Raw genomic sequence first — 442740 nt, 5'->3', positions numbered from 1 at the left:
TCTCTTCTGCCAGTAGCCGTTCAATGATCTTTACTTTTTCTATCGGATCAATTTTGCTTTTCCTAGACATAGAAATACCCCCAAGTAGGTTTTATATTTCATTGTCCTACTTGGGGGTAGCATATCACCATAAAATAAAGGGAAAAAGGAGGTTTTTATGTAATGCGTTATGGTTATGTACGGGTATCAACTAAAGATCAGAATATTGCCCGTCAAATGTCCGCACTTACAGATAGCGGGATAGAAAAGAAATATATTTATATTGACAAGGAATCCGGCAAAGATTTCAATCGAAAAAACTATCGGAGATTATTGAAGAAGCTGAAAGCAGAGGACGAGGTTTATGTTAAATCAATAGACCGTCTGGGGCGGGATTATGATGAAATTATCAAACAGTGGCAAGTTATTACTAAAGAAAAGGAAGCCCATATCATCGTACTGGATTTTCCGCTTTTGGATACCAGAAAGCAGGAACAGGGCTTGACCGGAAAGTTTATAGCAGATCTGGTTTTGCAGATACTGTCTTATGTGGCGCAGGTAGAGCGGGAGAACATTCATCAAAGGCAACTGGAAGGCATCCGGGAAGCGAAAAAAAGAGGTGTTGCTTTTGGAAGGCCAAGAAAAGAAGTTTCAAAAGAATTTGATTCTGTTGCGAAGGAGTGGCAAAGGGGAAAACTCAGTCTCCGGGAAGGAGCAAGGCTTCTGAATACGAATCACATGACGTTTGAGCGGTGGCTGAAACAGAACGGATACAAGTAAAAACTGCCGTTATTGTTGGCGAAAACGGAAAAATAGGTAGACTTAATGTTACACGTCAAAACTGTACTTTTCATGGTTAGAAAGCACAGTTTCCCATTTAAAGACACTCCTGTACTTATACACATAAATTTAACAGTTCTGTCACGAAAAGTCTACTTTAATAGACAGGGAGATATTTTCTTTGGGGGAGTCAATTTTGATAGAAGGAACGAATGAGAAAGCTGGTTTACTGGACTATCTGAGTGCGAAGATGAACTGCGCTTACATATCGGAGTTGAGATTTCTTCCTCATGAGGAGAGGAAAGGTCTGATACGAGAGATCTATAGTATTCCCTCGAGAGCCTTTTCTTTATGGGAGTGGAATGATGCTCTGGAGTATTTGGTGAATGAAGGAGCGAGGCCAAGCGCAGAAGAGGCAAAATCCGAGTTGCTAAGGATGTTGGAGAGATTCCGATAGACACATTGGTTGTGATGGGAGTCATCCTAATTCAGCAAGGACCGGACATCAGAAGTTCTGGCTTTAGAATTTTTCAGAAGGGAGGAAAATCAAAATGACGATATCTTTAATAAAGATTCGTTGCAGACGCTCTATACAGAAAGCTAAAAAGTTTTAATAATAACGGAGGAAGGGGAAATTTAGTTATGAAAAGAAATGCTAAAGGGCAGAGAGTATTTGCTTGGATAATGGCCTTACTCCTGACAATGGGAACCATCAGTCAGAATGTGACGGTTGCCTTCGCTCAGGAAACCACCTCAGAACAGCAGGAGACAGTGGCTTCAACTGAAACATCGGAGGCGGAATCATCGGAGACATCAGCTTCAGAATCGGCGGCGGTTGCGACTGAAACATCGGAAACGGCCTCAACAGAGGTAACTACTCCGGCAGAGACGCAGGCAGCGGCCGAGATGTCGGAAGCAGGCCAGACAGAAGCGTCAGCTGCAGCTATTAAGATCACATTCCTAATCGGAGAAGGAGAAGGGGTTCTTTCAGATACAGAATTGACTCTCTCTGAAAGTGATGAAGTGAAACCGGTCAAGGCGACACCGGCTGAGGGATATGTGTTCTCAGGATGGACAAAAACCGGAGATGAAACCTTCAGCGAGGAAAAGGAGAAGTTTACTCCTGTAAAAGAAAATGCCGAGTATGTTGCACACTTTACCACTGCTGAGACAGACACTGAAAAAACCTATAATGTACAGCCGATTGAAGGAAGTGAGAATGCAAACGGTGTCACGGTATCTGTAAAGGCTCCGGAAGGATCCTTCCCGGAGGGAACAACTCTTGAGATTCTTCCAATTGACCAGAGCAAAGCGGAAGCCTTGGTCTCTGATATGGATGCCGCTGAGGCAGTTGCCTTTGATATCACGTTCAGGGATGCGGATGGAAATAAGGTACAGCCCCAGAATGGGAAAACAGTCAGTGTTACATTTTCCGTCAGCGGAAGTTCTGACCTTACCGCTCATGGTGAAGCGGCGGGGGAACTTCAGATCATACATGTCGGCGAAAATGGGAAAGAGAAACTCGCAAGCGCAGCCGCGCCTGAAAATGGAAGCAGTGCGCAGATCAATGTAAACGCGGGCAGCTTCTCCCCTTTTGTTGCTGTGCTGAGAGCACCGAGCGGGGATGGAGGAACACCACAGATCGTCGATGCAACCATTACTGATTTTAGAATTGAGAGACCGCAGGGCACAGAGGTTGATCACCTTAATAGAAATGATTCGTTTTATCTTGCAATGGACTGGAAAGTCCGTGATGAGAATGCGATTTTGCACGAAGGGGATTATTTTGATATTGTTCTTCCGGACAACATGCGGTTTCCTCCGGGTTATGCGCAGCCAGACTTTGATCTTTTAGATGAGGACGGAGATGTGATCGCACACGCGCATGTAACTCCGGGTTCACCGGACAGCAGTGGTGGAACCATACGTGTGACGTTCAACGATGCGATCAATGATAACTACAATGTACACGGAACAATCTATCTGGGTGCATTGTTTAACAAACAGGAAACAGTAGACAATGAAGTAAATACTTTTGAAGTATCTGTGAATGGAGAGACAGAAACCACTCAATTGACAGTGGATAAGGTTGGCCTGTCACCAGATTATGTTATCGGGAAATGGGGAGAAAGAGTAACTGAAGGTGGCCAGATTACAAACAAAGTAAAATGGTACGCTACAATTAATTACCGGAAATCTGATATGAAAAACTGCATCATCTCTGATTCACTTAGCGGAGATACTACTTATTTGCAGGACACCTTCAGATTAAGAAAAGTTGTGTACAATGATGAGGGCAGCGTCACGAGCTATGGAGACGATGTAGATCTTACAGGAAAACTCAGTTTTGGCGGCGACAACAAATCATTTACAATCAATCTTGGAAACGCAGGTACGGACCAGTACCGTTTGACCTATGAAACGACATACACGCCCGGAACAGAGATTAGGAACAATTTGAGACTTCAATTTGACGGCGAGGATAAAGCAACCAGCACTAAATTCCAAAGCTCCGATGCAGGCGGAACGGTAGGTGGCGATATCGCAAATAAAATCAGAATTATCAAGGTTGATGCAGATAATACTGAGGTTCCTCTTGCTGGAGCAGTATTTGAAATAACCAGGCCGGATGGAACCACCTTTGATCTTGGCCCGACAGGCGCTGACGGAACAGTTACCTCTGGTGTACTGACACAGGGGACATACAAAGCGAGAGAAAAGATTGCTCCCGTCGGCTATGAGCTTAACGGGGAGGAATTCACACTGGAAGTCACCGCTGCAGGCGCTTCTATCAAAGTACCTGACAAAAAGGTTACGTTGGATATTGTTGTGAATAAAGTCTGGGATGACCACAACAATCAGGATGGAAAACGCCCGAGTAATGTGACCGTTCAGCTTCAGCGCAATGGAGAGCCCTATGGTGATCCGGTACAGCTTTCGGAGGATAACAACTGGAAAAAGGAATTTACAAGTCTGCCGAAATACGCAGATGATGGAACGGAGTATGCCTACACTGTATCGGAAACATCGGTGGATGGATATACGCCGGATGTGACAGGCAGTGTGGTAGCCGGATTTACTATTAAAAACACGCATGTGCCGGAAACGATCAACATCAGCGGGTCAAAAACGTGGAATGATACGGACAACCAGGATGGATTCAGGCCGACGCAGATTACAATTCGGCTGTCTGATGGAGAAAATGAGCAGGCGAAGACGGTAACGGCCGCTGACAACTGGGAATGGAGTTTTAGTGACCTGCCTAAATACAAGGATGGCACTGAAATAACTTATACGATTACAGAAGATGGAGTTCCGGGGTATACCAGCGCGGTAGACGGATATAATGTGACCAACACCCACACGCCGGAAACCATCAACGTCCAAGGTTCAAAGACCTGGGAGGATAAAGATAACCAGGATGGTATCAGACCGGATACTATCACGATCCGCCTGCTTGCAAACGGTACAGAGAAAGATTCAGTGGATGTTAATGCAGATGACGGCTGGTCGTGGGAGTTCAAAGATCTTCCGAAGTATGAGAATGGAACAGAGATTCTGTACACCATTACAGAGGATGTTATTGAAGATTATACACCGGAAGTAAATGGTTATGATGTTATGAATACCCATACGCCGGGCAAGACCAGTGTAACTGTAACAAAGTCATGGAACGATAATGACGACCAGGATGGTATCAGGCCGGAAAAAATAATCATTCATCTTCTGGCAGACGGGGAGGATACCGGAAAGACGCTGGAACTGAGCGCGGAAAACAGTTGGACAGGTTCCTTCGCGGATCTGGATGAGAAGAAAAATGGTCAGAAGATCGTTTATACTGTCTCAGAAGAAAAGGTGACTGGCTATGATGAGCCTGCTGTGTCCGGTGATGCGGTGACAGGTTTTGTTGTAACCAATGTACATAAGCCTGAAACGGTCGAACTGTCAGGGAAGAAGATCTGGGATGATGCCAATAATCAGGACGGCGTAAGGCCGGAAACGATTACCATTCGACTTCTTGCAGATGGCGTTGAAAAAGATCGGAAGGAAGTTACAGAAAGCGATCATTGGAGCTGGAAGTTCAGCGATCTGCCGAAATACAGGGGAGGAGTTGAAATAAAGTACACGATAACTGAAGATGCTGTTGCGGAATATACGTCTGACATCGAAGGTTACGACGTGACCAATAAGCATACACCGGGAAAGACGAGTGTAACCGTTACAAAGGTCTGGGATGATAAAGATGATCAGGACGGAGTAAGAGCGGACAGCGTTACCATTCATCTTCTGGCAGATGGTGTGGATACCGGTAAAACGCTGGTTCTGAATGCTTCGAACGACTGGACAGGTTCTTTTACAGATCTGGATGAGAAACATAATGGTAAAGCGATTGTGTACACGGTGGAAGAAGAGGAGGTTTCGGGCTATACAGTAACCATAACCGGAAATCAGACGAAGGGGTTTACTGTTACAAATGTGCATACGCCCAAGAAACCGGGCAAGCCTGACAAACCGAGTAAACCGGACAAGCCTGACACATCCAGGAAACCGGGAACCAGTCCGAAAACAGGAGATGAATCAAACCTGATGTTGTGGTTCTCCATCATGGCAGTAGCGCTTCTTTTCCTGGTACTCGATCTGCTCTATTTAAGAAAGAGAAGAAAACTGGGTAGATAAAAAGAATTAACAATCAGCGAAAAGCGACAGGCGTGCATCCCAAAATGTGCGCCTGTCATTTTATCAATACTCTTTGAGCCGTCGTTTGTATTAAAGGACGGTATATATTTGATGCTTCCGAGCCGGTGAGACTGAGGCTTTTTGGAGCAGTGAGCTTGTTCCTCATTTCCAAACGGATTGGCTTTATCATCAGAGAAAGAATCGGGGGATGAGATTTATGACATCCAAATCCAGAATCCTTTTTTTACTGCGATATCTTTATGAGAATACCGATGATGAACATAGTATCAGCACGAATGATCTGATTACCGTTCTGTCTGACAATGGTTTTTCAGTCAGGCGGAAGACTGTCCGAGATGATGTTGAGATGCTTTGTGACGCCGGATATGAGATTCTTGTGGACAGGGAGGGTAAGACCAATGTCTATCACTTTGGAAGCCGAACGTTTGAACTGCCGGAACTGAAGATGCTGGTGGATGCAGTGTCATCATCCCGATTTATTAATGCGAAGAAGTCGGATGCGTTGATTAAGAAACTGACATCCCTGACAAGCAAATATGAGGCAAAAGAACTGACGGCCAGGATATTCACAGCGGAGCGTATCAAGGCGGATAACGGGAAAATATTTCTGATCACGGATTTGGTCAGCAGGGCCATTGAACAGGGGAAAAAGGTATCATTCCAATATTATGATTATCTTCCCACGATGAAAAAAATCCTGCGGAATAACGGCGAGAGATACGTCCTCAGTCCGTATGCCTTGATTTGGAGCGAAGATCGTTATTATCTGGTGGGATACTCCGATAAGCGTAAAACTTTGACGCCATTTCGTGTAGACCGTATGACGCTTCCGAAGATTCTGGAAGAAGATGCCGTGGAAAATGCAGCGTTTAATCCGGCGGATTTTGCAAATAAAGTTATCCAGATGTTTTCCGGGACAGAACAAATGGTGACACTGCGCTGCAAAAACAATGCTATGCGGAGTGTGATTGATAAATTTGGCGATCATATCCAGGTAAACATCATGGATGATGAGCATTTTACGGCACAGGTGCAGGTACAGACCAGCCAGACATTTTATGGATGGGTATTTACCTTTGCCGGAGAGATTGAAATTATGGAACCGGAAAGTGTACAGAAAGAATATCTGGCGATGGCGAGAAAGGTGATAGGACAGGAGTAACCTGCCTGCGTCTGCCAATAGATACATTTTTAAAAGCATCAACGTGGTCAAAAAAACAGCCATGTTGATGCTTTTGCCATATTTGCGCTTGTATCTTATCTCTGTTCTGTTATAATTTTTATCGTGAACAGATCGTTCAAGTTAGGAGGCAGACATGAGATCAAAGAGCAAAGAGCGGATGAAAGAGATCCGGCAGTATGCGGAACAATTTTGTATCTCTCATCTGCGAACCCCATCTACCGGGGAGATTGCGCAGGCGCTTAGAATCAGCAAGGCAACTGTGCATAATTACCTGAAGGCGATGGACGGGCAGGGAATGCTTTCCTATCAGGGTGGCAAACTCCGTACTCGCGTGACGCAGCAAGTCAGTATGGAGCAGGTAGGTATCCCTATCGCCGGTGCAATTCCCTGTGGATCGCCGGAAGAGGAGGTGGAAAACATCGAAGAATACATTGCCTTTCCGAGAGCGGTGGTCGGTGACGGGGAATTCTTCATTCTCCGCGCAAGCGGTGATTCGATGACAGATGCGGGCATAGACAGCGGTGATCTTGTCGTTGTCCGGAAGCAGCTGGAAGCGTCTCCGGGACAGATCGTGGCTGCATTGGTAGACGGAGGCAGTACACTGAAGCGTCTCGGATATGACGAGGATGCAGAACGAGTGGTGCTTTATCCGGAAAACCGGGAGAGGAACTATCCTCCAATCAAAGGACACAGCATCAGTATACAGGGGGTGGCTATTCGTGTTATGAAAGAACTTATCTAGCATCACTTAGGAGAAGAAAGAGCAGACAGACCGTACTCTAAAAGAGTAACTGGTGCTGACGAAGGCAGTTTGCAGCAACTGACCGGGTGCAGCCGGAGCCGATAAAACAGGCTTTGCCAGAACAATCAAAATCCGACAGCCGTACGGTTTTAGTGCTTACGGAATGGCTGACGGAAACTCATCAACGGTTTTCTTTCCCTTATCCGTTTGAGTGATAATACAACCTTTATCATTTGGAGGATTGATTGATGAGCGGAACTAATATGTCAGGTTATTGTGTGACCTGCCTTCGATGTGGAAAGATCCATCAGAAGGGATATGCAGCAGATGCAATATTTATCTGCCCGAAGTGTGGATATGAGAATTATGTGTTTTTAAGATACGGCGTTCAGATTGAAATGCCAGCAGATCTTATACATAATGAGCAGTTTTTAACAAGAGTCAGAAAATTTGCTGTCAGCCTGGAGCGGCTCGCAGGAGCAGAACAGGAGGACATATTTCAAGAGGAGATGGTCTAAAGAGAGCTGTTCATGTCAGTACCTTTCCAACAAAATAGAATGAGGCTGGCTATGAATCCATCGTACCGGGCATGAATCCGGAAGGTTGGCATAGACAGGCAAGAGTTTGTCAACGAGACTGTATTTGACAAGAATCATCAAGAGTCCGGCAAAACGTAACACAGACCCGTAAAAAGGGCTGAAAGAGATGAAAGTGCGTTTGTACCTGCACATGAGTATATGCAGGTGCAGGTAGATTTCCGTCTGTTCCAGTAGTCCGCAAAACGGTGATCTGTACACGTTTTGCCGGACTCTTTTTTTGTTTTGGGAAAAACCCTAAAACTTTTTCGAGAAATCCTTCTCTGGGTACTTGCATTACGACCCTTTCAGATTGGGATAAGTGAGAGGAGGATTTTCCGATGAAAGAGAAGGACTTTGACAGAACGATGTTGCCTTACGATGCGATGGGTGATTACAGCAGCCTGTTCGCCAGTTTGGAAGAAACAAAGGAGGAGCCGTCAAGCGTGGAATCGGATTGTCATAAGATTGCCATGGCTGAGGCGTAAGAAAGAAAAAAGCCTGCTGTATTAGGATGCAGGATCAGGAAGTGCAGAAAACCTGTCAGGTTCTGGATTCCCGTTAAAAAAAACGGGTGAGTCCGGAGCCTGTTTATGCTGCGCTCACAAAAAATGCAGAAAGGTCATGTCTCTGACTACCCGTAAGGCCGAAAGGCAGAAAGGTGGCAGACAATGACATTACAGGAATTATTGGAAAACATTCCGGCAGCAGAGAAGGGTAAGAGAGTTCCATCCGTTGTGAAGCTGGCAAAGGAGAGTGTCCCGTTTGTAACGGATACGATAGATGCGGATACGAGCGTGACTGTTTATAGCAATGGCTATGTGCTTTATCAGAAAAATCAGTGGGTGACAGTGTTTCCGCTCCATGGCTGTACAGACTATGTGTATAAAGACCCTAATGTGAAGAGCTTCATTCCCTTTGAAGAGTTCATGGATCAGCCCTGGCAGGTACGTGTGCTGATGGAAGGGTATGACCGGATGGAACACAACTGTGAGCGGCGCAAGGAAGGCAGAGCTGTCTCCATTGACATTGATAACAATGAGGCCGGACATATTGAGCTTTCTGATATGGGAGCCGGGGATGCGCTTCGTATTCTTGTAGAGCGTGAGTCAAAAAGGGAGGAGGAAGAATTGCTCCATGAGAATCTTGAACGCCTGACCAAGCGGCAGAGGGAAGTGTTGATTCTTTGTGCAGGGGAAGGGAAGACCTCTCTGGAAGCAGCAAAGTTACTAGGTATCAGCCGACAGGCTGTCTCAGAGAATCTCAGAAAATCGCTGCGCCATATGCGTAAGATTTACGGTGTGGATGAAAAATGTGGAGGGCGGAACTGCTTTTGCCGGATCTGAAAGAAGGCCGATAATTAGATAAAAAATGACAGACCGTCGATGGTGTATGAAGCAGCACTGTCGTCGGTCTTTTTACGTTCCGGGATCATTTTCTGTCCTTCCGATTTATTTTTCCGGGAGTTCCTTGCAATCCGGGTGCTGCGGATTGGGAAAAGTGAAGGGGCAGACCACATGGGAAGGAGGGGTGCAGCCATGAAGATTTAGGCATATTGGGCATCAGCCCGCCAGTTGAGAAGGAAACAGCAAATCTATTGTAAAGAAAGGATGAAGAACACATGCAGAAAAGGAAATGGTTCAAAAAAGCTGTGTCAGGAATGTTGACAGCGGTGACATTGCTCACATCTGTCATTGCGCCGCTCCCGGCGGTAGCGGCAGAAATTTCTCCGGAGGAGAAGCTGGCAGCATACGTATCTACGCTGCCGCAGATGGATGGAGTGGCAGAGCAGTTGGATGCCAGGGAGATGATATCAGCAGAAGCATACGAAGTAGAGTTTGGTGCAGATGTTAACTTGAAAACAGATTTTACCGGAATCATCTATGATAAGAATAAGGTAAAGGTAAATTTTTACAAAGCTGTGAATGAAGAAGGACAGGATTTCTCAACTTCCCATGCCGACACTTACAAGGCAACCTATTATGCGGAGCCTGTAAGTGGTAATCCGGCATACCGCTTTTACCGATCCGTGATCGTGAAGGAGCCGGTGGTGGAAGAGAAGCAGACGGAGAAAGATGGAGGCTCCAATGACGGGCAGGCAGGGACAGAATCAGAAAGCGAGGATGCGGAGGCAGATGCAGACTCGTCTGAGGAAACGATGCATGAAACAGTGGCCATGTTGGAATCGGAAAGCATTGCTGAGTCTCTTCCCGAAGCAACAATAGAAGAAGCAGAAACCGCAGGATTGCAGGATTCAGAGAAAACAGCTTCTGAGACAGAAGGAAGTGAAGCGGGATCAATGGCAGAAGCAGAGTCGGAAACCGAAGAATCGGAAGTGACGGGAGCGGAGCCTACAGAGGAAGTTCTTTCGGAGTCTGAACTGGATGCTGCACTGAAAGCTGCAGAAGGACAGGAAACGTATGATTGGGAGTCCGGTCTGACCGTCTCCGGTGTTTTGTCCTGGGCGACGAAAGAAGAGGGAATTGACCTTGCTGGGATGGAGAGCGGCAGCAGTGTATCTTTCCAAATGCCGAAGATGAAAGCGGCGAGAGCAGCAGCAAAAACCCAGACCGTTGATATTACCAAAGGGACTGCCTGTTATTATTCAGATTACGGTCTGGGGTCATATCTCACCTATCCCTATACCGTCTCCTTTGGCGATGTAAAGGCGACAGCATATTGTGTCCAGCCTTCAAGAGGCGCTCCCGGAGATGGCAAATTCACAATTACCAAGCTCAAGGACAGCAAAGCACTTGCTAAGGTATGCTATTACGGAACAAAGGCCAGTGGAGATGAAGGGTTCTTTGCTGAGAAGCACCCGGATTTTTCTGCCGGAAAGAGATTTGTGATTACCCATATTGCAGCTGCTTATGCGAATGGAAGCAGTGACGCTTTTTCCGGTACGAATGATACCGGTAAGAAGCTGGCAATGGAGCTGTATAACTATTGTCAGGATATGCCCGATATCCCCGATGTCGGTATGCAGTTTTCTGACGAGGATGTGGTGGCTTATAAAGATGGAAACAGCCAGAGGACAAAGGAGATCACCTTTAAGGCGGATGAACTGCAGAGCATTACCATGAAGCTGCCGAATGGCGTGATATTCCATAACGTGACCACGGGAAAGAATAGTAAAGCCGGTGCAGATGTGGAAGTGACAGGCGGAACGAAGTTCTATCTGTCTGCGCCTCTAACACAGGTCAATGATGCGGGCGCAAGCTGGTCTGCGACCATGAAAGGCAGTGTGACGAAGGACTATTCCGCTTATAAGATCACGACCGGAAGTGACACTCAGGATCTGGCGCTGGTGTTCGGTGAAGCAATCGGTGCTGAAAAATACGTGGATTTCAAAGTGACCTGGCTGGCGCTTGCCAATATCAATATCACAAAGACGGATTCTGTCAGCGGTAAAAACCTGTCTGGAGCAGTATTTGGAGTCTATTCCGATAAATCCTGTACCAACCTGATCACTAAAATGCCGGCAACGGATAAGAACGGTTTCTCTACGGTGGAGATTGTTGTCACGCAGGATACCGTGTATCTGAAAGAGATTACGGCACCGAAGGGCTATGTTTACAGCGTGACTGCACGCGGCGTGAAGGTAGTAGCCGGAAAGGATTCCAGCCTGACTGTCCCCAATAAGGAGATCATGGGCAGCATTTCTGTCCATAAAGAGGGCGAGGTGCTGACCGGGGCAAAAACATTTGATAACGGCGTGACTTTCCAGTATGAGAAGAAGCGTCTGGAAGGAGCATCCTATAAAGTGACTGCCGGAGCAGATATCGTGGCTGCAGACGGCACACTTGTTTACCAGAAGGGCGCTGTTGTATCTGAAAAACTGACCACTAATAAGGATGGTACAGTTACCCTAAATAATCTGCATCTCGGAACCTACGTCGTGACGGAAACAGGCGCACCAAAGAATTATATCAATAAGGGCGAATCAAAAAAGATCACCCTGACAGAAATCGATCCGACACAGGAAGTCGTGCTGGGAGAAGTGACTTTTGTAAATGACCGTCAGAAAGTATCCACCGTGATCAGTAAGGTGGACGATATGACAAAAAATCCTCTTTCAGGCGGTATCTACGGACTGTATGCCGGGGAAGCCATCAAAAATGTGAACGGGGACGTGATCGTGGCAAAGGATGTCCTGATCCAGAGGGCGACAACCGGAGCGGACGGTAAAGCGGCATTTGCCGCAGATCTTCCCCTGAATGTCAGCTACTATGTGAAGGAGCTGCAGGCGCCGAAGAAATATGTTCGCAATGAAACGGATGTGTTCACTTTCACGGCAAACTACACTCAAGAGACGGAAGCCGTGATTGAGTTCACCTATACTTTTAAGAATGAACGTGTCAATGCCCGGATTGATCTGATGAAGGTGGATGCGGAAACCGGGGCAAAGACACAGGGGGATGCTTCGTTAGAGGGAGCTGCCTATGGCCTTTACGCAAGGGAAGATATTGTCCATCCGGATGGGAAAACAGGCGTGGTCTACAAGAAAGATTTCCAGATCGCCACTCTGACCACGGATCAGTCGGGAAAGGCATTTATCGAGAACCTGTATCTTGGCAAATACTATATCAAGGAGCTGGTTGCTTCCGAGGGTTACCTTCTGGATATCAAGGAATATGATCTTGACTGCGCTGACGAGGGAGATCTGGTAAAGACTGTCAAAAAGACAGTTACCTCTAAGGAGCAGGTAATCAAGCAGCCATTTCAGGTGATCAAGGCTGCGAACAACGGTAAGACCGATGCTGACCTTTTAAGCGGAGTTGGCTTTACAGCCTACCTGATCAGTTCCCTTAAGGTCAATGCCGATGGCAGCTATGATTTTGCCAAGGCAGAACCTGTGGTGATTGCAGAGGATGGCAAGACAGAGATGTTCACCGATGGACGTGGACATGCACAGTCGATTGCCCTGCCCTATGGCAGGTATATTGTTCGCGAAACGACCGCACCGCACAACTTTACGCCAGTGGATGATTTTATCGTGACAATTACAGAAAATCACCCGACCACACCGCAGGTATGGAGAGTGCTGCTGGATGATGAGTTTGAGGCGAAGCTGAAAATCGTGAAGAAGGATGATGAGACAAAGAAATCCATTTTACTGCCGTATACGGAGTTTAAGGTCTATGACATGGATCATGATGAGTATGTGGAGCAGGTGACAACCTATCCGGAAACAACCGTGCATAAATCTTATTTCACGGATGCGAACGGTTATCTGACCTTGCCGAACAATCTGCACCCTGGACATTACCGCATTGAAGAAGTGAACGCGCCGGAAGGCTATACCCTGAATGCAAATAGCGTGGAAGTTCTGGTGGATTCCAATACGGCTTATCAGCTGGACAGTGTTTCCGGCGATGCTATTATCACGGTGGAAGTGGAGAACCATCCGGTTAAGGGTAAGCTAACCATCATCAAACAGGGTGAGATCCTGAAAGGGCATGACAAAGATTTCTCCTATGAAGAGCAAAACCTTGCAGGGGCAGAGTTTACTGTCTATGCGGCAGAGGATATTTATACCCCTGATCATCAGAAGGATGCTGACGGAAACCGTGTTGTGATCTTTGCGCAGGACGCTCCGGTCGCAAGTGCAGTGACCAATGACAAGGGCGAGGCAATCGTCTCTGATCTGCCTCTTGGTGCATATTATGTGAAGGAAGTGAAAGCTCCCTATGGGTTTGTGCTCAATACGCAGCCGCAGGCCGTGAAGTTTGCCTATCTGGATCAGGACACCCCGGTGATCGAGCAGAGTGTAACCTTTGAGAATGAGCGCCAGAAGGTGAGTATCTCCGTGGAGAAGCAGGATGCAGAAAACGGAAATAAGATTGCAGGCGCAACCTTTGGCCTTTATGCCAAAGAGGCTATCATGGCCGGAGATGAGGTGCTTGTGAAAGCCGGCACGTTGTTGGAAGAAGCGGTGTCCGGTGAGGATGGCAGTGCTGTCTTTACCCTTGATCTGCCGTTGGGACTGTACTATGTGAAGGAAACCAAGGCGCCTGCCGGATTTGTATCCTCTGATGAAGTGCTGGAGTATGATGCTTCCTATCAGGGACAGGATGTTCCGGTAGTGAAGCTCTCAGCTGTCAAGAAAAACGAGCCTACGATATTTGAATTTACCAAATCAGATGTTACTACGGGTGTTGAGCTGGATGGCGCTGCACTGACCGTAATGGATAAGAAAGGTGACGTGATCGATACATGGACTTCCGTGAAGGGAGAGCCGCATGTGATCAGGCATCTGACTGCGGGAGAAAGCTATGTGCTGCGTGAGGAATTTGCTCCGTATGGATATATCAAGGCAACGGATGTAAGTTTTACGGTAGAGGATACCGCTGAGGTACAGAAGGTGGAAATGAAGGACGAAGTGCCGACGGCTCTGCTGATCGTAAACAAGAAGGGTGAGTTCCTGGATAAAGTTTCCCTGATCGACAACGCAAAGGGTGTGGTGGAGCATCTTTTCGAGTATATCACCGGGAATCTGACGAAAGTAACCTTTGAAGTGTACGCTGCGGAGGATATCCATGCGGCAGACGGTATGAGTGATGATTATTTCAAGAAGGATGATCTGGTTGGCACGATTACCACGGATGATAAGGGGATTGCCAAACTGGGTGATCTGCCGCTGGGCAAATACTATGTGAAGGAAGTCGGCACAGCATACGGATACGTATTGGATGATGAACCTCGCGTTGTGGATCTGTCTTACCGTGACCAGGATACTCCTGTGGTGGTCTGCGATGAAAACTGGCAGAACAATCGCCAGACAGTAGCAGTCCGCGTGCTGAAAGTCGGGAAAGAGACGAAGGAACCTCTGCAGGGCGGCATCTTCGGGCTGTTCACATCGGAAGATATTAAGTCCGCTACCGGTAAAACTTTGATCGAGAAAGATACCATCATTGAACTGAAGACTACGGATGCGCAGGGACAGGTCAGCTTTACTGCAGACCTTCCTGTGGACGGGAAATACTACGTGCAGGAGCAGTATGCTCCGGCTGGCTATGTGACCACCAATGAGAAGAAAGAGTTTACTTTCTCTTATGATGGCGCAGATCAGGAGGAAGTCGTCTATGATTTTACTTTTGAGAACGAGCCTACCACCTATGAATTTTCCAAGACGGATATTACGACCGGTGAAGAAATTCCGGGAGCACATCTGGAAGTCCGTGATGCGGATGGCAACCTCGTGGATGAGTGGGTATCTGAGAAGAAGCCGCACATGATCCGGAAACTGGAAGTTGGCAAGGAATATTCCATGATCGAAACAAAGCCTGCAGACGGGTATGTGACCGCTGAAACCATCGCATTTACCATCGAGAATACATCGAAAATCGTTCCCGTTGAAATGAAGGATGATGTGACAAAGGTGGAGATCAGTAAGATGGACATAACCAGCAGGAAAGAACTGCCCGGAGCGAAGCTGACCATTCTGGATAAGGATGGCAAGGTTGTGGAGAGCTGGGTATCCGAGGAGAAACCGCACTATATCGAGAGACTTTCGATTGGCGACTATACGCTCCGTGAGGAGACTGCCCCGGATGGATATCTGAAAGCGGAGGATGTGAAATTCTCCGTAAAGGATATAGCGGAAATTCAGAGGGTGGAGATGAAGGATACCCCAGACACACCTGGTACACCGGATACGCCGCAGGAGACACCAGGCAAGCCGGATACGCCGAAAACAGGCGATGAGAGCAGACCGCTTCTGTGGGCTGGCCTTGCGGCTCTGGCCCTGTTTGGGTTGATTGGCAGCCTGATTGCCATGAGGAAAAATAAGAAATATAGATAAGCTCTGTAAGCACAGGTTTATCTGCCCCTACATCCCCCGGTCAGAAATGACCGGGGGATTCTTGTACTCACCGGCAAAAAATCAGGACAGGTACTTGCATTGGGGGTGATTCGGATTGGGGGAAGTGAAGGGGAAGAAAACCCCATTTCATCTGTACCTTGAAAAACAAGCATTTCCATGCTTCATACCCTGCTTCTTGGGATGATACCGACGGTCAATATGCATTCTGCGTGTGGCTGTCGGAAATACGTTGCGGAAGGACCGGAACAGGAACGGGCCCAGGAGGGCAGGCAAACGTAAGGCTAAAATGATCAAACAGCAGATACAATGCGGCGGAGAGGAAACCGTTCGGTGGAGTTTCCGCCGTATGAATGTGCTGCTTGGCAGATAGGCTGGTTGCACTACCAATAAACGAAAGAAGGTGAGGATATGATTCAGATCGCAGCGGGTATTGCGCTGGGTATGTTGACATGTACTGTTGCCGCTCTGGTGGCGGGCTGCATTTATCTGGAGCATAAATATCCGGAGATGCAGAATCGTTTGCGCTCTAGGGCCGGAGGCAGGGAGGAATGACGAAGAAGATGACTTTTCCATTCCATTATGGCGGCGAAGCAGAGAGTTATACATTCTATCGGGTGCCGAAGATCCTGTTCACGGAGAAGGTGTTTGACCATCTGTCTACTGATGCAAAACTGCTTTACGGGCTTTTACTGGATCGGATGCAGTTATCGCTGAAAAACGGCTGGGTGGACGAGAACGGGAAAGTATTTATCTATTACACCGTGGAGAGCATTATGGACGCCCTGACCTGCGGCAATAAAAAGGCAGGGCTGCTTCTGGCGGAATTGGATGAAAAGAAAGGCATTGGCCTGATCTCGCGGGTACGGCAGGGGCTTGGAAAGCCGGATCGCATCTATGTACATAAGTGCGTGGTTCCTGAGATGTCATTCGGACACATCCAGAAGTGTCGAAACGACATGTCTGGAGATGTTCCTTCGACAGGTCAGGAGATGTCAAAACGACACGCTAATAAGACTGATAGGAATAATACTGAACATAGCAAGAATGATCTTATCGTTTCAGCGGAGCCGGGATGGGATGAGAGTGCGATGAAGGAGCGCAGAGCTTATCGGGAGTATTTTCTGGAGAGATGTTCCTTTGAAGTGCTGAAAGCAGAGAATCATTATTCCGCAGGGGAACTGGACGAGCTTTTGGAGCTTCTGGTGGACGTATGCTGCAGCAGGCAGAAAACCATCCGGATTTCTGGGGATGAGAAACCGATGGCAATAGTTAAAAGCAGGTTCATGAAGCTGGACAGCGAACATATACGGTATGTTCTGCATTGCTTTAAGGAGAATACCACGAAGGTACGCAATATCAAGCAGTATCTTCTGGCATCCCTTTACAATGCACCGATGACTATCGGCAGTTACTACACAGCGCTGGTACAGCACGATCTATACGGCGTGGATTGAGAAAACCAACTCAGGGGGAAGAAGGTGAGAAATATGGATGATCTGATCAAAGTGAATTTTGCAGAGGAATATCCGACGGTGTCTGCAAGAGAATTATATGTGGGACTTGGGATTAAGACACAGTTTCGATCCTGGTTTCCCCGCATGTGCAGTTATGGCTTTACGGAGCATGTGGATTATAAAAGGCTGTATCAAAAAAGATCGACCTTGGGCGGGATGCAGACGATGGTAGATTACCAGATCAGCATCGATATGGCAAAGCATATCTGCATGATCCAGAGAAATGAAAAGGGAAAGGACAATATTTCCTCGAGCTGGAGAGGACCTGGAATTCGCCGGAGAAGGTGATGGCGAGAGCCTTGCAGCTGGCAAATGCCCAGGTGAAGGAACTGTCCTGGCAGTGCAGCCGGCTGGATGGACAGATACAGGAACAGAAGAAACAGATCGCTTCCTTAAGACCGAAAGCGGTTTATCTGGACATGATTCTACATTCTCCCTCCCTGGTGCTGACCACGCAGATCGCAAAGGATTACGGAATCAGCGCGATCCGGCTCAACCGCCTGCTCCATGAATGGGGTATTCAGTATAAACGCCGGGAACAATGGATTCTTTACGCACAGTATCAGGGGCAGGGATACACCTGCAGCACTTCAGTAGAGATCCGTCGCAGCGACGGGCGGCTGGAAGTGAAATACCAGACAGAGTGGACACAGAAAGGCAGGGCATTCCTTTACCAGCTTTTAAAGAGTAAGGGATATCTGCCGGTGGTGGAACAGCAAATGGGAATCATGGAGACTGCCGGGGCGAATCTGCTTCTGGCATTTTCTGTATCCGGAGGACATGGGGAGGAGGTGAAAGAAGCCCATGCAGGAGGAAGTGAATGAAAAAACGATTGCCCTTTGTATCAGGGGAGGAAAGATCACAGCGAATATTCTGAAGGCTGCTTTGACTAAGCTGCTCCGGGATATGGAGAAATCCAGAAATAAAGCACAGCAAAAGATTGCGGAAATGGCGCAGGAGAAGCCTGAAGTGGTCAAACGAGGCAGGCAGAGCCTTGATAAGATGATGAAGAATGGGAGCCAGCTGACCAATATCGAGATTACGGACAAGAATATCCGCTCTTTTGAGCGGGTGGCGAGAAAGTACAGCATTGACTACAGTCTTAAAAAGGATAAGTCCGCAGTTCCGCCGAAGTACCTGGTGTTCTTCAAGGCGAAAGATGTCGATGTCATGACTGCCGCTTTCAAGGAGTACACGGGTGTGACACTTCAGAAGGTGAAGAAACCATCCATTCGTAAGCGGCTTCAGAAAGCGATTGACCGTGCTGCCAAGCATAGGGAGCGGGAGAAGATCAAACAGAAAGATAGGGGACAAACGCTATGAAGAAAGAAAAATCCGGTGCGCCTCCTGTGCTTCGTAAAGCAAGGGATGCGCTCCGCAGTAAGATTGGTGCAGTCAATTATACCCGGCTGCTCACTCAGAGTATCCCGCACATTGTCATGTTTTATCTGGTAGATAAGGAAGCATGGCTTTATCGCAACTGCATCGGGGGATCAGCTTTCGATAAGGTGGTGGCGGTGCTGATGCATTTTGGGCTGCCATTCCAGAAGCCAATGCTGAGCTTTCACCCGTATGATCTGCTTTCCGGACTTGCCGGGGCATTGATCTTGTGGGTGGTGGTCGCATATCGGCGAAAGAATGCGAAGAAATATCGGCAGGGCGAGGAATATGGCTCTGCCAGATGGGGCAATGAAAAGGACATACGCCCTTTTATTGATCCGGTCTTTGAGAACAACATCCTGTTCACACAGACGGAACGGCTGACGATGAACAGCAGGCCGAGCAAGCCGCAGTACGCGCGGAACAAGAATGTGATCGTGATTGGCGGCAGCGGAAGCGGCAAGACGAGATTCTACGTTAAGCCCAACCTGATGCAGATGCCGGAGAAGGTTTCCTATGTGGTCACAGACCCAAAAGGAACCATCGTAGTGGAGTGCGGGAAGATGTTAAAGAAGGCCGGATATAAGATGAAAGTGCTGAATACCATCAATTTTAAGAAGTCGATGCACTACAACCCCTTTAAGTACATTCGCAGCGAAAAGGACATCCTGAAGCTGGCGAATACAATTATTGCGAATACCAAAGGCGAGGGAGAAAAATCTTCCGAAGATTTTTGGGTGAAGGCAGAGAGACTTTTATACTGTGCTCTGATCGGCTACATCTACTACGAAGCTCCGGAGGAGGAGCAGAACTTTGCAACGCTGCTGGAGTTTCTGAACGCTTCGGAGGCCAGGGAGGACGACGAGGAATTTAAGAACGCCGTTGACCTGCTTTTTGAGGAACTGGAAAAGGAGAAGCCGGAACACTTCGCTGTGCGGCAGTACAAAAAATATAAACTGGCCGCCGGCAAGACAGCAAAATCAATTTTAATTTCCTGCGGGGCCAGAATGGCTCCCTTTGACATTCAGGAACTGCGAAACATTATGGCTTACGATGAGATGGAGCTTGACCAGTTGGGTGAGCAGCGCATGGCAATGTTCGTCATTATCAGCGATACGGATGATACGTTCAATTTTATTGTTGCGATAATGTACACACAGCTTTTCAATCTGCTTTGTGACAAGGCGGATGATGAGCATAACGGCAGGCTTCCGTACCATGTGCGGCTGCTTCTGGACGAGTTTGCCAATAGTGTGAGACGTTTCACGCTCAAAACGGTAGGAATAACCGACAAAGCGTGACACTGGCCTCAAGGCCAGTAGAACTGTATAACCGATGTTTCAAATGACGGGGTAACGCCCGGAAGGGAACACATTAAACCTTCGAATGGCTCTCGGTCTTGCAGATGGCTGAAGGTCATAAGCTCGGAGAAGTCGCGTGAAGTACACCCTAACGTTCAGTCGAGGAAATGTCCCCAGCGGTGGGGGCTGTGTATGACAGCGCGGATGGCGCTTTTCTATGGTCAGGATGTCCCTTGGAAAAGGACTGACGAAGTCTTGAATGTACGGCTCTAGACGAATGGCTTATAGAAATGTAAGTGCACCAGATGGTGCGCGCCACGGGGAAAAGTATGTGTTGTTAGGAGGAAATTCCCTCTGTGTTTACAGGACACAGGCTTCCGCAGGGAAGTGTGGGCAGGGTTAAAGAGACGGCCTAAGGATTAGCAATGCTAGGTTATACGGAACGTCGGAAGCAACGGACGGAAGAACCGGCTGCACGGTGACAAAGTATTCCGGCTGTGACGAAAGACGGCAGGAGGCGAAAGAACCTGTCGCTATAAGCTCACTTACCGTTGTGAAAGTAGAGGCATGGTACCGATGAAGCGGCAATAACAAGCCGTGGAGGGACGGCCTCGAGTCGATACTGAAATTTCTTTCATGCTTGTATAGTAATCGCCTTACGGAGATTTCATAGCTGTCGTGGTGTGACTAAGAAAAAATCTTCTCCAAAAAGGAGTTGGTTACTATGGCAAAACGAATTGTAAACAGGGCAGAGCGAAATGCGGAAAGGTATGATGCCAAGGAAACCGGCTACAAACTGTATGCAGACAGTCTGGAGAACAAAACGTTTGACAGGCTCATGCCGTATGTGGTCAGCGACCAGAATGTCATACTTGCCTATCGCAACATCTGCAAGAACCATGGGAGCAAAACCCCTGGGACGGATGGACTGACGATTGATGCGATTCATCGTCTGCCCATCTCGACCGTCATTCAGACGGTCAGAAACAAGTTGTCCTATTATCAGCCGAAGAAAGTAAAGCGAGTCGAAATCCCTAAACCGAACGGGAAGATGAGACCTCTCGGTATCCCGAGCATATGGGACAGACTCATACAGCAATGCATTCTTCAGGTACTCGAGCCTATCTGCGAAGCGAAGTTTCATGAGCGGAACAATGGGTTCAGACCTTATCGGTCCACGCAGAATGCTATAGCGCAGTGCTACAAGATGGCACAGCTGCAGAACCTGCACTTTGTAGTGGATGTCGATATTGTCGGCTTCTTTGACAACATCGACCACAGCAAACTGATTCGTCAGCTATGGGCTCTCGGAATTCAAGACCGGAAGCTTCTGGCTATCATCCGGCAGATGCTAAAAGCAGAAATTCTGTTCGGAGACATCGTGATTGAACCAATGACTGGCACACCTCAGGGAGGAATCCTTTCGCCGCTTCTGGCAAATGTGGTGCTGAATGAATTGGACTGGTGGATTGCGAATCAGTGGGAAACCTTCCGCGTGAAGGAAGGAGCGACTGGTCTGGAGTATGACAAAACTGACAGTGAGGGCAACCTGCTCGCTGTGGATATGTCTCAGAAGTGGAACAGACTTCGGAAAACGACAGAGCTGAAAGAGATGTATATCGTCAGATATGCAGACGATTTCAAGATTTTCTGCCGAGACTATTTCACTGCGAAAAAGACAATGGCGGCAACAAAGCTGTGGCTTGCGGAAAACCTTCACTTGCAGACCAGTGATGAGAAGTCTGGCATCACAAATCTGCGAAAGAACTACACGACCTTCCTTGGTATCAAGTTCAAGGTGGTGCCCAAAGGCGACAGATGGATTGTCCGTTCCCACATGGCTGATAAGAGCAAGGAAAGAGCGATTGTCAAAGTGCGGGATGTATGGGGTGATATCAAGAATCCGGCTATGCAGGCGGAACTTGAAGCAAACGTCACGAAATACAACGCCATTGTCATGGGACTCCATAACTATTTCTGTATGGCAACGATGGTCTCCGCGGACTTCGCGGAAATAAACTTCAGAGCCATGGGGATGAAAAATGGGGTCAACCATAATCGTAGGTGTACTCCTCTGGAAAGAGAGGGCGAGTTTCACAGCACATTTCTCAAGGAGAAGTATGGGAAATCGGAGCAGTGCCGATGGATCAAGGGGCGCCTGCTTGTCCCTGCCGGGTATGTTCAGTATGTATACCCGAAATACAAGCGCCGCTGTGTAAATAAATACATTCGGAAGTTCGATGACGGTATTAACTGCGTGAGCTTTGATGTGATGCGTTACATGATTGAGCACGCTTCGGATTATCCGACTCTTGAGATGGCAGACAACGCGGTCTCACGCTACATTGCCCAGAAGGGCAAGTGTGCAGTTACGCATGAAGAATTGTCTGTCGGTGACATGGTGTGCTTACACATCCTGCCATACAACGGCACCCGCAACGACACCTACAAGAATCTTATCCTGCTGTCGAAACCTGTTTCAGAACTCGTTCAGGCTGAATCCAGCCGTGCGATACAGAGGCATCTTTCAAAGCTTTCCCTGACCGGGGAAATGCAGGTTAAGGTCAACAAGCTCCGGAAACACCGGGGCCTACCCGAAATACAATTCGAAGACTATACAGGCACTAAAAAGTAAATTTCAGTCGATGGAACGCCGTGTGACGGGAAACTGTCACGCACGGTGTGGAGTGGGGGAAAAGCCCGAGGCGCCTTTAGCGCCGGAGGCTCACCTATCACTATTCGGCCAGATACCGAAGTTTGATAAACTGATCGCTACGATCCGAAGCCGTGAGATATCGGCTTCCATCATCTTACAGTCCCAGTCCCAGTTAAAGACGATCTATCGGGACGCTGCCGAGACGATCATCGGCAACTGCGATACCATGTTGTTCCTTGGCGGCAAGGAAGGCAGTACCTTAAAGGAAATTTCTGAGACACTTGGAAAAGAAACCATAGACCTCTATAACACATCGGACACCAGAGGGCAGGGACGATCCTATGGCATGAACTACCAGAAAACCGGAAAAGATTTAATGAGCCGAGATGAACTGGCAGTCATGGACGGCAACAAATGTATCCTGCAGCTTCGTGGTGTTCGTCCGTTTTTTTCGGATAAGTTCGACATCACAAAGCACAGGCGCTACAAGGAGCTTTCCGACTACGATAAACGCAATACGTTTAACGTGGAAAGCTACTTGAAATGCGAACTGAAAATGAACAGGCAGGAGCTTTTTGATCTGTATGAGACGGACGGTGATGCGCAGGAGGAAGCTGATGAGGAGGAAAAGATAGAGTGAAGCGACAAATACTGCCGCCGGTTCGGGCTTCTCCCTCGTCAGGCGGCTAATCCCATTAACCAGCATCTGATCAACGAACAACCAAAAACAAAAATAATAAGGAAAGGAAAAAGAGACAGAACGTACGGCACCGGACAGAGCTTCCGGTGCCTTCTCTTTATAGGAACCGCTATGGCGGGCAGTGCTATAGAAGAACACGTTTTTGGCTCCGGAGACATGTAACCGGAAAAGTTCCGACAAAACTCGCCATAGGCCGTCAGGCCGCATAAACACTGGACTACCGTGGTTTTGTCGATGATTCCGGGAAATCGACAAAACGGAGAAGAAACAAAACTATTTTGTCGATTTTGAAGGAAAAGAGTTTTGTCGATTATGAGTTTGGCAGGGGATATCAGTTAGACTACCCATGTGCCTCAGGAGAGGCGGAAAGGAGGAACAAACATGGGTGATCTAATGGAGATGAACCCGCCTGAGCAGGATCAGCGGTACGCTGTTTATTCTGTCAGGAACACGGCGGAGGATGGGCTGATCTACACGCGCTCCTTCATTGTGATCAAGAACGGTTACGGGGTGATCGTTCGTTTTACGCGGCTTCAGGAGTATGCGGGGGTGTACGTAAATGGGACATACCGGCCGCTCACATCGAATCCGGAGGCAAAGCTGTACTTCATATGCGGCATGCTGAATTACTGCCTGGTGGATCATGGTGCAAGGTTTGGGATCCGCCATGTGTTCAGCATCACCAGGGAGATGCTGGCAGAGTACTTTGACCATTACGCAATGGAGCAGCTCCCGGACGGATCCCACCACAGCCGCCAGAGCGTGGAACGGTGTATTTCAACCGTGACAGCGTTCATGGCAAAGCTGTCATCGAAGTATGGCGGATTCATGAAGGTCAGAAAAGCAGATCTTTATACGGAAAGAACGGTGGTGTCCAGGAAAGGAAAAATGGTGAAGCGGCCTATCCCGACGTTCCAGGCGACCGGCATTGAAGACCATGACGGGACGTTCCGGGACATTCCGACAAAGGCGGTGGAGATTCTGCTCCCGATGGCATTCCGCTATGCCAAGGATATCGCGTTTGGCCTGTGCCTTCAGGCGTTTGCGGGGCTTCGTGCCGGGGAAGTATGCAATGTACGGCAGGAAACCAGCCCGCTCGGCCCTGGCATCCGGTTTGTTGAAGTGGATGGAAACGTCCGTGAGGTATCGATCGACCTCCGCCGGGAGCTCGCACTGCGCAGTGACGGCGCAGAGGTCGGGGAGATTAAGAAGGAGCGGGTGCAGCGTGTCTATCCTGCTTTCCGGGAAGCCTTCTGCAGGGCTTACGAACTTCATAAGGAGTACCTGCGGGGCGTGGAATTCGAAAAGGAATACGCCCCGATGTTTGTAAACAGCCGGGGGAAGGCGATGTCGTATGAAAGCTACCGGAAAAAGTTCAAGAGCCTTGTCAATGACCACCTGCGCCCGGCGTTGCTTGCAAGCGAGGATCCGGAGCTGCGTATCTACGGGCAGCTGCTCTGTGAGAACAGCCTGGGGACTCATTGCCTGCGGCACTGGTTCACAGTCCAGCTGGTCCTGCGCGGCGAAGATATCGGAAGCATCCAGTCCTTCCGCGGGGACAGGAACCCGGAAACGGCGTTCCTGTATCTCCAGAACAAGGGGGATCTTAACCGGGAACTGAAAGAAAGCAATGAAAAGCTGGTACAGCTTCTCATGGAGATCGGGGGTGAGGCTGATGTGTGAAGCTTTCTTTGCGGATGTAAAGACGATGGCGTCGGAAACAGGCTCCCTGTATAACGGCAGCCATGTCACGGACAGGGACGCCCTGCTCTGCTTCCTCGACAGCAACGGGTGGTTTGGCATGGATCCGGAAAAACCGCTGAAGGAGGCCGTGATGGCGGAAGGCAGGATCCGTTTATGGCTTCAGGCGTATAAGAGAACCGGGGAGGAAAAGACAGGGATGCTGCTGGGAGCCTTCCGGGAAAAGTATCCGGATACGGCACGTCGGCTGTCGGATTTTTTCGCGGAGAGGGGGAAGGAAAGTTATGCACAGGGATGGAAGTTCCTGGATTTCCTGCTCGCCGGCATTGAGCGGGAGATTGCCCTGTATCCGGAGGAAGACCTCAGGGAACTGGTTGAAGCGGCCAACAGGAGCCTTTCGCTGGCCGATATGAAACTGCTGGCGGCTTTTCTCAAAAGCGGTGGCAGAAAAAGCCTGTCCTCATGGGAATACGAGTTTAAAAGCAGGCAGATCATAAAGGCGGACATCTCTTCCTACCCGCTCATGGACTTCAGCGTCATGGCATACACGATTTTCAACCCGGAAGCATGGGAGAAGGAGAAGTTAGTGGAGAAGGCGGCCGGGAACCGCAGATATGCAGACCTCTGGCTGTTTATGGCGCTGCACTTTGTCAGCGGTATCCGTACAACGGATATGAAACGTCTCCCGGTTCCTGCCCTCCCGTATCCGCCTGATGAGATGAGGCAGATGATCCTTGAGAAAAAAGCAGAGCCTGCAACGCTGCGCGGGATCGCGCAGGAAGTGCAATTCCGGCAGGAAATGCTGTCACGTAAACCGCATAAAGTACGGCGGCACGGGATGGTTGCTGATATAAAGTTCTTCATCCCGGAGAGTCTCCTGGAACCCATGGGGCTGATCATAGCGCTGTCCGTGTCATTCAGGGAAGACGGAGACCCGTTTGTACGGACAGGATGTGAACTGCAGGACATCCACCGGTTCTTTGGGGAAAGATTTGCCGCGGCGGTCGGGAAAAGGAAGCGGTTTTCTTCGCGGCGGGCGAATAAAGCGTACCTCCAGGGGATCGAATGGCTGGCAGATGACCGACCGGGAAGGCCGAAGGGATATATGATGGCGGCCCTGGCAAGGAGCCATAAAGGAGGGATCGGCACCCTGCCCGAAATCACGGATGTATATCTGAAGGACGCGAACTTCACAGGATACAGCCCGGAATTCATCCTCAGGGAGATGTTCGAAAGGGGGATTTTCGGGTTCATCCCCGCGATACTTCTGGAGATGTACCAGGGGGAAGCGTACAGGGAGCTTGGCGTAAGCGGCCAGACAGAGCTGATACGCGCTGTCGGGCTGTCCGCATGGCAGATCGAAAAGATTACTTCCGCCGTTTCCGCCTCTTTTAAAAAGGCAGAGGAGGTTGTGGAGGGGCTGTTCCGCAAAGGGGACAGGGAAATCCTGGCACAGTCACTGCAGAAGATCGCAGCCGGGGCTGCCCCGGGCAAACAGGAAGGGATGTCCTGTGTCCGGGCGGCGGCCGGTTATCCCTGCGACCGTGCCGCGAGGAGCTGCTGCATCGGCTGCGGCTGTGAAATCTATACGAAGTCAGCCACGCACCTCCTGGTAAGGGAATACGTCAGGCTGAATGGGGAAAGGCTGTCTAAAACGGGCGCAGAGGCAGAAAAAAGCAGGATGATCCTGGAACATACGGTTGTTCCCTCGATCCTCCAGGTGATCAGCAGCATCCCGGAGCTGTACCCGGAGGCGGACATGGAAATGATACGGGACATGGTGGAAGGAGGGATCCGGGATGCAGATCGTATTGGATACTGAGGCAAGGGCAGACTATGTAAGGTACCGCCCGGTGACATGCCTCGATGCAAAGACACGCGAGAAGGCGGAAAACATCTTTGAGGATTACCGCAGCCGCGGCGTGATCACCGGCAGTTATTCGGATGATGCCTGGCAGGCCACGAACGAGATTGCCCGGACCACATATGATTTCAGGTTTAATGAGCTGATGTTCCGGAACTGCTGCGAACCCTGGGTCGGCTGCACGGCGGCATGCTATGGCGAGTGCCTGAGGGCATATGTCGTTTTCCTGATGGGGAAGTATACGCTCCCTTTTATCAGGGAAGTGCTGAAAGAATTGAAAGCATTGGCGGAAATGGATGCGGAGGAGGCTTTATGCCGGCCGGATGATGAAATGAAACCCCATGCAGCCGGCTTCCTGTCTATCCTGCCGGAAAGCAACGACATCCGGGACTATGTCATGGAGATGCTGGAGGAAGAACCCAGGAAAAAGAAGAAAAAGGAGCACAGGGAACTGGCGGATTTCCGGTATTTCCTGCGTTTCGACAAGTCCCTTCAGGAGTATTGGGAGTACGCAGACGACAGGAAAAAGGAGTTTTATTTCCCGGTGTACTTCTGGTGGAAGCTGACATGCGTGCTGCCGCTGCGGGCGACCGAATTCCTTGTCACGCCCAGGACCTGCGTTTCCATGAAGGAAGGCAGGTACACGATCACAATCCGGCGGACACGCCTGAAAAAAGGAATCCGCCGGATCGCATACCGGCTGGATGAGGATTATGAGCCGAAAACCTATGAGATCCCGGAAGAACTGTACCGTCAGATCCGGTGGTATCAGGAAGTGACGAAGGATAAGGTCCTTCCCGCAATCGGTACGCTCCTTGTCCCGGATCGGGAAACACCGTCCGGATATTTCACATACACCCAGATGCGGCGGAGGCTGATGAAGTTTTGCGGCGAGGTTTTCGGTGACGAGGCATACCCGGTACATCCGGGGGATACACGGCACCTTGCGATGATCAACCTGATGCTGTCAGGCGGATCCCCTGTGATCTGCAGGGAACTGGCCGGACATGAAGACCTGGATATCAGCTCCAACTATTATGCGAACATGTCCGCTGTCGTGGAAAGCAGCGTCCTGGAAATGTACCATGGCGGCTACAGCGGTACGTCAATGGAGGGATCGTTCCTGATCCCGGCGGCCGATCCGGCGGGCGGAGCCCGTATGGGGAAGGGCTGGTGCATGTACCCGGGGATAGAAGACGGTGACATGACGGGATGCCTGGACAGCTATTCCATTGACGGTACGCTGGGGAACTGCAGGGACTGCCGGTATTACAAGCCGGATGAACCGGGGATCCGCATGGATCTTGAGATGAAGGCGAAACAGAAGGTGGATGCCGATGCGGCTTATCTGTTCCGGATGATCGAGCAGGTAAGGAAAAGCCTTGGATATACGGAAACCATACAGGAAGCGATGCTGCGGCTGCAGGCGAGCGCGGGACGATACAGGGCGCTGCTGGCAGGCCATTATGAGGAGGAAGTGTGATGGGAAGACCAAGGAAACTGGAGCCGTCAGTGCTGGTGGCACTGGTGGATGGCTACTATGAAGAGAAGGCGGCGGGTAACGCGGCAAAAATCCGGTTCAGCAGCCTGGAAGCCTACGCGAAGGAAAAGGGGTATACCGTGAAATCGTATGATTTCAGCAGGTGCCGGGAAGCCGTGGTGCGTATTGAAGAACTGAAAAACTCTGAAGAGATGCGCAGGGAGGAAACCCTAGCGGCGGCGTATAAAAGCCTTGATGTCGAAGGACTCCTCAAACAGTGCACCACCGTGGAGGCACTGAAGGAGACCCTGATCAGGATGGATGGTTATTGGAAACGGACATATATGGAAGCGTCAGCGCTGATAACACGGGATCGGGCGTTCATGCAGGAAAAGGGAAAACTGGATGGGAAGATCCGTTCCCTGAAAGAAGAAAACGCCCGCCTTCAGGAAAACGGGAAAGAAATGCTGAAGGAAAACACTGCCCTGAAACGGGAGAACGTATATCTCAGGAGGATGCTCCGCACCTACCTGTATCCGGGAATCGCGAACCAGATCCTTAAGGAAAGCGGGCTTCCTGTCGAAGGGGAGAATGCAGTCAAGCCGGAAAAGTTCGGGGAACTGATTGAAGGAAAAAAACCGGAAGCGTTCCGGGGACGGCAGAAAACGCCTGCCCCGGTGTTGTCGTGGCAGGAACGACTTCAGAAGGAACTGGAAAGGCAGGTGTCGCAGGATGGAAACCCCTGACATGGATTCAGGAAAAAAAGACCTGGCTTCCCTGTATCCGGAAATCGCTGCACAGTGGGATCCGGAGAAAAACGGGGACCTCTCACCGGAACAGGTCCTTCCGGGTTCCGGTAAGAGGATCTACTGGATATGTGAAGCCGGCCATAGCTGGCAGACGGCAGTCTATCACCGGACAGAGGGGCATGGGTGTCCCATATGCAGTGCCAGAGAGGCCGCGTTAAAACGGGGGATGAATGATCTTCTTACAGTAAGTCCTGAACTGGCAGCCCAGTGGCACGGAACGAAAAACGGGGCTCTTGGACCGGCTGACGTGACAAGCCATTCCGGGAGGAAAGTATGGTGGCAGTGCGGTAAGGGGCATGAGTGGGCGGCTTCGGTGAATGGACGGCAGAAAGGACGGGGTTGTCCTTATTGTGCGGGGAACCGAATCCTTCTGGGTTATAACGACCTGGTGTCGATAAACGCACCGTTTCTTTCGGAGTGGGATTATGAAAAAAACGGGGAGCTCAGGCCGGAAATCTTCGGCCGTGGCAGCACCCGGAAAGTCTGGTGGAAATGCAGTGAAGGGCACAGCTGGAAAGCCGCCGTTTACAGCCGTACTTCGGGGAGTGGCTGCCCGTATTGCGCCGGGAATATCGTGGAACCAGGTGTAAATGATATCAGAAGCCGTGTGCCGGAATGGCTTTCCGAATGGGATTTCGAACGGAATGATACAGATCCCGGAGAAACGGCTGTGACAAGCGCTAAGAAAGTGTGGTGGAAATGCGTGAAGGGGCATGCGTATCTTTCCAGCCCGTCCTGCAGGATCCGCGGCCATGGCTGTGTATACTGTGCCGGAAAAGAGATTCTGCCGGGATTCAACGACTTTGCCTCCGGGTATCCGGAACTTCTTGAAGAATGGGATTATCGGAAAAACCGTGTTGACCCGTCAGAGATCACAAGGTTTACGCACAGTCGGGTCTGGTGGATCGACGCGAAGGGACATGAATGGATGGCTTCTGTGGCGAACAGAGCCGCCGGGAACGGCTGCCCGTACTGTGCCGGACGTAAGGTCCTTGGTGGCTTCAACGACCTGGCAGGCTGTTATCCGGAAATCGCCCTTGAATGGGACGATGAGAAAAACGGAAACCTCCGCCCGGCAGAGGTCACATCCAGTTCAAACAGACTTGTATGGTGGCGCTGCGGGGCAGGACATTCCTGGAGGGCGTCGGTGGCAGGCCGCACAGGCGGAAACGGCTGCCCTTACTGCGGAAACCGGAAGGTCTGGTCGGGGTTTAACGACCTTCTCTCATGCATGCCTGAAACTGCGCGTGAGTGGGACGCCCAGAAAAACGGCGGGTTGAAGCCGGATGAGGTTACGTTCCGCACTGGACGGCTGGTCTGGTGGAAGTGCGGAGAAGGTCATAGTTACCGTATGTCGGTTTATAGCAGATGGAAGGGAAAAGGCTGTCCTTATTGCGGCGGGACAAAGGTTTTGAGCGGTTTTAACGATCTCCGCACAGTAACACCATGGATCGCGGAGGAATGGGATGACGGGCGGAACGGAGATCTGAAGCCGGAAGATGTCTTTCCCTATACAAACCGGAAGGTCTGGTGGAAGTGTGAAAACGGGCATCATTGGAAAAGTACAGTAAACAGCCGACAGAAAGGCTCCGGCTGCCCGTATTGCCATGGAATACTCCCCAGGACACCGCACTTTATTTCGTAACAACTATATAAGCCCACTTTTGGAGCCATTTCCGAGATTCAGGGGATGGCTCTTTTTGATTGGAGGAACAGGTATGAGGATGAGAATACGCTCTCCCACTGATGCGCGAGAGAAATGAAAAACGACAAGCCCAAAAGACTTCACCACGAAAAACAAAGAAAGGAGAAGCCAAAATCGCAGTAAAGCAGGCCGACAAAAAACGGCTTGTTTTTCTTTTGGGTTTTGTCGGAAAACAGCAAATCTACAAAAAACAGCAAATCTGCGATTTTGGTTACTGTGAATATGGGCTTTTTTAGCAGTAGTATCACAATCCTTCAGACACTGGTGACGGCCATTGGCGCAGGTTTGGGGGTGTGGGGCGTCATCAATCTTCTGGAAGGATATGGGAATGATAATCCTGGCGCTAAAAGCCAGGGTATCAAGCAGCTCATGGCAGGCGGCGGTGTGATCCTGATTGGCACTCAGCTGGTGCCGCAGCTTGCGAATCTGTTCGGCTAAACAGGGAAAGGAGATAACGATCCATGCTCGATTCAGTATTTGAAGCAATCGAAGAATGGATACGGACTCTACTGACGAACATGGTGGATTCCAACCTGACGACGATGTTTGCAGATGTTAATGAGAAAACGGGACAGATCGCTTCGCAGGTTGGGCAGACGCCGCAGGGATGGAATGGCGGCATTTTCAGCATGATACAGAATTTATCCAATACGGTCATCCTGCCGATTGCAGGCATGATCATCACGTTTGTTCTGTGCTATGAACTGATTTCCATGCTGACCGAGAAAAATAACATGCACGACATTGATACATGGATGTTCTTCAAATACTTTTTTAAGATGATGATTGCCGTGTATCTGGTCAGCCATACCTTCACGATAACGATGGCGGTCTTTGACATGGGACAATCGGTGGTTAATTCTGCAGCTGGTGTCATATCAGGGGAGACAGCCATCGACATATCCTCAATGATAACGGAGATGGATACCGTGATGGAGACGATGGAGATCGGGGAGCTGGTGGTGTTGGCACTCGAAACCCTGCTTGTCAGTTTCTGTATGAGGATCATGTCCATAGTGATTACGATCATCTGCTATGGACGAATGATTGAGATCTATCTATACACTTCGGTTGCGCCGATCCCGTTCGCCACCATGACCAACAGGGAATGGGGACAGATTGGCACCAACTATTTCCGTGGGCTGTTTGCACTTGCGTTCCAGGCATTTTTGATGATGGTCTGCGTAGGTATCTACGGAGTTCTGGTCGCTACGATCCAGATATCCGACAATATGCGCACTGCGTTGTTCGGAGTAGCTGCATATACGGTACTTTTATGCTACACGCTTCTTAAAACCTCTAGCCTAAGCAAGCAAATTTTTAATGCCCACTAAATGGGGAAATATAAAAAGAAAGGAAACGTCCCAAGGCGGCAATCCCCGAATGAAACGCCTTTGGATGCAGGACAGATATGGCTTATGTGAGCGTGCCAAAAGACCTCACGAAAGTGAAGAATAAAGTGGCGTTTAACTTAACCAAGCGCCAGATCATCTGTCTCGGCATAGCGGCGGTGATAGGTTTGCCGTTTTACTTCCTTACCAGGGGAGTAATCGGGAACAGCAATGCCGCCACAGGGATGGTGCTTCTGATGCTGCCGGCATTCCTCTTTGCTATGTATGAGAAGGATGGAATGCCGTTGGAAAAGGTGCTGATGAATATCATCGCAGTGCGGTTCCTGAAACCGGATATCCGACGTTATGAGACAGAGAACATCTATGAAATGAAAATCGTTTCAAAGAAAATAATAAATAAGAAGAAAAATCCGCAAGCGGCTGTAAAGAAGGGAGGGCAGAAACGTGTACGGAAGTAATGACTATGGGTATGACGATTACTATGAGCAGGAACGGCCACAGCGCGGACGCCCACTGACCCGAAGAGAGAGGCGGCTCCGCAGACAACAGCGGAAGATCCGTATAAAGGAGCGGAAGCGTCAGGAAAAGGTCGATGCTAAACTTGCAAAGAAGCAGGCAAAGATCGATGCCCGTCTTGCGAAGAAGCAGGAGAAGATAGACAGGAAGGAAGAAAAGCGCCGCAGGAAGCTGGAAAAGAAAGCACCACCAAAAGTGAATGTAAAGAGGAAGCAGACTGACGCAGCTTACAATAAAAAATCGGCGAAGAACGCACAAACCACAAAGGAGAAGCGCATATCTGCACAAAAGTCAATCCCTTACAGGGAGATGGGCAGAGACGGGATTTGCCGGGTGCAGGATAGGCTCTATTCTAAGACAATCCGTTTTTATGACATCAATTATCAGCTGGCACAGAACGAGGATAAAAATGCCATCTTTGAAAACTGGTGTGATTTCCTGAACTACTTTGACAGCACGATCTTTTTCCAGCTTTCGTTCATCAACCATAAGACGAACATGACTGAGTATGAGAAGATTATCCGCATTACACCGCAGGATGATGATTTTGATGATGTCCGTATGGAATATGCGCAGATGCTGAAAGATCAGCTGGCAAAGGGAAATAACGGCCTGATGAAAACCAAGTATATCACCTTTGCAGTGGAGGCGGACAGCGTGCGGGAGGCAAGACCGAAACTGGAACGTATTGAAGCCGATATCCTGAATAATTTCAAGGTGCTGGGAGTCAGGGCTTACCCGTTAAATGGTGTGGAACGCCTGCAGATCATGTATGAGACGTTTAACCCGGAGCAGGAACATCCATTTTCCTTCCAGTATGAGCGGCTGATCACAAGTGGCTTATCTACGAAGGACTTTATCGCTCCAACCAGTTTTATCTTCCGAAACGGAAAGTATTTCCAGATGGGGAATACTCTGGGAGCAGCAAGCTACCTGCAGATTCTGGCACCGGAGCTGACGGACAAGATGCTGGCGGAATTTTTGGATATGGATAAGAACCTGATCATCAATCTCCATATCCAGTCCATTGATCAGATGAAGGCAATCAAACTCGTAAAGAGTAAAGTGACCGACATAAACCGGATGAAGATTGAGGAGCAGAAGAAGGCGGTTCGTTCCGGTTACGACATGGACATCATCCCGTCTGACCTGATGACCTATGGCAACGAGGCAAAACGGCTTCTGGAGGATCTGCAGTCGAGGAATGAGCGAATGTTTCTTGTGACAGCCATCTTCCTGAATACCGCAAAGACAAAACAGGAACTGGATAACGTAGTGTTTCAGACGGCGGGTATCGCACAGAAATATAACTGTGTGCTTCGCCGCCTTGATTATATGCAGGAACAGGGATTGATGAGCAGCCTGCCGCTGGGTCTGAACCAGATCCCAATCAAGCGGGCGCTGACCACGACATCTACGGCAATTTTTGTGCCGTTCACCACGCAGGAGTTGTTTATGGAGGGCGAATCCCTCTACTACGGACTGAATGCTCTTTCAAATAACATGATTATGGTAGACCGGAAGAAGTTGAAGAACCCGAATGGGCTGATCCTTGGTACACCAGGCTCCGGTAAATCGTTCTCGGCAAAGAGGGAGATCACAAACGCTTTCTTTGTCACAAGGGACGATATCATTATCTGCGATCCAGAGGGGGAGTATTATCCGCTGGTCAATAAGTTGGGCGGTCAGGTGATCCATATCTCCCCGACCAGCCATGACTACATCAACCCAATGGATATCAATCTGGATTATTCTGATGATGATAATCCGCTTGGGTTTAAGTCCGATTTTATCCTGTCTCTTTGTGAGCTGATCATGGGGAGCCGGAACGGCATCGAGGCGGAGGAAAAATCCGTGATTGACCGTTGTCTGCCGATTGTGTACCAGAAATATTTTGAAGATCCGGTACCGGAGAATATGCCGGTACTTGGTGATTTGTACGCTACGCTGCGTGCGCAGAAGGAAGAGCAGGCACAGAGGATTGCTACAGCTTTGGAGATTTACGTCAATGGCTCTTTGAAGGTGTTTAACCATCAGACCAATGTGCGGTTGGATAATCGTATCATCTGTTTTGACATTAAAGATCTGGGCAAGCAGCTGAAAAAGCTGGGGATGCTGGTCGTGCAGGATCAGGTTTGGAACCGTGTAACTTTAAATCGATTCTCTCATAAATCCACCCGGTACTATGTGGATGAGTTCCATCTCCTCTTGAAGGAGGAACAGACTGCAGCGTACTCTGTAGAGATTTGGAAGCGGTTCAGAAAGTGGGGCGGCATTCCTACGGGCATCACGCAGAATATCAAAGATTTGCTGGCATCCAGGGAGATCGAGAACATTTTTGAGAACAGTGATTTTATATACATGTTGAACCAGGCATCCGGTGACCGGCAGATTCTGGCGAAGCAACTGAATATCTCACCATACCAGCTCTCTTATGTGACCAACAGCGGCGAGGGCGAAGGGCTTTTGTTTTACGGGAATATCATTATCCCCTTTAAGGACAGATTCGATAAGTCCTTGAAGCTCTATGCCTTGATGACCACAAAGCCAGAAGAAGTCGAGAAGCGAAAAGCTGCGGAAGCTGCAGAGGTGGCAGAACAGGCTGAGAAAGACAGGCAGACTTCATGGCAGACGCAGAAAATCCCGGAGGGTTACTGGCTGGATGAGGACGACGATCTGGGGGAAGCGCTTGGCTTGGAGCTTGATCGCATGGTAAAACCGGGTGGTGCATTGGCCGAGCGGGACAAGCGGCTGGGTAAGAAACTGTCAGAGGTGCCCGATGAGGAGGATGGCGAATGAGACGATGGTTTACAGGAGTCCTGTTCCTATTTTCCATCGTCCTTCTGACCATCAGTATTTATTTCCTGATGGGGATGTTTCAAGATTACCGGGCAGAGAGTGATCTGCATGACAGGTTGAAGGAAATCCATGAAACAGCAGATATTCCGGGGGATGATGTGGATAAAACATCTTCCTCCGAAAGTGAGGGATCAGAAAAACGGGAACTGGAAGTAGTCATTGACGAAGGCCTTCTGGCACTCCATGATGACAACCCGGACTGCATCTATTGGATCACGATACCGGATACACCGATTGACTATCCGGTGATGTATCATCCGCAGGAGAAGGATTATTATCTGCACCGGGATTTTTATGGAGATTACCTGGCAAGCGGGACACTTTATCTGGAGGAAGATTGTGATCCGGATATCGGTGACAACCTGATCATTTACGGGCATCACATGAACAGCGGCAGCATGTTCGCTGCCCTGGATATGTATAAATCCAGAGATTTTTATGAAGAGCATCCGATGGTCGTACTCCAGACCCTGCACGGAGAAGAAAACTACCGGATTATGGCTGCATTTGCCACTCCGGTTTATACAAGGCATGATTTTGACTACTACGGTTTTACCGTGACAGGAGATCCAACAAAATATGAATCGTATGTAAAGGCGTGTCTATCACGCTCTTTCTATGATACGGGTGTGACCGCTGTCTACGGACAGCGGCTTTTAACTTTATCGACTTGTGAATATACACAGAAAAATGGTCGGATGGTCGTGGTGGCTGTCCAGGAAGATGCTTCAGGTGGAATCGGGAAAGGACAATGATATGAAGCGAATGATGAATAAAAACAATGAGAACAAGAGAACGGAAAAAACAGTGGAGGCACTTTTACAGTTGTTTGGCAATCTCTTCGGAGAGAATGTCCCGGTGGTAGCGGTGGTGGGATGCGGCGGAGGTGTTGCTGAAGAGAACGAGGATTTCCTGAAGGCATTGGAAGACTATTTCTCCGAAAGCGAAGAGAGGCAGTCTGATATTGACAAGGTGGAGAAGCACAAAGAACCGGAAGAAAGCTGTGAGGAGATTTCAGAGGGAGACGGGGAAGAAGTGTTTGATGAAATGCTTTCTGACTTGATTTCCTTTGCTGGCATGGTGGAACGACTGGACACGGTCCTTACTGCCGTTGCCACTGGGAAGATGTGCCCCATTCGTGGCATGAGCGAGACGGACAGTATGGTTGATATCGTATCTGAAGTCCTACGGAAATGGGCGAAGTACAAGGAACCTAAAGCATGACAATAGCGCCGGGAAAGGGGGCAGATCAAATGTCCGAAAGAGAATTTAAGGCAAAGGAGCGGACAGTGCAGAAGATGAGCCGCGATGGTCTGCTGGAGGAGAACCTTCGTTCCGGTACAAGCAAGCGTGTGAGCCAGAGAGTCAGGCAGGACAGTAGTATGCGTGAGGGCGATATCTCTTCGGATGCCAGGGTATTCCGACATTCGAAGAAGATGCCGGCAGAAAAGAGAATACTCTATGCAGAGCAGGAAACAGATGCCCAGGTGCGTGGAGATTCCCATGGAAAATCACGACAGATTCAGAAACGTAAGCAGGATAGGGAGCAAGATATTCCAGACCGTTCCCACACGCAGGGAGAAGATATGCCAGAGGGAGGCGATTTTGATGCAGAGCGATCTTCTAAAGAAACAGGAGACAGAAAAGTCCTGCAAAGAAAGCGTGCAGGACAGATCCGTGAAGCAGTGGAAGGGGAAGAAACAAGAAAATGTAAGTTTCCGCAAAAGATGGCATCCGAAAAAGATCCCGGGGATGAAGGCGCCGAGGAAGATGAAAATCTGACTTCGGGGCATTCCTCTCGTATGGGCAGTGTAAGAAGGCATTCTTCGGCACTGTCGGAAGTATCGGCCAGAACAGCGGCTGACTTTCGCCATGACCGCAGTAAAAAGCAGGTTCAGAAATATTCCGCAGACCAGAAACGCAAAGAGCGCCTGTCGGGAATCTCAAGAACAGAAACGGTTGAGTTGTCCGATGCAAAAGAGGAAATTGCTTCTAAACAGAAACGGGAGCGTTTGAATCAGGAACAGAGGAAACAACAGCGAGCCGTTGCTTCCGGTAAGAAAAAAACAGGGCGTTTGTCCTTTGATGATGAAGATGCTGAGGGAACGATGGTTCGTGGAAGCGGAGCCGGGATAGGGAGAAAAATTGCGGCAGGTGCCGCCGGGGCGGCAGTGCTTGAAGCCCACGCGAAGGTACATGAAACAGAGGATGAGAATGCAGGCGTGGAGGCAGCCCATACCGGTGAACGGCTGGCAGAGGAATCCGTGCGCAAAGCTGCCTCTGTTAATCTGAGGCAGGGTAAATCCAAATCCGGCGCAAGCAGACGAAAATCGGACACAGCGGGACTTCATAAACTGAACTTTGATGAGGAAACAATAAAAGCTGTAAATTCTGCAAAACAGGAAGCAGAGAAGAAGACTACGATCCGTAAATTTTTCCAGAAACAACGATATCGGCGCATGTACGCTGCGGCAAAGAAGGAAGAAAAAACAGCACAGCAGGTATTTAATACTTCACAGAATCTTGCAACAAAAGCGGCGGCGGTTGTAAAGGAGGCGTTCCGCCGAAACAGCAAGGTGCTGATTGGGTTAGGTATCCTGGGCGTGTTTTTCCTTTTGATTTCTGCTTCCGTGACGAGCTGCACAGCAGTGATCCATGGAACCGGGAGCAGTGTTATATCTACTACTTACGCATCCACCGATGATGAAATATACAAGGTGGAAAACGCTTATGAAGACATGGAAAAGGCGCTGAATGAGCAGATCAACGGTATTGGCAATCGATACCCGGAATATGATAACTTTCGTTATCAGATTGACGAGATTTCCCACAACCCTTATCAGCTAATCTCTTACTTCACAGCAAAATATGGAGAATTTACATACGCTCAGGTCAAAGATGAGCTGGAGCAGATCTTTCGGGAACAATATGGGATCTCCACTTCCGGTGAACGAGATGTGACCCTGACAGAAACAAAAAAGGTGCGTGTTGGGGATTCGTTGGGGCAGGTCGTGACTAGCGGCTACTGTAATTGCCCGATCTGCTGCGGCCAGTGGTCTGGCGGGCCAACGGCCAGCGGGGTCTATCCAACAGCACAGCATACCATAGCCGTGGATGCGAGCAATCCGTTCGTTCCGATGGGAACCCATGTCATTATGAACGGTGTGGAATATGTCGTGGAAGACACAGGGGCATTTGCCCGGTATGGTGTCCAGTTTGATGTTTATTATGACAATCATACAACAGCGCAGGCACACGGACATCAGACATGGGATGCATATTTGGCGGACAGCAACGGTAGTCGTGAGATCGAAGTTACAACGACACAGCCTGTCAACCGGATGAGTGTTACCCTGACGAACCATAACCTTGATTCCGTGCTCCGTAACCGTATGACTGGGGATGAAGAAAAGCGGTATGACATCCTCAACAAAACCTTTGGTAACAGGGATTACTTGTTCGATCTGGATAAAATCCCAAGTTACAGTGTAGATGGCGGTTACAGAATTCCACCAGAGGCATTGTCTGATGCGAAATTCGCCAATATGATTCGGGAAGCGGAAAAATACCTCGGATATCCCTATGTATGGGGCGGGGCTTCCCCGTCTACCAGTTTTGACTGTTCCGGTTTTGTCAGCTGGGTAATCAACAACTGCGGAAACGGATGGAATTACGGGAGATTGACAGCCGAAGGACTGAGAGAGGTGTCTGCCTATGTGCCTGCGTCTGATGCAAAACCGGGCGACCTGATCTTCTTCCAGGGAACCTATGATACTGACGGAGCAAGCCATGTCGGGATCTACGTTGGCAACGGAATGATGATTCACTGCGGCAATCCCATTCAGTACACCAGTATCAATACAACGTACTGGCAAAATCATTTTTACCAGTTTGGCAGATTATCATAAGGAGGCGGTGATGTGAGCAAAAGACTGAAACGCCTGATCGAAGAGGAAGAACGGACAATCGCAAAGATTGAGGAGTTGCAGGAGCATCTGAAAGAAATTCGAATTGCCAGAAAGCAGGAGGAAGATCAGGAGATTGTCCGAAGTATCCGCACGATGAAGTTGGGAGCCAGGGAACTGTTCTCCCTTCTGAGCGGGATTCAGGAAGGCAGTGTAGCGATTGAAACTTTCCCCGTAGAGGAGGAAGAACCGGACAAGGCAGAACTGACCATTGGTGATGAATTTGAGAAAAAGTGTCCGGAAAACAGTCAAAAGGATAATAGCGCAGAGGAAGCGCCGGAAAGCGAGGTATAACTCATGAGTAAAAAGATAAGAACCCTGTTGGCAGCTGCGGTGGCAGTGATGTGTGTCGTGTTTGGCAGCGTTACACCTGCGTTTGCCTTTGTAGACCCTACCTGGGAAGAGAGTACAGCGGAACCCCCTGCGGAAGAAACTGTGGCCGAAGAAAGTCCGGTGGAGGAGGCGCAGTCAGAAACAGAGCAGCCATTCTCTACGCCGGGAAACGGTGAGCTTGGGGATGAGATTTCTTCAGGTATGAAGGATTTCTATACCATTCATACAAAAAATAACAACACATTTTATCTGGTAGTAGATCATTCCGGGAATCAGGACAACGTGTATATGCTCTCTCTGATCGACGAGAATGACTTATCAGAGTTCCTAAATGAAGCTGTGAAGGAACCAGAGACAGAGCCGCCGGTGGTCGTGGTTCCGGAAACCACACCGGAACCGGAGACAGAGGTAACAGTCACTCCGGAACCGAAGCAGAAACAGGAGAACAATTCCAGTCGGATGACGCTTATCATCCTTGCCGTGATCAGTGTCGGCGCTGCGGCTTATTACTTCAAGATTTATAAACCGAAAAAGCAGGCTGATGAATATGAAACTGAAGGAATGGAGACAGGAGATGGTCTGGATACCGAGAATGAGGATGAAAGTGAGTGATAAAAGCAGAACATCAGATTGTCCACCTGGTGTCAGAGAGTAAACACAGGAGGTAACAACATCTATGAAGGATAACAAGATGTCTTTTGAAACGTTTGTAGAGATGGCCAAAGCAGGGATCAAATCTTATCTGCCGGAGGCCTATAGGGAAGCAGATGTTTCTGTGAAGGAAATGCAGAAGCTGAACGAATCCTATCTCGGGATGACGGTGGGCAGAGAAGGGCAGGCCTCTGTTCCGAATATCAACCTGACCGGGCATTATCAGGAATACCTTTCCGGAGGGGACTTAGAGCAGATTCTTACACGGATGGCAGAACAGGCACAGATGGAAATACCGGAATTAAAGATCGGATGGCTGCAGGACTACGAACAGGTGAAGCGGCATCTGTTCATCCGGGTCTGTGATGCCAGAGAGAATGAAACCTTTCTCAGCATGTCGCCACACAAGGAAACAGACGGTCTGGCCGTGTCTTATCATATTGCATTTGAAGGATTAAGCGGCGTGCAGGCCTCTACCTCGATTACGGATAAAATGCTGGAAATGTATGGGGTAACTGCTGAGCAGCTTCATGCAGATGCGCTGGAGAACTCGGAGCGTATGTTCCCGGCAGTTTATAAAAGCATGGCAGAAGTCATGATGGGAATAGCACCGGAAATGACCGTAGATGCGGATATGATGCCTCCGATGGGGGAATCACCGTTGATGGTTTTGACCAATGACCAGGGCGTGTATGGGGCCGGAACCTTATTTTATCCGGGTCAGATGGAAGAGATCGCCGCACATATGGAATCAGATTTCTTTATCCTGCCGTCTTCCGTTCATGAAGTGCTGATTTTGCCGGATGACGGACAGACGGATTACCGGGATCTTCAAATAATGGTACAGCAGATCAATGAGGCGGAAGTGGCATCGACAGACCGCCTGTCTGATCGTGTATATCATTATGATGTATCCGACCATCTGCTTGAAAAGGCCGAGACTTTTGAACATCGAATGGAAAAGAAGGAGCAGCTGCACCAGAAATCGGCAGAAAGGACGGTACTTTTCGGGGAAGAAATACCGGCTTCAAAAGTTCAGGACCGAAGATCCGGAGATGAGGACAGGAAGCCGGAAAGGAAATCTGTACTGCAAAGGCTGAACGAAAAGAAGGAGCAGATCAAGGAGCAGCCGAAAAAGGATACACTGAATCGGCACAGAGGAGCAGCACTTGAATGATTTCCGGACAAATCCGGGTACGTTAAACGTAAGGGAATGATCATATGGAAAAGACAAATCAGAAACAACAGGCGGAAAGAATCAAAAAATATCATATGCTGCTTATCGTTCTGGCAAAACAGAAGGAATCAGAGAAAAAGAAACCGTAAGAAAAAACATAACAATCATAACAACAGACAGGGCATCCGGAATCTCCGGGTGCCTTTTTCAGAATGGAGGGAACGACATGTATTTAGTGATTTGTGAGAAGCCCAGCGTGGCACAGTCGATTGGGAAAGTGCTTGGGGCATACAAGAGCGAAGATGGGTACTTATCCGGCAGGGAATGCATGGTCAGTTGGTGTCTGGGGCATTTAGCGGAGTATGCCATGCCGGAAGCATACGATGAGAAATACCGGAAATGGAACTTTGCCGATTTACCGATCATTCCAGAAGATTGGAAACTGACTGTGCAAAAGGACAAGGCGAAGCAATTTCAGGTATTAAAAAAACTTCTGACAGGATCTTTGGTTTCTGTAGATTATGTGGTAAATGCCTGTGATGCAGGACGTGAAGGGGAGCTGATCTTTAAACGTGTATATGACCTCTCCGGCAGTCGGCTTCCGGTAAAGCGGCTTTGGATATCGTCCATGGAAGATCAGGCAATCAAGGATGGATTTGCGAATCTGAAGGATGGAAGAGAGTATCAGAATCTGGCGGATGCGTCTGTATGCAGGGCGCAGGCGGACTGGCTGATCGGGATGAATGCCACCAGAGCCTATACAAAGACGTATGATTATCGCCTGAGCGTAGGAAGGGTACAGACTCCAACGCTTGCCATGCTGGCACAGCGTGAAGCGGAGATCGCAAACTTCCAGAAAAAGCAGTATTTCGTGGTACATGCTCTTTCCGAGGGTCTGGATGCAATTTCAAAACATCTGGACAGCAGAAGAGAAGCAGAGCAGATCGCAGATATGTGTTACGGAAAAGATGCCGAAGTCCTGAGCATTGATCGTGAGAAGAAAACTGCAGTTCCTCCGAAACTGTATGACCTGACTACGCTGCAGAGGGAGGCGAACCGTTTATTTGGCTTCACGGCAAAACAGACCATGGAATACGCACAGTCTCTTTATGAGAATAAGCTGCTGACCTATCCGAGGACGGATAGCCAGTATCTGACGGACGATATGGCAGATACGGCGAAGGGTATGATCGACATTCTCTGCAACCTGTTGTCTTTTGTTCCCGGCCGCTCATTCACTCCGAATGTCGAAAGGCTGTTGAACAACAAAAAGGTATCTGATCACCATGCCATTATCCCGACTGCGGAGATTGCAAAGGTGAATCTGGACAGTCTTTCGGAAGGAGAACGAAAACTCTTTTTACTGGTGGCAAATCGTTTGCTTTGCGCAACGGCTTCAAAGCATCAGTATATCACGATGAAGGTGACAGTTAGCTGCTGCGGGAATCTGTTTTCTGCGAGGGGGAAGGCTGTAACAGATGCTGGATGGAAGCAGTATGAAGATTCCCTGAAAAAATATCTCCGTGTCAAGGAAGAGAAGGAAGATGGCGGTGAGGCTGACTGTAGCCTGCCGGATCTTTTGGAAGGACAGATTCTTTATGGTGTAGAAAGCAAAGTAACAGATCATTTCACACAGCCACCGAAGCCATATACAGAGGACAGTCTGTTGGCAGCGATGGAACGTGCAGGGAATGCAGATATGGAGACGGAAGTGGAACGCAAGGGATTGGGAACTCCGGCAACGAGGGCGAGCATTATTGAAAAATTGATTTCATCCAAATATGCTCAGCGGGAAAAGAAAAAGATCATTGCGACAGAGGCCGGATCAAAAATGATCGCCCTTATGCCGGAGTATCTGAAATCGGCACAGATGACAGCAGATTGGGAAAACCGTTTGCTTGCGATGGAGCGGGGACAGACTACGGGTGATGCATTCATGGCTGACATTTATGGATTGATCGACAAGATGCTGGCCGGGTGCCGCGCTATCCCGGATGCGGAAAGGCAGAAGTTTTCTGATGGGTCAAGTGACCGGAAAGCAATCGGGAAATGCCCGGTGTGCGACAGCCCGGTATATGAAGGCAGGCGCAATTTCTATTGCAGTAACCGGGACTGCTCCTTCGCTCTCTGGAAAGAGAACCGTTATCTGTCTTCCATGAAGAAAACCATAGATAAGAAAATGGCGTCTGACTTGCTTCAGAATGGCAGGATACACGCAAAGGATTTCTATTCAGCAAAGACCGGGAGGACATTTGAAGCAGATCTTCTTTTGGAAGTCACAGAGGATGGAAAGACTTCGTTTGAGATGGCGTTTCCGAAACGGATATCCGGTAAGAAGAGACAGTAACAAAATATGGACGGCACCGGCTATTTGGCAGGTGTCGTCTGCTAATATGAAGGAGGCAATTTATGTCAAGGTATAACGACATCCGTGCGTTGGCGGATCTCCACGCACAGGAGATCAGTCGCTCACCCAGGGACTGGACAAGCTATCTGGACACAGCGGCACAGCTCTACCGATACGATTTCTCAGACAGTATGCTGATCCATGCACAGCGTCCGGAGGCGACAGCCTGCGCTGAACTGGAAGTATGGAACAGCAAGATGGGGCGTTGGGTGAACCGGGGTGCAAAAGGGATCGCCCTGATCGACGATACCGGACCGAGGAAGAAGCTGCGCTATGTATTCGATATTTCCGACACACACCTTGTACCAGGCGGGCGCACTCCCTGGCTGTGGCAGATCGATAAGAAGCATGAGAACCGGATCAAAGAGCATCTGATTGACACCTATGACCTGGATATAGGGGGCATAACGACATTATCTGAAGCGCTGCGGCAGTTGGCAGAACAGTATGCAGCGGAGAACCTGGATGAAGCGATGGATGGGATCGAGTATGAGCTGCATGATACCTTCCTGGAAGGACTTAGTGAAGATGCGGTCAGGGTATCTTTCCGTACCCTTCTGGAAAACAGTGTCTACTACATCATGACGAAACGGTGTGGGTTGGATCCGATGGACACAATGGAAGCGGATGATTTTACCGGGATCACAGATTATAACCATATCTCAGTGCTTTCCTTTATCGGAAATGCGGTACATCAGATCGCAGAGCCGGTTCTGCGGGATATTGGCAGGGAGGCTGCAGCAATCCTGCGTGAAAATCAGAGAGAAAATGCCCGACAGAGTCTTGAAACGAGAAACAGAAGGGACTATAATGAATTTAGCACTTTAAAGCGAGAAAGCAAAGAAATACAGAGTAGAGGGGAGGATGGACATGACACAGAGCATGGCGATAACATATCAGCGGAAGGGGGATTACCTGTTTCCGAATCTGATGATCGAGGACAGTCCGGTGAACTATGGGAAGTACGGGATGCTGAGGAAGAACTATCTGAAAGAGAACAAGAGGAACTGGTATCAGAGCATGATGCTCTCCGGGAGGCTGGAGCAATATCTGCAGGAGATCGATCAGAGGGCGAACGGCCAGATGGAACTGACCGCATCGCAGATGGCGCAGGCGGAAGGCGTGACGGAGCAGCTGAAAGCAGACGATCCGATGACCTGGGTGGCGAGGATGAACAGCATCAGGAACCGGGCAGAGGAGATCGTGCTGGCGGAATTGATCTACAGCTGACCGACGAAGTAACGGAACAGGATATGAACGAAGCAGAGGATGAAATCGCCTCTGCTTTCTCTTTGCCAGACTTTCCGACAGCGAATACACAAAAGCGAATGATCGAGGCGAGGATGGAAGCGCTTTATGCTGGGGAAATTTCTATCCCGTCCGATGTTGTGGATGAAATTCTGCGTACCGGCGGTAACCGGGACAGGAGTCAGCTGCGCATCATTTATAACTTTATGATCGAACAGACACCGGAGGAGTATATGGACTTTGTACGCCGGGAGTACGGCCGTGGAGGCAAGGGCTTCACCATCGATGGTCAGGATTATTCCGTCTGGTTTGATGAGATGGGGATGCAGATCGCAGTCGGACATACGGTGGAAGATCGGATTCTTGATAAGGCAGTTCTTTCATGGGAGGATGTGACCAGTAGAATCCAACAGCTTTTAGGGCAGGGAGAGTATGCGCCGCAGGTGGTACTGGATGCTGCCCGCAACAATGCACTCACAGAACATGCACAGGCGCTTGCCTATATGGAAGGCGATATGGCGGAGGGTGTTGCGGAGCTGGTCTTTGCCGATACGGAACTTTTTGCCGGTGGATATCCGGAAAAGACGGAGCGGATTGCTGAGTATCTATCACATCCGGAAAATGTCACCGATCTTGTGCAGAGATTGGAGGGACTTGCGGATGCGTATGCGGAAGACAAGTCCATCATGCGCTTCCAATATTATAACCCGGATCGGATGCTGGCACAGTTTCAAAAATTTATGAAAGAGGCTGTTCCTTTTGATGCAAGGGAAGGATTCTCATGGATTGACCATCAGATTTTTATTACGCAGGACGAGATCGATGCTTACCTTTGCAGAGGCGGCATTTATTCCGATGGAAGGCTTGCCACGTATGCTTTTTACCTCGCTCATGAGGATAACAGGGAACGGGCGGATTTCCTGAAAGACAGGTACGGAACCGGAGGTCAGAGTCATGCCTTATCCGGTGCGGATGCGTCCCATGCGGACTATAGCGCAAAGGGACTGAAACTGGAACGGGGCAATTATGGCAGCCCAGATGCCAGTACCCTGCTGAAATGGCTGAAGGTGGCACAGCGGGTGGATTATCTGATCCAGAATGACAGATTTCTGACTGCCGGGGATTTTGCACGGATGTCTGCCTATGAGCGGGAACAGATGGCGAATCGCGTGATCGGTTTCTATAGTAGACTTTCAGAGGAAATTGAAAGGCCATTCACTGAGGATTTCTTCAATGAGGCGGCAAGGAAAGAACTTCCGGTTATTCTGGAAGATCCGAACCGGACCGCAGAACTTCTGGAAAAGATGGATGCGGTGCTTGCGGGACTGCCATTAGATTCAGAGGATTATGAGAAGAGGCTCCGCAACCTGACAGAGCTTCACGGCTATGCGGATGGTTCTTTCACAATCTTCCCGCAGCCGGTAAAAGATAATCCGTTTCAGATTGATGCACCTACACATCAGCTCAGCATTTTTGATTTCATGCAGGCGGCAGAAAATCTTCCCGTTGAAATGGAGCAGGGAGATGTTACAGAGGAAACAGCTGCCGAAGTTGAATCGGAAAGTATACAGGAAAGCAATGCAGAGGAAATAGCCGGAGAATCCCTTGAAGAAACTATCGAAGATGATGAGGCTGAGAATGCTGCACGTTCAGCGATTGAGGAGAGGGTATTCGATGCAATGGAAGCAACCGGCACTGCGTATGAGGATTATTCCCCGGAGCAAATGGATGTGATCTATAGCGCTGCGGAAAAGGGGTATGACCTGAAGCCGCTTTGTAATCCGGCATTTTCTCCGGAACAGATGCAGCTGATCGTTGACATTGAGGGCAGGATGGAGGCGCACACAAGGGCTTCTTTTCATGAAGTATTTGACTTTATCGCGAGCAACGAGCTGTCCATAGGAGAAATCAATGACCTGCGGGCGGCAAACAACCTGCCGCTGGAAGATGTATCTGATGACGGTGGAATTGAAATATCTGATGAAACAATCCCGAAACTGCGGCAGATTGTGATTGATCTGATACCGAGGGACAGGGAACCGGAGCGGACACAGGAGCCGGTCAACTTTCACATCACCGATGATGATCTCGGCGCAGGCGGCCTGAAAGCAAAGTTCCAGGCAAACATGGATGCTATCTATATGCTGAAAAAACTGGAGAATGAGGGCAGGCTTGCTACACCGGAGGAGCAGGAAGTCTTGTCCCGATTTGTAGGATGGGGAGGCATATCGCAGGCATTTGACGCAGAGCGCCGGGAATGGTCTGGTGAATATGCGGAAGTAAAGGCGGCGCTGACCTCGGAGGAATACAGGGAAGCGAGGGCAAGCACACTCAATGCGTTCTACACTTCACCGACGGTAATCAAGGCCATGTATGAAGTCCTGGGCAACATGGGATTATCCTCCGGCAACGTGCTGGAGCCGAGCTGCGGTGTTGGGAACTTCATGGGACTTGTGCCGGAGACAATGAACGATCTACGAATGTATGGTGTGGAACTGGACTCCATATCCGGTAGAATCGCCAGACAACTGTATCAGAGAAATGAGATCGCTGTTCAGGGCTTCGAGGAAACGGAGTTCCCGGACAGCTTTTTTGACTGTGTGATCGGAAACGTGCCCTTTGGCCAGTATAAAGTGAATGACCGCAGGTATGACCGCTATAACTTTCTGATTCATGATTACTTTATCGCAAGGTCTTTGGACTTGACGAGGCCGGGCGGTGTGGTTGCAGTGGTCACATCCTCAGGTACGATGGATAAACAGAACGAATCGGTACGCCAGTACCTTGCGAACCGGGCTGACTTGATCGGTGCGATCCGCCTGCCGAACAATGCTTTTATGCGGAATGCCAATACGGGCGTGGTAGCGGATATCCTGTTCTTCCAGAAACGTGACCGGGCAGCATTAACACAGCCGGATTGGGTACATCTTGGAACGACACCGGAAGGTCACAGTATCAATGCGTATTTTGTACAGCACCCGGAGATGGTGCTGGGCGAGTTCACAACGGAAAGCACACAATATGGCAAGCAGGAAGTGACGGTAAAACCCATAGAGGGGGCAAACCTTGCCGACCAGCTTCATGAAGCCTGCAGCCATTTGCAGGCTACGATTGAAGAAATGGAGCTGACGGATTCAGAACTGGAAGAAGTGGATAACTCTATTCCAGCTGACTCTTCCGTAAAAAATTTCAGCTTCACCAACGTGGACGGGAATGTGTACTACCGGGAGAATTCCCGGATGCACCGGATGGAACTGCCTGCAGTCACGACAGAGCGTGTGCTTGGTATGATTGAAATCAGGAACACGGTGCAGAAGCTGCTGGATGTTCAGATGAATAACGGCAGCGATGCGGAAGTAGCGTTGATTCAGAGGCAGTTAAATGAGCAATATGATAATTTTACGGTACAATACGACATTATCAGCAGTAATGCGAATAAGAGGGCTTTTCAGCAGGATTCCAGTTACTGTCTGTTATCTTCATTGGAGATCCTGGATGAAGAAGGAAACCTGGAGAGGAAAGCCGATATTTTCTCCAAACGCACCATCCGCAGGGCAGAGCCGGTCACATCGGTGGACACGGCAAGCGAGGCACTGGCTCTTTCCATCGGAGAGAAAGCCGGGGTAGACCTTCCGTATATGGCGGAACTGACCGGGAAACCGGAGGAGGAGATTATCAGTGAGCTGCAGGGCGTGATCTTCAAAAATCCGTTGACAGACCGTTATGAAACTTCGGATGCCTATCTTTCCGGCAATGTCCGGGAGAAGCTGCAGGTAGCAAGGCGGTTTGCGGAGAATAATGAAGAATTTGCCATCAACGTATCCTATCTGGAGAAGGTGCAGCCGAAGGAACTGGATGCTTCGGAGATCGAAGTGCGGCTTGGCGCAACATGGGTCAAGCCGGAATATGTGAAGCAATTCATGGGGGAACTGTTTCAGACCCCGAGATATATGCTCGGCAGGGATATTCAGGTACGGTACGCTGAAATTAGCGGGCAGTGGAATATCTCTGGAAAAACCCGGGATTCCTACGGTAATTCGCTTGTGACTTCCACCTATGGAACCAGAAGAGCAAACGCCTATCGATTATTGGAGGATGCACTGAATCTGAAAGATACCAAAATCTATGACACAATCAAAGATGCTGACGGGGAACATCGTGTCCTGAACAAAAAGGAAACCATGTTGGCACAGCAGAAACAGGAGATGATCCGAGAAGCCTTCAAGGAGTGGATTTTCCGCGATATGGACAGAAGGGAGGATCTATGTAAGACCTATAACGAGTTGTTCAACAGCGTTCGTCCCCGCGAATATGACGGGAGTCATATCCGGTTTGTAGGTATGACGCCGGAGATCCAGCTGATGCAGCACCAGAAAAATGCCATAGCGCATGTACTATATGGGGATAATACCCTGCTGGCCCATTGTGTAGGTGCGGGCAAGACCTTCCAGATGGTTGCTGCCGGCATGGAGAGTAAGCGGTTGGGGCTGGCGCAGAAATGTCTGTATGTAGTGCCGAATCACCTGACAGAGCAGTGGGGAGGTGATTTCCTGCGGCTCTATCCGGGAGCAAATATCCTTGTGGCTACAAAGAAAGACTTTGAACCGGCAAACCGGAAAAAGTTCTGTTCCAGAATCGCTACAGGGGATTATGATGCGATCATCATCGGCCACAGCCAGTTTGAAAAGATCCCTCTTTCAAAGGAGCGTCAGATTACATCCATTGAGCGTCAGATTGACGACCTGGAGATGGCGATAGAGGAGGCGAAGGAGGAAGAAGGTTCCCGCTATACTGTCAAGCAGATGGAAAAGACCAGAAAGACACTGGAAACAAAGCTGGAAAAACTCAACGACCAGAGCCGGAAGGATGATGTCGTAACCTTTGAACAGCTGGGTGTGGACAGGCTCTTTGTGGACGAGTCGCACAGTTATAAAAATTTGTTTCTGTATACGAAGATGCGGAACGTGGCGGGTATCTCCCAGACGGACGCACAGAAATCCTCGGATATGTTTATGAAATGCCAGTACATGGATGAACTGACCGGGGGGAAGGGAGTGACGTTTGCAACGGGTACGCCGGTGTCCAACAGCATGGTGGAGCTTTATACGATCATGCGATACTTACAATACGATACACTGCAGAAGCTGGGATTGGGACATTTTGATTCCTGGGCAGCTTCCTTTGGAGAGACCGTGACAGCGATTGAGCTTTCACCGGAAGGGACGGGCTACCGTGCAAAAACACGGTTCGCCCGTTTTTTCAATCTTCCAGAGCTGATTTCTTTGTTTAAGGAAGCGGCGGATGTACAGACGGCAGATATGCTGAATCTTCCCGTACCGGAAGCGGAGTACGTGAATGAAGTGCTGGAACCGAGCGAGGAGCAGAAAGACCTTGTGGCGTCTTTTGCGGAACGTGCAGAGGTTGTCCGTGGCGGAGGGCTTGACCCGAGGATCGATAACATGTTGAAGATTACCAACGATGGGCGTAAATGTGCTCTTGATCAGCGGCTGATCAACGATATGCTCCCGGATGCTCCGGAAAGTAAGGTAAACCTTTGTGTGGAAAATACTTTTAAGGTATGGCAGGATTCCACACCGGAAAAGGGAACACAGCTGATTTTCTGTGATCTTTCTACACCGAAGTCGGATGGCACATTCAATGTTTATGATGACCTGAAAGCAAAGTTGATGGGCAGAGGCGTACCGGAGGAGGAGATTGCGTTTATTCATGACGCAAACACAGAAACCAAGAAGGCAGAGTTGTTTGCAAAGGTGCGGGCTGGGCAGATACGTATCCTGCTCGGCTCCACTCCAAAACTCGGTGCCGGAACCAACGTGCAAGATCGGTTGATCGCACTGCATCATCTGGACTGTCCGTGGAAACCGTCTGACCTGGAACAGCAGGAAGGGCGTATCCTGCGGCAGGGGAACCGGAATGGGAAGGTGAAGATCTTCCGCTATGTGACGGAGGGAACCTTCGATGCGTATATGTGGCAGATCCTGGAGAACAAGCAGAAATTCATCTCACAGATCATGACTTCAAAATCTCCGGTCCGTGCGTGTGAGGATGTGGACGATACAGCACTTTCCTATGCGGAGATCAAGGCGCTTGCAACGGGAAATCCATATATTAAGGAAAAGATGGATCTGGATATCCAGGTAAGCAAGCTGAAACTGATGAAGGCAAACCATACCAGTGTAAAGTATAGGCTGGAAACCGATATTGCCCGGACATACCCGGTACAGATCACAGCGACAAAGGAACGGCTCGCAGGGCTAAAGTCTGACCTTGCTGCGGCGAAGCCAATCATTGAAGCGGATAAAGACCATTTTCAGATAATCATCGGCGGCAAGGAGTTTATGGACAGGAAGGAAGCCGGGACAGCGCTGATCGCCGCCTGCGCCGGACTGAAAGCGGTGAATACCAGCGGACAGATCGGAGAATACCAGGGTTTTTCTCTGACTGCCAGTTTTGACAGCTTCCATCAGGTCTACCAGCTGACGATTAAGCGGCAGTGCAGTTGCACTGTGGAGGTTGGGAAGGATGCGCTTGGCAATATTCAGCGTATCACCAATGCCCTTGCAGGCATTGAGAAGAAGCTGACGGAATCGGAACAGAAATTCGACAATTTACAAAAACAGCTGGCAACGGCACAGGAGGAGGTGAGAAAGCCATTTGCACAGGAGGCGGAGCTTGCGGAAAAGTCTGCCCGGCTTGCAGAGTTAAATTCCCTGCTGAATATGGATGAACGTGATTCTCCCGATACGTTTGGCATTGATGAGAATACGGACGCAAGCATTGAAGCGGCAGAAAAAAGCCGTCAGCCGGTGTTTGATGCCGGAAAGGCGTCAAATACGGCAGGCCGGGAGGCGGAAAGGGCATCTGATGCGCCGGTTTACGCAAGGAGTTATGCAGACCGTGCAGGTATGGTGGCTTCCGAAAGCAGGGATTCCGTATTGGATAAGCTGCATGAAAAGCAGGAGCAGGTATCGGAAAGCTACAGGACACAAGCACCGTTGAGAAAATACGAATATTCGCTATAAACCATCTACTGCAGCCTCGCCTCATGGCGGGGCTGCAGCTGTATAAAGGAGGCATTATATCTATGGCAACAAACAGAGAAGAGAGGATGAAAGAGGTCACAGACCGCCTGCAGGCGGGACTTGAGGAACTTTTCAATTCAGAGAAATACGCAGAATACCTGCGTGTCATGTCGCAGTTTCATCATTACAGTTTTAACAATACTCTGTTGATCGCTATGCAAAGGCCGGATGCAACATTAGTGGCTGGCTATCACGCATGGGATAAGAAATTTAACCGTCATGTGATGCGGGGTGAAAAAGGAATCCAGATCATTGCGCCTGCCCCGATCAGGGAAAAGCAGGAGCAGGAAAAGGTAGACCCGAATACCGGGGAAGCTGTTCTGGGTGAGAACGGGCAGCCGGAAACGGAGGAGGTGACGATCACCATTCCACGCTTTAAAGTATCGACTGTATTTGACCTTTCGCAGACAGACGGCGATCCTCTCCCTGATCTTGGCGTGGAGGAACTGACCGCAAGTGTAGAGAATTATGAGATTTTCATGGAGGCGATTCGCAATGTGGCTCCTGTTCCTGTTCGCTTTGATGAAATCGCAAGTGGCGCTAAAGGTTATTACAGCAGCACGGACAAGGAGATCGTGATCCGGTCCGGAATGAGTGAGATGCAGACCATGAAAACGGCAGTTCATGAGACGGCGCACGCTATTTTGCATGATAAAGATATCATGCAGGAACAGGGCATCCAGAAAGATCAGCAGACAAGAGAGGTGGAGGCCGAAAGCGTGGCCTTTGCGACGCTGGCGCATTTTGAACTGGATACTTCCGAGTATTCGTTTCCTTACATTGCCGGATGGAGCAGCGGACGTGATACAAAAGAGCTGAAGTCATCCTTGGATACCATTCGCAGGACAGCATCGGAGATCATTGACGGGATTGAGGCCGGTATGCGGGAGCAGCTGCTGGAGAGGCAGGAGCAGAACGCAGAACTGTTGCAGGAAAGTGACATTCCCGGACGGGAGGAACTGCTTTCAACAGATTTTCAGGAGATCACCCTGTATGATGTGCCGATGCTCTACTCAAACGGCAGGGTTGATCGGGCAGCACTGCCAGAAGGGATTTCTTGTTATGATCTGCGGGGATCTGACTATGATCCCGGCTCACCAATCCGGCTTGAGGAACAGGTAATGGTCAACCACGCCGCTACTGTTATCAGTGCTTTTCCGATAGATGTGAGTGAACTGAAAAGTCTGCGTCTTGGGGAAGAATTGAACTTTGAGGACGGTGAGGTCACACTTGCAGAGTATATCGAGTCCATGAAAGAGCTTGACCAGACGGTACAGGAGGAGCATCTGGAAAATGCCATTGGCCGTGCCAATGAAAACCTGTATCTGGATGGAGCAGAGAACAGATTTGCCATCTATCAGCTGAAAGAAGATGAGGAATACCGCAATCTCCAGTTCATGAATACGGAGTATTTGGCTAATCACGACCTTGCTGTAGAAGGAGAAAATTACAACTATGTTTACGGCGACAGGCTCCCGGATGGAGAGACGCTGGACGGAATTTATGAACGCTTCAATCTCCGGCATCCGGAGGGGTATAGCGGACATTCTCTGTCCGTCAGCGATATAGTGGTCATGCAGTGTGATGGAGAAGCAAGAGCCTACTATGTAGACAGCTTTGGCTTTTCAGAGATGGATGAATTTGTGGAGCAGAGGCAACGCATTACAGCGAGACAGCATCGGATAGAAGACGCTTATATCAATAGGGAATCCCTTGGCATTATCGTGGACGGCCATGAAGGAACATGGAGGGCGATTGAGGGAAAAGAAATCGGCGGAGAGATGTTCTATCTGATGGAGAGCCAGGAATATGGCAAGGAAGCTGCCAATATCCTGCTTCACATGGATGGTGATCTGGTGGCGGAAGATCTCTGGAACGGCATTGACTACGGTGTGATGCAGGCAGTCAGGGAATATTTTGACGATCATGGAATAGAATACTCTCCGTTGGATTTTCCCTTGCAGGAGCGATATTCCATTGGAACAGAAGTTGCCCCGTCCGGAAAAGTTCTGTTCTATGTCATGGATAATGTGACCAGAGGCCCTCAGGGAGATCATGGCGAAGTAAAACTGTATGATGATCGGACAGAACTGCTTGAGCAGGTTCGGTCTATGAACGGGATTGTTCAGAGTGTTTACCGTGAATCAGCAGCTTATGCCCGCGACCATGCCCAGATCGAAGCCTACCGCACCTCCAGACAGGAGAACCATGCCTGCAAAGAAGGGATTGAGCAGGTAATACGGGAGAATTTCGATGGGATGCACCTGAATCGCGGAGTGATCAAGCCTGTGATTGACCGTTTCGGGGCAGAGCGTACCGCTTATGTGCTGGCAAATACGGTGCAGTATGCAACTTGGGACGGACGATATTCCAGGAGCAATAAGGAATGGGCAGCTTCTGTGATGACCGGAGTCACTGATGAGGACAGACGCACAGATTTTCTGGTGACCAGCCACCCGGCTGTGCTGGATGGATTTGTGGATATGTTCCGAAAAGAACTGACAGCGCTTGGGTTGGAGCAGGACGGGACAAAGCAGGTTCAGGAGGATGCTATAGAGGAATCCATGGAAAGTGATGTGCTTCCCGAAGAAATGAAACTTGCTGCAGAGATAGATCAATTTGTTTACGATTATGATCACTATGAATATATGGATTTATATGATTCCCGTGAGAAGACACTTGCACAGCTTCAGGATAACTTCAGGGAAAAACAGGTGTCAGGAATTAAAGATTGGCTCAAAGAAGTAATCGAGAAGAGCAACGATCCGAAATCTGCTTCGATGGCAAGGGACTTTTTGACCAGAATGGAAGAGATGTTTCCGGAGAAAGAGGCTTCCCTTACTTATTATGTAGCGGAGTGCATGGAGTTTCCTGTACTTGGCGAATATCACGAGGTTGATACGCTGGCGGAAGCGGTAAAGCTGTATGGGCAGATCCCGGCAGAGAGGATGAATGGCACTGAGAGTATCGGTTTTCATCTGGACGATGGCAGCGATCATGCAGGGACATATCCGCTGATGGAGGGTGGAAAGGTCGTTACAGAAATGATCGACCTTGTGGGACACTTTAAGAACAGTCCTCTGGTACAGAAGGCCGTAGAGGATATCAGGCAGTATTATCCGGATATGCGGGAGACGGAGTATCAGCCGAGAGAGACGGAAGAGACAGCACCGGCTGTCACACAGACATCTGCAGGAATTATTCCTGTGGAAAGGGCGGAAGGGACTGTGAACCTACTCGAGAAAGCGACAGATGTGCCTGAGAAGCATGGAAATGAAGTCACAGGTGGACGCAGGGAATCCGTCCTGAAAGCACTCCGGGAGCGAAAGGCACAGATCAAGGAGAGGGAGAAGAATGTTCCAGTCCAGAAAGATAATGATAGAAAGAAAGGGGAACCGTCACTATGAGAAAAATAATATTTGAAGACGATGAAATGCGTGTAATCTCTATGTTTGATACTAGCAACCGTGAAGCGGCGCTTACGGCGGTGGGAGCTGTCATTCCGCTGACCAGAGAAGATACGGAGTTAAGTGCGGTTGTGGTCAGCACTGTAGAGAAGTTAAAACAAATATCAGATGCGGATTTTATGAAGCTGGATTTTGAAGGTTACAGACTGGAGGGTGAAGAGGACAAAGAATGAGCTTGAACCAGTACGCCATTTATCAGCTGAAAATAGAAGCTCCGGTTCGCCCTCTGCGCTACAAAACCTATGCGTATCTGGTTGAAAACCACTTGAAGGTGGATGCAGATAATTATCAACAGGTTTATCTCGCAACGATGGTAAAAGAGCAGACACCGGAAGGGCTTCGGAGGCAGCTTGAGAAAAAGCTGCCTCCGAAGTTCATGGGAAAGGCCCTGAATGTAAGCGACGTAATTGCTGTCACAAAGGAAGGCATTTCAACTGCATACTACGTGGATAAAGACAGCTTGGTGATGGTTCCCGGATTCTTTCGGAGCAATTCATCAGCTGCATTGATCACGATGGATACAGAAGGGTTTATGTTTGAGGACAGGAAGGGAAGCTGGATGGCCACGGATGAAACCGTGATCGATGGGAAACAGTTTTTCCTAATGATATCGGAAATCTATGGCAGAAATGCCGCCTTTGCCGTGGTAGATGACCAGGGCAGGAAAGCGGCGGAGGATACCTTTGAAGGTTTTGACAATAATACCATCAAGCAGATCAGGCAATACATGCATCCCCCGGAGCAGCCGGAAGTACCTTTAACTGATAAGCCTCCGATGGAGATCTGGCAGAAGTATTATGAGAATGGGGAATACCTGCGGACTACAGAATCTTATGGGGAACAGAATTATGATATGATCGACGGTCGGGCGAATAATCGTCCAAAGGAAGATCAAGCAAAACTATCTGTGGGTGATTCTCCCAAAACTGCTGTTAGCAAGCAACCTAAGAAAGGGGTTCCGATCCCCGGCAAGCGAAAATCCATCCTGAAGCGTCTGAGAGATAAGCAGGCAGAGGTGGCCGCCCGCTATGGGAAGAAGGCTCCGGAGCAGGCAAAAGACGATATGGAACGTAACCGTAAATGACAGAAGGGAGTGTCTGGCCAGAGGTGGTCGGATACCCCATTTTGAATTTTGAAAACTTGCCTAAAATATGCGTTCATGGTATCACATGCAAGGGTTATTGATTCAGGGATTGTCGGAGGATAAGAACATGGCTAAGACAAAGTACATTATCAACCTGAATATTGAGCAAAGAAATATGCTCACGAAGCTGGTCTGCGAAGCAAGGGAGTCCAATAGAACAATTATGCGTGCCAAAATCTTACTTATGTCAGATGCGACACAGGCTGAGAAACAATCCATCCGTGAATTGGCTGAGAGGCTTGGAACAACGGAGACAACCGTCAAGACAGTACGCACAGTGTTTGCAACGCAGGGGCTGGATGCAGCGCTATATAGAAAAGAACGTCTAAGGAAGGTCACGTCGGAGATAGAACAGGCGATTATAGAGTTGGCGGCAAGTGAGCCTCCTGCCGGACATAAAAAATGGAGTTCCAGGTTGCTTTGTGAAGTTGCGATTGAACGGAGAATCGTAGATCATATCGTTTCGTCTACGGTCTGCAAAATCTTGCGGGAGCAGGATTAGAAAATGAATGAAAAAGAAATGATCAGTAAGGTGCATTCGTCAGTTTATCATCAGTGCCAGCAGCGTGGTTTTGCTGCTCCGGTAGATGTTCTGATGGATGTAGGCGCTCTGACAAAAGAAAAATATGAAGGTTGGCGATTTGGCCGCGTTCCTTATTTGGAGCAGGTCTGTAATATCAACCTGCATAAGCTGTCCTTCATTATAGGACAGATTCGCAGCTATGCGAACAAGAGTGGTTATAAGCCATCTTTTACCTATTACAAGCGGTGGGGGATGAAGAAAAAGAATGGTGCTCGTCAAACGATTCCGCTTCGGTTCAGCAAGAGCGGCGCACCGGAAATTGAACGAGCGTATGCTACGCATTACGTTGACGAAAAAAGAATTTCAGAATTAAAGAAAAGTAAATTTGAAGAGTAATTTTTCTATGTATTCTATCCCATCCATCTGTGGGCGCTTGTATTTCTGAGTGTAATTTTACAATAAGGCAGCAGATTACATTATGGGGGAAATTCTTGATGTTTGGCTTTCCGTGTTTATTTGTGCAGTTTTCCCCCCTAGTCCAAATGTAGTGAATTTTACTCAGCTCATGCCGCCTGTTTCAGACGGCCTGCTTTTTTGGGAATATTTATAAAGAGGCTATGCCAGATAGCAACCAGAAAAACTTCCAGTCGGATTGATTTGTTTACAGTTCGGTATGTTGCACAAATTTATGTTTCGCGTATTTTCATGTCGTACTTCTCAATGGAATGACCGATCTTATGGCAAAAGCGGCAAAGTGTTTTGTTTAGGAAAATTTACAAAAAATGAATAATTTAAAGTTTGCGAATTTGAATCTACAAACTTTGCTTTCTTGCCGTTTTATGTTATCGTATGAAGTGAAAGGTGGTGTTCCAATATGCTAAATACGACATTAAAAAAGCGGGATCTGTATCTAAGCCGCATGATTGCATTTCAGGACAAAGAAATGATCAAGGTCATGACCGGTATCCGGCGCTGCGGAAAATCCAGCCTGATGAAGCTGATGGCGGAGCATCTTAAAGAAACCGGAGTTCAGGATGCGCAGATTATCGAAATGAATTTTGAATCCATGCGCTTTCCGGATATGGACGCAAGAGTCCTTTACGAGTATGTGAAGAAGCGGATATTGCCTGACAAGCGGATGTATCTGTTCTTTGACGAAGTCCAGCGGGTCAAGGGATGGGAAAATGCAGTCAATTCGTTCCGCGTTGATTTTAACTGTGACATTTATATCACAGGTTCCAACGCCTATCTTTTTTCGTCTGAACTCTCCACGTATCTGTCCGGGCGCTATGTCGAGATTAAGGTACTTCCACTTTCCTTCCGGGAGTTTTTGGACTTCCACGGCTATGTGATTATAGAAAGAAAATCTCCCGCAGGCGGAATGAGAAAACGGATTACAGACGCAGGTGGAGAAGTCTACGACGCCCGAGAGCTGTTTGACGCCTATGTCCGCTTTGGCGGAATGCCAATGCTTGCGGATGTCGGGCTGGAGATCGATCGGGTGACGGCGGCGCTGGACGGCGTCTATTCTGCAGCGGTGATGAACGACATTCTGGAGCGCGAGCGGCGCAAAGGTCGGAAAATGATTACAGACCCCATCTTGCTGCGCAAGATCATCCTGTTCCTTGCAGACAATATCGGCAACAACACATCGGCAACCTCCATCGGCAACACTCTCATGAACGAAGGGCTGTTAGAGAATGGGAGCCGCAGGAAAAAACCGGCGACACAGACGATCCTTTCCTATATCGAGGCTTTGACGGAAGCCTATATCTTTTATGGGATCAAGCGGTTCGACATCAAAGGAAAAGAATACCTGCGGACGTTGGGGAAATACTATATTGTCGATGTTGGCTTGCGAAACTATCTGCTGGGCTATCGCGGCGGGGATACCGGTCATATCCTTGAAAACATTATCTATTTCGAGCTGCTGCGTCGCCGTTACGACGTAGCCATAGGAAAAATCGACAACCAGGAGGTTGATTTTATCGCAACAAGGGCAGATGAGAAGAAATATATTCAGGTAACAGAGACCATGATGGCTCCGGAGACAAGGGAACGCGAACTGGCTCCACTCCGAAAAATCCGAGACAGTTACGAGAAGATGGTGATCGCTCTGGATTGTGATATGGTGCAGACAGAGGACGGGATCAAGATTGTGAAAGCCATAGACTATCTTTTAGAGAGTGAATAAGTGTCGGAATGAATAGGCCATTTATTGTCTCTTTTGAGAAAACAGGGCGTTTGCTCGCTTTGCGTCCTGTTTTTCATTACCCATCCGAGCTATTCTGCACTTGAAAGGAGGAACCTAGATGGATCAACAAAAGATCGGAGCATTCTTAAAAGAACTTCGAAAAGAAAAGACCGTCACACAGGAACAGCTTGCGGAGATGTTGAATGTATCGCGTCGCACGGTATCCCGCTGGGAGACGGGAAACAACATGCCGGACATGGATATCCTTGTGGGACTGGCAGATTACTATGACGTGGATATCCGGGAACTGTTGGATGGAGAAAGGAGAAGCGAGCAAATGGATAAGGAGATGAAAGAGACCATATTAAAGGTAGCGGATTACAGCAATGAGGAGAAGCTGAACTACACAAAACGCCTGCATGTGTGGTTTAAAGTGGCACTGATTTCGTTTGGAGTATACTTTGTGTCACTGTTTGTGGAGCCGGAAACGCCAAGCGCAGTATTTGACTTTGCACAGGGGCTGATGCTTGGGATTGTGTTGATAATGATCATCATCGGTATCCTGATGACCAACGAAAGCGGGCACAAGCTGCAAGAGACAAAAAAGCGGCTGCTGGGTAAAACCGTGCATAAGGAGTAATCTGAATCATATGGCATAAGCATAGCCGGAAGGTTCTTTTTGGAATCTTCCGGCTGTTTCTATTTCAGGGGTTGACAACCATTACAGATTCTGATATATTACAGATAACGATATATCGAATTATGTAATAGAAAGGAGATACCATGGCACGAACAGCAAACACTGGGGCGCTCACAGAGCCTGTTTTTTACATCCTGCTGCGGCTCTACAGGCCTGCGCACGGGTACGCCCTGATGAAAGACATCGCGGAAATGACGGACGGGAGGGTGAAGATCGGAGCAGGATCCCTCTACGGAGCATTGGACAGCCTGCAAAAGAAAGGGTGGATCAGAGCCCTGGATGAACATCCGCAAGACAGAAAGATAGAATATATCATCACGGACACAGGAAAACAGTTCTTCGAAAAGGAACTGATCCGCCTGGAGGAAATGCTGCAAAATGCACAGCAAATGAAGGAGGCAACCCATGAAAACAACCGTTAAGAAAACATTTCTGGATATTCACAAGGAAGAAGAATGGCTGAACGAACAAGGGCAAAACGGCCTGATGCTCACCCACTATCATGGCGGAGAATATGAGTTTGAGAATGTTTCCCCGGCGAAGTATCAGTATAAGATCGACCTACCCGCCTACACCGGCAGCAAGAAGAAAGAGTATCTTGCGTTTCTGGAGCAGACAGGTATCACTGTCGTTACGGAGTATGGCGGCAGAGTGTATCTGAGGAAAAACGCGGCTGACGGCCCGCTGGACGTGTACACCGAAAAGAAGGAGATCGCAAAGCAAATGAGCAAACGCTATTCCCATTTCTTTGCCATTGGTATACCGCAGCTCATGGTGGGACTCATCATGCTGATTCAGACCCTGTACTATGTGAAGCCGGAAGGCGTGCCGTTTTACATCACTATGGGGATCGACGCCGGCTTGATGATTTCCGGGATCATCTTCTTCATCATGGGTATCCAAAAGTGCAGAAAATATGACATTCCCAGGGAAGATAAGGATATTTGGGAATAACAGAAAGACCGCGTATAGAACTACATAATGGACATATAACTGCCTCGGCCGGCTGGTTTTCCAAGTGAAAATCAGCCGGTTTTTACATGGCAGTAGCCGGGTATTCCTTAAAAAAAGGGGCATCTGCTTTCTCTATTTCAGATTGATAAGATCGATGACAAATTAGGAACTGAACACAAGGCTCTGCGAAAGGATGTTTGTCGGACAGAGGAAATACCGAAACTGGCTGCTTACGCTGCCACCCGGAGAAGTCCTGAACCACGCCTATGAGCATGTGATGCGGGAAGATATTCTTCTGGTTCTGGAATATCACGACCTGACAGTCGGGCAGGCGAAGGTGCTGTTAAAGTCTCCTGCACCGCTGGCAGATGTATTCAAGGACTGGGAGAAGCGGGAAATGGTCACATGGAGGACATCCGGGAAAACATAGAAAGCAGAGTCAATGCCGTGACCCGGAAGGAGTACATCTGCACAGAGAGAGGAAAGGCAGGTGATTTTATGCCATATATCCGGAGGTGGTTGCAGAGGCCAGGGCGGTGGATCTTTACACATACCTCAAATGTTAATTGTTCGTGTGAAATGTGCAGGCTCTCACTTAAGAGATGTCCTGTTCTTTTTGTCTGTCCTGCTTCTGTGAGCGGTCTTTTCCGAGAATAGCATCTACATTGGAACTGACGGTACGAAGCTCTTTCTGATAGTCCTGGAAGTAGTGGTATGTGCCGTACTGTGCATCCTTCATCTGGAGCAGCTGGTCACGTTCTGCTTTCAGCGATTTAAGCGATGGCACCTTCCCGTCAAAGTGGTTTTTGATGTACTTCATGCCAGCATCGTATAATTCAAGATCAGGTCGATGTGCTTCACGGAACTGTTTCTTATTCCGGGATTTAACGAATTGGGCGTGCAGTGCCTTAAGGCTCTGGTACTGCCCAACATAATGTATCTGTTCGTTCAATTCTTTAATTCGGTTTTCTGTTTGCCGAAGTGTTTTGCGGGCATTGGCCAGTTTCCCGGTAATCCCATCCAGGGCATCAGCCAGATTTCCACGGGTGTCATAGCCATGCTCCTGAATGTAACAGACGGTTTTCGCCATCTCTTTCAGATTCGACAGTTTGACTTTCTGCGCATAGGCGGCACTCTGCTGTGCTTTGATATTCGTCTGCAGGTCTACGACCAGACGCAGGTCAGAGCGGATAAACAGGATTGCAACCGGGTCAGACGGATAATCATAACTGGGATTGTATTCCGGCAGCACCGATGAAGTGCGCCGCTCTGCAATATCCGCGATCTTCTCGATGGAGAAAACAGATGTGATTTCTGGCTTCCGTCTGTCGGCTTTCGCATTTTCAGCGAAAAGCGCAAACAAGTAATCCTTTTCAAAATTGCTGCCGAGCTTTCTGCCGGTAATATATTTTTCACGATCAGGATGAAGATAGCTATACCTGCCACGGCTCAGCTTGACGGTGATCTTGTATTTCTCTTTCAGCCTGGATTGAAATTCTTCCGATGATCGGGCATAGGAGGCTATGTCGGATATGGCATTCCGGAGGAATTGCTTCTGTGTCTGGTAGGTCGTTGTCCGTGGTTTCATGCCATCGGCAACAATGCGGGCATTCAGCTCATCGAGTTTTTCTTGTTCTCTGCGGTTTTTCCAGTATTCTCGCTCCGTGATTTTGATCGGGGCAGGATTCAGCAGATCGACCTGATGCAATCCTTCTCGTTTTGAGATTTCCATAATTCCTGTCTGCATAGCGGTAAGGTAGCTTCGGGTCTGGTGGTGCTTGTATCCCGCACGGGAATCGCAGGCTCGTTCCATGAAGTCCTGCGGCTCAACGTCCAATTTCCTCACACTGTTGATTACGATGTGGACATGAATATTGCCGCTGCCGTTATGCCCGTCCATGTGCGTGCAGACCAATGCCTGATGGCCGGGGAAGAAGCGGCTGGCAAATTCCAGACCGAGCGCCTGCGCCTTTTTTCCGGTCAGTCCCGCATTCTCTTTATCCTTCGGATCGAAGCTGAGGATGTAATGGTGGGACTTGACTTCATTGTATTTCTGGTTTTTGTGGAAACGGGCATTCAACTGTTCGCACTCTTTGTCAAAAGAGAAGGGATCGCAGTTCAGGCCGTTAAGGTAATACTCATCCCGGAGCATCCTATTTCCCTTTGCGTCAAGCAGCGGTTTCTGCGTTCGTTCATTGTGCTGGAACATCAGATATTCCAGCGCTTTGCCGTAGTCAGAGCTTTTACTCGACAAGTGTTTGAGGATTGCCATGAAAATCACCTGCCATTTCCATTACCGCTTTCCGCATCCGCATGATCTGTGCCATGCAGGAATTGATTTCCTCCCGCATCGCTTTCGATTGCAGGCCCCCGGTATTAAAGTATTTTGCAATCTGATTCAGATTGTTCCCGATAGCAGCAAACTCGTTTGTGAGTTTTTGCAATTCCGGAAGATCTGCGATCACCGGGAAGCTGACATCCACCTTCCCATGAACAGAGATATGCCGGATATATTCTGCCACCGGCACACCGAGCATCTGGGCGTTCTTTTCCACGATGCCATACTGAACATCCTTATATCTTACCGTGACCCTGTGCTCTTTGCGTAGGGTTTTTTCTTTTTCTGGCCTTGCCATTCGCTTTGCTCCTTCCTTTATTCCGGTGGCAGCACCGGAAAGACATTCATGCAGGGCATGATCCGGGATGCGACAGCATATCCGCTGCGGACACGTTTTCGTGGAAGCCATAAAGAAAAATCTCCGATTTTTAGCAAACCGAGGGATTGGGGAGCCGGATTCCCCAACGAGTATGCCTGACAGCAAGAAATCCAGGAATGGAGTTATTGGCTGCCAAGGGCGTATCTCGCTCTAAAAATGTGGCTTCACTTATTTCTATAAAAATGCCAGGAAAACATTCCCTCACTTATCCCAACTTAAACGAGCTTTATTGCAAGACAAAATGAAAAAAACAAAAAAGTGCTTGCATTTTCGACCTGCCAGATTGGGGTAAGTGAAAGGAGTATGAGTTTCATGAAGATGAAAAACGTGGATCATATCAGAATTAATGGAGACAAGCTGGCGGGAGAATTGGGATACGGTAACCTTTGTGAAATGCGGCAGGTGTTGGAACGGATGAGCAGGATGAGTCCAGCGGAATTGGACAGGGATGAATTGTCCGATCTGACGGAAATCAAGGTCGATGATTCCCTGGCAGCAGAGGAACAGGCGTTGTCTCTGCTGCGGCAGACAAAAAATCCTTATTACTATCTGTATGGGGACATGATCGTTATGATTGGAGACGAGGCAAGGGATGCCTTAGAGGATTTCTTATGCCATTGCCTGTTCAGCAACCGGGAGGGATGGAATGAGGGAAAAAAATAAAGACTATCCATCTTTTGTTTTACCGGTTCAGATGGAAATTGGCAGTGAGAAGGAAAGTGAAGTAACGGGAAGAAGGAATAAGGAACGGTGTGCTGCCTTTATTAGCAGGATGATTGAAAAGTACGGAAAAGAAGTGCTTGCTGAAATCGAAAAAGAGTCGGTGCAGACAGAACAAAATGGAAAGAAAACGTCGTTCACAAACTGAGTGGAACGGCGTTTTTTTGTGTGATTGAATAAAGGAAAGCAGCTCACAGTAGAATTTCTTTGTTGAAAAAGCATCTGAAAAGCAATAAAATGAATTAACAACAGATACAATGAAAAGGAATGAGCAACCGATGAAGAAAAAGAAATGCTATCTGTATACGAGAGTTTCTACAGAAGCGCAGGCAGAGAGGTATAGTCTGGAAGCCCAAAGCGGACGGCTGTATGAATACGCAGACTATCGTGAACTGATAATCGCAGGAGAATACTGTGATGCAGGACGATCCGGAAAGAGCATAAAAGGACGGCCGGCGTTTCAGCAGATGATGGAGGACGTTGTCTGCCAGAAAGACAATATTGCTTATGTCATGGTTTTTAAGTTGTCACGCTTTGGCCGGAATGCAGCAGATGTTCTCAGGTCTGTACAGTTATTGAATGATTATGGAATTGATCTGATCAGCGTGGATGATGCAATCGACAGTTCTACACAGGGAGGTCGTTTTACACTTGCGATTCTGTCAGCCGTAGCGGAGATTGAGCGTGAAAATATCATAGAACAGTTTATGGCAGGAAAGACACAGAAGATACTGGATGGCAAGTGGCCTGGAGGGGCAATACCTTATGGATACCGGAGTGAGAATAAAGAACTTGTCCTTGTAGCTGGGGAGGCGGAAATTGTGCGTAAGATTTATAAACTCTATCTTAGGGATGGGATGGGGCAAATTCTGTTGTTATTTACTTGAATGAAAATGGATATACAAGGGATGATGAGCATAGGGGAAAAAAATGCTTTACAGCAGATTTTGTCAAGAAAATTTTGGATAACCCCTTCTATTGTGGCAGACTATTGTATAACCGTAGAACAAATAAAAAAGGATGTGATGGCAGACCCGTAAAAAAAACAGAAGATCAGATCATTGCCGTGCGGGGTACCCATGAAGCGATCATCAGTGAAGAAGAATGGGAAGCAGTACGGAAAAAGAGAGAGTCACTTTACAGAAGAAACGAAAAAACAGATGGCCCTGACAGAGTCAGCCTGCTGTCCGGTCTCGTGAAATGCCCGGTATGTGGTTCAGGGCTTGTGATGAAGAAGGATAAACATGTCAATAAAAACCGGGGAGGGTACTACAAAACGATCTACTATTATGTCTGTCGGAACCATCAGAAGGCGAACGGGCGCACCTGTCCTTTCTCTCATGCCTATAATCAGGATAAAATGGATAGCGCCATATTTGAAATCATCCGAAAAGTGAGCGCAGCACCGGAATTTAAACATGCAGTCCTCTCTGCAAGCATGGAAGAAGCTGACGGGGAAAAAATGGAAAGTCAACTGCAGCAAATGAGAAGGAAATTACAGCGACTGGAAATAAAGAAAAAGAAACTAGGGATGATCCTTGATAACCTTGATATATTTGATGAAGAATATGATCGGAAATATGAAGATACGCAGATGGCAATAGATGGTATTTACGATGAAATTGATGAGACTGAGTGCAGGATTCAAGAAGTGATACGCCAGATCGAAGCATCAAAGCATGATAGCCGTTCAGTGAAGAACATAGAAGTGATGCTGGATAATTTTGAGAAGATTTATGAAAAGATGTCCTGCCAAGAAAAACGGGAAATGTACAGGATGTTTATTGAACGGATCGATGTCTTTCCAGAAGAGCAGTCGGATGGCAGGATACTAAAAAGCATTTCTTTCCAATTCCCTCTAGCTCGTAATAATGAGAAAGAAAGGATAGTCACAGCGGCAGGCAAAGAGGACTATATCAGTTTTACGATAGATTGTACAAAATCGGAATTAACTGCGGCGGAGGCGAAGGCTACTTATACTGAGATCAAAAAGTATATTAAAGAAAGGTTTGGATCAAATGTACATTCTCTGTACATCGCACAGACGAAAAGGAAATATGGTTTAGACATGGGAAAAAATTACAATCGGGCAGAAGATCCCCAGAAACGTGTGCCCAAGTGTCCGATAGAAAAGGAAAGAATGATCCTGGAGGCTTTGAAACATTTTAAGATGGTGGACAAATCTGTAGAATTGATCGAAAGAGAGGTAGTGGAAAGTGAAAGATAAGAAAGTTAAGTGCTACTTATATATGCGAGTTTCCACTTCCATGCAAGTGGAAGGATACAGTCTGGAGGCTCAAAAAGAGCGTCTTACCAAATATGCAGATTTCCAGCATATGGAGATTGTCCGGGAATACTGTGATGCAGGCAGATCGGGTAAAAATATTTCCGGCAGGCCGGAATTTACCCAAATGCTCCAGGATGTGGCTGATGACCGGGATAGCGTAGATTACATTCTTGTTTTCAAGCTGTCGAGATTCGGGCGGAATGCTGCTGATGTTTTGAATTCCCTGCAGTATATACAGGATTACGGGGTGAATCTGATCTGTGTGGAAGATGGGATCGATTCATCGAAAGATTCCGGGAAGCTGACGATCACGGTACTCTCGGCGGTGGCAGAGATCGAGAGGGAGAACATTCTTGTTCAGACTATGGAGGGTCGGAAGCAGAAAGCACGGGAAGGCAGGTGGAATGGCGGCCCGGCACCTTTCGGCTATCGTCTGGACAAAGAGAATGATACTATCGTCGTTGAGGAAAAAGATGCGGAAGCAGTGAAGATCATCTATGACAAATATGTTCATGAGGACATGGGGATTGACACCATCTGCAACTATCTCAATCAGCATGGTTATACAAAAAACAAGATGCGCAGACAAGAATTGAACTATTTCACCAGATCATTCGTGAAGCGGATATTGGAGAATCCAGTATATACCGGAAAGATCGCTTATGGAAAGAGTAAGACACAGAAGATTAAAGGGACAAGGGATCAATATCATCGTGTGAAAACAGATGATTATCTCCTGGCGGATGGAATACATGAAGCGATCATTAGTGAGGAACTTTGGGAAGAGGCACAGCAGCGGCAGAAAGAGAAGAGCGATCCATGGGTCAAGACACATAGTCTGGATCATGAGCACCTTTTGTCCGGGATAGTGAAATGCCCTTTGTGCGGCGCAGGGATGGCAGGCACTGTCCGGAGAAGAAAAAACAAAATGACGGGTGAGTATAAAGATGATTTTTATTATCGGTGTCTCCACCGAAAAAAGATGGATGAGGAACATTTTTGTACTTATAGGTTTTCGCTAAATCAGGATAAACTGAACAAACAGGTTGAGAACGTTATTCTGGATATGATAAACAGCAAGGACTTCGGAGGATTTGTCAAGCATAACCTGGGACAGAAGATAGATATCGGTGAGTTGGAAGAAGAGAAAGAGCAGTTGCGGCAGAAATTGCGACAGCTCAACGGGGCAAAGAAAAAACTCACAGATATGCTTGACGGGCTAAATGTAGGAGACAGGCATTACGACCGGAAGTATCAGGATATGCAGGACAGGTTGGATAATCTGTATGACAAAATTAGTGATATAGAAGATGAGATGGCAGACCTGAATGCAAAGATTCATAATGCTTATGCAGAGCATCTGACGGTCCAGGAGCTCTACAGAATCCTGGATCATTTTGATATAATGTATTTTAAGATGACTGATCTTGAAAAGAAAGAGTTCCTTCGGAATCTGATTGAACGGATTGAATTGTATCCGGATCGGAAGGTAGATGAACGTGTGATTCGGGAGATATACTTTCGGTTTCCTATCTACTATAATGATCAGGAAACTACAGGAATTAGGTTGCTCAATGATAATACAGTCGAGACGGTAGTACTGCTAACCCGCATAAAATAAGGATTTCTGAGGGTAATTCATCACCAAAATGAACGATTTGCCACCATTTTGCCACCGTTCAAAGCAAAAAATGGGGCTGAACCTTTGATTTGTTCAAAGTGTTCAGCCTTCATTTTTTTTATGATACCGATGTGATGCGATCAAAAATTTCTACAGTTTCATCTTTCATAGCGTCTGTATCATGGACATATCGGTTGATAGTGGTCTGTACATCAGCATGTCCCAAACGTTCCTGAACATCCTTGATAGGTGCACCAGCCTGAATCAGCATGGTGGCGTGGGTGTGCCGCAAAGAATGATAATTGAATTCAATATGAAGTTCATGCCGTACCACACGACAAACAAATTTGAATGAATCCGTTGAAATCATGGAACCATCTGAACGCACACAAACGAGATCGGCGCGTTTCAGATCAACAGGAACATCATGCGGGACACCAAACAGACGGAAGATAGTATTTCCTTTTTCATCCGTCTCCGGTTTCAGGTAATAGTCTGTGAAATGGGATCCCAACTGTAAACGGTTCATCTGTTTTGCGCGATATGCCCGTTTCAAAATCTTCTGTAAGGTCGTACCATACCGTATAACTCGGTTCGATGATTCAGTCTTTGGGGTTTGGAAATACCATTCAGATTTATCCATCCTCTCCCGGCCTTTATCCAGTGAATCACGCACATCACCGAAATTCCGCTTTACAATCTGCCGGTCAATCGTGATTGTCTGCTTTTCAAAATCTATATGATCCCACGTCAACCCGAAGCACTCTGATATCCGGACGCCGGTATAATAGCCTATCATAATCGGAACATAAAACGGCGATGATTCGGGGAAGCGTTCAAGAATCTGTTTCATATCGGATTCAGGAATAAAATGATGTATTTCCTGTCTTCCCTCACCCTGTTCATACTTTGGGAACTTAATCCTGTCAACCGGATTGTATTGTATATAGTTCAGCGGTTCAATGGCATAGTTCAACGCTGATGAAAGTGTCAGGATAATATTTTTTAATGTGGATCGTGCGAGACCCTGCTTCTTCAGGTCATTTGCGTATTCCTGGATCGGCGCGGCGGTGAGTGTTCTCAGTTTGTACGTACCAAAACGTGGCTTCAGGTGGTATTCTATTATCTGTATATAATCGGTCTGCGTGTTATACTTGCAATGCATTTTCACATACTGTTCAAACCATAGATCAAGGAAGTCGGCAACTGTGATTTCGGACGGTGTGAAGATCGTACCGGCGTTATTGTACTGATTCAGAGCTTCGGCAAGTGCCGCTTCCGCTTCCTTCTTGGTAGAGAACCCGCCTTTTTCCTTTTTCTTTCTCTGGCCGTTTACTGTTCCCATGTCAAAATAGTATGACCACGTTTTCCCACGTTTACGTGTTCCGCCTTTCATGTAAAATACCACCTTTCTTGATTGAGATATAGCAAGGAAAATGGTATACTTTACATGTATAGCCATTTCCTTTTTTCACACATTGGGTTCTGGTTATTCATCCTTTCGTCCCGGTCTACTGCAATAGGCCGGGACATTTTTTTGTTCAAGATCTGTTCAAGATGTGTACAAGATGAAATTGGCATCTTGAACACCTTCAAAGCCTTGATTTTACTGGGTTTTTTGATAGGTGTTCAAGATGGAAAAGATAAATCTTAATTTATTATATAAAAGACGGAATTTCATAATTTCATACTTAAAAATTAAAGTGTGAAATTACGAAAACGGGTAAATATAAATATATATAAGGATTTATCTTGTACAACTTGAACACACCCCCGAAAAACCCAGTATTTATGCGGCTTAGAGGGCGTTCAAGATGATTTTTTTATCTTGTACACATCTTGAACAGATCTTTTGTTCTGAAATGCCGCAAACCCTTGATTTTACTGATGATTTTGAACATTGAGGTGTACAAGATGCAGAAATTTAACTTGAACAGAAATATGAGTGTAAAGCAATATCTGCTTCAGCTTCAGATTCTTGACACGAAGATTAACCAGAAGATTGAAGAATCTGCACAGCTACGAAGTATTGTTCAAGGCCGGGGAATGTCCTGTGATTCGGAACGTGTGCAGACTTCACCGGCAAACATTCAGGAAAATATGATTGTTAAGTATCTTGACATTGAGAGAGAAATAGACAAGATGATTGATGCATATGTTGACCAGAAGGATAAAATCATCAATCAGATTCATGAACTGTCTGATGTACGATATATCAGGATTTTGTTTGACCGTTATGTCCCTGATGAAAAGGGACATACAAAGTCATTTGAACAGATATCTGTTGACATGAATTATAATTATACGTACGTCTGTGATCTGCACGGACAGGCACTAATTGCATTTGCCGAAGTTATCCGAAACAATCCGTAATAGGAATGTGATAATATGATTGGGTGAAAATTTACTTTAGACCGTTGAAGGGTGCTAGCATCTCCTACCTTCAGCGGTCTTTTTGTTTGGAAGGTGGTGAGTGAGGGGATGACAGATAAACAAAAAAGATTTGTTGAAGAATATTTGATTGACCTGAATGCCACACAAGCCGCAATTCGTGCAGGATATTCACCCCGAAATGCCGATAAGATTGGGAGTGAGCTACTGGGAAAAACTAGAGTATCAGCAGAAGTGAAAAAAAGAATGGCAGAACAGTCAAAACGGACGGGTGTGACTGCCGACCGGGTTCTTTTGGAACTGGCAAGAATCGGCTTTGTGAATGCAGCTGACGTCATTAATGATAAAGATGCCACCATCAAAGCATCTGCATCGAGGAATGATACTGCATGTGTGCAGTCAGTTAAGGTTAAAACCCTGTCCAGTGATAAGGGTGATATGACAGAACGTGAGATCAAGCTGGCCGACAAGGTTAAGGCATTGGATCTCCTTGGAAAACACCTTGGTTTGTGGGGTGACAAGGTTCAGGAGGATAGGGACGATGATGGCATAGAGGTGGTATTCCGTGGCAAAGAAGACAGTAGTGGTTGATGATCTGGTTATTCCGAAATACCGGAGGCTCCTGTATGACCGCTCAATCAAACACGTTATACTGACCTCCGGCCGAGCGGGAACTAAATCGAGTTTTGCCGCAATCCGCAGCGTCACTCAAATTATATCGGATGACACTGGGTCAGTGGTAGTACTGAGAAAGCATCACAACAAGCTACGGAAGACAGTGTACAAGGAAATGCTGCGCGGGGTTAACCGTCTGCAGTTGCCAAAGAAGTGCTTTCAGATCCTGAAGAGCCCGATGGAGATTACATACATCAGAAATGGGACGACGATCTACTTTTCCGGATCGGATGGGATTGATGACACGAAAGGTATCATTGATGAAAGTCACCCCATCAAGCTGGTCATATTAGATGAGCTGACGGAGTTCTTCGATGACGGGGAAGGCGAAGAAGAGCTGGTAAACATTGAAGCGACCTTCATCCGTGGGAATCAGGGATCCTTCCAGATGCTGTACATGTATAATCCGCCAAAGAATCCCAATGCCCCGATAAACGAATGGTGCCGGAAAATGGAGACGAGGGATGACTGCCTGCATATCCATGTGACGTATCAGGATGTCCCGGCTGCCTGGCTCGGCCCTGATCTGATCGAGTCAGCGGATACAATGCGCAAGGTTGATCCGAAGATGTACCGATGGGCCTGGATGGGAGAATCGGTCGGGGTTGATGAACTGATATACTACATGTTTGGAAACGCCTGTATCGAAAAGCCGCCGGAAGATCGGCAGTATCCGCTTTGCTATATTGGTGGTGATTATGGGCAGCAGAATGCCACGACCTACCAGGTTTTTGGCGTTGATGATTACAGGCACCGTCTTCAGGGGCTTGCCGAGTTCTACCATAGCGGCCGGGATACCGGTAAGCAGAAGAGCCCGTCACAATACGCCCAGGACGCGATAGATCTGATGCACCATGTCCATGATCGATATGGCTGCAGGGTCTTTTATTTTTATCTGGATCCGTCTGCACAGGGGCTTCAAGAAGAAATTAAGCGCTTGGCAGTGGATGAGACAGATTTCCAGATCCGTATTCGAAATGCTGATAACGATGTGGCTACTGGAATTAACCGGGTTCAGAAGGCGCTGGCGTTCGGCTGTTTGAAGGTAAGCCCGAACCAGAAGATGGCAATTAAGGAATTCGGTACCTACGAATATGACCGGAAGTCTATCGAGAGGGGAAAAGAAGTACCGGTTAAGGTTGATGATCACTGCATGGACAGCATCCGGTACATGGTAAGCGGCGTGTGGCACCGTGTTAAGGGATGGCTGCCGGCTGAGCCTAAAGACTTTGATTGGAAAAACCCGGTATACCAGGAGGACATTGATGACGATATTTGATTATTTCCGTATGAAAGGGATAGAGACGGCGGATGCGTCCTTTTATCGCAAAATTGCGGAATGGAAAAGTTGGTATAACGGGAATGTCCCGAGGCATAGCAGCTACTATGTGTACACTGGTCACGGGACAAAGGTTCGGCGCAGACGCAGATCCCTGGGGATGGCGAAAAAAGCGTGCGAGGATATAGCGGATCTCCTGCTGAACGAGCGGGTTCATTTTGTGATCGCAGACCAGAGGACATCTGAATATGTTCTGCGTGTGCTGGATAACAACAATTTCTGGGTGTTGGGGAATGATTACCAGGAACGCATGGCCTATTCGGGAACGATCGCGTTTGTTCCATATCTGTACGATGCCGTGTCGGATAGCAAAGGCAGGATTGTATCCGGCCGGGTAGGCATTGATTATGTGAGCGCGGAGAACATATTCCCTGTAACATGGACTAACGACCGGATCACAGAATGCATATTCGCATTTCCGAAAACTGTGAACCGGAAAAAATATATCCAGCTGCAGCACCACAGATTGGGAGCTGACGGTAATTATGTCATAGATAACAGCGTGGTTTTGTGTATGTCCGGGGGAGGAACCTGGAAGGAGCTGTCACAGGACGAATGGAAACAGCTTCGGCCATTCAAAAACCTTGCCGCGCATATCAATACAGGATCGCCGGATCGCCAGTTCACAGTCCAGCGGCTGAATATCACAAACAATGCAGATACGGATGAGAGTAACCCCATGGGCGTCGCGATATATTCAGGCGCGATTGACATTCTCAGGTCGCTTGATATCAAATACGATTCCTACAGCAATGAATTTGAGCTGGGCAGGAAACGGATTTTTGTAGCGCCTGAGATGCTAAAAAATACTGACGATTCACCGGCATTCGATCCGGAAGACACCGTGTTTTACAAGCTCCCAGACGACTATGCCGACAAGAATGAGGGAATGATCAAAGAAATCGACATGGCACTCCGTGTCGATCAGCACAGTAAAGCGATCAACGATGACCTGAATTACTTTTCACTGAAATGCGGATTTGGCTCTCAGCATTATCGGTTTGATTCTGGACAGGTCCGAACGGCTACTGAAGTCATTTCAGAGAACTCTGATATGTACCGAAGACTGACCAAGCATGAGGTTATCCTGGAATCAGCGCTTACAGAGCTGGTACGAATTATCATACGCCTTGGGAATGCATGTGGGGAAAATCTTGATGAAAGTACAGAGATTGACATCCATTTTGATGACTCAATTATCGAGGATAAGGATGCAGAACGAAACTGTGACCGACAGGACGTAGCAATCGGGGCTATGCCCCTTTGGGAATACCGGATGAAGTGGTATGACGAGGACGAAGCAACGGCCAAGAGCATGGTCGATGTGGGGGCTGAGGATGTGATTGAATGACCCAGGGTGAACTTGAAAAAATTCCAGAAGGGATGGAGACCCTAACGAGAAGGCTGGAAGAACGGATTATGAATGACATTGTCCGGCGGATCCGTCAGGCCTCCTTTTCTACCGCATCCGCAGACTGGGAGTTCACACGGCTCCAGCAGCTTGGCATGGGTGCAGATCAGATCCGGAAGTGGGTGCAGGAGCTTCTTAATGCATCAGACCAGGAAGTGGACCGCATATACTCCGACGATGTATACCGCGAATATATGAAGCAGGGACGGGGATACAAGGCTTTTGGAATCCGGCAAATTCCGTTTGATGAAAACATTGCGTTACAGGAACTGATCGCAGCAGTCAAGAAACAGACGAAAAACCAGTTCAGGCAGATTACCGGATCCATGGGATTTGTAAAGCAAGAACCAGGGAAACATCTTCACGCGACGAAGCTGACACAGTTTTACCAGAACGAGCTTGATAACGCGATGATGGACATCCACAGCGGGGCGTTCGACTATGCATCAGTGCTCCGTCGCACGATCGACGACATGACACGCTCGGGATTACGCTGGATAGACTTTGATTCGGGGCGGCATAATCGTGTTCCTGTGGCCGCCCGCAGGGCTGTTATGACAGGCTTCAGGCAGGTGCAGGGACAAATTATGGAGCAGACTGCGAAAGACCTGCATACGGACAGCTACGAGGTCACAGTGCATGTTGGTGCGCGACCGACCCATCAGGTATGGGAGGGGAAGGTATGGACAAAGGCGCAGCTGGTTTCTGTTTGCGGTCTGGGATCCGTGACAGGTTTGCACGGGGTAAACTGCTATCATGATTACAACCCGTTCATCCCAGGGGTGGATATCAGAACTTATACCGATAAGGAGTTATCTGAGATACATGCACGGGAGAACGTACCGGTATCATATGGGGACAAGCAATATGACACGTACCAGGCGTTGCAGGAGCAACGGAAGCTGGAAACCAAATGCAGGAAACTGAGGGCGGATGCGCAGCTTCTCCGGGAAGGGAAGGATGGCGTTACAGACGAAGGGCAGCTGAAGAGGATTGATGAGCAGATTACATTGGCACAGGGGCGGTACCAGAAAACGCTGCAGCAGTACAAGGCTTTTAGTAAGACGATGAATCTTCCGCTGCAGAAACAGAGAATTTACCAGGATGGGCTATCCGCTCGGAAAAAGACTGATGTGAGCCTGGAGGTCTATGAAGGGATCCCGAAGACATGGAAGAAGACAATGAAGATCTCTACAGAAGATGCTGTTAAAAGTGCAAATCCAAGATATGAGCATCTGCCGTATAGCAGTATGGAACTCCCATACAGTTCTAACTGTGCAAATTGTGTGGTGGCCGCAGAAATGCGTTTTCGCGGATACGATGTTATAGCTCGTGCCAAGAAAGAAAACCGGAAGTTAGCACAGGAACCGTTTTCAGCATGGGAAAACCCCCAGGTAAGTACTCTTACAGGCGGGAAAGATGAACTTGATGCCTTTATTCTTCAGCAGCTCCCGGAATCGGGGAGGGTACAAATTGCTGTGCGCTATCACGAATCCATATTTGCAAAGCGCCCGAATCATACGTTTATTGCGTATAAAAAAGAGGGGAAGGTAGTCTATGCGGACCCGCAAAATGGTGCTATCATAAAAAATATAGAAGACGCATGTATGAAGCAAGCTGCTGAAATAAAATACTGCAGGATTGACAATCTTGACATATCAGACAGGGGCATAGCCGCTTGTGAAAAGAGGTGACAGCGATGACATTTAAGGAAGCATTAGATAAGGTCGATCGGTGCTACCGCAAGTGGGGGCTTCCTGGAGTTGCTGTAGCCGGCGACGCTGGTACAGAATGGATTTTCCAGGCAAGGTCTTCTGGTACAAGAGGGGGCGAGGAGCCCGATTTACCCGAACCGATTATCATCAGCAAGGATACAGGTGGTATGAGGTATTGCTTAATCCAGGATCGGAACGACCGAGACAAGATGTATGCCGCGGAAAAGGCAATTATTTATCAGACGAAGTGATTTGTGTTTAAACCAAGCGAACCATCACCCACAAGGTGATGGTTTTTTCATGTGGTAAAGCAGAACAGGAGAAAAGATGATCAGAGTAAAAATCACTGATAAGGGGATCCGGATGAACGGGCATGCTGATTGCAGCATTCGTGGACAGGATATTGTGTGTAGCGCAATTTCAGCGCTGACCTGCACGCTGATCGCGTCAATGGAACAGCTGACCAATAACCGGATCCGTGCGGACACCGGCTGCGGGCGGACAGTCATTGAGTGGCAGGAGCTGTCCGACACTGGCAAGCTTTTGGTGGATTCCTGGTTCGTTGGAATCGCTGCTATCAATGAACAGTACAATTGTATTAAGTTTGTCTGACCACCTGAGAGGGTGGTTTTATTTTGCCAATAAAAACGGAGGAGTTATGAAGTTTAAACACATGATGGATCTTCACCTGTTTGATGAGAGCGGGGAAGGCGGGGCATCCGGAAGTCCTGCGGTGCCTTCTGGGGGGCATGCGGGAGGTGCTTCCGGGGAAAACCACACAGGGGGAACTTTTACGTACGAGCAGCTGAATGAGATCGCGACAAACCGGGCAGAGCAGGCTGAGAAACAGGCCCTCCGGAATTTCTTCAAGACGCAGGGACTTACCGAACAGGAAGCACAATCTGCTTTGGAAAAATACCGGAATGATAAAGCTTCGCGACAGCCGAACATCGCCCAGATTGAGCAGGAGCGTGACAGCTACCGCAAGCAGCTTGAAGAGCGGGATAACAGGGACTATTTGAGGGATAAGAAGGTGTCATCTGATGATCTCGATTATGTCGCTTTCAAGGTTGGGCAGATGGTGGATAACAAGACAGATTTCAAAAAGGCCGCAGACAAGTTCCTTAAGGAGAATCCAAGGTATTGCCAGGCAGGATACCGGGTGGATACGTCAACTTCTTCAGGAGGAGAGGGAAGTACCGAAAGTAAATACGCAGGTATCAATGATCTGATTCGACGCGCTGCTAGACGTTAAGGAGGAATGACTATGAATAACAGAAAACTGATGGATCTTCATATTTTTGAAACCGATGCGACTGCGATCGACCGGACAGGGGCTGATGCACTGATCCCGGTGCAGGAGTCCAATGAAATCATCCAGGGAATAATCGCCCAGTCGGCGGTTCTCTCCCGGGGGCGCAGGCTGCAGAATATGACGTCCCGGCAGTACCGGATGCCGGTGCTTGACATGCTGCCCATTGCCTACTTTGTCAATGGGGACACCGGCCAGAAGAAAACTACTAACCAGGCCTGGGACAAAAAGGTTATTACGGCTGAGGAGATCGCCGTGATCGTTCCTATCCCGGAAGCGGTTCTCGATGATGCTGAATATGACATCTGGGCTGAAGTGCGTCCGAGAATCCAGGAGGCCTTCGGAAAGAAGATTGATGGTGCCATCCTTTTTGGCGCGGAAAAGCCGTCCTCCTGGAGAGACGACATCGTGAAAACCGCGACAGCAGCGGGTTCGGTTGTGACGCTCGGAAGCGATCTGTACACGTCTATCATGGGAGAGGACGGCGTGATCGCAAAGGTCGAGGACTCCGGATACTTTGTTAACGGCCATATGGCTGATATCAGCATGAGGGCGAAGCTCCGCGGGCTGAAAGATACAACCGGGCAGCCCATTTTCCGGTCTGACATGCAGACCGGGACAAACTATACGCTTGACGGGGCTCCGATGAATTTCCCAAACAATGGATCCTTTGATAAATCCAAGGCGCTGATGGTTTCCGGGGACTTCAGCCAGCTCGTGTACTCGATCCGCCAGGATATGACGTACAAGCTGTTTACTGAGGGCGTGGTCCAGAACACTGATGGCACTATTGCATACAATCTGATGCAGAATGACATGGTCGCATTACGGGCGGTGATGCGCCTTGGATGGGAGATCCCGAACCCGATTAACGCCCTGAAAACAGATAAGTCCAAGAGATGCCCATTTGCATATCTTAAGGCAGGCGTCTGATTGATTCGGAGGTGATTCTAAATGGCGTATGCGGACTATGGCTACTATATGAGCAGCTTCAGTGAAAGAGAAGGCAACCTGTCTGAAGGAGAATTTCTCCGGTTTGAGCGAATGGCTGAGCTTGAGCTTGATCAGGCGACTATGGGACGCGTCAGCCGGCTTAAGGAGCTGCCGTCCCAGGTAAAGGACTGCGCATGCGCCATTGCAGAGGTACTCGGTAATGCGGCAAGGCTGTCACATGATTACACCGGCCAGGGACTCGCGGGACCCCTGGCAAGCTGGTCAAATGATGGCCAATCCGGGTCTGTTGATCTGACGCAGTCACGGTATACCGAATCCGGTGTCCGGAAAGAAATAAGACGGCTATGCCGGCTGTACCTTGCCCGTACCGGGCTTTTGTACGCGGGGACGAACTGCTATGAGTCTTAATCCAAATTACACACAGACGATCACTGTGTATCACAAATCAGGGAATGCCTGGAACCGGGCAGTGTATACTGGATGCTTTTTTCAGGCCAAAGAAGCAGTAGGGTTTTCATCGACGCAGGCGGCGCTATCCAACACATACATTGCGCGGATCCCGGAAAGCGTTGCGGGGACTGGATTTGCTGTGTCCCTGGATGACATTGTCATCCTTGGTGAGTGTACCGATTTGATTGACGATGAGGCAGCCGGCCATAGATCAGTGGAAGTGTTGAGGAAAAATAAGCCTTTTGCGTTCAAGGTGACTGCTGTGTCAAACAATACACAGCGCCTGATGGATAGGCACTGGAGACTGGGAGGGTGACATGAGGATAGAGCTGCAGATGGACAGCGGAAAAGAAATTGCAGGCCGGAAGGTCCAGGGCCGCGAGAAGATGCTCTATCTTGCGACTGTCTGCAAGCGGTTTATGGATCCCTATGTCCCGGCCATGAATCTCGTACTGGCTCAGAATGTCAGAATTACATCAACGGCAAATCATGGCGAGATTACTTACAATTCCCCATATGCGCATTATCAGTATGAAGGGGAAGTGTATGGACCCAATTACCCAGTTTACAAAAATGGGGAACTTATCGGGTTTAAAAGCCCTCCTCATAAAGAACCGACCGGGAGAAAGCTGCAGTACAGCAAGTTCAGGCACCCGCTTGCCACGTCGCACTGGGATAAAGCGATGTGGGCTGCCAGAAAGCGCGATGTTACGACATCATTTGAGAATTATTTGAGGAACAGGGGATGAGCAAGCACGATACAGTCAAAGCCTATTTTGAGCCAAAAGTCCAGGAACTGGCCGGCAGGTTGCTGTTCAACTACTCGCCAGATGAGGAAAGCATCGGCATGATAACCGACTACTCCGATAAGGTTGTGAAAAGCTTTGTAACCGGGAGAAAGCGAAAAGCCTATGGGCTGTCATTTATTATTGTCCGGCCATATTCGACGGATCCGGGAGATGATCTGAATCTCGAGGCAATGAACTTCGCCCAGGCGTTCATGGACTGGATTGATCAGCAGAACCAGACAAAATCGTTTCCGGACATGGGCAGGGACTGCACCGTTGAGCAAATCGAGGTACTGCAGAACATGCCGAATCTGGCAGCAGTAAACGCAGAAGAAGGTATCGCCCGGTACATGATCCAATGCAGGATCCTGTATACGGACGACAGTGAAAACCAATTCAGGAGGAAATAGTATGAAGCTGAAGCGTGAAGCCATGGCGACATTCATTGATACTGCGATGAACGTCAGCGTGGGTAATGTATCAAAGGCGGTATGGGAAATTGTCGGCGATGATATCGAGTCCATGTCTGTAGATATGAATGCAGACACAGACCAGAAAAAGAACATCCTTGGCCAGACAAAAACAACCGATAACGGGTATAAGCCGTCTATGGAAGCGGATCCGTTCTATGCGGATCCGGATAAGAAGCTGTATCCGGTTTTGCGGGATATTGCGATGGAAAGAAAGAAGGGAGACGCGTGCAAGACCCTTATGATGGAAGTCATTGTAGACAGCACGGAGGCAACAACAGCCCTTGCCTATGTCCGGGAGGTTCTGATCAAGCCGAAGTCCTATGGCGGCGATTCTTCATATCTGAACATACCCTATACGGTATCTGAGGATGGTGCGTGGGTGAAAGGAACCGTCACACTGGCGTCACTGAAAACGGGCAATCCAACCTTTACTGCAGGGACTGCAGGTGGGGGCGCGTGAAAGGAGCGTAAATGAGCAGATCAATAACCAAGAAGATTGATGACGGTATCCTGGATTTCAATTTTGAAAACTCGCAGGGAAAGATCTTTGCGTCGTTCCGGATGAACCCGTCGGATGCAGGACTTGCGGCAAGATGTAGCACAGCAGCCGCCAAGATTGAGCAGATGCGCCAGGAAGCACCGGAGGGAGCAGGAGATCTTGAAAAGTATGATGGGAAGATCCGGGAACTTATTGATGAACTGCTTGGCTATCCTGCGTCGGAAACTCTGTTTATTGCGCCTATGACGCCGACAACGATCCTGCCGTCCGGGGAAATGTTTGCGGTATATGTCATGGATGCAATCCTGGATGCGGTGAAGCCGGAGCTGGAAAAGCGGCAGAAGAAGATGCAGGCCGCAGTTGAGAAATACACAAAGAAATATGAGTCCGTATGATCTTCCAACGTCCCTGACAATCCACAGCAGGGACTATGCAATACGGACGGACTTCCGGGCGATTCTGGATATCCTGATAGCTGAAAATGATCCGGAGCTGGACGACATCGGAAAAACCGCAGTACTGCTTGGCATCCTTTATAAGGATGTCCCGGTAGACACGGAGGAAGCGGTTAGAAAAGGCTGCGAATTTATTGATATGGGAATGAAGGACGATGGAAAACGTCGTCCACGGGTTATGGATTGGAAACAAGACGCGCCTGTAATCATCCCTGCAGTGAACCGAGTCGCTGGCGTGGAGATTCGTGCGCTGCCCTACCTGCACTGGTGGTCATTCCTGGGCTATTACCAGGAGATCGGGCAGAGCTATTTTTCCGAAATTGTGAATGTCAGGCTGAAAAAAGCCAGGGGCGAGAAGCTCGAAAAATGGGAACAGGATTTTTATAAGGATAATCGTGCATCTGTTGATTTGAATCACGAGGAAGAACGCAGCGCGGAAGAAAAACAGGAGCTGAGAAAACTATTCGGGTTGGAGAAGAGGTGATTACATGGCTGCCGGGAACGACGGAACGATTACGCTATATACCGACGTGGACACCGGCGGTGTGCAGAGGGGCGTATCCAATATCAAGAGCCAGCTTGGCGGGCTGGAGAAGACAGTCAGACGTGTAGGCGCGGCGATTGCCGCAGCGTTTGCAGTATCAAAAATTATAGGTTTTGTACGGTCCTGCATACAGCTGGGGTCTGACCTGACCGAAGTCCAGAATGTCGTTGATGTAACGTTCGGGTCAATGGCGCAGAGTGTTAATGCTTTTGCGTCAACCGCGGCTGAAAAATTCGGGCTGTCTGAGCTCTCGGCAAAGCAATACGCATCTACTTTGGGTGCAATGCTGAAGTCCATGGGCTATACAGAACAGCAGGCGGCTGCGATGTCAGAGCAGCTGACAGGCTTAGCCGGAGACATGGCATCCTTCTATAACCTGAATACTGATGCTGCATTTGAAAAAATCAGATCAGGAATATCCGGCGAAACTGAGCCGCTGAAGCAGCTGGGGATTAATCTGTCTGAGGCCAATCTTGAACAGTTCAGACTGGCACAGGGGATGGACACAGCGTACAGCAAAATGACGCAGCAACAGCAGGCGCTGGTTCGGTACAAATATCTGTTATCGGTTACATCTGATGCACAGGGAGACTTTGCCCGTACATCGAACAGCTGGGCGAACCAGACCCGGGTTCTGAGCCTGCAGTTTCAGTCGCTTAAGGCGAATATCGGGCAAGGGCTTATAAATGTGTTCACGCCGGTCTTGAGGGTAATTAATGCGGTTCTGTCAGGACTGAATAAGGTTGCGAGCGCCTTCAAAGCTTTTACGGCTCTTATCACCGGCGTAAAGCAGGATACTGCTACAAGCTCAGGAGCCAGTCCCGTGGCAGGCGTGGCGGACGCGTATTCCGATGCGTCTGACGCCGCGGACAATTATGCAGGGGCAACAGATAAAGCCGCGAAAGCTGTCAAAAACGCGCAGAAACAACAGCAGAGCTATCTGTCAGGACTTGATGAAGTCCGTCAGTACCAGAAAAACGCGATCCCGGGTTCTGATGTATCCGGAGGCGGCGGGAAAACGGGAACAGCTGTACCTGCAGCTGTTGACTATGGCAGTATTGCTAAAGGGAACACGCTCCTTGATCAGGCGGATGCGAAAATACAGAAGTTTGCAAAGGACTTCAAAAACGCCATAGAGCCTACGATCGAAGCCCTGCAGCGCCTGTGGAGCCAGGGACTGAAGCGGCTTGGAGAATTTTCATGGACTGCCCTCAGGGATTTTTATAATGGCTTTCTCGTACCAGTCGGCAGATGGGTGATGGGAGAGGGGATCCCCAGATTTATTGATGCCCTGAATAACGGGCTGATGAAGGTCAATTTTGAAAGGATAAACAAGGCATTGAGTGGCCTGTGGGATGCCCTGGCACCGTTCGCTATCAATGTTGGTGAAGGGCTGCTGTGGTTCTGGGAGAATGTCCTGGTTCCTCTGGGTACTTGGACGGCAAACGAAGTTGTTCCCAGGTTTCTTGACACGGTCGCTGCGGTACTGAAGGTCGTGAATGCCGTGATTGAAGCGCTCAAACCCTTATGGCAGTGGTTCTGGGACAACGTGCTCCTGCCTATCGCAAAATGGACGGGCGGCATATTCCTTACGGTGTGGGACGGCATCATCAAGGCACTGACCAACTTTGCAAAGTGGTGCCAGGAACATAAGAAAACGATTGAAACAATCGCCATTGTTATAGCATCTTTCTTCGCTGCGTGGAAGATTGTCAGCCTTATCGAGAAGATCGCAACCTTTGTATCAGCAGCTGTGGAATTTGTATCAACGCTGTCTGGGATCATCAGTGCACTCGGGGGACTTAAAGCCGCGCTGGGACTGGCTGTCGGTGCGTTCAATCCCTACATCCTGATAATCGGGGCGGCCATAGCGATCGCAATTCTGCTCTGGAAAAACTGGGACACCATTTCTGCGGGACTGAAGAAAATCTGGGAATGGATATCAAACCTTGCCAAGACAATCTGGGGAGGCATCGTAAATACCATGAAGAGCTTGTGGGAAAACATGAAGCGCAATGCCTCCGAAGCATTCGCCGCAGTTGGGAACGTAATAGGAAAAGCTTGGAACGGGGTTAAGTCCATGACCAGCACAATTTGGAACGGCATCAAATCCGGGCTCTCTACCGCATGGTCTGGGATCCGTGGGTTGGCAAGTGCATCGTTCGATGGGATCGGCAAGTTGATCTCATCAGCTTGGAATGGGGTCAAGACAGTCACGGGCACGATCTGGGGCGGCATTACTGGCCTGGTGTCGAAGGCTATGCAGAACATGATGTCTGCAGTATCAAAGACAGGGGGTAAGATGGCCGACGGCTTGGCATCAGCGTTCAAAGCCGCGCAAAAGATGATTAAGGCGCCAATCAACGGGATCATAAAAATTGTAAATATCCTGCTTAATGCCCTGACGAATGGGATCAATTTTGTGATCGGTATGCTTAACCATTTATCAATCAGAATTCCAAATTGGGTGCCAAAGATAGGCGGACAGAAATTCGGGTTTAATCTCTCGAAGATTAATACGCCCAGCATCCCATATCTTGCGACGGGTGCTGTCATTCCGCCGAATGCACCGTTTATGGCTGTTCTGGGGGATCAGAAAAGCGGGACAAATATCGAAACTCCTGAGTCGCTTCTCCGTAAAATTGTGCGGGAAGAATCTGGATCCGGGCAGGGAGGAAGCTATCGATTCACAGCACAGATCAATCGCCGGACACTGTTCGATGAGATGATCAGCGAAGCAAAACTGCGGCAGATTACAAGCGGACGTAATCCGTTTGAATTCGCATAACCGGAGGGGATATGGCACAGGATAAAATAAAGATCAATGGCGTTGAGATCTACCAGCCTGACGAGGGTCTTCAGTGGAACTTTGAGACTACATTCTCTGCCGGATCTACCAGGACCCAGTCAGGGAAAGGAAGGTTCACACCACTGTTTACGGTTGAACAGCTTACCTATACGGCGACGGACATTCCCGTCGCGGAAGCATCAAAGATCCTCAAAATGGTTGCGAAGGGCAGGCATTTCAGCCTGCATTATTTTTCAGTCTATACAGGAAAATGGCAGACAGGGAGTTTCTATGTAGGCCAGGGCGACATTACTATAAAAACGATCAAAGACAATGACGAAACGCTGCAGACACTGTCCTTCAAGATGACAGGAGATGACCCGATATGAGAAGCACGACCGCAGAACTGAACCGACAAATGCTCGATCGGGCGGATTCTTATGCTACAGCTGATATCACTTTTGCGGACGGTACAAAAAGGAGCCTGGGGAAGGACGATTTCTTCCAGGACAATACCGTGGTGGAAAGCGCTGAAACATCATCCTTCCCACTGGGTGTGGTGATCCCCAAATCGGTCACCCTGTCGCTCGTGAATGATGATGACCGGTGGAGGAAATATGCGTTCGACAGGGCGAAAGTTCATGTATGGACGAACTTCGTTATGGACGACGGCACCATAAAACGGTATGACCTTGGAACCTATACTGTCATAAAACCTGAATCTTACGGGACAACGGTCACACTTTCCGCGGTGGATGACTGCTATAAGCTGGATAAGCCGTATACATCATCGCTTGTGTTCCCGGTCACAGCGGCCATTGCCGCAAAGGATGCCGCCGATACCTGTGGGATAGCTATTGATACAACTGACTTCAAAAACAACGGGTATCTGATCAAGCAGAAACCAGAGGGTGTCACATTCAGGACATTTTTTGGGGACGTTGCAATGCTGGCCGGGGGCGTTGCAAAATTTGATACTACTAACCGTCTTGTCATAATTGGTTACTCGCTGGATACGTTTGGTGACGGGAACTTGAATGGCGGGGTGTTTGACAGCGCGAAGCCATATGATTCCGGAGACGCTGCGGATGGAGGGGGCTTCAACCCCTGGAATAAAGGTTACCAGTTTGACGCGGGGAATGCCGCGAACCTCAGTAAGATCCATACACTGCACGACTGGCAGGATCTGGCCATAGAGGCCGATGATGTAGTGATAACAGGGGTGCGTCTGAGTGGACAGGACGATAAGCAGTATTCGAAAGTCGTATCTGAAAGCTATGTATTGGATGTGGCGTCCTGCATTGCCGTTGGGAACGAGCAGACACTGGTCGATAAAGTCGCAGCAGAGGTTGTAGGGTTCAAGTTCCGGCCGTTTTCTGGGAACTATATCAGCTACCCGCTGGCCGAAGCCATGGATCTTGCGAATGTAATAGACCGGGCAGGGAACGTCTATCAAACCGTTTTAACCGATGTCACGTACAGCTTCAGCGGATCAACGGTGATGAAATGTGCTGCAGATCCGCCTATCCGGAACAGCAGTGCCTATTCCAGCTCAGAGGCAAGGGCAGTAGTAAAAGCAAGAGCACAGCTGCAGTCTGACATGCAGCAGGTGATATCCCCGATAGAGGCTGCAACATTATCATTGTCAAACCTGATCTCTCAAGGGCTTGGTTTATATGTAACGGAACAAAAGAACGATGACGGGAGTAGGATCTACTACCTCCATGATGAGAAAACAGTCGCGGCATCAAAAAATCTATGGCGGATATCAGGGAATGTCTTTTCTGTATCATCAGATGGAGGGAAGACCTGGAAAGCCGGCATTGATTCAAACGGAAACGTACTCGCAAACGTGCTATCCGTGGTTGGCCTAAACTTCAGCTGGGCTCATGGCGGGATCCTTACACTTGGCGGGGCGAATAATGCCAGCGGACAATTACGAGTGCTGGATGATGAAAGTACACTTATCGGCGCATGGAACCGGAGTGGGATTGCTACTAAGGGAGCTTTGATCAACCAGGGGAGCTCGGGTGCCATGACGGCGCTTGCCGGGGGGAAGATTGCTGTATACAAACGGGGGACAACTGCTCTTTCGGAAGAAATAACTGACTCGGTGCTGGATCGAACATCCAACTGGATGACCATCACGCCTGTACTTATGAACAGGGCCGATTGGTCATTGCCCACGTCAAGCGAACAAGAAAGTATCAACGGGGTGGCCTTCGGGTCTGGGCTTAACTTTATATCATTTGGGTATTATAAAGCGGATACCAGTACAAGTCCCCTTCAGGAGGGGATCCCAAAACTAGTAAGGAATTCTAACCCATACTATGACAGCGCTCCTGGGACTGTGGCGCCACTAATCACACTTAATCCGTCAAGGCAGAGTTTGGTGTATAACTTTGTACCGATTACCATGCACGCCTCGATGGAAATGGATGGCTATATAAAGTTCGGCACAAACGATTATCTGGATAACAGCTATCTTGGCATACAGTGGAAGCAATATTCGAAATATGGCGGTCAATTAAGCATCGGATCGGAGAGGAATGGAAGCGCCGGCGAGGACAACCTCGTGATAAACGGCGGGACTCTTCAAATTCTCGGTGGTGTCAACATTAGTAACGGACTGACTGTGCACGGCGGTAAGAGCAGGGCTGTAAAAACGGAGCACTATGGCACCGTCCGCATGAACGCATTCGAGACCGCGAGTGCGCATTTTGCGGATGTAGGGTCCGGTGCAATAGGGGATGACGGGCAGGTATCTATATATTTCGACCCTGTGTTTGAGGAAACGATCGAAGCAGACATTGGCTACCAGGTGCTGGTCACCAGGACATCGGAACTAGGAATAGACTGGGTAGAAAAAGAGAGAGGCGTGTTCATCGTACACGGGGAAAAAGGGGCGACATTTGACTGGATGTTGATAGCGCTTCAGAAGGGTTATATATCGGAACGAATGAGCCCGACGGATGACCTTCCTATACGGAAGGATGGATTTGACGTGAGCAGCATGGTATCGAATGACACATCTATTGTTGACGTACTCGACATGGTAAACAGGTACGAAGGAGGATTAGCAACAGTATGAAGAAAATTACGGCATTCGCGATCCACACAACAGGCGAGGGACAGAGGGCGGCGTATACGTACAGCATTATTGACGATAACGGGACCGTTGTTGCGCAGAACAAACGGGGAGAGGTTGTCCTGATGACGCCAGAGACACTGAAGGCTGCGAACACCTTGTATAAGTTCCTGGAAACGAAGATTCCAGAGTAAGAGGGGAGGCAAAGCATGGCAATACAGATGCGGCGTGGGGACTACGCTGATTTTGATCCAACGAAAATGGTTGCCGGGGAGCTGGCTGTAGTGACCAGTGGGGATCCGAACTCCGATACAGGACGGTCCCTGTATGTTTGCTTTGAGCCTGGAGTTGTTAAGAGGGTCACAGACTACGAAGACCTTATTGACCAGGTCAATGCCGCAACACAAGAGATCCAACAGCGTTTTACATCATCCGTAGAACAGTCAGCCAGAAATGCGGCGTCATCTGCAGCATCCGCATCAAGCTCTGCGGGCACTGCCTCAAGCGCTTCAGAGTCCGCAACTGCAGCATCGCAAAGTGCGTCCAGTGCCCAAGCTGCAGCAGAAAGTGCAGCAGCTGCTGCAAAGGGTGCTAAGGAGTATGTGGATCAGCATGGCACAAAGCCGATGACTGGTGCTACGACCACGGCAACAGGGACTGCGGGAACCGTCCCCGCACCGCAAGCTGGCACGTCCACCAGGTTTTTATGTTCCGATGCAACTTGGAAAGAAGCAGTCGATGCCACCCAGGGCAAGGCGATAAACGATGCGATCGCAAAAAATGCTGCTGATATTGCAACCAATAAAAGCGGCATCAGCAAAAACAAGGCTGACATCACTGCGTTAAACGGCAGTTTATCAAAAAGATTCACATTACTTTACTCGCTGGAAGCCATTCAAGACGGTGCGAGAAGCCTATCCATAGATCTTTCACCGTACAAAATGGTGCTGATCGTATGCAAACGGCAGGACAACGGTGCGGATTTAGTCTCATTTGTCATCCCAGTGTCTATATGGGGCAATGTTGAAGTAAGCCATCGGATCGAATGTGATGGATATTATCGTATTGTTACTATATCCACCACTAGCATTAAATGGGGAACAGCTAACGGCGATTATCCAACCGCATTTATTGTTCCAATTAAGATATATGGATTGTAATCACGCCATAATAAACGCCCCGGATACATAAATTGCATTAGAAAACGGATCCCGAGTCGATTTAAACACGATGTTTCCATTTTCGACCCATACTTGTGCATCTGCGGCGCCATTCATACAATATGCTGCTAATGGTGCTGCTCCGCCGAGCGGAGTATATGGGATGGATGCAATCGTATAGTGATTACCCTCCGGGTATCCAGTGGTAGGGTCCTGCACGCTTCCGGTATTCACCCAGCCAGTTACTACAACAATCCTACCGCCCCGCATGTAAGATATCGATTGATTTTTAAAAATCCCTACTGGCGTAGCCGTGCCAGATATGTTGGATAAACTGCCGTTGCTTTTATAATTATCCTATTGTTTGCCACGCCGTCCAATTATCCGTGCCAATCTTTTTACGCATTTTTATGTTGTTCTCATAATTGTACAAAAACATCTGCGTGATCCAGTTGTTGGCGGAAAATCCAGCACCTGGGGCTGATTCGAACACCAACAAAACGCCGTACCCGTTTACATGAGCGCTATTATCGCTGGTCCAATATATCCCGGTTCGGCTGCATTGGTCAGCGTCAGATACGTACCCGTTGTTTTTAAATATCTCGTTTGAGATATCAACCTTGTTATTTAAACTGCCGTTTACTTAAGAGACGCCGCGAAAGCGGCTTTTTTCATGAAAGGAGGCTACTATGGCCACATTAAAATTTGATGACAATTCTACAATCGAAGCTGCAATCACATCGAGTGATAGAGATCTGGTGTTCGCTGTACAGCATTTTTCGGATTGCGATGCTATTGTGGATAAAATCCGTGGAGGAATGAAATCGCTAGGGGATAGATCACTAACTGGGAAGGTGGTTGGAGCTATCTCTGCCGTAACAACGGCGGACGGGGTGCTGCTGACAGCTACGTTGCATGATACAGAAAAGCAGCAGGCGATCAGTGATATCACGAAGGGAGTGGCAGGATCTGAGGAAGATGTGCCAGAAGATCTCCAGTCGATCATCAATCTTGCAAGAAAAGGGCGTGATAGTTTGAGCGACACGGATGCGGCATCATATGCAGAATATTTTGCTCCATGGTCAGCAGATGGCCATGTGTATAAGACGGGTGAGAGGGTCCAGTATGGGGGAAAGCTGTGGAAAGTCGCCAGCGATCACACATCGCAGGCGACGTGGACTCCGGATCAGGCGCATAGCCTGTTTTCAGAAATTTTGCCAGGGCAGTCAGGGACACCGATCGGAGAATGGCAGCAGCCCAATGCATCAAATACGTATAAAAAGGGCGACCGTGTGACCTTTAATGGAAAAACATATGAGTCAACCATCGAAAACAATGCCTGGTCGCCTGCCGATTATCCGCAGGGCTGGACAGAGATAACAGCTTGATCGGAGGTAAATCCATGGGACATTTGTTTGACAGAATAATGGATGTGCTGCAGCTGATTGTACTGATCGGATCAGTTTGGACACTGGCCAAGACTGCAGTGAAGGTGGCGAAGGCACCGGAAAAGTCACAGAATGACAGGATCCGGGCACTGGAGATCCGCGTAGATAAAATCGCGGAGCGCCTGGAAGACGGCGACCGTCATTTTGCAATGATTGACGATGGAACGATCATCACACAGCAGTGTATCCTGGCCATGATGGATGCATTGATTAACGGCGATAACACGACAGAATTGAAGGCTAAAAGGGATCTGATGCAGACATATCTGCTGAAGAGGGGGATTAAATGATATTACGAATGGCAGCAGCGGTGGTTACCATCGCTGTATTTTTGTACCTAATTCACAATATGGAGGATTGAAAAATGAGCGAAAAAGTGAAGTCCTATGTTATCAGGGCGGTATGGACCGCGATCCAGGCAGCAGCTGCAGCTGCTATTGCCACGATCGGCAGCACGGCAACGATCGGAGGGGTAGATTGGCGCGTGGTCGCCAGCACGGCGGGTCTAGCGGGGGTCTTATCACTACTTAAGTCCGTCGCAGTCGGAACACCCGAAACAAAGGCAAGCTGAGTAGAGGGAGGGAAAGATGACCAGTACGACAGAGCAAGTTTGGGACTATCTTTTAAAGAGCGGGCTTACCGCAGAAGGGGCAGCAGGCTTAATGGGAAACCTCAAGGCTGAGTCCGGCATTATCCCGAACCGCGTCGAAATCCTATGCCTGAAGCGACTGAGGGAGCACGGCAGGACGTACTCAGATCAATCCTATACGGCGGCGGTTGATTCCGGTGCAATCACAAAATCTGAATTTCTCCATCCAATCCCGGGGAAACAGTACGGATACGGGATAGCTCAATGGACGTCGCCTAACCGGAAAGCTGGGCTGTACGATCTCGCTCAATCAAAGGGCGTCTCAATCGGAGATCTTGACACCCAACTTGAATACCTGATAAGGGAGCTGAATACCAGCTATAAGCCAGTTTATTCTGTATTGATATCCACAAATAGCGTTCAGACAGCTTCTGATGCTGTGCTGACTCACTTCGAACAACCGGCAAATGCACAATCCATGAAGCAGGAGCGGGCGAATTACGGGTATCAGTATTTTAACCAGTTTGCATCATCGAAGGGAGATGATCCAGTGTCTACTGTAACTGCCGGCAAGATCCTTGATATTTACAGATCGTGGATCGGATACTCTGAAGCGAATGGGAAGCATAAAAAGATTGTTGACCTATATAATTCGCACAAGCCGCTGGCGCGAGGATATGCAGTAAAATACTCGGACTCCTGGTGTGATACCTGCCTGTCCGCGGCGTTTATCAAAGCTGGTGCCGTTACGCTGATCGGCGGGACTGAATGCGGTGTAGAAGAGCACATCAAGATCTTCAAGAAATCGGGGATCTGGATTGAGGATGGGACGATCACTCCGAAAATGGGGGATATCATTGTCTATAATTGGGATCAGAAGACTCAGCCAAATGACGGATACGCTGATCACATCGGAATCGTAGAATCTGTTTCTGGCAATATGATCACAACGATCGAGGGGAATTACAAGGATGCTGTCGGACGGCGGGTGATCCCTGTCGGGTGGGGCTATATTCGTGGATACGCGAGGCCAAGGTATGCTGCAGAAGCGCAGCAGAAGGTATATCATGTCCAGGCGGCAACGTACACTGACAGGAAATACGCAGATCAGTTGGTACTGAAACTGAAGTCATACGGGATCGACAGCTATTCGTACCAGAAAAGCGGGTATTGGCTGGTCCAGGCGGGGGCATACGCCAGCAAAGCAAACGCCGACGCGATGCTGAAGCGGCTGCAGGATCTTGGGATTTCTGGCATGATCTGGAAATAATATTTGTAGGTGGTATTGCCACCGTTTTGCCACCAACTGAGACATATAGGCGCAAGCGTACCAGAGACTGAATCATTGAACAACGTTGAAAAACCGCATAAATAAAGCCTTTTCAGGACTGACAAAGAGCAAAATTCAGTTGGTATCAGTGAACGGGGCACGTGGAGACAGTGGCTCTGCTAACAAGAACAAATTGAAAGAGGGCCGAAAAAGCCCGTGTTTAAGCCATTTCTGCGGCATCCGTCTTTCTGAGAAGAGAGGCGGGTGCCGCGTTTTTTGTCCGGGACTTCATCGAAAAGATTGAGGTCTTCCCGGAGATGATGCGGTTCACCATGAAGACCGGGATGGTGACAGAAGTGGCGATGTGATTATCTCTCTATCCCGGCATTAATAAATCTGCCAAGGATCTGCTGGTACCGGTACCATCGTTCATTTTTCTCCAAGCTAAGGCTCCTGTTTACAGCGAAAGATCCGTTAAGGATGAACTTAAAAAGCATCTCGGCTTCATCTGCGGCGAGGCCGGTATGCGCCATAAGATCCGGGACAACTTTATCATGCTCATGAGCGGCAATCCTCTGGATGATATGGTCGCTGACAGATACGTCCATAAACAAGTGATGATATTTATCAGAATCAGCGATCCGCTGGCAGGCGGGCAGGACGGTTTCATTCTTACTGAGCACATCTGACCTGCCGCTGCGGATAATATCGAGTACATCAACAACCGTTCCGGAGCCGCTCTCTGAAAAGAGGAGGGCGTCATCGATGACACTGTCCAGTACTTCATCCAGGCTGTCAAAATGCAGGTAAAAGGTAGAACGGGCAATCTCAGCCTGCCTGCAGACCATGGTGACATTGATCTTGTCATAGGCGGTCTCTTTATTCAGTTCCAGAAGCACGTCTTTGATGACCATCTGTGTGTATAACGTTCTTCGGTCAGTCTTTTTCTGATTTGGTGACTTCATTTTATTCACCGTCTTTCTCTGATATCTACAATCGAATATTCCCGATCACGAGAAACTCCTGTACAGTTTTGCGATTCTGTACGGGAGTTATTCTTTTGAGAGAATGTGTTCTTCTCATTTTTCCAAATTTAAGCATATTAGTTTATAGACAGGGCGTCAATAAACTGTTGCGAACCTTGTATCGCAGAATCAAAAATGGGAGAGGAATGAAAATCATGACCTTTTATGAGCAGATTGTAAATGAAGTACAGATGAGCAATTATTCCAGATATTACAACGTATATGCATCCGGCAGGACTGTGGTTCCGCTGACAAAGAAAGAGCCGCTCCCTTATGAAGAGCAGATTCAGTATTTTGTTCAGAAAGTGAAGGACGCGGATTGCGTGATCATCGGAGGAGCATCCGGCCTTTCCGCGGCAGGCGGCGGGGATTTCTATTATGAAGACAACGCCTCCTACCGGAAATATTTCGGAAAGTATGCGGAGAAATACGGATTCAAAGGTGCTTTTGCCGGTGCGTTTGCCCACTGGGATTCCCGTGAGGAGTTCTGGGGATATATGGCAACATTCCTGCATACCACCCAGCATGCGGAGGTTCGGAAGCCGTACCTGGATTTGGATGCGGTCCTCGCGGATAAAGAATTCTTTGTACTGACCACAAATCAGGACACCCAGTTCGTAAAGCTGTATCCGGAGTCTAAAGTCGCCCAGATTCAGGGCGACCATCGCTTCTTCCAGTGCTCCAGGTGCTGCACGGATGAGGTATGGGATGCCGTGAAACCGGTGCAGGAGATGATCGATGCCATGGGTGAGGGCACGGCAGTGCCGAAGGAACTGATCCCGCGCTGTCCGCACTGCGGCGCTGAGGCGTTTCCGTGGGTCCGGGGTTATGGAAATTTCCTGACCGGTAAGAAATACGAAGAGGAATATCAGAAGATATCAGATTACATTCTCGCGCATAAGGACGAGAAGATTCTTTTCCTGGAACTCGGCGTCGGAAGACTCACACCGATGTTCATCCAGGAGCCGTTCTGGACACTGGTGAACAGTTTGCCGCTGACGACGTATATTTCTGTGAACAAGGATTATGCGTTCCTGCCGGAGGCAATCGAGGACCGGGGACTTGCTATTAAAGGCGATATCGGAAAAGTGCTTGAGGATGTAAGAAGTGAAATGGAGAAGAAAGTCACAGCTGCATGATCATAGAAGGTGAAAAATGGCAGAATATAAAGTAAACGATTATAAAGAGGCCAAAGACTGGCTGAAGAACACGGACGCCATTCTGATCACGGTGAGCAACGGGCTTTCCATCGCGGAGGGGTATCATATTTTTGCGGATGATGGGTCGTTCAGAAGGTACTTTGGGAAGTTCCGTCAGAAGTACGGCGCAGACTGCCTGATCCGCGGTGTGTTCACGCCGATGACGGCGGCCGATCATGAGGAATATATGCAGACGGTTCATCAGTATTTAATTGACGACTACCATGGCAGTGAGGTAATGAAAAACCTGCTTTCAATTGTCAGGAATAAACCATATTTTATCGTGACCAGTAACGGCGACGCGCATTTTCAGATGAATGGTTTTGACCGGGACAGAATCTTCGAAGTGGAAGGTAACTTCGAAGGCCTTACGGAGGGGTCTGAGGAGTGGTACGGCCAGCAGCAGAGATTTTACGCATTCCTTCAGGAGTATTCCGGGCAGAATGCTCTGCTCTTTGAGCTTGGCATTGGGAGCCGGAACCAGCTGATCAAAGCCCCGACGATGGGAATGGCAGCGGAATATCCTTCCTGGAAGTTCATTACGATGAATATGCCGGGAGAAATCAACGTTCCGGATGCGCTGGCAGACAGGACAGTAGCCCTGACAGGTGATATCGGAGAAAACTTAAGGAATCTTTTGAATGAATGAGAGCCTGAACATGAGGTTACAGACTATGAAATCAATTGGACGATCCGGAAAAATCAGGGAGAATCTTTCGGGGCAATTGGCATTTTCTTCTTTTGTCCCGGCGGACCTGCAGGATATTCGGATATAATATACAGATGAAATGGTAAGGATTTCAAAGCCACTTGGAAGAAGACAAGATACGTATTCCAAGATATAAATCGGAATTGACCTATGTGAAAAGGGAGGCGGAGGAGAGTCTGCCGAGGAAGAAAACAGCGCGGTCGAACTGGCCGTGAAATCGGAATTTACCTATTAAGACATATAAATTGTTGACAATAAAGCTCCTATATAGTAGGTTTTTAATAAACTGCTATATAGGAGCTTTTGTATGGACATGAATGGAGGATTTCTTGTCACCAAAATAAAACAGCTTGGAGACCGGATTTTCGAGAAGATTCTTAGTGAAAAGAATATTGATGAATTTAATGGAGCCCAGGGACGTATTCTTTATGTGCTGTGGCAGGAGGATGGTATCTCAATCAGGGCACTCTCGACTAAATGCGGATTAGCGATAACATCTCTTACTACGATGCTGGAAAGAATGGAAAATCAAGGGCTGATAAGCCGTGTTCAGTCTGAAACGGACAAAAGAAAAACACTCCTGTTTCTGACTGAGAAAGCACATGCCTTAAAGGGCGTGTACGATTCTGTATCTGATGAGATGGGCAGTATTTACTACAAAGGTTTTTCAGAGGAAGAAATTACCCAGTTTGAGGAATACCTCGACCGCATCAGAAAGAATCTTGAGGAGTGGCAGAAGTCATGAGTATTTGTATCAAAGATCAGATTCAGAACATGAATATCGTCATTGGCTGCAAAGTGGGGTGTACATATTGCTATGCCCGCAACAATGTGAAACGCTGGCATATGATTGATGACTTCTCTGATCCTGAGTTCTTTCCAGGCAAGCTCAGGATGATGGAAAAGAAACGTCCGCAAAACTTTCTTCTCACAGGCATGAGCGATCTCTCTGGATGGAAGCCGGAATGGAGAGACGAGGTATTTGCAAAGATCCGTGAAAATCCACAGCATCAGTTCCTGTTCCTTACCAAGCGACCTGATTTGCTGGATTTTGATACCGATCTGGAAAACGCATGGTTTGGCGTTACGGTGACGAGGAAAGCAGAACTGTGGCGTATCGACGCCATTCGGAAAAATGTCAGAGCAAAACATTACCATGTTACCTTTGAGCCGTTATTCGACGATCCCGGCACAGTTGACCTTTCCGGAATCAATTGGATCGTTGTGGGCACCATGACCGGAGCTCAGAGCAGGAAAATTCATACGAAGCCGGAATGGGCATGGTCTCTGACGGACCAGGCACATAGGCTCGGCATTCCGGTGTTTATGAAGGAAGACCTTGTCCCTATCATAGGGGATGAAAATATGATTCAGGAAATGCCGGAAGAATTTAATAAAGTGTTAGAGGTACAGAAATCATGGAAGAAGTAATAAATGGAATCCTCATTCGTGAGGTGGAAACAAAGAACATCATGACTAAGTCTAGTCTGCCGGTAGGCGGTTACTCGGTCAATCCCTATGTGGGCTGTACACATGCCTGCAAGTATTGCTATGCTTCTTTTATGAAGCGCTTTACCGGGCACAAGGAGGAATGGGGCACTTTCCTTGATGTGAAGCATTGGCCGGAAATTAAAAATCCGAAGAAATATGCCGGACAGCGGGTGGTCATCGGTTCTGTGACAGATGGCTACAATCCACAGGAGGAGCAATTCGGGAATACCAGAAAACTTCTGAAGCAGCTGATCGGCAGTGACGCAGATATTCTGATTTGCACAAAGTCGGATCTTGTGGTACGGGATATTGATCTGCTGAAGAAGCTTGGACGTGTAACCGTTTCATGGTCGATCAACACACTGGATGAAAATTTCAAGAATGATATGGACTCTGCTTCGAGCATTGAGCGCCGTATCTCTGCTATGAAGCAGGTATATGAAGCAGGTATCCGTACAGTCTGTTTCGTATCCCCGGTATTCCCCGGTATCACGGATTTTGAAGCAATCTTTGATCGGGTAAAGGATCAGTGCGATCTGTTCTGGCTCGAAAATCTCAATCTTCGAGGCGGTTTCAAAAAGACAATTATGGATTATATCGCCGGAAAATATCCTGATCTGGTACCACTTTACGACGAGATCTATAACAAGCATAACCGCAGCTACTTTGAAGCACTTGAAGTAAAAGCTGAGGAAATGGCTAAGAAGTATGATTGTGCCTTTGTGGATAATGAAATGCCTTATGGCAGAGTCCTGCAGGGGCATCCGGTGATCGTAGATTATTTCTATCATGAGGAAATCCGTGGGACAGAGAATACCGGAAAAAGAAATCGCTAACTTCCTGTTCAATGTGTTTTGCAATGTCGCTGATATCATTGAAGGTAATGGAGCAACATCATATTTCTGACAAATTCCCGAACAGCATGTTCCTACCTTGACCAATTCCCAGACAGCAAGAACCGACGTGATTATGTTTCTCACTGTCTCGGGGCACGTCGAGACAGTGGCTCTGCTAACAAGAACAAATTGAAAGAGGGCCGAAAAAGCCCGTGTTTAAGCCATTTCTGTGGCATCCGTCTTTCTGAGAAGAGAGGCGGGTGTCGCTTTTTCTTTTAGAAAAAATGTGAAAGTTGGTCGGGCGTGGCTGTGGGAAGGCTATTTGAGCAGGAATAGAAAAAAGGCGATGCAGAATCATCATCTGCAACGCCTCCCATCGCTTTTTTGCCGTCTCGGACTATCGGGACGGCTTTTCTGTTTTTCACGAATTCCAAACATGATATACTAAGTAACGAAATTGTGTTGATGAGAAATGGATATAATTGCTACTGATTTCAAAGCCACTTGGAAGAAGACAAGATACGTATACCAAGATATAAATCAGAATTTATCAGAAAATGAGGAATAGTTGAAATGGAGGCGCTATAATAACATGAAGATTGAAGGGAACCAGAAAGAACTGGATGCAATGGTAGAATTTCATAAGGGAAACCGTGTCGAGGGACTGAGACTGCAAGAAGAATTTGCAGCGGAATTTCGTAAGGAGTATAAAGACAAAGATCACTGTCCTTGCCTGAAAGCCTGTCGCTATCACGGAAACTGTAAGGAATGTGTAGCAATCCACAGAGCGCATCAGGAACATGTTCCTAATTGTATGCGACCATTGATTAATAAAAAATTGAAATTGATGTCAGAATTAACAGAGCATACCTTGGCAAATGAAATAGAAGCTCCACATGAGATTTTAAGAAAATAGGCAAGCCAAATTCCAGTTCAATGTGTTTTGCAATGTCGCTGATATCATTGAAGGTAATGGAGCATCATATTTCTGACAAATTCCCGAACAGCATGTCCCTACCTTGACCAATTCCCAGACAGCATGAACCAGTATGATTGTTTTTTCTACTGTCTCGGGGCATGTTGAGACGGTAGTATTGATGTCGAAGAAAAAATAAGACGGGGCTGAAACCCGCTGATAAACAGCAGGTTTCGCGTTTTCGAGAAAAATTAAGAGTACCCGAAATCTGGTCAGAAAATGGCACATAGGGGATGTAGGGTAGGGGATGGATGTTGGGGAAGATTTATGGAGAGGCACATGGATTATATCAGAGACAGGGTAAGTAATATTCCCTTCAGCTTACATGATAGTCGGATAATTCAGATTGGAATTAATGAAACGAGTCTATTATTGAAGGTAGATCGGATATTTCAATATGCTGGCGCTGAAGAAAAATGGTATCAGGGAATCATTGAGTTTACCAAAGCTGATATAGAAGAATGTGACATCATGGTCTTTAACAGGCCGTACGGATATGATGGGGAGAAATCCTTCACTGGGGAATCGATATCTCTTGCTGAGTTTAACGCAAAATATTCTGATGCAGTCTTTGAGATCATTACGGAAGGATATTCTGGATATGACACAACATTTCAGGGCTGGATATGGCAAGGGAAGAATGATCCAATCTTTGGAATTATGCGTATATGGAACACGGGAGATATGATCTATCGGATTTAACAAAATCCAGTTTGTCTAAAAAAACTGAGCAGGCACTCCATACGGGGCACCTGCTCTTTTATTTTTTCATGGTGATCTGCAGACCAGACTTGAATTCGATCACAGCTCGATCCTGGTAGATGGTGATCTGACGGATGAGTTTCCGGACCATGCGCTCGTCGAACTCGGTGATGGCGGTCTTCTGTTCTTTAGAAAATAGTTTTCTTCGTAATTCCCGTCTCAATCTCAGAAATTTTTACCGTGTATTTCTGGTACATTTCCAGCCTCCAATAGAGAGTTAATTATCGGGAAATCCACAGAGAAAGTCTGTGGTTACGGTCGGGTTACCGGATACCCGTGGTTCCTTTGGTGGGAGCTGCGGTTTTCTTTTTTTTGTCCAATTGATTGATTTTTCGTCCCCCAATAGGTAAAAATGGATGAAAAACTGGATCGTCTGGCTGAAATTGCCAAGATTCAGAGTACTGAAATACTCCAGCTTCATCGAGATCTATTGAAAAGGGCAGGCTTCTCATTTGGTGGACATTTTAATAATGTCCAAAACTGATATAAATGAGACAAAGCCGGATGGCACAGTGGTCGCAAGATTCACGCCGACTGCTCCTTACGATACCCCCAGACGCAATAGAGAATCTCTGCAATGCCTATGAACAGGCTATCGCAAATGAGAAGATCGATTCTCTGATTCTTATTCCGACATTTATATGCGATTTTCTATGTATCCATCCATTTTATGAGGGCAACGGTAGGATGAGCAGATTGTTTGCCTTACCGGATTTCAGCCGCAATCACCGCATCATGACAAATAATTCAGACTAATATATATGAAAAAGGGATTTGCATTGGATGATTATCGACTTAAGGAGCTTGGCAGGGAAATAAATTTATAGAGCTTCTTAATCGAATCTATCGAACTGAAATTGCCGAATCTCTCGAATTTGGATAATATAAATGTATAAGGAGTAGAAACGGTTGCCAGCTATCTTGCTGTTCTAACGCGTTTGTTCATTGTGGATAATCAGAAGCCTTTTGAAAGTAGACTGCGGTCCTCTGTCAGAGTGAAACAGGCAGAAAAACGGCATCTTGCGGATCCTTCCCTCGCAGCGGCATTACTTGGTGCAACACCTGACCGGTTGCTGCAGGATCTGAATACTTTGGGCTTCCTTTTCGAAGCTCTATGTGAGCGAGATTTAAGAATTTATGCAGAGTCTTTTGATGCGGAGTTGTATCATTATCAGGATTATAATAATCGCGAGATAGACGCAGTGATATCATTGCCGTCAGGCGAGTGGTGTGGATTCGAAATAAAACTCGGTGCAAATCAGATTGATGCAGCGGCGGAAGGCCTTTTGAAAATACAAAGCGAAATCATTTCTGAAAAAGATGGAAAACCTGCAAAAATCTTATGCGTTCTTTGTGGCCTGACAAACGCTGCATACAGGAGAACAGATGGAGTGTATGTGGTTCCCATCACGGCTTTGAAACCTTAACAAATGTCGGCGTCAGGCAAGATATGGTGCTGGTGACTGCCACTTTTTACTGTAAAAAAGAAGGGTCAGACTTAAGTTCGACCCTTCCACCCGCTCGATGCGGACCATTGGTGATTTCGGATAATTCCTTATTTGAACTCACCTTGTAAATTCGGTTAAAAGATAGCACGGATCTGATGGATTGTCAAATTATGATTTTTGTTTGGTGTCATATTGTTTTCTGACATAACAAGCAATTGCGGGGAAAAGTAGGTTAGATGAATAGAAAGGGGACAAAATGTATTCTGGAGATTACTATGTAGGACTTGATATGGGAACCAACTCTGTTGGGTTTGCAGTAACAGACCCAAGTTATCATTTGCTCCGGGCAAAAGGAAAAGATCTGTGGGGCGTTCGTCTCTTTCCGGAAGCGCAGACGGCAGCAGATCGGAGAAGTCATCGAACTGCCAGGAGACGTTTGCAAAGATGTAAACTAAGAATCGGAATCTTGAATGAGATCTTTTCTGACGAGCTGAACAAAGTCGATCCGGTTTTTTTACAGCGCCTGGCGGATAGTAAATTCTTTGAGGAAGATAAAACAGAGCATCAGCCATATGCATTATTTGCAGATGATCATTATACAGACAGAGAGTATTATGAACACTTTCCAACCGTATATCATCTGAGAAAATATCTGATCGAAACAAAAGATGTTTACGATATACGACTGCTGTATCTGGGGCTTCATAGCATCTATAAATACCGTGGCAATTTTTTGAATCCAAATCTGAATGCAGACTCTATGCAAGAATTCAGTCCTTTGTACCGTGATTTATGGGAAGCCATCGAAGAGGCTAAAGACGCTCGTCAGGATGAGAGCCAGATCGACATCTCGATACCGGAGTGGAAAGAGGACCTGTCGTCGAACTTGATGGAGATCCTGTCATCCAAATCATATTCCATGATGGAAAAGGGTGAAAAGCTCTCAGAGCTGCTTGATATTACCAAAAAGCAAAAACCTCAGCAAGAATTTTTGAAGTGGATGTGTGGAAGAAAAGGAAAAGTAAGCGCTGCATTTCCAAGGGAATATGATGAAGAAGAGGGAAAGTTCTCTTTCTCTTTCCAGGATGGGGATTTGGAAGAATCCATGCAGAAAGCCGAAGAAATTCTGCTGCCGGAAGAATATGAGGTCTTACTTGCAATTAAGAGAATCCATGATTTTGGACTGCTTTCCAATATCATGAAAGGTTATCGATACATTTCTGAGGCGAGAGTAGATATCTACAATAAGCACCAGGAAGATTTGAAAACGCTGAAAAAGATTTATAAGAAATACGCACCGGAAAAATACAATACCATGTTCCGAAAGATGGAAGATAAGCTGAAAAACTATAGTGCGTATGTAGGGTCTGTCAAATATAAGACACCGAAGAATGGTTCTGCGATTAGAAGAAAGGGGAAGAGTAGTATTGGAGAACTTTATAAAACCATACAAAATGATCTTGATTCGGTAAAAGATATCCCGGAAGTCAGCTTGGTTTTTGATGATATGGAGAAGGGAACCTTTCTGCCCAAGATCAGAACAAACGATAATGGGGTAATTCCTTATCAGGTGTATGAGGCTGAATTAAAGGCAATACTGAAAAATGCGGAAAGCAAATTTCCATTTCTGTCAGTGAAAGATGAAAGTGGATTTTCACCGGAAGAAAAAATAATGATGACTTTTTCTTTTCGGATACCTTATTATGTTGGCCCTGTTTACAATGATGGAAAGAATCATGCATGGTCTGTAAGAAAAGAACCCGGTCGTGTTTATCCATGGAATTTTGACCAGAAGATTGACAAGAAGAAGTCATCTGAAGAATTTATGAATCATTTGATTGGCCATTGCACCTATCTTCGTGGAGAACAGGTGTTACCACGCCAGTCTTTAATGTATGAACGGTTTGCACTATTGAATGAGTTTAACAATATACAAATTGATGGAAGAAAACCTGATGCAAAGGCAAAGAAGATCATCTTTGATGAACTATTTGCGAAGGGAAGAAGAGTAACGAAGAAAGGACTTCAAAGATTCCTTGTGTCCCATAATCTATCAAATGGGAAAACAAAAGCAGATGATGTTGTTATCTCTGGCATGGCGGATGAAAAATTTCAAAATTCGTTAGCTACATATCATCATTTTTGCGAGGTATTGAAAACGGATAAGCTGACTTATTCTCAGGAACAGATGGCAGAGGACATTATCCGTTGGTCTACGGTATATGCTGATTCTAAGAACTTCCTGCGCGAAAAGATCCGTGAGTATTATTCAACAGAGCAGTTATCGGAAGAAGCATTAAATCGTGTGCTTGGAATGAAATTTTCTGAATGGGGACGTCTATCATCAGCTTTTCTGCATATGGAAGGTGCAAATACTCATACTGGAGAGGTAAAATCCATTCTTCGCTGGATGGAAGAAGATTCCTATAATCTGATGGAGTTACTATCATCGGATTTTACTTTCCCTAAAGAATTAGAGTCTCTTGATAACGATATTCAAAAAGATCTGATGTCAATCGAGCCGGAGGATCTGGAGGGAAGATATCTCTCGGCACCGGTCAAACGGATGGTTTGGCAAACAATTTTAATCCTTCGAGAAATCACAAAGGTCATGGGACATACTCCATCGAGAGTATTTGTGGAAATGACACGAGGTGATGGGGAGAAGAAACGTACGACCAGCAGAAAGAAGAAGTTTGAAGATCTTTATAAGAACATTCAAGATGAAAACTTTGAATGGAGCAAAGAACTGGCCAAGTTCTCAGAGGCTGATTTTAGAAACAAGAAGTTGTATTTGTTCTGTACTCAAAAGGGCAGAAGTATGTATACAGGAAAACCGATCGACCTCCATGAGCTTCTGACGAATAATACGAAATACGATCTGGATCATATTTATCCTCGCCATTTTGTAAAAGATGACAGCCTGGACAATAATCTTGTTCTTGTGGAGAAAACAGAGAATGCTCATAAGAAAGATCATTACCCGATTGAGAACAGTATCCGCGAGAGGCAGATTGCATACTGGAAAATGCTTTTGGATAACCATTTTATCACTCCGACAAAATTCCAGAGGCTTACAAGATCTACGGACTTTACTGATGCAGAGCGTGCGGAGTTTATCAACAGGCAGATTGTAGAAACCAGTCAGGCTGTAAAGACGATTACGCATCTTCTTGAGGAATTAATGCCTTCTGATGAAACAAAGGTAATCTATTCCAAGGCCGGAAATGTATCGGATTTTCGGAATAAGTTCTCCTTGTATAAGTGCCGGGAAGTCAATGACTTTCATCATGCTGGTGATGCCTATCTGAATATTGTCGTAGGAAATGTTTATCACACGAAATTTACATCTTCACCGGCAAGTTTTGTGAAGGAATGGAGGCAGAACGCTCAGAAATACAGCTATAACCTTGGAGCAGGTAAGATCTTTGAGCATACGGTAGAAAGAAATGGAATTCTTGCATGGGATGTTGAAAAAAATCAATCTATTACAACTGTAAAAGCAGTGATGGAGAAGCAGACCCCACTTGTGACATATATGAACTACTGTGAAAAGGGAAGTATCGCAAAACAGACGATTTATTCTGCGGAAACGGTTAAAAAGAGCAAGATAAACGGATCCTATCTGCCGGTAAAGACATCGGATCAGAGGCTTTCAGATGTTGACCGGTATGGCGGGGTCACGAAAATCGCTACGTCCTACTTTTTCCTTGTTGAGCATGAAGTAAGAAGAAAGCGAATCCGTACCATCGAAGCAATGCCGGTTTACATTGCTCCCAAAATCAAAGATGATAAGGACTTATTAACATATGTGGAAAACAGTCTTGGCTTAGTAAAACCAAGAATCTGTATAAACAGGATTAAAGCTTATTCCAAACTGCGGATCAATGGGTTTGAATGCTATCTGAGTGGAAGAACAGGAAATCGACTGACCGTTGTCAATGCAGAGGAATTAAAGCTGGGAAATCGTATGATTCGATACGCAAAGAAAATGAAAAAGGTAGCTGATTTGAATCTTACGGACGAACAGATCCGATTGGATGCGAATAGAATTGCTAAAAAGACCGATGGAGACGAAATCGGTATTACAAGGGAAAATAATATCAGGTTCTATGAGTTCTTAAAGCAAAAGCATACGAGCGGGATTTTTGGCAAAAGACCTAACCCGGTTGGAGAGATATTGCAGAAAAGGCAGGATGTATTTGAAAAACTTTTGCTGGATCAGCAAGTAGACGTTCTTCAGGAAATTATGAAGTTATCAGGTAGAGTTAATGAAGCAGATTTAACCCTGATTGGTGAATCAAAGCATTCTGGAAAATCTTTGATTAATAAGAAGATCACAGGATTAAAAAGCTGTGAATTAATTTCTCAATCTGTGACCGGTCTCTTTGAGCAGAAAACAGATCTGCTTATGGTATGAGTTGGCGGACTGTTGTGGTCTCACACAATGCAAAACTGGACTACGAGAATGGATATCTCGTAGTCCGGGGTGAAGAGACCAAGAGAATCTTCATTAATGAAATAGAACTTCTTATGATTGAGAACACAGCGGTTGCTATGACGGGCTATCTTTTAGCAGAACTGGTTCGAAACAAGGTGAAAGTTGTGTTCTGCGATCAAAGAAGGAATCCCTGTGCGGAGTTGATGCCATATTACGGAAGCCATGATACCAGTGCAAAAGTTCGTAGTCAGATCCAATGGTCTGAGGATATTAAGAGTGCCGTCTGGACAGAAATTGTTTCGGAAAAGATTCGCAAGCAATCTGAAGTTTTACTACGTCATAAACTGTCGGAAGGAGATAAATTGCAAGGATATCTGGCTGAGATGACTTTGGGTGATACTACAAATCGTGAGGGACATGCAGCTAAAGTGTATTTCAATGCACTGTTTGGGAAAAAATTCACTCGAGCTGAGGACTCACCAATTAATGCAGCTTTGAATTATGGATATAGCCTTATCTTGTCTCTTTTTACCCGGGAGATTGTCGCCAATGGTTATCTTACGCAACTAGGGCTCTTTCATGATAATATGTTTAATCCATTTAATTTGGCATCGGATTTAATGGAACCATTCCGACCTCTGGTTGACGAATGTGTCATTACTCATCAGCCGGACAAATTTGAAACAGATGAGAAACATCAGATGTTAGCTCTTTTAGAGCAGGAGGTTTCAATCAACGGTAGGAAAGAATATATTGGAAATGCTGTTAAAATTTACACACATAGTGTATTCGATGCATTAGAGGATAAAGATGTGTCATTAATTCGGTTTTATCAAAATGAGCTATAGATATATGAGAGTTCTGGTGATGTTTGATCTTCCGGTAGATACTGCAGAAGACCGAAAAGAATATAGAGCATTTCGTAAATTTCTGGTTAAGAATGGATACTTGATGCTGCAGGAGAGTATCTATTGCAAGCTTGCACAAAATTCAACAGCGGCTGAAACCATGCTATCCAATATCAAGAAGAATAAGCCGAAGAGTGGCTTGGTTCAGGTCTTGAGAGTCACGGAAAAAGAGTATTCGAAGATGGAATATGTTGTAGGTGAGGCGGCATCGGAAATCATTACTGATGATAGGAGGCTCATAATTCTATGAGATGGATTTATTCGCCCTGTAATGTGGATTTGCAGTTAGATGAATTGCGACCGGTTACGCTTGTTATTGAGAATCCTCAGCATCTTCAAAAAATGATATCAGCGATTCTGAGCCAGATGAATTCGGAAGGAGATGATGTGATTTTATCTGAAGGGAATCAACTGCTGTCATTGGAAAAGAATATATTTTTACAGCTGAATCCTTTCGAGGATATTCTGAATAATCGGAAAATTATTGGGAAACTATATAAAACAATAAGCTGTGCAGCAATGGAGTTCCCTCAAGAACGGAGCGAGTTGTTAACAGCGGTAATTCAATATTTTGATAGAATTTTAGGAGCTGTACGGTTTGATGGATTAACCTATGATATTGACTTTAAAGACGAAGATCTATACAAGCTGTTCGATTTAAGAATAGAGGAAGAGGGACTTTCTCTCATAGAGAAACTCTTGATGGAAGTGAGAATCTGCTCAGATTTACTTTTTCTTCCGGTAATGGTTTTTATGAATCTAGGAAGTTTTCTTTCGAATGATGAATATTGCGAATTAGTGGAAAGCTGTGTGAATCATAAGGTATATCTGCTGCTTATTGAGGGGACGGAACCTTTGGACAGAACAGGTGATAAGCGCTATATTATTGATAAGGACATGTGCTTGATTCAGAAAAACCTTTGAATTTATGCTGCAAACCAGGCAGAGGAGGTTCGGTGAAGACCATTTGAGGTTTGAGAACCTTGTAAATTCGTAAAGGTGTCAAGCAGAGGAATTGGCGGACAAATTAGGGCTGCAGTTTGAGAACCTTGTAAATTCGTAAAGGTGTCAAGCTCTTCATGCGTGAGGTATTGCACACAATCGGTTTGAGAACCTTGTAAATTCGTAAAGGTGTCAAGCAACCGGGACTCCTTCTTGTTTGTACTCATGGTTTGAGAACCTTGTAAATTCGTAAAGGTGTCAAGCCAATAAGATGCCTTGCTTATACTGGAGCAAGTTTGAGAACCTTGTAAATTCGTAAAGGTGTCAAGCTATATCCGGTCTGCAAAATCCAGCCCGCCGTTTGAGAACCTTGTAAATTCGTAAAGGTGTCAAGCGTCAGCTGCTGCGCCACATCGTTGTCTTCAGTTTGAGAACCTTGTAAATTCGTAAAGGTGTCAAGCTATCAAGCTTTCAATGTACCGTAAGTACAGTTTGAGAACCTTGTAAATTCGTAAAGGTGTCAAGCTCACGTTTTTTGTATCGCGGCATGACATGGTTTGAGAACCTTGTAAATTCGTAAAGGTGTCAAGCAATTCCGTACCATGTACGACCCTTATAGGTGTTTGAGAACCTTGTAAATTCGTAAAGGTGTCAAGCTGAAGCAGAGACGCCGTCCGCCGAATGTCGGTTTGAGAACCTTGTAAATTCGTAAAGGTGTCAAGCCAAGCTGTGAAGGGAGGAAAGCATGTTTACGTTTGAGAACCTTGTAAATTCGTAAAGGTGTCAAGCTGTATTTCTCTATATTCCTTTAAAAGGTTGGTTTGAGAACCTTGTAAATTCGTAAAGGTGTCAAGCGCTAGCACTTAGAGAGATGGGCAGACATGCAGTTTGAGAACCTTGTAAATTCGTAAAGGTGTCAAGCCTCCGCAGTGGTCTTTTGGCCGCCTAGCCTGTTTGAGAACCTTGTAAATTCGTAAAGGTGTCAAGCAATATGAGAAGTATAAACATCGGTTTAGTTGTTTGAGAACCTTGTAAATTCGTAAAGGTGTCAAGCGACTGCGACAGCGAGCAACAACATCGACCGGTTTGAGAACCTTGTAAATTCGTAAAGGTGTCAAGCCCGTCCGGCGTCAGGTTAGACACAATCCGGTTTGAGAACCTTGTAAATTCGTAAAGGTGTCAAGCTCACTCGCTGGTTGTCAACGATGCAAAGGCGTTTGAGAACCTTGTAAATTCGTAAAGGTGTCAAGCTAGATCTCTCGGGCCTTGTCCCCGCCCTCGGTTTGAGAACCTTGTAAATTCGTAAAGGTGTCAAGCCGATAAGAATAACCCGGCACGAGACTATTAGTTTGAGAACCTTGTAAATTCGTAAAGGTGTCAAGCTTTCACCACGGTGTGCTGCTTTACCAAGCAGTTTGAGAACCTTGTAAATTCGTAAAGGTGTCAAGCCGTCATGGCGATAAAGCATGACGAAGACGAGTTTGAGAACCTTGTAAATTCGTAAAGGTGTCAAGCAGAAAGCGACTAAAATACTACGCCATCCAGGTTTGAGAACCTTGTAAATTCGTAAAGGTGTCAAGCCGCAAAGGAGGAATAAATAATGCTGAAGAAGTTTGAGAACCTTGTAAATTCGTAAAGGTGTCAAGCCCCAGAGGATGACAGGGCTGTGATAACTGCGTTTGAGAACCTTGTAAATTCGTAAAGGTGTCAAGCGAAACCATCTAGACAGTTCACTTTGCAAATGTTTGAGAACCTTGTAAATTCGTAAAGGTGTCAAGCAGTGACAGCGAAAAAGCTAATACCCTGCTGGTTTGAGAACCTTGTAAATTCGTAAAGGTGTCAAGCCTCGTTTCGGCTGTTATTCCCAGTCCGTCCGTTTGAGAACCTTGTAAATTCGTAAAGGTGTAAGAACTCATTACCGAAGAACATAAAAATCGGCGATAAAAATCTGCTTACCATACCATAGAGAAGATGAATCACCCCTTAAGTTGACAATATAAGTCCTTATTCCGGCCCCGAAACGGATCCGCAAGCTTAAAGGGAGAAACAGACAAAAAATCGTTGAGCTTTTTATTGACATTCGGCGCTTACCATACCACTTAAAAAAGTGGTTGACATTCACAATAATGGTATGACCGAAATCACAGGCGAAGAAGGGAAACGAAGCTGACATGGGGCATTTTTATTTTGTCCGTCACGGACAGACGGTATGGAATGTTGAAAATAAAATCTGTGGTGCAACGGACAGTCCATTGACGGAGCTTGGTCGTGAACAGGCAAGAAAGACCGGGCAGATGCTAAGAAAGAAGATTGATCATGGCGAGATCCATATTGATGAGATTATGACCTCTCCTTTGTCTCGTGCCTTTGACACAGCGGTGGAAATCTCGCATGTAATCGGAGTCCCGGTACGAATTGAGCCGCGCCTGGTGGAGCAGAATTTTGGCAGATGGGAAGGAACCGCAAGGGACGGCTCGGAATTTGCCAGGGCCAAGGAGAACTTCGCTGACAGTTACGGCGGAGGAGAATCCATGATGAAGACGGCACAAAGGATTTATAACCTGATCGATGATATCGAAAAGGAACCGGAGAAGACGTATCTCTTAGTCGCTCATAATGGCATATCCCGTATGATCGAATCCTATTTCCGTGATATGAGGAATGAGGAGTTCGCAGCATTCGGTATAAAGAATGCAGAAGTCAGGGAATACAAGTTCGAAGATTCATTCCCAGATTATCATACCGATTATGATCTTCTTTGCCGGCAGCTGAAGAGCCTGATGCAGGGTGTCGATTCGGATATCACAATTCTTTCCAATGCTTCTGCTCTGATCTATCAGACTTTGCAAGGAATTAACTGGGCAGGGGTCTATATTTCACAGGGAAATGAGTTGCTGCTCGGGCCATTTCAGGGCAAGCCGGCCTGTGTCCGGATCCCTTTTGGAAAAGGCGTGTGCGGAACAGCAGCGGCAGAGGGAGAGACGGTCCTTGTGGAGAATGTGCATGAATTTGCCGGCCACATTGCCTGCGACAGCGATTCGCGGTCTGAGATTGTGCTGCCTATCTGTAAAAAGGGCAGTCTATATGGTGTCCTGGATATTGACAGCCCCTTCTTCAGACGGTTCAGCACTTCAGATCGGGATGGGCTGGAACAATTTGCTGAGATATTGGGTGAGGGATTGGCAGAGAAATGAATTGAGTTCATCCGGATGGGAGAATCATAATCCATAATTTGCGGAGGTAAGGATGCTCGACAACAAAGGTTTTGATCTGTGGGCTGATGGATATGACAGCACAGTTGGTATTTCTGATGACGAGTACACATATCCATTTGCCGGTTACAAGGATGTGCTCGGGAGAATCTTTCAGGTCATCATGAAGAAGAAAAATGCCGTCGTACTTGATATCGGATTTGGGACCGGAACACTCACATCAATATTATATGAGAATGGGTGTACAGTTTATGGTCAGGATTTCTCGTCCAGAATGATTGAACTGGCAGCACAGAAAATGCCGGGAGCACATCTCTATCAGTGGGATTTTACGCAGGGACTGGCCGAGCCGTTGAAACGTCAACGCTACGATTCTATTGCATCTGAATGAAAACGGGCAGATTCTGATTGGAGATGTCGCTTTTGAAACGCGGGAGGAATTAGACACATGTCGGCTGACATCTGGTGATAAATGGGATCATGAAGAGATCTATTTTGTGGCCGGTGAACTGAGAAGCGCGTTCCCAGGTTTATCTTTTACACGAGTCTCATATTGTGCCGGCATTATAATGATTTGCCGGAGGTCGTCGTCGGGCATTGTATCAGAGACAGCGCCTTTATAGACCCAAAACCAATAGATACTGACCAATAAACGGAACAAAAAGAAATTCCGGGACTGGAGCTGTCTAATATGAACAAGGTTTGTAAGGCGATCACAGAATATCCTTCCGTGACGCAAAAGGAGCTGCAGGAACTTACCGGATTGTCCAGAAGCGGAATGCACTATATTCATGAATTCGAAAGGAAATCTTCTATGTCAATAAAAGAAAAGGCAGAGCTGATTGTAGCTGATATAAAGAAAGAACAAGGTACGAATCCGGTTCTCATATTTAAGAATATTGCAAAGAAGGAATATGTCAGTATTAATGGGCCTGAACACCATATATTAGATGGTGCAAGTTTGCTTATGGCATATAAAAATGCAGGTGGAGAAATTGATATAGATCAGGCGCTGGACAGGTTAATGGCAGAGGGACTTAGAATGCCTGGAGCAATGTGTGGTTTATGGGGAATCTGCGGGGCAATTACATCTATAGGTGCCGCACTTGCAATCATCGATGGAACCGGCCCGCTTTCGACAGACGGGTCATGGGGGAGTCATATGCAGTTTACATCGAAAGCAATCGGTGAACTGGGGATCATAAACGGACCTAGATGTTGTAAGAGAGATGCCATGATAGCATTTAAAAATGGTGTTGATTATGTGAATGCTCATTATGATGTAACATTGCAATATGAGCAAATGAAATGCGAATTCACAGGATTGAACGAACAATGTATCAAAGACAGGTGCCCTTTTTATGCGCATTCTTTTCAGCAGGAATACTGATGTGATCTTTACAATCTGCTATAGAAAAATGAATGAAGGGTTCACATCCGTTTAAAAGAAGAACATTCAGACCTTAGTCTGAACCTGGTGAGGAGGATGACATGAAGTATGAACAAAAGGTCATGTTGAAAAATGGAAAAGAAGCCCTCATCCGAAATTGCACGGGGGCGGACGGGAGTGCTGTATTAGATGTGTTTACGCTTGCCCATGAACAGACCGATTATCTGCTGAGCTATCCGGATGAAAAAAGTTTTGACGCGGAGCAGGAGGCAGGCGATCTGGAAGAAAAGATGAACAGTCCGGACGAGATAGAGCTTGCAGCCATCATTGATGGGAAGATTGCGGGGATCGCAGGAATTGGGGCTGTCGGAAGAAAGTATAAGGTCAGGCATCGGGCTGATTTTGGCATCAGTGTGCTGAAGGAATACTGGGGACTTGGTCTGGGGAGAATCCTTACGAAGGCTAGTATTCACTGTGCCCGGGAGGCCGGCTATCAGCAGCTGGAACTGAATGTAGTGGGAGAGAACGAAAGGGCGGTCTCCTTGTATCGAAGTGTGGGATTTCAGGAATTCGGACGGAATCCCAGAGGGTTCAATTCGAGGTTTTCGGGCTATCAGGAGCTTGTGTATATGCTTCTGGAGCTTGACAATATATAAGCTCAATCATTGAGGAGGATAAAAAGATGGCACTGAATCCCAGAAGTCTTTTAAAGGCAAAAGAGAGGCTTCATATTTTCAGAGAGCAGCATCCGAAGATCGTCAGTTTCGGGAAGACGTTGAATGAGCATGCGATTCAGCCTGGGACGATCTTTGAGATCACTGCAACGACACCTGAGGGGAAGAGCTATACTGCAAGTATGAGGCTGACACCCGAGGATGTGGAGTCGCTTCGGCTTTTCGTGAAATAAACCAACAGGAAGGTCTGACGCCGGGGTATCACAGACTGGGCGGGTGACAAATTTGTCACCTGTCCAGTCATTTTTATGTCATTTCTCCATGCTAGACTGTAGCTGTAAAAAAGAGAGCAGAAGGAAAACAGACAAGGCTCGGAACGATACCTGGATATAAACGTCAACCAGAAAGTGAGCCGCCCGCTGATCTGATTTTGAGCCACTAACGCTGGCTTGAAAGTGAGCCACTCACCGTGTCTGTTTCTTTGCCTGTTCGATTCGGTACGATTGACCGTTCATGTCGAGGATATATGACTGGAACGTCAGCCGGTCTACCATCGCTGTGTTCTCGAACAGGGTAGTCCATTCGGAGAATGGAAGGTTTGTTGTTACTATAATGCTGCCGCGTTCACTACGGTCAGCGATCACCTTGAAAAGCAGTTCCGACTGGTAACGGTCGAAACTCACATAGCCCATCTCATCCAGGATCAGAAGATCAGCCTTCCGGATCCGCTTCTCCAGCTTGCCGAGAACGTAATTATCACGCGCTTCGGAAAGCTCCGTGGAAAGAGAGGCGGCGTTCTTAAAGAGGACGTTCATCCCAAGCGAGCAGGCTTTCAGAGCCAGCCCGATGGCCATGTGGGTCTGCCCGCGGCCGGGATTTCCCAGCATGATGATGTTCTTCTTTTCCCGGATGAACCGGCAGCTGGCCAGTTCGCCTATAAAGAGTTCGGAGATCTTTCCATCGTAACGGGACAGATCCAGCTCTTCCAGGGTCTTCATGTACGGAAGCCCTGCCTGCTTTAAACGGCGGCGGTTCTGGTTCTCCTGACGCTGATCGTACTCGTTACGCATGAGAGTAAGGAGAAGGCTGCCAAAATCGGTATCGGCACCTGCCTGCCGCAGGAGATCAGGATACTGGACAAAGGTCGGGATCTTCAGCTGTTTTGCCAGGATCTTCACCTGCTCCATAGTCGCGTCGTTATACATAGGCGGCCTCCTTCAAGGTGTCGTACTCATGAAGGTCGACGGCACGGATACGGACAGGATCCTTGATCCCCGGAGACTCAGCACCGGACTGCGACTTTAGGAACGCAATGATCGTCTTGTGGTCGGTCCGCTCCTCCTGCCACCGCTGAAGGACTTCTGGCGGGATGTTCTGTCGTACGGGCGCGGCATTGAAGAACGCGCGGCTCCGAATCTCAAGAAGCAGCAGGTAGTCATCCAGACGGTACCGGTTCTGATACTGCCCGAAGCAGCGCTCGTGCTCTGCGATCATGACACCGTTGCAGTAGACCTCGATCGTCTCCGGATACGCCTTGATCCCGACGATCCGGCCAACATACTCGACCGGAACCGAGTACCGGTTCGTCCGAAAACATACCGTAGAGAAAGCGTTCACCCGGACACTGGTGCATTTGGCTGTTTCAAACGTGTACCGCGGCAGAGGATGGAGGGATTCCTTTTCAAGGCGGTACATGGCCCCGACAGTATCAGGTTTGCCCTGGATCCTGTGGGCTTCGTACTTTTGGCAGCGTTCAAGCAGCGTCTCATTGAGTTCGATGAGGGAATCCACCCTGGGGACCGGGACGAGGATGTTCCGTCTGGCCCAGCCGACAAGGCCTTCCACGAGTCCCTTTTCGTGGCCTTCCGCCGGGTTACAGAACAGGGCATTGAACCCGTAATGAGCCGAGAGGTGCGTATAGCCTTCCTGCTTTTTGGCGTGGGATCCGAAACCGTCTTTTACGGCGACTTTGCCATTGTCAAAGATCACTTTGGCCGGCGTTCCGTCAAGGACCTGAAAGCTGCGGACAAAAGCGTCCAGAAAGCTTTCTTCGTTTTGGCGGTGGTATGCCAGGCTGACCGGCCGGCAGCTGTAGCACAAACGGGCACAAAAAAGATTGACCTTTTCTCTCTTGCCCTTGATATAGACAAAAGCTTCTCCCCAGTCGACCTGAAGGGCTTCACCCGGGTCAAAAAGGAGGGGCAGGAACACAGAAGGCATAAGCTGCTTCAGCTCATGTACTTTTGCCCGTACTGTGGATTCGCCTCCGGTAAATCCGGTCTCTTCCACGAGACGGTCATAGATCCGTTTTGCTGTGTGGCGCTGCTTTTTCAACCCCTCTGCCTTGTCTTCTTCAAGACAAGAGCGGATAAAAGTGACGGTCTCGTCTGTCAGGATCGTTGAGACACGTTCCGGCGTTTTACGTTCCCACGGAACGGCAGCACCTTCACAGTACTTGGCAACTGTGTTCCTTGAGATGCCGAGCGTTTTAGCGATATGGCGCTGACTTTCGCCTGCCAGGTATCGTTTGCGTATTTCGTCATAGTCTTTCATTGTGATAACCACCGATTATCCCTCCGAATGAAGCATTCACTTCATTCAGAGTACTGATAAGGTGGCTCATTTTCAAGTCAGCGTTTTATGCTCAAGTGGCTCACTTTCAGAGTAGCATTTATATTGAGGGAACGGAACCTTTGGACAGAACAGGTGATAAGCGCTATATTATTGATAAGGACATGTGCTTGATTCAGAAAAACCTTTGAATTTATGCTGCAAACCAGGCAGAGGAGGTTCGGTGAAGACCATTTGAGGTTTGAGAACCTTGTAAATTCGTAAAGGTGTCAAGCTGCATACAGCAATTCCAATGACCCCTAGGGTTTGAGAACCTTGTAAATTCGTAAAGGTGTCAAGCTCCCAGAGATTTTGCGGTCGCCTTCTCACGTTTGAGAACCTTGTAAATTCGTAAAGGTGTCAAGCCATTTCACAATTTCCCTCACCATTCACCGGTTTGAGAACCTTGTAAATTCGTAAAGGTGTCAAGCATCATCAATGTTGTAAGCGGGTACATTTCGGTTTGAGAACCTTGTAAATTCGTAAAGGTGTCAAGCTCCACGGTCTTGCGTATAATATAGTGCGTTGTTTGAGAACCTTGTAAATTCGTAAAGGTGTCAAGCAAGGTGTAATAATATTACACCTTAGGTATAGTTTGAGAACCTTGTAAATTCGTAAAGGTGTCAAGCGTTGAATACGCTTATGAACATGGTTGAAAAGTTTGAGAACCTTGTAAATTCGTAAAGGTGTCAAGCAAAACAATTGATACTGGTAAATCACAGCCCGTTTGAGAACCTTGTAAATTCGTAAAGGTGTCAAGCCGCAAGATTACGGTTACAACATAGAAGATGGTCTTTCTTCTATTGTTGATTGCTTTGATGGCATGCTTCCTGCATGGACGATAAGCACAGCACCAAACGCAGCTCTGGTAAATGAAATGCTGGATAAGGCTATTGCTACTTTATCCAAGGAAGAGTATCCTCTGATCCACAGTGATCGAGGCTGCCACTATCGTTGGCCGGGATGGATTGAACGCATGAACAGAGCAGGTCTTAAACGATCCATGTCAAAGAAAGGGTGCTCTCCTGATAATTCAGCTTGTGAAGGATTGTTTGGCAGACTAAAGAACGAAATGTTTTATAGCCGGAAATGGGAAAATATCACCCTGCCAGAATTCATGAGTATCTTAAATGATTACCTCGTTTGGAATAATGAAAAACGGATCAAGGTATCACTCGGTAACATGAGCCCTTTGGAGTACAGACGTAGTCTTGGAATTGCTACTTAGGCAGTCCAAGAAAATGTCCGCCCCCAATTCATATAATTGTTTTACCATAAAACACAGGCTGATTCCTATAAGATAACTCGATGACAGGGAATTGATGATCATGAAAGAAAATGTTCTAAAAGTCCTGATTGTGGAAGATGAGATCCGCATCCGGGAAGGTCTGGGGAAGCTGCTGTCCCGTTCCGGCGGCAGATATGATGTGGTCATGGAAGCCGGGAACGGTGTGGAAGGGCTGCAGGCGATCTTTCAGCTGAAACCGGATATTGTGATCACGGATATCCGGATGCCGGATATGGATGGACTGGAGATGCTGGAGCAGATGGTGCAGGCCGGCATTCATACGAAGGCGATCGTGCTGAGTGCGTTCTCGGAGTTTGAGTATGCCAGATCTGCGATGAAGCTGGGGGTGACGGAATATCTTCTGAAGCCCATTGCCTACAATGAGCTGATGCAGTCGCTGGAGAATGTTACATTCCAGATCGAGAAGGAACGCCTGGAGAAGCCGGAGCAAATAGGTACTCCCGAGCAGATCTTTTTCTATGTGCTCTCCGGGAAGCTGACGGTTGATGAGCAGACGGAAGCCTATCTTGAAAGCAGGTATCATATCGACTGTCATGAGAAAATGAGTCTTCTGTGTGCTTACCACGGCGGTGATGTGAGTTCAGAGGATACGCGAAGGTACATCCGGCATGTGTTCAGTTCTTATCCGGGGCTGGACTGCTATTATCCGGACCTAGTTTATCGGAATACTGTCACTGTGGTAGTCAGGGGATACCGGGACCTGAAGGATCTGGAGAGATGGATGCAGCAGCAGATCCTGCAGCGAAGTCCGAAGAAGATGGCTGCAGGCTGGGTCGAGGTGGATGATCTGAATGCACTGGGAGAAGGGTTCTCTCTTTTGTACCCGTATCTGGACTGGAATATCTCCATGGACAATCAGGTGCTGATCTGCTACCCGCAGATCAAGAATGTCCAGACCGCGTCCTGCAATTATCCCATTGACCTGGAGATGCAGATGCGGACGGCCATATGCTCTGACGATCAGGCAAGGGAACAGGAATTGATGAAAGAGTTCCATAGTTCATTTCGCGACGGAAAGATCTATGCGCCCAAAGAGATCAAGGAAAGCTATGTTCGTTTTCTGTGGAATATCATCGCCATAGCGAAAGAAGTGGGGAAGGTTCAAGTCAGCCAGATCAACCAGCAGGAACTGCTGAGCCGGATCATGAATGCGAAACTGCGGGAGGAACTGACAGACGCTTCTTCGCTCGTACTGGAAAAACTTACCGGCACACAGGATACGGATACCACCCATCTGACAGTAAAGAGAATGAAGAGTATGATCCATGAGTTCTATCAGACGGGGATCATGCTGGATGAGATCTCCAGAAAACTGGATATGACGCCGGAGTATCTGGGGACGCTGTTCCACAGGGAGACGGGTACCACTTTCAGCAATTATGTCAAGAACTACCGGATCTCGAAGGCGAAGGAGCTGCTGGTGGGAACGAACCTGAAACTGTACGAGGTGGCGGAGAAGGTCGGTTATTCGGATCCCAAATATTTCAGCAGGGTCTTCAAGGAGATCACGGGGCAGCTTCCCGTCGAGTACCGTAGAAATGTAAAATAAAATCAATACAGATTAGGTAATTCCCCCTTTTTAAAGATTTCTCACATTTAGAAGTTGATGCTGACGTTCTATACTTTCTGCAAGAGAGATCGCAAAAGGGGGTTTTACTATGCGTGTGTTAAAACGATTCTTCCGGCATGAGAATGCAGGGCTCCTGTTTGCTCTGCCGGCATGCGTCTATATGCTGGTCTTTGTGGGGTATCCCATTATCAGCAACCTTCTGCTGAGCCTGCAGGATGTGACGGTGGCGAATCTGTCAAGAGGAGAGAAACATTTTATCGGAATAGCCAACTACATAAAGCTGTTCCACGATGACGTGTTTTTGAAGTCTCTCGGCAATACTCTGCTCTTCACGGTATCCTGCCTGGTATTCCAGTTTCTGATCGGATTTATCCTGGCACTGTTCCTGAATAAGAATTTCAGCTTCGCCAGAACGGTGCGCGGGATCCTCATGATCCCTTGGATGATCCCGATGACGGTCACAGCTCTGATCTTCAAACTTCTGTTTGCGACGGATATCGGTGTGGTGAATTACATCCTGAGATCCGTGCATCTGATCTCCCAGAATATTGACTGGCTGACCAGTTCGAAGACGGCAATGCTGGTGGTCATTATCGCGAATGTCTGGATCGGGATCCCGTTTAACACGATCCTGCTGTCCACCGGGCTGACTACCATCCCCAAGGAACTGTATGAGAGTGCGGCAATCGACGGCGCGAGCGCCAGCCAGAGTTTCTGGCGAATCACACTGCCGCTTCTGCGCCCCACGATCGAATCGGTTCTGGTACTGGGATTCATCTACACATTCAAGGTCTATGACCTGGTCTATGTCATGACAAGCGGCGGACCGGTCAATTCCACCCACCTTTTGTCAACATATTCCTACAAACAGTCATTTGAACTGTTTAATTACAGCATCGGTTCGGCAGTAGCGAATGTACTGCTCCTGATCCTTCTGATGGTCGGCATCATCTACCTGAGGATCACCATGCAGGGAGAGGAGGACTGAGGAAATGGGAGAAGAGAAAAAGATTACCGGCAGGAAAAATGTGATCCTCTGTATCGTTTCCGTTCTGGTACTGTGTTTCCTGCTGTTCCCGCTGTTCTGGACACTGAACACTTCCCTGAAGACGGAGCAGGAGATATTCCAGAATCCGCCGACATTCTATCCGCACGTCCTGAACACGCAGTCCTATGCAGCGCAGGTGGAGACCGGAGACTTCAACATGTTCCGTTCATTTGCGAACAGCTTCCTGATCTCCCTGAGTTCCATGCTGATCGCTGTTGTACTGGCAGTGCCGGCGTCGTACGCCATTGCCAAGTACCGTTTTAAGGGTAGGAAAGTCATGCTGCTGTTCTTCCTGGTCACCCAGATGCTTCCGGTGTCCGTGCTGCTCACGCCCATGTTCATCATGTTCAAGGGAATGCATGTTTATAATACCTGGTGGTCGGCGATCCTTGCGGATACGACCATCGGGATCCCATTTTCCATACTGATCCTGAAGAATTATTTCGCATCGATCCCGAAGGAACTGGAAGAGGCGGCATATATCGACGGATGTACAAGATTTGGTGCGTTCATGCGGATCCTGGTGCCGGTGGCAAAACCCGGTATCATCGTGTGCGCCGTATTCTCCTTCCTGTACGCGTGGGGCGACCTGGCCTATGGCATGACGTTTATCCTGGATCAGCAGAAGCGTCCGATCACGGCCGGGATCTTCAACTTCATGGGGCAGTACGGCACGAAATGGAGTTACCTGTCCGCCTTCGCTATCGTAACCATCATTCCGGTCGCAGTCATTTTCATCTTTATGCAAAAATATATCATTGCGGGAATGACAAACGGGGCCGTGAAGGGTTAGTATAACAGAATGAATATCTTTATGGCGAAACAGAGTCTGAGAAACAGGCTGATCAGTATCTTTATCCTGACATCAACGGTTCCGTTGCTGTTTGTGGGTATCTTTCTGTCCTATAATACGATCCGCCTGATCAGAGAGAATACGAGGACTCTGACGCAGCAGAACCTGAAGCAGATTGATGACAACATGAATCTGCTTCTTGATTCGTATAAGGACCTGGTGTACCAGATCTATACGGTCGATGATGTGGTCGGATGGATGGAGAGCCTGAACGAGGGTGAAGATGAAGCTGTGACCACCAATCAGCTGCGCCGTTATATGAATGCACTTCTTTATTCCAAGGCTGGCATCGGCGCGATCACTGTGATCTCCGACAGCGGCAGGATGGTCACCACCCATACGCTGAATGCCGCGACCTACGAGAATCCGTGGCTGAGCCAGTTCCATCTGGATCAGAAAACTCTCTATGACACAGTTTCTCGGGAAAATGATTACTATATCTTCCCCACGGAATATGCTACCAATTTCGCCGGGGAAGATCATTATCTGTTCCACATCGCCCACAGGATCATCGATTACCGCGACCTGAAGAAGCAGTGTGGGATTGTGATCGTCAGCCTGGATGAGGATCTCCTGCACAGTGTTCTTTATATGGAAGAGGAAGAACAGGAAGGCCGGAGCTGCAACCTTCTCATCGACCAGAACGGCCGTATCATATCCGGTCTGGATGAGAGCTGGATCGGCGAGACTCTCTCAGGCAGCTCCGGCATGCAGGATGAAAAGGCACTGGTCGACGAGATACGGACGTTTCTGAAGGAGAGAGAGATCAAGTCCCCTGCACAGTACGATGTATATACATTCACGGACAGGAAACTGGAATGGGTGATCGTCAACGCCATCAACCGCCTGAACTTCTGGCAGGAAGTACGCAGGAGCCTGCTGATCATCGGAGCCGTCTGGCTGCTGCTCCTTGGGATCACCATTTACCTGCTGCGCAGGCAGACTGACAAACTGGTCTCCTCCGTGCACACGGTGACGGACGCGATGAAGGAAGCAGGATCCGGAGATCTGTCGGTGCAGATCCCCATCGAGGAATCCCTTCCTATAGAGATCGAGACGGTTGCAAATGAATTCAATGACACTCTTCGGAAGCTGAGTGTCTCCAGGCAGAAGGAGAAAGAGGCTGCGCAGAACCGCCAGAAAGCGGAGCTGAAGGCGCTGGAGGCTCAGATCAATCCCCATTTCCTGTATAATACGCTGGACACCATCAACTGGATGGCGATCGACCGGGAAGAGTATGACATCAGCAACGCTATCAATTCCCTTGCGTTCATCCTGCGCTACGCCATATCCGACTATGACGGGGAAGTTATGGTGCGGGATGAAGTGGAATGGCTGAAGCGTTATGTCTACCTGCAGCAGTACCGGATGAAGAACAAGTTCCACTGTGACATCCATGTAAGCCCGGAAGTCCAGGACTGGAAGATTCACAAACTCCTGCTTCAGCCGTTTGTGGAAAATGCGATCCTTCACGGCTTCCGCTATGCGCAGGAGGAGTACCTGCTGGAGATTGTGTTCAGCCAGGAGGAGGGCAGACTGAAGATACGGATCACGGACAACGGCGCCGGGTTTGACACTTCCGTGGTTGACAGGATCATGAGAGGAGAGCCTGCGCCTGAGGATGAGAAGGGACATATCGGGCTTGAAAACGCGATCCTGCGGTTTGACATGTATACAGATGGCCGGGGGATCCTGAAGATCGACAGCCATCTGGGCGAAGGCACAACTGTAGAAATGGAATTCCCTGAGGCAGATGAATGAAAAATATGAATATTCAAACAAGGTTAGAAACGTCCCCCCTTTTTCAGATTTCACCCAGTTTCTAAAAATGAGGTCCATCCTATAATGCACATAACGGTTACAGGAGGTACGAAGTGGTTCCTGTAATACAGACACAGCAAAACTTATTTTTTGGGAGGGAATCGCCATGAAGAAACTCATTTCGTTACTTTTGACAGCAGGCCTTGCCTGCTCCATGCTGGGAACCGCAGCATATGCAGAGGAAGCAAGCGGGGATGTTACGATCTGGTATTACTGGGAGACAGAAGGCCACCAGAAAGCGCTGAACCACATTATTGAAGAGTTCAATGGTTCTCAGGACAGCATCACCGTAGAGGCAAAATATGTGCCGTTCGCGGATTTCAAGAAACAGCTCTCCATCGGAGCGTCTGCGGACGATCTGCCGGATCTGGTCATCCTTGACAACCCGGACCACGCAGCCTATGCAGCCATGGGAATCTTCGCAGATATAACAGACAAGTTCGATGTCAGCAACTACTATGAGGGGCCTGTAAACTCCTGCACACTGGATGAAAAACTGTACGGCGTTCCGTTCGGAAGCAATGACCTGGTACTGTTCTATAATGAAGACATGCTGAAGGAAGCAGGATGCGAAGTTCCCACGACCTGGGACGAGCTTCTTGAGGTAGCAAAGGCAACAACAACAGATTCTGTATTCGGATTCGCTCACTGCGCACTGCAGAATGAAGAGGGAACATTCAACTTCCTTCCGTGGGTATGGTCCACAGGCGCAACCTCTTACGAGATCAATTCCGAAGGCGGCATTAAGGCTCTGAACTTTGAGAAGGAACTGGTTGATTCCGGAGCTATGACGAAGGAAGCGATCAACTGGACACAGGGCGACACGATGCATCAGTTCATCGCCGGAAACCTGGCAATGATGATCAACGGAACCTGGCAGATCCCGACTATGCGTGAAGAAGTTCCGGATTTGAACTGGAACGTAGCACCGATCCCGCAGGATAAAGAGCAGGCATCCGGCCTTGGCGGCGAGAACTATGCGGTGATCGCAGGCGGCAATGAAGATGCAGCAGTGAAGTTCCTCGAGTTCGCAACCACACCAGAAACCTGCCTGTACATGATGAATGCAATGGGCTATATCTCAGCTGACTCCACCATTGCCAAGGATCAGTTTGAGGGTGACGAAGTATACCAGGTCTTCGTAGATGAGATGCAGTACGCTCATGCAAGAGGCCCGCTGCCGGAATGGCCGAGCATCTCTGATGCAATCTCACTTGCCTTCAATAAGGTCATCACCGGTGAGAGCGCTCCGAAAGATGCAGCAGCAGAAGCACAGGCAACGATTGACGGCATCATCGGATAACTGGAAACAAAGAAAAAGATAAACAGGCAGCCTTGAGGCAGCCACAGGAAATGCCGGCTGGAAACAGCCGGCATTCGTGTAATAAACTAGGCTTTGCCGGGATGTTCCTGATTAACCAATTATAAAAGAGTGTGAGGGATAAAATGAAAACCGGAAAAACTGTTATCACTGATCCCTTCTGGCTGCGCTACCGCAGCGTAGTCCGGCGTGAGATGATCCCCTATCAGTGGAAAGTCCTGAATGATGAGATCGATGTAAATATCGAGCGGGAGAGAAACGACTCGTCCATACCGAACGAGAAGAGCCATGCGCTGGAGAACTTCCGGATCGCAGCCGGCATCCACGAAGGCCACCACTATGGATGGGTGTTCCAGGACAGCGATGTCTACAAATGGCTGGAGGCAGTCGCCTACTCCCTCATGGAAGAGCCGGATGAATCCCTGAAAAAGATGGCGGACAGTGTGGTGGACCTCATAGCACAGGCGCAGGAGGACGACGGTTATCTGGGAACTTATTTCACCATCGAGGAGCCGTACCGGAAGTTCAAGAGCCTGATGAACAGCCATGAACTCTACTGCGCCGGTCATTTCATGGAGGCGGCCGCTGCTTACTATGAGGCTGTCGGTAATCAGAAGGTGCTGGATACGGCCATGAAACTGGCAGAACATATCGAGAAGGCGCTGGGACCGGACGGGGAGTTCGGCTATGACGGGCACGAGGAGATCGAGATCGGTCTTATGAAACTGTACCATCTGACCGGCGAGGAGAGGTATCTGCGCCTCAGCAATTATTTCCTCAGGATACGAGGAACGGATGAAGACTTCTTTGGAGATCAGAAGAAAACCGACCCGGGCAAAAAGCCGGTCATCGGCGGGATGGATCAGCTCACCCGCCGGTATTTTCAGGTGCATAAACCGCCCGTAGAACAGGATACAGCGGAGGGGCATGCTGTGCGACTGGTCTATCTGTGTACGGCCATGGCGGATGTCGCGGCGTCTTCCGGAGATCAGGACATGCTCGATGCATGCAGAAGGATCTGGAGAAACATCGTGGACCGCAGGATGTACATTACCGGCGGCATCGGATCTACCGTGCACGGAGAGGCGTTCACCTTCGATTATGACCTGCCGAACGATACTATGTACTGCGAGACCTGCGCGTCAGTGGGACTCATTTTCTTTGCAGCGCAGATGTTGCGAAATGAAAGTGTCGGCGAATATGGAGATGTGATGGAGCGTGCTCTGTACAATACGGTGCTTTCCGGCACCGCCCTCGACGGGAAACATTTCTTCTATGTGAACCCGCTGGAGGTAAATCCCGCTGCATCACAGCTGGATCCCGGCAAGAGCCATGTAAAACCGGTCCGCCCGGAGTGGCTCGGCTGCGCATGCTGTCCGCCCAACCTGGCAAGGCTTCTCGCTTCCGTCGACCGGTATATCTACACGGTGAAGGAAAACCAGTGCCTGGTGAACCTCTATATCAGCAGCACTGCAGACCTGACTGTATCCGGCGGGAGTGTGAAGATCACACAGCAGACGGATTATCCAGAGAGCGGAACCATCCGCATTCAGGTAAGCGCGCAGCAGGATCACCCATTTGACCTGGGACTCAGGATCCCGGGATGGTCCAGGACATATGAAGTGACCATGGACGGGAACGAAGCCGGCTGCAGTTCAGGCGTTTACAAGAACGGTTACTTCTACATCAGGAACCTGACCGGAGAGCATGAGATCATCCTGATACTCTGCATGGAACCGCGTTTCTGGAGAGCAGATCCCCGTGTGAGGGATGACGTCGGGAAAGTTGCCCTGACCAGAGGCCCTGTCGTCTACTGCCTGGAAGAAGTGGATAACGGGAAGAACCTGCATCTTCTGTCCGTCGATCCTGCAGGGAAGACGGAAGGAGAAACTGAAGACGGGGAACTCGGACATATTATCAGGATCACTGCTGACGGGCGGAGGATCCGGGAGCCGGAGGATGGCCAGAGCCTGTACCGGCCGGCAGATGAAACTGAACCGCAGGAAGAAAATGTCCGCCTCAGTTTCATTCCATACTATACATGGGCCAATCGCGGAAGCAATGAAATGAGCGTGTGGGTACGGACGGTGTGATATTAATATGATTGTCATGGGGAGGAATACTACGGCAGAGAATAAAGATAACAACGAAAACAAGGGTGATTTTCGAGCCGATAGCTGTTTTCTGATAGGATATTTTGAGGAGAAGGACGGAAGCCTGCTGTACAGGTACGACGCGGAACGGCTATGGATCACGCCCTGGGGCGAGAATGCACTGCGTGTGCGCGCGTCAAAGTCTGCAGTATTGGATCCGGAGGACTGGGCGCTGACTGTCAAACCAGCGTATCCCGTGGATGTTCAGATCGATATCAGTGAATATGAAGCAAGAATCCGGAACGGAAAGCTGACGGCTGTCATCAATAATATCGGCAAGATCTCTTTCTATAATCAGGATGGGAAACTGCTGCTGGAAGAATTCCTCCGCAATCGGGAGGATATGTTTGCCTCCACCACCAGTTCGCTGCTGATAGAAGCCAGAGAGTTCAAGCCGCTGATCGGTGGACAGTATCATCTCACCATGCGGTTTGAGTCTGATCCTTCAGAGAAGATCTTCGGGATGGGACAGTATCAGCAGAACTTTCTGAACCTGAAGGGGGCGGATCTGGAACTGGCTCACCGCAATTCCCAGGCCAGCGTTCCGTTTATGTTCTCTTCACTCGGGTATGGTTTCCTCTGGAACAATCCCGCGATCGGCAGAGTGAATTTCGCAAAGAACCTGACAACCTGGGAGGCGTATTCCACAAAAAAACTGGACTACTGGATCTGTGCGGGCGACACACCTGCCATGATCGAGGAAGCCTACGCCGGGGTGACGGGAACAGTCCCCATGATGCCAGAGTACGGACTGGGCTTCTGGCAGTGCAAGCTGCGTTACCAGACGCAGGAGGAACTGCTGGAAGTGGCCAGGGAATACAAGAGAAGAAATATCCCGCTGGATGTCATCGTAGCGGACTTTTTCCACTGGCCAAAACAGGGAGACTGGAGATTCGACGAGACCTACTGGCCGGATCCGGACGCTATGATCCGTGAACTCAAAGAGATGGGGATCGAGCTGATGGTTTCTGTCTGGCCCATGGTTGATTTCCTGAGTGAGAACTACGAGGAAATGAAATCCCGCGGCCTTCTCACGAGAGTAGAGAAGGGCGTCCGGATCGACAGCCTGTATATGGGAAATACAGTTCATTTTGATGCCACCAATCCGGAAGCAAGGGAATATGTCTGGGACAAGATCAGACAGAACTACTTCGATAAAGGGGTCCGGATCTTCTGGCTGGACGAGGCGGAACCGGAGTATACGGTCTATGATTTTGAGAACTACCGCTATTTCAGGGGAACCAACCTGGAAGTCGGGAATATCTACCCTGTGATGTACGCGAAGGGCTTCTTCGACGGGATGAAAAACGAAGGGATGGAGAATATCGTCAATCTTCTTCGCTGTGCGTGGGCAGGCAGCCAGCGTTACGGCGCTCTCGTGTGGTCCGGCGACATCCAGTCCAGTTTCCCGAGCATGCGCTGTCAGATCAAGGCCGGCCTGAATATGGCGATCGCCGGAATCCCCTGGTGGACGACGGACATCGGCGGATTCTTCGGAGGAGACAGCACCGATCCCGCATTCCATGAACTGTTGGTGCGGTGGTTTGAGTACGGAGCCTTCTGCCCGGTCATGCGTCTTCATGGATACCGGATGCCCTATCAGCCGCAGTACGGCACCACCGGCGGAGCTTCCTGTGTGTCCGGAGCACCGAATGAGATCTGGAGCTATGGCAAAGATGTGGAGAAGATCCTGGAGCGATATATCCGGATCCGTGAAAATATGCGCCCCTACGTCCGTGACCTGATGCGTCAGGCACATGAGAAAGGGACGCCGGTCATGCGGCCGCTGTTCTACGATTATCCGGAAGATACCGCCTCGTGGGATATCGAAGATGAGTACATGTTTGGCCCGGATATCCTGGTGGCACCGGTGACAGAGAGCAGGCAATCCGAGAGAGAAGTCTACCTCCCGAAGGGAAGCACCTGGACCAACGCCTGGACAGGAGAAACAATCGAAGGAGGGGTCCGGATCTGCGTGAACACGCCGCTGGAGCAGATCCCGCTGTTTATAACCAACGGATATAAGATTCTTCTCTAATATCAAATATATTTAATGATACTTAGAATGAAAAATTAAACCTGTTCTTTGACAACTGAAAATCGCTTAAAAAGTCTAGTTTACTGTTGCAATGGCATCTGCTAGGGTTCAGATACAGATCACTATCTATAAATACCACCACACTGTTTACTGCTATCCTCTCTCCAGTTTTCCTTAATGACTGCATCACTTTTTTCGGTACGATAGGAAAAGGAATGGTAAGCCTGTTTCAAGAATTTGTGACAGGTGCAGATTCTTTCGGACAGTTAAGCGATGGAATCTCAAACAGTGTCATTTCCGGGATTGTGTACTGGCTGATTGCAGCTATTGTTATGGGAATTTTATTCATAATAACAGGATTGATTATAGTTTGGATTGGCTATCAGGTTGGAAAAATCTACTGGAAATATTGCTGGGATATCATCAGTATTATGGTGGCATTCATCCAGAGTACCCCCGATGATACTGACGAATAAGGACACAAAACTCCTACTCAAATGCTGCTCGCTTTAAACCAGGTGACCGTGTGTATGGGAGAATGCCGCTGAAGAAAATCGGAGCCTTCGCTGAGTACGCCGCGGTGAAAGAGACGGCACTGGCTGTTATTCCGGAGTATCTCTCCTTCGAGGAAGCGGCAACGGTCCCCCTGACAGCGCTGACTGCGATGCAGGCATTTGAGGTGATGGATGTGCATGCCGGAGAATCTGTCTTCATTTCCGGAGGGACCGGAAGCCTTGGCGCCATGGCGATTCCGGTGGCAAAGAGTCTCGGCCTGCACGTTTACACCAACGGCAGCGGTGAAAATGAAGAGCGTGTAAGAAAACTGGGAGCAGAAAAATTCATCGACTACAGGAAAGAAAACTATGCGGATGTTCTCTCCGGGGTGGATCATGTCCTGGATACGCTGGGCGATCGCGAGCTTCCGAATGAATTCAAGGTGCTGAAGGAGGGCGGAAACCTGGTTTCCCTGCGCGGACTGCCGAACGGACGATTCGCCAGAAGAAGCGGTATGCCGTTATTTAAACGGCTTCTCTTTCAGGCGGCAGGCCGCAAATATGATCGCATGGCGGCGGCGAAAAAACAGACCTATGATTTCCTGTTCGTGCACGAGGATGGCAGCCAGTTAGACAGGATCGGCAGGCTTTTTGATAAGGAACACCCACTGGAAACATCGATCGATACCGTTTTTACTTTAGAAGAGATTAACGAGGCGCTTGCTAAGGTGAAACAGGGGAAGTCCAAAGGTAAGACGATTATCACAGTGAGAGAGCAATAATCGGCGGTTTCACATAGACCCGTTAGAACGACCGGAGAATGACTGAGCAGGTGACAGATCTGTCACCTGCTCAGTCATTTTTATGTCACTTCTTCATGTTAGACTATCGTTGTTCATGGGAGGAAAGGGTTATGGATATATTGAAATGCAGCAATCTGACACGTATATATGGAACCGGAGGCGGGAAGACGGTTGCTTTGAACCATGTCCGTTTTTCAGTTCAGAAGGGTGAATTTGTGGCGATTGTCGGGCCGTCCGGATCCGGCAAGTCCACGCTTCTGCATCTGCTGGGAGGGGTGGACCGTCCGAGTGAAGGAACAGTTGAAGTAGGAGGAACTGATTTGTACACCCTGGATGAGGATAAGCTGGCGATCTTTCGGAGACGTCATATCGGTCTTGTCTATCAGTTTTATAATCTGATTCCTGTTCTGACAGCGGAGGAGAACATTGTGCTGCCATTTCTGCTGGACAGCAGGAAGGTTGATACAGAGAGGCTCAATGAGATTCTGTCCTATCTGCATCTGGAAGACAGGAGGATGTATCTGCCATCTCAGCTCTCGGGCGGGCAGCAGCAGCGCGTCTCGATCGGAAGGGCGCTTTTTACACATCCGTCCCTGCTTCTATGCGATGAACCGACCGGGAATCTGGATCGGAAAAACAGTGAGGAGATTGTCAGTCTGCTGAAGGAGTCCAACCGTCGGTTCGACCAGACGGTCATTCTGATTACACACGATGAGCGGATTGCACTTCAGGCAGACCGGATGCTTTATATGGAGGACGGGCAGATTCTCAGGGATGAGATGATTCGCCAGCCATGCGTACATTCATCCGAGGACCCTGCTGGCGGGTTGTCTGGTGTGCGAGCGGCGAGTGTGGCTGCAGAACGATCAGCGAAAGTGCCCGTCGGACAGAATTTTAGTATGTCTGACGCGCAGGGTGTCTGTGCGGGGCTCCAGAACCAGGAGGGAGGCGCATGAAGCGATGAGCAGAGGTAATGCGGTTTTTCTTGTCACCAGGCGCTACATGCAGAAAAACCGGAAAAGGAATATCCTCTATATTCTGGGGCTGACCCTATGCATTGCGCTGCTTGTCTGCGTGTTCATCGGGAGAGATACGGCGGTCCGGTACATGGCAGATGTTACAGCGGCGGGGAGTGGAGACTGGCACATTGCGTTCAGCAATGTGCGCAAGGGGGAATACGAGAAGATCGCATCTTATCCGTTTGTCGCCAAGGTCGGCATATCCGGCAATGAAGGAGACACCGTTTTCCCGCAGAGCGGCAATCCGGAGCGGCCGTTTCTGAATATCCGGCTGTACAATTCTTCCATGTTCAGTATGGCGAATATCCATGTGTCAGAGGGCCGGCTCCCGCAGAGGGAAGGCGAGGTCGTGCTCTCCAGGACAGCTCTGGATGATGGCGGAACCATAGCGCTGGGAGACACCATCAAGGTGCAGACATTCAGAAGATTCATCCACAATTTCAGCGGCACAGACCTGGTATTTCCATTTCTGGAACTTCAGATCAAGGCCGGGCAGACCGTGAAGGTCGGAGATTCTTTCGGATATTTCCCAGAGGGAGATGCCTTTTACAAAGAGTGTCAGGAGATCCACGTACCGACCGGATATGAGACCTCGCTCAGGGTGGTCGGTTTTATGGAGGTGCCTTATTATGAAAATGCAGGGCAGGCTGCATACACAGCGCTGACTTATTTGCCGGACAGAAGCACAACTGAACCGACAGACAGCAGCTTCGGGAAGGTTACTGTCAGTGTAGAGCTGACGGACGGCTCACTCAACTCAGGTGCGGTGAGTGGCCTTCGAAGTCAGCTGGAAGAGGAGTGGGGAGACAGGGTGACCTTCAATGACAAGGTTCTTTCCTTCTTCGGGATGTCCGGGGACTCGACGATCAACAAGATCATTGCGGCAGCGCAGATTTTCTTCGTGCTTTTCATCCTTGCAGCGACAATGATCCTGATCCGTAACATATTCAATATTTCATATGAGCAGAGGTGCCGCTATCTTGGCATGCTGTCATCCGCTGGGGCGACTGCCCGGCAGAAGCGGAGCAGCGTCTACTATGAAGCCTTTCGCCTGCTGATGCCGTCTCTGCCGCTTGGCTTTTTCAGTGGACTTCTCATTGTCTGGGGCGGAGTCCGGATCCTGAAACCGATCACGGAGATGATGCAGCAGGGGGCGGCACTGGCGATCCTATCGGATGTACCGGTGCGCCTGACCGTCAGACCGGGGGCGGTTTTCCTGGTTGTCTGCTGCAGCGTGGGAATCGTCCTGCTCAGCGCACTTCGGCCGGCGGCAAGGATCGGGAAAGTCGGTCCGATTGAAAGCATCAGAGGAGTGGAGGATGCTGCAGGGGGCAGGAGAGCGCAAGGCAGCAGGAGGATTGTACATAGAAAGAAGCCCTTTATCAGAGAATCCGGCATCAGGCTGCTGGCAAAGGGATTCTTTCGGCATGAAAAACAGCAGCAGGGAAGCATCGTCCGCGCACTCGCAGTGTTTTTTGCGATCATCATGACGGTCTCCTATGCCGGAACTGGCGTGATTCAGATGGTGGATTATAAGCTGAATCGGTCATCAGATGAAGTGGTCGGCGATGAACTGAAACGAAAGTGGTCCGTTGTGTCTGATGGGGATGAGTCTGCGGATATGGACCAGGTTTACAGCCAGCTGAAGAAGACGGCTGGAATCCGGAACCTGATTCGCTATGACGAGAGTACGCCGGGCGTATTTACTAGCACTGCCCGGGATCTGTATTCCCAGGAATACTGGAATGCGCTCTATCAGGTTCTGAAACAGTACGGGGTCTCGAAGAAGGCATTCACACGAGACTATTACCAGAACGGGTTTTTCGGGACGGTATCCGTTCTGGCTCTCGATGACAGGGAGTTTGACAAGATGCTGAAGGCGGTCGGCGGGGATTCTGAAGGATCTGGAGACAATCCGACGGATCACGTCGCGGGAGCTGAAAAAGTGGTATCCTGTATCCTGTGCAGCTCCGGCAACCTGTCGACAGACAGTTATCAGATCTGGGGGAAAAAGCCGTCTGGATACAAATATGTGGAAATCTCCCGTATGACGGATAAAAAGGTTGGAGACCGGATTCAGACTACACTTACCGGAGATGATGGAAAAGATCATGCTGTCTCCTTCCGAATTGCGGGGATCGGAGACATAAAGCAGGTCTCAAGGTGGCTGAAAATCAACGATGGGCAGTATATCCGGCTGTTTGTCCGGGAGAGCCTTGTGAAATGGGCAAACCGGAGACTGAAACAGGCCTTTTCAACAGTGATCAGCTTTGATGCCGGGAAGGAGGCGGAGCCGGTGCTCTCGCAGATCGAGTCGGCAAAGCATCTGCAGCTGGTCGATTCAGGGAGTCTTGAAAGCGGTTCCTTCCTGGAGATGGTGGCGAAGATGATCCGTACCCTGATGCTTTTGTTTCTGCTTTTCAGCTCTTTGATCTGCTTTCTGAATGTCTATAATTCTGTCTGCAGTCTCTTCGTGGTGCGGAGAAGGCAGAATGCGATGCTGCGGTCAGTGGGCATGACGAGGAGGGAGATGCGCCGGCTGGTGCTGAGGGAGTTTTCCGGACTGATCCTCAAGGCAGTTCTGGTGTCGCTGCCGGTCTCAGCTGCTTTGTGTCTGGTTTTCGATAGGGTGATTATGGAGGCATTTGGCAGATTCTCGATTCCGGTTCCGTATGGTATGATTGGCCTGATGATACTTGCGACAGCGGTGGTTGTCCTTTGTATTGCTCAATGCAGATGCAAGAGGGAAGCCGCATCAGACATCATTGAGGAAATCAAGACGGAGAGTATATGATCCTGATTGTGGAAGATGACCGGATGCTGATGATGGGACTGCAGGTTGCCCTGAAGACAAAGGGCAGCCAGGTCCTTCAGGCCGGTTCTGTGAGAGAAGCCTTGTCTGTGTACGATCAACAGGCGGGCAGCATCGATTTTGTACTGCTGGACATGCGGCTTCCGGATGGAACCGGCATGGAGGTCTGCAGGCATATCAGGCGCAGGTCATCTGTACCGATCATCTTTCTGACAGCGTGTGATGATGAAAAAAATGCGGTTGAAGCGCTGGGCAGCGGTGGGGACGACTACATGACGAAGCCGTTCCATCTCAGGGAGCTGCTTGCGAGGATGGATGCTATCCGGCGCAGAAGCGCGCCGCATGGGGAGAAAAAGACGATTTTCCGGATCGGGGAGAATGTGATCGATATCCGGAAGGGGAGAGTTGAAAGGCAGGGAAGGGAGATCCTGCTCTCAGCGGTCGAGTACAGGCTGCTTCTGGTATTCCTTCAGAACCGCGGGCAGCTGCTCAGACGGAATCAGATTCTCTCTTTTCTGTGGGATGATGGGGGAGAATTCGTGAATGACAATACGCTGACGGTTTACATCAGGCGGCTGAGGCAGAAGCTGGATGATGAGGACGGGCAGCAGATTGAAACGGTGCGCGGTATGGGATACCGGCTTCGGGAAGATTCCTGAACCGGGATGGATGCCGGCTTCAGGATCGGGGAAATCGTGACGGTGAGAACCATAACGGGAGTGTCATAGCGGAGAGAATCCTGGGCTTCGGCGTGCAGATGTGGACAGAGAGGGGCAGGGGATGTCTGTGCTTTGGCTTTGCCTGTTTTCAGGTGCCTTACTGGCTGTGATGACGCTGGCTGTCGGGGAACTGGTCAGACTCCGGCGAATCAAGAGAGAAATCAGAGAGCTGACGGCTTACACGGAGCAGGTGCAGGACAAAACGCAGCTGCCTTCTATGGAAACGATGCAGGAGGGGGATGTCAGAATTCTCCAGAGCGAGGTATACAAACTTGCAGCGTCACTGCATGAGCAGTATGCCAGGGAAAAGGCGCGCAGCGGGTACCTTGCTGAGATGCTTGAAAATATCTCGCATCAGATGAAGACTCCGCTGTCAGTCATTACCCTCATGAGTGAGAACCTGATGGGGGATGAACTGGATAAGGAAACAAGGGACAGCTGCGTCCGCTCGATTCATGAAAGCGCGGATCATCTGAACTGGCTGGTTCATACCCTCCTGGCGATTGCACAGATGGACGCAGGGGCGCTTGTCTTTCGCCGGGAGAACGTCAGCCTGGCAGTGCTTCTGGCGTCTGTGCTTCAGGATCTTTCTGTCTGTGCCGAGCTGAACGGGACAGAGCTGAAGGTGAATGTTCCGGGGGATGTATCGATCATTACAGATTTCAAATGGACGAAAGAGGCACTGAGCAACATCATTCGCAATGCGATCGAGTATACACCAGGCGGAACGGTCCAGATCAGGGCAAGCCAGTCCGTGGTTGCCGTCGATCTGGATATCTGTGACAACGGTTGCGGCATATCAGCCGGAGATCTGCCCCATATCTTTGAACGATTCTATAAGGGAAAGCAGGCCTCACCGGACAGCGCCGGCATCGGCCTGTCGCTGGCGAAGGAAGTGATTCAGAAGCAGAACGGCAGCATCGAGGCTTCAGGAGCGGAAGGCGAAGGCACGGCATTTCATATCCGGTTCTTTCAGACCGGGACACTCTGAGAGGAGGGCAGCACCGAGGGAGAATCCGCGTGTTCTGCATCTGAGGCATGCATCTGCGGTCTGAGCCTGATTCGCTCATTCAGCCAGATCTTTTGCGGGAGAGAGCGCTTTCGCAGTGTTTAGAAAAAGCTCGAGTGCGGAGGACTGATAGGCGTCTTTCCGGGTGACAGCACAGATTGTTGAGCTGATAGCCGGGCGGATTGTTCGCCGGACCCACAGGGCGGAAGCAGAGGACTCCGGCAGGTGATCCGCGTGGTCTGGGGCAGGCGGTGCAGAGACTCCGTCTGCAGAGAGCGGCACATTCGTTTTATCGGCGGATGTGTGATAGAATGCGGGCAGCGTGGAGAGCTCGCCCACAGAATCCAGGGTGTAGGTGGCTGAGAGCGGAACGATTGCATATCCGAGTCCGGCCTTTGCCCAGGAGATACAGGTTCTCGCATCGTCGGCAATGCAGTAGTAATGCGGAACATCTCCGGTTTCGGCGAAGCGGGTATCCAGCAGCTGTTTCCACCTTCGGTAGATGATCAGGGGAAGCGGACGGAGCGCTTCCAGAGAAATGTCATCCGGGCCGGTGCGGCTGCTTCCCCGCCCGGCTCTATGACCTCTGCAAGATGTATCTGAGACTGCATGCCCGCATTCTGACAGCCCGGTTTGTATGCTGACAGCGCAGAGAGATTCCGCATCAAGTGTCCGGATCTCGTAGGAAGGCTCCCGGGTGAAGGGGGTCCGCACAAGTGCCAGATCCAGAAGGTCCGAATCGAGCCGGGCCAGAAGCTCATAGGTATTGGCCTCTGTCAGCTCAAAGTGGACATCCGGATACAGAGCAGAGAAGGGGCGGACATACCGATGCAGCAGGTGTTCCGACGCGGAGGAGATGACGCCGAGCCGGATTGTCCCGCTCTTTCCCATCCTCCGGTCCTTCAGTTCTTTTTCTGTAGCGTCTGCAAGCTGGAGCATGTTTTTGGCCCGGCGGTAAAAAAAGTCTCCCGTATCTGTCATCCGGACATGTCTGGAGCCTCTGATCAAAAGCGGGGCACCGACCTCTTCCTCCAGCTGCCGGATCTGAGCACTCAGGGGCGGCTGCGTCATGTTCAGCTTTCTGGCAGCAGCCTGAAAGGTCCCTTCTTCGACGATCACCGTATAGTACAACATCTGTTTCAGTTCCATGATTTCCCCGTATCGACTTAAGTCACCTCAAAAAGTACATGAAACGCTTCCATCGAATGATACAAATTTCGTATCATTATAATATAAAATCAATAATATTCATATAGATCATATGGTGGTACGATGAGAGGGCAGCAAAAGAACAGCGCTGCAAAAGGCATATCAAAGAAAGGAAGAGTATGAAATCGCTGCTTGTTTATCTGAAAAAGTATCGAAAGGAATCGATACTGGCGCCACTGTTCAAGATGCTGGAGGCGACATTCGAGCTTCTGGTCCCGCTTGTGATGGCAGCAGTCATCGACACAGGGATCCGGAACCATGACCGTCACTACGTGATTTCCATGTGTCTGGTACTGGTTCTTCTCGGGATTGTCGGGCTGGCAGCTTCCATTACCGCGCAGTATTTTGCGGCAAAGGCGGCAACCGGGTTTGCCGGGGCGCTGCGCCATGCGCTTTTTGACAAGATTCAGAGCCTGACCTTTTCGCAGATGGATACATTCGGGACGGATACGCTGATCACGCGTCTGACCAGTGATGTAAACCAGGTTCAGAACGGCGTAAACCTGTTTCTGCGCCTGTTTCTGCGCTCGCCCTTTGTGGTGTTTGGCGCAATGATCATGGCCTTCACGGTCGATGCACGGTCGGCCATGCTCTTTGTGATCACCATACCGATTCTGTCTGTTGTGATTTTCGGTATCATGCTGACAACCATGCCACTTTACAAGGGTGTGCAGGCAAACCTTGACCGGATTATGATGAGTACGAGGGAGAACCTGACAGGCGTCCGGGTGATACGGGCCTTCCGGAAGGAGCCGGACGAGACAAGGCGGTTCCGGGAAAACAACCGGACGCTCGCCGCTTCTCAGAAGTTTGTCGGACGTATATCAGGTCTGATGAATCCGGTGACCTATGTCATCATCAATCTTTCTACCTGTGCGCTGATCTATGTCGGCGCGGTCCGGATTGATACAGGGATACTGAAAGCCGGACAGGTTGTCGCGCTTCTGAACTACATGTCCCAGATCCTGATCGAGCTGATCAAGCTGGCCAATCTGATCATCCAGATGACAAAGGCTGCGGCCTGCGGCGACCGGATCGCGGCGGTTCTGGCTGTGCAGCCCGACATGAAGAATGGCGAGCAGAAGCTCTCAGCCGTGGAAGATGATGGACCGGCTGTCGCTTTCCGGGATGTATCGCTCTCCTATAAGGGAAGTGCAGGGCGTGCGCTGGAGCATATTTCATTTGAAGCAAGGAAAGGACAGACCATCGGAATCATCGGCGGAACCGGGAGCGGAAAGTCTTCACTTGTGAATCTGATTCCGCGTTTTTATGATGTATCGGAAGGAGAGGTGGATGTCTTCGGAACCGATGTCAGGAAGCTGGATGCCGCCTCTCTCAGAGAGCATGTCGGGATTGTGCTTCAGAAAGCAGAGCTGTTCAAGGGAAGCATTGCGGACAATCTTCGATGGGGGAACGCGGAGGCGCAGAGCCAGGACTTTGAACAGGCACTTGAAATCTCTCAGGCGAAGGAATATGTGGACAAAAAGCCGGGAGGCGTCGGGTACATGCTGGAACAGAACGGCAGAAATCTGTCAGGCGGGCAGCGGCAGCGCCTGACGATCGCACGCGCACTGATGAAGAAGCCGGACATCCTGATTCTGGATGACAGTGCATCGGCGCTTGATTTCGCGACGGATGCGAAGCTTCGCATGGCCATCCGGAACATGAGCCATTCGATGACAACGTTTATTGTCTCCCAGCGTGCCGCTTCTGTGCAGTACGCAGACCTGATTCTGGTCCTGGACGACGGAAAGCTGGTCGGGAAGGGGACACATGAAGAGCTTCTGAGATCCAATGAAGTGTACCAGGAAATCTATTATTCGCAGTTCCCGAAGGAGGCCGCCCATGCGTAAACAGGAAAGAAATTCAAGCCAGAAGGCAACGATCGGGCGGATTGTCCGGTACATCAGGAGGTACAGAATCTACCTGTATCTTTCCCTGATTCTGGCAGTTGTGACCGTGCTGCTGACGCTGTACGTCCCGAAGCTGACCGGGCGCTCCGTCGACTATATGATCGGCAAAGGAAAGGTGGATTTTTACGGAGTCCGGGGAATCATCTATAAAATCATCTGCTGTGCAGCGATCACAGGCGCCGGCCAGTGGCTGATGAATCTGTGCAACAACAAGATGACCTTTGAGGTTGTCCGGGATATCCGCAATGATGCATTTGAGAAGATTGAGAAGCTGCCGCTCAGCTTCATCGATGCGCATCCCTACGGGGACATCGAGAGCCGGGTCATCGCCGATGCCGACCAGTTTGCCGACGGGCTGCTGATGGGGTTCACCCAGCTTTTCAGCGGCGTGGTGACCATTGTCGGAACGCTGGCGTTCATGCTGTCGGTCAATGGGAAGATTACACTCGCTGTCGTGGTCATCACCCCGGTATCCTTCCTGGTGGCGGGGTTCATCTCGAAGCGGACATACTCAATGTTCCAGAAGCAGACGGCAATCCGGGGAGAGCAGACAGGACTGATTAATGAGATGGTCGAGGGCCAGAGGGTGGTCAAGGCGTATAATCAGAGAGCGCATGTTGTCGCGGATTTTGATGAGATCAATGACAGACTGACCGACACAACGCTGAAGGCGGTCTTCTACTCGTCGATCACGAACCCTGCAACCCGGTTTGTCAACAGCCTTGTCTATACCAGCGTCGGGATTGTCGGAGCATTCTCTGTCATAGGCGGAACCCTTACGGTCGGGCAGCTGACGGCGTTTCTGAGCTATGCAAACCAGTATACGAAACCGTTCAATGAGATATCCGGCGTGGTGACGGAGCTTCAGAATGCCATCGCCTGTGCCGCGAGGGTGTTTGAGCTGATCGATGAGCCGGCGCAGATTCCGGATGCGGAGGATGCGGCAGCGCCTCAGACATTTGAAGGGCATGTCCGCCTGGATCAGGTGGATTTTTCCTACACGAAGGATGTTCCGCTGATCGAGAATCTGTCGCTGGAGGCGAAGCCGGGGCAGAAGGTTGCAATTGTTGGGCCGACCGGCTGCGGCAAGACAACCTTGATCAATCTTCTGATGCGGTTTTACGATGTCTGTGGTGGATCGATTTCTGTCGATGGGACGGATATCAGGATGCTGACAAGGGATGCTCTCCGCAGCGGATATGGGATGGTGCTTCAGGATACCTGGCTGAAGTCCGGCACAATCCGGGAAAATATCACGATGGGAAACCCGGATGTCAGTGAAGAAGAAATGATCCGCGTTGCAAAGACCTGCCACATTCATTCATTTGTCATGAAGCTGCCAAAGGGGTATGATACCCCTGTGTCGGACAACGGTGAGGATTTCTCCCAGGGGCAGAAGCAGCTGCTCTGCATCGCCCGTGTCATGATGTGTCATCCATCCATGCTGATCCTGGACGAGGCGACTTCCTCGATCGATACCAGAACCGAGCTGAAGATCCAGGACGCATTTGGACGCATGATGGAGGGCCATACAAGCTTTATAGTGGCGCACCGGCTTTCCACGATCCGCACGGCAGATGTGATTCTCGTCATGAAGGACGGACATATCATCGAACAGGGGAATCACCGGCAGCTGATGGAGGCAAAGGGATTCTACTACAACCTGTATCAGAGCCAGTTCCTCGGGCAGGCAATTTAAAGGAAGAATTTCGGCTGTGTGTGGGGAAATTTTACCAGTGCGGTTATGATATTGGAGGATGAAGAGATGCAGATTGCGGATATCACAAAGAAGATGATTGCGTATTCGGAGGGCAATACGCATGATATCAATCATTTCCTGAAGGTCTGGTCATTTGCCAGAACGATCGGACAGCTGGAGGGGCTGGATGGCAGAACGCAGGAAATCCTGGAGGCTGCAGCGCTTCTTCATGACATTGCCTGCCCGCTGTGCCGGGAAAAGTATGGAAACACGAACGGGAAATATCAGGAAAAAGAAGGGATGCCGCTTGCCGAAGCGTTCCTGAAGGACTGCGGTCTTTCTCCGGAGGATAACGCCCGGATTGTGTACCTTGTCGGGCATCACCATACGCTGGAGGATATCCGGGGAATGGATTACCAGATCCTGATCGAGGCAGACTATATCGTGAATGCGGATGAAAGCCATTATTCCATAGAGAATATCAGGCATTTCCGGGAGCAGACATTTCGGACGGAATCCGGGAAGACGATTCTGGATTCGATTTACCTGGGCTGAAACAACAGTTTTATGTAAATGGGGCAGGAAACCAATGGTTTCCTGCCCCACACTTCTTTGTGAAGGTAAACAATTTCAGAAAGGCCGGGAATCTCAGAACAGCCGTCAACGGCGGTTGAAGGCATCAAATCCCGGATAGACTGCATTCGCGCCCAGCTGCTGCTCGATGCGGAGCAGCTGGTTGTACTTTGCAACACGCTCTGATCTGGCCGGAGCACCGGTCTTGATCTGGCGCGTGTTCAGTGCAACAGCGAGATCCGCGATGGTGGTGTCTGCCGTCTCACCGGAACGGTGTGAGACGATGGCAGTATAGCCGGCCTTGTGCGCCATCTTGATGGCGTTCATCGTTTCGCTGACGGAACCAATCTGGTTCAGCTTGATCAGGATGGAGTTGCCGCAGCCGAGCTCGATGCCCTTCTTCAGGCGCTCTGTATTGGTGACGAACAGGTCATCGCCTACAAGCTGTACCTTGTGACCGATCGCAGCCGTCATCTTCTGCCAGCCTTCCCAGTCCTCCTCGTCCAGCCCGTCCTCGATCGAGTAGATCGGATAATCGGTGACCAGCTTGTCCCAGTGCGCAATCAGCTCATCGGAGGTGAAGTCTTTGCCGGACTTCGGCTGATGATAGAAGCCCTTTCCCTTTTCAGACTTCCACTCGGAGGAGGCGGCGTCCATCGCCAGGACAAAATCCTTTCCCGGCTTGTAGCCCGCGTTTTCAATGGCTTTCAGGATGTGCTCGATGGTATCGGCATCATCCTTCAGGTTCGGTGCAAATCCACCTTCGTCGCCGACAGCAGTTGTGCTGCCTTCTGCCTTCAGAAGTTTCTGAAGGGCATGGTAGACATCTGCGGACCAGCGGAGAGCTTCCGAGAAGCTGGATGCGCCAGCCGGCATGATCATGAATTCCTGCGTATCGACGGAATTCGATGCATGAACACCGCCGTTCAGAATGTTCATCATCGGGACCGGGAGCGTATTTCCATTCACACCGCCGAGAAAACGGTAGAGCGGAAGGCCCAGAGCCTCTGATGCCGCACGCGCCGTGGCGATGGAAACGGCCAGGATCGCATTTGCCCCAAGAGCCGATTTGTCTCTGGTGCCATCCGCCTTGATCATAGCGCCGTCCACAGCGTAGGTGTCGCATGCATCAAGCCCGGTAACCGCCTCGGCGATGGCGCCGTTTACATTGGCGACCGCCTTCTCAACGCTCTTTCCGCCGTAGTTGCTCTTGTCACCGTCGCGAAGCTCAAGCGCCTCGAACTCACCGGTTGAAGCGCCGCTCGGAGAAGTGCCCCTTGCAACGGTCCCATCGGCCAGCGTGACCTCCGCCTCGACAGTCGGATTCCCTCTGGAGTCAAGAATCTGTCTACCGATTACTTTTTCGATTGCTGTATATTCCATATTCGGCCTCCTTTGGCTTTTGTGAATCATGATCAGATCTGTTGCTCACAATTGAATTATACATCAGAAAGTTATATATGTCTAACTAATTTTTTCGAAAATGATAGAATCGCAGGAGAACTTCTCACAGATAAATCTATCCGCTTGACTTATTGAAAGATGATAAATATTATCAAAATATAAGAATATCGATCAAAGGGAGGGACTAGAAAGTGATGACTGAACTGATCCAGGGACTTGCGATTCCATTCATCGGAACCTCTGCAGGGGCAGCCTGCGTATTTCTGATGAAGAATCAGCTGAATGTGAAGATTGAGAAGATCCTGACAGGCTTTGCAGCCGGAGTGATGGTAGCAGCATCGATCTGGAGTCTGCTGATCCCGGCGATGCAGCAGAGCAGCGGACTCGGGAAGTGGTCTTTCGTTCCGGCAGCGGTCGGCTTTATGCTCGGAACACTGTTTCTCATGGTGCTGGATGAAATAATCCCGCACCTGCACCGGTTCAGTGAAAGCCCGGAAGGACCGAAGAGCAAACTTACCAGAACAACGATGATGGTGCTTGCTGTCACGCTCCACAATATTCCGGAAGGCATGGCAGTCGGGATCGTCTATGCAGGCTGGCTTCGCGGAGGAAGCGGTATTACAATCGGAGCCGCGCTTGCGCTCTCAGTCGGGATTGCGATCCAGAACTTTCCGGAGGGGGCAATTGTCTCCATGCCGATTGCAGCAGAGGGACAGAAAAAGGGAAAGGCTTTTCTGGCAGGGGCAGGTTCTGGCGCAGTAGAGCCGGTGGGTGCAGTCATCACGATCCTGCTTGCGGAGCTGATCATTCCTGCGCTGCCATATCTGCTGGGCTTTGCAGCAGGCGCGATGATGTATGTGGTTGTAGAGGAACTGATCCCGGAGATGTCCCAGGGGAAGCACTCCAATATGGGGACAATCGCATTTTCCATCGGATTTCTGCTGATGATGGCCCTCGATGTGGCTCTTGGGTGAATGGAATCCGAGCCTGTTTTTTCTCAGATCATGCTCAGAAACTTTTCAAAGACCGGCCTTCCGTCTTCTGTATCAATGCGGCGGAAAGCGCCGGTCATACGCTCCGGATGCCACTGAACACCGATGACCGGCAGCGATTCATGGCAGATTCCCTCGATCAGGTGATCGTCGCTGTACATGACAGCATGAAGGCCGGAGCCGAGCCTGTCTACAGCCTGATGGTGAGAGCTGTTGACAAAGAAGCGCTCTTTTCCGTACAGAGCAGCTGCATATGTCCCGGAAAGGGCGGTGACCGGGTGGACTTTGTCTGCCTGGCTTCCCTTGTCTCTCGCATGACGGTCTGTATGCGGTATGTTCTGAATCAGGCTTCCGCCGAAATAAACATTCAGAAGCTGCATGCCGCGGCAAATGCCCAGAATCGGGATCTTGTGGCTGACCGCGTAGCAGACCGCCTGCATCTGGAAGTAGTCAAGCTCGTCGCTGATATTCAGGCTGGCTGTATTCTCTTCATGGTAAAGAGCCGGGTTGATATCCCATCCTCCCGGAATCAGAAAACCGTCTGCATCGGTAAACTGCTCGTCAGAGGCGTGCAGATTGCATAGCACAGCGCCGCCGCCTGCTTCCTTGATAGCGTCCTCACAGTTCTTGTGCGTCGGAAGGTCTTTGGCGTCGGACAGGATATATATCTTTTTCATGATTAAAGTTCACTTTCTTTTTGTTCATTTCTGAAGGAGGCAAGGAATTCCCTTGCTCTTTCTGTCTTTGGATGCGCGAAAAATTCATCCGGCGCTCCTTCTTCCAGGATAGCCCCATCATTCATAAAAATGATGCGGTCAGCAACATTCCGGGCAAAGTTCATCTCGTGTGTGACAATGACCATCGTCATGCCGGATTTCGCGAGGGAGGTCATGACATCCAGAACCTCCTGGATCATCTCCGGGTCCAGCGCACTGGTCGGCTCATCAAACAGGATGGCCTTCGGATGCATGGCAAGCGCCCGGGCAATTGCTGCACGCTGCTGCTGCCCGCCGGAGAGCTGGGCAGGAACCTTCCTGGCCTGGTCCTCAATTCCAACCTGTCGGAGCAGTTTCAGGGCCTCTTCCTCCGCATCCTTTCGCTTTATGTGCAGAACATCCATCGGGGCCATCGTCACGTTATCCAGAATTGTTCGATGAAGAAAGAGGTTGAAGGACTGGAAGACCATCCCGATCCGGGAACGAACCTGCGCGAGTTCTTTGCCCTCGGCTGGCATCGGCTGACCTTCAATCAGGATTTCACCGGAGCTGATGGTTTCCAGCCGGTTGATGGTCCGGCACAGGGTAGACTTGCCGGAGCCGGAAGGACCAATGATGACCACAACCTCTCCTTGTCGGACAGACAGGCTGACATCCTTCAGTACGTGATGTGTCCCGAAATATTTGTTGACCTTTCGAAGTTCGATGACGGGGGTATCAGCCCCGCTTTTGCGTTCACTGTTCATAGCTGAGTCCTTTCGGGTGACACGGCATTCAATCCGCCTCCGGGTAAGCCGTGCGCAGGCATATTGGGGATGCAGGAGTCAGTCCGTCAGCGGACCGCTCTTGCAAGCTGATTGATCAGGAAGTTAATCAGGATATAGATGACGGACACGACCAGATAAACGGGAAGCATCGCGTCATAGTTGGAAATCAGTACCTTCGCGTTCTGCATCAGATCCGGGAAATTGATCACATAGGCAAATGTCGTATCCTTCACGACGATAACAATCTCTGAGATCAGAGAAGGGATCACATACCGGAAGGCCTGTGGAAAGACGACCTTGTAGAACACATGACGATTCCGCATCCCAAGAGACAGCGCCGCTTCTGTCTGTCCCTTTGGCACTGCGTTGACACCGGAGCGGAACACTTCAGCGACGACGCCGACGGCCGAAATGGCAACTGGCAGCGCAATTCTCAGAAGAGATGGCAGCTTCAGGCCTGTCTGCGGCACGACAAGGAAGAAAAAGTAGATGAACAGAAGCGTCGGGACACCGCGCGTAAATTCAATCAGTGCTGCTGAAATCTTCCGGAGAATGCCGGAGCGGCTGATACGGCCTCTCATCAGGAGAAAGCCGATGACAAATGCAATGGCACCGGCTGTGAGCGCTGCCTCAAGCGTCCCCAGAAGACCCTGACCGATAAAGCGCCAGGTTGTATATTTCAGAAAGAAGGACCAGTACTGAGGGGCGAGCTGACCGTTCTCCTGAAAACGGACAGCCATCCGGTAAAGAAGGAAGGCGATCGGAAATAACGATACAATGGTCCAGAAGATGATCCGCCGCTTTGCCCTCGGACCCGGCTCATCATACAGAAAATCACGGATGTTGTTCTTCTCATTCTTCATCGCACAATCCTCACTTTTCTGTCAATCAGGCTTCCGATCTGGCCGATCAGGATTGCAGTCGCACAATACAGCGCCGCGGAAATCACGAATGCCATGATGCCGCCGACAGAGTGTGTGTTGATATGGGAGACAAGCCCGGTCAGCTCCATCGGGTTCATCGGGACCTGGGAAGCAAGGGAAGTCGTCAGCATGGTTGCAACCAGAAGATTTGTCAGGGGCAGGACGCTGTTGCGCAGTGCCTGCGGGATCACAACCTTGCGCAGTACATGTGTGAAGCGCATTCCCAGCGCCCGGGCGGCTTCAATCTGCCCTTTGTCGATCATGTTCATGCCTGACATCAGGTACTCTGAACAGAAGGAAGCCGGGATCAGGGTGGTTGCAGTCAACACACAGGTCTGATAGGAGAAAATCAGGTTCAGGTAGGGCAGTGCGTAGACCAGAAATATGAGAAGCGCCACGCCGGGGATGTTCCGGAAAATCTGGACATACAGTTCGGCCATGATCCGGAGTGGACGAATCGGGCTTACGCGCATCGCGGTGATCAGAACACCAAGGGCAAGCGCAAGCGCAAATGAAACAGCGGTTAGTTCCCAGGTTGTCAGGAGTGCGATCGCGTACTTGCCTCCGTATTGAGAAAGAAGTTCTCCAATGTTCATAGCAAAAGGTCTCCCGGCCCTTCAGTTGTATGTCAGCTGCAGCCCGCATGCGGGCGAGAAGCGATGGCATGACCTCTGTGAGAATCAAAAAGGCTGCCACATGAGCCTGACTCACGGACAGCCTTTTTGCCTGTTCCTGCAGCAACTGCTGTCAGGAACTGATTATAAACGATTTGAAACATGCATGGAAGAAGCCCAGCGTGATTTTTCTGAGAGACAGCCGCAGATTTCCAGCTGTCATACAGCTCTCAGGCTTCTGTGCTGGCGGCTTCTGTGCCGTCAGTCTCAGTTTCTGCAGCCGCACCGCCGATCACCGGAGCATTCGGGACGGTGGTGATACCGGTTCTGTCGCCGAGCGAGATCTTCCAGAGGTCAGACCAGATTCCATCATCCTCGATGGTCTTGAGGAAGGTGTTGACAAACTGGACGCCATCCGAATCCTTCGGAAGACCGATGCCATAGTTGTCCTCCGGACCGAAGGTATCGCCCGCAACCTGGTACTTGTCCGGATTCTTGACAATCGCGTTCAGAATCAATGTGTAGTCTGTGACATATGCGTCGACTCTGCCCTGTTCCAGAGCAGTTCTGGCTTCGATATCATTCTCAAATTCCTGTACAGTTGCATCCGGTGCATACTGGGCGAGAATATCCGGACCGGTGGAACCCGCCTGCGTTGCGACGGTCTTTCCGGACAGATCCTCTACACTCTTGATATCGGTGTTGCCATTCTTTACAAGAACGGCCTGCTGTGAGGTGTAGTAGGGGCCTGCGAAGGAGATCACTTTTTCTCTGTCAGGGGTGATGGAGTAGGTGGCAAAGACAGCATCAACCTGGTCACTGGTCAGGACAGACTCTCTGGTGCTGGAATCAACCTGCGTCAGCTCATATTTGGAAGAATCACCCAGAATGTACTGTGCCAGGAGCTGGTACAGACCGGCATCAAAGCCGCGGACCTGATTGTCCGTCTCATCAAGCTGACTGAACAGGAACGAAGTTCTGGTCCCGCCGACTCTGAGAACGCCGTTCTTCTTTACAGCCGATGCCCATTCACTGGAAGCAATCTCGTCATCAGAAGCAGTCGGACCGGACTGGATCAGCTTGTCGAACGCATCCTTGTCGATTGCAACAGCGTTCTTGGTATCGTCTGCAGCCGGTGCAGCAGCCTCGGTCGTGTTTTCGGTTTCAGCCGAGCTTCCGAATGCGGTGAATGCAGAAAGGGAAAATGCAGCAGCGGCCAGGACACTGACCAGCTTTTTATTGATTGACTTCGCCATTTTTCAAATCCTCCTCTTTAATCAAATGCTATATTTCAGATATGCGATATAATAATTGAGAACAAGAAAATTGTAAAGTGGATTTTTTCTAGATTTGGATATAGACTTTTCCTATGACACGCTCATATCCGGGAGGGAGAGGACAAGAACATGGTCTTAGATGGCGCGACACAGACAACGCTGGCAATCCTGGCAGGCTGCGGACTCGACCTGCTGCTTGGAGACCCGCATCGGGTCTATCATCCGGTACGGCTGATCGGACTTCTGATCCGCGGACTTGAAGGGGAACTCCGCGCAGTGTTTCCCCATAATAAGCAAGGGGAACGGATTGCCGGAAGCTTCCTGGCTGTGCTGGTGCCGTCGGTGACGGGAGCAGTCTGCTGGCTGCTGCTTTCCCTGGCTGCCCGGGCAGGGACAGCCGTTCATTTCCTGGTCATGACACTGATGTGCTACAGCCTGCTGGCCGGGCGCGCGCTGTCGGACGAATCGATGAAGGTGTACCGGAAGCTGAAGGAGGGAGATCTGGAAGGTGCGCGGGAGGCCGCATCGATGATTGTCGGCCGGGACACCCGGGAGCTAACGGAGGAGGGTGTCACGAAGGCAGCAGTCGAGACAGTGGCGGAAAATACATCGGATGGCGTGGTTGCACCGCTGATGTTCCTTGCAATCGGCGGTCCTGCTGCAGGATGGATGTACAAGGCGGTCAATACGATGGATTCGATGGTAGGCTACCGGAATGACCGGTACCGGTACTTCGGAACGGCCGCCGCGAGGCTGGATGACGTGCTGAACTTTTTACCAGCAAGACTATCCGGAATTCTCATGGTATTATGTGCAAATGCAGCCGGGCTTGACAGCCGCAATGCCTGGCGGATCTTCAGAAGAGACCGGTACCGGCATGCCAGTCCGAACTCTGCCCAGACAGAAGCCGCAATGGCCGGCGCCCTCCGGATTCAGCTGGCAGGGGATGCCAGCTATTTCGGGAAGGTCGTGAAGAAACCGACCCTGGGGGACCCGATCCGAAAGGTTGAGGCTGAGGATATCCGGCGAGCAGACAGACTGATGTTTCTTTCCGTTTTGCCTGCTGTCGTAGTATTATTAGGGATAAGGACATGGATCCTGAAGGCCATTTAAAACCAGGAGGAAGCGTTCATGCAGTCACAGGTTCACGGCGGAGACATTTACTCTGCGGAATACTCGAATGATTTCTCGATCAGCACCTCGCCGCTCGGGATGCCTGACGGCGTCAGGAAAGCATACATTGAATCGGCGAATACGCTCTCACAGTACCCGGATGTCCGGTGCAGGGAGCTGCGGACTGTCATTTCAAAGGAGTTCCTGATTCCGAAGGAGTGGATCGTCTGTTCTGCCGGTGCAGCCGAGCTGATCTATGCCGTTGCTAATGCCATAAGACCGCGGAGCGGACTGGTCATCGCTCCGTCCTTCTCTGAATATGAGACTGCGCTCCGGCTTTCCGGCTGCACGGACATTCGGTTTTACACCTGCCGGGAAGAGAGCGGTTTTCTGATCGGAGAGGACATTCTCGACTTGATCACGGATGATCTGGATCTCTTTTATCTCTGCAATCCGAACAATCCGACCGGCGTACTTGTTTCGTTCGAGCTGATGCTGGAGATTGTCGAACGATGCAGACAGAAGCATGTGCTGCTGGTGCTGGACGAGTGCTATGTCGGTCTGTTGAGATACCCGAAGCAGGTGACGATGCTCCGCCGTCTGGAAGGGAATGATTATTTGTTCATTCTGAATGCATTTACGAAGCTCTATTCTGTACCGGGCCTTCGGCTCGGGGTCGGCGTGACGTCCTCCAGACCGCTTCTTGAGAAGGTCCGCAGCTGCATGCAGCCATGGAATGTATCGTCGGCCGCACAGGCCTGTGGGATTGCGGCACTGCGGGACAAAGCTTACGTTCACAGAGTCCGGGAGACCGTTCAGGAGGAAATGGATTTTCTGAAGAGTTCATTTGACCGGATCGGGATTACCTGGTACGGTTCCAGCTCAAACTTTATGTTCTTCCGCGGACCGGAGGATTTGTTTGACCGCTGCGCAGCGGAGGGCATCCTGATCCGCGACTGCAGCAACTATCGGGGACTGGAGCCGGGCTATTTCCGTGTTTCCTGCCGGATGAGGCGGGACAATGAGAAGCTGTGCGGGATTCTGGCAGGCATCTATGCGGAGGAGGACTACCGGCTGAGAAAGCAGAAGTGAACGCAGAAGTGAAAGGGACCGGCTGGCAGGCGGGAAGGGTACGTCCGAACGCCGGTCTGTCAGAAGGACAAATGGCTCTGAAGGGCGTCCTTAGGAGGAGCGCGGAACCTGGGACAGGGGGATGAAATTTGGCAAAGGCAATCATGGTACAGGGGACAATGTCGAACGCGGGAAAGAGCCTGATCGCAGCAGCTCTGTGCCGAATATTCCGCCAGGACGGCTATCGTGTGGCGCCTTTCAAGTCACAGAACATGGCTCTCAATTCCTTCATCACGAAGGAGGGACTCGAAATGGGGCGGGCGCAGGTTGTCCAGGCGCAGGCAGCCGGGGTTGAGCCGTCCGTCAGCATGAATCCGATCCTGCTCAAGCCGACCGGGGATTCTGTCAGTCAGGTCATCGTCAACGGGGAAGTGCTGGGAAACTTCAGTGCCCAGGAATATTTTGCGATGAAGCAGAGCCTCGTCCCGGAGATCCGGAAAGCCTATCGCCGGCTGGCGGAGGACGCAGACATCATTGTCATTGAGGGAGCTGGGAGCCCTGCGGAGATCAACCTGAAGGATCACGACATTGTCAACATGGGAATGGCGCGTCTTGCAGGTGCGCCGGTTCTTCTGGCAGGGGATATTGACCGGGGCGGTGTGTTCGCGCAGCTTTACGGGACGGTGATGCTTCTGGATGAAGAGGAGCGCCCGTATATAAAGGGCCTGATTATCAACAAATTCCGGGGAGACCGCTCTATCCTGACACCGGGGCTGAAACAGCTCGAAGGGCTGACAGGGAAACCTGTGTTCGGAGTCATTCCCTATCTGAAGATAGACATCGACGATGAGGACAGTCTTTCTGAACGGCTTACCGGGACAGAAGGCCTGACACAGGGAAGTCTGGCGCGCACTGTGCCGGAGCAGGCTGACCCGCTCATGCCGGAATATGTCCGGCACCAGAGCCTGGTGGAGATTGACGTCATCCGTCTGCCGCGTCTTTCTAATTTCACGGATTTCTCGCAGCTTGCCCGTATTCCGGGCGTCTGTCTTCGGTATGTGGGTTCCATCAGAGAATTCGGACAGCCAGACATCGTGATTCTTCCAGGTACCAAGAGCACAGTCGCTGATCTGCTGTGGCTGCGGGAGAGCGGGCTCGAGGTTCTGATCAAGAAGGCAGCAGCGCAGGGCCGGGCCGTGATCGGCATCTGCGGCGGTTATCAGATGCTCGGGGAGACGCTCAGGGACCCGGACGGAGTTGAGACTGGGGAGGGTGGTCTGCCGCAGCTTGTGCGGGGAATCGGTCTTCTTCCGGTCGATACCATCTTCCTGCCGGAAAAGACAAGGACACAGGTTCGCGGCGAGATCCTTAGCCCGGCGAAAGGCTTTGATGCTCTGAAGGGAAGACGAATCGAGGGATACGAGATCCATATGGGGCGCAGCGTCATCCGGGAAGGGAGCGGCGCGGAACCTTTTGCACGCCTTCACGCACAGACCGGGGGATACAGCCGGGAGAAGGAGGACGGCTGCACCGCAGGAACAGTCTGCGGCACCTACGTCCATGGCATCTTCGATGCGGACGATCTTGCATGGAGGCTGGCAGAGTCTGCGGTAGAGAAGAAAGGACTGCGGCTGACGGAGAGGGCTGTCCTGAGCCAGGAAGCCTACCGGGAGCGACAGTACGATCTTCTGGCGGCGTCGGTCAGGCAGAATCTGGATATGGAAGCCGTGTACAGGATGCTGGAGGAGGGCGTCTGAGGCAGGAGCGGTCATTCTGCGGAGGAAGGGATGCCCGTTTGATGTTTGTTGCAGGTTTGTGGCAAAACGTTCTCGGATAATTCAACTCTCCCATGGTATAGTAAGAAAAAAATTTAAAGGCTTGGACTTGCATGAACATTACAACACTTATCTTTATGATCTTCCTGATGGCTGGGCTCCTGATCTATTATCTGATACCCAGCCGTTTTCAATGGCAGTGCCTGCTGGGGCTGTCCTTCGTTTTCCTCTGGGCGGCTGACTGGCGGAATCTTCTGTTCGTTGGGTATGTCGCAGCGATCTGTTACGGATTTGCTATCTATATTGAAGGAATGCTTTCGGAGGCGGATCTTCCGGAGGACAGGGCGGAGCGGAAGATCGCGAAGGGCGCAAGAGCCAGAAAAGCGAAGCGGGCTGTCCTTCTTGCAATCTTTCTGCTGATTCTTATCCTGGCGCTGTCAAAGTACGTGCCGGCAGCCCTTCATCTGAATCTGACAAGCGTGAATGAGACACTCCAGAGCCGCTGGCGCTTCCTGAAGCTCATCGTTCCATTTGGCCTGTCGTATTATCTTCTGATGGCGATCTCCTATCTGCTCGATGTCTACTGGCAGCGGGGGAAGGCAGACCACTCCTTCTTTCACCTGGTATTGTTCATCTGCTATTTTCCGCAGCTGACGCAGGGCCCCATCGGGACCTACGGGCAGATGAAGGGAGAGCTTTTCAAGGATCACGGGGAAGCCTGGGAAAACATCAAAGTCGGCCTTCCGCTGATGCTCTGGGGCTTTTTCAAGAAGATGGTTATCGCAGACCGGACGGCAGTGTTCGTCGGCCGGGCAAATTCGGGCAGTCAGTACGGGCTCAATGTCCTGATCTGCCTGGTGCTGTACGGCATTCAGCTGTACTGCGATTTCTCCGGCGGAATCGATGTGGTCAGGGGCGTTTCGGAGTGCTTTGGCGTGCGGCTTGGAGAAAACTTCAGGCAGCCGTATTTCTCAAAGGACCTTGGTGAGTTCTGGAGAAGGTGGCATATCAGCCTGGGCGCGTTCATGAAGAACTATATTTTCTTCCCGCTGGCGATGTGGAAGCCGCTCAAGCTTCTGAAGAAGCAGCTCAGAAAGCATATGTCCATGAAGATGGCCAGCAAGATTATCGTGGCAATCGGCGATCTGATTGTTTTTCTGATCGTCGGGATCTGGCATGGCGCAGGATCCAAGTATGCCGGCTGGGGCATCTATAATGGCGCCATTCTTGCCTTCAGCGCTGTGATGGAGGACGTCTACCGGTCATGGAAGAACGCTCTCCACATCAATGAGCAGTCGGGCCGCTGGCAGACCTTCCGCCTTGTGCGGACACTGGTGATTGTGACAATCGGCTGGGTCTTTGACTGCGCAGATACGGCGTCCGGAGCAGTCCGGATGTTTTTCCGGATGTTCATGCTGAACCGGACAAGCCTGGGAAGAATTTTCACGACAAAGGTCGAGACGCTGTTCTATCTTCCAATTCTTTTCCTTGCCTGCATGCTCCTCCTGTGGGTGGACATCCAGCATGAGAAGGGAATATCCCTGAGACAATCCATCGCTGCAAGGCCGTTCTGGAAGCAAGCGGCGATCTGGACCGCTTTGTTCCAGGCAATCCTTCTTGTTGGAAGAACGGTCGGTGCCGGAGGGTTCATGTATGCAAACTTTTAAGGTATGCACCGGGAAGGGAGATCTTCCAATCGCCTGTACCACCCATCCCGCAGACGGAGCACAGTGAACATGAATATAAGACATTCGAAGCAGAACAGACGAAAGAAAAAACAGAGGAAGGAAAGGTGGGAACCGCAGACAAGGCTTGGAAAGGCGGGGTGCCTGATTGCTCTGAACATTGTCTGGATCCTCTTTTTCTCCTTCATCCTGACACAGCCCTCGATCCTCAAGGCGGAGCTTCGCGAGGTTCAGGGGGAGACAAACTACGACACGATTGTCGTCGGGGACTCCCATGGAGAGACGGCGGTCGACCCGGCAGTGCTGGACGAGGAACTCGGGACGACCTCCTACAATTGCTCCCGCCGGATTATGCCGGTCAAGGACATATACTATTTGATGCGGGAGGTCTGCTACCATAACCAGCCGAAAACCATTCTCTATGAGATTGATCCGACCTACTGGCGGATTCCTGGCATTTCGCTCGGCAATGATACCAGCATCTTCTTTGCAGGGAGTGATCCGAAAAACCGCCTGGACTACTTTTTCAAGGAGATGCTGACACAGCCATTTCCGAATTTTATCGCGGACTACAGGCTGGCGCCGCGCAATGCCAGCCAGATCCCGGGAGCAGCCTATGTCAGGCTGAGGCCGTCCTACTGGCATCATGGCGAGGAGACGATCCCGATGATCATGAAGGCCCTGTACCTGGGCGCCAACTATGAGTACAGGGGAAGAGGATTTCGCTACGGACATTCCTATTCCCTTCACATGGATACGCTGTATAAGCCTGTGAAGTTCAAGGTTGGTAAGATCGTGCCGGAGAATGTCGAGTATTTCCACAAGATGGCGGAATTCTGCAGGTCGAAGGGAATCCGGCTGGTGTGCTTTTACTCGGCACTGCCTCCATACAGACTGCTCCGTGAGAATGAGAATGCCGCCAACAAGTATTACACGGACCTCTGCAAAAAGGAGGGCGTGGAGTTCTACGACATGAATTATTTGAAGAAGGAGTACCTGGACCGGACCGATATGGATTATGTGGACCTGGACGGTCACATGATGGGAAGTCTGGGAGACAGGCAGACCAGGGTGCTGGCAAAAATCCTGAGTTCAGACGATCCTTCATCGATGTTTGTCGATTCTTATGATGTAGTACTGAAGAACCTGCCGAAGGATGAGGCGACAAGCGGAAGCGCGCTGTTGAAGGAGGCGCGCCGATATACGAAGAAAAAGCAGAAAGAGACCGAAAGGGCACTGGACTTACCGGAGGTGACGGAGACCTCGTATGCTGATCCGGCAGAGGCAGATACGCTGTAGGCGGTCTGGTGAGGAGAACAGACCACCTGCGGAGCGATGTGTGTCTCGCACAGACAGACACCTGCCATGATGGTTTCAGGCGGCAGATTCAGAATAAGGAAGGGGATACCCGATGAAGAATGTACTGGAATATCTGGAACAGACAGCAGAACGCTTCCCTGAAAAGCGGGCTGTGACCGACCCGGAGGGGAGCCTGACCTTTGCCGGTCTTTTGGAAAAGGCAAGGCAGGCAGGAACGTATCTGGCTAGGTATACGTCGCCGGGGCAGCCGGTCGGCATCTATATGAGCAAGTCGAAGGACGCCTATGCGGCGATGCTTGGGATCGTCTATGCAGGCTGCTTTTCTGTCTTTCTCAATACCGAGCAGGGAACGCTTCGGCTGCGGAAGATGGTTGAGACATCCGGACTTTCCATTGTTCTGACGGACAGACCCGGCGAGGCTGCGCAGACATTCTGTCCGGAGGAGAACGATCGTGCAGGGACGGAGGACGGAGAATCCGGCGCAGTTCAGCCCGGGGATACTGAGTCAGAATGTGCTGAGTCCGGATGTGTCCGGAACAGCGGGAGAAACAGAGCCCGTCTCCGGTTTCTGGATATAGCAAAAGCGTTATCCACAGAAGCGGACAGCGCGGCTTTAGATGCAGTCAGAGCGCGTCAGACGGACACAGACCCGCTTTACTGCAATTTCACCTCCGGCTCAACGGGAACGCCGAAGGGCGTCCTGGTCAGCCACAGGAGTGTGATCGACTTCATGAATTATTTTCCGGAGCTGTTCCATATCACGAAGGATGATGTAATCGGCAATCAGGCTCCGTTTGATTTCGACGTATCGGTGAAGGACATTTACTCCTCCCTGAAGACCGGCGCGGAGCTTGTCCTGATCCCGAGGAAGTATTTCACCGTCATCACGAACTTGCTGGATTATCTGGATGAAAAGAAAGTCACGACGCTGACCTGGGCGGTTTCAGCCCTATGCCTGGTTGTCCAGTTCAAAGGGTTTACCTACAAGGTTCCGTCCTCGATCAGACGGGTTCTGTTCTCGGGAGAGGTGATGCCGGAGCGCTTCCTGAGGGCCTGGATGGAGCAGTATCCGGATGCTGAGTTTGTCAATCTGTACGGACCGAGTGAGATCACCTGCAACTGTACCTATTACAGGGTGCCTGGCGTTGCAGACGCCCTGAGCGGAAAGCCTCTGCCGATCGGTGTTCCATTTCCGAACGAGAAGGTTTTTCTGCTGGACGAGAAGGGGCGCAGGATCACAGAGAGCGGAAGAAGCGGAGAGATCTGTGTGTCTGGAAGCTGCCTGGCGCTCGGCTACCTGAATGCCCCGGAAGCAACCAGAAAGGCTTTCTGCCAAAGCCCGCTGGAGACAAGGTTCCCGGAGCAGATGTACAGGACGGGGGATCTGGGATATTACAGGGAAGACGGACAGCTCTGCTTCTCAGGGAGAGCCGATTTCCAGATCAAGCTGTTCGGTCACCGGATTGAGCTGGAGGAGGTGGAGGGTGCACTCAACACGGCACATGGTGTCGAGCGCGGCTTTTGTGTATTCAACCGGGAGAAGAACAGGCTGGAGGCCTGCTACTGCGGACAGGCTGAGCCCAGAGCGCTCAAGGGAGAGCTTCTGAAGCTTCTTCCGCAGTACATGGTTCCGTCAAGGTTCCATCATGTCCAGGAGATTCCGCTGACAGATCACGGGAAAATGGATCGCAGGAGGGTGCTCGAGCAGCTTGGCGAGGGCGCAAAGGAGGAACATAAGGTATGACACTGACAGCGGAGAAGATTTCAGAAGCGCTGCGGATGGCACAGACACCCTTCTATATCTTTGATACAGATGAGGCAGCCGGGGAGATCAGACGGATGCATGAGGTGTTTCCGGAGCGCGTGAAAGTCTGCTTCTCGATCAAGGCCAATCCGTACCTGACGGAGGCGCTTGGAAAAGCGGCGGACTATGTGGAGGCCTGCTCATTTGGAGAGCTGCGGATCTGCGAGCGGAAAAAGGTTCCGGAGGAAAAGATTGTGCTGTCCGGCGTCAACAAGGGAAAGGATGACCTTCTTGGGGCACTGAAGCGGCATGGGAGCCGGATCACCTACACGGCCGAATCTCTGATGCAGTGGGAGGTCCTGGAACAGTTTGCGGAGCAGACCGGAGAGGACATCCGCGTGATGCCGAGGCTCACGGACGGCAGCCAGTTCGGAATGGACAAAAGTGAGATCGAGGAGATCCTCGCCGGGAAGCATGGAAAGAGTGCCCGTGTCTATGGCATTCATTACTTCTCCGGAACGCAGAAGAAGAACATCGGGCGGACGACCGAAGAGCTGGACATGATCGACGGCTGTCTGCAGGACTGGAAGGCTGCGTATGGATTTGAGCCAATGCGCCTCGAGTTTGGAAGCGGGATGGCGGTCGACTATTTCTCGGATGAGGAAACCATGAGAAGCCGGGAGAAAAAGGATCTCGAGGCGCTTTCGGACAAGCTGCAGGCGATGGCGTACCAGGGAGAGGTCACGCTTGAATTCGGGAGACGAATTGCGGCAACAAGCGGGATATACGTGACAGCGGTCGCGGATGTCAAGCGCCGGGGAGGACACCGGTTTGCGATTGTGGACGGCGGCATCCACCAGGTGAGCTGGTACGGGCAGATGATGGGAATGAAGATCCCGCCTGTCTACTGCCTGGAGAAGCCGGAGAGGAAGCAGGAGTGGTCGGTTTTCGGTTCACTCTGCTCGATGAACGATGTCCTGCTCAGGAGCGCGCAGTTTGGGGAGCTCGATATCGGAGATCATCTTGTATTCGGGCGCTGCGGGGCGTATGCTCCTACTGAGGGGATGCTGACTTTCCTGAGCAGGGACCTGCCCGGTATGTGGACATGGTCTGAGAAGGAAGGGCTTCGCAGACTGCGGGGGCTTCTCCCGACAGACGGGCTGAACTGCGGCGCGGCTGAACTGAAAAACATTGAATGACATTGAAGGACTGTTACGAAGGAGGAATATCATGGAGAAACTGCTGGCAATTCTGAGAGATATCGACCCGGACATTGATTATGAGAACGAGAAGCATCTGATTGACGATGGGCTGCTTGATTCTATGCAGGTGCTGGAGCTTGTATCCACGCTGGAGGATGAATTTGACATCGAAGTCACGCCGACCGAGCTTGTCCCGGCAAACTTCAATTCTGCTGACAGCATGTGGAAGATGATCGGGCGCCTGCAGGGCTGAGCAAAGACGTGCAGAACCGTTGGAGACCTGCCCTCATTCTTTCACAAAGAAGGCAGGCTCCTGAAACAGGCTCCGGAAACAGGAGGGCGGACAGTGGCGGAGGAAAACCGGAAGGTGATCTATGCGGCGGATGATGAGGAAAACATCCGGACACTGATTGACACATACCTGACGCAGGCGGGGTTCGATGTACGGGTATTCTCAGACGGGGACAGTCTGTTTGCGCAGTTCCAGAAACAGCGCTGCGATCTTGTGGTCCTTGACATTATGATGCCGGGGACAGACGGACTGACGATCTGCAGGAAAATCCGGGGACTTTCGAAGGTGCCGATTGTCATTCTGACAGCCAGAGAGAGCGAGCTGGATTATATCACCGGTCTTTCCATGGGCGGGGATGACTATATCATCAAACCGTTCCGGCCATCGATCTTTGTCATGAGGGTACGCGCGCTTCTGCGCCGCGTCGACATGGAGCGCCAGTCTCAGAAGGGGGAAAAACCACTTTCGTTCGGGGATGTCACGCTGGATGAAAACAGCCAGCTTGTCCTGGTCAATGGCCGTGACGCGGGGCTGACGATTACGGAGCGTGCGTTGTTCCGGTACCTGATCGAGAACAGCGACAGGGCACTGTCAAGGGAAAAGCTGCTCCGGGATGTCTGGGGGATCGGACCGGATATCGAGACGAGGGTAGCGGACGAGACCGTCCGGCGCGTGCGGAAGAAACTGAGCGCAGCCGGCTCCAGGGTCCGGATCAATGCGATCTGGGGGTATGGGTACCGGCTGGGAGAAGGAGACATATGAAGAATCGTCCTGCCGGAGACATATCAAATCGCAGGAAATCAATCTTAAAGCATGCAAGCCGCCACCTTGGAAAGAGAACAGTCCGGATTGCGTATATGTCGACGGGGATACTGGCGGTGTTTTTCATCGTGATCCTCGTCGTTTTTCATCTGCTGATGAACCGGAATATCCGCGAGAGCTCAATCAGAGCACTGAAGGAGCTGGAACAGACCTACTCTCTGGAGAATCTGTATTTAGGGTCAGAGACGGAGAGCGAGCGCTCCGGTGAAGCCGGGGCAGGGACGGAAGCATCGTCGGACACAGCGCAGGTCTTTGCGGCGGTTCCGGATACATCTGTCTCGGAGGATGCCTCCTGGGAAGCCGGGCATGGGGAGGAAACTGAAACGGAAAGCACGGAGGAATCCTCGGATTCGGCGTCGCTGCTGCCCTCCTCCGGCTTTGAGAGTGATGATGAAGGGTTTAACGTTGCGGTCAGTATCCTGGTGGACCAGCAGTACCGGACAGAGTTCTATGTGACGGAAAATGAAAAAAAGCTGGCAAACTGGTGCAGGGTGCATCCATTTCCGGACGGGGTCATCCGGGAGATATCCGTTGGGAAGAAGAGCTATTATGTTCTGAAGATGCAGGACCATTACCTGTCCGATGACGGAAAGTATAAATGGATTCTGTACGTCGACATTACATCCCAGCGTCATCTGGTTCATCTTGTCGAGCAGGCAGAGTTGCTGGTCATGATCATCTGTGCTGTGGTATCGGTTTTTCTGGGTGTCCGGATGGGGATCAGCCTGGAGCTGGAGCAGGAAAAGCAGAAGCAGTTTTTTGAGAACGCGTCTCACGAGCTGAAGACACCGCTGATGTCAATCCAGGGCTATGCGGAGGGGATCGGGAACGGGGTCATCGATGATCCGAAAAAGGCCTCCCGGGTTATTCTCACTGAGACAGACAAGATGCGGGACCTGGTGGAGGAGATTCTGGCCTTGTCCAGGCTGGAAAGCAGCCAGACGAAGCTGCACATGGAGAGTGTGATTCTGCCGGACATCATCAATGACTGCCTGATGGCGCTTGAATATGAGATCAGAAAGCGTGGTCTTGACGTATCGATAAATCTCGAACAGGTTAAGGTGCAGGCAGATCCGGATCAGCTAGGGCGGGTTGTAATGAACCTCATTTCGAATGCTGTGAAGTATGCGGAGAGCCGCATCGACATCTCCTGCGGGAAGAATTTTCTCCGGATTGTCAACGACGGAGATATTCTGGACGAAGAGGAGAAGCGCCACATATTTGACCGGTTCTACATAGGAAAGCGGGGCGGGACGGGAATCGGCCTGGCGCTTGTCCATGAGATTGTGGCTCAGCACGGATGGAGGATCCGGGTGGATAATACGGCTCAGGGCGTCGCTTTTACGATTACGTTCGGGCGGGGACGCAGGTAGCTGGCCGGCTGCTCATGAAATGGTGCGCCATCCACGCTTTTTCCGTAGCACAACCGGATTCGTTTCGCACAGAAGCAGGATTTTGTAGTATGATGTCAGCAGCATCAGCAGCCGCTGCCGGCAGATCGGAAAGAATCGTTGCCGGACAGTGAGCTGAAAGACATCATGCCGACTGTCACAAAGCTGCCGGCAGATCGGAAAGAATCGCTGCCGGACAGGCAGATCAGGCATGAGCCTGATAAGAGAGGAGAGGAAGGCTATGAAAAAACTGCGCAGATCTTCAAAGGATAACAAAATCTGTGGTGTCTGCGGCGGGATCGCCGAGTTCTTTGGAGTAGATGCAACCATCGTCCGGATCCTGTTCGTGCTGTTTACTCTGGCTGGTGGCTCCGGCATTCTGCTTTACATTGCCATGGCCATCATCATGCCGAAGCCGGCTGGCGAATCGGATAATGAGGACGGGAAGGACGAAACCTGACGGCGCGTGAAGCGCGCTGCCTCAGACCGGCGGCATAAGACAGGTCCCGGGAACGTCGAGGACGAGAGTGGAGACAGTTTCCGGGAACATCAAAGGCAAGAGAAAAGCCGGCAGGGGAGCTGCCGGCTTTTCAAGGGGAGTATAAATAATTAATAAGGGGTTTGTAAAAGAACCATTAAGGGTAGTCCTTTTACCGCTTCATTATAGTATGTGATGTTTAAAAAAGCAACCCCTAATCAAAAATCCTGTGGAAAAGAGAGTTGAATGAAAAAATATAACCTGATTGCCCCCTGCCATTTCGGATTAGAGGCGGTTCTGAAGAGAGAGATCCAGGATCTTGGATATCCGATTACGCTCGTCGAGGACGGAAGAGTGACATTCGAAGGAGATGCGGCAGCCATATGCAGGGCGAATGTGTTTCTCCGGACACCGGAGCGCATTCTTCTGAAAGTCGGCGGTTTTCATGCAGAATCGTTTGAGGACCTGTTTCAGGGCACCAAGGCGATTCCCTGGGAACAGTATATCCCGAAGGATGGCAGGTTCTGGGTTGCAAAGGCGACCGGAATCAAGTCAAAGCTGTTCTCTCCAAGGGATATTCAGTCTGTCATGAAGAAGGCCATGGTCGACAGGCTTGGCAGCGTATACGGGCTGAGCCATTTTCCGGAGAATGGGGCAGACTATCCGATCCGCGTGACAATCATGAAGGATGAGGTGGCGGTCTGCATGGACACGACGGGTGATTCTCTGCACAAAAGGGGGTACCGTCTTTTGACGGCAAAGGCGCCGATCGCGGAGAATCTTGCGGCTGCTTTGATCATGCTGACGCCGTGGAAGGCGGACAGACCGCTTGTCGACCCGTTCTGCGGCTCCGGGACGATCCCGATTGAGGCAGCCATGATGGCAGCCCATATCGCGCCTGGGATGAATCGCGATTTCCTTGCGGAGAGCTGGGGGAACCTGATTCCGAGGAAGGCCTGGTACGAGGCGGTCGACGAGGCGAATGACCTGATCGACGATCAGGTGCAGACCGATATCCAGGGCTATGACATCGACGGGGAGATCATCCGGGCGGCAAGGGAGAATGCCAGAAATGCAGGCGTGGATCATCTGATTCATTTTCAGCAGCGGCCGGTCAGCGAGCTCCGCCATCCGAAGAAGTATGGCTTTGTGATCACAAATCCGCCGTACGGAGAGCGGCTGGAGGACAAGGAGGCGCTTCCGACACTGTACAGGCAGATCGGCGAGGCGTTCCGGGGGCTTGACTGCTGGTCTGAATACGTGATCACCTCCTATGAGGATGCGGAACGGTATATCGGACGGAAGGCGGACAGGAACCGAAAGATCTACAATGGAATGATACGGACCTACTACTACCAGTTCATGGGGCCGAAGCCCTCCTTCCGCAGCCATACCGGCGTCTCTGTTGAATCTGAAGGGAATCAAGCGGTGCCGGAAAAGAAAAACGTGATCGCAAAGAAGAAGCGTTCTTCCGGTGAAAGAGCAGGACGGCGGCAGGCAGAAACCCTCAGAAATCAGGTAAAGAGGAAGAATCCGTGAGGAGGCCCGGGCAGGCAGCAGTGGGGGGGATACCGACGGTTTTTCTGGCTGCGGTCCTTGCTGTCTCCTTTGTATCTGCAGAGCAGCAAACAATCGCTGATCATGTTTGCAGTTCATCCCTTGGGGCGGAGGAACAGACCGGCGGTCTTTCAGAGAATCTGGATTTCCTGAAGCCGGATACGCTGCTCTATGGAAGACCGGGAGCGGACTTCGGAAAGGGAAGCACAGCCGCCTTTGCGGCAGACTTTTCACAAGCCAAAGCCGATTCACCGCTTCCAAAGACATTCAGCTGGGCGGACTACGGAAAAAAGCCGACTGTCAGGGACCAGGGGAGCCTGGGAACCTGCTGGGCGCTGACGGCAGCGGAGGCAGTCGAGTCGGCACTCCTGCCGCAGACGCACCTAGTTTTGTCAGCGGACCATATTTCTCTTCAGAATGGATTCGACATCGAACAGGATGAGGGCGGCGACTACAGCATGATCATGTCCTACATGGCGGATTTCAAGGGGCCTGTCACAGAAGAGGAGGATCCCTACGGGGACGGCCGCTCTCCGCAGGGGCTGAAGGCGGCGGTTCACGTGGGAGAAATGAGGCTGCTGGAGGGAATGTCTGCCGACCGGATCCGCCATATGATTTACCGGTTCGGCGCGGTTCAGACGTCTCTGTCGATGGATAGAACGCGGACAGACCGGAGCCGCTCTTTCTATTATAATGAGGAAACCTGCAGCTACTATGACCCGGTGACCGAGCCTCTGAATCACGATGTTCTGGTTCTTGGCTGGGATGACACGTATTCGAAAAATAATTTCCGGAAGCAGCCTGCGCATGACGGTGCCTGGATCTGTCAGAACAGCTGGGGGGCTGGGTTCGGCAGAAACGGGATCTTCTATGTCTCCTATGAGGATGCCAACGTGTTCCGGAAGGGCGGCATCGCCTATACGGATGTCAGGGCGGCAGGGGATGCAGCCCGTGTGCTTGAGACAGACAGCCTGGGGTGGCAGGCGAGGCAGGGATATGGGAATGACAGCGCCTGGTTTGCCGGTGTTTTCGAGACGGAAAGCCCGCAGGTTCTTGAGGCGGCCGGCCTTTACGCGGTCGGACCGGCCACAGCCTGGAGAATGGTCCTTGTTGAGAACTTCAGCGGAACAGACAGTCTTTCAGAGGCAGCTTCCGGAAAGAGCGGCATCCCGCTTGGATGCGGCTGGATCGAGAGCCCGGGGTTTTACACACTTCGGCTGAGTCAGCCGCTGAGTCTGCCGGCCGGGGAGAGGTTCGCGGTTATCGTTTTTGTGGACACGCCGGGGACCGGAAGACCGGTTGCTGTTGAGACCCGGAAAGACAGGTATACGGACACTGTATCGCTGGATGGACGGGAGTCCTACATCAGCGAGGATGGGACTAGCTGGGAGCGGACGCAGACGGCGTACAGGACGAATGTCTGTCTGAAGCTGTATACTTCAGATGCAGGACAGAGCTGATCGGGACAGTCAGCGCCCGAAGGTTTCAGATGAAGCGCCTGAAAGCTTCGGGAAAAGCGCCCGAAAGCTTCAGACGGCGGAAACATGATGTACGGAGGAAATGGCGGGAACGGCCAGGATACAGAAGGCAGTGTGCAGGGCGGAGGCAGCTGCAGCATGACACAGGAGAAAACGATGGCAGGGAAAATGATTGTTGCGACAGGCAACAGAAACAAGATGATTGAGATCAGGGAGATTCTCTCTGATGTGGATGTCGAGATCGTTTCCATGAAGGAAGCCGGTATCCGGGTAGAGATAGTGGAGAACGGAAGATCATTTGCGGAGAATTCTGCGATCAAGGCACTCACTGTCGCAAAGGCCTCGGGAGAGATGGCGATTGCGGATGATTCCGGACTGGTGATTGACTGTCTCAGAGGGGAGCCGGGCATCTGGTCTGCCAGATATATGGGAGAGGATACCTCCTATGATCTGAAAAACAGAACGCTGATCAGCCGGGTCAATGACTTCTGCCGCGGGTATGAGGCAGCCGGCGGAGCTCTTGCGGCGATGGAGGGAGCAGAGTTTCTGGAAAGTTGGACAGCAGGAGAGAAGCAGACTCCTGAAACGCTGAATGATCGTCCGGGAGCGGATGAGAATGGAAAGCCGGGCCGGCTCAGATCGGCAAGGTTTGTCTGCGCCTGCACCTGTGCGTGGCCGGATGGAACGGTGAAAACCATCGTAGGCCGGATGGAAGGCCGGATTGCGTATGCCCCGGCTGGATCACACGGTTTTGGCTATGACCCGATCTTTTACCTGCCGCAGCTGGGGAAAACGTCCGCAGAGCTTCTGCCGGAGGAGAAAAACGCAATCAGCCACCGCGGTAAAGCCTTCACGGCCATGCATGACTATCTGGTCGCTATTCTATGATATAAGGGCAGAAAGTACCTTTTGCCACTCATATATGATTACGCATGGTTTCTTTGAGAAAGGCCTGACTGATGAAAATTCTTGTGATGAGCGACAGTCACGGATGGGACTACAACGCAGCGGAGGCTGTCCGGAGAGAGAAAACAATGGACGCCCTGATCCACCTTGGGGATGCACAGGAGACGATGGCACAGTTTCTGCGCGGGAGCGGTGTGCGGTGTCCGGCCTATATGGTGGAGGGAAACTGTGACATGGACGGATATTTCCCGAGAGAGCAGATTGTAGAGCTTGGAGGGCACAGGCTCCTTCTGACGCACGGGCATGATTTTTATGTCCGGTTCGGCACGGAGGAGCTTCATGATGAGGCCATTCGGAACCAGTGCGACATTGCCTTGTTTGGCCACACACACAAGCCGCTGCTTGAAGAGACGGATCCGGCGGTTCTGATCTTGAATCCGGGAAGCATATCCAGCCCCAGACAGGAGAACGGGCGCCCGAGCTACCTGGTGTTGGAACTGGAGGCAGACCGGCGTCCGGTGGCAGAGCTGAGGTATCTTTAATCGAAAATTATGATTTCGGGGTTGACAAAGGCATCACGCAATAATATAATTACGAACGTGCCTGAGGGAATGAGGCAGCGGATGAGCGAGGTTCCGGTATTCCCAAGCTTTCGGGGTGTGGCTCAGTTTGGCTAGAGCGCCTGCTTTGGGAGCAGGAAGTCGCAAGTTCGAATCTTGTCACCCCGATTTAACAGGCACTGAAAACTCATTTTCATGTTTGATGCGGGTGTAGTTCAATGGTAGAACACCAGCCTTCCAAGCTGGATACGTGGGTTCGATTCCCATCACCCGCTTTTTGAGTCTGTAGCTCAGCTGGATAGAGCAACGGCCTTCTAAGCCGTGGGTCGGGGGTTCGAATCCCTTCAGGCTCGTGCGGAGTGAGATGCTCCAGTATATGGTGGGTATAGCGCAGTTGGTTAGCGCGCCAGATTGTGGCTCTGGAGGCCCAGGGTTCGAATCCCTGTACCCACCCTTACCTAGTGGGCTATCGCCAAGCGGTAAGGCACAGGACTTTGACTCCTGCATTCACCGGTCCGAATCCGGTTAGCCCAGCTTGGCCGAGAGCCATTTTTTATATACGGGGTATTAGCTCAGGTGGTAGAGCACTTGACTTTTAATCAAGTTGTCGGGGGTTCGAATCCCCCATGCCTCATGTGAGCCGTCACAAAGCTGTGGCGGCTTTTGTTGTAAAAGCGGGAGATCAGAGCCCGCTTGTACGCAGCTGTGGCGGAATTGGCAGACGCGCTGGATTTAGGTTCCAGTGGGAGACCGTGCAGGTTCAAGTCCTGTCAGCTGCATAAAAACATCCGGACTGCCAAGCCCGGATGTTTTCTTGTAAAGGCGACCGCTCATCATCGAGTGCGGAGCGCAAGATGAAGGCGGCGGAATGCCCCGGCAGCGGGCAGCACCGGCGGACAGATGCGGAGACAGGAGGGAAAACAGATGGGACGATCCTTTTTTCTGAACAGCATACTGCTGGGAGCGGGACTGGCCATGGATGCCTTTTCGGTGTCCTGCGCGAACGGACTCAGGGAGCCGAATATGAAGGCGGGACGCATGGTGAAGATTGCAGGCGTCTACGCCTTTTTTCAGTTTGCGATGCCGATGGCCGGCTGGTTTTGCGTTCATCAGCTGCTCACCTTCTTCCGCGCCTTTCAGCCATTTATTCCCTGGATTGCGCTGGGGCTATTAGGCTGGATCGGAGGAAAGATGCTGATCGAGGGCATTCGGAACAAGACGCCGGAGGAAGGAGTCTGTGTGACGCACTGTGATTTGCTGATGCAGGGAGTCGCGACCTCTATTGATGCGCTGTCCATCGGTTTTACCATATCGGACTTTCATGCACTCGAAGCCTGTCTGTGTGCGCTGATCATCGCGGCTGTGACGGAAGGCATCTGTATCGCGGGGCTTGCGATCGGAAAGAGGGTCGGTATGAAGCTGTCGTCCGGGGCGTCTGTCCTGGGTGGTGTGATTCTGATCGCAATCGGGCTGGAAGTGTTTATCAGCGGCATCCGATGACCGGAGCAGGATAACGAAGATGCCGGTATCAGCAGAGGAGGATAATATGGAAATCGAAAGAAAATGGATGGTGCAAAGCTGGCCGCCTGCAGGGCTTGAGCTGATCAGACAGCAGCGGATGCGCCAGGGGTATGTCACAGTCCGCCCGACGGTCCGGATCCGTGAGGAAACAGACCTTCCGGTAAAACCGGGAGAGCAGGGCAGGACGGCTTATATCCTTTGTCTGAAATCAGCCTCGACGGACGATGGGCTGGCCCGAACAGAGATCGAGATGGAGATTCCAAAGGAAAAGTTTGGCGAGATCGAAGCAATGATCGGGAAACCGCTCATTGAGAAAACCCGGAGGATGTACAGGCTTTCGGGTGGGCTGTCCCTGGAGGTCAACCAGGTAGACCAGGGGCTCCCGACCGAATTCTGGTATGCGGAGGTTGAGTTTGACAGCGTGGAACAGGCAAAGAGCTGGAAGCCGGAAGCGGCTGGTCTCGGAGACTATTTGTCTGATGAGGTGACGGGACAGCCGGGGGGCTCAATGGGCGCCTACTGGGAAGAGACCAGAGAGGCAGCCGGCACAAACGTCAGTCTTTCTGTCCGCTGAACGCCCTTGAACTGTATTGCCCCATTGAACCTTTGTGCCCCGGTGGAAGCGATTCCTCTGCCGCAGCCACTTTTTGAAAGGAAGATGTATGACGGGAATTCTGACAGTCTACAGCGGTGCAGCGTCCGCACAGCAGCCGCTCCTGAATCCGGTTCTGTATCAGCGGCCCGTCAGTGTTCTGACGGGCGTAATCTGCATCGTTGTCTTTCTGATCATCCGGTTCGGGAAGAGAGGCGGAGGAAACAGAAACGGTCTGCTGGAGAGAGCTGTTTCCTGCGGGTGCTATGACAGAGACCGGATCAGAAGCGGCCAGTTCTGGCGGCTGTTTACTGTGGGATTTACGCACATCGAGGGCTGGCATATCGCGGTGAACCTTTATTCGCTCTATGCGCTCTCGGCACTGGAGGAGGCGTACGGTCATCTCTGGTTTGCCGTTATTCTGGGCGGTTCTGTCATCGGCGGAAGCCTGCTGGAGCTGGCGATTTCAAAGACCCGGTATTCCGTCGGCCTCTCCGGAGGGCTTTATGGTCTGATGTTTTCATACGCGCTCCTGGTCTGGACATACGGCGGAAATGTCAGAAGCATTCTGGTGACGATCCTGATCAACCTTGCGATCAACTTCGCACCGGGGATTGCCTGGCAGGCCCACATCGGCGGTGCCCTGAGCGGTCTTGTTCTGACACAGGTGATGCTTTATGCGGCGCGCTGAACATACCTGCCGGAACGTTGCAGCGGGAGAAATCAATGCATGCCGGCCTCTATACAGCATGCGGGACGAGTCTGAAGCGGCTGTGTACGGAAAAAAACACACACGAGAGTCGAGGGGTGTTGCATTTCGGGACATCCCATATTATAATCACGTTGTTTGAAATCACAGTAATTTACTGGGATATGATCTAGCCCCAAAGAGCATAAAGGAAGGAATAAGCCATGGAACCATTACTGAACATTCAGAACCTCAGTGTCAGCGTCGATGACAACGAGATTCTTCACGATCTGAACCTGAAAGTCGGCCGCGGCGAGACCCATGTCCTGATGGGCCCCAATGGCGCAGGCAAGTCCACTCTCGGGAATGCACTGATGGGCAATCCTCAGTACAAGATCACTTCCGGGACCGTCATTTTCAATGGAAAAAATATTCTGGAGGAGTCCGTCTGCGACCGGGCGAAGGAAGGACTGTTCATGTCGTTCCAGAACCCCATCGAGGTTCCGGGCGTGTCGCTTTCAAACTTCATCCGCACGGCGCTGGAGCAGCGCACGGGCAAGCGGATCCGGCTGTGGGATTTCAAAAAAGAGATCGACCAGAAACTGAAGGTCCTGGATATGGACCCGTCCTACGCAGACCGTGACCTGAATGTCGGCTTCTCCGGCGGGGAGAAGAAGAAGGCGGAGATTCTCCAGATGCTGATGCTCAAGCCGTCGCTGGCAATTCTGGATGAAACAGACTCCGGCCTGGATGTCGATGCTGTGCGCACCGTATCGAATGGCGTCAAGGAGTACCAGAAGGACAAGGATGGCGCGCTGCTGATCATCACCCATTCAACCAGAATCCTGGAGGCCCTCCATGTCGACGCAACGCATGTCCTGGTGAACGGACACATCGTCGAGGACGGCGGCGCAGAGCTGGTGGACGAGATTAACGAGCGTGGATTTGAGCGGTTTGAGGAAAAGTGAGATGGCAGAGAAAACATATGTTGCCGACATTGACCGGAGCATGTATGACTTCCGGTATGAAGAGAAGGACGCATACCGCATCGAGGAAGGCCTGTCCCCGGAGATTGTCGAGCAGATATCCAAAGAGAAAAATGACCCTCAGTGGATGCATGATTTCCGCATGAAGTCTCTGGAAATCTACAATCACACCCAGATGCCGGACTGGGGTCCTTCCATTGAAGGACTGAATATGAAGAACATCGCGACCTATGTCCGCCCGAACACAAAGATGGCGAACGACTGGGACAGCGTGCCGGAGGAGATCAAGGATACCTTCGAGCGCCTTGGCATTCCGCAGGCGGAACGGAAGTCTCTTGCGGGCGTTGGCGCTCAGTACGACTCTGAGCTGGTTTACCACAATGTTCAGGACTTCGCCGAGAAGCTGGGCGTTGTCTACTCGGACATCGAAAGCGCGCTGCATGGCCCGTATGCGGACATGATCCGGGATCATTTCATGAAGCTGGTTCCGCCGACAGATCATAAGTTTGCAGCCCTGCACGGTGCAGTCTGGTCGGGCGGCTCTTTTGTGTATGTCCCGGAGGGCGTGCATCTGGAGATTCCGCTCCAGTCTTATTTCCGGCTCAACGCCAAGGGGGCCGGGCAGTTTGAGCACACATTGATCATCGTAGAGGACAATGCGTACCTTCATTTCATTGAAGGGTGCTCAGCACCGAAGTATAACGTGGCCAATCTGCATGCAGGCTGTGTGGAGTTGTTTGTCGGAAAGAATTCGACACTTCGTTATTCGACCATCGAGAACTGGTCGAAGAATATGTACAACCTGAACACAAAGCGTGCAAAGGTGGAGGAGGGCGGCAAGATTGAGTGGGTGTCCGGTTCCTTCGGTTCCCATGTCTCCTATCTCTATCCGATGAGCGTTCTGGCGGGCAGAGGGGCAAGCTCCGAATTCACAGGGGTGACCTTCGCCGGGAAGGGGCAGAATCTTGACACCGGCTGCAAGGTGGTTCACAATGCGCCGGATACAACCTCTGTCGTGAATACCCGCTCCATCAGCAAAAGCGGCGGCATCTCAACGTTCCGCAGTGCAGTTGTCATCAACCCGCAGGCGAAGAACAGCAAGTCCTCGACCTCCTGCCAGTCTCTGATGCTGGATTCCGAGTCGAGATCGGACACGATCCCGGCGATGGATGTGAAGACGCAGCAGGCAGATGTCGGGCATGAAGCAAAGATCGGACGCATTTCCGATGAGGCGGTCTTCTACCTGATGAGCCGCGGCCTTCCGGAGGATGATGCCAGGGCACTGATTGTCTCGGGTTTTGCCGATAACGTCGGCAAGGAGCTTCCTCTTGAGTATGCGGTGGAGATGAACAATCTGATCCGTCTTGAGATGAAGGGCACCAACGGCTGAGGCACGGGAGGAATAACGGATTATGAATATGACATTGAATCGTCTTCCGTCAATCACCTGGTATTGGCTGAAGATGAACAACGGTTCCCTGGAGGGTGTGGATCCGGCCGGGGAGGTTTCGATGAAGGAAGAGATCCCTTCACAGATCACAGCGGAGACTCTGAGGCTGGAAGACCTGCCGGAGCAGGCGACCGGCATGGGGAAGGACATGACAGCGCTTGTCCGCACCTCGGGTGTCCCGGTTCACAGTTATGCGACGGCCGAGAACCAGCAGGCAGACGGTGTGCTGCGCCTGGGATATGCTTTTGAACATGAAGCACGCAGTGTCAATGCGGTCAGCCTTCGGGCGGCAAGGCATTCCAGTCTGACGGTGGTGCAGGATTTCTCATCCGCCCCGGAGGCTGAAGGATTTGCAGCGGTTCAGACAAGATACCTTGTCGAAGAGGGTGCGGTGCTGAAGCTGATCCAGATCGAGCGCCTCGGGAGCGGATATACATTTCTGAATGATATTGGCGGACGCGTGGAAAATTCCGGGCGTGTCGAGCTGATCCATCTGGTGCTGGACGGCGGACACACCTACCTGGGCGTGCAGAGTGACCTGGCTGGATACAAGTCGGCGCTGAAGGCGGACATCGGATACCGCGTCGGCGGCGACCATACGCAGGACATCAACTATTTTGCGAACCACACAGGGAAGAAGACAACCTGCGATATCAACGCCAGAGGTGTTCTCAGAGACCATGCAAGGAAGGTTTTCCGCGGCACCATTGATCTGAAGAAGGGCTCGTCCGGATCGGTTGGTAATGAAAAAGAGGATGTTCTGATGATGGACGATACGGTCCGGAATCAGACGCTTCCGGTTATTCTCTGCACGGAGGAGGATGTCGTCGGAAACCACGGGGCAACCATCGGACGGCTTGACGAGAGCGTCCTGTTCTACCTTCAGTCAAGAGGAATGGACAGGGAAGCGGTCTACGAGATGATGGCCGATGCACGTGTCGCATCCGTGGTACACCTGATTGAGGACGGGCGGACCCGCGCAGAGGTAGAGCGGTATCTTGGCGGAATATCCGACAGCAATGAAGAGTAAGGAACAGGGTGGGCGTGATGACAATAACACAGGATATGATCGGCCGGGTGCGGGCGGACTTTCCGCTGATTACAGAGGATGTTGCGTATCTTGACAATTCAGCGACGAGCCAGAAACCGCAGAGCGTGATCGAGGCAGGAAAGCGTTTCTACGAGACGGAGAATGCGAATCCGCTCAGAGGACTCTACAGGCTCTCGGTCGCCGCAACAGAGACGTATGAGCAGGCAAGAGAAGCGGTGAGAGCCTTTATCGGGGCTGGCAGTACAGAGGAGATTATCTTTACCCGGAATGCGACAGAGTCTCTGAACCTTGTGGCCTACAGCTGGGCACTGGACAATCTGAAGGCAGGCGACGATATCCTCGTCACCATCATCGAGCACCACTCGAACATGCTTCCCTGGCAGATGGCAGCGAAAAAGACAGGGGCAAACCTCCATTATCTGTATCCGGATAAAACGGGTGCCGTCACGGAGGAGATGTTCCGGAATGCGCTTACGCCTGAGACAAAACTGGTCTGCATGACCCAGCTGTCCAATGTCCTTGGGAGAAGCTACGATCTCAAGACATATGCAAGGATTGCACATGAGATGGGTGCGGTTTTTGTCGGGGATGGTGCACAGAGCACACCGCATATCCCGGTGAATGTGACAGATCTGGATGTGGATTTCTTTGCCTTCTCAGGACATAAGATGCTGGCACCGATGGGAATCGGTGTTCTGTATGGCAAGAAGACACTGCTGGAGCGCATGCAGCCGTTTCTGCGCGGCGGGGAAATGATCGACTATGTGACCACAGAAGGCGCAACCTGGGCGGAGCTTCCGCACAAGTTCGAGGCGGGCACCGTGAATGCGGGCGGTGCTGCCGGCCTTCTGGCGGCGATTGAATACTATCAGAAGCTGGGATGGGATTTCATTGAGCAGCGGGAGCTGGAGCTGACCCGTTATGCGATGGAGAAGATGAAGGACGTCCCGCATGTGACGCTGCTGGGCTCTGACAGACCCGAGGAGCATCACGGCATCCTGACCTTCAAGGTGGACGGTGTCCATCCGCATGACATCGCGGCAATGATGGACGAGGACGGGGTCTGCGTGCGCGCGGGCCATCACTGCGCTCAGCCGCTTCTGAAGTATCTGGGCGTACCGAATACAACCAGATGCTCACTGGCCTTCTATAATACTGAAGCTGAGATTGATCGCTTTACGGCAAGTCTGGCGACACTGCGCAGCAGAATGGGATATCAGGATTGAAAGGAAAGGCAACATGCAGAATACGTTTTACAATGAAATACTGACGGATCACAATCTGCATCCGGCTCACAAGCATGATCTGCCGGATGCGAATATGCAGCTGGAGGGCGTGAACCCAAGCTGCGGAGATGACATCGTCCTGAAGCTGAAGGTGGAGGATGGAAAGATCGTGGACGGCGCCTATGTCGGAGACGGCTGCGCAATCTCCCAGGCATCCGCTGATATGATGCTGGATCTGGTGATCGGAAAGACAGAGGCGGAGGCAAGGAGGCTTTCTGACATCTTTCTGCGTATGATCAAGGGCCATATCACCGAGGAGGAACACGAGGAGCTGGAGGAGGCCGGCGCACTGATCGATGTCTCCCATATGCCGTCTCGCGTCAAGTGTGCTGTGCTTGGCTGGCATACAATGGATGAGATCTTTGATGAGCCGCAGAAGGCCATGGAAGAAGCCAGGCAGGGAAAGGCGGAGAATGGTGAGAGCTGATTTCAGGGGCTCTTATTCAGCAGGAAAACAGCAGGTCAATATCAGCATTGTGATATAAAGAGGGGAGGCTTCGGGCATCGGAGGCCTCCTCTTTTTTATAGATGTACGAATACGATTTCGCAATCGATCAGACAGCCTTAAAACAAATTGGAAATATGTATGCAAAATACAAATATGTTAAGGGCATGATATACATAATGCACAATAAAGCGAAGACTATTTTGTGTATATGGAGCCATTGACGCAGAAAAAGAATGGGATTATGATTTAGTTACGAAAACGATTTAGTAAATCAATGAAATCGCTAAATACAAGGAAATGGGAGGTAAGAACATGAAAAAGCGTATGATGGCACTGGTCAGCATGGCTCTTGCAGGAGCGATGGTTCTTCCGATGGCTGCGATGGCAGGGGAAACCGAGGCGGCTGCGGCGGCAGCGGACGAGGGCAAGGTCCTCAACATCGAGGTCTGGAACGAGGAGTTCAAGAGCAGGATCACGGATCACTATCCGGGTTATGAGAAGACGGATGACACCCACGGAAAGATCGGCGATGTGACGGTCAACTGGATCATCACCCCGAATGATGACAATGCATACCAGAACAACCTTGACACCGTCCTTCCGGGGAACGCAGACGCATCTGCGGATGACAAGGTTGACATGTTCCTGATCGAGGCAGACTACGCAAAGAAGTACATCGATGCAGATGCAAACGTTGCGATGCCGCTGAAGGATCTGGGCATCACATCAGATAACCTTTCCAAGCAGTACAAATATACACAGGATGTTGTAACGGACGCGAACGGCGATCTCCGCGGAACCTCCTGGCAGGCCTGCTCCGCCGGACTGATCTACAACCGCGCTGCGGCGAAGGAAGTCCTCGGAACGGATGACCCGGCGGAAGTCCAGAAGGCAGTCGCTGACTGGGATACCTACAATGAGACAGCCAAGAAGATGGCGGATGCAGGTTACCTGATGCAGTCCACTGTCAACGATACGTACCGAGTCTACTCCAACAACGTTTCCGGCCCGTGGGTACAGGATGGAAAGGTTGTCGTTGATGAGAATATCAAGAAGTGGGTTGATGATTCCAAGGCTCAGGTAGACGCGAAGGAAACCACGACCGCCGAGCTGTGGTCTGATGACTGGAGCAAGGGCTTCTATCCGGACGGAAAGGTATTCTGCTACTTCGGGCCGGCATGGCTGATCAACTTCTCCATGAAGGCAGACGATGAGAAGTCCATCGCAGCACAGGGCGGCTGGGGTCTTGTAAACGGACCGCAGGGCTTCTTCTGGGGCGGCACATGGATCTGCGCAGCACAGGGAACCGATAATCCGTCTCTTGTCAAGGATATCATGCTGAAGATGACAACGGATGATGACATCATGAAAGAGATTGCCCAGAAGGATTCCGACTGCGTTAACAACAAGGAAGTCCTGAAGGCTCTTGCATCCGATGATTCCGGCAGCAACAAGGTCCTCGGCGGACAGAATCCTTATCAGATGCTGGCAGATGGTGCAGAGAAGGTTGATATGAGCAACATCTCCATCTATGACCAGGGCTGCAATGAAGAGTTCCAGAAAGCTATGAAGAACTACTTTGACGGCAACGCTTCCTATGACGATGCACTGGCTCAGTTCAAGAGCGCAATCGTTGAGAAGTATCCGGAGCTGACCACTGACTGACAGATACAACAAATGATCCGAAGACTGGCGGATCCAGATTCGGACCAGCAAAGGAGCCTGCCCCGACGGGCAGGCTCCTTGCATGAAAAAGGAACAAGTCAGATGATGGCAGCAGTGCCGGGGCACCGGCTGCGCGGGAATGGCAGGGGAGACCTGCCGGGATGATTTCGGGGCATACCGGAAGCAGAAGACCATCAGGCAACCGGAGGAGAAAGCGATGAAGAAGAAAAAAAGCGTGGTTACGAGATATAACCGCTGGGGATATATCTTCCTGATTCCGTTCGCAGTGGTGTTTGTCACATTTCAGCTGATTCCACTCTGCACAACGATTTACAACAGCTTCTTTGAAAACTACATGTCAGGCTTGAGGAAGGTCGGACCGAATTTCATCGGACTGAAAAACTATGCGAAGCTGCTGACAGAAGGAGATCTCGGGAAGTATTTCTGCAACACGATGATCATGTGGATTCTGGGTTTTGTACCGCAGATCATTCTCTCCCTTCTTCTAAGCGCATGGTTCACGAATCCGCAGCTGAGGCTGAAGGGACAGCGGTTCTTCAAGACTGTCATATATCTGCCGAATCTGATCATGGCTGCAGCCTTCTCCATGCTGTTTTTCACGCTGTTCTCCAAGGGCGGACCGGTCAACTCCATTCTGATCGCGATCGGAGTCTTTAAGGAACCGTATGATTTCATGGCACACATCGGATCGGTCAGAGGACTTGTCGGGTTCATGAACTGCCTGATGTGGTTCGGCAATACGACCATCCTGCTGATGGCCGGCATGATGGGCATCCCTGATTCCCTCTATGAAGCTGCGGAGGTTGACGGAGCAACGCCGGGGCAGATCTTCTGGAAAGTGACGATGCCGCTGCTCAAACCGATTTTTGTGTATGTTCTGGTGACTTCGCTGATCGGCGGCCTGCAGATGTTCGATGTTCCCCAGATCCTGACAAACGGATCCGGCGATCCGATGAGAACGTCGATGACGCTGATCATGTACCTGAACAAGCACCTGTTCTCGAAAAACTTTGGAATGGCCGGCGCGCTTTCCGTCCTGCTTCTGATCCTGACCGGATTTCTGAGCGCGATTGTTTTCCAGGTGACGGCAAAGGACGAAGTACAGTAAGGAGGGGAGAAAGATGTCAAACCATTCATCCGGCAAAAAAGGAAAAGGAAGCAGTGTTCATGCCAGAAGAGCTGTCGCCTACATTGTCCTGATATTGATATCCTTCCTGTGCCTGTTCTGGTTTTATGTTCTGTTCATCAATGCAAGCAGATCCAATTCGGAACTTGGCCGGGGGTTTACGGTTTTTCCGGGGAAGTACCTGGGCAAAAACTTTTATAATCTCTTCCACAGTTCACTGCCGGTCGTCAGAGGGATGGTCAATTCGCTGATTGTTGCGGCGCTGTCCGCTCTTCTCAGCACGTATTTCTCGACCATGACAGCTTATGCAATCCATGCATACAGGTTTGCAGGCCGGAAGGCGATCTTCACCTTCATCCTCGGAATCATGATGATCCCGACACAGGTGACGGCACTAGGCTTTGTCAAGCTGGTACAGTCCATGAAACTGGAGGATAACTTCATTCCGCTTGTCATTCCGACAATCGCGGCTCCGATGACATTCTTCTATCTGAAGCAGTACATGGATTCGAACCTGCCGGGAGAACTCCTGGAGGCAGCCAGAATCGATGGCGCAGGCGAGCTGAGAATTTTCAACACGGTTGCACTCCCGCTGATGAAGCCGGCCATCGCCGTTCAGGCGATCTTCGCCTTTGTTACAAGCTGGAACAATTACTTCACGCCGTCCCTGATTCTTCACAAGGACAAGGTGAAGACACTCCCGATCCTGATTGCGCAGCTGCGTGCTGCGGACTGGCTCAAGTTTGATATGGGACAGGTCTACGCGATGATCGCGTTCTCCATCTTCCCTGTCATCATTGTCTATCTGATTTTGTCAAAGAATATTGTCGGTGGTCTTGCAGCAGGAGCCGTGAAAGGCTGAGCGGCAGGCTGCCGAAAGCAGGCTGTAAGTATGAAAAGAGAAGAGCCGGGGAAATGCGCCAGATGGCACATGCCCCGGTTTTTCGTGTTATTATAAGTCATCTGTGGCATGCTTATTTCAACAAATGAACATATTTCAAGTGTAGGATAAGCAGGAAATGAAGAACACTGCATCACACGCAGGCTATGCTTGTTGAAAAAGAGCCACCGGACAGAGTCGGGAGGCGGGCGATCAGAGCCGGGAGGCAGCCGAACAGAGCCGGAAGGTTTCCGGGAACGAGCAGGCGAGGGCGGGAGAAAGCCTGGAATCAGCCGGTCAGGGACGCATGGTCTGCAGACAGAGGGACAGGAATGGCAGGAATATACGGAGAATATGCTGAGACACTTCAAAAAGTGATGGATCAGCTGATCGGAGAGCTTTCAGATTACAACAATGAGGTGAAGGAGAAAACCGGGGACGGGATCTACGAGCATCTGCTAGGCCGGATCAAGTCGGAGGAGAGCATGCGTGAAAAATGCGGTAGAAGGGGCATCCCCCAGACATCCGAAAGCGCACTGCGGGTCATGACAGATTCGATTGGTCTCCGTGTTATTACCCGGTTTATCGACGATATCTACCAGATTGTGACATTTTTAAGGAAGCTGCCGGGGGTTACGATTGTGCAGGAGAAGGACTATATCCGTCATGCCAAGCCAAATGGGTACCGGAGCTATCATGTCATCCTGAACAGGGAGGTGCCATATCCGGACATAGATGGCAGGCAGCCGGGGCATTATTATATTGAAGTGCAGCTGCGGACCATCGCGATGGATTCGTGGGCGAGTCTGGAGCATCAGCTCAAGTATAAGAAAGACATCGGGAACGAAGAACTGATTGTGAAGGAACTGAAGCGGTGTGCGGATGAGCTGGCGGGGTGTGACCTGTCGATGCAGACCATTCGAAATATGATCCGGGAGGAAGAAAGCTGAGATGAGAATACTGCTTGCAGAGGATGAGCAGCAGCTGTCGAGAGCAGTCGCTGCGGTGCTCAGTCACATGGGGTATGAGATTGATGTCGCGGAAAACGGTCTTCGGGCTGTGGAACTTTCCGGGGAAAAGACCTATGACTGTATGGTCTTCGATATCATGATGCCCGTCATGGACGGGATCGAGGCACTTCGCCAGATAAGGCAGAGCGGCGATGTGACGCCGGTTATCATGCTGACAGCCAAGTCGGAGGTCAGTGACCGGGTCACAGGACTCGATGCAGGAGCCGATGATTATCTGACAAAGCCATTCGCGATTGCTGAGCTGGCTGCCCGGATCCGCTCTCTGATCCGGCGCAATGACTCCTACACACCGAAGGTAATTTCCTGCGGCAATGTCAGCCTGGATACGTCAGAGCTGGAACTGAAGGCGGAGAATTCAGTCCGGCTCTCCGAGAAGGAAATGCAGCTCATGGAGCTTCTGATCCTCAATTCCGGAAAGGAGCTGACGGCCGGACAGCTTTTCGAAAAGATCTGGAAGGATGATGAAAGCACGCCGGAGGGAGTTGTCTGGATGTATATCTGCTATCTCAGAAGCAAGCTCGAGGCGGTCGCAGCGAATGTCACGATCATAGGGGGAAGGGAAGGCCCGTTTTCACTGAAGGAAAGGGAAGCCTTGTAAAGAGGCAGAAAGGCAGGGCGGATGGAGAAAAAGCTGAAGAGAAAATTCATTCTGTTAGGGATTGCTGCAGTTCTGATCCTTCTGCTGCTGGTCGGGGCGGGTTTTCATTATTTTTCCTACCGGCAGATGTACCGGTCCCTGGATCTGACGCTTTCCTACATCATCAATCATTCGGATGCCTATGAGGAGGAGTCGGAGAGAAGCGGGTCGGATTCTGAGAAAGAGGGAGCTGGAGAGGAGACGGAGGCGGAAACAGACGGGCTGATCATTACCGGGAGCAGGGACGGAGATGTTTCGGTAAAAACCTTGCCGGGAGATGAACAGAACCTGCTGGAAAAACTGGTCATCGGCTTCCGGGATTTTGGAGATTCAATCGCCGGCAATGTGGAGCTTACGCCTGAGAGCCGCTACAGGATGCGGTATTTCCTGATTACACTGGATGAGAATGGGAATGTGGAAAAAACAAGTCTGTCTCATATTGCAGAGATCAATGAGGAGACTGCAAGGCAGCTTGCCCTGAACCAGTACAGGTTCCATAGAAAGAGCGGGATGATTGAATATGCCCGTTCCAGTTACTATTATAAGTCCGTACCCCAGCCGGACGGCCTTACCGTAATCGGATTTCTGGAGTGTACACAGGAAGTGCGGAGTGTCAATGCCATGCGGGCGATCACGCTCCTGGTCTGCATGCTCGTCGTGATCCTCTTTGTCGTGATTCTCAGGCTGCTGTCCAGACGTGCGATTGCTCCCTACGTGGAGAATATAATCAGCCAGAAGCAGTTTATCACGAACGCAAGCCATGAACTCAAGACGCCGCTTGCCATCATATCGGCGAATGCCGAGGCGATCGAGATGATTGATGGCAAGAGTGAATGGACAGACAACATCCTGGCGCAGGTCAGGCGGTCCACCGACCTGATCAACAGCATGCTCGCGCTGGCGCGGATGAGCGAGACACAGAAGACCGAGCTGACGCAGGTCGGACTGACCGATGTCGTGCGGGAAAGCGTCTCGTCCTTCCAACCGGTTGTCAGTCAGAAAGAACGGAAGCTGGAAGCAGAGATCGCGGACGGCGTCTTTGTCATGGGGGACAGGAATCTGCTGATGGAGCTGAGCAATATCCTGATTGACAATGCTGTCAAATATTGCGATGATGACGGAACGATCCATGTCACACTTCGGAAGAAGGGCAAGTCTGGTGCGGTGCTGTCTGTTTCAAATGACTATCAGGAAGGCGCCGGAATGGACTACAGCAGATTTTTCAGGCGCTTCTACCGGGGAGACAGCTCACATAACAGCGGTATGGAAGGACATGGAATCGGCCTTTCAATGGCTAAGTCGATCACAGAGAAGATGGGTGGCAGCATCGGTGCGGCATGGAAAGATGGCATTATCACGTTTACGGTCATCCTGTGAAGGATGACTGCGGCGGAAGAATACAGTCCGCATGCAGGAAGATACCTGCAGAATCATCATGCATCTGCTTGTTTATTGAGAAATCAGAAGGAGGAGAGCAATGAGTAAATGGCAGCGTTTCCGGTATCAGCCATGTCTTCCGCTTGGGAAGGACGGCAGGCGGGTGACAGGCTCCCCGTCACACATTGATCTGTCACGGAAAGCAGCATCCGAAGGGATGGTGCTTCTGAAAAATGAAGAGACCGCGCTTCCGCTGCGGAAGGGAGAGCGGGTTGCCCTGTTTGGAAAAGGGTCAGCTGACTATGTCAAGGGCGGCGGAGGATCCGGTGATGTGACATGCGCGTATGTCCGGAATCTGTGCGACGGGATGCGGCTCAAGGAGAAGGAAGGAAAAGTACAGGTCTTTGGAAAGCTGTCTGAGTTCTACGAGCAGAACGTCAGGAAGCAGCTGGAGGTCGGAGCTGAGCCGGGCATGACGGTGGAGCCGGAGCTTCCGGAGGCGCTTCTACAGGAGGCAAGGGAGTATGCAGATACAGCGATTATTACCATCTGCCGGTTCTCCGGGGAGGGCTGGGACCGCCGGACCATCGTGAACAAGGATGATCCCTACAGGCTCGATCCGACCGAACAGAGGATGTTTGACCTTTCGGCGAAGATCTTCCCGGATGGTGATTTCTACTTGACGGATGCTGAGAAAGAGCTGGTTCGACGTGTCACAGCGCTCTTCCCGAAGGTGATTGCGGTCCTGAACGTCGGTGGGATGGTCGACAGCGAGTGGTTCAGAAACGATGACCGGATTCAGGGCGCCCTTCTTGCCTGGCAGGGAGGGATGGAAGGCGGTCTGGCTATGGCGGACGTGCTGACAGGCGACGTCAACCCGTCGGGCCACCTGACAGATACATTTGCGAAGGAGCTTGACGACTATCCGTCGACGGCCGGCTTCCACAAGTCGACAGCCTATGTCGATTATGAGGAGGATATCTACGTCGGCTATCGATATTTCGAGACCATTCCCGGGAAAAAGGAACGGGTCAATTATCCGTTCGGGTACGGCCTGTCCTACTCAGAGTTTGTCATGATGCCGACCTTTGCGTCCTTTACGGAGGAAGGGGGCGGCCAGATTCTGCTCTCTGTCAAGATCACGAATATTTCGCAGATCCCCGGGAAGGCGGTCGCGCAGGTCTACGCGCAGATCCCGCAGGGGAAACTCGGAAAGCCCTTCAGAACGCTGGTGGCGTTCGGAAAGACCGAACTGCTCGGTGCCGGCGAGGCGCAGCAGCTCGACCTGACCTTCCCCATCAGTCGGATGGCATCTTACGATGACACGGGCAAGGTTCAGAAGTCCGCGTGGCTTCTGGAAGCCGGAACGTACCGGTTCTATGTCGGAAATGATGTCCGGGACAATTCCAGGATTCCGTTTGAGTGGACGCTGGATCAGACAAGGATTCTGGAGCAGGAGCGTCCGAAGTGTGTTCCGCACAGGCTGAGCCGGAGAATGCTGGCAGACGGGAGCTTTGAAGCGCTGCAGACAGATGAGGAGGAACGGCCCGAGACGGAGCTGGATTCTCCGGTGCCGAAGGGAACCCTGCCGGCACCGACGGAGGACAGGAAGGCCCGCCAGCGTTCCTTCCTGGAGCAGCTTGATCCGCATCTGGGCGGACACCGGATCCTGCTTGACGATGTCGCAGACGGAAGTCATACACTGGACGAGTTGATCGATCAGCTGACGCTGGATGAGCTGATCCATCTGCTCGGCGGACAGCCGAATCGGGGCGTTGCGAATACCTTCGGCTTCGGAAATCTTGAACAGTATGGTGTACCAAATGTGATGACAGCGGACGGACCTGCCGGGGTTCGGTTCTGGCCGCAGTGCGGGGTGAACACGACGGCATTTCCGTGCGCGACAGCTCTGGCCTGCACCTGGGATACCGAACTGATCGCGCAGGTCGGAGAGGCAGCCGCACTGGAGGCAAAGGAAAACAACATCGGCGTCTGGCTGGCGCCGGCCATCAATATTCACAGAAGTCCGCTCTGCGGCAGAAATTTTGAGTACTGGTCAGAGGATCCGCTGGTTGCGGGAAGATGCGCAGGCGCACTCGTCCACGGCGTCCAGTCACAGAAGATCGGGACAAGCCTGAAGCACTTCTGCTGCAACAATAAGGAAACGAACCGGAAAAATTCTGACAGCCGGGTGTCGGAGCGGGCGCTGAGGGAGATCTACCTCAAGGGGTTTGAGCTGATCGTCAAGCATGAGCAGCCGTATACGATCATGACCTCCTACAACAAGATGAACGGTATCCACACCTCGGAGAACCAGGAGCTTCTGACAGGCATTCTCCGTGGCGAGTGGGGCTTTCAGGGAATGGTGACGACCGACTGGTGGACAAACGGGGAACACTATCTCGAGGCGAAGGCCGGAAATGATCTCAAGATGGGCGCCGGCTTCCCGGAGCGGGTACGTGAGGCGTATGACCGTGGCCTGATTTCGAAGGATGAAATCAGGGCAGATGCACGCCGGATTCTGGCGACGATCCTGAAATTTGAGTGACAAGACCATGCGGTGGAAGGAAGGGGCATCAGATGGCAGGGAGATGTGATACATGTACTTACTATGAATATGACGAGGAGGAAGACGCATTTTTCTGCTCGGCTGACATGGATGAGGATGATTTTTACCATTTTATGCTTCAGGACCGCAGAACCTGCCCCTTCTACCGGAATGGCGATGAATATGCAGTCGTCCGGCATCAGATGTAAGAGGGAAGCCGCACGCGGATCAGTTGCGACAACCGGTGCGCATCGGAAGGCTGTCAGAGGGGACGGCAATACGTGATGGACGAAGAGGAGACTTGAGAGGGAGCCCGTATGGAGAAGGTGAAGACAATCGAGGAGGTACTGGGGGAAAATGGACTTGCATTTTCTCCAAACATGGAAGCTCATTATATGAAGGAGCTGGAGGGAATCTGGAATGATGCCTGCGCGGAGAGCGGCGGGGAGGTGACAGATGCCCAGGTGGACGAGTATCTGGATGTTCTCAAGAAGATGGGACTTGTGATTCCCGTGCACCGGGAGGAACTTGACCGGGAGAAGGCCAGAAAGCAGGCTGTTGACCCGGAGGTCGCCAGGATGCGCCATGCACTCGCCGAGGAGCGAAGAAAGGAAGCGCAGGCGATGCGGGAAGCGGAGGACAGACGGGAGGAGGGAAAACCGGACCCGGACAGCGTCTACCGGATCTTTCCGGCACAGAACAAGACAGACCTGAAACACCAGGTTTTCCTCATTCTGAAGGTCCCGGAAGGGGTGGATATCCCGCATCACATCAGCGGCGGGTTCATGAATCCGGAAAGGGCTCTTGCGTTCGAGTACTATGACGGCGGACCGAAGTTTCATATGTCCCGGCTGCAGATGACAGGGGCGGATATTCGTTTCCGGAAGATGTTCAGCTGGCTGGGACTTCATCACATCTCGGTGCGCCTTTCCGGCGCGCAGGATGGCAGCTCCTTCTATGTCTACAGGGTCAAGGCTGTCGATCCGCCGAAGGACGGGGGAGGACTGACAACGACAGAGGATAACTTCCTCCAGTATATGGTGGAACGGCTTCGAACATCGATCATCCAGGCCGCGGAGGAAGAGGTGTCGGATCAGATGGCGATGAACGACCTGCCGGACATCGTGAACTTCATGGACTGCTGTGCAGACACCCTGCCGGCAAACATCCGCCAGTGGGCGAGAAAGAACATAGTGATTGCCGGTCAGGAGAGCGGCAATCCGGACGAGAGGCGTCACGCAAAGCGGGCGCTTTCGATGATGCTGAACATCCGGTGGAAGAGCTCCTACTTTGACCCGATCGACCCGGTAGAGGCCAGGAGAATCCTGGATGAGGAGCTGTATGGTCTGGAGAAGGTCAAGCAGCGGGTAATTGAGACCATCATCCAGATCAACCGGACGCATACGCTTCCGAGCTACGGACTCCTCCTTGCAGGGCCTGCCGGGACCGGGAAGAGTCAGATTGCATATGCAGTCGCCCGGATCCTGAAGATTCCATCGGCGGTTTTCGATATGAGTACTGTGCGTGATCCGGAGGCACTGACCGGAACCTCAAGAATCTACACGAATGCGCGTCCTGGAAGGATTATGGAAGCCTTCTCGGCAACCGGTTCCTCCAATATTGTGTTCGTCATCAATGAGCTGGACAAGGCGGACAGTGAAAACCAGAACGGAAATCCGGCTGATACGCTGCTGACCCTTCTGGATAATCTGGGATTCACAGATAATTACATGGAGTGCCAGATCCCGACGGGCGGCGTCTATCCGATTGCAACGGCGAATGACAAAAACCGGATCTCAGAGCCGCTGATTTCCAGGTTTGCGGTCATTGACATTCCGGATTACACCAGTGATGAGAAGAAGATTATCTTCCGGGATTATTCAATGCCGAAGGTGCTGCGCCGGATGGGAATGAAAAAGGAAGAGTGCAGGGTGACGCAGGAGGCGGTCGATGCCATCATCAATCTGTACAAGGACCGTCCCGGCTGCCGGGATCTGGAGCAGGCAGCCGAGCACCTGGCGGGCAATGCACTCTACGAGATCGAGACGCAGAAGGTCAGCGAGGTAGAGTTTGACGCAAAGAAGGCTGTAAGACTTTTGCGAGGCTGACCGAACACGAGGTTGACCGTACATACAACAGGCCCTTCAAAAATTTGAAGGGCCTGTATCTTCAACGGTTCTAAATGGGTTTATTCTGCCTTGTCATCTCAGGCGGAAGAAGAGTCCTGCTTTTTTCAGCGGCACACGCAGTGCCAGGTACAGCAGAACCGTGATCACCAGGGAGACAGCCGCGTTGATCGCTGTGACCGTGAAGTTGATCGCGAAGGTTACCTCCGCAGCCGGACGGCCGAGAATAAACAGTTTGTAGAGATAGCGGAGTCCCGGGTCTGCGAAGGTATTGAACAGAAGACCTGCGGCGGAGGCAATCACCACCCACTGTGTCAGTTTTCTCTGGTTCTGCTGTGTGCTGATGTGGCCAAGCCTGTGCGCGATCAGGCCGGCGATCACCCCGACCAGAAGCTTGACGACGAAGGTCACTGGTGCTTCCACGATGTAGACGGGATCGATCAGGTCACCGATTGTCAGACCGATGGCACCGCCAAGACCACCGTAGAGCGGGCCGAGCAGCAGCGCTCCGAGCACAACGAAGGCGTTTCCGAGATGAACGGAAACCTTGCCGCCCGGGGTCGGAATCGGTATAGAGAGGTATGTAAAGACCACATAGGTCAGGGCGGCAAAGATTGCCGCAAATGCCAGCTTCTTCAGACGCAGGCTGCTGTCGGGAAGGCTAGTGCTGACGGTGTGTTCCAAACTCGTAGTTTTCATATCGATTTCCTCCTCTTTTTTGAAACTGACCAGAGTATAGACCCGATCTGAACACATTGATATATCCAATATGCAATATTTTTATATGGCCAGATTGTTACAAGGTTGCTGAAAAGCGGCCGGTTGCTCAATCCTGGCCTGTGTGGCAGGAACAGCCGGATCTGCCGGAGTGCTGTCAACGGCGTGGTTCAATCCTGGTCTGCATGGCAGAAACTCAGAGCAGGCCGGCCTGCGCCATGATTTCGTCACGATGGTTCTTCAGCCACCGGTGTCTTTCATCATAGTCCGGACAGACACGGTACACCTGTCTGTAGAAGCGGTTTGAATGATTCATTTCCAGGCGGTGGCAGAGCTCGTGGACGATGACTGAATCGATGATTTCATCGGGCGTAAGCATCAGCAGAATGTTGAAAGCGAGGCTTCCGTCCGCCTTGCAGCTGCCCCATTTTGATTTATAGATACGGAATGTGATCTTTCCGTATGTGACACCGACAATCGGAGCATAGCTGGCGACCCGCCCGGGGATATAGGCCACAGCGCGGGCATGGAGCTTCCGAAGCTCTGCCGGGGAGAGCGGCCGGACTCCTTTGATTGCGTTTTCACGTTCAAGGGAGTCGTCGAGCTTCTGAAGGACCCAGTCGGCATGTGCCTCCACAAACTGAACGATGGAGTCCTCGGATTGGCGGTACGGGGCACGCACGAGGACCTCACCGCGGCGGACGATCAGAGAAAGCGTCCGCCTGTCCGAGCGGATGATCTGGTATGAAAACTGTCCTTTTATATTTTTATGATCCATAATCGATTTTATCATTTTTTGTGACGCTGCTGTCTGTCAGCTGCCTGTCGCAGTAGCTGCCTGCTGCAGCGACTGTCTGCTGCAGCTGCCGTGAGCATCTGACAGACATGGGGTTTGCATTACACTCGCACATATGGGGGACGCCGTCAAGCGCCTTCGCATGCGTTGGGCGGCAAGAACAGACGGCGGAAGCCTGGTTGTGCAGCGTCAGGAGACTGCGTGCCGGGCGATGCTTTTGGAGGAATGGATCTGATGCGCACATCGGAGAATGAGAAGGGAACATGCATCAACTGCGGGAAGTGCTCGGGGGAGATGACAATCTTTGCCGGGGTTCCGGAGGAAAAGCGGAAACTGGTCACAGACCGGGGACGGCATCTCCACAAAAGAAAGGGCAGCTATCTGTTTCGGGCCGGAGAGCCGGTCGGTGATATCTGGATCCTGCGCAGCGGAAAGGTGAAGCTCTGCGTAGGCAGCCCTGATGGACGAGAGATGATCATCGGCATCTTTGCCGGCGGGGAGGCTATCTGGGAAGGCCTGTTTCTGAACGGAAGCCTGTATCCGTACTCTGCGGTCTGTCTGACGACGGTCGACGTCTGTGCAATTCCGGTGCACGATTTTCAAACGATGCTGCAGGACACCAGTGTCGCCTGGAGCATTATCACCGTTCTGAGCCGGAAGCTTCACGATGCAAATGAGCGGAATATGATCCTCTCGGCAAAGGAGCCGGAGGTGCGCGTTGCCAAGCTCCTGCTCTACGAGGTGGAGCATGTCTCGAGCCCGGAGATCGACCTCAGGCTGGAGGACATTGCTGCCAGTCTGAATCTGAGGCCGGAGACTGTAAGCCGGAAGCTCCGGGAGATGGAAAAGGCCGGCATTCTGAAGCGGACCGGGAAGGGGAAGCTTCATATCCATGATCAGGAAGCCATCCGGCAGCTTGCAGGATAACATTTTCCTGCAGGATAATATTTTTATAATTCTTGATTATAATCAATGATTATTTCCCAATAATTCCATAAGATAAGGCCGTATCAGAGAACAGATCAAAGAAAGGCTGACTATGGTCGAAGGATACATCCATTCCACTGAGTCATTTGGCTCGGCAGACGGCCCGGGCGTCCGCTTCCTGATCTTCGTCTCAGGCTGCCGGATGCGCTGCAGATACTGCCACAATGCGGATACCTGGCAGATGAAGAAGGGGACTCTCATGACAGCGGATGAGCTGCTGGACCAGGCAGAGCGCTACAGAAGTTACTGGGGACCGAAGGGCGGAATTACCGTCTCGGGCGGCGAGCCGCTTCTGCAGCCGGATTTCCTGCTGGATCTTTTTAGAAAGGCGAAGGCAAGAGGAATCAATACCTGTATCGACACGGCACTGGAACCCTTCACGACACAGGAGCCCTTCTTCCACACATTTGAAAGACTGATGGAAGTGACCGATCTGCTCCTGGCGGATATCAAGCAGATCGATCCGGAACGTCATAAGGCGCTCACCGGAAAGCCGAATGACAACATCCTTGCCGGCTTGGAGTACCTGTCCGGAATCGGCAAACCGGTCTGGATCCGGCATGTGCTCGTTCCTGGATGGACGGACGACGACGGATATCTCAGGCAGACGGGGCAGTTCATCAGCACCCTTCACAACGTCGAGAGGATCGAGGTTCTTCCGTACCACTCGCTCGGTGCATACAAGTGGGAGGAGCTCGGCATTCCCTACACACTGAAGGGAACCGTCAGCCCGTCGCCGGAGCGGGTGAAGGAAGCAGAAGCCATTTTGAGAGGAGAAATATGATGAGAGAAGAGTGGACAGGTTTCAAGGGAAGCAAATGGACGGATGATGTCAATGTCCGTCAGTTCATCCAGGACAACTACACACCGTACGACGGGGACGAAAGCTTCCTCGAGGGACCGACGGAGGCGACCGACAGGCTCTGGGGAAAGCTCCAGGAGCTTCAGAAGGAGGAGCGCAAAAGAGGCGGCGTCCTTGAGTGCGAGACGGAGGTTGTCACAGGTCTGACGGCTTACGGTCCGGGCTACATCGATGAGTCTATGAAGGATCTGGAGAAGATTGTCGGCCTTCAGACAGACAAGCCGCTGAAGCGGGCATTCATGCCATACGGCGGCATAAAGATGGCGGAGGAAGCGGCAGAGACCTACGGCTACAAGGTTAACCCGAAGTTCCACAAGATCTTCAACGAGTACCACAAGACCCATAACCAGGCTGTCTTTGATGCCTATACCCCTGAGATGCGCGCTGCCCGCCATTCTCATATCATCACCGGACTTCCGGACACCTACGGAAGAGGAAGAATCGTCGGCGATTACCGCCGTGTCGCACTGTACGGAATCGATTTCCTGATCGCGAAGAAGCAGGAAGATTTTGCCAACTGTGGCGACGGGACGATGACCGACGATGTCATCCGTCAGAGAGAGGAGATTTCCGATCAGATTCGCGCGCTGCGCGGCATGAAGGAGATGGCGCAGTCCTACGGCTACGATATCTCAGGGCCGGCAAAGGATGCCCATGAGGCTGTCCAGTGGCTCTATTTCGGATACCTGGCTGCAATCAAGACCCAGAACGGGGCGGCAATGTCCGTCGGCCGCATTTCCACCTTCCTGGATATCTATATCAGCAGAGACCTTGCTGCCGGAAAGATCACCGAGAAGGAGGCTCAGGAGCTGATCGACCATCTGGTCATGAAGTTCCGTATGGTCAAATTTGCGAGAATCCCGTCCTACAACCAGCTGTTCTCCGGTGACCCGGTCTGGGCAACCCTGGAGGTTGCGGGCTTTGGCATGGACGGCCGTCACATGGTGACCAGAAATGATTTCCGCTTCCTGCATACCCTCGAGAACATGGGACCGGCTCCGGAGCCGAATCTCACCGTCCTTTACACGAAGAAGCTGCCGGAGAACTTCCGCCGCTATGCTGCGAAGATCTCTGTGAATACCTCCTCGATTCAGTATGAAAATGACGATGTCATGCGTCCGGTCTGGGGCGACGATTACAGCATCTGCTGCTGTGTGTCCGCAACGCAGACCGGCAAGGAGATGCAGTTCTTCGGTGCGCGTGCAAACCTTGCAAAGGCACTGCTGTATGCGATCAACGGTGGAAAGGATGAGAAGTTCCTCGACAAGCAGGGCCGCCACATGCAGGTCGGACCGGAGCTGGCACCGATCACCTCCGAGTATCTGGACTACAATGAGGTTATGCACAAGTACGATCTTATGCTGGACTGGCTGGCAGGACTCTATGTCAACATCCTGAACCTGATCCAGTACATGCATGACAAGTACTACTATGAGGCAGCCGAGATGGCACTCATCGATACCGATGTCAGAAGAACATTCGCAACCGGTATCGCCGGGTTCTCCCATGTCGTGGATTCCATCTCTGCGATCAAGTATGCAAAGGTCAAGACGGTCCGCGACGAGACAGGGCTCGTGGTCGACTATAAGATCGAGGGTGACTTCCCGCGCTATGGAAACGATGACGACCGTGCGGATGACATCGCGGTCTGGCTGCTGAAGACCTTCATGAAGAAGATCAAGAAGCATCATACCTACCGCAATTCCGAACCGACGACCTCGATCCTGACCATCACCTCCAACGTCGTGTACGGGAAGGCAACCGGGGCGCTGCCGGATGGAAGAGAAGCCTTCACTCCATTTGCACCAGGGGCCAACCCGGCGTACGGAGCAGAGCAGAACGGACTGCTTGCATCCCTCAACTCCGTGGCAAAGGTACCGTATGAGTATGCACTGGACGGCATCTCCAACACCCAGACGATCAACCCGGGGGCACTCGGCCACTCAACTGAAGAACGTTCTGAGAATCTGGTCAACGTCCTTGACGGATATTTCGAGAAGGGTGCTCATCACCTGAATGTCAATGTCTTCGGCGTTGAGAAGCTGAAGGATGCGATGGAGCATCCGGAGAAGCCGGAGTATGCGAACTTCACGATCCGTGTATCCGGATACGCGGTCAAGTTCATCGACCTGACAAGAGAGCAGCAGCTCGACGTCATCGCAAGAACCTGTCACGACAGACTGTAAGCTGAATCGAGTAGGGCAGAGATAATCTGCCCTACTCGATTTTTGATTTGAGAATTTTGAGGTAGCCATCTGCCTGACAAAAGAGAGGTGAATCTGGAAAACAATGCGCAGATTCCGCAGGCGATATGGTAAGATGGAACCAGCAGATGACGGGAAGGCCTGCGGGAGGTGTTATGGCTTCAAAATGCAATGTGAACGACTGGGATGAAATCCAGTGTATCAGCGCCTATATGGAAACCGGTGATCAGCTCGTCGTGAAGGGTGTCTATCAGGACAGCTTCGGATTCCCGGTAGAGGGGAGCATCTGTCTGGATGTCCGGAAGCGCACAGTCCATATGGAAGCCGATCAGGGAGACCGGGCACTGAGCGCGGATTATCAGCTGGGCCATCCGATGCATATCCGGACAACACCGAAGCTGTCAAAGATTGAGCTGAACGGAAAGCAGACGCTGATTATCCCGGATGATGATTCATATAATCGGTTTGTAAAATTGCTCCGGTACATTGCCATGGCCGGGAAAGTCGGAGACGATCCGGAGAATGGCGTTTCTGACACAGGCGGAAAAGAAAGAAGCACCATGGCAGCAGGCGGTGGTACGGACGGGCAGACCGGGGCAAGTCCGGAGAGCAGGACAGACCGGGAAAAACAGGTCCGTGCGCTGGCCCGGATCGAGGACAGTGCATCCTACGAACAGCTTCAGAAGCTGGTTGGTCTTGAGTCGGTCAAGAAGGATGTGGTTCAGCTTGCCAATCTGATGAAGATGCAGGTGCGCAGAAAAGAGCAGGAGCTCCCGGAGGTTCCATTTTCGCTCCACCTGGTTTTCTCCGGCAATCCCGGGACTGGCAAGACGACGATCGCCCGGATTCTGGCAGGCATCTACAAGGATATTGGTGTGTTGTCGAAGGGCCAGCTTGTCGAATGTGACAGGGGAGACCTCGTGGCTGGCTACGTTGGACAGACCGCGATCCGGACAAAGGAGAAGATCGAGGCGGCGAAGGGCGGCATCCTGTTCATCGATGAAGCCTATACACTCGCACGCGGAGAAAATGACTTTGGCCAGGAAGCCATCGACACGATTCTGAAGGCAATGGAAGACCTGCGGGAAGATTTTGTCGTCATTGTCGCCGGGTACACGGAGCTGATGAAGGAATTCATCGGCAGCAATCCGGGATTGAAGTCGAGGTTCAATAAGTACATCGAATTTCCGGATTATACGGCTGACGAGCTGGTAAAGATTTTCTACACCATGACGGAGAAGTACAACTACCGGCTGACGGACAAGGCAAAGGAGAAAGCGGAGGAAAAGATTCGAAAGATGGAGGCAGAAAAAGGGCCCCATTTTGCGAACGCGCGGGATGTCCGGAATCTGTTCGAGAAGATTGTGACGAACCAGGCGACGAGGCTGGCAGAACTTCCGGACGCGGATATCAGGGAGATTACGGAAGCAGATATTTGCCTTGTTTAAACTAATATACGGTGTTAAAATAAAGCATCCGATGGGTGTCCGGCGACGGGTTCATCCATGAATGTGTCCCGGAAGGAATCCTGCCGGGGCAAGTCAGTTCACTGGAAAACAGGAACAGGTGAGGAGGATTATTCATGAAACAGGGGAATATGCTGGCGATGATTCTCGCCGGCGGAAGAGGGAGCCGTCTTCATGAGCTGACCTCGAAGGTTGCAAAGCCGGCTGTCTCATATGGCGGAAAGTACCGCATCATCGACTTCCCGCTCAGTAACTGCGCGAACAGCGGCGTCAACATTGTAGGCGTTCTGACGCAGTATGAATCGGTTCTGCTCAACAGTTATGTCGCAGGAGGCGGACGCTGGGGACTTGACACGAAGGACAGCGGCGTTTTTGTGCTGACGCCCCGTGAGAAAGCGGAGACGGGACTCGACGTCTACAGGGGAACTGCGGATGCTATATCGCAGAATATCGATTTCATTGACCAGTACAATCCGGAATTTCTGCTGGTGCTTTCCGGAGATCATATTTACAAGATGGATTACTCCGAGATGCTGAAGGCTCACATCAAGGCGGAGGCGGATGCGACGATCGCCGTGATCGGAGTCCCGATCAGGGAGGCAAGCCGGTTCGGGATCATGAATACCGATGAGACCGGCAGAATTGTGGAGTTTGAGGAGAAGCCGGAGCATCCGAAGAGCAACCTGGCATCGATGGGAATCTATATCTTCAACTGGAAACTGCTTCGGAAGATGCTTGTTGCGGATATGAAGGATTCGGATTCTGCCCACGATTTCGGAAAGAATATCATCCCTCAGATGCTCGCGGACGGGAAAACACTTCTGGCATATGAGTTCAAGGGATACTGGAAGGATGTCGGAACCATCGATTCCCTATGGGAAGCGAACATGGATCTTCTGGACAAGAAGGATGAGCTGGATCTTGGCGCTTATTCCTGGAAAATTTACACAGCGGATGTCTCGACCCTTCCGGCCTACATCGGCGATAAGGCTGAGACAGACCGCGTCTACATCACTCAGGGCTGCGAGTGCAGCGGGAAGGTTACCCACACCGTTATGTTTACAAACTCGAAGGTCGCAGAAGGGGCGACGGTCACAGATTCTGTCCTCATGCCGGGTGCTGTGGTCGAAGAGGGCGCAACGGTCACCCGGGCGATGATAGCCAACGGTGTCCGGATCGGAAAGGGTGCCGTTGTCGGCAGCGCAGACAGTGAGCACATCGAGCTGGTTTCAAAGAATGTAAAGGGGGTGGAGTGATCATGGCAAAGGCATTCGGCATCGTAACTTCAACTCCAAGACGTGTCAGAGTCTACGGCCTGCAGGATTTCCGCTCGGCAGGAGCGATTCCACTGTTCGGAAGGTACAGGGTCATTGATTTCCCGGTCTCCAATCTGAGCAACAGCGGCATCGACAATATCCAGGTGTTCATCGGCGGAAAGTATCCGCGCTCCCTGGTTGATCATCTGGGCACCGGGCGTCAGTACAACATCAACTCCAAGAGAGGAAGACTTCAGCTTCTGTACTGCGAGGAGGACAGCCGGAACGAGGCTTATAACACCGACATCGCCAACTATCTGGCAAACAGAGACTATCTGGAGCGAATGGAAGAGGAGTACGTGGTGGTCACACCGTGCTACATGGTTTTCCGCCAGGATTTCTCGGACCTTCTTCAGCAGCACATTGAATCCGGTGCGGATATCACCATGCTGTATCACAAGGTTTCGAATGCGAGGGACCATTTTTTGAACTGCCGTGTGATGACGCTGGATGATGAACAGACAGTGATGAGCCTCTCCGGAAATCATGCCAACAAGCAGAGCCAGAATATTTTCATGGATACCTATATCATGAAACGGGAGCTATTCCTGACGCTGATTGACAAGACAGCTGCCTTCTCGTCTGCGTTCTCGATGTCGCAGATGCTGGAGTACCGGCTCGGAAAGACCGATCTGGTGATTCGCGGGGTACAGCACAAGGGCTACTTCGCAGCGATCGCAGATCTGGATGCATACTATGAGGCCAATATGGAGCTGCTGGATCAGAAGACGACAAAGTCGCTGTTCACAGTCGACTGGCCTTTCTATACAACCACGACGGACGCCTGCCCGACCACAATCATGGAAGGAGCGACTGTCAGAAGGAGTGTCGTCGCAGATGGTTCAGAAATCGAGGGTGATGTCGAGAACTGTGTCCTTGGGCGCGGCGTCAAGGTTGGAAAGGGCGCCGTTGTGAAGAACAGCATCATTCTTTCCTATGTGGAAATCGGACCCGGTGTCCATGTCGAAAATGAGGTTGTGGACAAGTGGACGAGAATCACACGAACGAAGGAAATGACAGCACCTGAAGGGAAAACCGGATTTGTCAGAAAATCTGATCTGCTTTAAGAACCTATTCCCCTGTACCTTCATTCAACGGAGGTACAGGGGATTTTTCCGCCTTCCTCCAGCCAGTCTTTCGGCGGCGGCAGACAATGCAGGGATACAGGAGAGCGTATCATACTCAACAGAAGCAGTCCTTCGTGAGGGGGCCGTGCTTCCCAGGCATGCAGCGGTGAGGGGGGGAAAAAAAACATCGGTGACAGGCATGTTGACTTTGTCACACTGTACAGTGCCTTTCAGGCACCGCCGCCGCGGTTGACATCTTGGATGTGAGTGTTTATAGTCAAGTACGACTCTTGGAGACGGGACAGACAGAAGGGAATAACATGACATTAGACGAACTCCCGATTGGGAAAACAGCAACCGTCAGCGTTGTCGGAGGTAGTGGAGAATTGCGGCAGCATTTCCTGGATATGGGAATTATCCCGACCACCGACATTACGATGGTGAAATATGCCCCTATGGGGGATCCGGTCGAAGTACGGATTAAGAGCTATGAGCTTTCACTACGTGTCGCAGACGCAAAGCAGATCGAGATCAGAGATGTACGCGATGGGCTGGATGCAGCGCATGGAACAGAAAATCAAAACGCAGCAGAAATGGGAAGAGAAGCTGCGGTGCGTGAGGGTAAGGGGGACCGTCATAATCTCCGGCAGGCTGTGCCTCACCCAGGACTTGGTGAAGGTGGTAAATACCATGTCAAGGCTGATGAGCATCCGGTTCCGGATGGTACCATCCTGACATTTGCCCTTGCCGGCAACCAGAACTGCGGGAAGACAACGCTCTTCAACCAGCTGACCGGCTCCAATCAGCATGTCGGCAACTTTCCGGGCGTGACAGTCGACCGTAAGGACGGCGCGATCCGCGGCTTCAAGGATACGCTGGTGACAGATCTTCCCGGCATTTATTCGATGTCGCCCTACACGGATGAGGAGATTGTCTCCAGACAGTTTATTCTGGACAACCATCCGAAGGGTATCATCAACATCGTGGACGCGACAAACATTGAGCGGAACCTGTACCTGACGATGCAGCTGATGGAGCTGAATATTCCGATGGTCATCGCGCTGAACATGATGGACGAGGTTCGGGAGAATGGCGGCTCGATTCTGATTAACAAGATGGAGGAGATGCTTGGCGTGCCGGTCGTTCCGATCTCGGCTGCCAAGAACGAAGGCATTTCCGAGCTGATCGACCATGCCATCCATGTGGCCAAATACCAGGAGCGCCCCGGAAGACAGGATTTCTGCTCCGAAACGGAGGATGGCGGGGCAGTTCACAGATGTCTTCACGGTATCATGCATCTGATCCAGGACCATGCTCAGAAAGCGGATATTCCGCTCCGGTTTGCAGCTTCGAAGGTTGTCGAGGGGGATGAACGTGTCATTAACCGGCTGAATCTTGATCAGAACGAGAAAGAGATGATCGAACATATTGTTCAGCAGATGGAGAAGGAACGCGGACTTGACCGTGCAGCTGCGATGGCAGACATGCGCTTTGATTTCATCAACAGGGTCTGCAGTGCCTGTGTAGTAAAACCCAGAGAAAGCAAGGGACATATCAGATCGCAGAAGATCGATAAAATCTTGACAGGCAAGTATACGGCAATCCCGATGTTTGTTCTGATCATGGGGCTTGTCTTCTATCTGACTTTCAACGTAATCGGTTCGTTTTTGCAGAACTTGCTTCAGGCAGGGATTGATGCGCTTGGCGCTCAGGTATCGACGCTGCTTTCGCAGGCCGGTTCCAGCAGCTGGATTAAATCGCTTGTTGTCGATGCAATTTTTGGCGGCGTGGGGACAGTCCTGAGCTTCATTCCACTCATCGTCGTCCTGTTCTTTTTCCTGTCGATCCTGGAGGACTCCGGCTACATGGCGAGGGTGGCATTCGTGATGGACAAGCCGCTCCGTAAGATTGGCCTTTCCGGCCGTTCGATTGTACCGATGCTGGTCGGTTTCGGATGCACGGTGCCGGGTGTCATGGCATCGAGAACCCTTCCATCAGAGAGGGACAGGAAGATGACCATTCTGCTGACTCCTTTTATGAGCTGTTCAGCAAAGGTTCCGATTTATGTGTTCCTGTCGGTTCTGTTTTTTCCCGGGCATGCAGGTCTTGTCGTTGTCTTTCTGTACCTGATGGGCATCCTGACTGGCGTGCTGGTTGCATGGATCTTTAAGAAAACGACATTCCGCGGCGAAGCGGTTCCGTTTGTCATGGAGCTCCCGAATTATCGGATGCCAAGCCCGAAGAATGTCCTTCAGCTGATGTGGGACAAGGCAAAGGATTTCCTGCAGAGAGCCTTCACGGTCATCTTTCTGGCGACCATTGTGATCTGGTTCCTTCAGAATTTTGGGACGAATCTGAATATTGTGGAGGACTCTTCAAAGAGTATCCTGGCGGTCATCGCCGGCGCTGTTGCTCCGATCTTCAAGCCAATGGGACTGGGGGATTGGCGGATTGTGACTTCCCTGATCGCAGGCTTCATGGCCAAGGAAAGTGTGGTCTCCACATTGAACCTGGTGTTCGGCTCAAGGGCAGCCATCACGGCAGCGATCACGCCGCTGGCAGGCTTCTGTCTTCTGGTATTCTGTCTGCTCTACACCCCCTGCGTCGCTGCAGTCTCCTCTGTGCGCAGAGAGCTTGGGACAAAGTGGATGTTCTTTGTTATAATCAATCAATGTGTGATTGCATGGATTGCAGCATTTGTTGTGTCACTAGTTGGAAGAGCGCTGGGACTAGCCATCTAACCGGTCCTGTGCGGAAAGGGGAAAGCAATGGTACGTCATGTCATTTTATGGAAACTGAAGGAAGAGCTTTCGGCAGAGGAGAAAGCGAAGGTAAAGAGGGAAGCGAAGGAACATCTGGAAGGACTGGTCGGTATCGTCCCCGGGCTTCGCGAGATGCATATCCATATCGAAGGCCTTCCGTCCTCCAACATGGATATGATGCTGGATGCGCTGCTGGATGACGCTGCATCCCTGAAGGGATATGCCGTGAATCCGAATCATGTCAAGGTGGCAGACACTTATGTCCGGCCATATACGGTGGTTCGCTCCTGCCTGGACTACGAGGTCTGACAGCCGGGCGGGTTCTGCGCATGCTCCGCAGCATCGCTTTGCCTCCTTGTGTGGATACAAACGCCAGACAGGCAGGTCAACGATCAATATGGGGAAAGCGGAGCAGCGGAAGGCACAGGGCAGCGTGCTGCGCGAACAATTACAGCTCCTGCCTGCGGAATTTTCCAATCATATCCCAGGTCAGGGAAACAGAATGATCCTCACAGGCGAGCTCGTCTCTCGGTATCCATTCCGCGGAAGCGAGCTCGCCTTTCCCGTCTGTATTGAGGTGCACGGTCGGATCGCCATCGACCTCCGCGGCAAAACCTGAGATCAGCGAGGAGGAGAATGCCCATGGCTGCGACTCAATATACCGGATGTTTTTTACCCGCAGCCCAACCTCCTCCATCGTCTCCCGGCGTACAGCATCCTCGAGCGTCTCCCCAATCTCAACGAAGCCGGCTACCAGGGAGTGACGCTTTGTACCCTTCCGGCTGTACTTTGTCAGCAGGATCCGGTCTCTGTCCGTGATGGCAATGATTACAACCGGTGAAATCCGCGGATAATAGATATGCCCGCATTTCGGACAGATCACGGCACGCTCTGTCGTTGAATGAACCGTCGCAACACCGCATTTTCCACAGAAATGATGGAGCGTGTACCACTGCGCCAGCTGGACGGCTGTCGCAGCCCCGAATGAGAGATAGTCGTGTTCCAGCTCACGGAGCGCCATCTCATTTACATACTGGTATGGGGAACGTGCGGCGGGCGCACCCGGATAAAAGAAGAAACACTCCTCGTCGATTGAGAACAGATAGGTCAGAGGTAGTGAATGAGTATCCGGAGCTGCTTTGTCAGAGGTAAATCTGGCTGCTGGGACAGAAGAGGGGGCTGCGGCGGCCTCAGAGGCAGATGCAGCAGGGGAAGAGAGGAGACCGGAATCACGGAGAAGATCCGAGACAGTCGGAAGCATCAGGCGGCCGTCTGCATGCTCCTTCAGGAGAATCTTCCGGTCATCAACCACAATTACATAATCCGAGCCCTTCGGGGCGGACGGGGTATATTCATTCTTGAACGTATGAGGTGCGATATCCTGTATCATATCTTGTTCCTTTCCTTTCAGGCTGATATTTGCTAGAATAGCACTGTTCAGATGAAAATGACAGAACGTTCCAGGATTGGGTGGCTGTTCATGAGACATATCGAGACAATACTAAACAGAATCCCGGACGGAAGATCAGGCAGAGAGCTCACGCCAGGCTGCCTGGTGCTGGAGGGCGGCGCTTTCCGGGGACTCTATACGGGCGGTGTGACGGATACCCTGTTGCTGAATAACATCAATATTCAGACGGTCATCGGCGTTTCAGCCGGGGCACTTTACGGAGCCTGCTACTGTGCAGGAAGAATCGGATGGCCAAGCAGGTTCAACATCACCCACTGCAGAAATTCGAGCTATGCCGGGCTTCGCGCCATTCGAAAAAACCAGGGTGTGATCGGTTTCAACATCGTCTTTGATACCTTCAAGACGGAGGATCATGAGAACATTCTCCGGATTATGAGTCCGGAGAGACGGCTCGTCGCTGTGGCGACAAACTGCCTGACCGGCCAGCCAACCTATCTGGAGAAGACAAACTGCTCGGACATGTTCACGGCCATAAAGGCTTCCGCAAGCATGCAGGTTCTCTCCAGAATGGTCTATCTTGATGGAATTCCCTATCTTGATGGCGGGAATTCAGACTGTATTCCGGTCGACTGGGCGATCGGCCAGGGGTATGAGAGGATTATTGTCGTAAAAACACATGAGCGAGGCTGGCGGGATCCCGGGGAGCCGGAGACACAGCTCCGGGCTGAACAAAGGCTTTACCACAACTTCCCAGCGCTGTATGATTACATGATGCATGCGGATGAGCGCTACAACAGGCTCTGCGATCACATCGATGAGCTGGAGAAGCAGAAACGGATCCTCGTGATAGCCCCCAGTCAGCCGCTTGATGTCGCAAGGCTCGAGAAAAATCCGGAGAAGCTCTACCGGGCATACCGGATGGGGGTTGTGAACACAGAGCACCGGATGGAACGGATCAGAAGCTATCTGGGAATGACGCAGGGGTGATGTGATCGTGTGTTTCGCTGGCCGGTGTCCTGAGGGAGTGATATCATATTACGCTGGCGGGAGCGCAGCGGCTTAGCATTCCAGATACCGGAAGCTCAGGTTGGTCAGGTGCAGGAACGGATACCTCCGGATTTCACGAGAAGTGCAGATTTTCTGCATGCACAATGACAGCAAGAGTAACCCAAAAGATAGAAAGGACAAGGATGGAGAAGGACAATCAGGAGAAAGTCATTGTCATCGACTTTGGCGGGCAGTACAACCAGCTTGTAGCCAGGCGTGTGCGCGAGTGCAACGTGTACTGCGAGATCTACTCTTACAGAACGCCGCTGGATCAGATCCGGAAGATGAATCCGAAGGGAATTATCCTGACAGGCGGACCGAACAGTGTCTATGAGAAAGAGGCGGCAACCGCTCCGAAGGAGCTCTTCGAGCTTGGTGTACCGGTTCTTGGCCTGTGCTACGGCGCTCAGCTGATGAACTATGTGCTTGGCGGGAAGGTTGCGCGCGCTGATGAACGTGAGTATGGGAAGACGGAAGTGATCGTCGACAAGCCGCTTTCCAGACTTTATGACGGAATTCCCAGCCCGATGGTCTGCTGGATGAGCCATAACGATTATATTGCAGAGCCGGCGCCGGGATTTGAGATCACTGCCCATTCCGCAAACTGCCCGTGCGCATCTGATGAGGACCCGGAACGGAAGCTGTATGCGATCCAGTACCATCCGGAAGTGCTGCATACGATGTTCGGAAAGGAAATCCTCCGCAACTTTGTGATCGGAATCTGCGGGTGCTCCGGCAGCTGGAAGATGGAAGATTTTGCGCAGAAGACAATCCAGGAGCTGAGAGAGAAGATCGGAGATGGGAAGGCACTCTGTGCACTTTCGGGCGGAGTGGACTCCTCCGTCGCCGCGGTCCTGCTTTCCCAGGCCATCGGAAAGAACCTGACCTGTGTCTTTGTCGATCATGGTCTTCTCCGCAAGGATGAAGGGGACCTGGTGGAGTCTGTCTTCGGACCGGATGGGCCGTATGACCTCAACTTTATCCGTGTCAATGCCCAGCAGAGGTTCTATGACAAGCTTGCCGGTGTGACCGAGCCGGAGAAAAAGCGCAAGATCATCGGGGAGGAATTCATCCGTGTCTTCGAGGAGGAGGCAAAGAAGATCGGCGCAGTCGATTATCTCGTGCAGGGAACGATCTACCCGGATGTAGTCGAGAGCGGGCTTGGCGGAGAATCCGCCACCATCAAATCCCACCACAATGTAGGGGGCCTGCCGGATTATGTCGATTTCAAGGAGATTGTGGAGCCGTTGAGATACCTGTTCAAGGATGAAGTCCGGAAGGTCGGGCTGCATCTTGGAATTCCGGAGAAACTCGTCATGCGTCAGCCATTTCCGGGTCCGGGACTGGGCATCCGGATCATCGGCGAGGTGACAGCTGAGAAAGTCCGGATTGTGCAGGACGCAGACGCAATCTTCCGCGAGGAGATGGCGAATGCCGGACTCGACAAGACAACCGGTCAGTATTTCGCTGCACTGACAAATATGCGCTCTGTTGGTGTCATGGGCGATGAGCGTACCTACGACTATGCAATCGCCCTCCGTGCAGTTAACACAGTCGACTTCATGACGGCAGACTCCGTCGAGATTCCTTATCCAGTGCTGAAGAAAGTCACTTCAAGGATCATCAATGAAGTCTCGCATGTCAACAGAGTCTTCTACGACATCACCAGCAAACCGCCGGGAACGATCGAGTTTGAATAGTAAATAAAACTCCTGAAACCAGCTTATTTGGCTGGTTTCAGGAGGCCAGATATTGAAAAAAGTATCAAAAAAGTATCAAAATACACTTATTTCTGCGGGTTTTCATCATCCGGGCCTTTTTCGGGCTCGGATTTTTGCTGCCCTTGATCCTTCCTGTCGAGGATCTCTTCGGCTGCACTGTCCAGGAACCCGGTCACCTTCGCGTCGTTCTCCGGAAGCATGTGCGTGTAGGTGTTCAGGGTGGTCGAGACCTTCTCGTGTCCGAGCCGGTTGCTGACGGTCGCGATATCCACACCTCTGCCGATCAGGAAGGAAGCGTGCGAGTGCCGGAGTTCGTGCACATGGATCTCCGGGAGCCCGGCCTGCTTTGCCACCTTCTTCAGCTCCACGTTCAGAGCTGTCTTGGAATAGAGACACAATCTTTCATTTTGCCCAATATAAACGGACTCAATATACTTACGTATATCCTGATGAACCGCTTCCGGGATCTTGACCCTTCTGATTGACTTCTTGGTCTTCGGCTCCTGGATGTACTCCTTGCCATGGACCACTGCGTAGGACTTCCGCACGATGACCACGTTCTCGCCTTCCGGGATGTCCTTCGGAGTGAGAGCGAGGAGCTCTCCCTCACGGATCCCTGTGAAGAAGAGGATTTCGTAGAGGATCCGGTACAAGGTCTTCTTCTCGTACTGGAGGAAGATCTGGAACTGCTCAGGCGTCCAGATCGTCATCTCGTCCGCCTTGGCTACACCGATCGAACCTGTGACCCGGCACGGATTAGTCGGGAGCTTATAATATTTTACTGCGTAGTTCAGAATCGCGCTCATCTGCTCGTGTAAAGAATATAGATAGGTTTCACTGTACGGTTGACCGCTCTTCGGGTTCCTGGCATCCAGAAGCTTATTCTGCCATTTCATGATTGACTTCGGAGTGATGGAGTCGATCGGGGTATTACTGTAGTATGGAAGGATGTGCGTCTTGAAAGCCCACTCCTTCTGAGCGTAGGTGGTGTTCTTGAGCTTTGGCTTCATGTCGGCCATGTACGCCTCATAGAGCTGACCCATGGTAAGATCCGGACGCTCCTCTCCTTCGCTCACGTATCCGTCATACCATGCCTTAGCCTCGGCTCTGGTCATGAAACCTGCCTTGTGGACCAGACGGTTCTTACCGGTCCAGTCCTTCGACCAGAAGCGCAGCTCCCACTTGGTCTTCCCGGTCTTGGTCTTGTATTTCGTTATCGTTCCCTGGGATGCCATGTCAGCCTCCCTGCTTCCTGATCACATCGATCGCACTTTTGATTCCGGTCATGGCATTCGGAGACCCGCTCATGGAATCAGCATACATAGAAGAACCGTTCCAGTGAGATGATACGCTGAATACAACCTTGGATAAATCACCTTCAGCGGTGAACGATATGTTTACCTTATCATTAGGAAGAATTTCCGGAGTGACTGCTTTGATCTTTCCATAACGTGACATTGCATTGAACGCCATCAAAGTAGAGGCAGCCCCACCTACATCCGAGTCTTCGTAATCAGGAATCTGCACATCGATTGTTGACTCATCTGGTTTCAAAGTTCCGGTAGCCTTTTCTCCAAAACATGAAACTATCCAATAATATGAATTGTTATAGTAGTCCGGAGCTGGGTTATTCTCTGGATCAAGAAGGTGGAGATAATAATTATTCTTATTCTCCACAGCATGGGCTCCGTAATATTCCTGAAAAGCAGTCTCATAGCTTGAACTCAAAGCTTGGTTTGTTGTGAGAGAAGCGTGTATAACTCCGAAGTTATCAGGACCACTGTAATCGTCTATACCGAAAATTTCATAGACATCCTGAGTCTTCAAGTCATGGCCGGCAATGAATTTTATCTTTCTCTTCCCAGATATAGCAGAGCGCTGAAGAACCATAATCGTATCTTCTATAAATTTCCATGCGCCATTTTCTGGAATCGTGTCAGGGTTCTGCTCAATCGTCAGGTACCCATCATTGTCAAAATAGATTTCAAAATTTTCATTCACTTCCTTTACAGCTTCATAGATACTTCCGGAAGTGATGTAATTCTTTTGCGACTGTGTTTGCTCTGACTCACTTGAAACATCCGCAGCCATAGCCGGAATGGATCCAGCCATCGCAAACGCCATCAATATGGCCACCATCCTTCTTTTCATTTTTTCTTCCTCCCAGCTTTTCTACTCCCCTTATAGCACCGGTACCAATCGATGCTGATTATTTTGCCTGCTTCATTTCGGCGGGTTCTTCGAGGGACCCGGATGCTGCGAGTCCTTTAAGATACCCTTTAATCTCTCCACGAAACTCGATCTTGGCGTCGTGAGGAAGCTGATTCATTAAATCCAGCAACTCAATGTCTTCATGGCTGATTCCGCTAACCAAAGACTCCTCACCCGTCATTAAATAATCCATCGAAGAGTGTAGCAAATTTGCGACTCTCAACAGCTTATCTGCAGAAGGAATATTCACGTCCCATTTTCGTATTGTTCCTCTCCCGATACCTGCCATTCTTTCTAATTCGGCAAAAGTTAGATCATTTGTACTTGCCAGGTCTTTGATCCTCTCGGTGAGTGTCATTACAACACCTCCCCAAATAGAATCGCAAATTTAGTCATTTAGTTGTTGACATGACGCAAATATGCGATTACTATATAGACAGTTAACAATGGTTAACGACAAAAGGAAGCCACGACGCCTGCAAACGAACTGGTTTCCTCGAGTAACAGTATGGACGACCCTCGGAGGCGTTCTTGGCGGGATTCTTTCCGCAGGGTAGTTCATACAAGCATTTTATTAGCTTTTGTAACAAATGTAAACGTAAACCGAGAAAGGAGGGAGCCGGATGGCTAAAATTCCAGAGTCTGGTCTGGATTTGATGATGCAGTGCAAGCGACTCGGCATCACTCAGAGCGAGGTCGCTTCAGACCTCGGGATTACGAGAACTTACCTGAATTTGATTATGCGAGGGAACAGAATCCCGACAGAGCAGATTCAAACCGCGCTTGATCAAAAGCTGGAAGAGCTCAAAAGGATGCCTTCTCCTGACTTAAGTATATCAGGCGGAAAGGAAAAGGAATGATGAAGGGATTGAATGATACCGGGGTAACAATTTGGAAGATTGCACGAATTCAGCGTGCAAAGACCTACCCGAGGTACAGAGACCGGATGGCTGCAGCTGCAGACCTGGCAATGTCAGCCAGCACGCTTGCAGATATCGAGAACGGAACAAGGGATCCGCTTCCGGATGAGGTCTGGGCGATGAGCGAGATTTATGGATCCCCGGAACTGAGATGCACCTACTGCCATGACTACTGCCGGCTTGGATCAGATGTCCCGAAGGCTGAGAACCTTAGCCTCGACCGGATCAGCATCCAGGCATATGGAACTCTGAAGAAGGCGGGAGAGATCAAGGATTCGCTGATGGAGATCGTTGAGGACGGAAAGATCACGGAAGACGAGAAGCCGGAACTTCAGAGCATTATGAAGTCACTCGATGATATCGTCCAGGTCGCGCAGGACCTGAAGGTATATGTAGCAAAAGCAAAGCTGGAGGAAGAAGAGGAGGGTTTCTGATATGAGAGCGGAAACGGTCGAAATCGGAAAGGTGGAACGGAGCTACTTCACCGCAGACGATGTGATGCAGCTCCTCGGAGTTGGAAGGCGGACAGCCTACGGATACATCCGGAGGGTGAGAAACGAGGCAGTCAGCAAGAAGAAACTGCCTGAGGATTACCCGCACGGGAAGATCCCGAAGGCGCTCATGAAACAGTACTACATCTGAGAAGGAGGAAACAAAGATGCTCAAAAGATTCGCAAGAAAGTCCATCATCAAGGCCATGGCCGCGGCGGTGACGATCGGATTCCTGGCAATGATCAGAACAAACACCAAGACAACGATTCCGGGAGATGCCTTCTGCGGAATCATGTTCTACGAGCTGAACTACTACATGCTCCGGTGTGCATACTCCGACCTGAAGAAACGCAGGGACGACGCCATGCAGAAGAAAGCACTTGAGGCGGCTTTAGAGAGATCACTGAAGGCCGAGAGGAGAAACGTCCAGAGATGGGAAGACACCACATTTGCAGCATAATAAAAGCTCATCTTTTCAGGCTGGGAACCGAAATCAGATGAGCTTTGGGAGTTTGAGAACACTAGGCGCGTGTTCTTACCTCCGAAAATATCACATCAACCAATCTTTTACAAGGAGGTCCAAATGAAACTCATAACACTCACCCTTGATAATTTTCAGGGAGTCACGCATGCAGAGTTCGACTTCTCGGGTCAGAGCTGCTCCATCTACGGAGACAACGCGACCGGAAAGACCACGGTTTTTAATGCCTTCACATGGCTGCTCTTCGATAAGGCCAGCACAGGTGCGAAGAACTTCTCACCGAAGACGACCGGAACACACGAGCTCGACTACTCCGCATCGGCGGTCATCCAGGCGGATGACGGATCGCAGGTAGGACTCAGAAAAGTATTCCACGAAGTTTACAAGAAGAAGAGAGGATCCGCAGAGCGCGAGTTCTCAGGACATACCACCGACTACTTCATCGACGGTGTCCCGACGCCGGCAGGAGACTTTAAGGCGAAGATCCAGACGATGGTCGGAGACGAGGAACAGCTCAAGATGCTGACCATGCCAGACTACTTTCCGGAGAAGCTGGCATGGCAGGACAGACGGAAGATCCTCCTCGACATCTGCGGGGATGTGAGCGACCTGGACGTCATCCACCACACCAAGGAGCTGGTCGACGCGAAGTTCGAGCAGATGCTGCAGGTTCCCGGCGCGGATCGGAGCTACACAGTCGACGAGTTCCGCAAGATCACGATGGCGACCAGAAAGAAGATCAACACCGAACTCGACACGGTCCCTGAGAGGATCGATGAAGCGCAGAAGGCCATCCCGGATACGGATGGAATGAGCCTGGAAGACCTCAAAGCCAAGAAAGATTCCATCGAAGGCGAGATCAACACCCTCGACATGGAACAGCGGATGCAGACGACGGATGCGACTTCCGAGATCATGACCCAGATTTCAAACGCCAGAGCAGAACTTGCGGAATCGAGGAATGCTTACGCGGCATCAGTCGCAAAGGAGAATGAAGGCAAGACATCACAGCTCAGGCAGATGCAGGAACAGATTAGGGAGAAACAGAAGCAGGCCTTCGAACTGAGAGGATCCATCTCCCAGATCGACTTCGACATCAATTCCATGGAGCAGAAAAGGGAGTCCCTGATAAGTGAGTACAAGGAAGAGGCTTCAAAGGTATGGAACGACGATGATGCGGTGTGTCCAACCTGCCATCGGCCATATGACCCGGACAAGGTAGATGAGATGCATCAGGCATTCAACCTGAGAAGATCTCAGCACCTCGAGGATATCAACAGGCGGGGCAAGGCCTGCAGCAAGACGGCCATCCAGGAGCTGAAGGACAAAGCATCTGAAGAACTTAAGAAACTCGGAAAGCTCACTTCCGAGATCAAACAGATTCAGGACACGGTCACGGAGCTTTCCAGAGCACTCACTGAAGTGCCTGACTTCACCACGACGAAAGAGTATCTGGCGATCAGCGCAAGGATCATTTCCCTCCAGAACTCCATGGCAGATTCTTCACAGGCATCACAGAAGGCAAGCGGGGACCGGATGCAGGCCATCGCCCAGAAGAAGGCACAGCTGGAAGCCATAGAGTCGAAGATCGCTTCCTTCACCGTAAAGGAACGGCAGGAGAAGCGGATCGAGGAGCTGAAGGCAAGCCAGAGGACTCTGGCGGAGGCTTTCGAGGAAGCAGAATACAGGATTCACCTCTGCGATGTTTTCACCAAGGCTAAGGTTTCGCTCCTCGACCAGAGAATCAACAGCAGGTTCAAGACGCTCCGATTCAAGCTATTCGAGGAACAGCTCAACGGAGGAGTTACGGACTGCTGTGAGGTCATGATTCCTTCACCGGACGGAAGAATGGTCCAGTACGCATTCGCGAACAATGCCAGCAAGATCAACGCAGGCCTTGAGATCATCCACACGCTCTCGACCGCCTGGAACCTCTGGATCCCGGTGATGGTCGACAATGCCGAAGCGGTCACGCACCTGACTGAATATCCGGGCATGCAGATCATCCGGCTGGTGGTCAGCGAGAAGGACAAGAAGCTCCGCATGGAACTCGATGCAGCATAAAGTAGACAATCCGGCCGGCAGATGTCTGGTGCATCTGCCAGCTGGATAATCTTCCCTTCCAGAGTGATGAATAGGAAGGGCAATAAACACCAATCCACAAGGAGGATTCAGAATGGCAAATCAAGTGGCAAACAAGGTCAGCATCGCGGCGTACCTTACAAACGACGCGGTCAAGAACCAGATCAACAAGGTCGTCGGCGGGAAGAACGGCGACAGATTCATCTCTTCCCTCATGAGCGCGGTTCAGACGAACCAGACGCTTCAGAAGTGCACGAACAACAGCCTGGTCAACGCGGCACTCCTCGGCTACACGCTCAACCTTTCCCCATCTCCGCAGCTCGGCTACTTCTACATGGTGCCCTACAACAACCACGGGACGATGGAGGCGCAGTTCCAGATCGGCTACAGAGGACTCCTGCAGCTGGCAATGCGGTCCGGACAGTACCGGAAGATCAACGCGGTCCCGATCAAGGAAGGCGAGTTCGTTTCCTACAATCCGCTGGACGAGAGCATCGAGGTCAACATCATCCAGGACCCGGAGGCAAGGGAGAAGGCACCGACGATTGGGTACTACGCGATGTTCGAGTACCTCAATGGATTCCGCAAGGAAATGTACTGGAGCAGAGGACAGATGGAGGCCCACGCGAGAAGGTACAGCAAGAGCTACGGCTCGGGTCCCTGGAAGACGGACTTCGACAAGATGGCGATCAAGACCATGCTTCGTCAGCTCCTCGGTCACTACGGAATCATGAGCATCGACATGGAAGCCGGATTCCTTGGAGACCAGGCTGTCATCGACTACAGGGACGGGCAGCTGACTCCTCGGTATGTCGACAGCACTCCGGAAGGAGCAATCGCATCGGCACAGGAGGAGATCAGCGAGAGCGCCAACACGCAGGAAATCGATGTGGCTCCTGAAGCGCCCCAGAAAGCCGCAGGGCCGGCTGAGCAGAACACCCAGAGAACTAAGTCAGCAACTCAGTCAAACCATCAGGAGCAGGCGGAGGCAATTCCTCAGCCTGACTTCTGATGGAGATCGAGCCCATCGCATCCGGCAGCACAGGAAACTGCTACCGGATCAGCGATGGAAAGACCAAGATCCTGATCGAGGCCGGGATTCCGGTCAGCAGGATCATGCAGGCATGCGAATTCAGGATGTGGGAGATTTCCGGCTGCCTGGTCTCCCACGAGCATGGAGATCATGCATCACACGCACAGGACCTGACCCGGTACGGAATCGAGGTCTACACCTCTCAGGGAACCATCGAAGGAACCAGGCAGTTCCGATACGCGCTCCACGGCCCGCTGGTGCACCCTGTGAAGGCGATGCAGGCATTCCAGATCGGGAGCTTCACGATCCTTCCATTTGATGTCGAGCATGACGCCAGAGAGCCGCTCGGGTTCCTGATTAAGAGCGAGATCACCGGTGAGAAGCTCCTATTCTTCACCGATACCTACTACATCAAATACCGCTTTCCGGGACTCAGCTACATCATGGCCGAGTGCAACTACAACATGGATCAGCTCCTGAAGAACGTCGATGAAGGAATCACACCGGCATTCCGGATCCAGCGGCTGGCGAAGAGCCACATGAGCCTGGAGACTCTGAAAGAAATGCTGCAGGCAAATGACCTGAGCAATCTGAAACAGATCTACCTCCTCCACTTGAGCTCCGATAACTCAGACGAGGAGACCATGAAACAGGAGATTCAAAAGCTGACAGGCGTCGAGGTTTACGTCTGCTGAGGATAGAAGCATGAAGAAAGAGGATTTCATATTTCATCTTGAATACCGGGAGCAGATAGACATGCTCAGCACAGAGCAGAAGGGAGAGCTTCTTGACGCGCTCTGCGACTATGCGCAGACCGGTGAAGTGCAGGTTGAGCTGGATCCTCTTACGAAGATGTGCTTTTCGATCATCCGGCAGAGGATGGACCGCGACACCGAGAACTACGAGAAGAAGTGCGAACGCCTCAGAGCCAATGGATCGAAGGGCGGGAGACCTTCCAAAACCGAAGAAGAAAAACCAAATGGTTTTTCAGAAAACCAAATGGTTTCTGACGAAAACCAAAAAAACCAGATGGGGGTCGATCCTGATCCTGATCCTGATCCTGAACCTGATAAAGAACAAACACAGGGAACGCGTGCCACACATCCAAAGACAGACCAGATCGACTACAAGGCGGTCATTGACTCTTTCAACCAGATCTGCACTTCGCTGCCCAAGGTCGACACCTTCTCGGAGTCCAGGAAGAAGGCGATCAGGTCAATGCTGCGGACCAGAAGCCCGGACGAGCTGAAGGAGCTGTTCGTGAGGACGCAGGCCTCTCCATTCCTTCGGGGTGAGAACGACACCGGATGGACTGCGAGCTTTGACTGGATCATGACCGAGACGAATGCCGCGAAGGTCATGGAGGGGAACTACGACCAGAAGACTCCGAAGCCGAGGAGAAAGCCAGGACAGTTCAACGACTACAGCCATGAGCAGGTCGACTGGAACGCTATATCAAGGCGGATAAGAGCTCAGGACCGCACGAAGGAAACCGAAGAAGCTGGAAGCGGGTGAGGACTATGAACGGCATAAGGCCACCACCGGGAGAGAAAGGGGAGGACAGTTTTATGATTTACGTTTTAGGACAAATCGATACATCACACATCACACCGGCCAGATATGAGGAGCTCAAAAGAGCTTGCACCTCCGGATATGGCTCCGAAGTATCTGGTCAAAAGAAACACTGCATCGAGGTCATCGGAAGCGAGGATCCGGGAAGACGGACCGCTCAGAGATGAACCCGAAAGATCCACGAGCCTGTCCTTACCTGGAGTGCTGGGGACACAAGGTGGCATTCACATCGCCGATGTGCCCGAAGGCAGATGACAGGAGCGGGATCATCTCGAAGGCAAAGTGCCACGCATGCTGGGAAGAAAATGCGCAGCTCATTCGGGAGGGTCAGCGCAGGCAGTAAGGAGCGAATATGGGAGTTTATTCAAAGATCGAGTGGTGCGACGCCACGCTGGACATCATATCGGGGTGCCGGAATGGATGCCCGTACTGCTACGCGAAAGCATTAACGAGACGGTTCTCGGGGGATACCCGATGGAACCTGTCACAGACAGAGAAATATACGGTCACGGAAGACGGACTCTACATCCTGAAGGATCCGTTCTTCAACGAGGACGGCCGGCAGATCATCTACCCATTCGGGTTCGAGCCGACACTGCATCTTTACAAGATGACCGACGAGACAACTGAGAAGAGGATCATGCGGGGTCGGAGCAAGCGGGTATTCGTGGGAGCCATGAGCGACACCTTCGGAAACTGGGTCCCGGACGACTGGATTCAGAAGATCTTCGACCTCTGCGGGATGTTCGAGCTGAATTACTACCTGTTCCTGACGAAGAATCCGAAGCGGTACCAGGAGCTGATCGGAAAGGGAATGCTGCTGGATAAAAGCAACTTCTGGTACGGGACATCGGTTACTTCAGAGTCGGACAAGAACCGGATCGGCTTCCTTCCTCCAGAGGAACAATATCACACATTCATCAGCTATGAGCCGATGCTGGGACCGCTGGATTTCACGGAGTTCGATACCGGTAAAAAGCCTTTCGACTGGATGATCATGGGAGCTCAGACAGGACAGAACTGCAAAAAGGTCTACCCGGAAAGAGAGTGGGTCAAACAGGCGGTGGCCTTCGCAAGGTCGAAGGAAATTCCGGTGTTCATGAAGGACAGCCTGATCCCATTCATCGGGGAAAAGAACATGCTGCGGGAATACCCACCGGAACTTCTGGTCCGCAAGCGGTCGATCAAGACCAGGAAGAAGCTAGAAGCAAGCTGCATGATGTGCGGCAAGGTCACCGACAAGTCGAGTATGGTCGGGATCAGCGGCAGGCTTTCCACCAGAGGCTACGGATCGCACAGCATCGGATACATGTGCTGGGACTGCCTCGAAAAGTTCTGCGAGGAACACGGACTCGACTACGAGCACGTCCGGGAGGGGATCCGGAAAGAGCTGCCGGTGAAGAAGAGAAAAGTGAGGACATGATTCATGGATGTGACGATGACACTGATAATCACGATCGCGGTATCCGGAGGCCTGCTCGGGATCCTGGACGGAAACACGGAGATGGTCGTGCTGGCACTCCTCATCGCACCGCTGGCTTATCTGGAAACCAAGCTGAATGAGCGGAGAGACGATCGGACGGACCACATCCTTGAGTTCAGGAACATGGTCACCGGAGATACCTTCAACCTGGCAAGGGTGCTGGACGAGCTCTTCCGGATGCGGGACCTGACACTTCAGAGATCGAAGGACGCGCTGGATGATGCCGACCGGATTTCCAACATCGCCATGTACCGTGCTTACATCAGCGCCATCGAGATCGTCAGAAGAGGTGGAAAGAGATATGGCAAGAGTGAAGAAGGAAAAGGCACCAATAGCATCAATTCCAAAGGATGAAGCGCAGAGAAAGATGTCAGATCTAGGATTCCCGTGCAAGATAGTCGACGGAGTCCTGGTATTCGAAGACGACTTGAGCCCAAGAGCACTTGGGATTCTTACCAACACACTGATGAAGATCGGGTACACCGCTTCATGGGAAGCACACAGGAGGGCCAAAGCATGAACGAGAACATCACAGGGAAGAGAATCAACGAGCTGTTGCGTGAGAAGGGAATGACGCAGCGCCAACTGGCTGAGAAGGTCATGACAACAGAAGTTTCGATGAGCAGATTCGTGAGCGGAGCAAGGGTTCCGAATGGCCCTATCCTGGCTAACATCGCGAATGTACTCGGGGTGACAACCGACTACCTCCTTGGGAAAACAGATAAGAAAGATGGATGACCAGGAAAATGGATACTGTGCAGCGAGAGGATGCCGGAGGATGGAACATATCTAGCGACTATGGATGGAGAACTATGCGGGCAGGCTGAGGCATTCACAGGTATGTGTGGATTTGAAAACGGGAAATGGGATGAGGACGGAATGGTGATTGCATGGATGCCGCTCCCTGAGCCGTACAAGGAGAATGAAAATGCCGAAGAAAGTTGATACAGAAATCATCCAGAAAACCATCAAGGTCATCCCAAGGGCGGATGGCGAAGGTGGATTCACCCAGAGTCGTATGACAGAGAAAAGCCTTCCGGGTTCATTCGAGTATACGATTGCCGGACATAGAGCGGTACCAGGTGAGTTTGGAACATATGAAGCATTCTTCGACTACTCGATGGCTGTTAGGAGACTTGGAGAGCTCGAGGATGCGATCTACGGAAGAGATGAGAACGCAGACCCGGAATATTACAAAGCCTACGACATCAGACTTGAAAAGGGATATGAGAAATGAACCTTGTTCGGTTTATGAGCACCCGGGAGCTTTACAGGTTCCTGGACGGAGAGACCATCTCAGGGAACACGGAGTGGCGCCGGGAAGGATATGCATCCTCGAGCAAGGGGATCTGCTTCTTCCCGGCAGACCCAAAACCGGAGACAAGGCTGCATTACCTCAGCGGAGTCGTGAGCTTCCAGAGAGTGGTCGAGTTTGCACCATGCGGAGACCTTCCTGGAATCCGCATGGCGAAGGGAAGGTACAGAGATCCAAAGTCGGACCTGGGATTCGGATCAGTGATACGGATGATGGAGGTCGACGAGGTGTGCATGCCTAAGTACAACTACCGGATGCTTTACCCGCTGCGGATCGGGACGATCAACATCAAGAGGATCTTCAACGGAGACTTCGTATGGGAGATCGACTGGATGGAACCAGATGAGATGAAGGTCCTGAGAGGACACACCTGGGACAAGAGACATACCCGGAAGGAGCGCATGGCATGATGATCGACGAAGACAAGCAGGCAATCTGCGATGCACTCTGCAGGGCTCTTCAGCTGACGGTTGCTGGGAACGACCTGATCAGCATCGAGTACAAGACCTACGGGCCATGGACGCAGAGAGCGGTCCTCCGCTTTCGGGGAGGCAACACACAGGAGGTCAAGGATGCCGACGATGAAAAGTATAGCGATCTGGTGAATCGGTACTGCGTTGACTGCCCGCTGAACAGGCTGTGAAGGGAGGGCGCGCGTATGAGATTTACTAATTACGACAAAATGCACGATGAGCTGACTAAAATCCTGATGGAATGCACTCCACCTGATCTCGGGGGTACATGGGATACATACGGAAGGGGATACGCAGCGGGCTTGCATCGTGCATTGTATGAGCTGGAATGCCAGGAGAAGTTCACCGATTGGGACGACCGGCAGAAGCTGCTGCAGCCGGAGCGTTCGGATTTTGATTGGTCCATTGTCGACGCTATGGTGAATGGCCTGTCAGACATGCTGCCGGACACAAACAAAGCGCACGGCGACGGTTGGCTTCAGGACTGGCTGAAAAATTTCATGTGGGAATACGGCATCGATCCTGCTGACCTGCTGATGGAGGAGAAGCCAGGAGATGAAAGCCGTTGATTTTAAAACATTCAAAACCGTGCAGCGCATGAGTCTGAATCAGTTCAGTCGCTGGGTAGAGAGCATTTACCGGTCAGGGTTTGAAGACGGACTCCGGGAAGGTGAAAAAGAATTCAACGACTGCGTCCTGCTCACAGAGGATGAGCTGCGCAAACGGATCATCGATGTGTCTGGGATCGGGAAGAACCGCGCAGAGAAAGCGGTTGAAAACATTTTGGAGGGAAAATATGAGACCGATTAATGCTGATGCACTGGAGAAAACGTTAGGAGATTGGATCCGAGACCATTGGACAGATGCTTTTACTGGAGATGATGCAGGTTCAGAATTTGCCGACATGATTGAACATGAAGAGACTATTGATTCCTTGCCGGTGGTGCATGCGCACTGGTTTACATTAGACCCGAATCAGCGCACAGGAAAAGCATATAAATTCGTATGCTCAAATTGTGAACGAGCCGTATTCACGCCTAGGCAAGAGTCCATTAACGAGTTGGGATATGTATTTTGTCCACACTGCGGAGCAAAGATGGACGAGGAGATTGACGATGGATGCGTGTGAATTATGTTACGGATATGAAGATTTGGATTGCAAGTATCGTTGCAAGTATTGCTATCTGGGAAATCCGTGCATAGGTTGTGCTGATTACGACATAGAGAATGATACTTGCACATCAGAGGGAGCCTGCGGAGATCCAGCTAACAAGTGGAAAGGGGCGGAAGATGAAGGATAAAATTCGGGAATCGCAAAAGGTCAAGGTCACACTAAAGGAGTCGCTGTAATGAATTACATAAGTATTATTACGAACTTTGGGTGTCATTACAAATGCCCCTACTGCATCGTGAAGAAGAATAATCTTCATATTCCAAGAACAACACTCGCCGGGTTGGACAGTCTCGAGAAAGCCTTGAAAGAGACTAGGTGCAACATTATTTCTATCTCCGGAGGCGGAGACCCACTCTATGAGTATGAGAAACACGTTGACTGGTATCGAAAGTTATTCGGTATTGTTCGTAAGTGCCACATCAATGGCAGCATATGTTCTGTCCTTGTGGAAATGCATACCAGTTACATGACTGACGAGACTTCTTTTCCGTTCTATGACTGCTTCCGGGTTGTATATCATGCAAATAGTATCGACCAGCTTTCGCACATTCGCCGGATTGGTGACGAAATTACTCGGGCAGTATTTGTAGTAACTGCGGACTACACCATTGCTGACATTATGGACATTGCCCTGTTCGTGAAAAATAGCTCTGAAATTGACGAATTAAGCTTCCGGCAGTTGGTTGATGATAAATACACTGAACAGCACTACCTTGAGGACTATCTTCGCATGGGCCACAAGAAGCTGTGGTGGTACATCGAGCAGAATGACTACAACCTCTACTACGCAGAGAATGAAGTCAGTGGTCGATACCGAGATTTCGAGAAGGAGGAATCGTAATGCAGTTAGCAGAAAAAGCCGTAGGGATGATGATGCATACCGAAGATTGAGAGGATAGACGAATGAAAGAGACAACGGTTTATGTTTGTGAGATTTGCAAAACAAGGTACGCCAACAGGCAAGAAGCCGAAAAATGCGAAGCAGCGCACATCAAGCCAAAGAAGCTGACAAAGTCAATGAAATTCCACCCGTACAAAAGCGGAAAGGACCCGACCTTTACACGTTATGAAGCATATCAGGTATCTCAGTACCCTGACTGGATAGACATCGAGATGCAGGACGGGAACACCGTCAGATACAAGCGATAAGAGGAAAGGCAAGCGATAAGAGGAGCGGACAAAAAATGAAAGTAAAACGCATGATAGAAGTTGAAACAAACTGCCCTGAGATCGGCGACAAGATCAACATCGATCACTACACGGCAACGTGTCAGGAGATTACGCCAACGTTTCCATGGATGGAGGGGTCTTCTGAGAGATGGGGATAAAGTTCAGTAAGACAACACTCCGGGGGAGGTGGCTGCATCAGATACAGCCGATAGACGAGGAATGCTTTATCGCAGAAGGATGGTGTTCCCAATGCGGAAAACATTTCTCCGTAGACAAAGGATGGATAGAGGAACAGTTCATGTACTGTCCGAATTGCGGAGCTTACATGGGAGAAAGCGATGAAAAAATATTACGCGATCTGTGATAAGGATGATCATCCAATCTTCCAGAGCATTCTCATGAAGGATGTGGCAGAATTCGCCGGAGTAACTTCTTCGTCGATCTGCCATGCACTCAAGAGGAAGGAAGCTGGGCTTCTGAAGCACAGCCGGTACGCGATCATCGAAGACATTGATGAAGAGGATGAATGATGAGCAACAGACGAGCGGAGCTGCGCCGGCATGAAAAAGCCGCATCGAAACCGGCTCCTATATACAATCCGAATCCGCTGAAGATCCAGGTGCAACGTGAATATGACCGGGTAATGAAGGAGGTCAGAGAGAAGGCTACTGAGGATGCCCTCACGATGTTCCTGACGATCACAGTCAAAGTCATGCATGACAAATACGGCTGGCGCTCCAGAAAGCGCCTTCCGGATCTGGCGCAGGCGCTGACCGATGAATTTCAGAACTTCTATGAAAGCGGTCTGGATGTTGAAAAGTACTGTGATGATGTCGCGGATGAGACCGGGCTCAGATTCAAGACATTCGACGAAGGTAAGAAATTCAGCATACACGGAGAGGTGGTCTTGTGAAGAAGCATAAGCCTTACAAGCTGGAAGACCTGAAGCCATGCCCGTTCTGCGGAGGAGATGCCTATTACCTGGACGATTATTCGAAGCCGTATTTCTTCCACAAGGACAGGATCTTCAGATGCGCAGTGACCTGCATGAGCTGCGGAGCAACGATTGAGAGATTTACGAACGGGCATAAGCCGAGAGGGGAAGCCTACGACATGATGGCCGGCTTATGGAACCGGAGAACAGGAGTGAACGATGGGGAACAGAACGAAGATCACGAACGTAACGATGGAAGATGTGACGAAGAATGAGCTGATTCAGTACTTCTTCGTGCCGGAAGGATGCGGAGGCGCATTTCGCATCCCGGCGAACAAGGACGCCTTCCTCGCATGGGTCGAGAACAAGAGGAACGGGACACTTCTTGAGGCTGTCCAGACTGCTCAGGATGCAGCCATGAAGAATCTGAATGAGTACGTCAGCCTGGTGAAGAAGGTAAACGACGAGAAAGACATCGTAAAGAAGCTCCGGATCTTCGACGAGGCGAATGCAGCCTACAAGAGATACGAGCGCTTCATGGACCAGGCCAATAGCGTGAACGATAAACTTTCCAAGAACATCATGAAGGTGGTGGATCAGCGATGACAGCGAAAGAAATGATGGAAGAATCGAGGGATACGATGACGATCAGACAGGCGATAGATCTTCTGAACGAAAGACAGTGCCATCCGCTGGGACTCCATCTTGCGCTGGTACGCGAAGACATGCTCGAGAAGACTGACATGTTCGGCGGGGACTCGGATGGGGATACACCGCACGATCTCATGGTACAGACCTACGACTGGAGATGGGGCGGGATTCCAGACGCGAAAGAATACACAGTGAAGCTGACTGCCGGGAACATGCGGTACATCGGCCGGGCAATCGAGGTCTATGAGCGAGTGCTCCAGGACAGGTTCCAGAAAGAAGTCTTCGACGAGATCTACGGAAAAGGGCACTTTGAGGAATCGATAAAGAAGATTGTACAGAGTCTCAGCGGGAAACAGTAAGAAAGGAGAGCCTCGATCATGACCAAGAATCAGGCTTTGGCACTCTTGATGGAGATGCACTGGAACTGCAAACACTACAAGGATGAAGCTGATTGTTGCAGATGATTCTGGATCTGCTGGTTGAAAACGGAAATACAACTGGCTAACAAATGGAGTGGATGAGTAGGAGGGCGAGATGAAAAAATTTACAGAAGACGAAAAAGTGATAGCAAAAAATATCGACAAAAAATATAAGTGGATATCCAGAAACAGCTATGGAAATATATACGTTCACAAGGAAAAACCCATAAAACAAGATACTTGTTGGAATGAAGCATTTAGTAGATCAGGTGAATTCTTTGTTTTCAACCACATGTTTAAATCGATCAAGTGGGAAGATAAGGAGCCGACACTAATTAAAGACATTTACAATCCACAGATCCTTGATGACGTAGAGAGAGAATATCTCAAATCGTTTCTAAAACCATTCCATGAGAAAGTGGGCGATGTTGTAAAACACAGGGATATTAGTGAAGACATCTACAGCAAAGAATACTTGTATATAGCAATTGGTGATGGGGATTTCACATTTCCCAGTTTTGATTCAGGAAAAATGTATGCCGGAATGGAACTGGATAAAGAATATACATTGGACGAACTCGGAATAACCTACACGGAGGATAACAAATGATTCAGATTGACATACCAATGCCGAAAAGCTGTAAAGCGTGTAAATTTTGGAAGCAGGGCGAATATCAATATGAGCAATTCACGTGCCGATGTGCTGTTACTAATTACTATATTGGCGACGAATTGTCAAACGATAAAACACGGCATCCGACATGCCCTCTGCTCGAAGCTGGCGCATTCGAAAAGGCGGCAAAGAAAAAACTGGGTATTTTGAATATGGCAATAGCCGATTGTAATGAGGTGAAGTTGTGACAAAAGCGATGGACTGGTGGCAGAACTGTAGGAGGGGCCGAAAGTGCAGATTAACATAACACAGAGAAAAATGTCAGATCGTGGAGGGGTGGTTCTGATGCCGCTTCTCCGGAATGTACCGCAGGGGCATAAGGACTGGGAACTGACAACCTGTCCTAAATGCGGCGCGAAATGCTGGAAGGATCCAGCAGTCGATTTTGTTGTGAAGCATCAGTGAGCGACCGCTATGTATCAATGGCAGCACGTTCCGAAGGACCAGGAAGGGGACTTCGAGTACAGCGCCTGCATAAAATGTCCGTTCGACCCGTTCTGTGAGAAGAACGGACTGAGAACCGATGAAGTTGCAGGTCCCTGCGACTGGAGAATCACTCATACACGAGGACCGAAAAAGTAACTGAAGGGGAAGGAGATAAGGGGACATGCTTGATCCGGTGACGATGTTGGAATACGTGATGGCTGACAGCGACAGCGTGCAGGTCAAAACGGCGCTCTCTATCGCGATCGATGCCGTGAAGAAGCAGACAGCTCCCAATGTCCGGAGGAGCTTCAAGTGCCCGACCTGCGGCAGCACAATCACGATGTTTGATCACTACTGCCGTGAGTGCGGCCAGAAGCTCCCGCGATGGGAAGGATGGAGCTGAGCATATGGAGAGATCAAAAGTGTGCCAGGATCTTTGCAAGGAGTTACAGGACACCGACGCGGGGAAGAAGCTCCTTAGAAAGATAACCTACAAGATGACCAGAAGCGGACGGGAATATGTCACGATCGTAGGAACGTATGGTTCCATCATCCAGATGAGCCCGAAGGAGACCGGAGGTGTCTGGGATACAGACTACGACATGATTCAGGACATCATCGGGATATTCTTCCGATGTGCTGAGCATTTCAAACCTATGGATGCTTCAAATTGAGGGGAGGTGCAGGAGATGGAAAAGAGTGAAACGAAGGACATCACGATCTGTAAGCGCTGCAAGTACTGGAAGGACCCGAGCCCTGCGACCGGATACAAGTACGGATTCTGCACCAAGCCGCACAGCACTACGGAATGGAATTTCTACTGCCGGGATGGGGAGCCGGATGCCACAAATAAGGGAGGTACGGAAGAGAGATGGTAAGGTACGAGATCTATCACAAGGCATTGAAATTCGGGAACAGGATCCTCGAAGACATTGCGCTTCTCTTCTGCGGGATAGGATTCAGCCTGGCGCTCTTTCTCCTGCGGATACACTGGAAACACTTTAAGGACTGACGGAGTATGGAGAAGGGAGATGAGACCGATGAATACACCAGCCGATGACGAAGATCAGATGAGGTATCTGGAGAACTGGAGACGGGAACAGGAAGAGAAGAGAGCCAAGAAGGATAAAAATAAATGCAGGAAGAATGGAGACCGGTCAAAGGGTACGAAGGCGTTTATGAAGTTTCTTCACTTGGGAGAATAAAAAGAGTAGAAGGACATGCAAGATTTTTATCTAGAAATGGGAAAGAAAGCAGACGAGAAGTAAGAGAAAGAATCATGTCTCAATCCGAGAGCAAAATAGGACGAATAAGTGTCATGCTTTCTAAAGAAAACGTAAGAAAAAGAATTTCTGTTCATAGAATAGTTGCAGAAGCTTTTGTTAAAAATGACGATCCGATTCATAAAACAGAAATTAATCATAAGGATGAAAACCCAAGAAACAATATCCCAAGTAACCTAGAATGGTGCGATAGAAAATATAATATGAATTACGGGACACTCCCGCAACGGTTAAATATTAAGAATAGAAAACCTGTTGAAGGAGTAGGAGACAGCAAAACAGTAAGATATGAGGCAATAAAATGGGCGAAAAAGACGGGTATGATCCATCTGGAATATATCAGTCAATCAAAAAAGGGAAAAAATACAAAGGTTTAAGATGGAGATATTGCAATGAATAGCCGAGAAAAAGGGAAGAGGGGAGAAATTGAAGCCGCTCACATACTTCAACAATATGGGTTTGATGCAAGAAGAGGACAGCAATACTGTGGGGCTAATGGAGATGCGGATGTTATCGGGACTCCGGGTCTTCATTTTGAAATAAAACGTAACGAACATTTGAACATTGAGGCCGCCATGAAGCAGTCGGTACACGACGCCAGGGAAGGAGAAACGCCGGTCGTCATGCACCGGAAGAACCGGAGCGAGTGGATGGTTACGTTACGTCTCGATGACTTTATGAAACTGATAGGGAAGAAGGAGTAAGTCGGTGAGGGCAAGCGAATATCTAGGACAGATTAAAATACTGACTCTCAGAATCGCTCAGAAACAGGGAGAGCTGGAACGGATCCGGAACGAGGCGTCCGGTATCAGGGCTATGGCATACGACTCCGACCGGGTGCAGTCCTCTCCGACCGACCGCATGCCTGACCTCGTAATCCGGTGCATCGAGATAGAGAAGGAGATCCAGGAGGACATCGAGCGGAACATCGAGATAAGGCACCAGATCATCAACCAGATCCAGGGCCTCCCGGATATCCGTCATGTCCAGGTCCTTTATTCGAAATATGTCGAACTCAAAGACAACTCCGACATTGCCTCCGAGATGAGCTATGCGGAGGACTACGTCAGGAAGCTGATCGGGATCGCACTCGGGGAATTCGAGCGGAGGTACCGGAGAAGCTTCCGGAGGGTGGTTACTTTCACGGCTCCGGAGCGATCAAAGAACTGGTCAGGAAGAAAGCGGAAATAAGGGTCAGAAATGAAAAGATGGCACAAAATATCCCACAAATGTCCGGAAATATCCCACATTTGTCCAAACAATCTGTGCTATGATGGCATCGTGGGAAACCGGGAGACGGAGAGCATTACGTCTTCCGGTTTTTTCATGCCCTCCAGATTGGTTGATGTGTGTGGCGTATGGGATTCCGGGGAGTATCGAGCCTCCATCGGGATCTCCATATGCTGCGGATAAAGACGATGCCGTGTGTGAGTACTCCTCTCGGTTACGAGTGATCTCTACGGCCGGTACAGAACGAAAGTGAGGTACATCACTGATCCCGCCATTGCAGTGAGCGGGTATGATGCACTGGTGCCGGTTGAGAGCCTGGTGGAAAGAGAGAGGGGGCGGTATTGATATGCCAGAACAGCAGGAAGGCAGTTCACAGTTGAGCGGGGACGGCGGGTTCCAGTCGGCTGCATCGCCAAGAGCGGTGACTCCCGAGGGATTCGCCGTCTACTGCGGGTATGATGCACTGGTGCCGGTTGAGAGCCTGGTGGAAAATCCACGGAACCCGAACACACATCCGGAGAGCCAGCTGAAGCTCCTCGGTGAGATCATCAAGGGCAACGGGTGGCGTCAGCCAATTACTGTGAGTAAAAGATCAGGATTCATCGTGAAAGGCCACGGAAGATACCAGGCAGCAAAACTGATCGGCTGCAGTAAGGTACCGGTCGACTATCAGGAGTACGCTACCGAGGCAGAGGAATGGGCCGACATGGTAGCTGACAACCGGATAGCGGAACTGGCCGAGATGGATGACAAGACACTGGCCGATGTGCTCAAGGATCTCAGCGCGGATGACAGCATCCCGCTGGAGCTGTCCGGATACAGCGACGAGGAGCTGACGAAGCTCCTGAACTCCCTTCCGGACGACGAGCAGAAACAGGTCAGCGATGATGAGTTCGACATTGACTCAGCCCTTGAGGCTGAAGCCTTTGTGAAACCAGGAGAGATATGGCGGCTCGGGAGACATAGGCTGCTCTGCGGAGACTCCACGAAGGAGGATGACGTCAGCAAGCTGATGGACGGTAAGAGAGCGAACCTGTGCATTACCGATCCGCCGTATAACTGCTCCTACAAGGGCGGGACCGGAATGACGATCGTCAACGACTCCTGGGATGACAGCCAGAAGTTCTACGCCTTCCTGCTCGATGCCTGCAAGAACATGTATTCCGCACTTGCAGACGGAGGAGCCTGTTATATATTTCACTCCGATGCGGAGAAGGTGAACTTCTACAATGCGGCTGTGAATGCAGGATTCCACTACTCCACTACCTGCATCTGGGTCAAAAACAGTCTGGTACTAGGCCGGATGGACTACCAGATGAGACATGAGCCGGTGCTCTACTGCTTCAAGGACACAGGCAAGCATAAGTTCTACGGCGACCGGACACAGACAACGGTCTGGGAGTTCGACAAGCCGAGACAGAGCAAGCTGCATCCGACCATGAAGCCGCTGGACCTGATCGCCTACCCGATGCGGATGAGCAGTCAGGAAAACGGGATCGTGATCGACCTCTTCGGGGGATCAGGCAGCACACTGATCGCAGCCGAACAGCTTGACCGCATCTGCTACACGATGGAGCTTGACCCGAAATACGCGTCCGCCATCGTCCGGAGGTACATTGCTCTGAGACAGGCGACGGATGACGTCGTGTGCATACGGGACGGAAAAGAGATTCCGTGCCTGGAGCTCTACCAGCCAACGGAGGCAGACCTGTCCTACCAGGACACCTCTGTGACCGGAGATGATTGACCACGGGAAGGTGGCCGGATACCTCACCAAGAAGGCACTCGAGTCACTTGGATCGACGAAGCCATCACACATATCACCGAGAGACGCAAAAGAGCTCCTGCGGATAGCACAGGATATCAGCGCACCGGTAGATGATGTGCATGATGGCTTATTTATTAATGATTTATTCAAAGACGGAAACATCGGTGAAGGAGGAGGTGAGTAGGAAGCATGAGCAAGGAACCGGAAAGAGCTTACCTGTCTGACGAGTTCTCGAAGATGGGAAAAGAGATCATAGATGGACACGCGGACCTGCAGTTCATCACTGAGCTGGGTCTTACGATCGGTTTCCTCACCTCGAACAAACTGAAGAAGCACGACGGGATGGCTGTATTTGCAGACTGCCGGAAGGTGTCTGAGTTCTACAAGCAGGAGTTCGTACCGTTCGACTTCCTGATCACGGTCTACCAGAACACCTGCGAATTCGCTCACTTCACCGAGAAGGAATACAGGATCCTCCTCTACCATGAGCTTCTGCATGTGGGAGCCAAGCAGAACGAGAAGACCGGAGAGGTCTCGATGTTCGTGCGGCCTCATGACGTCCAGGAGTTCCGGACGATCATCGACCAGTTCGGGATCGACTGGGCCACCAAGGGGATAAGGCCGAGCGACTCGGTGCACGCAGGCAAGTTCGTCGGCGAGCTGTACGACGAAGGTGAAGACACAGAGGAGAAAACAGGAGAAGAAGATCAGATACAAGCATAAGGGTGAATCGATGCCTTACCTATATGGCATCCGATAGAATGGGAGGATAGGCATGGCAAATCTGGAAAACCTTATGCCTATCCAGGAGGTCAACTCGAGGAGAACTCGTGAACAGCACTCCGCAGACAGTCGGAAGGCCGGGAAGGCATCAGGGGAAGCAAGAAGACGTAAAAGAGACATGGCTGAGACCATCAAGTTTCTGATGGACCTGCCTGTCGGGACAAACCAGAAGGCCCTCAAGGAAGCGATGACGCGCTTTGGGATACCGGAAAACGAACAGACTCAGCGAACGGCTGCAGCCTTCAACATGATGCTGGAGGTCAGCAAGGGAAACGTTCAGGCCTTCCGTGCTTTGAATGAAGTCGAGGAGCGAAGAGAAGACTCCAAGTTCCGCAACAAACAGTTCAACTACCAGAAGCAGAGAGACCGCGAGATGGCGCAGGCCGAGACGGGCAAGTCCTCACTGGCCGACCGGATCATCGGCGCATACGCGCAGCATGAGGATCCTGAAGGACAGGAGGACCAGGAGAAGCCTGACAGCCAGACAGAGAGCCAGCCGGACGGAGACGGAGGCGGAGACGATGAGCACAGCGAGTGACAGAGCCATCCGCTACTACGCAAAGCATCCGGTCGAGTTCGCAAGGGACTGCATCAACGCGCAGCCGGATAAGAACCAGGCGAAGATCCTTCAGAGCGTCGCTGACAACCAGATGACCTCTGTCAGGTCCGGCCACGGTATCGGAAAGTCGGCAGTCGAGGCATGGACGGTCATCTGGTTCATGTGCACACGGCCTTTCCCGAAGGTGCCGTGCACAGCGCCGACCCAGCACCAGCTCTACGACATCCTCTGGTCAGAGATCTACAAGTGGATCCGCAGCGGGAACCTTGAGAATGACCTGATCTGGACAAAGGAAAAGCTGTACATGGCAGGCCACCCGGAAGAGTGGTTTGCGGTCGCACGTACCGCATCCAACCCGGATGCCCTTCAGGGCTTCCATGCGGACAACGTCCTCTACATCATCGACGAGGCCTCCGGTGTCAAGGACAGCATATTCGAGCCTATCCTCGGTGCTCTATCCACTGAGGGGTCAAGGCTCCTGATGTGCGGGAACCCGACGCAGCTGAGCGGCTTCTTCTACGAGAGCCACACCAAGAACCGCTCGCAGTACTCGACCTTCCATATCGACGGCCGGGACAGCCCAAGGGTGTCCAAGGCCTTCATCGAGAAGATCATCCGGATGTACGGAGAGGACTCAAATGTCTTCCGGGTCCGTGTGGCCGGCGAGTTCCCGAAGCAGGAGGACGATGTATTCATTCCGCTCCCGTGGATCGAGCAATCCATCAACACGGAGCTCTCCGCAGAGACCAGAAGAGCGATGGACCGGATCGAGAAGGGAACTCCGATCAAACCCGGAGATGTGTACTCCATCGACATCGGAGCAGATATCGCACGATTCGGAGATGACAGCACGGTCATCGGGTACAAGGTCAACGAGGCAGCACGCTTCTATAAGAGGTACAAGGGACAGGACACCACATGGACGTCCGGCAACATCGCGAAGCTATACATTTCCTTGAAAGATCTCTACGGATTCAAGGGAAAGGTATACGTCAAAGTCGATGATGGCGGTGTCGGAGGCGGAGTCGTGGATGAGCTGAGAGCCATCAAACGTGCGGACTCGGTCATGTACGAGACGATGATCATCGTGCCTGTGCACTTCGGCGCTACCATCCGGCACAAGTTTTACTACGACACCACTACCTACATGATGGGAATGCTCCGTGAGATGATCCAGCCGTTCGATGACATGGGCAATGACCGGAAGCCGATGCTGGTCCTCCCGAATGACGATGACCTGGTCGGCGAGCTTTCGGTAAGGAAGTACGCATACCAGGGAGCCAAGGTTAAAGTAGAGTCAAAAGACCAGATGAAGTCGCGGGGCCTGCACTCACCGGATACGGCAGACTGTATGCTGCTTACGGTGTTTCCAATCAAGAGAAGCCAAGGAGAAATGAATGTCAGTGGAAAAGAAAACCAATCCGACAAGTAAGGTCGGCGTGCAGCTCATCAAGAGCAATGCACTCGAACAGAATACAGAGCCGGAGCTGGTGACAGCCTACAAGCGGATGGCGGTCCAGAAAGCGGACGCGTCGACTCAGATCGACCGGGACTCCGCTCGCATGGCCTCCGACTGGCTGGAACCTCCGCTCCCGCTTCAGGGACTCGAGCAGATGGTCGACAACTCGATCATCATTCCGCAGTGCATCCGCGCCTACAAGAACAACATAGCCGGATTTGGGATCCAGGTGAAGTACAAGGAAGGCGACCAGAAGGATACGCCTGAGGCGAAGGACGAATGGGACCGCACTCAGGACATCGTCAACCTTCTCTCCATCGAGGAAGATACCAAGACCGTATTCGAGAACATTATCGACCAGAAGGAGACCTTCGGGATCGCCTATGCCGAGATCATCCGGGACAATGCTGGAGCGGTGACCCAGATCATCACGATCAAGGACACGCCTTCCGTCCGGATGACCAAGGAGCTCGATCCTTACATCGACTACGTGTACTTCTACAAAGGGAACGAGATCAGGAGAAAGAAGAAGTTCCGGAAGTTCAAGCAGGAGATCAACGGACAGGTCGTCTACTACAAGGAGTTTGGAGACCCGAGGCCGATGGACTACCGGACCGGAACATATTCCAGAAGCGTACCAAAACAGTTCAGGGCGAACGAGATCCTGTGCTTCCGCATCGGAATGAAGCCATACGGGAAGGTGCGCTGGATCGGACAGATCCTCGGGGCGGACGGAGTCAGAATGGCTGAGACCCTCAACCACAACTACTTCGTGAACGGCCGGCACACACCGATGGCGATCCTGATATCCGGAGGAACACTGACCGACAAGTCGTACAAACAGCTGCAGACCTACATGAATGACATACAGGGCCTCAACGGGCAGCACGCTTTCATGCTGATCGAGACAGAGAGCCTTGATACCGGATTCGATGGGAACCCGGCGACCGTTCAGCTGGTGCCGCTGGCCAACATCCTCCAGAAGGATGAGCTTTTCCAGGACTACACGGAGAACACCCGCAAGAGGGTACAGTCGGCATTCAACCTGCCTGACCTCTATGTCGGGTACACGCAGGACTTCAACCGAGCGACCGCTCAGACGGCGATCGAGGTGACCGAGAAGCAGGTCTTCCAGCCGGAGAGAGCTTCCCTGGCGTGGATCATCAACAACAAGCTGCTCAACGGATACAACCTCCAGTACTGCGAGGTAGAGTTCGACGGACCGGATCTTACTAACCCGGACGACATATTCAAGCTGCTTTCGGTAGCCGAGAGGGCCGGAGGCGTCACACCGAACATGGCCAAGGCCATCGCAAACGACGCTCTGGGGCAGGAATCCGAAGACTACGAAGGAGACTGGGGAAATGTGCCTGTGGTCATTTCAAACGCTCAGGCGACCCAGCAGATGCTCACAGGGACACCCTCGCAGGAGCCAGCTCAGAAGACAGAGAACGAAGACGATACACAGAAAGCAAAGGCTCCCGACATCGATCCTTCCGTCAAGGACAAGCTCGACGGACAGATCGAGAAGGCAGAGCAGGAGAATGCGGACGATGCCGTGATTGCAGTAATGAAGCAGGTCCGCTCGCTCCTGGTTGATATCCGGAAGCAGGCCGGGGAGGAAGCGTAAAGCTATGAGAAAGATCATCCTGAAGGGAATGGAGAAGAACATTGATTCTCTCATTGACTCCATAGATGTTCTTCTCATGAAAGCAGACGACGACCTCAAGGACACGCTGGACGGAGAAGGATTCGTCAAAGCGGACGCTGCGGTCAAATCCATCAACGAGATAGAAGGTGCCCTCACAGAGGCGCTTAACGAGCATACAGACGATGTGCTGAAAGCGCTGGAGGAATCGGACAGCCTGAAGGAGTTCCTGGACGGAAGCTGGAAAGACATCCGGGACATGGACGACCTGAAGCAGGCCATCTACGATGCACTCCATGACCGGCTGATGGACATGCTTTCGGAGTCGATCGAAGGATTCATTGACGCCTATGAGCCGGACCTGCTCGAGGAACACACCGCAGAAGATCTCCTGACTGAGCCTGCAGCGCAGTTCGTCGAGTCATGGTCCTCCAAGCTGGCAGAGCTGATGCATCTCGAGACGGATGACCAGATCGAGGCGATCCTCCTGCAGGCGCAGTCAGATGCACTTTCTGTCGCAGATACATCGCTTAAGATTTCCGAGAGCGGGATCAGGGATCCCGGATACAGGTCGCGCAGGGTGGCCGTGACGGAAGTCCTCCGGGCTGAGTCTTACGGCCAGCTCGAGAGCATGCGCCAGTGCCCGACGATCGAGGCGAAGGAGTGGATGCACACAGGCGGACACAAGAACAGCCCTCGAGAGAACCATGTGGCGATCAGCGGACAGCAGAAGCCGGTCGACGAGCCGTTCGACCTGGTAGGCCGTGATGGAACCTTATACCACCCGATGGTGCCGAGAGACATATCCCTTCCGGCTGCGGAGTCGGTCAACTGCCACTGCATCATGAAGCGGATCCGGAGCGAGGAAGCCATGGGAATGAGCCTAGAGGACCGCAGGGCCATGCGGAAAAAGTACATGGACGAGGTCAATCAGGAATGGGAAGAGAACGGAACAGCTGAGAAGCTGGAAGATCAGATGTTCGGAAAGGACAGGTAACCGGAATATGAGATCTGTACAGACCGTGCACGGGGCAAGAGCTCCGTGCATTTTTCATGCTCATGAACTGTTGGAATCTGAGAAAGGAGGTAAGGATGAGCACAAAAATCGCGAAATCGAGGGAAATCACTGATGCGCATATCTCCTTCATCTCGCTGGTCGACAAGGCAGCCAACAAACACAGCTTCGCTATCGTGAAGGCCGATGATGGGAAGGCAAACTTCACCACCTTCGGCAGGATCGTGAAAGTAGATCCTGAGAGCCACTATGTCACCGGAGTAGTATACGAGCCGATGGCAGAAGACACCCAGGGAGACCACATGACCGCTGAGGAAGTCCAGAAAGCGGCGTACTGGTACGCGAAGCACAGGGGCGATGTCGACATCCAGCACAGTTTCGAGAAATTCGACGGTGCGACAGAAGTCGAGTCGTGGATTACCAAGAACGACGAGGCGATCGGAGACCAGCAGATCAAGAAGGGCACATGGATGGCGACGGTGGAAATCACGGATCCGGATATCTTTGAGAAGGTCCAGAAAGGCGAGATCACCGGCTTTTCCATGGGTGGAACCGGAAAGTACATTGAATCAGACGACGATGACCCGGCAGTCGAGAAAGCTGAAAAGGAAAGCGTCCTGGCGAAGCTGAAGAAATGGCTGAACGGGGACACGGTCGAAAAAGGTGAAGTCGCCGACCGCTTCAACGCAGGGTTTGTTTCCAAAAATCTCTGGGAAGCCTGGTACGCACTGAGCGACGTTCTGGTCGACAAGTACGATCCGGATACGCAGACCTGGGGAAACGAGAAAGACATGGCGAAGGTCGCAGAGGCCCTGCAGGACTTCAACGACATCACCACGAAGCTCTTCTCCAACCAGGATTCACTGCCGACCATCTTCAAGAGCGCAGACGGTGAGGAACCGCCGATCGTAAAAGCAGGTAAGGCGATGAGCAGGAAGAACAGGGACCAGCTGAAGAGCATCACGGATTCCCTGTCAGACTTCCTAAAATCGTTTGACGATGGAGACGGTGACGGAGACGTCCCGTCCGGAGAAAGTGAGGAGATTGAAGTGACTAAGGAAGAGATGCAGGAAGTCGTCAAGTCCGCAGTCCAGGAAGCCATTAAGGCGACCGGAGCGGCACCGGAGACAGTAAAGAAGGAAGACCAGAGCACGCAGGCACAGGAGCCGGAGACTATCACCAAGGCAGATGTCCAGGCGATGATCGATGAGGCTATCCAGAAGGCAATGGCTGAAGACCCGAAGAAGAAGAAAGGCCAGTGTGCGAAGGACGAGGATGGAGAAGTTCAGAAGGCTGATGCTGACAAGCCGGTCGCTGAGCAGATCCAGGACGCCATCGCAAAGGCAATGGCACCGTACCTCAGACAGGAAGGTCTTCCGACCAACCTCAACGGGGCAGATGGAGAAGAAGTAGCTAAGTCTCAGGAAGAGCAGTGCTTCCTGCACGGCATCATCTGAGACAGCTGATCACACAGCACGAGAAGAAAGAGAGGTAAATGAAAATGGTTGGAACAGTATCTAACCGCGCTATCGTCGGTAAAGCTGATACCACTATCAACACCGCAGCTCTCGCGAGCGGCGGAATCCTGAGCCCGGAGCAGGCACAGCAGTTTCTGCAGATGACCTTCGACGCTACTCCGCTCAGCCCTCTGGTCCGTCATGAGATCAGAAGAGCAAAGACCGGTGAACTGGACAAGATCGGCATCGGCCGCAGGCTTCTGAGAAAGAAGACCGAGGGAACCGATGACGGATACAGAGCTTCCGTCAATACCGGCAAGGTCGAGTACTCCACCACCGCAGTCCGCCTGCCGTGGGAGATCACCGAGGAAACCCTGAGACAGAACATCGAGGGCGAGAACTTCGAGAACATCGTCACCGGTCTGATGACCAAGCAGGTCGGATGCGACAGTGAGGATCTTTGCCTGAACGGCGATACCTCCGTCACCGCTGAGACAGCAACCGCAAAGGGTGTCGATGCAGGAGATGTTGACTTCATCAACATCAACGACGGCTGGCTGAAGCAGGTCAAGGACGGAGGACACAACGTCGACGCTGCAGCCGCTGAGATGTCCCTGGATCTCTTCTACAAGACCCTGAGATCTGTACCGAACAAGTACAACAACGGCAACCTCCGCTGGCTCATGAGCCCGCATCGTTCCCAGGAATGGCAGAAGTTCATCCTTGAGAAGGCTGTCAACAACGGCGGCATCATCACCGACTCCAGAATCGAGAACCCGATCGCGATCCCGAAGATCGAAGTTCCGTCCATGCCGGACGACGTCATCCTTCTGACCGATCCGAAGAACCTGATCGAGGTCAACACCTACGACATGATCATCCGCAAGACCGTCGAGGGCAAGGAAGCCATCATGGAGGACAAGAGATTCTACGTCATCCACTTCGATATCGACCCTGTCATCGAGGAGCTTGATGCTACTGCTATCCTCACCGGCCTGAAGGCTATCTGAGGACCAGGAGCACACAGCACACGGAACTAAAGGAGGGCGAGCAACATGGCAAAGCTGAAACTGGTCAAGGGCCTGAGCTACAGCTACGGAGACCTCAAGGCGACCAGAAGCAATCCTTACATCGAGGTGAAGGACAAGGCAGCCGCTGAGCATCTGGTGGAAACCGGATACTTCGAAACTGTCGTCCCGGTACTCGGGCATAAGGAGACTCCGAAGAGCGCCGAGCAGGCATCCGTGAGCATGCCGGCACCGGAGCCAACGATCACACAGCCTTCCGTCCTTGAGGGAATGAACACCGATGAGCTCCGGGCATATGCCCAGAAGCAGGGAATCAGCCTGAGGGGAGTGAAGACGAGAAAAGCCATCATCAAGGCCATCGAGGACGCAGAGAAGAGGGCGACCGAAGCCCTCAAGGCACTGCGTGAGTCCTGATATGGCGGCCATGCCATGGATCACTCCGGAAGATCTGAAGAAGTACACCGACATCAAGGCGGTCAAGGAGCGAGATGATGAGAAGCTCGAGGTAGACATCTACCGGGCAGAGCAGAAGGTCATCTCCATCACCAACAACCGCTTCGACGACGATGAGAAGTTTAAGGAGATTCCGAAGCCGGTCCGCACGGCAACTCTCCTGATCGCTGAGGCGTATGCCAAGAACGCGACCGAGAGAGCAAAAGAGAAGCGACTGAAGGGAGAGACGTTCGACGACTACAGCTACACAGCTGAATCAGGGGAGATCAACATAGAGGATCTGGACATCTACGGGCTGCTGTCGGACTACATCACAGAAAGCGGAGGAGACACACTTCTTCGTATCAGAAAGCTGTGAGGAGGAACAAGGGAGATCACCATGTGGGAAGACTTCTTAAACCATAAATGCGATATCTACCACCTGCAGACGGAAACGGACGAGGTGGGATACGGGATCAAGCCGGTCGAGAGAGCGGGGAGCTACCCGGAAGAAGCGGATATCACGGATGTGGCGTGCCATTTCGGTGTGAAGTCTGAGTCAGTGGCGATCACCCAGCACGATCCCTATCCGGTCCTGACCGGACAGATCAAGCTCGCTCTCCCTGCTGGAACTGACATCAGGATCAACGACAAGGTGGTCAGCAAGGAAAGCGGGATCGCTTACCTGGTCAAGGATGTTCCTCGAGACATCCACGGCCACCACATCAGCGTGCTGATCAGCAGAGCAGACGAGGTGGAAAACGCAATATGATCGAGATTTCAGGCCTTAAAGAATTTGAGCAGAAATGCAGCCGGGCAAGCCAGGACCTCAAGCCCTTCGCAGGGGAGTGCCTCCAGGAGGCAGGCGAAGAGTTTCTGGATATCGTTCAGGACGAGATCATGGCGGCCGGCAACGTAGACACGCGCCTTCTTCTCTCCAGCTTCTCCAGAGGCGGAGCGGACAACGTGTGGGAGCTTGATTTCGGAGGCCTGACACTTACGATCGGGACCCGCGTGAAATACGCAGCCTATGTCAACGACGGCCACAGGCAGACTCCTGGACGTTTTGTCCCTGGCGCCTGGTCTGGTGACCGGTTCACGTATATTCCCGGCGCGAAGACAGGGATGGTGCTGAAAGCCAGCTTCGTCCCAGGCTCGCATTATTTCGACAAGGCTTCAGCGACAGCCGAGAGGATGCTTCCGAAAGTCATTGAGGCAAAGCTCCAGGCATGGCTCCAGAGGTATTTCGGATGACTGACAGAATAAGGGAAGGAGAAGGATGAGCAAGATTTCACTTGAGCAGTATGTCGGAAGTACGATCGCGTACATCCTGGCACACGCTGAGGCCGGAACGACTCCATACTACGGGAAGGTTCCGGAGGACTTCAAGGTACCGTCCGTCTTCTTCCCGGTGCCATGGACGGATACCTCGAAAGCACTCCTCGGATCCGTATTCACGAAGACAGTCCACTTCGAATGCGTATTCCTGGCTGGCGATTCGTGGACAGCCAATGCCTGCGCAGAACATGTGCGTGATGCGATGGTTCACGACCGGTGCGTGCTTCCATGCCTCACCGAGGAAGGAAAGGAAACCGGGTACGGATTCCACATCAGCACACCCAGGATACAGGAAACAGACACGGGATCCGTGTCGATGCAGTTCACATTCGACCACACCCAGGAGGATATCGTGGATGCGGGACCGAAGATCACGGACGTCAGCATGACTCAGTCAGGAAAGGAGTAACTACACAATGGCAGGAAAGAACACTGCTAAAGTTGCACCGGCTGCGCAGACCGCAAAGCCTGAGGCAGCGAAATTTTCTATCGCTCAGCTCCGCACTCATTGTGTGAGACTGTTCAATATCACTTCTTCCACCTTCGATGGCGCGATGTATGGACACACCGAGCCGATGACAGTAGAGGAAGCACAGAGAGTCATCAAGGAATGGCTCGGGAAGGAGGCTAAGTAATGGCAGGAGGAATCTGGTCCGGAGCGAAAGTTCGTCCGGGTACTTACGTCAATCTGAAGAATGGAAAGGCACCGACAGCCGCAAAGTCCACGACTGGCGTCGTCGTGATCCCGCTGATCGGGTACGATTACGGTCCTCGCGAAGTCTTCATCAAGCTGCCTGGTGACAACCCGGACTCAAAGAAGGAGCTCCTCGGGAGATCCGTATACGATGACGAGAGCCACATGCGTCTGATCCGCTTCGCAGCGATGAACGCGAGCACGATCTACGTGTACATCCCGAAGGGAGGCACGGCTGCAAGCACCACACTCACCGTGGGAGAGGCATCGGTCAATGTTACTGCAAAGTATCCTGGAACTCTCGGAAACAAGATCAAGATCGCGGTTGTGGAGGACCCGTCCGGAGGTTATGACTTCATGGTCGTTCTCGATGGATCAACCGTTGAGAACTTCGAGGGAATCAAGAACCTTTCGGCTGTCGACTCCAAGTACATCACGCTCGATAAGACGGATGTCACACTTTCGGCGGCTATCGCATCCAAGGCACTGGCCGGAGGAACGGACGACAGCACCAACGACGGAGCATCTGATTTCCTGAACGCCTGCGAGAAGCTTAAGTTCAACACCATGCTCTTCCCGCTTACGGATGAGGGACTTCATGAGTCTGTGAAGTCCAAGATCAAGTACATCCGCAATTCCATCGGCTGGAAGTGCAAGGCGGTCGTACCGAACTATGCTGCAGACTACGAAGGCATCATCAACCAGACGAATGCGGCAATCGTGGATGGCAGGGATCTGACTGTAGCTGAGACGGCTGCATGGAGAGCCGGTCTTGACGCGGCAGCAAGCTACACCAAGTCCAACACCTATGCCGTATTCGAAGGAGCGACCGGAATCGTCGGAGGCGGATACACCAATGAGAAGGCCGAAGAGGCTATCAAGAATGGTGAGTCCTTCCTCACCATCGACGAGCACGGAAATGTCGTTCTTGAGTACGACATCAACTCCAAGGTCACCTTTGATCCTGAGGACCCGACCGACATCAACAAGAACCGTCCGATGAAGGTATACGATACCTTCGCAAACGACTGCCTGATGACCTTCACTCCGAACAAGTTCAACAACGACGACCAGGGCTGGGATGCAATGGAAGGCATCGGCCGTGGAATGCTGCAGAACTATGAGAGGGATGGAGCTCTCAAAAACGTCGACACCAATGCCGACTTCGTTGTCGACCGCGAGAACTCTACCGGAGATGCAGTCTACATCAACGTAGCACTTCAGCCGGTTGACTCCGCTGAGAAGTACTACATGACCGTCATCGCGAAATAAGGAATAAGGAGGGATAGACAATGGTTAATAAGCGCCCGCTGTCCATGAGAGATGGCACTATCAGCATCGATGGTGTGGAGGTAGGAAATGCCTCCTCCTATACCGTCAACTTTACTCCGGATGTCTGGTCCGGAAGAACCCTTAAGGAGAAGGGGACCAACCGCAGATGGCTCGGCTATGACATCACCGGTACGCTGAAGACCTGGAAGATGAATAACCGCTACAAGACGATGGCCGCACAGTACAAGGCGACTGGCGCGACTCCTGAGTACACCATCACCGGAACTGTCGACGATACCAATTCCGACTACTACGATGAAGTCGGGGATCGCGACAAAATCACTCTGACAGGTGTCGTCTTCACTGGAGACATCCCGCTCCTTCAGCTCGACGTAACAGGCGATGCTGCCGAGGAGCAGGTCAACTTCGGTGCTAAAGACTTCAACTGATAATCCTCCTTGTGACCCGCCTTACGGCTGCATCCTGCGGCTGTAGGGTGTGGGAGGGAGAATCATCCAATAAGCATAAAATCAGCCACTACATTCCCGCAGTAAGGCCACCACACACTGGTCTGAATGCGGGATTTCTTTTTGAACAAGGCCAAGGAGGAAAACCAATATGGAGACTAACCTGAATGCTTTTATGAAGCCGGAACTGAAGGAAGAGCAGACGATCACCCTTCCCGGGATCGATGCATTCAAGGATGACAAGGGAAAGCCGATACCGTTCATCCTGAGAAAACTTTCCCGTGAGAAGATCGCCGAGATCCGCGAGAACTGCACGACGAGGACGATCGTGAAGGACCACAGGACCAATCGCCCGATGGTATCCGGAAACCGAATCGTCTACGACGAGCAGTACGATTCGGACAAGGCTGGCAGGGAGATCATGGTCGAGTGCTTCGTGCAGCCTGACCTGACTTCCGAGAAGCTCCGCAACTTCTATGGGGTTCAGCTCAACTCTGAGCTTCCGGATATACTGTTCAGGGGTAAAGATTTCGACTACGCCAACAAGTGCGTTTTGATCGCCTGCGGTCTCGCAGACGAGGAGACGGAAGACGAGGTCATTAAGCAGGTAAAAAACTGATCCTTGGCCGGGTACCAGAGGAGGACAAGGGCGACGCGGTCGACTGGATGTGGGCTCACATCATGTGGCAGAAGTACCACATACCAGTGAAGGAGTGGGTATCGATGGGAGAGCCTGAGCGGATGTTCTATATCGCATCCGAGCAGGTATCAAAGGATTACCCGATCGAAGCCTGTGACCGCATTGCCAAAGGGCTCCTCAAGCCGGCAGGGTCATGATGATTCATGATTTTTCTGGATTTTTAGCAACAAGTAACTTATGGGAGGAGGAACATCTGAATGTCAGATATAACCGCTACCATACGAATAAATGACCAGGCAAGCTCCAAGTTTGCCGCGATCGGACGCGCTGCAAGCTCTGCTGAGAAGCAGATGAACAGCGTAGGGCGTGCCGTGGACAAGGCTTTCTCCGGTACGTCTGTCGGAAGGTTTGCTTCTGAATTCTCATCTTCTGTCGGGCAGGCCGCCTCCTCCCTCGGAACATTCAACTCGTCCGTAGGCGAAGCGGCAAGGACCGCACAGGAGTTTGGAAACAATGTATCGAGCTCTATGTCGGGTGCCGGAAGCGGGATAAGCAGCTTCGGACAGTCCGTCGCTGAGTCGATGAATGATGCGAAAAGCTCCATGGATGACATGACGGACTCCGCGAAGGACGTCGGCGAGGCTGTTGAAGGCATCGGAGACGGTGCCAATGGACTGTCAGAGATTGGAAACCAGGCCCAGGAGGCCGGATCTCAGGTCGACAGCCTCAACCAGAAATCAAATACGCTCCATGACACACTCTCCAAGGTGATCCAGCTGGTAGGAGGGGCCATGGTCGTTGATAAGATCAAGGACTATGGGGAAGAATCCCTGAATACCTTCAAGACCTATGAATCCGGCATGGCAGAGGTTTCCACCCTGCTCCCGGATGCATCGAAAGCCGAGATGGAGCAGCTGGGCGAAGGAGCCAGACAGATAGCAGAGGACACCGGAACAGAGATCCAGGGCGTAACCTCCGCTATGTACCAGGCGATATCCGCATCGGTCCCGAAGGATGATGTACTTGACTTCCTGCGGACGGCCGAGAAGGCTGCAACCGGTGGTGTGACGGACATGGAGACTTCTGTTGACGCCATCACCTCAGTCATCAACGCATACGGAACCGCTAACCTTTCCGCTATGGACGCTTCCGACAAGATGTTCACAGCGGTCAAACTTGGTAAAACTACATTCGATGAACTTGGCGGTGCACTGTATAACGTCGTACCTACTGCAGTAGGCGCTGGCGTTTCCTTCGACGATGTAACCGGCGCACTGGCAGCCATGACTGCACAGGGTGTTCCGACGTCGGTAGCAACCACACAGCTCCGTCAGGCAATCGTTGAACTGTCCGATTCCGGGACCGAGACAGGTAAGAAATTCAAAGAGCTGTCAGGGCAGGGATTCCGTGACTTCATCTCATCCGGGCATAATCTTTCTGATGCTTTCAGCATCATGGAAGACGAAGCTAAGAAGACCGGAGTCGGAGTCAATGAGCTGTTCTCCTCGGTCGAGGCCGGCAACGCAGTGCTTTCCCTTTCCGGAGACCACGCTCAGCTGTTCAAGGATGATATCGCGGCCATGCAGGATTCTGCAGGAGCGACCGATACCGCGTACAGCAAGATGGCTGACACGATGGAGTACAAGACAAATAAGATGAAGGCCCAGTTCGAGGATATTCGCCTCAGTGCCGGCGAAGCACTGAAGGGCGGTATTTCGGAAGTGGCCGGATTCATAGGGGACAACATCGATTCCATCAAGGAGCCGATCGTGACCTTCTTCTCGGATGTTGGAAAGACAATCGGCAACATGGTTCCTCTTCTTCCTGGGATCCTCAAAGGGATCAAGGGAATCGCGGACGCAGCTGGCAAGATCATCATGCCGATCATCAACTTTGCGTCCTCCAATCCTGACTTCATAGAGACTGCGATCGGTGGAATCGGGGCGGCTTTCGCAACATGGAAGCTGTCCAGCATGGACTGGTCCTCTCTCGGAATTGTGAAACTGGTCACAACACTGGCTGCAAATCCGGTCGCGGCCGGCCTGACTGCTACGGCAGCCGGACTCACAGCGATTGGAATCGCGGTGGATAAGTATAACCAGAAGCAGGTCGAGAACAATCTTGATACACACTTCGGAGACATTGCCCTTTCTGCAGAGGAAGCGAAGCAGGCGGCAATCTCGATCCTGAATCCCGGAAGCTCGGTCGACAATCCGATCAATGTTCTGACTACCCTTCAGGAAGGAAACGACCTGGTAGAGCAGGCAAGGCAGCTCAAAAGTGACGCGGATCAGGCGCTTAAGGATAATGAGACTCTTGAGTGGGAAGCCCATATACAGGGCGGTATCAGTGAAGATGACAAGACCACATTCATGAATAATGTGAACACCTTCATTGAGAACACAAAGCAGTCCGTAATTACTCAGGCACAGGGAATCGAAGAGCAGATCGGGTCCCTCATCGGCGGCGAGACCGGTACGACCCTGGTCACAGCTGTTGACAGCTGGACGCAGGAAGATCTTGGAACGATGGACGGACTGTCCACCGCTATCAAGGGAATCGCTCAGGATGCAATCGACAACGGTCTGCAGGACGTCGATATCAATGCTGCCCTGTCAATCGCACAGGCAAAGCTGGCACAGTTCAATGCAGGCCTTCAGCAGGCTCAGATGAAGTCGAATCTTGACTACCTCGGAATCGAGTACTCCGGAGCGGCCCTCGACAAGGATTCCTGGTCCAAGGTCGTGGACGAGATGGACAAGTACCAGAAGGATTACGACAAGGCCGGAGCTGAGTCTGAGAAGAGCATCTTGTCCTACTTTGAGCGGGAAGCTGCACTCGGGCACATGGACAAGAACGGAGTGTTCGAAGGCACCAACTTCACGAAGCAGGACATCACAGACATTGTCGCGAAGGCAAGAAATCAGCGCCAGATGACTTCACAGCAGCTCGCGCAGGACTGGATGAACCAGTCACTGTCCGATGCTTACGGAAAGGAAGTAGGCAAGGCAGACATGGAGGGTGAGGCGCAGAAACGACTCAACCAGATCATGGAAACCGCTCAGAGCGGAGGAGATGCATTCAGCGTTGCTGAGGACGTCGGAGGAACCATGAACTGGAACCTCGACAGGTCAACTTCCGGAGCACTCGCTGATCGTTATAAGCAGATGGCTCCGAATGTGGAGACCATGCAGGAGACCATTGACAAGGCAAGGGAAGCCGGGGAGGCTGTCCCGCAGGCCTATATGGATTCCTACAACAAGGCGATCGAGGTCGGAGCGGCTGCCGGCGATACGAATGCCGGTTACCAGTACATGGCCAACCAGCTGTTCGAGGCAGGAAAGTCGCAGGAATTCCTTGATCAGATCGACAAGGCAGGCGCGGTTATTCCGCAGGAGTTCAGAGACGCTATCAACCGGTCGATGACGACCACCTCAACAGAAGACTACTCCAACTTCTACGACACCATGATGCAGGGCATCAGCGGTGACGTCGACTGGAATGCTGTATCCGAGGAGCTTTCCAAATACGGAATCACACTCGGAAATGATTTCTGGAAGGGCGTCCAGGACGGAAGCCCTCAGACTGCCGCAGATGCAGCCAAATACCTCAACCTCGACGGCCTGACGCAGGGATCGACCGCGACGACAGCAACCGGAGAGATGGGAGTAACCTACACACTTGACGCAGACGTCAATACGGTGTGGTCTATCGCCGGAAAAGTCATCGAGGCAGGCGGAGGTGGAGGACTGTCGCAGGCAGAACTTACACAGAAGATCCTTGAAGCAAACGGATGGACTAATGATCAGGCTACCAACCTTGATGTTGGACAGACTGTAAACATCCCTGAAGAATATGTCGTTGATCCTACCGTAGACACATCCAAGGCCGGTAAGGCAGTTCAGGACGCTACAACAGAGGCCGGTGAGGCCGCACAGCAGGCCAGCGAAAGCAATCCGGTACCGGTCGAACAGAAATATACCGTCGAAGCTCAGGTAGATACGAGCGGAGTCGGTGGAGCAGTTCAGAGCGCCTCAACCTCAGCGGCTGGATCCGCTGGCGGTGATACGACCGTCAACACAACAACCACGAACAATGTCACGACCACGACGAATGTAACGAATGCTGCAGACGCGGCCCAGGAGACACACGACCAGGTGCAGGCTGCACTTGATACACCGACATCCACGACCGGAAGCACGAACGTGACCGTCAGCCAGACGAACAACGCGGCGGATGTGTACTCACAAGTAGTGAGCGACCTTCAGAGCCAGTTTTCGAATTCTATCAGCGTAGGCGCTCATGCGACGGTCAACATGTCCTGGGGTATTACGAATGCTTCCAAGACGATCACCCTCAGTGGGGCATCCGGAGGAAGCTTCACTATTACAGCGCATAAGGAAGGCGGCTACTTCACAGAACCGCATGTTGGTATCGTTGCCGAGGCTGGTCCTGAGTGGATCATCCCGGACAACGGAAGCGCAGACAGCGCCGAGATGCTGATGGAGGCGGCAAGCAGTATCCTGGGAAGCGGTTCCGGAAGTGACAAGGTTGCTCCGGACATGGCTTCTTATCTCGGATCCGGAAGCGGATCGAGCGGGACGAGCTCTTCCAAGGACATCAATATCAATATCAACGGCAACGGCTCCATCCGGGCATCCGGAATGTCCAAGGAGCAGGTTGTCGAGATCCTGCAGGACAACCTGAGGCCGGTGCTGCTTAACATTGTATCGACCGAAGACGCAGAGGAGGGAATGCTGGCTTATGAGTACTAAAGCCGAAATATGGCTGAATGCCAATAATGACAGCGATGCCTTCCAGATTCCCGTCAATCCGGAATCTATCAAGATGACGTACAAGGGAATCACGACATCGATAAAACTCGATTCGTTCGGGGAGATACTGCACAAAGGGAAGAGGGAAGCTGCGACGATCTCGTTCAGCAGCTTCTTCCCTGCTGTTTATGGAAGCTTCTGCGCATACAAGGACTTCCCGACTCCGCTGCAGTGCAACAAGAAGATGATAGACCGGATGGAGAGCAAACTGCCGGTCCATTTCGTCTACTGTGATAACAAGAAGGTGAAGAACGTAGACATTTATGCCTACATCACCTCCTACGTTCCGGAGGAGAAAGGCGGGGACCCTGGCACCATCCAGTATTCAGTCGAGCTGAAGGAAGCACGGACCGTTCCGCTGAAGGTAATCGTCAATGGGAGGGTCAATGTAGAAACCACGCGGCTTGGCAACTTCTCTGAAGTAACGACCTACACGATCAAGAAGAAAGACACACTCTATAAGATCGCGAAGTCCTACTACAAGAAGAATGTCAAAAAGCAGAAAAAGAAGCTGATTGCGAAGAACAAGAGTACCCTGGCCAGCTGGAACAAGAAGTACAAGAAGGCAAAGGGAAAGAACAAGAAGAAATACATCAGGGACGGAGCCTACCGTCTGCTGATCGGCGGCAGCCTGACGATGCCGTAACCATAACCATTGCGAAAGGAGGAACTGAAGGAGAAAAATGAACAATCTGCAGTTTCTCATCGGGAGGAAGCCGAAATTCTATGATGTCTCTGACATGATCGTGAAGGCGGTCTCTTCCGGAGCGAGGGGGAAGGCACCGAGGGACCTGAAGGTAACGCTGCTTGATTCCGAACAGCTCGGGTCGGTAGATACCGATCCGAGTGACGGATTGATCTGCACATTTCTGGTAGACGGGGCTGAGTTCTTCCGTGGGATCGTTGTCTCTGACAACCGGAGCTCAAGCAGGACGGTCGAGATCCATGCGATGGACAATGCCATGTATCTGACCAAGAACAAAGGCTCCTTCACATTTAAGAAGAAGACAGCGACGCAGATCTTCAAAGCGGTGTGCAAGAAGGCGAATCTGAAGGTCGGCGGAGCTGTGAACACGAAATTCAAGATCAAAGAACTGACCAAGAAGGGAACGACCTTCTGGGACGTCATCCAGGACGCGCTGTCCCAGACATATTCCTCGACCGGCAAACGCTACTATGTGACATCGATTAAGGGCGAACTGTACCTGAAAAAGCGTACTGAAAGCAACAACATGATCATCGTGGACCCGGATACGAACACAACGACCTATTCGCAGACCCGGTCCATCGAGGATACCTACACCAGATTGAAGCTGTATTCTTCCACAACGAAGAAGAAAAAGACCACCACGAAGGTCAAGAAGACGGTGATCAATAAGCCACTTGAGAATAAGATCGGCATGATGCAGGATGTCGAGTCTGTCGACAAGAAGATCAAGAAGAGCGAGCTGAAGAAGAAGGCAGAAACATGGAAGAAGGACAAATCGACTATGTCCACCACGATGAGCTGGAGCGGATTAGGAGATACCAGAGCGATATCAGGCAAGGCGATCTGTGTAAAGGCTCCGCAGCTTGATGTCAACAAGGTCCTCTATATCGACTCGGATACGCATACCTGGCAGAACGGAAGCTACACCATGCAGTTGACACTGAAATATGCGGCTTCGAACAGTGATGCCGGCTGATCGGATGAGACTATGAAGAAGGGATGATGCGATATGGCAGAAAACTCGATCCGGTCCATGATCCTGCGGGAAGCGCGGAATCTGATGCCGGATATCTACTCCATGAAGGTAGTCAGCGTAAAGCCGCTCGAGATGGTCACGTCCGGGGACGCTCCGATTCACGTCACCGATGAATCCCTGATTGTCCCTTCGAGGCTCAGGAGCCAGCTGACCATTGGAGCTTATTTCTACGCTTTGTCCATCCAGGACACCAATACCTATTACGTTCTGGACGCGGAGTAATGGGTAATTCGACAGAAACCCATTACTCTTACTCCTTTGAGTAAGTGGTATACCAGAGAATAGCCCTTACTTTCATGCAGGAAGTAAGGTGTAATTGCTGAAAGAGGAGGAGGTGAAAGACAGATATGGCAGATGAATACACGGCTGATGAGACCACTATAGACGCATCAGCAGGCGTTTCAGGCGGCTACGTTTATCCAGACGATACGATCGAGACAGATACCGAGACCGATTCTGAAGAAGAGGAAGTCGTGGAAGATGACGATGACGACGAAGATTACGACGGGGATATGGAGTCTGTAGACTTCGGATTCGACCCGGAGAACATCGAAGAAGGCGCTATATCGAGGACATACGGAATTGATCTCGTCCATCACCGCATAAAAGGATTCGTCGATGACAAGGACGCGGTCATACAGGCGATCTGGAAAGCCCTGTCGACGGTCCGCTATGCGAACTACATCTACGATGACGATTACGGCTGCGACCTGATGAACAGGATCTACAACTCCTCCCTTTCAGAGCAGTATCTCAACACGGATGTGCCGGCCATGGTAGAAGAAGCCCTTTCCCAGGACGACCGCATCAAAGGAATCAAGGATTTCCAGTGGGAGAAGTCCGACAGCGACGGAGTGATCATGTCTTTTACGGCAGAGACCATTTACGGGGACATGCCCATTGAAAGCGAGGTGTAAAGCAGAAACATGGCTACGATCCGAAATGTAGAAGATCTGAATCTTGACGATATCACAGAGGAGAGCCTCACCGAAGAGGCGATAAACATGGGAACGGCGCTGAATGTGGACACCCGGCAGGGGAGCATTTACCGGGACGCGGCTGCCGGCCACATCGCGAGGACAGCTGAGTTCTTCGATGCCCTTACCGAGATCAGAGATATCCTCTCCATCTTTACCTGCACAGGCGACGTCCTTGACGAGTACCTGAAACAGGCAGGCATGGCAAGAGACCCGGAGGAGGCCACGCCGGCAACCTACAAATGTTATTTCGTAGGTGCTGAGCCCGAGATAGGCGCCACGATGATCGTGGACGAGACGGAGTTCACCGTCCTCTCAAAGGAAAGCTCCGAAGAGAACTGCTGGCTGATCCAGTCAGTCGATACAGGCACAGACATGAATAACTTCGCCTCCGGCACGGCGGTCATCCCGGATGATGATATCGACGACCTTGAGAACTGCACGCTGGGAGATCTTGTCGTCGCGGCGGCTGATATCGAGGATGATGACTCAGCCAGGGCACGCATGCTGTCCGGTGTAGGCGCAGACGTGGAGGCCGGCAATGCGGCTCAGTTCCTCAAATGGTGCAAGGAGATCGACGGAGTGGGCAGGGCTGAGATCTACCCGCTTCAGGAAGGCCCAGGAACTGTCACAGGGTATATCACATCCGTCACAGGCGGGAAGCCGGCTGACAGCGTGATCAAAGCAGTACAGGACACGATCGACCCGGGAGCGAACGGGGAAGGCGAAGGCCTCGCGCCGATCGGCTGCACATTTTACGCAGTCGCTGTCGAGGAATTCCCTGTCACGATCGGCGGGACCGTCACGCTTGTGAGTGGTTCGGATTCCTCAGTGGTCAAGGCGAAGATCACAGAAAAGATCGTCGCATATCTCAAGAACCTCGCGCTGACAGCGGAAGATATTCCGGGGACAAAGGAGCGGTCGATCCTGATCAACACGATCGGCTCCCTCATCATGACGACGAACGGGGTAAATGACTACACGGGCCTCACTCTGAACGGAGGGACGACGAATGCCACTTACACACACAAGACGGCTCCGGTCCTTTCCCAGAACAACCTGACATTCGCATGATGGGGCTGAAGGAGGAGCAATGATAGATCTTTATGATTACGAGGATAAAACTCCTCACAAAGAGCTTCTCGAGCAGTGGGGGCCATCATACTGGAAGGAGTTCCGGGAGATGGAGGCGAACTACACGTTCGCCGGCTGGACCCTCGACCTGATGCAGTACCAGGTATATCGGATGGTCAACAACCTGTTCATCGCGACCTGCGATGAGCAGACGCTTGCCAAATACGAAGGCATATTCGGGATCACTCCGGCAAAAGGCCAGAGTCTTGAGAGCCGCAGGCAGATTGCTGCGCTGCGATCAATCGGAAGGCAGAAGGTCTCGTTCAGCTCCATGAAGCAGTACATCAAGGACATGACCGGGACTGCTCCGGACATCGCCTGGGACAAGGACAACCGGCTTATCCTGCGGATCCAGATACCTTCGGCTGATGACAATGAGATCCCATTCGGAAGCATCCAGAACGTTCTCAGCAAGAAGGCGACCGGGCACATCAAGCTCCTCTTCTCACAGCTCGTCGTGTTCCAGATAGCAGACCAGGAGAAGATCTCTTATGGCCTTACCATCCGGATGCCGATGCGGTGGTGGCAGGATGCCATGCTGGACGGCCAGTACGATATGGACGGGCAGATACCCATGGACCAGGAGCGCGGCCCATACGAGACGCTGATCGTCCGGAACAGGATCGAAAACGACGAACCCGATATAGGGCTTTCAATCTGGCGGGGACACTCCTATACCATGAACGGTTACGCGAACATGGACGGGTCCCTCACTATGGAAGGAAACCATGAGATGCTCTGATGAGCAACGATGGCGCACAGACAGGTAAACGGCAGCTCGAAAGGAGGAGCAGACAGAAATGGCAGAAACGATCGTAAGCACAGTCGGCAAGAGCAAGATGCTCAAGGCCAGAGCCGGGATACAGGCGCTCCCGGCTATCGAAGGAGTCGCATTCGGAAGCGGCGGGGTGAATTCATCCGGGGAGATCAAGAACCATGCATCCGATGACACAGCGCTCTTCAGCGAAGTCCTGCGCAAGAAGGTGGACGGGCATGAGGTGATCTCTGACACCCAGATCCGCTACACCTGCACGCTCAGCGAGACAGAACTGAACGATGTATCCATTTCCGAGATAGGGCTATACGATACGGACGGAGACATCGTGGCCTTCAAGAGCTTCAAACCAAAGGTAAAGGACTCAGGCGAAGAGCTGATCTTCCAGTGCGACGATGAATTCTAAGTTCTATTTATTCTGAACTGAAATTTCAGAAAAGCGTATTTTTCATGCGGTTTTCGTATCAAAATGCCCGAAAACCGTACCATAATTCCGTGAAACGTGCTGTTCAGTGTGACTTTCGGGATTTTCTCCCGAATGCCAGACAAACAGCTTTTTTAATGCTAAAAAGTGAAAGGAGCAAGAAGCAATGGCAAACTTTGACACAAGCGATGCCGCCTACAATGCCGCGCTCCGCAAGTTCGAGACCACAGATCCCATTCATGCGGACGTTTTCAACCAGGTGGCAGAGCAGCTGATCAAGAACGATGTAGCCATTCGGAACGGAATCGGCCTTGAAAGCACGAACGCTTACTCAGCCAATCACAAGTTCCTTGTGCTGACTGGTGACGGCCCGGCTATGGTAAAACAGGAAGATATGATCCACATCATCCTTCCCAATAATGCCGGGACACATAACAGCATTTACAGAGGGAAGAACCTTGGATCTTCGGTGACGTCTGATCAGTGGGCTGCAATCAAGGCAGGAACATTCGATGACCTGTTCATCGGAGACTACTGGACCATCGGAGGCGTGAACTGGAGAATCGCGGCATTCGATTACTGGCTTCATTGCGGAGACATAGAATGCACGACTCACCATGTGGTCATTGCCCCGGATTCTTGTCTTTATAACGCTCAGATGCACAACACTGCTTCCGGTGGATGGGAATCCAGCGGAAACACGACTGAAGGTGCGTATGCCGGATCAGATATGCGGACAAAGAATCTGGAAACGGCAAAGTCCACGATCAATTCCGCATTCGGGTCGAACCACATTCTGAACCACAGAGAACATCTGCAGAACGCTGTGACAAATGGATATGCCAGCGGTGGAACGTGGATGGACAGCACAGTAGAGCTCATGAGCGAGGAGCAGGTTTATGGCTGCATGCAGTTTAAGCCAGGCAATTCTCTCGGTTCTACTATTCCGAACATTTACAACATCGACTACAGTCAGTTCCCTCTGTTCAGGCTGAACAAGGCGCTGATATGCAACCGTGCCGACTGGTGGCTTCGCGACGTTGCGGGCGCGGCTAACTTTTGTCGTGTCGACTCGAACGGGAATGGCGCCTACACCAACGCCTCGTACTCGCTTGGCGTGCGCCCGGCTTTCGGTATCTGCTGATCTTAAATCCCTCCCCTTCAGGGGAGGGATGGACGGTTTTACAGAGGTCGCGAAGCGACCCGAATTTTATGGGATAAATCATGAGCGTCGTATATGGAAAACGCGGATTGTCAGATATGGAATTCTGGAAGCAGATCTGCCGTATCGAGAAGAATATCATCTTCCTTCTTCTGCATGATTTTGGAGTGAAGAACAGAAGCAGGGAGCCGGATTTCTTCGTGAAGGTTCTGAAGTTTTCAGAAGATGACAAAGAAGCGTTTACAGAGATCTGCGAGAAGTATGGAATTGGAAAGATCACAGATGAATTTCCAGAATGGCTTATCAATCGATATCGGGAAAGGATCCTTGATACCATCTCGTCCATAAAGCAGAACATCCGTGATGCAAATGAAGTTTACCCATATTACGAGAGCGAGTTCTACGAGCGGAGGAAATACCAGGACGATGCCATCAGAGGATGCGGTGAATTATACGATGTGTTTACACTGTGCAAAGAAACTCTTCCTGTCGATGCTGACAGATATGAGAGGTTCGTGCAGCTTATACAGTATGAAGCAACGCTCCTGAAAGGATGGAGGAAATCCGATAACCGGATATTAAGACAGATTCAGAAACGAGATTCTGAAGACAAATCGAAGCATCCATCCAAGAATGGTGGAGAAGGTAAAATTAATAAGGCACCTGCCCTGAATAAGGGATAAGATGCAGGGCATTGACTGTATGCCGACTGGTGGCTTCGCGACGTTGCGGGCGCGGCTAACTTTTGTAATGTCAACTCGAACGGGAATAGCAACTACAACAACGCCTCGAACTCGAATGGCGTGCGCCCGGATTTCCTACGGTCCTATCAAGTAGCCTATATGGTGAATGGACTGATACCGAAAGGAGTCGGTGCCCTTGCCGAAAGGCCAAATGGACGTGGCGGATGCCAGTCAGTACGCTGCCTGGCTATAAACCGCCACACTGAAAGGAACTAAAACATGACTCAGTATTATGGCATTCGCAAGGTAAGTAACGCGGATGCCTTATATGATGCTTTCAGAAAATCCAAGATCAATTCTGACTGGAAGTTTTCGGTTCAGAAATACGATTACAACCTCTGGGAGAACATCTCTGACACCAAAAGAGCACTGAATCATGGTCAATACCAGCAGAGACCATTTGTGGAATTCGACCTTTCGGAACGGGGAAAACTCAGGCATATAAAAGCCATCAATATTTTTGACCGAGTAGTGCAGCGTTCACTCTGTGATAACGTCCTTACGCCTGCCACGAAACCTTATCTGATATATGACAATGGCGCGAGCCAGGAAAACAAGGGAGTGACATTCACAAGAGACCGACTTAAAGAACATCTTCATAGATACTATCGTGAGTATGGAACAAATGAAGGATACGTTCTGCAGGTAGATTTCAAAAACTACTTTGGAAGCATACCTCACGATCAGCTGAAGCAGGCTTATGCGAAGATAATTCCGGAGCCTGATCTTCAATGGCTGATCAATTATCTGATTGATACAAACGGACCAGATCGAGGGATGGGAATTGGGTCTCAGCTTTCACAGAATGCCGGAATCTATTATCCCACTCCGCTGGATCAGTTCTTCAAGACTGTTCTTGGAGAAAAATATTATGCTGCGTACCAGGATGACCGGTATCTGATCTGCCATGAGAAGGAACATGCCAAGATGTGTCTTTCCGAGATGCGGAAAAGATCGCAGGAACTTGGACTCACGATAAACGAAAAGAAAACGCAGATTGTAAAGCTTTCAAAAGGGTTCACATTTCTTAAAATCAGATATGTTTTGACCGAGACCGGGAAAGTAGTCACTTATCAAAGCAGAGATACATTCATCCGGGAACGTAGGAGACTCAAGAAATTCAAGAAAAACGGAATGAATCCTGATCGTGCAGCGATGTGTTATAGATCATGGAGAGGTTCGGCTCAGCAGTATCACAACAATTATTACCGGATAAGAAGAATGGATGCTCTCTTCACCAGCCTATTTCCCGGTACTGAATACAGGTCAAATAAAGAGATTGACAAACTCATAGCGAAAGGAGACGAGAAACGATGACATATACGATTACCCTTGGAGATGGCACACGCTTAGAGAATCTTGAACTGAGCGGAAATAACTATATCAGCAGCAAAAAGCTGACGGAGGACGATTTCAAAGATCTCTCAACTGTCACCATCACTGACAGCGAAGGAAAAGAAGAAGTCCATAAGGACATGGAGTTTGTTCAAGTTACCACATACGGAGACGGAAAATATTATTTCATCCTGGCTGATCCGACTCCTGACGAGCTCGAGAAGCGGGAGCTCAAGAAGCAGCTGGCTGCCGCGAACAGTGATATCACCAGCCTCCAGGAGGCTTTGTGTGATGTGTATGAGGCTACACTCTCTTAAGGAAAGGAGGCGTGAAGAATGGCACAGGTTTATGCGGCCCTCATCATCAAAGGAAGGAAGACGATCGACCAGGTACCGGAGAAGCTGAAGGATGAAGTGAAGCAGATCCTGATCGATGAAGGTCATCCGGAACTCGCAGAATGAAACGGTTGATCAGAGCGATAAGAAAGGTGGTAGAAACCATGGCACTTATTTACGCAACACTCATTATCAAAGGCATCAAGACAATCAACGACGTACCGAAGGTCATCCGGAATAAGGTCAAGCAGGTCCTGATTGACCTTGATCTTCCGGAACTGGCAGAAGAGCAGACTGAGGAGACTGGCACGACCGAAACCGGTAAGCCTGGATCCAGCACGGGGCAGACCGCATAAAAGGCAACTGATCACAAACAGGAGGAGATACGAATGGATGGTCCGAGGGATGAAAACCTGGAAGCGATCCTGGAATATTATGTCCAGCTTGTCGAGAAGCAACAGAACACGATGGAGTCAATGGCTGCACTGATCGCAAAGCAAGGCAGCCTGATTGCGCAGCTCAAGGCCGTCGATGAAGCAGAAAAGGAATGTGTCCAGGAGGAGAGAACAGACACCATCAGCGATTCAGAGAAGCTCGGTTACACGGAATAAGTCCATCATCATGAGTATCTTTATACATTTTATTGAAGGATCTGGCAGTAGACTGCCGGGTCCTTTCTTTTTGCAGACATCAATAAGAGGTGCGTATGAAAAAGCCAGCGTCACCGAAATACTCAGGTAATGATTTCCGTGAGGATTTGGAACGATTCTATGGGATGAGTCTTGACCCTGAACAGAAAGCCTTTCGTGATGCAATTTGCAGACCCGGAGGAATTATTACATTTTGCAATGCTATCGCGGGATCTGGGAAAACCACCATAGCGGTCGGATGCGCAAATCTACTGTGCCGATATGGGATTGTAAACGGAATCGTGTATGTGGTTTCTCCTACCCAGGAAAAAGTCCAAGGCTATCTCAAGGGAAGCATCGAAGAAAAGTCCGCTCCTTATATGGGAGCGCTCGAAGAAGCTCTCCTTGAAATCGGGATAAATCCGTCACAAGTGATATCAACGCCTGACAACATGAAGGCCGTGAAAGAAGGCCTCGCTTACGTCACTGCAATCACTCACACTTTCCTGCGAGGGAAGAACGTCAGTAAGAAGGCAATCATCATCGATGAAGCCCAGAACTTTTATCTGTCTGATTTGAAGAAAACGCTTACCAGACCACATGATGACTGTAAGGTAATCGTCATCGGACACACAGGGCAGATAGATCTTTATAAGCACCCGGAGAACAGCGGCTTCGCTCCGATGATTGAACACTTCAGAAGTAAACACGACGAACGGGCTGCCTTCTGTGAGCTCCACCACAACTACCGGGGCTGGGTGAGTACGACCGCTGATGAGGTACTTACGGAAATAGAACGAGATACGAGATAGATAGGAGACTAATCAATTATGCAGATCTTTATATCAGTGTTACTCGGGGCTCTTGGAGGAGGACTCCTCAGCTTCATTCAGTTCCTGATCACCAGGAAGGATAAGAAGGAAGACATGACTAGTGACCTTTTGGATGCAATCGCAGACCTTAAGCAGGAATTACAGAATACCAAAAAGCACATGGAAGACGAGGAGAAAGAGTCGAAGATCCTTGCAGACCTGGTCCGAGGGACTGCATATGACCGAATCTGTTTTGTAGGCCGGCAATACCTTGAGAAGGGAGAGATCGACTTCGACGAGCGTGAGAACTTCCGCAAATATCTCTATAACCCATACCATGCCGCTGGCGGCGATGGAACAGCCGAGAAGATCATGGAACAGATAGACAAGCTCCCACTTAAGGAGCACTGAAAGAATAGGAGAAAACGAAAATGAACGAACTTATCTTTAACGTCATCAGCGCAGTTATCCTGGCACTCGTAGGGATCGTCACCAAGGAACTCATCCCGTACCTGAGGAAGAAGAAGGCTGAAGCAGACGCACAGCTGAAGCGGACCAGATGGGGATGGGTCACCGAGATCACGGATGCAGCTGTTCGGGCAGTCGAGCAGACCGCTTCTGATAGCATCCATGGAACTGAAAAAAAGCAGAGAGCGGCAACCCTTATCAAGGATGCGCTGGACCGGCAGGGATATGGTGAATATGTTACGAATGAGCAGATCCTGCAGCTGATCGAGGCTGCCGTTCAGGAAATGAATTCTCAGGATATTAAGATCGAGGAGCCGGTTCTGGAAGAGGATAAATCAGACGCTGATTGAGGAGGCGATCAAGATGGCATACACGAACAGCTCACTTGTTTCCTATACAAAGCTGAGTCCCTGCAACAGCGGGACCCGGACGCACTCCATCGACCGGATCACTCCACACTGCATCGTCGGCCAGCTGTCGGTCGAGTCTGCAGGAGAGTGGTTCTCACATGAGAGTACGCAGGCCAGCTGCAACTATGTGATCGGTGCTGACGCCAGAGTCGGACTGATCGTCCCTGAGAGTCAGCGTTCCTGGTGCTCCTCCTCCAGGGAGAACGACCAGCGTGCTGTGACGATCGAGTGCGCCTCAGAAAAGACACATCCGTACGCTTTCAAGACGGGAGTGTACATGAAACTGATAGAGCTCTGCACGGATATCTGCAAGCGAAACGGAAAGAAGAAGCTGATCTGGCTTGGAGACAAGGCGAAGACCCTGTCCTACCAGCCGGCATCGGATGAGATGATTCTCACAGTTCACCGCTGGTTTGCCAACAAGGAATGCCCGGGAGACTGGCTGTATGCGCGCCTAGGCGATTTGGCCGTCAAGGTAACGGCCGCACTCCAGAAGGATGCGAAGCCAGCGGAAAATCCTGCGAAACCAGAGACGATGTCATCCACTCAGGCGAAAGAGATCCATGCTCTTGCGTCCGAGAAGGCAAAGGCTGCAGCCATGCTGGAACTGGTCCATAGATGCGACAGTTCCGGAATCCTCAATTCCGTGACTACCGCGCAGATGATCCTGGAGAGCGGTTATTGTGGGACCGACCTTGCGCTGAATGCGAACAACTGCTTCGGGATGAAATGCAGCCTTTCAAACAATGCTTGGCCGCCCGTCTGGGACGGGAAGTCGAGCTACACTAAGATCACTGCAGAGCAGGACAAGGCCGGCAACGAGTACCACATCAAGGCTGCTTTCAGAAAATACCCATGTGTGGAAAATTCCATAAAAGACCATGCGGCCTATCTTCTCGGAGCGATGAATGGGTCCAAGAAGAGATACGCAGGCCTGACGGACGCGAAGAACTACAAGGAAGCGATCCACATCATCAAGTCCGGAGGATACGCGACGGACGTCAAGTACGAGTCGAAGATCTGCAGCATCATCGAGCGGTATGGCCTGGATAAATACGACGGTCAGACTTCCGGATCCGGAACAGCGCCGGCAGCAAAGACCGTGACGTACACCGTTCAGGCTGGTGCTTTCTCCGAGAAGAAGAACGCACAGGCCATGCTGAAGAAGGTTAAGAAGCTCGGAATCGACTGCTTCATCAAGCAGTCCGATCGGTTCTATCTCGTCCAGTGCGGTGCATTCTCTGTCAAGGAGAACGCGGACAAGATTATGAAGAAGCTGCAGGATGCGAGAATCGATTCCTTTATCAAGGAAATCTGATATAATATGCGCAGAGGGCAGGGTTGATCGCCTGCGGGAGCGTTCGCTCGGCAGAAATGCTGAGGAGTCCTTAAGGACAGGGAGCGCGGGTCGGTGTGCGGAGAGGCCGACATGAACTCTTAACGCGCATATGTAGTTCACTGGTGGAGCATGGGAAAACTGACCGCTTCGGCGGAGGGATCTCACAATGACGAGGAACCATGCAGCCAGCTTCAAGAGATATGCAGAATGAAAGCCATCCGGAGACGTCCGGGTGGCTTTTTTCTTTTCCTACAACACAAAATCAAAGTGTTGAAGAAAGTTCAACACTCTGTATTTGTATATTCAATTCAGTTTATTTCTACTAGATGGCAAATACGTGACCTCACTCAAAATCTTCCTCATTTCTCATCTTCTGCATTCCGTATAATTGATCTGTAAGGATATCCCTGATCGAAAATTTCAAAAAAATTTTTGAAAAGATTGAACTCATAGCCGTCTAAAACGGTTCACAAGCAGAGCTAAAGTTTCACGATCCACTGCAATTATTCCACGCAATGCATCAATATTCCCTGAACTGCACCATTTTCCCGATTCGCTTACAGACTCGGGGAAATGGGGTAATTTATAAGGGAAGGAGTACTCACACAATGATACGCATCAAGCTATCTCGGGTGATGGGAGACAGGAGGATTTCCCAGTCGGAGCTAAGCCGGATCACTGGTATCGGGAAACACGCGATCAACGATCTGTACCAAGACTTGACCGACCGGGTCAGCCTTTCACAGCTGGACACTATCTGCGATGCGCTCGGCTGCTCACTTGATGAGATCCTTGAGTGGACGGCAAATGATCCTAAAGGGAAAACCCGCGATCTACCATCCAGAAAGCACTGACAGTCTGGGTGCTGCAACACCCAGGCGGAGGGAGGAGAGATCCTCCCTCCTGTCAGCTCTTTAGGAGAAGTGCACATATCCTCACATCTATTTTCACATATTCTATAAATAATCAACAACTCGTATTCTTCCCAGTAATCGACATAAGTACACAGTTCTTTCTGGAGATCTTTGTTCATTATATGCCCTCTTATCTGCTTGATGTTCTCCGGCACAAGAGTGATTAATACACACAACAAAAGAAAAGCACAACGCCGGGAGGCGAAAGGAGAACGAACATGAAGAACACAGAGAAGATGCAGGAAGCCATGAAAGAACAGACCATCGGGGTCGAGGTCGAGATGAACAACATCCGCAGGAGCACAGCCGCAAAGGTCGCAGCCGAATTCTTCGGAACAAACCGCTACAACAACACAGCAGCCAGGAACGGCTACTACACCTGGAGCGCCTGGGACGCACAGGACCGCGAATGGAAATTCCAGCGGGACGTCAGCATTGCCGGACCTGACGACGAAAAATGCGAGATGGTAACGCCGATCCTGACCTACGACGACATCGAGACCCTGCAGGAGCTGGTCAGACGCCTCCGCAAGGCAGGAGCCAAGAGCGACGCCACCAGAGGATGCGGGGTTCACATTCACATCGGAGCAAAGGGCCACACACCACAGACCCTCAGGAACCTGGCGAACATCATGGTGAGCCACGAAGACCTCCTTACCAAGGCCCTCAACCTGGACTGCTGGAGAACAGAACGCTACTGCAAGCCGGTCGACCCGAACTTCCTGAGAGAGCTCAACGCGAAGAAGCCGAAGACCATGGCAGAGCTTGCAGACATCTGGTACACCTCCCAGGGAGCCAGCTACGGACGCAGCCAGCACTACAACGGCAGCCGGTACCACATGCTCAACCTCCACGCCACCTTCACCAAGGGAACGGTCGAGTTCAGGCTCTTCCAATTCGACGCACCTGCGGACGGAAAGGCAAACGGCCTGCACGCCGGACAGCTCAAGGCTTACATCCAGCTTTGCCTGGCGATGAGCGCCATGGCCAAAGAACAGAAGCACGCAAGCGCAAAGCCACAGCAGAGCGAGAACCCGAAATACGCGATGCGCACCTGGCTCCTCCGCTTGGGCTTCATCGGAGACGAGTTCAAGACAGCAAGGGACATCCTTACCAAGAGGCTCGACGGCGACGCTTCCTTCCGGAACGGAAGAAACGCGGCTTGAGAAACTCAAGATAAACTTGATAAACTCAAGATCCAGGAAGGACCAGCCTTCCGCTACCGAGGCAGCCGCGAGAGAGCGGCTTTCGGCAGTAGAAGGGTAGCCCTTCAGAAAGGAGAAAGAAACATATGGCAGAAAGATATTACCTGGCTTATGGAAGCAACCTTAACATTCAGCAGATGGGACTCCGGTGCCCATTCGCGCTTCCGATCGGAACGGTCCAGCTCCACGGGTACGAGCTGGTCTTTAAGGGAAGCAAGACCGGGTCATACCTGACGATTCAGGAGCGGGAGGACAGCAGTGTGCCGGCAGCCGTGTGGCGGGTCACGAGCGTTGATGAGGCCCGGCTGGATCGGTACGAAGGTTATCCGAGGTTCTACTACAAGAAGCCGGTCGAGGTCAACGTCCTTGACCGATGGCAGGAGAAGAACAGGATTCTGACCGCCTTCGTCTACGTGATGAGGGAATACCGGCCATACGGGCTCCCGAGCCCGGAGTATGTTGAGGTCTGCAGGAAGGGATACATGGACTTTGATCTCGACCTGGGGGAACTCGGAAAGGCACTTGAAAGGACCAGAGAGGAGATGAGAAAGAATGAAAGAGGATAAGATGACCACGCGGGTCTGCCCGATCTGCGGAAAGAAGTACACAGGGATCCCGGCAACCAGCCGGGAGGACAACCAGACGCTGATCTGCCCGGACTGCGGAACCAGGCAGGCGCTCGCCTCGATCGGAGTCGGCGCGGATGAGCGGGAAGAGATCCTTCATATAATACACGAGAACACCCGCTGATCCTTGTGTACATTATGGTGAGTTATCCACTTGCTAAGTGCTGCCTTCAGAGTGATTAATAACAGTGCAAAGAGGAAAACACACAAGCAGGGGGAAAGAACCATGTGGAACAAAGGAAGCCTGAACATCAACGGAATGGAATGCACCTACTGGGTAAAGCACTACGAAGAGCCGAGCGAAGAATACGGGATCGACGGCGGCAGGATTTCAAAGCTTGAGATCCGGGTGAACGGCAAGACCACCTGCTCATACGAGCGCGGATGGGAGACCGAGCCGGAAGACGAGACAAGCCAGCTTGCCTTCGCAGCCATGATGCAGAAATTCAACTGAACAAGGAAGCCGATGGGAGACCTTGAAAGAGGCCTCCCAATTTCCTGTTACTTTTCTCATAGTCAAATCGCTCAAAGCTGAGAGTAACAAAAAAGTATCAAGATAAATTTCAGCCATTTTCAAAAGTTGCACCACGGGACACAGAAAACAATTTTTCTACTGCTTTTTCTTAAACGCGATATAATACGTACAGCGTAACCCAATTGAGTTTGAATAAATATTGGAAGTCCGGAACCCGGCATAAACACTGGGTTTTCGGACTTTTTCTATGCCTCGTGAGAACATTTTTCAAAAAAAGATTCGGCGTTTACCGACCACCCTTTTTGTCTGAAAACGGAACCACCTATTTACCTCCGTCTGTGAAGGTGAATAATTCCTCGACAGTAACGTCAAATACTCTTGCGATATCCATTGCCAGCTTTAACGAGGGATTATATTTACCGTTTTCCAGATGAACAATTGTCTCCCTACGGGCACCAACTTTCTCCGCAAGATCCGCCTGCGTTATTCCTGCTTTTTCACGGAATTCTTTTATTTTTGTAACAAGTGCCACCTCATACTCCCTTCTGATCCATTACCTTGAAAATGATAATTCGCAGTATGGAAATGATGATCAGCGAAATCATAATAACCCAGCCCATGAAAGATGCAGTATTAGCTACATGCCCTAATGTGCCGCCAATAAATGCAGTCAAAACCATTACTGCTGCAAATATTTTCAGACAGATGGAGTCACATCTTTTTAAATTTGCTCTTGCAAGCTCATCGATGGGTTCTTTGTGAAATTTCCGGACTCTGTATGATATCAGGAAAATAAAACATATGATCCCTCCTGCGACAGCATTTTGAATATACGTGTAGGATTCTTTCCAATCCGTTCTTACCCAGCACCAATAGTAGAATGTCAAACCAATGGTAAGAACTGCAGTTTCTGTCATCAATTCTGTAATACTGACTTTTTTATTCATAATGCCTCCTGTGTGATATATTTATCACTTGATGTTATAAATATATCACACTAAAATTACTTGTCAACAATAAATGTGATAAATAATTCACTTTGTATATTCAGATATACAGTTTCCAGACCGTGACTGACAGCTATGAGGACTCGATGAGTGGTCTGATTCTGAAAGAATTGTTTAATTGCTAAGAAGTGAGGCCTTAAATCGTTAAAAGGATTACAGGAAGTTGCAAATTATAAGAGCGCAAAAAGACATTATTATATGCGGGTTATGCGATTAACCTATTGTAGAATGAGCTTTTTTTAAATACTATGGGACAAAAGCGTAAAGGAGAAACCCAGAAACCCCATGTCAGATAAAAGATTTTTACAAGATGTGCTGCGCATCTCCATACCGGTGGCATTACAATCCATGCTGCAGTCTTCCTTTTCCATGGTCGATCAGATCATGGTCGGTCAGCTTGGAGATAAAGGTGTTGCTGCAGTTGAAATTGCCGGAAAGCCCAGTTTTATTTATACGTTCATCATTGGAGCAATCAGTACGATCACAGGAATCATGATTTCGCAGTACATTGGCAACCATAACAGAGAAGCAGAGGAAAAGAGCATCTGTATCAATTTTCTGGTGATGATATTAACCGGGCTTACCTTTCTATCTGTTTTCAGTCTTTTCCAGAATCCGTTCGTGGGAATGTTTACGGAAGAAGAGCAGGTAATCGCAAAGGGCAGCACATATCTCGGGATTATCTCATGGACATTCATTCCGCTGGGGATCTGTAACATTCTGGGGACTGCCCTGCGATGCCGGGACAAATCAACCTGGCCGCTTTATATCGGCATTTTTTCTGCTTTGCTCAATACAGTTTTAAACTACTGCTTTATATTTGGAAATTTGGGCGCGCCGCGTCTTGGAATAGCAGGCGCCGCATATGCGAGTGTCATATCCCAGGCGGCCGGAGCACTGATTTCCATCCTGTGTTTTTGCAGATTATATGGGCGGATTCGTATTTCGTTAAGCCTTGGAAAGGCAGGATATTCGCAGTACTTTCTGATGCTTCTGCCGATTGTTTTGAATGAGTTTTTCTGGTCCGTGGGACAAAGCGTATACACATATGTCTATGGGCATATGGGGACTAATGAACTGGCAGGAATGTCGTTGACGGGCGCTGTTCAAGGCCTGACCATGGGAGCATTAAGCGGCCTGTCTCAGGCAGCCGGGATCCTGATCGGCAAAAGACTTGGCTGCAAGGAATATGACGCTGCCTAAGAGGATTCCATAAAGCTATGCGGTCTTGGAGTGGCCGGATCACTGGTCTTCACGCTGCTGTTGATTTTGATCAGAAATCCGTACGTTCAGCTGTTCAACGTATCAGGAGATGTTCGCGGAATCGGCGCGGATATTCTGGCAGCATTTGCGATCCTGATGCCTGTGAAGGTACAGAATATGATACTGGGAGGCGGAATCATCCGAAGCGGCGGAAAAACAAAGTATGTCATCATTCGATATGTCTCTCAGGAGGTAAGCTTGCAGGATGGAATCACAAATGAATTATTATGAAAAATATGCGTTGGCGTGTAAAAATGAATGATGACGGAATTCATCATGTGGAGATACCTGAAGTACCAGTTGAGGCGATTCGTGAGGCGGTAATTAATAGCTTTGCTCACGCACGGTATGACATACCGGTGCAGCATGAAATTGATATCTTTTCAAACAGAATTTACGAAGGAAAATCAGGTAGGATTGCGGATATGACTGACATCAGGCATTATAAGTTGATGAAGGGGTGATATCTACGCGATTTTGTATCGGGAAGGTGAAAGGTGAGCTTATGAAAACCATTCAGCAGGTGTTAAGAGAAACAGATCACGAGGCTATAGAAGCAGCATACTTTTACGAACATCCAATCAATCTGTGGGAAGTCAGGAATCATGACGATATCACGATTGGAGAATTTTATAGGAGAATATCCGGAAGATTCCAGGATTTCCTGAATAGATTATGTGAAATGAAAGCTGAGACGCATCCGGAAAAACAAGGGGTATTATTCGTCTATAGATCTCAAACGTATGATTATTTATTAGGTGAGGCGGTTGGATTAATACATGCCGACGAACTAATGAAGACAGATGACCTTTCGAAACTTCCGGTATACGCTTATGAATTTACCGCTCAGAAAGAGGCATTGAGTTTTTTTGTCTCTGATAATAAGTTGACACAGGATAATTTAATGGATGTGATCGTGGATTTTTTATACGAAATCTCCTTCTTTGGATATGATCAGGAGAGTATGGATAAAGAGAGGCAAAAGTTAGAAGAATCCATTAAAGAGAGTAAGGAACATCCGGAGCGATTAGTTGAATTTGACAACGAGGAATTCTGTAAGGAATTTGATATTCTGATTACAGAAGAATATCCGGAAGAAGATGAGAAAAGAAGAAAATTTTATGAGGCAGGGATGGAGTATACACAGTATTGTCAAGAGGTTGAACTGAAAAGGATAAAGGATTTACTGAAATAAGCAGCAGGCATTTACAAAAACGGTAAACACTTTGCCCCTATAACCTCCGGCCGGACCAGCAGGTGTCAAATTTTCACAGCGCCGCATAAGAACAAACAAACCGGTGAATCGCCATCAGAATTAACCCCAAAATCACACCAGTAAATCGCCTGAAAGCATTGCAAGGACACCGGAAAGGTCAGTATTGCATCCGGGATTAACAATCAATATTGGATCTGCTTTGTATAGACAGTAAAAGATGCTACGAATGTAGAATTTCCGCTTAGAGACAGGCAAAGGATATCAATGTTCCAGTATGCCGCATACAGGATATTCTGCATGATCGGCTCCGTGTGTCTGCAGATACCTCGATTCAGCAGGAAAGCAAGCCCGTTATTGTGACAGCGGTGAGCATTCCCAAAAGAATCCAGAATAGACATTGCTGACGAATTTTGACATGATATCACGCATGATATTATGTTGGAAAAATCTGCGTACTTGATATTAATTTTTAATACGGTACGATATCAATACCAGAAACAAAACAACTATCAGGCATAAAATTCAGGGCCCGAAAAGCAAAGAGGTAATTGTTATGTCCAGTGAAATCATACAAAGGAAGATGCTGCCAAAGTACATCGAGGTGCGTGGCGCAAAGGTCCACAACCTGAAAAACATTGATGTCAATATTCCGCTGCATGAGATCGTAGCGATTGCCGGGGTCTCCGGCTCGGGAAAATCCTCGCTTGCGCTTGGCGCGCTGTATGCAGAGGGATCCCGCAGGTATTTGGAATCTCTCTCGACCTATACGCGCCGGAGGATGACGCAGGCGGAACGGGCGGATGTGGATGATATTCGGTACGTACCGGCGGCGCTTGCGCTGCGCCAGCGGCCGGGAGTGCCCGGCATCCGCAGCACGTTCGGGACACTTTCGGAGCTGCTAAACAGCCTGCGGCTGATGTTTTCTCGGCTTGCGAGCCACCGCTGCCCCAACGGGCATTACTGCCCTCCGTCTCTTTCTGTCGCGGCCATGCAGGAAATTACGTGTCCTGTCTGCGGTGAGAAATTCTATGGCCCCGGAGCTGAGGAGCTTGCCTTCAACAGCACCGGCGCCTGCAAGACCTGCGGCGGAACAGGAGTTGTCCAGACCGTGAACGAGGCAGCGCTGGTGCCGGATGATTCCAAGACAATCGATGAAGGCGCGGTTGTCGTCTGGGGAACGCTCATGTGGTCGCTGATGAAGGATATCGTGCGGACGATGGGCGTGCGGACAGATGTTCCATTCCGTGATCTGACGCCGGAGGAGAAAGAGATTGTTTATCACGGCGAGCTGAAGAAGCATCACATCCACTACGTCAATCCGAACACGCTGGAACCTGCGGAGATGGATTTTAATTATTACAGCGCGGTCAATTCTGTGAAGAATTCCCTTGCCAAGGTCAAGGACGAGAAGGGAATGAAGCGTCTCGAAAAATATCTGGAAGAAGACGTCTGTCCGGACTGCCATGGGACAAGGCTCTCGGAGGCCGCCCGTGCGCCAAGGCTTCGGGGCATCGGACTGGATGAGGCGGCGGCGATGACGCTCTCGGAACTGATTCCCTGGGTGCAGGGTGTTCCGGCATCGCTTCCGGAAGAGATGCGTCCGATGGCGGAAAACATCTGCGAATCCTTCATGGACGTCTCAAAGCGGCTCATGGACCTCGGCCTTGGATACCTGTCGCTTGATCGGGCAGCCTCGACGCTTTCCACGGGGGAACGGCAGCGCGTGCAGCTCGCAAGGGCAGTCCGCAACCGCACGACCGGCGTACTCTATGTTCTCGATGAGCCATCGATCGGCCTGCACCCCTATAATCTCAAGGGGCTGACCGGCGTAATGGACGATCTGCAGGCCGACGGGAACTCCGTCATTATTGTTGACCATGACACGCAGGTTTTAAAGCACGCCGACTGGATGATCGAAATGGGAAAAGGAGCCGGAGCAGACGGCGGGACGGTGATTTCTGAGGGAACAATCGAAGATATTTTGAAAAATCCGCAGTCTGTCATCGGGCCGTTCCTTTCCGATCAGTATGAAGCAAGAATCCGACCGGTTTTACAGACGACTTCCATGTTTGAGAAAGGCACCATACATCTGGAAACAGGGGTGATTCACACGGTGCACCCTTTGGATGTGCGGATACCAATGGGACGGCTTACCGTAGTGACGGGTGTTTCCGGATCCGGAAAGACAACGATGGTGCTGGAGAGTCTGATCCCGGCGCTGAAGGCAAAAACCAGCGGGCAGAAGCTGCCGGCACATGTGAAATACATCGAAGCGGAAGGCATTACGCAGGTCAAACTGATCGACGCGACGCCAATCGGCATCAATGTGCGCTCGACCGTGGCGACGTACGCAAATGTCCACGATGAACTCAGAAAAGTATACGTAAAAACTAAAGACGCGAAGGAGCACTCCTTCAAGGCCGGAGATTTCTCTTACAATACGGGAAAACTTCGCTGCCCGACCTGTGACGGAACAGGGGAGATCTCGCTGGATGTTCAGTTTCTGCCCGATGTGAAGATTCCCTGTCCGGACTGCCGGGGCTCCCGGTACAGCAGGGATGCTTTTGATATCCGCAGGAAGGCAAAGGATGGGAACGAGTATAGTCTCCCGGAACTTATGAATATGAGTGTGGATCAGGTGCTGCATGCCCTCGGCGGACTGAAACTCCTGCAGCAGCGCCTGCAGGTGCTGCACGACTTAGGACTTGGATATCTGACTCTCGGAGAGGAAACGCCGGGACTTTCTGGTGGGGAAGCGCAGCGTCTGAAGCTTGCCAGTGAGATGGGAAAGGGTCAGAGTGACTCGGTGTTTGTTTTTGATGAACCGACGATCGGCCTGCATCCGCAGGATGTGAAGACGCTGCTTCATGTTTTTCAGACTCTGATTGACCATGGAGCAACTGTTGTTGTCATTGAGCATGACCTTGATGTCATTAAGAATGCCGATTACATCATCGACATGGGGCCAGGCGGCGGAAAAGAAGGCGGCAGAATTGTTGCCTGCGGGACACCGGATGAAATCAAACAGACAGATGAAAGCATTACCGGGAATTATATATAAAATGTAAATACTTCTTACGTAATATATGACACGATGTTGGGAAATTTATGAACTTGATTTTATATCTGTACACAGTATCATTTTTATACAATTAATCCGGAAGAAGATTTAAAGACGTGAGCTAAACAGTGCTGAAAGGAAGGCTATGGCAGATAAAAAAGAAAAACCTGCGGAGTATATGAGCTACCCGGAGTACCTGGTGAATATTAAACGGGGAATTGTTACGGAGGACGGGCATTGCCCTGTCACCCCGCTTCTCATAATGCTGCAGGGCAGGTGGAAATCACAGCTTATGTATGAGATGTGCATTTTTGATACGGTCCGGTTCGGACAGCTGAAGAAGGATCTTCCGGGTATTACAAATACGATGCTTACCAAGGGACTCCGTGAACTTGAAGATGACGGCCTGATTACAAGAAAGCAATTCAATGAGATTCCGCCGCGTGTGGAGTATTCCCTGACGGAAATGGGAAGAGACCTGCTCCCGGTATTCTATGCGATCATGAACTGGGGCTTTAAGTACGATAAAGAGCTGTATAGAGATATAAAAGGTAAGTAAAGGACAGTGGGAAAGCAGAGTGGATTTGTTTGAATATGCGGCGGAGAGCCGGAAAGAAAAGGAATCTCCCCTTGCCGCCAGAATGCGCCCTCAGACTTTGGACGAAGTGGTCGGCCAGGAGAACATTATAGGGAAGGATAAGCTTCTTTACCGTGCAATTAAAGCAGACCGGATCAGCTCGGTTATCTTCTATGGCCCGCCTGGCGTGGGGAAAACAACCCTTGCTCGTGTGATCGCTGGGACGACAGCTGCAGATTTCCATCAGGTGAACGCAACGATTGCGGGAAAGAAAGATCTTGAGGAGGTTGTCGAAAAGGCAAAAGAGAATCTGGGCGGCTACGGAAGAAAGACAATTCTCTTTATTGACGAGATCCACCGGTTCAATAAGGCGCAGCAGGACTATCTGTTGCCATATGTGGAAGACGGCACGGTAATTTTGATCGGCGCAACGACAGAGAATCCGTATTTCGAAGTGAATGGTGCGCTTCTATCAAGGTCGAGGATTTTTGAACTGAAGCCGCTGTCGAAGGAGAATATTCTTACGTTGATCCACCGGGCCTTCGATTCCGACAGGGGAGTAAAAGCTTACAACGCAGTTATCACGGAGGAAGCGGCAGAATTTCTTGCCGATATCGCGGATGGGGATGCCCGCGCTGCGCTAAACGCCATAGAGCTCGCCGTTCTTACTACGGATCCGGGAAGTGACGGGAAAATCCATGTCACACTGGAGGTGGCAGAGGAGTGTATACAGAAGAAGGCGATCCGGTACGACAAGACCGGGGACAATCACTATGATACGATCGCGGCTTTTATCGAGTCCATGTGTGGTTCCGATCCGGATGCGGCGCTTTATTATCTGGCCAGAATGCTGGAAGCGGGCGAGGATGTGAAGTATATCGCGCGCAGAATGCTGGTAGCTGCATCGGAAGAAGTTGGCAATGCCGATCCGATGGCCATCTGTGTTGCAGCATCGGCGGCAATCGGTGTAGAGCGCGTTGGCATGCCGGAGGGCAGAATCATTTTGGCGCAGGCGGCCTCCTATATCGCTTCCGCTCCGAAATCCAATTCTGCTTATCTCGGCATTGAAAAAGCATTGTCGCTGGTCCGGAAGACGGGAAATCTGCCGATTCCATCCTATCTGCAGGACTCCAGCTATAAGGGTGCCAAAAAGCTCGGCCGGGGTGTCGGTTACAAGTATGCGCATAACTATCCGAACCACTGGGTAGAGCAGCAGTACCTTCCGGATGAGATCCGTGAAGAACAAATCTATGAGCCGAATGATATCGGACACGAGAAAGACATCAAGGCGTATTTCAGAAAAATCGGGAAAGAACCAAAGAGATACGCTTATGTTGACCCGTCGCTTTCGGGAAAGCCAGAGAAACCATGGGAAGATACGCGTTTGATGTGGAAACACCGAACCGAATGAACAACTGGATGAGCGCAATCGGAATTACGGCAATAGAAGATGGGGGAAAGGAGTTATTATGAAAGTTCTGGTATTAAACGCAAGTCCTAGAAAAACCGGGAATACTGCTAAATTACTCAAATCAGCGGCAGATGGTGCAAGAGATGTTGGAGCAGAAGTTGAATATATTAATTTATATGAACTGATTTTTACCGGATGCAGGGGCTGCATGCTTTGCAAGCGAAAAGGTGTAGAAAGATGTCATTGCTATTGGAAAGATGACTTATCTCCCATCATTGATAAAATATTTCATGCGGATGTGCTGCTGATTGGTACGGCAATTTATCTCGGGAGGCCGACGAGCCGATATTTTGAATTGTTAGAGCGACTGTATTTCTGTTCGCTGTCCTATGACGATTACAGCAACTACTTTAAGGGAAAAGTAAGCGTCGGGTTGTTCGTCAGCATGAACGCTACAAAAGAGTTCTATGATCGTCTATATAAAGCAAAATTTGAGGAGTATGCCAAAGAATGGGAAATGCTGGGGGATAAGGTAATCCTGTATCCTTGTTACGATACTTTGCAGGTATCGGATTATTCGAAGTTCAATATGGCAAGCTTTGATGAAAGCAAAAAGAAATTATCACATGAGAAGAATTTCCCTAAGGATTTGGAGAATGCTTATCAGATCGGACAGGAACTAAGTAAACGGCGTCTCCAATTGGCAGGGACATCTATGGACTTCCGCATGCTTTCCCCGGAGAGCCCTTTCAAGGGTTCATCGAAATTTCCCCTGCCATAGAGACGGAAGAAACGACTGAGAGACTCCTTGATAGTCAAGGCAAACTTCGAAATGGATAGAACGCACATAGTAAGCTATAACTAACTATACCATGCCGTCTTTCAAAGGTCCAGGTTAATATTTGCATTCGTCCGCCAGCGGAGAAATATCCAGGCAGAGTTCTGGGGAAGCATCAAGTATGTTACAATCACATTGATGGATGAAATTGTCGGTCGTGATCTGCTCCGGAGGAAACGGGTATGGAAATATTCCTATCTGAACTTGAAACATATATGTACGATATTGTTGAGGTGTGCACGAGCCTTCTCGAGTTCTTCGGCATTGTCGTTCTGGTGACTTCTGCCATCCGGGCGTTCATCCGCTGGATACGGCGTGATCGCCAAAATATCCGCCTTGATCTCGCGCAGGGCATTGCGCTCGCCCTGGAATTCAAGATGGGCGGTGAGGTTCTGAGAACGGTAGTCGTCCGCGAATGGTCTGAGCTTGGCATACTCGGGGCAATCATCGTGCTCCGCGCGATGCTGACCTTCCTGATTCACTGGGAGATCAAGAATGAGAAGAAAGACATGTCGGAAAATACGCCCCCTGACGCCGCAGAAGAGCCTTTGGACAGGGACAAGTCTGTCTGAACGATATGAAGCTAAAACGAATGATCGGTGAATTGATGTGAGGTGTCAGGATGCCGGGGCTTGGAACAATATTTAATGTGGCAGCCATTATCGCTGGCGGGATACTGGGCTGTACGGTCGGGAGCCGGGTGCCGGAGCGGGTCAGACAGACACTGATGAGCGCAAATGCGGTCGCGGTGATTTTTCTTGGAATCGGAGGCACACTCGCCAAAATGCTGACGTTCTCAGAAGGCCGGTTCGACACGATCGGAACGATGATGATGATCGGCAGCCTGGCCATTGGCGGCGTGATTGGAGAGCTTTTGAACCTGGAGCGCGGGTTCGAGCGTTTGGGCGAGTGGCTGCGGAAGAAGACGGGCAATACAAAGGATGCGCAGTTTGTAGATGCCTTTGTCACGGCATCACTGACGGTCTGTATCGGTGCAATGGCAATCGTAGGCTCTATTGAGGACGGACTGTTTGCAAACCACGCGATCCTGTTTGCCAAGGGCGTGCTGGATTTTGTCATCGTTCTGGTGATGGCGGCCTCGATGGGAAAGGGGTGCGCTTTCGCCGCGATTCCGGTCGGAATCGTTCAAGGCACGATGACACTGCTCAGTTCACTGATGCGGTCGGTGATGACAGATGTTGTCATCAACAATATCTCATATATCGGGTCAATTCTGATATTTTGTGTCGGAATCAACTTGTTTTTTGGAAAGAAAATCCGGGTGGCAAATCTGCTGCCAGCCCTTTTGATTGCCGGGTTGTGGACGATCTAGGAATAATCTTTCTACTCCTGCATGAATAAACCTCTCGAGAATCTTCTGATACCGGTACCATCGTTCATTTTTCTCCCATCCCAGGTATCTGTTGACAGAAAAAGAGCCGTTCAGGATAAACCGGAAGAGGGCTTTTCAGAGAAATGCGGAAAATAACCTGTCTGGTCTGCTGGGAGGCGTGTCGATTCATGATCAGGCACCGGAGGAGGAAACATGATAGAAATCCGTAACGCTAAAACATCAGACGCAGATCGTCTTTTGGAGATATACGACTATTATGTCCGAAATACTGCCATCACCTTTGAGTATGAAACGCCATCGTTAGAGGCGTTCACTGCCAGAATCGAACATACAATGAAACGGTATCCTTATCTGGTTGTTGAAGTGGATGGGCGCATAGAGGGCTACGCCTATGCCGGAGTGTTCAAGGACAGAGCGGCGTATGACTGGTCCACAGAAACAACGATCTATATCGCACATGATTCACGAAAAAGCGGTCTGGGACGTATGCTCTATGAGGCGTTGGAAGAAAAGCTGAAAGAAATGGGAATTCAGAACATGTATGCCTGCATTGCGTATACGGACCTTGAAGATGAGTACTTGACCAAAAACAGCGCTGAGTTTCATGAACATGTGGGCTTCTCGAAGGTGGGCGTATTTCACAAGTGCGGTTATAAGTTTGGCCGATGGTATGACATGGTATGGATGGAAAAGTTAATCGGAGAGCACCGGTAGTGCATTTTGGTGTAAGGTTGACAAAGGGAGTTTATAACTGTACAATATGAAAATGATTTTCATATTGAGCAGAGAGGACTGCATCATATATGAAGGCACAATATCAAACCAGGCAGAGGAGCGAACTGCTTGATTTTCTGAAGGAACATACGGGTGTTCACTTTACAGCGGCAGAAATACAGAAGCGGCTGAAAGATACCGGGACATCGATAGGAACAGCGACGATTTACCGCCAGCTGGAAAAATTGATCGATGAAGGCAGCGTTTTGAAGTATGTGAATGGACCCGGCACATCGGCCTGCTTTGAATACCTTCCGCCTGAAAAACAGGAAGTGCCAGAGGAAGAATTTCATTGCAAATGCGCCAGATGTGGAAGGCTTCTGCATATTGAATGTAAAGAACTGGTGGAAATCGGGAATCATTTATTAGAACATCATCATTTTCTGATGGATCCAAGACGCACTGTATTTTATGGACTATGTGATGATTGCCAGAAAAAGACAAACATGTAACGGGGAGAAACAGGGTGCAGATTCTGGAAAACCACAAAAGAACACGCATGATGATGGCGCGATTTTTTGCCATGGTCATTGCTCTTTCTCTTCTGTTATGCATAGTGTTTCTCGTAAAAGAGGCTGACCATACATGCACAGGGCCGGAATGCCCGATCTGTGCAATGATGGAACAGTGTGCCAATACCATCCGGCTTCTTGGAGCAGGCGTCATGCTGGGGGTTCTTGCTCTCTTTCCAGACGCAGATATTTTATGGCATGAAGCGGACAGTCATCGGATCTTTCTTGTCTATTCCTCTCTTGTAACACAAAAAATTCGCATGAACGATTAAACTCTCCTTTGTTCAAAGTCGTACGTTTACAGATTATGTCTGGAAAAGAACAGAGGAGTTTAGAATAATGAAAAAGAAAAAACGGACAACGGTTATGGCGGCTGCTTTTGCAGCGGCCGTTCTTTCAACATGCGCCAACGCGGCACCTTCCTCCGGGCAGACCCCGGACAGGCTTTCGATTGTCTGCACCAACTTTCCGGAATACGATTTTGCCCGGCAGATCGCAGGAGACAAAGCAGATGTCAAAATGCTGCTGAAGCCGGGAGCAGAAAGTCATACATATGAACCGACGCCAGAGGATATCATTCAAATTCAGAACAGCGACCTGTTTGTTTATGTCGGTGGAGATTCTGATGAATGGGTTTCTGATGTGCTGAGCTCCATGGATCGATCAGGAATGACGATATTCAAACTGATGGATCAGGTGAAAACAGTAGAAGAAGAGATCGTGGAGGGGATGGAAGCGGAAGAAGAAAGCGAAGAAGAGGAAGAAAAAGAGCCGGAGATGGACGAACATGTATGGACCTCTCCTGCAAATGCCATCACGATCGTGCAAAACATGGAGCAGGCAATAGAAAAGCTGGATCCTGCCGATCAGGAGGTTTACAGCAGAAATGCAAAAAGCTACATCAACCAGATTCAGAACCTTGACAGGCAGTTTAAAGATGTAGTGAGTCATTCGAAGCGAAAGAAACTGATTGTCGCTGACAGATTCCCGTTCCGGTATTTTTGCGAGGAGTACGGACTCACCTACTATGCGGCATTTCCAGGATGCTCAACGGATACCCAGCCTTCGGCGAAGACAGTCGCATTTCTGACAGACAAGGTCAAGCAGGATGGCATTCCAGTGGTATTTCACATCGAGCTGTCCAACGGGCAGATGGCTGATTCCATTGCAGAGGCAACAGGCGCGAAATCAGAACTATTGAACGCTCTACATAACGTAAGCGATGAGGATTTCAAAAAAGGCGCGACCTATGTCAGTCTGATGAAACATAATGTGGAAGCGCTTCAGGAGGCACTGAACTAATGTGCCTTTTACAGTGCAAACATGTCAGCTTTTCATATGAGGGAAGACCTGCTGTCGCAAATTTATCTTTCGAGGTGCACGAGGGCGATTATCTTGCGATCGTAGGAGAAAATGGTGCGGGGAAAAGTACGCTTGTCAAAGGCCTTCTCCGGTTAAAAAAACCCGTGGAGGGCAGTGTGATCTACGGAGACAGACTTAGACCTGACGAAATTGGATATCTTCCGCAGCAGACACAGGTGCAGAAGGACTTTCCGGCAAGTGTTTATGAGGTTGTGCTGTCTGGATGCCTGAATCAGATGGGACATCATGTCTTTTTTAGCAAAGCACAGAAAAATACTGCCAGAGAAAACATGGAGATACTTGGAATCAGCCCATTAAGAGAGCGCTGCTACCGGGATCTTTCAGGAGGGCAGCAGCAGAGGGTGCTATTGGCGCGTGCCCTCTGCGCCACCCGGAAAATCCTGCTTCTGGATGAGCCGGTGACCGGACTCGATCCGGTTGTCTCAGGAAATATGTATCGAATCATCCGGAATCTTCGGGAAGAGAAAAAGATCACAATCGTTATGGTGTCCCATGATGTAGAGGGAGCAGTGCGGGAGGCAAGCCATATTCTGCATATTGCAGGCAGGCAGATGTTTTTTGGAACTGCCACTGATTACAGGAAGAGTCCGGCAGGAAAAGTGTTCCTGGGAGGAGGATCGTCATGATGATTCTGACTGAGATGCTTTCCTACCCATTCCTGGTGCGGGCGCTTATTGTTGGCGTTCTTGTCTCGCTGTGTGCTGCCTTATTGGGAACAAGCCTGGTCCTGAAGCGCTATTCCATGATCGGAGACGGGCTGTCCCATGTTGGCTTTGCCGCACTTGCCTGTGCGTACCCCTTCGGATTTTCCCCTTTATACATTTCTATTCCAGTCTGTGTTGCTGCCGCGTTTTTCCTGCTTCAATTGAAGGAAAGCTCCAGAATCAAAGGAGATGCAGCAACGGCGCTGATGTGCAGCGGTGCACTGGCGGTCGGCGTCATGGTTATTTCTCTGACGACAGGAATGAACACGGATGTGTGCAACTATATGTTCGGCAGTATTCTTGCCATGAGCAGCAGCGATTTATATCTTTCCATTGTTCTCAGTATCGCGGTTCTGGAGCTGTATGTACTGTTTTTCAACCGGATTTTCGCTGTGACATTTGATGAAACATTTGCAGGGGCGACAGGGGTAAATGTCCGCCTTTACAACATGGTCATTGCGATTCTGACCGCAGTAACCGTAGTTCTTGGAATGCGGATGATGGGAACACTGCTGATATCAAGTCTGATTGTATTCCCTTCCCTTACAGCGATGCGTGTCGCCCGGAAATTTAAAGCAACGGTAATTCTGTCCGCGTTTCTTGCGGTCTTCTGTTTCTTGACGGGACTTGTTTTTTCTTACCTGCATGCCGTTCCGACAGGAGCCTGCATCGTTGTTACAAACATTATCCTGTTTCTTCTCTTTTTTATTGTAGAGAAAGTGAAAGAAGGGAGAGGTTGTTCTTGACACCTGGACGAAGGTACGGAAAGTGGATTCTAGTTGTCGTTCTTTTGCTTTTGTTCGATGTGGGACTATGGAAAAAGATTCAACAAAAGTCCGTACATCAGACGCCAGGGAACGGAAAAACAGTTGAAGTGCTCCCAGATACAACAAATGATTCTTCAGAAATTTCGACTCCATCAACTGATGCTCTGCAGCAGCCGGTTAAGACAGTATCGGATGAATACCCATACGACATAGCAGAAGATCGAAAATCATTTGATCCTTCAGTGATTGACATTACCGTTGGAGACCGCCTTTATATGACACAAATCAATGACTGGTATATCAACTTTCAAAACTATGCGGGGAAAACCGTCGAGATTGAAGGATACTTTCTTAATATGGGAAAATACACATTTGTTGGAAGAAACGGTCCGGTCTGTCCTTACTGTACGGGTGGGTACGTCGATTTTGAATTTCAGACAGATCAGGATCTTTCCGGATTTACTTCGCAGGAGACCTGGATTGCAGTAACCGGCATTCTCCGGGAAGGAAAAATAAAACTGAGTAACAGAGAAACAAAACCGTTCTACTACATAGAAGCGCTGAATGTTCAAAAAATGAATCATACAGGCGTCAATCCTATATCGGATTAATCTGTGGTTATCCATTTGACGCGATGCAGTTCTCCGCTTCTGATGACATTTGAATGTTTCGATGCAGAATGAGCACGATCTAATTTACAAAATGTAGGTTGGATAGTGCTCATTTTTTTATTTGTTTTTCTATTCGAAGGTTTCATCCAAGGTACTGTAACTAGGAGATATAGATATTTTTTTGTATGCAAAATCAATAAAATCAGTAATTTCAAACATAAGTGCATGGAGCGCCACCCAACGGCCGACTTCGCGGGGCTAAACGACCACGATGCATTTCTCAGCGGCCAGCCAGTCAGGAAGGCGTTATGCCGCGAAAGGCTCTTTACATGAGTAGCATATGATAGGCTGTTCCGCCATGGCAAAGGCTGTGTTTACACTGCCTTGCCGCTTTGCCATCCCATCATATGCGAAGGAGGCTCATGTCAAGAGCACCGTGGAATAATGTCTTCCTGACTGGCCGTTGGAGTCCGCCGAGTGGCCGTTTGCAAACGCATCAGTGGCCGTCGGTCGGCGCAGAATGCAATAAGAGCAATATAATTTAAATTCTTAAAAAGTCGTCATTAATAATCAGAAAAAGTATTATAATTATAACAGTTGTCTACCTGTTAAGGTAATGGGATACACTTGTTGGAAGTCTTGTCGAGGAAGGAAAGCTTCGAATGAATATAGCACATCTGTATATCGATGAGAGAACGCGAAAAGAGCGAAGTCAAAGTCTGCGGGATCATAACAGAAGGGTGGGAGAATACACTGCACAGGCGCTCGAAAGTGTGGGATTCCCATCGCTTGGCATGCTTGCAGGCATCCTTCATGACGGAAAAGGAACACAGAAATTCCAGAATTATATCCGAAATGCTGCGGAAGGGAAGAAGGTTCAAAGAGGAAGTGTAAACCACACATTCGCAGGCTGTATTTATATTCTGGAAAGATATCATGGCGGTGTTGCTTTGGAAAATGGAAACACTGTTCATAAAGAAAGCCTGTGCGGCGGAGCAGACAGAAGAAAAATGGAGATGTCGAAACTTACTTCTGAAATGATCGCTTATGCAGTCGGGGCACACCATGGACTTTTTGACTGCGTGAGTTATGACGGAAGAAATGGGTTTCTTCACAGGCTTGAGGCAAATCGGGATCAGATCGAATATGCACAGGCAAAATATTCGTTTGAGCATGAAATTTCAGATCCGGAGGAAATTGATTTTTTATTCAGAAGTGCCGTTGACGAAGTTGATGCATATTTCAATAAGCTTCAGCAACATCTGAGAGATCTGTCCGCAGGAATCCATGATAACCGGATCTTGAATGATTTCTCGGTAGGCTACCAGAAGGCAATAACTTCAGTGCTCGTACGCATGGTATCTTCTGCGATTATGTACGCAGACCGAAGGGATACGGCGGAGTTTTCAGCTCAAAAGGCATTTGGAGATATCACGGGTTTGTGGGACGTGGATCTCAGGTTTTTGGAAAATAAGATCGCAGGGTTTGATCATGAATCGTCGATCAACCATGTGCGGCAGCTTATCTCGGATCAATGCAGGGTATTTGCAGAGAAGGAGCCGGGCATATACAGGCTGAATGTCCCAACCGGTGGTGGAAAGACTCTCGCAGTTCTTCGATATGCGCTGGCGCATGCATTGAAATATCATAAAAAGAAGATTATTTTCGTGGCGCCTCTTCTCACGATTATCGATCAGAATGCGAAAGTGATTCGGGATTCTCTTCCAAGGAAGGAAACCATTCTTGAACATCATTCCGATGTGGTGATGGAGGGAAAGTCCCGCGATGAGGCGGATCAGTACGATGTAATGCGGGACCGCTGGTCGGCACCTGTCATTATTACAACGATGGTCCAATTGCTCGAGATCCTTTTTTCCGATAAAACGCAATCCGTTGCAAGAATGAGAGCGCTTTGTGATTCAGTCATTGTGTTCGATGAAGTGCAGTCTCTGCCGCGTAAGACCCTTCAGATCTTCAATATTGCCATGAATTTTCTCGCTGGTTTCTGCGGGTCAACCATCATCCTTTCGTCCGCAACACAGCCGGCATTGGAGGGATTGAACTTTCCGCTCAATGTAAGCAGTGAGGAGATGGTCAGATTGACAGAATCTGAACTGGGTGTTTTCAAACGGTGTAGAATCGAGAATAGAATCTCAAAATATGGGTCGACAATCGAAGACATAGCCGGTTTTTGCCTGAATCGGGCATCACAGGATCAGTCCGTCCTGGTCATTTGCAATACAAAACGGGAGGCAAAACAGTTATTTGAAAAGATCCGTGAAGATGCTGACAGTGAAACAGATGTCGTCCATCTTTCTGCATCTATGTGTAAGGCACACAGGAAAAAGGTGCTCGAGACAGTATTCAGTCTCCTGAGAAGAATACAGAAACGGTTCAGCGGAGCTATAACCGAGGATAATGGCAGAAGACTGATCCTGATTTCCACACAGCTTGTTGAGGCAGGCGTAGATTTCTCTTTTCACACAGTATTACGTGTACTGGCTGGAGATGACAACATCGTCCAATCAGCAGGAAGATGCAATCGAAGCAATGAATACGGTAACGGAAATTTCTTTATCGTGAAACTTAGGGGTGAAAATTTGAAGGGATTGCCGGATATTCAGAGCGCACAGGAGGCAATGACAGAAACGCTGTACCGTAATTCAGGAATGGCAGTTGATTCTCCAGAATTCGTAAGAGATTTTTATCTGAATATGTATGAAGCCTCCAGCAGCAGCCGTATTACGGAATATCCGCTTGAAGGAGATCTTCACACTTATGCGAGACTGCTGGCGGGGGATCTCAAACCAATCTATATCAGTCAGAAATCGAGACAATATGTTTTGCGGCAGCCGTTCGAAACGATGGGGCGGGAATTCCGGGTCTTTGAGGATGCTACAGAGGATGTGTTAGTACCGTATGGAAAGGGAAAAGAAATCATTTATTTCCTTAGGAACTGTATGCCATATGAATTTGATGAAATTCATAAATCCATCAAGGAGGCTTCAGAATTTTCCGTTAAAATATATGAGTGGCAGAAGAAGAAATTGGAGGAGAAAGGACTGCTGGAACATCTGATGGATGACCATGTGCTGGCTGTCGGAGAGAGGGCTTACAGCGATCTTTTTGGTTTGGATGATCAGACGGAATATAAAGCAGAGGACATGATGCTGTAATAGGGAAGAAGGTGAGTGAGGATGGGAATAAAAGCAGAAGAAATACAACTGGGGAAACAGTATGCTGAGAAAAACAGCGTGGAATTTGAAGTTTCCGCCCGGATGGCACTTTTTGCGGATCCTATCGTGTCTGCAGGCGGCGAGAAATCTACCTACGAAATTCCAACCTATGAGGCGATCAAAGGTGTGCTGAAAAGCATCTACTGGAAACCCACGTTTGAGTGGATCGTTGATAAGGTAAGGGTGATGAATGCAATCAAGATGGAGACAAGGGGTGTAAAGCTGCCGAAACTGAACGGCGGAAATGATCTTGCCTACTACACCTATCTTATGGATGTCAGGTATCAGGTGAAGGCGCATTTCGAATGGAATATGAATCGACCTGAGTACGAATGGGATAGAGATCAGAAAAAACATTATGGAATCTTCGCAAAATCGTTGATTCGAGGAGGACGAAGGGATGTTTTTCTGGGTAAACACGAGTGCATTGCGGATGTGAAGCCCTGTAAGTTTGGAGAAGGGAAAGGTGCCTTTGACGAGACTGGCACAATCCGATATGGCTATATGTATCATGGGATCAGCTATCCGGATGAAGGCTACTCTGACGAATCAAGAACCAATCTGCTACTCGATATCAGCGATGTGACAATGGAAAACGGGATTATCACTTTCAAACGTCCGGAGGAATGTCTTCACAAGTTGATTCGCAAGGGAACAGCAAAGAAATTCCAGAAAGAGAAGGAGGATGCGAATGCCTCTGTTTAATGATTTGCTAAATACATATGAGGAAGAAAAAGACAGCGATGCTTTTAAAGAGAAAATAGTACCGGTTGCCCATGAGTACGGGAAAGCCGGGATCCAGATAACAATAACGGAGGAAGGCAAATTCGCCAGTGCGGTTAAGGTAAACAAGGGTGACGAGAAGACACTGCTTGCGATCACGGAAGAGTCACAGTCCAGGACAAGTGGAGCCGCAAAAACAAGACCGCAGGCTGTCAATGACAAGCTTATGTTTATTACCAAGGATATAGCGAAGCATTGTCCTTCCTTGGTCGATAAGAGTGGAGAGAATGTCTCTTATACGGCATATAAAAAGCAACTGGAAGACTGGTGCCAATCGGAATACTCGCATCCTAAAGCAAGGGCTATTCTGAAATATATTGAGGGAAATGATGTTATTGAGGATCTGATCGAGGCAGATGTCCTGAAGGCAAACCAGAATGGTGTATTAGGAGGAACCGAAGAAAGCACAGACAAGAATCAAAAATATCAGAAAACCAGTATGGCCATACCGATTCGTTTTTGTGTCCTGACAGCAGATGGGGAAAGCCGCAATACATGGGAAGACGTGACGCTGCTCGATTCCTGGACTGCCTATTATACAAACCTCAGGGGTAGAAACGGACATAAGGAATTGGATGGCATAACCGGCAGAGTTGAAGATGTTCCGACTTTTCATCCTAAGAAAGTGCTTCCCGGAGCGGCAAACGCAAAACTGATTTCGGTATCGACATCTGAAAATGCATTGATGAACTTCACCGGTGAGAGATTTACAGATGAATCTCAGCGGCTTCAGATTGGGTACGATACATCTCAGAAAGTTCATAACACCCTTCGATGGCTCATTGGAACGCAGTCGATTAAAATATCTGCCGGTGATTTTTCGCCCGGTGGCAACGATGATTGCTCCCGATATATGATCTGCTGGGATCCTTCGTTTAAAACTTCCGAAGTCTATGATGCAGGGATGGAACTTTTTAAAGGAATTCAGTCTGGCAATGAATTTGTAAGCGGAAGAGATCATCTAAAAAAAGCAATCTACTACGAGACAAAGTCATCACAGATGGAAACAGGGCTCACTGTTGCTGCATTCGATGCAGCAACTTCTGGTCGGTTTACTATGGTGTATTATCAGAAAATGCTTGTCAGAGAATTTTTTGAACGCCTTGATGACTGGTATGAAACATGTTCCTGGTATTTTGGAAGCAGACAGAATTGTACTGTATTATCGCCATCAATTTTTATGCTTGCAAGATGCGCACTTGGAACAGAAAGAGAAAAAAACAGGCAAAGTTATCTTGATGTTGACAGGAAACTATTTAAAGAAACCGTTCAGGATATTGCAGCGCATATATTAAATGGCCAGCCACTTCCAGAACATTTTGTCCGGGCGCTTGTGACACAGGCGTCGGAGCCAATGAGATTTGATATATACCATGAATCCATTCTGCGAGCGGCCTGCGCAGCAGTCAGACAAAGGTTATTGATTCACAATCAGGGAGGGGAGGCAAAAATGGAACTAAACATGGAATCTACGGACCGGAGTTATCTGTTCGGGAGAATTTTGGCAGTGGAAGATGCGATTGAGCAGACTGTACTGGATCGAAAGAAAAATGGCTCTGACAGTAACAGGGAAACGAATGCCAGACGGTTGTGGAACGCATATGTCAATCATCCTATGACGACGTGGCAGGAGTTAAAGAATCTTCTTCTGCCGTACGAGGCACAACTGCCTGCAGGATCTCGAGTGTTTTACCAGAAGACCCTGGAGGAAATCGTATCAAGATTCGAGGATGCGGACATGAGCAGCCTTGCAAGATCCAACAGGGCACTAGATCCACAGTACCTTCTGGGGTTTTATCTTCAGAGAAGAGAATTGAAGCTGGGGAGGAAGAAAGAAAAAACTGCTGGATCGGAGCAGGAGAACAAAACAACTACGGATAACTAATCGGACCAGATAAAAGATATTTATTTTGGAAAGGAGCGTTCTATGGCAGTTAACAGAAGTTATTTTATGGCACTGGTAGCGGTATCTGACGCAAATCCAAACGGTGATCCTCTGAATGGAAATCGCCCGAGGCAGCATGCGGATGGAAAAGGCTATATCACGGACGTGTGCATAAAAAGAAAAATGAGAAACAGAATGCAGGATATGGGGCGGAATATCCTGATTGTTTCTGATGACAGAATTAAAGATGGTTTCAAAAGCATTCATGACAGGCTTGATAGCAGCAAGGAATTTGTTGAAGCAGAGAAAGCGAAAGACAACAATAAGATGACAAGCATTATCTGCAGTAATTATGAAGATGTCAGGGCGTTTGGTGCAACGATCGCCCTGAAGAAGGGAGGCAGAGCAGATTCGGACGAACAGCAGAACGGGAACGGGGTCTCCATCGGTATTCGCGCAGCGGTGACCATTCAGGAGGCAGAGAGCGTGGATCCGGTTGACATAGTGAGCACACAGATTACAAAAAGTACGAACAGTGAAACTGGAGACAAGCGTGGATCTGATACCATGGGGTTAAAGCACAGTGTCCGGTTCGGACTGTATGTAATCAAGGGATCTGTTAATCCGCTGTTTGCAGAAAAAAATGGATTCACAGAACAGGATAAGGAAGATATTCAGCAAGCCTTGGATACCTTGTTCCTTAATGATGAATCTGCAGCCAGACCGGCAGGAAGTGTCGATGTAGTGAAGACAGTCTGGTGGGAAGGCGGAGACGTTATCTATCCGGCTTCGAAGATTTTCAATACAGTACAGGTCAAACGCAAAGAGGGTGTTGAGTTGCCCGAATCTTATTCAGATTACGAGGTTTCCATCAACAAGCTTCCTGAGATGGAGGAGCCTATCGTGCATGACATATTCTGAAGATGAGTATTTGATGCTTTCAGGAATCCAACATTTTCTTTTCTGCAGAAGGCAATGGGCACTCATTCATGTAGAACAGCAGTGGAAAGAAAATGAGCTTACATCTTCCGGCAAATTGTTCCATAAGAGGGCTCATAATGCGGCGGAATTAGAAAAGCGGGGCGATACAGTTATAGTTCGCGGGCTCAAAATCCATTCATCCAGTCTGGGTGTCAGCGGAAACTGTGATGTAGTAGAGTTTCACAGGACGTCAGACGGAATTGTGGTCAATGGATTGGAGGGCAGGTGGAACGTTCTGCCCATCGAGTACAAAAGTGGGAGATACGATTTTAACGAGGCGGATGCTGCCCAGCTATGTGCGGAAGCAATGTGTCTCGAGGAAATGCTTTGTTGTCAGATCGATGCCGGCGATCTTTTCTGGGGAGAAACACACAGACGGAAAGAGGTTAATTTTGACGAAACGCTCAGAAAAAAAGTGATGGATTCATTTCTGGAAATGCACGAGTACTTTAGCAGAGGGTATACTCCAAAAAGCAAACCTAGAAAGGGTTGTGCGAAGTGTTCGCTGAAGGACATTTGTCTTCCGGAAATGACGAAAATACGTTCCGTCAAAACATATATCTCGGAAAGTGTGGATGGCCATTGAAAAAACTGTTGAATACGCTGTTTATCCTAACCGATGATTATTATCTCAGCCTGGAAGGAGAATCGGTTGTAATTACTGAAGGAAGAGAGAAAATAGGGCAATTTCCCCTGCATATTTTTGAAGGAATCATTTCCTTCAGCTATTCTGGTGCATCACCGGAACTGATGGGGGCATGCGCGGCAAATGGTATCGGGTTTGCTATGTTTACCCCATATGGTAAATTTCTGTGCCGAGTTGAGGGTAGGAGCAGAGGGAATATCCTTCTCAGAAAAGAACAATATCGGATTAGTGATGATGAAAGGCGCTCACTGCCGTACGCCAGGAACATGGTTTTGGGTAAGGTATTCAATGAGCGCTGGACGGTTGACCGCACACTTCGAGATTACCCTATGAGAGTGAACGGCGACAGACTTCGGGAGAGTATTGAAAAGCTTAAGACGCAGGTTGAAAAAATTCGTATAGCGGACTCAGTATCAAACCTGAGGGGAGTTGAAGGAGATAGTGCAGTTGACTATTTCAGAGTTTTTAATGATCTGATTCTGAACCAGAAGGATGACTTTTGTTTTAGCGGAAGAAATCGTAGACCTCCGCTCGATAAAGTTAATGCCATGTTGTCGTTTGCTTACACATTACTTGCAAATGATTGTATGAATGCACTAGAGTCGGTTGGTCTTGATTCCTATGCTGGATTTATGCACACCGATAAACCGGGGCGGGCATCGTTGGCTCTGGATCTTGAAGAAGAATTAAGAGCGCCTATGGCGGATCGATTTGTTTTGACGCTGATCAACAAAAAGATGCTGACGAATAAAAGTTTCTCAGTGACCAGTGATGGGGCGGTTCTGATGACGGATGATTCGAGAAAGATATTTTTGGCGAAGTGGCAGGAAAGAAAAAAGGAAGAGATTGTGCATCCCTATTTGCAGGAGAAAGTGAAGTGGGGGCTTGTGCCATATATTCAGGCACTGCTACTGTCAAGGACTATCCGGGGCGATCTCGATGAATATCCGCCATTTATGTGGAAATAAAGGAATATTGCCTCAGCAGAAGCCTTTCGTGAGAATCTAAGGGGATGGTAGAAAGCAGGCGATACAGTATGATGATAATATTGACATATGATGTAAATACGGAGTCTGTGAGCGGAAAGAAAAGACTTCGAAAAGTTGCCCAAATATGTCTGAATTACGGAATTCGCGTTCAGAACTCCGTGTTTGAATGCAACCTCGATGCTTCGCAGCTTGTGACTTTCAGGGCGGCAATACTGGATGTAATCGATGAATCGAAGGATAGTGTACGAATATATAACCTTGGAAACGAATATAAGAAAAAGGTCGAGCATTATGGGATGAAGGTAACACCGGATCAGGAAGGAAGCCTCATTTTATAGTGGTGCGGGATATGATCACTCATACATTACTGGAGCTTTCGCACCTGGAATTGCACTCCTCATAGTTTGATAGAACGACAAAAAATCGCTATATCGGATATCTTTAAACATATCTGCTAATATCAGAAGAGTTATTCTTTAGAGTTTTGTATGTTTTTGCTGTCCCCGCCCGTGTGGGCGGGGTGGATTTAAGCAATTCCCGTACAATTGCAGTCGCAACCTTCAGCTGTCCCCGCCCGTGTGGGCGGGGTGGATTTAAGCGCATCCCAGCAGGCATGATGCTGCGTGTACATGGTCCCCGCCCGTGTGGGCGGGGTGGATTTAAGCTTACTACATTGTTTCACTGCGCTTTATGGCAAATGTCCCCGCCCGTGTGGGCGGGGTGGATTTAAGCATCATCAAAAATGATGATGTTCCGTCTCGAATCATGTCCCCGCCCGTGTGGGCGGGGTGGATTTAAGCCTGATCACGCGACATGACACCAAAAAGGGAAAAGGTCCCCGCCCGTGTGGGCGGGGTGGATTTAAGCATACCAATAACTGGATCACGCAGATGTTTTTCTAGTCCCCGCCCGTGTGGGCGGGGTGGATTTAAGCGGTTCTCCGCCTGCGCCAGCATTTGAAGCATAGGTCCCCGCCCGTGTGGGCGGGGTGGATTTAAGCACCTGATTAAAGCTCTCTTCTGAGTGCCCGAGCGTCCCCGCCCGTGTGGGCGGGGTGGATTTAAGCTATTCTTTGCTTCGCCATCACTCATCTTTGCTACGTCCCCGCCCGTGTGGGCGGGGTGGATTTAAGCACACGTACGCAAACACCGGTTGGGGCACGTTCTGCGTCCCCGCCCGTGTGGGCGGGGTGGATTTAAGCGCCGTTTCTGGCGAGAATTTCCTGCTGCTGCCTGGTCCCCGCCCGTGTGGGCGGGGTGGATTTAAGCTTGATATCGTTAATCACATCTTCCGAAAATCCTCGTCCCCGCCCGTGTGGGCGGGGTGGATTTAAGCGATGAAGACGCTGTTGAAAACCCTCGATGACGTGGTCCCCGCCCGTGTGGGCGGGGTGGATTTAAGCTTTGAGCATTTCTATATTGATTTCTTTGATGCAGTCCCCGCCCGTGTGGGCGGGGTGGATTTAAGCAGTCAGCAGTGCCCATCGCTTACAGGTCATTCCGTCCCCGCCCGTGTGGGCGGGGTGGATTTAAGCTTCCTCTTTCAGCAGACCATTGTACAGCTCCTGCGGTCCCCGCCCGTGTGGGCGGGGTGGATTTAAGCCTGATAGCTTAGCTGTGCCGGATCGATATACTCTGTCCCCGCCCGTGTGGGCGGGGTGGATTTAAGCGGAGTTAAGCGGAGGATAAGAAATGCGCAGCTAGGTCCCCGCCCGTGTGGGCGGGGTGGATTTAAGCCCCGAATGGTCGCCTGACAGCGTGGCGTACAAGGGTCCCCGCCCGTGTGGGCGGGGTGGATTTAAGCTCTGACGTGCAGACTGTTGAACAGCTGAGCAATGTCCCCGCCCGTGTGGGCGGGGTGGATTTAAGCTTTAGTTCCGCGATCAGCTGTCCCGCTGTCCGGTGTCCCCGCCCGTGTGGGCGGGGTGGATTTAAGCTCAATGTCTGGAGATTTCAACGCAAAGACAAAGCGTCCCCGCCCGTGTGGGCGGGGTGGATTTAAGCCATTCCATCTTTGCGTGAAGCTTCAGGCTCTCAGTCCCCGCCCGTGTGGGCGGGGTGGATTTAAGCACGCAGGCATGTCTCGATCAGCTTGCCAAAAGAAGTCCCCGCCCGTGTGGGCGGGGTGGATTTAAGCACTGTACTCGGACGGCGTGACAACGACATATCGGCGGTCCCCGCCCGTGTGGGCGGGGTGGATTTAAGCAAACCTGGACGATCTGGGAATCCTGGATGTAGTGGGTCCCCGCCCGTGTGGGCGGGGTGGATTTAAGCTCTTCAGGGGCGACGATCTGGACGGATTTTCTGTGTCCCCGCCCGTGTGGGCGGGGTGGATTTAAGCACTCATAAAACAGCTTGTGCAGATATTCACTGACGTCCCCGCCCGTGTGGGCGGGGTGGATTTAAGCACTATATCCATCGGTGATGATGATGCTGCATTCATGTCCCCGCCCGTGTGGGCGGGGTGGATTTAAGCGCTCTACAACAAGGCCGTTGCTGAGCACCACATGGTCCCCGCCCGTGTGGGCGGGGTGGATTTAAGCTTCCCGAGGAATGACAATGGCGATCCGATCCTGTGTCCCCGCCCGTGTGGGCGGGGTGGATTTAAGCTTACCTTTCGTCGCTCCCTTGTTGTCGACATTGGTCCCCGCCCGTGTGGGCGGGGTGGATTTAAGCACGAACACAAGCGGGATGTAGTGGATGAATCCATGGTCCCCGCCCGTGTGGGCGGGGTGGATTTAAGCTTTGATGCATCGCGCCAATTCAGGCTGGATGTGGTCCCCGCCCGTGTGGGCGGGGTGGATTTAAGCTACAGGTTAAAATTGAAGTCGCTTGTGAATCCCGTCCCCGCCCGTGTGGGCGGGGTGGATTTAAGCCCTGACTTGATGTCTTTTTCAACGGACGTCTTAGTCCCCGCCCGTGTGGGCGGGGTGGATTTAAGCTTAGCATCTCTTTTGCAAAGCCACTCGCTGTGTTGTCCCCGCCCGTGTGGGCGGGGTGGATTTAAGCGGAGTTAAGCGGAGGATAAGAAATGCGCAGCTAGGGTCCCCGCCCGTGTGGGCGGGGTGGATTTAAGCTCTGCCTGTCCGCCTCTTTCCCATACAGGCAGATGTCCCCGCCCGTGTGGGCGGGGTGGATTTAAGCTTAGCATCTCTTTTGCAAAGCCACTCGCTGTGTGTCCCCGCCCGTGTGGGCGGGGTGGATTTAAGCGATGAAGACGCTGTTGAAAACCCTCGATGACGTGGTCCCCGCCCGTGTGGGCGGGGTGGATTTAAGCTCGGACGGGAAGGCGTGACGCCACACATAACAAGTCCCCGCCCGTGTGGGCGGGGTGGATTTAAGCGCTAATACCGCACGTTTCCGACTCGGTCGGCTTGGTCCCCGCCCGTGTGGGCGGGGTGGATTTAAGCAGATCAGGCACGCAAGGTTGTCCCTGCCTACCTGGTCCCCGCCCGTGTGGGCGGGGTGGATTTAAGCCCAAAGACGGAAAAGGGTCTTACGTTCGGACAAATGTCCCCGCCCGTGTGGGCGGGGTGGATTTAAGCAGAGCACGAAAAGTAACGAAAAAAACGCATAATTGTCCCCGCCCGTGTGGGCGGGGTGGATTTAAGCTTACGCTTGGCAAGGACATGATTAGCAGTCTTGCGTCCCCGCCCGTGTGGGCGGGGTGGATTTAAGCGGCGATAAGCTGCCGAAATGGTGCGAGCCGGACGGTCCCCGCCCGTGTGGGCGGGGTGGATTTAAGCTTGAAAAGCTGTTCCCAACGACGGAGCATATCGGTCCCCGCCCGTGTGGGCGGGGTGGATTTAAGCTTAAATCAGGCTGATTTTACAGTGCAGGTATTTTGTCCCCGCCCGTGTGGGCGGGGTGGATTTAAGCGTAAAAATGTAACTGTCCTTGTCTCGCAGGTAGGTCCCCGCCCGTGTGGGCGGGGTGGATTTAAGCAGGTACTGGATGGAATCATCCACCCCGCCGAGAGGTCCCCGCCCGTGTGGGCGGGGTGGATTTAAGCAGACCGTACAGCGTCGGGATGATTGTCGCATTGTCGTCCCCGCCCGTGTGGGCGGGGTGGATTTAAGCAGACCGTACAGCGTCGGGATGATTGTCGCATTGTCGTCCCCGCCCGTGTGGGCGGGGTGGATTTAAGCTTTATTCCTCCTTTGAGATTACAGCAAACACTCGTCCCCGCCCGTGTGGGCGGGGTGGATTTAAGCTCATTAATTGTGGATAACTATGTGGATAACTCATGTCCCCGCCCGTGTGGGCGGGGTGGATTTAAGCATCGGTCCCCAGTTGTACACGCTGCAGTTGTGGAGTCCCCGCCCGTGTGGGCGGGGTGGATTTAAGCACGCTATCATCATATCACGATTGCCAGTGACATTGTCCCCGCCCGTGTGGGCGGGGTGGATTTAAGCACACTGCCTATGCCGAAGGATTGAGTCAGGTTGAAGTCCCCGCCCGTGTGGGCGGGGTGGATTTAAGCAGAAATACCGGGAGCATATTACCAGTATAAGTATGTCCCCGCCCGTGTGGGCGGGGTGGATTTAAGCCTAAAAATGATCTCCGACTCCGCAAAAGATAAGTGTCCCCGCCCGTGTGGGCGGGGTGGATTTAAGCCACATTATGTTATGCGGCGCCGGGTTCAGCACTGCCTGTGCCATCTCGGCTGTAACTTTGACATCTTCTCCGATGCAATCTTTATATGACTTTGCCAGTAATTCACCTATTTCTTTTTAGATGTATGACGCAGATAACATTTTTAGAAAGAGATTTGCACCCGGAACCATAACATGGTATCATAACCGAGTTCAACTTTCATACGGTATAATTGGAAACGTACACTTCTTCTGGTGATAACGAACAACACGTCCTCACAACACCGGAAGGAGTGTTTTTTATGCCTGAAAATAAGCTTGAAAACTTCGTATTTACAGTTATCATGGCCTTTCTGATGGTCTATGCGATGATCTGCTACAACATTGCGCTCAATATTGGCGGAATGCAGGATGCCGTTTTCCTGATGGCATTCGGTGAACTTCGTATCATGTGGCCGGTGGCTATTGTCCTGGAGCTGTTTGTGATGGAACGGCCCGTCATGGCGCTGACACAGCGTGTAATGACAGATGGAATGCCTTTTATCATGATTCTGTTGATTCGCTGCTCGCTGACGGTTTGCCTGATGTGCCCGGCTATGAGTTTTGTAGCAACGCTGCTTTTCAAGGATTACCAGGAGGCAGGACTTGTTGGAGTCTGGCTTCAGACAGCAGCGCTGAATTTCCCTATGGCGCTTTGCTGGCAGATCTTCTTTGCCGGACCGGCAGGAAGAGGAATTTTCCGATGTTTGTGTTCTTTCTGGCGGAAAAGACGGTCTGCAAGGTGACGAAGGAGGCGTCGAATATGCTACAATCACTTTGCACGATGAAATCGACGGACAGGTTCCTTTCAGGAGAAAACGGTCATGGAAATATTCCTTACTGAACTCGAAACGTATATGTACAACATTGTTGAGGTGTGCACGAGCCTTCTCGAGTTCTTTGGCATTGCCGTTCTGGTAACTTCCGCCGTCCTGGCGTCATTCGATGGGTACGGCGTGACCGCAAGAATATCCGTCTCGACCTCGCGCAGGGCATAGCGCTTGCCTAGGAATTCAAGATGGGCGGCGAGGTTCTCCGTACGGTAGTCGTCCGCGAATGGTCTGAGCTTGGCATACTCGGGGCTATCATTGTACTCCGCGCGGTATTGACTTTCCTGATTCACTGGTAAATCAAGAATGAGAAGAAAGACATGGCGGAAAACACGACACGAAAACACGACACTGACGCCATAAGTTGAAAAATGGATGCTTTTGAGAATGAACTATGATAGAATGAGTGCTCGAATGAATACAGACTCATAAGACAGACAGTAGAATTTCAAGGCTTCGGAGAATGCAATGTCAGAAATGACCTGGATGTTCTTCGGAGCCTTTCTATCGTTCAGAGGCATTTACACGGAGCAGGTTGTCATCAGGGATCAACAGAGAGCATACAGAATGAAGGCAGAGCACATGAGACAATTATTTTACACACCAGAATATGCCAAGACCGGGGATGTCATCCCATTCTATAACGAGAAAACAAAGCGGTTCGAGAATTACTATCTGAAGAACTGGAACTCGGATGCGCCAAAAGATCTGGCTTTCCATGGGTGGTACCGGATTGTGACGGAGGATCTCCGCACATATGTGGAAACACCGACCAAAATCCAGGGAGGGACAGGGTCCGTAATCTGCGTAGATGGCCTGTACCATATGTTCTATTGTACGTTTGACCGAGATCCGGCTGCTCAGTGGGCACGCCATGCAACCAGCGTCGACCTGGTACACTGGAAAGATATCCCGGAGGAAAAGTTCGGGCCGGACGGAACAATATACCGCATGAGCGACTGGAGAGACCCGTTTGTTTTCTGGAATGAAGAGGATTCCTGCTGGTGGATGCTTCTTGCAGCAAGAGAAAACGGAAAGACAGAGCGAAATGGATGCATTGCACTCTGCAAATCAAAAGACCTTTCACACTGGACTTATCAGAAGCCGCTGTATTCTCCGCATATGCACCAGGGAGCTTACGAATGTCCGGATCTATTCTGCATGGGGGACTGGTATTACCTGGTATTTTCCAGTTATACGGACGGATTTGCAACCTATTACCGGATGAGCCGCAGCCTTTCCGGACCGTGGATCAGGCCAGAAAGAGATACCTTTGACGGAAGGGCTTTCTATGCGGCTAAGACCGGGACAGATGGAAAGAACCGCTATATTTTCGGCTGGAATCCGACAAGGGGTGAAAATGGATGGGGGTTCGATCCGGGAACTGATTTTGGAGCGGATTATAAGAGCTGGAACTGGGGAGGATCCATCGTGACGCATCAGCTTGTGCAGCATGAAGACGGAAGCCTTGGAACCAGGCCTGTCGAAAGCGTGGCAGAGGCATTTACGGCAAAAAAAACGGATTCATTCACACCGCTGACAGGGCAATGGACGATGGAGGCGGGAAAGGCATCATGCTATGCACAGGAAGGCTATTCCGCCGCAATCGGTTCTCTTCAGATTCCGGAGCAATGCTGTATCAGAGCTTCAATTCGTTATGAGGGGACGCCGCGGTCCTTCGGCCTGGCGCTGCAGGTGGACGAACGGTTTGACTTTGGTTATTATCTGATGTTTGAACCGGATTTTTCACGGATCGAATTCCGTTCTGGGCTCCGGATGTATGAACAGGGAGGCCAGATGTTCCCTTATGCGGTTGAGATGGAACGGTCCTTCCGCATGACCCCGGGGAAAACTTATCAGCTTGAACTTTATATACAGGGAAGTCTGGCGGTCTTATACATTGATCGGGATGTCGCGTTCGGATTCCGGATGTACAATTGGAAGAACCGCAAACTTGGACTGTTTGCGGCAGATGGCGGAATCTGTGTAAAGGATTGTGAAATACTGACAGAAGAGGAGAAGTGAATTCGTATGAAGGTTCGCATTGCCAGAGAATACCTGTGGGTTCCAGTATGAGCCGGTACGAAAAAGGAATCATTTACTGTGTCCCTGGGCAGTCAGAAAATCTTTGAGTTCATGACAGGGACAGAGAGGGACTGTGAACCGGTTTTTTATGCGGCACTTCCGGTCAGACAATGGGCAGGGAAGAGTTGGTACTTTACGGGAAGTTTGGAGAACGTTTTTTCGGCAACATCCATTGCAAAGCGTACCTGCGGAGTCCGCAGGAATCGCGTCCGTACATTCATTTCACGTCCTGTTCTGGCTGGCTGAATGACCCGAACGGCCTGTTTTATAAAAATGGCAGATGGCATCTATATTACCAACATAATCCGTTCGATGTAGAGTGGGGAAACATGAGCTGGGGGCATGCTGTAAGCCAGAGCCTGGCCGGGCAATAGAGGTCACTGCGGAATGGGACAGTCCGGAGGCATGCTTTACACTGAATCTCAAGGGGGTGCTGCAGTCTGAATGCAGAGACCCTTGTGATTGAACCGGTTGCATCCCGAATTATTCTGAAAGATCAGATATCATGACAGTTTTGAAAAAATCGGTGAGAAGTGATAATCCCCTGAGTGGAAAGCATATCGTGTTCCTCGGCAGTTCTGTGACCTACGGAGCAGCTTCGAATGGGGTTTCATTTGTGGATTTTCTGGCAGAGGCGACAGGCTGCAGGGTGACGAAGGAGGCAGTTGCGGGGACGACGCTGGTGGATGATGCGCCGGATTCCTATATCCGCAGGATGAAGAAACTGAATCCGGAGATGAAGGTGGATCTATTCGTGTGCCAGCTCTCGACAAATGACGCCACCCAGATGAAAGAGATGGGAGAAGTTTGCCGCACGTATGACATGGATGATTTTGATACGAAGACGGTTGCAGGTGCCATCGAATATATCATTGCCTATGCAAGGAAAACATGGAATTGCCCTGTAGCGTTCTATACAAGCCCCAGATACGACAGTGGACAGTACGCTGCCATGGTCGTGCTGCTACAGAGTATTCAGTGCAAGTGGAACATTGCGCTGATCAACCTGTGGAATGATGCAGCTTTCAATGACATCACAACTGAGCAGCGGAGCCGGTATATGGCGGATTCGATTCACCCGACCAGGGAGGGATATCTGGAGTGGTGGACGCCATATCTTAAAAGAATAATAATTACTATTATCTCTTGTAGACAAGGGAAATAGATGCTACGATATTACTACATGATTACAGTGTCAAAAGTGCGTCACCACGCATGCATTGATGCAAGTGATGGCAGGACTTATTGAAACGTAATCATAAATGAGTGTCAAAGGTACTTTTGACACTCATATCATTACATAGAAGGCTGGGAAGAAGCAGATTCAAGAGAAACGGAGGGAGTAGTATGTGGCTGTTGTTTGCGATTGGTTCGGCGGTTTTTGCGGCACTGACATCCATTCTGGCAAAAGTTGGAATCGAGGGAGTGAACTCGAATCTTGCGACGGCGATCCGTACCTTTGTTGTCCTGGCGATGGCGTGGGGGATGGTATTTCTGACACATGCAGAAAGCGGGCTTACAAGTATTGGAAAGAAGAGCTGGCTGTTTCTGATTCTGTCGGGGCTCTGTACCGGTGCTTCATGGCTCTGCTATTACCGGGCGCTTCAGGTCGGGGAAGCCTCGAAGGTCGTACCGGTCGACAAGATGAGCACCGTGCTGACGTTGATTCTGGCGTTTATCTTCCTGCATGAGATGATTAATACCAAGTCGATCATCGGGATGCTTCTTCTTACTGCCGGAACTCTGGTTATGGTCATTTCCTGAATCAGGCATCAGATTGATAGAATGAAGCAGCATTTTTATGACTGAACAGCTGCCGGAACTCCGCAGGGGTACCGGCAGCTGTTTTTTGTGGAGGCGACGGGCCAGACGCTACGATGCAAGCTTGATTGCATATCCTGGCATCCGGACACGCTTTGTATTTTGAGACGGACATCATGAATATATTATAAAACATATTGACATACTCATATATTGTGCGTAGAATACAGTCAAATCCAAATAACATATAAAACATACCAATAAAGTATGTATTAAAGAGGAGGGAATTGATATGAGCATCAGAGGGAAAAGGGTTTTCATCGGTCTGACTGCAGCGGCTGCTTTGACGGCGCTTGTATCCGGCAGCGCATATGCATATGACACTGTAAAAGACGGCGTGTTGACAGTTGGAGTAGAGGGAACATATCCGCCGATTACCTATCATGATGAAAGCGGAGAACTGACAGGCTTTGATGTTGAGGTGGCGAAGGCAATAGGCGAAAAGCTGGGATTGAAAGTACAGTTTGTTGAGTCAGAGTGGGATTCTCTCCTGGCATCCATTGATTCAGGTCGAATTGACACCGTGATCAATGCAGTATCGGTGACAGATGAACGGAAGAAAAAGTATGACTTTACCGATCCGTATGTTTCCCTTTATCGTCATGTCATCGTAAAGGGCGATAATGATTCGATCAAGTCACTGGACGACTTGAAGGGCAAGAAGGTGGCTGAGAATATTACGACGGAATATGCGGATCAGCTGGAGGCACTTGGAGCGACGATTGTTCCGATCGATACCATGCAGCAGGCATTCGATCTGATTACCAGCGGAAGAGTGGACTTTACATTGCTGGAGGATGTCCAGTTCGGCCCGTATATGAAGGAACATCCGGATGCCGATCTGAAAATTGCATTTACGATTGATGGAAATAAGGATGATGTCGACCAGTTTGCCATCCCGACAAAGAAGGGAACAGATCTGAATGCAGCCATAAATGACGCGCTCAATACACTGAAAAAAGACGGGGAGCTTGGAAAGCTTTCAGAGAAGTATTTTGATGCGGATGTCATAGACTACGATTCAATCGGGGGAAAGAAGGAGGCTTCCGGTTCTGGTACAGAAGCAGAAACGGAGGGCGTTTCGGAAGCAGATAGAGAGGGTGATGACGATGGGAAGAATATCACAGATTGATCCGGAAACAGCGCCAGCGGAAGTGAAGGCGGCAATCTGGAAGCATATTGCGGAAGGACGAAAGATTACGAATGAAAAAAGGACGCTTCTTCACAATGTGAATGCGTTTAACGCAGTGGAGGTAGCTTCCTATGCGCTCGATGATGATCTGCAGAAACTGATTGGAAAGCTGGACGGAGATCTTTTTGAATATGCGGTATCGGTTTCGAATGACTGCCTGGTCTGCACAACATACTTCAGCAAGCTGCTCCGGGAGGAACATGGTATTGATCCGAAGCATTTTCACCTGACGCACAGACAGGAAATGCTCATGAACTTCGGGAAAAAGGTCGGACAAGCGCCAAAGGAAATCACGGATGAGGAGTTCTTTGCGCTGAAGGAAGAGTTTTTGAAGAATGGTGGGAAAGACGGGGAACCAGTAGACGAGGAGAAGGCAGAAGAGATTATGGTCGTCCTCACAGCCATGGGCGTCATGATGGTTGCGAACAACTATGTCAATGATATCCTGAAGGTCGATTTGTGAGGAGCAGGAGACTGGTATGAGTGATCGCTTGATCAAGATTCTGATTGATTCTTTTCCGAAAATCCTGATCCCGGGCCTTCGTATGACAATCCCATTGACTTTGGCATCCTTTGCCGTGGGATTTGTCATTGCCCTGGCACTGGCATTGATACAGGTTGCGAAGGTCCCGGTTTTGAACCAGATCGCCAAGATTTACATCTGGATCTTTCGCGGGACACCCCTTCTTGTGCAGCTGTTTATCATTTTCTTCGGACTGCCGGGGCTGGGAGTGATGCTGGACGCGTTCCCGGCAGCAGTGATTGCATTTGGAATGAACCTTGGTGCCTATAACGCGGAGGTTCTGAGATCTTCAATCCAGGCTGTTCCGGCAGGACAGAGCGAGGCAGCAGCTTTGGTCGGAATGACGTACCCTCAGATTATGATTCATGTGGTACTGCCGCAGGCGTTCCCCATTGCTTTTCCACCGTTGTTCAATTCTCTGATTGGGCTTGTAAAGGATACGTCACTTGCTTCGAGCATTACGGTTATAGAACTGTTTACAGCGGCACAGCAGATTGCAGCCCGGACGTTTGAACCCTTCGCACTGTACTGTGAGGCGGCGGTGATCTACCTGATTTTCTGCACCGTTCTGACAGCTCTTCAGGGGTGGCTGGAGAAGAAGCTGGTGTGGAAGACCCCGGAGGAGAAAATGGTCGGCGCTACGGCAGCAGACTGATGGAAGGGATGGAAGAAGGATGCTGGAAGTAAAAAATCTATACAAATCCTTTGGGTCCAACCAGGTTCTGAAGGGCATTGACATCAAGGTGGACCGAGGGGAGGTCGTGGCAGTCCTTGGATCTTCCGGATCGGGAAAGACGACGATGCTCCGCTGTACAAGCTTTCTGGAGAAAGCGGATTCCGGGGAAATGATTTTTGACGGAAGTCATTATGAGATGGAGAAGATTGGACGAAGAGAGATACATCAGCTCCGTATGCACATAGGATTCGTCTTCCAGTCTTTCAACCTGTTTGCGAATCGAACCGCGCTTGGAAATGTGATGAGTGGACTGTCGATTGCCCGTAAGGTTCCCAAGAGTGAGGCGGAGAAGATCGCAAGGGAAATGCTTTCCCGAGTTGGAATGTTAAATCGGGCGGATTATTATCCGGCGCAGCTCTCTGGCGGACAGCAGCAGCGGGTTGCAATCGCGAGGGCTATTGCAACCAATCCGGTCGTTGTGCTGTTTGATGAACCGACGAGCGCTCTTGACCCGGAACTGACAGGAGAAGTTCTGGATGTGATGAAGAAGCTTGCCGAGGATGGGATGACGATGGTCGTTGTCACTCATGAGATGCAGTTTGCACAGGAAGTAGCAGATAAGGTCGTGTTTATGGATAAAGGTGTTGTCGTGGAGGAAGCTCCGGCGAAACAGTTTTTTTCCGCACCCAAACAGGAGAGAACACTTCAGTTCCTGCGGAGAACGATGCGAGATTACACTTACAATATCTGATGATATCATTTAATTACTTCAGGCATGGATCACAGATTTCATGCCATGCGGGTAGTCTGAAAAGCCTGAATACATCTGCGGTGGGGAAGATTCTCCGCCGCTTTTTGTGAGAATGGCCGCTCATCATCTCATGCTGTTTATCTGTCCGGAATCGTCGGAATCGGATATAATAGACAAAAGCTGTCAGGTGACAGGTATAATTCCTGAGACAGAGGAGGTTGAAATGAGAAGGATTCTGATCGTCATTGATATGCAGAATGATTTTATAGATGGTGCACTTGGAACGAAGGAAGCGGTGGCGATTGTCCCCGCTGTTGTCCGCAAGATCAAGTCCTATCCGGCGGATGATGTTTACGCGACAAGGGATACTCACCCGGAGAATTATCTGGATACGCAGGAGGGGGAACATCTTCCGGTCAGACACTGCATCAAAGGAACAGAAGGCTGGCAATTATGCAAAGAGGTGGCCCCGCTGATTCCGGAAGGACATATTTTCGACAAACCAACCTTTGGATCGGTTGAGCTGGCAGAGGCTGTGAGAAAGATGGCAGCTCAGGAGAAACTGGAGGTTGAGCTGGTCGGACTCTGCACGGATATCTGCGTTGTTTCCAATGCATTGCTTCTGAAGGCAGTGCTTCCGGAGATGAAGATTTCCGTGGATGCTTCCTGCTGCGCGGGGGTGACACCTCAGAAGCATGAGGCAGCGCTCGAGACGATGCGTTCCTGCCAGATTCAGGGAATCTGAGACGGATTCTCCGAGGCGCAGCTTCAGTAGCCGGGTGACGGGAAACAGGTTATAGAAAGGAATGAATCATGCAGTTTGATACAGATATATTTGCACAGTTTGACAAAAAGTGGGCGCTGCTGACAGCGGGAGGAAAGGAAAAGTTTAATACCATGACGATCAGCTGGGGCGGACTCGGTACACTCTGGGGCAAGCCTGTTGCCACCGTCTATGTACGGGAATCCCGTTATACGCATGAATTCATGGACAGGGAAGACTATTTCACGGTCAGCTTCTACCCGGAGTCCTGCAGGAGGACGCTGGGTGTTCTGGGATCAAAATCCGGTCGGGACATGGACAAGATGCATGCGTCCGGACTGACGCCGAAGCAGGCTGGTAAGACCATGACATTTGAAGAGGCAGAGGTGACGCTTGTCTGCAGGAAACTGTTCAGGCAGAAGCTGGATACGGCCAGCATGCCGAAGGACATTGCGGAGAAGTTCTATGAAGGGCAGTCAGACCATGACATGTTTATCGGGGAAGTCGTGGAGATTCTTCGGTAATAGTCGAAGAACTTCTGGACCGCCATCTTGCTGGATGGAACGGTTCCGGAGAAAGTTATTCTGGATCTGCCTGACCTGAGCTTCAAGATAACAAAGCCAGGAGGAATCAGAAAGAAGAAATGGCAGGTGCCAGCGAACGGACCGAGGACAGAAGCCAGGACAAGCTGGAAAGAACCATGAAGATTGTTATTATCAACGGGCAGAGTCATACAGGGACGACCTGCCATATCGCCAGACAGCTCGCAGACAAGATCGGGGGAGACGTGACGGAGTTCTTTCTCCCAAGGGATTTTCATGATTACTGCGTTGGCTGTATGCAGTGTATTCTGAAAGATGAAAAGCGATGTCCGCATTATGAAAGGCTCAGACCAATCACGGAAGCCATGGATGCTGCTGATGTGATCATTCTGGCCAGCCCGGTATATGTCTACCATGTGACAGGTGCGATGAAAACGTTTCTGGATCACTATGGGTACCGCTGGCTGATTCACAGGCCGGTGGAGTCAATGTTTGGGAAGCAGGCTGTCAGTATCAGCACCTCGGCTGCCGCCGGGGAAAAATCAGCCTGCAGAGACATGGCGGACAGTCTGTTCTTCTGGGGTGTGGGGAAGACCTACCGGCTGGGTATGCATGTGTTTGCACACAACTGGGCGGGCGTCTCCGGGAAACGCAAACAGGCAATCGATCAGAGGACCACCCGGATCGCGGAGAAGATTCGGAGCCGGAGGGGACATGTCAAACCGTCCCTGAAAACGAAGCTCTACTTCTGTTTTGTACGTCTGCTTCAGAAGAAAGGTATCTCGGAGGTGGATAAAAGCTACTGGATACAGAAGGGGTGGCTGGGAAGCGCAAGACCATGGAAGAGCTGAGAGAGCCGGATAGAACAGGAGAATGCTTCAGAGCCTATTTCCATCTTCCCGGACTTTTTGAGTTCTATGATCTGTATCAGGTGTTTCTGCCGTTATTTAAAAAGCACAGGGAATATTTCTATGACTGGTGCGAAATCGGATCGATTTATGGTGCACCGGCAGATTGTCTCTGGGGCGGCGGACGCGTCGGCGGCGGAGAGCATACGCCGGAGGAAGCGCTTGCACTGACGCAGGAGTATGGGATCTCAGCCAGGCTGACGCTCAGCAACTCGCTGCTTCGGAAGGAGCATCTGACTGATGCCAGATGCAATCAGCTCTGCAGAGTCTTCAGTAAGGTGCAAAGTCCTCAGAGCGGGGTCATAATTCATTCGGATCTGCTTTTGGAGTATCTTCAGGAGCAGTATCCGGGATTTTACTATGTTTCATCCACCACAAAAGTATTGACGCAGTTTTCACAGCTTGAGGATGAACTCAGGCGGGATGAATTTCAATTTGTTGTTCCGGATTTCCGTCTGAACAAGAACTTCGACAGGCTCCGGAGTCTTCAGCCTCGTTTGAAAGATAAAGTGGAGTTTCTGTGCAACGAGTGCTGCTGGTTTGGCTGCGCGGACAGAAAAAAGTGTTATGAGGCCGTCAGCAGAAGAAATCTTAGCAGCATTGAGCCGGAATTCCGCTGTAAGTCACCCGGAGCGGATGAGGGATACCGGTTTTCGAGGGCCATGAAGAATGCTGGTTTTATCAGTGTAGAGGATATTCAAAACCGCTATATGCCAATGGGCTTTTCCAATTTCAAGATTGAAGGCCGGGGACTTGGAAGTGCTCTGATACTGGAGTTCCTGCTGTATTACCTGACAAAGCCAGAGTACCAGATTCGTGTCAGGGAGGACATCTATCTCGACAATATGCTGGATCTGTTCTGACAGAGGACACCCAGTATGTCCGGGGAGGGGCTGACGCAGATCGCTGGTGCAGCCCTGCATCAGGGACACCCAGCATATCCGGGGAGGGGCGTGAATACAGCAGTGAGGCCTGAGATTCTTCAGCAAAGGCCCGGCTCAGATTTCAGCTGGGATCCGCTGCTGCGCGATCCTTCAGGGAACATTACAAGGTAGAGTACTAAAGGGTGGAGCACTGAAAGGTGAAGCACTGATCAGATGATCAACAGATGGGAGTCAGAATGAAAAAGGATCAGGATTTTATCTGGACACCGCTTTCCGTGGAACATATTGTCCAGGACGAATGGATTGATTTCCGGAAGGTGAAATACCGCTATCCGGACGGGAGAGTGTTTGAACCATTTTATCAGTACAGCCGCAGGAGCTACTCCGTCATCGTCCCGGTGACGGAGGACGGACAGTATCTGTGCGTCCGCCAGTTCCGGCACGGAATCGGGGAGGTCACAACCGAGTTCCCGGCAGGTGGGATTGAGCCGCGGAAAACGGAGAATCCAGAGCAGGCAGTATCGACATATGGCAGGAAAGCCGAGATGGAGGATGCTCAGATGGAGGATGCTCTGATCTGTGCGAAGAGAGAGTTGGAGGAGGAGACAGGGTACGTGTCGGACAAATGGACCCATCTGATTACGATTCCCTCCAATGCGACGGTAGCGGATAATTATGCCCATGTTTACCTGGCCAGAGACTGCAGGAAGATCACCGGGCAGAGCCTGGATGAAACAGAGGACCTGGAGGCAGAGCTGCTGACCGGAGAGGAGGTCGAGCACCTGATCAAGGCCGGAAAGTTTCAGCAGAGCGTCCATGTGATGGCTTATCTGCTGGCGCAGCGCGTCCTTGCCTGACACACAGGCACATTCGTCAAGTCAGAAAGTCCCTCCTCATGGCTATTTACAGATAATCCGCCAGCTGTGCTTCCTTGTTCAGCGTGAAGACATTCTTTTTATAGGAAATCAGTCCTTCCCGCTGCATTTTGCTCAGTTCATTGGAGAGGGCGCTTCTGTCGACGCTCAGGTAATCAGCGAGCTGCTGTCTGTCGAAGGAGATTGCAAAGTGGGTGCTTCCGTGGATGAGTGCCTGCTCGGACAGGTAGGAGAGAAGACGCGCGCGAAGAGACTTCGGAGCGATGTGCATCATTCGGCTGGACAGATTCAAGCTTTTCTGGGCAAGAATCCGTACCAGGTTGTGAACGAGCCGATTATGAAAGCTGCACCCGTTCTGGCAGACATTCAGAAGCTTGTTCAAGTCGAGAAAAAGAATCTTGCACGGTTCCGCAGCAACGACATCACAGAGCAGTTCTTTGCCGGGGATGGCGGCGTAATTCTCTGCAAAGATCCGGCCTTGTTCGATATGACCGAAGATGTTGCTGCTTCCCCAATAGAAGTTGACGACAATGTTGGCGCTTCCGGATTCCACCATGCCGATTTCATGAACGGGATCTCCGGCCCGAAGAATCAGCTCGTTTTTCTTATAGGCCTTTTCATGTGTCCCGAGGCAGGAGAGCATCTGGCGGATTTCGTCTTCGCGGATGCCATGGAACAGAGGGGTTGCAGAAAGCATTTGAACGTCCATTTTTATCCTCCCATGTTGTCGCAACAACGTCTATTTCATGAAAAGTATAGTAATCTATGGTCAACAGGTCAAGAAAGGAAAGGCTTGAGAAACCGCAGTGAAGGGAACAGATTACGCGGTATGTTTCGCAGTGATGTGTTGATGTATTGGAGGTAAAGAGATGTGCGATAAGATGTTTTGCTACCAGTGTCAGGAAACAGCAAGGGGAACAGGATGCACAGTGTCAGGTGTCTGCGGAAAGAAGCCCGAGGTTGCGCGGATGCAGGATCTGCTGATCTATGTCACAAAGGGACTGTCCTGCGTAACGACAAAGCTTCGTGAGGAAGGCAAGGCTGTAAAGGGCGATGTCAACCATCTGGTTACGGTGAATCTCTTTACGACGATCACCAACGCAAATTTCGATAAGGACGCGATTGCAGACAGGGTGGCAAAGACGCTCGCGGTGAAGGAGGAGCTCCTTCAGCAGCTCACAGATCGCAGTGGCCTTCCGGATGCAGCACTTTGGAATGGCGGCAGAAGCGAGTATGAGGAGAAGGCAGCATCTGACAAGGTCGGTGTCCTGGCTACAGAGAACGAAGACATCCGCAGCCTGAGAGAGCTGATCACCTATGGTCTGAAGGGACTTGCTGCATACTCAAAGCATGCGAATGCGCTTCTTCAGGACAACGAAGAGATTGATGCGTTCATTCAGAAGGCGCTCGCAAAGACGCTGGACGATTCCCTGACAGTGGATGATCTTGTTGCACTGACGCTTGAGACCGGCAAGTATGGCGTTGATGGCATGGCACTCCTGGATGCTGCGAATACAGGTGCGTATGGCAATCCGGAGGTTACCACGGTCGATATCGGTGTTCGCAGCAATCCGGGCATCCTTGTTTCCGGCCATGACCTGAAGGATCTGGAGCAACTGCTCGAGCAGACCGAGGGAACAGGCGTGGATGTCTACACGCACTCTGAGATGCTTCCGGCTCATTATTATCCGGCGTTCAAGAAGTACAAGCACTTTGCAGGCAACTACGGCAATGCATGGTGGAAGCAGAAGGAGGAGTTTGCGTCCTTCAATGGTCCGATCCTGATGACAACCAACTGCATCGTGCCGCCGGCTGACAGCTACAAGGACAGGCTTTGGACAACAGGTGCCGCAGGTTATCCGGGCTGCCGCCATATCGATGGTGCGTATGGTGAGGTGAAGGATTTCTCAGCGATCATTGAGCAGGCAAAGACCTGCCAGCCGCCGAAGGAAATCGAGACCGGAAGCATTGTCGGCGGTTTCGCACATGAGCAGGTGTTTGCGCTGGCGGACAAGGTCGTCGATGCGGTCAAGTCCGGCGCAATCCGTAAGTTTGTCGTCATGGCAGGCTGCGATGGCCGTATGAAGTCCAGAGAGTACTATACAGAGTTTGCAAAGAAGCTGCCGAAGAATGTTGTCATCCTGACTGCAGGCTGCGCAAAGTACAAGTACAACAAGCTGAACCTTGGCGATATCAATGGAATCCCGCGTGTGCTTGACGCAGGCCAGTGCAACGACTCCTACTCTCTTGCGCTGATCGCCCTGAAGCTCAAGGAGATCTTCGGACTTGACGATATCAATGATCTTCCGATCGCGTTCAACATTGCATGGTATGAGCAGAAGGCTGTCATTGTGCTGCTGGCACTGCTGTACCTTGGTGTGAAGAATATCCACCTTGGACCGACTCTTCCGGGCTTCCTGTCTCCGAACGTTGCAAAGGTTCTTGTCGACAACTTCGGGATTGCCGGAATCGGAACGGTTGATGATGATCTGAAGCTGTTCTTCGGAGAGAATGCCTGAAGATGGCTGATCGGGCAGCCGGGCGGTGGGTGGAAAGCCACGCCTGCTCTGGTCTGAACTCCATATGAGTACCACCAGCAACCCCTGCTGGCTCTCACCTTGTAAGGTGATGGCCGGCGGGGGGTTTGACTTTTTATGGAAACAGGTGCATGATGAGGGACACAAAAAAATAGAAGAGACAGGAGAGCAATGGCTTATGGATGATCAGATGGAAATGCACATGGAAAGACAGACAGACGCACAAACAGGCAGTCTGGAACAAGCAGGCATCCGCAGTGAAGCGAGGAGACGGAGGCGCCGCCTGACCGCGGAAGTTATTCTGATTCTTCTGTTCACATTTGGCATCGTGATCAATGAATCGGATTTTCTGGGGCAGGATCATACAACGGTTGTGCAATACCTGGAGGTGTACAGTACTTTTCCGCTTCTGCTCGCGTATATCGTGCCGTTCTGCCTGGTGATGAAATATCTCTGCTCAAAATATGAAATGCATCGGCTGGATCTTCTGATCGCCGGTTTCTGCGGGGCATTTATTCCTGCGGCTCTTGCGGGAAACCTGAATGATGCGTTTGCGGATATGATGTCCCATTTGATGGGGCATCTCTATTCAGACGCGTGGATCGGGTCTGCAGGAACCGGTATTCTGGAGGAGCTTCTGAAGCTGGGGACGACCGGACTTCTTCTATACGTGCTTGGAAGAAGATCGCTGAAGGACTATCTGGGGATCGGCATGTGCGTCGGGATCGGCTTTCAGATCGAGGAGGATCTGTCCTACATTACAGAAAGCGGGTTCGAGAATACAGAGAAGGCATTTCCGACCGCGCTTGACAGAGTCTCCGCCTCCTTTGGCTCACACTGGGCTTATGCGGCCGTGACAGCGGCGGGGCTTTATCTGATTGCACGGGGGAGCGGCAAACACCACAGGAGGAAGGGATACGGGCTGATTCTTCTGGTGATGGTTGATCATTTCCTGTACGATACGCCGTTGAGCAATTCACTGCTCATCAATGGGCTTCTGACAGTCGCGGTGGTGCTGCCTGTGCTGCTGTTCTTTCAGAAGCCCGGAGATGAGGCGTGCTGACAGGAGACGTTGAAGGGAGCCCCCATGGTTATATGGGGGCTTACGATTGTCTTACTTGTGATAGAGCTTCTGGGTCTCGTACTTTGGCTCGCAGGTGAGGTTGACGCCGAGCTTTTTGAAGACGCCCTCGTCAATCTGAGACAGAATGACGGAGGAGTGCGCCTCCAGACCCTTCAGTTCCGCCAGCTTTCCGATCGCTGCAGCAGCATTCCGGTCGCTGACGCCGGCGATCGCAAGCGCGATGAGAATCTCGTTGAGGTGAAGCAGAGAGCTGCCATCGCTTCCGAGATGTTTCACCTTCATGTCCATGATCGGGTCCAGGACGGTCGGCGAGAGCAGCTCGATGCTGTCGTCGATATCGGCGAGATATTTCAGGGCGTTCAGAAGCAGGGCGGAGGAGGCACCGAGCAGGGCTGAGGTTCGCCCGGTCAGAATCTTTCCGTCCTCCATCTGCATGGCAGCGGCCGGGGCGCCTGTCTGTTCCGCCTTCAGATTGGCGGCCTGCACGCAGGGACGGTCTGATACAGAGATACCGGCCTTTTTCATCAGCAACTCAATCTTCCGGACGGGTTTGTCGCTTCCGTTTCCGCGGCGTCTGTCGCACAACGCACTGTAATATCTGCGGATGATTTCCTGGTTCGCCGCTGCGCACACAGTCTTGTCATCGCTGATGCACAGCCCGACCATGTTGACGCCCATGTCGGTGGGAGACTGATAAGGAGAGGTTCCCTGAATCTTCTCGAAGATGGCATTCAGAACCGGGAAAACCTCCACATCCCGGTTGTAGTTGACGCAGGTTTTTCCATAGGCCTCGAGATGGAAGGGGTCGATCATGTTGACGTCGTCGAGGTCAGCGGTCGCAGCTTCGTATGCCAGATTCACCGGATGATTCAGCGGGAGATTCCAGACCGGGAATGTTTCAAACTTCGCATATCCAGCCTGGATGCCGCGCTGGTGCTCATGGTACAGCTGGGACAGGCAGGTCGCCATCTTGCCGCTTCCCGGTCCCGGCGCGGTGATGACGACGAGCGGACGCGAAGTCTCGATATAGTCATTTTTTCCGAAGCCTTCGTCGCTGACGATATAGGGGATATCGGACGGATACCCGGTGATCGGATAGTGGCGGTAGACCCGCATGCCAAGGCGCTGGAGTTTCTTCTCGTAGGCAATCGCAGACGGCTGGTTGTCGAAGCGAGTCAGGACAACGCCGCTCACAAGCAGCCCAAAGCTTGTGAAGGCATCCGCCAGCCGCAGGACGTCCATGTCGTAGGTGATGCCGAGATCTCCCCGGACCTTGTTTTTCTCGATGTCAGCTGCGTTGATGACAATGATGATCTCTGCCTGATCCTTCAGCTCTCGCAGCATCGTGATCTTGGAGTCCGGGTGAAAGCCCGGAAGAACCCGGGAGGCGTGGAAATCATCAAACAGCTTGCCGCCGAATTCCAGGTAAAGTTTGCCGCCGAACTGGCTGATCCGCTCCCGGATATGCTCAGACTGAATCTTCAGGTACTTCTCGTTGTCAAATCCGATCTTCATTTCCCGCGTACTCCCATCTCTTGAAACCCCGTAAAAATGTGTGCCATCGCATGAATTCCGAAAAACTTTTGACTTGATTGTAATTGACCTGCAGGGGATTGTAAAGCGTACGACGGGGCGGGAAAGTCGAATATATTTTTTGTGATGCCGGGGGTATGGTCAGATCATGGGCCCGGCAGGTTGTTTTTTTCGGAATCTCCGGATGAGAAACGGGATCTCCCATACCAGCATACCAAGCCAGCCTGCAAGACAGCCATATGGGACGGCTGCGATGTCCATATGTACGTTCACAATCAGCACAAAGGTTGTGATGAAGCGGATGGACATGTTGACGATTGAGCTGGCCAGGGTGATTTTCAGGTCGCCGATTCCGCGGAAGAATCCCTGGATTGCATTGGTCAGGGCGGGGAGCGTATACATCAGGCAGATGAGGCGAAGGTATATCTCGCCTTCTGAGACGACCTTTTGGTCCTGAGTGAAAAGATACATGGCCCGGGATGCAGCGATGAAGAGAAGGCCGCCGACAAGGGCGCCATACACGATATCTGTCAGGGCGCCGCCGGCAAATGCTTTTCGGATACGTTTTCTGTCCCGTGCACCCCAGTTCTGCGCAATCACGGATGTCATTGCGTTCGCAATGCTGCGGGTTGGAATGAGGGCAAAATCATCGACCCTGTTCGCAGCGGCAAAGGCGGCTGTCGTGCTCACTCCGAGGGAATTCACTGCGCCCTGGACGCCCAGGATCCCGAGCTGTACCGTTGCCTGCTGGATGGCAGAGACAGAACCGTACTGGAGCGTTCTCCGGAGGACGGAAATATCAAAGACGAACCATGCTTTTCCGAGGTTCAGAACAGGGACATGGCTTCTGATATACAGCATACATAGCAGGCAGGAAAAGGCCTCGCTCAGAACGGTCGCTGCGGCAGCTCCATTTACACCCAGATGGAACACGACAATTAGAAGAAGATCGCCGCCGATGTTCGTCAGGGCACTGATTGCCAGAAAGATGAGGGGTGTTTTTCCGTCGCCGAGCGCCTGCATCGTCGAGGAGAGATAGTTGTAAAGAAAGGTGAAGATCAGCCCGTATGAGATTGTTCTGAGGTAGCCGGATGCCAGCGGAAGAATGGAGGGATCGACATGAAGCAGACGCAGAATGTCACTGGCGCAGGTGGATACAGCAAGACTGAGCACAAGGGAGCAGACGGCGCCGGCCAGGAGCGCTGTCGAGATCTGTTTTCTCAGACGGGGGTAATCGCCTGCACCGAACATCGTGCCAATCAGGACACCGGTCCCTAGTGTTGTCCCGCGAAGAAGCATGATCAGAAGCGTCATCAGCGGATTGCTGGTCCCAACTGCGGCGAGAGCTTCCGGCCCCAGAAAACGGCCAACGATGATACTGTCCACGGCATTATAGGTTAGCTGCAGGTAGTTGGCCAGGATAAAAGGGATCGTAAACTGGATCATAGGCATGACCAGTCTGCCTTTTGTAAAGTTGTGAACCATAGTGCGTTCCTCCGGTGTGAATTCAGCTGCTGTGGGCAGCATGAAAAGCACTGAGTCAAAACAACATAACGTTTTCCACTATAGAAAGAAACGAAATTCTGTCAAGCCAGTGCGCAGCCCGTGCAGCAGATCTTGGAACTTGTCCTCAGGAAAAGCAGACCAGGTCGTTTGGAAACTTCCACCTGGAAAGATAAGATCCCAGGTGGGACAGATCGGGACTTGTATGGTACAATCACCGGGAAGCTGAACAATGCAGGGTGGACGCCCTGTTCTGATACTGAGATGGTTTGATTTTATGCGTATTTCATCATTAAGAGGGGACAGAGCGTTCCTCCGGAAACTGACAACCCTTACGATTCCGATTGCCCTTCAGAGCCTCCTTCTGGCATCGGTCTCCGCGGCGGACGCGTTCATGCTTGGGCGGCTGGATCAGAATTCGATGGCAGCCGTGTCGCTCGCAACGCAGGTGCAGTTCATTATGACGATGTTCATCATGGCGGATACCTCCACGGGGTCTGTTCTGGCCTCCCAGTACTACGGGAAGAAGGATGAGCAGACGGTTGGTGACATCTTCAACATGATGCTCCGGTCGATGACGGTCATTGATGTGATGTTCTGGGCACTCTGCTGTTTTTCTCCCCGCCCGCTGATGCTGTTTTTCACAAATGACCCTGTTCTGATCGACATTGGCTGCCGGTATCTTCGAATTGCCGGCTGGTCGTATCTGCTGGTGGGCTTCTCCCAGTGCTATCATACGGTGATGAAGATTCCGGGTCATGCGCGGATGAGCATGTGGATCTCCTTGGCATCGGTGATGTCAAATATCATCCTGAACGCAGTGCTGATCTTCGGCCTCTTCGGGGCACCGGCACTCGGACCGGAAGGAGCCGCTATTGCGACACTGATCTCACGGGTCATCGAGCTGGCATGGTGCGTTCTGGTCTCGATGCGAAAGGATTATATCCGGCCCAATCTGGAAAGACTCCTGTACTACCGGAAGGAGCTGGTGATCGATTCGCTGAAGATCGCGGCACCTGTCCTGGGCTCTGCACTTCTGTGGGGCATCGGCTTCACCTCCTACACAGCGATCGTCGCGCACATGGGATCAGATGCCGCTGCCGCAAATTCCATCGCCTCCGTCGTGCGGGATCTGATCTGCTCCCTGTGCAATGGCGTGGCGACGGCAGGCGGGATCATCCTGGGCATTGAGCTGGGCGCAGGAGAGATAGAGACAGCGCGGACAGACGGAAGAAGGCTTCGCGATCTGTCCTTTGTGATCGGAATTCTGTCTATGGTGGTTCTTCTTGCACTGACACCGGCTGTCGTCCATCTGATGAAGATGACGCCGGAAGCGAAGTCCTACCTGACAGGAATGATGGTGATCCAGGCCGTCTACATGATCGGGCGCTGCGTCAACACCGTGACCATCAACGGGGTATTTTACACGGGAGGAGACGCAATCTTTGACACATATTCTCTGATCGTGATGATGTGGTGCATCGCCATTCCGGCTGCGCTTTTAGGAGCGTTTGTCTTCCACTGGCCGGTTCTGGTGGTTTACAGCTGCACCTGTGTGGACGAGGTCGGGAAGATCCCGTGGGTGATGATCCACTTCAGAAAGTACAAGTGGCTGAAAAACCTCACAAGAGACTGAAGTCCCAGGCAAAATGGGTCAAGGGTATCTCCCAGGCTGTCTTTTTTGTTATTCGATCGGAGCTTTAAAGGGCGCCCGAAGCGTGATTGCTGCGGGCGCCCTTTTTTCATCTTCAATCTTCAACGGAAATCAGTTCGATGTGGAAGTTCAGCTCCTTGCCTGCCATCTCGTGGTTGGCATCAAGTGTGATGTTCTCGCTGTCCATGGCGGTGACGCGCACCGGGAAGGAGTGACCGTAGTCATCCCGCAGGAAGACGCGCTGCCCAAGAGTCAGGTTCTCGGAGCCGGGAAGCTCTGCGATCTTCAGCGCGATGACATTGTCCGGATTCGGCATGCCATAGGCATCCACCGGCATCAGGTGGATATCCACGACGTCGCCAGGCTCCATATCGACAACAGCCTTATCAAAGCCTGGAATCATCATGCCGGTCCCGCTGACGAAGGAGAGCGGCTCGCCGCGATCGTACGAGGAGTCGAACTGTGTCCCGTCATTGAAGGTCCCCTTGTAGTGGACATGAACCGTCTTTCCGGCATTCCTTCCATTCAGGATGACTTCCATGTGACCGCCGCAGCCGCCGCCACATCCGCCGCAGCCACTACCGCAGTTCTCATCGCCGCCGCAGCAGCCTTCCTCCTGACTGCCTCCGCAGCAGCCTTCGGAAGAGTCGCTGCTTTCGGGTGACTTGCTGCCGCAGCATCCTTCTTCGTGGTTCCCGCAGCTTCCGGAATCCGACTCGCCAGCCTTCTCATGGTGATGGTCGCAGTTTGCTTCTCCGGGCTGAAGCTTTCCGAGAAGGAAGGAGATGGCAGCCTCGTCAGCATCTCCTGAGAAGCCGGGATATACATCAATTCCTGAAGCTGCCAGGGCATTCATCATGCCTTCCCCGAGTCCGCCGCAGATGACAGCTTTTACATCCAGCTCCGCGAGCAGTCCGGCAAGTGCTTCATGACCGGTATCCCCTGCACTGATCACTTCAGAGGAAACAATCTTTCCGTTCTCAACAGTGTAGAGCTTGAACTGCTTCGATTTCCCGAAGTGCTGAAAGACATTTCCCTCTTCATATGGTATTGCGATGCGCATAAATTCATTCCTCCTGTTATCACACGTGTTCAATTCATGATTCCCAGTATAGGGGACTGATGCCGGACCGGTCAACAGGGGAAATCAAAAGGAAAATTCTGATCGATATAATTCGATGTTTTGTGAAGCACAGAAAAATGGCTGAATGAACGGACTTGTATGGTATAGTAGTGGAGACAGTGTGTGGCTGCATGATCGAAGAAGAGGTCTCAGGAGAAATGCTGGCGGAGATGCCGGTCAGCCACAGAAAAGTACGAGGAGGTTGGTTCAGTCATGACATACAAGGAACTGCTTGAGCAGGCAAGAACCTGCATCGGGCCGCACTGCAAGGCCTGCCCGGTATGCAACGGCAAGGCTTGCGGAAACACGATGCCGGGACCGGGGGCAAAGGGTGTCGGGGATGTTGCGATCCGGAACTATGAAGCCTGGCAGAAGGTGCGCATCAATCTGAATACGATTGCAGAGAACAAAGAGCCGGACACGGGATTTGACTTCTTCGGGAAGAGGATGAAATATCCGATCTTCGCGGGCCCGGTTGGAGCGGTCAATCTGCACTATGGAGACAAGCTGGATGATATCCGGTACAATGACATTCTTGTCAGGGCATGTAGGGAAGCCGGAATCGCTGCCTTCACAGGGGACGGAACGAACGCGGAGGTCATGAAGGCCGCCACGGCCGCGATCCGCGCGACAGGAGGAGCCGGCATCCCGACCGTGAAGCCGTGGGATGTCGATACGCTGAAGGAAAAGTTTGCGCTGGTGAAGGAGTCCGGATCGTTTGCGGTCGCCATGGATGTCGATGCGGCCGGGCTTCCATTTCTGCAGGGACTTCAGCCGCCGGCCGGGAGCAAGACGGTGGAGGAACTGGGGGAGATTGTCCGGATGGCAGGGAAGCCGTTCATCGTCAAGGGCGTGATGACGGTAAAGGGAGCCCTGGATGCAAAGGCGGCTGGCGCGTCAGCCATCATTGTCTCCAACCACGGCGGCCGTGTGCTGGACCAGACGCCGTCGACTGCGGAGGTGCTGGAGCAGATTGCAGATGCGGTGAAGGGATCTATGCTGGTGCTGGTGGACGGCGGAATCCGTTCGGGCGTCGATGTCTTCAAGGCGCTGGCGCTTGGGGCGGATGCGGTGCTCATTGCTCGGCCGTATGTGACAGCAGTGTACGGCGGAGCCGAAGAAGGCGTGAAGCTTCTGACGGAAAAGCTTGGGAAGGAGCTTGCGGACACGATGAAGATGTGCGGCGTCTCCTCTCTTTCCCAGATTGGGAGGGATAGCCTGTTTCTGCCGCAGAGCAGGTACGTAAGGTTCTGAGGCGATGCTTCTTGAGATCAGCAATGCCTCTGTGAGCAGGGGCGGACATACGGTTCTGGAGGATTTTTCCTTCAGTATCCGGGGAACAGAGAAGATTGCCGTAGTAGGGAAAAATGGAGCCGGAAAGTCTACGCTTCTTGAGGTGCTCGACGGAAGCTGCCGGCCTGACACAAGAGACGGACACCCGGAGGCGGAGGTTCATGTATCGAGGGCTGTGACGATCGGCCGTTTTTCCCAGACGGCTGCACCGGAGGATGCGGAAAAGACACCGGAGGTGTTCGTCCGGGAAGCTGCTATCATGCAGGCAATTCCGGAACAGTCAGCCCTCTACGCTTCCTTTGTTTCGGACTTTTACAAGCATTTCACCCGGCTTGGCTTTCAGATGGAAGACCGGGGGAAAAAGCTTTCGGCGTTTTCCGGGGGAGAGCAGGCAAAGATCCTGCTTCTGAGGCTGTTTGTGACAAGTCCGGACATTCTGCTTCTGGATGAGCCGACCAACCATCTGGACCTGGAGACGGTGGAGTGGCTGGAAGACGAGGTACGGGCATACCCGAAGGCAGTGGTCATGGTATCCCATGACCGGTACTTCATTGACCGGACCGCTGATGTGGTCTGGGAGGTTTCAGGCGGAAAACTGACCCGGTATGTGGGAAACTATACAGCGTACCGGGCTGAAAAGCAGAAAAGGCATGAGCGCCAACTGAGGCAGTATGAGGCACAGCAGGCGGAAATTCAGCGCCTGGAGGAGCTGATCTCCAGATTCCGGAACAAACCGAGAAAAGCGGCATTTGCCAGGTCCAGGGCAAAGATGCTGGAGCGGATGGAGCGGATGCCAAAACCCCGGGAGGATGAGGCACGGATCCATACAGAGGAAATCATCCCGGCGGTCCGCGGAAGCAAGAATGTCCTGGACTGTGACGGGCTGGTGATCGGCTATGAGAAGAACCACCCGGTGCGCCGCGTGAGCTTCCGGCTCAAGAGAGGACAGAAGATCGGCATCTTCGGCCCGAATGGCGCCGGCAAGAGTGCCTGTTTAAAGACACTGGCAGGCCTTCTGCCAAAGCTGGAGGGAAAATTCTCTGTCAGTGAGACGGCTCAGATCGGTTACTTTGATCAGAAGTCTGCAGAGCTGACAAGTGATGAGCGCGTCTTTGATTATTTCCATAACCGCTATCCGGCGCTGACAGGAGCGCAGGTGCGGAAGACGCTTGCGGGATATCTGTTCCGGGAGAAAGACTTTGGCAAGAAGGTATCGGAGCTTTCAGGCGGAGAGAAGGCCAGGCTGGTTCTGGCAGTGCTTCTGGAAGAGAGGCCGAATCTGCTGCTTCTGGACGAGCCGACCAACAACATGGATATTCCGGCGAAGGAAACGCTGGAATCCATCTTCCGGCAGTATCAGGGGACACTGGTGTTCATATCCCATGACCGCTATTTCCTGAGCCATGTGGCACAGGAGCTTCTGTATTTTCCGCCGGATTCTCAGGAGGTTCTTTACTATCCGTTCGGTTATGAGCACTACCGGGGAAGACAAAGTTCAGAAGCCGGGGCTGATGCGGCTGCCCTCCGAAGCGCCAAAGAGCAGCGGATGATCGAGGAACTGCGCGCGGTGCCGAAGGGAACCTCCATGCGGCCGAGGGAGCTTTCGACCGCCTCCCTGCAGCTGGACTGGGAGCTTGGAGTCAATCAACATGCGCGGGAGCGCGCGGAAGAAGCCTATGCCAGGGCGGCGGCGGAATATCAGGAGGCGCTTGAAGCGGCGGAAAACCAGCAGATGTCGCCGGAAACTTATCTGGAAGGAATGCCGGATGAGGCGGTTCAGTCCCTGGAAGCCCTGAAAAACAGGATGGAAAAGGCCAGGGACGAATGGACGAAGGAACTGGTACAGTGGCAGGACATCATGGAGAACTCCGGGCTGGCCGGGCAGACAGGACTGGAAGAGCCGGACAATGACCGGAATGATCGTAAGGAGGAAACGGGGATCGCCGGACAGAACAGCCAGAACCGGGGATGAGGAATTCTGCTTGACGCAGTCTCAATTTCCGGCTACTATTTGCACAGATGAAAAGGCAAAAGGGAGTAGCTGGCGGGTATGCCCGCAGCCGTCTTCGTCATCGCGGCCTTTCTGGCCCGGAGCGGATCATATCCCGGAAGCAATCGGCTTTCGGATATCAACAGCAAGACTTTTGCCGCAGGCGCTTTGCTTTAAGCTGCGCGTGCGGCAAAGGTCTTGTTTTTTTCACGCAAGTGGCCGGAAGGCGATTGGGATGTATTCGGTCTGCGGGACTGCATCTCGGCGAGGGTGGGTATAGAATCCGCTCCGGTGAGCATCGTATCCCGGGGCAGTACGCACGCCTGCCGGGATGATCAATGTTCAATGAAACATGCATGTGGAGGTAGAGGGTATGAGTGAAATTGCAGCATTGTTTTCGAATGTCGGAAACATCACACTGCCGGAGGTCGTGATGTGGATCATCGGCGGGGTCTTGATCTATCTGGGGATCCGGAAGAAGATGGAACCTTCACTTTTGGTTCCGATGGGCTTTGGGGCGATTCTTGTCAATCTTCCGATGTCTGCTGCGGTCACGCAGAAGGTAGCCGGGGTGATTGAGGAAGGACCGCTCGATATTTTATTTAACGCAGGGATTGGAAATGAACTGTTCCTGCTGCTTCTCTTCATCGGAATCGGGGCGATGATTGACTTTACACCGCTCCTTGAAAGTCCGGTTCTGATGCTGTTCGGGGCTGCCGCGCAATTCGGAATCTTCATGACACTGAGTCTTGCAACGCTGTTCGGCTTCAGCCTTCAGGATGCAGCTTCGGTCGGCATTATCGGAGCCGCGGACGGGCCGACCTCGATCTTTGTAGCGAACTACTTCCAGTCGAAATATGTGGGCGCCATCATCGTTGCGGCGTATTCCTACATGGCACTGGTTCCGATCATCCAGCCTCCGGTGATCCGTCTTCTGACCACGAAGAAGGAACGCATGATTCATATGGATTACAGCCCGAAGGCCGTCTCGAAGAAGGCGAAGATTCTGTTCCCGATTCTGATTACGGCGGTCGCGGGAATTGTCGCGCCGAAGTCGGCGCCTCTGATTGGTTTTCTGATGTTCGGTAACCTCATCCGGGAATGCGGTGTTCTGGATTCACTGTCTGAGACGGCGCAGCATTCGCTGGCGAATCTGATTACCCTGATTCTGGGGCTTACCGTTGCTTCAAAGATGCGGGCGGAAGATTTTCTGAACGTCCAGACGCTGTTCATCCTGCTGCTGGGACTGATTGCATTCATCTTTGATACGGCAGGCGGCGTGCTGTTCGCAAAGCTGATTAACCTGTTCAGAAAGAAGAAGATCAACCCGATGATCGGCGCCTGCGGGATCTCCGCATTTCCGATGTCGGGACGTGTCGTAACGCAGATGGCGCTGAAGGAGGATCCGAGCAATGTCCTGATCATGCAGGCGACCGGTGTCAACGTTTCCGGTCAGATCGCATCCGTCATCGCAGGCGGGCTGATTCTCAGCCTTGTGCCGAAGCTGTAAGAGGGAGGGAAAGAGAATGTTGTTTCTTGAATCACTGAAGGTTATGGGACTCGGAATGCTCGGAATTTTTACGGTCACTGTCGCACTTGTCCTGATCATGAAGCTTTTGACAAAGCTGTTTCCGGCGGATCACCCGGATAAAGAAAGCCAGGAATAAGAGACCGTGAAATCAGAACAGTCAGGACAGGATATCGCTTAAACTCCATAAAGTTTCGAGACAAATGAGAATATACAAAAAATATTTGGTATCTTTCCAATCAAGGTTGACATGGTTTTCTCCGGGCGCTATAGTGAGCACCGTTCAACAAAAAGCGTTGACGGGAAAGAGTAGTACCTGCGAGTGCTTCAGAGAGCTGCCGGGTGATGCGAGGCAGTACACGAACATCTATGAAAATCATCCCTGAGCTTCGTGCTGAAAAGCCGTTTTCGAACGGTATGTAGGCATCGACGGGCTGGTCACCGTGATCATGACCGGACATATTTTTATGTGTCGCCAAGGGCCGCATATCCATGCGGAAGAAGAGTGGTACCGCAGAAGCAGAAGCTTTTGTCTCTTCGCAGAAGAGGCAAAAGCTTTTTTTAGTGTATAAGTCCCAGTCGCTGTGAGCAGGTGCGTGACGTGCTTGCACGTCAAAGCACCTGCTCGCAGGCGACGACAACAGAAATGAGCGCGGAGCGATGCGAAGCAGAGCGGGAGCGCGAATTTCTGAAGCGGAGCGGAAGCTGCGAAGCAGCGCCGCACCGCGGGGGACTTATACACGGAAGACCGCGAATTTCTGAAGCGGAGCGGAAGCCGTTACCACAGCAATCCGGATGGATATCCAAACAAGAGGAGGAAAACATGAAGAGAACAGCAATGATGGCAGCCATGCTTGCAGCAGCGATGACGGTAAGCTTCACCGGTGCAGTGTACGCAGGGGAGACAGAGACTTCAACAGAGGCAGCAACAGAGGCAGACGGAGCAGGAGAAGGAACCGAGAACATCCCGGGGTATGGCGGATTCAGTGCTGAGGATGTCAAGAATGCTTCCAATGTACAGCCGGAGATCCCGGAGGGTGCAACTGTCCTGAAGCTTGGGACGACGGTCAATGAGAATGACTCTTTCCAGATCGCAGCTGTCAAGTTCGCACAGCTTGTTCAGGACAAGACCAACGGGAAGTACGCAATCGAGATCCATCCGAACGGAGACCTCGGCGGCGAGAGAGACATGCTGGAGTCCATGCAGATGGATACGCTGGACATGGGCATCGTCACTTCCGGCCCGTTCGTCAATTTCTCCCAGGACATGGGTGTTTTGGATATGCCATTCCTGTTCGCGGACAACGCGCAGGCATATGCAGTCTTTGACGGCAAGGTTGGCCGCGAGCTGCTCGACACGCTGGAAAGTTCCAACCTGAAGGGCCTTGCCTATGCAGAGAGAGGCTTCCGCAACCTGACCAACAGCAAGAAGGCCGTTCATTCGGCAGATGATGTCAAGGGTCTGAAGATCCGTGTCATGGAAAATGATGTCTACACAGCTGCATTTAAGGCACTTGGTGCGGATGCGGTTCCGATGAACTGGAACGATACGCTGACGGCTCTTCAGCAGGGAACGGTCGACGGTGAGGAGAACCCGATCAACGTCATCAATTCCTATAAGCTCTGGGAGTCCCAGAAGTATGCAACGCTTGACCGTCATTCCTATTCCTCCGCGATCATCACGATGAGCCTTGACAAGTTCAACGAGCTGGATGCGGATACCCAGAAGATCTTCCTTGATTCCGCTCAGGAGGCTGCTGAGTTCGAGAGAGCATGGACTGCTGCTCAGGAGAAGGATCAGCTCCAGGCAATGAAGGACAACGGCATGGAAGTCGACGAGAATCCGGATATGGAGTCCTTCAAGAAGGCTGTTCAGCCGGTGTATGATCAGTATTCTCAGTATGCAGACTATGTTCAGAAGATCAACGATGTGATCAAGGACGTCCAGTAACATTTCAGACCAGCAACATTTCACTTGGGAGGAATGCAGAAATGGGATTTGTTCGGGGAGTCCACAAGCTGAGCGATGTACTGGACAAGGCGATGGAAGCGGTGATTGTCTTCATGCTGCTGGCAATGGTGGCAGTCACCGGCGCCCAGGTTGTCTGCCGCATCGCGAACCATGCGCTGAGCTGGAGCGAGGAGCTGACACGGTATCTCCTGATCTGGAGCTCCATGCTCGGCGCTGGCTGCGTGTACAAGCATGGAGGGCACATCTCCATCGAGGTGCTTCAGAACGCGATGCCGCAGCCGGTTCAGAAGGGTATGAAGATCGCGGTTCAGGTGCTCTGCATGGTGCTGTTTGCGATGATTGTTGTATACGGCATCCAGTATTATCAGAGACAGGGCGGACAGGTGTCCGCCGCCATGAAGGTTCCGATGCGCTATGTCTACCTGGCAATTCCGATCGGCTGCGGAACAATGTTCGTGCATGCGCTGGATGCGCTGCTTGGGCTGCTGACCGGAAGAGACGAGGCTGCAGACAGGCAGGCTGCCCAGCCGGATACTGAGGCAAAGAAGGAGGTGCAGGAATAATGGCTACGCTGCTTTTTATCACATTTGCAGTCCTGCTGCTTCTTGGGATGCCGGTTGCCTTCTCCATCGCGCTGTCAGCGCTTACCGTCCTGCTTGCAGGAGGCGTAAAGCCGCTGATGGTGGTACAGCGGATGTTCACTGCGCAGGACTCCTTCTCCCTTATCGCCGTCCCGTTCTTTATTCTTGCGGGAGACCTGATGAGCAAGGGCACCGTCTCGAAGGTGCTCGTTGAGTTTGCAGAGTCACTTGTAGGCTGGATCAAGGGTGGACTCACGATTGTTGCCGTACTGGCTGGGATGTTCTTCGCTGCAATTTCCGGATCCGGTGCCGCGACAACGGCAGCAGTCGGCGCAACGCTGATTCCGGAAATGGAGAAGCGTGGCTACCGCGTTGACAAGTCGGCGGCGTTGATCGCCTCAGCCGGGACAATCGGTGTTGTCATTCCACCGTCGGTGCCGATGGTGCTGTATGCCGTCATTGCGGAGCAGTCGGTCAGCACAATGTTCCGGAACGGATTTGTTCCAGGCATCCTGATGGGACTTGTCCTGATTGTCATTGCGCTGGTGGAAGCGAAGAAGCTCAATTATCCGATGGGAACAAAGCTCTCCGGAAGGACGATCGCGAAGACTTTTGTGAAGGCAATCTGGGGCATCCTGATGCCGCTGATTATCCTGGGCGGAATCTTCTCCGGTTACTTCACCTCATCTGAGGCAGCGGATATCGCTGTCATCTATGCAATTATCATTGGTTTCTTCGTTTACCGCGATCTGGGGGCGAAGAAGCTGTATGAAATTGTAAAAGGGTCGGCGAAGACATCAGCCGTCATCATGATCATTATCGCCTGCTCTGGTGCATTTGGCTGGGTGCTGGCAAACTGGAACATCCCAGAGACGATCGCAAACGGCGTGCTCTCCGTGTCCCAGAACAAGTACATCATCATGTTCATCATCGGTGTTATCATTCTGGTCGCCGGAATCTTCATGGAGACTTCCTCCGCGATTATCCTGCTGACACCGGTCTTTCTGCCGCTTGTCAAGGCGATGGGGGTGAATCTGGTGCACTTCGGCGTTGTTTTCACGGTCGGCCTTGCGATCGGTATGATCACGCCGCCGGTTGCCATCAACCTGTTTGTTGCGTCCAGTATCACCAAGATGCCGATGATGAAGATCGGAAAGGCCATCCGTCCGTATCTGTTGGGGCTGGTCATTGCCTTCTTCCTGGTTATGTATGTTCCGATGTTCATTCCGGGGCTGATTGTAGGCTGAGGGAACCGGCCGATTCAGAGCGCGGATGTCAGGACAGCTTGTCAGACAGGTCATCCGGTGGCGTTCCGGCACAATATGTGAAGTGTGAATGCTTAAAGGCAGTCACTATGATAGCCCCTCCTGTAATTTGGGAGCGGACGCCGTCATGGTGACTGCTTTTTTCAGCATGTTTTTCGACAGCTGGTGGCTGGCAGTTGATGGGTAGTTATGGTATAGTGTGTGAGGAACTCAGGCAAAAGGCAGTGCCGGAGAAGCTTCGGCAGGGCATATCATGACATGAATATGGAAGAGTGGGAGTATACGTCTATGTCTATGTATCAGGATGAATATAAGAAGTGGCTTGGTGCCGATCTGATCGATTTTGACTTGAAGAAGGAACTCCAGGATATTGAGGGCGATGACGCAGCCATCAAAGAGCGGTTTGCGGTGGCGCTGAAGTTCGGAACCGCCGGCCTGCGCGGAACGCTTGGCGCCGGGACGAACCGCATGAACATCTGGGTTGTCCGCCAGGCGACGCAGGGCGTGGCAGACTGGGTGAAGACGCAGGGCGGTACGCAGACGGTCGCAATCAGCTATGACAGCAGACTGAAGGGATGGACATTTGCAAGGGATGCAGCGGGTGTTCTGGCGGCAAATGGAATAAAGGTCCGCATCTATGACGAGCTGATGCCGGTTCCGGCGCTCAGCTTTGCGACCCGGTATTATCACTGCAACGCCGGCATCATGGTCACGGCATCCCACAATCCGGCGCAGTACAACGGCTACAAGGCATATGGACCGGACGGCTGCCAGATGACGGATGACGCGGCGGCTGTCGTCTATGACCAGATTCAGAAGACCGACGTTCTCACAGGCGCGAAGTACATGTCATTTGCGGAGGGAGTCGAGAAGGGGCTGATCCGGTTTGTCGGAGATGACTGCAAGAAGGCATTCTACGATGCCATCGAGTCCAGACAGGTTCGTCCGGGTCTGTGCCGGACAGCAGGCCTGAAACTTGTCTACTCTCCGCTGAACGGAACCGGGCTCGTACCGGTCACCCATGTACTTCACGACATCGGCATCACGGACATCACGATTGTGCCGGAGCAGGAGTATCCGAACGGTTACTTCACCACCTGCCCGTACCCGAATCCGGAGATCCTGCAGGCGCTTGAGAAGGGTGTTGCGCTCGCAAAGGAGACAGGGGCTGACCTGATGCTGGCGACAGACCCGGATGCAGACCGCGTCGGAATTGCCATGAAGTGCCCGGACGGCTCCTATGAGCTGGTATCCGGCAATGAGATGGGAGTGCTGCTGCTGGACTACATCGCGGCAGGAAGGATCGAGAAAGGAACCATGCCGGAGAGACCGGTGGCAGTGAAGTCGATCGTCTCGACCCCGCTTGCTGACCTTGTCGCGGAGCACTACGGTGTCGAGCTCCGTCACACCCTGACTGGCTTCAAATGGATCGGCGACCAGATTGCGAAGCTTGAGGCTGCCGGTGAAGTTGACCGCTTTATCTTCGGATTCGAGGAATCCTACGGCTACCTGGCAGGACCTTATGTGAGGGATAAGGATGCTGTTGTCGCATCGATGCTCATCTGCGAGATGGCGTCCTACTACAGAAGCATTGGAAGCTCGATCAAGCAGCGCCTGGAGGAAATCTACGCCCAGTATGGCCGCTATCTGAACAAGGTGGACAGCTACGAGTTCCCGGGGCTGTCCGGAATGGACAAGATGGCCGGCATCATGGATGGACTCAGGAAGAATCCGCCGAAGGAGTTCGGGGGAGACGCTGTGACGGAAGCGATTGACTATGAGAAGCCGGAGGAGACGGGGCTTCCGAAGGCCAATGTTCTGATCTACAAGCTGGCGGACGGTGCCTCTGTCGTGGTTCGCCCGTCCGGCACAGAGCCGAAGATCAAGGCATACTATACGACAAAGGGGAAGAATCTGGCAGAAGCCGAGGCGGAGAAGGAAAAGCTGGCGTCAGCCGTATCGCCGCTGTTTCGCTGAGACAGGAAAGAGCATGCGCATGTGATGTGCAGAAACGGCTTTCAGCTGCCGGCGGATGGCTTTAGCTGAGGCAGAGAAGCTGGCGCGTGATGCGTCAGAAAACAGATCATAAGCAACCCGGGGTGGGGCTTACGCCTTCCCCGGGTTTTGTTTATACTCAGAGCTATAGTCTGACTCTATGGCCAGAAGCCGGCATCCTGCCTGCAGGCTGGAGAAGCCGACAGCACCGGCTGAATCTTGTTTCTGAAGAACGGAGAGATTTGTATGCACATTCCCGAGAACTATCTCAGCCCGCAGACCTGTGGGGTGATGGCTGCTGCCATGATCCCGGTCTGGGGCGTCTGTATTCGAAAGGTGAAAACGGAACTTCCAAAAGAGAAAATCGCGCTGATGGGTGTCGGAGCTGCATTTTCCTTCATCAGCATGATGTTCAACATCCCGATTCCGGGCGGGACAACGGGACATGCGGTGGGCGGTACACTGATCGCCACGCTGCTCGGTCCGTATGCAGCCTGCCTGTCCGTGTCTGTCGCACTGCTGCTGCAGGCGCTGATCTTCGGGGATGGCGGAGTGCTGGCCTTCGGGGCGAACTGCTTCAACATGGCGTTTGTGCTGCCATTTGTCGGATACGCCGTGTATTCACTGCTCAGGAAATGGATCCGCCGCGGAAGCGGTGATCTGATCGGGGCTGGCGTGGGGTCTTACCTTGGCATCAATGCGGCAGCGCTCTGTGCCGCGATCGAGTTCGGGATTCAGCCGATGCTTTTCCGGGACGCGGCGGGAAACGCACTGTACTGTCCGTACGGTCTGGATCTGTCTGTTCCGGCCATGATGATCGGTCATCTGACAGTCTTTGGCCTCGCAGAGGTTGTGTTCACAGTTGCGGTGCTGGCATTCGTGAAGAAGACCTCACCCGATATGATCACGGGAACCGTGCGTCGGGGCAGCGAAGTATTTGGAAACATGGACAGCAGAACAGCTGGTATGGAAGCGGGCATCACGGGGAATGGAACGGCTGGTATGGAAGCAGCCAGTGCTGCCGGCAAGAAAGCCGACGCTGCATCTGGCAGAAAGTCCGGAAGGGCAGTGAGCTTCCTGCTGGGGGCTTTGATTCTGGCGACACCGCTTGGGCTTCTGGCGGAGGGAACCGCCTGGGGCGAGTGGGGTGTCGACGAGATTGCAGCAACCGGTGCGGGATACACGCCTGCCGGGATACTGAACGGATTCAGCCTGAAGGCACTGGTGCCGGACTATTCATTTGCAGGGTTGCCGGAATGGTTCGGCTATATTCTGTCAGCTGTGATTGGAGCGGCTGTCCTGATCATCGTATTCCGACTGATCGGGGACGTAAAGAAACCACAGAGGCAGCAGGTGCAGGCATGAACTGGAATCGATCAATTCTGAAAGTGCTCTCCCGCCTTCGGGAGAGCGATCTTAAGGACGTTGGCCGGGGAAGGTCAGAGAGAGCCGGCATATTGAACGGCATGAAGAAGGGAGGCGGGGCAGAGCGCTCCGGCCTCCCTGTTGTCTGTCTGCTGTCAGCGCTTCTTCTCATTCTCTTGTGTGCACTCTCACGCAACGCCGTCTTCACGGTGACGGTGCTGGCAGGACTGCTGGCGCGGGCAGCCGCGCTTCCGATCCGGCAGCTGAAGCGCGTCATGGAGACACTGTTTCTGCCCTGTATATTGACAATGATCCTCATGCTGCCTGCCGTATTTCTGGGCAATCCGAGGACAATGCTGACCGTGACGATGAAGGTAGCGGATGCGGTGCTTGCACTGTCGCTGATGGGGACAGCGGTATCCTTCCAGAGACTCACGGAAGCCTTCCGTCAGCTGTATTTCCCGGAGCTGTTCGTGCTGGTGCTGGACCTCACGATCCGCTATCTGGTGATCCTCGGACATTACAGCGGGGCACTATTGGAGGCTGTGACGATGCGGAGCGTCGGAACGGTGAACTGGAAACATTCCGGCGCCGGAGGTATCCTGGGGACGACATTTCTGAAATCCCAGCAAATGGCACAGCAGACGGAGGAGGCGATGCGTCTGAGAGGATTCGACGGCGCGTACCCGGCGCTGAACCGTTCACGCTTTGGGCTTCGGGATGTACTGATACTGAGCGCGGATGTTCTGGCGCTTCTGTTTTTTGTATACACACAGATGAGAATCACAGCTGTATGACGTGAGAAGCCGGGTATCAGGCACGACGTGTCGGAGATGAGGGGATTTCGGACAGGAGCAGTGGAGTCCTGCCTGTGCGGCAGGATGGAGAGATGGTGGACTTATGTTGATTCATAGAAGAAAGCATGCGGGTGATGGAGTGGAGGCTGCGAACGAAGCACTGACCCCGAAAACGCATCGTGCATCCGAAACCTCGGAAGATAAGCTTAAGACAGAAGCTGTATGCGCACCCTGGATCAGTCTTCAGGATATCTGCTATTCCTATGGGCAGGAGGACGAAGGCGGGCAGCAGGTACCGTCGCTGTCACACGTCAGCCTGGACATGTACCCGGGACACACTTATGTCGTGACAGGTCCGAACGGCTGCGGCAAGTCGACGCTGTTCAGGATTCTCGCAGGACTCAGTTTTCCGGAGAGCGGGCGCTATCTTTTTCATGGAGAAGCCGTCACAAGAGACAGGATGAATGACAGGGAATGGTCAAAGACGTTCTACAGGAGGCTCGGATTTTTGTTCCAGAATTCGGAGACGCAGCTGTTCTGCAAGTCCGTTCGGGAGGAGATCGCGTTCGGCCTTCTGCAGCTCGGCCTTTCGGGGGAGGAGGTCCAGAGAAGAACAGAGCAGTACATGGACATGCTTGACATCGGAGCACTTGCGGAGCGGGCTCCATTCCATCTTTCCGGCGGTGAAAAGAAGCGGACAGCGCTTGCCGCTGTGCTGGCGATGCAGCCGCAGACGTTGATCCTGGATGAGCCGGAAGCCGGCCTTGATGAGGACGGGGAGGCGCGGGTGACAGGGTTTCTGGCCAGCCTGAAGCGGGAAGACAGGCTGATCATCATCGCGACCCACAGCAGGAGGCTTGCGCAGGAAGTCGGCGGCGAGGAAATCCGGATGACAAAGGCGCACACAATCAGTTCCGGAATGTGATTCGAAGTATACAGGATCGTCACAGAATCTTTTCTTGAATCGCGCCTTCTGAGATGGTAATCTACAGGCAGAGTTGTTCACACAACAGCCACTCGGAGGGAAATTTATGTATGATGCTGTGATAATCGGCGCCGGTGTGACCGGTGCCGCTGCCGCATGGGCGCTGTCGCGTCTGTGTGCGAATATCTGCGTGCTCGAGCGCACGGAGGATGTCTGTACAGGGACATCCAAGGCGAACAGCGCCATCATCCACGGTGGCTTCGATCCGGCTGTGGGGTCGCTGATGGCGAAGCTGAACGTCCGCGGCAATGAGATGATGGACAGTCTGTGTGAGGATCTGGATGTTCCATTTCAGAGAAATGGAGCGCTCGTGGTCTGCACAGACGAGGCAAAGATGGGCGAGCTGGAGGCGCTGCTTGCGCGCGGAATTGCCAATGGTGTGAGCGGGTTCAGAATTGTCCGGGGAGAGGAACTTTTCCGGATGGAACCGAACCTGTCGGAGAACGTCACCGCGGCCCTCCGTGCGCCGACAAGCGGGATTGTCTGCCCGTTCGAGCTGACGCTTGCGCTTGCAGAGAACGCCTGCCAGAACGGCGTGGATTTTCATTTCCATGCTGAAGTGACGGACATCAGACGGGATGAGAAGGGGCTGTACCATGTGAAGGCGGGCGGGACGGAGTATGTCACGAGAGCTGTCATCAACGCTGCCGGTGTGTACGCGGATGAGATCCACAATATGGTCAGCACTCAGAAGATCCGGATCCGTCCAAGACGGGGAGAGTACTGTCTCTATGACCGGGCGCTTCAGGGGTACGTGCGGCATACGATCTTCCAGCTTCCGACGGAAAAAGGCAAGGGCGTGCTGGTGACGCCGACGGTTCACGGCAACATCCTGGCCGGACCGACCTCCGATTTTATCTCTGACAAGGAAGACACTGCGACGACGGCGGAAGGCATCGCGGAGGTTCTGGAGAAGGAGAATCTCTCTGTGAAGCCGCTGCCGGGAGGAAGGATCATCACCTCCTTCGCGGGACTTCGCGCGCACGGGGAGACGGGTGATTTCATCATCGGGGAGGCGGAGGGCGCGCCGCTGTTCTATGACCTGGCGGGGATTGAGTCGCCGGGCCTTTCCAGCGCACCGGCCATCGGAGAGATGACAGCCGCATGGGCAGAGAAGGCGCTTGGGCTTCAGAAGAAGGATCATGTCATCGAGAAGCGAACTGGCATCCCGCATTTTGCGGAGCTGCCGATTGAGGAAAAACAGAAACTGATCGCAAAGAATCCGCTCTACGGGCAGATCGTCTGCCGCTGCGAGATGGTGACGGAGGGTGAGATTGTCGATGCCATCCGACGTCCGCTCGGAGCCAGATCGCTCGATGGGGTCAAGCGCCGCACGAGGGCAGGGATGGGACGCTGCCAGTCCGGCTTCTGTCTGCCAAGGGTCTGCGAGATTCTCCACAGAGAGACAGGAATCCCGCAGGATATGATCACAAAATGCGGTGGAAATTCTAGGGTTGTCGTCGGCTATACCAAGGGAGAAAAAGAACCGCGTGACCGGGAAGATGGGAGGCACCCTCATGAAGAGATGTGACGTGGCCGTGATCGGAGGTGGGCCCGCAGGACTTGCCGCAGCCATCAGCGCCCGGCAGGCCGGTGCGAAGGAAGTCCTGGTGCTGGAGAGAAGCAGCGAGCCGGGCGGCATCCTGATGCAGTGCATCCACAACGGATTCGGCCTCCATACATTTGGAGAAGAGCTGACAGGGCCGGAGTATGCGGACCGGTTCGTCCGAAAGGCTGAGGCGTCCGGCGCACAGATCATGACCGGGACGATGGTGCTGGATGTAGGGGACAACCATGTGATCACGGCGATGAATGAGAAAGACGGACTCTTTCAGCTTCAGGCAGGTGCGGTTGTGCTGGCGATGGGCTGCCGGGAGCGCCCGAGAGGCGCGCTGAACATTCCGGGAACCCGTCCGTCCGGCATTTACACAGCCGGGACCGCGCAGCGGATGATCAACATTGAAGGTCTGATGCCGGGGAAGAAGGCAGTCATCCTTGGATCCGGAGATATCGGTCTGATCATGGCAAGGCGCATGACGCTAGAGGGCGCCAACGTACAGGCGGTCGTGGAGCTGATGCCGTATTCCACCGGTCTCCGCCGCAATATCGTGCAGTGCCTGGATGACTTCGGCATTCCGCTCCTCCTTTCGCACACCGTCATCCGGACCGAGGGCAGGGAACGGCTTGAGGCGGTTACGGTCGCAGAGGTCGATGCGCAGAGAAAGCCGATTCCGGGAACGGAGATCCGGTATGCATGCGACTGTCTGCTTCTTTCCTGCGGGCTCATCCCTGAAAATGAGCTCACGCGCAAGGCTGGCGCGGCGGTCAATCCCGTGACCGGCGGGCCGGTTGTGGATGATACATTTGAGACAAGCATCCCGGGAATCTTTTCCTGCGGCAACGTGCTCCATGTCCACGACCTGGTCGACTATGTCTCGGAGGAAGCCGGGATCGCAGGGAGACATGCAGCTGTCTACGCCGGGTGTCATCCGGCTGAAGACGTTCATATCCGGCAGACGGAGGGCAGCCTGAACGACCGGGATGCGGCTGAGCGGGAGAGACGCGGCAGAAGCCGGATCACACTTTCAGGTGAGAATGGCGTCCGTTATACGGTACCGGCCACGATCTACCCGGAGACGATGGATGAGAAGGTGACCATCCGCTTCCGGGTCGGGGCAGTATACCGGGATGTCTGGCTGAGCCTGTATCTGGATAGAGAACGGATTGTCCATCAGAAGAAACGGATCCTGACGCCCGGCGAGATGTGTCAGGTTTCTGTGACAAGGGAGCAGCTCTCAAAAGCAAAAGGGCAGCATCAGCTGACTGTCAGGATTGAGCGGGAATAATGAAATTGAGTCGAATAATAGCGGAGTGCGGTATGTTCTGCAGCAGATGCGAGCTGCCGGAAAGCTGGACAGGATCGGGTCAACGAAAAACGGCAAGTGGATTCTGAAAGAGTGATGACAGAGCTGTCAAAGTGCCGGATAAGCTCCAATCTTCACAAGGTGATCTTAAAATGCACCCTGGGATAATAAAATTTAACTTCTGGAAGTATACAAAGGAGAATCCGAAAGCCTTCTGTGTCTGCATCAACAGGGGTGAGGCATACTGCCCGGAGGAGATTGCGGACAGGGCTGGTGTGCATTGACGGGGAAATCGGAGAAGCACTGCAGAAACCGTTTTGGAAAATAGGGTCACTGGCTTTAAAAGCTTAGATCAATATTGACATGAAGTTGATACTTGGGTATTTACTTGGGTATTTTCATTTTAGAAAATAAAGCCATTGGCTCCAAAATACCAAATTGGAGAAACTCATTGTTTTCGAAAGAAAGCATTATCGGATCATTAACAAATCCCCAGAGAATTTCCGATACCTTTAAGAGTTCGGGAAGAAAAGAAATTTCGACGCCTACCATTGCAGAATATCTTACTTATCTTCAGGATGCGGGTCTGATATCAAAGGCAGAACGGTACGATGTCAAGGGAAGAAAATACATTTCTACGCCGGTGAAATATTACTATACGGATACCGGACTCAGAAACGCGCTTCTTCGATTCCGTCAGTATGAGGAAACTCATCTGATGGAAAATGTCATCTATAACGAGCTTTTGTATCGCGGGTATTCTGTTGATGTCGGTGTGGTTCCGGTTCGAACGACGGAAAACGGCTCATAAAGGCAGTAAGCGCTATTATTTTCAGTCAGCTTTTGCAATTCCTGATCAGGCAAAGATGAATCAGGAACAGGAATCGCTTGTTCACGTACCTGATTCGTTTAAGAAAATCATCATCACCAGCACAAATTCCCCTCTTTGGAGAAATGAGCAGGGAATTACGATCATGTCGATCTATGATTTTCTCCTGAATGACAACAGTCTTGAGTCTTGCTTATCCAAAATGTGCGACGCTGTCGCACAAATTATGCGTCTGGCGCAGCAGGGACAAATCATTGAAAGACCGGGAGACATAGCTTGATTGCTGAACGGGATATGGTATCTTTTATAGAGAGAGCAAGCTGACGATTGAGATAATGAAAGAAAGGAAATGACGACGATGACTCTGAAACTGTACATGTTTGAGACTTGTCCGTATTGCCAGCGCGTGCTGAAGACGATACAGAAGGCTGGCCGGACAGACGTGGAACTTCACGACATCCACAAGAATGAAGCAGACCGGCAGAAACTGATAGAAGCCGGCGGAAAGGAGCAGGTGCCTTGCCTGTTTATAGACGGAAAGCCGATGTACGAAAGCCTGGATATTATTGACTGGCTGGAGAGACATCCCCAGGAGAAAGCATGATCTGATCGCATTTGGACGGGAGGCCGCGATGGAGAAGAAAGAACTGACCTGCATCGGATGTCCGGTTGGGTGTTCGATTACTGTGAAGAGGGAAGGAGAGGAGATCGTCAGCGTCGAGGGTAACTCCTGCAGAATCGGAGATCGCTATGCGCGCTCTGAGGTGACAAACCCTGTCAGAACACTGACAAGCACGGTGCTCATCACAGACGGCGTCATACCGAGAGTTTCCGTCCGCACAACCCAGGCAGTACCGAAGGGGAAAATCGCGGACTGCATGCGGGAAATCGACAGACTGAGGCTTCAGGCACCCGTCCCAATCGGTGAGACCATCCTGAAGGACATCGCCGGTACCGGCGTGGATGTTATCGTCACAAAAAATGTCGATCGGATATGACGTTGATGTCATCCGCAGCATTCTGCTCCAGCTTGACGTCATCGCGATGAAAAACGTTGATTGTTTTTGACTGCACCGGTATTCTATATGAACCGCGCTGGCTTTGCTTTCAGGCCAGGGCGGTCACTTTTTCATCGGATAAACTGGTCGATGGCCTTGTTGACTTTTTCAATGGATTCCTTGTCCTGCTCCTCCACGGCCTCCACGATGCAGTGCTCCAGATGCTCCTTGAGGAGCGCCTTGCCGGCGTTGTTGATCTCTGCCTTGACGGCAGCCAGCTGGATCAGAACATCCGAGCAGTCCTGCCCGTTTTCGATCATTCGCTTCACAGCCTCCAGATGTCCGATTGACCTGGAGAGGCGGTTTACAATCTTCCGCATCTCGGCAGGAGAGTGGGTGTGGGAGTGAGAGTGCTCATGTGTATGAAATTCGCCATCGGAATGGTTGTGTGGCGTGATATTCAGCGATTCTTCTGACACGAAGAAACTCCTTTCAGTATGGGGTTGTCCGGATGACCGCTGTGTTCCAGCACTTTCCGGCGGACTTCCGCGGCCGGGACGCCAAATGTTTCCGCCGCCGCTGCAACCTGGTCATATTCCGGTTTCAGCCGCACTGCTCCGTATCCCTTCGATCTTTTGACAGGGATGGAGGCGGTCTTCTGGCTGTCTTCCGACGCCGGTGTTCCGAAATCGGCTTCTGAGAGCGTGACGGTTTCAAAGCTGGATGTCATGATGCAGCGCTGGCAGATCTTTTCCCGGACGCCAAGTGTTGTCGTATACGCAAAAAACGCTTTGATGACAGAAGCCTTCTGTTCTCTGTGGCAGAGGGCGCTCAGGACGACGCCCGGCCTGGTTTTTTTCATGCCAGCCGGCGTTGTGAACACATCGAGGGCGCCGGCTTCAAAAAGCCGATCCATCGCGAAGGACAGATCCTCCGGCGTCATGTCGTCGAGGTTGCAGGACAGCTCGGATACCTCGTCGCAGGCACCGTCTTGTCCGTCTTCATCGTCCGTTGTCTGCCCGAGCAGCGCACGAACACAGTTCGCCCTGCTGAAGTCTTTCTTCCCCATGCCATAGCCGATGCCATTGATGGTCATCTCCGGCATCCTTCCGAACGCATTCACGAAAAAGCCGGCCAGCGCAGCCCCCGTCGGGGTCAGAAGCTCGCCGCCCTCTGTTCCGGAGAGACAGGGAATCTGCATCTCTTTCAGAATAAAAGCGGTGGCCGGTGCCGGTACAGGGAGCAGACCATGGGCGCACCGCACGGTACCGCTGCCTGTCGCCATAGGGGAGGCGATCACCTTGTCCGGACGAATCATCCGCATCAGAAGGCAGACGGAGACGATGTCAGCAACCGCGTCTTTTTCCCCAACCTCATGGAAATGAATCTGATCCACTTCCACGCCGTGCGCGTGGCTTTCAGCCGCTGCCAGCAGGCGGTAGACCTGCTGTGCATCCGTCTTCACGGCATCCGGAAGGTTCAGGCCTCCGATCATCTCATGAATCTCAGCCAGGCCATGGTGGTGGTGCGCGTGGACATGTGTATGAGCATGATCAGGTACATCCGCCTCCTCGCTGCCATCCACGAGGACTGTCATATGCGTTCCGGTGATGCCGCACTTCTCTGAGCGTTCAGCTTGAACCGATACCCCGTCAAGCCTGAGATGGTTCATCGCGGACAGATAGCCTTCCTGCTCTTTTCTGGAGAGCAGTTCAAAAAGCGCCGCGGAGAGCATATCGCCGGCGGCGCCCATTCCTAGGTCAAGATAGAGAACCCTCATTGCTCTGCCTCCCTGTATCCCTTGAGGTGATTGATCATGCTTGCAAAATAGGCTGCGCCGAACCCATTGTCGATGTTTTCGACACACATTCCGCTGGCGCAGCAGTTCAGCATGGAGAGGAGCGCTGAGACACCATGGAAGGAGGTGCCATATCCGACGCTGGTCGGAACTGCGATGATCGGACAGTCCGCAAGCCCTGTCACGACAGCCGGGAGAGCGCCCTCCATTCCGGCGATTGTGATGATAACGGTTGCGTCCATGATCTCCGGGAGGTGCGCAAGCAGCCGGTGAAGGCCTGCGACACCAGCATCGTAGATGCGGACAACCTCATTGCCAAGCGCCTCGGCCGTGACGGCGGCTTCCTCGGCAACCGGGATGTCGGAGGTACCGGCTGTCATGACCAGAATCCGTCCGATTCCGTCAGGCCTCGGACAGCTTCCGATCACAGCGATTCTTCCGCTCTCATTGTAGAAGAATTCCGCCTGCCATCTGCCTGCAGCCTGCATTCTGACCTGCTCTGCCTTCTCCTTGTCAAGCCGCGTGACCAGGATGGTTTTCTGGCCATTTTCAAGCATCGATCCGGCAATACCCGTGATCTGCTCCGCTGTCTTGCCGGCTCCGAAAATCACCTCGGCCGTACCTGTCCGCACTCCGCGCTGGAGGTCGACCTTGGCGTATCCAATGTCGTCGAACGGTTTCATGCGCAGTTTCATAAGAGCATCATCGACATCTGTCGAACCGTTCTGAACCGAAGAGAGCAGCGCTCTCAGCTCTTTTTCATCCATCCCATTCTGCCTCATGTTCTGCCTGCAGATACAGCTTGCCGGTCCAGAACCTCGTTCATGCTTCCCGTCCGGTATCCCATCAGGTCGAGCGTTACATAAGCAAAGCCGAACCCGTGCAGCTGTTCATATACGCTGCGCCGCAGCGTTTCATCCGAAAACCGGGCAATTTCATCCGGCAGAACTTCGATCCGCGCCAGATTTCCATGGATCCGGACCCGGACTTGTCGGAAACCGAGATCGATGAGCAGCTGTTCCGCCTGATCCACCATCGACAGCTTTTTCTCGGTAATCTCCTCGCCGTAGACAAAACGTGAGGACAGGCAGGCGTATGAGGGCTTGTCCCAGGTCGGGAGATTCCGTTCCTTCGACAGAAGCCGGATCTCCTCCTTCCCGAGCCCCGCTTCTCTCAGCGGGCTGCGGATCCCAAGCTCTGCGACTGCCAGAAGACCCGGCCGGTAGTCTCCGTTGTCGTCCAGATTGGAGCCTTCCGCAATTTCGCGGATGCCCTCGCGGGCGGTCAGATCCTTCAGCTTCGTGAACAGTTCTTTTTTGCACAGATAGCAGCGGTTCACCGGATTATGGCGGAAGCCGTCGATATCCAGCTCCTCCGATTCCACGATATAGTGCCGGATGCCGTGTGCCTTGCAGTACTCCTGCGCCTCATCCCGCTCCCGTTTCGGAAAGGAACAGGACACGGCCGTTACGGCTGCCGCTTTGTCTCCGAGAACGTCTACTGCGGTGTCCAGCAGAAACGTCGAGTCCACGCCGGAGGAGAAGGCCACCGCCACGCTTCCGTAGGAAGCCAGAATCGCTCTGAGCTTATTGTATTTTTCATGAAGGATATCTGTCTGTGCCTGGTTTGTCATATGGATTGGTCATATATCCTTTCTATAGCATTTTTTTGTCTTTCTTCCGAATACGATCTATTATACATGATTCCGCAGACCCCACCACTGAAACTTTCGGACACACCGGGGGTGATGAAGCTCCGCGATGAAGCTCCCATAGCCGCAAACCATTCCCCTGGGGTTCTATATCATTGGGGTATCGTTTTGCAGTGAAGGGGCGCCTGCATGATCTGGATATACCGACTTTTTTGCAATGAGATCAAGAATATCGGAATGGATACCGTGTCATTCGATGCGGAATTTGAAAAAGCGGTCAGCCTTGAACGGGCTGGCCGCTTTCATTCGTGCCGCTGATTGATACCACCAGTATACCATCAGTTGTCGTACCGCCATCTTCGATCGGTCAGAACGCGGGCGAAGAGCAGGCCGAGCGGCATGCAGACAACCATCAGGATGGCCTTGGTCATCCAGCCCATGCCGACGGAAAGGGCGCCGGTTCCAAGATAATATACCGACTTGTACATGAACATCCCCGGCACCATGATGACGATCGAGGGGACGGTCAGCGCGATGCGCGGATATCCGAGCCTGTGATGCACCTTCGAGGCGATGAGGCCGGAGACCAGCGCGTCGATAAAGGCGGCTGCCGCCCCCGGAATTCCGAACAGATCGATGAGCTCGAGACGGAGGGTGTTGGAAATCATGCCGATCAGGCCCGCTGTCGCGGACATCTTCGGGCTGCTGTTATACATCGTCGAGAAACCGAACACGCCGCAGAAGGAGGCCGGGAGCCGGAGCAGAAACAGCGTCAGCGGGCTGAGTCCAAGCGGAAGAAAATTGCCGGGCTGGATGTGCATGAAGTATGCCACCAGCCAGCCGGTCATCGTCCCGGATACGATGATGACCAGGGCGTGTCCGAGGCGCTCGAGGCCGGACCGCATATCCTGCTTGGCCATATCAAGACCGCTTGTGATCAGCGGAAAGCCTGGGATGATGAACAGCATGGAGCCGATGTATCCGGCCTCATGGGAGGTTTCGACGTGGAACAGAAAGCGCAGCAGCAAAAACACCAGCTCGTAGGAAAGGCAGGCTGCCGCAACGCTTGTGCAGATTGCGAGAACAAGCTGCAGTTTCCTGCCGAGCATCTTTTTGCGGACATAGTGCCCGATGGCAGCGCCGACAAAGGCACCCGCCATCTCGGTCAGCCCGCCTCCCAGGAGAAATGTAAAGGAACTGCAGGCCAGCCCGGAGGCGAGACCTGCACTGACATTGCCCCAGTGCTGGGGCGCTTTGTCGATCTCGTCCAGCATCCGGTGGACTTCCCCAAGGGTATAGTTGCCGTCATGGAGCACCATTTCGTCCATGAAGTTTTCCATCTGCATGAGCTTCTCGGTGTTCACGCCGGTACCTGTGAGGGTCAGGCTCTCGGAATAAAACTGGTCATTGTCAGAAACAGAGAAGTTGATCGAGGTCAGTCCGACGTCCGCGGTGACGGCGACGCCGATGACACGGCCTAAGATGTTCATCGAATCCCTGACTCGCCAGGCGCCTGTTCCGCAGGAAAGCTCAATCATCCCGGCACGTCCGATCAGCGTTGCACGGTCCTTGATACTGGCTTTTTTAATCGGAACGGATTCATCCCTGACGCTGTCATGCCAGGGGATCATGACATGGTTTTTTCCGAAAAACTCCATCTTTTCAGCAATGACGGCACACATGAAACAGTTCTCCTTTTTCTGTATCACTCTTCTTGAAACCGCGGGTTATTCTACCATGATCGGATGGTTTTTTCCACAGCCAGCCTGAAGGCATGTTCAAAATAGACCATCCCGGCAGACTTGCATGAACAACTTCCGGATGGTAACATGACGAAAGATGCCGTTCACCTGGAAACGTCTGGAGAAAGAACGGAAAAGTTCGGGAGAAGCCCGGAAAAGATTGCGGGAAATCCGGGGGAAATGTCAGGAAAGATTCAGAAAGCAGGAGATGAGCGAGATGGAGAGCAGCCAGGGAACCTCTGAAATCAGACGGCAGCAGACCGTGGAGTGTCGTGACCGTCAGCGCGGGATGCAGGATGGGAGCAATGGAGAAAGGCATGCCGGTATGAGCGATGACGCACTCGGAGGACTTCTGAATATTCTGAGACAGCGCGGGGAGACGGTCACGACGGTGGAGTCGCTGACAGCAGGGCTGATATCCGCGCGGATAGCGGATATCCCGGGAGCTTCTGACGTGATGAAACGGGCTTATGTGACCTACTGCGACGAGGCCAAGCATGAGATGGTAGGGGTAAGCCGCCAGACGCTTGAGACATATACAGCAGTCAGCGCTCAGACAGCGCAGGAGATGGCGATTGGCGGCGCGCGGCAGGCACACGCCGCGCTTTGTCTGGCGGCGACGGGGTATGCCGGCCCGCCGTCCGGTCCGGATGACCATTCCGTCGGACTCGTCTACCTTGGCTGCTGCTACAGGGGACAGGTAACGGTGGAGGAGCATCACTATCAGGGAAGCCGGAACGAGGTGCGGGAAGCTGCAAGGGAGGATGCGCTTTGCCTGATGGCAAAGGCACTTGCCTGGTAAGGGCGGCAGAGCAGACAAACCAGACAAACCAGAACCGGGAGAAAAAAGTGTTTTTCCGTGCAGGGATGCGGCTGTGGCGGAGGATGGAAGGACTGACGCTGTCCCGGGGATGGAAAATGCTTCCTGCATGGATGGAGCAGATCGATGGAAAGAACAAGGAGAACACAGAAGACACCGGGCAAGCACGGGATCAGGAAACGGCTGACAGGCCTGCTTCTGCTGATCGGCGTACCGCTGACAGCGATGTCCGTCTACCTTCTGATCGCGCTGCACAGCTATGCCGGGGCGTATGATGAGATTGTCTCGAACCTGACGGTTGCCGGAAGCTACAATCTCGACTTCAGAAATGAACTGGACGAGAGTATCTACAAGCTGGTGGTCCGGGGGCTTCCGATGGAAGAGGCGCTTGAGGATGACAGCACGATGGCGGATCCTTATGCCCAGATCGATGAACTGAGACATGATTTCAAGCGTCTTGAGGGCATCACGACAGACAGCCAGAGCAGGCAGTGGCTCGGCAGCCTGCTGCGCAATATCAATACATTGAAGGAGCGGCTGGACGATATCAAGGATAGTCTGGCGAAGGGCGGCAGTTACCAGGAAAACCTGGACATGCTCGACAACAACATCTATATCCTGACCGAGCTGATCCAGGATGACATCCAGTATTACATCTACTATCAGACACGGAGCATCGAGGGGCTGAAGGAAGGACTCAATGCCGCCGTCCGGGACATGATGATTTTTTCCTGTATTCTGCTGGCGGCGTTGATTATTGCGGTTCTGGCATGGGGCGCGCGCATCGTCCGGAGCATCACAAGGCCGCTGGAGGAGCTCGTGCAGGTCACGTCCCGGATCGCGAGGGGAGATTTTGAGGCCAGGGCCGCGGACAAGGGCGGAAAGGATGAGATTGCGGCGCTCTCGGATTCGGTCAATGACATGGCCAGGCATCTGGACATCATGGTCCGCCAGATCAAGGAGGACGAGCGGCGGATGCGGTGGCAGGAGCTCAGGCTCCTCCAGGAACAGATCAATCCGCATTTCCTCTATAATACGCTCGATACGATTGTCTGGCTGATCGAGGGCGGAAAGTACGACGATGCCGAGGATATGATCATGTCGCTCTCAACCTTCTTCAAGCTGGTGCTCAGCCGCGGACGGGAGATCATCACGGTTCGGGAGGAGGAGCAGCACATCCTGAGTTACCTGCAGATCCAGCGGTACCGCTACAGCGATCTGCTTTCCTACGAGATTGCGATCGACCCGTCTCTGTATCCCTACGGGATTCCGAAAATGACGCTCCAGCCGCTTGTCGAGAATGCGCTTTATCATGGCATCAAGCACCGGCGGTCGCTCGGCAGGCTGATCATCACGGGAGAGATGGAGGACGGAAATCAGATGTGCTTCAAGGTAAAGGATGATGGCGTCGGAATGAGCGGGGAGGAGCTTCGGAAGCTTCAGGAGGAGGTTCAGAAGCCCAGCTCCCAGACCGAGAGCGGATATGGCATGGCGAATGTCAGCGAGCGGATCCGCATGAATTATGGGAAACCGTATGGACTCAGCATCGATTCTGTCCAGGGCAAGGGGACGGTTGTGACGGTCCGGCTGCCGGCGCTCGAGGCCGGAAAGCCAGGGGAGGAGGCGCTTTCATGAAACGGAAGTGGACTTTTGCCGCCCTGCTGACCATGAGCTCCCTGTGCGCGGCCCTCACGGGCTGTGCGTTCAGGCCGCAGTCGGTTGTGCGGCAGGCAGACACGGAACATGAACCGGGCAGCAGCCAGATCATGGTGGGATACTCGCAGATTGGAAGCGAGTCCGCATGGAGGACGGCGAATACGCAGTCCTTCCAGGAGACGTTCAGTCCGGAGAACGGATATTTTTTCCTGTTTGACAACGCGCGGCAGAAGCAGGAGAACCAGATCAAGGCGATCCGGAGCTTCATTTCCCAGCAGGTGGATTACATTGTGTTCTCACCGGTGACGGAGGATGGCTAGGACACCGTCCTCGGGGAGGCAAAGGATGCAGGTATTCCGGTCATTGTCTCCGACCGGTCGGTCGATGTGGAGGATGAGAGTCTGTACACTGCCTGGGTCGGGGGTGACATGACCGCGGAGGGCGTCCGCGCGGGAAAATGGCTGGAGCAGGATCTTGAGAAGAGCGGAAGAGCGGATGCGGATATCAATCTCGTTGTGCTGCAGGGAACTGCCCGCTCCTCCGCCCAGGTCGGACGGTCAAAGGGCTTTGAGGAAGTCGCGAAACAGCATCCGAACTGGCACATCCTGGCGCGTCAGGATGCGGAGTTCACGACAGCACGGGGCAAGGAGGTCATGGAGCATTATCTGAAAAGCTTTGACCGGATTGATGTTCTTGTATCGCAGAACGACGATATGACATTCGGGGCGATGGAGGCGATGGACGAGGCCGGTGTGACCTACGGAAAGGACGGACAGGTGACGGTCATTTCCTTCGACTCCGTGAAGAAGGCGCTGGAGATGGTCCGGGACGGGAAGATCAACGCGGATATCGAGTGCAGTCCGTTGCTCGGACCGTATGTGGACAGGCTGATCAAGAAGCTGGAGGCAGGCGAAAGCGTGCCGCGTTCCAATCCGGTCGACGAGAAGGTCTTCACGCAGGAGAACGTCGCCCGGTATCTGCCGGACCGGCGGTACTGAGCGGCTGTCGGCGGGAACTCAGAAAGAAGCGAAAGAAGCAAAAGAGGCAAAAGAAGTAAAAAGAAGTAAAAGAAGCGGAAGAGGGAAGCATGTGGAAAGTATTTCTGGCGGAAGATGAGCGGGTGGTGCGCGAGGGACTCAGGGACAATATCCCCTGGGAGCAGCATGGATTCGAGTTTGCGGGGGAAGCGGGAGACGGGGAGCTTGCGCTTGCGGGGATCCGGCGGACAAAACCGGATCTGCTGATCACAGACATCCGGATGCCGTTCATGGACGGGCTGACGCTGTGTCATATGGCTCATCAGGAGAATCCGAAGATCCGGGTGATCATCATCAGCGGCTATGATGATTTCGAATATGCGCGCCGGGCCATATCCGAGGGAGTGGACCGGTATCTGTCAAAGCCCGTCACCCGGAAGGTGATGGAGAGCGCGCTTGAGGAGGAGAGAAAGAAGCTGGACCAGGAGCTGGAGCAGGAGCAGTATCTCCAGCAGTACCGCGCGGAACGGCAGGAGTATGAGCAGTTCTACCGCCGTGTCTTTTTTGAGGATGTCTTCAAGGGCAGGCTTACCTTCGAGGAAATGTACAGCCAGGCAGGGCGCCTCGGGCTGGAGCTGGACAGCCCGTGCTACAACCTGCTGTTCTTCAGCCTCAGTGACGGCATGGACCGCGCAAGAGAGGTGCTCAGTCAGTATTTTCTGAGATACACCCAGTTTTTCTATTTCCACTGGACAATCGACTCGTTCGGTGCGCTGATCCGGGGAGACCGGGAGGGAGTGGATGCCTGCACAAAGGCTGCGCTTGTCGAGATTGAGAGAGCCTGCTCAGAGGACAATCCGACGGGCCGGTGGTATGCCTGTGCGGGGCAGAGCGTGGAACGCTTCAGCCAGCTGAAGGACTGCTACCGGGATCTGAGCCGTATTTTCTCCCTTCGTTTTCTGAGCCCTGAGGAGCATATCCTGACCAGAGAGATGGCGGAAATGATGCTGGATGGAAGGGACAGCAGCCAGCTGGAGGCCATCGATGTCAACAAGGTGAATCCGGCGATCGTGCGCGGCTTTCTGGAGCAGGGCAGTCTGGACGAGGCGGAGGAGTTCGCGCAGGCCTATATCTCGAGCGTGTCGGAAATTTTGTCCTCCCGCATATTCAGGGATTACCTGCTGTTAAATCTGCAGTTTACGGTCATCGCGTTCGTGGAGTCGATCGGATTTGACAGAGATGAGCTTCCGGGGAGCAGTGCTGCGGAGCTGAGGACACTCACGAGCCCGGAGGATATCTGCGCGTACACAAGGCGCCTTCTGGAGGGCGCCATCAGGCTGAAGCAGCAGCGGGAGACCGAGCGCAACGGAGGACTGATCGACCGGGCGAAGGCTTATGTTGCGGCGCACTATGCGGAGGAGAGTCTGTCACTGAACAGCGCGGCGGGTGAGTGCGGTGTCAGCCCGAATTATTTCAGCGCGATCTTCAGCCAGCAGATGAAGCAGACCTTCATCGAATATGTGACGGCGGCGCGGATGGAGAAGGCGAAGGAGCTGCTGCGGACGACCACCCTGCGCTCATCTCAGATCGCTTCGCAGATCGGGTACAAGGATGCGCATTATTTCAGCTTTGTCTTCCGAAAGACGCAGGGGATGACACCGAGGGAGTACCGGCAGAACAGCAGTCCCGTGGCCTGAAGCTCTAAATCGCCCGGATACTTTTCCCGGGCCGGAGGATCCACGGGACAGAGTCCGGAAGGCTGCTGTGTCCGCTCATCGCACCGATCAGAGTCCGGGCAGCGGTCTGCCCGGGCTCGTGCTTTTCATGCGCCATCGAGACGAGGCTGACGCCGCCTGCCTGGCTGAGGTAGCTTCCGTCGAAGCCTCCAATGCTCAGGTCCTCCGGGACACGAATGCCGGCGGCACGGCAGGCACGCTCGAGATGCCAGGCAATCAGGTCATTCTGGCAGAGGATACCGGTCAGGCTGTGTGCCCGCCGCATCAGAAAGTGCTGAAGGATTGCCAGCAGGTGCCGCGGCTCCTTCTCCTCGATATCCGTGAAGATATCTCCGGTCAGCCAGAGGATATCCTCCGGAAGCGGGAGATACCCGGCCTCCTTCAGGGCACAGACAAAGCCGAAGTAGCGCTCCTGCCCGCGGGATGTGTCGGACAGGAAGATTCCTCCAAGCTGCCGGTGCCCGCATCTGAGAAAATATCTGCACAGTGCCTGTCCCGCGCTTCTGTCATCTTCATGTACAGAAACGAGACCGGCGAGATTCGGACAGACGCCCCCGATGACGGCAACCGCGGTCTTTCGGGCGGACAGGATCCCGATCAGGTCTGCGTTCGGAGTCGGGAGGGCGCTGTGGCAGCACTCCAGAAGCAGGCCGCGCGGCGGATCGGCGCAAAGCCGGGTCAGGATTTCCCGCTCCTCCCTGAGGCTTCCGTGCGAGGCGCAGATGGAGATGCTGTAGCGGGCGGCGCGCAGGACAGAGGACACATCGTTGATAAGGGATGGATAGGTGTAGGAGCTGTCAGAGGAAAGAAGCAAGACAACCTGGTTTTTCTCCGTCTCCGGAAGGAGGCCCGTCAGCGTGGTGCCGCTTCCTCTGCGGCTGACAATCAGCCCGTCTGCCTCCATCTGGCGGAGCGCCCGCAGAACCGTCTGACGGCTGACGCCGTAGCGCTCCTGAATCTGCAGCTGCGTGAAGAATGCAGTTCCTTTCTTTAACAGATCCGGAATCTGCCCGCAGAGCGCGCCATACAATTCCTGATATTTCAGGTTTTTTCTGCAGCTGTTACCTGTGTTTTGCATCATTTTTCACTTTTCCTCTGTGAAGGCAGCCCGGCGAACCTTCCCAAAACGGGAAGATTTTCCACACATGCATCACTCGTCATGAGTAATAATTTCCCTTTTGATTCTCGTTCTATCTTTTGACGGATGCCCCTGCGTCTGTCTGACAGATCCGGATCGTAAGAAAATACCCCTCTTTTGAGCAAATCTTAAAAAATCACCCGGTCTGGAATCGCTGTCTGGGAGATATGTACTTTTATTGTCTTATAATAGCGCAAATATGTATTGTCAAACAAGCTGATTCTTATGAAAACTGACAGATTCGTATTGAGAGAACAGGATTTGTTTATATAATTGTACATGAAAGGGAGGACGGAGGGTGTTCTTCCAAAAACAACCAATTGTTTTACAGATGGAGGAAAAGACATGAAAAAGTTACTCGCAATCGCAGTCATCGGAGCAGCTGCAATGGGAATGGCGATGACAGCCAACGCAGCAGACCTGATCAAGGTCGGATATGCACAGGTCGGACATGAATCTGACTGGCGTACAGCCAACACGAAGAACTATCAGGATACCTTCACAGAGGATAATGGCTATTCTCTGGAGCTGGTTGACTGCGATAACGACCATGCGAAACAGATCGAGGCAGTCCGTAACTTCATCCAGGAGGGACTGGACTACATCATCATTGCACCGATTCAGTCTGCAGGCTGGGACACCGTCCTGCAGGAAGCACAGGATGCCGGCATTCCGGTAATCATCGCTGACCGTGAGATCGACGCAGACGAGTCTCTGTACACCGCATGGGTCGGAACTGCTCCGCATGATGAGGGCGTGACGGCAGGAAAGTGGCTCGGCGAGCAGCTCGGTGACAAGGAAGCGAACATCCTTCAGATCGAGGGTTCTGTCGGTGCTTCCGCGGCAATCGGAAGAACAGAGGGCTTCCAGGAGGAAGTTGACAAGCACGACAACTGGAAGATCCTGGACAGCCAGTCCGGCGACTTCACACAGGACGGCGGCCAGCAGGTCATGGAGTCCTTCATCAAGAGCTATGAGGGCAAGTTCAATGTCGTTGTCTGCCAGAACGACAACGAAGCATACGGCGCAATGGATGCGATGGATGCAGCAGGCATCACCTACGGTGTAGACGGCGATGTGACACTCATTTCCTATGACGCAACTCATGACGGACTTCAGTACACGCTGGATGGAAAGTTCAACCTCGATGTCGAGTGCAACCCGATCCAGGCACAGACCGTCTCCGATGTTATCCAGAAGATCCAGAACAAGGAAGACTATGAGAAGAAGACCTTGATCAAGGATGAGGCCTTCAATGCTCCTGGCATCAAGTCCGAGTTCGCAACAGAGATCACCAAGGACATCCTTGACAAGCGCGCATATTGATGAAAGCTTAAGCAGGCAGGGGCTTTGATCCAGCCGGCAGGAGGGGAGAAAACCTGAGAAGGCTTTTCTCCCCTTCTTTTTGAAGGCGACCGTTCAGCATCGGGGATGAAGGTGGAGACGTGTTCACCGAGGGCGGCTGCAGGCAGGACAGCAGGAGGAGTGGAATGGAAGACAATGTAATACTGACGATGAGAGGAATCTGCATGACATTTCCGGGTGTCAAGGCGCTCGATCATGTAGACTTCACGCTGCGAAAAGGGGAGATCATGGCGCTGATGGGCGAGAATGGCGCCGGGAAATCGACTCTGATCAAATGCCTGACAGGCGTCAACAAATTTGAAGCGGGGGAGATTCATCTGGAGGGGATAGACGGGGCGATTGTCAACAAGGACACGCTGGATGCCCAGAAGAAGGGGATCTCAACCGTGTACCAGGAGGTCAACCTGTGCCCGAATCTGTCGGTCGCGGAGAATCTGTTTATCGGGCGGGAGCCGATGACAAAGTTCCATACAGTCGACCGCCGCGCGATGAACAAGCGGGCGGAGGAGCTGATGAAGAGCCTGAATCTTCCGGTTGATGTGCGCAGGAAGCTGGAGGACTATTCGATCGCGCTCCAGGAGATGGTGGCCATCGCCCGTGCGGTGGATATGGACTCGAAGGTCCTGATCCTGGATGAGCCGACCTCCTCGCTCGATGACCAGGAGGTTGAGAAGCTGTTTACGATGATGCGCGCGCTGAAGAAGAAAGGCGTCGGCATCATCTTTGTCACGCATTTCCTGGAACAGGTCTATGAGGTCTGCGATTCCATCACGGTTCTCAGAAATGGACGTCTGGTCGGTTCCTATTCGGTGGCGGAGCTGCCGAGGGTGCGTCTCGTTGCGGCGATGCTTGGTAAGGACTTCGATGACCTGGCCGCCATCAAGACGGACAGCACCGAGGACAAGTCGAAGGCTCCGGTTTATCTCGAGGCAAAGGGGCTGAGCCATACCGGGACGATCAAGCCGTTTGACCTGACGATTCACAAGGGAGAGGTCATCGGGCTGACAGGACTTCTCGGGTCCGGCCGAAGCGAGATGGCCCGTGTCATCTACGGTGCGGACAGAGCCTCCACCGGCAGCATCAGCATCAATGGGAAACCTTCAAAGATCAAGGCACCGATCGATTCGATGATGCTCGGCATGGGCATGCTTCCGGACGACCGGAAGGTCGAGGGAATCATCGGGGACCTTTCGGTTCGGGAGAATATCTGCCTTGCGATCCAGGCGAAGGCCGGGATCTTCAAAAAGATTCCGATGCAGAAGCAGATCGAGATCGCGGACAAGTACATCAAGCTTCTCGAGATCAAGACGGCAAGCCGTGAGACACTCGTCAAACAGCTGTCGGGCGGCAACCAGCAGAAGGTCATCCTGGCCCGGTGGCTTGCGACAAACTGTGATTTCCTGATTCTGGACGAGCCGACGCGAGGCATCGACATCGGGACGAAGACGGAGATCCAGAAGCTGGTCATTCAGCTGGCGAAGGAAGGAAAGAGTCTGATATTCATTTCCTCGGAGATAGAGGAGATGCTTCGTACCTGCAACCGGATGGTTGTCCTGAGAGACGGGGCGAAGGTCGGAGAGATTGAAGGACGCGACATGAATCAGATGTCGGTCATGGATGCAATCGCAGGAGGTGCGGAGAAATGAGTAAACTGAAAGCACTGACGCACAGAAAACTGTTTCTGCCGATCGTCAGCATGATTCTGGTCATGCTGATCAACGTCATCTATGACACAGCGACCGGCAGCGCACCATTCTCGTTCTTCTATATCACGGTGAAGAACGGTGTTCTCTATGGAAGACTGATCGATGTCCTGAACCGCGGCAGCGAGATCGCGATTCTGGCCATCGGAATGACGATTGTCGTGTCAGCGTCGGCCGGAACCGATATTTCCGTCGGCTCGGTCATGGCGCTCTATTCCGCAGTCTGCTGCGTGACGCTTGCAGGCTTCGGGGTCACAAACACCAGCACCTATGCCAGACCGCTGATTGTCGGCATCCTGCTCGGCATTCTGGTCTGTGTCCTGTGCGGCGCGATCAACGGATTCTTTGTCGCCTACCTGAACATTCAGCCCATGGTGGCCACGCTGATCCTTTGGTCGGCCGGCCGGGCGATCGGGCTTCTGCTCTGCAACAGCCAGTATGTCTATATCCGTGTTCCGTCCTTCCGTGTCATAGGCGGCTACATCGGTTTCCTTCCGACACCGATTCTGGTTGTCGCCATCTGCATCACGGTCATGACGCTGTTTCTGAAGTTCACGGCGCTCGGAACCTATGTGCAGTCTGTCGGGATCAACAAGAAGGCGGCGCGGATTGCCGGCTTCAATTCGGCGCGGATCATCTTTCTGGCCTATGTCATCTGCGGTCTGTGCGCGGGGCTTGCGGGGATGGTTGCGACCTCCCGCATCTACTCGGCTGACACGAACAACATCGGTCTGAACATGGAGCTGGATGCCATCCTTTCTGTCGCACTTGGCGGAAACAGTCTGGCCGGCGGCAAGTTCTCGCTGGCAGGTTCCCTGATCGGAGCCTACACCATCCAGGCCATCACGACGACCATGTACGCGCTCGGTGTGGATCCGGCACAGGCACCGGTCTTCAAGGCAGTCGTGGTTCTGATCATCGTTGTCATCCAGGCGCAGCCGGTGAAGGATTTCTTCGCGGCGCGCGCGGCAAGAAAAGCAGTGAAGGAGGCGGCATAACATGAATAAGAAGAGAAGCGTCAATGTGCTGCTTCTGATCACGATCCTGCTGTTCGTCGTGATGTATATAGCAGGCATTGTCATCTACGGAAGCAAAGGCTTTACGCATTTTCAGACATTTCTGAATATCCTGATCAACAACGCAGGACTGATCTGCGTGACCTGCGGCATGACCTGCGTCATGCTGACCGGCGGGATCGACATCTCCGTCGGTTCTCTGGTCGCGATGGACTGCATGATCATCGCAGTCGGTGTCACCCGCTGGATGTGGCCGGCATGGGCGCTGATTCTGTTTATCCTGGCGGTAGGCGTTCTGTTCGGGCTTGTCCAGGGCTTCTGCATCGCGTACCTGGAGATCCAGCCGTTCATCATCACGATGGCCGGTATGTTCTTCGCAAGAGGCATGACGGCCGTTCTGGATGTTCATCAGATCTCTGTCACGGATGAGACGTTCACGAAGCTGTCCAGCCTGAAGATCACGCTTCCGTTCGGCGGATACACAAACCCGAAAGGCATGTATGTGGCTCCGTTTATCCGGATTTCCGTGATCATCGCGCTGATTGTTGTCCTGCTGACCGGCTTCATGCTGCGCAAGACCCGCTTCGGACGCAGTCTGTATGCGGTCGGCGGAAACCAGGTCAGCGCGACCCTGATGGGGCTGGATGTCAAGAAGACGCAGCTTCGGGCGTACGTGCTCTCCAGTGTGCTGACCAGCATCGGCGGCTTCTGCTACGTTCTGAACACGATGTGCGGCACCACGACGCAGGCGGTCGGCATGGAAATGAGCGCCATATCCTCCGCGGTCATCGGCGGGACGCTTCTGACCGGCGGTGTCGGCACGATCATCGGCTCCGTCTTTGGCGTGCTGATCAACGGAACAATCTCGTCACTTGTCAAATTCAACGGACATCTGCTCGCCTCCTGGGCGAACATCGTGACAGCCTTTCTGCTGATGCTCTTCATCGTATTGCAGGCTGTGTTCGCGAAGATCCGTGAGATGCAGAAGAAATAAGGAGGCGGCAGAATGGAACGTGCTGGGAACGATCACAAGGAGCGGATCTGCATCATCGGAGGCGGGCCGGCGGGTGTCTCCGCCGCCATGTATCTCCAGAAAAAGGGATATCACCAGGTCGAGATCTATGAGAAGCTGAATAAGGTCGGAGGCAAGGCCTGGTCGCCCAGATTCGAGGTGAACGGCGAAAGCCGTGCCTATGAGATGGGTGCGATCATGGGGGCAAAGACCTACTATGCGGTCCATGAGCTGGAGCGGTTTGCGGGAATCGATCACGACGGCCCAGAGATGCGCCGGATGTACAGGAATGCAGACGGGCAGGAAATCTTTCCGTTTGACCCGCAGAAGGAATTTTCCTTCGGCAAGCTTGCCGGGCTGCTCCGGATGAAGAGTCAGATGAAGAAGCTCGTGAAGATCATGGACACAAAGTACAAGGGCTATGATCTGTATGGCCACGTCGGCGTGGCGAAGGGCCGGTACTCCGGACTTTCCAAGGAAGAAAGCCGGGCGCTTCACAGGGTCAGCGGTGTGAACCCGAACTTGAAGGACCTGGCGCTTCCATTTGACGAATTCTGCAGAAAGAACGGGGTCGAGGATGTCCAGAAGATCTGGATTGCACCCTTTACCTCCTTCGGATATGGGTTCTTCGATGAAATCCCGGCTGCCTATGTCATGAAGTATCTCGATACGACGACGGCCATCGAGTTCATTGCGATGCGGCTCTGGACCTGGAAGGACGGGACCCAGAGCATCTACGAGGCAGTCAACAGAAAGCTGGAGAACCCGGTTCACCTGAACACGGAGGTTGTGAAGGTGGAACGTCCGGATGACGGGAAGGTCTATGTGACGGTGCGCCAGGATGGAACCGAGCGGACAGAAGTGTTCGACAGGCTGATCATCACGACCCCGCTCGATCATTTCCTGACCTATGCGGATGCGGACGAGGACGAGCACACCCTGTTCACAAAGATCCGGCATGAGGAGTACGTCGACTTCCTCGCAACGTTCCGGCCGAATGACGGCCCGACGATTTCCGGCTATATTTTCGACAACATGACACCTGAACGGAGAGGCCATGCGATGGTATACTATCATCGGTGGAAGGACCTGACCGACAACTGTCCGTGCTCGGTGTATGCGCTCCGGAACCATGCCGGAGACGAGGATGTGCCGTATGATGAGACGATCCGGAAGATGACGGACGATATGGCGATCTGCGGATTCCCTCTGCAGAAACGGCTGATTGAGCAGGAGACCTACTACTGCCCGCATGTAACGCCTGAGGATTACGCAGCCGGCTGGTATGACAGGCTGGACGCGCTGCAGGGCAGACGCGGGACGTACTATGCGGGGGAGATTCTCTCCTTCGGCGATATGGAGGATACTTGCGCATCCTCACGCGACATCGTCGGCAGATTCTTCTGACTGAATGCCGGATGCCCTTGGCTTTGCAGTGCTGTGAGGCGGTGGGACGGCACCGCCGGTGGGATTTCTGACTGAATGCCGGATGCCCCTGGCTTTGCAGTGCTGTGAGGCGGTGGGACGCCGCCGCCGGGGGAGGTCCTGACTGAAAAAAGGACCTCGGGCTTTGTGGAAGGGCATATGAGCGTCTGAGTGAGATGTGTGGAAAAGGAGTGTACAGATATGATCAGCGATGATCCGAAGAACAAAGAGCGGATGGCGGCATGGAAGGTCGGCGATCCGATGATCAACGAGCACGATTTCTGGCCGGACGAGGATGGGAAGCCCGTCGACAAGGAGAAGGAGAAGATGATCCTGAAGCTTGCGACCATCATCACCGACCGCTATGCCAAAAAGTTTACCCATACGTTGAACACAAAGGATCCGGAGTATTGGATGCTGGACAGAATCCTGACGAAGGAAGAGGCCAGCTTCCTGCTGTCCTTTAAAAAGACCCGGGTTCCGTATTCGGTCGATCAGCTCGCGAAGATGAACCGTATGACGAACGGGGAAGCAAAGGAGATGTGCATCCACCTCTGCGTCTACGGTTTTCTGGAGTCTGTCCGCCGCAAGGAGGAGCCCCATGAGAAGATGTACGACCTGCCGATCTTTGTGCCGGGCATCGCGGAGTTCATGATGATGAACGATCAGCTGACGACGGAGCATCCGGAGCTGGCGACGTTCTTCAATCTGATGACTCAGCTGCCTCTCGGGGGAATCACCCAGATGGTGCCGCCCGGAGGCGCCGGGATCGGGATGCATGTCATCCCGGTTGAGGAAGCCATCCAGGCGGACAACCGGTCTGTGTCCGTTGAGTTCATTTCTCACTGGCTGAAGAAGTATGACAAGCTTTCCGTCGGCATCTGCACCTGCAGAAAGCAGCAGCGGATGCGCGGAGAGGGCAGCGGGGAGATCGAGGGCGAATACTGCATCGGCCTCGGCGATCTGGCAGAGTACAGCGTTGACCGCCACATGGGACGGTACATCACCTACGACGAGGCGATGGAGATCGTACAGCGGGCGGAGCGCAAGGGCTATGTCCATCAGATCACGAACATCGACGGCTCCGACAAGATTGTCGGTCTGTGCAACTGCGCGCCGGGCGTCTGCAACGCAATCCGGACCTCGCAGCTGTACAACACCCCGAACATGTCGGCATCCGCATACCGTGCGCATGTCGACAAGACAAAGTGTGTCGCCTGCGGCAAATGCGTGGAGGTATGTCCGGTCGGCGCCGCGAAGCTGGGACAGAAGCTCTGCACGAAACACGGGGAGGTCACCTATCCGGTGACGGAGCTCCCGGATGCGAAGAGCTGGGGACCGGAGCACTGGAACTACAACTACCGGGAAACCTCGAAGATCAACTGCTATGAGACCGGCACATCGCCCTGCAAGACGGCCTGTCCGGTGCATCTGTCCGTCCAGGGCTACATCAAAATGGCTGCAGAGGGGCGTTATCTGGATGCGCTGAAGCTGATCAAGCAGGACAATCCGTTCCCGGCGGTCTGCGGGTCTGTCTGCAACAGGCGCTGCGAGGACCGCTGCACGAGAGGGACCATCGACCAGCCGCTGGCGATCGATGAGATCAAGAAGTTCCTGGCGGCGCAGGAGCTGAAGGCGGAGAGCCGCTATGTGCCGCTGTGCGAAAACGGCGAGGGCAAGTTCTTCCCGCAGAAGGTCGCCGTGATCGGGGCAGGTCCCGCCGGGATGTCGGCTGCCTACTTCCTCAGAAGGGAAGGCTATCCGGTCACTGTCTTTGAGAAGGAGAAGGCGCCGGGCGGTATGCTGACCTATGGCATCCCGAGCTTCCGTCTGGAGAAGGATGTGCTGGATGCGGAGATTGATGTTCTGCGTCAGATGGGCGTGGAGTTTGAGTGCGGTGTGGAGGTCGGAAAGGATACGACGATCCAGAAACTCCGGGAGGAGGGCTACAAGGCATTCTTCCTCGCCATCGGGATGCAGGGCGGCAGAAAAACCGGCGTGCCGGGTGAGGACGCGGAAGGCGTCGAGACCGGCGTCGATTTTCTCAGAAGAATCAACCACGACCATTCCATCCGCCTGTCGGGGCGCACGGTGGTCATCGGCGGCGGCAATGTCGCGGTCGATGTCGCTCGGACGGCCGTCCGCGCCGGCTCTGACAAGGTGACGATGCTCTGCCTCGAGGCGCCGGATGAGATGCGGGCGTCCAGGGAGGAAGTCGAGGAGGCCAGATCGGAAGGCATCGATGTGAAGAACAGCTGGGGCCCGAAGGAGATCCTGACGAAGGACGGGAAGGTCTGCGGCATCACGTTCAAAAAGTGCACAGCTGTCTTTGACAGCCAGAAGCATTTCAATCCGTCCTATGACGAGAATGAGACCATCACGCTTGAGTGCGAGAACGTGCTGCTCTCAATCGGACAGTCGGTGATCTGGGGGGATTTGCTGAAGGGCACCAGGGTTGAGCTGAACGGAAATGGAACCGCCAGGGCGGACAAGGTGACGCTTCAGACGGCGGAGCCGGATATCTTTGTGGGCGGCGACGTGTACCACGGCGCGCGGTTTGCGATCGACGCGATTGCGGACGGCCGCGAGGGAATGGTGTCCATCAACCGGTTTGTCCACCCGGGGCAGTCGCTCACCATCAACCGCGACCTGCGGGCGTTCATCGAGCTTGACCGGGATGATATCGAGGTGGAAGGCTTCGACAATGCAAAGCGCCAGATTCCGGGGCACAAGGCCGGCATCGCGACGCAGACCTTTGAGGATCTGAGAATCCCGCTGACAGAAGAGCAGGTGAAGACCGAGGCCGCCAGATGTCTGGGCTGCGGGGCAACGACGGTCGACGACAACCGCTGCATCGGCTGCGGCCTGTGTACGACGAAGTGCAACTTCGACGCGATTCATCTGACGAGGGATGTGCCGGCAGCCTCCGACATGTACAAGGCCGAGCAGAAGTTCGGACAGATTGGAAAGTACGCCATCTCAAGAGGCGTAAAGATCGTCCGCTCGAAGCTTGGAAAAGATTAAAAGGATTAAATAACAGAACAGACGCCCGCCCTGCCGGAAGGCAGGGCGGGCGTCTTATTGAAGATAGCTTCTGAAGATAGCTTCTTTGGGCCGTCAGACTCAGTCGCGGGACTCAAGCTGCGCCTTCAGCCAGTCTGTCCACTGGTCAAAGCCTTCGCCGGTCTTCGCAGAGAGGAAGAAGATCTTCGCGTCCGGATTCAGGGCGTGGATCCTTGCCGTCACAGCCTCATCGTCAAAGGCGAAGAATTTCTTTGTGTCGATTTTATTGATCAAGACAACCTGGCAGACCTGGAACATCAGCGGATATTTGAGGGGCTTGTCATCGCCCTCGGGAACGGAGAGAATCTCAACGTTGACACTGGCGCCGGTGTCATTCTCTGCCGGGCAGACAAGATTTCCGACATTCTCCAGAAAAATCAGATCGAAATCCTTCGATGAAAATTCGAAAAGTGCCTGCTTTGTCATAGCGGCATCCATGGCGCATTCGCCGCCGGTGTGAACTTGGATGGAGGGGATACCCTCGCACTCCATCTTCTCGGCATCGATGGCATAGTCGATATCCGCTTCCATGACGCCGATCCGATACTGCTTTTTCAGCTCGCGGATGGTGCGGAGCAGGACCGATGTCTTTCCGGCGCCCGGGGATGCCATGATGTTGACCAGAAAGGTCTGATCAGCCTGATTCTGCCGGCGGATTTCGTCCGCAATCCTGTTGTTTTCATCAAAGATGCCCGTATGGACATCGATTACACGAACCTTGCTCATGACTGTTCTGCGCCCTCCTTTTGCGCCTGTATCTGACCGGACAGCCAGCTGCAGAAGGCCTCAAACCCTTCTCCGGTTGCAGCACTGACAGGGAAGACCGGAACGGATGGCTTCCTGAGATGGATGTTTGTCTTCACCTGATCCAGGCTGAAGTCGAAGCACTCCATCGCATCGATCTTGTTGATCAGAACCGCATCCGCCTTCTCAAACATCAGCGGATATTTCAGCGGCTTGTCGTCTCCCTCCGGAACGGACAGGATGACAACGTTGAGATCCGCGCCGGTATCGAACTCTGCCGGGCAGACCAGGTTGCCGACGTTCTCGAGGAAAACCAGATCGAGCTTCTCCGACCCGATCGCGGAAAGACCCTGGCGCGACATGTCCGCATCAAGGTGGCACATGCCGCCCGTATGGATCTGGATCGCGTCAACGCCGGATGCGGCAATCGTCCTCGCATCGACATCACTGTCGATGTCCGCCTCCATGACGCCGATTCTGAAACGGTCCTTCATCCTTGCGATGATCTGCTTCAGGCTTGAAGTCTTCCCGGAACCGGGGGAAGACATGAGATTGACGTAATACGTTCCCTGCTGTTTCATTTCCCCGCGGAGTCTGTCCGCGTCCTTGTCATTGTCGGCGAGAAGACTTTCCTTCGCCTCGATGATCTTAACTTTATCCATCTGTGAAGCTCCTTTGAATGATTTGCTGAATGATCTGCCTGACCCCGGCCCCCGGATTTCTGAACCGGACTCAGCTGTCCGCCTCGATCTGCTTGATGATGTATTCATTCCCCTGGACAAGGACGGTATCCCAGCTTCCACAGTGCGGGCACTGACGGCCGCCCTGCACGGTGCCGTAACGCTGCCCGCAGCTTTTGCACAGCGTGACGGCAGGAATCTGCTCATAGAGAAGGCGACTGCCCTTCAGAAGGCTGCTTTTGTCGGAGACCCAGCCCCAGAGGTCGGACATATAGTCGAAGATGACGCCGGTTACCTCTCCGATCTGAAGCGTGACGCTCCCGATATGGCGGATGTCATTCTGTGCCGCAATTTTTTCCACCTCGTCCGCCACGTGGTAGACGATTCCCATTTCATGCATATCCGGATTCTCCTGCCTGCCGGGACTTTTTCTGCACCCGAAACGTTTTGCTGCACGAAGACCTGCTGTGCAGACACCGTAATATTTTACCACACAGAAAGAATGCACGGCAAATGCTGCAGCCTGTTTGTTCAGCGCTTGCTTAAATCCGCTCTTCCTTGACCTGTACAGTTGTGCTATGATATCCGGGATTATGCAGTGAAGGAGGTTTGCGCCATGAGTAAGATGGGAAAGAAGAACAAGGACAGCAAGGAAGCGGAGGCAAAGAAGGTCAAGCAGCAGCTTGCAGCCCTGAAGAGACGCCAGGCGGCGAAGAAGAGCAAGTGATGACAAGGCGCAGGAGGCAGGATTGCTCCTGTGCCTTTCCTTTTCCGGGAAACGGAGAATCACGGCAATCAGCTCCGCCAGAATGATTCTGCTTGGCAGAAGCATTCTGGGCAGACCGCATGCATGGCGCAGGTAATATTTGGAATGACAGGAGCGTCAGGACAGGCGCGCCGGCGGATGGAAGACAGACGGGAATCATAGCGAATGAATATACTGAATCTTGAACATATCACGAAAAACTACGGGACGCATCAGCTGTTCACGGACTTGTCTCTGGGAGTCAGCAGCGGTGACAGGATCGGCCTGATCGGTGTCAATGGGACAGGAAAGTCCACCTTGCTGAAGATCGCGGCAGGCATTCTGGAGCCGGATGAGGGAACCGTGGTCAAGGGCAGGGATGTCAGCATCTCCTATCTGGCACAGACACCTGACTTCGGAACGGACCGGTCTCCCTACGAAGCGGTGATGCATGGCAGGCGTCCGGGGACAGAAGCGGAGGCCCAGGCCCGCGCCATGCTGAACCGTCTGGGAATCACGGACCACATGGCAGAGCTGTCCAGCCTTTCAGGCGGGCAGCGGAAGCGGGTCGCGCTGGCACAGACGCTTCTGTCGCCCGCTGAGGTGCTGATTCTGGACGAGCCGACCAACCATCTCGACCAGGAGATGATTCTTTTTCTGGAGGATACCATCCGGCGCTTCAAGGGCGAGCTGCTGCTGGTAACACACGACCGGTACTTTCTTGACCGGGTGACAAACCGGATTGCGGAGCTGGACCGGGGCGGGCTGTATATCGTGGACGGCGGCTACGAAACCTGGCTTGAGCGCAAGCAGGAGCGGGAACAGGCGGAAGCCCGGGCGGAGGATAAGCGGCAGAACCTGCTGCGGACGGAGCTGGCCTGGATCCGGCGGGGGGCACAGGCACGCTCTACCAAGCAGCAGGCGCGGATTGACCGTTTTGAGGATCTTCGTGAGGCATCCAGGGAAGCGCGTGCACGGATGGAGAAGAGCACGCTGACGGTCAGCTCCATATCCACACGCCTTGGAAAGAAGACGGTCGAGCTGGAGGATATCTCGAAAGCCTACGGGGACCGGGTACTGTTTTCCCATTTCACCTACCGGTTTCTGCGGGATGACCGGGTCGGCTTCATCGGGAGAAATGGCTGCGGAAAGTCGACCATCATGAATGTGATTGCGGGGCTCATTCAGCCGGATACCGGTACGGTGACGGTCGGGGAGACGGTGAAGATCGGCTATTTCCGTCAGGAGTCCGGGGAAATGGATCCGGAGGAGACGGTTCTGGGCTGTGTGAAGGCGGTCGGAGAATACGTCCGGACGACGGACGGGCTGATCACAGCCTCCCAGATGTGTGAGAAGTTCCTGTTTGACAAGAAGATGCAGTGGGCGAAGATCGGAAATCTCTCCGGCGGGGAACGGCGGCGGCTCCAGCTGCTTCTGGTTCTGATGAGCCAGCCCAATGTGCTGCTGCTCGATGAGCCGACGAACGATCTCGACATCGAGACGCTGGAGATTTTCGAGGATTACCTCGACCGTTTCCTTGGCATCATCATCGTGGTTTCGCATGACCGGTATTTCCTCGACCGGGTTGTGAACCGGATCTTTGCGTTCGAGGATGGAAAGCTTGTCCAGTATGAGGGCGGGTTTACGGATTACTATGACAAGAGGCAGGCGCGGAGCGGGGATGGCGGACAGGAAACAGGACGGAAGCCGACTCCGACAGGCGCAGTGCAGGAGCTGACCGGGGCACAGGCCTATGCGCAGCAGAAGGCACAGAGCCGTCAGAATCAGAAGCGCCGGATGACCTACAGGGAGCAGCAGGAGTACGATCATATCGATGAGGAGATCGCTGCTCTTGAGGAGCAGATTGAGGAGCTGGACCGGCAGATTGGGGAGTGTGCCACGCAGTACACAAAGCTGGAGGAGCTGACGGCAGAGCGGCAGAAGACAGCGGAGGAGCTGTCAGCGAAGGAGGACCGCTGGCTGGAGCTCCAGGAGCTTGCAGAGGAGATCGCGGAAGCTTCCGGAAAGGAATGACCGGGAGAATATGTGCCGCCGGGCGAAGGCGGAGGAGTGAGAATCTTATGGAAAATCTGATCTTCAGTATCAATGCAACGCTGCCGATCTTTCTGCTGATGGTTCTGGGGTACGTGCTGCCCCTCCTGAAGCTGGTCAGCAGGGATTTCGCAAAGCAGCTGAATTCATTTGTCTTCAAAATTGCGCTGCCCTTTGAACTATTTGTGGATATGGCGGGGCAGGACTTTGCCTCCGCGTGGAACGGGAAATTTGTCCTGTTCTGTCTGGCTGCCACCTTTCTTTCGATCTGCCTGGCTGCCCTCATTTCGCGGATTGTCCTGCGGAATGACCGGGCGGAGCGGGGCGAGTTCATACAGGTGGCCTACCGCTCCAGTGCGGCGATTCTTGGGGTGGCATTCATCCAGAACATCTACGGGGAAGGCCATACGGCGATGGCGGCGCTGATGATGATCGGATCGGTTCCGCTGTACAACATCTTTGCGGTGATTGTACTGATGACGACCGCGCAGGACGCGCAGCAGCAGAGTGCAGACAGGCAGTCCCTTGTGAGAAAGACAGTGCTGGGGATCGTCACAAACCCGATCCTGCTTGGTATCTTTATCGGGTTCGCCTGGTCACTTCTCAGACTGCCGCTCCCGGGAATTCCGAAAAAGGTCATCTCGGATGTCGGGAAAATGGCGACACCGCTGGGGCTGATTGCGATGGGAGCGATGTTCGACCCGGCGGCAGCCAGAAAGAAGGCGGGGCCGGCAATCGTAGCCTCCCTGATGAAGCTTCTGGTGCTGGAGGCAGTCTTTCTGCCTGCTGCCGTTGCCTTCGGGTTCCGGGGACAGCAGCTTGTGGCTCTGACGGTAATGCTCGGGTCTGCCTCGACGGTTGCCTGCTACGTGATGGCGACGAGTATGGGACATGAGGGAACCCTGACATCCAGCACAGTTATGATGACAACGGCGGGCTGTTCGTTCTCGCTGGCACTGTGGCTGTATATTTTGAAGAGTCTGGCACTGATCTGAGACAAGACAAAACCGCCCTGGATGCAGCGCAGAGGAACAGGAAAAGTATATACATGTGCGAACACTTATGCTGGATAGAAAAAAATTTCGGAATATCCTGCAATTACATAATGTTTTGTTGACAAACAGAATAAGTATGAGTAATATTGTTTTTGACGAGGGCGCCGGACAGATAAGAGTCAGGCGCCTTTCTGCATAAATATGCAGAAATTGCGGTGCCGGATAACAGGGAACAGCCCGCAGCTCTCTTGTTGCCCTGGCTGGTTTTGAAGGAGGAGGTTTCGCAATGAAAAAAGCAGTAGCTTGTGCAGCGGCAGTTCTGATGAGTGCAATGATGTGCGTGCCCGCAATGGCAGGTGAAACGGAGGCAGCTGTTCCTTCTGGGAAAAAGTATGTCATTGCTACCGACACGGTTTTCAAGCCGTTTGAGTACACGGATGACAAGGGAGATTTTGTCGGGATTGATGTGGACATCCTTGCGGCGATCGCAAAGGATCAGGGCTTTGATTATGAGCTGAAGAGCCTTGGCTGGGATTCCGCGATCGCGGCCTGCCAGGCTGGGCAGGCGGACGGTATGATCGCCGGCGCATCCATCACAGATGAGAGAAAGAAGAGCGGATGGATGTTCTCTGACGGATACTTTAATGCCACGCAGTCTCTGACAGTGAAGGAAGACTCTGATATTGCAGGCTTTGACGATCTAAAGGGAAAGACGGTCGGTGTTAAGACGGGCACTCAGGGGGCGTCCTATGCGGAAACCCTGAAGGAACAGTATGGCTTCTCCATTACCTATTTTGAGGATTCGCCGACCATGTATCAGGCTGTCCTTGGCGGACAGGTCGTCGGCTGCTTTGAGGATACGCCGATTATGCTGACCTCCATCAAGGAAGGAAAGCTTGCGCTGAAAGTCCTCGACAATACGCAGAATGAAGGCTCTCCTTATGGGTTTGCGGTCTTCAACAAGGATGAGCAGGCGCTTGTTGATCTGTTCAACGCCGGGCTGAAGGACATCAAGGCTGACGGTACATATGCAGAGATCATCACGAAGTATCTCGGCGCGGACGCGGTTCCTTCTGAGACAGAGGCAGATACAGAGGCGTCAACGGAAGCAGAGTGATGCAGCAGGAGCATCCCGAAGCAACCTGACATGTGAATCGGGCTGCCGGCTTAGAAGACCGGCGGCCCTTTCAGACTGAACCGGACATCCATACAGCCGTCCGCACATCTGCATGCAGATCTGTACACTGGTGTAGCGGATGACATCGCATGACCCGACGGAAAGGGGCTGCCTGACTGGTGTCTGTGCTGATAAGACAGGAAGGATACGACTGATGGCTTATATACTCAGTAACTATGGCAGTCTTCTGCTGAGGGCGATGGGACAGACGCTGCTTCTGGCATTGTCCGGCCTGTTTTTTGCATCGATCATCGGCCTGATCTTCGGTCTGCTCGCAGTGGTGCACAACAAGGCCTGTAATGTGATCGAGACAGTGTTCGTGGATATCATCCGCGGCGTTCCGATGATTGTTCTTGCTTATTTCGTCTACTTTGGCATTCCTTATTTCCTGAACAATATGATGGGACAGAATGTGACGCTCAGCGCGTTGACGGCAGGCACGATCTGCCTGTCGCTGAACTGCGGCGCTTACATGGCGGAGATTATCCGAGCGGGCATCCAGTCGGTGGATCCGGGACAGATGGAGGCAGCCCGCTCGCTTGGGCTGCCTTATGGAAAGGCGATGCGGAAGGTTGTGATGCCGCAGGCAATCCGGACAATGATTCCGACGATCATCAACCAGTTCATCATCACACTGAAGGATACGTCGATCCTTTCCGTGATCGGGTTCCCGGAGCTGGTCAATTCCGCAAAGAATGTTGTTGCCAATACGTTCAGGTCTTTCCAGACATGGTTTATCGTCGCGGTGATGTACCTGATTATCATCCTTGCCCTGTCGAAGGCGGCAAAGGTCATCGAGAGGAGGCTCAACCGTGGCAGAAAAGCAGTCTGAGGAAAATGTCAAGATTCATGTTTCTCATCTGAGCAAGTCCTTCGGGAAGCTGGAGGTACTGAAGGATATTTCAGTCGATGTTCACGAGGGGGAGGTCGTTGTCGTGATCGGTCCATCGGGATCCGGCAAGTCGACATTTCTCAGATGTCTGAATCGGCTGGAGACGGCTACCGGTGGAGAGATCACAGTGGATGGGAAAAATATCCTGGACAGACGGACAGATATCAATCATGTCCGCCAGAATATCGGGATGGTTTTTCAGCATTTCAATCTCTTTCCGCACATGGACGTTCTGAAGAACCTGATGATGGCACCACTGGAGCTGAAAAAGGGCGACAAGGTGCGGATGGAACAAACCGCCATGCAGATGCTGAAAAAAGTCGGCATGGACGAGAAGGCGCATGCGTATCCGGACCAGCTCTCCGGCGGACAGCAGCAGCGTGTTGCGATTGCACGGGCACTCTGCATGCACCCGGATATTATGCTCTTTGATGAACCGACCTCTGCGCTTGATCCGGAGATGGTCGGGGAGGTGCTCGAGGTCATGAAGGAGCTGGCCTCCGAGGGTATGACCATGGTGGTGGTCACTCATGAAATGGGCTTCGCAAGAGAGGTCGGCGACCGGCTGCTGTTCATGGATGGCGGTTATATTGTCGAGCAGGGAGACCCGCGCGAAGTGCTGTCCAACCCGCTGGAGAGGCGGACGAAGGATTTCCTGAGCAAGGTTCTGTGAAGCTGGTAAAATGACCAGTAAAACGGCATCAAAGGCACCAAATATTGACAATTCCTTAATAGCATTGTAACATATCGAGTGAATTCGATTAAGGAGGGTCAGTATGAAAATGGTTCATCACAGGTGCTGCCGTGTCAGAACGCTGGCTGCCGCAGTCCTGATGGCAATGACGCTGGCCGGTCTGTCGGAATGGCCCGCTCTCAATCAGACGCAGGTCACCTTTGCGGCAGCGGCTGAGAATCAAAAAACCTCGAAGAAGACTTCCCGGAAAAAGACGACTACAAAGAAGTCGGTAAAAAAGAAGACAAAGACCTCAAAAAGCAATAAAAAGAAAAATACCGGAAAAAGTACAAAGGCGAAAGGCTCAAACAAGGGTTCCAAGAAGAACTCTGTCTCGAAAAAGAAGGCCGCTTCAACGAAGAAGGCAGCCGCAAAGAAGACAGCCGCTGTCCGGCAGGGCTTTGTGAAGTCCGGGGCCAGATGGTACTACTACAGCGAAGACCACAGAATGACAACCGGTTGGATCCATGTCGGCGGGCGGAAGTATTATGGAAGGACCTCTGGGAGCCGGAAGGGCAGCCTTCTGACAGGCTGGCAGACGATTGGCGGGAAAGAGTACTACTTCTCTGAGACGGGAGGGGCAGGAGCAGTTGGACGAGCATATGCCGGATGCACGAAGAAAGTCAATGGCATTTCCTGCGTCTTCAACCAGGAGGGCGTTTTCACCGGGTGCAGGTATGCCGGCGGGACCGGCAGCTTTGTGAGCCGCATCGGGGAGATGGCAAGGCACAATCAGAGAAAGAACAATATCCTTGCAACAGTCACGGTGGCCCAGGCGATCCTGGAGACAGGTTATGGTTCCGTGAAACCGCACAACAATCTCTTTGGCATCTACGGAGGAAGATATAGCAGCGAGGCGGAGAGCATGGAGGGATACAATGCCTATATCCGGAAGTATTTCCCGAGCCTGATCGGATGCCGGAATTATTACACATATGCCAGCCGCATCGGAAACGGCGGATATGCGCAGGCAGGCGGATATACATCGGCCCTGCTGCAGATCATCAGTCAGAACGGTCTGACAAAATACGCAAAGTAAGAAAAAGAAAACTGGAAAGGCTGCCGGATGGGTCATCCGGGCGGCAGAAAGCGGCATCCCGCGTCGGGCGGGATGCCGCTTTTTTGGGAAGCGATGAGCCGGGAACCAAGATGCAAGCTTGGTTGTATATCATGACACCTGGGCAGAACATTTAAAGAGACGCTGTGCCAGCACCGGAAGAGCTCAGGCGTCTGAGCGGGCAAACTGGTTCTTCATCAGATTGCTCGTCTCATCCAGTACCTGCCTGAGTGTGTCCGAAGCAGCTTTGCTGGCGAGCTCTGCGACAGCCGCGTTCGCTTTCTCCTGAACCTTCCGGACCATCTCCGGATCACCGAGAACACGCAGCTCGTCATCGGTTGTATTGATGATCCGGTTTGCCTTTGACTGAACAAGGAGCTGGTAGCGTTCGATGTGATTCTGGTTTTTTCGGAAACCGGCATCAGAGAGCGCTGCGATCAGGCGGGAGGTCCAGTAGAAATTGTCGGTGGAGACCTTGCCGGTCGTGTTTGACAGATAATCCGGGAAGCGGTCCACCTGCGGATACAGCGGGATCATCGCGTTGAAGGCATTGGATGCAAATGCCACCCACTCGATGGCACGGCTGCCCTTCGGCATATAGGGGCGGATCTGGATAAAACCGAGAAAATCATTCCGGTTGATGCCGATTGAACGGTAGGCGCCGGCAAGCGACTTATCCCCATAGCTCTTGTACGGATCGTAGGGAGTTCCCTGAAAATGGGAGCTCAGTACATACTTCACATCCTCCGGGGTGATCTTTTTCTCCGGGACCAGGCACCACGGGAGATCATCTGACTCGGGTTTGTAATCGGCATCCGGACCGTCCCAGACGAAGTCGGTCGGATTGAAGTAGCGCAGCATGAACCAGGCACGGGGCGTGTTGTAGACATGGTCGGCATCATCGTGGCTGCCAAAGGCCGCGCGCGGGTCGAATTCCGAGAGAGCCTGGTCTGATTCATCGTCCTCGCTGTTCGTGTCTGAATCGTCATCAAATCCACGGCGGAAGTCAATCACATCGCTGGCAGTATTGTCCGGATCCTCGTCGTCCTCCTCAAGCTCCAGCTCGTCATTGAAATACTGGGTGAGGTCGAGGTGGTACCGTTCCACGAATTCCAGAAGATCACTGGAGCACATAAAGTCCGCCTGCTCTCCGAGTGCATCCTCGAAATCAAACTCGTCAATCCCCAGCTGGTTCGGCATGACGACGTAGCTGTCGTCCGGCACACGCCTTGCCATCCAGTGGTGGCCACCGATGGTTTCGAGCCACCAGATCTCATCTTTATCTGAAAATGCAATTCCGTTCATCTCATAGGTGCCGTACTTTTCAAGCAGAGCACCGAGACGCTGGACGCCTTCGCGGGCAGAGTTGATATAAGGGAGTGTCAGAATGACGAGGTCCTCCTCGCCGATTCCGCCTGGTACTTCCGGATGTGTATCGTCCGCCGGCTGATATTCCACAAGCGGGTCTGCACCGAGCACGCGCGGATTGGATGTGATGGTTTCGGTGGCCGTCATGCCGACTTCCTTTTCGTTGACGCCGCAGGCTCCCCAGAGCCCCTTGCCCTTGACGGCGTTCGGCATGATCGTACACCGGTACGCCTTGTACGGAAGAGAGACCTTTACGTGTGAGAGAACGGAGGTGTATTCCGTATCGCCCTCTCTGGCGGGCAGAACGACCATCTTCTTCGGGGTGAAATGGCCCGCACCGGAGTCGTCATTGCGCGCAATCATGGTACTTCCGTCATATGATGCATCTTTTCCTACAAGTATGGTTGTACAGGACATGAAGAATACCTCCTGAATGCTGCCTGGCAGCGCTTTCGCTGCCAAGGTTGGTGAATTGTACAGCCGGAAACCTTCCAGCGATGTCCTTATTCTAACACACAAAGACAAAACAATGCGGTATATATGTCAATTCTGTGAAACATTTACGTTGACTGTGATTTTGAAGAACTTTATAATGAAGCGTATTGACAACTTTTTACAAAGGAGAAAGGTCTGAACATGTTCAAGTACATTGTCAAGCGAATTCTTCTTGCCATTGCAACGATCTTCATCGTATGTCTGATTACATTCTTCACGATGAATGCGATCCCGGGAGGACCGTTCAGCGGCGAGAAAGCCAAGTCTCCGGAGGTTCAGGCGGCGCTCGAGAAGCGTTTTAATCTGGATAAGCCGGTCGGAGAGCAGTTTCTTCTTTACATGAAGAATATCGCGCACGGTGATTTCGGCGTATCGGCGAAGACCGGTCGTGAGATCTCTGCAACCATCAATTCCAAGTTCAAGGTTTCTGCAAAGATGGGAATCCTGGCGGTCCTTCTGGCTGTCGTGGAGGGTGTTTTCTTCGGAAGCATCGCGGCCCTGCAGCGGAACAAGTGGCCGGACCGGGTGATTATATTTATATCAACCCTGTTTACGTCACTTCCCAGCTTTGTGCTCGGCTCTTTCCTGCTGGTTATCTTCTCCGTGAAGCTTGGCTGGGTGCAGGCATGGAGTCCGCAGCATCAGAGCCTGATTCTGCCGGTGCTGTCGCTGGCGGCATATCCGGCTGCCTATATCACAAGACTGACAAAGACCTCGATGCTGGATGTCCTCGGACAGGACTATGTCCGGACAGCAAGAGCAAAAGGTGTGCGCGAGGGAAAGGTTTTGTTTGTACACACTCTCCGCAATGCTCTGATTCCGGTCGTAACCTATGTAGGACCGATGATCGCGTCTGTTCTGACAGGGTCACTGGTTGTAGAGCAGATCTTCACGGTCGGCGGTCTAGGCAATGAATTTGTCCAGAGCATCACGAACCGCGATTATCCGATGATCATGGGCGTGACGATCTTCCTGGCGGTCTTCATGGTCACGATGAATCTGATCACGGATATCGTCTACAAGCTGATCGATCCACGCATTACACTTGAGTAAAGGAGGAAAATCATGGGTATCAGTACCGAACCATACAGCCCGGACAAGACACCGAAGAAGCATCCTCTTTCGCTCCAGCTCGATGTGTCAAAGTTCGAAAAAGCAACGGATGAGGAGAAGAAGCAGGCCGATGTCATGAGTGAGTCGACCTCATTCTTCCGTGACGGCATGAGGCGGCTGATGAAGAACCCACTCGCCGTTTTCAGCATCATTGTTCTGATCGCCATCATCGCGACGATTCTGATCGCACCGCGTGTCGTGCCCTACAGCTATTCTGAGATCATCACGGTCAACGGCAGAAGAGACAAGAGCGCAACCAATCTTGCTCCATTTACCTATTCAAAGATGGAACAGCAGTACATGGCACAGGGCGGAAAGGTATTCCCGCACATCATGGGAACGGATGAGCTTGGGCGAGATTACTTCATTCGTGTCATCTATGGCACCAGAATCTCCCTGACCGTCGGTGTGTTCGCTGCTCTGATCGTCCTGATCATTGGAATCCTGTACGGCTCCATTTCCGGATATTTTGGCGGAAAGGTCGACCTGATCATGATGCGGATTGTCGATGTGATCTATTCGCTTCCGGATCTTCTGATGATCATCCTGCTGTCTGTCGTTTTGAATGAGATCATCAAGCCAACTGGGAACGGCCTGCTTGCCCGCCTGGGAACCAATATGATTTCTCTGTTCATTGTGTTTGGACTTCTGTACTGGGTCGGGATGGCAAGACTGGTCAGAGGACAGATCCTGACGATCAAGCAGAACGACTATGTGCTTGCAGCAAGGGTTTCCGGAGCGAAGAGCAGCCATATCATCCGCAAACATATCCTGCCGAACTGTATCAGCGTCATCATCATTTCCGCTGCCCTGCAGATTCCGTCCGCAATCTTCACCGAGTCCTTCCTGAGCTTCATCGGACTGGGCGTGAAGGCGCCGATGCCGTCTCTGGGATCCCTTGCTTCTGCGGCAAGGTCCGGCATCACGACATATACCTATAAACTGATATTCCCGTCAATCATGATCGCGCTCATCACGCTTGCCTTTAATCTGCTTGGAGATGGTCTGCGCGACGCGTTTGATCCGAAGCTGCGGAGGTAAGGAAGATGGCTGAAAATATTCTGTCCGTACAGGATCTGCACACTTCCTTTACGACCGATCATGGCGAAGTGATGGCAGTCAACGGTGTAACATTCAATTTGGAAGAAGGCAAGACGCTTGGAATCGTCGGTGAGTCCGGCTCCGGTAAGTCCGTCACAGCCTATTCCATCATGCAGATTCTTGAGAAGAATGGCTCGATCAAATCCGGAAAGGTTCTATTCCGGGGCGAAGACATTACGAAGTGGCCAGAGTCGAAGATGAGGGACTTCCGCGGAAAGAAGTGTTCGATTATCTTCCAGGACCCGATGACTTCCCTGAACCCGGTCTTCACGATCGGCTGGCAGCTGGAGGAGGCGATCAAGCTTCATACTGACCGGAAGGGGAAGGCTGCCGAGGAACGCGCGATCGAGATGCTGAAGCTTGTCGGAGTCAATGAGCCGGAGAAGCGAATTCACCAATATCCGTTCGAGTTCTCGGGCGGCATGCGCCAGAGAGTTATGATCGCCATGGCACTTGCCTGTGAGCCGGACATCCTGATCGCGGATGAGCCGACGACAGCGCTGGATGTCACCATCCAGGCGCAGATCCTGGAACTGATGAAGGATCTTCAGAAGAAGATGGGGATGGCTATCATCATTGTCACTCATGATCTTGGTGTCATTGCGCAGATGGCGGATGAAATCATTGTTATGTACGGCGGACGGGTCTGCGAGAGAGGGACGGCGGAGGACATCTTCTATCGTCCGGCACATGAATACACGAAGGGACTTCTGCGATCAATCCCGAGTGTTGACAAGATCGGCCAGAGACTGGTGCCGATTTCCGGAACACCGATCAATCTGTTGAATCTCCCGAAAGGCTGTGCATTCTGCCCGAGATGCGATGCGGCGATGAAGATCTGCCTGGAGCAGGTTCCGCCGGAGACAAGAACGGTCGACGGTCATCTGGCTTCCTGCTGGATGGCGGTGAAGAAGGAAGCGGAAGCCGGGATGATCAATTTTACGGGTGACAGCGGCAGATCGCTGAAGGCTGATGACACTGCTGGTGCAGGTTCCGGAAAAGACTGAGGAGGCGCAGAGGATGGAAGAAAAGTTCACGCCGGACAGTCAGTATCTGGTCCAGGCACATGATATGAAGATGTATTTCCCGGTCAAGACGGGATGGTTTCACTCCAAGCCGCTGAAGGCGGTTGACGGCGTATCGTTCGATATCAGACCGGGCGAGACACTCGGGCTGGTCGGAGAGTCCGGCTGTGGCAAGACGACGGTCGGGCGCACGCTCCTGCGCCTTTACAACCCGACAGGCGGAGAAGTTTATTTTGACGGGAAGAAGGTCGACGCGAAATCGATTGGTGGACTGAGGAAAGATATGCAGATGGTTTTCCAGGATCCGTATTCTTCTCTGAATCCACGTATGACGGTCGAGGATATCATTGGCGAGCCACTGGATGTCCACAAGCTGTATACGTCCAGACAGGACAGGAGAGACAAGATCCTCCATCTGATGGAGCTGGTCGGGCTGAATGCGGAGCACGCGACGCGCTATGCACATGAGTTTTCCGGTGGTCAGCGCCAGAGAATCGGGATTGCCCGTGCCCTTGCGACGAATCCGCGCTTCATCGTCTGCGATGAGGCCGTCTCCGCACTGGACGTCTCGATCCAGGCACAGGTTATCAATATGTTCGAGGATCTGCAGAAGCAGCTGGGGGTCGCGTATCTGTTTATTGCCCATGATCTTCTGGTCGTGCATCATATCTCAAAGCGGATCGCTGTTATGTATCTGGGACGGATGGTGGAGACTGCAGACTCCAACGAGCTCAACAGTAACCCGATTCATCCGTATACCCAGTCCCTGCTTTCGGCAGTCCCGTACCCGGACCCGAAGCAGGCGAAGGAGCGAAAACGGATCATCCTGGAAGGAGATGTCCCAAGCCCGCTGAACATGCCGTCGGGTTGTCCTTTCAGGACCCGCTGCAGATACGCAACCGACGAGTGCAAGGCAAAGATGCCTCCGCTCACAGACAGAGGAGGCGGACATATGGTCGCCTGCTGGAACAAATAAGGGACGGAAGGCATACCGTAATAATTTGTATGGTTAATCGTAATCGGCTTTATTTTTACAGCAGACTGCGGTATAATCATAGAAATAACCCTATTGGCGCCGGCCAAACGCCGGCATTACACGAACCAGGAGGAAGTTTGAATGAAGAATCGTGTGATCACCGCGCTCCTTGTGGGCGCAATGGTACTTTCTTCAGCTGCACCTGTTTTTGCAGGCGAGACGGAAGTTGCTACAGAAGCAGCTGCTGCGACAGCTGAAACGGAGAGTGCGACGGAGGGTGCTGCATCGACAAAGTCAAGCGCAGCTGCTCCGGACTGGGATGAGTACAATTCCCTCATCAACCAGATCTACTCTGAGACAGACATGAAAGCCCGCAAGGCACTGATGCACAAGGCAGAAGACCTGCTCATGGATACCGGAGCAGTCGTTCCGCTCTACTTCTACAATGACATCTACATGCTGAACAAGGACTGCACAGGCCTCTACGCGAACCTGTTCGGATTCAAGTATTTTGCATATATGTCAGCGCCGAACAATGAGCTGAACGCTAACCTGGCTTCTGAACCGGACCATCTGGATCCGGCGCTGAACTCCACGGTTGATGGCGCCTGCCTCGCAATTCTGAACTTCTCAGGGCTGTATGCATATGACAAGGACAATAAGCTTGTCCCGGAGCTTGCTGACGGTGAGCCGCAGGAGTCTGAAGACGGACTGACCTATACCTTCAAGATGAAGCCGGGTCTGAAGTGGTCGGATGGCGATACACTGGATGCCAACGACGTTGTCTACAGCTGGAACCGTCTGGCAAACCCGGATACTGCAGCGGACTACAGCTATCTGATCGATTCCATGAACGTTGCAAAGAAGGACGATGGTACCCTCGACATCGAGGCATCCGATGATGGCTCAACCTTCACCGTCCATCTTGCGAAGCCCTGCGCATACTTCCTTGACCTGTGCGCATTCCCGGCATTCTTCCCGGTTCCGCAGCAGGCGATTGAGAAGGCTGATCCGGATGGAAAGAACCCAGGTGCATGGGCACTTGAGGCTGGCTTTGTCGGTTCCGGTCCGTTTACGCTGACGTCCTGGACACACAATCAGTCCATGACCTATGAGAAGAACCCGAACTACTGGAATGCAGATGCGGTTTCTCTGAACAAGATCAACTTCATGCTGAGCGCAGATGACACTGCGATCTACAATGCATACAAGGATGGATCTCTTCAGTTCATCGATACGGTTCCGAACGATGAGATCCCGAACGTCATCAACAATGATGATTTCTACATCATCCCGAACCTTGGAACCTACTATGCGTGCTTCAATGTCAACAGCTCTCTGTTCGACGGCAAGACACCGGAGCAGGCTGCCGAGATGAGAAAGGCTTTCTCTCTGCTGATCGACCGCCAGTGGATCGTTGATTCTGTCGGTCAGACCGGACAGGAGCCGGCAGGCACCTTTATTCCGGATGGTATGGCTGATGGAATGGGTGGTGTCTTTGACACAAATGATGATGATTACACCTATCCGGTGACCTGGAAGTTCGGAGACAAGGATGCAGTCGGATACTATGATCCGAGCACAACCGGCCCGACCGATGACAACATCGCAGAGGCGCGCAAGCTCCTTGAGGATGCCGGCTATGAGTTCACGGACGACAATAAGCTGTCCGACTCTACTCCGATCAATATCGAGTATCTGACCAACGATGGTACCGGACATGTCGCAGTCGCTCAGTCGATGCAGCAGGATCTGGCAGCAATCGGCATCAACATGACGATCAACTCCGAGGAGTGGAACGTCTTCCTGAACGACAGAAAGAACGGCAACTTCGACTTCGCTCGTGAGGGATGGTTTGCTGATTACAACGACCCGATCAACATGCTCGAGATGTGGCAGACAAGCTCCGGAAACAACGACGCACAGTTCGGAAGATAAGCAGGGCTGTGTGCTGAATCCGGATGGATGAAGCCCTGCTGATGCAGGAGGGGTCCTCTCATACATCTGAACAAAAAGGCGGTTTGTATGCGCATATGTGCATGCAGGCCGCCTTTTTATGTGAAGACGACTGCGCATATTTGGGTGCGGAACCCGGGATGAAGGCAGAGTCACTGAATCGGGCTTGACAGAGTGGATCTGACTTGCCCGATTAAAGGATGTGCTTCAGCACAACATCCGACTTGCGTCGCCCGAGGGGCGGGCTGCATCAGGAGCGATCCACTTATTTGCACCGGCGGCATTCCAAGGGCCGGTGGCTTTTCGAATGGGACCGGCCATGCTATAATATCACCTAAATGTTATCTGAACATGTATTTTGCAAAGGAGGAGGTTTGGATGGCACGTCGTGATAAAGTAAACTATTACCTCGATCTGGCGGATGTTGTGTCGAAGCGGTCTACCTGTCTGAGAAGGCACTACGGAGCTGTGATTGTCAAGAACGATGAGGTGATTTCAACGGGATACAATGGTGCTCCGAGGGGAAGAAAAAACTGCACAGACCTGGGGTACTGCATCCGGGAAAAGCTTGGAGTGCAGAGGGGACAGCGGTACGAGCTCTGCCGCTCCGTCCACGCGGAGGCAAACGCAATCATTTCCTCAGAACGGGACAAGATGATCGGTTCGACCATCTACCTGTCGGGGCGGGAGGCAGGAAGCGGAGAATACGTGCGGAATTCCTGCTCCTGCAGTATGTGCAAGCGTCTGATCATCAATGCGGGGATTGAGAAGGTGGTCGTGCGGGATGATGATGAGCACTACCGTGTCATTCCGGTGCAGGAGTGGATTGACAACGATGAGTCTCTGACTGGAGAATTCGGATACTGACAATAAGGTGGAGTACAGGGATGGAGAAGAGGGAGCGTTTTGGTTCAAGGCTGGGTTTTTTGCTGGTCAGCGCAGGATGTGCGATCGGTATCGGCAATGTCTGGCGATTCCCGTTTATTACGGGACAGTATGGCGGAGCGGCTTTTGTACTGCTGTATCTGATTTTTCTCGTCGTGATGGGCTGGCCGGTCATGACCATGGAGTTTGCCGTAGGGAGAGCCGCGAAGAAAAGCGCGGGGAAGTGCTTTCAGGCGCTGGCACCAGGCGGCGGGAGATCCGGGTGGCGGTTTTATACCATATTTGCGATTATCGGCAACTATCTGCTGATGATGTACTATACGACGGTCGCCGGATGGATGCTGAACTATATGTTCAAGATGGCCTCGGGACAGCTGTCCGGACTCGCAGAGGATGAAGCGGGTCAGATCTTCAATTCCATGCTCGCAGATCCCAGGCAGATGGTGCTCTGGATGCTTGCCGTGACAGTGATCGGACTTCTAATTGTTGCGCAGGGCGTGCAGAATGGCGTGGAGAAGGTCACGAAGCCGATGATGCTGATTCTGTTTTTCCTGATGCTGGTTCTGGCGATCCGGAGCATTACGCTGCCGGGAGCCGGCGAGGGACTGAAGTTTTATCTGGTTCCGGATTTCAGCCAGTGGAAAGGGACGGAGATCTTCAACGTCATCTTTGCTGCAATGGGACAGGCATTCTTTACGCTGTCGCTGGGAATTGCCGCGCTCACGATCTTCGGCAGCTATATCGGCAAGGAGAAATCGCTTCCGGGCGAGTCGGCGATGGTGATCGTCCTTGACACCTTCGTCGCGATCATGGCCGGGCTGATTATCTTCCCGGGGTGCTCTGCCTACAATGTGAAAATGGACCAGGGCCCCGGCCTGATTTTCATTGCACTGCCGAAGGTGTTTGCACGGATGAGGGGCGGCCGTTTCTGGGGAACCTTGTTCTTTCTGTTTATGGTGTTTGCCTCCCTGTCGACGGTGATCGCGGTGTTTGAAAACATCATTGCGATGAATATGGATGCATTTGGCTGGAAGCGGAAGAAATCGGTTCTGGTCAACGGGATCCTTCTGATCCTCTTATCGCTTCCGTGCGCGCTGGGCTATAATCTTCTTTCGGCGGTCCAGCCGCTGGGAGCAGGTTCCACGATCCTGGACTTTGAGGATTTTCTGGTTTCCAACAATATTCTGCCGATCGGCTCGCTGATCTATGTACTGTTCTGCACGCGGAAAAGCGGCTGGGGCTTTGATGCATTCCTGAAGGAAGCCAATACGGGGGACGGACCGAAGTTCAGCAGACGGTTCCGGTTCTACATGACCTATATTCTACCGCTTGGTATTCTGACCATTCTGATCGGCGGGTATGTGCAGAAGTTCGCCGGATGATCAGGAATCGAATCTGCAGCTGACTTCGGATGGTTGAGGGCGGAAATATGACCGGAGGCAGGACGGAACCAGGGGAGAGGTGAAGTTTGAAAAGAATGGAGACTTGGAAAGAGATGAGAACAGGCAGCCATGGGCGGAAATTATGGCGCAGTGCAATGATGGCATTGCTTCTTGTGTTTTTATGTATATGCATGTGCCCGGCTGCAGCATATGCTGAAAATGGGGAAATTCAGGGCACAATTCAGCGGACGCTGAAAAGAGAACCGCTTCCTGTGCGTGGCAGATGGAGGAGGGTCAGAAAAAGATACCGTTTTGTCTCCTCGGACGGCAGACCGCAGAGGGGGTGGCTGAAGGAAGGAAACCGGACCTATTATCTGGATAAAGGGGGATTCCGTGTAACGGGGCTGGTCAGGCTTGGGCGAAAATATTATTTCTTCCGGAAGAATGGTGTTCAGCGATTCGGCTATATCAAAATCGGAAAGAAAACATATTTTTTTGATCCGGCGGACCACGGAGCGAGGAGCTCCACGGTCATCGTTGTGCGCGGGGTTCCGAATACGGCACCAATGAGTGAACCGCCGGAAGATCTGGTAACTGCACGGAATACAGCCCTGAATCTTCAGTTTGATGAAAGCGGAGCCTTCTACGACAACAGAGGATACCAGATTCAAAAGGCGACGCTCCGCAGTTTTCTGACCACAGCGCTGCTTCCGGTCGGAAAGACGATGTACATCTGGGGAGGCGGCTGGGAATCCGGCGCCGAAAAGAAATCGCACAAAGGCAGTATTGAGGCGACCACAATCGGGGTATCTCCGAGATGGGAGCAGTTTTTCAGAAAATCTCCCAGGTCATATAACTACAAGAATTTCCGATACTTGTCTCACCTGGGTCTTGACTGCTCAGGCTATGTAGGGTGGGTGCTCTACAATACGTTCAATTCTGTCAGCGGACATGGAGACTATGTCATGCTGGCGCAGAATATGGCAAGGACATTTGCCGGCTGGGGCTGGGGAAACTATTCGCCCGCGGGAAGCTACAGCGATTTCAGACCGGGGGATATCATGAGCCTGCGGGGAGGACATGTCTATATTGTTCTGGGACAGTGCAGCGACGGAAGTGTTGTTCTTGTGCATTCGAGTCCGAAGGGAGTCATGATCACAGGAACTGTGACAAGACGAGGGAAAAAGAACAGCCAGGCGGTAAAGCTGGCTGCCAGATATATGAAAAAGTATTTTCCGCGCTGGTACAGAAAGTTTCCGGACAGCAGCAGAGGAACGAGCTATCTGACCGATTATTCCAGAATGCGCTGGACATTGAACGGGAATCGAAGTGTTTTATCTGATCCGGACGGCCTTGAGGGAATGAACGCAAGCCAGGTGCTGAGTCTTCTTTTAGGGCCAGCCTGAACAGAAAGAACCGGCTGACGGCTTTCTGCCTGCCGGAGAGAAAAAAACAGACATGCGGAAAGCCAGCGACTCCGACAGAGATGTCGGAAAGGCTGGCTTTAAGGAAGAATGGATGCAGTTATATAACTTCAGGCTCTGAAGTCAAAGAAAACCTTTACAGGGACATCAAGCGCGTCGGCGATGTCAAAAAGCTTCTCAAGAGAAATGGATGTGGGCATATTCGGGGCTTCCAGGTTGCTGATATGCGTTCGGCTGAGACCGGAAGCTTCTGCGAGCTCCTGCTGGGTATACCCTTTTAATTTCCTGTAGTATGCGATTGTAAGTCCAAGCTGTTTGAATTGACTGAGCCTTTCATTCTTCATGTTACTCCCTCCTTCGATTTTGATCAGCGAAGATGATATTATTATAAACGGAATAGCAGAGATTTCACTACTTATTTAACCTAATTTAGTCAAAATTCTATAAAAAATACAAAAAGCAAATAATTTAAGACAGGAGGGGCACAATGAAAAAGGTACTGATCTTTCTGGCGGATGGCTTTGAGGAAATCGAGGGGCTTACCCCGGCTGATCTTCTGCGCAGAGGCGGGCTGGAGGTGACAACGGTTTCCATTATGGGACGCAGGACGGTGACCGGCAGAAGCCGGATCCCGGTGGAAGCGGACTGTCTTTTCGAGACATGCAGAATTGATGAAGCGGACGCACTGGTTCTTCCGGGCGGGATGCCGGGTGTCACGTACCTCAGCGAGCACCAGGGACTTGCAGAAGCACTGAAGGAAGCGGCTAAAAAAGGAAAGCTGGTCTGCGCGATCTGCGCCGGTCCGACTGTCCTCGGCGGTCTCGGACTGCTGAAGGGACAGAAGGCGACCTGTTATCCGGGATGTGAGAGCGGCCTGACCGGGGCAGATCTTTCGACAGACGAGGTTGTGGAGTCCGGCAGCTTCATCACCAGCCGCGGAGCCGGTACGGCCATTCCATTTTCCTTGAAAATTATTGAGCGCCTGACAGACCGCGGGAATTCGGCCCGTGTCGCGCAGAGTATTGTATTTTGCGATAGAGTGGACAGCTGAAAAAATCGGTAGTATACTTAAAATCTGTGTGATATAATACCACAACGGCTGTTTATAAAAAACGATTCGAATCAGAAGGAGTAAAGCTGCAATGAGCGTTACGGTAGAGAAGAAAGAGCATAATATGGCGGTTCTGACTGTCACAGCCAGCGCACAGGAGCTGACACAGGCCCTCAACGATGCGTGGAAGAAGGACAGGAAGAGAATCAATATCCCGGGTTTCCGCAGAGGAAAAGCACCGAGAAAGATGATTGAGCAGATGTACGGAAAGGGCGTCTTCTTTGAGGATGCTGCGAACCTGGTTCTTCAGAGAACCTATGACAAGGCTGTCGAGGAGAGCGGTGAGACGGTTGTTTCCCGCCCGAAGATCGACATCACTCAGATCGAGGAAGGAAAGCCGTTCATCTATACTGCGGAGGTTGCTCTGAAGCCTGCTGTCACGCTCGGCCAGTATAAGGGTGTGGAGGTCGCAAAGACTGAAATCTCTGTCTCTGACGAGGAGATCCAGAAGGAACTTGACAAGGAAAGAGAGCGGAATGCCCGCATGGTCGATGTGGATGACCGTCCGGTTCAGAAGGATGACCACATCAAGCTTGATTTTGACGGAAGCATTGACGGAGTTCCGTTTGACGGCGGCAAGGCAGAAAACTATGAGCTGGTAGTCGGCTCCGGTTCCTTCATTCCGGGATTTGAGGATCAGATTGTCGGGAAGAATATCGGCGAGAAGTTCGATGTGAATGTTACCTTCCCGGAGGATTATCAGGCGGAGAACCTGAAGGGGAAGGCAGCTGTCTTCAAGTGCAAGGTAAACAGCATCCAGGTCAAGGAGCTTCCGGCACTTGATGATGACTTTGCCCAGGACGTCTCTGAGTTTGATACGCTTGAGGAGTACAAGAAGGATGTCGCTCAGAAGATCCGTGAGCGCAAGGAGAATGAGGCCAAGGCGAAGAAGCAGAACGAGGCGCTTGCCGAGGCTGTGAATAATGCGGAGATGGATATTCCGGAAGCGATGGTTGAGGAGCAGGCAACCCGGATGCTCGATGAGTTCAGCCAGCGGATCGGCCAGCAGGGGCTGAGCATCGATCAGTACATGCAGTTTACCGGCATGGACCGCAAGAAGATGATGGACCAGATGAAGCCGGAGGCGCTGAAGAGAATCCAGAACAGTCTGGTGCTGGAGGCAGTTCAGAAGGCTGAGAAGATTGAATGCAGCGACGAGCGGTTCGATGAGGAGATCGACAAGCTTGCGAAGGCATACAATATGGAGAAGGATAAGCTTACTTCTCTGATGGGTGAGGAGTCCGTCAAGACGATGAAGGATGAGATCGCAACCCAGATGGCGGCAGAGTTCATCGCAGACAATGCGGTGGAGGTTGAAAAGCCGGCAGAGGAAGAGAAGAAGGATATTCCGCAGGAGCAGCCTGCGGATGTATAAGCCGTTCTCAGCGGAACAGGCAGGATACTGATTGTGAGAGTCCCCATATGCGGATTCGGACGGGCGAATTCGTCCGTACCGTTTCCACCGGGGACTTTTCGTTTAAGGAGGATTCGCATGAGCCTGATACCTTATGTCATAGAACAGACGTCCAGAGGGGAGAGATCGTATGATATCTTCTCCAGGCTGCTGGAGGACCGGATCATTTTCCTTGGGGAAGAAGTCACGGATTCCATTGCGGACGTGATTGTTGCGGAGCTGCTGTTTCTGGAGTCGGAGGATCCGAACAAGGACATCCATCTGTATATCAACAGTCCGGGAGGCTCTGTCACGGCAGGCATGGCGATCTATGATACCATGCAGTATGTGAAGTGTGACGTATCAACGATCTGCGTCGGACTTGCGGCAAGTATGGGTTCATTTCTGCTTGCGGGCGGAGCGAAGGGCAAGAGATTTGCGCTTCCGAATTCAGAGATTCTGATCCACCAGCCGTCCGGCGGGACGCAGGGGCAGGCATCTGACATGAAGATTGCCGCCGATGAGATCATCAAGACACGGGAGAGACTGAACCGGCTTCTTTCCCAGAATTCCGGACAGCCGCTTGAGGTGATTGAACGTGACACAGAGCGCGATCACTGGATGACGGCCGAGGAAGCGAAGACGTACGGACTGATTGACGAGGTTGTAACATCGAGGTAAGAATGGCGAATAAAGGATATGAGAAAATTCGGTGCTCCTTCTGCGGCAAGTCGGAGGATCAGGTCCGAAAGCTGATTGCAGGGCCGGGGGACGTGTACATCTGCGACGAATGCATCAACGTGTGCTCGGAGATTGTCGAGGAAGAGCTGGGGGAAGAAGAGGAGCTTCAGATGGAAAGTGATATCCATCTGATGAAGCCCAGGGAGATCAAGGCATTTCTTGACCAGTATGTCATCGGACAGGATGAGGCAAAGAAGACACTTTCGGTCGCCGTATACAATCATTACAAGCGGATTCTTTCAAATGAGCGGGCGAACGATGATGAGGTGGAGCTTCAGAAGAGCAATATCCTGATGCTGGGACCGACCGGGTCCGGAAAGACGTACCTGGCACAGACGCTCGCAAAGATGCTGAATGTTCCGTTTGCGATTGCGGACGCGACATCGCTGACGGAAGCCGGCTATGTCGGCGAGGATGTCGAGAACATTCTTCTGAAGCTGATTCAGGCTGCGGATTATGATATCGAGCGCGCCCAGAAGGGCATCATATACGTGGATGAGATTGACAAGATCTCCCGCAAGAGTGAGAATGTCTCGATCACCAGGGATGTGTCCGGCGAAGGGGTCCAGCAGGCGCTGCTGAAGATCCTGGAGGGAACTGTGGCATCGGTTCCGCCGCAGGGCGGGAGAAAGCACCCGCAGCAGGAGCTGATCCAGATTGACACGACCAACATCCTGTTTATCTGCGGAGGCGCGTTCGAAGGACTGGACAAGATCATTGAGAGCCGGATGGATACCAGAAGCATGGGATTCAAGGCGGATATCCGGACAAAGGAGGAGCGGAACATCGGCGATGTTCTGAAGCAGGTTCAGCCTGAGGATCTCATCAAGTTCGGCCTGATCCCGGAATTTATCGGCCGAGTGCCGGTTGTCGTTTCGCTTGACGAGCTGGACAGAAGCGCGATGATCCGGATCCTGACAGAACCGAAGAACGCGATTATCAAACAGTATAAGAAACTGTTTGCCCTGGACAAGGTGAAGCTTACCTTTGACGAGGAGGCAGTCGAGGAAATTGCGGATCTGACCATTAAGCGGAAGATCGGCGCCCGCGGCCTTCGGAGCGTGATCGAAAAGTCGATGAATGATGTCATGTTTGACCTGCCGAGTGAAGACCGGGCAGCAGTCTGCCATGTCACAAAAGATGTCATTGACGGAAAAGAGAAGCCGGAGATCACATTCACGGATGAACCGCTGGATCTCGTTGAGGAACCCCGGAGCCGTAAAAAAAGAAAAAAGCTTGGAGCGACAGCCTGACTGACCTTGGGGGCGTCTCTTTTCAGAATGACAGGCAGGAAACAGGAAGATATAACGAGGCTCGTGCGCCAATACCGCATGAGCCTCATTTTTAGGAACCCCTCGGGCAAGAAGGGAGAATACCAGAGATGAAAATCATAGATGTGAAGCTGGACACGGTCTGCGGATATACAAGTACCCTTCCTGTTTTTGATGAACCGGAGATTGCGTTTGCGGGGAAGTCGAACGTGGGAAAGTCCTCCCTGATCAACGCCGTCATGAAACGCAGGCGGCTTGCGAGGGTCGGTGAGACACCCGGAAAAACCCGGACAATCAATTTCTATCATGTGGTGGTGGAGGTGCCGCAGGTGATGGAGCAGGGTACTGTGAGTGTGCCCGCATTGCAGCCGAGCATGGAGGATGCCGCAGGAGATGCAGGAAGCCTGCAGGCGGAAGTCATCCGGAAAAAGAAACTGCGCTGGAAGAAGGATCCGTCCAGACAGAAAGCGTTAAGCGGGAAGAACGGGCAGGCACGGGTCAGGGGCAGTCAGAAGGAAGATGCATCACAGACTGCAGTCCGCGTCCCGACCGAGCGGAAGCCCTTTTTTCTGGTTGATCTGCCAGGCTACGGATATGCGAATGTGTCAGTATCGGAGAAGGAAAAGTGGGGAGAGATGATCGAGCGCTACCTCAACTCCTCCCCCGGACTGAAGAAGGTCTTTCTGCTTGTCGATATCCGGCACGAGCCGAATGCGAATGACATTCAGATGTACGACTGGGTACGGGCGAGCGGATTTACACCCGTCATCATTGCGACGAAAGCCGACAAGCTCGGGAAAAGCCAGCAGCTCCGCCAGATTGAGGTCATCCGAAGAACATTAAAAGCTCCGGAGGCAGCAGAAATCCTGCCATTCTCCGCCCCCTCCGGACAAGGCCTCGGCGAAATCTACCGTGTGATCCAGCAGGTGATATGATATACTGAATAAGTCCCAGTCGCCGTGTACAGGACTGCGGCACGCTTGCGTGCCTGCAGTCCTGTACACGTGCGACGACAAAGGTATGAGCGCGAAGCAACACGAGAGTGCTGCGAAAGCGCGAATACCTGAAAGCGGAACGGAAGCTGCGGAGCAGCGAAGTGCCGCGGGGGACTTATTCAGGAGTCCGCAAAGGTATGAGCGCGAAGCAGCACGAGAGTGCTGCGAAAAGCGCGAATACCAATATAGACATTTTTGAGGAGCAGAAGGAACAGATGGGCACGAAACAGCTTGAGAAGACATATAACCCGTCCGGAATGGAGGACAGGATCTATCACAGGTGGCTGGAGAAGGGATACTTTCACGCACAGGTGAATCCGGACAAAAAACCATTTACCATCATCATGCCGCCGCCGAATATCACAGGGCAGCTGCACATGGGGCATGCGCTTGACAATACCATGCAGGACATTCTGATCCGCTGGAAGCGGATGGAAGGGTACGAGGCGCTGTGGCAGCCGGGAACCGATCATGCAGCCATCGCGACCGAGGTCAAGGTCACGAACATGCTCAAGGACAAGGGCATCGACAAGCATCAGATCGGCCGCGAGGAGTTTCTGAAGTACTGCTGGCAGTGGAAGGATGAGTACGGCTCCAGAATTCTGAAGCAGCTCCAGAAGATCGGCTGCAGTGCCGACTGGGACAGAGAGCGCTTCACGATGGACGAGGGCTGCTCCCGCGCTGTCGAGACCGTGTTTGTGAAGCTCTATGAGAAGGGCTGGATCTACAAGGGAAACCGCATCATCAACTGGTGCCCGAAGTGCCAGACATCCCTGTCTGACGCGGAGGTCGAGCATGTAGACCAGGATGGCTTCTTCTGGCATATCAAGTATCCGATTGTGGGAGAGGAAGGGCGGTTTGTCGAAATCGCGACGACCAGGCCGGAGACGCTTCTCGGAGATACGGCGGTCGCGGTGAATCCAGACGATGACCGGTACAAGGATTTGGTCGGAAAGATGCTGAAGCTCCCGCTGACAGACCGTGTGATTCCGGTGATCGCGGATGCGTATGTGGACAAGGAGTTCGGAACAGGCTGTGTCAAGATTACACCGGCTCATGACCCGAACGACTTCCAGGTCGGCAAGCGGCATCATCTGGAGGAGATCAATATCCTGAACGATGATGCGACCATGAACAGTCTCTGCGGAAAGTACGCGGGAATGGACCGCTACGAAGCCAGGAAGGCGATGGTTGAGGATCTGAAGGAGCAGGGACTGCTTGTCAAGGTTGTTCCGATCACACACTCGGTCGGAACGCATGACCGCTGCCACACGACGGTCGAGCCGATGCTCAAGCCGCAGTGGTTTGTGAAGATGGACGAGATGGCGAAGGCAGCGCTCGAGGTCGTGAAGACCGACGATCTGAATTTCGTGCCGGAGCATTTTGAAAAAACATACACGCACTGGCTGGAGAACATCCAGGACTGGTGCATTTCCAGACAGCTGTGGTGGGGACACCGGATTCCGGCATACTACTGCGATGACTGCGGAGAAGTCGTTGTCAGAGCCGGCGGAGCACCGGATGTGTGCCCGAAGTGCGGCGGCAGGCATTTCACGCAGGATCCTGACTCCCTTGACACCTGGTTCTCCTCCGCCCTCTGGCCGTTCTCGACACTGGGCTGGCCGGATGATACACCGGAGCTCCGGTACTTCTATCCGACCGATGTCCTCGTGACAGGCTACGACATCATCTTCTTCTGGGTCATCCGCATGGTGTTCTCGGCGCTGGAGCAGACCGGAAAGAGCCCGTTCAAGTATGTGCTGATCCATGGTCTTGTCCGGGACGACAAGGGACGCAAGATGTCCAAGTCTCTCGGAAATGGAATTGACCCGCTTGAGGTGATCGACAAGTACGGTGCGGATGCGCTGAGACTTACACTGATGACCGGAAATGCGCCGGGGAACGACATGCGGTTCTACTGGGAGCGCGTGGAGAACTCGAGAAATTTCTGCAACAAGATCTGGAATGCGACCCGGTTTATTCTGATGAACCTTGAAAGACAGCAGGCACCGGAGCATATATCGACAGAGGAGCTCACACCGGCAGACAGGTGGATCCTTTCGAAGGCGAACACGCTGGCGAAGGACGTCACCGAGAATATGGACAAGTTTGAGCTCGGCATTGCCGTGCAGAAGGTCTACGACTTCCTCTGGGACGAGTTCTGCGACTGGTACATCGAGATGGTGAAGCCGCGTCTCTACAGCGATGACGACCAGACGAAGGGCGCGGCACTCTGGACACTGAAGACGGTTCTGATCCAGGGACTGAAGCTGCTTCATCCGTTCATGCCGTTTATCACGGAAGAGCTCTTCACCTCTCTGCAGGATAAGGAGGAGACCATCATGCGTTCCGCATGGCCCGCCTTCCGGGAAGACTGGAGCGATCCGCAGGAGGAGAAGGAGATCGACGCTGTCAAGGATGCGGTCCGCGCAATCCGGAATGTGCGTACGGGCATGAACGTTCCGCCGTCAAAGAAGGCAAAGGTGATTGTCGTGTCGGATGACGAGGAGGTTCGCGGCATCTTCGAGCGGAACCGTGTGTTCTTTGCAGCACTCGGTATGGCGAGCGAGGTAAAGGTTCAGAAAGACAAGGAGGGGGTTGCGGAGTCCTCGGCCTCCTGTGTGATTCACAATGCGACCATTTTCATGCCGATGGAAGAGCTGGTCGATGTCAGCAAAGAGATCGAGCGGCTTGAGAAAGAGCAGAAACGACTGGAAGGCGAGCTGAAGCGGTCCGACAGTATGCTGGGGAATGAGCGCTTCCTGAGCAAGGCGCCTGAGGCGAAGGTCGCGGAAGAGAAGGCAAAGAGAGAAAAGTACGCACAGCTGATGCGGCAGGTTACGGAAAGACTGCAGCAGCTGAGGAAGTAAAACCGAAGGCAGACCGCCTGGATGGCAGGTATATGGCGAGATAAGAAGCTTCTGCCGGCAGGAGAAAATGAAGGTGTCCGGAGACAGGCGTGTCCGGGCGCCTTCATTTTTATTTAATAAAATGTACCGGGCAAGGTCAGCCCGTTTCATGCTACAATGGTCAAAACACCACGGAGGGTATTTATGACCGGATTCAGATACAGGGGAAAAATAGCGGAGGGATTCTTCCTGCTTCTGCTGTTTTTGCTGATTTTTTCAATTCGCCCGCAGGCAGCGCCCTCGGGCTACCTGCTTCCGCAGAGCTCCTATGCATATATCACGCAGGAGGAGGTCTCAGGCTGGCCGTCTCAGGCACTCTGCTATGCCAGAAACGAGATCTATGCGCGAAACGGGAAGATGTTCGAGTCGGAGGAGCTGCAGGCATATTTCAGCGCGCAGTACTGGTATCATGGCGTATATGCCCCTGATCAGTTCAGCGATTCGATGCTGAACGCCTACGAGACGGCGAATGTTCAGACGCTTCTGGACATCGAGAAGAGCCAGGGAGAGTATGTTCTTGATCAGCCGGGATACTCGTTTGACACGCTGACACCCTATGCGGAGAAAGGGGAGCAGGCAACGGAGTCACTGGCAGATTCCTTCACGGTTGACCCGAACAGCTATATTTTTACTGACAGCAGTGCGCGGGTTCTGACAGGGCAGGAGATCAGCCAGCTTTCTCTTCAGGAGCTGTGCTACGCACGGTATGAGATCTATGCGAGACATGGCTACATCTTCTCTTCGACGGAGCTGTCCGATTATTTCAACGCCAAGAACTGGTACTGGGGAACGGTGGATGCCTCGGCATTTTCTCCGAGCCTTCTGAACTATGTGGAGATCCAGAACATCGATTCTCTTCAGGCACAGGAGCAGGCGCAGGGCGGTTATGCGACAGACCAGCCGGGATACAGCTATTCGGCGGTGCGGTCTTTCCCTGCCCAGGCTGCCGCAACTGTGTCCGAGAGCGATTATATCTTCTATGACAGCGCGCTCCGCTATCTGACGGATGCCGATGTCTCAGGGATGAGCCTTCAGCAGCTGTGCTATGCGCGCAATGAGATCTATGCGCGGAGGGGCTATATCTTCCAGTCATCGGAGCTGAGAGAATATTTCGGGAGCAAGCCCTGGTATTCGCCTACCCTGCCGGCAGATTCATTTTCCGAATCTGTCTTCAACGAGTTCGAGGCGGCGAATATTGCGCTTCTGAAGCAGCATGAGTATGCAATCAACCCGAACGGGTACCAGCTATACTGACAGGGGGAATGGGAATGTCTCTGAAACTGATTCTGGGGCCTTCCGGCTGCGGGAAGAGCAGAAAGCTGTTCGAGAAGGCGCTTGAGGACGCCGCGCAGAATCCGGGCAGGCAGCACATCATCCTTGTTCCCGAGCAGTTCACGATGCAGACACAGCAAAGCCTCTGCGCGCTGAGTCAAAGCGGCGGCATTCTGAATATTGATATCCTGAGTTTTTCAAGACTGGCAGTCCGTGTGTTTGAGGAGACGGGTGTCATAAGGAAAACGCTTCTGAGGGAGACCGGAAAAACTCTGCTGCTCCGCCTGATCGCGGACAGGGAGGCAGCCGGTCTTTCTCTTCTTTCGGGGGCGGTCGACCGCCCGGGTGTGCTCGGAGAGCTGAAGAGCATCCTCTCGGAAATGGATCAGTATGAGATGACGGATGAGGAGATTCAGCGGATGGTTTCCGAGTGCAGCGCAAGGCCTGTCCTGGCGCAGAAGCTGGAACAGCTGTCCGTCCTGCGGGAAAAGTACCGCCAGTTTCAGGAGGCGCATCAGCTGCAGACGGTGGAGACTGTACCGGAGGCGCTCTGCGGAAGAATCCCGGCATCCAGGATGCTGGAAAGGAGCCGTATCTATCTGGACGGGTTCACAGGCTTCACACCTGCCCAGATGGACGTGCTGAGCGGGCTGATGCGGAAGGCGGAGCGGGTGACGGCCGCCTTCACGATCGACGCGGGGACGGATGCCTTCAGCAGGCCGCGCGAGGAGGAGCTGTTCGCGCTGACAAAGAAGACGGTTCAGGCGCTCGGGCGCATTGCCGCAGAGACGGGGACGGTGATGGATCCCCCGCTTCTCATGAAACAGTCCGGAACAGGCAGATTCGGGGAGGGGAGCGAGCTTCAGTATCTGGAAGCGAACCTTCTCCGACCGGGCAGGCGGAACCCTTTCCCGGGGCAGAATGACAGACATCAGATTCAGATTCTGTCCTGCGCCAATCCGGCAGAGGAAGCGCAGGTTGCGGTCGCGTGGATACGCCGGCTGACCCGGACGAACGAGAATGGCGGAGACGGACAGGAAGGCGGGCATGAAAACACGCTTCGATACCGGGACATTGCCGTTGTGGCGGGAGATTTTCCGACATACGTGGAGCACCTGAGACGGGCATTCAGTAGGGCGGAAATCCCGTATTTTGTCGACCGGTCCGTGTCGGTCACGCTGAATCCGGCATTTGAATTTGTCAGGGCTGCATTCGCGATTCTGGATGCCAACTACAGCTATGAGTCGATGATGGCGTTCTTCCGCACCGGATTTGTGTTCGATGACCGGGAGACGGTGGACATTCTGGAAAACTATCTGCTGGCAGCCGGTATTCGCGGTCATAAGGCCTGGACGCAGAGATGGAGCCGCCCGGCTGGTGATGGCCGGGAGGAAGAGATCGCTGAGCTTGAGGAACTGCGGGAATCGTTCGCGGAGCGTTTTGAACCATTTGCCGGCGTATGCAGGTTTTCGACAGGAAAGCTGAAAGACTATGCAAGAGCCCTGTGGGAGCTGACAGATGCCTTTGACCTGCAGGGGAAGCTGGCGCTTCTCGCGCGGGAACGGGAGGAGAACGGACAGCGCGCCGACTCCGAAATTTACAGCCAGGCAGCCTCCGCTATCGCGGAGGTGCTGGACGAGGCGGTTTCTCTTCTTGGAGACGAGAAGATCAGGCGGTCGCAGTTTGAGCAGATCCTGGAGGCAGGACTCTCGGAGGAAAAGATCGGCATTGTTCCTCCGGGGAGTGACGAGGTGCAGATCGGCGATCTGATGCGGTCGAGGATTACCAATGTCAGGGCGATTCTGTTTCTTGGCATGAATGATGAGTTTGTGCCGGGGAGGAGCCATGAGGGCGGCATTCTGACCGATGTGGAACGGGAATATCTGAGACGTCAGGAGTTCCATCTGGCTCCATCCGCGAGAGAGGAAGCCGCGGTCCGGCAGTTCTACCTGTATCTGAGCCTGACAAAGCCTTCGGATCGTCTGATTCTTTCCTGTTCCAGGACGACGATGGATGGTAGTGTGCTCCGGCCGGCTGCAGCGCTGCTGCAGATTTGTCGGCTCTTTCCGCAGATTGAGATTCAGGAAGGCCTTCCGGGAGGCCTGGCCGGGACTATCTACCTTCCGAAAGAAGTGCCGGAAGCGCTTGCAGGAGCCCTTGCGGAGAGCAGAGACTGGACGGAAGCGGAGAAGGAGGAGCGGACGCCCATGCTCCGGGAGCTGTATCTGGCGTCTGCCTCCGGAAGGCCGGAGCAGACCCGCAGGCTTCTGAAGGCACTGGACATTGTGCCGCCGCCGAGACTGAGCCGGGAGGTCGCCAGAAAGCTGTATGGAGACAACCTGGAGGGATCCGTCTCAAGGCTGGAGACATTTGCACTCTGTCCGTTCAGACAATATACAGTCTACGGGCTGGGGCTTCGGGAGCGCAGGCGATTCGAGGTGCAGGCATCCGATGTCGGAACGCTGATGCACAGGGGACTGGAGCTTTTATCGGCGCGGGTGAAGGAAAGCCGGGATGTTTCGTGGAGAACCCTTGCTCCGGAGGCGCTGAACAGGTGGGCAGAGGAAAGCCTCAGGCAGGCCTGCCTGGAAACGTCCGGCGGGAAATTCGAGGATACCTTCCGGAGCGCCGGACAGTATCAGCGGCTTCTTCGGATCTTCCGGCATGCCGCAGCCGTCCTGAAGCTGCAGCTTGCGGCAGGAGATTTTGAGCCTGCGCTGTTTGAGACGCGATTTGACTCAAGGGACAGAAGAACGGCGGAACCGCTTCTGTTTTCAGATGGAAGCCGGATGAATCTGACCGGACGGATCGACCGGGTTGACGAGGCAACCGGCAGGGAGGACAGCCGTCTCTTTATCAAGGTTGTCGATTACAAGACCGGGGCTACAGGATTTGACTTGAACGAGGTCTGGATGGGCACGGAGCTCCAGCTTCCGGTCTATATGGACGCCGCGCTGCGGATGGAGCGCCAGCGCCACAGAAAAAAGGAGGTCGTCTGTGCGGGCCTTCTCTACTTCCCCGTGAGGGATCCGGTCCTGGACGGCAGATACGCAGAGATGGACGATACTTCCCTTGAGGCGGAAAGAGCCCGGAAAATCCGTCCAAGCGGACTGATCCTGGATGACAGGGAGGCCGTCTCCCTCTTCAGTTCAGAACCGGGCCTTCTGTCTGAGGTCGCGCCGGTGATGATCAACAAGGATGGAAGCATCTCTGCGGCAAGATCCAGTGTGGCAGACGCGCGGAAGCTGTCCCTTTTGTCTGCCTATGCGAGAAGGAAGATGATTGAGACAGGAGAGCGGATTCTCGGCGGGGAAATCGCACCGTCTCCTCTAAAGGAAAATGACCGGACGGATGCCTGCACCTACTGCGCGATGAAGGCTGTCTGCCGGTTTACAGGACATGACCCGCAGATGAAGTATCGGCAGATGCCGGGCATCCCGCAGGACGACATCTGGAAGAGGATGGCGGAGGAGACAGAGACATCCGGAATCCGGAAGGAAACAGAGATGGACTGACAACAGAAGCGCTCCGGGAAGATGCCGGGAAGAAGAGATGACCGGGAGCGGGAGAGAAAGAGGACCGTATGGGAAGAAGCTGGACGGACGAACAGAAGAAAGTCATCGAGACAAGGGGCAGCAGCCTGCTTGTCTCGGCAGCAGCCGGCTCGGGCAAGACTGCGGTGCTGGTTGAACGAATCCTCCGCGAGATCCTGGATCCGGTGCACCCCGTGGATCTGGACAGACTTCTGATTGTGACCTTTACGCGGGCGGCGACAAGCCAGCTCCGGGAGCGGATCCGGGACGCTGTGACCGCTCGGTACGAGGAGGAGCCCGGCAATGAACAGCTCCGGCATCAGATGACGCTTCTGTACAGCGATCATATCATGACCATCGACAAATTCTTTCTGATGGTGATCCGGGAACACTACCAGCAGATCGGGCTCGACCCGTCCTTCCGAATCGGCGATGAGGGCGAGCTGAAGCTGATGCGGGCAGATCTTATCTCGGCAGTGCTGGAGGAAGCGTACAAGGAGGGGGGCCCGGATTTTCTGCGCTTCTCCGACTGTTATGCCTCCGGCATATCGGATGCTGCCCTTGAGGGGATGGTGCTTGATTTCTGGGAAAGCTCATCGTCACATCCCTGGCCGAAGGAATGGCGGCACGCGTGTCTGAGGCAGTATCTGGACGAACCATCCTCCTGGGCATGGCTCTCGCAGCTCCTTGATGTTGTTCACGCGCAGCTTCTGGACATCCTGGAGAACATTGACCAGACGCTTGCGCTCTGCGCCGGGCCCGGAGGACCCAAGGCCGCGCAGCCGGCGCTGCTGTCGGACAGAGAGCTGGTTCTGCAGCTGATGGGAGAGCGCGCGTATGACCAGCTGAGAGCCTCATTTTCCGATATGAAATTTGCCAGAATCTCGAAGAAGGAGAAGAAGGGGGAGGAGCCGTACGATGCCGTCAAGGTGCAGATGGTTGCGGACCTTCGGGACAGCTGGAAGAAAAAGCTCGGAAGCCTCAGGGAGAAATATTTCATGCGTCCGCTCTCGGAGGAGGCGAAGCTGATGAAGCGGACGGGAGCGGATTTTGCCGTCCTTGTCCGGCTGGCAGAACGCTTTGAGGAGACCTTCTCCGAGGAGAAAACCAGAAAGAATATTCTGGATTTCACGGACACAGCTCATCTTGCGCTGAAGGTGCTCATCAAAAAGGATGAGAATGGGAACATCGTCCCGACACAGGCAGCGCGGGAGTACCAGGACTACTTTGAGGAGATCGCCATCGACGAGTACCAGGATTCCAATGAGATCCAGGAGCTGCTTCTGTCGAGCGTATCCAGGGAGAGCAGGGGCGTGTACAACCGCTTCATGGTGGGAGATGTCAAGCAGAGCATCTACCGCTTCCGGATGTCCGATCCCGGTATTTTCATGAAAAAGTATGAAAGCTATCGGAAACAGGAAGAAAGTCCGGATGGGGAAAAAGACGCGCAGGCAGAGACGGATGTGCAGCTGCAGCAGCCCTGCCGGCTGCGAATCGATCTGCATAAGAACTTCCGCTCCCGAAGAGAGGTGCTTGAGGCTGTGAATCTGGTCTTCCGGCAGATCATGCGGCGGGAGGTCGGGGGCGTCACCTACGGGGCGGATGAATCCCTGTATCCGGGTGCGGTGTTCGAGCCTTTTCCGGAGCCCTGGAAAGGACAGGAGAAGACGATCTGCAGGCCGGAGCTGATCCTTGTCGAGCCCGGAGATGTCATCGACCCTGGCTCCGAAAGCGGAGAGAAACCGCTTCCGGACGCGATGCATGCGGAGGCGGAGGTGACGGCAGCCCGGATCCTTCAGATTGTCGGTCATGATCCGGTCTGGGACAAGGAAAAGGGGACCTACCGCCCGGCGGAGTTCCGAGATGTCGTTATTCTGCTCCGGACAGCCTCCGACTGGGCCAATGCCTATTCGGAGGTGCTGTCCGCCCATGGAATTCCGAACCGTTCCGGCTCAAAGACAGGGTATTTCTCGGCGCCGGAGGTCCAGACCATTCTGTCTTACCTGGATGTTCTGGACAATCCGCGGCAGGACATTCCGCTGGCAGCCGTCCTCCGCTCCGAAATCGGCAGGCTGACAGACGATGAGCTCTCCATGCTGAAGGCGGGCAGAAGGAAAGATTCTCTGTATGACTGTGTGGAAACCTTTCTGTCTGTGTATGCCCATGACCGGGCAGAAGAACAGGGAAATTCAGGCAGGTCCGCCGGTGCAGCGGAGAACAAAACAGAACAGACGGACAAGGGACCCTCCGGTCAGATTTCTGATCTGGAGCTGGGAGGAGGATGCTTGGCGCAGCAGGAGGCAGCGCTTTATGAGAAGCTCAGACAGTTTCGGGAGATGACGGACAGACTCAGAAGTCATGTCAGTGACACGCCGATCCACCAGCTTTTGTGGCAGATATACGATGAAACCGGATTTCTCGCTGTGTCCGAGGCATCCGAGGGCGGCAATCAGAAGAAGGCCAATCTGGACATGCTGGTGGAGAAGGCCATCTCCTATGAGCAGACCAGCTACAGGGGACTGTTCCACTTTGTCCGGTATATTGACAAACTGATCCGTTACGAGGTGGATTTCGGGGCGGCGCTTGCGGAGAACGGAAGCGAGGACCTGGTCCGGATCATGACCATTCACGCGAGTAAAGGGCTGGAATTCCCGATTGTATTCGTCGCCGGACTGGGGCGGAGATTCAACCGGCAGGACGCTGCAGGCATGCTTGTGCGGGAGGCCGGAATCGGGGTCGGCATGAATTACATTGATCCGGACCGTCGGGTTCAGGTGCCGACGCTGATCAAAAGCGCGGCGGCAGAGCGGGTGATCCGGGAAGGGATCGGGGAAGAGCTTCGCGTTCTCTATGTGGCACTTACCCGGGCGGAGGAAAAGCTGATTCTGACCGGGACTGTGAAGGACCGGGAGACGTTTGTCAAGTCGCTTTTTACCGCGGCAGGCTGCATTACAGAAAAGCTGCCGGAAAGCCTGATTCTGGGAGCAGATGGCTATCTGACATGGGTGGCAGAAGCGCTCGTCCGGCACCAGCCGGAAGGCGGACGTTTCAGAGAGATGGCAGATTTACCCCAAAGCCCTGCGGGGAATCCCGCGGCCGGGCTGGAAGGAAGCTTTCTCGTGCGGACTGGCCTCGAGGTGACAGCCAGGCAGCAGCATGCAGCGGAGAAGTCCAGAAAACAGCTGGCGGCACTGGTTGATGTGCAGCCGGGGGAGGTTTATGACCGGACGGTCCATGATCAGCTCAAGCGGCAGCTTGGATCCCGTTATCCATGGCCGGATCTGTCCGAAATTCCGGCCAAGGTGACCGTATCGGAGCTGAAGCGGCAGGGCTACGAGGCGGAGCTGAAGCAGCTGCAGGAGGCGGCTCCCGCATCCTGGACGCAGCAGCCGGACCGGAGCCCGGAGGATGTCATATCTGGCAATGTCGTCACTGCACAGGATGCACAGACTCCGGAGAGCGGGAGGCGGGACAGAGTTGTCCCTGCCTTCATGCAGGAACAGACGCAGCAGAAGCCTCTCAGCGGGGCAGCTGCCGGGACCATCTATCATCGTATTCTGGCCGACTATGATTTCACACTGGATGCCGGACCGGACACAGTCCTCCGTTGGTTGGAAACTATGGTTCAATGTGATAAAATCACCGAAGGCGAGAAAAAGATGGTTCAGGCCGGACGTCTCGTCCGATTTCTGAACTCTGAACTTGGCGCGCGGATGAAGAAGGCAGCCGGGAAAGGGGGGCTCCACAGGGAGAACCCGTTCGTGCTTTCCGTCCCGGCGGGGAACCTGTTTCAGGGCGTGGAGAAAGAAGTAGGGGCGGAGCCTGTGCTGATCCAGGGAACGATTGACGCCTGGTTCGAGGAGGCTGGACGCCTGGTCCTTGTCGATTATAAGACAGATTATTGCAGGCCTGAGCAGAAGGAGAGCCTGGTGTGGAGGTACCGGACACAGTTTCTGCTCTATGCGTCTGCTCTCACCCGGCTGACAGGAAAAGCGGTCGGGGAAGCCTGGCTGTATTCGCTGTCGCTTGGTGAAGCGATACCGGTCAGCCTCGCCTCCTGAAGGAGAACATGCAGGCAGGAAGGAGTGCCTGAGACATATGCAGACACAGACGATGACGCAGAAGAAGGCAGATTTTCAGGCCGCCGGAGCAAGGCGGGCAGAGAGAAGGGAGAAGACGCGAAGTACAGCAAAGGCAGCCGGGTCAGGACGCTGGTTCCTGATCGGGTTCGCGATCCCGGCTCTGATCATGCTCATCGGGTATATACAGATCGGCGTCTGGCCATTTGGCGACGGGACGGTTCTGATCATTGATTCTCTTCACCAGTATCTGCCATTCTACACAGAATTTCATGAGAAGCTTGTTCATCACTCCTCTCTTCTGTACTCCTTTTCGGCAGGGCTGGGGTATAATTTCTGGGCAACCTATGCCTATTATTTGGCAAGCCCGCTGAATTTCCTGATCGGTCTTGTCCCGACAGCGAATGTCTGTGACTTCATGGACTATCTGATCCTGCTGAAGGTCGCACTCTGCGGCGGAACCATGACCTGGTATCTGCATCGCAGGAATCCGAAGTCGGGACTTCTTGCACCGGCGTTCGGGACAATGTATGCGGTCTCTTTCTTCATGATCGGGTACTATTTCAACATCATGTGGCTGGACTCCATCGCGATGCTTCCGCTGATCATGAAGGGCATCGAGCAGATCTTCGGCATCGGTGACGGCGGCCGAGTGAGCGGACGCTCCGACGGGCGTCTGTATGGGACAGCGCTGTTTGTGGCGCTCTGGTGCAACTATTATATCGGGTTCATGCTCTGCCTGTTTTCTGTACTGTATGTGTTTGTCTGCCTTGTGTATACCGGAAGAATGAAGCCGGTTTTGTTTCTGCGCCGTACTCTGCGGTTTTTCTGGTATTCCCTCCTTGCGGGCGGTATGGGCAGCATCGTCCTTCTGCCGGCCTACCGGGCGCTGAAGGCCTCGGAATCCATGCAGTCGAATACCTTTCCGAAGGTCATCAAGTTCTACACAGACTTCGTGAATCTCTGCCTCGCGCATTTTGCCGGAATCAAACCGGTCAATATCTCGAACTCTCAGGTCGGGCTCAACGCATACTGCGGTGTGTCCGTCATGCTGCTTGGCATCCTGTTTCTGCTTGACAGTCAGATTGCGTTCAGAAGGCGGATTGCGAAGGGGGTTCTGGCCGGCTTTCTGTTTCTGAGCTTCTCGATGAACGTGCTGAATTACATCTGGCACGGTTTTCATCAGCAGAACGGACTGCCGAACCGGTTTGCGTTCATCTATATCGCCATTGTGCTGGTCATGTCGTTCGATGCCATAAAAGATGTGCCGAAGCTGGCTGTTTGGCGGATCATTGCCGCCGGAGTCATCCCGGTATCCTTCGCGGCGGTAGCCTGGTATCTGAAACTGGGACAGGACAATGAGGGCAATGCCTATCCGGTCTCAGCCTACGAGATCACATTCCTGCTTCTTTGCGGGTATCTTGTGCTTCTTCTGGTGATCCGGCTGTACCATATCCGGAGACTTGTATTCTCGGTGCTGGCCGGAAGTATCCTGATCTGTGAGTCCGGTGTATCGGCTGTCTGGGGAATTGTCTGTAACGACTCTGTGACGCGCTCCATCTATCTGAACGATCAGAAGTCATACAAGACGCTCGTTCCGCAGATGCATGACAATACCTGGTTCCGGTCGGAGGTCGATTCCCAGCGCATGCGGGATGTCACTCTGTTCTGCGGGGGGAATGCCGTCGTCATGTTCAATTCCACAATGCAGGAGTCGGTCACAAACTTCTGTGACCGGATCGGCATGGAATCGAGGACAAACAAGAACGGCTACAACGGGGTCACGAAACTGATGAACGATGTGCTGGGCATCAAGTATGTTCTTTCCGCACAGGGAACCGGAAGTACGCTCTATCAGTTTCAGAAGCAGACATCCGACGGAAACCTGACCATCTATAAGAATGAAAATGCCCTGGCGCTTGGGTTCATGGTGAATCCGGAGATCCGGGACTGGGATATATCATCCGGGACGCCGATCGATGTCCAGAATGATTTTGTCGTGAAGGCAGCCGGGCTTGAGCCGATCTATACGCTCGACCGTTATCTCACGATGCAGAACGGCGAGGCAAATGAAATCCTGATCCCGGACGGGAAGCAGGTCTACGCTTATCTGCCGGAGCGTGTGGCAGAGCTGAAGCTGACCACGCCGGAATTCAGCAAGACCTATGAGACATTCACAGACCATCTCTATGTGATCAATGCGGCGGACGGGGAAAACATGGCGCAGATGACCGCCTCGACGAAGCTGGGCTCCAGTGCGGAGGCGATCATCTATACCTGCCCGGACAGTGCCGAGCAGGCTGTTGTCGACAGACTGAGAGAGAGTGAGCTTCAGAATGTCTCCGCATCCGGCAATGTGCTGACAGGCGACATCAATGTGAAGAAAGCCGGCGTGCTCCTTCTGACGCTGCCATATGACAATGGCTGGCGGCTTTATGTGGACGGGAAGAAAGTGAAGCTTTCGGAGATCGGGTCGTGCCTGATGGGGGCTGATCTTGAAACCGGGCAGCATGCCATCCGGATGGTATACGTTCCGGAAGGATTCCGGGAGGGAATCCTTCTGACGATCGTCTCCGGTATCCTGTTTGCGCTGTCATTGTACCTTTACAGCCGCAGACACAGAGGGGAAAAGAAAGGATTTGACAGGGATATGGATGATGCAAAAGCGTATCTGTCAGCATTGTGCGGGGAAGACGCAGTCGCTGCCGGGGCTTTGATGAGCGCCTATACAACCTTCCGGATCGGCGGTCCGGCGGCCCTGCTGGTGAAACCGAAGACGGAGCGTCAGCTGGCAGACACCATTCTGTATCTCAGGCGCATGGAGCTTCCGTATTTTGTTGTCGGAAACGGAAGCAATCTTCTGGTCAGTGATGCAGGCTACAGAGGTGTGATCGTCCGTGTGGCGAAGAATCTCAGCCAGATACGGATTCAGGGGGACATCGTCGAGGCGCAGGCAGGTGCGATGCTTTCAGCAGTCGCGGCGAAGGCGCTGGAGGTTTCCCTGGCCGGGATGGAATGTGTCTCCGGCATACCGGGTACGATCGGCGGGGCTGTTTTCATGAACGCGGGCGCTTATGGCGGCGAGATGAAGGACATCGTCGAATCCGTCCATGTGCTGACAAGGGATGGGAAGATTATCCGGCTTTCCAATGAAGACTGCAGCTTCGGCTACAGGACGTCCAGAATTCAGACGGAGGGCATGACGGTGCTGGATGTCAGCCTGAAACTTGAGCCGGGCGATCCTTTGATGATTCGTGAAAAAATGGATGATCTGAGAGCCAGACGGGCTGAGAAGCAGCCGCTTGAGTACGGAAGCGCCGGCTCCACATTCAAGCGGCCGGAAGGCCACTATGCCGGGGCTTTGATTGATGAAGCCGGCATGAGAGGGTTTACGGTCGGAGGCGCGATGGTCTCGGAAAAGCATGCGGGCTTTGTCGTGAATGTCTCCGGAGCAACGGCGGAGGACGTGCGCGGGGTCATCCGCGGGGTTCAGGAGGCTGTGATGGAGAAGAGCGGCGTGAAGCTTGAGCCCGAGGTCCAGATGCTGGGGTTTGAAGATACGGAGGACGAGGAATGAGATTCGTGATCGTGACGGGAATGTCCGGATCCGGGAAGACTGCCGCCCTCAAGATGCTGGAGGACGACGACTATTTCTGCGTAGACAATCTTCCACTGGAGCTGATCGGAAAGTTTGCCGAACTGGCAGGCAACCCGGCACAGGAATACAGCAAGGTCGCGGTCGGATTCGACTCCCGCTCCATGCTGAGGGGACATTCGGTGGAGGATTTTTTCCGGACCATGAAGCCCTACAGTTATGAAATCCTGTATCTTGACTGCGGCGACCAGGAACTGGTAAGACGATATAAGGCAACCCGCCGGATTCATCCGCTTGCCGGAACCGGACGGATTGAAGCCGGTATTGCAAAGGAGCGAAAGCTTCTGGAGCCGCTCAGACTTCGGGCGGACTATGTGATTGACACCAGCGATATGCTGACGAGACAGCTGCAGCAGGAGATCGGTCACATTTTCCTCGAAAATCCGGGAGAGGGCAATCTGCTGTTATCCATCCTGTCGTTCGGGTTCAAGTTCGGGATCCCGTCTGACGCCGATCTGGTCTTTGATGTCCGCTTTCTTCCGAATCCGTTTTATGTCGAGGAACTCAAGCATAAAACCGGTAATGACAAGGACGTTCAGGCATATGTCTGCCAGAACGGGGAGGCAGATACATTTCTGCAGAAACTGACCGATCTTCTCGAGTATCTGATTCCGAAGTATGAGCTGGAGGGAAAGAGACAGCTGACAATTGCTGTCGGGTGTACAGGCGGCAAGCATCGCTCGGTGACGATGGCAAACCGTCTGAACGAATATTTTGAGACGAACGGGAAGTATCCGGTGGTGCTGCTTCATCGGGACATCACCCGCTGAGAACGGAGGAATACAATGTCATTCTCCGGGGAAGTCAGGGAGGAACTGGCAGGCTGCACAGATACTGCCAGACATTGCAGGATTGCATTTCTTGGGGCTGTCCTGCACAGCTGCGGGGAATGCACCGGCGGCCTTGTCCGGATCCGGACAGAAAACCGGTATGCGGCGGATGCCTGCGAGAGCTGCCTGGAGCGGACGATGCCTGGAAGTAGTGAGAGAGAGACGGAAACGGTTGAGGGAAAGCTTCCGGTATACTGCATCAGGGTGAAGAACCATCCGGACAGTCTCCAGCTGATGGAGGCTGTCCGGATGGAAGGCGCGTATCCGGACGGAAGCTTCCGGGATTTTGTGGTGGACAGGCTGCTGCTTCAGAAGCTGTGCTGCCGGAAGGCCTACCTGAGGGGAATCTTTCTTCTGACCGGATCCGTGAGCAATCCGGAGAAGAGCTACCATCTGGAGCTCGTCTGTCCGGATCTGGAAGAGGCGGATCTGATCGTCTGGCTCATGCAGTCGCTGGGCTTTGATCCCCGTGTCATCGGCCGGCAGAATCATCAGGTGGTCTATCTGAAGGAGGGTGGTCAGATCTCGGACTTTCTTGGTGCGATCGGCGCGACGAACAGCCTGATGAAGCTTGAGAACGCACGGATTGTGAGGGACATTGCCGGGACGGTAAACAGGCGGGTAAACTGCGAGACAGCGAATCTGATGCGGACAGTGGACGCGTCTGTCAGGCAGATCCGAGATATCCAGTACCTGAAGGACAGAGGGGAGCTCGGGAAGCTCCCGGAGAGCCTGAGGGCAGCAGCTGAGCTGAGACTGAAATATCCGGATGCCACACTCAGGGAGCTTTCTGAGGCAAGCATCCCTCCTGTCGGGAAATCCGGCTTCAATCACCGGCTGATGCGGCTGAGCAGTCTCGCGGAAAGACTTCGATCTGAGGAAAGGTGAATGTTGGTATGGCTCTGTACAATGTAACCTTGTATCTGGCATTTGTGGCTGCGGGATTTCCTGCCGGAATCTACAGCAGTATATGGACGCAGATCAGCGGCGGAATGACGGTTCCGGTGTCCAGCATCATCCTTCTGAGAGCGATGATTGCGGCAGGCGGCGTGCTGGCCTGTATCCTGGCTGCCAGAACCAGACAGAAGCGTGAGAAAACCTTCGATCTGTGTCTGGCGGGCGTGAGCCTTGAGACATTGGGGGTGATCGGACTCGCACTGTCAAGAATGTTCTGGCACCTTTGTCTCTGGTCATTTGTTCTCGGACTGGGATTTGGGATGAGCCTGACGCTCCTTTGCATCGTGGTCATCCGACTCGATCAAAGGACGGTTATGCTCCAGTTTTCCGGAACAGGCCTGGGGGCATTTGCCGGAAACTGGATTTTGTCCGCAGCCATGTCGCTTTCCGGGAGCTGGAGGACAGGCTGCGAGCTGCTGGGGCTTGTCCAGATCCTGATGGCCTTTCTGGCGTTTTTTATCCGAAGGTCGCTGATAAAAGGGCAGGACATGCGGAGAAAACTGGATGAGAGATCGAGAGATATCGATATATTCCGTGAACGAGAACGGCGGCGCGTTCATGTGGATGAGAGCGGTCTCAGGCAGGCTGAAAAGGAATACATCACTCGGTCAGCTGTCAGTTGCATGGCCGCTTTTCTGTCCGGGGTTCTGACTCTGTGCATGGTGCTCTGGCCGCAGAGCTACAGGGTGATCGAGACGGGAGCGGCACAGGAAATGACCGGATACGGCGTTCTGATGGTGAGTCTCGGCATGGCTGCCGGCAGAGTGATTTCAGGGGTTCTCCGGCCGTCAGGAAGGGCGTCACGACTGATCTGGATGGGAACAGTCGGCGTCCTGCTTCTTCTGGAGCAGTACCTGATCCACACCGGGGGACTCACCGATATGGGAATGTTGTTTTTCCAGCTCTTTGAAGGAATAATGATCGGACCGGTGTTTCCAAAGCTCCTGCTTCTGGATGACGTACGTCTCGACCGGGAGGCAGAGACAGCCCTCCTGTCGCTGCTTCCGGCCTTCGCACTCGGAGCTGTCATTGTTGTCACACCGCTGACGCAGGCACTGGTCGGAGCAGGACAGACACGCTGGTTTCCGCTGTGGCTTCTTGTGCTGGCTGCCTGCCTTGGTGTTTGCCTGTTTTTCTGTGTAAAAGACGGGAAGGACTGAGAGGTGTCAGATGGAACATTACGTGATCACAATATCGAGAAAGTTTGGCTGCCTCGGGCACGAGATTGCAGGGCGCCTCGGGGAGCTGCTCGGGGTGCCGGTGTATGACCGCAGCGCAGTCGAGGCACAGGTTCTCAGTACGGGAGCCGAAACACGCCTTCTGGCTGCCACGCAGCTGGAGGAGGGCCGGAAAAAGACACAGTTTCTGCTGTTTCGGAAAGAGGTGGACGGCGAGAAGGATCTCCGGGCAAGGGTGATGTTTCAGGCACAATCGGAAGTTCTGAAGTCTTTTGTGGAGAAAAGCTCCTGCGTTATTCTGGGAAGAGGCGGCGATGAGGTCTTCAGGGAATATCCGCGGTGTATGAATGTCTATATTTTTGCGCCGGACAAGGTTCGCCTTCAGAACTGTGTCAGGATGCTGCACACGGACGAGGAAGCGGCAAGAGCTTTGATTCACAGGGAAGACAAAGCCAGGGAAGATTACAGACGCCAGTTCTGCAGCCATGCTTCAGATGTAACCTATGGCCGCCATCTTCTGATGGATTCGAGTCTGTTCGGGGCGGAGGAGAGCGCTCAGATACTGGCACAGGCGGCGCGTTATCTGTTCAGCCTTCCCGAAGAGAATCAGGCGGACAGTTTGCATAAGGCAGGAGGAATGACGATATGAAGTGCCCATACTGCGGGAGCGAAGAGACCAGAGTGACCGATTCCAGGCCGGTGGAGGAGAGCAATTCCATCCGGCGCAGACGGCAGTGTGACAGCTGCGGCAAGCGGTTCACTACCTATGAGAAGATTGAGACAATCCCGCTGGTCGTGATCAAGAAGGATCACACAAGGCAGCAGTATGACCGGGCGAAAATCGAGGCAGGTGTCATGCGGGCCTGCTATAAGCGGCCGATTCCGGTGGATGAGATCAAGAAGATGATTGACCGTGTCGAGACGGAGCTTTACAACCAGGGGGGCGGTGAAGTGAAGAGTGCCGAGATCGGAGAGAAGATCATGGATGGCCTGAAGGAACTGGATCCGGTCGCGTACGTCCGGTTTGCATCCGTCTACAGGGAATTCAAGGATGTCGGGACGTTCATGGATGAACTGAAGAAAATCATCAACTGAAAGATGAAAGTAAAAGGTGGGCAGGCATGAAGAATCGTCTGGAGCAGCTGCTGAACGGGCAGTTTGAGTATGATCTTCCACATATGCAGCTCTCCGGGCGGACAGTCCGGATTGAGACGGAAGCGGGTGGGCGCGCGAAGGGCGCCTTTATTGTTACGCATCCGGAGGAGGGAAAGGTCAGAGGCTTTCTCAATACAGATAATCCCCGGATTCTTCTGGAGAGTCCGGAGTTTTACGGGCATGAGAACGTTATCCGGTTTGACGTTGACACAGAAGGACTTCAGCCGGGGGAGACAACGGAGGGGACAATCTTCATCAGTTCCGGGCTCGGGCAGGATCAAGTCCGGGTCACGGTTCATCTCAGAGAACAGGAGGCGCCGGAGCCTTACAACGAGCAGGAACTCGTCGATGCCGCGCGGAAGGATTTTGCCGCTGCTGCCTCTCTCTTTTCTTCACCGGCATACAGAGCACGGATGATGCTGGCAGACGCTCCGGCAAGAGCCCTTTACAGCGGCCTGGAGGGTGAGAAAAACCCACTCAGAAGGCTGGAGGAGTTTCTGGTCGGGACGGGAGCGAAGGAAAGCGTCGACATCAGCTGCGACTGGACAGGCCGGAAGCTGGTCAACCCGGAGGGAACGCTGAGAGAACCCATTCGTCTGACTGCCAGCACCTGGGGCTATCTCGAGATCCATATTTCATCGGATGCACAGTTTCTGCGCCCTGAGAAAAAAACACTCACAACGGAGGAGTTTGCCGGCGGAAGCTGCGAGGCCGGTCTGATCATTGATTCTAATTTTCTGCATGCGGGGAAAAACTACGGGCGCGTGACAATCCGGACCTCCTACAAGACGATGGAGCTCGAGGTGCGGGCCGACAGGACCGACGACGGGGAGGCCAGAAGGCTTCACAGAGTCCGCTGTCTCATGCGCAAAAAGGCGCTGAATCTGTATCTTGACTACCGGGCGGGCAGAGTGGATCTTCATAACTGGGCAAGCCGGACGGACTCTGTTCTGAATGCTTACAGACGGGCTCAGGGAAGAGATGTCTATGCGGATCTGTTTTCGATTTTCATCCTTCAGGCGGACGGCAGAAGGCGTGAGGCAGAACGGCTGCTCGCAGAGCTGGAGAAGACTCCTCAGCGGCTGAACACACCGGATCGCTATGTTTTTTATCTGTTCCTGACGTCCTTTTTCACCAGAGACAGTGCATATCTGGATGCCGTCCGGAAGGAGGTTCAGAGACTTGCGGCGGAGAATCCGTCGAGCTGGCAGATCCGCTGGGTATGCCTGTATCTATTTGAGGATACGGCTGGCGGGGAGGAACTGAGACTGGATGCAGTGACCAGACAGATTGAGCTTGGATGCAGCAGCCCTGTCATGTATCTGGAAGGCGCACTTGTACTGAGAAAGAAGCCGTCTCTCTTCCATGAGATCACGCCGGCGATCCGTCTGATCCTGAATTTTGCAGCCAGACAGGGCCTTCTGACAGAGCAGCTGTTCCTGAAGCTTGCCTCGATCCAGCGGCGCAGCCCGCACTACGACCCTGTCCTGTACAAAGTGCTCGCAGATTATGTCAGGAAAAGCGGTGCCAGGGAGGCACTGACCGCCCTCTGCGCGATGGCAATCGAGGGCGGACAGAAGAGCCGCCGGTTCTTCCCGCTTTTTCAGGTGGCTGTCATGAAGGAAGTGTCTGTGACAGGCCTGTACGAGTATTATATGGATGCCTGCGAGGAGTACCGGATCGAGACGATGCCGGAGGTCATCAGGCGCTATTTTGTCTACAACGATACGCTGGACTGGCATAAAAAGGCAAGAATCTTCCGGAATATGGCAGACGGGAGAGGGAAGATCCCGGGAATCTTCAGCAGTATGAAACCTGCGATCGGAACATTTCTGACCGATCAGCTGGCGCAGAGTCACATCGACAACGATCTCGCGGCGCTCTATTCGGAGTTTCTGACGCGGCCGATGCTGACGGACCGGCTTGCCGCGAATCTGCTCCGGCTGCTGTTCACCTACAGGGTAGAGTGTCTGAGCCCGGGGATGAAGAAAATCATTCTGGTGGACAGCCGGATGCAGCAGGAGCGGGAGGTGCCTCTGAAAAATGCGGCAGCCCTTGTTCGGATTTACTCTGACCAGACCAGAATTCTGCTAGGCGACGGGGAGGGAAGACGATACGCTTCGACGTCTCTGTACATGGCGGACCACTTCCTCGAGTCTCCGGAGCTTCTTGAGATGTGTGCGGAGATTGTGCCGGATGCCCCGGAGCTGGCGCTTTTCTACACATTGAATACGGTCAGGGATCAGCCGGTCAATGCAGCCAGCCTGCGGTATTTCCGGAAGGCGTCCGGGATGCGCAGACTGTCGGCGGATTTTCGGAAAACAATCCGGAGCTGGCTGCTCGACTATTACACGGGGAATCCTGATGATCCGTCTCTGGATGATTTCCTGAAGGAAGCGGACCTCTATGACTATGCGGAGGCCGGGCTGGAGAAGCTTCAGGGACTTCTGACAGGCGAGGGGCTTTTTGAGGAGGCATACCGGCTTGTTCTGAAGTATGGGCACGACCATACCCCGCTCAGCCTTCTGGTCCGGATCTGCTCCCAGATGGTGCTGGAATCAGAATACCAGGAGGATGAGAAGCTGCTCGGATACTGCAGCAGCTGCTTCTTTTCAGGGAAATACGACAAGAATATCCTGACTTACCTTCTGATGTACCCGGACGGATCCATCCCGGAGATGAAAAAGCTGTGGAAAGCCGGGAAGGAGTACGGGCTCGATACGATGAAGCTGGAGGAGCACATCCTCTCTATGATTATCTTTGAGCGGGAGGGGATGGAGGAGAGCGAGCCGATCTACGCTTCCTATCGGGCTTCACTGGGTAACAGAAGACTCTGTCAGGGGTATGTGATCCTGATGTCGTACGGATACATGGTTCGAAACCTGCCGGCAGATGATGTGCTGTTCGAGGACCTGCTTGCGGACTTTGAACGGGGCGGAAACCTTCCGGATGTCTGTGCACTGGCGCTGTTAAAGCATCTTTCCGGACTTGGCAGCAGAAATGAAGCGCAGAATGAGGCCGCGAGGCGGATTCTGGAGCGATATGAAAACCGGAACATGAGATTTTCGTTCTTTGCTGCATTTCCGGAGCCGCTTCATGCTGTTTCCGGAATCAGGGAGATGGTATTTTTTGAGTATACGGCTTCCCCAAAGAGCACTGTGACGCTCAGCTTCAGAAGAAAGGGATCCGGGGAAGCGTTCCAGACTGAAACCATGCAGGATCTTTTCTGCGGAATACGCGTGCGGGAATTCATTCTGTTCGGCGCACAGGAGCTGGAGTGCTTCACGGAGGAAGAGAGGGCTGACGGAACACGGATTATCTCGGGAGTCCATACACTGAAGGCTGCCCCGATCCCTGATGATGAGAAGGAGACCCGGTACGGGCGGCTGTCAGCGCTGTCAGACGCACTGGCACGCGGAGACAGGGAAGAGGCCAGGGAGATCCTGATGGATCTCCGCCGGACAGAGACGCTGACAGCGGAACTGTTTACATTGATTTAACCGGAAAGCCGGAGGGAGGAGAAAGCACTGATGAATCGGAATAAAATCCTGATCGGCCTCCAGCTGTCTGCGCACGGAGCACAGCTTACCTGGTATGGGGATGAGCTGAAGGAGCCGCAGACACTGTCTCTTCCGGGAGAGATGGACAATGGTCTGATGGAGGTCCCGGCAGGGGTCTGGAATGCGCTGAGCAGAGAGGAAGCATCTGAAAAGGCAGCTGGTTATATCCGGGAGCTTCTGGATATGGTGCCGCAGCTGCAGGGCGTTGAGAAGCACAATGTCCGCATCTGCGTCACGGTTCCGGATCTGGATGAGAAGATGTCAAAACGGCTGAAGACCGTCGTCCGGCAGGCCGGGGTGGATGAACGCTGGATCTTTCTTCAGGATTTTCGGACAAGCTTTTATTACTATGTGGTGAATAAGAAGAAGGAGCTCTGGAACGGGGATGTGGCGTTTCTGTCTGTGCAGGATGACCGGATGAACGGCTACATTCTCCATATCGATAAAACCACGTCCCCCCACACAGCTTCCTTCAGACAGGAAGCATCCTGTGATGTCTCTGAAAAGGCACGGGCGGGCAGGTCGGACGAGGACTGGGACGCCGAGCGGGACAGGCTTCTTTACGAGCTTCTGGGAAAGCTGTTTGAGCGGAGAAATGTGACTGCCAGCTACCTCTATGGCGGATATTTTGATGCCCGCTGGGCAAAGCGCTCCTTCCAGTATCTGACCTTTCACCGCCATGCCTTCCAGGGACAGAATCTGTTCTCGAAGGGGGCCTGCTATGGTGTGATGGCGCGCTGCGGAGAGATCCGCATGCCGGATATCATTTTCCAGGGAGTGGATATGGTGAAGGTGAACATCGGCATGAGGGTTCGGGTGAAGGGCAGGCTGGAGACGGTCCCTCTGATCCGCGCGGGTGTGAACTGGTATGAAGCATACGGCACGCTGGAGGTGGTGCCGGAATCTGAAAAGAATGTGTCAATCCTGTCAGAAGACGAAGACGGCAGCGGGACAATCCGGCATATCCTGAGGCTGGATCATTTTCCGGACCGTCCGGACCGGGCGAGCAGGCTGCGCGTGAGCGTGTGGTTTTCGGCGCCAAAGACACTGGAGGCAGAGGTGACAGACCTGGGGTTTGGCAGCCTGTACCCGGCATCGGGCAGAATCTGGCACAGAAGCATCCGGATCACATGACAGGCAGCTGCTGAAGTCAGCGCAGAGCAGGGAACGCGCAGATACCGGACAGTCAGTTCTGTGGAAATAAAGCCTGCCAGGCAAACTACGGGAGGAATCGCGATGGCTTTCGATCTATGTACAGTCAGGACAGCAAAGTACCCCTATCTGATTGAGAGCGTGCAGATCAGAATCTGGACGATTGAGGAGCTTTGTTTTTTTCTGCACCGCAATCTATGTCTGATTGATGAGTCGATCGTCAATGAGCGTCTGGCGGACTGGGTCAGCGAGGAGCTTGATCTCAGGCAGCTCGGACACAGGCTCAGGGAAGCCCTTCAGCGGCCGGACCATGATGTGACCTACTTTGTCATGCCCATCTTTGCCCAGACCGGCTATCTGCAGCAGGATGAGCTCAAGCGTGTCCGGAAGAAGCTCATGGAGGCACAGGTCCGTCCGGAGGAGGAGAATGCGAAGATGAAGGCTGACTACCTTCTTTCCTGCGGGAAAAATGCAGCCGCCTGCACAATCTACAGGCGGATACTGGACGGAGGAACGGCGGGAAAGCTCCGCACAGGTTTTCTGGAAGCCGTCTGGAACAACCTCGGAAGTGCTTATGCGCAGGTATTCCGGTTCCGGGAAGCAGCGGAATGCTTTCTGAGCGGAGAGCGGCTCGGGCATTCCAGAGAACTGATGAGAAAGTACATCAGTGTGCTTCCGTTTTTCATGACACAGGAGGCCTATCAGGAGCAGCTCCGGAAGCTGGAGGTTGATGCGGTCTGGGCAGGAGAAGTGCAGAAAATGAACGCAAAGCTGGCGCTGGATGCCATGGAGCGGGTACGCGCCAGAACACGGGAGGACGAAGACCCGGCCGGGGCGGCGGAAGCCTTGTTTGCCGCATACAGAAGGGCACAGGCTTGCGTGTCCCATTCCTTTGTTCTATAATGAACCGCGCGTGCCGGGACTGTTCCGGCGGGCTGACAGATCGGCTTGCTTCTTGAGAGGAGAGGGGTCTTTGGAAGAACGGACGAATAAGAAGGAGACTGGAATTTTCAGTACACAGGAGCTTTCAGACAGCCCCCGCGAGGAATGCGGTGTCTTCGGTATCTATGATTTCTCCGGCGAGGAACAGGTGGCGCTGACCATCTACTATGGTCTTCTTGCCCTGCAGCACAGGGGACAGGAGAGCTGCGGGATTGCGGTCAGTGACACGGACGGCCCGAAGGGAGCGGTCCGGAGCAGGCGGGGCATGGGCCTCGTGAACGAGAATTTCAACGCAGAAAGCCTCGAGGGACTCAAAGGCAATATCGGTGTCGGGCATGTCCGGTATTCGACAGCCGGGCAGAGCACCATCGAGAATGCGCAGCCGCTGGTGCTCAACTACATCAAGGGGACGCTGGCGCTTGCCCACAACGGAAACCTGGTCAATGCGCCGGAGCTGAAGCGGGAGCTTGCGCGGACAGGCGCCATCTTCCAGACAACGATTGACTCTGAAATCATCGCCTACCATGTCGCGAGAGCCAGGGTAGACACGACCAGCGTCGAGGAGGCGGTGTCGAGGGCGATGGACAAGCTGAAGGGAGCATATTCCCTGGTGATCATGTCTCCCAGAAAGCTGATCGGTGCCCGGGATCCGTTCGGGTTCAGACCGCTCTGCATCGGAAAGAGGGGGAAGGCGTACATCCTGGCATCCGAAACCTGTGCGCTCGACGCGATCGGTGCGGAGTACGTGCGCGATGTGGAGCCTGGCGAGATTGTGACAATTTCACCGAGGTTTGGCATCCATTCAGACCGAAGCCACTGCATCCGGTCCAGCAAGACCGCAAGGTGCGTGTTTGAGTATATTTATTTCGGAAGACCTGACTCCGAGATTGACCACGTCAGCGTCTATAATTCAAGAATCCTTGCCGGCAAGTACCTCGCGATGGACAGTCCGGTGGACGCGGATCTGGTCATCGGTGTACCGGAGTCCGGCAACATCGCCGCATTGGGATTCAGCATGGCCTCCGGAATCCCGTATGGACAGGGGTTCTACAAGAACAGCTACATTGGTCGAACCTTCATCAAGCCTAGACAGCATGCCAGGGAGTCGGCGGTTCAGGTCAAGCTGAATCCGCTCAGGCCTGCGGTTGAGGGCAAACGGATCGTCATGGTGGACGATTCCATCGTCCGGGGGACCACTTCAGACCGGATTGTCCGGATGCTGAGGGACGCCGGAGCGACAGAGGTTCACATGCGTGTGTCCAGCCCGCCGTTCCTCTATCCCTGCTATTTCGGGACCGACATCCCGGACAGGGAGCAGCTGATCGCCTTCGGACGGGATGTGGAGGAGATTCGTTCCATCATCGGAGCGGACAGCCTCGCTTATCTGTCAATCGACCGGCTGGCAGAGCTGACAGGAGGACTGCCGATCTGCAATGGGTGCTTTACCGGCAGATATCCGGTTCAGCCGCCGACAGAGGATATTCGCGGAAGCTACGACAAGTAATGGAGTCAGGAGGCCGATATGAGTGAATATGACAGCTACGTAAGCCCGCTTTCCAAGCGCTATGCAAGCAGGGAGATGCAGTACCTTTTTTCCCAGGAAAAAAAGTTCCGTACCTGGAGAAAGCTCTGGATTGCGCTTGCGGAGACAGAGAAAGAGCTTGGGCTGAATATTACCGACGAGCAGATTGCGGAGCTCAAGGCACACCAGGATGATATCAATTACAAGGATGCCGAGGAGCGGGAGCGTGTCGTTCGGCACGATGTCATGAGCCATGTATATGCCTATGGCCTTCAGTGCCCGAAGGCGAAGGGCATCATCCACCTTGGCGCGACATCCTGCTATGTCGGAGACAATACCGATATCATCATTATGAAGGAGGCCCTTGAGCTGGTCCGCAGCAAGCTGGTGGGGGTTATCGATCTGCTGGCAAAATTCGCAGATGCGTACAAGGATCTTCCGACCCTTGCCTATACGCATTACCAGCCGGCGCAGCCGACGACAGTGGGCAAGCGGGCAACCCTCTGGATTAACGAATTCATGATGGATCTGGATGATCTGGAGTATGTGTTCTCCACCCTGAAGCTTCTCGGCTGCAAGGGGACGACGGGGACGCAGGCATCCTTCCGGGAGCTGTTTGGCGGAGATGATGATAAGATTGACCAGATCGACCCGAAGATCGCAGAGAAGATGGGATTTTCAGGATGCTATCCGGTGTCCGGCCAGACCTATTCGAGAAAGGTCGACTCCAGGGTGCTGAACGTGCTGGCAGGAATTGCCCAGAGCGCGCACAAGATGGCGACGGACATCCGGCTGCTTCAGCATGCCAAGGAGATCGAGGAGCCCTTTGAGAAGAGCCAGATCGGCTCAAGCGCCATGGCGTACAAGAGAAACCCGATGCGTTCCGAGCGCATCTGCTCTCTCTCACGCTATGTCATCTGCGATGCGCTGAATCCGGCAATTACAAGCTCGGTCCAGTGGTTTGAGCGCACGCTCGATGACTCCGCGAACAAGCGGATATCCATTGCGGAAGGGTTCCTCGCAATTGACGGGATCCTGGATCTGTGCCTGAACATTACGGACGGGCTGAAGGTATACCCGAAGGTCATCAAGAAGCATCTGCGGGAGGAGCTGCCGTTCATGGCGACGGAGAACATTATGATGGACGCTGTCAAAGCCGGCGGTGACCGTCAGGAAGCGCACGAGCGGATCCGGGAACTGTCCATGCAGGCCGGGCGCAGGGTCAAGGAGGAAGGAAAGTCGAACAACCTGCTTGAGCTGATTGCGGCAGATCCGATGTTCCATCTCGATGCGGAGAAGCTGGAGAAGTCCATGGACCCGAAGAAGTATGTCGGCCGTGCGCCGCGTCAGGTCGAGGTCTATCTCAGAGACATTGTACAGCCGAGACTTCAGAAATATGCAGGCAGCGTGGTCGAGCAGGCGGATATCGAGGTATAAGTCTCAGACGGCTGTGCAGCTTTGCTGCGGACATACAAACACAGCGTTTCCCCGCATCATGAACCGGGGAACCATCACAGGAGGAAAGATTATGGTACAGGCAGTTGTCGGCGCAAACTGGGGCGACGAGGGGAAGGGCAAGATTGTCGATGTCCTCGCGAACAAGGCGGATATCGTTGTCCGCTATCAGGGCGGCGCGAACGCCGGTCACACGATTGTGAACAAGTATGGAAAGTTTGCTCTTCATACACTTCCGAGCGGGGTTTGCCATCCGGAGATCACCAATGTGCTTGGAAATGGTGTTGCGCTCAATATTCCGCTCGTGGTGAAGGAGATTGAGGACATCACGTCGAAGGGCGTGCCGACACCGAAGCTGTTGATTTCTGACAGGGCACAGGTCGTGATGAGCTACCATATCCTGTTTGATCAGTGCGAGGAGGAACGTCTGGGCGGAAAGTCCTTCGGATCCACCAAGTCCGGGATTGCTCCATTTTTCTCTGATAAGTATGCAAAGATCGGGTTCCAGGTCTGCGAGCTGTTCGATGACGACATCCTGAATGACCGGATCGACCATATCCTTCCGATCAAGAACGCGCTTCTCGTGAACCTGTACCACAAGGAACCGCTCACACATGAGGGATTGCTTCGCGAGCTTCATTCGTACAGAGATATGGTAAGACCGTATGTGGCGGACACAGCGACCTTCCTTGAGAACGCGATCCGTGACGGAAAAACCATTCTTCTCGAGGGACAGCTCGGGACGATGAAGGACCCGGATCAGGGCATCTATCCGATGGTGACCTCTTCCCCGACGCTGGCCGGCTACGGGGCAATCGGTGCAGGGATCGCGCCGTACGAGATCTCCAGGATCATTACTGTTTCGAAGGCATATTCAAGCGCAGTCGGCGCAGGTGAGTTTGTCTCCGAGATCTTCGGGGACGAGGCAGACGAGCTCCGCAGAAGAGGCGGAGACGGCGGCGAGTTCGGCGCGACAACCGGCAGACCGAGAAGAGTCGGCTGGTACGACTGTGTGGCTTCCCGGTATGGCTGCAGACTTCAGGGCGCAACCGATGTCGCGTTCACTGTCCTGGATGATCTGGGATACCTGGATGAGATTCCGGTCTGTGTTGCCTATGAGATCGATGGAAAACAGACGACAGATTTCCCGACAACACCGACGCTGAGGAAGGCAAAGCCGGTGTGGAAGAAGATGCCGGGCTGGAAGTGCGACATCCGCGGCATCAGGAAGTATGAGGATCTGCCGGAAAAGTGCAGAAACTATGTGGAATTCATCGAAAGCCAGATCGGATACCCGATCACGATGGTTTCCAACGGCCCGGGGCGCGATGACATCATCTACCGCGACAGCCCGCTGAAAAAGTGAGATACGGCTGCCGGACCTGAGCCAGGCAGCACCTGAGAAAAAGCTCCACAGTCCAGCTTCGCTGTGGGGCTTTTTTGGTGAAGGCGATCGCACATCATCGGGTGCGGAGCACGAGATGATGGCGGTGCCGCCGTATCGAGGAGGACAGAGTGAATCCGCCCTCCTCGATTGACAGGAGGATTTGAATGAGAATTGCTTTGCTTGCAGCCATCGCAGCCATCGTGCTCTGTTTTCTGTTTCTCTGCACGGGCTCTATGATTCAGAAGATGAGGGGGAAGAAGGACTTCTCTCTGTCCGGAGCGCTGCTTCTCGGGTACGTGGTTTATTTCTCACTGTTTGAGGTGATCTGTCTGGCCTGTGAAGTGACGCTGGCCCCGCTCAGCCGTCTGTCGGTGATCATGATGACCGTCGGAACAGCTCTTATGCTGGGAGGGGTGGTCTACTGCTGGCGGAACTGGCTTTTCAGAGTGAGCAGCCTGAAGAGCCGGCTCAGGGCGCATGGATGGCTGCTGGCGGTCGTAATCGTGTTGACGCTGGCGGTCTGTTTCTTCGCATTGATCTATACAGACGATTCGGCGGATTCCGACTTCTATGTCGGAATGGCCTCGACAGCCCTCTACACCAACACCATCGGACGCTTTGATCCGACAAATGGACGGCTCCTGAAGGCGATCAACCCCAGATATGCCTATGCCCTGTACCCGATTCACAATGCGGCCGTCGCAGATCTGTTCCATATCCCGGCGATTGTTGCGGCGCGCAGCGTGATGAGTGTGATCAATGCGCTTGTGAGCTGCCTAGCATATTACAAGCTGGGGCGGATCCTGTTTGTACAAAAAGCGGACAGCAATCTGACGCTTGAAGAGACTGGCCGGACGGGCGATCAGGTATATGTGCTGCAGACCCGGAAAACAGATGTCTTTACGATCCTGCTGCTTCTGCTGAACCTGTTCTCCGCAACCATCTACATGCCCGGAGCTTTTCTGTTCACACGGACTTTTGAGGGAAAGCACCTGATTGTCAATGTGGTCGTGCCTTTGGCAGCGGCAGTCTGTGTGGCTGTCTACAGGGGGATTCCGGAGGATGCGGGAGAGCAGAGGTATGTATTCGAGAATCTGTTTTTCCTTCTTCTGGCAGGTGTCTGTTTTTCAGCGAGTGTCTCAGTGCCGGCTCTGATGGTCGCTGCGGCACTGTTTCCATTTTCTGTGTATTCGAAAAAATGGAACATGCTGCTGCGTCTGTTTCTGGCGGAGCTTCCATTTCTGGTGTGGGCCGTGCTATATATCCTGAATTCACGCCGGGTTTTCATTCTGGCAGCATACAGATGAGGGGAGGATGATTGGATGGAAGGGATCACAGTCTCAGGGGCAGGTCTGTCTTTTGTCATGGAATGCTTCAGAAAATATGTGGGCAAGAGCTGGGAGATTGCCGTTTTCTGCCTTGCCGGAATGATTGTCAGCGCACTGACCATCATCCGCAGCAGAAGGGCGATGAGAGCGGACGGAATCTATGCTGCGGCAAAAGTGCCGGATTCATCCGGAGCGGTTTACGGGATCGGTTCGGTCACCTGGATGAACTGGACACTTCTCATCATGCTTGGACTGACGGTTTACAATCCATTTCTGGTCAGAAAGCTGGTGCCAAAGCTTGGCATGACAACGGTATACTATCGGATGTTCTGGGCGTTTCCGCTGATCCCGGCGGCTGCCTTTTATCTGACCGAGCTGATTTTTCTGCCAAAGAAAAGGATGCTCCGCACAGCAGCCTGTGCTCTGGCGGCGGCTGGTATCATCCTGCTTATGCCGCTGAATCCGGGTGTCCGCTATCACCTGACACTTCCCGACAATGTCTTCAAGGTGCATGGTGCCATTCCGGTGATCTGCGATGTCATCCATGAGGATTTCGAGGCGTCTGAGCAGTACAGCTACTGGAACGAACGGGCGGAAGGGCTGGATCTCGATACAAAAAAGGGCGCAAGGACGTATGTCCTCTCGTTCCCGAGATGTGTCTTTCCGTCCGAACTGGAATTTCAGGTCCGGCAATATGACCCCGGGGTGACATTGACCTTCAACCGCAACATGCGGCTGTTCTACGATGGAAATACCTCAACGGGGATCCAATATACGAGCAAATCTGCAGCGTACCGGAGGCGGAAGCTGATCCTTGATGTCTGCCGAGGAAAAACAGAGGGTGTCACAACCGAAGATTTTCAGACAGCCATGAAGAAGACCCGGACGCAGTATCTGATTGTCAACCCGGCTCAGGCTGATCCCTCCTTCCTGAAAGTTGCAGGCTGCCGGCTTGTCAGCGAGACCGCCGGGTACTGCATCTATTCCTATGGCATCACAAAGGAAGGGTAAGCCCCGGCAGACGGCTGCCGACGGACTGCTGCTGTCTCCCTCAAGACTTGCATGAAGATTTGTCATCGATTTGTCATCGCGCTGCCAGCGCGGTTTATTTCCGATGGCCCGTTTTATTATCTTTATTTTTGGAAGCCTTCTGCTCAGCCTCGGCCTTGCGGAAGGCTTCTTTCTGATTTTTGCCGGAAAACACCCTTGCGACCAGCTGTATGGCATAGAGAAGGACCGGGATCAGCACCGTCATGACGATGGATGCCATCAGCCAGCCCTTCGAGTCTGCATTGCCGAATATGGCCAGCAGCATCGTCGCGAGGTACATGCCGATCAGGAGAATCGCCCCGACCAGAGCGAGAACCCGTCTTAACTTCTTCATTGTGATGTATAAACTCCTTTCACTCTCAAGCCGTGTTTATTAGAATATCAATTCACATTTGCCTGAGCAGAGTGTATCACATACAGACCGGAAAGCACACCGGAAAGCACAGCAGCCCCGGAATATCATTGAAAATGAATGGCTGATACGATATACTGTCCCAGTACATCTGGCCCCGGAAACAGGGGATCGAAAGCCGCCCTGAGAGCGGGAGATGACAATTTATCGATGAGATTGAGGAGAAACAATATGGCACTTTTGGATGACTGGCGTGCAGTGGCGTACAATACACAGGCTGACAAGAAAAAGCTTCAGCAGTTCTGGTCCGATTATTTTCTGAAGGAAAAGGCGATCTATGAGCAACTTCTGAAGGCATCGGACGATGTCGTGAAGGGGACAGTGAAGGAGCTGGCACAGAAGTACGATGTCACAGTTCAGACAATGACCGGGTTCCTCGACGGCATCAATGATTCGCTGAAGGAGAAGAATCCGATCGAGACCATGGAAGAGGATACGGAAGTCAACCTTGGCTTTGACAAGGTGCTTCTTTATAAGAACATGGTCGATGCGAAGGCGGACTGGCTCTATGGCCTTGAGGAATGGAAGACCATCTTTGACGAGAAGACACGCAAGGAGCTGTATCTCGAAGCCAAGAAGATGAATACCATTGTCAGACCGAAAAAGATCGGAAGGAATGACCCGTGCCCGTGCGGCAGCGGAAAGAAGTACAAGTTCTGCCATGGCCGGACGCCGGAGTTGCAGAAGGAGCTGGAAGAGCTGCTCGCGGCAAGAGGCGAGTAAGGCACATGAACGGGACGGCAGGCGGCTGGCAGGCAGCAGGGCTTCTGTGTCTGGGATATTATGTCGTGATCGCTGTGTATGCGGGACCGGATGCGGATTTCGGATGGTTCTGGATTGCGCTCGGCGCTGCTTTTCTGCTTGTATTTGGCAGAGACAGACTCGCGGTATCGCACCCGGGCCTGTTCCCGATTGTTCTCCACAGAATCTACGTGTCTCTTTTGTGTGCGGGGCTTCTCGCACTGGCTGCGTTCTGTCTGCCGGTTCTTTCGGGCATGCATCTGCCGGATCCCGAAGGCGCAGACTATATCATTGTGCTCGGTGCGCAGGTGAAGGGAGTCGAGCCGTCGAGGGCGCTGAAAAGACGCCTGGATAAGGCCGTCGAGGTTTCGGAAAAGAACCCTGATGCAAAACTGATCCTGTCGGGCGGAAAAGGAAGTGGAGAAGAGATCACGGAGGCCTTATGCATGGCCCGGTATCTCAGGCAGAAGGGAATTCCGGACAGCCGCCTGATCTTGGAAGACAGGTCGACGACAACCAGAGAGAACCTTCTGTTCTCGGACAGGATGACCGGCTGCGCATCCGGCCGATGCGGAATCGTCACCAACGATTTTCATGTAGCAAGGGCGCTCCGGATTGCCCGAAAGCTCGGATATGCTGACGCCGGCGGGATCGACGCTCCGGGGGATGCGTGGATGGAGCTGCACTATGTTGTACGCGAGTCGGCTGCACTGATCGTGGAGGAATTTCGTCATGACAAGACTTGAGAGAAGAGCGGCCCTTCTTGTGGCAGCAGCTGCTGCGGGAGTGGCTGCCTATGGAGTCCGCCTTGCAAAGAAGCGCGCCAGATATCTGGTGGAGAAGGCAGCGGCAGCCTTTCGGGGTGATGAAGTGTCTGAGCCGGAAGCAGGTGCCGGACAGTCAGGTGCAGATTCCGGGCCGGAAACAGCAGCGCCCGAGCAGGCAGCGGCAGATTCCGGGCTGAAACCAGCAGCACCCGAGCAGGCAGCAGCGCCTGAAACTTCAGAGAACTGATTCTGAACTGCCTTGACAAGTATGCGGGGCAGTGTTAGTATCTATATGTTTTGAGACAGGAAAGCAGAGGATTACTCTCACCCGGCCGATTTGTTCGCGCCGTGGTTCATATGTTTTCATCCCGGCTCATAAGTGGGCATTCGGGGTGGCTGTGAGCTGCGAGCGGATAACCTGGTTATCCGCTTTCTTGTTTATATGGTCGTTTACAGCGAATAAGGAGGGAAAAGCCATTAGCGATTTACAGATTAACGAACAGATCCGTGACAGGGAAGTTCGTCTTGTTGGCGAAAACGGTGAGCAGCTGGGCCTGATGAGCGCGCGTGACGCGCAGGAGAAGGCCAGGGAAGCAGGACTTGATCTCGTGAAGATCGCGCCGCGGGCGACGCCGCCTGTGTGCAAGATCATTGATTACGGAAAGTACCGCTATGAGCAGGTCCGTAAGCAGAAAGAGGCCAGGAAGAAGCAGAAGATCGTTGAGATCAAAGAGGTTCGTCTCTCACCGAATATCGATGTAAACGACATGAACACGAAGATGACATCCGCCAGAAAGTTCCTTGACAAGGGGAACAAGGTGAAGGTCACACTCAGGTTCAGAGGACGGGAGATGGCCCACATGCAGGCCAGCAGACATATTCTTGAGGATTTCGCGAAGGACTGTGAAGACATTGCCACGGTTGACAAGGCGATCAAGCAGGAAGGCCGTACCCTCACGATGATTCTGTCTGCGAAGAAGAACTGACCAAAAGGAGGAAACAAATTATGCCGAAGATGAAGACCAGCAGAGCAGCTGCGAAGCGTTTCACGAAAACAGGAACCGGAAAGCTGAAGAGAAACAAGGCTTACAAGAGCCATATTCTGACGAAGAAGACCACCAAGAGAAAGAGAAACCTTCGTAAGTCCGCCATCACCGACAAGACGAATGTTTCGAACATGAAGAAGATTCTTCCGTACTTATAATTGTCCTCCTTCAAGAGAACTGATTGAGTATGGTAACGGAGTAAAAGCAGGAGGATAAAAGAATGGCAAGAATCAAAGGCGCACTGAACGCAAGAAAGAAGCATAACAGAGTCCTGAAGCTCGCAAAGGGCTACAGAGGAGCACGCAGCAAGCAGTACAGAGTCGCGAAGCAGACCGTCATGCGCGCACTTTCCACCGCATATGCCGGCCGCAAGCAGAAGAAGAGACAGTTCCGTCAGCTCTGGATTGCCCGCATCAACGCGGCTGCAAGACTGAACGGGCTTTCCTACAGCAAGTTTATGTTCGGCCTCAAGCAGAGCGGCATCGAGCTGAACCGCAAGGTCCTGGCAGATATGGCTGTCAATGATGCAAAGGGCTTCGCTGAGCTTGTCAGCATCGCAAAGGAAAAGGTTGCGTAAGAGGCCGGCAGAGGGACAGGTGATGAATCATCCTGTCCAAAAGCCGTACGGGGCACCGGGCAGCAGCTGCTGCCCGGCGTTTTTACGCCTGGAAGGATGCCGTTTGATAAACGTTTGGAAACCGTTGGAAGCCGTTGAAAACGTTGGAACCCCGTTGGAAATCGTTTAGAAGATGTCGTTTAGAAAATGTAAAAAAAGATGTTGACAAGCACCCGGTGCTTTGGTAATATAACATTCGTTCGCGGAAGTGTCGGAATTGGCAGACGAGCAAGACTAAGGATCTTGTGGTATTCGTACCGTGTGAGTTCAAGTCTCATCTTCCGCAGCTTGGGAAACCGTCCTGATCTTCAGGACGGTTTTCTTGTTCCCAATCGGTTTCTGTCAGGATAAAAATATCTTGCAAAAACAATTGAGTTGGTTTATAATTTCTGCTGATTCTGGCATGGGGTTTTTATGCCCTTTCACCGAATCGTATTAAAACATACAGACATCGAGAAAGGAGGCTGGATTATGAAGGTTCGTTCTTCTGTGAAACCGATGTGCGAGAAGTGCAAGGTTATCAAGAGAAAGGGAAGAATCATGATTATCTGCGAGAACCCGAAGCACAAGCAGAGACAGGGCTGAGCAGAACCAAAAGCGGTATGTACGCACAGAACTGTGCGTTGACAATATACGATGAGATAAAAACCTGCCGGAGAGCTGAAGCGCATCCGGACATGAGGACAGGATTATTTCGTTGGAATATTGCCCTTAATACCGGCTCAGGATTCGTGCGGATATCACCCGCGCCATTTCAATACCGCAAGGCAGGGCGCGCACATTTGCAGGGATGAAAATCCCGGCTTAATGAACCGGAAAGGCTGTCTGCGATTGCAGCAGCTGGACCGACGCAGAGCATCGGTCCCAGTTAAAGACAATTCATTTTAGGAGGATTTATTACATGGCTCGTATAGCTGGTGTAGACTTACCGAGAGATAAGCGAGTTGAGATCGGCCTGACTTATATCTACGGAATCGGCCGCACAACTTCCAACAAGATTCTCGCCAAGGCGAGTGTCAATCCTGATACCCGTGTCAGAGATCTCACCGATGAAGAGGTTGAGAACATCCGCAGCGCGATGGATGAGATGGAAGTGATGGTGGAGGGCGACCTTCGCCGTGACACTGCGATGAACATCAAGAGACTGACCGAGATCGGATGCTACAGAGGTGTCCGTCACAGAAAGGGCCTTCCGGTTCGCGGCCAGAAGACCAAGACGAATGCGAGAACCCGCAAGGGACCGCGCCGCACTGTTGCCAACAAGAAGAAGTAATCAACAGACTCGGATGATCAATCAGAAAGCAGGTTTATAAAAGAATGGCAGATAAAAAGGGTGTAAAGAAAGTCACTAAGAAGCGTGTCAGAAAGAATGTAGAGAGAGGCCAGGCACATATTCAGTCATCCTTCAACAATACGATTGTGACGCTGACGGATGCTGAGGGCAATGCTCTTTCCTGGGCAAGTGCAGGCGGACTGGGCTTCAAGGGCTCCAGAAAATCTACTCCTTACGCAGCACAGATGGCGGCTGAGACAGCTACCAAGGCTGCAATTGTTCATGGCTTGAAGTCGGTCGATGTCTTCGTCAAGGGACCGGGTTCGGGACGCGAGGCTGCAATCCGCGCTCTGTCCGCGAATGGCCTCCAGGTCATCTCCATCAGCGATGTGACTCCTGTTCCGCACAACGGATGCCGTCCGCCGAAGAGAAGAAGAGTCTGACCGTATGAAGTCTCTGCGGCCGCCTGAGTATGGAAGGCTTGCAGGGATGGTATACAGATCGAAAAGATGCCATCAACATATATGGAGGTAGATCATAAATGGCAGTCAATAGAACACCTGTGCTGAAAAGATGCAGATCGCTCGGAATGGAACCCACCGTTCTGGGATATGACAAGAAGTCAAAGAGAGAGCTGAAGCGCGCCCGCAGAAAGGTCAGCGAGTATGGCCTGCAGCTGCGCGAGAAGCAGAAGGCAAAGTTCATATACGGCGTAACGGAGAAGCCGTTCCGCAACTACTATAAGAAGGCAGAGAGAATGCCGGGCATGACCGGTCCGAACCTGATGATCCTTCTGGAGTCCAGACTGGACAACGTCATCTTCCGCCTTGGCCTTGCCAGAACGAGAAGAGAGGCTCGCCAGATTGTCGACCACAAGCAGGTTCTTGTGAACGGAAAGTGCGTCAACATTCCGTCCGCACTTGTGTCTGCAGGCGATGTCGTCGAGATCAAGGAAAAGTGCAGAGATTCCCAGAGATATAAGGATATCGCAGAGGCAACCGGCGGAAGACTCATCCCGGAATGGCTTGAGCTGGATGCTGAGAACTTCAAGGCGACCGTCAAGAGCCTTCCGACCAGAGAGATGATCGATGTTCCGGTCGATGAAGTCCAGATCGTCGAGCTGTATTCCAAGTAATTACACCGGGGTACGCAAAAGTCAACAAGGCACACACCCATATAAGGAGGGACTGAGTTGCTCGATTTCATCGTTCCTAAAATTACAGTTGCAGAGATTTCCGACGACAAAAAGCATGGCCGCTTTGTTGTGGAGCCGCTGGAGCGCGGCTACGGCATCACGCTCGGCAATTCTCTTCGAAGGATCATGCTCTCCTCTCTTCCGGGAAGTGCTGTGAGCCAGGTCAAGATCGAGGGAGTGCTCCATGAGTTCAGCTGCATTCCGGGCGTCAAGGAGGATGTAACAGAGATCATCCTCAACCTCAAGAGCCTTGCGATCAGAAATCACAATACATCCGATGAGCCGAAGACAGCATATATTGACTGCTCAAAGGAAGGAGTTGTGACTGGCGCGGATATCGAGGCTGATCAGGATATCGAGATCGTCAATCCGGATCAGGTGATCGCACATCTGAACGGCGGATCTGACTGCAAGCTGAACATGGAGCTCACGATTACAAACGGGAGAGGCTATGTCAGCGCAGAGAAGAGCAAGAAAGACGATATGCCGATCGGCGTCATTGCTGTCGACTCAATCTATACGCCGGTTGAGCGTGTCAATATGACGGTTGAGAATACCCGTGTCAAGCAGAATACGGACTATGACAAGCTGACACTTGATGTCTGGACGAATGGAACACTTGCGCCGGACAAGGCTGTCAGCATGGCGGCACAGGTTCTGAGCGATCATCTCAAGATGTTCATCGATCTCTCGGATGCGCCGGTGCAGCCTGTCCTTACAGACACAAAGCAGGAGACAGACGGCGGACAGCTGGATATGACGATTGATGAGCTTGAGCTTTCTGTCCGTTCCTACAACTGCCTGAAGAGAGCCGGAATCAATACGGTCGGCGAGCTTTGCAACAAGACACCGGACGATATGATGAAGGTCCGCAATCTGGGCAGAAAGTCTCTTGAGGAAGTCCTTGCCAAGCTGAAGGATATGGGACTTTCACTGCGCAGCAGTGAGGAAGTATAACGAAAGAGATTGAAAGGATTTAAAAAGAAACCCCGGGAACCGAAAGGAACCCTGAGATTTACATGCAGACGGTAAGACCGAAGGATGCGCGTCTGTATGTCAGGAGTTTGGAGGATTTAAGAACATGTCAGGATACAGAAAACTCGGCAGAACATCTTCTCAGAGAAAGGCTCTGCTTCGCAGCCAGGTTACCCAGCTTCTCTATCATGGAAGAATCATCACCACCGAGTCCAAGGCAAAGGAAGTCATGAAGATTGCAGACGGACTGATTGCGCTTGCAGTCAAGGAGAAGGATGACTTCCAGACTGTGACCGTGACCGCAAAGGTTCCGCGCAAGGATGCTGAAGGAAAGAGAGTCAAGGAAGTTGTCGACGGGAAGAAGAGAACCGTCTATGACGAGGTCCAGAAGGAGATCAAGAAGGACAACCCGGCAAGGCTTCATGCAAGACGCCAGATGCTGAAGGTTCTCTATCCGGTTACGGAAGTTCCGAAGGAAGCTGCCGGAAGAAAGAGAAATACCAAGAAGATTGATCTGCCGAAGAAGCTTTTTGAGGAGATCGCTCCGAAGTATGTCGGCCGCAACGGTGGTTATACCCGCATCATCAAGATCGGGGAGCGCCGCGGTGACGGAGCAATGGAGGTCGTTCTGGAGCTTGTCTAAGGCTTTCTGACGACAGATATTTCTTCGTACAGGATTCAACAGAGATGAGAGGGCCTGGCCTGCAGCTGCAGGCCGGGTCCTTTTTTTAAGCGACGATCGAACAGACAGAAGGCCTATGGAAGATCTTCATATGACACCGCCGGATACAAGGATCCGTGTTCTTTTTATACTCGGGGAGAGCAGCATGGATGCCCTCTGCATGCAGGAGACAGGACGCGCATATTTGAAGGAGATAGGCCGCAGAGCTTTCAGTGTCCAGATTGTGCAGCGCCAAGGCATAAAGCAGGCATATTCGGATGCAGATCTTGTGGTGACGGACAATCTGGATCTGTCGGCGGCCCTTGCTGGAAATGGATTCTTTGTTGCAGGGTATCAGCCGGATGCAGACGGCGGTTTTTTCGATGGTGCTTCCTATGTGATTCAGTCCTTTGAGGACGCAGACGCGGAGGGCCTTTTGAATGCGTACAGGCGGTGGAAAGGGATACCGGTCCGCATCGGGGAGACAAAGCGTCTGCTTGTCCGGGAAAGTACGAAGGAGGACTATCCGACACTGAGCCGAATTCTAAGCGAGGTACGGGAGCCGGATGCCGGGGGCATCAGACTGTGGCAGAGCATCGAAGAAGACCAGTATCTTGCATATATCAAGGCAACCTACAGCTTCTGGGGGTTCGGGCTCTGGACTGTGACTGAGAAGAACAGCGGGGAGACTGCAGGCTGGTGCGGGCTGATCCCGAAAACGGACAGCCTTTCGCCGGATGGCCGGATTGAGCTGGGATATGTGATTGCGGAAAAGTGGCGCAGGCAGGGCTTTGGAACGGAAGCCTGCCGGGAAATACTCCGCTACGCGGCTCAAAAGACCGGGATTGAGGAGATATGGGTGTTGATCGACCAGCGGAACAAGCCTTCTCTCAGGCTTGCGGAGAAGCTCGGTTTCAAGGAGAAGACAGTCATTCCTGCGTCTGCATGCGGCGTCAACGTCCCGGATGCTGACGCACGATTGTCAGTACGGACCATTGTTCTCAGGCGGAAGAACTTATAAGGTATAAGGGAAGGATAAAGGAAGGATAAAGAAATAGATTCAAGGAAAACTGGGTATAACAGATCATTCTCATATGATCTGAGAACAGGATCACAGATGAAGAAAGGAGCGGAACATGGCACAGAATCCAGTTGTAACCATCACCATGGAAGATGGGGGCGTCATGAAGGCAGAGCTTTATCCCGATATGGCATCGAACACCGTCAACAATTTCATTTCACTCGTAAAGAAGGGGTTCTATGACGGGCTCATTTTCCACCGCGTCATCGCCGGTTTCATGATACAGGGCGGAGACCCGGAGGGGACCGGGATGGGCGGGCCCGGCTATTCGATCAAAGGAGAGTTCCGCCGCAACCATTTTCCGCAGAATACCCTGAGGCATACGCCGGGTGTCCTGTCGATGGCGAGATCGATGAGCCCGAATTCAGCAGGATCGCAGTTCTTTATCATGCACGGAGACGCCCCGCATCTCGACGGTGAGTACGCCGCATTCGGGAAGGTGACGGAGGGAATGGAGGTCGTGGACCGGATTGCACAGTCTGAGACCGACTATTCAGATCGTCCGATGGAGGAGCAGAAGATTCAGTCCATGACAGTTGAAACCTTTGGCGTGGATTATCCGGAGCCGGCGAAGTGCTGAGCCCTGCGGAATCCTTCACGATCAGGGATTTGTGCATTTGGGCAGGGTTACGGAAACTCAGCGGTGTGATCTTACCTGAACCGAAAGGCAGGAAGAATCGGGTGAGCATAATGAACAAACTATAAGTATTAAAATTGTTGAAAAGAAACAAATCGACTACACAGGGCCAAAATGGTGTTGAAACTATTCTGGCCCTGTGCTATTATTCAGTCATCACCGGAAACGATACCGACAACGTTGCCGACAACGGTTCCGGTAAGGCTTCCGATAGGAAAGAAGCAACCCAAAATCATGTATGTCAAAGGAGAGGACGAGACATGAAAAAGAAAGCCGTAAGTATTCTTATGACTGCTGCAATGGCAGCAAGCATGCTTGCCACAACTGCGATGGCAGGCGAGACAGAAGCTTCCACAGAAGCTTTTGATCCGGGTACCGGCAAGGTTTATCTGCTGAACTTCAAGCCGGAGACTGACGAAGCATGGCAGACGCTTGCATCCGATTACAGCAGCCAGTATGGCGTCGATGTCACGGTTCTGACCGCAGCTGACGGACAGTACAACACAACCCTGACATCTGAGATGGCAAAGAGCGATGCTCCGACCATCTTCACAGTCGGCAACGCGACAGCAGCTCAGACCTGGAATGACTACACCTATGATCTGAAGGATACGCCTCTTTACAGCCATCTGACCGACAAGTCACTGACCGTCAACTACGATGGCAAGGTTGCAGCGATTGCAAACTGCTTCGAGTCTTACGGCATCATCTACAACAAGACGATCCTGAATGACTACTTCCAGATGGACAATGCCAAGGCAAAATCCATGGATGACATCAATTCCTTCGATACCCTGAAGGCTGTTGCAGATGACATCCAGTCCAGAGTCGATGAGATCAACGATAAGTTCGGAACCAGCCTGACTGAGGCATTTGCTTCCGCAGGCCTGGATGATTCCTCTTCGTGGAGATTCTCTGGACACCTTGCAAACCTTCCGCTGTACTATGAGTTCAAGGATGATGGTGTAGACCTGACAGCAGGTGAGCCGACCATCAAGGGTACCTACCTTGACAACTTCAAGAATGTCTGGGATATGTATGTATCTGATTCTGCAGCAGATCCGAAGACCCTGAACTCCGGCTCCTACAATGCAGAGCAGGAATTCGGAATGGGCGAGGCTGTGTTCTATCAGAACGGTGACTGGGAGTTCTCAGCATTGACCAACGAAGACAATGGTTATGAAGTCAAGGCTGAAGATCTCGGAATGATGCCGATCTACTTTGGTGTCGATGATGCGAAAGAAGGCCTCTGCTCCGGAACCGAGAACTTCTGGGCAATCAATGCAAAGGCTCCGCAGGAGGATATCGATTCTTCTCTTGCATTCCTCAACTGGGTGATCACCTCTGACGAAGGCCGCAAGGCGATGGTCGATGACATGGGACTTACCTGCCCGTTTGATACCTTCACCGGCGACTATGCTTCCAGGAATGCATTCGGCGCTGAGGCAACGGCTCTCCAGTCTGCAGGAAAGACTTCTGTTGCATGGTCCTTCAACGCAACACCGAATGTTGATGACTGGCGCAAGGATGTTGTCAACGCTCTGACAGATTACACCTCCAACGGCGGAAGCTGGGATGCAGTCAAGACCGCATTCGTTGATGGATGGGCACATCAGTGGACGCTGGCTCATGAGGGAGAGGCATCAACTGAGGCAGCTACCGAGGCAGCTACTGAGGCTGAGTAAAGATCGGATGTCCGGCAAAGGACAGAAAATCTCCTTGATGAAGAGAATGTGAATCACCGGGGATGAGTTGCAGATACGGAACTCATCCCTTTTTTTTCTCACGAATCGGCTGGTGCCTGATGAGGGAACCGAAGCTGAGCCATGGCGAGGGAGAAATTTTATGCAAAAGTCAATCAAGAAATATTTTCCATTATTCATGCTGCCGACAGCGATTGCATTCCTGATCGGCTTCATCATCCCGTTCTTCTATGGAATCTTCCTGTCATTCTGCAAGTTTACGACTGTGACAGACTGGAAATGGGTAGGATTCAAGAACTATTCCAGAATCTTTGTTGTGAACGGCAAGGTTGACACGACCTTCCTTCATTCCATCTGGTATACGTCACTGTTTACGGTCGTGACAGTCGTGATCATCAATGTCGTTGCATTTGCGATCGCACTGGCACTGACGAAGGGAATCAGAGGAACGAATTTCTTCCGGACTGCATTCTTCCTTCCGAACCTGATTGGCGGAATTGTCCTGTCCTACATCTGGATGATGATTTTCAACGCTGTTCTTCAGAATTACAGAATGACGATCACCACTTCTCAGTGGAGCGCATTCTGGAGTCTGGTCATCGTTGTATGCTGGCAGCAGATCGGGTACATGATGGTCATCTACATCGCCGGGATTCAGAACATCTCTCCGGACCTGATCGAGGCAGCCGAGATTGACGGAGCGAACAGCAGACAGCTGCTCCGCTATGTCACGCTTCCGATGCTGGCTCCGACCATCACCATCTGCACCTTCCTGACACTGACGAATGGGTTCAAGCTCTTTGATCAGAACCTCGCACTGACAGGCGGCAACCCGAACCATCTGTCTGAGCTGCTTGCCCTGAACATCTACACAACGATGTATGGTTCGACCGGCTGGCAGGGTGTCGGCCAGGCAAAGGCAGTGATCTTCTTCATTCTGGTCGGTGTGATCTCGCTGATTCAGAATAAGATGTCCAGAAGCAAGGAGGTGGCGTGACCATGGCAAAGGCAAAGAAGCTGAACAAGGCAGCGCAGGAGGTTTCAACTGTACGCCGCGCCAGACACGGCGGCCTGCTGACCGTGATTTTCACGATCATATCCCTGATCTGGATTTATCCGCTCGTCGTCGTCACTCTCAACTCCTTCAAGAAGAAAGCGTTTATCTTCAAGAACCCGTTTGGCATCAGCCGGTACTCGCTGTTCAGCGACGGAGCTGAGAAGTGGGAGAAGGGCATCAAGCAGGTGTTCTTCGGCATGAGAAACTATGTGAATGCATGGAACAAGACCGGATTCCCGAGAGCGTTCGTATTCTCCCTGTTCATCACGGTATTCTCCGTCATCGTGATCATTCTCTGCACCTCCATGGCAGCATGGTACATCGTGCGTGTGAAGTCGAAGTTTACTTCCCTGTTTTACATCCTGTGCCTGTTTTCGATGATCGTCCCGTTCCAGATGGTGATGTTCACGCTGTCCAAGTTTGCGAACATCCTGCATCTCGGTAATCCGGTTGGTATCATCGTTGTGTACCTGGGATTCGGCGCAGGGCTCGCCGTGTTTATGTTCACCGGCTTTGTCAAGAGCATTTCCCTTGAGATTGAGGAAGCCGCGATGATCGACGGGTGTTCGCCGGTGCAGACCTTCTTCAAGGTTGTGCTGCCGATCATGAAGCCGACTGTCATGACAGTTACAATCCTCGAGTCCATGTGGATCTGGAACGACTACCTGCTTCCGGCACTGGTTTTGAATATCAACAAGTACAAGACCATCCCGATCGCAGTCCAGTATCTGAAGCAGTCCCACGGAAACATTGACTGGGGCGCGATGATGGCGGTACTGGTCATGGCCATCATCCCGATCGTGATTTTCTATGCATTTGCACAGAAGTACATCATTGAGGGCGTTCTGGCCGGAGCCGTCAAGGGCTGATGAAAAACGCATGAAAGGAAATGCACGTACATGAGATATGCAGGAATCCTGCTTCCGATTTCCAGCCTTCCGTCTCCATACGGAATCGGAACATTTTCAAAGAGTGCCCGCCAGGTTGTTGACCAGCTGGAGGCTGCCGGCCAGCATTACTGGCAGATCCTCCCGCTGGGTCCGACGGGATACGGGGACTCTCCCTACCAGTCCTTCTCTGCTTTTGCAGGAAATCCGTATTTTATTGACCTGGACGCTCTGATTGAGGAAGGGCTTCTGAAGAAGAGCGAGGTGGATACCGTCGATTTCGGGCAGGTGGACGAGACGAAGGTCGACTACTACAAGCTCTATACAAACCGCTTCACGGTCCTGAAGCTTGCCTGCGGGAGAAGCCGCTTTGACCAGACAAAGGAGTACAAGAGGTTCTTCTCGGAGAACGAGGACTGGCTTCCGGACTATGCGCTGTTCATGGCGGTCAAGAATGCAAATAATGGAAAAAGCTTTCAGGAATGGCCGCTTGAGCTGAGAAAGAGGGATCCGGAGACACTCCGGAAGGCAAAGGAGACATACAGCGGAGAGATCCGTTTCTACTGCTTCCTCCAGTATATGTTTGCTTTCCAGTGGAGCAGCCTCAAGAAGTATGCCAACGATCATGGCATTGAGATCATCGGGGACATTCCGATCTATGTGTCGCCAGACAGCTCGGATTTCTGGGCGCATCCGGAAATGTTTCAGGTGGATGAGGACGGAAGGCCGAAGGCTGTCGCAGGCTGTCCGCCAGATGCATTTTCGGCCGACGGACAGCTGTGGGGCAACCCGCTTTACGACTGGAGCTATCATGAAAAGACAAACTTCTCTTGGTGGAAGAGAAGAATCGATCACTGCCTCAAGCTGTATGATGTCGTGCGGGTTGATCATTTCCGCGGGTTCGATGAGTATTATTCCATTCCCTACGGCAGTGTGAATGCGGTGAAGGGAAAGTGGATGCCGGGACCCGGCATGAAGCTGTTCCGTGCGCTCGCGGAGAACCCGAAGGTGACGTCAAAGTCGATCATTGCGGAGGATCTCGGATTTTTGACACCGTCTGTCATTCAACTGGTGAAGGATTCCGGATTCCCGGGGATGAAGGTCATCGAGTTTGCGTTCGACTCCAGAGACTCCGGAAACTACCTGCCGTATAATTATCCGCACAATTCCATCGTCTATACGGGAACACACGATAATCAGACGCTCTATGCGTGGTACGATGAGCTGTCAGATGACGACAGAAAGCTTGCGGACGATTATCTTGGACTTGCAGATGTACCGAGGAAGGAGAAAACCTGGCAGTTTATCCGGCTTGCAATGGAGAGCGTCTCAGATACCTGCGTGATTCCGATGCAGGACTATTTGAACCTTGACAGTTGGGCGAGGATGAATCATCCTTCCACGACCGGTGGAAACTGGTGCTGGAGATTGAGAAAGGACGAGTTTTCGGATGAGCTGGCATCGAAGATCAGGAGGCTGACGAAGATATCCGGCAGACTGGCACAGAGAAATACAAAGTGACTGATGGATGGCAGGGCAGGTGGTGAGGGCCCTGCCATCTTTTTGTGAAGGCGACCGCTCATCATCGGGTGCGGGCAGGAGATTATCCGGAGATCAGGCATGAGGTTCATCCATTCGGCGGGACAGACAGCTGTCAGAACAGCATCCGTATGCCGCCTGCATACGGATCATTGCATCTGCCTGCGGTACTTGCTATAATGCTTGAGTCTGCGGTCTTTGCGGCTGAGACGGAAGGAACGATACAACATGGAACAGATCACAATTAAGGAAATAGCAAAGATCTGCGGAGTCGGTGTCAGCACGGTCTCCCGTGCGATTAACAACCACCCGGATATCAATCCGGAGACGAAGAAAAAGATCCTTGACACCATTACGGAATACCAATATATTCCAAACAACAGTGCCCGGAACCTGAAGCGGTCTGAAAGTAACACAATTGCAGTCCTGGCAAAGGGGATCAGCAATCCGCTCTTCGGCGCGATGGTTCAGATGCTGGAACGTGATATCCTGGGAAAGCAGTACCTGTTTGTTCTTCAACAGGTGGATGAGGAAGAGAATGAAATCGAGGCTGCAATCCGCCTTGAAAAGGAGAAGCGGCTGAAAGGAATCATATTTCTTGGAGGAGCCAGCCATCCGAGGGAAGATCTGCTTCACCAGCTGACGGTTCCGTATGTAATCTGTACGGTCAATGCCGTGCTCGGGGAGAGCCTTGACAACTTCGGAGTTGTTTCCATCGATGACGAAGCCGAGAGCTACCGGATGGTTGATTATCTCTGCCGGATGGGACATCGGCGGATTGCCATTCTGACCTCTCTGGCGCGGGATTCCAGCATCGGGACGCTTCGCCTTGAGGGGTACAAGAGAGCGCTGAGGGACAACGGAATTGAGTACGACGAGTCTCTCGTGGTCACGATGGACCCGGATGAGCAGACCTATACGATGCAGAATGGCTATCAGCAGACGAGGAGACTTCTGAATCGGGGAGTCCCCTTTACAGCGGTGTATGCAATCGCGGACGTGATCGCAATCGGAGCCTGCAAGGCGATCTTTGATGCGGGAATGAAGGTGCCGGAGGATGTGTCCGTCGCCGGATTTGACGGCCTGGATCAGGCATTGTATTACCAGCCCTCGCTGACTACAATCGAACAGCCGATCAGAGAGATGACAACGGAGGCAAGCCGAATTCTCTTTGAGCTGATCAACGAGAAGACGGGGAGAAGGTATCGCATATTCCCGGCGAAACTGCGGGAGGGACAATCGGTAAGAAGAATATCAGGATGAAGAGTTCAGACAGAAGATCGATCATAGAAGGACATGATCTGACATACGAGTACCTCCATTATGACGACGACGGCAATGTGGACGCTTCCTACAAGGCGCTGAAGGGCGTCAGCCTCGATGTGAAGGAAGGACAGTTCATCGCGATTCTGGGGCACAACGGTTCCGGAAAGTCGACGCTTGCCAGGCAGCTGAATGCGCTGCTCGTCCCGTCGGGAGGTACTCTTTTTGTAGACGGACTGGACACCCGAGAGGAAAAGAATGTCGGAGCGATCCGGCAGGCAGCCGGCATGGTCTTTCAGAACCCGGACAATCAGATCATCGCCTCCGTCGTGGAGGAGGATGTAGGGTTTGGCCCTGAGAACATGGGGGTTCCGACGAAGGAGATCTGGGAGAGAGTCCGGAAAGCCCTGAAGGCTGTCGGCATGTGGGAATACCGGGAAAGTTCTCCGAACAGGCTCTCCGGAGGCCAGAAGCAGCGTGTCGCGATTGCGGGTGTGATTGCGATGAAGCCGAAATGCATCGTGCTGGATGAGCCTACGGCGATGCTGGATCCGGGCGGACGGGCGGAGGTCATCCGGACAGTACGGGAGCTGAACAGGACAGAAGGGATCACCGTCATATTAATCACCCATTATATGGAAGAGGTGATTCACGCAGACCGGGTTCTTGTCATGGACGAGGGGACTGTTGTGATGTCAGGGACACCGAGAGAAGTCTTCTCAAATGTCCGTGCATTGAAGGAAATCCGTCTGGATGTTCCCTTTGTCACGGAACTTGCGGACAGGCTGAAGGAGCGGGGAGTTCCGCTGCCGGACGGGATCCTGACGGTGGAAGAGCTGACAGAGGAGCTGGAGAAGATCAGGCATGGAGATCAGAATCGAGCATCTTAATTACATATACGGCCTGGGAACCTCTTACGAGAAAAAGGCGCTCGATGACATCAGCCTGACCATCCGGAGCGGGGAGTTCATCGGGATCATCGGCCATACGGGTTCTGGAAAATCGACGCTGATTCAGCATCTGAACGGGCTGAACCGGGCTTCGTCCGGGCAGATTTTTGTCGATGGAAAGAAGATCTATGAGGACGGATACCCGATGCGGCAGCTCCGGTTCCGGGTCGGTCTGGTGTTCCAGTACCCGGAATACCAGATCTTTGAGACAACGGTGCTGAAGGATATCTGTTTCGGACCGAAGAATCAAGGGCTTTCCGAAGAAGAGGCAGGAGGGCGCGCAAGGGCGGCGATGCGCATGGTCGGACTTGACGAGAGCTACGAGAACAAGTCTCCATTTGAGCTGTCCGGCGGGCAAAAGCGAAGGGTTGCGATCGCCGGGATCCTGGCGATGAACCCGGAGGTTCTGGTGCTGGATGAACCGACTGCAGGTCTGGATCCGAAGGGGCGGGATGACATCCTGGGGGTGCTGAAACAGCTGCACCAGGAGTCCGGCATTACCGTTGTGCTGGTTTCGCACAGCATGGAGGATGTGGCGGACTATGCCAGCCGGATCATCGTTCTCGACAAAGGGAAGGTGCTGTATGACGATATCCCCGCAAGGGTGTTTTCTCATGTGGAGGAGCTGGAGTCGATCGGACTTGCGGCCCCGCAGGTGACCTATGTCATGCGGGCTCTTCGTAGAATGGGATGGGACGTCAGCCAGGATGTGACGACGCAGGCGGAGGCGGCGGATGAGATTCTGGAGGTGCTCAGGAAGGCAGGGGTGAAATGCTGAAGGATATGACAATCGGCCAGTATTACCCTGGCAATTCCCTGATCCACAGGCTGGATCCGCGCGTCAAGCTGCTCGGAACCCTCGTCTTTATTATATCTCTTTTTACATTCAGCTCGATCAGTGCCTATGCGCTCGCGACGGTGGCCGTGCTGACAGTGGTCACCATGTCGGGGGTACCGCTTCGCTACATCCTGAAGGGCCTGAAGCCCATCTTCATCCTGATGCTGATTACGATTCTGTTCAATCTGTTCATGACGCCGGGCACGGCTGTGCTTCAGATCTGGAAGCTGAAGATGACGGAGGAAGGCATCCGGTTTGCGATCCATATGGCGGTCCGCCTGACGTATCTGATCATCGGTTCCAGCATTCTGACGTTCACCACGACACCGAACAGCCTGACAGATGGGCTGGAGTCCGGGCTCGGATGGATGAACAGGCTTCATGTACCAGTTCATGAGATTGCGATGATGATGAGCATCGCGTTGCGGTTCATCCCGATTCTGATGGATGAGACGGATAAAATCATGCGGGCGCAGGAAGCCAGGGGAGCGGATTTCCAGTCGGGCGGCGTCTTCCACAGGGTGAAGGCGATGGTGCCCCTTCTCGTCCCGCTCTTTGTCTCAGCCTTTCGCCGGGCAAATGACCTTGCGCTTGCAATGGAGGCGAGAGGGTATCACGGCGGGGCTGGAAGGACGAAGATGAAGCCGCTGGTTTATCACAGGAAGGACTGGATCGCCTTCCTGGTCATGGCAGGCTATATGGCCGCACAGATTCTGCTGAGAATATTTGTAAAGATATGAAAAGAGTCAAACTGACGGTCGCCTATGACGGGACCCATTATCATGGCTGGCAGATTCAGCCGGAAGGAGATACGATCGAGGCCGAGCTCAACAGGCACCTGTCCGAGCTTTTGAAAGAGGAGATCCATGTGACAGGCGCAAGCCGGACGGATGCAGGGGTGCACGCGTTGGGGAATGTCGCGGTGTTCAACACGCAGGCCAGAATGCCGGTGGACAAGATTGCCATCGCAATGAACACGAGGCTGCCGTCCGACATCCGGATTCAGAAATCCGAACAGGTGCCGGAAACCTTCCACCCGCGTTTCTGCCGGGTGCGCAAGACCTACCGCTATCAGATCTGGAACAGGCCGGTCCAGAACCCCCTGGTGTCGCGCTACTCTACATTTTACTATTATCCGCTCGATGCGGAGAAAATGGACAAGGCTGCGCATTACCTTCTGGGGCGGCATGACTTCTCCTCCTTCTGCACGGCAATGCCGGACAGACCGAACCATGTGCGCACAATCGAGGAGATCTCTGTCCGGCGTGAGGGGGATATGATCACGCTTCAGATCACCGGAGACGGCTTCCTCTACAACATGGTGCGCATCATCGCGGGCACACTCCTGAGAGTCGGCGGCGGTCAGATGAAGCCGGAGGAGATGAAGACCGTGCTCGAGGCGAAGGACAGAAGCCTTGCCGGGGACACGGCGCGGCCGGAGGGCCTGACACTGATGGGAATTGAATATCTGGATGATAAACAGAGGGGTTGACAGGGGCGATCCCCATGAATATAATAATTCAGTGCGGCTATGAGCCGCTCATCTCTGAGTGATAAGCGTTTACCGGAAAGAACGCTTTTCCATACCAGGAAGGGCGGATATAACTTCTGCCAGTCCATCGTAAGACGCAGCACTCTCGGCTGCGGACGTAATGCTGATAATGGAGGAAAATCGATGAAAACCTATATGGCGACACCATCTACGATCGAAAGAAAGTGGTATGTAGTCGATGCAAACGGTAAGACGCTTGGACGTCTGGCCAGTGAAGTCGCTTCTGTCCTCAGAGGAAAGAATAAGCCGACCTATACACCGTTCCTTGATACCGGGGATTATGTGATCGTTGTCAATGCTGAGAAGGTGAAGACCACCGGTAAGAAGCTTGACCAGAAGACCTATTTCACGCACTCCAAGTTCGTCGGCGGGGCAAAGTTCACAAGCCTTCGCGAGGCGATTGCGACAAAGCCGGAAAAGGTTATCGAGCACGCAGTATTCGGAATGCTTCCTCATGGATCGCTCGGAAGACAGATGCAGAAGAAGCTGTTTGTCTATGCAGGCCCGGATCACAAGCATCAGGCGCAGAATCCTGAGACGCTTACATTCTAAGAGGGAGGGAACGTACTTTGGCTAGCGATAAGTTCTACGGAACCGGAAGAAGAAAGAGCTCTGTTGCCCGCGTCTATCTTGTAGCGGGAACCGGAAAGATCACGATCAACAAGAGAGATATCGATGAGTACTTCGGTCTTGAGACGCTGAAGACCATCGTTCGTCAGCCGCTTGTACTGACCGAGAATGCGGACAAGTTTGATGTCCTGGTCAACGTCAACGGCGGCGGCACAACCGGACAGGCCGGTGCCATCCGCCACGGCATCTCCCGTGCCCTTCTGGAGGCAGATCCGGAGTACAGAAAGCCGCTGAAGGATGCAGGCTTCCTGACGAGAGATCCTCGTATGAAGGAACGTAAGAAGTATGGTCTGAAGAAGGCCCGCAGAGCACCTCAGTTCAGCAAGCGTTAATCTCAGTTACCGAAGGATAATCGGGATCAGCAAACACGAGAAAACCCCGGAAACGCCATTTCTGGGGTTTTCTTATGCCCAAAATGGTTTGTCGCAGTTTATCCTGATAAAGTTCATGGATCGATATCCGTTTACCGCAGGAGAGGAGATCTCGATCATTTCCGGATAGGCCTTTATCCCTATGGACTTTCCGGCATACACCACCGGGACAGGGGTACTGGTTCGAACGGAAAGCGTACGGTGGAAAAAGGTAACTGTTCAGAATCCAATGTCAGTTAGTTAGTGTCTGCTCAACAAAGCCCCCAAAAACCACGAACAGCTGTGAATACCCGCGGCGGGAGGTTACGCTGCTTCGAATTCGATGAAATGGCTAGAATCTGTGCCGTTTTCGCTTTCCGCAAATAAAGCAAAAAAATATTGCCGGCAGGGATTGCGAATAGATTCGTCACAAACACTGACAGGGCAATCGATGACAGTGTCGTATCCGACAGCCTGGTCATGGCCAGCCCCGCGCCGCTGCACCGCTTGTCCAGGCTGAAGAAGCGTTCCACCTCGATCCGGTCTGTATTGTCCTGGTATTCCTCTTTGGTAGACGCTTCCCTGGACGGCCTGCCAAGCTTAGGCCCTGACATCCGGATTCCATGTTCTTTGCAATAACCGCGGTTCTTCCGCGTCCGGTAGATCTGGTCAACCACCGCCCTTGCGGGATAATGGCCGTTGCGCTGGTAGTACGCTTCAACCGCCCCCTGGAACACAGAGCCTTCATTATACGGGTCAAACTGGATCTTTTCCAGCCGGGCATGGCCTTTCTCATCGATGCTGACATCATAATTTGTGCCAAATTCTGTCGGGTTCTTTGCTTTCCCCCCGGATAACCGGCCTCAGGTATGGCTGGCTGATACTGACAATCCGGCCTTCAACGATGTGTGTATGGTTGTCAAACATGTACTTTTGCTGACGGTACAGCTCCATAATCGTCAGATAGAAGTCGGTATACTTTTCTGGTAGGGCATACCCTTCCGCCATATATGCCTCAAGGTATCCAAGATCACGGCGTAGGCACTCCAGCTGCTTGCGGACCAGGGAACGCAGCTTTTTTGTCGTACGTTTCTTGCTCTTTGCAACAGCCAGGTATTCCCTGCGGACAACATTCCGGTAAGTTCTTGGTTTCTTCCACGGGGCATAAGTTTTATGGAAGTAATCGATCATCTCCTCAAGCTTCACGCGCCCGCTATTTAAGAGCACAAAGCCCTGCGGATACTTTATGTTTGATGGCGAACAGGCAGCGTCAAGGATGAACGTCCCGCTGTTTTCCCCGTCTTCCGACACGCAAACCTTATTCCTGGCGTGTTCAGGCGTAGCATCAGTCTTTCCGAGGAACAGTTCGTTTTCCCGCGTCAGGAAGCTGACGCTGAGTCTTTTCCGAAATGTGACCAGCGATGTTGCCTCAAAATGGCACTTATGCGAGTACTGCTGTATGCCAAGGAAGTACTGGAGATACGGGTTCTCGGCGATCCTCTTTACAAGCGCGGTCGGACAGCTTTTGCGTTTCTGGATAATGAGAGCCCCAAGTGCCATCCTCAGAGGTTTCGCCGGGTATCCTCTGTAGGAGGGGAACAGACTGGCATACAATTTTTCAAGCGCCCCAGCCAATTCGTGTTGAAAGGACAACCCACTCGTTCTTCTCCTCAAGCTGCATCCCGCAGCTCTGGTTGAAGTCGAAAAGGTGTGAAGCGGTTTCTGCGCTTCCGGATTCACGGTTTCCATCGGCCGGACTCGCGGTTTCCACCTCGCCGGAATGGCGGTGTTTTTACACCGGAAAATTCAGAAAACGGGGAGTATATGGCAATGGATTTCTGTAGTGATGAAGATGAATCATATATGCATTCAGAAGAAAACCGTCTGGTGATGAATGACGGATATCTGAGAGAAATATCGTGGGAACGAAGAGAGGTGGGCGGTAAGCACACCTCTCTTCGTTATAAGGTTTTATATGTTTTGTCTGGCTTATAAATATTTATAGTCACAATGGTTCCGTATTTGGGGTAACTATGGATCTCAAGCCCTGAATTTGCTCCATACGTTAGCTTAAGTCTCTGATTAATATTAAATAATGCATATCCTTTGGCAAGAGGATTGGTACCTTTGGGATATCCTATCCCATTATCTTGAACAGTAATAATTAAATAATTGTCTATGTGATTACCTGAGATTTTGATGATTCCTTTAGATTCTAATCCTTCCAGACCATGATGAATACAGTTTTCTACCAAAGGCTGAAGTAAAATATTGAAAACTTCGTAGTCCATTAGTTTATCTGGAACGTCTGTGATTAATTCAAAACGGTTATTAAATCTGACATTTTGGATTTCAAAATAATATCTGACCAAATCAAGTTCCTGCCTTATGGTTGTATCAGAATTTCCATGATTTAATGATAATTCAAAGAAATGTGAAAGATTTAACACCATTTTTGCGGCATCATCAGCATGAGATTTCTTCGTTATCCAGTATAAATTATTTAAAGTGTTATATAAAAAATGAGGGTTTATCTGCGATTGGAGCATTTTCAGTTCTGCTTCTTTATGTTTGAGAGTGGTTTCATATAACGATGTAGTAAGTCTGTGATTCTCTGCAGATACAATTTGAAAACGATGTCCAAGTCTTCCTATCTCATCACTTGTATCAAACTGAATAGTAGAGAATTCGTGGTTCTCCAGTTTATCAATTGCATTTGTAAGAAGATTAATTTGTTTTGTGATACGGCGTGTAATATTATAGGCAGCATAAAGGCTTACAGTCAGCGAAACAATTCCAAGAAGCAAATTGAAGAAAAATACTTTTTTGTGATTTATAGAGATAAGAATAGGGTAATATGCAGTATAAGACCCACCCGGTAGTTGAATTAATGGTGTGATAAATCATATATTCCGAATCATCAACGTTCTGAGAAATACCATTTAATATTCGCTGCTGCACGAATTTATTTAAAGTACTGCTATTTTCTGTGGAAAAAATTGTATGGTTGTTAGCTACAATGTAAATGGAAAAATCTGTGCTTTTCAGCTCGCTATTACAGCTTCTTCAGGGTGTGCTCAGTTGTAGTTGGCCGCATAGCGGCGTAAGCCGTCCTATGCGGGATCGTTACCAGAATGACAATGCGACGGTGAGGTCAAGACCCTGCCCCGCAGGCGGGGCAGCTTTGCTGCAGCCTTGACGGAAACGGAACAGTGTCATAAGGATCATGCTGTTTCTTCCGTCATCATTCCCCACATGAAGCAGGCAAGTTCGCGGGCAATTGATGTTTTGACGACATTGACTTTTTTACCGCATTTCAGGGTCATCCTGTAATACCTCCTGCGGAGACGTTCGTTAGCTTTGTCAGCGTAGGCAATGACTTCCGGAGGGTTTCCTTCCTGGCGGGCTTTCAGAGCCTTGGATTTGAATCCGATACTCCCGCGCCCGTAGGACTGAGTTGCTTCAACAAGGAGCCTCTTGACATGCGTATTGCCGGCTTTCGTGATCGGGAGTCGGTTGATCCCGTCACCGCTGGAGTCCTTACCGGGGACCAGACCGATGTATGAGGCGAACTGCTGAGCTTTCTCAAACTGTTTGAAATCGCCGACTTTAACGATGACAGCAAGTGCCGTCTGCGTTTTGATGCTAAGGAAACAGCAGAGCTTCCGCACGCTTTCCCGATAAGCGTCCTGATCAGCCAGTTCTTCGATACGCCTGTCAAGACGTTCCAGGGTATCGGTAAGTTTATCGTAAGTCAGAAGGTACTCACTAAGGGTCTCTTTATAGAGTCCCTCTGGTTCAAGGCTCCGTAGCCAGCTGAGATGAGCAGCCGTCCAATGGCTGGCACCGGCATTGTAAATAAAGCCATGGCGGAGGCAGAACGCGAGGATCTGCTGCTTGATCTTCTTGAGTGCCAGTTTATGGTCATCCCTCATGCGGATGAACTCCTTGATCTGTTCCTCTTCGGAGGTAGGGACATGTACCTTGTGATACGAATGATGAGCGAGGCAGCGAGCGATCACCTCAGAATCCCGCCTACCGGTCTTTTTCTTTTTCTGTACAGGCGACTTCGCCATAGTGGAAGGAGCGAGTATGATACACTCAACACCATGATCGTTCATCTGATGATATAACGTATAGCCAAGACATCCGGCTTCATAACCGCATATAAACTTACTGTCATCGCCGTAGATTTCACGCATGCTTTCGATGTATTCAAGGACAAGCCGATAATCCGGATCAATCTTCACATAATGAGAGCAAGCATCATCTCTGACTGTATAGCAGCAAAGAGAAAAAGAGTTCTTGTGGACATCCATTCCGACGTAGACTGTGGTATTATTCATTTGGTGGCCTCCATTTGTATGCGGTAATCCCTGTTACCATGATTGTGACGATCACAGTTTACAGGTAAATCCGCGATGTTACAAATGTGGGGCCATTACATATTGTCTATATAGGTTAGCGGATGTGTTATCTTTGTTAGAACATTATAAGATATCATTAGCTTGCATTAGCAATGTTGCTTAGTTTAGAGGAGCGAAGAAAAACAGAGTACTTACAAGTGATTAATAATAACGCGAAAGGAAACCGAAATGAATAAAGAAGAATTATTATTAAAAAACTACAAAATATTGTCAAGAGATATTTCTAAAAATCGTGATGCTCTAATATCTGCAATTCAACAGCTAATGGAAATGGATCCAAACCTGGGACTTAGAGTTTGGGAAGAGAGTATAAATGATAATATAACCAGCATATCAACTGACTTTGGTAAAGTTGAGTTCGAATACAAAAATCCAGGGTACATACTTGTTTATCAATATGAAAACGCTATTTGCGAAAAGAATTTCTTTGCTAATGCGGCAGAAACATTTGCAAGAAACCATTATTTGCTGGATATCTTATATACTAAATCTCCTGTTTCAGAGTATTGCAGTGCCAAATATGTTCTTAGCTATTTGATTAGAACTGATCATCTGCAAGAGGCAGATAATATCTTGTCTGCAATATATAAAAATAAGACTTATAGTAAATATTCTTATTTATGGGATTGTATAATTGATATGTTTCAGTATGGAGATAGTTATAATCCTAGTGCTTATTTTTCAAGGCCACTAACTCAGCCAGAACATATAAGGAGCTTTTGTATTGCGTGGATTGAAAGAATAAAAGATGAGGAGGAGCAGGCGGGTGCCATGACATTCGCTATGAAAATGTTTTAATGAGAAGATTTAAGGATGTTGTAAAAGAAGTAAGCGATAAGTTTATTAATGAAGCTAAACAATCCCCACAACTAATTTCTGATATGGCGAAGATGGAATACTATATGGCAGAGAGTTATTGTGGCAGGTTGTTTATAGAATTACTTCAAAATGCAGATGATGCCAAGGCAACACGAATTATTTCATTTTATAACAATGGGAACCTCTATTTTGGCAACAATGGGAAGCCTTTTGATGAAGAAGATTTGGTGGCTATATCTAGATCGGGAGCAAGTGAAAAACAAAGAGGTAAAACAATTGGATATCGAGGAATAGGCTTTAAAAGTGCATCAGCAGTCTCAAAGGAAATAATAATACACTCTGCTAACACGTATTTTTCATTTTCCAAGGAGAAATGCGCAAAGCTTCTTAATATGAATTCAGAAGATGTTCCGACTATAAGAATTCCAATCTACTTAGAGAATGTCGAGCAGAAGATTCAAGACGATGTTGAGGTGCTTAAGGATAGTGGATATTCTACGATTTTTGTATTTACAAATGTAGATGTAGATATCTATCTAGAAGAGCTAAGGGATGTAAATGATGGATTTTTCTTGTTCTTAAATAATGTATATGAATGTGTTTTTGATATTTGTGATTTTAAAGATCAATATAGCATAGGACGTTTCTCAAACTTTGGAAATGAGCATGTTGAGATACAAAATGCACTTGACACAACTGAATGGATGATAGTGAAAAACCGAGATGCAGCAGTTGCGTTCTTAATAAAGGATGGAATTATTGTTCCATGTAAAGAGGAACAAGCAGTGTACCACTGTTATTTGCCAACATTAGAAAAATCAATTGTTCTATGTAAGATAAATGCTGATTTTTCAACGGACCCATCAAGAAAACATATTACACTGGATGATAAGACAAAAGACTCTTTAAAACGTATTTCACAGATTATAGGCTTAGTTTTTGAGAAAGCTTTAAACGAAGCAGATACTGGAAAGTACAAGAATATTTTCAGACTGTTTCAGCAAAAATCAACTACTTCAAAAATCAATTTTTATTTGGATGGATTAATTGAAACTGATATAACTAGCAGAAAATGGATAAAACTTGAAAATGGGGAAAAGATTTCTCCGAATGAATATAAATTATTACCAGCTTCATTTGATCTTGACAATCCATCCTCAGTTAGAGTTGTAAACGGAGAAATATCAAAAGACTCACTACCTAAACAAGTTTATGAGAATATCGATGAGATAGAACCATTTATGAGTCGTTATAGTACAAAAAGACTCAGCATAGATGTGATTTCGAAGGATCTATCAGACAAGAACTATGTTAAACAATTAAATCTTGAAACATATACCCAATTATTAATAGGGACGATAAGAGAAAGCAAAATGGAAACAGCCATAAATGCAGAGTATTCACCTAAATTGGATTCATTCATTATAAAGAATGATAGAGGCGAATATACATCTATAGAGGATTTGGTTGAGAAAGAAGAAGAGATCGAACCTTCATTGAGAAGGGAAATAAAAGACAGGTTAGGAGACTCTGAAATTAAATGGTTTCAAGCACAGGTTGAAACGAAAAATCTGATTTCAGAGACACCACAAGACGAGGAAGTTGCAACATTTAATAGTTCTCGGCAAGGTAAGGAAGAGGGCGCTCTTTCTCCGCATATAGCGAAATGGAGAAATGCGGAGAGCAAATGTGTTTCTATAGAAGAAAGCATGGGGAATGAGGCATATGATGTTAGCCTAAAGAATTATGGGTATGATGTGGAAAGCACCACACCTGATGGAGAACACCGTTATATAGAAGTAAAGTCTGTTAAAAAAGATTTTGGATTTTCATTGACTAACAATGAATATGCAGCAGCATATCAATATGGAGCACAATATTTTGTTTGTTTACTGTTAGAAGATGATGATAAGCTTATAGCTCGTTATATCCAAGACCCATTAAAAAATGCAAGATTTGAAAAGCGGATAAAGCAGTGGGAATGGATATGTCTGGATTGTAATTCTGTTACCTTATCATTTGATCTAGATTCCTGATGTGGGTTTTATCTCGCTGTTTATGGCGTGCAAGCTGAATGAACGCAGTGAGTTGGAACTGATACCCCGACCACGAAGTGGTGAGTCATCTGGGGTGACGACGAGGGCTCTGTCGTTGGGAGTGATTTCATTAATGAACATATAAAGATTAAAACTATTTAGAAATTGGGGGATAGAGTTATGTTAAAAAAGGAGAAATTTGAATTTCTTAAGAAAAAGTACGAGACACAAAAAAGCGAGATAACTACTGTATATGAGGTCGGCGGATGGTTAGGGAAACTTGCAGAATTTGATGTAGAGTAAATTGTACCCCTTGTCAAGGACACAAGAGATTTTAGTTGCCCCGTTTTTAGACAGCTATGATCCTTGCTCCCTGTCAATGGACACAGGCATTTTCAGTACCCGTGTTATTGGACATTTTGGTGGCTGAGAGTTTAGTACTCTGTTGAAGTTACTCCCGGGCTCTGCCCGGACCCGCCCCTCATCGGAGAGGCAGGAAAGCAGCATTGGCTGCTTTCGCCACATAGGGTAATCCGTGTCATTCCGTCAAGGGCTGCCCGGACGCTGACGCGTCCAGCGTGCTGTCCCTTGACTCCGTTCCCGATCCCAGTTCTTCAGCAGATTTGCTCGGAACCGACAGTTCGGGTTTGTTGGGAATGTCCAGCGAATATATTCCAGTGGTATAGAACTGATAAAACTCATTGGGTGCAAGCTTTGCCAGTTCCCATTGATATCTGCGGTTGTTGTAATAGTCCATGTAGTCGTCAACAATGGCCTTGACCTCCAGGAACTCAGTGCAGGCTGCCACCTTCTCGCTGATGTGATCCTTCATGTGGCCATGAAAGCTTTCCTGCGGGGCATTGTCCCAGCAGTTGCCCTTTCGGGACATGGACTGGCGCAGCTTCTTATCCTTCAGGATATTGATGAAGCTATAGCTGGTGTAATGGCAGCCTTGGTCTGAATGAACAATCGTTTCGGCATGAAGGGATTATTCCGGGCCTCCGGCCCACCCCGGCCGCAGTTCAGCGCAGCCTGACCTCGCTTCAGTCCATTTGATACGATCCGTACATCAGTCCATGCTGGCCGCTGATCAGCGCACCTGTTGAGTATCGTTCTTTTTGTTTTCCTCGTTAGAATTACAAAAGGAGCTCAGCTCCAAATCTAACGAAGGGAGGCCAGAAGAATGGCCAGAAAAATCAACGTGAAGCTTATCATGGAGCTTTGGGATGCAGGATTATCACGAAGTACGATCGCATCCACAAGACACATCTCAAGGCATTCTGTCAGTGAAGTCTTCAACATCGCTGACGAAAAGGGCATTCATTACAATGATGTCCGTGTCCTTGGGGAACTGGAGGTCTGCCGCCTCTTCTACCCGGAGAAGTTTGCAAACGAGACCATGTATGGCGATCCTGACTACCAGCATGTACATCAGGAACTGAAACGGGTAGGCGTCACCCTCAAGCTTTTACATGAGGAATACATCGAACGCTGTGAGCGTAACGGTGAGATTCCCATGGGCAAGACCAAGTTCAACGAGGGCTATGCCGAATTCACCATCACCAACCGTCTTACCAACCATCTTGAGCATAAGCCGGGAAAACGTGCGGAAGTAGATTGGTCCGGTCCAACGATGCACTATGTTGACATGAGTACCGGTGAACTGATCACGGTCTACCTGTTTGTCGGAACGCTCCCCTACAGCCAGTATTCCTACGTCGAACCGTGCTTGGACATGAAGATGGACACTTTTATCCGGTGCCATATCCGTATGTATGAATACTTTGGCGGCGCTCCGGCGGTACGGACGGTATGCGACAATCTTAAGACCGGTGTTGTATCTCATCCCAAGGAAGGCGAGATTATCCTGACTGATGATTACGCGGCTCTGGGTTCACACTACATGACGGCGATCATGCCCGCCGGCGTAAGAAAACCGAAACATTATCGGCGAAAAAGTGTTATCGGCAATCTCAACAAGAAAATACATCTGTTTACTTGCAGGAACTGTGGCAATAAATCAAACGATGACCGCATTGGAGCTATGAATCTGTGTCGCATGGGAATCAACTATCTCGAAGATAGCCAAGTACCTGATACAGTTACGGCAGAGTAAATCTTTGACGTAAGGGGGCGGTGTCAACCGTCCCATGGTGCGACCCCACGGAAGTCACACCGATAAAATGTAGAAGTTGTTACAACGAACTATAGGGGAGTCGCAAGCAACGTACCTTTAGGTGCGTGGTAGTTGACTCGAATGCAATCTATCAAAATCGCAGACAGATCAGAGGAGAGGAATTTCCTATGAACGTATTGGAATATGGAAGTCCTGCAGCGGATCTTGTCCTGCTTCAGCCGGTCGATGACCATGACCTTGAGGGGATGAAACATGAGATTGCAGCAATCAGGGCTCAGCTTCGCAAAGATTTCAGACTGTTGGCATTCAAGGTAGAAGACTGGAACCAGGATCTGTCACCCTGGGAAGCACCTGCTGTATTTGGAGATGAAGCCTTCGGAGATGGGGCGCAGGGGACACTCGACGAGATACTGAGTTACTGCACCGACAAGGAGAAGACATATTACATCGGCGGATATTCGCTGGCAGGGCTGTTTGCGCTTTGGGCGGCCTGCCGGACCGACCAGTTTGCAGGTGTCGCTGCGGCCTCACCGTCTGTCTGGTTTCCCGGATTTGATACCTTCCTGAAAGAGCAGCCGGTCCGGTGCGGGAGGGTTTACCTGAGTCTTGGAGACCGGGAAGAGCGGACCCGTAATCCTGTCATGGCGAAGGTAGGAGACAGGATCCGTGAGGCAGCAGCCCTTTTCAAGGCGCGCGGTACAGACTGTGTGCTGGAGTGGAATAAGGGAAACCATTTTATGGATGCAGACATCCGGACTGCAAAAGCGTTTATCTGGGTAGCAGATGAACACAGTGCCGCCGTGCAGCGGCGGAATGGAGGCGTTTCATGAAGACAAAAGATGACCTGCTTCGCATGCTGCGGAGCATCGACCACCGAGGGTACCCGGCCTATAAATCTCTTGCGGGAAGCTATGACTTCGGGACGTATGCCCTGCATATTATCCATGTGCAGGGAGATCTCTTTGCGGCGCCGTCTGATCTGGAGGTGTCTGTGAAGGCAGCGAATTCGCACTGGCCGGCGGAAGCATGCGGCCGGTATGAGACCCGTGTCGCTCTCCAGGATATGATCCTGAGACGGTTCAGTGCCGGACTAAATCAGGTGTCCGGAAAGGCAGGCGGCTCCGGGAAAAGCGGGAATCTGAGCGCCAGCCGTCCGGGACAGGAGATTCTGGACAGAAGCGCCTGCCAGCTTGACAAAGAAGGAGGGGTAACGCTTCGGTTTTACGCAGGTTTTCCGGCAGCCGGGCGGACGGTCCTTGCGGGAGAGCTGGAGAAGATGCTGTTTGACTATCTTCCGGAGGTTGTCAGAAAATCAGCCTGTGCAGCTGCCTGGAAGAAGGAAACTGTCCGGGATGTTCTGAATCTGGCGGAAGACCAGGCGTGCCTCAGAAGCGAGCTGGAAAGACTTTCCCTGTGCGCCTTCGTCGCAGACGGCGCCATCCTGCCAAGAGAGAGCGGGATCTCCCAGAGACCGCTGAAGGACGCGCTGCCTTTCCGCTCGCCGGACGAGGACAGAATTACACTTCAGCTTCCGCATCACGGGACAATCAGCGGGATGGCTGTCAGAAGAGGCATTACCCTGATCATCGGCGGCGGTTATCACGGGAAGTCCACGCTTCTGAAGGCGCTGGAGCTTGGCGTCTATAATCACATCGCCGGGGACGGACGGGAGTACGTCGTGACAGATGAGACGGCTGTGAAGATCCGGGCGGAGGACGGACGCTGCGTTAGTGGCGATGACATATCCCTGTTCATCAACCATCTTCCGAACCACAAGGATACGACTGCGTTTTTTACAGACAATGCAAGTGGAAGCACCTCTCAGGCAGCCTCTGTAGTGGAGGCTATGGAGTGCGGTGCCAGGACGCTGCTGATGGATGAGGACACCTGCGCGACGAATTTCATGGTGCGGGATGAGCTGATGCAGCGAATTGTCTCCGAATCTGACGAGCCCATCACTCCGTTCTCGGACCGGATGCGCCTGCTCTATGAGAAAGCCGGTATCAGCACCATTCTCGTTGCCGGCAGCTCGGGCGCTTTCTTCAGCCAGGCGGACACCATCATCCAGATGAACCAGTATGAGCCAAAGGATGTGACAGAAAAGGTTCGCGCGATCGTTCCATTCCCAAAACAGGAGAAAAGTCCTTCCGTTTCTGTCAGTCCGAAGGAGGACAGAAGGTATCCGCGCCCCGGCAGTGACTTCCGGGAAGAGCGGGGGCGTGTGAAGCATAAGAGCCTTGGGACCGATGGCTTCCTCATCGGACACGGGGAGACAGATCTGCGGCTCGTCGAGCAGCTGGCGGACAAAGAGCAAAGCGAGTGCCTCGCAAGGACATTTCTGTGGATGGCGAAGGGCGGAATGAATGGACGCAGGACTGTCGCCGCACTTGCAGACGAATGGGAGCAGACATTCCGGCGGGAAGGGTTCGGGATGTACAGGGAAAATGGCCCTGTTTCCGGGAGCATGGCGAAGCCGCGGAAACAAGAGCTGGCGGCAGCCATCAGCCGCTGCAGGGGGTTGATCTGGAGATAATGATAATAAATCAGAAGCCTCAGGTGTCAAGGAGCGCTTCCAGGCCGTCCGGACTGATGATCTCGATCCTGTGCGGCGTGTACCGGATCAGTCCTTCCGTCTCCATGCGCCGGAGCTCACGGTGCAGGGAGGGCCTGGATACGTTCATGAGCATCGCCCACCGGGTCACGGATTCAGGAATCGCGACGGTAAGATGCCCGGTTTTCCGGCTTTGCGTGAGCAGCCAGAAGGCAGCCCGCTGCGCGATTCCGTTGTAGGAGAACAGCTCGAGCCGCTGCTGCAGAAGGTAGGTGGACGAGGAAATCTCTGTTGTGAAGTTCTGAAGAACACGGAGATTTTTCTGCATCATCCTCAGCATGTCCTCACGCTGAAACATCATGATGGTCGACGGCTGCAGCGCGATGACGTCGCAGGGATAGACGCGGTCCTCTGAAAATGCCGCAGCCGGGCCAAGCATCTGACCGGGAAAACGGGAGGTGACGTTGACCTGGCTTCCATTTGCAAAGGATTTCTGTGCCTGGACGCAGCCCTCCAGGACGATTCCGATCCTCGCCGCCTCGTCCATCAGATGAAAGATGGTTTCACCCTTGTCGTAACACTGCACGTGGTGCGGCGTTTCCTCCAGGATTGCCCGGACCTCAGACGAGCTGAGTCCCTTGAAGAGAGTGCTGTTTTCAAGCAGGTGTTCGTTCATGATATACTCCTTGCTGCTGTGGCATTCACAGGTCTGATTCTTTTTTTTCCCTTTTCGTAATGACGTTCCGTAATGATGTTCCGTAATGATGTCGTCCATAGAGGCAAATTCTTCCTCTGATGTCTTTTTATTCCCCATCCAGTATACACGAAAAATCAGGTCAAACTGTATCCTGAGATACAGATAAAGCTGCAAGGACTGTGTATGATCAGAGTTGTCAGGGGGACAGCAAAGAAAGAGTCCACCGGAAAGGCGGTGCAGAATGAAAGAGAAAGTCGGAGAGGTATTTTCCATTGCAAGAGACAATGCCCCGGTCAGAGGCTGCACAATCTCCAGGGAGGTTCACGGCGGGACAAGCAGCATTACCTACTTTTCGCTTGCGGGGGGCACGGATATCAGCGCAGAGATTCATCCCTACCACAAACTGATTCTGGTTATGTCAGGAAGCATAGCGGTATACGGAGAAGGCGCAGAAAGACGGCTTGGATCCGGCGACGGGCTCCTGACGGAGGCAGATAAGGCTGTCGGCATCAGAGCATCGGAGGATGCCGTTTACACTGAGATTTCAGTTCAGAAGGAGGACAGAATGAATACGGTTATCAAGGCAGGAGAGGTGTTCAGGCTTGCGGATCTGGTTCCTTACCAGGACGGGAAGATTGTAAACATGGATGTTGTCCACAATGACAGCATGAAATTTGTCGTGATGTCATTTGACGAAGGAACAGGGCTGGCGGAGCATGCGGCACCGGGCGAGGCGCTGATCTTCGCGCTGGACGGGGAAGGCATCATCGGCTACGAAGGAAAAGAACACGTCATTCACGCCGGGGAAAACTTCCACTTTGCAAAGGGCGGACGCCACTATGTGAAGGCAAGCGGTAAATTCAAGATGGCACTGCTGCTGACGCTGGAGTAAGCTGCAGGGCCGCTGAGGAGAAGAGAGGAGATTCAACAATGAAATACGCTGTAGATGAGAATTGTATCGGATGCGGGCTTTGCAATGCGACATGCCCGGAGGTTTTTTCCATGACAGACGAGGGCATAGTATATGACTGCTTAATGCCGTAAAAATGCGGGTTTTAGAAAAATTTTAATAGCAATTTTAGCAATAATTTTAGCAAACTTTGAATATTGAAACATTGTCCACAGCTTTAGCATCATTGATCTTAAGTGTTTTCGTAATATGCATATAGATTTGTCTGGTAATCTGGGGGCTGCTGTGACCAAGCCTGCGGCTTATAGTATCGAAAGGTACACCTGCTGCCGCTAACAATGATGTATGCGTATGCCTTGTTATGTGTGGCGTCACGCCTTCCCGTCCGAGAATGTCTTTGCCTGACTTTTTCAAATAATATTTATAAGCGTAATACGATAATCTTTCCCCATTTGGGGAAGTCATAAAATACGGGGTAGTCCCGTATCCGTAGATCATACGTTCTTTGAGCATTTCTATATTGATTTCTTTGATGCATCGCGCCAATTCAGGCTGGATGTGTACATCTCGAGTAGAACCGTCCGTCTTTGTCGGCCCAATAGCATGCGTGATTGAGTTAAATGTTTTAGTCACATGAATATTCCGCGCGTCGATATCGGATGCATCCAGGGCGATAGCTTCGCCGATCCGCAGACCGGAAAGGACAAGGAATTCAGTCAGCAGTGCCCATCGCTTACAGGTCATTCCGGTTACCAGCTTCTCCACTTCTGCTGCTTCAAGATATTTGTCCTTGATCTTCTCTCGTTCCGACGGCTCCGGATACTTGTCGATCTTGTCAATCACTTCCCTGGCCTCTATCAGATCACGCTTGTACGCCCAGCGGAGGAAAGCTTTCAGTCGACGTAAAAGCTCATTCTTCCCGGTGTTGTTACGTCCGGATTCATCCAGGCGTTGCAGCACGTATCCCGCTGTCAATTGATCCACATACACGTCATCGAGGGTTTTCAACAGCGTCTTCATCGAATACATGTTCCGGATCATTGTTTGCTCCCTGAGATCGCCATGGACTACGTCCTGCTGCATGGATTCCTCGTACTTCCGGATCAGGTCGGATAGCTTCAGCTTTTTCAGCGATGCCGGCTTCTTCCGCAGCAGCTTCGCCTCAAGCTTCTGCCTGGCGGCCTTCCTTCCTGCCGGAGTATCCTTCTGGATGGTGCAGGACACAATCCTTGATTTCCCCGTCAGCGGGTCGATCACCCGTTCCTGCATGATCTTGTAGCCATTTCTTTCAGCTATCCACATATTCCACCTCCTGTGTTATAATGAAAAAGGTCAGAGGTTGCCCGTATAATGCGTCGGGGTACAATGACCATCGCCGTCTGGTGTTGCAGCACCGGGCGGCTTTTATAATGCAGTTTCTACGCGATATTATTCCTGATATTTGCACTTCTCATGCAAAAACGGGGATAATAAACGGAAATCTCGATTTATTGTGATTCGTTATGCAATTCGTTTACAAATCCGGCTGAAATAATTCCGGCTGGCATCGCAATTATTGCTATCCCAAATATAGATGATGCCATTGTTACGATTCGCCCTGTCGTGGTTACGGGGTAGATATCACCATAACCAACAGTGGTAAGTGATACGGTTGCCCAGTAGATCGCTTCAAAAAAGTTTCCGAAGCTCTGCGGCTCGACGTTGTAAATAATCAGCGCGGAGATGAAAATATATACGGCGGCGATCCAGCACACAGCAATCAGTGATTGCTTCTCTCTGGATACGATCTTGATTATCACCTCCACATTCCTAGAATACCTCAACGCCTTAAAGACTCTGAAGATCCGGAACATGCGGATCAGCCGGATTACACGAAGCAGCCTGAAGGAGCGATTAAGAACACTGATCCCTGGAAGGATTGAAAGGAGATCGACAATCGCCATAAAGGTGAATGGATACGCAATATATGCAACCGGACCTTTCTTTTTCAGCTTCAGGTCGGCTGTAAACCATCGCAATGAGTAATCTACGAGAAACAGCGCCGTACAAATATGATCGCAAATTACGAATGGCCTATATGTTTTTTTGAACATCATCGGGACGATGCTAATAATGATAGCCAGCATCATTACGATGTCGTATGGGTCCGGGGATTCATGTGTTTCCGGAGGTTCGACAAGCTGGAATATTTTCTCTTTCATTTTATCTATCCTTCAACAATGTGTGTACTTCTGACTCGATAGATTGGTTATCACCATTAGCACAGCAATCGTTTCTTACTACATTGTTTCACTGCGCTTTATGGCAAATCCATGTAAGTTTGCCAATTATCCGCATGTCTGATCCATCTAGGATAATCGGTGTATACGCTGCATTACATGACTGTAAAATTGCTTTATCGCCAGACCTATATACCTTTTTAAGCACCGCTTCATTATCCGGACCAAAGATCACGGCATAGATCTGCCCATCCTCGAAATCATAGTTCTTGGTCAGAAAGGCGATGTCACCGTCCTGGATCCCTGCATCTATCATTGAGTCACCCTTAGTATGAAGCGCGTAATCAGCACGTATTGTACGATCAATATAAAAGAATCCGTCAAAGTTTTGTTCTCCGATCGGCCCCTCGCCACAACCGATCACACCCAGGATCGGGACGGGATAGGCGGCGGGAACGGAAATATTACTAGGAAGCGGAGGTTCCTTTTCATCCCAGCCCATCAAAAAACCGGGCGTTGTCTCCAGAGCTTTTGCAAGCTGCGCGATTTGCGATTGCTTCATGTTGCGCTGATCCAGCTCGATCTTATTTACTGATGATCTTGACTTATAGTTAAGCTTTTTAGCCAGCTCGTCTTGCGTCATTCCAAGGGCTTCTCTACGGCTGCGTACTCTCCATCCAAACGTTGTCATAGCTCTTACCTCCATAAGTATTATATACGCATGTAGACCAATAATCAACAAAATTTGAATGTTTTATAAAATAGTGTTGACATTATGGGGACACAGTGCTAACATACTCAATGTAGACAAAACGTCTACAGAAAGGAGGACACATGACAAACAGCAAATTGTTACGGGAGTATATCAATCGCTCCGGATTAAAGCGCACTTTTGTGGCGAAAAAACTAGGCCTTTCGTACCAAGGCTATCTCAACAAGGAGTCTGGTAAGTCAGAATTTACTCAATCCGAAATACAGGATCTTTGCGACCTACTCTTGATTACCGCACGGGATAAGGAACGTATTTTTTTTGCCAAAGAAGTAGACTATATGTCTACATAATGAGGGCACAAGATGGATGAATTGATACTTGCGACGCTGGATGAAGTTATTAAGCTCTTGAGACAATTCAGGAAGGAGCTGGACGAAACAAACGAAAGGCTGAACCAGATACAGCCTAATGAGCGTGAAATAGAAATCAAGATTGATCCGAAAGTGCTTGGATCAGCCGTTTATCACGATATTTATCACGATATTCAGAACGGATCAGAGTAAGCAAGGAGGGCACAGGATGGAGAGGAAATGGGTGAGGGTTAGGGACATCCCAAAGGAGTATTCGGTGTCCCGAAGCTACGCAACGAAGCTGGTAAGCGATATGCGCAATGATTCACGGACAACCGACCGGGATTTCATTCTTGATGGAAGTATCCGGCTGGTGCGCGTTGAAGCGCTGGAGGACTTCTGGCGCAGGCGCGGAGCAGGAGAAGCATAAACATTCACACACAGGAGGGAAACACAAATGACAGCAGCAGAACTTAACAAGAGACGCACGCATGGAGAGAAGCTGAGAAAGAATGAGCTTGTCATGCACGTCCGGCTGACGTTCATGAACGAGCTTCTCGGTACTGCATCCGGGAACGAGGATATCCATGGCACATACGTCGCCGGAAAGATCAAGAAGAAGCAGAAGGCCAGCCAGAAGTACATCAGAGAAGGCCTGACCGATGAACAGCGTGATGCCCTGGTCCACCAGGAGCTGGAGGACATCAAGAACCTCAACGCCGACGAGGAGATCACCAAGGGGAAGACCTTCTTCCCGAGGAATGACAATGGCGATCCGATCCTGTTCGACTACCAGATAAGGGGATTTTTCAAGAGCGCCTGCGGGGCCTGCCGGCAGATCCCCGAGAGCGAGTCGAAGGGGTTCACGGCATACAAGGGGAAGATCGACACGCTGATACAGGTGTACAGCGATGTCAACAAGAGCACGGACGCGATCAATCGCGGGGAAATCGAAGATAAGACCGTCCGCGAGATCGTGATTCACACCGACAAGCCGATCGGAGACTGCCAAAGGCCGCTGAGGGCGTCAACCCCGCAGGGTGACCGGGTGGCGATCAGCGACAGCGAATCCATCGCGCCGGGCGCATGGATCGAATTCGACATCGTGTCGCTACTGGGCGAAAAGTCCCGTCCGATGATTGAGGAATGGCTGGACTACGGCAGGGACAACGGGATCGGAGGATGGAGGAACAGCCGGAAGGGTTCGTTTCTGTGGGACTACGTGGATCCGGAAGAGTGACGGCATTGTGCTGTACTGGCACTGAGCAGAAGAGCTGTGCGCAGATGTGCATTGGAGTTGCTGGGCAACGAAAAGCAAGAGAAAGGAGACGCTACGAATGGAGCGGATCCGCGTCAGCAGGTATGGTTCGCCAATTAACACGCATCCAACGCGCACTAACACGTACTAACACGCACTATGTAAAGGTATTGAAAAGCCATGAGATGTTACGGCAAAGCGTAGCCACGCGGCGCAAAGGCAAAGCAACGTTAAGCATAGCATAGGCATGGATGCGACAAGATTGGAATCGAGTTGAGTGGCAACAGAGTTGAAGGGGTATGCATTGGAATTGCAAGACTATGGCATCGTATGGTATTGAGACGTGTTGCACCGCAGGAGCGCTGCGGGGTTAAGCGGAGCATAAGAAATGCGCAACGAGGTATAGCTGCTGAACTGCGTTGGATTGAGCGGCGGAGTACGAGAAAAGTATTGCATGGATGAGAACTGCAGCAGAAATGTGAAGCATAGATCAGAGTTATAGCAACGCAAGGCCAGGAGTGGCGCGGCATTGTAAAGCTATGGAAGGGAAAGGCCCAGCGATGATATGAACGGCATCGGCGACGAACAGCGAATCCAGGCATCGCAGAAGCGAAGAGACGAAATGTTTAGCGCTGGCAACACAGCGAGTGACTTTGCAAAAGCAAAGAGAAGAATAGTTATGCAAAGGAAATGCACAGCAAAAGAATCTCAAGGATATGTTCGGCAAAGGCTCTGCTATATGGTGAGGCTCGATGCTACAGAAGAGAAATGAGACGTCCAGAAACGCTTACGCGTCACCGAGCGATGCTGCGACATGAAAGGTACGGGAAATGCTGAGAGTGGCAGTGATAGCTATTCAAAATGGCGATGTCGTTCGCAAGGAGCATATGAGCTATGCGGCCGCGCGGAGACAGTGCCTGAAAAGTAACTGGCGGGATGGCGAATGCCAGCTCGCGATCCAAATCACAGGAGGGGAAAGGAATGAGAAGAAAGGTAATCATTAAAGCAGTATCTGCCGGCATCGCGGCGGGATTCCTGACACTGGTACGGCCGGAAAATCAGCCGGGAATGGGCGCCACAGCGTTAATCGCGATCATGTTTTATATGATCAACTGCCGGGCACTGTCGTCGCTGATCCGCGAGAAACACTACTACACGGCGACGGCAATCGGCGACCGGTACGGCCTGACCAGATGGGCCGACACGAAAGTCGGCGCGTGAGAAGGAGGAACACAGGATGGCAGTAAAAATTAACGAGTTAGAAATTGAGAACCTAAAAAGAGTAAAAGCCGTGCAGATGACGCCATCGGCGGCAGGACTGACGGTTATCGGAGGGAACAATAACCAGGGTAAAACTTCCGTACTGGATGCGATTGCATGGGCTCTCGGAGGCAATTCCTTCCGCCCTTCACAGCCGCACAGGGAGGGATCGGTTTCTGATCCGTATCTCCATGTTGTACTCAGCAACGGCCTTGTTGTTGAACGCAAGGGTAAAAATTCCGATCTGAAAGTAACTGATCCGACCGGGAACCGCGCCGGGCAGCAGATCCTTGACGGTTTTATCTCAAAGCTGGCGCTCGACCTGCCGAAGTTCATGCAGGCCAGCGACAGCGAAAAGGCAAACACCCTGCTGAATATCATCGGCGTTAAGGATCAGCTGACCGCCCTTGAGAAACAGGAAAATGACATCTACCAGGAACGGACGGCAATCGGAAGGATCGCTGACCAGAAGAAGAAATATGCGGAGGAGCAGACATATTATCCAGACGTTCCGCAGGCACCAGTATCCGCATCCGAGCTGATCAGACAGCAGCAGGAGATTTTAGCCAGAAATGGCGAGAATCAGCGGAAACGTGACAACCTGGAACACATAAAGGCGGAAAAACGCAGGCTTGAAATGCAGATCGCAGACCTCCGCGAAAAACTGGAAGCCATGGAAGCACAATATAAATCCTGTGCCGATAACGAGCTGACTGCCGAAAAGACGGTCGCCCAGCTTCAGGACGAATCGACTTCGGAGCTTGAGGAGAGCATCGCGCAGATCGATGAAACGAATAGGAAAGTCCGCGCGAATCTTGACAAAGACAAAGCGGAAGAAGACGCAAAACAGTACGCCGATCAGTACAACAATCTGACAAAGCAGATCGAAGATATCCGCAAGCAGAAAAAGCAGCTGCTCGACGGTGCAAAGCTGCCGCTGCCAGGGCTGACTGTCGAGGGCGGGAAACTGCTGTACAACGGTCATCCATGGGATTGCATGAGCGGATCAGATCAGCTGAAGGTTGCGACTGCAATCGTGCGGGAACTGAATCCAGAATGTGGTTTTGTCCTGCTTGACAAGCTGGAACAGATGGACAGAAATACGCTTGCCGAATTCGGTGAATGGCTGGAAAAAGAGAACCTGCAATGTATCGCCACCAGAGTGAGCAACGGTGATGAATGCAGCATCATCATCACCGATGGATATAGTGAATCAACCGCGCTGAAAACCGCGAAAGCGCCGTCATCAGCGTGGAAGGAAGGAGAGTTTTAATGGAGATAACACGAGGCGTTATCCACAAGGCAACAAAAGTCGTCATCTACGGCCCGGAAGGAATTGGCAAGTCAACACTGGCTTCTAAATTTCCCGATCCGGTATTTATCGATACTGAGGGCAGCACGAACATGATGGATGTGGCGCGGCTTCCCGCGCCTTCCAGCTGGACAATGCTATTTGAAGAGATCGATTATG

At 51.6% G+C, this 442740-nt stretch carries 417 protein-coding genes, 8 tRNA genes, 9 pseudogenes, 3 CRISPR repeat arrays and 1 other annotated feature; of the genes and pseudogenes, 388 read left to right on the top strand and 46 right to left on the bottom strand.

What is annotated here, in order from left to right; genetic code table 11:
- Positions 1-162: 162 nt before the first annotated feature.
- The 42 genes and pseudogenes from FYJ35_RS02120 to FYJ35_RS01915 all read left to right on the top strand — a co-directional run bounded on the left by FYJ35_RS02120 (position 163) and on the right by FYJ35_RS01915 (position 61915).
- A complete protein-coding gene (locus tag FYJ35_RS02120) occupies positions 163-759 on the top strand; it encodes a recombinase family protein (RefSeq protein ID WP_154522412.1) in 597 nt (198 codons plus the stop codon).
- Between the two features lie 642 nt (positions 760-1401).
- On the top strand, positions 1402-5436 hold the full coding sequence (locus FYJ35_RS02115) for a Cna B-type domain-containing protein (RefSeq protein WP_154522409.1): 4035 nt from the start codon (positions 1402-1404) through the stop codon (positions 5434-5436).
- Positions 5437-5644: 208 nt separating this feature from the next.
- Positions 5645-6619 (top strand): helix-turn-helix transcriptional regulator, encoded by a 975-nt coding sequence (locus tag FYJ35_RS02110; RefSeq protein ID WP_154522406.1) that lies wholly within the window; start codon positions 5645-5647, stop codon positions 6617-6619.
- Between the two features lie 154 nt (positions 6620-6773).
- Positions 6774-7382, top strand: a complete 609-nt coding sequence (lexA, locus tag FYJ35_RS02105; RefSeq protein WP_154522403.1) for a transcriptional repressor LexA — start codon at positions 6774-6776, stop codon at positions 7380-7382.
- A gap of 916 nt (positions 7383-8298) precedes the next feature.
- Positions 8299-8445 (top strand): hypothetical protein, encoded by a 147-nt coding sequence (locus tag FYJ35_RS02100; RefSeq protein WP_154522400.1) that lies wholly within the window; start codon positions 8299-8301, stop codon positions 8443-8445.
- A 183-nt stretch (positions 8446-8628) separates the two neighbouring features.
- Positions 8629-9303: a sigma-70 family RNA polymerase sigma factor gene (locus FYJ35_RS02095; RefSeq protein WP_154522397.1), complete on the top strand. Its 675-nt coding sequence runs from the start codon at positions 8629-8631 to the stop codon at positions 9301-9303.
- A gap of 275 nt (positions 9304-9578) precedes the next feature.
- The gene (locus FYJ35_RS02090) at positions 9579-15761 is read left to right on the top strand and encodes a SpaA isopeptide-forming pilin-related protein (RefSeq protein WP_154522394.1); all 6183 of its coding nucleotides are present in this window, start codon (positions 9579-9581) and stop codon (positions 15759-15761) included.
- A 429-nt stretch (positions 15762-16190) separates the two neighbouring features.
- Positions 16191-16334, top strand: a complete 144-nt coding sequence (locus FYJ35_RS02085; RefSeq protein WP_154522391.1) for a hypothetical protein — start codon at positions 16191-16193, stop codon at positions 16332-16334.
- Entirely contained in the window at positions 16331-17236 is a 906-nt protein-coding gene (locus FYJ35_RS02080; RefSeq protein WP_235906306.1) for a DUF6017 domain-containing protein, read from the top strand. Before FYJ35_RS02085 ends, FYJ35_RS02080 begins: the two co-directional genes overlap by 4 nt.
- Positions 17237-17269: 33 nt before the next feature.
- Positions 17270-17584: an antA/AntB antirepressor family protein gene (locus FYJ35_RS02075; protein ID WP_154522388.1), complete on the top strand. Its 315-nt coding sequence runs from the start codon at positions 17270-17272 to the stop codon at positions 17582-17584.
- The gene (locus FYJ35_RS02070) at positions 17584-18120 is read left to right on the top strand and encodes a phage antirepressor KilAC domain-containing protein (protein ID WP_154522385.1); all 537 of its coding nucleotides are present in this window, start codon (positions 17584-17586) and stop codon (positions 18118-18120) included. The genes FYJ35_RS02075 and FYJ35_RS02070 overlap by 1 nt, the downstream gene beginning before the upstream one ends.
- Positions 18101-18619 carry a PcfB family protein gene (locus FYJ35_RS02065; RefSeq protein WP_154522382.1) on the top strand — a complete coding sequence of 173 codons (519 nt, stop codon included), beginning with the start codon at positions 18101-18103 and terminating at the stop codon, positions 18617-18619. Before FYJ35_RS02070 ends, FYJ35_RS02065 begins: the two co-directional genes overlap by 20 nt.
- Positions 18616-19926 (top strand): annotated as a pseudogene (locus FYJ35_RS02060) (VirD4-like conjugal transfer protein, CD1115 family); the annotation flags it as partial. The gene FYJ35_RS02065 and the pseudogene FYJ35_RS02060, both read left to right, overlap by 4 nt.
- Positions 19927-20701: 775 nt before the next feature.
- A complete protein-coding gene (ltrA, locus tag FYJ35_RS02055; protein WP_154522376.1) occupies positions 20702-22612 on the top strand; it encodes a group II intron reverse transcriptase/maturase in 1911 nt (636 codons plus the stop codon).
- Between the two features lie 97 nt (positions 22613-22709).
- A pseudogene (locus FYJ35_RS02050) lies at positions 22710-23273 on the top strand (type IV secretory system conjugative DNA transfer family protein); the annotation flags it as partial.
- Between the two features lie 441 nt (positions 23274-23714).
- Positions 23715-25016: a site-specific integrase gene (locus FYJ35_RS02045; RefSeq protein ID WP_154522370.1), complete on the top strand. Its 1302-nt coding sequence runs from the start codon at positions 23715-23717 to the stop codon at positions 25014-25016.
- Positions 25000-26856, top strand: coding sequence for a hypothetical protein (locus FYJ35_RS02040; RefSeq protein ID WP_205839659.1), 1857 nt, complete (start codon positions 25000-25002; stop codon positions 26854-26856). Before FYJ35_RS02045 ends, FYJ35_RS02040 begins: the two co-directional genes overlap by 17 nt.
- Complete coding sequence (locus FYJ35_RS02035; protein WP_154522364.1) at positions 26834-28381, top strand: site-specific integrase; 1548 nt, start codon at positions 26834-26836, stop codon at positions 28379-28381. The genes FYJ35_RS02040 and FYJ35_RS02035 overlap by 23 nt, the downstream gene beginning before the upstream one ends.
- Positions 28381-29124, top strand: a complete 744-nt coding sequence (locus FYJ35_RS02030; protein ID WP_154522361.1) for a hypothetical protein — start codon at positions 28381-28383, stop codon at positions 29122-29124. Before FYJ35_RS02035 ends, FYJ35_RS02030 begins: the two co-directional genes overlap by 1 nt.
- A 1-nt stretch (position 29125) precedes the next feature.
- On the top strand, positions 29126-30832 hold the full coding sequence (locus tag FYJ35_RS02025; protein ID WP_205839658.1) for a zinc-ribbon domain-containing protein: 1707 nt from the start codon (positions 29126-29128) through the stop codon (positions 30830-30832).
- A 282-nt stretch (positions 30833-31114) separates the two neighbouring features.
- The gene (locus FYJ35_RS02020; RefSeq protein WP_154522484.1) at positions 31115-31330 is read left to right on the top strand and encodes a Maff2 family mobile element protein; all 216 of its coding nucleotides are present in this window, start codon (positions 31115-31117) and stop codon (positions 31328-31330) included.
- A gap of 23 nt (positions 31331-31353) precedes the next feature.
- Positions 31354-32226 (top strand): VirB6/TrbL-like conjugal transfer protein, CD1112 family, encoded by an 873-nt coding sequence (locus tag FYJ35_RS02015; protein WP_154522355.1) that lies wholly within the window; start codon positions 31354-31356, stop codon positions 32224-32226.
- A 77-nt stretch (positions 32227-32303) separates the two neighbouring features.
- Entirely contained in the window at positions 32304-32702 is a 399-nt protein-coding gene (locus tag FYJ35_RS02010) for a PrgI family protein (protein ID WP_154522352.1), read from the top strand.
- Between the two features lie 196 nt (positions 32703-32898).
- The gene (locus FYJ35_RS02005; protein ID WP_456300129.1) at positions 32899-35559 is read left to right on the top strand and encodes a VirB4-like conjugal transfer ATPase, CD1110 family; all 2661 of its coding nucleotides are present in this window, start codon (positions 32899-32901) and stop codon (positions 35557-35559) included.
- Complete coding sequence (locus tag FYJ35_RS02000; RefSeq protein WP_154522349.1) at positions 35556-36374, top strand: class B sortase; 819 nt, start codon at positions 35556-35558, stop codon at positions 36372-36374. Before FYJ35_RS02005 ends, FYJ35_RS02000 begins: the two co-directional genes overlap by 4 nt.
- Entirely contained in the window at positions 36352-36843 is a 492-nt protein-coding gene (locus FYJ35_RS01995; RefSeq protein ID WP_154522346.1) for a hypothetical protein, read from the top strand. Before FYJ35_RS02000 ends, FYJ35_RS01995 begins: the two co-directional genes overlap by 23 nt.
- A gap of 29 nt (positions 36844-36872) precedes the next feature.
- Positions 36873-39527: a C40 family peptidase gene (locus FYJ35_RS01990; RefSeq protein WP_154522343.1), complete on the top strand. Its 2655-nt coding sequence runs from the start codon at positions 36873-36875 to the stop codon at positions 39525-39527.
- A 12-nt stretch (positions 39528-39539) separates the two neighbouring features.
- Entirely contained in the window at positions 39540-39878 is a 339-nt protein-coding gene (locus FYJ35_RS01985; RefSeq protein ID WP_154522340.1) for a DUF4315 family protein, read from the top strand.
- A gap of 3 nt (positions 39879-39881) precedes the next feature.
- A complete protein-coding gene (locus FYJ35_RS01980; protein ID WP_154522337.1) occupies positions 39882-40529 on the top strand; it encodes a CD1107 family mobile element protein in 648 nt (215 codons plus the stop codon).
- Positions 40530-40593: 64 nt separating this feature from the next.
- Positions 40594-41745 carry a DUF5688 family protein gene (locus tag FYJ35_RS01975; protein ID WP_154522334.1) on the top strand — a complete coding sequence of 384 codons (1152 nt, stop codon included), beginning with the start codon at positions 40594-40596 and terminating at the stop codon, positions 41743-41745.
- Positions 41746-41971: 226 nt separating this feature from the next.
- Positions 41972-44092 (top strand): type IA DNA topoisomerase, encoded by a 2121-nt coding sequence (locus FYJ35_RS01970; RefSeq protein WP_154522332.1) that lies wholly within the window; start codon positions 41972-41974, stop codon positions 44090-44092.
- 62 nt (positions 44093-44154) lie between these two features.
- The gene (locus FYJ35_RS15455) at positions 44155-52443 is read left to right on the top strand and encodes an Eco57I restriction-modification methylase domain-containing protein (RefSeq protein WP_154522329.1); all 8289 of its coding nucleotides are present in this window, start codon (positions 44155-44157) and stop codon (positions 52441-52443) included.
- A gap of 62 nt (positions 52444-52505) precedes the next feature.
- The gene (locus tag FYJ35_RS01960; RefSeq protein ID WP_154522326.1) at positions 52506-55910 is read left to right on the top strand and encodes a DUF3849 domain-containing protein; all 3405 of its coding nucleotides are present in this window, start codon (positions 52506-52508) and stop codon (positions 55908-55910) included.
- Entirely contained in the window at positions 55907-56143 is a 237-nt protein-coding gene (locus tag FYJ35_RS01955) for a transposon-transfer assisting family protein (RefSeq protein WP_154522323.1), read from the top strand. The genes FYJ35_RS01960 and FYJ35_RS01955 overlap by 4 nt, the downstream gene beginning before the upstream one ends.
- Positions 56140-57054: a YodL domain-containing protein gene (locus FYJ35_RS01950; RefSeq protein WP_154522320.1), complete on the top strand. Its 915-nt coding sequence runs from the start codon at positions 56140-56142 to the stop codon at positions 57052-57054. Before FYJ35_RS01955 ends, FYJ35_RS01950 begins: the two co-directional genes overlap by 4 nt.
- 127 nt (positions 57055-57181) lie before the next feature.
- On the top strand, positions 57182-57616 hold the full coding sequence (locus tag FYJ35_RS01945; protein WP_154522317.1) for a helix-turn-helix domain-containing protein: 435 nt from the start codon (positions 57182-57184) through the stop codon (positions 57614-57616).
- Positions 57617-57619: 3 nt separating this feature from the next.
- A complete protein-coding gene (locus tag FYJ35_RS01940) occupies positions 57620-58033 on the top strand; it encodes a hypothetical protein (protein WP_154522314.1) in 414 nt (137 codons plus the stop codon).
- Between the two features lie 478 nt (positions 58034-58511).
- Positions 58512-59831 (top strand): ATP-binding protein, encoded by a 1320-nt coding sequence (locus tag FYJ35_RS01935; RefSeq protein WP_154522312.1) that lies wholly within the window; start codon positions 58512-58514, stop codon positions 59829-59831.
- A 118-nt stretch (positions 59832-59949) separates the two neighbouring features.
- Positions 59950-60471, top strand: a complete 522-nt coding sequence (locus FYJ35_RS01930; RefSeq protein ID WP_154522309.1) for a helix-turn-helix domain-containing protein — start codon at positions 59950-59952, stop codon at positions 60469-60471.
- 143 nt (positions 60472-60614) lie between these two features.
- On the top strand, positions 60615-60953 hold the full coding sequence (locus tag FYJ35_RS01925) for a PadR family transcriptional regulator (RefSeq protein ID WP_154522306.1): 339 nt from the start codon (positions 60615-60617) through the stop codon (positions 60951-60953).
- Positions 60937-61485 carry a DUF2812 domain-containing protein gene (locus tag FYJ35_RS01920; RefSeq protein WP_154522303.1) on the top strand — a complete coding sequence of 183 codons (549 nt, stop codon included), beginning with the start codon at positions 60937-60939 and terminating at the stop codon, positions 61483-61485. Before FYJ35_RS01925 ends, FYJ35_RS01920 begins: the two co-directional genes overlap by 17 nt.
- A 193-nt stretch (positions 61486-61678) precedes the next feature.
- The gene (locus FYJ35_RS01915) at positions 61679-61915 is read left to right on the top strand and encodes a DUF3848 domain-containing protein (RefSeq protein ID WP_205839657.1); all 237 of its coding nucleotides are present in this window, start codon (positions 61679-61681) and stop codon (positions 61913-61915) included.
- 165 nt (positions 61916-62080) lie between these two features.
- Here the strand turns inward: FYJ35_RS01915 and FYJ35_RS01910 are convergent, their stop codons facing one another.
- The gene (locus tag FYJ35_RS01910) at positions 62081-63757 is read right to left on the bottom strand and encodes a relaxase/mobilization nuclease domain-containing protein (RefSeq protein ID WP_154522300.1); all 1677 of its coding nucleotides are present in this window, start codon (positions 63755-63757) and stop codon (positions 62081-62083) included.
- Positions 63729-64121 (bottom strand): plasmid mobilization protein, encoded by a 393-nt coding sequence (locus FYJ35_RS01905; RefSeq protein WP_205839656.1) that lies wholly within the window; start codon positions 64119-64121, stop codon positions 63729-63731. Before FYJ35_RS01905 ends, FYJ35_RS01910 begins: the two co-directional genes overlap by 29 nt.
- 393 nt (positions 64122-64514) lie before the next feature.
- On the opposite strand from FYJ35_RS01905, the gene FYJ35_RS01900 reads away from it, so the two are divergent.
- From FYJ35_RS01900 to FYJ35_RS01880, 5 genes are all read left to right on the top strand, one after another.
- Positions 64515-64865, top strand: a complete 351-nt coding sequence (locus FYJ35_RS01900; protein ID WP_154522294.1) for a DUF6870 family protein — start codon at positions 64515-64517, stop codon at positions 64863-64865.
- On the top strand, positions 64849-65070 hold the full coding sequence (locus FYJ35_RS01895; RefSeq protein ID WP_154522291.1) for a hypothetical protein: 222 nt from the start codon (positions 64849-64851) through the stop codon (positions 65068-65070). The genes FYJ35_RS01900 and FYJ35_RS01895 overlap by 17 nt, the downstream gene beginning before the upstream one ends.
- A 130-nt stretch (positions 65071-65200) precedes the next feature.
- On the top strand, positions 65201-65809 hold the full coding sequence (locus FYJ35_RS01890; RefSeq protein WP_205839655.1) for a recombinase family protein: 609 nt from the start codon (positions 65201-65203) through the stop codon (positions 65807-65809).
- A complete protein-coding gene (locus tag FYJ35_RS01885) occupies positions 65806-67149 on the top strand; it encodes a recombinase family protein (RefSeq protein WP_154522285.1) in 1344 nt (447 codons plus the stop codon). The genes FYJ35_RS01890 and FYJ35_RS01885 overlap by 4 nt, the downstream gene beginning before the upstream one ends.
- Positions 67139-68830 carry a recombinase family protein gene (locus FYJ35_RS01880; protein ID WP_328597020.1) on the top strand — a complete coding sequence of 564 codons (1692 nt, stop codon included), beginning with the start codon at positions 67139-67141 and terminating at the stop codon, positions 68828-68830. The genes FYJ35_RS01885 and FYJ35_RS01880 overlap by 11 nt, the downstream gene beginning before the upstream one ends.
- A 118-nt stretch (positions 68831-68948) precedes the next feature.
- Here the strand turns inward: FYJ35_RS01880 and FYJ35_RS01875 are convergent, their stop codons facing one another.
- Complete coding sequence (locus FYJ35_RS01875) at positions 68949-70226, bottom strand: tyrosine-type recombinase/integrase (RefSeq protein ID WP_154522282.1); 1278 nt, start codon at positions 70224-70226, stop codon at positions 68949-68951.
- Positions 70227-70744: 518 nt separating this feature from the next.
- Here FYJ35_RS01875 and FYJ35_RS01870 point away from each other — a divergent pair.
- The 25 genes from FYJ35_RS01870 (at position 70745) to FYJ35_RS14530 (ending at position 92179) form a co-directional block, all read left to right on the top strand.
- Positions 70745-71203, top strand: a complete 459-nt coding sequence (locus FYJ35_RS01870; RefSeq protein ID WP_154522279.1) for a hypothetical protein — start codon at positions 70745-70747, stop codon at positions 71201-71203.
- Between the two features lie 108 nt (positions 71204-71311).
- On the top strand, positions 71312-71812 hold the full coding sequence (locus tag FYJ35_RS01865) for a terminase small subunit (RefSeq protein ID WP_154522276.1): 501 nt from the start codon (positions 71312-71314) through the stop codon (positions 71810-71812).
- Complete coding sequence (locus FYJ35_RS01860) at positions 71787-73175, top strand: PBSX family phage terminase large subunit (RefSeq protein WP_328597019.1); 1389 nt, start codon at positions 71787-71789, stop codon at positions 73173-73175. The genes FYJ35_RS01865 and FYJ35_RS01860 overlap by 26 nt, the downstream gene beginning before the upstream one ends.
- Positions 73162-74586, top strand: a complete 1425-nt coding sequence (locus FYJ35_RS01855) for a phage portal protein (RefSeq protein ID WP_154522273.1) — start codon at positions 73162-73164, stop codon at positions 74584-74586. Before FYJ35_RS01860 ends, FYJ35_RS01855 begins: the two co-directional genes overlap by 14 nt.
- Positions 74583-76340: a phage minor capsid protein gene (locus tag FYJ35_RS01850; protein WP_154522270.1), complete on the top strand. Its 1758-nt coding sequence runs from the start codon at positions 74583-74585 to the stop codon at positions 76338-76340. Before FYJ35_RS01855 ends, FYJ35_RS01850 begins: the two co-directional genes overlap by 4 nt.
- Before the next feature lie 5 nt (positions 76341-76345).
- Positions 76346-76612, top strand: a complete 267-nt coding sequence (locus tag FYJ35_RS01845) for a hypothetical protein (RefSeq protein ID WP_154522267.1) — start codon at positions 76346-76348, stop codon at positions 76610-76612.
- A 76-nt stretch (positions 76613-76688) separates the two neighbouring features.
- The gene (locus tag FYJ35_RS01840) at positions 76689-76973 is read left to right on the top strand and encodes a ribosomal-processing cysteine protease Prp (RefSeq protein WP_154522264.1); all 285 of its coding nucleotides are present in this window, start codon (positions 76689-76691) and stop codon (positions 76971-76973) included.
- 46 nt (positions 76974-77019) lie between these two features.
- Entirely contained in the window at positions 77020-77616 is a 597-nt protein-coding gene (locus tag FYJ35_RS01835) for a hypothetical protein (protein WP_154522261.1), read from the top strand.
- A gap of 12 nt (positions 77617-77628) precedes the next feature.
- A complete protein-coding gene (locus FYJ35_RS01830; RefSeq protein WP_154522258.1) occupies positions 77629-78606 on the top strand; it encodes a phage major capsid protein in 978 nt (325 codons plus the stop codon).
- Between the two features lie 21 nt (positions 78607-78627).
- The gene (locus FYJ35_RS01825) at positions 78628-79035 is read left to right on the top strand and encodes a head-tail connector protein (RefSeq protein ID WP_154522255.1); all 408 of its coding nucleotides are present in this window, start codon (positions 78628-78630) and stop codon (positions 79033-79035) included.
- A complete protein-coding gene (locus tag FYJ35_RS01820) occupies positions 79025-79393 on the top strand; it encodes a DUF6751 family protein (RefSeq protein ID WP_154522252.1) in 369 nt (122 codons plus the stop codon). Before FYJ35_RS01825 ends, FYJ35_RS01820 begins: the two co-directional genes overlap by 11 nt.
- Before the next feature lies 1 nt (position 79394).
- A complete protein-coding gene (locus tag FYJ35_RS01815; protein WP_154522248.1) occupies positions 79395-79826 on the top strand; it encodes a minor capsid protein in 432 nt (143 codons plus the stop codon).
- Complete coding sequence (locus tag FYJ35_RS01810; RefSeq protein ID WP_154522245.1) at positions 79823-80275, top strand: hypothetical protein; 453 nt, start codon at positions 79823-79825, stop codon at positions 80273-80275. The genes FYJ35_RS01815 and FYJ35_RS01810 overlap by 4 nt, the downstream gene beginning before the upstream one ends.
- A 1-nt stretch (position 80276) precedes the next feature.
- The gene (locus tag FYJ35_RS01805) at positions 80277-80798 is read left to right on the top strand and encodes a hypothetical protein (RefSeq protein ID WP_154522242.1); all 522 of its coding nucleotides are present in this window, start codon (positions 80277-80279) and stop codon (positions 80796-80798) included.
- Positions 80799-80809: 11 nt separating this feature from the next.
- Positions 80810-81232 carry a hypothetical protein gene (locus FYJ35_RS01800; RefSeq protein ID WP_154522239.1) on the top strand — a complete coding sequence of 141 codons (423 nt, stop codon included), beginning with the start codon at positions 80810-80812 and terminating at the stop codon, positions 81230-81232.
- Complete coding sequence (locus FYJ35_RS01795) at positions 81198-81776, top strand: Gp15 family bacteriophage protein (protein ID WP_235906304.1); 579 nt, start codon at positions 81198-81200, stop codon at positions 81774-81776. The genes FYJ35_RS01800 and FYJ35_RS01795 overlap by 35 nt, the downstream gene beginning before the upstream one ends.
- Before the next feature lie 4 nt (positions 81777-81780).
- A complete protein-coding gene (locus tag FYJ35_RS14360) occupies positions 81781-84624 on the top strand; it encodes a phage tail protein (protein ID WP_205839654.1) in 2844 nt (947 codons plus the stop codon).
- Positions 84625-84635: 11 nt separating this feature from the next.
- Positions 84636-85013 carry a hypothetical protein gene (locus FYJ35_RS01785; protein ID WP_154522236.1) on the top strand — a complete coding sequence of 126 codons (378 nt, stop codon included), beginning with the start codon at positions 84636-84638 and terminating at the stop codon, positions 85011-85013.
- Positions 85010-87715, top strand: coding sequence for a hypothetical protein (locus tag FYJ35_RS01780; protein WP_154522233.1), 2706 nt, complete (start codon positions 85010-85012; stop codon positions 87713-87715). The genes FYJ35_RS01785 and FYJ35_RS01780 overlap by 4 nt, the downstream gene beginning before the upstream one ends.
- Positions 87712-87906: a hypothetical protein gene (locus FYJ35_RS01775; RefSeq protein WP_154522230.1), complete on the top strand. Its 195-nt coding sequence runs from the start codon at positions 87712-87714 to the stop codon at positions 87904-87906. Before FYJ35_RS01780 ends, FYJ35_RS01775 begins: the two co-directional genes overlap by 4 nt.
- A 15-nt stretch (positions 87907-87921) precedes the next feature.
- Positions 87922-88872 (top strand): hypothetical protein, encoded by a 951-nt coding sequence (locus FYJ35_RS01770; protein WP_154522227.1) that lies wholly within the window; start codon positions 87922-87924, stop codon positions 88870-88872.
- 689 nt (positions 88873-89561) lie between these two features.
- On the top strand, positions 89562-90260 hold the full coding sequence (locus FYJ35_RS01765) for a carbohydrate-binding protein (RefSeq protein ID WP_154522224.1): 699 nt from the start codon (positions 89562-89564) through the stop codon (positions 90258-90260).
- A 14-nt stretch (positions 90261-90274) separates the two neighbouring features.
- Positions 90275-90610, top strand: coding sequence for a hypothetical protein (locus tag FYJ35_RS01760; RefSeq protein ID WP_154522221.1), 336 nt, complete (start codon positions 90275-90277; stop codon positions 90608-90610).
- A 74-nt stretch (positions 90611-90684) separates the two neighbouring features.
- A complete protein-coding gene (locus FYJ35_RS15145; RefSeq protein WP_235906303.1) occupies positions 90685-90891 on the top strand; it encodes a holin in 207 nt (68 codons plus the stop codon).
- 16 nt (positions 90892-90907) lie between these two features.
- Positions 90908-92179: a phage tail tip lysozyme gene (locus FYJ35_RS14530; protein ID WP_235906302.1), complete on the top strand. Its 1272-nt coding sequence runs from the start codon at positions 90908-90910 to the stop codon at positions 92177-92179.
- 368 nt (positions 92180-92547) lie between these two features.
- On the opposite strand, the gene FYJ35_RS01750 is transcribed toward FYJ35_RS14530, so the two are convergent.
- The gene (locus FYJ35_RS01750) at positions 92548-93144 is read right to left on the bottom strand and encodes a TetR/AcrR family transcriptional regulator (RefSeq protein WP_154522218.1); all 597 of its coding nucleotides are present in this window, start codon (positions 93142-93144) and stop codon (positions 92548-92550) included.
- A 215-nt stretch (positions 93145-93359) separates the two neighbouring features.
- Between FYJ35_RS01750 and FYJ35_RS01745 the strand changes: the two genes are divergently transcribed.
- From FYJ35_RS01745 to FYJ35_RS01715, 7 genes are all read left to right on the top strand, one after another.
- Positions 93360-94343: an SIR2 family NAD-dependent protein deacylase gene (locus FYJ35_RS01745; RefSeq protein WP_235906301.1), complete on the top strand. Its 984-nt coding sequence runs from the start codon at positions 93360-93362 to the stop codon at positions 94341-94343.
- Positions 94344-94359: 16 nt separating this feature from the next.
- Positions 94360-95052 (top strand): hypothetical protein, encoded by a 693-nt coding sequence (locus FYJ35_RS01740; RefSeq protein ID WP_154522212.1) that lies wholly within the window; start codon positions 94360-94362, stop codon positions 95050-95052.
- A gap of 367 nt (positions 95053-95419) precedes the next feature.
- Positions 95420-95857, top strand: a complete 438-nt coding sequence (locus tag FYJ35_RS01735) for a radical SAM mobile pair system MarR family transcriptional regulator (RefSeq protein ID WP_154522209.1) — start codon at positions 95420-95422, stop codon at positions 95855-95857.
- Complete coding sequence (locus tag FYJ35_RS01730; protein WP_154522466.1) at positions 95854-96543, top strand: radical SAM mobile pair protein A; 690 nt, start codon at positions 95854-95856, stop codon at positions 96541-96543. The genes FYJ35_RS01735 and FYJ35_RS01730 overlap by 4 nt, the downstream gene beginning before the upstream one ends.
- Entirely contained in the window at positions 96531-97439 is a 909-nt protein-coding gene (locus tag FYJ35_RS01725) for a radical SAM mobile pair protein B (RefSeq protein WP_154522206.1), read from the top strand. The genes FYJ35_RS01730 and FYJ35_RS01725 overlap by 13 nt, the downstream gene beginning before the upstream one ends.
- Positions 97440-98031: 592 nt before the next feature.
- Positions 98032-98355 (top strand): hypothetical protein, encoded by a 324-nt coding sequence (locus FYJ35_RS01720; RefSeq protein ID WP_004613237.1) that lies wholly within the window; start codon positions 98032-98034, stop codon positions 98353-98355.
- Between the two features lie 339 nt (positions 98356-98694).
- Positions 98695-99117, top strand: coding sequence for a hypothetical protein (locus FYJ35_RS01715; RefSeq protein WP_154522203.1), 423 nt, complete (start codon positions 98695-98697; stop codon positions 99115-99117).
- A 58-nt stretch (positions 99118-99175) separates the two neighbouring features.
- Here FYJ35_RS01715 and FYJ35_RS01710 read toward each other — a convergent pair whose 3' ends face one another.
- Positions 99176-99340, bottom strand: coding sequence for a hypothetical protein (locus tag FYJ35_RS01710; protein WP_154522200.1), 165 nt, complete (start codon positions 99338-99340; stop codon positions 99176-99178).
- Positions 99341-99577: 237 nt separating this feature from the next.
- On the opposite strand from FYJ35_RS01710, the pseudogene FYJ35_RS15140 reads away from it, so the two are divergent.
- The 11 genes and pseudogenes from FYJ35_RS15140 to FYJ35_RS01655 all read left to right on the top strand — a co-directional run.
- A pseudogene (locus FYJ35_RS15140) lies at positions 99578-99885 on the top strand (Fic family protein); the annotation flags it as partial.
- Positions 99886-100091: 206 nt separating this feature from the next.
- A pseudogene (locus FYJ35_RS01700) lies at positions 100092-100604 on the top strand (DUF4143 domain-containing protein); the annotation flags it as partial.
- A 277-nt stretch (positions 100605-100881) separates the two neighbouring features.
- Positions 100882-105045 carry a type II CRISPR RNA-guided endonuclease Cas9 gene (gene cas9 / locus FYJ35_RS01695; RefSeq protein WP_154522197.1) on the top strand — a complete coding sequence of 1388 codons (4164 nt, stop codon included), beginning with the start codon at positions 100882-100884 and terminating at the stop codon, positions 105043-105045.
- The gene (gene cas1 / locus FYJ35_RS01690) at positions 105042-105914 is read left to right on the top strand and encodes a type II CRISPR-associated endonuclease Cas1 (RefSeq protein WP_154522194.1); all 873 of its coding nucleotides are present in this window, start codon (positions 105042-105044) and stop codon (positions 105912-105914) included. Before cas9 ends, cas1 begins: the two co-directional genes overlap by 4 nt.
- A 4-nt stretch (positions 105915-105918) precedes the next feature.
- A complete protein-coding gene (cas2, locus tag FYJ35_RS01685) occupies positions 105919-106224 on the top strand; it encodes a CRISPR-associated endonuclease Cas2 (protein ID WP_154522191.1) in 306 nt (101 codons plus the stop codon).
- Complete coding sequence (csn2, locus tag FYJ35_RS01680; protein WP_154522188.1) at positions 106221-106898, top strand: type II-A CRISPR-associated protein Csn2; 678 nt, start codon at positions 106221-106223, stop codon at positions 106896-106898. Before cas2 (FYJ35_RS01685) ends, csn2 begins: the two co-directional genes overlap by 4 nt.
- Before the next feature lie 48 nt (positions 106899-106946).
- A CRISPR array of direct repeats spans positions 106947-108827; the repeat unit is 36 nt; unit sequence GTTTGAGAACCTTGTAAATTCGTAAAGGTGTCAAGC.
- A 260-nt stretch (positions 108828-109087) separates the two neighbouring features.
- Positions 109088-110110, top strand: a complete 1023-nt coding sequence (locus tag FYJ35_RS15045; RefSeq protein ID WP_268892513.1) for a histidine phosphatase family protein — start codon at positions 109088-109090, stop codon at positions 110108-110110.
- A gap of 52 nt (positions 110111-110162) precedes the next feature.
- Entirely contained in the window at positions 110163-110519 is a 357-nt protein-coding gene (locus FYJ35_RS14520; protein WP_235906298.1) for a class I SAM-dependent methyltransferase, read from the top strand.
- A gap of 300 nt (positions 110520-110819) precedes the next feature.
- Entirely contained in the window at positions 110820-111518 is a 699-nt protein-coding gene (locus FYJ35_RS01665) for a DUF5714 domain-containing protein (RefSeq protein ID WP_235906297.1), read from the top strand.
- A 101-nt stretch (positions 111519-111619) separates the two neighbouring features.
- Positions 111620-112174, top strand: a complete 555-nt coding sequence (locus FYJ35_RS01660) for a GNAT family N-acetyltransferase (RefSeq protein ID WP_154522185.1) — start codon at positions 111620-111622, stop codon at positions 112172-112174.
- Between the two features lie 26 nt (positions 112175-112200).
- On the top strand, positions 112201-112425 hold the full coding sequence (locus FYJ35_RS01655; protein WP_154522182.1) for a hypothetical protein: 225 nt from the start codon (positions 112201-112203) through the stop codon (positions 112423-112425).
- 231 nt (positions 112426-112656) lie between these two features.
- On the opposite strand, the gene istB is transcribed toward FYJ35_RS01655, so the two are convergent.
- Together istB and istA are read right to left on the bottom strand one after the other, a co-directional pair.
- A complete protein-coding gene (gene istB / locus FYJ35_RS01650) occupies positions 112657-113397 on the bottom strand; it encodes an IS21-like element helper ATPase IstB (RefSeq protein ID WP_154522179.1) in 741 nt (246 codons plus the stop codon).
- Complete coding sequence (istA, locus tag FYJ35_RS01645) at positions 113390-114757, bottom strand: IS21 family transposase (RefSeq protein ID WP_154522176.1); 1368 nt, start codon at positions 114755-114757, stop codon at positions 113390-113392. Before istA ends, istB begins: the two co-directional genes overlap by 8 nt.
- A 245-nt stretch (positions 114758-115002) precedes the next feature.
- Positions 115003-115563: a CRISPR direct-repeat array (repeat unit 36 nt; unit sequence GTTTGAGAACCTTGTAAATTCGTAAAGGTGTCAAGC).
- Positions 115564-115595: 32 nt separating this feature from the next.
- Between istA and FYJ35_RS01640 the strand changes: the two are divergent.
- The 14 genes and pseudogenes from FYJ35_RS01640 to FYJ35_RS01575 all read left to right on the top strand — a co-directional run.
- Positions 115596-116030: pseudogene (locus FYJ35_RS01640) on the top strand (transposase); the annotation flags it as partial.
- 100 nt (positions 116031-116130) lie between these two features.
- Positions 116131-117660, top strand: coding sequence for a response regulator transcription factor (locus FYJ35_RS01635; RefSeq protein ID WP_205839653.1), 1530 nt, complete (start codon positions 116131-116133; stop codon positions 117658-117660).
- Between the two features lie 109 nt (positions 117661-117769).
- Entirely contained in the window at positions 117770-118669 is a 900-nt protein-coding gene (locus FYJ35_RS01630; RefSeq protein ID WP_154522171.1) for a carbohydrate ABC transporter permease, read from the top strand.
- 4 nt (positions 118670-118673) lie between these two features.
- Positions 118674-119522: a carbohydrate ABC transporter permease gene (locus tag FYJ35_RS01625; RefSeq protein WP_154522168.1), complete on the top strand. Its 849-nt coding sequence runs from the start codon at positions 118674-118676 to the stop codon at positions 119520-119522.
- Positions 119523-119543: 21 nt separating this feature from the next.
- Complete coding sequence (locus tag FYJ35_RS01620; protein WP_205839652.1) at positions 119544-121343, top strand: sensor histidine kinase; 1800 nt, start codon at positions 119544-119546, stop codon at positions 121341-121343.
- Between the two features lie 166 nt (positions 121344-121509).
- Positions 121510-122706 (top strand): sugar ABC transporter substrate-binding protein, encoded by a 1197-nt coding sequence (locus FYJ35_RS01615; protein ID WP_154522162.1) that lies wholly within the window; start codon positions 121510-121512, stop codon positions 122704-122706.
- Between the two features lie 143 nt (positions 122707-122849).
- Complete coding sequence (locus tag FYJ35_RS01610; protein WP_154522159.1) at positions 122850-124817, top strand: glycoside hydrolase family 127 protein; 1968 nt, start codon at positions 122850-122852, stop codon at positions 124815-124817.
- A gap of 16 nt (positions 124818-124833) precedes the next feature.
- Complete coding sequence (locus tag FYJ35_RS01605) at positions 124834-126915, top strand: glycoside hydrolase family 31 protein (protein ID WP_154522156.1); 2082 nt, start codon at positions 124834-124836, stop codon at positions 126913-126915.
- Positions 126916-127001: 86 nt separating this feature from the next.
- On the top strand, positions 127002-127391 hold the full coding sequence (locus FYJ35_RS01600; protein ID WP_235906295.1) for a DUF6040 family protein: 390 nt from the start codon (positions 127002-127004) through the stop codon (positions 127389-127391).
- Between the two features lie 62 nt (positions 127392-127453).
- Positions 127454-128191: an NADP-dependent oxidoreductase gene (locus FYJ35_RS01595; protein ID WP_235906293.1), complete on the top strand. Its 738-nt coding sequence runs from the start codon at positions 127454-127456 to the stop codon at positions 128189-128191.
- Positions 128192-128322: 131 nt separating this feature from the next.
- The gene (locus tag FYJ35_RS01590; RefSeq protein WP_154522153.1) at positions 128323-129168 is read left to right on the top strand and encodes an ABC transporter ATP-binding protein; all 846 of its coding nucleotides are present in this window, start codon (positions 128323-128325) and stop codon (positions 129166-129168) included.
- A gap of 4 nt (positions 129169-129172) precedes the next feature.
- Positions 129173-132025 carry an ABC transporter permease gene (locus FYJ35_RS01585; RefSeq protein ID WP_154522150.1) on the top strand — a complete coding sequence of 951 codons (2853 nt, stop codon included), beginning with the start codon at positions 129173-129175 and terminating at the stop codon, positions 132023-132025.
- On the top strand, positions 132022-132702 hold the full coding sequence (locus tag FYJ35_RS01580) for a response regulator transcription factor (protein WP_154522147.1): 681 nt from the start codon (positions 132022-132024) through the stop codon (positions 132700-132702). The genes FYJ35_RS01585 and FYJ35_RS01580 overlap by 4 nt, the downstream gene beginning before the upstream one ends.
- 121 nt (positions 132703-132823) lie before the next feature.
- Complete coding sequence (locus FYJ35_RS01575) at positions 132824-133753, top strand: sensor histidine kinase (RefSeq protein WP_154522145.1); 930 nt, start codon at positions 132824-132826, stop codon at positions 133751-133753.
- Positions 133754-133828: 75 nt separating this feature from the next.
- Here the strand turns inward: FYJ35_RS01575 and FYJ35_RS01570 are convergent, their stop codons facing one another.
- Entirely contained in the window at positions 133829-134920 is a 1092-nt protein-coding gene (locus FYJ35_RS01570) for a LysR family transcriptional regulator (protein ID WP_154522142.1), read from the bottom strand.
- Between the two features lie 179 nt (positions 134921-135099).
- Between FYJ35_RS01570 and FYJ35_RS01565 the strand changes: the two genes are divergently transcribed.
- The 3 genes from FYJ35_RS01565 to FYJ35_RS01555 all read left to right on the top strand — a co-directional run bounded on the left by FYJ35_RS01565 (position 135100) and on the right by FYJ35_RS01555 (position 139147).
- On the top strand, positions 135100-136833 hold the full coding sequence (locus tag FYJ35_RS01565) for an ABC transporter ATP-binding protein (RefSeq protein ID WP_154522139.1): 1734 nt from the start codon (positions 135100-135102) through the stop codon (positions 136831-136833).
- Positions 136826-138592 (top strand): ABC transporter ATP-binding protein, encoded by a 1767-nt coding sequence (locus tag FYJ35_RS01560; RefSeq protein WP_154522136.1) that lies wholly within the window; start codon positions 136826-136828, stop codon positions 138590-138592. Before FYJ35_RS01565 ends, FYJ35_RS01560 begins: the two co-directional genes overlap by 8 nt.
- A gap of 66 nt (positions 138593-138658) precedes the next feature.
- The gene (locus FYJ35_RS01555; RefSeq protein ID WP_154522133.1) at positions 138659-139147 is read left to right on the top strand and encodes an HD domain-containing protein; all 489 of its coding nucleotides are present in this window, start codon (positions 138659-138661) and stop codon (positions 139145-139147) included.
- A gap of 105 nt (positions 139148-139252) precedes the next feature.
- On the opposite strand, the gene eno is transcribed toward FYJ35_RS01555, so the two are convergent.
- Complete coding sequence (gene eno, locus FYJ35_RS01550; protein ID WP_154522130.1) at positions 139253-140548, bottom strand: phosphopyruvate hydratase; 1296 nt, start codon at positions 140546-140548, stop codon at positions 139253-139255.
- 215 nt (positions 140549-140763) lie between these two features.
- Between eno and FYJ35_RS01545 the strand changes: the two genes are divergently transcribed.
- Complete coding sequence (locus tag FYJ35_RS01545; protein ID WP_154522127.1) at positions 140764-141543, top strand: ZIP family metal transporter; 780 nt, start codon at positions 140764-140766, stop codon at positions 141541-141543.
- 23 nt (positions 141544-141566) lie between these two features.
- On the opposite strand, the gene FYJ35_RS01540 is transcribed toward FYJ35_RS01545, so the two are convergent.
- From FYJ35_RS01540 to FYJ35_RS01520, 5 genes are all read right to left on the bottom strand, one after another.
- Positions 141567-142238, bottom strand: a complete 672-nt coding sequence (locus FYJ35_RS01540) for a gamma-glutamyl-gamma-aminobutyrate hydrolase family protein (protein ID WP_154522125.1) — start codon at positions 142236-142238, stop codon at positions 141567-141569.
- A gap of 2 nt (positions 142239-142240) precedes the next feature.
- Positions 142241-143023 carry an amino acid ABC transporter ATP-binding protein gene (locus FYJ35_RS01535; RefSeq protein WP_154522122.1) on the bottom strand — a complete coding sequence of 261 codons (783 nt, stop codon included), beginning with the start codon at positions 143021-143023 and terminating at the stop codon, positions 142241-142243.
- 86 nt (positions 143024-143109) lie between these two features.
- Positions 143110-143907: an amino acid ABC transporter permease gene (locus FYJ35_RS01530; protein WP_154522119.1), complete on the bottom strand. Its 798-nt coding sequence runs from the start codon at positions 143905-143907 to the stop codon at positions 143110-143112.
- Positions 143904-144563: an amino acid ABC transporter permease gene (locus FYJ35_RS01525; protein WP_154522116.1), complete on the bottom strand. Its 660-nt coding sequence runs from the start codon at positions 144561-144563 to the stop codon at positions 143904-143906. The genes FYJ35_RS01530 and FYJ35_RS01525 overlap by 4 nt, the downstream gene beginning before the upstream one ends.
- A gap of 248 nt (positions 144564-144811) precedes the next feature.
- Entirely contained in the window at positions 144812-145837 is a 1026-nt protein-coding gene (locus tag FYJ35_RS01520; RefSeq protein ID WP_154522113.1) for a glutamate ABC transporter substrate-binding protein, read from the bottom strand.
- A gap of 150 nt (positions 145838-145987) precedes the next feature.
- Here FYJ35_RS01520 and cbiB point away from each other — a divergent pair, with 150 nt between their 5' ends.
- From cbiB to FYJ35_RS01330, 39 genes and pseudogenes are all read left to right on the top strand, one after another.
- Positions 145988-146971 carry an adenosylcobinamide-phosphate synthase CbiB gene (gene cbiB / locus FYJ35_RS01515; protein ID WP_154522110.1) on the top strand — a complete coding sequence of 328 codons (984 nt, stop codon included), beginning with the start codon at positions 145988-145990 and terminating at the stop codon, positions 146969-146971.
- An 18-nt stretch (positions 146972-146989) separates the two neighbouring features.
- Positions 146990-148063 carry a pyridoxal phosphate-dependent aminotransferase gene (locus FYJ35_RS01510; RefSeq protein WP_154522107.1) on the top strand — a complete coding sequence of 358 codons (1074 nt, stop codon included), beginning with the start codon at positions 146990-146992 and terminating at the stop codon, positions 148061-148063.
- Positions 148064-148191: 128 nt separating this feature from the next.
- A complete protein-coding gene (locus FYJ35_RS01505; RefSeq protein WP_154522104.1) occupies positions 148192-149799 on the top strand; it encodes a cobyric acid synthase in 1608 nt (535 codons plus the stop codon).
- A gap of 131 nt (positions 149800-149930) precedes the next feature.
- On the top strand, positions 149931-151484 hold the full coding sequence (locus FYJ35_RS01500) for an MBOAT family O-acyltransferase (protein ID WP_154522101.1): 1554 nt from the start codon (positions 149931-149933) through the stop codon (positions 151482-151484).
- Between the two features lie 69 nt (positions 151485-151553).
- Positions 151554-152801 (top strand): hypothetical protein, encoded by a 1248-nt coding sequence (locus FYJ35_RS01495; RefSeq protein ID WP_154522098.1) that lies wholly within the window; start codon positions 151554-151556, stop codon positions 152799-152801.
- Positions 152802-152913: 112 nt separating this feature from the next.
- Complete coding sequence (locus FYJ35_RS01490; RefSeq protein WP_154522095.1) at positions 152914-154566, top strand: amino acid adenylation domain-containing protein; 1653 nt, start codon at positions 152914-152916, stop codon at positions 154564-154566.
- Positions 154563-155765, top strand: a complete 1203-nt coding sequence (locus tag FYJ35_RS01485; protein WP_154522092.1) for an alanine racemase — start codon at positions 154563-154565, stop codon at positions 155763-155765. Before FYJ35_RS01490 ends, FYJ35_RS01485 begins: the two co-directional genes overlap by 4 nt.
- A 31-nt stretch (positions 155766-155796) precedes the next feature.
- On the top strand, positions 155797-156021 hold the full coding sequence (locus FYJ35_RS01480; RefSeq protein WP_154522089.1) for an acyl carrier protein: 225 nt from the start codon (positions 155797-155799) through the stop codon (positions 156019-156021).
- A 93-nt stretch (positions 156022-156114) separates the two neighbouring features.
- Positions 156115-156822 carry a response regulator transcription factor gene (locus tag FYJ35_RS01475; RefSeq protein WP_321048453.1) on the top strand — a complete coding sequence of 236 codons (708 nt, stop codon included), beginning with the start codon at positions 156115-156117 and terminating at the stop codon, positions 156820-156822.
- Positions 156819-158255, top strand: coding sequence for a sensor histidine kinase (locus FYJ35_RS01470; protein WP_154522083.1), 1437 nt, complete (start codon positions 156819-156821; stop codon positions 158253-158255). Before FYJ35_RS01475 ends, FYJ35_RS01470 begins: the two co-directional genes overlap by 4 nt.
- Before the next feature lie 259 nt (positions 158256-158514).
- Positions 158515-158733, top strand: coding sequence for a PspC domain-containing protein (locus FYJ35_RS01465; RefSeq protein WP_154522080.1), 219 nt, complete (start codon positions 158515-158517; stop codon positions 158731-158733).
- Between the two features lie 264 nt (positions 158734-158997).
- Positions 158998-160140, top strand: a pseudogene (locus FYJ35_RS01460) (THUMP domain-containing class I SAM-dependent RNA methyltransferase); the annotation flags it as partial.
- A gap of 170 nt (positions 160141-160310) precedes the next feature.
- Entirely contained in the window at positions 160311-161768 is a 1458-nt protein-coding gene (locus tag FYJ35_RS01455; RefSeq protein ID WP_154522074.1) for a lectin like domain-containing protein, read from the top strand.
- An 84-nt stretch (positions 161769-161852) separates the two neighbouring features.
- A complete protein-coding gene (locus FYJ35_RS01450; protein ID WP_331469087.1) occupies positions 161853-162674 on the top strand; it encodes a non-canonical purine NTP pyrophosphatase in 822 nt (273 codons plus the stop codon).
- Between the two features lie 71 nt (positions 162675-162745).
- Entirely contained in the window at positions 162746-163234 is a 489-nt protein-coding gene (locus FYJ35_RS01445; RefSeq protein ID WP_154522071.1) for a metallophosphoesterase, read from the top strand.
- A gap of 111 nt (positions 163235-163345) precedes the next feature.
- Positions 163346-163420, top strand: a tRNA-Pro gene (locus FYJ35_RS01440).
- Positions 163421-163456: 36 nt separating this feature from the next.
- Positions 163457-163527: transfer RNA gene (locus tag FYJ35_RS01435), tRNA-Gly, on the top strand.
- A 4-nt stretch (positions 163528-163531) separates the two neighbouring features.
- Positions 163532-163605: transfer RNA gene (locus FYJ35_RS01430), tRNA-Arg, on the top strand.
- A 26-nt stretch (positions 163606-163631) separates the two neighbouring features.
- Positions 163632-163705 (top strand) — tRNA-His (locus FYJ35_RS01425).
- Between the two features lie 9 nt (positions 163706-163714).
- A tRNA-Gln gene (locus FYJ35_RS01420) sits at positions 163715-163786 on the top strand.
- Positions 163787-163813: 27 nt separating this feature from the next.
- Positions 163814-163886, top strand: a tRNA-Lys gene (locus FYJ35_RS01415).
- Positions 163887-163951: 65 nt separating this feature from the next.
- Positions 163952-164031, top strand: a tRNA-Leu gene (locus tag FYJ35_RS01410).
- 145 nt (positions 164032-164176) lie between these two features.
- Positions 164177-164752, top strand: a complete 576-nt coding sequence (locus FYJ35_RS01405) for a manganese efflux pump MntP (RefSeq protein ID WP_154522068.1) — start codon at positions 164177-164179, stop codon at positions 164750-164752.
- 46 nt (positions 164753-164798) lie between these two features.
- Complete coding sequence (locus FYJ35_RS01400) at positions 164799-165347, top strand: CYTH domain-containing protein (RefSeq protein ID WP_154522065.1); 549 nt, start codon at positions 164799-164801, stop codon at positions 165345-165347.
- A gap of 88 nt (positions 165348-165435) precedes the next feature.
- Positions 165436-166056, top strand: a complete 621-nt coding sequence (locus FYJ35_RS01395) for a rhomboid family intramembrane serine protease (protein WP_154522062.1) — start codon at positions 165436-165438, stop codon at positions 166054-166056.
- Between the two features lie 221 nt (positions 166057-166277).
- Complete coding sequence (sufC, locus tag FYJ35_RS01390; RefSeq protein WP_154522059.1) at positions 166278-167021, top strand: Fe-S cluster assembly ATPase SufC; 744 nt, start codon at positions 166278-166280, stop codon at positions 167019-167021.
- 1 nt (position 167022) lies between these two features.
- The gene (gene sufB / locus FYJ35_RS01385; RefSeq protein WP_154522056.1) at positions 167023-168429 is read left to right on the top strand and encodes a Fe-S cluster assembly protein SufB; all 1407 of its coding nucleotides are present in this window, start codon (positions 167023-167025) and stop codon (positions 168427-168429) included.
- Positions 168430-168451: 22 nt separating this feature from the next.
- Complete coding sequence (locus FYJ35_RS01380; protein WP_154522053.1) at positions 168452-169519, top strand: SufB/SufD family protein; 1068 nt, start codon at positions 168452-168454, stop codon at positions 169517-169519.
- A 17-nt stretch (positions 169520-169536) separates the two neighbouring features.
- A complete protein-coding gene (locus FYJ35_RS01375) occupies positions 169537-170766 on the top strand; it encodes an aminotransferase class V-fold PLP-dependent enzyme (RefSeq protein ID WP_154522050.1) in 1230 nt (409 codons plus the stop codon).
- 13 nt (positions 170767-170779) lie between these two features.
- Positions 170780-171253 (top strand): Fe-S cluster assembly sulfur transfer protein SufU, encoded by a 474-nt coding sequence (gene sufU / locus FYJ35_RS01370; RefSeq protein ID WP_154522047.1) that lies wholly within the window; start codon positions 170780-170782, stop codon positions 171251-171253.
- A 333-nt stretch (positions 171254-171586) separates the two neighbouring features.
- A complete protein-coding gene (locus tag FYJ35_RS01365) occupies positions 171587-172939 on the top strand; it encodes a type 2 periplasmic-binding domain-containing protein (RefSeq protein WP_154522044.1) in 1353 nt (450 codons plus the stop codon).
- Between the two features lie 217 nt (positions 172940-173156).
- Entirely contained in the window at positions 173157-174068 is a 912-nt protein-coding gene (locus tag FYJ35_RS01360; RefSeq protein ID WP_154522041.1) for a carbohydrate ABC transporter permease, read from the top strand.
- Positions 174069-174081: 13 nt separating this feature from the next.
- A complete protein-coding gene (locus FYJ35_RS01355; protein ID WP_154522038.1) occupies positions 174082-174948 on the top strand; it encodes a carbohydrate ABC transporter permease in 867 nt (288 codons plus the stop codon).
- Positions 174949-175133: 185 nt separating this feature from the next.
- Positions 175134-175916 carry a GTP pyrophosphokinase gene (locus FYJ35_RS01350; RefSeq protein WP_328597017.1) on the top strand — a complete coding sequence of 261 codons (783 nt, stop codon included), beginning with the start codon at positions 175134-175136 and terminating at the stop codon, positions 175914-175916.
- Between the two features lies 1 nt (position 175917).
- Positions 175918-176595, top strand: a complete 678-nt coding sequence (locus FYJ35_RS01345; protein WP_154522035.1) for a response regulator transcription factor — start codon at positions 175918-175920, stop codon at positions 176593-176595.
- 21 nt (positions 176596-176616) lie between these two features.
- Positions 176617-178011, top strand: coding sequence for a sensor histidine kinase (locus FYJ35_RS01340; protein ID WP_154522032.1), 1395 nt, complete (start codon positions 176617-176619; stop codon positions 178009-178011).
- A 100-nt stretch (positions 178012-178111) separates the two neighbouring features.
- The gene (locus FYJ35_RS01335) at positions 178112-180559 is read left to right on the top strand and encodes a glycoside hydrolase family 3 protein (RefSeq protein ID WP_154522029.1); all 2448 of its coding nucleotides are present in this window, start codon (positions 178112-178114) and stop codon (positions 180557-180559) included.
- Positions 180560-180591: 32 nt separating this feature from the next.
- The gene (locus tag FYJ35_RS14350; RefSeq protein ID WP_205839651.1) at positions 180592-180768 is read left to right on the top strand and encodes a DUF6472 family protein; all 177 of its coding nucleotides are present in this window, start codon (positions 180592-180594) and stop codon (positions 180766-180768) included.
- 414 nt (positions 180769-181182) lie between these two features.
- Positions 181183-182667: an AAA family ATPase gene (locus tag FYJ35_RS01330; protein ID WP_154522454.1), complete on the top strand. Its 1485-nt coding sequence runs from the start codon at positions 181183-181185 to the stop codon at positions 182665-182667.
- A gap of 93 nt (positions 182668-182760) precedes the next feature.
- On the opposite strand, the gene FYJ35_RS01325 is transcribed toward FYJ35_RS01330, so the two are convergent.
- Positions 182761-183384 carry an ECF transporter S component gene (locus FYJ35_RS01325; protein WP_154522026.1) on the bottom strand — a complete coding sequence of 208 codons (624 nt, stop codon included), beginning with the start codon at positions 183382-183384 and terminating at the stop codon, positions 182761-182763.
- A 214-nt stretch (positions 183385-183598) separates the two neighbouring features.
- The gene (locus FYJ35_RS01320) at positions 183599-184195 is read right to left on the bottom strand and encodes a M48 family metallopeptidase (protein ID WP_154522023.1); all 597 of its coding nucleotides are present in this window, start codon (positions 184193-184195) and stop codon (positions 183599-183601) included.
- Positions 184196-184432: 237 nt separating this feature from the next.
- On the opposite strand from FYJ35_RS01320, the gene FYJ35_RS01315 reads away from it, so the two are divergent.
- The 8 genes from FYJ35_RS01315 (at position 184433) to FYJ35_RS01280 (ending at position 195171) form a co-directional block, all read left to right on the top strand.
- Entirely contained in the window at positions 184433-185125 is a 693-nt protein-coding gene (locus FYJ35_RS01315; RefSeq protein ID WP_205839650.1) for a Crp/Fnr family transcriptional regulator, read from the top strand.
- Between the two features lie 112 nt (positions 185126-185237).
- Positions 185238-185969: a pyruvate formate-lyase-activating protein gene (pflA, locus tag FYJ35_RS01310; protein WP_154522017.1), complete on the top strand. Its 732-nt coding sequence runs from the start codon at positions 185238-185240 to the stop codon at positions 185967-185969.
- Entirely contained in the window at positions 185969-188233 is a 2265-nt protein-coding gene (gene pflB, locus FYJ35_RS01305) for a formate C-acetyltransferase (RefSeq protein WP_154522451.1), read from the top strand. Before pflA ends, pflB begins: the two co-directional genes overlap by 1 nt.
- A 173-nt stretch (positions 188234-188406) precedes the next feature.
- A complete protein-coding gene (locus FYJ35_RS01300; RefSeq protein WP_235906291.1) occupies positions 188407-189699 on the top strand; it encodes an AAA family ATPase in 1293 nt (430 codons plus the stop codon).
- A gap of 134 nt (positions 189700-189833) precedes the next feature.
- A complete protein-coding gene (locus FYJ35_RS01295; protein WP_154522014.1) occupies positions 189834-190973 on the top strand; it encodes a glucose-1-phosphate adenylyltransferase in 1140 nt (379 codons plus the stop codon).
- Between the two features lie 2 nt (positions 190974-190975).
- On the top strand, positions 190976-192100 hold the full coding sequence (gene glgD, locus FYJ35_RS01290; RefSeq protein WP_154522011.1) for a glucose-1-phosphate adenylyltransferase subunit GlgD: 1125 nt from the start codon (positions 190976-190978) through the stop codon (positions 192098-192100).
- Between the two features lie 320 nt (positions 192101-192420).
- A complete protein-coding gene (gene feoB, locus FYJ35_RS01285; RefSeq protein ID WP_154522008.1) occupies positions 192421-194841 on the top strand; it encodes a ferrous iron transport protein B in 2421 nt (806 codons plus the stop codon).
- Positions 194842-194868: 27 nt separating this feature from the next.
- On the top strand, positions 194869-195171 hold the full coding sequence (locus FYJ35_RS01280) for a Dabb family protein (protein WP_154522005.1): 303 nt from the start codon (positions 194869-194871) through the stop codon (positions 195169-195171).
- Between the two features lie 139 nt (positions 195172-195310).
- Here the strand turns inward: FYJ35_RS01280 and nudC are convergent, their stop codons facing one another.
- Positions 195311-196252, bottom strand: a complete 942-nt coding sequence (nudC, locus tag FYJ35_RS01275; protein ID WP_205839649.1) for an NAD(+) diphosphatase — start codon at positions 196250-196252, stop codon at positions 195311-195313.
- 90 nt (positions 196253-196342) lie between these two features.
- Between nudC and FYJ35_RS01270 the strand changes: the two genes are divergently transcribed.
- On the top strand, positions 196343-197260 hold the full coding sequence (locus tag FYJ35_RS01270) for a patatin-like phospholipase family protein (RefSeq protein ID WP_205839648.1): 918 nt from the start codon (positions 196343-196345) through the stop codon (positions 197258-197260).
- A 203-nt stretch (positions 197261-197463) separates the two neighbouring features.
- Positions 197464-199020, top strand: a complete 1557-nt coding sequence (gene guaA / locus FYJ35_RS01265) for a glutamine-hydrolyzing GMP synthase (protein ID WP_154521996.1) — start codon at positions 197464-197466, stop codon at positions 199018-199020.
- Between the two features lie 86 nt (positions 199021-199106).
- Here the strand turns inward: guaA and FYJ35_RS01260 are convergent, their stop codons facing one another.
- Genes FYJ35_RS01260 through FYJ35_RS01250 form a run of 3 tightly spaced genes read right to left on the bottom strand, consistent with a single transcriptional unit; the run spans position 199107 to position 201610 of the window.
- Complete coding sequence (locus FYJ35_RS01260) at positions 199107-200276, bottom strand: site-specific integrase (protein ID WP_154521993.1); 1170 nt, start codon at positions 200274-200276, stop codon at positions 199107-199109.
- Position 200277: 1 nt separating this feature from the next.
- Positions 200278-201192: a hypothetical protein gene (locus tag FYJ35_RS01255; RefSeq protein ID WP_154521990.1), complete on the bottom strand. Its 915-nt coding sequence runs from the start codon at positions 201190-201192 to the stop codon at positions 200278-200280.
- A 58-nt stretch (positions 201193-201250) separates the two neighbouring features.
- Entirely contained in the window at positions 201251-201610 is a 360-nt protein-coding gene (locus FYJ35_RS01250; RefSeq protein ID WP_154521987.1) for a helix-turn-helix domain-containing protein, read from the bottom strand.
- 265 nt (positions 201611-201875) lie between these two features.
- Here FYJ35_RS01250 and FYJ35_RS01245 point away from each other — a divergent pair, with 265 nt between their 5' ends.
- From FYJ35_RS01245 to FYJ35_RS00850, 82 genes are all read left to right on the top strand, one after another.
- Entirely contained in the window at positions 201876-202112 is a 237-nt protein-coding gene (locus tag FYJ35_RS01245; protein ID WP_154521984.1) for a helix-turn-helix domain-containing protein, read from the top strand.
- A complete protein-coding gene (locus FYJ35_RS01240; protein WP_154521981.1) occupies positions 202109-202606 on the top strand; it encodes a helix-turn-helix domain-containing protein in 498 nt (165 codons plus the stop codon). The genes FYJ35_RS01245 and FYJ35_RS01240 overlap by 4 nt, the downstream gene beginning before the upstream one ends.
- Position 202607: 1 nt before the next feature.
- Positions 202608-202814, top strand: coding sequence for a MerR family transcriptional regulator (locus FYJ35_RS01235; protein ID WP_154521978.1), 207 nt, complete (start codon positions 202608-202610; stop codon positions 202812-202814).
- A gap of 16 nt (positions 202815-202830) precedes the next feature.
- Positions 202831-203124 carry a hypothetical protein gene (locus tag FYJ35_RS01230; protein ID WP_154521975.1) on the top strand — a complete coding sequence of 98 codons (294 nt, stop codon included), beginning with the start codon at positions 202831-202833 and terminating at the stop codon, positions 203122-203124.
- A 123-nt stretch (positions 203125-203247) separates the two neighbouring features.
- On the top strand, positions 203248-205209 hold the full coding sequence (locus FYJ35_RS01225) for an AAA family ATPase (RefSeq protein WP_154521972.1): 1962 nt from the start codon (positions 203248-203250) through the stop codon (positions 205207-205209).
- A 112-nt stretch (positions 205210-205321) separates the two neighbouring features.
- Positions 205322-206239: a recombinase RecT gene (locus FYJ35_RS01220; RefSeq protein ID WP_154521969.1), complete on the top strand. Its 918-nt coding sequence runs from the start codon at positions 205322-205324 to the stop codon at positions 206237-206239.
- The gene (locus FYJ35_RS01215) at positions 206239-206955 is read left to right on the top strand and encodes an MBL fold metallo-hydrolase (protein WP_205839647.1); all 717 of its coding nucleotides are present in this window, start codon (positions 206239-206241) and stop codon (positions 206953-206955) included. The genes FYJ35_RS01220 and FYJ35_RS01215 overlap by 1 nt, the downstream gene beginning before the upstream one ends.
- 10 nt (positions 206956-206965) lie before the next feature.
- On the top strand, positions 206966-207775 hold the full coding sequence (locus tag FYJ35_RS01210) for a DUF6291 domain-containing protein (RefSeq protein ID WP_154521963.1): 810 nt from the start codon (positions 206966-206968) through the stop codon (positions 207773-207775).
- A gap of 53 nt (positions 207776-207828) precedes the next feature.
- The gene (locus FYJ35_RS01205; protein WP_154521960.1) at positions 207829-207999 is read left to right on the top strand and encodes a hypothetical protein; all 171 of its coding nucleotides are present in this window, start codon (positions 207829-207831) and stop codon (positions 207997-207999) included.
- Positions 207996-208175, top strand: coding sequence for a hypothetical protein (locus tag FYJ35_RS01200; RefSeq protein ID WP_154521957.1), 180 nt, complete (start codon positions 207996-207998; stop codon positions 208173-208175). Before FYJ35_RS01205 ends, FYJ35_RS01200 begins: the two co-directional genes overlap by 4 nt.
- 9 nt (positions 208176-208184) lie before the next feature.
- On the top strand, positions 208185-209255 hold the full coding sequence (locus FYJ35_RS01195; protein ID WP_154521954.1) for a DUF5131 family protein: 1071 nt from the start codon (positions 208185-208187) through the stop codon (positions 209253-209255).
- Between the two features lie 3 nt (positions 209256-209258).
- Positions 209259-209669 carry a hypothetical protein gene (locus FYJ35_RS01190; RefSeq protein ID WP_154521951.1) on the top strand — a complete coding sequence of 137 codons (411 nt, stop codon included), beginning with the start codon at positions 209259-209261 and terminating at the stop codon, positions 209667-209669.
- Positions 209617-209835 (top strand): hypothetical protein, encoded by a 219-nt coding sequence (locus FYJ35_RS01185; protein ID WP_154521948.1) that lies wholly within the window; start codon positions 209617-209619, stop codon positions 209833-209835. The genes FYJ35_RS01190 and FYJ35_RS01185 overlap by 53 nt, the downstream gene beginning before the upstream one ends.
- Positions 209832-210053, top strand: coding sequence for a helix-turn-helix domain-containing protein (locus FYJ35_RS01180; RefSeq protein WP_154521945.1), 222 nt, complete (start codon positions 209832-209834; stop codon positions 210051-210053). The genes FYJ35_RS01185 and FYJ35_RS01180 overlap by 4 nt, the downstream gene beginning before the upstream one ends.
- Before the next feature lie 12 nt (positions 210054-210065).
- Positions 210066-210260 (top strand): DUF551 domain-containing protein, encoded by a 195-nt coding sequence (locus tag FYJ35_RS01175; RefSeq protein ID WP_328597022.1) that lies wholly within the window; start codon positions 210066-210068, stop codon positions 210258-210260.
- Positions 210244-210552: a hypothetical protein gene (locus tag FYJ35_RS01170; protein ID WP_154521939.1), complete on the top strand. Its 309-nt coding sequence runs from the start codon at positions 210244-210246 to the stop codon at positions 210550-210552. Before FYJ35_RS01175 ends, FYJ35_RS01170 begins: the two co-directional genes overlap by 17 nt.
- Entirely contained in the window at positions 210549-211040 is a 492-nt protein-coding gene (locus FYJ35_RS01165; protein WP_154521936.1) for a hypothetical protein, read from the top strand. Before FYJ35_RS01170 ends, FYJ35_RS01165 begins: the two co-directional genes overlap by 4 nt.
- Positions 211037-211273, top strand: coding sequence for a hypothetical protein (locus FYJ35_RS01160; RefSeq protein ID WP_154521933.1), 237 nt, complete (start codon positions 211037-211039; stop codon positions 211271-211273). The genes FYJ35_RS01165 and FYJ35_RS01160 overlap by 4 nt, the downstream gene beginning before the upstream one ends.
- A gap of 15 nt (positions 211274-211288) precedes the next feature.
- The gene (locus tag FYJ35_RS01155) at positions 211289-211672 is read left to right on the top strand and encodes a hypothetical protein (RefSeq protein ID WP_154521930.1); all 384 of its coding nucleotides are present in this window, start codon (positions 211289-211291) and stop codon (positions 211670-211672) included.
- Entirely contained in the window at positions 211659-211913 is a 255-nt protein-coding gene (locus FYJ35_RS01150; protein WP_154521927.1) for a hypothetical protein, read from the top strand. Before FYJ35_RS01155 ends, FYJ35_RS01150 begins: the two co-directional genes overlap by 14 nt.
- Positions 211900-212232 (top strand): PhlB family protein, encoded by a 333-nt coding sequence (locus tag FYJ35_RS01145; protein ID WP_154521924.1) that lies wholly within the window; start codon positions 211900-211902, stop codon positions 212230-212232. The genes FYJ35_RS01150 and FYJ35_RS01145 overlap by 14 nt, the downstream gene beginning before the upstream one ends.
- Positions 212233-212452: 220 nt before the next feature.
- Positions 212453-213118 (top strand): hypothetical protein, encoded by a 666-nt coding sequence (locus tag FYJ35_RS01140; protein ID WP_154521921.1) that lies wholly within the window; start codon positions 212453-212455, stop codon positions 213116-213118.
- A gap of 62 nt (positions 213119-213180) precedes the next feature.
- Complete coding sequence (locus FYJ35_RS01135; RefSeq protein ID WP_154521918.1) at positions 213181-213426, top strand: hypothetical protein; 246 nt, start codon at positions 213181-213183, stop codon at positions 213424-213426.
- Between the two features lie 35 nt (positions 213427-213461).
- Entirely contained in the window at positions 213462-213605 is a 144-nt protein-coding gene (locus tag FYJ35_RS01130) for a hypothetical protein (protein WP_154521915.1), read from the top strand.
- A gap of 180 nt (positions 213606-213785) precedes the next feature.
- Complete coding sequence (locus FYJ35_RS01125; RefSeq protein WP_154521912.1) at positions 213786-213977, top strand: hypothetical protein; 192 nt, start codon at positions 213786-213788, stop codon at positions 213975-213977.
- On the top strand, positions 213974-214360 hold the full coding sequence (locus FYJ35_RS01120; protein ID WP_154521909.1) for a hypothetical protein: 387 nt from the start codon (positions 213974-213976) through the stop codon (positions 214358-214360). Before FYJ35_RS01125 ends, FYJ35_RS01120 begins: the two co-directional genes overlap by 4 nt.
- The gene (locus FYJ35_RS01115) at positions 214357-214656 is read left to right on the top strand and encodes a Lar family restriction alleviation protein (protein WP_154521906.1); all 300 of its coding nucleotides are present in this window, start codon (positions 214357-214359) and stop codon (positions 214654-214656) included. Before FYJ35_RS01120 ends, FYJ35_RS01115 begins: the two co-directional genes overlap by 4 nt.
- Entirely contained in the window at positions 214601-214987 is a 387-nt protein-coding gene (locus FYJ35_RS01110) for a hypothetical protein (RefSeq protein WP_154521903.1), read from the top strand. Before FYJ35_RS01115 ends, FYJ35_RS01110 begins: the two co-directional genes overlap by 56 nt.
- Entirely contained in the window at positions 214984-215391 is a 408-nt protein-coding gene (locus tag FYJ35_RS01105; protein WP_154521901.1) for a hypothetical protein, read from the top strand. Before FYJ35_RS01110 ends, FYJ35_RS01105 begins: the two co-directional genes overlap by 4 nt.
- 175 nt (positions 215392-215566) lie before the next feature.
- Entirely contained in the window at positions 215567-216061 is a 495-nt protein-coding gene (locus FYJ35_RS01100) for a hypothetical protein (RefSeq protein ID WP_154521898.1), read from the top strand.
- A complete protein-coding gene (locus FYJ35_RS01095; protein WP_154521895.1) occupies positions 216058-216312 on the top strand; it encodes a hypothetical protein in 255 nt (84 codons plus the stop codon). The genes FYJ35_RS01100 and FYJ35_RS01095 overlap by 4 nt, the downstream gene beginning before the upstream one ends.
- 43 nt (positions 216313-216355) lie before the next feature.
- Positions 216356-216529 carry an alanine racemase gene (locus tag FYJ35_RS01090; protein ID WP_154521892.1) on the top strand — a complete coding sequence of 58 codons (174 nt, stop codon included), beginning with the start codon at positions 216356-216358 and terminating at the stop codon, positions 216527-216529.
- A 202-nt stretch (positions 216530-216731) separates the two neighbouring features.
- Entirely contained in the window at positions 216732-216953 is a 222-nt protein-coding gene (locus tag FYJ35_RS01085; RefSeq protein WP_154521889.1) for a hypothetical protein, read from the top strand.
- Between the two features lie 4 nt (positions 216954-216957).
- Positions 216958-217224: a hypothetical protein gene (locus FYJ35_RS01080; protein ID WP_154521886.1), complete on the top strand. Its 267-nt coding sequence runs from the start codon at positions 216958-216960 to the stop codon at positions 217222-217224.
- Positions 217225-217239: 15 nt separating this feature from the next.
- Positions 217240-217428 (top strand): hypothetical protein, encoded by a 189-nt coding sequence (locus FYJ35_RS01075; protein ID WP_154521883.1) that lies wholly within the window; start codon positions 217240-217242, stop codon positions 217426-217428.
- A complete protein-coding gene (locus tag FYJ35_RS01070) occupies positions 217422-217562 on the top strand; it encodes a hypothetical protein (protein ID WP_154521880.1) in 141 nt (46 codons plus the stop codon). The genes FYJ35_RS01075 and FYJ35_RS01070 overlap by 7 nt, the downstream gene beginning before the upstream one ends.
- 123 nt (positions 217563-217685) lie before the next feature.
- Entirely contained in the window at positions 217686-218210 is a 525-nt protein-coding gene (locus FYJ35_RS01065) for an NUMOD4 domain-containing protein (RefSeq protein WP_154521877.1), read from the top strand.
- Positions 218211-218225: 15 nt separating this feature from the next.
- Complete coding sequence (locus FYJ35_RS01060) at positions 218226-218537, top strand: putative PDDEXK endonuclease (protein ID WP_154521874.1); 312 nt, start codon at positions 218226-218228, stop codon at positions 218535-218537.
- A 4-nt stretch (positions 218538-218541) separates the two neighbouring features.
- Positions 218542-219024 carry a hypothetical protein gene (locus FYJ35_RS01055; protein ID WP_154521871.1) on the top strand — a complete coding sequence of 161 codons (483 nt, stop codon included), beginning with the start codon at positions 218542-218544 and terminating at the stop codon, positions 219022-219024.
- 385 nt (positions 219025-219409) lie between these two features.
- Entirely contained in the window at positions 219410-220810 is a 1401-nt protein-coding gene (locus FYJ35_RS01050) for a site-specific DNA-methyltransferase (RefSeq protein WP_154521868.1), read from the top strand.
- Between the two features lie 210 nt (positions 220811-221020).
- The gene (locus FYJ35_RS01045; RefSeq protein ID WP_154521865.1) at positions 221021-221554 is read left to right on the top strand and encodes a putative metallopeptidase; all 534 of its coding nucleotides are present in this window, start codon (positions 221021-221023) and stop codon (positions 221552-221554) included.
- Positions 221555-221606: 52 nt separating this feature from the next.
- Positions 221607-222152, top strand: coding sequence for a hypothetical protein (locus FYJ35_RS01040; RefSeq protein WP_154521862.1), 546 nt, complete (start codon positions 221607-221609; stop codon positions 222150-222152).
- Positions 222136-223605, top strand: coding sequence for a terminase B (locus FYJ35_RS01035; RefSeq protein WP_205839646.1), 1470 nt, complete (start codon positions 222136-222138; stop codon positions 223603-223605). The genes FYJ35_RS01040 and FYJ35_RS01035 overlap by 17 nt, the downstream gene beginning before the upstream one ends.
- Complete coding sequence (locus tag FYJ35_RS01030) at positions 223571-225262, top strand: phage portal protein (protein ID WP_154521859.1); 1692 nt, start codon at positions 223571-223573, stop codon at positions 225260-225262. The genes FYJ35_RS01035 and FYJ35_RS01030 overlap by 35 nt, the downstream gene beginning before the upstream one ends.
- Positions 225263-225266: 4 nt before the next feature.
- Entirely contained in the window at positions 225267-226277 is a 1011-nt protein-coding gene (locus tag FYJ35_RS01025; RefSeq protein WP_154521856.1) for a phage minor head protein, read from the top strand.
- Between the two features lie 95 nt (positions 226278-226372).
- Entirely contained in the window at positions 226373-227752 is a 1380-nt protein-coding gene (locus FYJ35_RS01020; protein ID WP_205839645.1) for an XkdF-like putative serine protease domain-containing protein, read from the top strand.
- A 38-nt stretch (positions 227753-227790) separates the two neighbouring features.
- A complete protein-coding gene (locus FYJ35_RS01015) occupies positions 227791-228762 on the top strand; it encodes a hypothetical protein (RefSeq protein WP_235906290.1) in 972 nt (323 codons plus the stop codon).
- 45 nt (positions 228763-228807) lie between these two features.
- Positions 228808-229194: a hypothetical protein gene (locus FYJ35_RS01010; protein ID WP_154521850.1), complete on the top strand. Its 387-nt coding sequence runs from the start codon at positions 228808-228810 to the stop codon at positions 229192-229194.
- A 1-nt stretch (position 229195) separates the two neighbouring features.
- Complete coding sequence (gene yqbG / locus FYJ35_RS01005) at positions 229196-229591, top strand: protein YqbG (RefSeq protein ID WP_154521847.1); 396 nt, start codon at positions 229196-229198, stop codon at positions 229589-229591.
- Between the two features lie 21 nt (positions 229592-229612).
- Positions 229613-229984, top strand: a complete 372-nt coding sequence (locus tag FYJ35_RS01000; RefSeq protein ID WP_154521844.1) for a DUF3599 family protein — start codon at positions 229613-229615, stop codon at positions 229982-229984.
- Positions 229981-230466 (top strand): HK97 gp10 family phage protein, encoded by a 486-nt coding sequence (locus tag FYJ35_RS00995; protein WP_154521841.1) that lies wholly within the window; start codon positions 229981-229983, stop codon positions 230464-230466. Before FYJ35_RS01000 ends, FYJ35_RS00995 begins: the two co-directional genes overlap by 4 nt.
- A 25-nt stretch (positions 230467-230491) precedes the next feature.
- Entirely contained in the window at positions 230492-230959 is a 468-nt protein-coding gene (locus FYJ35_RS00990) for a hypothetical protein (RefSeq protein ID WP_154521839.1), read from the top strand.
- Positions 230960-230966: 7 nt separating this feature from the next.
- Positions 230967-231185 (top strand): hypothetical protein, encoded by a 219-nt coding sequence (locus tag FYJ35_RS00985; RefSeq protein WP_154521837.1) that lies wholly within the window; start codon positions 230967-230969, stop codon positions 231183-231185.
- On the top strand, positions 231185-232516 hold the full coding sequence (locus tag FYJ35_RS00980) for a phage tail sheath family protein (RefSeq protein ID WP_154521834.1): 1332 nt from the start codon (positions 231185-231187) through the stop codon (positions 232514-232516). The genes FYJ35_RS00985 and FYJ35_RS00980 overlap by 1 nt, the downstream gene beginning before the upstream one ends.
- Positions 232517-232536: 20 nt before the next feature.
- Positions 232537-232965 (top strand): phage tail tube protein, encoded by a 429-nt coding sequence (locus FYJ35_RS00975; RefSeq protein ID WP_154521831.1) that lies wholly within the window; start codon positions 232537-232539, stop codon positions 232963-232965.
- Between the two features lie 169 nt (positions 232966-233134).
- Positions 233135-233602: a phage tail assembly chaperone gene (locus tag FYJ35_RS00970; protein ID WP_154521828.1), complete on the top strand. Its 468-nt coding sequence runs from the start codon at positions 233135-233137 to the stop codon at positions 233600-233602.
- 62 nt (positions 233603-233664) lie between these two features.
- Positions 233665-233820 carry a hypothetical protein gene (locus FYJ35_RS00965; protein WP_154521825.1) on the top strand — a complete coding sequence of 52 codons (156 nt, stop codon included), beginning with the start codon at positions 233665-233667 and terminating at the stop codon, positions 233818-233820.
- A 60-nt stretch (positions 233821-233880) separates the two neighbouring features.
- The gene (locus FYJ35_RS00960) at positions 233881-238398 is read left to right on the top strand and encodes a phage tail tape measure protein (RefSeq protein WP_154521822.1); all 4518 of its coding nucleotides are present in this window, start codon (positions 233881-233883) and stop codon (positions 238396-238398) included.
- On the top strand, positions 238388-239104 hold the full coding sequence (locus FYJ35_RS00955; RefSeq protein WP_154521819.1) for a LysM peptidoglycan-binding domain-containing protein: 717 nt from the start codon (positions 238388-238390) through the stop codon (positions 239102-239104). Before FYJ35_RS00960 ends, FYJ35_RS00955 begins: the two co-directional genes overlap by 11 nt.
- Positions 239105-239141: 37 nt before the next feature.
- Positions 239142-240143 carry an XkdQ/YqbQ family protein gene (locus FYJ35_RS00950; RefSeq protein ID WP_154521816.1) on the top strand — a complete coding sequence of 334 codons (1002 nt, stop codon included), beginning with the start codon at positions 239142-239144 and terminating at the stop codon, positions 240141-240143.
- Between the two features lie 33 nt (positions 240144-240176).
- Positions 240177-240425: a hypothetical protein gene (locus tag FYJ35_RS00945; RefSeq protein ID WP_154521813.1), complete on the top strand. Its 249-nt coding sequence runs from the start codon at positions 240177-240179 to the stop codon at positions 240423-240425.
- A 125-nt stretch (positions 240426-240550) separates the two neighbouring features.
- Positions 240551-241120, top strand: coding sequence for a DUF2634 domain-containing protein (locus FYJ35_RS00940; protein WP_154521810.1), 570 nt, complete (start codon positions 240551-240553; stop codon positions 241118-241120).
- Between the two features lie 9 nt (positions 241121-241129).
- On the top strand, positions 241130-242254 hold the full coding sequence (locus FYJ35_RS00935; RefSeq protein ID WP_154521807.1) for a baseplate J/gp47 family protein: 1125 nt from the start codon (positions 241130-241132) through the stop codon (positions 242252-242254).
- Positions 242255-242273: 19 nt separating this feature from the next.
- Positions 242274-243056 (top strand): putative phage tail protein, encoded by a 783-nt coding sequence (locus tag FYJ35_RS00930; RefSeq protein WP_154521804.1) that lies wholly within the window; start codon positions 242274-242276, stop codon positions 243054-243056.
- A gap of 58 nt (positions 243057-243114) precedes the next feature.
- Positions 243115-243495: a phage tail-collar fiber domain-containing protein gene (locus FYJ35_RS00925; RefSeq protein WP_154521801.1), complete on the top strand. Its 381-nt coding sequence runs from the start codon at positions 243115-243117 to the stop codon at positions 243493-243495.
- A 184-nt stretch (positions 243496-243679) separates the two neighbouring features.
- The gene (locus FYJ35_RS00920) at positions 243680-244657 is read left to right on the top strand and encodes a hypothetical protein (protein WP_154521798.1); all 978 of its coding nucleotides are present in this window, start codon (positions 243680-243682) and stop codon (positions 244655-244657) included.
- 218 nt (positions 244658-244875) lie between these two features.
- Positions 244876-245358 carry a hypothetical protein gene (locus FYJ35_RS00915; protein WP_154521795.1) on the top strand — a complete coding sequence of 161 codons (483 nt, stop codon included), beginning with the start codon at positions 244876-244878 and terminating at the stop codon, positions 245356-245358.
- Positions 245359-245373: 15 nt separating this feature from the next.
- Positions 245374-245634, top strand: a complete 261-nt coding sequence (locus FYJ35_RS15305; protein WP_408634749.1) for a DUF6273 domain-containing protein — start codon at positions 245374-245376, stop codon at positions 245632-245634.
- A 186-nt stretch (positions 245635-245820) separates the two neighbouring features.
- Complete coding sequence (locus FYJ35_RS00910) at positions 245821-246735, top strand: reverse transcriptase domain-containing protein (protein WP_328597016.1); 915 nt, start codon at positions 245821-245823, stop codon at positions 246733-246735.
- Positions 246732-247070, top strand: a complete 339-nt coding sequence (locus FYJ35_RS00905) for a hypothetical protein (RefSeq protein WP_154521789.1) — start codon at positions 246732-246734, stop codon at positions 247068-247070. The genes FYJ35_RS00910 and FYJ35_RS00905 overlap by 4 nt, the downstream gene beginning before the upstream one ends.
- An 18-nt stretch (positions 247071-247088) precedes the next feature.
- Entirely contained in the window at positions 247089-247214 is a 126-nt protein-coding gene (locus FYJ35_RS14810) for a CD1375 family protein (protein WP_268892512.1), read from the top strand.
- 38 nt (positions 247215-247252) lie between these two features.
- Positions 247253-247444: a CD1375 family protein gene (locus FYJ35_RS15040; RefSeq protein ID WP_154521786.1), complete on the top strand. Its 192-nt coding sequence runs from the start codon at positions 247253-247255 to the stop codon at positions 247442-247444.
- Between the two features lie 33 nt (positions 247445-247477).
- On the top strand, positions 247478-247699 hold the full coding sequence (locus FYJ35_RS00895) for a hypothetical protein (protein ID WP_154521783.1): 222 nt from the start codon (positions 247478-247480) through the stop codon (positions 247697-247699).
- 95 nt (positions 247700-247794) lie between these two features.
- Positions 247795-248529 carry a PhoH family protein gene (locus FYJ35_RS00890; RefSeq protein WP_154521780.1) on the top strand — a complete coding sequence of 245 codons (735 nt, stop codon included), beginning with the start codon at positions 247795-247797 and terminating at the stop codon, positions 248527-248529.
- A gap of 18 nt (positions 248530-248547) precedes the next feature.
- On the top strand, positions 248548-248940 hold the full coding sequence (locus FYJ35_RS00885) for a hypothetical protein (RefSeq protein ID WP_154521763.1): 393 nt from the start codon (positions 248548-248550) through the stop codon (positions 248938-248940).
- A 20-nt stretch (positions 248941-248960) separates the two neighbouring features.
- Positions 248961-249347 carry a phage holin gene (locus tag FYJ35_RS00880; RefSeq protein ID WP_154521760.1) on the top strand — a complete coding sequence of 129 codons (387 nt, stop codon included), beginning with the start codon at positions 248961-248963 and terminating at the stop codon, positions 249345-249347.
- 13 nt (positions 249348-249360) lie between these two features.
- The gene (locus FYJ35_RS00875) at positions 249361-250725 is read left to right on the top strand and encodes a glucosaminidase domain-containing protein (RefSeq protein ID WP_154521757.1); all 1365 of its coding nucleotides are present in this window, start codon (positions 249361-249363) and stop codon (positions 250723-250725) included.
- Positions 250726-251354: 629 nt separating this feature from the next.
- The gene (locus tag FYJ35_RS00870) at positions 251355-251600 is read left to right on the top strand and encodes a helix-turn-helix domain-containing protein (RefSeq protein ID WP_154521754.1); all 246 of its coding nucleotides are present in this window, start codon (positions 251355-251357) and stop codon (positions 251598-251600) included.
- 278 nt (positions 251601-251878) lie between these two features.
- Positions 251879-252826 (top strand): amidoligase family protein, encoded by a 948-nt coding sequence (locus FYJ35_RS00865; protein ID WP_154521751.1) that lies wholly within the window; start codon positions 251879-251881, stop codon positions 252824-252826.
- Between the two features lie 125 nt (positions 252827-252951).
- Entirely contained in the window at positions 252952-253431 is a 480-nt protein-coding gene (locus FYJ35_RS00860) for a gamma-glutamylcyclotransferase family protein (protein WP_154521748.1), read from the top strand.
- On the top strand, positions 253418-253615 hold the full coding sequence (locus FYJ35_RS00855) for a hypothetical protein (RefSeq protein WP_154521745.1): 198 nt from the start codon (positions 253418-253420) through the stop codon (positions 253613-253615). Before FYJ35_RS00860 ends, FYJ35_RS00855 begins: the two co-directional genes overlap by 14 nt.
- A gap of 102 nt (positions 253616-253717) precedes the next feature.
- Complete coding sequence (locus FYJ35_RS00850) at positions 253718-253945, top strand: DUF7678 domain-containing protein (RefSeq protein WP_154521742.1); 228 nt, start codon at positions 253718-253720, stop codon at positions 253943-253945.
- Positions 253946-254288: 343 nt separating this feature from the next.
- Here the strand turns inward: FYJ35_RS00850 and FYJ35_RS00845 are convergent, their stop codons facing one another.
- On the bottom strand, positions 254289-254498 hold the full coding sequence (locus FYJ35_RS00845) for a helix-turn-helix transcriptional regulator (protein WP_328597015.1): 210 nt from the start codon (positions 254496-254498) through the stop codon (positions 254289-254291).
- A gap of 1 nt (position 254499) precedes the next feature.
- Positions 254500-254913 carry a hypothetical protein gene (locus tag FYJ35_RS00840; RefSeq protein ID WP_154521739.1) on the bottom strand — a complete coding sequence of 138 codons (414 nt, stop codon included), beginning with the start codon at positions 254911-254913 and terminating at the stop codon, positions 254500-254502.
- A gap of 345 nt (positions 254914-255258) precedes the next feature.
- Here FYJ35_RS00840 and FYJ35_RS00835 point away from each other — a divergent pair, with 345 nt between their 5' ends.
- The 40 genes from FYJ35_RS00835 (at position 255259) to FYJ35_RS00645 (ending at position 294429) form a co-directional block, all read left to right on the top strand.
- On the top strand, positions 255259-256176 hold the full coding sequence (locus FYJ35_RS00835) for an MATE family efflux transporter (protein WP_154521736.1): 918 nt from the start codon (positions 255259-255261) through the stop codon (positions 256174-256176).
- Positions 256177-256206: 30 nt separating this feature from the next.
- Positions 256207-256467, top strand: coding sequence for a hypothetical protein (locus tag FYJ35_RS00830; RefSeq protein ID WP_154521733.1), 261 nt, complete (start codon positions 256207-256209; stop codon positions 256465-256467).
- Positions 256464-256700, top strand: a complete 237-nt coding sequence (locus FYJ35_RS00825) for a hypothetical protein (protein WP_154521730.1) — start codon at positions 256464-256466, stop codon at positions 256698-256700. Before FYJ35_RS00830 ends, FYJ35_RS00825 begins: the two co-directional genes overlap by 4 nt.
- A gap of 41 nt (positions 256701-256741) precedes the next feature.
- Positions 256742-257431: a DUF6557 family protein gene (locus FYJ35_RS00820; RefSeq protein ID WP_154521727.1), complete on the top strand. Its 690-nt coding sequence runs from the start codon at positions 256742-256744 to the stop codon at positions 257429-257431.
- A 574-nt stretch (positions 257432-258005) separates the two neighbouring features.
- Complete coding sequence (locus tag FYJ35_RS00815; RefSeq protein WP_154521724.1) at positions 258006-260513, top strand: excinuclease ABC subunit UvrA; 2508 nt, start codon at positions 258006-258008, stop codon at positions 260511-260513.
- Positions 260514-260658: 145 nt separating this feature from the next.
- A complete protein-coding gene (locus FYJ35_RS00810) occupies positions 260659-261072 on the top strand; it encodes a winged helix-turn-helix transcriptional regulator (RefSeq protein WP_235906288.1) in 414 nt (137 codons plus the stop codon).
- A 19-nt stretch (positions 261073-261091) separates the two neighbouring features.
- Positions 261092-262501, top strand: a complete 1410-nt coding sequence (locus tag FYJ35_RS00805) for a replication-associated recombination protein A (protein WP_328597014.1) — start codon at positions 261092-261094, stop codon at positions 262499-262501.
- Between the two features lie 58 nt (positions 262502-262559).
- Positions 262560-263282 carry a flavodoxin family protein gene (locus FYJ35_RS00800; RefSeq protein WP_235906286.1) on the top strand — a complete coding sequence of 241 codons (723 nt, stop codon included), beginning with the start codon at positions 262560-262562 and terminating at the stop codon, positions 263280-263282.
- 239 nt (positions 263283-263521) lie between these two features.
- Positions 263522-263911, top strand: coding sequence for a DUF1622 domain-containing protein (locus FYJ35_RS00795; protein ID WP_154521721.1), 390 nt, complete (start codon positions 263522-263524; stop codon positions 263909-263911).
- A 50-nt stretch (positions 263912-263961) separates the two neighbouring features.
- Positions 263962-264672, top strand: coding sequence for a DUF554 domain-containing protein (locus FYJ35_RS00790; RefSeq protein WP_154521718.1), 711 nt, complete (start codon positions 263962-263964; stop codon positions 264670-264672).
- Between the two features lie 213 nt (positions 264673-264885).
- Positions 264886-265407 carry a GNAT family N-acetyltransferase gene (locus FYJ35_RS00785; RefSeq protein ID WP_154521715.1) on the top strand — a complete coding sequence of 174 codons (522 nt, stop codon included), beginning with the start codon at positions 264886-264888 and terminating at the stop codon, positions 265405-265407.
- A gap of 89 nt (positions 265408-265496) precedes the next feature.
- Positions 265497-265919, top strand: coding sequence for a Fur family transcriptional regulator (locus FYJ35_RS00780; protein WP_154521712.1), 423 nt, complete (start codon positions 265497-265499; stop codon positions 265917-265919).
- A gap of 14 nt (positions 265920-265933) precedes the next feature.
- Positions 265934-266251 carry a hypothetical protein gene (locus FYJ35_RS00775; RefSeq protein ID WP_154521709.1) on the top strand — a complete coding sequence of 106 codons (318 nt, stop codon included), beginning with the start codon at positions 265934-265936 and terminating at the stop codon, positions 266249-266251.
- 67 nt (positions 266252-266318) lie between these two features.
- On the top strand, positions 266319-267281 hold the full coding sequence (locus tag FYJ35_RS00770; RefSeq protein ID WP_154521706.1) for a metal ABC transporter substrate-binding protein: 963 nt from the start codon (positions 266319-266321) through the stop codon (positions 267279-267281).
- A complete protein-coding gene (locus FYJ35_RS00765; RefSeq protein ID WP_154521703.1) occupies positions 267281-267988 on the top strand; it encodes a metal ABC transporter ATP-binding protein in 708 nt (235 codons plus the stop codon). Before FYJ35_RS00770 ends, FYJ35_RS00765 begins: the two co-directional genes overlap by 1 nt.
- A complete protein-coding gene (locus FYJ35_RS00760) occupies positions 267985-268812 on the top strand; it encodes a metal ABC transporter permease (protein WP_154521700.1) in 828 nt (275 codons plus the stop codon). Before FYJ35_RS00765 ends, FYJ35_RS00760 begins: the two co-directional genes overlap by 4 nt.
- Positions 268809-269444 carry an energy transducer TonB gene (locus tag FYJ35_RS00755; RefSeq protein WP_154521697.1) on the top strand — a complete coding sequence of 212 codons (636 nt, stop codon included), beginning with the start codon at positions 268809-268811 and terminating at the stop codon, positions 269442-269444. The genes FYJ35_RS00760 and FYJ35_RS00755 overlap by 4 nt, the downstream gene beginning before the upstream one ends.
- Positions 269445-270106: 662 nt before the next feature.
- Complete coding sequence (gene cas3, locus FYJ35_RS00750) at positions 270107-272620, top strand: CRISPR-associated helicase Cas3' (RefSeq protein ID WP_154521694.1); 2514 nt, start codon at positions 270107-270109, stop codon at positions 272618-272620.
- Between the two features lie 21 nt (positions 272621-272641).
- Positions 272642-273385 (top strand): type I-C CRISPR-associated protein Cas5c, encoded by a 744-nt coding sequence (gene cas5c / locus FYJ35_RS00745; RefSeq protein ID WP_154521691.1) that lies wholly within the window; start codon positions 272642-272644, stop codon positions 273383-273385.
- Entirely contained in the window at positions 273366-275348 is a 1983-nt protein-coding gene (cas8c, locus tag FYJ35_RS00740; protein WP_154521688.1) for a type I-C CRISPR-associated protein Cas8c/Csd1, read from the top strand. Before cas5c ends, cas8c begins: the two co-directional genes overlap by 20 nt.
- Before the next feature lie 42 nt (positions 275349-275390).
- On the top strand, positions 275391-276269 hold the full coding sequence (gene cas7c / locus FYJ35_RS00735; RefSeq protein WP_154521685.1) for a type I-C CRISPR-associated protein Cas7/Csd2: 879 nt from the start codon (positions 275391-275393) through the stop codon (positions 276267-276269).
- Positions 276256-276915 carry a CRISPR-associated protein Cas4 gene (cas4, locus tag FYJ35_RS00730; protein ID WP_154521682.1) on the top strand — a complete coding sequence of 220 codons (660 nt, stop codon included), beginning with the start codon at positions 276256-276258 and terminating at the stop codon, positions 276913-276915. Before cas7c ends, cas4 begins: the two co-directional genes overlap by 14 nt.
- Entirely contained in the window at positions 276912-277943 is a 1032-nt protein-coding gene (cas1c, locus tag FYJ35_RS00725; RefSeq protein ID WP_154521679.1) for a type I-C CRISPR-associated endonuclease Cas1c, read from the top strand. The genes cas4 and cas1c overlap by 4 nt, the downstream gene beginning before the upstream one ends.
- A gap of 68 nt (positions 277944-278011) precedes the next feature.
- Positions 278012-278302 carry a CRISPR-associated endonuclease Cas2 gene (gene cas2, locus FYJ35_RS00720; RefSeq protein ID WP_154521676.1) on the top strand — a complete coding sequence of 97 codons (291 nt, stop codon included), beginning with the start codon at positions 278012-278014 and terminating at the stop codon, positions 278300-278302.
- A gap of 161 nt (positions 278303-278463) precedes the next feature.
- A CRISPR array of direct repeats spans positions 278464-282580; the repeat unit is 33 nt; unit sequence GTCCCCGCCCGTGTGGGCGGGGTGGATTTAAGC.
- Between the two features lie 280 nt (positions 282581-282860).
- Entirely contained in the window at positions 282861-283343 is a 483-nt protein-coding gene (locus tag FYJ35_RS00715; protein ID WP_154521673.1) for a DUF2798 domain-containing protein, read from the top strand.
- Positions 283344-283421: 78 nt separating this feature from the next.
- Positions 283422-283595, top strand: a complete 174-nt coding sequence (locus FYJ35_RS14900) for a hypothetical protein (protein ID WP_328597013.1) — start codon at positions 283422-283424, stop codon at positions 283593-283595.
- A 20-nt stretch (positions 283596-283615) separates the two neighbouring features.
- On the top strand, positions 283616-283726 hold the full coding sequence (locus FYJ35_RS15300; protein ID WP_320809020.1) for a DUF1622 domain-containing protein: 111 nt from the start codon (positions 283616-283618) through the stop codon (positions 283724-283726).
- Between the two features lie 169 nt (positions 283727-283895).
- The gene (locus tag FYJ35_RS00705) at positions 283896-285452 is read left to right on the top strand and encodes a glycoside hydrolase family protein (RefSeq protein ID WP_205839643.1); all 1557 of its coding nucleotides are present in this window, start codon (positions 283896-283898) and stop codon (positions 285450-285452) included.
- Positions 285453-285622: 170 nt separating this feature from the next.
- A complete protein-coding gene (locus tag FYJ35_RS15295) occupies positions 285623-285886 on the top strand; it encodes a hypothetical protein (protein ID WP_154521670.1) in 264 nt (87 codons plus the stop codon).
- A 131-nt stretch (positions 285887-286017) separates the two neighbouring features.
- The gene (locus tag FYJ35_RS00695; protein ID WP_154521667.1) at positions 286018-286677 is read left to right on the top strand and encodes an SGNH/GDSL hydrolase family protein; all 660 of its coding nucleotides are present in this window, start codon (positions 286018-286020) and stop codon (positions 286675-286677) included.
- Between the two features lie 182 nt (positions 286678-286859).
- A complete protein-coding gene (locus tag FYJ35_RS00690; protein WP_154521664.1) occupies positions 286860-287276 on the top strand; it encodes an EamA family transporter in 417 nt (138 codons plus the stop codon).
- Between the two features lie 289 nt (positions 287277-287565).
- Positions 287566-288465, top strand: coding sequence for a transporter substrate-binding domain-containing protein (locus FYJ35_RS00685; RefSeq protein WP_154521661.1), 900 nt, complete (start codon positions 287566-287568; stop codon positions 288463-288465).
- Positions 288443-288988: a carboxymuconolactone decarboxylase family protein gene (locus FYJ35_RS00680; RefSeq protein ID WP_154521658.1), complete on the top strand. Its 546-nt coding sequence runs from the start codon at positions 288443-288445 to the stop codon at positions 288986-288988. Before FYJ35_RS00685 ends, FYJ35_RS00680 begins: the two co-directional genes overlap by 23 nt.
- A gap of 16 nt (positions 288989-289004) precedes the next feature.
- Positions 289005-289703 carry an amino acid ABC transporter permease gene (locus FYJ35_RS00675; RefSeq protein WP_154521656.1) on the top strand — a complete coding sequence of 233 codons (699 nt, stop codon included), beginning with the start codon at positions 289005-289007 and terminating at the stop codon, positions 289701-289703.
- Positions 289704-289722: 19 nt separating this feature from the next.
- Positions 289723-290475 carry an amino acid ABC transporter ATP-binding protein gene (locus FYJ35_RS00670; protein ID WP_154521653.1) on the top strand — a complete coding sequence of 251 codons (753 nt, stop codon included), beginning with the start codon at positions 289723-289725 and terminating at the stop codon, positions 290473-290475.
- Positions 290476-290698: 223 nt separating this feature from the next.
- Positions 290699-291220, top strand: a complete 522-nt coding sequence (locus tag FYJ35_RS00665) for a cysteine hydrolase family protein (RefSeq protein WP_154521650.1) — start codon at positions 290699-290701, stop codon at positions 291218-291220.
- A gap of 68 nt (positions 291221-291288) precedes the next feature.
- Positions 291289-291762: a flavin reductase gene (locus tag FYJ35_RS00660; protein ID WP_154521647.1), complete on the top strand. Its 474-nt coding sequence runs from the start codon at positions 291289-291291 to the stop codon at positions 291760-291762.
- Between the two features lie 119 nt (positions 291763-291881).
- A complete protein-coding gene (locus tag FYJ35_RS00655; protein WP_331469083.1) occupies positions 291882-292631 on the top strand; it encodes a flavodoxin family protein in 750 nt (249 codons plus the stop codon).
- Positions 292619-293551, top strand: a complete 933-nt coding sequence (locus FYJ35_RS00650) for a hypothetical protein (RefSeq protein WP_154521644.1) — start codon at positions 292619-292621, stop codon at positions 293549-293551. Before FYJ35_RS00655 ends, FYJ35_RS00650 begins: the two co-directional genes overlap by 13 nt.
- A gap of 257 nt (positions 293552-293808) precedes the next feature.
- Positions 293809-294429 carry an NUDIX hydrolase gene (locus FYJ35_RS00645; RefSeq protein ID WP_154521641.1) on the top strand — a complete coding sequence of 207 codons (621 nt, stop codon included), beginning with the start codon at positions 293809-293811 and terminating at the stop codon, positions 294427-294429.
- Between the two features lie 46 nt (positions 294430-294475).
- On the opposite strand, the gene FYJ35_RS00640 is transcribed toward FYJ35_RS00645, so the two are convergent.
- Positions 294476-295156: a Crp/Fnr family transcriptional regulator gene (locus FYJ35_RS00640; protein WP_154521638.1), complete on the bottom strand. Its 681-nt coding sequence runs from the start codon at positions 295154-295156 to the stop codon at positions 294476-294478.
- Between the two features lie 160 nt (positions 295157-295316).
- On the opposite strand from FYJ35_RS00640, the gene hcp reads away from it, so the two are divergent.
- Together hcp and FYJ35_RS00630 are read left to right on the top strand one after the other, a co-directional pair.
- Positions 295317-296966: a hydroxylamine reductase gene (gene hcp, locus FYJ35_RS00635; RefSeq protein ID WP_154521635.1), complete on the top strand. Its 1650-nt coding sequence runs from the start codon at positions 295317-295319 to the stop codon at positions 296964-296966.
- A 196-nt stretch (positions 296967-297162) separates the two neighbouring features.
- Positions 297163-298047 carry a PrsW family glutamic-type intramembrane protease gene (locus FYJ35_RS00630; protein WP_205839642.1) on the top strand — a complete coding sequence of 295 codons (885 nt, stop codon included), beginning with the start codon at positions 297163-297165 and terminating at the stop codon, positions 298045-298047.
- Positions 298048-298098: 51 nt separating this feature from the next.
- Here the strand turns inward: FYJ35_RS00630 and FYJ35_RS00625 are convergent, their stop codons facing one another.
- A complete protein-coding gene (locus FYJ35_RS00625; protein ID WP_154521629.1) occupies positions 298099-299583 on the bottom strand; it encodes a DUF1846 domain-containing protein in 1485 nt (494 codons plus the stop codon).
- Positions 299584-299742: 159 nt separating this feature from the next.
- Entirely contained in the window at positions 299743-301086 is a 1344-nt protein-coding gene (locus tag FYJ35_RS00620) for an MATE family efflux transporter (protein ID WP_154521626.1), read from the bottom strand.
- Between the two features lie 250 nt (positions 301087-301336).
- Between FYJ35_RS00620 and FYJ35_RS00615 the strand changes: the two genes are divergently transcribed.
- The gene (locus tag FYJ35_RS00615) at positions 301337-302740 is read left to right on the top strand and encodes an MATE family efflux transporter (protein WP_235906284.1); all 1404 of its coding nucleotides are present in this window, start codon (positions 301337-301339) and stop codon (positions 302738-302740) included.
- Positions 302741-302852: 112 nt separating this feature from the next.
- Here FYJ35_RS00615 and FYJ35_RS00610 read toward each other — a convergent pair whose 3' ends face one another.
- Entirely contained in the window at positions 302853-303821 is a 969-nt protein-coding gene (locus tag FYJ35_RS00610; protein ID WP_154521623.1) for an FKBP-type peptidyl-prolyl cis-trans isomerase, read from the bottom strand.
- 273 nt (positions 303822-304094) lie between these two features.
- Between FYJ35_RS00610 and FYJ35_RS00605 the strand changes: the two genes are divergently transcribed.
- From FYJ35_RS00605 to FYJ35_RS00535, 17 genes are all read left to right on the top strand, one after another.
- Positions 304095-305135 carry an alpha-hydroxy-acid oxidizing protein gene (locus tag FYJ35_RS00605; protein WP_154521620.1) on the top strand — a complete coding sequence of 347 codons (1041 nt, stop codon included), beginning with the start codon at positions 304095-304097 and terminating at the stop codon, positions 305133-305135.
- Positions 305136-305139: 4 nt separating this feature from the next.
- Positions 305140-307146 carry an ABC-F family ATP-binding cassette domain-containing protein gene (locus FYJ35_RS00600; RefSeq protein ID WP_154521617.1) on the top strand — a complete coding sequence of 669 codons (2007 nt, stop codon included), beginning with the start codon at positions 305140-305142 and terminating at the stop codon, positions 307144-307146.
- A gap of 400 nt (positions 307147-307546) precedes the next feature.
- Positions 307547-308674, top strand: a complete 1128-nt coding sequence (locus FYJ35_RS00595; protein WP_408634748.1) for a sodium ion-translocating decarboxylase subunit beta — start codon at positions 307547-307549, stop codon at positions 308672-308674.
- Positions 308675-308690: 16 nt separating this feature from the next.
- Positions 308691-308831 carry a hypothetical protein gene (locus FYJ35_RS14345; protein WP_205839641.1) on the top strand — a complete coding sequence of 47 codons (141 nt, stop codon included), beginning with the start codon at positions 308691-308693 and terminating at the stop codon, positions 308829-308831.
- 148 nt (positions 308832-308979) lie between these two features.
- Positions 308980-309232 (top strand) — a binding site (T-box leader).
- A gap of 283 nt (positions 309233-309515) precedes the next feature.
- Positions 309516-310643 (top strand): TRAP transporter substrate-binding protein, encoded by a 1128-nt coding sequence (locus tag FYJ35_RS00590; protein ID WP_154521612.1) that lies wholly within the window; start codon positions 309516-309518, stop codon positions 310641-310643.
- Positions 310644-310684: 41 nt separating this feature from the next.
- The gene (locus tag FYJ35_RS00585; protein ID WP_154521609.1) at positions 310685-311227 is read left to right on the top strand and encodes a TRAP transporter small permease; all 543 of its coding nucleotides are present in this window, start codon (positions 310685-310687) and stop codon (positions 311225-311227) included.
- A complete protein-coding gene (locus tag FYJ35_RS00580; RefSeq protein ID WP_154521606.1) occupies positions 311227-312492 on the top strand; it encodes a TRAP transporter large permease in 1266 nt (421 codons plus the stop codon). The genes FYJ35_RS00585 and FYJ35_RS00580 overlap by 1 nt, the downstream gene beginning before the upstream one ends.
- A 312-nt stretch (positions 312493-312804) precedes the next feature.
- Entirely contained in the window at positions 312805-314487 is a 1683-nt protein-coding gene (locus tag FYJ35_RS00575; protein WP_154522427.1) for a phospho-sugar mutase, read from the top strand.
- Between the two features lie 264 nt (positions 314488-314751).
- A complete protein-coding gene (gene cbiM, locus FYJ35_RS00570) occupies positions 314752-315870 on the top strand; it encodes a cobalt transporter CbiM (protein ID WP_154521603.1) in 1119 nt (372 codons plus the stop codon).
- Positions 315867-316667 (top strand): energy-coupling factor transporter transmembrane component T family protein, encoded by an 801-nt coding sequence (locus tag FYJ35_RS00565; protein ID WP_205839640.1) that lies wholly within the window; start codon positions 315867-315869, stop codon positions 316665-316667. Before cbiM ends, FYJ35_RS00565 begins: the two co-directional genes overlap by 4 nt.
- 103 nt (positions 316668-316770) lie before the next feature.
- Positions 316771-317592, top strand: a complete 822-nt coding sequence (locus FYJ35_RS00560) for an energy-coupling factor ABC transporter ATP-binding protein (protein ID WP_154521597.1) — start codon at positions 316771-316773, stop codon at positions 317590-317592.
- Between the two features lie 106 nt (positions 317593-317698).
- Entirely contained in the window at positions 317699-319183 is a 1485-nt protein-coding gene (locus tag FYJ35_RS00555) for an NAD(P)/FAD-dependent oxidoreductase (RefSeq protein WP_154521594.1), read from the top strand.
- Positions 319170-320498, top strand: coding sequence for an NAD(P)/FAD-dependent oxidoreductase (locus FYJ35_RS00550; RefSeq protein WP_154521591.1), 1329 nt, complete (start codon positions 319170-319172; stop codon positions 320496-320498). Before FYJ35_RS00555 ends, FYJ35_RS00550 begins: the two co-directional genes overlap by 14 nt.
- Positions 320499-320967: 469 nt before the next feature.
- A complete protein-coding gene (locus tag FYJ35_RS15035; protein ID WP_331469081.1) occupies positions 320968-321327 on the top strand; it encodes a DUF4143 domain-containing protein in 360 nt (119 codons plus the stop codon).
- A 55-nt stretch (positions 321328-321382) separates the two neighbouring features.
- On the top strand, positions 321383-321625 hold the full coding sequence (locus FYJ35_RS15030; protein WP_331469080.1) for a hypothetical protein: 243 nt from the start codon (positions 321383-321385) through the stop codon (positions 321623-321625).
- Between the two features lie 78 nt (positions 321626-321703).
- Positions 321704-321949 (top strand): glutaredoxin family protein, encoded by a 246-nt coding sequence (locus FYJ35_RS00540; RefSeq protein ID WP_154521588.1) that lies wholly within the window; start codon positions 321704-321706, stop codon positions 321947-321949.
- Between the two features lie 28 nt (positions 321950-321977).
- Positions 321978-322343, top strand: coding sequence for a DUF1667 domain-containing protein (locus FYJ35_RS00535; protein ID WP_154521585.1), 366 nt, complete (start codon positions 321978-321980; stop codon positions 322341-322343).
- Between the two features lie 131 nt (positions 322344-322474).
- Here FYJ35_RS00535 and FYJ35_RS00530 read toward each other — a convergent pair whose 3' ends face one another.
- The 5 genes from FYJ35_RS00530 to FYJ35_RS00510 form a co-directional block, all read right to left on the bottom strand.
- Positions 322475-322822, bottom strand: a complete 348-nt coding sequence (locus tag FYJ35_RS00530) for a metal-sensing transcriptional repressor (RefSeq protein ID WP_328597012.1) — start codon at positions 322820-322822, stop codon at positions 322475-322477.
- The gene (larC, locus tag FYJ35_RS00525; protein WP_154521582.1) at positions 322804-324123 is read right to left on the bottom strand and encodes a nickel pincer cofactor biosynthesis protein LarC; all 1320 of its coding nucleotides are present in this window, start codon (positions 324121-324123) and stop codon (positions 322804-322806) included. The genes FYJ35_RS00530 and larC overlap by 19 nt, the downstream gene beginning before the upstream one ends.
- Positions 324120-324908: a nickel pincer cofactor biosynthesis protein LarB gene (gene larB, locus FYJ35_RS00520; RefSeq protein ID WP_154521579.1), complete on the bottom strand. Its 789-nt coding sequence runs from the start codon at positions 324906-324908 to the stop codon at positions 324120-324122. Before larB ends, larC begins: the two co-directional genes overlap by 4 nt.
- Before the next feature lie 11 nt (positions 324909-324919).
- Entirely contained in the window at positions 324920-325774 is an 855-nt protein-coding gene (gene larE / locus FYJ35_RS00515; protein ID WP_154521576.1) for an ATP-dependent sacrificial sulfur transferase LarE, read from the bottom strand.
- Between the two features lie 356 nt (positions 325775-326130).
- Positions 326131-327474: a threonine/serine exporter family protein gene (locus FYJ35_RS00510; RefSeq protein WP_154521573.1), complete on the bottom strand. Its 1344-nt coding sequence runs from the start codon at positions 327472-327474 to the stop codon at positions 326131-326133.
- A 277-nt stretch (positions 327475-327751) separates the two neighbouring features.
- Between FYJ35_RS00510 and FYJ35_RS00505 the strand changes: the two genes are divergently transcribed.
- The 5 genes and pseudogenes from FYJ35_RS00505 (at position 327752) to FYJ35_RS00490 (ending at position 332684) form a co-directional block, all read left to right on the top strand.
- Positions 327752-328336 carry a CinA family protein gene (locus tag FYJ35_RS00505; RefSeq protein WP_235906280.1) on the top strand — a complete coding sequence of 195 codons (585 nt, stop codon included), beginning with the start codon at positions 327752-327754 and terminating at the stop codon, positions 328334-328336.
- 144 nt (positions 328337-328480) lie between these two features.
- On the top strand, positions 328481-329989 hold the full coding sequence (locus FYJ35_RS00500) for a sensor histidine kinase (protein ID WP_154521570.1): 1509 nt from the start codon (positions 328481-328483) through the stop codon (positions 329987-329989).
- Positions 329986-330330 carry a type 1 periplasmic-binding domain-containing protein gene (locus FYJ35_RS14515; protein ID WP_235906279.1) on the top strand — a complete coding sequence of 115 codons (345 nt, stop codon included), beginning with the start codon at positions 329986-329988 and terminating at the stop codon, positions 330328-330330. Before FYJ35_RS00500 ends, FYJ35_RS14515 begins: the two co-directional genes overlap by 4 nt.
- 15 nt (positions 330331-330345) lie before the next feature.
- Positions 330346-331008 (top strand): annotated as a pseudogene (locus FYJ35_RS14510) (substrate-binding domain-containing protein); the annotation flags it as partial.
- 89 nt (positions 331009-331097) lie between these two features.
- Complete coding sequence (locus tag FYJ35_RS00490) at positions 331098-332684, top strand: response regulator (RefSeq protein WP_154521567.1); 1587 nt, start codon at positions 331098-331100, stop codon at positions 332682-332684.
- A 4-nt stretch (positions 332685-332688) separates the two neighbouring features.
- Here FYJ35_RS00490 and FYJ35_RS00485 read toward each other — a convergent pair whose 3' ends face one another.
- Positions 332689-333804 (bottom strand): GntR family transcriptional regulator, encoded by a 1116-nt coding sequence (locus FYJ35_RS00485; protein WP_154521564.1) that lies wholly within the window; start codon positions 333802-333804, stop codon positions 332689-332691.
- A gap of 402 nt (positions 333805-334206) precedes the next feature.
- On the opposite strand from FYJ35_RS00485, the gene FYJ35_RS00480 reads away from it, so the two are divergent.
- From FYJ35_RS00480 to FYJ35_RS00455, 6 genes are all read left to right on the top strand, one after another.
- Complete coding sequence (locus tag FYJ35_RS00480) at positions 334207-335187, top strand: ABC transporter substrate-binding protein (RefSeq protein ID WP_154521561.1); 981 nt, start codon at positions 334207-334209, stop codon at positions 335185-335187.
- 164 nt (positions 335188-335351) lie between these two features.
- Positions 335352-336872, top strand: a complete 1521-nt coding sequence (locus FYJ35_RS00475; protein ID WP_154521558.1) for a sugar ABC transporter ATP-binding protein — start codon at positions 335352-335354, stop codon at positions 336870-336872.
- Positions 336869-337927: an ABC transporter permease gene (locus FYJ35_RS00470; protein ID WP_154521555.1), complete on the top strand. Its 1059-nt coding sequence runs from the start codon at positions 336869-336871 to the stop codon at positions 337925-337927. The genes FYJ35_RS00475 and FYJ35_RS00470 overlap by 4 nt, the downstream gene beginning before the upstream one ends.
- Before the next feature lies 1 nt (position 337928).
- The gene (locus FYJ35_RS00465; RefSeq protein ID WP_154521552.1) at positions 337929-338939 is read left to right on the top strand and encodes an ABC transporter permease subunit; all 1011 of its coding nucleotides are present in this window, start codon (positions 337929-337931) and stop codon (positions 338937-338939) included.
- Positions 338940-338951: 12 nt separating this feature from the next.
- Positions 338952-340364 (top strand): FAD-dependent oxidoreductase, encoded by a 1413-nt coding sequence (locus tag FYJ35_RS00460; protein WP_154521549.1) that lies wholly within the window; start codon positions 338952-338954, stop codon positions 340362-340364.
- A gap of 279 nt (positions 340365-340643) precedes the next feature.
- Positions 340644-343406: an FAD-dependent oxidoreductase gene (locus FYJ35_RS00455; protein WP_154522418.1), complete on the top strand. Its 2763-nt coding sequence runs from the start codon at positions 340644-340646 to the stop codon at positions 343404-343406.
- Between the two features lie 99 nt (positions 343407-343505).
- Here FYJ35_RS00455 and hypB (FYJ35_RS00450) read toward each other — a convergent pair whose 3' ends face one another.
- From hypB (FYJ35_RS00450) to FYJ35_RS00440, 3 genes are all read right to left on the bottom strand, one after another.
- Positions 343506-344171, bottom strand: a complete 666-nt coding sequence (gene hypB, locus FYJ35_RS00450; protein ID WP_154521547.1) for a hydrogenase nickel incorporation protein HypB — start codon at positions 344169-344171, stop codon at positions 343506-343508.
- Entirely contained in the window at positions 344168-344851 is a 684-nt protein-coding gene (gene hypB, locus FYJ35_RS00445; protein WP_154521544.1) for a hydrogenase nickel incorporation protein HypB, read from the bottom strand. Before hypB (FYJ35_RS00445) ends, hypB (FYJ35_RS00450) begins: the two co-directional genes overlap by 4 nt.
- Positions 344852-344921: 70 nt before the next feature.
- Positions 344922-345269: a hydrogenase maturation nickel metallochaperone HypA gene (locus tag FYJ35_RS00440; protein WP_154521541.1), complete on the bottom strand. Its 348-nt coding sequence runs from the start codon at positions 345267-345269 to the stop codon at positions 344922-344924.
- A 531-nt stretch (positions 345270-345800) separates the two neighbouring features.
- Between FYJ35_RS00440 and FYJ35_RS00435 the strand changes: the two genes are divergently transcribed.
- The 6 genes from FYJ35_RS00435 (at position 345801) to FYJ35_RS00410 (ending at position 352502) form a co-directional block, all read left to right on the top strand.
- Positions 345801-347648: an ABC-F family ATP-binding cassette domain-containing protein gene (locus FYJ35_RS00435; protein WP_154521538.1), complete on the top strand. Its 1848-nt coding sequence runs from the start codon at positions 345801-345803 to the stop codon at positions 347646-347648.
- Between the two features lie 47 nt (positions 347649-347695).
- Positions 347696-348661: an AEC family transporter gene (locus tag FYJ35_RS00430; protein WP_154521535.1), complete on the top strand. Its 966-nt coding sequence runs from the start codon at positions 347696-347698 to the stop codon at positions 348659-348661.
- 286 nt (positions 348662-348947) lie between these two features.
- Complete coding sequence (locus tag FYJ35_RS00425; RefSeq protein ID WP_154521532.1) at positions 348948-349778, top strand: transporter substrate-binding domain-containing protein; 831 nt, start codon at positions 348948-348950, stop codon at positions 349776-349778.
- Positions 349779-349992: 214 nt separating this feature from the next.
- The gene (locus tag FYJ35_RS00420) at positions 349993-350670 is read left to right on the top strand and encodes an amino acid ABC transporter permease (protein ID WP_154521529.1); all 678 of its coding nucleotides are present in this window, start codon (positions 349993-349995) and stop codon (positions 350668-350670) included.
- The gene (locus FYJ35_RS00415) at positions 350651-351403 is read left to right on the top strand and encodes an amino acid ABC transporter ATP-binding protein (RefSeq protein ID WP_328597011.1); all 753 of its coding nucleotides are present in this window, start codon (positions 350651-350653) and stop codon (positions 351401-351403) included. The genes FYJ35_RS00420 and FYJ35_RS00415 overlap by 20 nt, the downstream gene beginning before the upstream one ends.
- 103 nt (positions 351404-351506) lie before the next feature.
- On the top strand, positions 351507-352502 hold the full coding sequence (locus FYJ35_RS00410) for a glucosaminidase domain-containing protein (RefSeq protein WP_154521524.1): 996 nt from the start codon (positions 351507-351509) through the stop codon (positions 352500-352502).
- A 183-nt stretch (positions 352503-352685) separates the two neighbouring features.
- Here the strand turns inward: FYJ35_RS00410 and FYJ35_RS00405 are convergent, their stop codons facing one another.
- Positions 352686-354305: a C69 family dipeptidase gene (locus FYJ35_RS00405; RefSeq protein WP_154521521.1), complete on the bottom strand. Its 1620-nt coding sequence runs from the start codon at positions 354303-354305 to the stop codon at positions 352686-352688.
- A 219-nt stretch (positions 354306-354524) separates the two neighbouring features.
- On the opposite strand from FYJ35_RS00405, the gene FYJ35_RS00400 reads away from it, so the two are divergent.
- From FYJ35_RS00400 to FYJ35_RS00365, 8 genes are all read left to right on the top strand, one after another.
- Positions 354525-355436 carry an ABC transporter permease gene (locus FYJ35_RS00400; RefSeq protein WP_154521518.1) on the top strand — a complete coding sequence of 304 codons (912 nt, stop codon included), beginning with the start codon at positions 354525-354527 and terminating at the stop codon, positions 355434-355436.
- 12 nt (positions 355437-355448) lie between these two features.
- Complete coding sequence (locus FYJ35_RS00395) at positions 355449-356537, top strand: ABC transporter permease (RefSeq protein WP_154521515.1); 1089 nt, start codon at positions 355449-355451, stop codon at positions 356535-356537.
- A gap of 5 nt (positions 356538-356542) precedes the next feature.
- Positions 356543-357604: an ABC transporter ATP-binding protein gene (locus FYJ35_RS00390; protein WP_154521512.1), complete on the top strand. Its 1062-nt coding sequence runs from the start codon at positions 356543-356545 to the stop codon at positions 357602-357604.
- A gap of 13 nt (positions 357605-357617) precedes the next feature.
- Entirely contained in the window at positions 357618-358598 is a 981-nt protein-coding gene (locus FYJ35_RS00385) for an ABC transporter ATP-binding protein (RefSeq protein ID WP_154521509.1), read from the top strand.
- 141 nt (positions 358599-358739) lie between these two features.
- The gene (locus FYJ35_RS00380; protein ID WP_154521506.1) at positions 358740-360536 is read left to right on the top strand and encodes a peptide ABC transporter substrate-binding protein; all 1797 of its coding nucleotides are present in this window, start codon (positions 358740-358742) and stop codon (positions 360534-360536) included.
- 396 nt (positions 360537-360932) lie between these two features.
- Positions 360933-361421 carry a deoxycytidylate deaminase gene (locus tag FYJ35_RS00375; protein WP_154521503.1) on the top strand — a complete coding sequence of 163 codons (489 nt, stop codon included), beginning with the start codon at positions 360933-360935 and terminating at the stop codon, positions 361419-361421.
- Positions 361422-361441: 20 nt separating this feature from the next.
- Positions 361442-362821 carry a sodium-dependent transporter gene (locus tag FYJ35_RS00370; RefSeq protein ID WP_154521500.1) on the top strand — a complete coding sequence of 460 codons (1380 nt, stop codon included), beginning with the start codon at positions 361442-361444 and terminating at the stop codon, positions 362819-362821.
- A gap of 272 nt (positions 362822-363093) precedes the next feature.
- Entirely contained in the window at positions 363094-364227 is a 1134-nt protein-coding gene (locus FYJ35_RS00365; protein WP_154521497.1) for a hypothetical protein, read from the top strand.
- Positions 364228-364355: 128 nt separating this feature from the next.
- Here the strand turns inward: FYJ35_RS00365 and FYJ35_RS00360 are convergent, their stop codons facing one another.
- Positions 364356-364589 carry a helix-turn-helix domain-containing protein gene (locus FYJ35_RS00360; protein ID WP_154521494.1) on the bottom strand — a complete coding sequence of 78 codons (234 nt, stop codon included), beginning with the start codon at positions 364587-364589 and terminating at the stop codon, positions 364356-364358.
- Between the two features lie 143 nt (positions 364590-364732).
- On the opposite strand from FYJ35_RS00360, the gene FYJ35_RS00355 reads away from it, so the two are divergent.
- The 23 genes and pseudogenes from FYJ35_RS00355 (at position 364733) to FYJ35_RS00250 (ending at position 401681) form a co-directional block, all read left to right on the top strand.
- Complete coding sequence (locus tag FYJ35_RS00355) at positions 364733-365296, top strand: DJ-1 family glyoxalase III (protein ID WP_154521491.1); 564 nt, start codon at positions 364733-364735, stop codon at positions 365294-365296.
- 91 nt (positions 365297-365387) lie between these two features.
- The gene (gene tig, locus FYJ35_RS00350) at positions 365388-366731 is read left to right on the top strand and encodes a trigger factor (RefSeq protein WP_154521488.1); all 1344 of its coding nucleotides are present in this window, start codon (positions 365388-365390) and stop codon (positions 366729-366731) included.
- A gap of 117 nt (positions 366732-366848) precedes the next feature.
- Positions 366849-367430: an ATP-dependent Clp endopeptidase proteolytic subunit ClpP gene (gene clpP / locus FYJ35_RS00345; protein WP_154521486.1), complete on the top strand. Its 582-nt coding sequence runs from the start codon at positions 366849-366851 to the stop codon at positions 367428-367430.
- 2 nt (positions 367431-367432) lie between these two features.
- Positions 367433-368743 (top strand): ATP-dependent Clp protease ATP-binding subunit ClpX, encoded by a 1311-nt coding sequence (clpX, locus tag FYJ35_RS00340; protein WP_154521483.1) that lies wholly within the window; start codon positions 367433-367435, stop codon positions 368741-368743.
- Between the two features lie 128 nt (positions 368744-368871).
- Positions 368872-369072, top strand: a pseudogene (locus FYJ35_RS15135) (GTPase); the annotation flags it as partial.
- 899 nt (positions 369073-369971) lie between these two features.
- The gene (locus tag FYJ35_RS00330; protein WP_154522415.1) at positions 369972-372626 is read left to right on the top strand and encodes a valine--tRNA ligase; all 2655 of its coding nucleotides are present in this window, start codon (positions 369972-369974) and stop codon (positions 372624-372626) included.
- A gap of 183 nt (positions 372627-372809) precedes the next feature.
- Positions 372810-373919: a YARHG domain-containing protein gene (locus FYJ35_RS00325; RefSeq protein ID WP_205839639.1), complete on the top strand. Its 1110-nt coding sequence runs from the start codon at positions 372810-372812 to the stop codon at positions 373917-373919.
- Between the two features lie 14 nt (positions 373920-373933).
- A complete protein-coding gene (locus FYJ35_RS00320) occupies positions 373934-377452 on the top strand; it encodes a PD-(D/E)XK nuclease family protein (RefSeq protein ID WP_205839638.1) in 3519 nt (1172 codons plus the stop codon).
- Positions 377453-377520: 68 nt separating this feature from the next.
- Positions 377521-381531, top strand: coding sequence for a helicase-exonuclease AddAB subunit AddA (addA, locus tag FYJ35_RS00315; protein ID WP_154521471.1), 4011 nt, complete (start codon positions 377521-377523; stop codon positions 381529-381531).
- A gap of 37 nt (positions 381532-381568) precedes the next feature.
- Positions 381569-385126: a UDP-N-acetylmuramate dehydrogenase gene (gene murB / locus FYJ35_RS00310; RefSeq protein ID WP_154521468.1), complete on the top strand. Its 3558-nt coding sequence runs from the start codon at positions 381569-381571 to the stop codon at positions 385124-385126.
- Positions 385123-385974 (top strand): RNase adapter RapZ, encoded by an 852-nt coding sequence (rapZ, locus tag FYJ35_RS00305; RefSeq protein ID WP_154521465.1) that lies wholly within the window; start codon positions 385123-385125, stop codon positions 385972-385974. Before murB ends, rapZ begins: the two co-directional genes overlap by 4 nt.
- Positions 385975-385989: 15 nt before the next feature.
- A complete protein-coding gene (gene whiA, locus FYJ35_RS00300) occupies positions 385990-386922 on the top strand; it encodes a DNA-binding protein WhiA (RefSeq protein WP_154521463.1) in 933 nt (310 codons plus the stop codon).
- An 8-nt stretch (positions 386923-386930) separates the two neighbouring features.
- Positions 386931-388151: a hypothetical protein gene (locus tag FYJ35_RS00295; protein WP_154521460.1), complete on the top strand. Its 1221-nt coding sequence runs from the start codon at positions 386931-386933 to the stop codon at positions 388149-388151.
- Between the two features lie 10 nt (positions 388152-388161).
- Positions 388162-388818 (top strand): cytidylate kinase-like family protein, encoded by a 657-nt coding sequence (locus FYJ35_RS00290; protein WP_154521457.1) that lies wholly within the window; start codon positions 388162-388164, stop codon positions 388816-388818.
- Positions 388815-389264 carry a transcriptional regulator NrdR gene (gene nrdR, locus FYJ35_RS00285; RefSeq protein ID WP_154521454.1) on the top strand — a complete coding sequence of 150 codons (450 nt, stop codon included), beginning with the start codon at positions 388815-388817 and terminating at the stop codon, positions 389262-389264. The genes FYJ35_RS00290 and nrdR overlap by 4 nt, the downstream gene beginning before the upstream one ends.
- A 26-nt stretch (positions 389265-389290) precedes the next feature.
- Positions 389291-392824 (top strand): DUF5717 family protein, encoded by a 3534-nt coding sequence (locus FYJ35_RS00280; protein WP_154521451.1) that lies wholly within the window; start codon positions 389291-389293, stop codon positions 392822-392824.
- Positions 392825-392854: 30 nt separating this feature from the next.
- Complete coding sequence (locus FYJ35_RS00275; RefSeq protein ID WP_154521448.1) at positions 392855-394018, top strand: DUF5716 family protein; 1164 nt, start codon at positions 392855-392857, stop codon at positions 394016-394018.
- A gap of 102 nt (positions 394019-394120) precedes the next feature.
- Positions 394121-394939: a hypothetical protein gene (locus FYJ35_RS14505; RefSeq protein WP_235906278.1), complete on the top strand. Its 819-nt coding sequence runs from the start codon at positions 394121-394123 to the stop codon at positions 394937-394939.
- A 103-nt stretch (positions 394940-395042) separates the two neighbouring features.
- Positions 395043-396482, top strand: coding sequence for an amidophosphoribosyltransferase (purF, locus tag FYJ35_RS00270; RefSeq protein ID WP_277067190.1), 1440 nt, complete (start codon positions 395043-395045; stop codon positions 396480-396482).
- Positions 396483-396500: 18 nt separating this feature from the next.
- A complete protein-coding gene (gene purB, locus FYJ35_RS00265; protein ID WP_154521442.1) occupies positions 396501-397937 on the top strand; it encodes an adenylosuccinate lyase in 1437 nt (478 codons plus the stop codon).
- Positions 397938-398028: 91 nt separating this feature from the next.
- Complete coding sequence (locus FYJ35_RS00260; RefSeq protein WP_154521439.1) at positions 398029-399321, top strand: adenylosuccinate synthase; 1293 nt, start codon at positions 398029-398031, stop codon at positions 399319-399321.
- A 185-nt stretch (positions 399322-399506) separates the two neighbouring features.
- Positions 399507-400649, top strand: a complete 1143-nt coding sequence (locus FYJ35_RS00255; protein WP_154521436.1) for a DUF6077 domain-containing protein — start codon at positions 399507-399509, stop codon at positions 400647-400649.
- A gap of 15 nt (positions 400650-400664) precedes the next feature.
- The gene (locus FYJ35_RS00250) at positions 400665-401681 is read left to right on the top strand and encodes a hypothetical protein (protein WP_154521433.1); all 1017 of its coding nucleotides are present in this window, start codon (positions 400665-400667) and stop codon (positions 401679-401681) included.
- A 94-nt stretch (positions 401682-401775) separates the two neighbouring features.
- On the opposite strand, the gene FYJ35_RS00245 is transcribed toward FYJ35_RS00250, so the two are convergent.
- Positions 401776-402054 (bottom strand): hypothetical protein, encoded by a 279-nt coding sequence (locus FYJ35_RS00245; RefSeq protein WP_205839637.1) that lies wholly within the window; start codon positions 402052-402054, stop codon positions 401776-401778.
- A 249-nt stretch (positions 402055-402303) separates the two neighbouring features.
- Here FYJ35_RS00245 and FYJ35_RS00240 point away from each other — a divergent pair, with 249 nt between their 5' ends.
- From FYJ35_RS00240 to rpsI, 26 genes are all read left to right on the top strand, one after another.
- A complete protein-coding gene (locus FYJ35_RS00240) occupies positions 402304-402855 on the top strand; it encodes an SEC-C metal-binding domain-containing protein (RefSeq protein WP_154521430.1) in 552 nt (183 codons plus the stop codon).
- A 5-nt stretch (positions 402856-402860) separates the two neighbouring features.
- Positions 402861-403619: a YdcF family protein gene (locus FYJ35_RS00235; protein ID WP_154521427.1), complete on the top strand. Its 759-nt coding sequence runs from the start codon at positions 402861-402863 to the stop codon at positions 403617-403619.
- Positions 403606-403887, top strand: coding sequence for a hypothetical protein (locus tag FYJ35_RS00230; RefSeq protein WP_154521424.1), 282 nt, complete (start codon positions 403606-403608; stop codon positions 403885-403887). The genes FYJ35_RS00235 and FYJ35_RS00230 overlap by 14 nt, the downstream gene beginning before the upstream one ends.
- A gap of 229 nt (positions 403888-404116) precedes the next feature.
- Entirely contained in the window at positions 404117-404626 is a 510-nt protein-coding gene (gene infC / locus FYJ35_RS00225; protein WP_320808086.1) for a translation initiation factor IF-3, read from the top strand.
- A 20-nt stretch (positions 404627-404646) separates the two neighbouring features.
- A complete protein-coding gene (gene rpmI, locus FYJ35_RS00220) occupies positions 404647-404844 on the top strand; it encodes a 50S ribosomal protein L35 (protein WP_154521418.1) in 198 nt (65 codons plus the stop codon).
- A 62-nt stretch (positions 404845-404906) separates the two neighbouring features.
- A complete protein-coding gene (rplT, locus tag FYJ35_RS00215) occupies positions 404907-405263 on the top strand; it encodes a 50S ribosomal protein L20 (protein WP_154521415.1) in 357 nt (118 codons plus the stop codon).
- A 241-nt stretch (positions 405264-405504) separates the two neighbouring features.
- A tRNA-Leu gene (locus tag FYJ35_RS00210) sits at positions 405505-405588 on the top strand.
- 185 nt (positions 405589-405773) lie between these two features.
- Entirely contained in the window at positions 405774-405887 is a 114-nt protein-coding gene (gene rpmJ, locus FYJ35_RS00205) for a 50S ribosomal protein L36 (protein WP_154521412.1), read from the top strand.
- A gap of 316 nt (positions 405888-406203) precedes the next feature.
- Positions 406204-406575, top strand: a complete 372-nt coding sequence (gene rpsM / locus FYJ35_RS00200) for a 30S ribosomal protein S13 (RefSeq protein WP_154521409.1) — start codon at positions 406204-406206, stop codon at positions 406573-406575.
- 44 nt (positions 406576-406619) lie between these two features.
- The gene (gene rpsK / locus FYJ35_RS00195) at positions 406620-407018 is read left to right on the top strand and encodes a 30S ribosomal protein S11 (protein WP_154521406.1); all 399 of its coding nucleotides are present in this window, start codon (positions 406620-406622) and stop codon (positions 407016-407018) included.
- 98 nt (positions 407019-407116) lie between these two features.
- Positions 407117-407710 carry a 30S ribosomal protein S4 gene (rpsD, locus tag FYJ35_RS00190; RefSeq protein ID WP_154521402.1) on the top strand — a complete coding sequence of 198 codons (594 nt, stop codon included), beginning with the start codon at positions 407117-407119 and terminating at the stop codon, positions 407708-407710.
- A gap of 57 nt (positions 407711-407767) precedes the next feature.
- Positions 407768-408727 carry a DNA-directed RNA polymerase subunit alpha gene (locus tag FYJ35_RS00185; protein WP_154521399.1) on the top strand — a complete coding sequence of 320 codons (960 nt, stop codon included), beginning with the start codon at positions 407768-407770 and terminating at the stop codon, positions 408725-408727.
- Positions 408728-408851: 124 nt separating this feature from the next.
- Positions 408852-409388, top strand: coding sequence for a bL17 family ribosomal protein (locus tag FYJ35_RS00180; RefSeq protein WP_154521396.1), 537 nt, complete (start codon positions 408852-408854; stop codon positions 409386-409388).
- A gap of 115 nt (positions 409389-409503) precedes the next feature.
- Complete coding sequence (locus FYJ35_RS00175) at positions 409504-410427, top strand: GNAT family N-acetyltransferase (protein ID WP_154521393.1); 924 nt, start codon at positions 409504-409506, stop codon at positions 410425-410427.
- A gap of 115 nt (positions 410428-410542) precedes the next feature.
- Complete coding sequence (locus tag FYJ35_RS00170; RefSeq protein WP_154521390.1) at positions 410543-411067, top strand: peptidylprolyl isomerase; 525 nt, start codon at positions 410543-410545, stop codon at positions 411065-411067.
- A gap of 317 nt (positions 411068-411384) precedes the next feature.
- Complete coding sequence (locus FYJ35_RS00165; protein ID WP_154521387.1) at positions 411385-412809, top strand: ABC transporter substrate-binding protein; 1425 nt, start codon at positions 411385-411387, stop codon at positions 412807-412809.
- A 160-nt stretch (positions 412810-412969) separates the two neighbouring features.
- Positions 412970-413824: a carbohydrate ABC transporter permease gene (locus FYJ35_RS00160; protein WP_154521385.1), complete on the top strand. Its 855-nt coding sequence runs from the start codon at positions 412970-412972 to the stop codon at positions 413822-413824.
- Between the two features lie 2 nt (positions 413825-413826).
- The gene (locus tag FYJ35_RS00155) at positions 413827-414753 is read left to right on the top strand and encodes a carbohydrate ABC transporter permease (RefSeq protein WP_154521382.1); all 927 of its coding nucleotides are present in this window, start codon (positions 413827-413829) and stop codon (positions 414751-414753) included.
- 30 nt (positions 414754-414783) lie between these two features.
- A complete protein-coding gene (gene malQ, locus FYJ35_RS00150) occupies positions 414784-416292 on the top strand; it encodes a 4-alpha-glucanotransferase (protein WP_154521379.1) in 1509 nt (502 codons plus the stop codon).
- A gap of 246 nt (positions 416293-416538) precedes the next feature.
- On the top strand, positions 416539-417573 hold the full coding sequence (locus FYJ35_RS00145) for a LacI family DNA-binding transcriptional regulator (RefSeq protein WP_154521376.1): 1035 nt from the start codon (positions 416539-416541) through the stop codon (positions 417571-417573).
- Positions 417570-418463 carry an energy-coupling factor transporter ATPase gene (locus FYJ35_RS00140; protein ID WP_154521373.1) on the top strand — a complete coding sequence of 298 codons (894 nt, stop codon included), beginning with the start codon at positions 417570-417572 and terminating at the stop codon, positions 418461-418463. The genes FYJ35_RS00145 and FYJ35_RS00140 overlap by 4 nt, the downstream gene beginning before the upstream one ends.
- Positions 418438-419301 (top strand): energy-coupling factor transporter ATPase, encoded by an 864-nt coding sequence (locus FYJ35_RS00135; RefSeq protein ID WP_154521371.1) that lies wholly within the window; start codon positions 418438-418440, stop codon positions 419299-419301. Before FYJ35_RS00140 ends, FYJ35_RS00135 begins: the two co-directional genes overlap by 26 nt.
- Entirely contained in the window at positions 419295-420101 is an 807-nt protein-coding gene (locus FYJ35_RS00130) for an energy-coupling factor transporter transmembrane component T family protein (protein ID WP_154521369.1), read from the top strand. Before FYJ35_RS00135 ends, FYJ35_RS00130 begins: the two co-directional genes overlap by 7 nt.
- Complete coding sequence (gene truA / locus FYJ35_RS00125; protein ID WP_154521367.1) at positions 420098-420853, top strand: tRNA pseudouridine(38-40) synthase TruA; 756 nt, start codon at positions 420098-420100, stop codon at positions 420851-420853. The genes FYJ35_RS00130 and truA overlap by 4 nt, the downstream gene beginning before the upstream one ends.
- A 183-nt stretch (positions 420854-421036) precedes the next feature.
- Positions 421037-421465: a 50S ribosomal protein L13 gene (gene rplM, locus FYJ35_RS00120; RefSeq protein ID WP_154521365.1), complete on the top strand. Its 429-nt coding sequence runs from the start codon at positions 421037-421039 to the stop codon at positions 421463-421465.
- A gap of 17 nt (positions 421466-421482) precedes the next feature.
- Positions 421483-421875 (top strand): 30S ribosomal protein S9, encoded by a 393-nt coding sequence (gene rpsI / locus FYJ35_RS00115; RefSeq protein ID WP_154521362.1) that lies wholly within the window; start codon positions 421483-421485, stop codon positions 421873-421875.
- 290 nt (positions 421876-422165) lie between these two features.
- Here the strand turns inward: rpsI and FYJ35_RS00110 are convergent.
- The 3 genes and pseudogenes from FYJ35_RS00110 to FYJ35_RS00100 all read right to left on the bottom strand — a co-directional run bounded on the left by FYJ35_RS00110 (position 422166) and on the right by FYJ35_RS00100 (position 426239).
- A pseudogene (locus FYJ35_RS00110) lies at positions 422166-423574 on the bottom strand (IS5 family transposase).
- Positions 423575-423854: 280 nt separating this feature from the next.
- Positions 423855-424700 carry a sensor histidine kinase gene (locus FYJ35_RS00105; RefSeq protein ID WP_154521359.1) on the bottom strand — a complete coding sequence of 282 codons (846 nt, stop codon included), beginning with the start codon at positions 424698-424700 and terminating at the stop codon, positions 423855-423857.
- A gap of 417 nt (positions 424701-425117) precedes the next feature.
- Positions 425118-426239: an IS110 family RNA-guided transposase gene (locus FYJ35_RS00100; protein ID WP_154521356.1), complete on the bottom strand. Its 1122-nt coding sequence runs from the start codon at positions 426237-426239 to the stop codon at positions 425118-425120.
- Between the two features lie 249 nt (positions 426240-426488).
- On the opposite strand from FYJ35_RS00100, the gene FYJ35_RS00095 reads away from it, so the two are divergent.
- From FYJ35_RS00095 to FYJ35_RS14800, 3 genes are all read left to right on the top strand, one after another.
- The gene (locus FYJ35_RS00095; RefSeq protein ID WP_154521353.1) at positions 426489-427118 is read left to right on the top strand and encodes a hypothetical protein; all 630 of its coding nucleotides are present in this window, start codon (positions 426489-426491) and stop codon (positions 427116-427118) included.
- Positions 427118-429175 carry a DUF3883 domain-containing protein gene (locus tag FYJ35_RS00090; protein WP_154521350.1) on the top strand — a complete coding sequence of 686 codons (2058 nt, stop codon included), beginning with the start codon at positions 427118-427120 and terminating at the stop codon, positions 429173-429175. Before FYJ35_RS00095 ends, FYJ35_RS00090 begins: the two co-directional genes overlap by 1 nt.
- Before the next feature lie 180 nt (positions 429176-429355).
- Entirely contained in the window at positions 429356-429478 is a 123-nt protein-coding gene (locus tag FYJ35_RS14800) for a hypothetical protein (RefSeq protein ID WP_268892510.1), read from the top strand.
- A gap of 235 nt (positions 429479-429713) precedes the next feature.
- On the opposite strand, the gene FYJ35_RS00085 is transcribed toward FYJ35_RS14800, so the two are convergent.
- Positions 429714-430064: an IS3 family transposase gene (locus FYJ35_RS00085; RefSeq protein WP_154521347.1), complete on the bottom strand. Its 351-nt coding sequence runs from the start codon at positions 430062-430064 to the stop codon at positions 429714-429716.
- Positions 430065-430358: 294 nt separating this feature from the next.
- Here FYJ35_RS00085 and FYJ35_RS15020 point away from each other — a divergent pair, with 294 nt between their 5' ends.
- The 3 genes from FYJ35_RS15020 to FYJ35_RS00070 all read left to right on the top strand — a co-directional run bounded on the left by FYJ35_RS15020 (position 430359) and on the right by FYJ35_RS00070 (position 433845).
- The gene (locus FYJ35_RS15020) at positions 430359-431291 is read left to right on the top strand and encodes a hypothetical protein (RefSeq protein ID WP_154521344.1); all 933 of its coding nucleotides are present in this window, start codon (positions 430359-430361) and stop codon (positions 431289-431291) included.
- A gap of 188 nt (positions 431292-431479) precedes the next feature.
- Positions 431480-432142 (top strand): esterase, encoded by a 663-nt coding sequence (locus FYJ35_RS00075; RefSeq protein WP_154521341.1) that lies wholly within the window; start codon positions 431480-431482, stop codon positions 432140-432142.
- Entirely contained in the window at positions 432139-433845 is a 1707-nt protein-coding gene (locus tag FYJ35_RS00070; protein ID WP_154521338.1) for an ABC-ATPase domain-containing protein, read from the top strand. The genes FYJ35_RS00075 and FYJ35_RS00070 overlap by 4 nt, the downstream gene beginning before the upstream one ends.
- A 19-nt stretch (positions 433846-433864) precedes the next feature.
- Here the strand turns inward: FYJ35_RS00070 and FYJ35_RS00065 are convergent, their stop codons facing one another.
- Positions 433865-434539 carry a Crp/Fnr family transcriptional regulator gene (locus FYJ35_RS00065; protein WP_154521335.1) on the bottom strand — a complete coding sequence of 225 codons (675 nt, stop codon included), beginning with the start codon at positions 434537-434539 and terminating at the stop codon, positions 433865-433867.
- A 262-nt stretch (positions 434540-434801) separates the two neighbouring features.
- Between FYJ35_RS00065 and FYJ35_RS00060 the strand changes: the two genes are divergently transcribed.
- The gene (locus tag FYJ35_RS00060) at positions 434802-435452 is read left to right on the top strand and encodes a cupin domain-containing protein (RefSeq protein ID WP_154521332.1); all 651 of its coding nucleotides are present in this window, start codon (positions 434802-434804) and stop codon (positions 435450-435452) included.
- 38 nt (positions 435453-435490) lie between these two features.
- Positions 435491-435604 (top strand): ferredoxin, encoded by a 114-nt coding sequence (locus FYJ35_RS15290; RefSeq protein ID WP_154521329.1) that lies wholly within the window; start codon positions 435491-435493, stop codon positions 435602-435604.
- 46 nt (positions 435605-435650) lie between these two features.
- On the opposite strand, the gene FYJ35_RS00050 is transcribed toward FYJ35_RS15290, so the two are convergent.
- From FYJ35_RS00050 to FYJ35_RS00040, 3 genes are all read right to left on the bottom strand, one after another.
- On the bottom strand, positions 435651-436772 hold the full coding sequence (locus FYJ35_RS00050; RefSeq protein ID WP_154521326.1) for a tyrosine-type recombinase/integrase: 1122 nt from the start codon (positions 436770-436772) through the stop codon (positions 435651-435653).
- A gap of 185 nt (positions 436773-436957) precedes the next feature.
- Entirely contained in the window at positions 436958-437671 is a 714-nt protein-coding gene (locus FYJ35_RS00045; RefSeq protein WP_154521323.1) for an ion transporter, read from the bottom strand.
- Positions 437672-437759: 88 nt separating this feature from the next.
- Positions 437760-438380: a LexA family protein gene (locus FYJ35_RS00040; RefSeq protein WP_205839636.1), complete on the bottom strand. Its 621-nt coding sequence runs from the start codon at positions 438378-438380 to the stop codon at positions 437760-437762.
- Positions 438381-438523: 143 nt separating this feature from the next.
- Between FYJ35_RS00040 and FYJ35_RS00035 the strand changes: the two genes are divergently transcribed.
- The 7 genes from FYJ35_RS00035 to FYJ35_RS00005 form a co-directional block, all read left to right on the top strand.
- Positions 438524-438751, top strand: a complete 228-nt coding sequence (locus tag FYJ35_RS00035; RefSeq protein WP_154521317.1) for a helix-turn-helix domain-containing protein — start codon at positions 438524-438526, stop codon at positions 438749-438751.
- A gap of 12 nt (positions 438752-438763) precedes the next feature.
- A complete protein-coding gene (locus FYJ35_RS00030; protein WP_154521315.1) occupies positions 438764-438964 on the top strand; it encodes a hypothetical protein in 201 nt (66 codons plus the stop codon).
- Positions 438965-438980: 16 nt separating this feature from the next.
- Positions 438981-439181, top strand: coding sequence for a hypothetical protein (locus tag FYJ35_RS00025; protein ID WP_154521312.1), 201 nt, complete (start codon positions 438981-438983; stop codon positions 439179-439181).
- Positions 439182-439208: 27 nt separating this feature from the next.
- On the top strand, positions 439209-439991 hold the full coding sequence (locus FYJ35_RS00020) for a hypothetical protein (RefSeq protein WP_154521309.1): 783 nt from the start codon (positions 439209-439211) through the stop codon (positions 439989-439991).
- Positions 439992-440990: 999 nt separating this feature from the next.
- Positions 440991-441230, top strand: a complete 240-nt coding sequence (locus tag FYJ35_RS00015; protein WP_154521306.1) for a hypothetical protein — start codon at positions 440991-440993, stop codon at positions 441228-441230.
- A gap of 16 nt (positions 441231-441246) precedes the next feature.
- The gene (locus tag FYJ35_RS00010) at positions 441247-442542 is read left to right on the top strand and encodes an AAA family ATPase (RefSeq protein ID WP_154521303.1); all 1296 of its coding nucleotides are present in this window, start codon (positions 441247-441249) and stop codon (positions 442540-442542) included.
- Positions 442542-442740: AAA family ATPase (locus FYJ35_RS00005; protein WP_154521300.1), on the top strand; the 199-nt coding region annotated here is incomplete at its 3' end. The genes FYJ35_RS00010 and FYJ35_RS00005, both read left to right, overlap by 1 nt.

The organism is Porcincola intestinalis, from assembly GCF_009696445.1.
GTDB classification, from domain to species: domain Bacteria; phylum Bacillota; class Clostridia; order Lachnospirales; family Lachnospiraceae; genus Porcincola; species Porcincola intestinalis.
This window is presented reverse-complemented; position numbering and strand designations above follow the sequence as displayed.

Coding starts and splice junctions, on each gene's coding strand:
- FYJ35_RS00565 (WP_205839640.1), top strand. CDS start 315,867: ATGAACTGGAATCGATCAATTCTGAAAGTGCTCTCCCGCCTTCGGGAG.
- FYJ35_RS01250 (WP_154521987.1), bottom strand. CDS start 201,610: ATGACACTCACCGAGAGGATCAAAGACCTGGCAAGTACAAATGATCTA.
- FYJ35_RS01335 (WP_154522029.1), top strand. CDS start 178,112: ATGAGTAAATGGCAGCGTTTCCGGTATCAGCCATGTCTTCCGCTTGGG.
- FYJ35_RS01330 (WP_154522454.1), top strand. CDS start 181,183: ATGCGGGAAGCGGAGGACAGACGGGAGGAGGGAAAACCGGACCCGGAC.
- FYJ35_RS01925 (WP_154522306.1), top strand. CDS start 60,615: ATGGCACGAACAGCAAACACTGGGGCGCTCACAGAGCCTGTTTTTTAC.
- FYJ35_RS00890 (WP_154521780.1), top strand. CDS start 247,795: ATGAAAAAGCCAGCGTCACCGAAATACTCAGGTAATGATTTCCGTGAG.
- FYJ35_RS01850 (WP_154522270.1), top strand. CDS start 74,583: ATGACCCAGGGTGAACTTGAAAAAATTCCAGAAGGGATGGAGACCCTA.
- clpP (WP_154521486.1), top strand. CDS start 366,849: ATGAGCCTGATACCTTATGTCATAGAACAGACGTCCAGAGGGGAGAGA.
- FYJ35_RS01260 (WP_154521993.1), bottom strand. CDS start 200,276: ATGGCATCCCAGGGAACGATAACGAAATACAAGACCAAGACCGGGAAG.
- cas1 (WP_154522194.1), top strand. CDS start 105,042: ATGAGTTGGCGGACTGTTGTGGTCTCACACAATGCAAAACTGGACTAC.
- cas5c (WP_154521691.1), top strand. CDS start 272,642: ATGGGAATAAAAGCAGAAGAAATACAACTGGGGAAACAGTATGCTGAG.
- FYJ35_RS01960 (WP_154522326.1), top strand. CDS start 52,506: ATGGCAACAAACAGAGAAGAGAGGATGAAAGAGGTCACAGACCGCCTG.
- FYJ35_RS02025 (WP_205839658.1), top strand. CDS start 29,126: ATGGATTCAGGAAAAAAAGACCTGGCTTCCCTGTATCCGGAAATCGCT.
- FYJ35_RS15030 (WP_331469080.1), top strand. CDS start 321,383: ATGAATCAGGAACAGGAATCGCTTGTTCACGTACCTGATTCGTTTAAG.
- FYJ35_RS01620 (WP_205839652.1), top strand. CDS start 119,544: ATGGCGAAACAGAGTCTGAGAAACAGGCTGATCAGTATCTTTATCCTG.
- FYJ35_RS02100 (WP_154522400.1), top strand. CDS start 8,299: ATGAAAGAGAAGGACTTTGACAGAACGATGTTGCCTTACGATGCGATG.
- FYJ35_RS00020 (WP_154521309.1), top strand. CDS start 439,209: ATGACAGCAGCAGAACTTAACAAGAGACGCACGCATGGAGAGAAGCTG.
- FYJ35_RS02045 (WP_154522370.1), top strand. CDS start 23,715: ATGGGTGATCTAATGGAGATGAACCCGCCTGAGCAGGATCAGCGGTAC.
- FYJ35_RS01050 (WP_154521868.1), top strand. CDS start 219,410: ATGCCAGAACAGCAGGAAGGCAGTTCACAGTTGAGCGGGGACGGCGGG.
- FYJ35_RS00965 (WP_154521825.1), top strand. CDS start 233,665: ATGTGGCAGAAGTACCACATACCAGTGAAGGAGTGGGTATCGATGGGA.
- FYJ35_RS01775 (WP_154522230.1), top strand. CDS start 87,712: ATGAAGAAAATTACGGCATTCGCGATCCACACAACAGGCGAGGGACAG.
- FYJ35_RS14520 (WP_235906298.1), top strand. CDS start 110,163: ATGCTCGACAACAAAGGTTTTGATCTGTGGGCTGATGGATATGACAGC.
- FYJ35_RS00535 (WP_154521585.1), top strand. CDS start 321,978: ATGGAGAAGAAAGAACTGACCTGCATCGGATGTCCGGTTGGGTGTTCG.
- FYJ35_RS00655 (WP_331469083.1), top strand. CDS start 291,882: ATGGCAGGTGCCAGCGAACGGACCGAGGACAGAAGCCAGGACAAGCTG.
- FYJ35_RS00375 (WP_154521503.1), top strand. CDS start 360,933: ATGGCACGTCGTGATAAAGTAAACTATTACCTCGATCTGGCGGATGTT.
- FYJ35_RS01095 (WP_154521895.1), top strand. CDS start 216,058: ATGATTCAGATTGACATACCAATGCCGAAAAGCTGTAAAGCGTGTAAA.
- FYJ35_RS01715 (WP_154522203.1), top strand. CDS start 98,695: ATGGATTATATCAGAGACAGGGTAAGTAATATTCCCTTCAGCTTACAT.
- FYJ35_RS01240 (WP_154521981.1), top strand. CDS start 202,109: ATGATGAAGGGATTGAATGATACCGGGGTAACAATTTGGAAGATTGCA.
- FYJ35_RS01110 (WP_154521903.1), top strand. CDS start 214,601: ATGGGGAACAGAACGAAGATCACGAACGTAACGATGGAAGATGTGACG.
- eno (WP_154522130.1), bottom strand. CDS start 140,548: ATGGAATATACAGCAATCGAAAAAGTAATCGGTAGACAGATTCTTGAC.
- istB (WP_154522179.1), bottom strand. CDS start 113,397: ATGTATAACGACGCGACTATGGAGCAGGTGAAGATCCTGGCAAAACAG.
- FYJ35_RS01535 (WP_154522122.1), bottom strand. CDS start 143,023: ATGAACAGTGAACGCAAAAGCGGGGCTGATACCCCCGTCATCGAACTT.
- rapZ (WP_154521465.1), top strand. CDS start 385,123: ATGAGATTCGTGATCGTGACGGGAATGTCCGGATCCGGGAAGACTGCC.
- FYJ35_RS01720 (WP_004613237.1), top strand. CDS start 98,032: ATGAAGATTGAAGGGAACCAGAAAGAACTGGATGCAATGGTAGAATTT.
- FYJ35_RS00470 (WP_154521555.1), top strand. CDS start 336,869: ATGAGTAAACTGAAAGCACTGACGCACAGAAAACTGTTTCTGCCGATC.
- FYJ35_RS00230 (WP_154521424.1), top strand. CDS start 403,606: ATGACAAGACTTGAGAGAAGAGCGGCCCTTCTTGTGGCAGCAGCTGCT.
- FYJ35_RS00490 (WP_154521567.1), top strand. CDS start 331,098: ATGTGGAAAGTATTTCTGGCGGAAGATGAGCGGGTGGTGCGCGAGGGA.
- FYJ35_RS00800 (WP_235906286.1), top strand. CDS start 262,560: ATGAAAGTTCTGGTATTAAACGCAAGTCCTAGAAAAACCGGGAATACT.
- FYJ35_RS00320 (WP_205839638.1), top strand. CDS start 373,934: ATGTCTCTGAAACTGATTCTGGGGCCTTCCGGCTGCGGGAAGAGCAGA.
- FYJ35_RS01590 (WP_154522153.1), top strand. CDS start 128,323: ATGGATATATTGAAATGCAGCAATCTGACACGTATATATGGAACCGGA.
- FYJ35_RS01975 (WP_154522334.1), top strand. CDS start 40,594: ATGAAGGATAACAAGATGTCTTTTGAAACGTTTGTAGAGATGGCCAAA.
- malQ (WP_154521379.1), top strand. CDS start 414,784: ATGAGATATGCAGGAATCCTGCTTCCGATTTCCAGCCTTCCGTCTCCA.
- FYJ35_RS14800 (WP_268892510.1), top strand. CDS start 429,356: ATGTTAAAAAAGGAGAAATTTGAATTTCTTAAGAAAAAGTACGAGACA.
- FYJ35_RS01895 (WP_154522291.1), top strand. CDS start 64,849: ATGAGGGAAAAAAATAAAGACTATCCATCTTTTGTTTTACCGGTTCAG.
- FYJ35_RS00875 (WP_154521757.1), top strand. CDS start 249,361: ATGGCATACACGAACAGCTCACTTGTTTCCTATACAAAGCTGAGTCCC.
- FYJ35_RS01945 (WP_154522317.1), top strand. CDS start 57,182: ATGGCTAAGACAAAGTACATTATCAACCTGAATATTGAGCAAAGAAAT.
- FYJ35_RS01085 (WP_154521889.1), top strand. CDS start 216,732: ATGCTTGATCCGGTGACGATGTTGGAATACGTGATGGCTGACAGCGAC.
- cas8c (WP_154521688.1), top strand. CDS start 273,366: ATGCGAATGCCTCTGTTTAATGATTTGCTAAATACATATGAGGAAGAA.
- FYJ35_RS00665 (WP_154521650.1), top strand. CDS start 290,699: ATGAGAAGGATTCTGATCGTCATTGATATGCAGAATGATTTTATAGAT.
- FYJ35_RS00995 (WP_154521841.1), top strand. CDS start 229,981: ATGATCGAGATTTCAGGCCTTAAAGAATTTGAGCAGAAATGCAGCCGG.
- FYJ35_RS01955 (WP_154522323.1), top strand. CDS start 55,907: ATGAGAAAAATAATATTTGAAGACGATGAAATGCGTGTAATCTCTATG.
- FYJ35_RS15045 (WP_268892513.1), top strand. CDS start 109,088: ATGGGGCATTTTTATTTTGTCCGTCACGGACAGACGGTATGGAATGTT.
- FYJ35_RS01660 (WP_154522185.1), top strand. CDS start 111,620: ATGAAGTATGAACAAAAGGTCATGTTGAAAAATGGAAAAGAAGCCCTC.
- FYJ35_RS00640 (WP_154521638.1), bottom strand. CDS start 295,156: ATGGACGTTCAAATGCTTTCTGCAACCCCTCTGTTCCATGGCATCCGC.
- FYJ35_RS00555 (WP_154521594.1), top strand. CDS start 317,699: ATGTATGATGCTGTGATAATCGGCGCCGGTGTGACCGGTGCCGCTGCC.
- FYJ35_RS01375 (WP_154522050.1), top strand. CDS start 169,537: ATGACAATAACACAGGATATGATCGGCCGGGTGCGGGCGGACTTTCCG.
- FYJ35_RS01990 (WP_154522343.1), top strand. CDS start 36,873: ATGTCCGAAAGAGAATTTAAGGCAAAGGAGCGGACAGTGCAGAAGATG.
- FYJ35_RS01845 (WP_154522267.1), top strand. CDS start 76,346: ATGACATTTAAGGAAGCATTAGATAAGGTCGATCGGTGCTACCGCAAG.
- FYJ35_RS00705 (WP_205839643.1), top strand. CDS start 283,896: ATGTCAGAAATGACCTGGATGTTCTTCGGAGCCTTTCTATCGTTCAGA.
- FYJ35_RS01200 (WP_154521957.1), top strand. CDS start 207,996: ATGAACCCGAAAGATCCACGAGCCTGTCCTTACCTGGAGTGCTGGGGA.
- FYJ35_RS01445 (WP_154522071.1), top strand. CDS start 162,746: ATGAAAATTCTTGTGATGAGCGACAGTCACGGATGGGACTACAACGCA.
- FYJ35_RS00465 (WP_154521552.1), top strand. CDS start 337,929: ATGAATAAGAAGAGAAGCGTCAATGTGCTGCTTCTGATCACGATCCTG.
- FYJ35_RS01840 (WP_154522264.1), top strand. CDS start 76,689: ATGATCAGAGTAAAAATCACTGATAAGGGGATCCGGATGAACGGGCAT.
- cas7c (WP_154521685.1), top strand. CDS start 275,391: ATGGCAGTTAACAGAAGTTATTTTATGGCACTGGTAGCGGTATCTGAC.
- FYJ35_RS01180 (WP_154521945.1), top strand. CDS start 209,832: ATGAACGAGAACATCACAGGGAAGAGAATCAACGAGCTGTTGCGTGAG.
- FYJ35_RS00510 (WP_154521573.1), bottom strand. CDS start 327,474: ATGTGTGCCGTCATTGCTGAAAAGATGGAGTTTTTCGGAAAAAACCAT.
- FYJ35_RS01770 (WP_154522227.1), top strand. CDS start 87,922: ATGGCAATACAGATGCGGCGTGGGGACTACGCTGATTTTGATCCAACG.
- FYJ35_RS00145 (WP_154521376.1), top strand. CDS start 416,539: ATGGAACAGATCACAATTAAGGAAATAGCAAAGATCTGCGGAGTCGGT.
- FYJ35_RS00090 (WP_154521350.1), top strand. CDS start 427,118: ATGAGAAGATTTAAGGATGTTGTAAAAGAAGTAAGCGATAAGTTTATT.
- FYJ35_RS01920 (WP_154522303.1), top strand. CDS start 60,937: ATGAAAACAACCGTTAAGAAAACATTTCTGGATATTCACAAGGAAGAA.
- FYJ35_RS01970 (WP_154522332.1), top strand. CDS start 41,972: ATGTATTTAGTGATTTGTGAGAAGCCCAGCGTGGCACAGTCGATTGGG.
- FYJ35_RS00840 (WP_154521739.1), bottom strand. CDS start 254,913: ATGAATAAAAAAGTCAGTATTACAGAATTGATGACAGAAACTGCAGTT.
- FYJ35_RS01950 (WP_154522320.1), top strand. CDS start 56,140: ATGAGCTTGAACCAGTACGCCATTTATCAGCTGAAAATAGAAGCTCCG.
- FYJ35_RS00500 (WP_154521570.1), top strand. CDS start 328,481: ATGGAAAGAACAAGGAGAACACAGAAGACACCGGGCAAGCACGGGATC.
- FYJ35_RS01405 (WP_154522068.1), top strand. CDS start 164,177: ATGGGACGATCCTTTTTTCTGAACAGCATACTGCTGGGAGCGGGACTG.
- FYJ35_RS00970 (WP_154521828.1), top strand. CDS start 233,135: ATGGAGACTAACCTGAATGCTTTTATGAAGCCGGAACTGAAGGAAGAG.
- glgD (WP_154522011.1), top strand. CDS start 190,976: ATGGCAAAGGCATTCGGCATCGTAACTTCAACTCCAAGACGTGTCAGA.
- FYJ35_RS00440 (WP_154521541.1), bottom strand. CDS start 345,269: ATGCATGAAATGGGAATCGTCTACCACGTGGCGGACGAGGTGGAAAAA.
- larC (WP_154521582.1), bottom strand. CDS start 324,123: ATGAGGGTTCTCTATCTTGACCTAGGAATGGGCGCCGCCGGCGATATG.
- FYJ35_RS14345 (WP_205839641.1), top strand. CDS start 308,691: ATGTTGTTTCTTGAATCACTGAAGGTTATGGGACTCGGAATGCTCGGA.
- FYJ35_RS01230 (WP_154521975.1), top strand. CDS start 202,831: ATGCTCAAAAGATTCGCAAGAAAGTCCATCATCAAGGCCATGGCCGCG.
- truA (WP_154521367.1), top strand. CDS start 420,098: ATGAAAAGAGTCAAACTGACGGTCGCCTATGACGGGACCCATTATCAT.
- FYJ35_RS00060 (WP_154521332.1), top strand. CDS start 434,802: ATGAAAGAGAAAGTCGGAGAGGTATTTTCCATTGCAAGAGACAATGCC.
- FYJ35_RS01220 (WP_154521969.1), top strand. CDS start 205,322: ATGGCAAATCAAGTGGCAAACAAGGTCAGCATCGCGGCGTACCTTACA.
- FYJ35_RS01810 (WP_154522245.1), top strand. CDS start 79,823: ATGAGCAAGCACGATACAGTCAAAGCCTATTTTGAGCCAAAAGTCCAG.
- FYJ35_RS01595 (WP_235906293.1), top strand. CDS start 127,454: ATGCCGCTGAAGAAAATCGGAGCCTTCGCTGAGTACGCCGCGGTGAAA.
- FYJ35_RS00295 (WP_154521460.1), top strand. CDS start 386,931: ATGGCTCTGTACAATGTAACCTTGTATCTGGCATTTGTGGCTGCGGGA.
- FYJ35_RS00045 (WP_154521323.1), bottom strand. CDS start 437,671: ATGAAAGAGAAAATATTCCAGCTTGTCGAACCTCCGGAAACACATGAA.
- FYJ35_RS01525 (WP_154522116.1), bottom strand. CDS start 144,563: ATGAACATTGGAGAACTTCTTTCTCAATACGGAGGCAAGTACGCGATC.
- FYJ35_RS01160 (WP_154521933.1), top strand. CDS start 211,037: ATGATGATCGACGAAGACAAGCAGGCAATCTGCGATGCACTCTGCAGG.
- purB (WP_154521442.1), top strand. CDS start 396,501: ATGAGTGAATATGACAGCTACGTAAGCCCGCTTTCCAAGCGCTATGCA.
- FYJ35_RS00620 (WP_154521626.1), bottom strand. CDS start 301,086: ATGGTTCACAACTTTACAAAAGGCAGACTGGTCATGCCTATGATCCAG.
- FYJ35_RS02030 (WP_154522361.1), top strand. CDS start 28,381: ATGGGAAGACCAAGGAAACTGGAGCCGTCAGTGCTGGTGGCACTGGTG.
- FYJ35_RS01615 (WP_154522162.1), top strand. CDS start 121,510: ATGAAGAAACTCATTTCGTTACTTTTGACAGCAGGCCTTGCCTGCTCC.
- FYJ35_RS00590 (WP_154521612.1), top strand. CDS start 309,516: ATGAAGAGAACAGCAATGATGGCAGCCATGCTTGCAGCAGCGATGACG.
- FYJ35_RS01030 (WP_154521859.1), top strand. CDS start 223,571: ATGTCAGTGGAAAAGAAAACCAATCCGACAAGTAAGGTCGGCGTGCAG.
- FYJ35_RS00175 (WP_154521393.1), top strand. CDS start 409,504: ATGGAAGATCTTCATATGACACCGCCGGATACAAGGATCCGTGTTCTT.
- FYJ35_RS00685 (WP_154521661.1), top strand. CDS start 287,566: ATGAGCATCAGAGGGAAAAGGGTTTTCATCGGTCTGACTGCAGCGGCT.
- FYJ35_RS01345 (WP_154522035.1), top strand. CDS start 175,918: ATGAGAATACTGCTTGCAGAGGATGAGCAGCAGCTGTCGAGAGCAGTC.
- FYJ35_RS00485 (WP_154521564.1), bottom strand. CDS start 333,804: ATGATGCAAAACACAGGTAACAGCTGCAGAAAAAACCTGAAATATCAG.
- FYJ35_RS01915 (WP_205839657.1), top strand. CDS start 61,679: ATGTTTGTCGGACAGAGGAAATACCGAAACTGGCTGCTTACGCTGCCA.
- sufB (WP_154522056.1), top strand. CDS start 167,023: ATGGCAGAGAAAACATATGTTGCCGACATTGACCGGAGCATGTATGAC.
- FYJ35_RS01130 (WP_154521915.1), top strand. CDS start 213,462: ATGAAAGTAAAACGCATGATAGAAGTTGAAACAAACTGCCCTGAGATC.
- FYJ35_RS01205 (WP_154521960.1), top strand. CDS start 207,829: ATGATTTACGTTTTAGGACAAATCGATACATCACACATCACACCGGCC.
- pflB (WP_154522451.1), top strand. CDS start 185,969: ATGAGAGAAGAGTGGACAGGTTTCAAGGGAAGCAAATGGACGGATGAT.
- FYJ35_RS02065 (WP_154522382.1), top strand. CDS start 18,101: ATGCAGGAGGAAGTGAATGAAAAAACGATTGCCCTTTGTATCAGGGGA.
- FYJ35_RS15295 (WP_154521670.1), top strand. CDS start 285,623: ATGGGCAGGGAAGAGTTGGTACTTTACGGGAAGTTTGGAGAACGTTTT.
- FYJ35_RS01910 (WP_154522300.1), bottom strand. CDS start 63,757: ATGGCAATCCTCAAACACTTGTCGAGTAAAAGCTCTGACTACGGCAAA.
- FYJ35_RS00240 (WP_154521430.1), top strand. CDS start 402,304: ATGGCACTTTTGGATGACTGGCGTGCAGTGGCGTACAATACACAGGCT.
- sufC (WP_154522059.1), top strand. CDS start 166,278: ATGGAACCATTACTGAACATTCAGAACCTCAGTGTCAGCGTCGATGAC.
- FYJ35_RS01465 (WP_154522080.1), top strand. CDS start 158,515: ATGAAAAAACTGCGCAGATCTTCAAAGGATAACAAAATCTGTGGTGTC.
- FYJ35_RS00275 (WP_154521448.1), top strand. CDS start 392,855: ATGAATCGGAATAAAATCCTGATCGGCCTCCAGCTGTCTGCGCACGGA.
- FYJ35_RS00980 (WP_154521834.1), top strand. CDS start 231,185: ATGGCAGGAGGAATCTGGTCCGGAGCGAAAGTTCGTCCGGGTACTTAC.
- FYJ35_RS02035 (WP_154522364.1), top strand. CDS start 26,834: ATGCAGATCGTATTGGATACTGAGGCAAGGGCAGACTATGTAAGGTAC.
- FYJ35_RS00670 (WP_154521653.1), top strand. CDS start 289,723: ATGCTGGAAGTAAAAAATCTATACAAATCCTTTGGGTCCAACCAGGTT.
- FYJ35_RS01145 (WP_154521924.1), top strand. CDS start 211,900: ATGAGACCGATTAATGCTGATGCACTGGAGAAAACGTTAGGAGATTGG.
- FYJ35_RS02090 (WP_154522394.1), top strand. CDS start 9,579: ATGCAGAAAAGGAAATGGTTCAAAAAAGCTGTGTCAGGAATGTTGACA.
- FYJ35_RS15300 (WP_320809020.1), top strand. CDS start 283,616: ATGGGCGGCGAGGTTCTCCGTACGGTAGTCGTCCGCGAATGGTCTGAG.
- FYJ35_RS01510 (WP_154522107.1), top strand. CDS start 146,990: ATGCAGTCACAGGTTCACGGCGGAGACATTTACTCTGCGGAATACTCG.
- sufU (WP_154522047.1), top strand. CDS start 170,780: ATGCAGAATACGTTTTACAATGAAATACTGACGGATCACAATCTGCAT.
- FYJ35_RS00025 (WP_154521312.1), top strand. CDS start 438,981: ATGGAGAGGAAATGGGTGAGGGTTAGGGACATCCCAAAGGAGTATTCG.
- FYJ35_RS00935 (WP_154521807.1), top strand. CDS start 241,130: ATGGCTACGATCCGAAATGTAGAAGATCTGAATCTTGACGATATCACA.
- FYJ35_RS00955 (WP_154521819.1), top strand. CDS start 238,388: ATGAGTACTAAAGCCGAAATATGGCTGAATGCCAATAATGACAGCGAT.
- FYJ35_RS00560 (WP_154521597.1), top strand. CDS start 316,771: ATGTTGATTCATAGAAGAAAGCATGCGGGTGATGGAGTGGAGGCTGCG.
- FYJ35_RS00540 (WP_154521588.1), top strand. CDS start 321,704: ATGACTCTGAAACTGTACATGTTTGAGACTTGTCCGTATTGCCAGCGC.
- FYJ35_RS00785 (WP_154521715.1), top strand. CDS start 264,886: ATGATAGAAATCCGTAACGCTAAAACATCAGACGCAGATCGTCTTTTG.
- FYJ35_RS01105 (WP_154521901.1), top strand. CDS start 214,984: ATGACAGCGAAAGAAATGATGGAAGAATCGAGGGATACGATGACGATC.
- FYJ35_RS00790 (WP_154521718.1), top strand. CDS start 263,962: ATGCCGGGGCTTGGAACAATATTTAATGTGGCAGCCATTATCGCTGGC.
- FYJ35_RS00235 (WP_154521427.1), top strand. CDS start 402,861: ATGAACGGGACGGCAGGCGGCTGGCAGGCAGCAGGGCTTCTGTGTCTG.
- FYJ35_RS00610 (WP_154521623.1), bottom strand. CDS start 303,821: ATGCGCATCGCAATACCATATGAAGAGGGAAATGTCTTTCAGCACTTC.
- FYJ35_RS00850 (WP_154521742.1), top strand. CDS start 253,718: ATGTGGAACAAAGGAAGCCTGAACATCAACGGAATGGAATGCACCTAC.
- FYJ35_RS01315 (WP_205839650.1), top strand. CDS start 184,433: ATGCGCACATCGGAGAATGAGAAGGGAACATGCATCAACTGCGGGAAG.
- FYJ35_RS01470 (WP_154522083.1), top strand. CDS start 156,819: ATGAAGAATCGTCCTGCCGGAGACATATCAAATCGCAGGAAATCAATC.
- FYJ35_RS14360 (WP_205839654.1), top strand. CDS start 81,781: ATGGCTGCCGGGAACGACGGAACGATTACGCTATATACCGACGTGGAC.
- FYJ35_RS00825 (WP_154521730.1), top strand. CDS start 256,464: ATGAAAAATATGCGTTGGCGTGTAAAAATGAATGATGACGGAATTCAT.
- FYJ35_RS00330 (WP_154522415.1), top strand. CDS start 369,972: ATGGGCACGAAACAGCTTGAGAAGACATATAACCCGTCCGGAATGGAG.
- FYJ35_RS01355 (WP_154522038.1), top strand. CDS start 174,082: ATGTCAAACCATTCATCCGGCAAAAAAGGAAAAGGAAGCAGTGTTCAT.
- FYJ35_RS01015 (WP_235906290.1), top strand. CDS start 227,791: ATGAAAATGGTTGGAACAGTATCTAACCGCGCTATCGTCGGTAAAGCT.
- FYJ35_RS01905 (WP_205839656.1), bottom strand. CDS start 64,121: ATGGCAAGGCCAGAAAAAGAAAAAACCCTACGCAAAGAGCACAGGGTC.
- FYJ35_RS01900 (WP_154522294.1), top strand. CDS start 64,515: ATGAAGATGAAAAACGTGGATCATATCAGAATTAATGGAGACAAGCTG.
- FYJ35_RS00050 (WP_154521326.1), bottom strand. CDS start 436,772: ATGTGGATAGCTGAAAGAAATGGCTACAAGATCATGCAGGAACGGGTG.
- FYJ35_RS02080 (WP_235906306.1), top strand. CDS start 16,331: ATGACGAAGAAGATGACTTTTCCATTCCATTATGGCGGCGAAGCAGAG.
- FYJ35_RS01210 (WP_154521963.1), top strand. CDS start 206,966: ATGAAGAAAGAGGATTTCATATTTCATCTTGAATACCGGGAGCAGATA.
- FYJ35_RS14530 (WP_235906302.1), top strand. CDS start 90,908: ATGACCAGTACGACAGAGCAAGTTTGGGACTATCTTTTAAAGAGCGGG.
- FYJ35_RS01365 (WP_154522044.1), top strand. CDS start 171,587: ATGAAAAAGCGTATGATGGCACTGGTCAGCATGGCTCTTGCAGGAGCG.
- FYJ35_RS01340 (WP_154522032.1), top strand. CDS start 176,617: ATGGAGAAAAAGCTGAAGAGAAAATTCATTCTGTTAGGGATTGCTGCA.
- FYJ35_RS01360 (WP_154522041.1), top strand. CDS start 173,157: ATGAAGAAGAAAAAAAGCGTGGTTACGAGATATAACCGCTGGGGATAT.
- FYJ35_RS01805 (WP_154522242.1), top strand. CDS start 80,277: ATGAAGCTGAAGCGTGAAGCCATGGCGACATTCATTGATACTGCGATG.
- FYJ35_RS01000 (WP_154521844.1), top strand. CDS start 229,613: ATGTGGGAAGACTTCTTAAACCATAAATGCGATATCTACCACCTGCAG.
- FYJ35_RS00645 (WP_154521641.1), top strand. CDS start 293,809: ATGAAAAAGGATCAGGATTTTATCTGGACACCGCTTTCCGTGGAACAT.
- FYJ35_RS00600 (WP_154521617.1), top strand. CDS start 305,140: ATGCTTCTTGAGATCAGCAATGCCTCTGTGAGCAGGGGCGGACATACG.
- FYJ35_RS01495 (WP_154522098.1), top strand. CDS start 151,554: ATGAATATAAGACATTCGAAGCAGAACAGACGAAAGAAAAAACAGAGG.
- FYJ35_RS14810 (WP_268892512.1), top strand. CDS start 247,089: ATGGCACAGGTTTATGCGGCCCTCATCATCAAAGGAAGGAAGACGATC.
- FYJ35_RS01930 (WP_154522309.1), top strand. CDS start 59,950: ATGGATCAACAAAAGATCGGAGCATTCTTAAAAGAACTTCGAAAAGAA.
- FYJ35_RS00180 (WP_154521396.1), top strand. CDS start 408,852: ATGTCAGGATACAGAAAACTCGGCAGAACATCTTCTCAGAGAAAGGCT.
- rpsD (WP_154521402.1), top strand. CDS start 407,117: ATGGCAGTCAATAGAACACCTGTGCTGAAAAGATGCAGATCGCTCGGA.
- lexA (WP_154522403.1), top strand. CDS start 6,774: ATGAGATCAAAGAGCAAAGAGCGGATGAAAGAGATCCGGCAGTATGCG.
- FYJ35_RS00810 (WP_235906288.1), top strand. CDS start 260,659: ATGGCAGATAAAAAAGAAAAACCTGCGGAGTATATGAGCTACCCGGAG.
- FYJ35_RS01575 (WP_154522145.1), top strand. CDS start 132,824: ATGTCTGTGCTTTGGCTTTGCCTGTTTTCAGGTGCCTTACTGGCTGTG.
- FYJ35_RS01855 (WP_154522273.1), top strand. CDS start 73,162: ATGACGATATTTGATTATTTCCGTATGAAAGGGATAGAGACGGCGGAT.
- FYJ35_RS00615 (WP_235906284.1), top strand. CDS start 301,337: ATGCAGGGTGGACGCCCTGTTCTGATACTGAGATGGTTTGATTTTATG.
- FYJ35_RS00475 (WP_154521558.1), top strand. CDS start 335,352: ATGGAAGACAATGTAATACTGACGATGAGAGGAATCTGCATGACATTT.
- FYJ35_RS01480 (WP_154522089.1), top strand. CDS start 155,797: ATGGAGAAACTGCTGGCAATTCTGAGAGATATCGACCCGGACATTGAT.
- FYJ35_RS00695 (WP_154521667.1), top strand. CDS start 286,018: ATGACAGTTTTGAAAAAATCGGTGAGAAGTGATAATCCCCTGAGTGGA.
- FYJ35_RS15040 (WP_154521786.1), top strand. CDS start 247,253: ATGGCACTTATTTACGCAACACTCATTATCAAAGGCATCAAGACAATC.
- FYJ35_RS01610 (WP_154522159.1), top strand. CDS start 122,850: ATGAAAACCGGAAAAACTGTTATCACTGATCCCTTCTGGCTGCGCTAC.
- FYJ35_RS01865 (WP_154522276.1), top strand. CDS start 71,312: ATGACAGATAAACAAAAAAGATTTGTTGAAGAATATTTGATTGACCTG.
- FYJ35_RS00630 (WP_205839642.1), top strand. CDS start 297,163: ATGGATGATCAGATGGAAATGCACATGGAAAGACAGACAGACGCACAA.
- FYJ35_RS00165 (WP_154521387.1), top strand. CDS start 411,385: ATGAAAAAGAAAGCCGTAAGTATTCTTATGACTGCTGCAATGGCAGCA.
- FYJ35_RS00260 (WP_154521439.1), top strand. CDS start 398,029: ATGGTACAGGCAGTTGTCGGCGCAAACTGGGGCGACGAGGGGAAGGGC.
- FYJ35_RS01725 (WP_154522206.1), top strand. CDS start 96,531: ATGGAAGAAGTAATAAATGGAATCCTCATTCGTGAGGTGGAAACAAAG.
- FYJ35_RS01540 (WP_154522125.1), bottom strand. CDS start 142,238: ATGAAAAAGATATATATCCTGTCCGACGCCAAAGACCTTCCGACGCAC.
- FYJ35_RS01100 (WP_154521898.1), top strand. CDS start 215,567: ATGAAAAAATTTACAGAAGACGAAAAAGTGATAGCAAAAAATATCGAC.
- FYJ35_RS01195 (WP_154521954.1), top strand. CDS start 208,185: ATGGGAGTTTATTCAAAGATCGAGTGGTGCGACGCCACGCTGGACATC.
- clpX (WP_154521483.1), top strand. CDS start 367,433: ATGGCGAATAAAGGATATGAGAAAATTCGGTGCTCCTTCTGCGGCAAG.
- FYJ35_RS00855 (WP_154521745.1), top strand. CDS start 253,418: ATGAAAGAGGATAAGATGACCACGCGGGTCTGCCCGATCTGCGGAAAG.
- FYJ35_RS00280 (WP_154521451.1), top strand. CDS start 389,291: ATGAAGAATCGTCTGGAGCAGCTGCTGAACGGGCAGTTTGAGTATGAT.
- FYJ35_RS01625 (WP_154522168.1), top strand. CDS start 118,674: ATGGGAGAAGAGAAAAAGATTACCGGCAGGAAAAATGTGATCCTCTGT.
- FYJ35_RS00575 (WP_154522427.1), top strand. CDS start 312,805: ATGTATCAGGATGAATATAAGAAGTGGCTTGGTGCCGATCTGATCGAT.
- FYJ35_RS01170 (WP_154521939.1), top strand. CDS start 210,244: ATGCCGAAGAAAGTTGATACAGAAATCATCCAGAAAACCATCAAGGTC.
- FYJ35_RS01980 (WP_154522337.1), top strand. CDS start 39,882: ATGAGTAAAAAGATAAGAACCCTGTTGGCAGCTGCGGTGGCAGTGATG.
- FYJ35_RS01630 (WP_154522171.1), top strand. CDS start 117,770: ATGCGTGTGTTAAAACGATTCTTCCGGCATGAGAATGCAGGGCTCCTG.
- FYJ35_RS01890 (WP_205839655.1), top strand. CDS start 65,201: ATGAAGAAAAAGAAATGCTATCTGTATACGAGAGTTTCTACAGAAGCG.
- FYJ35_RS01045 (WP_154521865.1), top strand. CDS start 221,021: ATGAGCAAGGAACCGGAAAGAGCTTACCTGTCTGACGAGTTCTCGAAG.
- FYJ35_RS01235 (WP_154521978.1), top strand. CDS start 202,608: ATGAGAGCGGAAACGGTCGAAATCGGAAAGGTGGAACGGAGCTACTTC.
- FYJ35_RS00940 (WP_154521810.1), top strand. CDS start 240,551: ATGGCAGATGAATACACGGCTGATGAGACCACTATAGACGCATCAGCA.
- FYJ35_RS00170 (WP_154521390.1), top strand. CDS start 410,543: ATGGCACAGAATCCAGTTGTAACCATCACCATGGAAGATGGGGGCGTC.
- FYJ35_RS00430 (WP_154521535.1), top strand. CDS start 347,696: ATGGAAAATCTGATCTTCAGTATCAATGCAACGCTGCCGATCTTTCTG.
- FYJ35_RS00930 (WP_154521804.1), top strand. CDS start 242,274: ATGATAGATCTTTATGATTACGAGGATAAAACTCCTCACAAAGAGCTT.
- FYJ35_RS01485 (WP_154522092.1), top strand. CDS start 154,563: ATGACACTGACAGCGGAGAAGATTTCAGAAGCGCTGCGGATGGCACAG.
- FYJ35_RS01800 (WP_154522239.1), top strand. CDS start 80,810: ATGAGCAGATCAATAACCAAGAAGATTGATGACGGTATCCTGGATTTC.
- FYJ35_RS00690 (WP_154521664.1), top strand. CDS start 286,860: ATGTGGCTGTTGTTTGCGATTGGTTCGGCGGTTTTTGCGGCACTGACA.
- FYJ35_RS02010 (WP_154522352.1), top strand. CDS start 32,304: ATGGCTTATGTGAGCGTGCCAAAAGACCTCACGAAAGTGAAGAATAAA.
- FYJ35_RS02075 (WP_154522388.1), top strand. CDS start 17,270: ATGGATGATCTGATCAAAGTGAATTTTGCAGAGGAATATCCGACGGTG.
- FYJ35_RS02070 (WP_154522385.1), top strand. CDS start 17,584: ATGGCGAGAGCCTTGCAGCTGGCAAATGCCCAGGTGAAGGAACTGTCC.
- hypB (WP_154521547.1), bottom strand. CDS start 344,171: ATGAGCAAGGTTCGTGTAATCGATGTCCATACGGGCATCTTTGATGAA.
- FYJ35_RS02095 (WP_154522397.1), top strand. CDS start 8,629: ATGACATTACAGGAATTATTGGAAAACATTCCGGCAGCAGAGAAGGGT.
- FYJ35_RS01785 (WP_154522236.1), top strand. CDS start 84,636: ATGGCACAGGATAAAATAAAGATCAATGGCGTTGAGATCTACCAGCCT.
- FYJ35_RS01300 (WP_235906291.1), top strand. CDS start 188,407: ATGGCTTCAAAATGCAATGTGAACGACTGGGATGAAATCCAGTGTATC.
- FYJ35_RS01010 (WP_154521850.1), top strand. CDS start 228,808: ATGGCAAAGCTGAAACTGGTCAAGGGCCTGAGCTACAGCTACGGAGAC.
- FYJ35_RS01490 (WP_154522095.1), top strand. CDS start 152,914: ATGAAGAATGTACTGGAATATCTGGAACAGACAGCAGAACGCTTCCCT.
- FYJ35_RS01750 (WP_154522218.1), bottom strand. CDS start 93,144: ATGAAGTCACCAAATCAGAAAAAGACTGACCGAAGAACGTTATACACA.
- FYJ35_RS01350 (WP_328597017.1), top strand. CDS start 175,134: ATGCTTGTTGAAAAAGAGCCACCGGACAGAGTCGGGAGGCGGGCGATC.
- FYJ35_RS01070 (WP_154521880.1), top strand. CDS start 217,422: ATGGTAAGGTACGAGATCTATCACAAGGCATTGAAATTCGGGAACAGG.
- FYJ35_RS00835 (WP_154521736.1), top strand. CDS start 255,259: ATGTCAGATAAAAGATTTTTACAAGATGTGCTGCGCATCTCCATACCG.
- FYJ35_RS00860 (WP_154521748.1), top strand. CDS start 252,952: ATGGCAGAAAGATATTACCTGGCTTATGGAAGCAACCTTAACATTCAG.
- FYJ35_RS00760 (WP_154521700.1), top strand. CDS start 267,985: ATGATGATTCTGACTGAGATGCTTTCCTACCCATTCCTGGTGCGGGCG.
- FYJ35_RS01815 (WP_154522248.1), top strand. CDS start 79,395: ATGAGGATAGAGCTGCAGATGGACAGCGGAAAAGAAATTGCAGGCCGG.
- FYJ35_RS01560 (WP_154522136.1), top strand. CDS start 136,826: ATGCGTAAACAGGAAAGAAATTCAAGCCAGAAGGCAACGATCGGGCGG.
- FYJ35_RS01745 (WP_235906301.1), top strand. CDS start 93,360: ATGACCTTTTATGAGCAGATTGTAAATGAAGTACAGATGAGCAATTAT.
- FYJ35_RS00015 (WP_154521306.1), top strand. CDS start 440,991: ATGAGAAGAAAGGTAATCATTAAAGCAGTATCTGCCGGCATCGCGGCG.
- FYJ35_RS00885 (WP_154521763.1), top strand. CDS start 248,548: ATGCAGATCTTTATATCAGTGTTACTCGGGGCTCTTGGAGGAGGACTC.
- FYJ35_RS01190 (WP_154521951.1), top strand. CDS start 209,259: ATGGATGTGACGATGACACTGATAATCACGATCGCGGTATCCGGAGGC.
- FYJ35_RS00870 (WP_154521754.1), top strand. CDS start 251,355: ATGATACGCATCAAGCTATCTCGGGTGATGGGAGACAGGAGGATTTCC.
- FYJ35_RS01500 (WP_154522101.1), top strand. CDS start 149,931: ATGAACATTACAACACTTATCTTTATGATCTTCCTGATGGCTGGGCTC.
- FYJ35_RS01870 (WP_154522279.1), top strand. CDS start 70,745: ATGCAGAAATTTAACTTGAACAGAAATATGAGTGTAAAGCAATATCTG.
- ltrA (WP_154522376.1), top strand. CDS start 20,702: ATGGCAAAACGAATTGTAAACAGGGCAGAGCGAAATGCGGAAAGGTAT.
- FYJ35_RS00425 (WP_154521532.1), top strand. CDS start 348,948: ATGAAAAAAGCAGTAGCTTGTGCAGCGGCAGTTCTGATGAGTGCAATG.
- FYJ35_RS00625 (WP_154521629.1), bottom strand. CDS start 299,583: ATGAAGATCGGATTTGACAACGAGAAGTACCTGAAGATTCAGTCTGAG.
- FYJ35_RS14515 (WP_235906279.1), top strand. CDS start 329,986: ATGAAACGGAAGTGGACTTTTGCCGCCCTGCTGACCATGAGCTCCCTG.
- FYJ35_RS00420 (WP_154521529.1), top strand. CDS start 349,993: ATGGCTTATATACTCAGTAACTATGGCAGTCTTCTGCTGAGGGCGATG.
- FYJ35_RS00140 (WP_154521373.1), top strand. CDS start 417,570: ATGAAGAGTTCAGACAGAAGATCGATCATAGAAGGACATGATCTGACA.
- FYJ35_RS01135 (WP_154521918.1), top strand. CDS start 213,181: ATGAAAGAGACAACGGTTTATGTTTGTGAGATTTGCAAAACAAGGTAC.
- FYJ35_RS01255 (WP_154521990.1), bottom strand. CDS start 201,192: ATGAAAAGAAGGATGGTGGCCATATTGATGGCGTTTGCGATGGCTGGA.
- FYJ35_RS00950 (WP_154521816.1), top strand. CDS start 239,142: ATGAACAATCTGCAGTTTCTCATCGGGAGGAAGCCGAAATTCTATGAT.
- FYJ35_RS01835 (WP_154522261.1), top strand. CDS start 77,020: ATGAAGTTTAAACACATGATGGATCTTCACCTGTTTGATGAGAGCGGG.
- guaA (WP_154521996.1), top strand. CDS start 197,464: ATGGAGAAGGACAATCAGGAGAAAGTCATTGTCATCGACTTTGGCGGG.
- FYJ35_RS00795 (WP_154521721.1), top strand. CDS start 263,522: ATGGAAATATTCCTATCTGAACTTGAAACATATATGTACGATATTGTT.
- FYJ35_RS00815 (WP_154521724.1), top strand. CDS start 258,006: ATGTCCAGTGAAATCATACAAAGGAAGATGCTGCCAAAGTACATCGAG.
- FYJ35_RS00505 (WP_235906280.1), top strand. CDS start 327,752: ATGGAGAGCAGCCAGGGAACCTCTGAAATCAGACGGCAGCAGACCGTG.
- FYJ35_RS01655 (WP_154522182.1), top strand. CDS start 112,201: ATGGCACTGAATCCCAGAAGTCTTTTAAAGGCAAAAGAGAGGCTTCAT.
- FYJ35_RS00385 (WP_154521509.1), top strand. CDS start 357,618: ATGGAAGAAAAGTTCACGCCGGACAGTCAGTATCTGGTCCAGGCACAT.
- FYJ35_RS00400 (WP_154521518.1), top strand. CDS start 354,525: ATGTTCAAGTACATTGTCAAGCGAATTCTTCTTGCCATTGCAACGATC.
- rpsK (WP_154521406.1), top strand. CDS start 406,620: ATGGCAGATAAAAAGGGTGTAAAGAAAGTCACTAAGAAGCGTGTCAGA.
- addA (WP_154521471.1), top strand. CDS start 377,521: ATGGGAAGAAGCTGGACGGACGAACAGAAGAAAGTCATCGAGACAAGG.
- whiA (WP_154521463.1), top strand. CDS start 385,990: ATGTCATTCTCCGGGGAAGTCAGGGAGGAACTGGCAGGCTGCACAGAT.
- FYJ35_RS00905 (WP_154521789.1), top strand. CDS start 246,732: ATGACATATACGATTACCCTTGGAGATGGCACACGCTTAGAGAATCTT.
- FYJ35_RS00035 (WP_154521317.1), top strand. CDS start 438,524: ATGACAAACAGCAAATTGTTACGGGAGTATATCAATCGCTCCGGATTA.
- FYJ35_RS15455 (WP_154522329.1), top strand. CDS start 44,155: ATGTCAAGGTATAACGACATCCGTGCGTTGGCGGATCTCCACGCACAG.
- FYJ35_RS00895 (WP_154521783.1), top strand. CDS start 247,478: ATGGATGGTCCGAGGGATGAAAACCTGGAAGCGATCCTGGAATATTAT.
- cas9 (WP_154522197.1), top strand. CDS start 100,882: ATGTATTCTGGAGATTACTATGTAGGACTTGATATGGGAACCAACTCT.
- FYJ35_RS00380 (WP_154521506.1), top strand. CDS start 358,740: ATGAAGAATCGTGTGATCACCGCGCTCCTTGTGGGCGCAATGGTACTT.
- FYJ35_RS00985 (WP_154521837.1), top strand. CDS start 230,967: ATGGCAGGAAAGAACACTGCTAAAGTTGCACCGGCTGCGCAGACCGCA.
- cas2 (WP_154521676.1), top strand. CDS start 278,012: ATGATGATAATATTGACATATGATGTAAATACGGAGTCTGTGAGCGGA.
- FYJ35_RS01075 (WP_154521883.1), top strand. CDS start 217,240: ATGGAAAAGAGTGAAACGAAGGACATCACGATCTGTAAGCGCTGCAAG.
- FYJ35_RS01215 (WP_205839647.1), top strand. CDS start 206,239: ATGGAGATCGAGCCCATCGCATCCGGCAGCACAGGAAACTGCTACCGG.
- FYJ35_RS00100 (WP_154521356.1), bottom strand. CDS start 426,239: ATGAATAATACCACAGTCTACGTCGGAATGGATGTCCACAAGAACTCT.
- FYJ35_RS02115 (WP_154522409.1), top strand. CDS start 1,402: ATGAAAAGAAATGCTAAAGGGCAGAGAGTATTTGCTTGGATAATGGCC.
- FYJ35_RS00550 (WP_154521591.1), top strand. CDS start 319,170: ATGAAGAGATGTGACGTGGCCGTGATCGGAGGTGGGCCCGCAGGACTT.
- FYJ35_RS01875 (WP_154522282.1), bottom strand. CDS start 70,226: ATGAAAGGCGGAACACGTAAACGTGGGAAAACGTGGTCATACTATTTT.
- FYJ35_RS15290 (WP_154521329.1), top strand. CDS start 435,491: ATGAAATACGCTGTAGATGAGAATTGTATCGGATGCGGGCTTTGCAAT.
- FYJ35_RS14505 (WP_235906278.1), top strand. CDS start 394,121: ATGGCTTTCGATCTATGTACAGTCAGGACAGCAAAGTACCCCTATCTG.
- csn2 (WP_154522188.1), top strand. CDS start 106,221: ATGAGATGGATTTATTCGCCCTGTAATGTGGATTTGCAGTTAGATGAA.
- rpsM (WP_154521409.1), top strand. CDS start 406,204: ATGGCTCGTATAGCTGGTGTAGACTTACCGAGAGATAAGCGAGTTGAG.
- FYJ35_RS01565 (WP_154522139.1), top strand. CDS start 135,100: ATGAAATCGCTGCTTGTTTATCTGAAAAAGTATCGAAAGGAATCGATA.
- FYJ35_RS01225 (WP_154521972.1), top strand. CDS start 203,248: ATGAAACTCATAACACTCACCCTTGATAATTTTCAGGGAGTCACGCAT.
- FYJ35_RS01120 (WP_154521909.1), top strand. CDS start 213,974: ATGATGAGCAACAGACGAGCGGAGCTGCGCCGGCATGAAAAAGCCGCA.
- FYJ35_RS01730 (WP_154522466.1), top strand. CDS start 95,854: ATGAGTATTTGTATCAAAGATCAGATTCAGAACATGAATATCGTCATT.
- FYJ35_RS01325 (WP_154522026.1), bottom strand. CDS start 183,384: ATGAAAACTACGAGTTTGGAACACACCGTCAGCACTAGCCTTCCCGAC.
- FYJ35_RS00370 (WP_154521500.1), top strand. CDS start 361,442: ATGGAGAAGAGGGAGCGTTTTGGTTCAAGGCTGGGTTTTTTGCTGGTC.
- FYJ35_RS01530 (WP_154522119.1), bottom strand. CDS start 143,907: ATGAAGAATGAGAAGAACAACATCCGTGATTTTCTGTATGATGAGCCG.
- FYJ35_RS00605 (WP_154521620.1), top strand. CDS start 304,095: ATGACATACAAGGAACTGCTTGAGCAGGCAAGAACCTGCATCGGGCCG.
- FYJ35_RS01395 (WP_154522062.1), top strand. CDS start 165,436: ATGACGGGAATTCTGACAGTCTACAGCGGTGCAGCGTCCGCACAGCAG.
- FYJ35_RS00990 (WP_154521839.1), top strand. CDS start 230,492: ATGAGCAAGATTTCACTTGAGCAGTATGTCGGAAGTACGATCGCGTAC.
- hcp (WP_154521635.1), top strand. CDS start 295,317: ATGTGCGATAAGATGTTTTGCTACCAGTGTCAGGAAACAGCAAGGGGA.
- FYJ35_RS01280 (WP_154522005.1), top strand. CDS start 194,869: ATGGTACGTCATGTCATTTTATGGAAACTGAAGGAAGAGCTTTCGGCA.
- FYJ35_RS00650 (WP_154521644.1), top strand. CDS start 292,619: ATGGAAGAGCTGAGAGAGCCGGATAGAACAGGAGAATGCTTCAGAGCC.
- murB (WP_154521468.1), top strand. CDS start 381,569: ATGCAGACACAGACGATGACGCAGAAGAAGGCAGATTTTCAGGCCGCC.
- FYJ35_RS00040 (WP_205839636.1), bottom strand. CDS start 438,380: ATGACAACGTTTGGATGGAGAGTACGCAGCCGTAGAGAAGCCCTTGGA.
- FYJ35_RS01165 (WP_154521936.1), top strand. CDS start 210,549: ATGAACCTTGTTCGGTTTATGAGCACCCGGGAGCTTTACAGGTTCCTG.
- FYJ35_RS00480 (WP_154521561.1), top strand. CDS start 334,207: ATGAAAAAGTTACTCGCAATCGCAGTCATCGGAGCAGCTGCAATGGGA.
- FYJ35_RS01605 (WP_154522156.1), top strand. CDS start 124,834: ATGGGGAGGAATACTACGGCAGAGAATAAAGATAACAACGAAAACAAG.
- cbiB (WP_154522110.1), top strand. CDS start 145,988: ATGGTCTTAGATGGCGCGACACAGACAACGCTGGCAATCCTGGCAGGC.
- FYJ35_RS00325 (WP_205839639.1), top strand. CDS start 372,810: ATGACCGGATTCAGATACAGGGGAAAAATAGCGGAGGGATTCTTCCTG.
- FYJ35_RS00920 (WP_154521798.1), top strand. CDS start 243,680: ATGGCAAACTTTGACACAAGCGATGCCGCCTACAATGCCGCGCTCCGC.
- FYJ35_RS00765 (WP_154521703.1), top strand. CDS start 267,281: ATGTGCCTTTTACAGTGCAAACATGTCAGCTTTTCATATGAGGGAAGA.
- FYJ35_RS01125 (WP_154521912.1), top strand. CDS start 213,786: ATGAAAAAATATTACGCGATCTGTGATAAGGATGATCATCCAATCTTC.
- FYJ35_RS00360 (WP_154521494.1), bottom strand. CDS start 364,589: ATGAAGAATGAAAGGCTCAGTCAATTCAAACAGCTTGGACTTACAATC.
- FYJ35_RS00130 (WP_154521369.1), top strand. CDS start 419,295: ATGCTGAAGGATATGACAATCGGCCAGTATTACCCTGGCAATTCCCTG.
- FYJ35_RS00580 (WP_154521606.1), top strand. CDS start 311,227: ATGGCTACGCTGCTTTTTATCACATTTGCAGTCCTGCTGCTTCTTGGG.
- FYJ35_RS00770 (WP_154521706.1), top strand. CDS start 266,319: ATGAAAAAGAAAAAACGGACAACGGTTATGGCGGCTGCTTTTGCAGCG.
- FYJ35_RS02015 (WP_154522355.1), top strand. CDS start 31,354: ATGCTCGATTCAGTATTTGAAGCAATCGAAGAATGGATACGGACTCTA.
- FYJ35_RS00395 (WP_154521515.1), top strand. CDS start 355,449: ATGGGTATCAGTACCGAACCATACAGCCCGGACAAGACACCGAAGAAG.
- rpmJ (WP_154521412.1), top strand. CDS start 405,774: ATGAAGGTTCGTTCTTCTGTGAAACCGATGTGCGAGAAGTGCAAGGTT.
- FYJ35_RS15020 (WP_154521344.1), top strand. CDS start 430,359: ATGGCCAGAAAAATCAACGTGAAGCTTATCATGGAGCTTTGGGATGCA.
- FYJ35_RS00780 (WP_154521712.1), top strand. CDS start 265,497: ATGAAGGCACAATATCAAACCAGGCAGAGGAGCGAACTGCTTGATTTT.
- FYJ35_RS01245 (WP_154521984.1), top strand. CDS start 201,876: ATGGCTAAAATTCCAGAGTCTGGTCTGGATTTGATGATGCAGTGCAAG.
- FYJ35_RS01450 (WP_331469087.1), top strand. CDS start 161,853: ATGATGTACGGAGGAAATGGCGGGAACGGCCAGGATACAGAAGGCAGT.
- rplM (WP_154521365.1), top strand. CDS start 421,037: ATGAAAACCTATATGGCGACACCATCTACGATCGAAAGAAAGTGGTAT.
- FYJ35_RS00155 (WP_154521382.1), top strand. CDS start 413,827: ATGGCAAAGGCAAAGAAGCTGAACAAGGCAGCGCAGGAGGTTTCAACT.
- FYJ35_RS01735 (WP_154522209.1), top strand. CDS start 95,420: ATGGACATGAATGGAGGATTTCTTGTCACCAAAATAAAACAGCTTGGA.
- FYJ35_RS00250 (WP_154521433.1), top strand. CDS start 400,665: ATGGAAGGGATCACAGTCTCAGGGGCAGGTCTGTCTTTTGTCATGGAA.
- FYJ35_RS01295 (WP_154522014.1), top strand. CDS start 189,834: ATGAAACAGGGGAATATGCTGGCGATGATTCTCGCCGGCGGAAGAGGG.
- FYJ35_RS01820 (WP_154522252.1), top strand. CDS start 79,025: ATGAGTCTTAATCCAAATTACACACAGACGATCACTGTGTATCACAAA.
- FYJ35_RS02020 (WP_154522484.1), top strand. CDS start 31,115: ATGGGCTTTTTTAGCAGTAGTATCACAATCCTTCAGACACTGGTGACG.
- FYJ35_RS00160 (WP_154521385.1), top strand. CDS start 412,970: ATGCAAAAGTCAATCAAGAAATATTTTCCATTATTCATGCTGCCGACA.
- FYJ35_RS01155 (WP_154521930.1), top strand. CDS start 211,289: ATGAGATTTACTAATTACGACAAAATGCACGATGAGCTGACTAAAATC.
- nrdR (WP_154521454.1), top strand. CDS start 388,815: ATGAAGTGCCCATACTGCGGGAGCGAAGAGACCAGAGTGACCGATTCC.
- FYJ35_RS00070 (WP_154521338.1), top strand. CDS start 432,139: ATGAAGACAAAAGATGACCTGCTTCGCATGCTGCGGAGCATCGACCAC.
- FYJ35_RS00085 (WP_154521347.1), bottom strand. CDS start 430,064: ATGTCCCGAAAGGGCAACTGCTGGGACAATGCCCCGCAGGAAAGCTTT.
- FYJ35_RS15145 (WP_235906303.1), top strand. CDS start 90,685: ATGAGCGAAAAAGTGAAGTCCTATGTTATCAGGGCGGTATGGACCGCG.
- FYJ35_RS00960 (WP_154521822.1), top strand. CDS start 233,881: ATGTCAGATATAACCGCTACCATACGAATAAATGACCAGGCAAGCTCC.
- larB (WP_154521579.1), bottom strand. CDS start 324,908: ATGGATGAAAAAGAGCTGAGAGCGCTGCTCTCTTCGGTTCAGAACGGT.
- FYJ35_RS01185 (WP_154521948.1), top strand. CDS start 209,617: ATGGCAAGAGTGAAGAAGGAAAAGGCACCAATAGCATCAATTCCAAAG.
- FYJ35_RS01320 (WP_154522023.1), bottom strand. CDS start 184,195: ATGATAAAATCGATTATGGATCATAAAAATATAAAAGGACAGTTTTCA.
- FYJ35_RS00065 (WP_154521335.1), bottom strand. CDS start 434,539: ATGAACGAACACCTGCTTGAAAACAGCACTCTCTTCAAGGGACTCAGC.
- FYJ35_RS00820 (WP_154521727.1), top strand. CDS start 256,742: ATGAAAACCATTCAGCAGGTGTTAAGAGAAACAGATCACGAGGCTATA.
- FYJ35_RS00030 (WP_154521315.1), top strand. CDS start 438,764: ATGGATGAATTGATACTTGCGACGCTGGATGAAGTTATTAAGCTCTTG.
- FYJ35_RS01140 (WP_154521921.1), top strand. CDS start 212,453: ATGAATTACATAAGTATTATTACGAACTTTGGGTGTCATTACAAATGC.
- FYJ35_RS00410 (WP_154521524.1), top strand. CDS start 351,507: ATGAAAATGGTTCATCACAGGTGCTGCCGTGTCAGAACGCTGGCTGCC.
- cas3 (WP_154521694.1), top strand. CDS start 270,107: ATGAATATAGCACATCTGTATATCGATGAGAGAACGCGAAAAGAGCGA.
- cas2 (WP_154522191.1), top strand. CDS start 105,919: ATGAGAGTTCTGGTGATGTTTGATCTTCCGGTAGATACTGCAGAAGAC.
- FYJ35_RS00945 (WP_154521813.1), top strand. CDS start 240,177: ATGGCAGAAAACTCGATCCGGTCCATGATCCTGCGGGAAGCGCGGAAT.
- FYJ35_RS00680 (WP_154521658.1), top strand. CDS start 288,443: ATGGGAAGAATATCACAGATTGATCCGGAAACAGCGCCAGCGGAAGTG.
- FYJ35_RS01760 (WP_154522221.1), top strand. CDS start 90,275: ATGGGACATTTGTTTGACAGAATAATGGATGTGCTGCAGCTGATTGTA.
- FYJ35_RS02085 (WP_154522391.1), top strand. CDS start 16,191: ATGATTCAGATCGCAGCGGGTATTGCGCTGGGTATGTTGACATGTACT.
- FYJ35_RS00880 (WP_154521760.1), top strand. CDS start 248,961: ATGAACGAACTTATCTTTAACGTCATCAGCGCAGTTATCCTGGCACTC.
- FYJ35_RS01580 (WP_154522147.1), top strand. CDS start 132,022: ATGATCCTGATTGTGGAAGATGACCGGATGCTGATGATGGGACTGCAG.
- FYJ35_RS00255 (WP_154521436.1), top strand. CDS start 399,507: ATGAGAATTGCTTTGCTTGCAGCCATCGCAGCCATCGTGCTCTGTTTT.
- FYJ35_RS01080 (WP_154521886.1), top strand. CDS start 216,958: ATGGAGAGATCAAAAGTGTGCCAGGATCTTTGCAAGGAGTTACAGGAC.
- FYJ35_RS01400 (WP_154522065.1), top strand. CDS start 164,799: ATGGAAATCGAAAGAAAATGGATGGTGCAAAGCTGGCCGCCTGCAGGG.
- FYJ35_RS01380 (WP_154522053.1), top strand. CDS start 168,452: ATGAATATGACATTGAATCGTCTTCCGTCAATCACCTGGTATTGGCTG.
- FYJ35_RS01065 (WP_154521877.1), top strand. CDS start 217,686: ATGCAGGAAGAATGGAGACCGGTCAAAGGGTACGAAGGCGTTTATGAA.
- FYJ35_RS01585 (WP_154522150.1), top strand. CDS start 129,173: ATGAGCAGAGGTAATGCGGTTTTTCTTGTCACCAGGCGCTACATGCAG.
- feoB (WP_154522008.1), top strand. CDS start 192,421: ATGACATTAGACGAACTCCCGATTGGGAAAACAGCAACCGTCAGCGTT.
- FYJ35_RS01740 (WP_154522212.1), top strand. CDS start 94,360: ATGGCAGAATATAAAGTAAACGATTATAAAGAGGCCAAAGACTGGCTG.
- FYJ35_RS00245 (WP_205839637.1), bottom strand. CDS start 402,054: ATGAAGAAGTTAAGACGGGTTCTCGCTCTGGTCGGGGCGATTCTCCTG.
- FYJ35_RS01940 (WP_154522314.1), top strand. CDS start 57,620: ATGAATGAAAAAGAAATGATCAGTAAGGTGCATTCGTCAGTTTATCAT.
- FYJ35_RS00435 (WP_154521538.1), top strand. CDS start 345,801: ATGAATATACTGAATCTTGAACATATCACGAAAAACTACGGGACGCAT.
- FYJ35_RS00460 (WP_154521549.1), top strand. CDS start 338,952: ATGGAACGTGCTGGGAACGATCACAAGGAGCGGATCTGCATCATCGGA.
- FYJ35_RS00075 (WP_154521341.1), top strand. CDS start 431,480: ATGAACGTATTGGAATATGGAAGTCCTGCAGCGGATCTTGTCCTGCTT.
- rplT (WP_154521415.1), top strand. CDS start 404,907: ATGGCAAGAATCAAAGGCGCACTGAACGCAAGAAAGAAGCATAACAGA.
- FYJ35_RS00715 (WP_154521673.1), top strand. CDS start 282,861: ATGCCTGAAAATAAGCTTGAAAACTTCGTATTTACAGTTATCATGGCC.
- FYJ35_RS01665 (WP_235906297.1), top strand. CDS start 110,820: ATGAACAAGGTTTGTAAGGCGATCACAGAATATCCTTCCGTGACGCAA.
- FYJ35_RS00390 (WP_154521512.1), top strand. CDS start 356,543: ATGGCTGAAAATATTCTGTCCGTACAGGATCTGCACACTTCCTTTACG.
- FYJ35_RS01150 (WP_154521927.1), top strand. CDS start 211,659: ATGAAAGCCGTTGATTTTAAAACATTCAAAACCGTGCAGCGCATGAGT.
- larE (WP_154521576.1), bottom strand. CDS start 325,774: ATGACAAACCAGGCACAGACAGATATCCTTCATGAAAAATACAATAAG.
- FYJ35_RS01635 (WP_205839653.1), top strand. CDS start 116,131: ATGAAAGAAAATGTTCTAAAAGTCCTGATTGTGGAAGATGAGATCCGC.
- FYJ35_RS01020 (WP_205839645.1), top strand. CDS start 226,373: ATGAGCACAAAAATCGCGAAATCGAGGGAAATCACTGATGCGCATATC.
- FYJ35_RS01545 (WP_154522127.1), top strand. CDS start 140,764: ATGACTGAACTGATCCAGGGACTTGCGATTCCATTCATCGGAACCTCT.
- FYJ35_RS01830 (WP_154522258.1), top strand. CDS start 77,629: ATGAATAACAGAAAACTGATGGATCTTCATATTTTTGAAACCGATGCG.
- FYJ35_RS14350 (WP_205839651.1), top strand. CDS start 180,592: ATGGCAGGGAGATGTGATACATGTACTTACTATGAATATGACGAGGAG.
- FYJ35_RS00355 (WP_154521491.1), top strand. CDS start 364,733: ATGAAAAAGGTACTGATCTTTCTGGCGGATGGCTTTGAGGAAATCGAG.
- FYJ35_RS01570 (WP_154522142.1), bottom strand. CDS start 134,920: ATGGAACTGAAACAGATGTTGTACTATACGGTGATCGTCGAAGAAGGG.
- FYJ35_RS01555 (WP_154522133.1), top strand. CDS start 138,659: ATGCAGATTGCGGATATCACAAAGAAGATGATTGCGTATTCGGAGGGC.
- FYJ35_RS00290 (WP_154521457.1), top strand. CDS start 388,162: ATGGAACATTACGTGATCACAATATCGAGAAAGTTTGGCTGCCTCGGG.
- FYJ35_RS02000 (WP_154522349.1), top strand. CDS start 35,556: ATGAGACGATGGTTTACAGGAGTCCTGTTCCTATTTTCCATCGTCCTT.
- FYJ35_RS00865 (WP_154521751.1), top strand. CDS start 251,879: ATGAAGAACACAGAGAAGATGCAGGAAGCCATGAAAGAACAGACCATC.
- cas4 (WP_154521682.1), top strand. CDS start 276,256: ATGACATATTCTGAAGATGAGTATTTGATGCTTTCAGGAATCCAACAT.
- FYJ35_RS01765 (WP_154522224.1), top strand. CDS start 89,562: ATGGCCACATTAAAATTTGATGACAATTCTACAATCGAAGCTGCAATC.
- FYJ35_RS14900 (WP_328597013.1), top strand. CDS start 283,422: ATGGAAATATTCCTTACTGAACTCGAAACGTATATGTACAACATTGTT.
- pflA (WP_154522017.1), top strand. CDS start 185,238: ATGGTCGAAGGATACATCCATTCCACTGAGTCATTTGGCTCGGCAGAC.
- FYJ35_RS00135 (WP_154521371.1), top strand. CDS start 418,438: ATGGAGATCAGAATCGAGCATCTTAATTACATATACGGCCTGGGAACC.
- FYJ35_RS01825 (WP_154522255.1), top strand. CDS start 78,628: ATGGCGTATGCGGACTATGGCTACTATATGAGCAGCTTCAGTGAAAGA.
- FYJ35_RS00010 (WP_154521303.1), top strand. CDS start 441,247: ATGGCAGTAAAAATTAACGAGTTAGAAATTGAGAACCTAAAAAGAGTA.
- nudC (WP_205839649.1), bottom strand. CDS start 196,252: ATGATACAGGATATCGCACCTCATACGTTCAAGAATGAATATACCCCG.
- FYJ35_RS01060 (WP_154521874.1), top strand. CDS start 218,226: ATGAATAGCCGAGAAAAAGGGAAGAGGGGAGAAATTGAAGCCGCTCAC.
- hypB (WP_154521544.1), bottom strand. CDS start 344,851: ATGGATAAAGTTAAGATCATCGAGGCGAAGGAAAGTCTTCTCGCCGAC.
- FYJ35_RS00585 (WP_154521609.1), top strand. CDS start 310,685: ATGGGATTTGTTCGGGGAGTCCACAAGCTGAGCGATGTACTGGACAAG.
- FYJ35_RS02120 (WP_154522412.1), top strand. CDS start 163: ATGCGTTATGGTTATGTACGGGTATCAACTAAAGATCAGAATATTGCC.
- FYJ35_RS00660 (WP_154521647.1), top strand. CDS start 291,289: ATGCAGTTTGATACAGATATATTTGCACAGTTTGACAAAAAGTGGGCG.
- FYJ35_RS01270 (WP_205839648.1), top strand. CDS start 196,343: ATGAGACATATCGAGACAATACTAAACAGAATCCCGGACGGAAGATCA.
- FYJ35_RS01040 (WP_154521862.1), top strand. CDS start 221,607: ATGGCAAATCTGGAAAACCTTATGCCTATCCAGGAGGTCAACTCGAGG.
- cbiM (WP_154521603.1), top strand. CDS start 314,752: ATGCACATTCCCGAGAACTATCTCAGCCCGCAGACCTGTGGGGTGATG.
- FYJ35_RS01520 (WP_154522113.1), bottom strand. CDS start 145,837: ATGGCGAAGTCAATCAATAAAAAGCTGGTCAGTGTCCTGGCCGCTGCT.
- yqbG (WP_154521847.1), top strand. CDS start 229,196: ATGGCGGCCATGCCATGGATCACTCCGGAAGATCTGAAGAAGTACACC.
- FYJ35_RS01935 (WP_154522312.1), top strand. CDS start 58,512: ATGCTAAATACGACATTAAAAAAGCGGGATCTGTATCTAAGCCGCATG.
- FYJ35_RS01035 (WP_205839646.1), top strand. CDS start 222,136: ATGAGCACAGCGAGTGACAGAGCCATCCGCTACTACGCAAAGCATCCG.
- FYJ35_RS01025 (WP_154521856.1), top strand. CDS start 225,267: ATGAGAAAGATCATCCTGAAGGGAATGGAGAAGAACATTGATTCTCTC.
- FYJ35_RS02110 (WP_154522406.1), top strand. CDS start 5,645: ATGAGATTTATGACATCCAAATCCAGAATCCTTTTTTTACTGCGATAT.
- rpmI (WP_154521418.1), top strand. CDS start 404,647: ATGCCGAAGATGAAGACCAGCAGAGCAGCTGCGAAGCGTTTCACGAAA.
- FYJ35_RS00675 (WP_154521656.1), top strand. CDS start 289,005: ATGAGTGATCGCTTGATCAAGATTCTGATTGATTCTTTTCCGAAAATC.
- FYJ35_RS00455 (WP_154522418.1), top strand. CDS start 340,644: ATGATCAACGAGCACGATTTCTGGCCGGACGAGGATGGGAAGCCCGTC.
- FYJ35_RS00095 (WP_154521353.1), top strand. CDS start 426,489: ATGAATAAAGAAGAATTATTATTAAAAAACTACAAAATATTGTCAAGA.
- FYJ35_RS00925 (WP_154521801.1), top strand. CDS start 243,115: ATGGCAGAAACGATCGTAAGCACAGTCGGCAAGAGCAAGATGCTCAAG.
- tig (WP_154521488.1), top strand. CDS start 365,388: ATGAGCGTTACGGTAGAGAAGAAAGAGCATAATATGGCGGTTCTGACT.
- FYJ35_RS00405 (WP_154521521.1), bottom strand. CDS start 354,305: ATGTCCTGTACAACCATACTTGTAGGAAAAGATGCATCATATGACGGA.
- FYJ35_RS00975 (WP_154521831.1), top strand. CDS start 232,537: ATGGTTAATAAGCGCCCGCTGTCCATGAGAGATGGCACTATCAGCATC.
- FYJ35_RS01780 (WP_154522233.1), top strand. CDS start 85,010: ATGAGAAGCACGACCGCAGAACTGAACCGACAAATGCTCGATCGGGCG.